This window comes from Chitinophaga nivalis (assembly GCF_025989125.1).
Classification (GTDB): domain Bacteria; phylum Bacteroidota; class Bacteroidia; order Chitinophagales; family Chitinophagaceae; genus Chitinophaga; species Chitinophaga nivalis.
In genome coordinates this window covers 230,686-692,058 of record NZ_JAPDNR010000001.1, presented here as the reverse complement: position 1 = coordinate 692,058, position 461,373 = coordinate 230,686, and the positions used below count along the sequence as shown (strand labels likewise).

The following is a 461,373-nucleotide window of genomic DNA, read 5'->3' as shown; positions in this document are numbered from 1 at the left end:
AATCCGGAAACAGACCGTTGGGATTATACAGATCCTGACTGGGACGAATTCTTCCGGGTTATCAACGGTGGCGGCCCTTGTAATGAAGAACGATTACAGGTACGTAAATGGGCAGAAGAACAAGGCCGCTGGGTACGTAAGGCTTTAATGAATCCGGCAGAGAAACGGGCATTGCCGGTTGCCTGATTCGTATATATTTTAACGTTAGTTTTCCGGATCAATGGCATATTCGGGTATTTCCACAGTATGATCATCTCCCCGAAACTAGTATAGCTATTAAACCACTCAATTATTCATGTCTAACGATTCATTAGATCCGCGTGTCAACCGATTGAAGCTGGGAGATGCCACAGCGGTTATAAAAGTAGAAGAAGGAGAAAACTGGAATATTTACGAAGTGTTTCACCAGGAAAAAAGAGGAGCGCACCATGAACACGTAGGCTGTGTCCACGCTCCTGATCCGCAGCTGGCACTGGTATTTGCGAAAGAACAGTTTGCCCGGCGCAAAAAATGTGTCAACCTGTGGGTAGTAAGAAGTGCCGATATTCTGGCTTTTGATGTGGAAGATGAAGATATGTTTGCCAACAACCTGGAAAAAAACTATCGGGATGCATCCGGTTTTAAAGTGATGGAGAAGATCAATAAATTCAAACAATCCAAATGACGAATCACGCAGCACTTACTGACCTCATTATAAAAATGGCCGATGATGAACTGATTCTGGGACATCGGAATTCGGAATGGACCGGCTTAGGCCCTGTGATGGAAGAAGATATTGCCTTTTCTTCCATGGCGCAGGATAAAATCGGCCATGCCTGGGCATTATACCGTACGTTACACGAAGACCTGGGTGGAGAAGATCCGGACCGGTTTGCCTTCATGCGCCCGGAGAAAGCATTTAAATGCGCTCACCTGACAGAGATGCCAAACGGGGAATATGATTTCAGCCTGATGCGGCACTTTCTGTTCGATCATGCAGAAACGGTACGCTATGAAAGCTTGCAGGAAAGCAGTTTTGAACCTTTCCGGCTGCTGAGTAAAAAAGTAAAAGGGGAGCTGAAATATCATACCCTGCATGCCAATGCCTGGATTATGCAGCTGAGTACAGCCGGAGAAGAAAGTTATATCCGGATGCAGGCGGCGCTGAATCACTCCATTGCGCTGGCAGCGGGTGTTTTTGAACCATCTGCGGAACATGAAGCGACCCTGATCGCAGATAAGGTATATCCGGGTGAAGCCGTGTTATACCAGCGTTGGCTGGACCGGATTTATCCGGTATTGGTAAAGGCTTCCCTGAACATGCCGGATATATCCGCTATTACGCCGGTATATGGTGGCCGGCAGGGATTTCATACCGAATACCTGCAGCCGTTGCTGACAGAGATGGGAGAAGTGTTTAACCTGGATACGGAGGCCAGATGGTAAGTAATATGGGACAGACAATTTCAATAGCAGCCGTGTATCAGGCCCTGGAAAGCGTGATGGACCCGGAAATTCCGGTACTGAGCGTCCTGGATCTGGGCATGATTACGGATGTAAGCATCGATCAGACGGCAGATGTAGTGCATATCAGGATGATACCTACATTTGCCGCCTGCCCGGCGGTGAGTTATATCCAAAACAATATTAAAACGACAGTAGAAAAAGAACTCGGTATAGCCGTTACCGTAGAAATAGACAAGCAGGTACATTGGGAAAGTAACCGGATAACACCTGCGGCGAAAGAGAAATTAAAAAACTTTGGTATTGCCCCTCCGCAGGTAGTAGAAGGGGAGATGAAGGCGGAAATAATGTTACACACCCCTTGTCCGCATTGTAGCAGTGAGTACACCTATCTGCGCTCTCCTTTCGGGTCCACGCTTTGCCGGGCCATTCATTTCTGTAAATCATGCGGACAGGTGTTTGAACAGTTTAAACCGTTGGAATAGACCTTCTTACCATGTTCCCAATGGAAATACCTACTTTTACAAGCATTATTGATATAGCCATTGGCAATTTATACGACGAAACATGAGAATAGGTTTGTATTTTGGGTCCTTTAATCCTATACACACGGGGCATCTGATCATTGCCAATTATGTAGCTTACAATACTGACCTGGATAAAGTATGGTTGGTGGTTTCGCCGCAGAATCCACTGAAGCCATCGTCTACATTACTGAATGAGCATGATCGTTTTCATCTGGTGGAACTGGCCATCAAAGATGAACCCCGGTTGCGCGCCAGTAATATAGAGTTTTCATTACCCCGTCCTTCATTTACTGTAGATACCCTGGCTTATATGGGCGAGAAATTTCCTACACAGGAATTTGCCATCATTATGGGAAGCGATAGTTTTCAAAACCTGCCCCGGTGGAAAAACTATGAGCATATTGTAAAGAACTACCCCATTTATGTATACCGCCGGCCAGGGCACGAGATCACCGATACTTTCGGTGCCCAGCTGGAAGTGCTGGATGCGCCCATGCTCGATATTTCTGCTACCGATGTCCGCAAATGGATCAAAGCCGGTAAGTCGGTACGTTTCATGGTACCGGATGGCGTGATCAGTTATATCGCGGAGAATAATTACTACCGTTAATATCTACTCCACGGGCTTATGCTTAGGAAGCTCTCTTTTCTTTACCACAAACTCATTACTATATATTTCCAATAGCAGGATGAACATGGAAATGAGTAACGGTCCGAAAATAAGACCGATGAAGCCAAACAGGTTAACGCCAATCAATACACCGAATATTGTTATCAGCGGATGTACATCTGCAATTCTTTTGGCCAGCAGAAAGCGGGCAATATTATCGGAAGTACCTACCACGCCAAATCCATACACCAATACGGCAATACCTTGCCAGGAGCTACCGGTAGCCAGCAGATAAATTCCCATGGGTACATATACCGCTGCTGCACCCACTACCGGCAACATCGCCGTAAAGCAGGTGACTACAAACCAGAAAATAGGTTGCGGTACGCCAAATACGAGGTAACCAATCAGGGAAATAATACCTTGTACAATCGCAATCAGGGGAATTCCGACAGCATTGGCAATTACCAATGTGTTGAACTCCCTACCCAATCTTTCCACATTCTCATCTTTCAGGGGAATATATTCATAGAGCTTTTCTTCCATCCTGCGGCCGTTGACCAGCATAAAAAACAGGATGAAATACATGATAGCGATAGCGGTAAGGGTATTAAAAGTAGCGCCCAGGATACCGGGAAGGCCTGCTGTAATTAATTCCTGCAGTTTCTGTAAACGTTGATTGGTCATCACTTCAATACCGAGGGTATCCTGCAGGCGGTTATTTACCTGTTTCAACCCTTCGATCAGCTCTGCGGAATGGCTGGCAGCATAGGAAACCTTGGCTGTCAGCATGTTTACCAGCATGCCGATGGGCAACAGGATAATGAGGAAGGATAGCACCATTATTATGGTGGCTGCCAGGCTTTTTCGCCAGTTTCGTTTTTCCACCAGGGCAAACATCCACTTGCGGCTGATAACATACAGCGTTACTGCACCCAGGAATCCCGGAAAGAAGAGGAATAACTTCATAAACAGAATTACTCCCAGGAATAGAATGAGGATTAAAAATCCTATTTGCTTAAGGCGGTCATTATCAAGATAGCTCATAGATAGAATATCGTATAATTTATTGGTATAGACAAAAAACAGACCGACCGGACAAGGCATAGCCATAGATTAAACAAAACCTTACCAGACGTGTTGTTTAGGGGGAAATAGCCTTAAAAACCGCTTTAACATTTCATTTATGGAATAATGTTTGTTGAACGCTATGTACAAAACGAAAACCTTAATTCTCTCACTTTAAAAACCTTAGTTATGAGTAATAGTTCAAAAGCCGTGGTATCATTTATTGTTGGAGCTGCTGTAGGTGTGGCTGTAGGTTATTTCCTGAATTCAGATAAAAAGGATGAATTGGTAGAAAAATTCAGAGACCAGACAGACAAGCTGAAAGAAAAACTGAGAAAAAAGAAGGATCAGTTTCAGGATGAATTAGAGAATGAGTTGGCATAACATCCTACTTTGATTAAATTACTTTGCATGGAAGATAATTTCGGCAACTACTTTAACCAAACGGGAAAAGTAGCCAGGGAATACCTGGAAACCAGACTGGACCTGATTAAGCTCCAGGCAGCAGGAAAGCTATCGAAAGCATTGGGATTGTTTTTCTCGATAACGATGGCTTTCCTGCTGTTCTTTTTTGTGATCGTATTTCTCGGTATGGTAGTCGGTTTCTGGATCGGTGAAATGACCGGCAGCTTTACGATTGGCTTTAGTTGTGCAGCGGGATTGTTTGTGCTGTTATTTATTATCATTCTGGTGTTCCGGAAGCAGCTGATTCAAAGGCCGCTTGCACGGTTGCTGATAACGGAGCTGGTAGAGGAGATTGCGGAAAATGATGAACAGTCCGGCCACTTGCATAACCAGCCTGCCCGGAAAAATACGGCAGGATATGTACCTAATGAGGAAGCTACAGAAAACACCACCCAGGCATAGACAACTATGAAAAATGTTTACACATGCGTAAGGTAAAAGTCACCAACTTCGAGACCCTGGAGATGGAAATTGCCCGTTTGAAAATGCGCTCCAGGCAACTGGAAGATGAACTGGGCAACCGGGTAGATTATTTTAAGGATAACTATAAAAAAATGGCCCTGAATGCTGTGATCCCCGGCAGTGGAAAACACAGCAGTACCCTGAATATTGTGACCAATGTGGCTAAAATGGCCTGGGGTAGTGGTAAGTTCAAAAACTTTGCTACCGGCGCCTTAATGACGGCCCTGGAGTTTGTGGGCGTACAATTGGGTATTAATATCTTTAACAGGGTCACCAACCGGAGAAAAAAGAAGAAAGCAGCGGCAGCGGAATAATGAAAAATGCGTCTGTAGCCATACAGGCTCCCGCCGGAAAAAAATTACCCATAACAAATACAGATCTGTCTGCAGCGATGAAAGTGCTGCGGATGGATTTTTGTTATTTATCCACAGCACTTTCATCGCTGTTGCGGGTTATCCCCACACTTTGGTGCCTTCGCTACAGTTGGCACAGATATCAATATTCTTACGGGTTTCGAGGATCTGACTACGGAAACGGATATACTCTTTATTATGCCATAGCGCTTTAAAGGATTCTTTTTTCAGATCACCCAGGCGATGCTGTGCGTCTTTATCGAAACAGCAGGGTACTACCAGACCATCCCAGGTCACTACCGGAGAATGCCACAGGCGCCAGCAATGGTTACCCAGTTTATTTTTGATCGCATAGGTACCATCTTCCTTACGTTTGTAACGGGAGTATTTATCGATAGTCGGAATTAAGCGGTTGCCTTCTTCATAATCATATACCTGGGCGGTTTTAAACCGTACCTGGTCTACCCCGATTTCCTTTGCCAGCTGTTTGATATCTTCTATCTGATGTTCGTTGGGTTTCACCACCAGGAACTGGAAGAATACAAAAGGCTTGGTGGAGTTGAGTTCTTTTTTCCACTTCACAATATTTTTGGCGCCCTGAATCACCTTATCGAGATGGCCACCTACCCGGTATTGCGTGTATACGTCCTGGGTAGTACCGTCAATAGAGATGATCAGCCTGTCCAGCCCACTTTCTACCGTTTTTTTAGCATTGGCGTCTGTGAGATAATGTGCATTGGTGGAAGTTGCTGTATAGATGCCTTTGTCTGACGCGTATTTTACCATGTCCAGGAAACCGGTATTCAGGTAAGGTTCTCCCTGGAAATAAAAAATCAGGTAGAACAGCTCTTTTGAAATCTCATCGATCGTCTTCCTGAAAAAATCCTGTTCCAGCATACCGGTCGGGCGGGTAAATGCCCTAAGTCCGCTGGGACATTCCGGACAACGCAGGTTGCAGGAAGTGGTAGGTTCAAAGGAAATGGAAATAGGATATCCCCATTGAACAGGTTTGTTGGTCCACTTGCTCATGAAGAAGCTTCCCAGCACCTTCCCGGCATTTAAAGCCCGGCGTACGGTGAGTTTCGACAACAAATTCAGGGTATCATTCAAATTAAAATCCGGCATAAAAAATCGCTTGACCTATGTAAAAGTAGCTCCTTTAAACAAATTATAGCCTATACTTGCTGTAAAAAAGGGTTGGAAGTACTTATCAAGCAATAGGATGCCTGCCCGATTACCCTGCAACTAACTAAAACAACGTGAAAAGGATCTGGATCGGAGCTGTCATCATTTTACTGGCCGTAGCGGCTTTTGTCTGGTGGCGTTATCGGGAAAAACATATTGTGTTTGTTCGTTATGAAGAATTCGGGATTGATATGCCTGTGAATTATAAAATTCACGGCATTGACGTGTCTAAGTTTCAGAAAGATATCAACTGGCCTGCTGTAAAACAGATGCAGGTGGATAAAATTCGTATATCCTTTGCTTTTATAAAGGCGACGGAAGGTATTACGCGGCAGGATATTGCCTTTAAGCATAACTGGGAGCGGGCCGGTAAAGCAGGATTGGTAAGAGGGGCCTATCACTTTTTTTATGCCACCCGGGATCCGATTAAACAGGCGATCAACTTTCAGAATGTGGTAGACCTGCAATCGGGTGATCTGCCACCGGTACTGGATATCGAAACACACAATAACCAGCCGGCTGCTGTCATCCGCAGCACTGCCAGGATCTGGCTGGAAGAAATGGAAAAGGCCTATAAAGTAAAACCGATCATCTACACCAACATACATTTCTATGAAACCTATCTTGGCGATGAATTTGATGAGTATCCGCTGTGGCTGGCGCATTACTACCAGAAAGAACGGCCGCGCTCCGGCAGGGCGTGGCTCTTTTGGCAGCATAGCGATATTGGCCGGGTAAACGGGATCCGCACCACGGTAGATTTTAATGTTTTTAAAGGCGATAGCACTGACCTGGCGAGACTGTGTATTCCTTAATTTTGCAGATATAAAAGCAATGATGACTGAACCCGAAGAACAAGAACAACCACCAGAAGATCCCAATAAGATGGATTATGAGTTGTTTTCCTTTCTCATAAAGATTATGCGTACCATCTTTATCGGGATGTTCTGGATGCTGATCAATATTTTCCTGGGTTTGTACCTGGGCTTTGGTGTGCCGGCGGAATCCACTCCCGGCAGGCTGTTCTTTTTTTATACCTGGATGACGCTCACCCTCATCGCCTATATTTATTTTATCTGGCGTTTATGGCGTAAAAAGATGAGCGCCCCCTGATTATTTGCCGGAACTTCTGCTGCCCAGTTCCAGGGTCCACATCTTGTCGTGACGCCCTGCGCCCAGTTCATTGAAGCGGGCATCCATCATATTTTTACAATGCAGGGGACTGGTGAGCCAGCCCAATACCACTGCCTGTTCATCCATATTGCCAGTCGCAATATTTTCTCCGTATACCATCCATTTGTAGCCGGCGACATCCAAACGGGATCCGGGCGTACTGCCGTTGCGGCCATTGTGGTCGAAATACTGCAGGAGCGACATGTCTTTACTGTGGTCGTAGGCTGCCCTTTCGAGCTGTCCGTTCCAGGTGAGGGGAGACACGGCGGGCATTGATTCCCCTCCGCATTTACAGCCCCTGCTGCGTAATCCATTGACCAGTTGTAACAGGGCGTTGCGATCTACTTTGTTTTCGGGTACAGTAACAGTATCAGCTGTAGTGGTAACAGGGGTAAGGGGTAGCACAGCTGCTTCTTTTTTGCAGCTGGTAACAATTAAAAAAGCCGGTATAACGGCGATAGACATAATTTTCCCGGGCATAACCAGTTGAAAGTTATTAATGAATAAAAACCGGGTTCTAAACAGGATCTGGAATAAAATGTAAACGGTTTCGGGAGGATCAGGATTAAAACTATACGATGGTTGATCGCAGGGGATGGATTAAAATTATTAACGGGGCCGAAGATAGTATGTTGTATTGAAAAATGCTGCTGTGATTTTGTGAATTGCTTGTTAACGTGATCTGCCGTTTAGTTGCAGTTGTTTGTAGTATTCCTTTCCCAGTTTGCCTGTCATGTACGGGGAACAGATGCCCCGTATAGGAGAAGTGAGGGGGCTGTAAGCCACTGGTTATCGGTTGGAACAGCATTTGTTGCCGGTAGGTAGCGGTCTTGTAATGGCCGCATGATTCCAGAGCAATTTTTCCGGTGACCCCGGATTTACATATTTAACTAAAAGGAGAACCTTTCTTCTTTAATGTTGTGGTGTATAGCGGCCATCCTACTCTTAGGATGGTTTTTTATTGATGCCTTACGCCCCGCGCGAGTTAGCTCGCGCGGGGCGTAAGGTACCCTGATAAAGGAATCAGGAGCTATGATCTGCAATGATTTTCCAGACGCCGTTTATTTTTTTCAGTACCAGGCTGAAATGTCCCTGGAGGTCGCCGATGCTACGTTCCAGATGCCAGCGGCCTATTACGAGGCAAACGTCTTTTGACAGCGGCTTGCATTCCAGCAGTTTGAAATCCAGTTTACCCATGGCCGTGGTATCCGGATAGCTTTTTTTGTAGCGGTCAAGTGTGGCCTGCCAGCCATAGGTGATGCCGTTTTTGCCAATGAACAGTAAGGAGTCGGATTGCCAGTAGGTGCCCATGAATGTCTGCAGGTCGCCTTTATTCCAGGCGCCGGATTGTACAGAGAGGAGGGTAGCTATTTGCTGTCTGGTATCCTGTTGTGCCTGCAGCTTTTGCAGTGGCCATCCGGCGAAAGTGCCCAACAGGATAAGGTACAAGATAAAACGCATGTTAAATTTTTAGCAAAAGATAAACAGTTTTTAGGATGTAACGCAACACTGTTTATAGTAACTTTGCAACACTATTTTTAAGGGATTCATTAATTATATTTTAAAATCAACAGTTTATGCCCGGATATGAACTATTTGGCCCCGAAGAAAGGAAAGAAGTAAACGATGTACTGGAGACCGGTATTATGATGCGTTACGGATTTGATGGACCACGTAAAGGTGTTTGGAAAGCGAAAGAGCTGGAAAAAGCCATTTGCGAAAAGCTGAACGTATCGTATACGCAGCTTGCCTCCAGTGGAACCGCAGCTTTAGTAGCCGCTATGGCAGCCCTCGGAGTAGGTGCCGGCGACGAAATCATCATGCCTACCTTTACCTTTGTGGCCAGCTTTGAATCAGTTCTGGCTGTAGGCGCCACTCCGGTGCTGGTAGATATCGATGATACCCTTACCCTGGATCCTAAAGCTGTGGAAGCGGCGATCACACCTCGTACCAAAGTGGTGATGCCGGTACATATGTGTGGTTCCATGGCGGATCTGGATGCATTACAGGCGATCTGTAAAAAACATAACCTGTTCCTGCTGGAAGATGCCTGTCAGGCTTTTGGCGGTACGTATAAAGGCAAAGCGCTGGGTGCTATCGGTGATGCCGGTACTTTCTCCTTCGACTTTGTAAAAACCATTACCTGCGCAGAAGGTGGTGCGGTGATTACCAACAATAAAGACATCTACCTGAAATGTGATGGTTTTACCGATCACGGACATGATCACCTGGGTGTAGACCGTGGTGCTGATGAACATCCGTTTATTGGTTATAACTACCGTATTTCTGAACTGCACGCTGCAGTAGGCCTGGCACAGGTTCGTAAACTGGATCGTTTCCTGGAAATTCAGCGCAGCACCAAAAAGATTTTCAAGGATGCCCTGGCTGCCATCCCTGGCGTAACGTTCCGTCGTATTCCGGATGAAGCCGGCGATAGCGCTACCTACCTGTCTTTCTTCCTGCCGGAAGCAGCACAGGCCAAACAGGCTGCTGCCAATATGAAAGCGGCTGGGTTACCGGTATTCTACTACTACGATAATAACTGGCACTACATCCGTCAGTGGAAACACTTCAAGGAAGGTTCCGTATTAACACCCTTCGCGCCCGGATTGAAACAGGCGATGGAGATCTATAAAACAAAAGAATTCCCGGCATCAGATGCTGTTATCAGCAGAAATATCTGCACACCAATTAACCTGGCCTGGTCTGCTGAAGAAATTCAGGAAAGGGCAAAGAAACTGGTAGATGCTGTAAAAAGCGCATTATAAGGATTATTGAAAAGGCGTGGATATCTTATCTGCGCCTTTGTCCTTTTTCGCTTTCATGGGAAATGAAAACTGCACGATGATGAAAAAAATAGCGTTGATACCTGCCCGTTATGGAGCTTCCCGGTTTCCTGGCAAAATGATGGCCAATCTGGGAGGCAAAACCGTGATTCTGCGTACGTATGAATCTACCGTAAATACAGGCGTATTTGATGAGGTCATGGTTGTAACAGACAGTGATCTTATCTATAATGAAATTGTGCAAAACGGCGGGAAGGCAGTCATGAGCAAAAAAGAACATGAATGCGGCACCGATCGTATTGCAGAAGCTGTGATGGACATGGAGGTGGACATTGTGGTGAATGTACAGGGGGATGAACCTTTTACCCGGAAAGAGCCGCTGGAAAAACTCCTGCAGGTGTTTGAAGGGGAAGCCGGTAAAAAAGTACAGGTAGCTTCGCTGATGCAGGAGCTGAAGGATATCAATCTGATAGAAGACCCCAACTATGTAAAGGTGGCGGTAGACAAACAGTCCAACGCACTTTTCTTCTCCCGTTCCGTTATTCCTTATCCGCGCAACACCGACATCAAATCTGTGTATTATGAGCATATCGGTATTTATGCTTTCCGCAAGCAAACCTTGCTGGACTTTACACAGATGCCGATGACGCCACTGGAATCAGCGGAGAAAATAGAATGCCTGCGTTACCTGGAAAACGGTATCCCGCTTAAGATGGTACTGACCAACTATATGGGCGTGGAAATTGATACACCGGAAGACCTGGAAAAGGCAGCAAAACTTTTGTAATAGTTAACTAATACGGTTATATGAAATTCAGGAACTTTAAAATGGTGGACTACGTAGTTTACGGCAGCGGATGTTTTGATCAGCTGGGCGAAATACTGGCCCCCAGACGTAAAGGAGATGCACCCATGATATTTTTCGTGGATGAATATTTCCGCGACCAGCAGGAGTTTTTATCCCGTATACCTTTACAGGGTAAGGATAAAATTGTGGTAATAGATGTGACCTATGAGCCCAAAACCATTACAGTAGATCAGATACGGGATGAGCTCAAGGCAGAATTCGGAGAAGTATCCGGTATCATTGGTATTGGTGGTGGTTCCGTAATGGATATGGCCAAAGCAGTGGCGCTGATGATGACCAACCCGGGATCTTCTGCAGACTATCAGGGCTGGGATCTGGTAAAAGTACCTGGTGTGTATAAAGTAGGTATTCCTACCATCTCCGGTACCGGTGCAGAAGTAAGCCGTACCTGTGTATTAACCGGACCTACCCGCAAGCTGGGTATGAACTCTGACTATACGCCTTTTGACCAGATTGTACTGGATCCGGCATTAACCCGCTCTGTAGAGGTAAACCAACGCTTTTATACAGCGATGGATTGCTTCATTCACTGTGTGGAGTCGCTGCAGGGTACTTACCTGAATGCATTCAGTAAATCATATGGGGAAAAAGCACAGGAAATGTGTGAAGAAATTTTCCTGCAGAAAGACCAATGGGATGATGATGCCGATGAGAAACTGATGATGGCATCCTATGCCGGTGGTATGAGCATCGCTTATTCCCAGGTAGGGGTGGCACATGCGGTTAGCTACGGACTGGCTTACCTGCTGGGTACCAAACATGGTATTGGTAACTGTATCGTGTTTGATAAACTGGAAGAGTTTTATCCCGACGGTGTGAAACTGTTTAAGGAAATGGTGAAGAAACACAACATTCACATTCCGCAGGGCATCACCAAAGGCCTGACGGATGAACAGTTTGATACCATGATCAATGTATCGCTGGGCATGGCGCCTTTGTGGGAAAATGCACTGGGTAAAGACTGGCAACAGATTATGACCCGCGAACGTTTACGCGCGCTGTACGAGCGTTTGTAATCAGGCGGATTTAAAATAGGCGGAAGCGAAACAGGCTGTGGACATGATTTTCACAGATTGTTTCGCTTCTGTTGTTTTAATGAGAGAGAAACCTATACGCAAATTCAATGCGTAGTAAAACCTTATCATTGTTATTGGGGAAATTATCATGTTGATATTATTGATTGTTACGGGAATAGGCATTTTGGTGCTAGGGTATCTGTTGTATGCTGCAAAGCAGGAACAACAAGCCTTGCAAACAAAGCATATGCAGGAACAGCAAATGCAGCAGGCAGCAGCTGTGCAGCAACAGGAAAAATATAACCTGCTGGAAGCCCGGCAGGAATACCTGCAAAATATGCTGGACGACAAAGCACTCCTCGTAAAAGAAAAGCAGCAGCAACTGGAACGTATCAACGACGAATTTGCTTCCATGATGGCGGAACAAAGCCGCCTGATGGAACAAAAGAAATACCTGCAGGAACAGTTGAACGGAGAAAAGGAACGACTGCAGCAACTACAGCAGGATTTTAAGGTACAATTCGAAAATATTGCCCAGCAACTACTGCAACGTATATCCGGCACCTTTATGGAGCAAAACCAGCTGAAAATGGACGACCTCCTGAAACCGCTGGCAGAGAAAATAGATAATTTCCGGAGCAGTGTACAGCAATCCCTCGTAGCGGAAACCTCGCAACGTGCTGAATTGAAAAATGAATTACAGCGCCTCCTGCAGCTGAATCAAACCCTGTCTAAAGAAGCCAATAACCTCACCAATGCGCTGAAAGCCGATACCAAGAAACAAGGCAACTGGGGCGAAATGATTCTGGAACGTGTGCTGGAGGCTTCCGGCCTGGAAAAAGGCGTGCACTACTTTACCCAGGATGCCCAATGGGACGAAGCGGGTCAGTTAAGAAGACCGGATCTGGTGTTACATCTGCCGGAAAACCGGCAGGTAGTTATCGACTCCAAAGTATCCCTGAAAGCCTATGAGCAGTATTGCAGCGGCACCAGCGACGAGGAGCGGAAACAGGCCCTGAAGCTGCATCTGCAGTCTGTCAAGAACCACGTGAATGAACTAAGCCGCAAAGCATACCACACCCTGTATAATAACACCACCGATTTTGTGGTGCTGTTTATTCCTATCGAACCGGCCTATGCTTTGGCCGTGATGCAGGAAGAAGACCTGTATGATTATGCTTTCCGCCGTAAAATCATCCTGGTGAGTGTACCGTCGTTACTGGCTACACTGCGCATTATTGACGCCATGTGGCGGTTGGATAAACAAAATAAAAATGCAGAAGAAATCGTAAGACAGGGGAGTGCGCTCTATGATAAATTCGTCGGATTTTCAGAAGATATGGGACTGATCGGCGATCACCTGCGACGCAGCCAGCAGGTATATGACAGCGCCCTGAATAAGCTGACTACCGGAAACGGTAACCTGGTAGGCCGCGCTGAAAAAATGCGGCGCCTGGGACTGGACAATAAAAAAACATTACCTAAAGACCTGACGGCGAATGCCGCAACAGATAGAGAAGAAACAAACACGCCGGCAGCATTGCCTGCAACAGCCAGCACGACAGATTATACCTGGCCGCCGGTTGATCCCGATGACGCGGATCCCATATCACCGGCCACCGATTTCAGGGAACCGTAATATTATCGGGCAGTGAACCAGCCAGCCAGGTTCACTGCCCATGCACTTAACACTGCTGTCTCACTGGTTTCCTCCGGTAAAAGAAGCTCAGATAGAGTGTAGCCATAAACGTGATAGCGGCAAACAGGTAAAAGGTAACCGGGAAATTCTCTGCATGGTTATTATACACAAAGGCAGAGAAGTAAGCGCCCAGGCCAATACCGGCTTCCATGGCAATATACATACTGGCCAATGCCCGGCCCCGGTGCTCCGGCCGCCCCAGGTCTACTGTCCAGGCAGTAACAGCCGGAGAGTTTAACCCCACTGAAATACCATATACCACAGCGGAAGCCATTAACAACAAATAATTGTGTGCCATCCCCATCATCACCATGGAACCCGCCATCAGTATAGCAGATACCTTCAACACCGGCACCCGGCCAAATTTATCAGACACTTTGCCGGCAAGCAACCGGATACCAATGGAACTGGCCGTGAAATAAGTAAAGAATACACCTTTATTGTTGACACCGAGGAACGAACCAAAATCAGGTATAATCGTCAATACCGCACCATAGCTGAAATACGTCAGAAAGCAGATAATGACCGGCGACCATACGAGCGGTTCAAAGATTTCATCACCGGATATTTTCAGTAAGGATAAACGGAATTTCTGTTTGTTGTCCAGGGTTTCTTTCATACCGGCCAGAATCACGACAGATAACAATGCAAATACGGCAGACAGCTGGAACATTACATTGATATTCCAACGCACGGCTACAAAGCCTCCAATCGCCGGGCCCATGGCCAGTCCGATGGTGCTGAACAACCCTACCATTCCCATGGCTTCCCCGCGGCGGGTCACCGGTACAATGTCTGACACATAGGCAGAAGTGCCGGTGGGTTTAAAGCCCGTGGAAAACCCGTGGAAAAAACGCAACAACATAAATGCCCCGACAGTACTCACCAGCGGATACATGAGACTACATACCACACATACCAGCGAGCCAAATATCATCACCGGTACACGGCCAATAGTGTCAGTAAGTTTGCCGCTGAAAGGGCGGGAAAGCCCTGCCATCAAGGTAAATAAGCCAATGATATACCCTTTGTAATCAGCTCCTCCCAGTTTGGTCAGATAGGCAGGTAACTCTGGTATCATCATATTAAAACTGGCCGAAAAGAGTGCATTGCTCAGACATAGCAATATAAAATGCAGGTTGTAGATCTTTTCTACGGAGGCTGGCGCGGGTTTTTCCTTAGACTGATACATGCAGGCAAAATTAGGAAGTATGGTACAATTTTAGCGAAGTAATTGTGCACACAAAGGAGAAGCCCGAACAAAACAACACTTCCCCCTGTTTATATTAACCGGTTGTTAAATCTTGATAAAGATCATAGTACCCTGTCTTCCGGTATCGTAAATTTATAGTAACCAAAAAATACAATGATATGAAAGTAAATATTGGTGTTTCCGCAGAGCATACAAAACAAATAGCATTAGAATTAAACAAAGTACTGGCAGATGAACTGATCGTATATGCAAAAACGCGCAATGCCCACTGGAATATTGAAGGCTCCAACTTCATGGAAATGCATAAATTCTATGAAGAACAATATGAAGAACTGGAAGAGTATGGTGATGAAGTAGCAGAATATATTCGTTCGCTGGGACACTATGCAGAAGGCCGTTTGGCAGATGTACTGAAACTCACGAACCTGCTGGAATCAGAATACTCCAACGACCAGAAAAAACAATTACAGGGATTACTGGATGATCATGAAACCATCATACGCAACCTCCGTCGTTTAATAGATGAGTTTGATGAAAAATATAAAGATAAAGGCGCCAGCGATTTCGTAACAGGTATGCTGCAGAAGCACCTGAAACTGGCCTGGATGATCCGCTCGTATCTGAAATAGATGTATGTTGAAATAAACGGGAAACGTGTTGGTTGCTATAACTGACACGTTTTTCGTTTTCATTAATTAGCTACATTTGTTTGTACCCCAGATTCTACCTAAAATAAAGCCCAATGGACAATACGAATACAGATCTCCGGTTGGCCGTATTAATTGATGCAGATAATATTCCTTATCATAATATCAAAGGCATGCTGGAAGAGGTAGCCAAATATGGTAATCCCACTTTCAAAAGAATTTATGGCGACTGGACCAAACCTACAGTAGTAGGCTGGAAAGGCGTTTTACTGGACTATGCCATTACGCCGATCCAGCAATACAGCTATACCTCCGGTAAAAATGCCACCGACTCCGCCATGATCATTGATGCCATGGATATCCTCTATACGGGTCGTGTAGATGGATTTTGCCTGGTATCCAGCGACAGCGACTTTACCCGCCTGGCCACCCGCCTGCGGGAAGCCGGCATGCGCGTAATAGGAATGGGAGAGCGGAAAACGCCCAGTGCTTTCCGGGCAGCCTGTGATAAATTCATCTACCTGGAAATCCTGCAGGTACGGGAAAAGAAAACAGATCCTGATAAGCCCCGTTCTACCAAAGAAAAGGCACAGAAGGGGATCAGCAAGGCAGATAAAGAGCTGATTCAGTTATTATCTACCAGCATTAACGATATCGCCGATGAAGACGGATGGGCATACCTGGGAGAACTAGGTAACCTGATCCTCAAAAAGCAACCTGACTTTGACGCCCGTAACTATGGCTTCAACAAACTACTACAGTTATTGAAAAGCTTCCCCGATTTTGAAATTGATATCCGGGAAAGCGGTAAGAAAACCGGTAAGCTGGTATATGTAAGAACAAAATAAACGATGACTACAGCGGTGATAAAGGTGATACAGGGAGATATTACCAAAATGAGTACGGATGCCATTGTGAATGCGGCCAATAGCTCCCTGATGGGCGGTGGTGGTGTGGATGGCGCGATTCATCGTGCCGGCGGACCGGCTATTCTGGAAGATTGCCGGGCAATTGTAGCCCGCCAGGGTGGCTGTAAAACAGGACAAGCTGTTATTACAACAGCGGGTCGTTTGCCGGCGAAATATGTGATTCATACCGTAGGCCCGGTATGGAATGGCGGGCAACACGAGGAGGCACAGCTGCTGGCAGCCTGTTACCGGCATTCCCTGGAACTGGCGGTGCGGCATCATTTAAGCAGCGTTGCTTTCCCAAATATCAGTACGGGTATTTATCGGTTTCCGAAAGACCTGGCGGCCAGTATCGCCATGGATACCATTGTGCAGGTACTGGAGCAGGAAGCGGCGCTCCGCGAAGTAGTGCTGGTTTGTTTTGATGAAGAGAACCTCCATTATACCCAACAATATTACAATCAATATATCCGGCCGGCGTAAAAAGCAAAAGGCCTCCTGTAAAGGAAGCCTTTCGTTTTCTTATGCGATGTAAAAGAATGTTATGTGACTAGGCTTTTGCGTATTTAACCCAGGCATACAGGAACATCAGCCCAAAAACAACGATTGCAACAGGTGCCAGAAAACCACCAATGCTGTCGCCTATTTTGTAAAAGCTGGTAGTTTGTACTACTGTTAAAAGATTCATCAACATAGTATAATGATTTAAATGATTTCCGGCCGCAAATTAGAACTTTCAGGGCAAATTCCCAATGAACGGTCCGGTTACCAGTGCATTAATTGTTGTACATACTTGTCCAGCCTCGATTTGGCCAGGAAATTTTTTTCCAGCACGGGCGCAAAAGGTACCGGTGTATCCAGGCTGGCGCACCGTAATACGGGAGCATCCAGCAAGGAAAAACAGTGTTCGGCTATCCAGGCACTGATTTCTGCCCCAAAGCCGCCAATAAGGGTATCTTCATGCAGGACCAGTACTTTGCCCGTAGCAGCTACAATTTCCTGTATAGCGGTGTAGTCGAGGGGCAGGAGGGTCCGGAGATCCAGGATACCTATGGAAATTTCCGGATGTTGGGCAGCATATTCCATGGCCCAGTGTACGCCGCTGCCATAGGTGATGATACTGATATCATCGCCCGCCTGTACCAGTCGTGCTTTCCCGATTTCCACCGTATAGTAGGCATCCGGTACCGGGCTGCTGATGCTACGGTAAAGTGCTTTGTGCTCGAAATACATCACCGGATTGGGATCCGCCAGCGCCGCTGTCAGCAAGCCTTTGGCGTCTTCCGGTGTAGCCGGATATACGACTTTTAATCCGGGTACATGGGTAAACCAGGCCTCATTGCTTTGGGAGTGGAAAGGACCTGCTCCCACGCCGCCCCCGGAAGGCATCCGGATCACGACATCGGCAGGTTGTCCCCAGCGGTAGTGTATTTTGGCCAGGTTGTTAACGATCTGATTAAAACCACAGGTAACGAAATCTCCGAACTGCATTTCCACCATGCTCTTGAAACCAGCCAGCGATAAGCCCAATGCGGTACCCACGATGGCGCTTTCACACAGGGGCGTATTACGTACCCTATCGGCACCAAATTGTTCCATGAATCCTTCCGTGATTTTGAAGGCGCCGCCATAACCCGCAATATCCTGGCCCATGAGGATGAGCTCCGGATGCTGTTCCATGGCTTGTTTCAGGCCATCAGACAACGCATTGATAAACCGTTTTTCGGTACTGCCGCCTGCGGGAGCCACCGGTGCGGGTGCCGGCGCATACAGGTCGTTCAGTTCTTTGTGGGTATCAGCTTCAAAAGGAGTATCAGTTAAGCCTTTGGCTACATCTGCTTCGATCTGGCGTTTGAGATCTTCACGAATGCTTTTGATATCGTTTTCAGTCAGCAGTTTTATTTCCTGCAGGTAGTTTTCAAATTGTACGACGGGATCTTTTTTACCCCATATTTCAAACAGTTCCGGCGGCACATATTTCACGCCGCTGGCTTCTTCATGGCCGCGCATACGGAAGGTCATGGCTTCTATCAGTACCGGTTTTTGTTCGGTAATGGCATAGGAGCGGGCCTCCCGGATGGCCAGGAATACTTCCAGCAGGTTGTTGCCATCGATCTGTATGCCTTTCATGCCATAGCCGGCGGCGCGTTCTGTCAGGTTGTTACAGCGATACTGTTCGCTCACCGGTGTACTGAGGCCATAGCCATTGTTTTCGATGAGGAATATAACGGGGAGGTCCCATACAGCGGCCACATTGAGCGCTTCATGAAATTCTCCTTCGCTGGTGCCGCCTTCGCCGGTAAAGGCCAGGGCCACTTTTTCTTCTTTTCTTAGTTTGTGTGCGAGGGCAATACCATCGGCAATCGACAGTTGCGGTCCCAGGTGGGAAATCATCCCGCAGATGTGATGTGCGCGGCTACCGAAGTGGAAGGAACGTTCCCGTCCCTGACTGTAGCCGTGTTCACTTCCCTGCCATTGCAACAGGAGTTTGTCCAGTGGCATGTGGCGGGTGGTAAATACGCCCAGGTTGCGATGGAGCGGCATAATCCATTCATCTGGCTCCAGGGCCAGGGTGGCGCCTACTGCAATTGCTTCCTGGCCGATGCCCGAAAACCATTTACTTATTTTCCCCTGCCGCAGCAGGAGCAGCATTTTTTCTTCTATAAGCCGTGGATATACAAGCGTCCGGTAAAAAGACAGCAATTGCGTATCATTCAGGTCAGACCGGTTGAAATACATGGAGTGGTTTTTAATGGCAGAAAAGGTATGAGGGGCTAATCATTGCTGCCGCCGGCAATACTAAGCATAACGCTGTTGATGATGGTCATTACAATACTGAACAACATGGCCCACCAGAAACCATCTACTTTAAACCCTGAGATGAGTTTGGCTGCCAGCAGGATAATCAACGCATTAATGACAAAGAGGAAAAGACCGAGGGTAACAATGGTGACCGGAAGCGTGAGTATAATCAACAGGGGCTTTACCAGTGCATTTAATAAAGCTAATACGAGTGCCAGTATCAGCGCCGTCATGAAGCTGTCTATCTTAACAGCAGGCTTTAATAAATAGGTAGTTAGCATAGCCGCCAGCGCGCTGACTAATATCCGGATCAGAAAACCCATAGCAGAAAGATTTATTAGTTAAGTTAAGAAAATTAAACGTTGGACATTTCATTATTTTGATATTTAGTTATCGGATATTGACGCTGCTATGATGATCCGGATCAGATAACTAAATATCAAAACAACCGGCTTACATAAAATTGTCCGCTTCCCGATAAGCGCGGATCAGTGCTGCTTCGCCTTCCTGTCCTTTTCCGGCAACGCCGTGTTCCATTCCCAGCACACCTTTGTAGCCTTTTTTATGCAGGTGTTTAAAAATGTTTTTATAATTGATTTCACCGGTACCTGGTTCTTTCCGGCCGGGATTATCACCGATCTGGATATACGCAATTTCATCCCAGCAAAGGTCCATGATGGGAATCAGGTTACCTGTGTTGCGTTGCATGTGATAGATGTCGTACAGGATTTTACAGGATGGACTGTTGACAGCTTTACAGATTTCAAAACTTTGCTCTGCTGTACGTAGAAACAGTTCCGGTGTATCGCTCAGCGGCTCCAGTACCATGATCAGGCCATGGGGTTCAAATATTTCCGCTCCTTTACGCAAGGCATCCAATACATGGGCTGTTTGTACACCCATAGGGAGGCTGCGATCGAAGAAGCCAGGAACAACAGTCGCCCATTTGGCATTGACCCGCTTTGCTGCTTCCACGCTGTCTTTACAGGTTTTTACAAAGGCATCTTTAAACTCCTGTTTGCCGGAGGCAAGAGACGTTTTCCAATTGTTGCCGGTATCCACAACAAATACACCCATCTGCATACCCAGTTTGTTCAGCAGTGCGCCGATTTTCTCCTGTTCTGCTACCGGGCGTCCCAACAAGCCATTGTCTTCAATAGCCCGGAAACCCTGGTCATGCATATATTTGATCTGATCTGTAAAACTGCTGCCACCACTGTTTTTAAACATACCATCATGTGGGGCATAGTTGAGGCGAAAGGTATTTTCACCGGCGCCGGGAGCAGGAGTGGAGCCGGCCGCCTGGCTGGGATAGCCGAGTGCCCCCAGTGCGAGGGTAGAGATGCCTGCCAGCGTGCTTTGTTGCAGGAATTTTCTTCTTTCCATAACGTTAGATTAAGTGTAAAAACGACGTGACGATAAATTTAATCGCTTTCTCATGTAAATACTAGCAGTGATGCAAAAAATTCAATTCCTGACGCAATTTTCGCATTCCTAAAAAAGTATTGCATTCCAGTATTGTATTTTTTAAATTCACCCACTTATATCATTTTATCAATCACGCGAGATGACCAGACAGTATATGACCTTATTACTGGGTCTTATATGCAGCCAGGGAGTAGTGGCCCAGTCACAGGCTTTTGAACCGTATGAACAAAAGCTCCCCGGTACTGCATTAAGTTTTAAAATGGTGCCCATCAAAGGAGGTTCCTTTACCCTGGGAAGCCCGGACAATGAAAAAGGCAGAAATAAAGATGAAGGCCCGGCAGCTGCCGTACAATTGTCTGATTTCTGGATGGGAGCTACAGAAGTTACGTTTGATGAATACGATGTATATGCGGATGCTGAAAAAGATAAAACACCGATTCCCGATGGGATGACGCGTCCCAGCCCGCCGTATATAGACCTTACCCTGGGTATGGGCAAATCCGGTGGATATCCGGCTAACAGTATGAGCCAGTATGGCGCCCTGATGTATTGCCGTTGGCTGTATGCCAAAACAGGCGTGTTTTATCGCCTGCCTACCGCAGCAGAATGGGAATACGCCTGCCGTGCCGGCGCTACTACGGCCTATCCTTTTGGCAATGACGCCGCCGCGTTGAAAGACTATGCCTGGTTTAAAGAAAACAGTGACCAGAAATACCACAAGGTAGCACAGCTGAAACCCAACGCCTGGGGCCTGTATGACATGCTGGGGAACGTGGCAGAATGGACGATGGATCAATACGAGGAAACTGGTGTGGCACAGGCATCCGGGAAAGATCCCTGGATACATCCTACGGCTAAAACACCCCGGGTGGTGAAAGGCGGTAACTATCAGGATGCGGCCCCGCAGCTACGTAGTGCTGCCCGCCTGAAATCAGATCCGGTGTGGAACCGCCGTGATCCGCAGATTCCTAAAAGCTTTTGGTGGAACGCAGATGCCCCCTTTGTGGGATTCAGAATAGTCAGACCTGTACAACAACCTACTGCTATAGAAGCAGCTCAATTCTTTGAAGAGATGATAGATAAATATAAAGGAGCACGCTAGTTATACACATCCTAAAATCAAAAATCTTACTTCTTTTATGGAACGCGAACATGATAAATTCCACGATCAAAGCCGCCGCTCATTTGTAAAACAAACATCCCTGCTGGCCGGCGGACTCTTAGCGATGCCTGTTTTATCCAAAGCCAATTTTTTCTCCGGCTCTTCTGATGTCATTAAAGTAGCCCTGATTGGTTGTGGTGGCCGCGGTACCGGCGCTGCTACCCAAGCGCTCAGCACCAAAGAAAATGTGGAGCTGGTAGCCATGGCCGATGCCTTCCCGGACCGGCTGAAAGACAGCTACGACAACATCAAAGAAGCATTGGGCGAAAAAGCCAACCGGGTGAAAGTACCGGAGCAAAATAAATTTACCGGGTTTGATGCCTACAAGCAGGCGATTGCTCTTGCGGATGTGGTGATCCTTACCACCCCGCCGGGTTTCAGGCCTATTCATTTTGAAGAAGCCATCCGGCAAGGGAAACATGTATTCATGGAAAAACCGGTAGCAACAGACCCCGCAGGTATTAAAAAAGTACTGGAAGCTGCCGCCGTAGCCAAAAGCAAAAAACTGAATGTAGTGGTGGGCCTGCAACGCCATTATCAAAACTCTTACCGGGAGTTGTATAAACGTGTACAGGATGGGATGATCGGTGAGATACTGTCTACACAGGTGTGGTGGAACCAGGGTGCACTTTGGGTGAAGCCCCGCAAACCAGAATATACGGAGATGGAGTACCAGATGCGTAACTGGTATTATTTCAACTGGCTGTGCGGCGATCATATCGTAGAACAACATATCCACAATATTGATGTGAGTAACTGGTTTATGGGCGCTACACCGCTGACGGCAGGTGGTATGGGCGGCCGTGCCGTACGTACGGGTAAAGAATACGGAGAGATCTTCGACCACCACTTTGTGGAATACCGGTATGCCAACGGCGTAGTGATGAACAGTCAGTGCCGCCACTGGAAAGATGCACCCAGTAAAGTAGATGAAGAAATTGTAGGTACCAGGGGCCGCATTTTCTGTGATAAGGGTACGATTGTAAGTCACAAAGGAAAAGTGTTGTATCAGTTTGATAAAACAAAAGAAAACAACCCTTATCAGACCGAGCATGATGAACTGTTTGCAGCGATTGCCAAAGGAGAGTATCGCTTCCAGGATGCAGAGAGAGGGGCAGAAGCCACCCTGTCTGCTATCATCGGCCGGCTGGCTACCTATTCCGGACAGGTCATCAACTGGCAGGTAGCATTAAATTCCGGGTTAAATATCCAACCCCAGCGGTATGCTTTTGATGCGCCGCCACCGGTATTACCGGATGCCAGCGGCAACTACGCTTATGCAAAGCCTGGGCAGACCAAATATTTTACCACCTGATAACTGTGGTTTTTTACAACGGAGCAGCGAAGATCGTATATCGATCTTCGCTGTTCTTTTTAAGCACCGCAGCGGGTAATGACCCGATTACTGCAGGTAATTCGTAATTTCCACCTATGAGGAGCATTTTATTGGCAACAGCGGGTTGCCTCTTTAGTGTATTGCAGGCACAGTCACAGTCTGCAGCGATTAAGAAATGGGCAGACACGCAGCTATTGCAGCAGGCGCCGCTGAAACAAACGCAGACTGGCATCAGTATCTACGAACCGGCTACCGGTAAGTACTGGCTGCAACACCACGATGATCAGTTTTTTACGCCGGCATCCAACGTGAAGATATTTGCATTATATGCAGGATTGAAGCTGCTGGGCGACTCCTTACCCGGTGCCCGCTACTATGAAAATGATACGGCCTTGTTTGTACAGGGAATGGGGGATCCGTCTTTCCTGCATCCGGACTATACCTGGCAGCCGTTATTGCAACTGTTGCAAACAACCGCTAAAAAGATATACCTGGTACCGGCCGTCAACCAGTATCAGCGTTTCGGACCAGGGTGGGCCTGGGACGACTATGCCGACGATTATCAGCCTGAACTGAATGAATGGCCAATGTACGGCAACGTAGCCCGGCTGTATCATCACCGGGATACGAGCAGCATCTTACCTGGATTATTTACGCTGCAGACCACCGTTGATGCTACATTGCGCAGTCCGGTCATGAAACGGGACGAACGGAGCAACACTTTCTCCCTGCAATATAATCCTGCTGACAGGAGCGTGTCAAAGGGGTATGTTCCTTTTATGACAGGAACGATAACGGACCTGCAACAGCGACTGGAAGATACGCTGCACCGTCGCATCAGTATTGCGACAGTACCGCCGGCCGGCCCCTTTAAAATATTGAACAGCATTCCTGCGGATTCGTTATATGCCCCCATGATGCACCGGAGCGACAATTTTTTTGCAGAACAAATCCTGCTGATGAGTGCTGCCCGCCAATGGGATACGCTGAATAACAAAAAGACGATCGACTATTTGTTGTCCGGGCCGCTGAAAGGTTTACCCGATTCACCGCAATGGGTAGATGGTTGCGGCCTTTCCCGTTATAACCTGTTTACGCCGCGCGACTTTGTAACCATACTCACAAAGCTGTACCGGGAATATCCGCAAGACCGCCTCTGGGAAATCTTTCCCACCGGTGGAAAAGAAGGAACGCTGAAAAACTATTACACCCAACAGTTTGTACATGCCAAAACCGGCAGCTTTACAGGGGCTGTCGCGTTGAGTGGTTATCTGGTGACACGGAAAAATAAAGTGCTGGTATTCAGTGTGCTGGTCAATAATAACCGCGAAAAGGCGGGTGGTGTACGGAGAGCAGTAGAACGACTGCTGACGATGATCTGGAAAGAGTATTGATCAGGGTTTGAGGATATAGGAGGTAATCCTGGTGGTATCTGTTGGTTTATCTTCTTCTATCAGACCCACGCCTTTTGCATAATAGCGGGTAGCAATGGTGCCTGCGGGTACAGGGCCGCCATGCATGACAGAATAGGCGTCTGTTCTGACACTGATGACTTCCAGATAGTTTTTACCATTCACTGCTTTGGTAATGCCTCTGTCGAGGATGGTATACAGCAGAATACCGGTAGAAGTATCCTGGGCATTGACAATTTTGATCGTGTCGAGCCAGATGCTTCCCTGCGGCATGTATTCCCGGAGGTAGGTCAGTTTCAGGTCGTCTGCGCGGCCTCCCTGATAGGTAGGCATGCTGGCGATCTGTGTATAGACGCCGTCTTTGCAGTTGGAGCCGGTGAATACACTGTCGTCGCCAATCTTTTTGTAGGTAGTGCCCCGGATGGTGGTATCACCGGAAACAGTGAGGGTATAATTGAAGGTATCTTTCGAATCGTTTTTGATATTGCTGTAGGAGAAGGAAGAGCCAATGGTGTAGGGCGCATACTCGCAGTTACCGAATTGAGGGCCATCTTTACTCGTCTCTTTACTGCAGGCTACCAGCAGGGTGCCCATCAGTAAAATCAGAAGAGGATAAAGGTGCTTCATAAAAACATTGGATCTGGTTTTTCTATAACGGTATTTCCTATGAATTTATGCAAAAAAGGCCAATAGTTTTTGAGAACTATTGGCCTTTTTAAAAAATATACGACAATCTATTACCACAGCCTTTTTACTTTTACGGTCCCACTGATTGTACGGAGGCGGGTATCTGTATAATCCTGCGCATTCCTTAATTTCCCGTTTATTGTAAAGATGAGGAAGTCGCCTTTACGGGGAGCTTCTTGGGTAACGGTATAGGAATAATCACCACCCAAGAAAACATTAGGCAGGTTCAGGTGCATGTTACGGACGTGAGTACCTTTTTCTAAACCTGCCAGAATCAGTACACAGGATTCTTTGATATTACCGAAAGGGTTTTTGGTAATTTTTACCCGATAAACATCTGATGTATCTGAACTTAAATCTACGATGTCTGCGGGTGTGGTATAGGTATAACTGGTACCATCCACGATCAGGCTGGCCGTACTTTGCTCTATGACGTCACAAACCTGTAGATCTGCTACCTGGTCTACACTTACTGCTGTTAATTCACGGGCGATTGTTTTGTTGGTGGCCAGGTCTATTGCATTGATACTGACGTCGGTTGCAGTCGCTTCGCAATGAAGCGCTGTGATGTTATAAGTCCCGTTTTTTAACAACGCACGATAAAGTTTACTCTCCACGGTTACATTCACAATGCCATTGGTTACCGGGTTGTTATCACAGTTTGTAACGGTGCCGCTTATACGCAGCGTGTTACCTGCGGCCGGAGTTACTTTAATAATTCCGAGGCTGTTGAATGCAGTCCAAGGCCCGACTTTTCTGGATAACATTTCCATTTCACAGGTGCCATGGCGTTTAACAACGGTCATGGTCAATGACTCATTGGCTGGTACGACACCCTGGACTTCTCCGTTTTCGTTGGTATAGTCAAAAGAACTGGTGCCATCCTGGCGGGTCATTTTTATCTGGAAAAAGGCCAATGGGCTGCCTGTTTCATTCTGGAGGGTAGCGGTAAAATAGGCAGGCCAAAACCATAGACTATGGGTCCAGGTGGAAAAATGTTTGAGTGATCCCAGGTAGCTGTCGCCAACTTTGTTCGCGCTGCCTTCTTCCCGCCATACGCCGATTTTTTCATCGAAATGCCACAATGGAATCGTAGCCGGTGCGGAAGACAATAAGGTGGCCGGAATCGTCACTTTAAAGGTCACGGACATGGAGCTGTCCAGGTGCAGCTTTTCGCCGGCAGCGCCGCGTACTTCCAGCGCCATCATGCCATAGGATTTTAAACCTACCAGTGCATTGCCGTTGTTAATACCGCGCAGGTCACCCGGCATAATGTCTGCAAAATCAGCACGCTCCGGATTGATGGGGGCATAGTACAAGGATACTTTACCGGTATAAGGTGTATTGTCGGCATTCAGTACATGATTAGGCCGGAAGATAAACTGGGCGTTGGAAGCGGTGATGTTTCCGCCGGTGGCGCCGTCAAATACGCCAGCTACTTTTTTCGGCAGCAGTTGTATCTGTACATACTGCAGTTTATTGTCTGCAGGAATGCTGAACGTACGGATACCATCGAAGTAACCGCTTTTTGTAACCGTAACTACCGCGGCAGCTTTCACCACAGTAATATCATCTAACAGAAAATATCCTTTGGCATTGGTGCTGATGGTTTTCTGCCCGGCTTTTACGCTGGCGCCTTGTACCGGACGATTATTCTCATCCAGTATAATCCCCTGAATGCCGGTTTTCACCTGCTGGGTAGGAATAGGATTATTATTGTTGACAGGCGGCACTATTTCGTTGGGATACTTAACAGTGACCATGGATTTGTCGCATGCACTGAGCAGTACTAATGGTAATGCCAGCCACCATAAAACATTCTTGAACATATCAGATTGGTATTGGTATAAGGATAACGAGTGATTGACCAGGGATTTGTGTATTCGGGAACAAATGTAAAATATTCTTTTTGTATCTGATAAACGTTTAAAAAAGGTGTCCTTACTACACTTATTTTTAGAAAATAATTAAAGCTTTTCTAGATAATTTAGGATGATATGTTTGGTTACTCCATTTCGGAGTACCCCGACGTTGCTATGAATTCCATCATCCAAAATCTTGTAGCATGAATCCACGTTATGCAAAGGCTATGCTATTGCTATGCCTTTTTGCCACCGGCACGGAGGCCGTCAGCGCCCGTGTGCCGCTGCCTGGAATCTGGCAGCAGTCCAATCTCACAGTAAAGGGGAAGGTAAAAGATGTAAACGGGAATTCCCTGCCCGGCGTAACCGTATTGGTGAAGGACACCAAAAAAGGAACCACCAGCGATGAAAAAGGAAATTTCACGTTGACCGATGTTAAAAAAGATGCCGTACTGGTATTCCAGTACATCGGTTTTGATCCGCAGGAAGTAAAGCTGGAAGGCCGTACCAGTGTAAATATGGTATTGAAGGAAAACCAGAAAACACTGGACGAATACGTAGTAGTGGGGTATGGTACCCAGAAAAAAGTAACTAAAACAGGCGCCGTTTCTTCTGTAAAAGGAGCGGAGCTGCAGCAGTCGCCCAATGTAAACATCTCCAATTCCCTGGTAGGCCGCATCCCGGGTATTATTGCCGTAAACAACAGTGGAGAGCCGGGCAACGATGGCTCCCGTATTTTCATCCGTGGCCGCAGCACGCTGGGTAACAGCAGTCCGCTGGTAGTCATTGATGGATTTCCCCGGGATGGTTTTGAACGCATGAACCCCAACGACATCGAAAGTGTGTCTATCCTTAAAGACGCTGCTGCGGCGATCTATGGTTCGCGTGCAGCCAATGGCGTTATACTGGTCACCACCAAACGGGGAAAAGGAGGGAAGCCCACATTGAGTTACGGATTTAACCAATCTTTTGTAACGCCCACCCGTTTACCTAAAATGGCGGATGCGCCTACCTATGCACGGGTAGTAAATGAAATCCTGCAATATGGCGGCGATAAGCCCCGCTACACGGAAGAGCAGATCCGTAAATTCGGAGATGGCACAGACCCCTGGCTCTATCCTAACACCAACTGGTATGATGCCGCGATCAAAAAAACGTCTTTACAAAACCGCCACGACCTGTCGTTATCAGGTGGTACGGAAAAAATGTCTTACTACATTTCATTAGGTTCCCTGTACCAGGATGGGATCTATAAAAAAAGTGCCACCAACTACCGGCAACAGAATGTACGGGCCAACCTGGATGCTGTAGTAACAGATAATATCCGGTTACGTTTCGATCTGGCCGGCCGCCTGGAAAACAAAAGTTATCCACCCCGTAGTGCCTCTTCCATATTCCGGTCGTTGATGCGGGGCCGCCCGACTGAAAATGCCATATGGCCCAATGGCATGCCCGGACCAGACATTGAATATGGTGATAACCCTGTGGTAACCAGCACTAACGAGATCGGTTATACGAATGATAAGAATTATGTGGTGAACGGTACGTTTGTCGCAGTGGTGAATATTCCGTGGGTACAGGGATTATTTGTAGATGGTAGTTTTGCCTATGACCAGAACTTCCAGTTCTATAAATCCTTCGTAAAGCCCTGGACGTTATACACCCTGGATGCGAACAGCACCGACCACAAATTAAATCCGGCCATCCGCGGTGTGAGCGCACCGCAGCTGAATGAATCGTTTTCCAGTAACCGCTTGTCTACGGTTAACGTGAAGGTGAATTATGTGCGGGCTTTTGGTAAACATAATCTCAGTTCCTTTTTTGCTGTGGAACAAAGCACTTTCAAAGGCGATAACTTTTCTGCCAGCCGGCGCTATTTTATCAGTGATGCGCTGGATCAGCTGTTTGCCGGAGGCGACAAGGAAAAGAACAATGACGGTGGTGGCTTTGAATATGCCCGCCGGAATTTCTTCGGCCGTGTTTCGTATAACTATAAAGAAACCTATCTGTTTGATTTTAATGCCCGTTATGATGGATCGCAGATCTTCCCGGCCGGCCGGCGTTATGGTTTCTTCCCGGGAGCTTCCGCAGGCTGGGTGATTTCCAATGAGCCTTTCTGGAAAAGGAATATCCGCCGCCTGGACTACTTTAAGATACGTGCCTCCTATGGGCAGATGGGTAATGACCAGGTGAATCCGTTCCAATACCTGAGTACCTACGGCTTTAGCAGCAGTGGGGTGATGTTTGGCGGAGATCTGAATAAGTCCATTTATCAGCTGCGCTCTCCCAATGAAGCCATTACCTGGGAGGTGGCCAACAACTACGACATTGGGATAGAGGCAAAGATTCTGGGCGATAAGCTGGCTTTTGAAGGCGATTATTTTCTTACCCGCCGTTCCAACATTCTGGTGCCTCGCGGGCAATCGATGCCGGTATATACCGGTATGACGCTGCCGGATGAAAACATCGGAAGGGTAGAGAATAAAGGATTTGAAGTGGTATTGAGCCATAAAAATGATATCCGGAAATTTCACTATGAAATCATTGGTACCCTCACCCATGCGCAGAATAAAATTCTCTTCTGGGATGAAGCCCCGGGCGTGCCTTCCTGGCAACAGAATACCGGCAAGCAGATTGGCGCCCCGCTGTATTATAAAGCCATCGGTATTTATAAATCAGAAGAAGAGGTGAAAAACTCAGTGCACCTGGGTGGCGCGCGTGCAGGGGATATCATTTTTGAAGATGTGAACAATGATAATGTAATAGATGATCTCGACCGGGTACGCATGGATCGCACAGAAAACCCCACCTGGATCTTTGGGCTGACGATGGTAGCGAAATTTAAAAACTTCGACTTTACCATGTTGTGGCAGGGGGCCACCGGCGCCAGCCAGTACCTGCGTACAGAATCCGGTCTGATAGGCAACTTCCCGATGGCCATTGTACAAGACCGCTGGACGGCGGATAACACCAATGCTGATTGGCCAAGAGCGTACGACCGTGACCGTGAGTACTGGGTAAGCAGGCAAAACACTTTCTGGTATTGGAATACCAACTATATGCGGCTGAAAACCCTGGATATCGGTTACAACATTCCGTCGGCTATATGTAAAAGAGTGGGACTGCAAAACTTCCGGGTATACGTCAGTGGCCAGAACCTGGTTACTATCGACAAGGTTAAAATATTTGACCCCGAAGCGCCCAGTGGCAGCGGACAGTACTACCCGCAAACGAAGATTTACAATGTGGGATTAAACATCACCTTTTAATGATTGCAGCATGAAAAAAATACAACTCATCAGATATATTACAGCAGTAGCATGTTTGGGTATGATGCTGACCAGCTGTAAGAAAGATTTTCTGGAGAAAAAGCCCCTGACCGAATTCCGGGAAGAAGATGTGTGGAAAGATGCCGGACTGGTACAGGCTTTTGTGAACGACCTCTATGTACAGATGCGCCCCGGATTTAATGAAGTGATGCTGGCATCTATGTCAGATGAAAGTCGTTTTATCCATGACTATAATACTTCGCGCGTAGTACAGGGGAATGTAACGCCCGATGATTTTGGTGCCCTGGGAGATTTTAGTCGCTGGGAAGGGCATTATAAAGCCATCCGGAATTGTAATATGTTTCTGGAGAAAGTAGACAGCGTACCCTTTACAGATGAAAACCAAAGAACGCGCATGAAGGGAGAAGTACATTTTATGCGGGCCTGGTATTATCATATGCTGGTGAAGTATTTCGGCGGTGTACCGTTGATTACCAAAACGTTTAAAGTGAAAGGAGATGAAGCAGAGATCCTGCAGATTAAAAGAGCCACGTATGAACAGTGTGTACAATTCATTGTAGCAGAGTGTGAAACAGCTACGCGGTTATTACCCCGTTCCTACGATGCCATTGCCCACAAAGACCGGGTAACCAAAGGGGCCGCAATGGCGTTGAAATCCAGGGTATTGCTGTATGCGGCCAGCGATCAGTTTAACCTGGGAGTGAGAAGTCCTTTGATGGGCTATATGGATGCCGGCGGACAGCAGGCCCGTTTTATCCTGGCCATGCAGGCGGCCAAAGCGATCATCGACAGTAACTATTATCAACTGTATCATCCTACGGATTCCGCTGCGGAAAACTATTCCCGTGTTTTCCTGGATAAGGATAATGCAGAACTGATCTTCGTAAAAAAATATGATAAGGCATTACTGGGTACCAGCCATGATATTTATAATGGCCCTAATGGCTATCATAACTGGGGCGGAAATGTGCCACTGGAAAACTTTGTGGAAGGCTACCAGATGAAAGACGGAACGCCCTTTTCGCGGGCCAATCCGGAGCAGGCAGCACACCCTTACAATAACCGGGACCCGCGGTTTTATGCTACCGTATTATATGATGGCGCTAAATGGAAACAACGGCCGAAAGACGGGATAGAAGCAGACCCGATTGGCGTCATCCAGACAGGTAAATATGAATCGGCCCGTCCGGGCCAGGATAGTGTGTGGGGATTGGATACGCGTAACAGTCCCATTGAAAACTGGAATGGTACGTTTTCCGGATATTATCTCCGCAAGTTTATGGATATCAACCTGGATGCACAATTTTTCCGGGGAGATCAGTCGTGGATATTTTTCCGTTATGCAGAAGTATTGCTCAACTATGCGGAGGCCTGTATCTGGTCGGGCAATGAGGGCGAGGGTATAAAGGCATTAAATGCGGTGCGCACCCGTGCCGGGATGCCTGCCATTCAGGCTTCCGGCGCCGCATTGAAAGCATTGTACAAGTATGAAAGACGGTATGAACTGGCTTTTGAAGAACACCGCTTTTTTGATGCGCGTCGCTGGAAACAGGATGCTTACAGTGCTTTTAGTGGAGATGCCCAAGGAATTGAAGTGCTGGGCTCCCAGATAAAAGGACATCCTTTTATTTATCGGGTCATCAGTATTCAGTCGCGTAAATGTGAAGAGCAGGATTTGTTGCTGCCGATTCCGGCCAGTGAAATAAGAAAGAATGCCAACCTGGAACAACAGGTAACGTACCGGTAATAAAAAAGCAGCTGATGTGCAGAATCCCTGCGCATCAGCTGCTTTATCTTTATACACCTAATGACCAGCCATCGCGGTAAGTACGTTTTACAAACTGGTTGGCGGCATCAAAGTTGGTAATTTTCATATTAGGTCCATCCCATAGTAATTTGATGTAGCGGCCCGGATAGTCGTAAGCATCGGGCTTATTGGGCCTTGGTGTGCGAATATCGAAACTGCGGATCGCCAGGTTGCCCATCAGGATCGTTTCTGTAAGCGGACCTGCAATATCAAATGGCGCGCTCAATGCTTTCGCCTTGCTGCTGCCGTAGCCGGCAATCGCTGCGTTTACCCATTGGAGGTAGTGACCTTCCGGTACGCGTGCTATTGTCTGTGGAACGTTGGCAGTGGCGGTTTTGGAGGTAGGCAGTAATTTTGGATACATGCCATAGGTACCACACATCATTTTACCTTTGGTACCTACGAAAATAGCACCGTTACCACCGTCGCCCATGGTTTCGTTGGGGCCCAGTTCTTCCGGTCTGTCTGGCTGAATACCGCCATCCATCCAGTGTAAGGTGATTTCTTTTCCGTTTTTGCCCGGGAATTTCATGATTACATGGGAAGAAGGAGGGCAGCTGTCCGGGAAGTAACCACGTTTGAATTCACCTACATATACACTACCTACACTGCACTCTACAGAAGTAGGGTAGCCGAGGCCGAGTACACGGAAAGGTGGTTCTATAATATGACAACCCATGTCGCCGAGTGCGCCGGTACCGTAATCCCACCAGCCGCGCCAGTTGAAAGGTACCAGGTTATCCACATAATCTTTTTTAGGGGCGGTTCCTAACCACAGGTCCCAGTTGAGTTCTTTGGGTATTTCCTGTTTGCCGGCCGGCCACGGAATGCCTTGCGGCCATACCGGGCGGTCTGTCCAGCAATATACCGTGTGTACATCTCCGATAAGACCGGCGTTATACCATTCCATCAGTTGACGTACGCCGTCGCCGGAAGCACCCTGGTTACCCATTTGGCTGACTATCTTGTGTTTTCTGGCGCCTTCCGTCAGCATACGGGCTTCGTAGATGTCGTGTGTCAGCGGTTTTTGTACATACACGTGTTTGTTCAGCTGCATCGCGGCCATGGTGGCTACGGCATGCTGATGGTCGGGAGTAGATACAGAAACGGCATCAAAGTTTTTATGTTCCTTGTCGAACATCTCCCTGAAATCAGTATAAAATTTTGCTTTCGGGAATCTTTTAACGGCATCGGCTGCACGACGGGTATCTACATCGCACAGGAAAGTAATGTCGGCCGGGCCTTTGGCGAATTCTGAAATATCGCTGAAACCTTTACCGCCTACGCCAATACCGGCAACGCGTAAACGGTCGCTGGGAGCGGTATAACCTTTACCTAAAACATGACGTGGAACTATCATGAAACCGGCAGCAGCGAGGGCGCCGTTTCTCAGGAATGATCTCCGGGATACGTGGTTTCCCTCATTCTTTTTTTCTGGAACCATGAGTGCAAATTTTTTATCAAGATATAAATAAAAATATGGAACGTACAGGTGTGCTGTGTGTTGCGGAAAGGAGAGCGCTACCCGAAAGTAGCGCTGTATGGTGTTGTATCTTTATGTTAACTTATTATTCCCATGTCATCAGCTTGCCGCGGTCTTCAATTTTCAGGCAGGTAGCCAGTGTTTTTTCATCGTAGGCATAGCCATACTGCTGTAAAACATCGGCGGGTACCCCATCCCATTCATTGGGGGCGTTGCCCACATAACCGAGGTCTTTGATACCGGCTTTGCTGGTAAAGAATCCGGTAGCGGTAAGATTACGCATGATATTGAAAAAGGCAACTCCCTGCAGGTGCTCCGGGGCTGCTTTTTCCGGCCAGGCAATCAGGTCTACCATTTCCATACGTTGTGTGGCATTACATCCGGCAAAAGAGTTATTATAGCGTTTGGCGCATTGTACATCCAGCCAGCGCAACCCGCCCCGCATCGGGAGCTGGTGTTTAGGCATGTCTTTCACAATAAATTCAATGAAAGCCGGTACTTCCGCTTCGGATGCACTGCAGGAGTGATCATCTGCCGGGATGATAATATCTGCGAGGAGGGTAATGGTTGCCATTTCTTCCGGTGTGAAAAAATGTTCCTCCATCAACGCTTTATCGCGGGTCACTTCATCAGGCGTACGACCGTATCCCGGCGCATTGCCTGCTGCTTTTTTATCACCGGTAGCTTTTTTGTCTTCACAGCCGGTGGCGGATAAAATAGTGCCTACAGATAAAGTTCCCAGGGCAAGTGCTTTCAGGGATTCTCTTCTATCCATTATATTAAATTTGAATGACGAACAACGCAAGCGCATTCATCATGAGTGATCAGATATTCTTCTTTTTCAGTTGATCGATGATATATTCAGATGCCCGTATAGAGAGCGCCAGAATAGTCCAGGTGGGATTCTTATCGGCCTGTGATACAAATGCGCCGCCGTCTACCACAAAGAGGTTTTTCACATCATGCGCCTGGTTGAACTTATTCAGCACAGAGGTACGAGGATCGTTCCCCATGCGGGTAGTACCTACTTCGTGGATGATACGGCCAGGATTTTCCAGTCCGTATTTGGTATCAGCACCGGGTTTGGTACCAGATGGAATACCGCCCATTTCTACAATCAGCTGTTCAAAAGTATCCTGCATGTGCCGGGCCTGTTTCACTTCCTCGTCGCTCCAGGTGTAGTGAAAGCGCAATACCGGAATGCCGAACTTATCTACCACATTCGGATCTATCTCGCAGTAGTTATCTTCCCGGGCAATACATTCTCCTCTGCCGGCAAAGCCAATGTGCGCGCCGAAAAAGCGGCGGTAGTCATCTTTCAGAGATGCACCGTAACCACCGGCTGCTTTGGGTTTGTTATCGCGGCCCGGATATTTGCCGTTCATCTTCTCCATACCAAAACCAAATCCATAGGAAGGCATATTCATGCCGCCTCCCAGCTCAATATGGTAACCGCGGGCGAAGTCGAGCTTTTTATTATCGAGCCACCACGGAATATATACGTGCATACCGCCTACGCCGTCTTCATTGTACCGCTTACGGTCCATCAGATGAGGCACAAAGCCCGATCTGGAGGCGCCAGTCGAGTCATGGAGGTATTTACCCACCACACCGCTGGAATTGGCGAGTCCGTTGGGGTGTTTGGCAGATTTGGAGTTGAGCAGCAACCGGGCCGATTCGCAGGCACTGGCAGCGAGTACTACTATGCTGGCATTGACAGAATATTCCTGCATATCAGTTTTATCCACATAGGCAACGCCGGTGGCTTTGCCGCTGTTGTCGGTCAGTACTTCGCGTACCATGGCATTGGTATACAGGTCTACATGACCACTTTTCATAGCGGGTTTAATCAGCACAGAAGAAGAGGAGAAGTCGCCATATACGGTACAGCCGCGGCTGCACTGACTGCAGTAAAAACAGGGACTACGATCTTTATTAACAGAGCGGGTAAGAATGGATAATCGCGACGGGATAACGGGAATGCCTAAACGTTCTCCGGCTCTTTTTACCATCAGTTCATGTAGTCTGGGTTTGGGAGGAGGAAGGAAGAAACCGTCCGGTTCATTGGGCAGGTTTTCTTTGGAGCCGAATACGCCGATCATTTTATCTACACGGTCATAGAAAGGCGCTACTTCGGCGTAGCTGATAGGCCAGTCGTCGCCCAGGCCATCATAGCTTTTATGTTTGAAATCGCGTTCCCCGAAACGGAGAGAGATGCGGCCCCAGTGGTTGGTGCGTCCGCCCAGCATGCGGGAGCGGAACCAGTCGAATTCGGTGCCGTCTTTTTTCGTATACGGTTCACCGTTAATCTCCCATCCGCCGTAGGCGGCATCGAAGTCGCCGAAAGGGCGGGTCGTACTGGCGCCTCTTCTGGGCGATTCATAAGGCCATTTTAATTGGGTGGCCTGTTCCGGATCTGCCGGATCGTACTTGGGCCCCGCTTCCAGGAGCGCCACTTTAAGGCCGGCTTCCGACATAATTTTAGCTGCCATACCGCCACCGGCGCCAGAGCCAACTATACATACGTCGTAAGTTTTGCCTTGTTTTTTAATTTCAAAAGCCATTTTTCGTGGAAATTTTAGACCATATTTTAAGAACACCGGTTTTAAATCTATAAATTAAATGTGTAAAAAGGAAGGTTTTTTTATGAGTGATCACACAGGGTATATTATCGGCATAGACATCGGTACCAGCAGTACTAAAACGATTGGGCTGGGGTTAAACGGAGAAGTGCTGGCTGGTTTTCAACAGGCTTATCCCACGCATCATCCGCAGCCCGGCTACAGCGAGCAGGACCAGGATGAAATCCTGCAGGCCGTAAAAAACGGTATCCGGGAAGTGATCAGGCAAACGGGGCGTATGCCGGCAGCAATTTCCTTTAGTAGCGCCATGCATAGCCTGTTGGTGCTGGATGCCGCCGGCCAGGCGCTTACGCCACTGATTACCTGGGCCGATAACAGGAGTGAACCTTATGCCCTGGCCTTGCGGGATACGCCTGCCGGCGCGGAAATCTACCGGCAAACGGGTACTCCGGTGCATGCGATGTCGCCACTCTGCAAGATAAAATGGCTCCGGGAGCAACAGCCGGATCTCTTTAGTCGTGCTGCCATGTTTCTGGGCATTAAAGCATATATCCTGCATCATTTCTTGGGAGATTACGTGACGGATCATTCCATTGCTTCCGCCACAGGACTGTTTGATATCCACACCTTACAATGGAATGCCACTGCCCTGGAAGTAGCGGGTATATCAGGTGTGCAGCTACCACGGCTTGTGCCGGCGGATGCCGTGCTAACCGGCCTGCAACCGGCGATTGCCCGGGAGCTGGGCATTCCGGCGGATACACCGGTGGTAGCAGGAGGCAGTGATGGTTGCCTGGCCCAGCTGGGCAGTCAGGCACTGGATGCCGGCCATGCCACGCTTACCATTGGTACCAGCGGAGCGGTGAGGATGGCCGGATCGCAGCCGCTGACCGATGCCCATCGGCGTTTGTTTACCTACCTGCTGACAGATCATATATATATTACCGGTGGGGCGTCCAATAATGGAGGCGTTGTATTACAGTGGCTGGTGCATGATTTACTGCAGCTGCCGGCTACCGCACTGCCGCAGCTGGTGGAAGCTGCGTTGACACTGCCGCAGGATGAGCTGATATGCCTGCCGTATCTGCAGGGAGAAAGGGCGCCGGTATGGAATAGTCGTGCCCGTGCAGCTTTTATAGGCATACAGCCGCAACATACCCAGGCTCATTTTACCCGTGCGGTGCTGGAGGGTATTTGTTTTGCGTTGAGAAGTATCCGGGTGGCGCTGGAAGAAACGGCCGGCCCGGTGCATAAAATATCGGTCAGTGGCGGATTTACACATTCACCCGGATGGGTGCAGTTACTGGCGGATGTTTTCGGAGAGCGGATGTATTTACAGCAGGAAAGCGATGCTTCGGCATTGGGAGCGGTGATGCTGGCGGCTACAGCGCTGGGATTACCCTTGAAGATAGCCGACAGGGAAGGCGTGGTCTTTGAGCCGGATATGGCACAACATGCCGTTTATAAGGAACGCTATCAGCAGTTTATCTTGTTGTATGAGAAGTTATTTTCCTGATATCCGGTATGTGTGATGATTGACCCCACATACAGGATATCAGGTGGATATTAATTGCCGCGTTCAAACATACGCGCCAGGTCAGTAAGTTTAAAGGAGATGAAGGTGAACTTGCCGCCAGGTGCTACGTTGGGCATACTGCAGGCAAAGAGTTCATCGATGATATTCTGCATTTCGCGGGATGACAGCACTTTTCCGGCCGGGATGGCATTATTGCGCGCCATGGAGCGGATCAGTTGTTCCCGTTTGTTGACTTTCAGTTCGTGGCTGAAATGTTTGAACTGTTCCAGCAGTCCTTCGATGGTAGCTTGGTCGTTGCCCTGCTGTATATCGGCGGGTGTACCGCGTACGACGAAGGTGTGGTTGCCGAAAGGTTCCAGGTCGTATCCCAGTGCCTGAAGGTCCGGTAACATTTCGCCAATCAGGATGGCATCTGCCGGTGGCAGCTGTAATGTTTGCGGGAACAGGCTTTGCTGGGTAGCCATGGGAGTTTCGAGCAGGGCGCGTTGATAGCGCTCATACAGGATTCTTTCATGGGCTGCCTGCTGATCTATTAATATGAAGCCCGATTTGATCTGGGACAGAATATATTGCTGATGTACCTGTACGGGTACTTTCTGGTCTGTAGGCGTGTCCTGCCAGCGTTCATCGATGACAGAAGCAGTAGCGTGTGGCTGACTTTCGTAGGTGACAGCCGGCCGGCTTTCTGTTTCCTGTTCTGTTTCTGCGGGGTAGGAGGTAGTGGTATACTGATCGCCACCGCCGCTGTACAGGTCTTTCCAGTGTTTCAGGTTGCTGCTGTTGCTGCTTTTGTCGATCATGTGGGCCTGGTTGGCCTGGGTGAATGACTTATAGAGCGGCGACAGGGTTGATTCGTTCTGTTGCTGAGCCGTGAATGGCTTGCTGACAGCATCGAGTGCCTGAATGCTGGGGTCCAGGTCAAAGTCCAGCGTAGCGGTTACATTGAACTGGGCCAGGGAGTGTTTTACGGCAGATTGTACGAAAGCATACATGAGCTTTTCGTCGTCGAACTTGATTTCCTGTTTGGTGGGATGCACATTGATATCCACATGTTCCGGATTTACATCAATGAACAACACGTACAGGGGGAAGCTGTCTGCCGGAATAATATCTGCGAAAGCGCTCATCACTGCATGATGCAGGTAAGGGCTTTTGATATAGCGGTTGTTGACGAAGAAGAACTGGTCGCCCCTGGTTTTTTTGGCAGTTTCGGGTTTACCGGCGAAACCATATACGTTCATATAGTCCGTGGTTTCCTTTACACTGACGAGGCGGGCGTTGTAGTGTTGTCCGAGAATGGCAACGATACGTTGTTTCAGGGAGCCTTTATCCAGGTGGAAAAGTTGTTGATTATTGCTGGTCAGGGAAAACTGGAGCTGTGGGAAGGCCATGGCAACGCGGATGAATTCATCTACGATATGCCGCATTTCTGCTGTGTTGCTTTTCAGGAAGTTCCTGCGGGCGGGCACATTGAAGAAGAGGTTTTTCATGGCGATGCTGGTTCCTTCTGCTGTCTGGCAGGGTTCCTGCTTTTTCACCTGGCTATTATCAATTTCTATATAGGAGCCTATTTCGGAGCCTTTTTTCCGGGTTTTGAGTTCTACCTGGGAAACCGCTGCGATGGAAGCGAGGGCTTCACCTCTGAATCCCATGGTAGTAATCTGGAAAAGGTCTTCTATGGATTGTATTTTGGAGGTAGCATGGCGTTCAAAGCACATCCGGGCGTCTGTTTCGCTCATACCGCCGCCGTTATCAATTACCTGCACCAACTCTTTGCCTGCATCCTTGATGATCAGCTGAATTTCTGTTGCACCTGCATCCACTGCGTTTTCGAGCAATTCCTTTACCGCTGATGCGGGTCTTTGTATCACTTCTCCTGCAGCTATCTGGTTCGCTATATTGTCTGGTAATAAATTGATGATATCCGCCACTTACTAGCCTTTTGGCGTAAAGTTAACAATTTATATGCAGTTGCTCACGGATGATTATCAGACAGTTTGAAGAAAGCGGGGCAGAGATTTGAGAAAGCGGCGTCTGATTTGCAGGAATTAACAAACCATTCGGCTTGTTCATACGTAATTTCATATAGGAATAAAATCTAAATGCTTAAGAATATAAAAAAAATATTGAATTACTGTTAATGAGAAGTTAACAGATCAAATCTTCACAAATGAACCTGAGGAATCTGATACTTTTGAGTATCTCTATTTTGGTTACAAACTGTACATACTCGCAAAACGGCGAAAAAAAGAAAGCAATGGAAGATGGAAAAAAGAAGGGAGATGTATACTCCCGCACGGATACCAGCAAAGTAAATTTGACTGACGAAGAATGGAAAAAACAACTGCCACAGGATGTGTACAATATTGCCCGGGAAAAAGGCACTGAATGGGCCTTTACCGGAAAATACTGGAACAGCACAGAAAAAGGAACCTACTACTGCGCTGCCTGCGGCAATCCATTATTTGTATCCGATGCCAAATTTGAAAGCAGCTGCGGCTGGCCCAGCTTCTTTCAGCCAATTACCAAAACCAGCGTTATTTATGCACCGGACAATACCCACGGTATGCATCGTACCGAAGTAATGTGCGGCCGCTGTAAAGCGCATCTGGGCCACGTATTTGACGACGGACCTCCGCCAACAGGTTTGCGTTACTGCATCAACTCCGTTATCCTGGATTTTGACCAGGCGAAAGAAGCCGACAAGCATTTTAAAGACCAGGAAAAAGACAAAACGAAAGAATAAACAGTTGCCAGCTACCTGATTGCCAACACTGTTCATGGGTTGCACAATAAAAAAACGTATTTTTATTATCATCAACCCCTGACAGTTATGAAAGTCTTAAAAGCGCTCGCCTGGATCATAGGGATCATACTGCTTGTTGTTATTGTATTGATCTTTGTTGCGCCTACCCGCGTACACGTGGAACGCGCAGTAGAGATCAATGCTCCTGCCACTATTGTGTGGAATGATATCGTGAAATTTGAACGTTTCAACGAATGGAGTACCTGGAAAAAAATGGACTCCGCGGCCATCTACACCATTACCGGAGAAGACGGCACCGTTGGCGCAGTGAATGCCTGGAAAGGCCCTAAAATCGGAGCGGGTAAACTACAGCACCTCTCCCTGGACCCTTATAAAAGTATTCAACAGAAATTGTCCTTTATCAGCCCCTTTGCTGCAGAAGCAGATGTACGCTTTGAATTAACGGAAGCGGCCGGTAAAACCAAAGTTGTCTGGAGCTTCGAAACCCATTACGACCGTCCGCAGAATGTGATGGGCATGCTGATGAAAGGCGCACTGGAAAAAGACTTTGACCAGGGCCTCAGTAATCTTAAAAGCATGGCAGAGGCCGACAAAAAAGGCCCCGGTACCCCCAATGGCATCGATGTAGCGGTAAAAGAAATGGATTTTCCGGCAACTACGTATGCGGCTGTACGAAAAACGATTCCTTTCAAAAGTATTTCGGACTACTATCATAAAAACCTGGGCCCTCTTTATGTGGCAGCTACTAAAGCCCAACTGCAGCCCGGTGCCCCCTGTGGTCTGTTCTTCACCTGGGACGATAAAAAACAGCAAACAGATATGGCGGCCGCCATCCCGGTGCCGGAAGGCAGTAAACCTGGTAACGGATACGAAATCATTACCCTGCCTGCGGCAAAGGCTGCATATGCCAACTATTATGGGCCTTATGATAAAATTGCCAACGCGCACGTGGCTTTGAGGAAATTCGTTACAAACAAGGGAAAAAAGATAATACCGCCTGCGATAGAAATGTATATAACCGATCCCGGCGTTGAAAAAGATAGCAGCAAATGGCTGACGAAAGTCATCTACTTTATGCAGTGATAGCTGAAAGAGAAGAAACAGACAGAAGATGGAAATTATTTTTCCAATGTATTGGCATACTTAGTTGGCTCAAACTCAATGATCTCGTATAAGGCAAGCTGGTACTTTTCCAGCGGATCTTCACTGATAATCTGTTCTACTTCTTTCCGGCTGGACGCATTACAAAGAATAAGCCCGCCAGACTTGGGCTTCCGTCTGCCAGACAAGATAAATTGACCACTGTCGTAGTGCTTTTGCAGAAAGGCGGTATGCGCCTCCATGAAGTGCTCCACCGCTGCAACCGGTCGGATGTACTGTAATAAGATTAGAAACATAATGGTTTTTCTATGGTAATAAATGATAGTTTCATAGTAAGTAGCAAAGGTATAACTTAAAGTGTATCGAATTATTGTATGCGCTCCGGGAAAAAATGAGACATATATGCTACAAAAATATACGTACTTTTGCAGGAATGAAATACCACGATAGTGGGAATGTACTGTAAAGTCATGTGTAACCTCGGCATCAATTTTTAATTTTTATATCTTTTATGAAAAGAACATTTTCAAAAGTTGTGTTAACTGCTGTATCTGCAGCGGTACTGTTGGCAGCTTGCTCTAAAGTGCCTGATGAAAGTAAGCATATCCCGAAAACAGCAGGTGTTGTATTGGACCTCAATGCCAAACAAATCAGTCAGAAACTGGTCACCAATGGTGTAACCATGGATAAACTGTTTTCTGCTGTGCAGAATAAAGACACGGCCAACCAAATGACAAAAGCCTGGAAAGACGCGGAAAATTCCGGTGTTGATCTGAAAGGACATTTCTTTGCTTCTGTTGTTTTTCAGGGCGTGGCTACTGAAAATAAATCTTACCTGAGCCTGACGGCGTCACTCACAGACGCCGCTAAATTTGAGGATTACCTCAAAAAAAATGTGCCTGATTTCTCCCTGAAAACACAAAATGATTTCAAATATATCTGGCAGGAAAAACAACAGGCAGTAATCGGCTGGACTAAATCCACTGTGATTTATATCAGCCTGTTTAACGCGAATGATCTGCAGAAATTTGCACCTCCGGGAACGCCAGGCCTGCCTGCACCAACTGATAACAACGAATACCAGGAAGAAGCAGCGGTGGCGGATTCTGCTGTTGCTGTTCCTGCCGCACTGGTAGCTGCTGAAGAAACAGCGCCTAAAGCATGGGTAGATGAAATCGATCACCTCTTCCACCTGAAAAAAGAAGAAACTGCCGGTTCTATCGAAGCCTTTGCCAAACTGCTGAAAGAAAATGCAGACATGGGTGTTTTTGTAAATCCGGAAGCGATCTACAACAGCGCACAGTTTACCATGATACCTGCCAATTTCAAAAAACTGATGCAGGATAGCTACTATACCGGTACTGTTAACTTTGAAAAAGGTAAAATTGTAATGGACGGTTCTTCCTTCATGGGTAAAGAATTAGCAGCCATCTATAAAAAGTCTGATAAGAAGGTGATTGACATGGATATGCTGAAAAAATATCCTTCCGACAACATCACCGGTTTTCTTTCTTACGCTTTTGATTTTCATGTCATCGGCGAAATTATCAAATCCACTGGTATGGACGGTTTGGCAAATGCTTTCCTGTCTGGCAAATCCGGTCTTACCCTGGATGATATCCTGAATGCATTTGAAGGACAGCTGACTTATATCGCTTCCGACTTTGCCATCACCAAGAAGGAGTCCGAATATTTCCCGGGCGAATTCACCGAGAAACCGGAAGCTAAATGGATCTTCAACCTGAAAGTAGGTAACAAGGATGCATTCAATAAAGTAATGACTTCTCCGCTGCTGAAAGATATGTTTGCCCGCGAAGGCGACCGCTATGTAATCAGCAACCCAATGGTAGCAGCTGGATTCCCGCCGATTTCCATCACAGAGAAATTTATTACCGTAGGTTCCGACAGCGTACTCCTGCAGCAATACCTGGCTGGAAAAGGTAGCATCAAACTGCCGGAAGGTATTGAAAGCAAAGTAAAAGGTAGCATGATAGGCGGTTATGTAGATCTGGAAAAGATCACTAAAACAATCCCTGAGGATAAACTGGCCGATGATGAAAAACCACTGATGCAAAGTGTGAAAAACCTGTTCAAAGACATCTCTCTGGTAGGACATCCGCTGGAAGGTAATGTACAACACACCGAAGCAGTACTGACCTTTAAAAACAAAGACGAAAACAGCCTGGTACAGTTGATTAACTTCGGTACTGCTGCTGCTAAAGTAATACAGGACAAAAAAGCCAAAGAAAAAGCATACGAAGATAGCCTGCTGTCAGCACCGGTAGATACTGCCGCTACTGCAGCCTATTAATCGTTGCAGGTTAAAGTCATATCTCCACAAAGGCGTAGCGGTATCTTACACAAGACCGTTGCGCCTTTGTTGTTTTAATAGCCTTGCCATATTTTTATCAGCTATATTAGCTGCAGTTAACAGTAAACGGTACTATGCAGATCCAGATCAGCCACCTGATGCCGATACCTTTGCAGGAGAAACTCCGGCAACGCCATTCGGACATCTGGAACCAGGACGTAAGTTTCAAGCCAGGCACTTTCGTGAAAATCAAAGCGCCTTCGGGTACAGGTAAAACCACCCTGATACATTACCTGTATCATATCCGTAACGACTATACGGGCAGTGTTTCCTTTGCCAACCGGCCCTGGCCGGCATACAGCAAAAATGAACTGGCCGCTGTTCGTCAGCAGCAGCTAAGCGTCATATTCCAGGATCTGCGGCTGTTCGAACAACTGACCGCCCTGGAAAATATAGAACTGAAGCGAACCATGCTCCCCAATCCTTATTGTACTACCGAAAAGATCCGGGAAATGGCTGCGCAACTCAACGTCAGCCATGTGCTGCAACAAAGCGGTAAAACGCTTTCCTACGGAGAACGGCAGCGTATTGCCATTATCCGCGCACTGGCCCAGCCTTTCCAATGGCTCCTGATGGATGAACCGTTCAGCCACCTCGATGAGGAAAACACCCGGTTGGCAGCTGCCCTGATTGCCAGGGAGTGTAAAGACCGCCAGGCTGGCTTTATCCTGACAGACCTCGATCATGATCAGCACTTTATATATGATGTGCATTACCAACTTTAATGTTTTTCCATGCGCCCCTTTTTTGACCTGCTAAAGAAAATTATTCAAACCGGTGTTGGTAAAAGCCGATTCCTGATGGCTGCTGCCGGCCTGGGTATTGCCATGTTGTTGATTCTGATTGCCATACAGGCGCATTCTGATTTTAACCAGTTACTCTATGGTACCAAAAATCAGAATGAAACAGCCGACTTCCTGGTCATCAACAAAAAGATAACCAACAGCATGATGGGACAAGCCGGCAAAAGTATTTTTACGCCGGCAGAAATTGATCAGATCAGACAACAGCCTTTCGTACAGGCCTTTGGGTTAGTGACTTCCAGTCAGTACCGGGTAGTGGTACAAGCGCCCGGCGACCTGCATTTTGCTACAGATATGTTTTTTGAATCGGTACCCGACAGCTTCCTGGATGTAAAAGCAACAGAATGGACCTGGACAACCAGCGACCGTACCATACCCATCATATTACCCAGCGATTTTTTAAACCTCTATAACTTCGGTTTTTCGCTCAGCCAGGACCTGCCGCAGATCTCCCAGGAAACAGTCAAAGCCCTGCCCCTGGAGGTAGTCATCAGCGGTAGTGCAGGATCAGCGCAGTTTGTAGGACATGTAACCGGATTCTCAGACCGCATTTCTTCCTTTCTGGTCCCCGCTTCTTTTATGAACTGGGCTAATGAAAAGTTCGGCACAGGTGTTGTCGCCGGTACTTCCCGCATTATCATCAAAACACCGGACCCTTCTAACCCGGCATTGGTAAAGTTTCTGGAAGATAATGGCTATACCACCAACCAGGATAAACTGAAATTCAGCAAAACAAGAATGATCGTACAAACAATTGTATCCGTGATCGGATTTTTTGGACTGATATTACTGTTTTTCGCCCTGCTGGTATTTAGTATGTTCATCCAGCTGATCATAACTTCCTGTAAACGGGAAATTCAGTTGCTGGTGATGCTGGGCACAGCACCGCGGCAACTGCAACGATATTTACTGAAACAGTTTGTTCCCTTGTATATTATTATTGGATTGGTGGCCTTACTGTTGCTGACCGGACTGCAATATGGTGTGGCTACAGTACTGGCCAGACATGACATGTTGGTATCTCCCTGGCCTGGCCTGCCGGTAGCAGGAGGGGCCTTGTTAATACTAACATTGGTATATGTCGTGAATCTGCTGACCGTGAATAAGTATGTAAACCGGGAGGCGTGATCGCAGTAAGCATGTCTGTTTTCCGGACCGGAAAGCAGACATGCTTACTGTAGATAGGTATCTATGAAATCATTATAATTCTTTTCAGCATTAAAATTATTATTCCAATAGTTCCGCACTGATATGCTGAAATCAGCGGTGTGCATATGAGATGACATAAAACGCTTTATTTCCTGTGCAACTGCTGCTGGCGTAATATCTGCGCTGACAAGAATGCCTGTTTGCTCAGTGACCAGTTCTCCTACACCACCCACATCTGTTGCCAGTACGGGAATACCAAAGCTCGTTGCTTCCATGATGGCTACTGGTATACCTTCTGTTTCACTCATATGAATGAAGAGGTCTACATGATTTTGCAAATAAAAATCTATGATATCTGTATTACTGAGATCTCCGGGTAGTTGATAGGTAATATTGGCCGGGAGTTTTTCACAAAGTGCCTGAATATGTGGCATTTCCGGTCCACCTCCCAGGTGTATCCAGGTTACTTTGTTGTCCAGCAGCATTAATGTTTCCACAATTAAGTGGATGCGCTTTAAGGCATGCATAAACGAACAGGAAACGATTACCAAATCGGTAGCCGGGTCCGTTGATGACGGATTGATGCCTCTATCGGGTACTCCCAGATAACTGGTGTGTATTTTGGATGCGAAAGCAGGTTGAAAATCAGATAAGTATTTTTTACCGTTCAGCGAGATGGGCAGAATATTTTTTGCCATCCTGCAGTTGAGTTGCTGAAAAAGCACCAGCCCAGAAGAAGAACGATCATGATATAGGTCGTACCCATGTACTCTTACCACGAACTCCAGTGCTTTCTTGCTGATTTTTCTGACCGATAGTATAAGTGAGCCATCATTCATCCAGTAGGAATAGTAGCTGGCGTCATTCGTTTGGTCAAATAGTTTGTCCAGGGAGGTATTAAAATGTACAGCCCATAACAAACTTTTGAGGTGACTTCTTACAAGCATCAGCTTTTTAAGGAAACTGATACGGGCAGGAAACAGATCATAGAAAAAAGCCTTTGCTATGGTGCCGATATGGAAAGGTAATGATAACAATAATTGAATATTGGAAATGCTTTTTACTAAATGCACCGTGGCATTCGGGGGCAAATTCCGTTTAAGTTGTTTTTCTTGTTCGGTAAGATCGGCAACAGGAATAATAATAACGTGCTTGAATTTTTGACAAAGGAAATCTATTTCATTTTCTATAAATGTCTCCCCCTTGCCATACGGATATGACTGTGTTAAAAAAAAGAGTGTTTGATGCATTATCGAATTTGGTTATAGAGTTCTATATACTTCTATATACTTACTCCCTTAAGCGTATGGTGTAAAGTGCAAATTTAAAATTCCAGATTTTTATTTCCGTTAACAGGTTTTTCAGCTTGGAAGCTACAAAATTTATTTATTCGATGACAGTTGCTTTATTATTACCTTAAAAGTAAAGCATTCCGGGAAAATTATATGCTTTAGCGTATTTTTCCTCTCGTATGACTTCCCTTAATAAATGTCGCGAAGATCTGTAATAGTGGCGAAGCAAACCGATGATTACTCTGCCTTCTCCGCTGTCAGTGCATATACTGCAAAGGAGGCCAGCCAATGTTCGCCTGCGTAATCGCCGCTGGCTACATGTGGAATCGCTGCTTCCAGGTGGCGGTTGGCCAGTTCCAGTATGGCGGTTCGCTGCTGGCCGGCATGACGGGCAATCCCATAGAGGCACCAGGCGCGGCTGAGATTCAGTCCGTCGAGGTGCACCAGTTTACCATCTGTACGATCTTTTACCTGGGCCAGTTGCAGAATATTGATCTGCGGCTGGAACAGGCCTGGTAGAAAGTCTTTTAGCCAGGTACGGTATTGGGCAGCCGGCATAATGCGCCACATGAGGTCTGCTTCTTCCAGACTGGGCGACAGGAAGTCATAGCCGCCTGGTTCATAATTCACCGGAGCATTTTTATCGGCCGCGTAAAACCGCATGGCAGCGTTGCGAATGGCTGTTTGCAGGGCCGTATCCTGTGCCGTGATAGCATAGTCCCAGGCCAGGCTTAGACCGAAGGCCAGGTTGGTATGTTCACCCACGCGGATCGGGTACATAATTTTGCCCAGAAAATCGATGTAGGCTGTGGAAAAACGGTTGGCCAGTGGCTGTACGTTTTTACTTAATTCCTTTCCCAGGGGATCGTTCCAGGTGAGCAGCTCGCGTTGCAGTTGCAGCAGCCAGCTCCAACCATAGATCCGTTCGAAGCTTTTATTTTCTTTATTGGAGAAGAGTTGTTCCTCTCCCTGTATATTGGCGGCAGTGAGGTGTTGTTGTAATTTGGTCCGGATGATAGGCCTTTTAGCCATATCCGGGAATGATTTCAACAGTCTTACCAGCATCCAGTGGCCATGTACACTGCTATGCCAGTCGAAGCAGCCATAAAAGGCCGGGTGATAATTTTTAGGAGCGGTTACCAGGGAGGCATCGGAAAATACAACCCCTGTTTTGTAAGGATATTCCTGTTCCATGCATTTCAGCGGTAATCCGGCCAGGTGATCGGCGCCGGCAGGGGTGAGCTGCAGCTGACCGTGCTGACTTTTGGTATATAACTGCGGAGTGGTTTGTGCCTGGGCTGCAAAGGCTGTAAACAGCGCGATGGATAAGGTGTTGATAAATCTCACGACAGGTAACTGCTTTTATCTGTTAAATAACAATTTTACATAAAACATGGGCTTACCCAGTTTTTTACGAAGGTCTACTTCATGGAACATACAGGACATCAGTTCTTTCAGTTGTTTGTTGCGTGCTCCCATTTTCATCAGCATATTAAACAACCACGGGTATTTGATGAGTCGCTGCAGTTTGGTACTTACCTGTAATTCCGGCCCCAGGATGCGGTATACCTCTTCATCATAGGCATTCAGGAAAGTATCAGAGAAATCGTTGGCCGTAATGGCGGCAGCGGCTTTTTGTGCGGCGATTCTGCCGGAGTAGAGGGCATTTCCGATACCTTCCCCGGTGAAGGGGTCTATCAGGTAACCGGCATCACCTACCAGCATATAACGTTCGCCGTGCAGTTTCCTTTTTTTGCTGCCGAGCGGCAGGCCGTACCCATCGATATTACCTGCCAGAGAGGCGTTTTTAAAACGCTCTTTCATGGTCGGATCTGTTTCGAGGGTGTCGAGCATCAGCTTTTTCAGGTTTACTTTTTTGTTGCGGGCGGTGTTGCTGAGCATACCTACTCCTACGTTGGCTTCGCCATTAGGCAGCGGGAAAATCCACAGATAACCCGGCAACATATTTTTCAGGAAATGCAGTTCTATGAAATTATCAGGGTGTAAGCCGGAGATACCTTTATAATAGGCACGGATACCGGCTACATAGTGTTCCGGCTCCATTTTGATACCGGCTACCTCCTTGGTAAAGGCAGAATGGGCGCCATTGGCAACAATGATCAACGATGCTTTTACGGTGAAGGTGCCTGTTTTATCAGAGAGGAGGTACCCGTCGGATTGGAGTTCATAGTTATCGATACTCACGTTCTCGAATAAACGAATTTCCGGCCGGCGTTTAAGTTCTTCTACCAGGAAATTATCGAAATCGATACGTTTACAAACAAACCCCCGCGGGTCGTTCATGCTTTTCTGGTAATCGGGTTTGTAGGGGATGTCCATACCGATCCGGTTAGGTGCTACAAAAGTAACGCCCCAGCTATCCATTTTGAAGGCGGCCTGCTGAAGTCGTTCACCGATGCCTTTATCTATTCGTTCCAGGATGGTGAGTACTTTCCCGCTGAGGCCATCTCCGCACACTTTATCTCTTGGAAATACAGCTTTGTCTACTACGATACATTCAATGCCCAGTTGTGCCAGTTGTAAGGCTGCACAGGCGCCGCCAGGGCCGGCGCCAATAATACAAACTTTTGTCTCCATTATTATAAAAGATACGATTACAGGCTGTTAATATACGGAATAGTTGGTAGGACCCGCTCGTATAGTATAAATAAATTATCTGATATGCAGGGAAATCTGTTGGCGTAAAATATACTTTCCTTTTAATGTAAACGGAGCATAATGAATCACTTATCTTTACAGCTCTTAAAAACACTTGTAACATGTTTGGTGATTTATTTGGAAAGCTGACGCAGATCAAGCAAAAAATGCAGGAAGGTAAAGAGCGTCTGGCAACAGTAACAATAGCCGGTGAAGCCGGAGATGGCGCCGTAAAGATTACCGCAGACGGTAACCGTCAGGTGAAAAGTATTGATATTGCTACGCACCTGCTGGCGCCTGAAAATAAAGAAGAGCTGGAAGACCTGCTGCTGACTGCATTAAACCGTGCGTTGAAAGAAGGTGAAAAGGCCTGGGAGTCTGAAATGAAAAACGCTGCCGGCGGTATGCTGGGCGGGCTGATGTAATATTAAAATAATGATAACAGGCATTCTGCAGGAATGCCTGTTTACTACCCCTTTGCCAATTTCTCCCTGTTGATCTGCTATTTTTGAAAACACCCTGCAGAAACGGAAGGCTTTTCTGCCGGAAAACAGCCTTGTTATATCCCCATATTCCGCTGTGACCTGCTTCCTTATTGGTTTTTAATGAACTACTTCCTATTCCGGAATGGCATTTGGCATATAGGTACCAAAAGAAACAATTATGTGTGCGCAGACAAATGCCCCGGTGCCTAATCGCAAGCCGATGTATTATATCGTAGCAGGATCCATCATTATTTCGATAGTGGCGCAGCTCCTGTTCCGTTGCTGGCACCAGTAAAAAAGCAAAGCCATGATAAACCAATATGAAGTGCCGGCCTATATTGAAGACAATATACCGGCACTTAAAAAAGCCCTGCATCAGTTTCCGGCGGTATTTCATATATACGATACCGTTACCTGCTTCGGTGATTATACCAGCAAACAGCTGCGGGAACAAAATTTCCTGGTAGCAGGAAAATGTTTGCAGCTGGCAGCGAAGCTCTATGAAAGAGGAAATGAAATCGTCAAAGGCGCCATCGTCCGGGTTTTTGTACCGGAGGTATGCCGGGTACCTTTACCCGATGCGGTTAGTCGGATCAGGATGTATTCCCTGATACCTGATACACTTTATCATTTTTATATCCAGCAACAACTCAGCAGCCATGGAAACAGATGAGGAAATCGTCGTCCGGGTGGCCACCGCGATGGACGTTGATTTTGCTTTGCCTATTGTAGCAGAGATGGAAGCTTCGGCCAAAGCCCGTGGTACAGGGATCGCCCGCAGAAATCCGGCAGCCATCCGGGAGAAGATACTGGAAGGGAAGGCGGTCATCGCCTTTTTCAAAGGCATCTGGGCAGGATTTTCGTATATCCAGTCCTGGGAGGAAGGCCGGTTTGTATCCAACAGCGGCCTGATAGTGGCGCCAGCTTTCAGAGGATTGAAAGTAGCGGGAGCGATCAAACATAAAATATTTGAACTCAGCAGATTATTATATCCATCTGCAAAAATATTCAGTATTACTACCGGTTTACCTGTGATGAAACTCAACAGCCGGCTCGGTTTTGAGCCGGTGACCTATGCCGAAATAACGCAGGACCCATGTTTTTGGGAAGGTTGTAAGAGCTGCATTAACTATCCTATCCTGGCAGACAAAAATTACAGGAATTGTTTATGTACTGCCATGCTGTTCCGGCCCGATGAAGCCTCGGAGCCATAAAGCCCTGTTCTGTTAAGTACAGCCGATAATCTATCACCGGTGATGCATTTGCATTACCGGTTTTTTTATGTGGTATGGTTGTAGGGAGATGCCTACCGCATGTCTTACCCTTTGAAAGATACATCTATGACCAGCAGCTTATTGATTTTATTGGTGGCGTTTCCCTGTGGACTGAAGAGTTGCATGTAATAGCGGTTGATGGCTACTTTACAGTGTGGCTGCGGGAAGTGGGTCATATTCACAATACGGTTGTATACAGCAGCAGGGTAGTGCTGTTTCACAAAATGTTGCAGCGTGCTGATACTGAAAGATGGAAAACGGCTTTTCTCTTCAGCAGAATAGGTTTTACAGATGAAGAAGTTATTGGCTTCTGCAGTCAGTGGTTCCCAGTCGGACCGGTAGTGTTGCCAGTTTTGTATTACCTGATCATCCACGACTACGCTGGTTTCATAGCTTTGGAGTACTTTGATTTTCTCGGCCTCACCGGTAGTAACGGCCAGCATCTGGCCTTCAATACTGTGGAGGTGTTCCAGCTGAAAGTACAGGGTGTCCGGATGCAGTTCAAAGTTGTTGCGCAATTCATCGGGTCTGATCCAGTCCAGTGAAAAGTAGCAGTCGGCGAACCGGATGTAGGTGGTAGAATCATGACTCACTACCGTTACTTCGTTGGAAGATACTTTCACGGCAGATTGTGCAGGAGGGGCTACCAGCTGCATGGTGTCAATTTGTACCGGCCTTTCTTTTGTTGGTGTTACGGGTTGTCGGCAGGCCGTCAGTACCCATACGGGTACTGTCAGTAGTAAAAATCTTTTCATGGTATACGGGAGATCCTGATAAAACGAACAAAGGCGTTATTATTCTCCTATAAATCCCTGACTGGTTATTCTGCGTCTACGGTGCCGGGTGTATCAACTCTGCTGTTATTACTGAGGGCGGTCCACAGGATGTCTTTCAATTCACTCAGGCCCTGATTCGTGACAGAAGAGATAAATACGTGCGGAACATTTTCCGGTAATTCCGCTGATATAGCGGCTTTCAGCTCATCGTCCAGCATATCGCTTTTACTGATGGCCAGCAGAAACTGTTTGTCCAGCAATTCAGGATTATATTGTTCCAGCTCATTAACCAGTACGTCAAACTCTTTGCGGTGATCGGCACTGTCGGCAGGAATAAGGAATAATAATACGGCGTTTCTTTCAATATGTCGTAAAAACCGGTGTCCTAGCCCTTTTCCTTCGTGTGCTCCTTCAATGATACCGGGTAGGTCGGCAATACAAAATGATTTACTGTCGCGGTATTCTACCATGCCCAGCTGAGGGGTGAGCGTGGTGAATGCGTAGTCTGCTACTTTGGGTTTGGCAGCAGTGATGGTAGATAACAGGGTAGATTTGCCGGCATTGGGAAAGCCTACAAGGCCAACGTCTGCCAATACTTTCAGTTCCACTACTTTCCAGCCTTCTTTGCCGGGCATGCCGGGTTGGGCATATTCGGGGGTTTGGTTAGTGGCTGATTTGAAATAAGCATTTCCCCGGCCTCCCTGGCCGCCAGGGACCCAGATGATTTCCTGGCCGTCATGTAAAATTTCGGCTTCTACTTCTCCGGTTTCCTCGTCTTTAGCCTGGGTACCCAGGGGTACTTCGATGATAATATCCTTGCCGAATCTGCCGGTGCAGTTGTCGCCGCTACCGTTTTCGCCATCTTCCGCCAGCAGGTTTTTATGCCAGCGAAGGTGCAACAGGGTCCACAGCTGGGAGTTACCTCTTAAAATAACATGCCCGCCTCTACCGCCATCACCACCATCGGGGCCGGCCTGTGCATTAAATTTAGTACGCATAAAATGCATACTGCCTGCACCACCTTTTCCTGATTTGCAAAATACACGGATATAATCTACGAAGTTCGCTTTTTCCACTATTCTCGAATTTTGAATGCTGTTGACCTAACCTGCAACAGAAAAATAAAACGCAAAGATCGTGAAGTTTAACCTAATTAGTACAAAAACCCGTACCACCGGTTAAGAACTTACAATCTTTGCGTTGTATAATAATGTTTGGAATCCAGGACAGATGCGGAGTTACCGCTTATTATACGCGTTCTCCCACGAGTTCATCCAATTCTTTGGATAGCAGGTCGAACACTTCTTCTTCTGTACCGTCTCCCTTTAATTTCTTGAATTTACCGAATTTGGCATAGTGATCCGCTACGGGAGCCGTTTTATTGTGGTATTCCACAATACGGGCTTTCACTACCTCTTCCGTAGCATCGTCGCTGCGGCCGGAGGTTAAACCACGGTTCAATAAACGCTTAATGAGTTCATCCTCAGGTACTTCCAGGGATAATACTACTGAGATCGCTGTTTTCTTCAGCGCCAATAATTTGTCTAGTGCCTCTGCCTGGGCAGTAGTGCGGGGGAAACCATCAAAGATGAAACCACGGGCGCTTGGGTTAGCGTCCAGTTTGGAGCTGATCATGCCTATCACCACCTCGTCCGGAACCAGTAATCCCTGATCCATGAACTTTTGGGCTTCCAGGCCTAATGGGGTTTTGCCACCAATTTCACTGCGAAGGAGGTCGCCGGTGGAAAGGTGAATCAGTCCATACTTACTAATTATGTTAGCACTTTGTGTACCCTTACCGCTGCCGGGAGGGCCAAATAATATGAGATTGACCATTGTTTTAATTAAATCTACTTTACTCGCAAGTTTGCAAATATAAGAAACTGATGAATGTATTGGTAATTAAAATTACAAATGATTAAACCAATCCTAAAGATTTCGACAAAATAGTAAACATATTTTAATATTTGGAGTTAATCGATAAAATATCTTCAAAATCTATTTCTAATTTAATGAAATACTTTCTATCTGACAAAATCATATAATTAATATTAATAATTAGTTGATATTCAACGTCAGGCACCTGGATTACTGCGCGATTATTTGTAAGTTTATGATATGAGGAAACAATTACTGGTTGCAGGACTAACAGGCTTAATGATTACAGGGAGCGCCTTTTCTTCGCCTCCCGGTAGTATCAACAAAAAAAAGCAAAAAAAGGTTACGGAGCGTTCAACGCCCCAACAAGACAAGGCGGCGCAATGGGCCGACAGCGTTTTCCAATCGCTTACACCCGATGAACGTATTGCCCAGTTGATTCTGATCAGGGCGCATTCCAATCTCGGACAGGATCACATCAATGCCGTTGTGCAGGATATCCGGCAGAACAAGGTAGGGGGCGTGATCTTCTTCCAGGGCGGCCCCGTAAGACAAGCTAACCTGACGAATTATTACCAGTCCATTTCCAAAGTACCACTGATGGTGGCCATCGATGGTGAATGGGGCCTGGGCATGCGCCTCGACAGCGTCATATCCCTGCCCAGGAATATGATGATCGGCGCCGTACAGGATACTGCCCTCGCATATGAAGCCGGCCGGATCATCGGAGAACAGTGCCGCCGCATCGGTATCCACCTCGATTTTGCACCAGATATAGACGTCAACAACAATCCGAATAACCCGGTTATCAACGACCGCTCCTTCGGAGAAAATAAATACCAGGTAGCCCGCATGGGCGTAGCTACCATCAGGGGTATGCAGGATGCCGGCATCATGGCGTGCGCCAAACATTTCCCCGGTCATGGAGATACGAATGTGGATTCTCACTTTGACCTCCCATCTATTAATAAAACCCGGGAACAACTGGATTCACTGGAGCTGTACCCGTTCCGGGAAGCCATAGCCGCAGGTGTAGGATCTGTTATGATTGCCCACCTCAATATTCCGGCTATCGATAAACGCCCCAACACACCAACTTCTATTTCCTATAATGCTGTTACCAAACTTCTGAAAAATGAATTGGGCTATAAAGGCCTGATCGTGACGGATGCATTGGAAATGAAAGGGATTGCCAAGTTCTACACCAAAGGACAGGAATCTTTACAGTCGCTGCTGGCAGGCAATGACCTGATGATCCTGCCGTCTACCTCCGCCGGCAGTGTGGCGGCTATCCGGAAAGCCATCAAAAACGGGAAAATCAGCCAGGAAGAAGTAGACAGCCGCGTGAAAAAAGTATTGCGCGCCAAATACGACCTGGGTCTGTGGCAACCACAACACATTGATACCAATAACCTGACGGAAGATATCAATGCAAAAACAGATTCCCTGCGGCGCCGCATTGCAGAAAAAGCCATCACCGTTGTACGTAACGATAAAAACCTGATTCCTTTTTCTCCGGCCATGACGCAGCAGAAACTGGCAGTAATAGCCGTAGGCGCCGATGGAACCAATACTTTCGTGGAAACAGTGAAGGCCAACAAGCCCGGTACAGATGTTTTTCTGTTTACCTCCCGGCAGTCTGTAGAACAGATTGCGCCTATTGTTTCCCGTATTCAGCGCGATTATAAAGCGGTGATTATCAGTTTACACGACTTTAGCCGCCGCCCGTCCAACAATTTCGGATTATCTATGGCAGAAAGGCTGATCATCCGCCAGTTGCAGACGGAAATGCCATCGGCCACCGTCGTATTTGGAAATCCTTATGCACTCCAGTATTTCTGCGATGCCCGTAATATAGTAGCAGCCTATGAAGACGATAGCACTACCCAACGCGTGGCGGCAGATTTGCTTTTTGGTAAAATCGGTGCATCCGGTAAACTACCGGTAACGGTTTGTCCGGGTTTCCCTTCTGGTAGCGGTGTTACCTATGAAGTGAACCAATACACTACTTTACCATCGGCCACTGCACAGGAAGCCGGGGTGAATGAAGCTTCCCTGCTGCGGTTAGACGGACTCGCCAATGATATGATCAACCGGGGCGCTGCACCGGGATGTGCCATCGTAGCGATGAAAAACGGCCGGATGGTGTATAACCGTTGTTTCGGACATTATGAATATAATAAGGAGGAGCCGGTATCTCCGCAAGCCATTTACGACCTGGCTTCTGTAACGAAAATATGTGCTACCACATTGGCCGTGATGCGGTTATATGATGAAGGAAAGCTGAAACTGGATGCTACCCTGGGCGATTATCTTCCCCTGGTACAGGGCACCGACAAAGCCCCGCTTAAAATCCGGGATATTTTATTGCATCAGGCAGGACTGGTACCCTATATCCCTTTCTATAAAGAAACATTGTATCCTTCCAGCTATCCGGACACGTTGCTATATCGGCCGGAACCGGATGATACACACATGATCCGGGTGGCAGACAGGATGTACATGCGCGATACCTACACCGATACCATGTGGCGGCGAATACTGGATAGCAGAATAGTGCCGCATCAGGGGTATGTATATAGTGACCTGGATTATATCTTTCTCGGAAAAATTGTAGAACAGCTTACCGGGAAAAAACTAAACGTATACGTACAGGATGCTTTTTATACTCCACTGGGGCTGGCTACTACCGGCTTCTTACCTCGTACGCGCTTCGACCTTACCAGGCTGGTACCTACAGAACGGGAGTATAGCTTCCGCGGACAACTGTTAAGAGGAGATGTGCATGATCCGGGAGCGGCCATGTTTGGCGGCGTAGCGGGCCATGCCGGCTTGTTTTCAAACGCACACGACCTGGGAGTGATTATGCAAATGTTATTAAACCAGGGTAGTTTTAACGGGGTACAATATCTGAAGCCGGAAACAGTAAAGTTATTTACGGCTTATAATAGTCATATCAGCCGGCGGGGATTAGGCTTCGACAAGCCTGAAAAAGACAATTATGCCCGGAGAGAGGCATATCCTGCCAAAAGCGCCACTGCAGCTGCTTTCGGCCATACCGGTTTTACCGGTACCTGTGTCTGGGCGGACCCTTCCAGTAACCTGGTGTTTATATTCCTGAGCAACCGGGTGTATCCTAACGGCGGCGCCAATACGAAATTATCTGCTCTACGTACCAGAGAAAAAATGCTGGATGTAGTGTATGAGTCTTTTGCTAACTGACAAATACAGAAAAAGGAAACGCGAAGATAAAAAGCCGTTATCCGGCAGCTTATCTTCGCGTTTCCTTTTTTTATTATCCGGTAAATACTGCTACTCTACGGAAACGTTTCTGTTAACCTGTGTCTGCGTTTTAATACCAATGGCTTTTTCAGCAATCTTGGTTTTTCCGCTTCTGATCTCAAAGATATAATCCCCATCTTCCAGTGACTGCAGGTTGTAACGGCCTTCAAATCTGGCAGTTACCGGCAGTGCTTCGCGGTGCAGGGTGTTGTTGTTGTTATCTTTGATATACAGGGTAAGTTTTTCGTTGGCAGGATTTTCTACAGACAGGGTAAAAAGAAGCTGATCCTTTTGTACCTGCATAATTTTAACATTGAATACCTCTTTCGCTGCATCGTCGGAAACTTTCTCCGTTCTTACTGCTGCATGATGATAAGCGAATAATTTATCCTGAGCTGCTACATGTAAAATCGGAAACAGGAGAGCGGCTAATACTATCGTTGCTACTTTGGGCGCTACAACAAAGCGTAATTGTTTCATGACACTATTTTTTTATTGTGTTGAACGGTTTAATCAGGGCGGTATTAGCTAATACAATGGTGCCTTTAAATTTTCGATGCAAAGCTCCGGCTTCTGCATTAACAGAATATTACGCCTTTGTTAAAATAATGTGAGAATTTTCTCCGGAGAACAAGAATCAGAATATTCTGCATTCATTCCCTATTTTTGCACCGTTTATTATGGAAGCAGTTACATTTAAAGATAACCGCCCCGTAGCCATCTGGTTATACATTGGCGTGGGCATGTTGATCGTACAGGTATTATTGGGAGGAATTACCCGGTTAACCGGGTCTGGCTTATCCATTACAGAATGGCAACCGCTATTGGGGGCCTTCCCGCCTATGAATGAGCAGGCGTGGGAAAAAGCATTTGAAGGCTATAAGCAGATAGCACAGTATAAATATGTAAATAGCCACTTTACCTTATCGGATTTTAAATTCATTTTTTTCTGGGAATGGCTGCACCGCGACTGGGCCCGTTTAATGGGATTGGTATTTATTATACCATTTATCTTTTTCGTGGCCACGAAAAGGCTCAATAAGAGCATGGTTAATCCTATGATTATCCTGTTTTTGCTGGGTGGTTTGCAGGGAGCTATTGGTTGGATTATGGTGAAGAGCGGCCTGAATGAGGAAAATCTGTATGTAAGCCATATCCGCCTGGCGGTGCATTTTATTTCAGCCCTGGTGCTGTTATGTTATGTGCTTTGGTTTGCTTTCAAGCTGAGTGTGCGCCCCGTAGAAATATTGTCCGTACCGGTTTTACGCCGGCTCAATATCTGGTTGCTGGTACTGGTGACCGTACAGTTGGTATATGGTGCGTTCATGGCTGGTTTACATGCCGCCCTGATAGCCAATACCTGGCCTGATATCAATGGAGCCTGGGTACCTGGAGGGATGTTCGCTCAGGGTGGTTTTGCGGCAGATATTGTACATAATCCGATTACGATCCAGTTTATACATCGCGGGCTGGCCTACCTGATTACCGTATTGGTAGCCGTTTGGTGGTGGAAATCTGCCAAAACTCCGGCCAACAGCCAATTACATAGTATCCGTTATTTACCGTTGCTGCTGGTATTATTGCAGGTATTGCTGGGTGTATTGACGTTATTGAACAGCCAGACAAAAATTCCGCTTATTTATGGCATCCTGCATCAGTGTGTAGGCATGTTGCTTCTGTTGTCACTTGTGTGGACTTTGTACCTGAGCAGGGGAGATGTGGCTGCTGTGCAAAACAGGCCGACAGATTATTAGGATTTTTCCAATATATAAAAAAGAAAAGCGACGATCACAGCGAATGGATAATATCCGCCGCGATCGTCGCTTTTCTTTTTAGCTTTCTTGCGGTCATCCTGCACAATTCGTAATTATTATCGTATGTTTATTGGTAATAATCGGCTGATGAAGGTGAAATTATTGCTTGTAAAAATTTACTATTCTTTCCCTATACAGCTGCTGCTGTTGCACTTCCGGAAATATCAGGTCCTGCTTATTTTCTGGGTGATTCTTTTTAGCACCATCAATGGCGGTTTTGCTAAAGTATTCGGAGGAGACGCCTTATATCTGGCGCCTGAATACCTGGGCAAAGTAAACTTTTACAGTACCACGATCCTGGGACTGGCGACAGGGATGTTTATTATGAGCTGGCAAATCACAACGTTTATTCTGCACACCGGCCGGTTTAAGTTTCTGGCTACCACTTCCCAGCCTTTTTTCAAGTATTGCCTGAATAACTCTATCATTCCGCTGTTATTTGCCATCAGTATACTTTATCATGGGTGGGAGTATCAGCGTTACCAACAGCTGAACTCCATTCCTGAGATTATGTTGCTGGGAGAAGGGTATATATGTGGGTTATTGTTTATCATCTTTTTTTGTTTTTTCTATTTCTTCAATGCAGATAAAAATATCGGCAGGCGATTGGAAAAACGTTTCGGTAATCCGCGCAATTTCCTGCGGATGATCATGAAACCTACCCAGGAGCCGGATGAAAATGCATTGCCGGTACATAATTATCTGTCTACCCCATGGCGTATCAGAAGGGCCCGTAATGTAGACCATTACAATAAACATTACCTGGACAGCATTCTGAAACAACACCACTTTGCCGCCATGATTACGGTAGGCTGTGCGCTGATTTTTCTGGTCATCCTGGCCTATATGATGGATTATGACGTGTTCCGGATACCTGCCGGCGCCAGTGTGTTGATTTTCTTCGCTTTTCTGATAGGGGTGGCGGGTGCTTATTCCTATATGTTGCAAACCTGGTCTATACCGGTATTGCTGGTCCTTTTATTCGGTTTAAACTGGATGGTGGAGCACAACTGGGTGGATAACCGGAATAAGGCATACGGGCTTAATTACCGGCAAAAAAAGGAAAGAAGGGAATATAGTGTGGGAGCCTTGCAGCAATTCTTCACCAAAGAAAAATATGAGGAAGATGTACAGCATACCCTGCAAATACTGGATACCTGGCGGGCTAAATTTCCTGCAGGTAAAAAGCCGCCGCTGGTAGTGATGAATTTCAGTGGTGGCGGGAGCCGGTCGGCCACCTGGACGGTAAATGTACTGCAACGGCTGGACCGCCTGCTGAAAGGGAGCCTGATGCAACATACCGTGTTGATGACCGGCGCTTCGGGTGGTATGATGGGGGCCAGCTATTTCCGGGAACTGTATTACCGGCAACAGATCGGAAAGTCTATATTTCTGGGAGATAGTATTTATGCAGAAAGGATATCCCGGGACTTACTCAACTCCGTATTTAGTGCGATGGCAGTGAACGACTTTATTACTCCCTGGAGAAGTTTCAGTATGGGTAAAAACCGTTATGCAAAAGACCGGGGATATGCTTTCGAAATGCAGTTGAATGAACATACAGACAGTGTGCTGAATAAACCGATAAAAGATTACCGGGAGCCGGAGCAGCAGGCTATTATTCCGATGCTGATCTGGAATGCCACCATTAATGCAGATGGGCGGCGTCTGATGATTTCACCGCAGCCTATCAGTTATCTGTGCAGTCCGCAGTACCTGTATCCTACCCGGCAGATACGGGATATAGACGGCGTTGACTTTGGGAGCTACTTCGCCCGGCAGGATGCCATGGACCTGCGGGTAACCAGTGCGATCCGGATGTGTGCCACCTTTCCGTATGTACTGCCCAATACCTTTTTGCCGAGTAATCCTATTGTGGATGTAATGGATGCCGGTATCCGCGATAACTTCGGTCAGCAAACCACGTTGCGTTACCTGTATACCTTCCGGCAATGGATTAATGAAAATACTAGCGGGGTGATATATATACAAATCAGGGATACCCGTAAGAATGATATTTCCCCGATTAAAAAAACAAAGGACCTGAGCGATCTTTTATTTGAACCGTTGTTTACCATGCAGCAGCACTGGAGTGCGATGCAGGATTTCGACCAGGATGATTTGCTGAACTATATGGAAGGCTATTTCCCCGATAAGTTTCACAGGATTATCTTCCAGTATGTACCGCAGCAGGAGAACAAGGCGGCGGCATTGTCGTGGCATCTTACCTCGCGGGAGAAGCTGGATATTGCCCATGCATTGGATAATCCAGCCAACCAAAGTGCCCTCGACTATGTTGTAAAACTGTTATCGGAGCAATAAGGATTGCCATACGACAGACGCTATGGCAGCAGGTGTATATCCTGGGTCATAATTTGCTGTGATATCATCCTGCTGCAGTGAAGAAGGGAGCGAAGCATTGCGTATCGTTTCGGAGTCGGAAAAATGACTATTTCCGCTGAAAAGCAATACTGTAATACCTTTAGGAGCATGTGACTGGTTGTGCTTGAATGTAAGAATATGATAATCAGGCTATTAGTAGCTGGTTCCCCAAACAGACCAAATGATTACATTTATTTAAAGCCTGTTTCCTGCATTCTCGCTATGTTTTCGTACCTTTGCGCCTTCTTTTTGTGGCTATTAGCGTAAATTTAGTTAATGGCTGATAGCTAAAGACATAAGTATATGAACATTCGTAATATCGCAATTATTGCACACGTAGACCATGGTAAAACTACCCTGGTGGACAAAATCCTTCATCAGACTAATGTGTTCCGGGCTAACCAGGAATCAGGAGAACTGATCATGGATAGTAACGACCTTGAAAGAGAGCGTGGTATCACCATTTTCAGTAAGAACGCCTCTGTTGAGTACAAGGGAACCAAAATCAACGTTATTGATACTCCAGGCCACGCCGACTTTGGTGGTGAGGTTGAGAGGGTGTTGAAAATGGCGGATGGGGTAATTCTGTTGGTGGATGCTTTTGAAGGGCCAATGCCGCAGACCCGTTTTGTGTTGCAGAAAGCATTACAGCTGAACCTGAAACCAATTGTTGTTATCAATAAGGTAGACAAGGCGAACTGCCGTCCTGATGAAGTGCATGACGCGGTTTTTGAATTGTTCTTTAACCTGGATGCTACAGAAGAGCAGCTGAACTTCCCGACCTTCTACGGTTCCGGTAAAAACGGCTGGTTCAACAATTCATTAACACAATGTGAAGATATTACTCCGCTGATGGATGGTATCCTGGAATTCGTACCAGAACCTAAAACTCCGGAAGGTAATTTACAGATGCAGATCACTTCCCTGGATTATTCTTCTTTCCTGGGTCGTATCGCAGTAGGTAAAGTAGCCCGCGCTTCTATCGAAGAAGGTCAGTGGATTACCCTGATGCAGGCAGATGGTACCAACAAAAAGCAGAAAGTGCGCGAGTTGTACATCTTCGAAGCTTTAGGTAAAAGAAAAGTAACCCAGGTATTTGCCGGCGACATCTGTGCGGTGGTAGGTATTGAAGACTTTAATATTGGTGATACTATTGCTGATGCAGAAGAGCCTGAGGCACTGCCTGTAATCAGTGTGGATGAACCAACCATGAACATGCTGTTTGGTATCAACAACTCTCCGTTCTTTGGTAAGGATGGTAAGTTTGTTACTTCCCGCCACCTGCGTGATCGTCTGGTAAAAGAAACAGAAAAGAACCTGGCTTTACGTGTACTGGACTCTGAGAACGCAGATAGCTTTATGGTGTATGGCCGTGGTATCCTGCACTTAGGTGTATTGATTGAAACCATGCGTCGTGAAGGTTACGAATTAACCGTGGGTCAGCCACAGGTAATCGTTAAACAAATTGATGGTAAAAAATGCGAGCCGTACGAAACCCTGGTGGTAGACGTTCCGCAGGAATTTGCCAGCAAGGTGATTGACCTGGTTACCCGTCGTAAAGGTGAAATGCTGATCATGGAAACCAAAGGAGAGATGCAGCATCTTGAATTTGAAATTCCTTCCCGTGGTCTGATCGGTCTGCGTACACAAATGCTGACTGCTACTGCCGGTGAAGCTGTAATGGCGCACCGCTTTAATGACTACAAACCATGGAAAGGACCAATTCCTGGCCGTAACAATGGTGTGTTGATTGCAAAAGAAGCTGGTTCTACTACTGCTTACTCTTTGGATAAACTGCAGGATAGAGGATTCTTCTTCGTTGATCCGGGAGAAGAAGTGTACAAGGGTATGATCATCGGTGAAAACAACAAACCTGGTGACCTGGTAGTAAACGCGAATGAAGGTAAGAAACTGACCAACATGCGTGCGAGTGGTACAGATGGTGCTACCAACATTGCGCCTAAAACCCTGATGACACTGGAAGAATGTATGGAGTATATCCAGCATGATGAGTGTATTGAAGTTACCCCTAACTACATCCGTATGCGTAAAACCATCCTGGATGAAGAAGAGCGTAAGAAACAAGCAAAAAGCATGAAAGCGGAAGCTTAATCATATTGTAAGCTACTTACAACAAGGCCGTTCCCTTACCGGAACGGCTTTTTTTATGTGGATAAGTGAAGGTTATAGGGCATGGATATTTTTGCCGGCGGCAGATGAGGAGGTGAAAACAGGCCATATATTTCCGGTGTCCATGTCTTGCCGGATATCGCTTAAATGAAGATGGGCGTGTGAAGTACAGGATGTCAACAATTGCTTTGCGTAATAAGCAGGAGAGAACAACATGATACGATCCTGTGGGACTACGTTTCATCGGAATTATTTATAATTATTGGTAGGAGCATGCCTGGGTAATTGCATGTTTGATGAGCAGGAGAGCAGGTAGCTAAGGCCGTTATGACATACATTTATCAAAGTTGTTTTATGATCATTTGTAAAAGTGTGCTCGTGTGATAACAGTACGTATTGAGCAGGAGAGAAAATGTATAATGCATCTTTCGGAGATGCTTTATCAAACAGCTTATAACGATTGGCGGACGCATCTTAGCATGCTAGCCAGGTATGATGAGCAGGAGAGAAGGTATAGAACACTGCCCTGTAAAGCTATTTATAACCAGCTAGAGGAACGCCTTTGTGTGATAACCGTACATGGGGAGAGAATAATAAGTGCGGCGCCTGGAGGAGCCTTCAACAAAGCCGGATATAATGATTGATGAGGTGCTGCGTGTACTTTAATGATCGTCTGCCATATGGAGAGAGGGAGGTCCGTTATGTAATAATGAAGCAATAATATAATGTTGAAGCAACGGCGTAATCAGCGGTGCATCATCGACTTTATATGAGGGACAAAAAAAATCCCCGCCCAGGATAAGGCAGGGATGTGCATACTAACCCAATGCTTACTAAAACTAAAACTAACTTCTATTATATAGCTTTATATAATTATTGCTTACGGAGAGAAACGAATTATAATGGCTGTTGGCCGATTGATTATTCTGCTTCTTGTTTTTCAGCAATCTTTACTTTAATCTTTGCTTCTATTTCTGCAGACAATTCCGGATTATCATTCAGGAGTTGTTTTACTGCATCGCGGCCCTGACCCAGTTTGTTGGTATCATAGCTGAACCAGCTACCGCTTTTTTGGATAATACCGTATTCCACGCCCATGTCAATGATTTCACCCGTTTTGGAGACACCATAACCGTAAACGATATCGAATTCTGCCTGGCGGAATGGTGGTGCTACTTTATTTTTTACCACTTTCACTTTTACCCGGTTACCAATTGCTTCATCGCCATCTTTGATCTGGCTCATACGGCGGATATCCAACCTTACAGATGCGTAGAATTTCAGGGCGTTACCACCGGTAGTGGTTTCGGGGTTACCGAACATCACGCCTATTTTTTCACGTAACTGGTTGATGAATATGCAGCAGCAATTTGTTTTGGCGATGGTGGCGGTTAATTTACGCAGTGCCTGGGACATCAACCGGGCTTGTAAACCCATTTTGCTTTCTCCCATTTCACCTTCCAGCTCACTTTTCGGTACCAGGGCTGCAACGGAGTCAATCACTACTACGTCTACTGCGCCGGAGAGAATCAGGCGGTCGGCAATTTCCAGTGCCTGCTCACCATGATCGGGCTGAGATATTAACAGGGAATCTACGTCTACTCCCAGTCTTTTAGCATAGCTGCTGTCGAAAGCATGCTCCGCATCTATAATAGCGCAAATGCCACCTTTTTTCTGTGCTTCTGCAATTGTATGTATAGCTATGGTTGTTTTACCAGAGGATTCCGGACCATATATTTCTATAATCCTGCCTTTAGGTAAACCTCCCACTCCAAGTGCAATGTCAAGACCCAAAGAACCAGTAGAAATTACTTCCATCGGTGCTTCAGCTTTCTCGCCCATCATCATCACAGATCCCTTACCGTAATCTTTCTCAATCTTGTCCATCGTGAGGCGCAGGGCCTTCAGTTTTTCTGCATTGGCTGTAGACATATAATTAGTGTTTTTTACAAATTTAAATGATCGTTGATCATAAAAAGAAGCATTCACATTTGGTACTGCTAAATTATGACCTAATTTTTAATTATCCTAAATATTTTAGCATTTTCTTTTCGTTATGCTAAATAAAATAGTAATTATTGGCGGAACACCGGTCTTCTGCTGTTGACCAATCATCAGACCGGCATCCCTGTAATGTAAGATCTTCAAGGGTTAACCCGCAATGGCATAACAAAGATGCAGGCACATTACGCATTGAATGTGCGTAATAACAATAACCCCGGAAAAATACCTGCGCAAGGCGATGCGATTTCTACTGCATTTTGAAAAAGCGTACTTCTACGCTTGAGTATAAATCAGGAAAGCGGCATTTTTGCAAAGTCAAGTTTAGTTGTTGTTTTTAACCCCCCGAATAGTTTGTTAGTTAAATTGTTTGTTAGCCTGCCTTTGCGGCCTTTGCATCCAGTGTTACCGGAGTAATAGCGAAAAGGTCCGGCTGTATGAACCCCAAAAATTTTTTTTCCGCCATTCTATTTCTTTGTTCCCGTTTCCTTGTTCTGTTCATCTGAGAAAGACGAACAAAGAACAAGGATTACGGGAATGATCGTTTATATACAAGATATTATTTTACCAGTATCCAGCAGGCTGCCAGTTGGGTGATGATGCCGATAAAGAAGCCAAGGTATACTTCCCGGGGGGTGTGGGCGTGTAGTATAAGTCGCGCAGTGGCCACTATAGCGGCTACAAAAAAGGTAATAACAAGCGGAATAGATACATTCATATGCATTCCCCACGCCAATGATAACAGAAAGCCGATAATTCCTCCCCAGCCTACTGTATGCATGCTGGTTTTAATGAAATTATTGGAGATAAATGCGATGGAAATAGAGAGGAAAGTACCCAGGAAAAACGCCGTATAAAACTTAGGCGCCCGGCCTTCCTGTAAAAAAGTATAGAAAGCCCAGAAATAATAAATGATAACAGCGATATACGGGATAATACGGTCCCGTTGTGTTTTCATATAAATAGAAGAAATAAATCCAAGGGCTTTTGCCAGCAATACGGTCAACAGGGGAAATCCCAGGCTGATAATCGCTACCCGGAAATACAGGGTGTCAAATGCAAAACGTTTGCTGATTGATTTAAATGCAACCATGTACTCAGGAATGGATTGCAGCACGAGAAAGGTAACCAGTAAAGGAATAAACAATGGGTGGGCAAGCCAGGATATAGCCTGGGCAAACGCCCGCACGGAGGGTGAAAACTCCGGCTCCATATGTAAATGTCCGTCCCGGTCTAATACAGCTTGTTCTTGCATGGTCTGTTGTCTTATAATTCTTTACGTAAACGGGCTACCGGAATATTCAGCTGCTCCCTGTATTTGGCTACAGTACGGCGGGCTATATTATAACCTTTGTCCTGCAGCATTTTGGTGAGGTTTTCATCACTCAGCGGTTTCCTTTTATTTTCTGCTTCTATCAGGTCAGACAGAATCTTCTTTACTTCTCTGGTAGATACTTCTTCTCCGCTATCGGTAGATAAAGATTCCGAGAAGAAAAATTTGAGCTTGAATGTACCGAATTCCGTTTGTACATATTTACTGTTGGCCACCCGGCTCACCGTGGATATATCCAGCTGTGTGCGGTCTGCAATATCTTTCAGGATCATGGGTTTCATAGTCGTTTCGTCCCCGGTGAGGAAGAACTCCCGCTGATAATCCATGATAGATTCCATGGTGGATAGTAAGGTGTGCTGACGTTGCTTAATGGCATCTATAAACCATTTCGCTGCGTCAATTTTTTGTTTGATAAACAAGACCGCCTCTTTCTGACGTTTATCTTTTTTATCACCCCGGTCGTATTCTTTCAGCATTTCGCGGTAACCACCGGAAATACGCAGGTCCGGAGCATTCCGGGAATTGAGGGTCAGCTCCAGTTTACCGGCATTGTTCAGAATGAAGAAATCCGGCAATACATAGCTTTCCGCCTTATTCAGCGTAGCATAGTTGCCACCTGGTTTGGGATTCAGCCGGATAATCTGAGTGATAGCCTCTTTCAGGCCTTCATCGCTGAGACTCAGGGCTTTCTGTATTTTTTCGTAGTGCTTCTTTGTAAATTCATCGAAGTAGTTCTCGAGAATCAGATAGGCGGTGTGTACGCCAAAATCATCCTGCGATTTGCGTTTCAGCTGCAACAACAAACACTCTTTCAGATCAGTACAGCATACCCCGGCCGGGTCGAAGTCCTGTATTTTTTTAATCAGTTCCCTGATTTCTTCTTCCGTAGTATCTATGTTTTGAGAGAAAGACAAGTCGTCTACCATAGAGCTGATTTCTCTTCTCAGGTAGCCGTCATCGTCAATACTGCCGATAATATGTTCGGCAATGGCATTCTGGTGATTATTCAGTTCCAGCATACCCAACTGGCTGAGCAGGTGCTCGTGGAAAGAGGTTTCCACCCGGATCGGAATGGTTTTATTGCTCTCATCCGGATCAGGGTAATTGTCGTCCCGCAGTTTATAATCTGCCACATCATCATCACCCTCACTCACATATTCAGAAATATCTATATTATCATATTCATTTTCACTGCCATCCGGTTCAAATTCTTCGTCATCTGAGGGGACTTCATACTCTTCCTGCTCTTTAAACTCGTCATCATTGGATTCTTCACCATATTCCAGTGCAGGATTCTCTTCCAGCTCTTCTTTAATCCTTTCTTCCAGGTTCACAGTAGGTACCTGCAGCAGTTTCATGAGCTGAATCTGCTGGGGAGAAAGTTTCTGTAATAATTTTTGCTGTTGTGTCTGCTTTAACATAATTGTTCCCTATGAGGGCAAAATTAATAAGTATAAGGTTAACCTTCATGGTTTAGTCCTGCCCGTTTTCAGGGGGCTGGTGTTCTTTACAGGTCTAGTTCCAATTGTTCCGGCAACAATCGGAATGATTTCCGGTGATAGGGTGTATCACCGAATGCCCGTATCGCCTCTCTGTGCAGCTTGGTGGGATAGCCTTTATTAACATCCCAGCCGAAATGAGGATATGTGGCGTGTAATTGCTGCATATATTCATCCCGGTAAGTTTTAGCCAGTACGGAAGCCGCTGCAATGGAAGCATATTTGCCATCTCCCTGTACAATACAGGCATGTGGTGTGCTGCCATAGGCATAGAAGCGATTGCCGTCTACCAGTATAAAACCCGGTTGCTGCTGTAGTTTTTCCAAAGCCAGATGCATGGCCTTGAAAGAGGCTTTCAATATATTTATCTTGTCTATTTCCACGTTATCCACACTGGCCACGGCATAACACACAGCTTCTGTTTCAATAATTCCCCGTAATTTATCCCGGTCGGCGGCCTTCATTTGTTTGGAATCATTCAGCATAGGGTGGCGAAAGCCGGCCGGCAATATAACTGCTGCTGCAAAGACAGGGCCTGCGAGGCACCCCCGGCCAGCTTCATCGCAGCCGGCTTCTGTTAATAATTCCTGATAATGAGAAAGTAGCAAATTTTAATTTATTAAGCCGGGTAAAATTACATGAATAATGTTCAAGGAACAAGCCTTGTGGATATTCAGGCCATCCTGGTCTGTTCTTTAATCTTTCTTGAACAGGTCTTTAAAATCCTGTTTGAAATTAGTCCATTCTTTATCAGATTTTTTCATCAGCTGATCGGCTGCTTCCCGGGTACTGTCCCAGGTGGCGGCGCTGCTGTTTTTAACGTCTTCCATCTTTTTTTTCATATCCGCTTTGAGGACTTCCAGTTTTTTGCGGGCTGCTTCACTTTTTTCAGTGCCTTCTTTTTTCAATTCCGCAGAAGTCTGGTCAATATCGCGTATACGTTCGTTGATGGCTTCTTCGGCTTGTTTTTTCTGTTCGTTGAGATAATCCCCGGCACTGTTGGCGGTAGCCTTGATATCGCCGCCCACTTTTTCCAAACCATCTTTTATTTCTTCTTTCTTTTCTTGTTGCTGGTTGTTTTCATTACATGCAACAAATGCAGCAATACTTATCAGGAGCATTATTCTTTTCATAGCACACGGTTTTAGTTGTTTAACGATACCTTATTGCATACTGGCACGGCTGGTATGCAGCCTCCCTTTATCAAAACATATTCCAGTTTTTCCGGTTTCCTCCCCGTTGGTTTTAAGGAATTAAGAAATATGAAAACGCGCAGCGGAGCGTAATAGCAGATATCACACCACCAGGGTGGGTAAATGGATGATATTGCCCGGATAGGTAACCAGCTGGTAACAGCTCCGGCAATTTAGAGAGGGCGGAATGGCCGTTAATCCCTATTCCTGCGGTCGTTAACAAAAAATTGGCTAGGTTTGGGGTCCTTAAAACAAAACCAAATTATATGAGGAAAAAGTTAATGGTTTTGCTCTTGTTGCTTAGCGTAAGTATAAAATGGGCTAAAGCAGATGAGGGCATGTGGCTGCCGTATTTATTAGGGCAGCAAACGTACAATGACATGGTGAAGAGAGGATTGAAGCTAACCAAAGAACAATTGTACAGCATTAATAAAGCGTCTTTGAAAGATGCCATTGTAATTTTCGGTGCTGGTTGTACTGGTGAAATAGTAAGTGCGGAAGGACTGGTTTTTACCAACCACCACTGCGGTTACGGGGCGATTGCTGCCGCCAGTTCTGTAGAACATAACTACCTGAAAAATGGCTTCTATGCCAAAAATAAAAAGGAAGAAATTCCTGCCAATAAACTGAGTGTACAGTTTCTGGTGAAAGTAGAAGATGTCACCAAAGAAGTGGAAGCATCTCTGCAGGGAGCTACTGCTGCCGACCGCGCCAAAAAAGAATATCAGGCTTACCAGGGTATTATCGCTAAAGCGGTTGCCAATACCGGTTATGAAGCCCAGATCGTACCGATGTTTAAAAATAACCAGTACCTGTTGTTTGTATACGAACGTTATACAGATATCCGCCTGGTAGGTACACCTCCTGAAAATGTAGGTAAATTCGGAGGTGATACAGATAACTGGGAATGGCCGCGCCACACCGGTGACTTCTCCATCTTCCGTGTGTATGCCGGAAAAGATGGTAAACCTGCTCCTTATGCTGCAGACAACGTGCCTTTAAAACCAAAACATTTCCTGCCGGTATCTATCAAAGGCGTAAAGGAAAATGATTATGCCATGATCTTTGGTTATCCAGGTGGTACCAACCGCTACGAAACTTCCTATGGTGTAAAACTGAAAACTTCCATCGAAAGCCCTTCACTGGTGAATCTGCGTGATGTGAGACTGAAAGCGATGCTGGAAGAAATGAAAAAAGATCCTGCTGTTAAGTTACAGCTGGCATCTTCCTATGCTACTATTGCCAACTACTGGAAATTCTTTGACGGGGAAACCAAACAACTGGAAAAACATGGTGTACTCGCAGATAAACAAAAACAAGAGGCAGCTTTCAGCACCTGGGCACAGCAGAAGCCGGAATATGCCAGTGTGATGAAAGATTACGAGCAGGCCTATAAAGCATGGACTCCTTATGCGAAACAACGGATGTACCTGAACGAAGGTATCCTGGGTTCTCCGGTAGCTGCTTTTGCGGCTTCCCTGCAAAATGTGGAAAATGCATTGGTAACGCCAGGTGCGGCAAAAGATGCAGTGAAAAATGCCATCGAAGCAGCAGATAAAGCCCGTAGTGGTTTCCTGGGTGTGGAAAATAAAGCCAGCGATCAGAAAATACTGTCAGCTACTGCCCGGATGTTCTACACGGATATCGCTAAAGAACAGCAGCCTGCTGATTTTTACGCGTCACTGAAAGCCAAATACGGTAGCCTCGATGAGGAAAATACTTACCGTCTCTGGGCTGCAGCACTGATGTCCAACACCATCATCTTCAATGATACCAAATGGAAAGCTTTTGTTGCTAACCCGGATGCCGTAACCCTTCAGCAGGATCCTGCCTTTGCTTATGCCAGCGCTTTCCTGAAAAATAACAGCAAATATCTGCCATTATACAGCCAGTTCGCAGAAAAAACCAAAGAGCTGGGTCGTATCTACCTGAAAGGTGTGATCGAAATGACGCCTGGTGCCAACAGGTATCCGGATGCCAACTTCACCATGCGTTTATCTTATGGTCAGGTGAAGCCTTATACACCGCGGGATGCTGTGAGCTATGACTACGTATGTACGATGAAAGGTGTGCTGGATAAATATGTACCGGGTGATTACGAATTCGATCTGCCGGAAAACTATGTGAACCTGTACAACAAAAAAGATTTCGGTCAGTACAAAGATGCCAAACGGAATGATGTGGTAGTATGTTTTATTACAACCAACGATATTACCGGTGGTAACTCTGGTTCTCCGGTGATCAATGCCAATGGTGAACTGATCGGACTGGCCTTCGATGGCAACTACGAAGCCCTGAGCCATAAAATTCAGTTTGATTCTAAATTGAACCGTACCATCTGCGTGGATGTACGTTATGTATTGTGGTGTGTAGAGAAACTGGGTGGTGCTAAAAATATCATTGATGAGCTGAAACTGGTGAAGTAATTCCCCGGTAAGCTTTTACGATCCTTATAAGGGGATTTTTATTACGCATGGCGTATCAGATACAGGTGGCAAGCAGCCACTGACAACTGATATACCATGCGTAATTCTTTTTTATCTGTACAACTTTTTGATTCCTTACGATGTTATCGGGATAAATAACCTGGGAATAGTGCTATTGAAAACCACTTAACCATCGTATATGCGACTGCGTTGTCTGCTGTTTATTATCGGTTTTCTAATGATACAGCCTCCGGTGGCTGCATCTTGTAGCCTGCCGGAGAATAATCTTGCTATAGACAGCACCGGCAGGGATTCCGCAGTGCAGAAAGTGGCCGGATTCCTTAAAAAAATTACGCTGGGCGGCGTTTTCCAGGCCCGCTATACCTTGTCGCTCCACAAGGATGTAGATGTAAATGGTATGCATCAGCCCGACGCTACAGAGGTAGTCAGAAACAGTTTTAGCCTGAAACGTGCGCGCCTGCAGGTAAAAGCACAGGTAAGCGATCGTTTTATGGCAGCGGTACTGGTGAACCTGGCCGATTTCAGCGGCGATACGAAAGGCAAGGTGCTGGAAAATGCGTATATCTCTTACCGTTGGAATGATGCGGTTAACTTCACGATCGGACAGTTTCGTCCGTCATTTGGTTTGGAGGATCTGTACCCCGTGGACATTATCAAATCAATGGATTTTTCCAACCAGTACTATGCATTTGGTAACAATGGCTGGCAAAGCTTTCAGCTGGGTGTATCCATGTTTGGCTCCTTTGCGAAAGACCGTAACATCCCCATCAAATATTCATTGGCAGTGGTAAACGGTAATAACCGTAACCAACCTTCAGATAATGATAATGGGAAGCTGGGAACGGCCCGGCTGGAACTGGGCAATATGAACCGGCTGGCAGTAGGCCTGAACGGCGGTTTTGGTGTCGTAAAGCGGAAAAACGTATATGCGTTTGGGGTAGATGTAACCGGTGTGTTTCCCCTGTCGCCTACTTTGGATCTGGAACTGCAGACAGAATATAAACAAGGTACAGACCATCAGTATTATTACGCCCTGCACGACAGCCTGCGTATAGATCCGTTGAATAAATACCTGATGCATGGCGTGTATGTATTGCCCAATTTCCGTTACAAAATCAATTATCATAAACTGACATCGATAGAGTTTTCTGTGCGGTATGAATATTTTAATGAAGATTATAAACATGATGGCAATACACGGCAGACTTTTATACCGATGATCAGTCTTGCTTTCCTGAAAGACTATGGTGGCCGGTTACAGTTAGGTATGCAGATCGATCAGTATAAAAAAGATATACCCGGTACCAAAACACATAACAGTAACCTGATGATTGTACAGGTACAATGCAGGCTTTAAAATAATTCTGGTTATATGAAAGAGATCAAATACCCGCAGTTGTTGATTACCCTGGCTTTTGGCCTGTTGGTGTGGTTTATTCCTGCTCCGGCAGGCGTAAAACCGGAAGCCTGGCATTTACTGGCTATTTTTCTGGCTACGATTCTGGGAATTATCCTGAAAGCAGCTTCGATGGGCACCATGTCTATGCTGGCCATCACACTGGTGGCTATCACGGGCGTACTGGCGCCGGGTGATCCGGGTAAGTCTATCAGTCTGGCACTCAGTAGTTTCGGCGATAAAGTTATCTGGTTGATTGGTATCTCTTTTTTTATTGCGCGGGGATTTATCAAAACGGGCCTGGGAAAACGAATCGCCTATCTTTTTATCCGCATTTTCGGACGTAGTTCACTGGGGCTGGCGTACGGACTAGGATTGGCGGATATGGTACTGGCGCCGGCTGTGCCCAGCAATACAGCGCGGGGTGGTGGCATTATTTATCCCATTATGAAATCCATGGCGATGAATTTCGGTTCAGTGCCGGAAGATCCGGCCACACATCGTAAGCTGGGTGCGTATCTGACGCTCAGCAGCTACAATATGAATCTCATTACTTCTTCGTTGTTTTTAACCGGTACTGCCAGCAATCCCATGTGTCAGAAGTTTGCCCGGAATCTGGGTATCGAAATCTCCTGGATGTCGTGGTTTACAGCAGCGATCGTGCCGGCAGCGCTTTCTATTCTGGCAGTGCCGTATATCCTTTACCGTATTTATCCGCCATCGTTAAAATCTACCGGCGATGCGCCGGCGATGGCTGCCGCGAAACTAAAGGAAATGGGGCCGGTGCACCGCGATGAATGGCTGATGCTCATCGCATTTGTGATCCTGCTGGTGTTGTGGGTATCGGGAGAATGGTTTGGTATTGATGCTACTACTACTGCTTTGATAGGTCTGGTGTTTCTGTTGTTATCGCAGGTACTTACCTGGGAAGATGTGAAATCAGAGAAAGGTGCGTGGGATACAATTGTATGGTTCAGTGCACTGGTAATGATGGCGGGGTTTCTGAATACGCTGGGTTTTATTCCCTGGTTCAGTGAAGTGATCCGGCAGCAGGTGGGGAATATGCGCTGGACGGTTGCCTTTCCCATTATTGTACTGGTATATTTCTACAGTCATTACATTTTCGCGAGTGCTACGGCACATGTGGCAGCGATGTATGCGGCATTTCTGGGGGTAGGTATTTCTGTTGGTATTCCCGGTACATTATTGGCGCTGGTGCTGGGCTTTTGCGGTGGCATTTTTGGAACACTGACGCATTATGGTCATGGCCCGGCACCGGTGTTTTTTGGCAGCAGTTATGTAGAGCTGAAAGACTGGTGGAAGTGTGGTTTTATCTTAAGTATTGTTTACCTGATTATCTGGATGGGAGCGGGCGGAGGATGGTGGAAAGTATTGGGAATCTGGTAGATCGTCATTTTCATATATGCTTCTGCGTAGTACTACGTAATTTTCTTTTATGTTGTTTTTACCTGCATTTATTTAGTGATTGCAATGTAGCTTTGCATCCGTTTAGTACCGATAAATATGCTGTTGCTGATAAGCGTTGCGAGTGCAATAGTGTTACCCCCGGTGAATTATTTGTAACAGGGATTGTGACCCCCCAAAAAAAAGAACAAAAAAACAAGATGAAACATTTTAACATGTTTGCGGTAGCCCTTGTGCTGTTGATAACAGCCATGTCGGCTTGTGCGCCAAACCCGAAGGAAAACACAAAAACTGCGTATACCGTTAGCGGTCATGCAGGGAATTTTTTAGTGATCAAGGGCCATGGTTTTAGCAGGGATAAAGCTGCGAACAAAGTGGTTTTTGGTAATGTACCTGCACAGGTGTTGCAGGCAGGCCCTGATTTTTTACTGGTACAGGTACCCCTGCAAAAGCCAGGCACTGTACCGGTGGTAGTGGAGGTAGGAGCACATACCTCCAATGCTATGCTGTTTGTATATAATCCCGCCCGTAAGCTGGTGGCAGATATCAGTGTTATAGCAATATAAGTGGTAAGTACAAACCATCATCACCTATATTTCTGTAACCATAGCTTTGAACCCCCGTTCGTTGAAGGCTGTACCAGTTCTGGTACAGCTTTTTTATTGCGGTCTCCCCGCATATATTATTTGCTTAAATTGGGGGTATGTACACGACGATCCGTCCTCACCCGCTGCTGCTGCCGTATATAGATGCCTATTGGGTAGCTGTATCATCCCGGTTTGCACAACAGCGTATCCTGCCGGATACCTGTTCGGATATCATCTTTAATATCGGAAAGGATGCGGTGTATCCGGGAGCTGGTGGTTTGATCGTAACACCCGGCGATGCTTTTGTAGTGGGTACCATGACCACTTTCCGGGATACCCAATTACCGGCAGGCGGTGCTTTATTGGGTATCCGGTTTCAGGCCGGTGGCCTCGCAGCCTATACCGGGCTGCCGTTGCAACTGATTACGGATCAGCATATTCCGTTGGACGAAATAACCCGGGAATGGCAGAATAGCTTAAAATCTTTACTGGAAAAAGCAGCGACCATTCCACAGCAGATCCGTGTAGTGGAAATTTTTTTATTGCAGCGTTTACCCGTACCCGTTATAGCTATTCAGCAGGTGTTACCAACGATCGATAGAATACGTGCCACCAATGGTAATATCCGGATAGCTGCCCTGGCAGCGCAGGCATGTATGAGTGTCCGTACTTATGAAAGATATTTTTTGCAGCTGACAGGCGTCTCTCCCAAAACCTTTTCCCGCATTATACGTTTTATGGCAGTAAAGCAACAGCTGAAGACTGCTGCAGATCAGCCATTACTCCGGCTGGCACTGGATAATGGCTTTTATGACCATGCACATCTTACCCGGGAATTCAGCGCTTTTACAGGGCATAGTCCTGTTTCCTATTTGCAGCGATAGTTGTCGTTTTTTTACAAACAACCACCCATCACTGTGGGCTACTTTTGATCTTCTAAAACAGGATGCATCATGCAACAAAGAATATCCTTGATTACGCTGGGCGTACGTGATTTGCAACGTTCCCTGCAGTTTTATGAAGCGGGACTGGGCTGGAAGAAGTCTGCCGAAAGCCAGGAAAATGTGGCGTTTTTTCAGTTGGGAGGCCTGGTGTTATCGTTATATCCGTGGCATCTGCTGGCGGAAGATGCACAGGTGCCCGCGGAAGGCAGTGGTTTTAAAGGGATGACCCTGGCCTATAATACGGAGAGCCGGGAAGAAACAGATGCCATATTGCAGGATGCATTACGGGCAGGAGCTACGCTGGTAAAGCCGGCGCAGGAGGTTTTCTGGGGAGGCTACAGCGGCTATTTCAGCGATCCGGATGGTTATTTGTTTGAAGTCGCGCATAATCCTTTCTGGAAAATGAATGAGCGGGGTGAAATTTTGCTGCCGGCATAACCTGCGCTGTGTATAAAAAAACTACGGGCCTGCGGGGAGATCAGCGTAGGCTGATAGCTGCCGGCAGGCCCGTAATCGTAATACTTGATGCGTTATTTATCCTGCATGCCAAACATCACTACCAGTTTGTCATTTTCATACAGGTTTAAAGTCTGATCAGCTACATCGTAGCGGAAAGTATGTTCACTGATTTTTTGCAGGAAAGCAGCTTCCCGTTGCATTACTTCCGGATTGGGGCAAGCCATGCGGGTGCTGATGGCAGCAGAGAAAGTCAGTTGCTCTCTGGTGGCATCGTAGCCGCCGGAAATGTTGTTGCAGCCGCCTTTTCCATGAAAACGTTTAGTTGCAGGATCAAACTCCAGCCATACACCGGATTCAGTTAACGTTTTACCGTCAAATTGAATCAGGTTCCATTTTTTGCTGGCGATGTAAGCCCATTGCCGTGCATCGGGAGCATCCTTTCCGGCTGTTTTATTTTCTTTTGGCGTCAGGTTGAATACCAGTGCTACCTTTCCTTTCGCGTCGTAGAGGCGCAGTGTCTGACCGGTTACTTCATACCGGAAGCTATGATCACTGACGATAGTGTTGAACTCACCTTCACGGCGCATTACATCCCGGTCCGGGCAAGCCATTAACGTGCTGGCTACCTGAGAAAAAGATACCAGTTTACCGGTGGCTTTGTATCCGCCGAAGATATTATTGCAGCCACTTTTTCCGGAGAAACGTTTGTCTTTGGTGTCAAACTCCAGGAAGATACCCGAGTTGGTGACGGCGTTGTTGCCCAATTGTACCAGCTCCCATCTCTTGTCGGCGAGTTGTTCCCACTGCGTAGCAGGAGCATTGGTCGCGGAGCTGTTTATTTTTTTCTTTTCCAAAACTTTAGTCAGGGTATATTTTACAGAAGAGCCATCTGCCGGCGGATTTTTAACCGGCGTTACTCTGATTCTGAGTTTGTACCGGTAGCCAGGTACATAATTGAATCCGTTGATATTGGTGTAAAGATTGGACCATTCAGCGTCTTTGAGACCTTTGATTTGTAAACATTCCATGGGGGCCACTCCAGTGCAGGGTTCCTTTGACTCTTTCACGTAAATAATCTGGCTCTTTGCCTGTTGTGGCTGTTGCTTTTGAACAGGTGCCATCATTGAAGTGGCGAAGGAAATGGCTAATTCGAATAACATAAAATATAGATTTTAAACATTAACAACAAAAAGCACCTTGTGGTTGTACTTTTTGCTGGTACGCCCCAGTTTACAAAAAGGTTGCCAGTCTTATGCCAATGCGGATATTATGGAGAAGATGATATACACTGCAGGTGTTTTGCCGGCATTAAATCCAGGGGTAGAAATTATGGTATAGGTGTTTGAATAGTAGCCACCAGTAAGTGTTGTGTGGATATCGGATGAGAAGCGTGCATGGGGAAGATCGCATCCTGATAAAGGAAATGTTAAGTTTCTGTCGCGCCTGACATCAGCAAGGGCGTTTTAAGGGTGTTATCATAGAAAAAGCCATATGCCTGCCCGTTATAGCTGACATATCTGCCATCAAAACGGGCGGGCAGCAGTAAATACAACGTTATTTAAACTTACTGATATGTTCCAGGATGGCTTTATAATAGGCCAGTTTATCTTTTCCCGGCAGGCTGACAATTGTTACATCATTGGCCGCCAGCAGATCCAGCTTGAATTTGGAGGCTGCCAGGTATTCTTCGGGAATGTAGTAATAGATGTCGTGGTTAACCGGAACGTTTTTATGATGAAATTTTTGCCGGGCCCTATAGGTCAGGAGCCACCACAGGTCTGTTTCTACAAAGTCCAGCGACAGGCCGAAGATGTGAATATCATGGGTAAAGAACAAATCTATCCAGGAGTGATAATGCACTTGTCTGGCATGTATACGCCGTAGCAGCGATGCTTTCGGTACATCTTTGCTGGTATAGAAAGTGCCACTTACCACGTAGTTCCGCATCAGCTGTAACTGGCCGCCATAATGCTCAAATCCCAGGTTAATACTCATGGGATTCAGGCAGTCGCCGTGGATATGCCAGTAGTGGATATCGTGCATTTTATATCGCCTGAAAATGCTGTAGAATTTTTCTTTGATAAGACTGGTATTTTCCAGTGGTATGCTGCCTTCCAGGGTAAATTCATAGTTGGTAGTCAGGATATGTGCGGGCTTGAGTGCGCGGATAGCCTGATGAATTTCGTTGCCTTTGATTTCAGCCGTTTTGATGGCGATGAAAGATTTAAGGTCTTTCTCCCGGATTTTTTCCCGTTTGCTGGCTGTCAGAAATATTTCTTCATACAGGAGGGGAAATGGTTTTTTTTCATCCAGGTCAATGCAATCGCCTGCGTGGCAGAAGGCGATAATGTCCTGCAGGAGATCTTTCCAGCTTTGTCCGCCGGAGATGTTATTGATATCATTCCCGATTAATAAAACAAGGTTGTTCATAGCAGATAGTATTAGGGTTGGATAAAACGGAAGGTTAGGTTAATTCTTCCGGTGGTTGCTTTACTGGTTTTGGGTACCTGGTGTTCCCAGTACTGTTGCAGGTCTCCCTTCATAATGAGCAGGGAGCCATGTTGCAGGGCCAGTTCATGCTTCAGGTGATGGTCGTTTTTATAGCGCAATAAAAAACGGCGGGTGGCGCCAAAGTTGACAGATGCGATAACTGGTTGGGGGCCTAGTTCTGGTTCATCATCTGCATGCCATCCCATTGAGTCGTTTCCATGGCGATAAAGGTTTAATAATACACTATTAAAGGGTTTTCCGGTTACGGGGGTAATAAGGTCGCGGATCTGCAGCAGGGCAGGTGTCCATGGATGCGGCGTGAAACTATTTCCTGAAAAGGTATACCGGGCGCCGGCATCGCCGTACCAGGCCATCAGCCGGGGAAACAATACCTGTTTGCCGTACAGCTGCATGGATTCCTGTTTCCAGGCAATATTATCCAACAGCAGCTGCAGCAGTTGGTCACTGACAGCTTTGGAGAAGAATTGCGGATAATAAACAAGTTCCCCGTTACGAAGCACGATTTCATTGCCCGCTGTTGGTTCATCAAAAATATTCCCCTGCACACTCATATCACAAATGTAGGAAGATGGTACGCAATGTATATGTTATTTGGTGGGCGTCATATCTTTCCAGGCCCAGAGATACCGGCAGGCATGGGTGCGGTAGGGCGACCATTTGGCAGAGATTTTCCGGAGCTGTTCGCGGAACGCTTTTTTGTCTTCCGTTTTGAGCCGGTAGATTTTTATCATCGCCTGTTGCAGGCCCAGGTCATCGATCGCAAACACATCTTCCCGGCCCAGGTAAAACATCAGCAGCATTTCCACCGTCCATCGTCCTACGCCTTTTATTTGGGTGAGATAGGCTATAACGGCTTCGTCATCCATCTTTTTCAGTTTACTGTCTGTCAGCTTTTCTGCAATAACGAATGCGGCTACATTGTGTACGTAGCTCACTTTGGCATTGGATAAACCGATACTCCGGAGGGTGGTGGCAGGGGTGTCGAGCACCTGCTGAGGCGTGGGTTCCTTTCCGTTATACAGCTGCAGGAAACGGTTGTAGATCACATCCGCTACTTTGGTAGATAGCTGCTGGCTCATAATGGAGCAAATCAGCCGGAGGCAGATATTTTTTCGTATAGTCAGTGCCGTTAAGGGCTCCTGAATAATCAGTTGCAGCTTTTTATCTCTGGAGAGATGACTGAGATAGGCATCCTGGGTAGCAACCGGAGTGCCGGAAGATTTTGGCATAAACTGTTGTTTGTGTTAATACATCCTGTCCTGCACGCCGGTTACCGGTTCCCATCAATAACTGAATGGTTGGGCATATATCACCTGCAGTATGGTTTGACCTACTGCTTTCAGTGTTTTCTGATCAATCACCTGCATGTTATCATTCTGGGTATGCCAGTGAGACGGGAAGTTGCCGCTGGCCTGCCAGGCAATGATATCGAAAGTGGGAATATTCGCGAGCGTGTTTACATAGATATGATCATCCGTGATAAAGGAGCCCCTGTCTTCGTAGCGGAAAAAATCAGAATAACCGAGTTTGTTGGCTACGTCCCAGAACATCTTCATCTGTGCCGGTGCATATTGCTGGGAAGCGCCTTCCATATAGAACTGCGAGCCCCGGCCACCTACCATATCCAGGAGGATACCGTAGTTGGCTTTATACCCCTTCACATGCGGGTTTTTAGCCCAATACTGGGTACCCAGGCAAAAACTATTTTCTTTCTCCGATACGCCATAATCTTCTACATCCACCAGCAGGATATCCACACCGGCATCCGGTTTCTTTAAATGAAACTGCCGGGCTGCTTCCAGTAATACGCCTGCTCCGCTGGCACCATCGTCGGCGCCATCCGGCTTTTTCGTTTTATCGAAGGCATCTTCATCCGCCCAGGGACGGGTATCCCAGTGTGCCAGCAGCAGTATCCGCTGTTTGGCTGCAGGGTTGAAGCTGGCAATGATGTTAATACAGGGGAGTTGCTCATTTTTAGGGCCGGTAACCGTGGTGCGTTGCACATAAACCGTATCGGCCCATTTCCGCAGATTGCCGATCAGCCAGTCGGCACATTTCGCCTGTGCGGGTGTATTAGGAATCCGGGGACCGAAAGCCACCTGTTTTTCCGTATAGGCGTAGGCGGAATCAGCATGAAAGCCAGGTACCGGAATATCCAGTTTCACTACTTTGCTGTCGCCGGTGCTGTCGGCAATATTGTCTGCCGGTGTTGTATTCTGTTGACAGGCGCCGGCCACGAGGGCCAGCGCTGTTGCAACAATCAGCTCTTTACGCATTATTTTCCTGATATTTTGCTTATAAAACACTGTAGGAGACGGTGCCGTCTTTTTCATCCTTCAACTGAATACCTACTGCCAGCAGCTCGTTCCTGATTTTATCGGAAGCGGCGTAGTCTTTACGGCTTTTGGCTTCCTTACGCATCTCAATCAACATTTGCAGCACGCCATCCAGTTTGTTGTCTTCTCCTGCAATGGCTTCCTGTTGTAAGCCCAGGATATCAATCAGATAGGTTTTCCAGGTTTGTTGTAATAACTGGAAAGTATCTTCACTGATTTCGTGCATTTTTATCTGCCCGCTTTTCAGGGAGTTGATAACCGGTGTCAGTTCAAACAGGTTTGCCAATACCTTGGCGGTATTGATGTCGTCGTTCATGTATTCCGGGCATTCCAGGCACCAGTTGCGTACCTGCTTATCCAACTCTTCATTCACTGGCTGACCATTGGTGCTATAGGTCAGTTTCTGCAGGGTATCGAAGGCTGCCCACAGCCGTTGCAGGCCTTTTTCCGCCGCCTGAAGCGCCTCATTGGAGAAGTCCAGTGTACCCCGGTAATGCGTTTGCAATACAAAGAAACGGATGGTCATCGGGCTATACGGTTTGTCCAGCTGGTTATTCTCACCGGTAAACATTTCCGTCAGCTTAATGGTATTGCCATAGGCTTTACCCATTTTACGACCATTGATGGTAATCATGTTATTATGCATCCAGTAACGGGCCATCATATCGCCGTGGGCAATTTCACTTTGGGCGATTTCGCACTCATGGTGTGGAAACTGCAGGTCCATTCCGCCGCCATGGATATCGAACTGGGTACCCAGGTATTTGGCGCTCATGGCAGAACATTCAATGTGCCATCCGGGGAAACCTTCGCCCCAGGGGCTTGGCCAGCGCATGATATGCTCTGGTGGTGCCTTTTTCCACAGGGCAAAATCGGCTTTGTTATGTTTGTCGTCCTGGCCTTCCAGTTCACGGGTGGTTTCCAGCATATCTTCCAGTACACGGCCACTCAGGATGCCATATTCGTAGTTGGCGGCATATTTTTTTACATCAAAATATACACTGCCGTCTACTTCGTAGGCATAACCTTTCTCTATGATCTTTTTGATCATCTCAATCTGCTCAATGATATGGCCAGTGGCGGTAGGTTCTATGCTTGGTTCGAGACATCCGAATTGTAACATGGCCCAGTGATAGAGGTTGGTGTATTTCTGCACCAGCTCCATGGGTTCCAGCTTTTCGAGGATGGCGAATTTGGAGATTTTATCTTCCGCCGCACGTCCTTCTTCTTCAAAGTGGCCGGCGTCGGTGATGTTGCGTACGTAACGTACTTTATAGCCAAGGTATTTTAAGTAACGGAATACCACATCAAAGGTGATATAGGGGCGGGCGTGGCCGAGGTGGGATTCCCCTGATACTGTGGGTCCGCATACATACATGCCTACGTGGCCGGGATGCAGCGGGGTAAATACTTCTTTCTGACGGTGTAATGAATTGTATATCCTGAGTTCTGACATATGCTGTTTTTACAGATGTCATCCGGCCGGGCGTTCAGACATCTTATTTTTATTGGTGGATGGCAAAGATAAAAATTGTTTTAGTGGGAAGTCAAATGTGCCGCAACAACATCGGTCAGTCCTCAATAAATTATACATTTTCATAATGATTACAGTTATTTATTTACTTCTACTGTTGCCTGTCCGCTGCCTATCAGGCTAAGGTTGGCAATTACAGGATAATGATCTGACAGGTCGGAGATAATTTTCCGGAAACTGTTGATTTTAAAGTCAGCACTGGCAAAAACATAGTCAATCCGCAGTGTAGGCGCCAGGCCGTTAAAGGTACGGCCAATCCCCAATCCTTTTTGCAAAAAGGCATCCTGCAGATCGCCTTTGATGGTAAAGTAGGTATAGGAAGCGGGGGTGTCGTTAAAATCTCCGCAAACGATCACCGGATAAGGGCTTTGTTTGATAAATCCACCTACAATATCGGCTTGTTGGCTGCGGCGGATATACGCTTCCCGCATTTTCTGCACAATACTTTTGGTGGCTACCAGCCCGGTATCTTCCTGGTTTTTGATTTTTTGTATGGCATTGTAGTCTTTGGCGTTGAAGCGGTAAGACTCCAGGTGCATATTTACAATACGGATGGTATCCGTTCCTTTTACAATATCGGCATAAATCAGGCTTTCACTCCGGGGACCTACGCTCATTTTTACTTTATCTGCAGCAATGATCGGATAACGGGAGTAGATGATAGAACCCCAATGCTGCATCCCGTTCCGGTTAAAATCGCTGGAAAAAAAGCGATAAGGCAGTTTCATCTCCCGGGAAATATCTTCCCGGTTATTGAAATCATTTTTTTTCTCAGAAGTATAAAAATCCTGGAAGCAGGCAATATCCAACTCCTGTTTTTTGATCAAAGCAAACATGGCCAGCCGGTTGTATTTACTGTCTCGTTCCCGGTAAAGCCCAAACTGGCTTACATTATAGCTCATCACCGTTAGTCCGGGTTGTGCTGCCGGCGGTACTTTGTTGCCACCAGTGATATTCAGCGCCACAAATGCGCTGATCGATTTCCAGCCCAGGAATATGGCAATCAGCGACAGAAAAGCATACCGGTAATTAAAGAACAGCCAGCCAATCAGAAATATCACCAGTAATCCCAGTAAAAACGGGAAAGCCAGCGTGATAAAACTGATTGGCCAGAACCATGCCGGCGAAATATAAGGCGCCAGGCAGGCTGCCAGGAAAAGTAACACCACGGCGAAGTTGATGGTCACAAAAAATCCCTTCGTAAATAGTCTTAAAAATCGCACCGGGTTCGCACTTTGTTGAATGAATAAAGTTAATGTTTTTTCAATGACAGACGGGCCATAAAGGGGAAATGCTCTGAAAACGGAATGTGAAAAACCTTGCTGCCGTGGATGTTAAACCGATCCTGGGGTAAGAGGTAATCAATCCGTAAGGAAGGCGACAGGAAAGAAAGGGTACGGCCCCAGCCCCGGCCGGTTTCCAGAAATGCGTCCTGTAACCCGGGCCGGATTGTCCGGTAGGTATAGGATACCGGTGTGTCATTAAAATCGCCGCAAACAATCACCGGATATGGACTGGCTGCTACCAGAGATGCCAGGTGCCTGGCCTGTGCCGACCTTTCGTGGAAGGTATGCCGCATTTTGGAAAGCAGGCTTCTGCTGCCACCGCTCTGCATATTGCTGTAGTCCTCACCCTTGAACATATACGAAGTCAGTTGCACGCTGAAAATGCGGACGGTATCCGTATTCACCAATACATCTGCCTGCAGGAAACTGTCGCCGCTGCCGGCGTGCTTTTTTTTGCTACAGGGGATCGCTTTGGCGGATAGAATAGGAAAACGGGAAAACAGGATGATACCATAATACCAGCTTTCCCAGTGAATCCGGTCGCACGTGAAATAATGGTAAGGGTAGGGGCCTGCCAGGCGGATACTGTCCAGGTTATGCGTCAGGTCTGGTTTATCGTTGGTGTAGAATTCCTGCATACATACAATATCTGCAGCGGCAGATTTTACCAGGTTATACACAGCGTTACGCCTGGCCGTATCTGTTTGGTACTGTACCAGTCCCATACTGCTGGTGTTGTAGGTTAGCAGCGTAAACTGGTCACTGTTGGCTGGTTTGATAATATCATCCTTCGGCGAAAGGTGAATACCCCAGGTATGCAGCGCTACGTGTAGGCATAGCAGTACGCCAGCTGCTGTAATCAGGGCATATCTTTTTTGCCGGAGCAATAATAATACAGGAATAAACAGGCAACAAACGGGAAACAAAACCGGGAAAATCATCCCGGCGAAGCCGGTAATCCAGTATTTACCAGGATTGAAATAGGGCAGATAAGCACTGAGTAACAATGATATAACCAACAGGCCGTTACTCCATACCAACAATCGACGAAGGGGCGTGGACATGGGGTGTGATTTTGAAGCCGGCAAAATACGAATTACAAATAGCGAATGGCAGGTTTGGTGTGATTTTTTTTAATGCACGACCATACCTGCCATTCGGCATAATATACTGTATCGGTTGTTATTCAGGTTTACTTGCCCGCAACAGGGTATCCCTTTCATCGTCTGTCAGCGAGGTAATCCCGTTTTCACTTATTTTATCAAGTATTTCATTCAGCCGTTGCTCCGGCACTTTGCCGATTCGTTTATAAGGCGGGAGGGGAGAGTCAGACTGAAGGTTTTTTTTAATATCCTCCGGATCGACCCGCTGCGCAGCCGGGTGAAATACGTGGGTTAATTTAAAGACGATTCTGTTGAATCCGGCGCCCCAGTCGTTGCCTTTTTTCCATTGCTGCATATATATCCATCCGGCTAATGCGCCACCTGCCAGTATCGGCAGCTGGGTAATGCCATTAGAAGAAGACAGTAAGGTACCTATTGCCAACCCGGTAAATACCAGGGTAATTACCCAAAGGGCAATACCTCCAGCCATCAGGGGGAAAATGCGGAAACGGGGTGCTACCGTGGTAACGCCAATGGCTAATGCCATAATACTACCGGCAGCGCCCATGGTATGGGCATTGGCAGCCTGGGCATGAAAGCCGGGAATCAGCTGCATGGCAGCCAGATAAAAGAGGTTACCGCAGATGCCACCAAAAAGATACAAAGGTAAAATACGCTGATAACCAGCCAGGTGCTGCATGAATGTACCAAAGCACCACAGCCAGACCATATTGGAAAATACCAGCCATACGCCCATGTGGGTAAACAGGGAGGTGACAAGAGTCCAGGGGCGCGACAGGAACAATGATAAACTGCCGGGGAGCCGGAGCCAGGTCATAATATCCTGGTAAAAACGCGGTTCTCCTACTTGTTCCATCTTGTAAATAACAAGGGTGAAAAACAGGAAAATAAAAACCGTCAGGTTCACCACCAGTAATTGTGTCACCATATTTCTTCCTTCTCCTAAAGAGAGGCGAGGTAGTTTCTCTTTTTCCAACGCATGCATGGTACAAATATTTTCAATACAAAATTACGGCTTATAACAGTCGTGTTAAGAAAAATCCTTTCGATGTGTCCTGTTCCATGCTTTGATCAGCAGGTAGGCAAACAGTACGCCGCCCAGATGGGCGAAGTGAGCTACATTATCATCCGGCGCGTTTTGAATACCCGCCCATATTTCAGAGATAATCATGAAGCCCGCGAAGAATTTGGCCTTAACAGGAAAGAAAAAGGAATAGAAAACAATATTATTCGGAAACAGGTACCCAAAGGCAAACAGGATGCCGTAAATAGCTCCTGATGCGCCCACCACTACGGTGTTGCTGTATTGATGCACATACTGTTGCACATATACTTTGGCAATGCCGATCGCCGCATCATTATTAGGATCATGCGATAATACGTCCTTTAGTCCACTGAGGCTTGTAGAGCCGTCCGACAGGGAAAACTTGTTGTCCAATGCAACAAAGTTACTGTAGGTAGGATCATGCAGAAACGCATTGGCATATTTCGTTAGCGTGATATTTTCGTAGGTAAGCACCCCCATGTAACACAAGGCTGCACCCAGTCCGCAGATAAGGTAAAAGACCAGGAACCGTTTGGGTCCCCAATGATTTTCCAGTGTTGCGCCGGATATCCAAAGAATCAGCATGTTCATGATCAGGTGCCAGGGATTACTGGTAGAGTGCATGAAGAAATGCGTAATAAACTGATAAGGCCTGAAAGCACTGGAACCCCAATAATGGAGGGCAAAATGATCATTCATATCATAGCCGTACCGGTGTAGCAGCGTCATTTGTATCAGCCACACCAATCCGTTAATGATCATAAGATTCTTGATCACCAGGGGTAATGAAAAATGGAATCCTCCGGGCCTGTAGTTGCTCATTGTTTGCTTAATTATTAGCTCGTTTTTTCAGCAGCACCACATTTTCTATATGATGTGTGTGCGGAAACATGTCCACCGGTTGTACTTTTTCCACGGTATAAAGTGCATCCAGCAATGCCAGGTCTCTGGCCTGTGTTGCCGGGTTACAGCTTACATATACAATTTTTGGGGCGGCAATTTCCAGCAGTTTGTTCACCAGTTTTTCGTGCATGCCAGCCCGTGGTGGATCAGTAATGATCACATCCGGTTGTCCGTGATGCGCGAAAAAGGCATCATCACAAATATCGACTACATCCCCTGCAAAAAATTCGGCATTGGTAACATTGTTACGGGCTGCGTTTTCCTTTGCATCGTCAATGGCCTCTTTAATCAGCTCTATACCCACTACTTTGCGTGCATTGCGGGATACAAAAATGCCGATACTGCCGGTACCACAATATAAATCATATACAATTTCCGAACCGGTGAGCCCCGCAAAATCCCGGGTTACCTTGTATAACACTTCTCCCTGATAAGTGTTGGTCTGGAAAAAGGATTTCGGGCCTATTTTAAATACAAAATCTTCCAGTTTCTCTTCTGCATACCCTTTTCCAAAATAGGTTACTGGTTCCAGATCGAAAATGGAATCGTTCTTTTTGGGGTTGATCGTATACACGATGGTAGTAATAGCGGGTACTGTTTGCAACAGATGGTCCAGCAGGGCAATTCTGTTGGCTTTGTCTTCGTGGTGTATAACCAGGTTGACCATAATTTCCCCGGTTGTGCAAAGGCGTACCACCAGGTTGCGCAGCCAGCCTTCCTGTTGACGGATATCGTAGAAAGTCAGGTCATGAGCAATGGCATAATCCCGGATCGTATTGCGGATCAGGTTTACCGGTTCCTGCATGAGGTAACAGGTATTAATATCCAGTACTTTATCAAACAGTTTGGGTACGTGAAAGCCCAGTGCGGGTTTTACCGGTATCTCTCCATTGTTTTCCCTGATTTCTTCGTTGGTCAGGTAAGCTTTATTGCTGAAAGTAAACTCCAGTTTATTGCGGTAATGTTCCGTATGTGCGGATCCCAGGATGTTATCCATGGCAGGTAATACCAGTTTCCCGATACGTTGCAGGTGATCTGCTACCTGTTGTTGTTTGTATTCCAGCTGCAGGCTATAGGGCATCATCTGCCATTTACAGCCGCCGCAGGTGCCAAAGTGGTGGCAAAAAGGGGCCACCCTTTTATCAGAGTAGACGTGGAAGTTTACGACTTTTCCTTCTGCCCAGTCTTTTTTGTTTTTATGGAGGCGTACGTCTACCACATCGCCGGGTACTACACCGCCTTCAATAAAAATAACTTTGCCGTCTTGCCGGGCCAGGGCTTTGCCTTCCGCCGCATAGGCAGTAACAGGCACTTTTTCTAAAACAACATTTTTTTTCCTCACGGCTGCAAAGGTAATTGGAAATGCTGAATCGGAATACGAATTCATGGAATTACCACTCAGCATTCTGCTTTCTGTTTTTACTTTTTTCCGCGTACTTTTACATATAGCTTCCAAATCCTATGCGTAAATTATTTGTACTACTCATTGCAGCCCTTTCTATGCCGATCTGCCTGCTGGCGCAGGGTTACCAGATTACCGTTCAGCTAAAGCACTTCACCGGCGGAAAACTTTTCCTGGCCAATTATATGGGCAGAACGACCTATCTCACGGATTCCGCGGCGATCAGCCCGACCGGGGTGGCGGTGCTGAAAGGGAAAGAGCCCTTGTTACCAGGCATTTACCTGGTGGTAATGCCCGATAAGCAGAAGTACATAGAAACCCTGGTGGATAAACAACAGGTATTTAATATAACCATCGATACGACAGATTTTGTTAATAAAACTGTTTATAAGAATGCTACAGATAATGAACTGTTTCTATCTTATAACCAGTTTCTCTTTCAGCAGGAATCGCTGGGCCGGCGTATTCAGGATCAGCTGAAAAACGCTGCTACCGCTGCCGACTCTGCGAAAGTGGCGCCGCTGCAACAGGAGTTGGGGAAAAAGATCCGGGATTTCCGGACCAATTTCATTGCGGCGCATCCCAATAACATTCTCACCACTATTTTCCGGGCGATGAAAGAGCCCGAAGTGCCACACCAGCCGGCTGGTGAGGATTCTACCTTTGCTTACCGTTACTTTAAAGCTCATTATTGGGATGAAGTAGATCTGACCAGCGATCGCCTGGTGAGAACGCCTATCCTGGAAGCCAAGCTGAAAAAGTATTTTGATCAGCTGGTGCCGGCTTATCCGGATTCCATTATTGCAGATAGTGATGCATTGATCGCCAAAACCCGCAAGAGCAAGGAGATGTTTAAGTTCGTATTGTGGTGGCTGACCTATAACTATGAAAGCTCTCCGTATATGGGTATGGATGCCGTGTTTGTGCACCTGGTAGAGAAATATTACGTACCTGGAGAGGCATACTGGCTGAATAGTGAGCAACTGAATAAAATCGTTAACCGGGCATATGCGTTGGCACCCAACCTGATCGGGCAGCAGGCTGCTCCCCTGGAGCTGAAAGATACTGCTTCCCGTCCGGTATCGCTCTACAAAACCCCGGCGAAATATACGGTGCTGGTATTCTGGGATCCAACCTGCGGCCATTGCAAAACCGAAATTCCCCGCCTGGATTCTGCTTTCAACGCCAGTTGGAAGAAGAAAGGCGTGGCAATGATAGGTGTAAAAACAGAGGGCACACAACAGGAATGGCTGCAGTTTATCAAAGACCATCATCTTTCCGGATGGATACATGCTTCCGACCCGCAAGCTACCAGTAACTACCGCCGGTTATACGATGTATACAGTACCCCTGTGGTGTATTTGCTGGATGAAAAAAAGAAAATTGTGGCAAAAAGGCTCGGTGTTGAGCAATTGATCACCTTCCTGGATCGGGTGGCTGCAGATAAAACTACCGGGAAATTGTAGAAAAAGATGCGAAAACTGTAGAATATTGTCCTCAATGAACATTGATTTTCAAAGAGTTGTAGCAATTTAACATTCCTTTGGCATAGTCTTTGGCTTTATGGAACCGGACCATAAAAAATTAAAGGTTATGACTAAGAAGAGCATTCTATTATCATTTGCTGCACTTTCCATTTCATTTGCTGCCATGTCGCAGGTACGTGTTGGTGTTAAAGCTGGTTACAACTTGTCCAACATTAGTATAGATAATTCAGGTAGTACAAAGAATAAGAGTTCACATTCCGGTTTCCACGTAGGTGCCATCGTAGACCTTCCCTTAGTTCCAAAGATTCTGTCTTTTCAGCCAGGGGTATTTTACACCACCAAGGGAACAAAAGCAGAAACAGGTAATAAAGATAATGTCTCTGTTGCCAATCCTTTTGTGAAACACACCATCAATCCATCTTACATTGAAGTGCCGTTGAACTTTATCGGTAAAATTCCAATCGGACCCAATGCCCGTTTGTTTGCCGGTGTAGGACCCTATTTCGCTTTTGGTGTAGCAGGTAAAGACAAAACAGAAGTAATGACCGTAGCTGGTACCTCTGTTACTACTTCTACCAGCCTGAAATGGGATGATGACACCCCGTTTGCCAATGGTGACCGTAACCAGGGTTGGGACAAATTCAAACGTTTTGACTGGGGTGGTAACGTACAGGTAGGTGCCGAAATTCACAACTTCCTGATTGCAGCACAGTATGGAATAGGCTTTACCAAAGTGCGTTCCGGCTCCAACAACTACACAGATAACAACAATAAAAACCGCGTATTCAGCGTGTCTGTTGGTTACCTGTTTGGTGGTAAATAATAATTGTCTCCAAAACAAATCACAACGCTGGATTGTATTATCAGTATCATAAGTAAGTGAAAAAACAGGCATAATAATAAATCAACTCAATAGAACGGAATTGGCGCCATTGCCTGTTGGCGCCTGTTTCCTATCAATTAAATACACCACAAAATGAAGAAGGTATTATTGTCTGTGGCGGCTTTGCTGGTTGCAAGTCTCTCTTTTGGTCAGGCGAAATGGGGAATCGTTGCAGGACCTCAATTCTCCAGTATCACCTCAAAAAATATTATAGCCAACAGCGGAAAAGAAACCAGTTCCCTGTTAACCAGTGTAAGAGCGGGTGTTACAGTGGATATTCCGCTGGCGGAAGATTTCTTTATCGGCACAGGTTTACTGTATTCCGGTAAAGGAGGTAAAATGAAAAACTCCGATATCAAAACTACGTTGTCGTACCTGCAGTTACCGGTGAACTTCATGTTTAAACCAGAAGTAGGAAGCGGTAAACTGGTATTGGCGGTAGGTCCTTACTTCGCGTATGGTATATCCGGTAAGGTTAAAAATACCCTGTTGGGAGATTTAAACGCTTTCGATGATGAAGCGTTGCTCTACAAAATGAAACGTTTTGATGCAGGTGCAGGTATCAATATCGGTTATGAAATACCGGCAGGATTGTACTTCGGATTGAATGCAGACCTGGGTTTGGTGAATGTCGCAGATAAGACAGATAACAGCCGTAGCTTTAAAAATACTTCCTTTGGCGTTTCTGTTGGATATAAATTCGGTGGACGCTAAATGTAATTTCATTAACATTGAACTTCTTGGGAAGGCTGTCAGTTATAAACTGACAGCCTTTTCTTTTTTATGAGAATCTTGTAATCTTTTTCTAATTTAGCCCCCAGTAACCGAAGAATGCAAAGTAGCTTGAGATATAATAGTATAGTAGCTTGAGATATAGTGGTCGTGTATATTTATCCCTTTGTACATTAAGACAGTAATTTTTCTAATCCCAACAGTGCCGAACAAATGAAATTTGTCACAATTGCTGTAGCAGCAGCATTACTTGTTGCCGCTACCTCGAACGCCCAGGTGAGCTTAGGCTTGCGTGGAGGTTATGTGAATGCCCGTATGGATGCAAAAACGTCCGGTAGTAATTCACGGACGTTGCAAACCAGCCCACTGGATAAGTGGCAGGCTGGTTTTTATTTGAATGTCCCGCTGGTTAAAAACCTGTATCTGCAGCCAGGCCTCAGTTACATCGTGAAAGGAGCTAAACTGGATAATACGCCGCAATTCTCAGATGTTAAACTACCGGGTGTATCTGCCATCAAGTTGCGATACCTGGAACTGCCGGTGAACCTGGTATATAAAGTACCGGTTTCTTTCGGAAAAATAGTAGCCGGTGCTGGTCCTTATGTATCCTACTGTTTACGGGGAAGTTATGATTTGTCGGTATACGATGCCGGTGAAGAATGGCAAAAAAGTACCCAGGAGGTTGATTTCCGTCAGTTCCCCAATGTGAAGACGACCCAGCTGAGTTTACAGCGCTGGGATGCCGGTATTAATTTTTTAGCCGGAGTGGAACTGAACTGTTTTGTGACGCTTGGTGTCAATTACAGCCTTGGTCTGATGGACATCGACAAAGCTGCCAATAGCCGTATCCGCCAGCATTACCTGGGTGTAAACATAGGAGTGTTGCTGGATCGCGAAGATTGGTAATTAAAATACTTTACCGGTTTCTCCGGTACATACTATCGTGATGCTTCCCGCTCCGGGAAGCATTTTTTTTGCCCGCCGGTAGCCGAAACCAGGTAAAGGGAACCGGGCAAATAAGATTTTATATTTTTTTTTTAATCGGTATAGGGGACAAGTATATCCTGTGCGTCATATTATCGAAAGTAACAACCATAGCAGGTTGAAACGATCATTGGACAGTTAAAATTAAAAGTGTGACAGTTATAGGGATATGCCACTACGTATCTACGTGATGGCATTTTTTTTATATGAAAGAAAGCAAAAAAGGGAGGACTTTCGTCCTTCCCTTTCCTCAAGCGAAATATCTTTTTCTACTCTTACATAATGGTTTCCACCGCTTTACGTACAACTTTCGGCTTGCCCAGTGTATAATAATGTAACACAGGTACACCAAAAGCTTTCAATTCCTTGGATTGAGCAATCAACCATTCTGTACCCACCTGTTCCACATCTTTGTCAGTTTTACACTTTAAAATTTCAGTAGACAAATCAGTTGGGATATCCACATGGAAAATCCGGGGCAGTGTTGTCATTTGTTTTTTAGAGGTAAGCGGTTTTAATCCCGGAATGATGGGAACGGTAATACCCATTTCCCGGCATTTACCCACAAAATCGAAGAACTTCTGGTTATCGAAGAACATTTGTGTTACGATATAGTCGGCGCCATTTTCCACCTTACGTTTCAGGTGACTCATATCTGTTTGCATGTTAGGCGCTTCGAAATGTTTTTCCGGATAACCGGCCACTCCGATACAGAAATTGGTTTTTACCCCGCTTTGCAGGTCATCTTCCAGGTAAATACCGTTATTCATGTGTGCCACCTGATCCAGCAGGTCTATCGCATAGCTGTTGCCATTGGGTTCCGGTTCAAAGAAGGTTTCGTTTTTAGGCGCATCTCCCCTTAAAACCAATACGTTATCCACACCGAGGAAGTTGAGGTCTATCAGTGCGTTTTCTGTTTCCTCCCGGCTGAACCCGCCACAAATCAGGTGAGGAACCGCATCTATATTATAATGGTTCATGATAGCCGCACAGATGCCTACTGTACCCGGCCGCTTGCGGATCTCCACTTTTTCAAAGGCGCCATCCGCCTTTTTCTTGAACATATGCTCACTGCGGTGATAGGTAACATTAATATAAGCTGGCTTGAACTCCATCAGGGGGTCCAGGTGCTCATAAATAGACTCTATGCTTTTTCCTTTGAGGGGGGGAAGGATTTCAAATGAGATCAGGGTATCCTTTGCCTGAGCTATATGTTCTGTTACTTTCATATATGTAAAAGCTTTATGGAATAATCGGCTGGTTGGTAAAACCGGTATTCCTGCTAAAAATTATGCGGACAAAAATAAGATATCCCCTTATCAATATCATATCATTTTTAATCTTAAGAGAAGTATAACTAGGCCAAGTGGATGAATTGTTTATTTTTGCTAAGTTTGAGCATATGGCATTAAGAATACATACAGACCAGCTGGTAAAGCGTTACGGCAACAGAACGGTGGTAAACCATGTATCTGTTGAGGTGTCTCAAGGTGAGATAGTAGGGTTGCTGGGCCCGAACGGGGCTGGTAAAACCACCTCCTTTTATATGGTAGTAGGCCTTATTAAGCCGGATGAGGGCAATGTTTATCTGAACGACCTTAATATTACCAAGCTGCCGATGTATAAAAGAGCCAAAATGGGTATTGGTTACCTGCCTCAGGAGGCGTCCGTATTCCGGAAGCTGAGTGTGGAGGACAATATCTCTGCAGTACTGGAAATGACCAATCTTAAAAGAGCCGAACAAAAAGAAAAACTGGAGCAGCTGTTGTCTGAATTCCGGCTGCAACACGTCCGGAAAAGCCCTGGTGATGTATTGAGCGGGGGAGAACGCCGCCGTACAGAAATTGCCCGTGCCCTGGCAGTAGATCCCAAGTTTATCCTGTTGGATGAACCTTTTGCGGGTATCGACCCTATTGCTGTGGAAGACATTCAGTCAATTGTTGCCAAACTGAAATATAAGAACATCGGTATCCTGATTACGGACCATAACGTACAGGAAACCCTTTCTATTACTGACCGCGCCTATTTATTGTTTGAAGGGAAGATTCTCAAGTCCGGATCAGCAGAAGAACTGGCAGAGGACGAACAGGTAAGAAAAGTGTATCTTGGCCAGAATTTCATTTTGCGCCGGAAAGATTACCTGGACGAAGCAGCTAAACAATAAAAACATTCTACAGTATCCTATATGAGAATTTTAAGTCCTGCAATATCACAATTGGCAAGATTGCGCATGGGGCGTATTGCGTATTTTATGCAATACCCTGTGCAGGTGCAGCAGCAGGTATTCCAAAACCTTATCAGTGCAGCGCAGTATACCGAATTTGGTAAACAGTACGGCTTTTCGAAAATTTATAAGATAGACGAATATAAGCAAAGGGTTCCGGTACATACATACGATACCATTAAGCCTTACATACAGCGCACGATGGAAGGGCAGCAAAATGTGCTCTGGAATACCCCGATAAAATGGTTTGCCAAATCCAGCGGTACCACCGCGGATAAAAGCAAATTCATTCCTGTTACAGTAGAAAGTCTGGATGAATGCCACTACCGCTCTGGCCGGGATGTGGTATCTCTTTATTATAACAACTTCCCTGACTCCGACGTATTTACCGGCAAATCGCTGGTTATCGGCGGCAGCCACCAGGTAAATAAATTATCGGAAAACAGTGATTCCTATTGCGGGGATCTCAGTGCGGTAATGCTCCAGAACATGCCCTTCTACGGCAACATGATCCGTACCCCGGATCTGGAAATAGCCCTGATGGAGGAATGGGAGGAAAAGATTGAGCGCATGGCCAATGCGGTTATTCACGAAAACGTGACTTCCATAGCAGGGGTACCTACCTGGACAATTGTACTCATCAAACGCATTTTTGAACTTACCGGAAAAGATAACCTGGCCGACGTATGGCCTAATCTGGAACTGTATATGCATGGCGGTGTAAGCTTCACTCCTTACCGCGAACAGTTTAAAAAGCTGATTCGCAAGCCATTAATGCATTATCAGGAAACCTACAATGCATCAGAAGGATTCTTTGCCGCACAGGATGTCATCGGAGAAGAAGGCCTGTTGCTATTCCTCAATCATGGTATCTTCTACGAATTTATGCCCATGGAAGAAGTGGGTAAAGAAAATCCACGTACCCTGCAACTGCAGGAAGTGGAGCTGGGCAAAAACTATGCTTTGATTATCAGTACCAATGGTGGCTTGTGGCGTTATATGGTGGGAGATACTATTCAGTTCGTATCTTTAATACCCTATCGTATCAAAATCAGCGGCAGAACAAAGTCATTTATCAATGCATTCGGAGAAGAAGTAATTGTGGAAAACTCTGATACCGCTATTGCCCGCGCCTGCGAAGCTACCGGTGCAGTCGTAAATGATTATACCGCAGCCCCGGTTTATTTCAGTGACAACGGAAACGGCGGACATGAATGGCTGGTGGAATTTGAAGTAGCTCCGGACAACCTGTCGAATTTTACGGAAGTAATGGATCGTACCCTGAAAGAAATCAATTCAGACTACGAAGCGAAAAGATATAAAGATATTGCCTTACGCATGCCGGTAATACATGTATTACCCCAGGGCACTTTCTGTGAGTTCCTGAAAAGCAAGGGAAAACTGGGCGGACAACATAAAGTCCCCAGATTAAATAACGACCGCAATTACCTGGAGGAGATCCTGAAATTTGTAGCCGATTATATGAACGCTTAAAACCTATCAACTATAACATGAAATTACTGGAGAACAAAGTAGTAATTGTAACAGGCGCCAGCCGCGGTATCGGAGAAGCCATTGCTTTAAAATTTGCAGCGCAGGGTGCTGACGTGGCTTTTACTTATGTAAGCTCTGATGAAAAGGCAAAAGCATTGGAAGATAAACTGACTGCACTGGGTGTAAAGGCGAAAGCCTATAAATCCAATGCTGGTGCTTATGAAGAATGCGAAACACTGGTAACAGAAGTGTTGAAAGAATTCGGGAAAATAGATGTCTGTGTGAATAACGCAGGTATCTCCAAAGATAACCTGCTCCTGCGTATGAGCCCTGATCAATGGGATGAGGTGATGAATATCAACCTCAAAAGCGTATATAACATGACCAAACATGTGATACGTCCGATGATGAAGGCTAAATCAGGTAGCATTATTAATATGAGCTCTGTCATCGGTATTATGGGGAATGCCGGCCAAAGCAGTTATGCTGCTTCCAAAGCAGGTATCATTGGTTTTACCAAATCCATTGCACAGGAACTGGGTAGCCGCAATATCCGCTGCAATGCCGTTGCTCCTGGTTTTGTAGAAACAGATATGACGCAATACCTGAAAGAAGGGGAAGGCGCCAGCAATTATATTCAGCAGATTCCACTGGGCCGCTTCGGTACAACGGAAGATATTGCCAATGTATGCCTGTTCCTGGCTTCTGATATGAGCGGCTATGTAACCGGCCAGACGATCAGCACCTGCGGCGGTTTATGCATGTAATCTCTGAAAAAAAGATAGTAAAACGCGGGTAATTTACCCGCGTTTTTTTTTGCTGTGAACTTATCGTACTTTCCATGACGGGGAACGTTTTCTATATATAAATAAATAAAAGGTGAACAATGATGTCGGTTTCCTGTCCAAATGCAATAATTTGAGACCGCAAACTGTTACGCGTCGCCGGTTACACATTGGAGGAAATAAGCACAAATATTATACATCAGCATCGACAATTACCTGTTTTTGAATCTTTATTCAAACAGTATTATGCTGCACTCTGTGCGTTCGCATTTGAGTTCGTAAATCGTCATGAGCTGGCAGAAGAAATTGTGCAGGACACCTTTGTAAAAATCTGGGAACGTTATGAAGAACTGGATATACAAGTGTCTGAAAAAGCCTACCTATACAGGGCCGTGCAAAATAATTGCCTGAACTTCATCAAACAGGACAAAATAAAAGCGCAGTATGGCAGCGAATTAATGCAGCAGCTGGAATCGCGTATATCCTTACTCGGTATGTCATCCTTCCATTCTCCGGTAGAAAAGCTGGAACATTCGGAACTGGAGCTGCTGGCAGAAAAAGCCATCCGCAAATTACCGCCTCAGTGTCAGGATGTATTTCGCTTAAGTCGCTTTGAACAATTAAGTTATCCCGAAATATCCCACCGCCTGGGTATCTCCATCAATACCGTAAAAACCCAGATGACCCGTGCCCTGCAACGGTTACGAGCCGAATTACTGCCGCTGCTGAAGTGATGTGTTAAAAAAAAGAGAAATTTTTTTTGGGAGGTTGTCACCCGGTTGCCGGCAAAAAATTGTCTTAATAGCTGTTGTCGAAATTATGGGACCTATCTATACTGATGAGCAGGCGGAAGACCTGATTGTACGTTTTTTATCCGGGAATGTTTCGCAGGAGGAGCAAAAAGAGCTGGAACAATGGATAGCTGCTGATGCAGCCAATCGTGTTCGTTTTTTGCAGTTGCGGGATACCTGGATGGCGACGGCGCCATCAGCTGGATACCATACAGACAATGCCTGGCAGACATTATCCTGCCGGATAACAGCGGAGCCGCAAATACCAGCCATTAGCTGGAAACGGTATATGCAGCAGGCAGCAGGTTATGTATTGCCTTTTATCATTGGTGGCGGATTGGTATTTGCCTGGTTTGCCGCCGGCCGGAAAAAGCAGGATCCACGACTGGTAACGATTACCAGTCCGAAAGGAGCTACCACCCGGATATCGCTGTCTGATGGTACGGAGGTATGGCTGAATGCCGGCAGTAAGCTGCAGTATGCACAGTCCTACAATAGGAAAGACCGGGAAGTGAAGCTGGAAGGGGAAGCATTTTTTAAAGTTCAAACCGATGCGGAAAAGCCGTTTACGGTAAAGGCTTCGGATCTGCAAATTCTGGCGCTGGGCACATCCTTTAATGTAAAAGCCTATCCGGAAGATAAAACCGTTGTCACTACGCTGGTAGAAGGAGAAGTGAAGATAGATGGTAGTAACACGGCCCGTCCGTTTGGCGTAATGATGAAACCACATCAGCATGTAGTATATAAAAAACCTATATCAGGTATTCATAGTGAACAAATGAAAAGTACTGCCGTTGCTGCCGATAGTGCTGATAAAACACAGGTAGAAAGCAGTGAAGTGAACAATACGGAAATATATACCGCCTGGAAAGATGGCAACTGGATCGTTGCCGCACAAACCATGGAGGAACTGGCCGTAACGATGGAACGCAGGTTTAATGTAACAGTGAAATTCAATGAAGAAGAACTAAAAACCTATCAATTCAGTGGCACTTTTCGTCAGGAAACCCTGGAACAGGTATTAGGAATTCTGCAACTGACCGCACCGCTGAAATATCGTATAGATAACGGTGTGGTGACCCTGGGGATTGATAAAGTACTCCGGGAAAAGTATGCAAAAGCGTTAAAAACCGGCAAATAACCGGTACCATAGACAATCATTCTATCACCTGTAAACCAATATACATGCACGATATGAACGACTAAAAAAAATTGGGGTAATGCGACTTACCCCAATCAACGAAATCCACTTATGACAGTCTTTGCGACGGACTGCCACTGTAAACAATCGTTTAAACTAAAATCTATACAAGTTTATGAAATCCACTTCAAACTTGGAGGCATTTGTATGCCCCAGGCGAAAATTATTGCTCATGATGAAAATGACGGGTCTGCTGATTTTCGGAGGGTTCTTACAGGTATCAGCTACCACCTATGCACAGGATAGAATCAGTGAACTACATGCAGAAAATAAAAGCGTGCGCGAAGTTTTTAAGCTTATTGAAAACAATACCAACTATCGCTTTTTCTACAATGAAAACTTTTCCGACCTCAACAGGGCGGTTACCATTAGTGTAAAAGATAAAAAAATCAACGATGTACTGGGACTGCTTTTTTCCAGCTCCAATGTTACGTATCGTGTACTGGACAATAACCTGGTAGTGATTACTCCCGTAGGTGCTGCCCAGATAAAAGTAACCGGTTTTGTAACCGATGCAGTTACCAAAGATCCGCTGCCAGGGGTAACCGTGGCTGTGGAAGGTACCAGCATTGGCGCCGTAACCGATGCTACCGGTAAATTTACTTTACAGGCGCCGGCAGAAAATGGCACCCTGGTGTTCTCCTATATTGGCTATATCCTGCAGAAAGTAGCGATAGGTGGCCGGTCTGAGATCAACATCAAACTGGAACCAGATACTAAAAAACTGGAAGAAGTAGTGGTCATGGGATATACCACCACTACCACCAAAAACCTGACAGGAGCTGCACAGGCGGTATCCGCAGTAAAACTGAAAGATGTTACTGCCACCAGTGTAGATAAAATGCTGCAGGGTAAAGTGAGTGGTGTGTTTGTTGGTAATGGTTCCGGAGACCCGTCTGCAGCGCCGGTAATCCGTATCCGTGGTAACGGTACCTTAACGGCCGGTAATGCTCCGCTGGTAGTAGTAGATGGTATCATCGGCGGTTTACCGAACCCCAGTGATATTGAAACAGTAACCATCCTGAAAGATGCGGCTGCCACCACACTGTATGGTGCCAGAGCTGCCAACGGGGTAATGGTTATTACCACCAAACGTGGTAAAGCCGGTAAAACACAGGTAAACTTCCGCACCAATATCGGTACGGCTCAACTGAATACAGGCCGCTTCCACCTGATGAACAGCGCCAGCTTATATGACCTGCAGAAAGCTGCCGGCAATGACCTGGACCCTGCTTTACGGAATGTAGGCACCAACTGGGAAAAACTGGCCTTCCAGAATGCCTCTAACCAGAACTATGAATTATCTACCAGTGGTGGAAACGAAAAAACGAAATTCTACCTGGGCGGTAACTACTATAAAGAAGATGGTATCCTGAGAGGTACAGGTGTCGAACGTTTCAGCGCACGTTTGAATCTGGACCATAACATTACAGACAGACTGCGGGTGAGCGCCAACTTCGCCGGTGTACAATCATCCAACCGCGATAACAATAATGGCTCCCTGTATCAGTATCCCCTGAATATGCCATGGGATAAGCCTTACAATGCCGCCGGCAAACCTGTGAACCCCGCTGTAATAGACGAATGGTACGGGCGCGATCGTTCCAACTTCCTGTTTGATCAGCAGTACAATTACAATAAAGACGTAAGACAAACCCTGGAAGGTTTGCTGAAACTGGAATACGACATCACCAAATGGTTGGTATTCAGCACCACCAACCGGGCGCAATACTATCACTACCGCAATGAGAGTAACGGAGATCTGAGAACAGCTGCCGGCGCTGATGATCGTGGTAACCTGTATAACAGCTACCAGGATTCTGTTGCCTATATCAGTTCCAACCTCCTGAAAGCCAGGTATACCTTCAATAAAGTACACAACATCGACGGTTTGGTAGGTGCGGAGTTTCAACAGGTAAACCTCAACGATATCAATGCCAAAGGAAAAGGTATCCTCGATGGTAAAGATGTACTGGATGTAACATCCACACCGCTGAAAATTGGTGGTACTAAAACAGACCGTGCTTTCAATTCCTACTTTATACAGGCGAACTATAACTACAACTATAAATACTACTTCACCTCTTCCTTCAGAAGAGATGGTTCTTCCAGATTCGGCGCCAACAAACAGTATGGTAACTTCTATGCGTTTGGAGCTACCTGGGCTGCCTCTGAAGAAACCTTTATTAAGAATATCAAAGCCATCAGCAACCTGAAAATCAGGGCCAGCTATGGTACTACCGGTAATGCGGAAATTGTGGATTATAACGCCATCGGCGCCTATGCGGTAAATACCCAGTACAATGGTTATCCGGGCGCTTATCCAAGCATTTATAATGTACCGGATCTGTCATGGGAAAAATCCTACAGTACCAACATTGGTTTCGACCTGGGATTATTTAACCGGATCAACCTGACGGTAGACCTTTATCAGAAAGATAACAAAGACCTGCTGTTCAATGTGCCATTGCCTGGTACGGCCGGTTATGCCTATATCCTCCGGAACATTGGCTCCGTGCGTAACAAAGGGATTGAAATCAACCTGAGTACAGATAACCTGGTAGGTGAATTCAAATGGTCTACCGATTTCAACATCGGCTTTAATAAAAACAGCATCCAGGATTTATATGGTGGAAAAGATTACATCACAGATCCGCTGAGCAGCTACTTTATTTTAGAGAAAGGACAGGATATGCGCAGCTTCTACCAACGTAAATGGTTAGGAGTAGATCCTGCTACCGGTACGCCACTGTGGGAAAAACTGATCAAAGACGATAAAGGAAATGTGGTGGGCAGCACAGCTACCGGTGTGTATAACGAAGCTTCTCTCCAGATTACAGGTAGCGCTTCCCCGAAATTCTTTGGTGGTATCCGCAACGTATGGTCTTATAAAAACTTCCAGCTGAGTGCATTCATCTCCTTTGTATCCGGTAATAAAGTATACAATACTACCCGTGAGCTGATGGATAATGATGGTGCTTACTTCTCCTATAACATGATGGAGCTGGACAAAAAATGGACCCGCTGGCAACAACCGGGAGATAATGCTACCCATCCGCAATATAAAATCGGTGGTAACAAAGAAGCTCATAAACCATCTTCCCGTTTCCTGGAAGACGGTAGCTACCTGCGCTTAAGGAATGTGAACCTGAGCTATACGCTGCCAAAAGAATGGCTGAACCGTATGCGTGTAAACAATGTACGGATTTCTGCCGGTGGCGATAACCTGTGGACCCTCACCCGTTTCTCCGGTATTGATCCGGAAACAGATGACCGTGGTATCAGCAATAACCGGTACCCATACAGTACCAAATGGTTTGCTGGTCTTGAAATCAATTTTTAACAGGGGCGAAAAAAGAAATTAACATGAAGCATATATCCAAATATATTGCAGGACTTTCACTGGTGGCGCTGGTATCTTCCTGTTCGTTGAATAAAGAGCCACACAATGGTATCAAAGATGAGGATATTCTGAACGATGAAACCAAATGGCCTGCTGCCACTGCCGGTAACTATTCTTTGCTGAAAGAGCAAAACTTTACCCGTAACTATTTCCAGATGGGAGAGTATCCCAGTGATGATATTGCACTGAGCGGTGCTACCACCGACCCATTGTTTTATTCCTACACTTACGGCCACCTGGTAAACCAGGGAAATGGCAACCAGATATGGCGGATGGGGTATAAAGCAATTGGTGGCTGTAACCGCCTGATGGCCGTTATGCCGGAAGGTAAATCTGCCGCTATTAATCAGCTGATAGGGGAAAACCTGTTTATCCGCGCTTTCGTACATTTCAGTCTGGTAAGGACTTTCGGACGTCCTTATTCCCAGAGTCCGGAAACTAACCTGGGCATACCAGTCATAACAAAATATGATGTAACGGAACTGCCTAAACGAAATACAGTAAAAGAGGTGTATGCACAGATCATTGCAGACCTCACCCGCGCACGCAGACTGATGAACAACGACAATACCAACAGCTACGCTTCCAAAGATGCAGCGATGGCATTGCTCGCCCGGGCATATCTCTACAGAGGTCAGAACGATTCTGCCCGCATCTTCGCGGATTCCGTGATACGGGGTGGCCGTCATCCGCTGGTACCTACCAGTGATCTGCCTACCTACTATACAAAAGGAAATGAAGGCAATAAGGAAACCATCTTCGCCATCCGGCATATGGTGAGCGACGACCGCGATTGGAGCTCTATCGGTTCTATGTATTATATGTCTCCGGGCGGATTGGGCTACGGAGAAGCATATGCATCTGAATCTTACAGAAAGCTGCTCGACAAATATCCGACAGATGTAAGACACGCCTTTGTTCAGCCGGTATACCTGAAAAACCAGTTTGGCAAAGACTCTGTGAATCCAACTACCGGTAAAAAAGTACTGGCTACCCGTGGTAAAGAAAATAACAAGGTGGAAAAATGGTATATCCTGAAATATTCCAACCAGGATAATATTCCTACACTGAGTTCACCGGTAGTACTGCGTGCTGCAGAAATGTACCTGATCCGTGCTGAAGCCTATGCCAAAGAAGGTAATAAAGAACTGGCCCTCGAAGATGTAAACACCATCCGTATGAGAGCTGGTTTAAGTGGTGATGCGCTCTTCTCCACCAGCGACCTGAAAGGATATGCTTCCGTACTCGATGTGGTACTGGACGAACGCCGCCTGGAGCTGGCATTTGAAACACACCGTGTTTTTGATCTCTTCCGCAACAACAAAAACATTTTCCGTGACTATAACGGCGTACATCCAGATCATCCGCAAACCATCCGGTATACGGACGCCAGGGTTGTACACTATATTCCGGAGCAGGAAATTTTGCTGAACCGGAACCTGGAACAGAATCCATAATCCAGAAGAACCTGAAAAGCCCCGCTAAACGGGGCTTTTCCTTTTATCAAAAAAGAGAGTAAAAAAGCCGGTATCCGCTGTAAATTTATTCCCGGTGAACAGGAAAAATAATTATCTATAAAAACGTATCTTCTTACATGCATCAGATCAACCAACATGCCCGCTTGATAAAACAAGCATTGATGCTGGCCGGATTTACCGTTGGCCTCTCGGGCAGCGTGATGGCCCAGCAGGTAAAGTACACTGTCGGTAACAACAGCTGGAATGCTGATTCTCTGGGCAACCACCGTGCGGTGGTTAGCTTTAATGGCAATGGTAAAGTGGCCCGTGTCATTATTCCGTGGCGTCGCCGGGATGAACACCCGGAACTGAAACGCATCATTATTCAGGATGCACAGACCAAACAAAAGATTACCAATGTAAAAACCGGTACGCTAAACCGGGAACAAGGCGATATTTATTTTGAGCCGGTTTCAGGAAAAGGCAATTACTATATTTATTACCTGCCGGCTAAATCCGGCGGTAATCCCAATTATCCGCAAGACGCTTACCTGGCGCCGGAACAAACGGCAGATAACAGCTGGTTGCAGGTGGCAGCAGCTCCCGTGAAACCCAATGCTATGCTGAAAGAGCTGGAGGCGATAGATACCTTCAACACTTTTTATCCGATGGAAGTAATAGCCACGGCTGCTGAAAAACAACAGCTGCTGTTAAAACATCCGGGTGCGGGATATATGATATTTCCGGAAGACAGACAGTTTCCGGTGAAGATGACAGACGACCTGCCGCAACGCTGGATACAGCAAGGCCCTTCCCAGGCTTTTGCCGGCCAGGCAGATAAAGGAGAATACTACGCTTTTCAGCTGGGCGTGTATGCCCGTAAAGACCTGAAAGATATCCGGCTGTCTTTTACAGATCTGAAAACAGCCGATGGGAAAACCATTCCGGCGGCCTTATTAAACTGTATCAACACTACGGGTACTACCTATGATGCACAGCCTTTTACGGCCAGTCTGCAGGTAGGCGCCGGAAAAATACAGAGCATATGGTGTGGTATTGATGTACCGGCAGCAGCTGTTGCCGGTGTGTATAAAGGCATCGTGACCATACAACCGGCAGGTATGCCGGCGATGCCAGTACGGATTACGCTGACGGTAACCGGTAAAACAGCGGTTAACGGCGGCTTTAATGAGCCCTGGAAACAAACCCGGCTCAAGTGGCTCAACTCCACGCTGGCGCAGGATAATGCTGTGATTGCACCCTATACGCCGCTGGAAATGAAAGACAGCGTTATCAGTTTACTGGGTCGTAAAGTAGGTATTAATAAAGCAGGCTTCCCTGCACAGATTCAGACATTTTTTACCCAGGAGATGACCTCCTTATCTGCCAATGCCAGAAATATACTGACTGAACCTGTACACTTCCATTTTGTGGATGCAGCTACGGGGAAGGATCTCAACTGGGATAACAAAGGCTGGCAGGTAACGGCTAAAGATGGTGGCAAAATCAGCTGGAAAGCGATCAACACCACCACCGGACTGCAGATGGAAATCAATGCCTCTCTCGAGTTCGACGGTTTCATGGACTATACCGTAAAGGTTACTGCACTGGACGACGTAACATTGAAGGATGTAGCGTTGCACCTCCCTATGGAGAAAAGTGCCGCCCGGTATATGATGGGCCTGAACCAGAAAGGTGGGGTACGTCCGGAGCAAATTGACTGGAAATGGGACGTGAAAACAAAGAACCAGGATGGCGCCTGGATTGGTGATGTAAACGCCGGATTGCAGTTCACCCTGCGCGATGAACATTATGTACGGCCGCTGAATACTAATTTTTATCTGCAGAAGCCTTTACAGTTGCCCGTTTCCTGGGGTAATGGCACTAAAGGAGGTATCACGGTAGGTGAAAAAGGCAAGGCCATACTGGTAAACAGCTACAGTGGAGAAAGAACCATACGCAGGGGAGAAGTCCTGTATTTCAACTTCCACCTGATCATTACGCCGTTTCATACCATCAACACCGACTTCCAGTGGTCTACGCGTTTTTATCACAAGTATGATAACCTCGACACGATCAAGGCTACCGGTGCTACCGTGGTAAATATTCACCATGGTAATGAAATCAATCCCTGGATCAACTATCCGTTTATTGAATGGAAGAAGATGAAGGACTATATTGATGGCGCGCATCAGAAAGGATTAAAGGTAAAGATCTACAATACCGTCCGGGAATTATCCAACCACGCGTGGGAAACCTTCCCGCTGCGCAGCCTGGGGCATGAAGTATACAGCCCTGGTAAAGGCGGTGGCTTCTCTTGGTTACAGGAGCACGTGGGCAAAGATTACATTGCTGCCTGGTTTGTACCGGAGTTCAAAGATGCGGCTATCATCAACAGTGGTATGAACCGCTGGCATAACTACTATGTGGAAGGAATGAACTGGTTGGTACAACAGGTAGGTATCGATGGTATCTATCTGGATGATGTGGCCTTTGACCGCATTACCATGAAACGTATCAAAAGGGTATTGACACAGGACGGACATCCTGGTATCATTGACCTGCATTCTGCCAATCAATATAACAAGTCCGATGGTTTTATCAACAGTGCCATGTTGTATATGGAGCACTTCCCGTATCTCAACCGCTTGTGGTTCGGAGAGTATTTTGATTATGAGCAAAACAGTCCTGATTTCTTCCTGACAGAAGTGAGCGGTATCCCGTTTGGCTTAATGGGTGAGATGTTACAGGATGGTGGTAACCAATGGCGGGGTATGGTGTATGGAATGACCAGTCGCATGCCGTGGAGTGATAACGCAGATCCGCGTCCTATCTGGAAAGTATGGGATGATTTTGGCATGCAGGGCGTAAAAATGATTGGTTACTGGGTAGATAACAACCCGGTTAAAACCAGCGATCCGCTTGTTCCGGCTACCGTGTACAAAAAAGACGGTGCTGTATTGGTGTCCCTTGCTAGCTGGGCCAAAGAAGATACTGGTATTAAGCTGAACATCGATTGGAAAGCATTGGGAATTGATCCGGCTAAAGCTGTGATAACGGCGCCGGATATACGGAATTTCCAGAAAGGACAGGTGTTTGCCAAAGATGCCACGATTCCGGTATCCAAAAACAAAGGCTGGTTACTGATTATTAAATAAACAGAACCTGATTATAAATAAAAACAGCGAAGATACCGGAAGGTGTCTTCGCTGTTTTTTTATAGGAGTTGCGTTTAGTATTTTTTACCGGGAACGGCTACACGGAATGTTTCCACACATTTCCTGTCCTGCAGGGTCACATATACGGTTTTACCGTCTTTATCGCCGAAGATGAGGTTACTGCATTGTTTGCCTTTGAGGGCTACTTCCCGGATCAGTTTCCCTTGCGGAGACAATACAGCAATGGTTCCTTTACCCCAGCGGGCAATGTAGAGGTTACCAGCTTTATCGCATTTCATGCCATCGAAGCCAAAATCGGGGAAAGAGGCGAAGAGCGTTTTACCGGAGATATTGCCGGCTTTATCTACCTTATATTTCCACACTTTACGTTGTACACTTTCATTTACGTAAAGGGTTTTTTCATCCGGACTCAATTCAATGCCGTTGGTGGTACCCATGTTGGTTTCCAGCAATACGGGTTGCCCGTTGGTATCAATACGCCATAGTTGGCCGCCGTTGTTTTTCCAGTCGGGATCGGAGGCAAACAGCTGATCTTTTTTATTGATGCACAGGTCATTGGGTTGGTGGAAGGAGGTGGAGTGTGCATAAACACTGATTTTTTTTGTTTTCATATCCACCATCAGCACATTATGCCCTTTAAAGTCAGGCAAAAACATATATCCTTTACTGTTAAAATTAACGCTGTTGCCGATGCTGCTATCGGGAAGAGTGATAAAAACTTCCCCGGCGCCGGTGCGGGTATTTATTTTTCCTACGGTGCCATCCTGCTGGAAATTAACCACATAAAAATTACCGGCTTTATCAAAGTTGGGTCCTTCAATGTTTACGGAGAACATATTTTCTGCAGTGAGGTCGCGGGCTTCATACAGTGGACGGGGGCCAGGCTGTTGCTGGGCCAGGGATTGCAGGCCATAGCCAGCCAACAGGGCCATCAGGTATATGCTTTTTTTCATGATCCATGAATTTAGGAGGCTTAAAATAAGCAACAATTCCTGATTTTTATACCTCTTTATGCGGTAATGGAGGATGGGCGCCGGTTACCGGGAGACCGTGTACGCTGTCAACTAATTCATTAATTTTGCGCCCATGATTCATGTTTCGGAGTTTAAAGATTTAGCGCAGCTTACCATTCATAAGGTAGGTAATTCCTCTAATGAAGAGTCGTTGATTTGTTCCAAGGCCCCGTTGCAGCTGGAAGATGAAACGATTGGTCAGTTGCTGATCACCTATTTTATTCAGCCATTTACCAATGCAGCCGAATATTTCAGGTTTTATCATGAATCGGATCTGCAGTTGAATGAGGTATTTCAATATTGCCGTCGTATATTTAATAATCCGGATGATTTCCAGGAGCAGTCTGTCAATATTGCCAAACATCTATATAAACATTCCACCCATCCCAAAATAAAAGGAGGGGAGCTATACATAGCCTATTTTAGCAACTGTCAGGCAGACGGAGAGGACGTAGAAGCCATCGGCATATTCAAATCCGAAAACCGGGATACTTATCTCAAAGTATTTCTGGATGATGAAAATTACCAGGTTAATTACGACGATGGGATTAACATCAACAAGTTGGATAAAGGTTGTCTTGTGTTTAATACCGAAGAAGAAAACGGTTTTAAGGTAAGTATCGTAGATAGTATCAGTAAACAAACAGAAGCTGTTTACTGGAAAGATGCTTTTTTACAGGTACAACGCCGGGAAGATAGCTACCACCAGACAGAAACAGCCGTGAATATGTGTAAGCAGTTTATCCACAATAAGCTGCCTACCGAATATGAGATGGACCGGGTGGATCAGGTAGATCTGCTGAATAAATCAGCCGCTTATTTTAAAGATAAAGAGCAGTTCCAGCTGGATGATTTCGCACAGGAAGTACTGGGTCATCCCGATGCCATTGCCTCCTTTAAGGAGTACCGGAATGAGTATGAGCAAGCTAATCAGCAAAGTATTCCGGACGAATTTGATATATCGGCGCCTGCAGTGAAGAAGCAGCAAAAGTTGTTTAAGAGCATTCTGAAGCTGGATAAGAATTTCCATGTTTATATTCATGGCAACCGGGAGATGATTGAGCGTGGGTTTGATGAAGCGACGAATATGAACTATTATAAGCTACTGTTTGAAAATGAATCGTAGATAGGTGTAACAGAACAGAAGCGCCTGTGTGGTTGGATGTTGTGAAGAGAGGATAACAAATAATTATAAGAATTTCTCATAAGCAAAAACCAATTATTAACAAAGGCTGCTTCATCTGGGCGGCCTTTTCTTTTATGCGTAATTATGGCTTTGCTGTAAATAAAAAAGACAACCGGTCCGGTTGTCTTTTTTATTTGAATTATTTATTGTTGTTGTTATTGTTGTTCTGCGGATTATTCGGATTGCCGGGTCTGGGTTTATGCCTTGGAGGACGACGGTCCTGTTTGGGCTTTTGTCCACCGGGTTGTCCCTGTCCTTGTTGTTGTTGTGCAGATGGTTGTGGTTTGTTGCCGCCTTGTTCCTGGCGGGGTTGTTGTTCACGTCCCTGCTTCGGTTGCTGGCCGCCACCACCTTGCTTTTGCTGCTGCGGACGGTTTTCGTGTTTGGGCTTCCGATCCTGAGTGGGGCGGTTGTCCGGTTTCTGGGCAGTACGCTGTTCAGGTCTGGCGGATTCGTTTTTAGCGCCCTGGCCTTGTTTCTGATCGGCGTTTTTCTGCTGTTTGTGTTTGTCTTTATCTTTCTGTTTGCGTTTCTGCACTGTTTTTTCCAGGGATTTCAGGCTGATCAACCCTACTACATCCGCGAAGCCGAGATCTGCTTCTTTCGGTTTGGCAGTCACTACTTCCACTGGTTTCAGATCTTCCGGTTTAACACCCTGACGGTTCAGCAGGCGTATTTCTTTGGCTCTGGTGATCGTGAGTGGGTATTGTTTGTTGCTGCCTTCGTAGGAGTACCACATGAGGCATTTGAAGATATCCCTTTTCTGGAGGGTAGCCACGCCGGCAGCAGTTTCAATGCTGTCTGCATCTTCCGGAAATTCTTTCAGCGCATCCAGGTAAGTATCCAGTTCGTAGTTGAGGCAGCATTTCAGGCGGCCGCATTGTCCGGATAATTTAGCCTGGTTAATAGACAGGTTCTGATAACGGGCAGCGGTGGTATTCACGCTTTTGAAATCAGACAGCCAGGTAGAGCAGCATAATTCCCTGCCGCAGCTACCGATACCACCTACTTTGCCGGCTTCCTGGCGGGCGCCTATCTGGCGCATTTCCACTTTAGCACGGAATTCGGAGGCATATACTTTAATCAGTTCACGGAAATCGACCCGGTCATCAGCTGTATAGAAAAAGGTGGCTTTACGGCCATCTGCCTGGATTTCTACTTCAGCGAGTTTCATTTCGAGGCCCAGGTTGCGGGCGAGTGCCCTGGATTTTATCAGGGCTTCTTTTTCCCGGGATTTGTTGTCGCTCATCCTTTGCAGGTCGTCATGGGTGGAGCGACGTAATACTTTTTTTACTTCGGGGGTGTCTTCAGCGCGCCTTTTTTTCATTTGTAGTTTTACCAGTTCGCCGGTGAGGCTTACTGTACCAACGTCGAAGCCGCTTACTCCTTCTACGGTTACCATTTCTCCTTTATCAAAGAGTTGTTTGGTAACGTTCCGGAAAAAGTCTTTACGACTGCCATTGTTAAAACTTACTTCTATAATGTCAAATGGTGCTAAGCTATCGCCAAGGGGAATATTGGACAGCCAATCAAATACGTTAAGTCGGTTACAACCTCCTGTACTGCATCCTCCATTACTCTTGCATCCTGACGGCTTTCCTTCCACACCCGTACCACATCCGGCACAAGCCATATTATTAATTAGTTTAAATTTTATAAATAAGCATTTCAGGTCATTCCAGTCCTTCAAAATACGTTTTTCCCTACAGAAAAACAAAAAGACAGGAAGCAACAAAGATAAGGAAAAGGAGCTGATAAGCCCCGGCAGCGTTCCCGCCCGTTATAAGGCTGGTAGAGGTTTCTTTTTAAATATATGTTGTAACTTGATTGACAGTGCATGAAACAGCATTTTGCCGTTGGCATTGCGTTCTATGTAATAACTGGCATTATTCAGCTCTTCCACAATCTGCTGAATCTGGTCGAGATTGGCCAGCTTGGCGAGTTTGCCGGCAAAGTCGATCTCTTCATCGGAGAAAGCCAGCTGGCTTCTGTCCAGGTACTGCAGGCGGAGGGTGTGTTCCAGCAGGTTAATAAAGTAACGCAGGAACTGCTTTTGGTTTTCCCTTCCGGTTTTGGCGCTGGAAATGCCTTCGATCCATTCCTGTAATCCCACACGATTGCCGGTAAACAGGTGGTTCAGCCAGGAGCGTAGCAGCTCATGGTAGTCATCGTCGGAGTTTTGGAGCAGAAAGGTGGCCTCCCGGTAATTGCCGGCAGTAATGGTGGCTACCTGCCGGGCTTTGGCCGGCGGCACATTGGCCCTGGATATCAGGGCCGCTATCATGTCTTCTTTGTCTAAAGGATTTATTTTAATGAGATGGGTTCTGGATAGAATGGTGGCCAGAATCTGTTCCTGGTTTTCTGCTACCAGAATGAAGAGTGTGTTGTGTGGCGGCTCTTCTATCAGTTTCAGCAGCCGGTTACCTTCATTGCCGAGGTATTCCGGCATCCACATCAGCAGAATTTTATACCCGCTCTCAAAACTTTTAAGATTTAGTTTACGGATAATGTCCTGGCATTCGTTGGCAGTAATATTCCCCTGTTTATTTTCCGCACCTATAAACTGTAACCAGTCATAGGCGTTGCCATAGGGATGTGTGATCACAAATTCCCGCCACTCTGTGAGGTAGTCGGTACTAATGGGCTTATCACCTGTTTTGCGTGGTATAACCGGAAACGAAAAATGAATATCCGGATGTACGAACTGGCTGGCTTTCATACAGGCGGAACATTTACCGCATGCATCGTTTTCTTGTTTGTTTTCGCAAACCAGGTATTGGGTAAAAGCCAGGCCCAATGGCAGGCCGCCGGCGCCTTCCGGCGCCAGTAATATCATGGCATGACTGAGACGGTTCTGTTGTACAGACTGTATCAATTGTTGTTTCACGCCGGTTTGTCCTATGATACTGGAAAATAACATGGGCGCAAGATAATGAAAAGGGGAATAATGGTTTTTAAGGTAATGACAGGTAACAGGCATTCTGGAACTTGCCGCTGCCGGTAATCGTGCGGCCACCGGCTGCAAAATAGAAGTATCCGGAAATGGTTTTGCGTTTCACATTCACCTGTGTAATGGTAATACTGGCGGTATCGGTAGACAGCAGATCATATCCGTTGCCATTGCGAATACTGGCAACTACGGTGGCGTTGTTATGGCTGGAAGCAGTGGTAAACTGATAGGTTTTGAGATGCAGGCTGTCATTTACCAGGTTTGCTTCGTCGTAAGGTGCATCTACTATATTCAGTGCTACTCTCAGGCTGTCGGAGAGCGCCTCTATGCCGAGGTACTTGGTGCCGCCGGTATCTGTTTCTGACCGGAAAATAGTGGCGGAAGCCAGGTGCAGGGGTTGTGTGCTGCCTTGTACAGTGACGCTGATGACTGCCTGTGGGCAATCCATATAGGGAGGCGTAGTTTCCTGCTGGCAGGAACTACAGAAAAAAGAGGCGATGAACAGTATATAGGCTGGTGTTGCGGTGTAAATAAATTTCATGACAATATCTCGCTTTATATAGAATAAATAAACGGTTACTAACGTGTAGGAATACACGTTAGTAACTGTATGGGGTAAATAGATGATGAACTACACTAAGTTGGTGAGGGAAAGGTTACTGGGGAAAGTGCAATTATTTTTCGATGGCTTCTGTGACTTCTTTTGCTTCCGGTTGTGTTTTTGGAGAAAATACAGCTACCAGGTTGCCTTTTTCATCCAGCAGGTATTTCTGGAAATTCCAGGTTACTGCAGCCGGTTCGAGGTGTTTAGCCTTGCTTTCATCCAATAACCATTTATACAGCGGGTGTATATCCGCGCCTTTCACAGATACTTTGGCCGCCATCGGAAAAGTAACGGCGTATTGTTTGGAGCAGAAAGCTTTGATTTCTGCATTGCTACCGGGTTCCTGAGAGCCGAAGTTATTAGCCGGGAAACCGATGATGACCAGTTTATCGTGATACTTTTTATACAGTTTTTCAAGCCCTTCATACTGTGGGGTATTGCCACAAAGGGAAGCTGTATTGACGATAAGGATTTTTTTTCCTTTGTATTTAGCAAAATCAATTTTTCCGCCGTCAACTGCGTCTACTTTGAAGTCGTAAATATGAGAGGAAGAAAAGAACATAACCAGTGATAAAATTGCTAGTTTGAACATATGTGTTTTTTTAGAGAAAGCGATCTGGAATATCGTATGTGACTGCTTCGTAAAGTTAATTATCCGGGATGAGAAATGTGTAATTTTTTCAGACGCCGCCTTGGTTGTTTAAAAAAAGATAATACAACAGGGGCGTTCCGGTATTAGTGGTAGGCAAAAGCCAGGCAACAGATACTGACCCGTGCGCCGGCAGCAATGAGTGCGTGGCTGCAGGCTTCTGTTGTGGCACCGGTAGTGATGACATCATCAGTGAGCAGGAGGTGCTTCCCTTGTAACGGCATATTACCGGCCCGGAATACGGTAGCTACATTTGCCCATCTGCCGGTTCGTCCTTTCCGGGTTTGTGTATCGGTATATTGTTGTCGCAGGAGTGCGCGGGTATATACGGGAGTGCCGGTGATCTGTGCAATACCATCGGCCAGCAGGGCTGCCTGGTTGTAACCACGTTTTTTTTCTCTTGCAGGAAAAAGTGGTACTGGTACGATGGCATCGATGGTAGTCATCCAGGGAGATTCCTGCAAGAGGTAGCCGGTTTGCCTGCCCAGGTAGGTGGCGATGTCTTTTCTTTGTTTGTATTTAAAGCGGTGAATCAGTTGCTGCAGGGCCGATGACTGACTGTAGTAGTAAGTGGCAGTTGCCTGTTGTATGGGTACCCGGCCGGTAAAAATATTTTCCACGGGATTACCGGCGTATAGATGAAAGCGGGTGAGGGGTAATGCCTGCCGGCAACGGAAACACAGTATTTCATGACCGGCCGGCAGATCGTTGCCGCATACTTCACAGCAATGCGGAAAAAAAAGATGCACCAGTGGGGATAACAAACCGGATAACATACAAACAGGTTTTAAAATAAAGAGATGGATACCTTATCAGAATAATTGCTGGTAAACTTCTTCCACTCTTCCTACAGCAATTACTTCAATATTAAATTTACTGAAATCGATGCCCTTTTTATTATAACGGGAGATGAATATTTTTTCGAAACCCAGTTTTTCTGCTTCAGCTATTCTTTGTTCGATTCTGTTTACCGCACGTATTTCTCCGCTGAGGCCCACTTCCCCGGCAAAACAAATTTTGAAGGCGATGGGATTGTCTTCGTAGGAAGAAAGTAAAGCGCATAGTACAGCCAGGTCAATGGCGGGATCTTCCACCCTTATACCGCCGGCGATGTTGAGAAAAACGTCTTTTACACCAAAGTGGAAGCCACCTCTTTTTTCCAGTACAGCCAGCAGCAGTTGCAGGCGACGCAGATCAAAGCCGGTAGCAGTACGTTGTGGGGTGCCATATACCGATTGGGTAACCAGTGCCTGTACTTCCACCAGTAGTGGACGTAGTCCTTCCATGGTAGCAGAAATGGCTACGCCGCTGAGCAGATCTTCCCGTTGGGAGATAAGAATTTCAGAGGGATTGGTTACTTGTCTGAGGCCTGTTCCGGTCATCTCATAGATACCCAGTTCGGCGGTAGAGCCAAACCGGTTTTTGATGGTGCGCAGAATACGATAGGTGTAATGCTGATCACCTTCGAACTGCAGTACCGTATCCACCATATGTTCCAGTACTTTCGGGCCGGCGATGGAGCCATCTTTGGTAATATGACCGATCAGGAATACGGGTATATTACTTTCTTTGGCAAACCGCTGCAGCTCTGCTGTGGTTTCCCTGATTTGTGATACGCTGCCGGGCGCCGATTCAATAAAAGGAGAGTGCAGGGTTTGAATAGAATCTACAATGACCAACTGTGGCTGTAGTTTTCTTATTTCCTGAAAGATGGTTTGGGTAGATGTTTCTGTCAGGAGATAAAACTGTTCATTGGTATTCTGAATGCGGTCTGCCCGCATTTTTATTTGTTGTTCGCTTTCTTCACCGCTGATGTAAAGTGTTTTGATATGTTTCAGCTGAAGCGCATTTTGAAGAAACAACGTAGATTTGCCTATGCCGGGTTCTCCACCAACAAGTACCAGCGAACCCGCCACTATACCACCTCCGAGCACGCGGTTTAATTCGTGATCGTGGGTGAGGAGGCGTTCTTCTTCCTGGGTAGTGACAGCGGAGAGGTTGATTATTTTTTGTGTACGTGCAGCAGTAGGTTCATTGGTTTTCCACTCCTGGTGTTTCAGCGGCACATCTTTTTGGACTCTTTCTTCAACGAATGTATTCCATTCACCACAGCTCGGACATTTTCCATTCCATTTAGCAGATTCATATCCACAATTCTGACAGAAAAAAGCGGTTTTTATTTTACTCATAATTTTTAAAAGAGGATCAGTACAAAGTAAATGGTTTTAATAATTATGGGGTGGAAATGTTAAAAGAGGGGGATAAAAATGCAGGGTAGAAATGCCTGAAAAGAGAAAAGAGCCAAACGGAGGATTCCGCTGACTCTTTCTACTTACTAACCCATTAAATTCAGGTCTAAATTACAAAATGGCTTCAGAATAAAAAAGTTTATTTAATTGATGTGAATAACTTTTGAGCTATTTTCCTAATGTAACAAAGTGGCTGCCATCGCTTGTTTCAGCGCCTGTTTTTGTCTAATATTACTTTCAATGGCACCCCGTAAAATGTTGATAAATAGGCCTGATGTTGAGGAATTTTGCATATAAAAAACCAATAATAAGAGCAGGGCGGGTTGGTGACAAATAGACGCTTTTTGAGGTTCTTTTTTCTTAAATAATGACACAATGTCAGTGTTAAATTTCTTGTTCTTTCTTAAAAGGAAGGGTTGGCAGAGAAGTGCTAAATAAAACTTAAAACGTCAGGGTTGGATAGAAATTTGTGCCTTTTTTCTCCTAAAATATCTGAAGTATGACTCCTGGAATTATGTTTTTGTCGCTGTTTTTTGTGGGGATCAGCATGCTGGTAAGCTATATTTTAAAAAGTAAGTTTCGGGCTTATAGCGAAATACCCACCTCATCCGGACTGACTGGTAAGCAGATTGCAGAAAAAATGCTGCTGGATAACCAGATCCGGGATGTGCAGGTACTGATGGCCGACGGATTTCTGTCTGACCACTATAATCCGGCCAATAAAACCGTCAACCTGAGTCCCGATGTATATAATGGCGCCAATGTAGCTGCTGCCGCGGTAGCTGCCCACGAATGCGGGCATGCGGTACAGCATAAGGTAGCCTATCCCTGGCTGGGATTAAGATCCCGGTTGGTGCCGGCCGTACAGGTGAGTGCTAACCTGGTACAATGGGTACTGCTGGGAGGAATTCTCCTGATTAACGTATTCCCGCAGCTGTTGCTGGGTGGTATCATCCTGTTTGCGGTAACTACCTTGTTTGCCGTTATTACCCTGCCGGTAGAGTTCGACGCCTCCCGCAGGGCGTTGGCCTGGTTGGATAATGCCCGGGTTATGCGGCCACAGGAACATGATAAGGCCAAAAATGCTTTATGGTGGGCTGCTATGACATATGTAGTGGCAGCAGTAGCCTCACTGGCTACCCTGTTTCAGTATATCCTCATATATATGGGCGCCCGGAATCGCAATAATTAAAATATTAATATAATATATGTCAAGGATCACTTGGGATTATCCAGGTGATCCTTTTTTCATTTTATAAGCGATTGATTATTAATTTTTAACAAAATAGCGCAGTGAAATTTTAACATTTTTTTAGGGGTTTAAAAAAATATTATTATATATTTAACATGTTTTTGCAAATGTTTACATATTAAGCGATTCTCAGTCGGAATGAAAAGTTCAACCAACTTTTAAGTAGAAAATCAGCCAAATTAAACTCGTGTAGTACATTTCTGATAAAACTGGTTTCAACTAAAATCTCCGGTCCCAGTCTACTGAGCCGCTCTTTGATAATATCATGTTCACTTAAGTTCACTTATCAAAATCTAAAATCCCATAGCCATGTTGCGATTCTATTCGTTGACAACCATGCTGCTGCTATTATGCATGTTTTCTTTTGCCCAATCAAAACAAATTACCGGTAAGGTGACCGATGCGAAAGACGGATCCCCTTTACCGGGAGTAACCGTAAAAGCCAAAGGTTTTAATACCGGAACTGTAACACTGACCGACGGAAATTTTAAACTGAGCTTGCCCGGACAGGCCAAATCAATCATTTTTTCTTTTATCGGATATGCCGATCAGGAAGTGATCCTGAACGGTCAGTCTGAGTTTAACGTAAAACTGGCTTCAGATAAAAAAGAATTATCTGAGGTAGTGGTACTGGGTTTCGGTACACAGGTGAAAAAAGATGTCACCGGTGCCGTAGCCAAGGTATCCGCCAAAGAATTTGAAAACCAGCCGTTACCCACCATGGAAACTGCTTTGCAGGGAAGGGTAACCGGGGTATATATCACTGCTGGTAGTGGTAAACTGGGACAAGCTGCGGATGTTAAAATCCGTGGTACTTCTTCTGTAAATACCAGCCAGCGCCCACTCTATGTAGTAGATGGGGTACCTATCATTATTGCGGATCTGGGTACTGCCGATTCAGAGCCTATCAACCCGCTCTCTACGATAGACCCTAACGAAATAGAATCCATCAACGTATTGAAAGACGCCTCTTCTGCAGCGATCTACGGTGCGAGAGGCGCCAACGGGGTTATCCTCATCACCACCAAAAAGGGTAAAGCCGGTAAAACAGCCGTAACCCTGAACGTATCTGGTGGTACCAGCAAACCTACGCACCTGCGTAAATTCCTGAATGCAGCCCAATACCGTGAACTGTTCACAGAAGCGGCTAAAAACAGCGGAGCTGATATTGCGGAAGAATTTGCCGGCAATACGGCTACCGATGACTGGAATAAAAATTATGATACTGACTGGAACGACGCGGCTTTCCAACGGGGCAACTTTAAAGAAGTAACCCTGTCTGTAAATGGTGGCGATGCTAAAACCCGGTATTATTTCAGTGGTGTTATCAACAAACAGAAAGGTATTATCGTAGGAAATGACCAGGACAGGGTAGGTGGCCGTTTGAATGTGGAGCACAATATCAGCTCCAGAGCGGTTATCGGAACCAACCTGAATGTGATCAAATTATCAGGTAACAGGCTGCCAAGCGATAACGCATTCGATAACCCGGTTCAGCTGAATGCCATGCCACCGCTGCATCCTTTATATGATAATCTGGGCCGCTACAACAGTGCTACCCTGTATTATAATAACCTGATTAACCTGACTGATGGCGCCAATACCATGAGCCAGTTTATGGGCGTAGGTAATGTGTACCTGAGCTTCGACATCTTGCCTAACCTGACCTTTAAAACAGATTATGGTTTCAACTACCTGAATCTGGAAGAAGAGCAATATGCTGGTAAAAGAACACAGAACGGTGGTGGTAAAAATGGAACTGCTTTTAATTCCTCCGCAAAAAGTGTAAGCCAGGTATTTACCAATACCCTGAACTATACTAAAAACTGGAATGAAAAACATGACCTGGGCGTATTGCTGGGTATCATGTATGATGATAATATTGAGCGGAATAACAATGTAACGGGAGAGAACTTTCCGAACGATCAATTCAGAAAAATACAGAACGCCGCTAAAATTGTGGGCGGTAGTTCTTTTGAATCCAGTTATTCACACGTGTCCTACATTTCCCGTGTAAACTATAAATTCCTGAACCGCTATTTACTGCAGGCGAACCTCAACGTAAATGCTTCCTCCAAATTCGGTTACTATAACCACGCTAAACGGTATGGTATATTTCCCGGCGCCCAGTTGGGCTGGGTAGCCAGTGAAGAAGCTTTCCTGAGAAATTCCAAAGTGATCAGTTTCCTGAAAGTAAGAGCGGGTTACGGTCTTACCGGTAATGATAACATCGGCAATTTTGACTCCCGTAAATTGTACGGTACCTTGAACTATGCAGACAAAATTGGTTTAGTGCCTTCCCGTCTGGCGCCGGATAATCTGTCCTGGGAAAAGATGCGTGAGGTGAACCTCGGGGTAGATTTCGGATTCTTCAATGATCGCTTGTCTGGTAGTGTGGATGTGTATCGTCGTAAAACAGTAGATATGTTGCTGGATGTAAATATTCCTGCAACAGGCGGATATACGGCCATTCGTCAGAACCTGGGTTCTATGGAGAATAAGGGGATTGAAATTGGCCTGAACTCCAAAAACCTGACCGGTGAGTTTAAATGGAGTACCAATTTTACTTTTACCATCAATAGGAACAAAGTGCTGGATATGGACAATACCAGCCTGGAACCAGCCTCCCGTACACTTGGTCGTGTAATAGCCGGTGAGCCATTTGGTTATTTTTATGGCAGAAAGTATGCTGGCGTTGATCCGAACAACGGAGATGCTTTATACTTTAAAGCAGATGGTACTACTACCAATGACTGGAATGCTGCTGCAGACATGAAGATTGGTGATCCGAATCCTAAATTCTATGGTGGTTTCGGTAACAACTTCTCCTACAAAAATTTCTACCTGGATGTACAAACGCAGTTTGTATCCGGTAATGATATCTACAACCAGGCCGGTACCTTCCAGGCTAACAATGCCAACTACTTCGATAATCAGACAGTAGATCAGATGAACCGCTGGCAGAAGCCCGGTGATATCACCAACGTGCCACAGGCTAGATTAGGAGTAGACAATGGTCTCAAAAAATCTTCCCGTTGGGTTGAAAAAGGTTCTTTCTTCCGGGTGAAGTCTATTACATTCGGTTACAATGTGCCTAAAAAATGGCTGTCTTCCATCAAGCTGCAAAGCGCCCGTGTTTATGCAGCAGCCAATAACCTGTTTACGATTACCAATTATACAGGATACGATCCGGAAGTAAATACCTCTTATCTGGGAGCGATTCAGCTGGGACATGATTTCTATACGCCTCCACAGGCTAAAACCCTCACTTTCGGTATTAACGTTGGATTCTAATCTTCTCTTCAAAAAGCAATCGTCATGAAAATCAAAACATATTTTAGTGCTACAATGATGGCCCTGCTGGTGACGGGGAGTGCGTGTAACAACAAACTGGATATCGAACCCAGACAAAATATTGAAGCCTCTTCCGCTATTAAAACAGCGTCAGATGTTGATCAGCTGCTGGTAGGCGCCTATGCGGTGCTGGGCGGACCTGGTCTGTATGGTGCTACCCTCGTCATGTTCCCGGAATTATATGCTACCGATAAAGCCTCCAGTGCAAAATACCTGGGCTGGATCGGTACTTTTGATACACCACGGGAAGTAGCGAATAAAAACATCTCTATTACCAACAGTGATATCAGCCGTACCTGGATACAGGCTTACCGTGCTATCAACATTGCCAATACTGTGTTGGAGTCACTGGATGTGGTAACCGATGATACCCAGAAAAAAGCATTCCGGGGAGAAGCACTTTTCCTGCGGGCAACCATGAACTTTGAACTGGTGCGTTTATTCGGGCAGCAGTGGACTGGCGGTGTTGGCGGTGCTAACGGACAGCTGGGCATACCACTTATTACAAAAGCCTCTTCCAATGATGAAATCGCCCGGCAGCAACCGGCGAGAAAGACTGTGAAGGAAGTATATGCGTCTATTATACAGGATCTGAAAGAGGCCGGCAGCTTAATGCTGGCGGAAAATCAGAACCGTGCTACCAAGTACACAGCTATTGCATTATTGTCCAGGGTATACCTGCAGCAGGGCGATTATGCCAATGCACTGGCCCGGGCCAATGAAGTGATCAACGATGGTGGATTCAGTCTGAACCCCAGCGTAGTATCGGTGTTCCGTACGCCTAATACCAGTGAAAGTATCTGGGAGCTCCAGCAGAATGACCAGAACAACGCCGGTAATGCCAATGATGGTCTGGCTACTTTTTATGCCAACCTGGCTGGTGGTTTAGGTCGTGCGGACTTTAACGTTTCACCTGCCTTTAAAGCCACCTTTGACCCGAACGACACCAGGGGCAATGAGCTGATTTATGTAGGAGCAGGCGCTAAACCAGGCAACCTGGCCTGCGGTAAGTATACTGCCTATGGTCAGAATATTCCGCTGATCCGCTTGTCCGAACTGTTCCTCACCCGTGCAGAATGTAACCTGCGGTTGGGTTCTGCAGTAGGGGGAAGTCCGGCGGATGATCTGGCAGAAGTAAGAGGCCGTACCGGCGCTGCTGCGATACCGGCACCTACCGTAAATGATATCTTAAAAGAACGCGTGTTTGAGTTCTTCGGAGAAGGGCTGGCTATACATGACCTGAAGCGGGTAGGTAGTCCTACTTATGGCGGGGTGGTCTTTAATGCCAATGTATTGGTATTCCCGATTCCGCAGCGCGAAACCAGCGTGAACAAGAACCTGGAGCAGAATCCGGGTTATGGTAAATAATAATAGATAAGTGCTTTATAGGAGCGGGCTGTTACCGGGAGGTGACAGCCCGCTTTTTTTGTCTGGAACAGGCTGCTTAAGGGCGATAAAATAAGCTGGCCCAGGCGTATGTTTATCTGGTGTTAATAACTTTTATGCAAATTTTTTATTGAAAATCAAATAGTTGCAAATGAGTGTTGTAAAAAAGTGGTTAAAATGTATGGTTATTAAAAGAGAGGAATGTACCTTTGCACTCCTCATAATCGAGGAATTGTTTACAAGACGTAATCTTATCGTATACAACAATGAACACATTAAGTTTTAAAACTAAATCGGCTAACGACGCTTACGTAAAGCGTGACTGGCATATAGTAGATGCTACTAACCTGACTCTTGGAAGAGTATGTGCTAAGATGGCAGCTATTTTAAGAGGTAAAAACAAACCTTACTATACGCCTCATACTGATTGTGGTGATTATATCATCGTAATCAATGCAGAAAAAATCTCTTTGTCCGGTAACAAAATGCAGGAGAAAGAATACATGCACTACACTGGTTTTCCTGGTGGTCAGAGAATCGAATTGGCTAAGGATCTGATCCGTCGTCGTCCGGAAGTATTGATCGAAAAGGCTATCAAAGGCATGCTGCCTAAGAACCGCCTGGGTCGCGCGATGTACAAAAAATTATTTGTATACGCAGGTGCTGAACATCCTCATGCTGCACAGAAACCACAACCATTAACTTTCTAATTTTTCTCTGATACATGGAAAAGCAAAAAAATACAATAGGTCGTCGTAAGGAAGCTGTTGCCCGTGTTTATATCAACAAAGGTACCGGTAACATTACTGTAAACGACAAAGATTATAAAAACTACTTTTCTTTGATCTACCTGCAAAATCAGGTGGAGCTGCCTTTCAAAACTATCGATGCAACTGATAAGTTTGATGTGAAAATCAATGCACAAGGTGGAGGTATCAAAGGTCAGGCAGAAGCGATTAAGCTGGGTATTGCCCGTGCACTGTGTGAAGTGAACATTGAATTCCGTCCTGCACTGAAAGCAGCTGGTCTGCTGAAACGTGATCCAAGAGGCGTTGAACGTAAGAAACCAGGTAAAGCGAAAGCAAGAAGAAGCTTCCAGTTCTCTAAACGCTAATATTTGTGCAGTTGGTCGATGGCTTTATGCATTATTTGCGAACAGCTGGTCACCAACAAGCTAATAGCTAAACATTATTTGATCCTTTTAATTGAGCAATATAAACATGGAAAATAATACCTCATTGCAGCAGCAGTTACTGGAGGCAGGTGTTCACTTCGGTCACCTGAAGAAAAAGTGGAATCCAAAAATGCTGCCTTTTATTTTCGCAGAAAAGAAAGGTATTCACATCATTGATCTGAATAAAACCGTAGAAGGATTACAGGAAGCAGCAGCTGCCCTGAAATCTATCGCTAAAAGCGGTAAAAAGATCATGTTCGTTGCTACTAAAAAGCAAGCGAAAGAAATCGTAGCAGATGCTGCGCGTAACATCAACATGCCTTTCGTTACTGAAAGATGGTTAGGTGGTATGCTCACTAACTTCTCTACGATCCGTAAGAGTGTAAAGAAAATGCAGAGCATCGAAAAAATGCTGCAGGACGGTACATTCGACAACATCACTAAGAAAGAACGTCTGACTTTAAGCCGCGATAAAGAGAAAATGGAGAAAGTGCTGGGTGGTATTGCCCAACTGGCACGTGTTCCAGCTGCTTTATTCATGGTGGATATCAGCCACGAGCACATTGCACTGGCTGAAGCTAAACGTCTCGGCATCACTACTTTCGGTATGGTTGATACCAACTCTGATCCTACTAAAGTAGATTTCGCTATCCCTGCGAACGATGACGCTACCAAATCTATTGCTATCATCACCAGCTACATCTGCGCTGCTATCGCAGAAGGTCTGTCTGAAAGAGCTACTGAGAAATCAGAAGAAGTAGAAGAGGAAGAAGAAGCAGATGACAAAGCACGCAAATTTGAAGTAGAAGGTGGTGAAGACCGCGAAAGAGGTCGTAAACCAGGTGCTCCGGGCGGAAGAGGCCAGGGCGGCGGCCAAGGCGGTGCTAACCGTGGTGGCGGCGGCAGAGGTCCAGGTGGTCCGGGTGGCGCTAACCGCGGTAGCGGTGGTCCTAACCGTGGCGGTGGTAATGCAGGTGGCGGTCAACGTCGTCCTTCCAACGCTGGCGGTGGTGCTCCTAGAAAACCAGGAGGCGGCAGATAATATTAATTGTATAATGGTTAACTGTTAAGCCGGGTAGCATTGATTTTTCAAGCACTGGTTTAATAGTTAACCATTAGCTAATATATCGCTTCTATATTTGCATTAATTTTTACAACAATTAAACTAATTATAGCACATGGCAACAATTACAGCAGCTGATGTAAACAAACTGCGTCAGCAAACTGGTGCTGGTATGATGGATTGCAGAAAGGCACTGGTTGAAAGTGATGGTGATTTCGAAAAAGCAGTAGACTACCTGCGTAAGAAAGGTCAGAAAGTAGCTGCACTGCGTTCCGACCGTGAAACCAAAGAAGGTGTTATCATCGCTAAAACTTCTGCAGATGGTAAATCCGGCGTTATCGTTGGGTTAGGTTGTGAAACTGACTTCGTTGCTAAAAACGAAGACTTCGTGAAATTTGCGCAGTCTATCGTGGATCTGGCACTGGCTAACGGTACCCAAACTGTTGAAGAGCTGAATGCTGCTCAACTGGATGGCGTTACTGTAGCTGATAAAGTAAACGATCAGGTAGCGAAAATCGGTGAAAAAATCACCCTGAATAAATTCGAATTCGTTACTGCTGGTGGCGTAACTTCCTACATCCACGGTAATTACCGTATGGGTGTACTGGTAGCTTTCTCTAAACCTGTTTCTGAAGAAGTAGGTAAAGACATCGCTATGCAGATCGCAGCTATGAGCCCGATCGCAGTTGATGCGGACAGTGTTCCTGCTGAACTGGTTGCCCGCGAAAAAGAAATCGCTGTTGAACAGGTGAAAGCAGAAGGCAAACCAGCTGAAATGGCTGAGAAAATTGCTGCCGGTAAAGTGAATAAATTCTTCAAAGAAAGCACCCTGCTGCAACAGGCATTCGTAAAAGACAATAACAAGTCTGTAGGCGACTTCCTGAAATCAGTAGATGCTGATCTGAAAGTAATCAGCTTCAAGCGGATTGCTTTAGGTTAATAAGATCCTACTATAAAAAAGGAGAGAATTATTTCTCTCCTTTTTTTTGTGCATTACACAAAAATCACAGCTGGCAGAAAAGGAACCCGTAAAACAACATGCATTTTACCTCCGTTTTTTAGCTTTCTGTATTTAAGTTGTATCTTGAGACCCAGTCATTACATTAGGAATATTACAATCTTACAATATTTTATAGCGTCATGTTGCCAAAGTATAAGCGTATTTTGCTCAAGTTGAGCGGTGAGGCCCTCATGGGGGATGCAAATTATGGTATTGATCCGAAGGTAGTTTCTCAGTATGCCTACGACATTAAATCAATCACTGATTTAGGGGTGCAGGTAGCAATCGTCATCGGCGGTGGAAATATTTACCGTGGTATGAACGAAGCCGAAAGTGGTATTGAGCGGGCACAGGGTGACTATATGGGGATGCTGGCCACAGTTATTAATGGTATGGCTTTACAGAGCGGACTGGAAAAAGTAGGACTGTATACCCGTCTGCAATCTGCCATTAAAATGGAACAGATCGCAGAACCGTATATCCGCCGCCGTGCTATCCGGCACGTGGAAAAAGGCCGTGTGGTGATATTTGGTGGTGGTACCGGTAACCCTTACTTTACTACAGATACCGCTGCTTCACTGCGCGCCATAGAAATCCAGGCAGATGTTATTCTCAAAGGAACCCGCGTAGATGGTATCTATACGGCAGATCCGGAGAAAGACAAAACAGCCACCCGTTTTGAAACCATTACTTTTTCTGAAGTATATCAGAAATCGCTCAATGTAATGGATATGACGGCATTTACCCTTTGCCAGGAAAATAAACTGCCTATCATTGTATTTGACATGAACAGACCAGGTAACCTCCTGAATGTAATCATGGGCAAAAATGTAGGTACACTGGTAAAAGGATAAACAAAGAAATAATAGAAAAACGGGTGCTACATACACACAGTACACACTGTGGGAAAGCAGGTTTTTCATTGACATAAAAAAGACAGGGGATAAAAAACAGTATATAACTGTTTTTTATCCCCTGTCTTTTTATTGCCGGCTTCTCCCGGCTATTATTTATTTCAGGATGCTTTTGAGCTGCGCAGCAGGAATAAACAGGGTAACCTGTCCCAGTGCATACGGGCCTATTTCATAAGGCACATAACTGAAGGCAACTCCCTTACCGGTAACAATCAGGTTGTTGTTGGGCGAAATGCTTTTCACCAGCAGGTTTTGTCCCAGCGGTTCATCTTCCGGGATCTGGTATTTCTCGCGATAGGCTTTATCCAGCAACCCACTCAGCACTTCTTTATAACCCGGTTTGAACAGGTCATCGGGAGTAATCACCTTTTTCTTCGACCGGTCAATGCTGATATAAGTAGCGCCCCAGTTGCCGTGAGCGCCCCCGGTGAAATCGTAATTGTATTTTTCCAATACCAGCATGGGCCAGGTATTCCAGATTACCCGCATATAATTATCGGTACTCCAGTTCCAGGACATCGCCTGGGTAGCGTCATTGAGCTCAGTGCTGTCGGCATCCCGGGCAGACAGCTGATAACTCATGATAAAGGAGTCGATTTCCTTTTTCAGGTATTGCTGCGGATCATGGAAACGGGAACTGCCTGTAATGTTTTGCTGCAGTAAGGTGGCCAATACGGTATCTGTTCCGGCTACAGGCCATACAATGCTGTTGGAAACAATACCTACCGGCGACTGAGGATGTGCAGGAAGTAACCTGGCAGAATCGCTGGCATAATATACTGTTAGAGGAAGGGCATTTTTCAGGTCTGTATGCAGCTCAAAATGATGGGAAGTACCATCACCATGCCATACCCCTTTGAAGTGGCCGTCGTCGGTTAAATGCCCGCTGAAAACCCGTTCTTCCTCACCGCTGTTTTCTTCATACAGTTTAACCAGTCCGGAATCAAGACTACCCCATAATCCGATGGGAGATCCGGTGCTGTCAAAACAATAGGATCCGCGGTATAACTGAGGGGCTGTTTTAAGCAGTTGAAGGATAATGTCTTGCCCGTTTAGCTGTCCTTTCAGCTGCGTATAAAAGTAAGGCGTGGATACCAGTGGAACAACCAGGGAGGCTGTGCTGTCATCTGCCGTATTGCTGTGGTTATTGCCGCCACTATTACACGACAATAACAGGGTAGCTGCCAGCAGGCATAATATGGATACGCGTTTCATATATGATTTATATCAGGTCAGCAAAATTACTATTATCCTTCCATACCTTTGTTTACAGGTTTAAACCCATAAATGAACAGATTATGCTGAACCAGAAAGTAGCTGATTTACGTAAGGATTATATAATGGCCTCCCTGGATGAAAGTGATGTAGCATCCGATCCGTTGCAACAGTTTGGGAAGTGGTGGCAGGATGCCATCAGTGGTGAAATTGATGAAGCCAATGCCATGACATTGGCTACCAGTACGCCTGACGGCCGCCCTTCTGCCCGCATTGTATTACTGAAGAGTTTTGATGAAGAAGGTTTTTTGTTTTTTACCAACTATGAAAGCCGCAAGGGGCAAGAGCTGGCGCTGAATCCGCATGTAACATTATTGTTTTTCTGGCGGGAACTGGAACGGCAGGTACGTATAGAAGGCACGGTCAGCAAGGCTAGTGCGGGTATCAGCAATGAATATTATAATAGTCGTCCGATAGGAAGCCGGGTAGGTGCCATTGCTTCTCCGCAGAGTAAAGTGATTCCGGACCGTTCTTTTCTGGAACAACAGGTGAGTCTGGTTGCTGCCAAATATGAAACAGCAGTACCTGAGCGGCCCGATTACTGGGGTGGTTATGTGGTGAAACCTGCGGTAGTAGAGTTCTGGCAGGGCAGGAGCAGTCGCTTGCACGACCGGATATTATATACTTTAACAGCAGCGGGAGACTGGAACATTGAGCGCCTGGCGCCGTGAGTACCGGTTTCCGGATAAAAATTACGCATTGTACAGCAGATAAAAGCAAAGGATCTTTGCTGATTACTCCGGTACAATGCGTAATCTGAAATGTGTAATTTCTTTCTCTTATGCTTTTGGCTCAGCTTTAGGAGCAGCAGCAGCAGCAGTTTTTCTGGTTTTCGCAGATCTTACTTTACCAAATGACTTGCTGAAGATTTTACCTCTTTTGGTTTTTATATCTCCTCTACCCATAACGAATAATTGAAGTTTGTTGTTTGTGAATATATGATGTTATCAGGCTGCAAATTAATATAATTCGCTGAAATAGTTTACAGCAGGCCTTCTTATATAAAAAAAGCAAGAAACATAAATTGTTCCTTGCTTGAATAAGTTGTGCTAACTGATTAGAGCTTGTCGGATAAAGCTTTACCAGCTTTGAACTTAGCAACTTTCTTAGCTTTGATCTTGATGATCTGACCGGTTTGTGGGTTTCTACCGTTACGTGCAGCACGTTTGGAAACGGAGAAAGTACCGAAACCAACCAAAGTTACTTTACCACCTTTTTTCAGGGTATCAGCAACAGCTTTGGTGAAAGAATCCAGAGCTTCGTTAGCTTGGGTTTTGGTAATGCCTGCATCTTTAGCAAGCTTGTCGATTAATTCGGCTTTGTTCATAGTTAGTAAGATTTAACTAGTGAAAAAATGTTTGATGTGAGCAAATATAGCGCGTTTTATCAGATTACCAAATTTTTTACAACTTTTTTATACAAAATTTTATCGGCTGAAAAACGCTACTGGTAACGGTTACAGCTGATTGGTGTTTTGCGTGCTAAAGCATATAACTTTAGCAGGATCACACAAAACCCTGTACCGTAGCCTATTTGCTTGTTTTTTTAGTATTAACGCGGCTTAGGACCAAGTATTGTACCAAACTCCCGATGCCTTGAAAATAGTGAATTTCGTGTGGATAAGTTTAGTAAGGACTGCTTGTTTAAACCTCTTGCATCACGGTGGTAAAAGCAATAAAACGATCGCCGAAAACGTCGTACCCTCTTTGCCGCAGGCCTTGTGCATGCGTGGTTTTAAAGGTCTCGTAGTTTTCAAAACTATCTGTAAAATATTGCACAGAATAGGTAGGTCCTTCCGTATCATCCTGTTCAAGGAGCCTGCTCATGCGGTAATTCACGAAAAGACCTGTTTGCAACATGGCTGGAATATGTTCTTCCCTCATCCACTGTAGCCACTCAGAATGCTTATCTGCGGCCACTTTTACGGTTACATTGTATATGATCATATGCCTTCTTGATTTGAATAGTTTTGTCAACAACCGGTCAGGGCGCCAGCTCCAGGAATACCGGGCAGTGATCAGAATGTTTTACCTGTTGGAAAATAGCGGCATGTTTCAGCTTCGGCATCAGCGGCGACGTTACATTGATGTAGTCGATACGCCAGCCTTTGTTATTGTTCCGTGCATTGGCGCGGAAGCTCCACCAGCTGTACTGGTGCGGATCGGCATTGAAATGCCGGAAGGTATCCACAAAGCCGCTGGCAAAGAAGCGGTCCATCCAGGCGCGTTCTTCCGGTAAGAAACCCGTTGAGTTTTTGTTGCTCACCGGATCATGTATGTCGATAGGTTTGTGGCAGATGTTATAATCCCCGCAAACAACCAGCTGCGGCCGTGTTTTCTTCAACTCATCCAGGTAACCAAAAAACTCTTCCAGCCACTGGTATTTGTAGGTTTGCCGTAAATCGCCGCTGGTGCCGGAAGGGAAGTAGGTATTGATTAAGGTGATATCCCCGAAATCCAGCCTTATAAACCGGCCTTCGGTATCACTTTGCATATAACCATTACCATACTGTACATGATCCGGCTTAATACGGGTTAATACGGCTACGCCGCTGTAACCTTTTTTTTGTGCCGGAAACCAGTAGTGTTCATACCCCAGCTTTTCAAACTGCTGGAAATCGATGTTTTCCTGATGCGCTTTGATTTCCTGCAGGCAGATAATATCGGCAGGATCAGACTGCAGCCATTCGGTGAATCCTTTGGTCATGGCCGACCGCAGGCCGTTTACATTATAAGATACGATCCTCATGTTGTTTGGGCTATATGGTGGGGAATTACGGACAACAAATAACAATACAGTGGAAAGCGGCCCGCGATGGCAGGCTGCTTTCCACTGTGACTATCATATATTTATTATTCGCTGTTATTATCACATGCTATATATCATATTCCAGGTTCGGGCGCAGCCACTTTTCTGCGTCTTCTACTGCCCAGCCTTTACGGTTGGCATAGTCTGTAACCTGGTCTTTTTCTATTTTACCTAAACCAAAATACTTGGATTCCGGGTTGGCAAAGTACCATCCACTCACGCTGGAGGCGGGATACATCGCCAGGGATTCGGTGAGGGTGATCCCGGTGTTTTCGGTGGCATTCAGCAGATCAAACAGTTTATACTTTTCTGTATGTTCCGGACAGGCCGGATAACCTGGCGCTGGCCGGATACCCAGATAGGCTTCTTTGATCAGCTCTTCGTTGCTCAGGTGTTCTTCGGTAGCATAACCCCAGAATTCTTTCCGCACCCGTTCGTGCATCAGTTCTGTGAAGGCTTCTGCCAGCCTGTCTGCCAGGGCTTTCAGCATGATACTGTTATAGTCATCATGTTCTGCTTTGAACTGGTCCAGCCATTTTTCGATACCAATACCTGCGGTGACCGCAAAGCCGCCGATATAATCTGTTTTACCGGTTGTTGCGGGAGCAATGAAATCGGCCAGTGACAGGTTGGGTTGTCCGGGAGCTTTTTTAATCTGCTGCCGGAGGAATTCCAGTTTTACCGGTGCAATATCTGCTTGTTCCGGCGTTACCTGTATCGTATCAGACGCAATGACATTGGCCGGATACATACCGATAACGGCGTTGGCTTTCAGCCATTTTTCATCGATAATTCTTTTCAGCAGGGCCTGTGCATCGGCAAACAGGCGGGTAGCTTCCACGCCTACTACCTCATCGCTCAGGATCTGCGGGAATTTGCCATGCAGTTCCCAGGCAATAAAGAATGGCTGCCAGTCTATGTATTGGGCTATTTCTCCCATGTCGTAATCCTCAAACTTCCGGATACCGGTAAAGGTTGGTCTGACAGGGGTGAAGGCGTCCCAGTTGATGGATGTTTTATTTTCCTGTGCAGCTGCCAGCGACAGGTATTGTTTGGTCGGTTTTTTATTCCGGAAAGCATCATTGAGCTTACGGTATTCTTCCTGTATATCAGCCAGGAAGTTAGGTTTGAGCGCCTTGTTAAGCAAGCTGCCGGTTACTGTTACACTCCGGGAGGCGTCCAGTACGTGTACTACGCCGTGTGCATATTCCTGGGCGATTTTAACCGCTGTATGGGTACGGGAGGTAGTAGCGCCACCGATGATCAGCGGGATGTCAAATTCCTGCCTTTTCAGTTCCCGGGCCACATGTACCATCTCATCCAGACTGGGGGTAATTAATCCGCTCAGTCCAATGATATCTACTTTTTCCTGCCGGGCTGCCTGCAGTATCTTTTCTGCCGGCACCATTACCCCGAGGTCAATGATTTCATATCCGTTACAGGCCAGTACTACCCCTACAATGTTTTTACCGATATCATGTACGTCTCCTTTTACCGTTGCCAGCAGGATCTTTCCGGCGGATTTAATCTCTCCGCCAAACTCTGCCTGCATGCGTAGTTTTTCTTCTTCTATATAAGGAGTGAGTACCGCTACCGATCTTTTCATTACCCGGGCGCTTTTTACTACCTGGGGCAAAAACATTTTACCACTGCCAAACAAGTCTCCCACAACGTTCATACCGGCCATCAGCGGGCCTTCGATCACATCCAGCGGACGATCATATTGCTGGCGTGCCTCTTCGGTATCTGCTTCAATATAATCGGTAATACCATTGATCAGGGCATGACTCAGTCTTTCTTCTACTGTACCTAAACGCCATTTTTCGTCTTTCTCTATCACTTTGCCTTTGGCCTTTACGGTTTCGGCAAACTGGATCAGTCTTTCGGTAGCGTCTTCGCGACGGTTTAGTATGGCATCCTCACAAAGGTTACGCAGTTCCGGTTCAATGTCATCATATATCTGTAACATCCCGGCATTCACGATACCCATGTCCATCCCTGCTTTGATGGCATGGAAGAGGAATACGGAGTGCATGGCTTCCCGCACGGTTTCATTTCCGCGGAAAGAGAACGATACGTTACTGACCCCACCGCTTATTTTAGCCAGTGGCATCAGTTCTTTAATCCGGCGGGTAGCGGAGATAAACTCCACAGCATAGTTGTTATGCTCTTCAATACCGGTAGCAATAGCGAAGATATTAGGATCAAAGATGATATCCTGTGGATCAAATCCTACTACTTCGGTTAATATTTTATAGGCACGATGGCTGAAAGAAACTCTTTTTTCTTCGGTATCGGCCTGTCCGTATTCGTCAAAAGCCATTACCACTACAGCGGCACCATAGCTTTTGCAGATATGGGCCTGCTCAATGAATTTGGCTTCTCCTTCTTTTAAGCTGATAGAGTTTACAATACATTTCCCCTGTACGCATTTCAGTCCGGATTCAATCACACTGAATTTGCTGGAGTCTATCATGATCGGGATACGGGAGATATCCGGTTCTGCTGCGAGGAGGTTCAGGAAGGTAGACATGGCTTTTTCGCCATCGAGGAGGGCATCGTCCATATTTACATCCAGGATCTGGGCGCCGCTTTCTACTTGCTGGCGGGCTACAGACAGGGCTTCTTCATATTGTCCTTCCCGTATGAGGCGGGCAAACTTTTTGGACCCGGTTACGTTGGTACGTTCCCCTACGTTAATAAAGTTGGTTTCAGGTCTTACTACCAGCGGTTCCAGACCACTTAACCGCATGAAGGGCTTAATCACTCTCCGCTGTTCATTGTCTGCACCAATAGATTCCCTGATGGTATCTGTGTTGTTTGTAATGGTTGCGCTCATTGTTGCTGTTAGTCGGATTAAAGAAGAATGGCTTCCTGTGTTTGTTTATGCCAGCGTGCTAATCACTTCCGGTAAGGGGCGTGGCTGAATAGGTTTGACGTGTGCGGCGATGTGACGGATATGATCCGGTGTGGTACCGCAGCAGCCACCAACAATGTTCACGAAGCCGGATGCGGCAAAATCTTCAATGATGCAGGCAGTATCTTCCGGTTCCTCATCGTACTCCCCAAAGGCATTGGGCAGGCCGGCATTCGGATAACAACTCACATAACAACTGGCGATGTTGGACAGTTCTTCTACATAAGGGCGCATCTGCTGACCTCCCAGGGCGCAGTTCAGCCCGATGGAAAATGGTTTGGCGTGCATAACCGATATATAAAATGCTTCCAGGGTTTGCCCGCTGAGGGTTCTGCCGGAGGCATCTGTAATAGTACCGGATATCATAATAGGTAATTCCGGTTTGCCTGATTCGCGGAAATACTTTTTGATGGCATATATGGCCGCCTTGCAGTTCAACGTATCAAAAATGGTTTCTATCAGCAGAATATCCACGCCACCTTCTGTCAGTCCTTTTATCTGCTCTTCATAAGCAGCCGCCACTTCATCAAAATAGACGGAGCGGAAGCCCGGATTGTTCACATCCGGTGAAAGGGACAGGGTTTTGTTCAGCGGACCAATAGCACCTGCCACAAACCGGGGTTTATCCGGATTTTTAGCTGTGTACTCTATAGCGGCCGCTTTGGCAATGCTGGCAGCGGCAATATTCAGCTCATAGGCCAGGTCCTGCATGTCATAATCAGCCATGGCAATGGAAGTACTGCTGAAAGTATTGGTTTCAATAATGTCAGCACCCGCTTCCAGATATTCTTTATGAATAGCTGATATAATATGGGGTTGCGTAAGGTTGAGGAGATCGTTGTTGCCTTTTAGATCGCTGGGGTAGTTGGCAAAACGGGTACCCCGGTAATCTGATTCCTGGAGTTTGTATCGCTGTATCATGGTGCCCATAGCACCGTCAATGATAAGCACGCGCTCATTGGCGCAGTCTTGTAAAGATTTCATGTGTCTTAAGTTGTTTATTAGTTGCTGTTTAAGAGAACAGGGTCGAACAATAAACAAATCCACCCTGTATAACCCTGCAAATATAAAGCTTTCCGGGTAATTTTTTGTTTAAGTAATTTATGCGGCAGGCAGTCTGGCAGCACTTTAGAATGTTATTATATCCCCCCTGACAAAAGGTGTATATGTTTTTTATTTTGAATAAATTTTGTCTATATCTAAAAATTAATTTGGAAGAAGTCTATAAAGTCTACTATATTTGTAGGGTAATAGAAAATCACCATGCAACAAAATGATGTACATACAGTAATATACCCGGCTACGGCTCCCCACCAGCCCTGCGCCTGTAGAAATTCCTGCAATGGTTGCTGTTGACAATCACAGCCCTTATCATTCGTTCTTCTGAAAATTTTATTACAACAAAAAAAAGTCAGTCATGACCATATCAAAACACATCCATGCCCTGCGTGAACATCTGGCCAGTCTTGGTTTACAACCAGTACCCGATGTAAACGACGAAAGTCAACCCGAAGTGTTTAAGGTTTGTTTCTTAAACAAGTATGAAATGCAACGGTGGAAAGAGTTGCGGGAACAACAAACATCAGAAACCAATCATACAATATTGCAGGGGCTTCCCTCGAAGAAAGAAGCCTGCTGAAACTTTTCATAACGTGGAATTACAGGTTAAACGAAGACGGGTGCTATACAGCACCCGTATTTTTTTATATTTAACCGTGGATAATCGCGTGAATCATCCACCTGTATTTTAGCTATTTTATTGCTGCTGTACATACTTTTCCAGCGGCAGCCGGTTGGAAATAGACCGGGCCAGCGTCATCTCATCTGCATACTCCAGCTCGCCGCCAAAGGCAATCCCCCTGGCAATAGTGGTAATTTTTACCGGAAACTCCCGGAGCTTTTTGGAAAGGTAGTAAATGGTAGTATCTCCTTCAATAGTGGGACTTACCGCCATAATAACTTCTTCAACGCCCTGCAGCCGCACTCTTTCCACGAGAGAGTGAATGTTCAGCTGATCCGGGCCGATGCCGTCGATCGGAGAGATAATACCGCCCAGCACATGATACAACCCGTTGAACTGCTGGGTGTTTTCAATAGCCATCACATCCCGGATGTTTTCCACTACACATACTACCTGCCGCTGCCGGGAATGGTTACTGCAGATACTGCATACTTCCTCATCGGCAACATTATGACAGACTTTACAAAATTTTATCTGCTGCCGCATACGTGCGATCACGTCTCCAAACTGCTGTACCTGGGCAGGCTCCTGTTTCAGGAGGTGTAATACCAGCCGGAGGGCCGTTTTTTTACCAATGCCCGGCAGCCTGGAGAATTCATTTACTGCGTTTTCAATCAGTGCGGAGGAAAATACCATAGTGCAAAGTTAGGAATATTGCTGTCGCAACAGGCATCCCTGTTGCGACAGCAATCATTTATATTTCTAGTTTTTTGCTGACAGACCAGTAGGCTTTCAGGTTTTCTTTACCAGGAAGCAGAATGACTCTTTCCGGCTGTTTTTTCGGTGTCCTGAAATATACACCACGGTCCCAGACGCCATTTCCATTGGCATCCAGTAATACCCGTACTTCATATTCTCCCGGCGTGATAAAGGTTTGCTGCCATTTACCATTTACGGCGGTGCCGGCATATTTGATCGTTTTATCCTGCACAAGTTGTATCACATAGTGCATGGTGCTATCGTTGATGGCGGCCCGGGTACTGTCACTGATTTTCAGTTCGGCCCGGAATATGGCATAGTCACTGGCTTTTTTACTGCGGAAGCTGATGGTATCGGCCCGCACCAGCTGTTGCCCCGAGGTATCTGTTGGTGCATCTTTTGGAATAATCAGCCGGTAAGGCATGCCTTCTTTCCATTTATAATGCAGCGATAGTTTGGTATGGGTAGAATCCAGCTGACTGCTGAAGGCAACCGGATTATAGCTGCTGTCTTCACCCAGTATGAGCCGGGCACTGTCCAGGTTCCGCAATGGCAGGTTGAAGGTGAGGCTCATGGGAGCCGGCAATTCCTGTAACCCGCCTTCCAGTGTGGCGGTAACCGTCAGTTTGGGATGTTTCTTTTTCTTATCTTCCTTAACAGGCTCCAGGTCTATATCGGTAGAGTCTACCGGCTCCGGCGGCGGTTTGATGGTGCTGTCGGTTTCCATAAACAACAGCAGGTTTAAGTTACCCAGGTTGGCTTCTTTCAGCACAATCGGGGTTTCCTGAAACGCAATCATCTCAGCAGGCTGGTTGTACTGGAGGTCCCGGTCTTCCTCTTTCAGGGCAAATATCTTATAGGTGCCCGGTGCAATATTTTTAAAACGGAAAGTGCCATCCCCCTTGGTTTTGGCATAATAAACCGGTTTTTCTTTGGTAACGATGGAATCATCCATGCCACGGTACAACATGACAGCCACGTTACTGTCCAGCTGACCTGTTTCTGCACTCAACAGCCGGCCGCTCACCTGTAAGCTATCGAGGTAGCTGCCTGTGGAAACCACATACTGATAATCTTCTACGATATTTCTTTCGTTGATGTCACGGATGGCATCTGCAAAATTGAAGGTGTAAGTCGTATTGGGCGCGAGTGTATCCCGGATTTCCAGGGTAACCGTGTGCAGTTTGGCTGTCACAATCGGAGAACGTTTCAGGGTAGGAGACACGATCAGTTTATCATTCACATTCTCCAGCTCAATGAACTCATCAAACACAAAGTATACTTTCCTGCTGTTGAAGTGAAGCGAGGAGTCTTTAGGCCGGGCCTGCAACAGCAAAGGAGGAATACTGTCCCGCGGCCCGCCGCTGGGCGGTACAATATTGGCGCAGCGCGTTAAAGAGATCGAGACGATAATAAACATCAGCCAGAATAACCAGCTCCTGATATATTGATTCATGTTGCCTGGGTCGGATTAAAAAAATATGCTGCAAACTTACGAAAAGCGGCGAAAGACTAACGGTCTATTCGGGGATTGGCGGGAATAATTTCCCGGCCCGGGAGGCCGGTTTCGCCGATCCCGGAATTTGCTGCTGTAATTCTTATTATTTTGTTAATGTTACAATATGGCAAGCATTTATTCATTGCAGCAAATACAGTTGATTCCGGCTACACTGGAAGAGGTGTGGCACTTTTTTGCCACGGCCAATAACCTGGCGCGGCTAACCCCCGCCTATATGCGGTTTAGGGTTACCTCTGCCCCGTATCACGGGCATATCTATGCAGGACAATTCATTACTTACCTGGTTAGTCCGGTACCAGGTATTCCGTTGGAGTGGGTAACTGAAATCACACAGGTACAGCCACTATCTTATTTTGTAGATGAACAAAGGGTGGGGCCCTACCGGATGTGGCATCATCAGCATCACTTTGAAGCAGTACCGGGCGGCGTGCGGATGACAGATACGGTGCATTACCGCCTGCCGTTGGGAGTGTTGGGAAAGCTGGCGCATTACCTATGGGTAAAACGCCAGCTGGATGGAATTTTTTCCTACAGAAAAACAGCCGTAGAACAGCACTTTGGCCGGATGTAATCCGGCGATGTTTGTTTAGGGCTGCTCGTGAACAGTTGTAGAGAGATGCTCTCCGGTATATAGTTTAATAATGCTTTTACCTGTTTTAGGAATGGCTCCCAGCCATAAAGGCATAATAGCAGCACTCCCTTTCTCCTGATTAGCCGGCGCTTCGAAACGCAGGGTGGCATTGTTCGTTAAATTATCTATGGTGGCAGATGATAACTCGATCTGTGTACCATAATAGGTGGCCGGCATGGTGGCCGCTATCACCAGTTGGGTACCGAAATCAGGTTGATCGATGGTGTTGTTCATAGTTTTACCGACGCCAAAGAGGCTATCAAATGTTTTTGCATTGTCTATTACCCAGAAGGTGAGGCTGTCGTTCACCGTGATGGTATTTTTTACAAAATACCCGGATAATGGCTTTACGTCCAGGCTCCCGGAAGGAGATGCCTGTGGATCCAGGGTGCTATCCGTACTGCCGTTGTGGTTAGTTGCCTGGTTATTGTTGCAGGAAACAGCCATCAGTGAGCAGAGAACGACTGATAAAAGAAAACGGTACTGCATGAAAGAACATTTTATGGTCAGCTTAATAACAGCAGGGAGCTGGAAATGTTGTCGGAGATAGCGGGGTCAGTAAGGTAATATTACCAACGGCGTATTTTCCGATGTAGCTCCCTCCGGCAGGGAGCCTATATTTTCCCGGTACCGGAGCAGCTGTAAAATTATCCTGTTGGGTGAAATAAGGGATTATCTCTCATCTTCCTATAATTTTAAGGGGAGGTGAAACGTTGTAATAGCGTTTCAACAGATAGCCGGCATTAATTGTTGGAGCGGAGACAAAGGAAATAACGCATATGGATACACTTCACTACCGGTTGGCAATAACAGCAGACATGGCAAAGATCACAGCGCTTTCCCTGTTGAGTTATAGACAGTTTGCAACCGTGCTGGAACCGGAAAACTGGCAAAGGATGTATAATAGCCAGGCAGATGAATCAGCATTACAGGCTTTGATGCAAATATCCACCACCACTGTGTGCGAAGTGGGAGAGCAGTTGGTGGGTGTTATTTTTCTGGTATCTTCGGGCCATGCAACGGATATTTATCCGGCTGACTGGGCCTATATCCGGCGATTAGGTGTAGATCCGGCTTTCAGAGGTAAGGGTATCGGCCATCAGCTTACTGTAATGGCGATTGAACAAGCCCGGCAAAATGGAGAAAAAACAATTGGGTTGCATACCAGCACGATGATGCCTGATGCCCGGCATATTTATGAAAAATTGGGATTTAGCCTGATGAGGGAACTGGATCCGATTTTAGGGCAACAGTACTGGCTGTATTCGATGCCGCTGTAGTTTATCCGATTTAGCTATTGTGTTAACAAATTTCATCACAATGGCGTCATCAGTTATATGGGTAATTTTTCTATATTAGCAATTTAAACCGAGTACATAACATCTTTGGGGAGAGATCTGGCACATATAAGTGAGCAAGTGCTCATTGAGCGACTGGTGATTGGTGATCCCGCAGCGAGGGAGCTGTTATATGACCGGTATGCAGGCGCACTGTACTCAATAGTGTTGCAATTAGTGCCCATCAAAACGAGGGCAAACGATGTAATCGTGCGGGTTTTTACCTGGGCTTTTCATCATATAGAAACGTATGAAACCTCTGGCTACCGTACTTTGTTTGCCTGGTTAATGCGTAAGACAAGGGAACTGGCCATTCAGGAAGCCTTGCCTGATACAGCGCTTACCGGTACGGAGCTGATGGAAAGGGAAGACGGTGTATTACAACAATTTTACCTGATATTGCCGGCCAATGAACAACAGATATTCCGGCTCAGTTATTTCAAAGGATTATCCATTACAGCGATCGCTCGGTTACTGGCTTTGCCGGAAGAGCAGGTAAATGACATCCTGGGAGCTGCTATGAAGGCTTTCAGAAAATACTTAAAAGATACTTGGAACTAAAATTTTACATAGAGAGCGGTATCATTGAAGCCTTCGTGATGGGGCTGGCCACGGAAGACGAGGTGGAGGAGCTGCGGCATATGAGAAAGCTGTATCCGGAACTGGATACAGAAGTCGCATTGGTAGAACGTCGTTTGGAAAAGGCCGTTTTTGATGAACCTGCTATGCCTCCGGTTGAAGTGCGTGAACGCGTGTTACAGCAAATCAGATGGGAGCAGGGAGGTGGAGGAGCTGGTGCTGCCACGCCTCCTAACTATACTTTTATCAATTTACAGCCAAACGACGGCAATCATATTACTGTACACCGCTGGTGGAAGATCTTCTTTATCATCTTCTTTATTATGTCAAAGATCTTTCTATTCCTTGCCATCTTTTATTATCTCAAGTATCGCCAGGAACAGGAAAGAGCCAAAACTACCGGGTGCAACGAAATCATTTATCAACAACCAGACAGTAGCGGAAATACTTTTCTTCTATAATAGCAACGGAAGAAAAATTTTTTAAAATATTTCCCATTTTGAGAATCCACAGACAGTAAGCTTTCGTATCTATCTAAGATATATTATTTATTAACCATATTTTACAAATGGTAAGTTTTCGTAAAGTAACGTTTTGAACATCCAGGAATACATAGAAAGCGGTATAATTGAGCGTTATTTGCTTGGACTTGCTACACCTGAGCAGGAAGCAGAGCTGCATCATTTGCGTCGGCGTTTTCCTTTGTTGGAAACAGAGATTGCTGCAGCAGAAGTAAGAATTGAAAAACAAATGCTCGGGGAAGCCGTATTGCCGCCCATAGAGTTGAAAGGCCTGGTATTCCGGCATATCCGGGAAGATAACCGGTACCGGGAGAACGACCATCGCCAGGGACATAACGGCAACGGACATACGCGTGGTGGTCCTACCTACATCAACATTCAACCCGGCTGGAACCGGAATATTACTGTAAGTATCTGGTGGCGCTGTGCCTTTATTGCCTTGGTTGTACTGGTGATGTCACTCGCGGCCAGCACCTGGTATCTTTATCAGCGCACGACACATCTTGAAGAAATTTTACTCCAATCCAAATTCCCTGCGACCGCTGCTCCGGCGCCAGGCCCCCGTTAAGCTTTCACTTTTCATTTGGTACGTTTCTTGCAAAAGCTGAACTTGCCGCTGTATTTTCGTTGTTATAAAACCTTATTTGACAGCAACGTGTTGAATACACGAGCATTTTAACACACAAATTCATTTTCCCATGAAAAATTTTTCATTAACAGCATTATTTCTGGCAATGATAGCCATCTTCGGATCATCCTGTTCTCCCAAACAAGGTGTAACACAGGACATTAATAAAGCCTCCGTAAAAGGCAACTGGGAGTTAACAGATATCCGTTATGAAGGCATTCCGGAAAATGCTAAAGTGACTGTTTTCGATGAAGCATCGGCCAAATGTTTTGTCGGCAGCAGGTGGGTTTTACCGGATAACAATGCTAATGGCTCCTACACTATCTCTTCTACTCAGAATGGTTGCAGCCCGGTTACACAGAATATCGTATGGTCTCTCAGCAAACAAGGAGGCGTTACCATGTTCGGTTTCAAAAAACTGCTGACTGGCGTGAAAGCCAAAAACGTAGCAGATGGTTATAGAGTAGAAGTTACCGGCGCCGGCAGTGTGATGACCTGGAGAGCTAATTTAAACTTCGAGAACAAAGCTGCTGCTATCATCTATACATTACAACGCAGATAGTTTTTACCAGCTATATACAGCAAAGGCCTGCCGGTATCACCGGCAGGCCTTTGCTTTTAGGGACTACCCTGGCGTAGCATGATGGTAAATGTTATGCTTACATTATTATAGTATCCGTTTCTAAAGAAGAATCTCCCGTGTTGTATTTTCAACCCCGGAAACCAATGCAGCGGGAACAAATTACTATGAGAAATAGTATATTTAGAAAGTAAACCATAACCAAGTATCCTTATGAATATGCAGCACGCCAGCATTCAATTCCTGGGGCATTCCAGCTTTCAGATCACCACACCTGAAGGTCATGTGATATTAATAGATCCCTGGTTTACCGGGAATCCGGCACTGCCGGCCAATTTTGTCATACCCGCAAAAGTAGACCTGATTCTTGTTTCCCACGGCCATAGTGATCACCTGGATGCAAAACTGGCGGAAGTAATCCGTTCCAGATCACCAAAGGTGATAGCCAGTCCCATTGTACGTTGGTACCTGTTGGAACAGGGCATACCGGACTACGTTTTTGAGCCGATGAATGCAGGTGGTACCCTTAATATCCTGGATGTTAAAATTACCATGACGAATGCATTCCATTTTTCACAGATCAATCTTCCCGGTGGCAAAATTGGTTATACCCATGCTGCCAATGGTTTTATTGTGTGGATGAGCGACGATATTTCCGTGTATTACTCCGGAGATACCTCTGTATTTGGCGATATGGAACTGATCGGAGAAATTTATGAACCGGATATTGCTATCCTCCCGATTGGCGACCGTTTTACAATGGGACCACTTGAAGCGGCTTTTGCCACCCGATTGCTGAAAGTAAAACATGTCATTCCCTGTCACTATGGTACGATGCCTTCCTTAACAGGTACGCCTGAACGCTTTAAAGCCCTGACGGCAGATATAGAATGCCTGCAGATACATCTGCTGCAGCCGGGAGAGGTGCTGGATACGGCAGCTATAAAGCTGCATCACAGGTAACCTTCCTGTTAATATTTATTGTAAATTTTTGTTCATGTTACCCCTTAGGACAGATCGACTACTGCTATATCCGTGCAGGTTGCCGCTGCTGACGGAAATCTACCTGCAGAATCCACACGCTGCGGTATCATTGCAGGCAGTTATTCCGCCGGAATGGCCACAACCGGAACTGAAAGAACAGTTACCGCATTTTATTGAACAGCTACAGCATGATCCGGGATCGTTTCCCTGGATGCTGTGGATCATTGTATCACAGGCAGATAATACGGTGTTGGGAGATATCGGATTTAAAGGCCGGCCCGACCCGGAAGGGATGGTAGAAATCGGATACGCCCTGTTGCCGGCTTACCGGCGGCAGGGGTTTATGCAGGAAGCTGCTACGGCACTCATTAACTGGGCCTTCGGGCAGCCACATGTGGAAAAGGTAGTGGCAGAATGCCACGTGACCAACATCGCCTCCATGCGGGTACTGCAGAAACTTGGAATGCGGGAAACCGGGCGCTCTCCGGAAATGATTTACTGGCAGATACTGAATAACGTATAGGTATATACGTTATTCAGTCATATTTTGTCTGGCAAAACGGATAAACAGCTGACACAGTTTATCCTGTAATCCCTGCAGATAAGTGAAGTGCAGCTTGCGTACTACCCGGAAATTCTTTACTGGCAGAATGGTAAATTCACCGGCTTCGAGTTCCCGTTGTACGGCCTGTAACGAAATGAAAGCCGCACAAGGTGCGTAATGCAGATAAGATTTAATACTTTCTGTACTGCCCATATACATGGCTACATTCAGGTCTGTAATTTTTAATTTCAGCCGTTTCAGTTCGTCGGTAATGACTTCCAGTGTGCCGGAACCATGTTCGCGCATCAGCAGCGGAATGGTGCGAAGGTCAGCTGCTGTTAATGGCTCGCCGTTGCCATATTGATGTTTGACATTGCCTACCAATACAATTTCATCTTTGGCAAACTCCACATACTTCAACAACGGATTTTTAGAACTGCCTTCGATGATGCCCAGCTGGATGCTCTTTTCAAAGAGGGCCTGTTCAATCTGTTCGGTATTGCCATTGGTAAGCGAGGTTTTCACATCCGGATACCGTTGGTTGAATTTCGCCAGCAGGGGCGGTATGAGATATTGGGCAATGGTGGTGCTGGCGCCTATCGGCAGCAGTCCACCCTGCATATGTTTTAACTGATTAATATCGTACTCCAGGTTGCGGTAGTCTGTGAAAATAATTTCTGCGTGCCGCATCACCAGTTGTCCTGCATTGGTAAGTTTGATTTTATTGCCGATTCTTTCAAATACGGCCATGCCCAGTTGCTGCTCCAGCTCATGGATATGTTTGGTTACAGCCGGCTGCGAAATATATAATTCCTCCGCGGCTTTTGTAAAGCTGAGACGTTTGGCGACAGTATGAAATACTTTGAGTCGGAAGTCGAACATAAATTAAATGTACAAAATTAGCTTACAACTCGGGCGGCGTAAACCCAAAATGAGCATAAATACGTTGCCCGCGGGTACTCATCAGGAAGGTCATAAAGTCTTTTGCTGCCTGTGGATGTGGAGCTGATTTCAGGATGCCTGCCCAGTAGGAAGCCCGGATATTTTCCGCTGGAGGAATCGTTACCATCGCTACCGGATGTCCGATCATTTGCTGATAATAGACTTCCGTATACCATACGGGGCCAGCATCTGCCTGATCATATAAAATCCGGAGCGGAGTTTCGCGGTGATGTATTTTGGTCAGGTAGGTGGTGCCTTTTTGTATTTTATCTGCCATAATTGTTTGCGTAAGCGCCGTACCACCGGTTTTTTCCCAGGCCTCTATAATACGTTTGCCAATACCTTCCCAGGCCGGATTGGGCATGCTGGTTCGCACATCGCTGCGTCCCAGGTCTGCCAGGCCTTTCACCTGTTTGGGATTGTGCTGTTGTACCATGATAGCGAGGGTATTGCCTGCATAGTTTTTTACTACGGAGAAGCTATCACGGAGCTGATCAATCCTGTTTTTGCCGGCAGTGTAAATATCCGGCCTGATGTCGATACGGAGGTTGCCGGTTACCAGCGACCCGGTGAGTATTTGCTGCGCCAGGATGCCGGGTGGCAGCGTTTCTGCAAATACCCTTTTATATTGTGGATAATACTTTTTGAAATCCGTGATCAGAGAGTCGATGACCATAAACTGGTTACCGGCGAAGAAGATCACCAGCTGCGGATCAATAATGTCGCCATACAGGTCTGGTATGTTATCGATGCCGGGTACGGTAAAGGATACACCTGCAGCCGGTGGCACGTTCCAGGGCGGGTCGAAGCGGTGTTGCTGGGCATGTAGTGCCCCTGCCGATAGCAGCGATGCTATCAGCCATATGGTTATCTTTTTCATGTTATTTTCGTTTATGGGTGTACGTAAGACCAGCCTTCCTGCTGGCGGATAATTAATTCGCCGTTACCGCTGGGGGTATAACTGATGAAAGGAAACAGTTCTTCTTTTTTGATGTTCCTTTCTTTCAGGGTATTCTCACATTCTACCAGAATCACACCCCGTGCTTTCAGGTCCTGCAGCAGTTCTTCGTAGGGATGATCTTTTTTGAATACAGTTACGCCACCGCCATGCGCTACCAGTTCAATGGTAATCTTTTGCTGCAGGCGCGGATCTTCCAGGGCATTTTTAATATTGCGGAGGGTACCGCGGATGATTTTATCATCGTCACTGTTGAGCTGATAGACTGCTTTGTATTTTGTCTTTTGCTGGCTGATAGCCTGATGGGCAGCCAGGATACAACAACAGCAAAGCAATAGCAATGTTTTTTTCATGGTGGTTTACAGTTTAACGTTTAAGGGTGCATATGTTGATAAGGTCCGTATTTATGCTGTTGTTCAGAAAAAGCATCTGCATAGGGACCAAAAGGAAAATCGATGGGTTTTTGCCGGAGGTCATGCCAGTCGCCGCCCTGGTCTTTATGCGGCCGGGGCATGGAATTGATGTAGGCGGCTACATCCCAGGCTTCTTCATCAGAGAGCCGGGCACTGTTGTAGTCTACGCCAAAGGGCATGTTGTATTTCACATAGCCGGCCAGGTTAAACAGCCGGTAGATGCCTGCCCCGTCGTTGTAACTGGCTGGTCCCCATAATGGCGGATAGAGGTAAGCTACTTTATCCGGTTGCAGCTGACCTTCTCCACCGGCGCCATGGCAGCTGCTGCATTGTTGCTGATAGACCAGCCGGCCTTTCTTGGGGTCGGCAGCACGGGCCAGCAGCGGCACCTTTTTGATGCCAGCGCCAGTGGGTGGCGTATCTTTTGTTACCTCACTGCCGAGCCATTCAATATAGGCTTTTATCGCTATCATTTCCCGGCTGGAAGAATCGGGTGCAGTACCATTCAGGCTGCGTTCAAAACAGTCGCTGATGCGCTTATAAATGGTTTCGCGGCTGTTGGATCTGGCCCGGAACAAGGGATAAACGCTGGCCACCCGGCTATAGTTATTGCCAAATGGTTTGGTACCCGCTTCGAGGTGGCAGTTCTGGCAGTTCATACCGTTGGAGAGCTGCAATACGCTGCCCTTAGGACCCAGATAGCGCGCCGTTTCGCTGATGAGTGTATGCCCGTAACGGATCATATCGCCCGCTGTGCCGGCGGGTATCGTGGTGCTGTCTGGTGGTTGCCACATCTTTTCGGGTGTGAAGGTCCTGGAAGGTGGCGGGTTGTTGTGTGTAAGCTGTTCCCATAACGTGCGGTAATAAAGAAAAAAAGTTTCAAAAAAAATCACGGTTCCCATTAAAAACAAACACGTGAAAAGTTTAAATACTAGCCGTTTATAGCGTTCTACGTTGTGATTGTTGGTCTCCATCTAAAATTACAGGTTGGTATATTTCACTACAAAAGTAGCTGACCACCAATGTGTTGTCAAATAACTAATCACTATGGGCGATAACCGGTTGTTATACACCAACAAGCGGCGAAAAGCGTGCATGCGAAAAAACGAAGTACTAAAAATATAAAAATTCCTTTTGCGGGAAGAGATAAAATGATGAAGAGAACAGGAGAGCAGGAACTAAAATAAAAGATCCCGGATAAATTATTATCCGGGATCTTTTATTTATTAAGTAGCAGGTAATTTTTCTTTACCCTTTTTTAACTGTTTTTTTGTTATTGGCTTTGTACCGCATATCAGGCGTGCCATCTTTTTTAGTGGGACCTGCTGCTGGTACTACTGATTTATTCTCTTTAAACCTTTTGTCAGGAGTGCCATCTTTTTTTAATTTGGCATCAGTGGCAACAACTGCAGGTGCTGCTGTTTGTTTAACATCCTGTTTGGTTTTTACTGTTTTTTCTTCGGCGCGCGCATGTACCGCTTTACCTTCTTTTTTTACAACTGTGGCTGGTGTTTGTGCTACGGCAGCAGTTAAACCCATGAACAAAGCCAGCATTCCGGTGAGAAGCTTTTTCATAAAAAGATAATTTATCAAAAATTAATGCTTTTTATTCATTGACAAACGCGCTGCTTACCATTTTAAGTAATATTTAATAATTAATTCTTTTCTACCCACATGCCGTTTTCCCGGATCAGGTTAATGAGTTCATTTACGGCTACATCACTGTTGAGGCCACGTTTTACGATCTCTTTTCCTTTGTACAGGGTAATTTTGCCCACGCCGCTGCCGACATAGCCAAAATCGGCATCGGCCATCTCTCCGGGGCCATTCACAATACAGCCCATGATGGCGATCTTCACGCCTTTCAGGTGGTGGGTGACCGCCCGGATGCGGGCCGTGGTTTCCTGTAAATCAAACAGGGTACGTCCGCAGGAAGGACAGGAAATATATTCTGTTTTTGAGATACGGGTACGGGTGGCCTGCAGGATACCAAAAGCGACGTTGTTCAGCGTGGCCTGATCGGCTGGTATGGCGGGGTTGTTGACCAGCCAGATACCATCTCCGAAGCCATCGAGGAGCAATGCGCCGGTTTCTGTAGCGTGGTGAATCAGGTGTTCGTCGGCATTCGCCTGCGGACTCACAGACTGAATGATCACCGGCACCGTGATGTTTTTATCCAGTAACCGGATAAAGAAACGTCTGACAGCCGTCATCGCATTACTACCGGTAGCAGTGGCCACGAGTATGGTGTGGGCTGCCGCATCGGGTTGCGCCAGTTGCGTCAATAGCTCGTCCCAGGCAGTGATAGCTGCTTCATTACAGTTGACCCACACAAAATTGATACGGGCGAGGGTACCTTGCCGGCAGGCCTGCAGGTAACCAGGTGTGTCGTAATAGGGAAGGCTGTCTGCCCGGTTTTCCAGGGTCTCCCAATAATCGGCATCCACGATGGGACGCAGGGTACCCGGTAACCCGAAGGCGGGTAATTGCCGGCCGGTATAGATATAATCTGCGGCGGCATCCCCGATATTCCATTTATCGCTGGGTGCATCATAGGTGTACCCAATCGCACGGAGATCATCCGGTTGCAGGTGCCCGGCATGACTATAGTCTGCTACTACTACGGGTACCTGTTTGTCGCCGGTATTTTCCACTACGATACTTTCTCTGCGTTTATAGGAGAAAGGAGAGTAGGGCAGCTGTTCCACCGGTGGAATAGCCGTATAGTCGTTACGGTTAGTGTATCTTTTGATAATATCGCGGCATACCGGCAGCTCAAATTCGGGATCTTCCGTCAGGGATACACGGATGGTATCGCCCACGCCATCTTCGAGGAGGGTACCAATACCAATGGCCGATTTGATACGGCCGTCTTCTCCGTCGCCGGCTTCTGTAACACCGAGGTGCAGCGGATAACAATGTCCCAGCTCCTGTTGCATGGTTTGCACCAGCAGGCGGTAAGCCTGTACCATCACCTGCGGATTGCTGGCTTTCATACTAAGTACAATATTGCGGTAATGCAGGTCTTCGGCAATGCGGAGAAACTCCATGGCGCTTTCCACCATGCCCATCGGGGTGTCGCCATAACGACTCATGATACGATCGCTCAGGGAGCCATGGTTGGTGCCGATACGCATAGCAGTACCATACTCCCGGCAGATGTTGACCAACGGCGTAAATCGTTCCCGGATGCGGTCTATTTCTTCCTGGTATTCTACATCCGTATAATCGATGGTTTCAAACTTCTTCTTATCCACATAATTACCCGGGTTAACCCTCACTTTTTCCACGATGCGGGCTGCTACTTCAGCGGCATTGGGGGTAAAATGTATATCAGCTACCAGGGGAGTGGTATATCCTTGTTTGCGTAATTCATTTTTGATGAGGAGCAGATTTTCAGCTTCCTTTTTACTGGGGGCGGTAATCCTGACCAGTTCTGCCCCTGCTTCAATACAGCGGATGGTTTGGGCCACGGTACCTGCTGTGTCCATGGTATCAGTAGTCGTCATGGTTTGCACCCGTATCGGATGGTTACTACCAATCAGTAAATCGCCTACCTTTACTTCCAGTGTGGCCAGCCGCTTGTATGTTGTAAGATTGTTGCAATAAAGTTGCATATGTTTTTGTTTTCCTGCAGTGCAAAGGTAATAAACCTGCGCGCAAAGTGCCCGCAAGGCTTAAAGCTACATTAAAATCCACAGGCGGTATCACTGACCCGGCATTTTAGCGTAATTTTAAAACGTATTATGTTAACAAACAGGGGAGTAGACATACCTTATCAGCAATTACCGTATAAAGACCACTTCAGTCTTTTTCCACTCAACGCGTTTAAAAATGAACTGACCAATCAGCCGCACCGGCATGACCACTTTCAGGTGATCTGGTTTACCAAAGCCAAAGGCCGGCATATGGTGGATTTCGTCTGGTATGAAGTGGAAGATAATATGTTATTCCTGCTGCGCCCCGGCCAGGTACATCAGCTGGACTGTGAACGGGAAGGCCACTTTCTGTGTTTTACCGAACAATTCTATTTTACCAATAAACACGACCGGGAAACCCTGTACGATTTCACCAACCTGTTCGACAACTGGCAAGGATATGGCCCTATTGGAGTCCGGGAGGAAACTACGGTGGCTTTCCATCAGCTGATTGCACTCATGAACCTGGAAATGAGCGGCGCCGCTTTCAGCAGCAGTATCATCAAACACTATCTCAATGCATTTCTGTTGCTGGCAGAACGTGAAAAGAAACGTAATGCTACAGAAAACATGATGCCGCTGAACTACGATGGCAGAGTGTTACAACTGCGCCGCCTCCTGGAACAGCATTATAAAAAAGAACACCAGGTGGCCTTTTATGCCAATGCTTTTGCCCTTACGCCCAAGCGGCTGAATGAAATCACCAAGGAAAATACCTCCCGTACAGTTACGGAATTACTCCACGACCGCATTATTCTGGAAGCCAAACGGAACCTGGCATTTAGTCACAAAAGTGTCAAGGAGATCTGCTATGAGCTTGGATTTGAAGACCCTGCCTACTTTAGCCGCTTTTTTAAGAATAACACCGGTATCTCTCCACAGGATTTCCGGGACATGATGTTCAAATAGTACAAGTCAATAGCTGAATTGTCCTAACAGGCAGGCAAGACCCCCTGTTATCTTTGCATGCTTATTCGCCTCCGCCAGCATCAAAGGCTTTTTTAGACGCTATAGATTAGAGTATGAACATCTGGAAACCGCTTTGCCTGCTTGTATTTGCGGCAAGTAATACAGTGGCTGTAATGGGACAGTCTGACCCGCTTACCTTACAGGAAGCACTGCAAACAGGATTGAAAAATTATCAATCAATAAAGGCAAAAGAAAACTATGCCAAAGCAGCTACTGAAAATATCAGCGCTGTAAGAAGAGAATACCTGCCAGACCTGAACCTGGCTGCACAAAACAGCTATGGTACCATCAATGGCCAAAACGGACCTACCTGGGCTTACAAAGGCTGGTCTACCGGTGCATCCGGCCCGGCGCTGCCCTCGCAGAACTGGAACGCGGCATTTGGTGGCCTGTATCTCGCCAACATCAGCTGGGACGTGGTAACCTTTGGCCGCCAACGCGCCAAAGTAGTGGCTGCCCAGGCACAATACAATACCAACATCGCCGACCTGGAACAGGAAAAATTTGAACAACAGATCCGTATTGCCGGCGCTTATCTCAATCTGCTGGCGGCGCAGCGCTTACGGGGCTCTATGGAATCCAACCTGAAAAGGGCGGAAGACCTGCGGCGGATTATCCTGAACCGGGCGCTGAATGGCCTGAGTGCAGGAGTCGACAGCTCCATTGCCAACGCAGAAGTATCCAAAGCCCGGCTTACACTGGTAGATGCTGTCAACTACGAAAGTGTGCAGAGCAACAAGCTGGCAGAGATGATGGATGTGCTGCCACAGACATTTGTGCTCGATACGACCTTTGTTACCAGGATCCCGCAACAACTGCTGGAAACCGTATCGGCAAAAGACACCGCTACCCTGCAGCAACAACCCCTGCTGAAATTATTTAATCAACGGGTATTATTGAGTGAAGCCAACCAACATTCCCTCAGTAAAAATGCCATGCCCCGTCTCTCTTTTATGAGCGTGCTGCAAACCCGCGGATCAGGGTTTGAATCGGATTATAGTGCTGCCAATACCAGCAGCTACAGCAAAGGCTACTGGGACGGTATTCATCCGCAACGCACCAACTACCTGGTAGGACTTAATTTATCCTGGACGGTAACAGACCTGTGGCGTACCAAAGCGCAGGTAGCCCGGCAGGAGTATACAACAGCAGGTTTAAAAAATGAGTACACCCAAACCTACAACCGTTTACAGCACCAGCTCTCGTTATCGGAAGAGCAGATAGAAAACGCGGTCCGGAAATACCGCGAGGCACCGGTAGGCCTGAAAGCCGCCAGTGACGCTTTCCTGCAGAAAAGTACCCTGTATGAAAACGGACTTTCCAACATTGCTGACCTGTCGCAGGCACTGTATAACATCAACAGGGCCGAAACAGACCGGGATATTGCTTACAATGGCGTATGGCAGGCTATCCTGTATAAATCAGCTACCATTGGGGATTTGCAGCTCTTTTTGCATCAACTGTAATACTGTGCGCCGTGCAGCTGCCCCCCAACATTTATCTGAACTCATTTGCAATATAGAAAAGTATGAATCTGATTAAAACCGCCTTACAAAAACCAGTTGCCATCGTTGTGATGGTAGTAGGACTGTTGTTCTTTGGCGTTTCTTCCCTGAGAGATATAAAAATAGACATCTTCCCGGATCTGAACCTGCCTTCTATCTACGTATCGCAGCCCTATGGCGGGATGTCGCCGCAACAGATGGAAGGATTTATTGCTACCAACTACCAGAACCTGTTCCTGTATGTTAGTGGTATCAAAGACATTGAAACAAAGAATATACAAGGGTTAACCATGCTTAAGTTGTCCTTCTATGAAGGCACCAATATGGCACAGGCAGCAGCAGAGGTAACCGCCATGGCCAATCGTGCATTTGCATCGATGCCTGCCGGTACACAGCCACCGTTTATTATACGGTTCGATGCCTCTACGCTGCCTATCGGCCAGTTGGCACTGAGCAGCGCTACCCGCAGCAATAATGAGCTGCAGGATCTGGCCATGACTATCGTCAGGCCATCCTTCTCCCGTATTGCGGGGCTCAGCTCCCCGGCACCTTTTGGTGGTAACTCCCGTACTGTACTGATTAATGTAGACCCGGCCCTGATGCGCAGCCATCACCTTACCCCGGATCAGATAGTAGCGGCCGTAAAAGACAACAACCAGATATCCCCCGCCGGAAACGTACGTATCGGCGATATTACTTACCTCACGCCCAATAATACCGTGATGCGTAAGGTGAAGGATTTTGAAACCATTCCCCTGGTGATGGGAGATGGCCCTACCGTATACCTGAAAGATGTGGCCCGCGTAGAAGATGGCGCTGATGTGACCACCAGCTATGCCGTTATCAATGGCAAACGATCTGTATACCTGCCGGCTATTAAAACAGCGGATGCTTCCACCTGGACAGTTGTAAAAGACCTGAAAGCAGCCCTGCCCAATATCCAGAAATTATTACCGGAAGATGTAAAAGTATCTTTTGAATTTGACCAGAGTACCTATGTGATCAACGCGGTGAAAAGCCTGGTGAGTGAAGGTGCTATTGGGGCTGTACTCACCGGTTTGATGGTATTGCTGTTTCTGGGAGATAAACGTAGTGCCTTTATTGTTATCCTGACTATTCCTGTCTCTATTCTGATTGGTGTCATGTGCCTGAAACTGGCCGGACAAACCATCAACATTATGACCCTGAGCGGCCTGGCACTGGCCATTGGCATCCTGGTGGATATGGCTACGGTGACCATTGAAAATATTCACCAGCACCTGGAAATGGGCAAGCCCAAAGCCAAGGCAATTTTGGATGCCTGCCGTGAAATAGCCTTCCCGGAATTGCTGATACTGTTTTGTATCCTCGCGGTATTCGCCCCTTCCTTTACCATGAGAGGCGTGCCCCGTGCCATGTTCCTGCCGCTGTCGCTGGCCATCGGATTTTCTATGATTGCCGCTTACCTGCTGGCCCAGACATTGGTACCTATTCTGGCAAACTGGATACTGAAAGCAGATCATTTTAAAGGACATACCACCCATCATGCTACGCTGGCGCTTACGCACGAAGAAGCAACGGACCTGGAAAAAGACTTAATGCACGAGCGTAAGCATCCGGCGAAGCTGAAGGGTTTTGAGAAATTCAAAATGCGCTTCCTGGGTCTATTGGAAAGCCTGATGCGCGTACGTAAAGGCGTTGTGATTGGTTACCTCGGAGGTATTGTGGTGGTGATTGTATTATGTATGAGCACCATCGGCCGGGATATTCTGCCGAAGCTCAACAACGGACAATTCCAGCTGCGCCTGAAAGCGCCCGAAGGCACGCGCATAGAGCGCTCCGAAGCCATGTTGCTGAAAGGTGTGAGCATCCTGAAAGAAATGGTAGGAGAAAAGAACATAGAAATCACTTCTTCTTTCATTGGTACCCATCCATCCTCTTATTCCACCAACCCGATCTATCTCTTTATGGCTGGTCCCAACGAAGCGGTGATGCAGGTAAATCTGAAAGAGGATTACAAGGTGAATATGGATGACTTCAAGGAGAAGTACCGGAAAAAATTACACCAGCAGATGCCGGAAGTGAAATTGAGTTTTGAACCGATTGACCTGACCGATAAGGTAATGAGCCAGGGTGCTGCTACCCCCGTGGAAGTAGCCATCATGGGGAAAAACCTGGCAGAGAGCAAGCCTTTTGCAGAGAAGGTACTGGCAGAGATGAAAAAGATTCCCTACCTGCGGGATGTACAGATTAATCAGCCGCTGAACTATCCGGCTATCCGGGTAAATATTGACCGGGAACGTGCCGGACAGCTGGGCGTGAGTGTAACGGATATTGCCAAATCACTGACCGCCGCTACTTCTTCCAGCCGCTTCACAGAAAAGAACGTGTGGCTGGATGAGAAAAATGCGACCTCTTATTTTGTACAGATATCCGTACCGGAAAACCAGATGAGCAGCATGAATGATATGGCGGCCATCCCGGTTTCAAAGAACCAGACCAGGCCTTTTCTGGGCGATGTGGCTACGTTGCAGCCGGATACCGTTATCGGAGAATATGACCGGGTAGGCGCTGTGCGTATTATTTCTATCGGCGCCAATGTGCATAAGAAAGACCTGGGCCGCGCGGCAGATGCTGTGGATAAAGCCATCAAACGCGCCGGTGAACCACCGCGTGGTATGAGTGTGGAAAAACGCGGTTTGATGAATCTGTTGACAGAAACACTGGACAGCCTGCAATCCGGTTTGCTGGTAGCCATTATCGTGATCCTGTTATTGCTGGCGGCCAACTTCCAGTCGTTTAAAGTAGCGCTGGTGATTGTATCTACCATCCCCGCAGTACTGGCTGGCTCCCTGATCATGTTGCTGCTCACCGGTTCTACGTTGAACCTGCAATCCTATATGGGTATCATCATGTCGGTGGGCGTATCGGTGGCCAATGCGATCCTGCTGGTGACCAATGCAGAGAAGCTGAGACTGGAAAACAGCGATGCCCGCAAATCGGCCCTGGAAAGTGCCGCGGTAAGGTTACGGCCTATTCTGATGACCAGCATCGCGATGGTCGTAGGTATGATACCGATGGCTTCCGGTTTGGGTGAAGCCGGTGATCAGACGGCGCCACTGGGCCGCGCAGTAATAGGCGGATTGATTGCCTCTACTTTCGCGTCCCTGCTGATATTACCGCTCATCTTCTCCTGGGTACAACGTAAGGCTACTGTTAAATCGGCCTCACTGGATCCCGAAGATAAAAACAGCGAATTTTATATCCCGGACGCCACACACGCATAATACTAACTACAATGACTATACGACATATTAATATCATGAACATAAAAAATTACAGCCTGTTGTATCGTAGCATGACGGCTGCTGCATTACTGCCATTAGGTTTGTTTTTCGCCGGCTGCCATAATACCCAGGCAGAAGATGAATCAGGTAAAGAGAGTGAAGGTGTACAGGTGAAAATGATTCACCTGCAGAAAAGTCAATTGGAAGCCAGCCTGAAATTACCGGGTGAAATAAAACCGTTTCAGTTTGTAGATCTGTATGCGAAAGTGAATAGTTATGTGAAAAGTGTACAGGTAGATTTAGGTAGCCAGGTGAGTGCCGGTCAGGTACTGGCTACGCTGGATGCACCGGAAATGAATACCCAGCTGCTGGAAGCGCAGAGCCGCCTCCATACCAAAGAAGCGATGTTCAGGGCCAGCCGCGCTACCTACGAACGTTTACTGAAAACCAGTAAAGTACCCGGAACCATTTCTCCCAATGACCTGGATATGGCCTTTGAAAAAATGAGCGCCGATAGTGCAGAGTTGTTGTCTTCCCGGTCATCCTATCACGAAGTACAGCAGATGCTGGGCTATCTCACCATCCGTGCACCATTCAGCGGGGTAATCAGTCAGCGTAATGTGCACCCGGGTACCTATGTAGGCCCCGCCGGCAAAGGTTCTGATAAACCGCTGTTCCGGCTGGAAGAACAACAAAAACTGCGTCTGGCAGTGGCGGTGCCGGAAATCTATACCGATGATGCACATCATGCCGGAGATGTACATTTCACAGTGAAGTCGTTGCCGGGAGATACTTTTACCGCGCATGTATCCCGTATCGCAGGTAGTCTGGATACCAAACTGCGTTCCGAGTTGCTGGAAATGGATATTGCTAACATCAACCGGAAATTATTACCAGGTATGTATGCAGAAGTACAGGTACCGCTGCCCGGAAAAAAAGATGTATACGTTGTGCCGAAAGGGGCGATTGTGAGTAATTCAGAAAAAGTATTCGTTATTAAATCCGTGAACGGAAAAGCAGTATGGGTGCCGGTGCAAAGAGGCAATGAAGCCAACGGCCAGGTAGAGATTTTCGGTAACCTGTCCGACCAGGATATACTGGTGCAGAATGCCAGCGATGAAATTAAAGAAGGCACCTCATTGCAAGCTGCCGCGAAATAATTTGTGTGTTTAAGATAGAGGAGTGGAGTCTCTGGTATAGGAACAGCAGCAGTATGGATAGTACCATGGATCAGCCAGGGTTTCATCAATAAGGCATTCAGTAATGGGACTTCCTCCTCAAAGTAATTGGCATCGCGGCGCTTCCTGACAAAGGAGGCGTTGCTGCTTTACATCATTAAAGATAATTGTTACGTGCGCGTAACAGTTGTAGGTTTAGGTAAAACAACCGGGGTAGTCTTATCCCGGTTTTTTTATGGGCAAAAAAAAATTACGCATCTCCCGGAAGTTGAAGCGGAAATATCCGATGTGAGCTACCTGAAAATGCGTAATGCATGACTGCCTGTAAAATACCTTACCAATCTTTCTCTACCTGACTTGGCTGGCCTTTTACTTTTTTGGCTTTATCCTGTAATTTCTTTTCTTCCTGTGCTAGTGCCTGCAGCAAACGTTCTGCTTCTTGTTTATTCAGTTTGCTGGGCTGTGGTTCGGGCTTTTGCTGCTCTTCCTTGTCTTTGTCCTTATCCTTATTTTTATCCTGCTGGTCTTTGTTCTGATCTTTGTTTTTATCCTTGTCCTGCTGGTCTTTATCCTTGTCTTTATTCTGATCCTTGTTTTTGTCGTCTTTGTTCTTGTCCTTGTTTTTATCTTTATTCTTATCGTCTTTGTTCTTGTCGCCGCCACCGCCTTGCTGTTGTTTTTTCAGCATGGTTTGCGCATAAGCCAGGTTATAGCGGGCATCTTCATCTGCAGGATTCAGTTTCAGTGCCTGTTTATAGGACTTAATACTTTCTTCCCACTTTTTATCTTCCATGAAGGTGTTGCCGATGTTATAATCTGCACTGGATTTCAGGTCGTTTTTTTCTCCCAGTTTCGCGCTGTTGGCATATTGTTTACGGGCATCTTCATAGCGTTTTTGCTGGTAAAGACTATTGCCCAGGTTATAGTTGCCGATGGGAGATCTGGCATTTTGTTCCAGTGCTTTTTTGTAGTTGGCCTCCGCATCTGTAAACTGCTGCTTCTGATACAGCTCATTCCCTTTGCGGATATATTTGTTGGTGCCATTCTGTGCAAAGGTGTGTAAACCTGCGAACAGTGCTACCGTAGTGATAATAGAATATCTGATAAATGTAATTTTCATGATCCTTTTTTAGATTAAGCTGGCTGCGAATCAGTGGAAACGCGTTTGTGGCGTATTTCCGGAATAAAAAACTCAATCAGCAGCAGTGCCAGGCTCAGGCCCAGGAAATATTGAAAATAACTATTGTAATCTGTAAACACGTTTTCCCCGAATTCTTTTTGTTCCATGCTGTCTATCTTGGCAACCAGGGTGTTGACTACATCATCTGTATTGTTATCCAGGTGTTGATACATCCCTTTACCTGCAGCGGCAATGGTTTTCAGCTCTTCTTCATTCAGTTTGGAGATAACGGTATTACCCTGACGGTCTTTTTTATAGCCGCCGGTTTCCGGATCGGGCAGGGGAGAACCGCTGACAGAGCCGATCCCGATGGTATTGGTGACTACCCCGTTTTCAAAAGCCGCTTTGGTTTTCTGTATGGCGGTTTCGTCATGATCTTCCCCATCTGAAATGAGTACGAGGGCTTTGTGTTTGCGTTCTTTTTTATTGAAAGCATCGTCAGATACCTGTATTGCTTGCCCGATGGCGGTACCCTGTGTAGGAATCATATCGGGCGATACGGTGCTGAGATACATTTTGGCAGCAGAATAATCTACGGTGAGGGGCATCTGGAGATAGGCATTGCCGGCAAAAACCACCAGACCTACGCGATCGTTATCCAGTTTGTCCATCAGTTTGCTGATGAGTTGCTTGGCGCGGGTCAGCCGGTCCGGTTGAATATCGGTAGCCATCATACTTTTGCTCACGTCCAGCGCAATCATTACGTCTACCCCTTTCCGGGTGATCTTTTCCATACGGCTACCTTTCTGGAGATTAGCCAATCCCAGTACTCCGAAGAAAAATGCCAGGAAGATCAGGAGAAACTTCAGTACAAACAGTTTGCGGGAATAACCGGTGAATAATTTTTCTACCAGTGCCGGATCTCCCATCTGCCGTATCGAACGGCGTTTCCACCAGGATACGCCCAGGAAGGCTACCTGTAAAAACAACAGGAAAATCAGCGCCCATAAGTATTCACTATGTTGAAATCGTAACATACTCGTTTTTAAGATATCCGATGCCGGTAATGGCCGGCCAGGAGATCAAAAATAATTTTTTTGTCACGTATTGCAAGAGGGGGAACAGGGGTTTATCGTTTTTTTAACGATCGGGGAAGGGGGTGGGGCCGGAGACAGCGGCCTGCAGCCATTTAAACGCATGAGAAAGCGGCTAAATGGCTGCAGCAGCGCTGATAGCTTACATTTCGCCTTTAAAATAACCGGCATCTGTCAGGATATTCCGGAGAATCTCCATGCGTACTTCCGGCATATTGAGCTGGGCATTTTCTGTTTCTATATTGAGTACAAAGAAGCTGGGGTGGCGGTTTTCTTCGATCCAGCCTACGATCCAGCCAATTCTTTTTACATCATTGGTGGTGCCTAATCCTGTTTTGTAAGACAGCTCATATTTAGGCGTTTTTTCCATGAGCATCACTTCTCTCACCGTTTTCATGGTGGTTTTGGCAAAAGGAAGCTGATCGAAGTACAGTTTCTTTACAAAACCCAGTTCTTCGTCAGGGGATATCTGCAGGGAGTTGTCCAGCCAGAAGGTATCTATCCGGCTGATTTTCATGTTACCGTATTTAATGGAGTCCAGCCACATCTGCATGGTAGGTTTACCGATACGACGGGCTACTTCCTGGAAATAAGGAACTGCGGATGCTTTGAACGCTGCCTGCATGCTCAGGTCATGATTCCATGCTTCAATGGGGCGGGTTACGCCATCCCAGGGAATCACCATGGCAGTGTCGCGGATAGCGCCGGTGTGCAGGCCTACCAGGGAATTTAAAATTTTGAAGGTAGATGCTGGCAGGAAGCGTTTTTTAGCTCGCTCCAGATTGTATACCCTGAACGTACCCTGGCTGTTGTTGAACAGCATAAAAGTGCCTTCTACTTTGTGTTTGGCAAAATACTGTTCCCAGTTTTTTTCCTCTTTAACATTATTCGGTGCACAGGCTGCCAGAGATAAACCTATCGCAGCAAGCATCCAGCCAAGTCGTTTTATCAGCATAATGATTGATGATTATGAGCTGCAAAAGTAAGGATAAAGTGAAAAGCAAAAAGCTATTACAAGAGAGGGTTCTCCTGTAATAGCTTTTATATATGAGGAATGGAATTACTTGATAACGCCTAATTCCTTGCCTATTTTAGTGAAAGCTGCAATCGCCTTGTCCAGGTGGGCCTGTTCGTGGGCGGCACTCAGCTGTACGCGGATACGTGCCTGACCTTTGGCTACTACCGGGAAGAAGAACCCGATAACATAGATCCCTTCCTGCAGCAGTTTGTCTGCAAATTGCTGGCTCAATACCGCATCATACAGCATTACGGGCACAATCGGGTGATCACCGGGTTTAATATCAAAACCGGCTTCGGTCATTTTGGTCCGGAAGTATTGGGTATTGTATTCCAGTTTATCGCGCAGGGCTGTGGTTTCACTCAGCATATCCAGTACGGCGATGGAAGCGCCTACGATGCTGGGAGCTACGGAGTTGGAGAACAGGTAAGGACGGCTGCGCTGACGCAGGATGTCGATCACTTCTTTGCGTCCGCTGGTGAAACCGCCGGAAGCACCACCCAGGGCTTTACCCAGGGTACCGGTGATGATATCTACCCGACCCATTACGCCACAGTATTCGTGGGTACCACGACCCGTTTTGCCGAGGAATCCGGAAGAATGGCTTTCATCCGTCATGACAATGGCGTCATATTTATCTGCCAGTTCACAGATCTTATCCAGCTGGGCAATAGTACCGTCCATGCTGAAAGAGCCATCTGTAACGATGATACGGCTCCGGCAGTCTTTCGCTTCCTGGAGTTTAACTTCCAGATCGGCCATGTTATTGTGTTCGTAACGGAAGCGCTGTGCTTTACACAGGCGTACACCGTCAATGATGGAGGCATGGTTGAGGGCATCGGAAATGATGGCATCCTGCTCGCCGAAGAGTGGCTCAAATACGCCACCATTGGCATCAAATGCGGCTACATAGAGAATGGTGTCTTCGGTGCCCAGAAATTTGGAGATCTTATCTTCCAGTTCTTTGTGCAGATCCTGGGTACCGCAGATGAAACGAACACTGCTCATACCGTAACCATGGGTGTCAATAGCTTCTTTGGCAGCCTTTACCACAGCCGGGTGGGAAGATAAGCCAAGGTAGTTGTTGGCACAGAAGTTAAGCACTGTTTTACCACCTACCTGTATTTCGGCTCCCTGTTCAGACGTGATAATACGTTCTCTCTTGTACAGGCCAGCTTTGTCGATGTCGCCCAGCTCTTCCCGCAGGCGGGTTATAAACCTCTCATTCATATAAATTGCAATGTTTTAAAACTATTTGTCAAAGTTATGGTCAATAAATGTATTACGATTATATATCCTGTACAGCGATATAGCCGGGATAAGTAAAAAGTTTGACGGAGGTGTAACATTTAGGAGTAATGCTCCGTCATAGTACTATCATGATTGTAAATGCCATGAAGTGATAAACTGAAGCATTAACCTTTACTGCAGTATAAAGAAAGATGGTGTGTGGGGTAAGAGGTTGATGATCAGGTTTGTAGAAAAATGTTCCTGCAACTGATTTTGAACAATAGATGACATCTGATGGATGTGGGTAACAAGATTGGATTTTGTCAATGATAGGTATTGAACTATTTGTCGGATCTTAGCACTAAAATCCCACACCACCGGAATGACGGAAAAGGAGTACAATAAATGTGTGGATCTGTATTCGGACAACCTGTTTCGCTTTATTGTTAAAAATTTGGAACATGCGGAAGATGCCAGGGATGTAGTACAGAATTCATTCGAGATATTGTGGAAGCACTGTAAGGACGTGCCTTTTGAAAAGGCAAAGTCCTACTTATTTACAGTTGGCTACCACAATATGATTGATCATGTACGTAAGGTAAAGCGGATTACACTGGTGGATCAGTTTAAGGATGAAGAGAAAATATCGGAAAACAGGGTGCATAACGCAAAGGAAGTACTCGAAAAGGCATTATCCAAGTTGAGTGAGGTACAACGGTCACTCATTCTGCTCAAAGACTATGAAGGGTATAGCTATGATGAAATCGGTGAAATGATGGAGCTGAATCCGTCCCAGGTAAAGGTTTACCTGCACCGCGCCAGAATACATCTCAAAAATTATCTGGTGAAAATGGAAAATGTAATATGATATTTTTATAATTGTTAATTAGAATAATATTTAAATAAGACTTTTGTCGGTAGATATCAACATATCCAATTACGAATCTTACCTGCTCTCCTTTATTGATAAAGAGTTGAACGGGGAAGAGCTGGCAGCACTGGAGCTTTTCCTGCAAAAGCATCCCCAGATCCGGCAGGAGCTGGAGCTGTTGGAGAGTACGTGTCTGATGCCCGATGAACAGATCGTGTTTGATAACAAAGCTGCCTTGTATAAATCAACGGCTTTCCGGTTATCAGCAGCGGATGAAACCCGCTTGCTGGACTATATAGATGGAGAGCTGCACACCGCTGCCGAACTGGAGCTACAGGAATACCTGCGGCAACATCCGGCTGCACAGAAAGAACTGGCCCTGTTTCAGGCCGCAAAATTACAACCAGATACCAGTGTGGTATTTGAACATAAAGCCGGCTTGTACCGGCATGAGCAGCGTAAACCGGCTGCTGTATACCGGTTAATCGGATGGGGCGCCACAGCGGCGGCTATTATAGCCGGATTAATTATCTGGTTACAGCCTGCCGGACGTCAGACACACCAGGAGCCATTGGTGGCAGACAACGTGATTCCCGTTAAGCGGGCGCCACAGGCAATACCTGTTACGCCAGCTCCGTTTACTCCCTCCGCACCTGCTCCGGCAGATGCGCGGATCGCCACAAAAAATACTAAAACAATTATAACACATGCCCCGGCAAAGAAAACAACGGTACCGGCTGCACCAGATGAAACACCTGTAGTAGCCACAAATAAAGTCACACAAACAGATATTCCTGTAATCGCACAGTTACCCCCACCCCGCAACACCACGGAAGAACTGGTGGAAAAACGACTGGAAACAGTTGGTAACAGACAGGTAGCAGCCATCGGCAGTACCCCGGAAAATAACCGGGAACCAGTACTGGCGGCAGCCAATACCAGTAGTAGTACCACTGTTACTGCCGCTCCGGCCCCGGCTCCGGTGAGAGGAGAACTGATTGCATCCGTTAGTGGTAGCGACAGCAAAATACTGGATAAAGTGACCAACGTAGCTAAATTTTTCTCCCGGAAAAGGAATAAATAAAATTATGGTAATAGCATATGAAGCATAAAATTTTACTCATTTTGTTATTGGTATTGTGTGGTGGGTGGGTACATGCGCAAAATGCAGGTATTACCCCATCTGCTTCGGCCACACCTCCGCCGCCGGATACCATTCAGATCAAAGGTCTGATCATCATAAAAGGCAAAAACGAAAAAGGCCGTAACAGCTATAAGTTTTACCGGGATACCGTTTACGCCCGCAACAAACTCAAGAAAAACCTGCAAACCAAATGGTTCGTTTTCGACCTGGGATTCAATAACTATATTGACCGCAGCGACTACTATGGCGCCGGTTTCATGAATTTCTATCCCAACCATACCACGTATTTCAATGGCGCATTGGCCATGCAATCCAAGGTATACGACGGCTATTCTGCCAGTAGCCTGGCTTCTTTCGCACCACGGGCTGCCAGCGCGCCGCTTACGCCGTCTGAGTTTAAACTGATTACCGGGAAATCCATCAATTTTAATATCTGGCTGTTTCAACAGCGACTTAATATAACAAAACACAAACTTAACTTGTTATATGCTTTGGGACTGGAGATGAATAACTACAGATATGCTAGAAATATCACCTATCAACCAGGGTATCCGACACAGATCGTACGAGACACAGTAGAATTTTCAAAGAACAAGCTTTTTGCCGAATACATTTCAATACCGGTAATGCTAAACTTTAATTCTAATCCTGCCCGCCCGGGTCGCGCGTTTCAGGTAAGCTTTGGTGTCTCTGGTGGTTATCTGCTCAAGTCCAGAACCAAACAAATAAGTGAAGAAAGAGGTAAAGTCAGAAAAACAGACGATTTTAATCTGAACAAGTGGCGCTTCGGGCTCACCAGCGAATTAGGTTACGGACCTGTTAAGTTGTATGCAAATTTTGCCCTGACACCGCTGCATGATTATGGATTGCAACAATATCCCTTCTCAATCGGATTACGCCTGAATGGATTCTGAGTTTTTTAGCCATACTCAAAATTGTGTTTATGCGTTCAATTGCTGCCTTCATGGCATGTATTGGTTGTATCGCATGGCTTCATTCCTGTGACAGGCGGTTACTGGGCGTGAAACCCGAATTCAGGGAAAGCGGAAAGATTCCGTTGCCACCCGTTACGATACAACCTGCTCCCACACCACAATTGTTACCCGTTGATGTCAATAGTCCCGGCACAACCTATCCCGGATTACCAACGGTAACAGCTACGGGGAAAATTACCAGCACCCGGCCGGAGAAAAAAAATAATAACATCCGGAAAAGCAATATCATCCCTTCACTACCACATGTGATCATTGTGAAAACCCAGCCAGTACTCATTAACAGCCTGACACCCTGGGTGCCTCATTACCGCGAAAATATCTGATCTCACCTCCATATCATCGATAATGGCAATCGATTGCTACTTTTTTGTGCATACCATTCATACAATTCTGTGTTATTTTCCTGCTATATTTTTTCACTTCCGGTTATATTTGATATAACAATAAAATCAATCACCAGCTAAAGTTTCTGTATGCTCAAAAGAGTCGTATTAGTATTTTTGTTAGCTACCTCGCTGTATACAGCCGGAGCACAGGGCAAATACCAATGGAAAGACGCTGCTTCTGGGGGATATACCTACAGGTATGTTACCAATGATCCTATGAAGGCACGTTTCTACACCCTGAAGAACGGATTGACCGTTATTCTAAGCGTTAACAACAAAGAACCCCGTATCCAGACATTGATCGGTACCCGTGCCGGGAGCGACAATGACCCTAAAGACCACACTGGCCTGGCACACTACCTGGAGCACCTGTTATTTAAAGGTACCCAGCAATATGGTTCACTGGATTGGGCAAAAGAAAAACCACTCCTGGTACAGATAGAAAATCTGTATGACAAGTATAACCAAACCACCGATCCGGCCGCCCGTAAAGGCGTATACCGGCAGATAGACAGTATTTCCGGTGTGGCCGCCAAATATGCCATTGCCAACGAATACGATAAAATGATGTCGGCAATGGGCGCTCAGGGCACCAACGCACATACCTGGGTGGAAGAAACGGTGTACGAAGAAGATATTCCTTCCAATGCCATCGATAAATACCTGACCGTTCAGGCAGAAAGATTCAAAGACCCCGTATTCCGCCTGTTCCACACAGAACTGGAAGCGGTATACGAAGAAAAAAACCGGGGACTGGACAACGACGGCCGCAAAGTATATGAAGTACTGCTGGCTTCTTTATTCCCTACCCACAATTACGGACAACAGTCTACCATTGGTACTGTGGAACACCTGAAAAATCCAAACCTCAAGGTGATCCGCCAGTTCTACAATGAATATTATGTACCCAATAATATGGCGATCGTGATGGCGGGTGACTTTGATCCGGATTATGTGATCAAAACCCTCGATCAGAAATTCAGCTATATGAAAGCTAAACCGGTTAAAGAATACAAACCGGCACCGGAAGCTCCGATCAAGGCGCCTATCGTGAAAGAAGTATTCGGTCCGGATGCAGAAAGCGTAGATATTGCTTTCAGAATGCCCGGTGCCTTAGATGTAAAATCCACCGTACTGCTGGGGGTATTGTCTGATATCCTGCAAAATGGAAAAGCAGGCCTGCTGGATCTGAACATCAACAAACAACAGAAAACACTGAATGCCAGCGCTGGTACCCTGAACTGGAAAGACTACTCCTTCCTGAGCCTCAGCGGAAAGGCCAAACAAGGCCAGACCCTGGAAGAAGTGAAAACGCTGTTGCTGGGTCAACTGGATATCCTGAAAAAAGGAGAGTTTGACGAAACCCTGGTGAAAGCCATTGTGAATAACGCCAAACTGTCTCAGTTACAGGGCCTGGAAAATAATAACAACCGCGCTTCCTCCATCATGGATGCTTTCATTAAAAGCAAAGGCCAGAACTGGCAGCATGATGTAGCTTTCGTGGATGCCATGAGCAACGTTACCAAACAGCAGATCGTTGATTTCGCCAATAAATACCTCAACGATAACTATGTGTTGGTATACAAACGTAAAGGCGAAGACAAGAATATCGCAAAGGTGGAAAAGCCCACTATTACACCCATAGAGGTGAACCGCGAAGCACAGTCTACTTTCCTGCAGCAGGTAAATGCCCTGCCGGCTACACCGGTAAAACCACAGTGGCTGGACTACGAAAAGGATATACAGAAAGTACCTGTTGGTAATACTGAATTAATGTATGTGCAGAATAAAGACAATGGTTTATTCCGCCTGTACTACCGTTTCGACGTAGGTAACTGGAATAACAAAAAACTGGCGCTTGCTGCCCAGTATCTGCAGTTCCTCCGCACGGACAAATACACTTCCGAAGAAATCAGCAAGGCGTTCTATAATATTGCCTGCAACTTCAGCGTGTCTGCCGGCAGCGAAAATACCACCATTACTATCAGTGGCTTGCAGGAAAACTTCGACAAAGCAGTAACCCTGTTTGAGCATGTAATAGCCAACTGTCAGCCGGATGAAGCAGCGCTGGCGGCATTAAAAGGCCGGATACAGAAATCCCGGACAGATAGTAAGCTCAATAAAACGGCTATCATGAAAGGAGTGGTAAGCTATGCCATGTATGGCGCCAAAAATCCTTTCAATAACCAATTGAGCCAGGCCGAACTGGATGGACTGACCGCTGCAGAGCTGACTAATATCCTGCACGAGTTACCATCCTATAAACACAGTATCATTTATTACGGCCCTCAGCCGCTGGCTGATGCAGCTGCAGATATCAAAAAACTGCATACCCTGCCGGCAAGCTTTAAACCAGCCCCGGTAGCCGCTGTATTCCCCAAAGATAACCAGGATAAAAACCAGGTATACTTTGCAGATTATGATATGGTACAAACAGAGATCAACTGGTTGAGAAATACAACGGCCTATGATCCGGCAAAAACCGGCATTATAAGCCTGTTCAATAACTACTTCGGTGGTGGTATGGGCTCCATTGTATTCCAGACCATCCGGGAATCCAAAGCGCTGGCATATTCTACCTACGCTATTTATTCTTCCCCGGATAAAAAAGGCGAGCGTTATTCTGAAGTGGCTTATGTAGGTAGTCAGGCAGATAAAATGAATGATGCTATCTCCGGTATGAATGAGTTGTTGAATGACATTCCCCGTTCTGATAAATTACTGCAGACTGCCAAAGAAGGCATGAAACAGGATATTGAAACAGAACGTATCACCAACGACGGTATCATTTTCAGCTACCTGGCTGCACAAAGACTGGGACTGAATACAGATATCCGTAAACAGGTGTATGAGTCTATTGACAAGATGAATTTTGACGATGTGAAAAAATTCCATGATGAGAATATTGCTCATAAGCCTTATACCTACTGTATTGTGGCTTCTGAAAAGAAAATCAGCCTGGATGAACTGAAAAAATACGGAGCTGTGAAAAAACTCTCTATGGAAGAAATCTTCGGATACTAATTTTTCCATTCCGTATAAAAATATAAAGCTATCAGTGTGGGATTTTTCCTCCCATATTGATAGCTTTATGCTTTATACAATAAATATTTATCCTGCTGCGTTATCAGCATATTTTTAATCATCCTATGAGAAGATACCGACACTATTGGTATGCAGCCCTGTTATTGGTGCTGCCGTTAGCTGGTTTTGTCAGCAACAATGATTTGTATAATGTAAGGTTAACGACTGCCAACATTGATCCGGATAAAATTTTTCTACTGATAGACAAGAGTGACTACCGTTTATATTTATATGAAGATGCCACATTGCGGAAAATCTACAAGGTAGTATTCGGCAACCGCGATCAGACAGATAAAGTGTCGGAAGGCGACCGCAGAACACCAGAAGGTACCTTTCATATTTTAAGCAAAAGAGTAGATAAAAGCTGGAGCCGGTTTATGTTGCTCGACTATCCCAATGACATATCCTGGCAGAAGTTTCATGAACGCCAGTCAGCCGGTACCTTGTCGGCCAACGCCACTATTGGCGGCGGTATTGGCATTCATGGGGTAGAATATGATTCCGGTATCCGGGATAACTATGTGGAAAGCCGCATTAACTGGACCCTGGGTTGCATCAGCATGAAAAATGCGGATGTGAACGAGTTGTATGAAATTATAAAAGTGGGTACGCCCGTTGTAATACGCCGGTAAGGTTTTTGTGAAAAATAAAAGGGTGAGTGGTGGTGGCAGCCAATGAGAATATCTTTGTTTTAGTGTATAACAGCGAACAGATGAGCGGCATCTAGTGGCGTAGTGAAACCCCCAAAGGCTTTGCTGCGTCATGACTCCAATATATATAGCGGGTCAGTTCCTGTGAAGAGCGCGCCCCACTCGTATGGTGCGCGCTTTTTGATTTTATTGCAGGAAGGTGGTCACCTCCCGCATCCACACAGGGGCATCCTTGCCACAAAATGACTGGTGTCCGGCATGTGGGAATATATGCAGCTTCTTTTGCTTGCTGGCCAGATTGCTGAATACCGCCTGCGTTTCCTGCGCGGTTACCCGTATATCTTCTTTCCCATAAAAATATAATACCGGCATATGCAGCTGCCGGGCATATGCCATTGGTTTAAATGCTGCTCCCCGGAAACCCAGTTCCAGTCCGCCCCAGAAAGTGAGCAGCTGAGATAAGGGTACAGGTGGTATGTGTACCGCGCGCATCCTGCTTTTTACGGCATCGGTGAGCGTCGCAAAAGGACACTGCAGGATTATTTTCTGTGGTGTGAGCTGATATTCCGGTATCGCTTTCATGATAGCGGCTGCACCCATACTTACGCCCCATAATACCACCGGTTGTTTGCTTTTATGTTGTACATAATCCCAGGCGAGTTTTACATCTTCCGCTTCCCGGTAGCCAATGGTGCAGGTGAGGCCTTCGCTGTTGCCATGCGCCCTGAAATCCACCAGGAAAGTGTTGTAGCCAAGGGCCCGGAAACGGTCTGCCTCCGGGAAAAGGGTGCCTTTGTTACCATTGTAGCCATGAAAGAGAATGACGGTCCCCAAGGGTTTGCGTACAGGTATCCACCAGCCTTCGAGTCGCAGGTGATCGGAAGTGTGCAGGATAACGGTTTCGTATGGAACGGTTGGATGGGTAGTAGTGGCAGATTTGGCGATGCGTACACCAAAGAGGATCATTTGTACTTTTTCACTGACACTCATTTGTTCGGGCAACTTGTTTTTCCGCCCGCCGTCATCATAAAAATGGGTGAATTTCCAGGCATGAAATGCCGCTATAAAGTTGATCAGTAGCAGTAGGGACAAGAAAACCCAGGCTATTCTTTTCAGGAAGGTCCGCATGCAGTAAAATTAAGGATTCAGGAGAAGATAACAGCCTGTGTGCTTCTCCTGAATCCTGCAGGATTATATTTTTCCGCGTTTGATTTCCTCTACAACAGCAGGATCAAGCAACGTACTGGTATCACCTAAATTATCCAGGTCGTTTTCTGCAATTTTGCGCAGGATACGACGCATGATTTTACCGGAACGGGTTTTGGGCAGGCCGCTTACAAACTGAATCTTATCCGGTTTGGCGATAGGGCCAATGATACGGGATACCGTTTGGGCAATATCCTTTTTGGTCAGTTCCGGATCATGTGTTAACCTTTCGGTGATCACATAGGCGTAGATGCCCTGGCCTTTAATATCGTGCGGATAACCTACCACAGCACTTTCCACAACACCTGCGTGCATGTTGATGGCATTTTCTACTTCTGCAGTACCAATACGGTGGCCGCTTACGTTGAGTACATCGTCCACACGGCCGGTGATGCGGTAATAACCATCTTCATCTCTCAGACAGCCGTCGCCGGTGAAGTAAAGATTTTCGTAGGTAGAGAAATAGGTTTTGCGGAAGCGTTCATGATCGCCATAGGTGGTACGTAACATACCTGGCCATGGGAATTTGATACACAGATTACCGTTTACGCCATTGCCTTTTACTTCTTTTCCGCTTTCATCTACCAGAATCGGTTGTACGCCTGGTAAAGGGAGGGTGGCATAACCAGGTTTTTCATTGGTCACACCGGCAATCGGTGTAATCATGATACCACCGGTTTCTGTTTGCCACCAGGTGTCTACAATCGGGCATCTGCCTTTTCCGATATTATCTTTAAACCAGTGCCATGCTTCCTCATTGATTGGTTCGCCTACGCTGCCCAGTTTTTTCAGGGAGCTGAGGTCTTTATGATTTACGGGACCCAGGCCATAGCTCATCAGGCTACGTATAGCCGTTGGCGCGGTATAGAGGGTATTTACCCGGAATTTATCGGTGATTTCCCACAGTCTGCCGGCATCCGGATAGGTAGGTACCCCTTCAAACATCAGGGTAGTAGCGCCTGCGCTGAGCGGGCCGTATACAATGTAACTGTGACCGGTAATCCAGCCTATGTCGGCAGTACAGAAGTATACTTCGCCGGGCTGGTACTGGAAGGTATTGACAAAGGTATAGTTGGCGTATACCATGTATCCGCCGCAGGTATGTACCACGCCTTTGGGTTTGCCGGTGGAGCCGGAGGTGTAAAGGATGAAGAGCATATCTTCCGCATCCATTTCTTCTGCAGGGCAGGGAGGATTACCCAGGGTTTCCACCTGTTTGATTTCATCTTCCCACCATACGTCTCTGCCTTTCAGCATACTTACCGGTGTGCGGGTGCGGGTGCATACGATTACTTTTTTTACAGACGGGCAGGTCATCAATGCGTCGTCTATCACAGCTTTTAAAGGAATATCCTTACCGCCGCGATAGGCGCCGTCGCAAGTGATTACCAGGCTGCACTGCGCATCCTGGATTCTGTCTGCAATAGATTGTGCGCTGAATCCGCCGAATACTACGGAGTGGATGGCGCCGATGCGGGCGCAGGCCAGTACGGCGATCGCCAGTTCCGGGATCATACCCATGTAGATGCATACCCGGTCGCCTTTCTTAACGCCGTGGTTCTTCAGTACGTTGGCAAACTGACATACTTTATTGTATAAATCGCGGTAGGTGATGATGCGATGATGTTCTTCCGGGTCGTTGGGTTCCCAGATGATGGCAGGAGAGTTGCCAAGTGTGCCCAGGTGCCTGTCGAGACAGTTTTCGGTGATATTGAGTTTACCACCAGTGAACCATTTGATTTCCGGATCCTTAAAATTCCAGTCCAGTACTTTGTCCCACTTTCTGCGCCAGTAAAAATGGTCTGCTACATTAGCCCAGAAACCTTCCGGGTCGATTACGCTCTGCTGATAAGCCTGTTGATATTCCTCAATAGTTTTGATCTGGTATGGGTACGACATAGCACCGTATATTTTTATTGGTTAAGTACAAGCATTTCCTAACGGGGTTTAAATTTAAGAAAAACCGGGTGCTTTAGGTAGAGGAATTCTAAAAAAATGTGTTAAATGCAAATTATTTTTCAATGCGGGCGCGTAAATATTTATAAATATCTGCTTCGTTTTCGTTAGAAGGCCTTCCCACCTGCAGGTAGCGTTTGTAATAACGGTCGGCGACAGGCTTGTTTTTGAGATGTACCTCATAGATACGACCAATGCTATACTGGCGCAATGGCTGGTGAAACAGGTACCACGCGGTATCCAGGCTGGCTACTGCCGGTTTGTATTGCCGCATGGCTTCATAGTTGGCAGACATGCCGGAATAATAGTTATCAAGCCCGGGTGATTTGGCCATGCTGATGCATAGCTGCAGGAGCGTGTTGCTTTCCCGGAATTGTTTCAGCTGGGTGTGTGCCATCGCTGCGTAGTACAGAATATTTTCCGCTGCTGCATTGCGGAGCATCAGGTAATCCTTTACAGCAATGCACTGCTGGTATTGTTTTAATTGAAAATAGGCCGCTGTAACGTAGCTGAAAGTATTGGGAGAAGCAATGTTCAGGCGCATGAGTTGTTCTCCCAGTGCCGTGCAGCGAACATAGTTTTTAAGAAAATAAGTCGCTCTGACGGCTACCATGATAACAGGAGCCTGCGTAGAGTCGGAGCGGAGATAGGCCTGCAATAGGGAATCAGCCGTAGTATAATTCTTCCGGTCAAGCCATTCTTCTCCCAGGCGGGCAGTTACTTTAGGATCGGCGGGGTTGAGCTGCCAGGCTTTCTGGAGCAGCGGAAAAGCGGTATCGGGTTGCTGCGCGGCAAACCAGGCGAAGCTGAGTTGTTTAAAGTGGCCGGCATGGTTGGGTTGCAGCCGGGTGAGTTGCTGGTAATGATCGATGGCGGCAGGGTATCGTTCCTGCTGCATATAGAGGGCTGCCAGGTATTGGTGTGCGGCAATATGATCCGGGTTGAGAGTAAGCACTTTTTCATACTGCGTAATGGCCTCTGTGGGTTTGCCTGCCTGATAGTAGGTATAGGCCAGCAGGGCTATTTGCCCGGCATCGGTAGATTGTACTTTGGGCAGGAGGTAATCCACTGCCTGATTGTATTGTTGATTTTGCAGATAGTCCATCAGTTGATGCCGGTCAATTGGTTGTTGGGCCATTAGCTGGCAGCAGACCAGGAGTAGGCTGGTGAGCAAGACGCCTGTTTTATGCATAGGAAAATATTTATCTTAAAACTAAATATTTAGTTTTAAAAAGAAAAATTTAGTTGATGAGCATAATAAAAAACGAAACCCCGCATCCGGGGGAGATGCGGGGCCTGATGGATGGGTAAAGACTTTGATAAAAGAAGCTTTCACATACAAAGGATGAGCGGGTAGGAGGGGAAGTTATCGGGCGAAGATTTTTTTATGTTTTTCCAGGTATTCGCCGGCGTTGTTGTACACCTCTTCCATAATTTCTATGATTTTTTGTTTTTCTGCGTTACTGAGTGCCGGAATGATTTTTCCGGGCTCATTTGGATTTGGCTTGTCTTTTCCACGCATTTTGCGGTAAAAGGTAGGTGTACTCCAATTGCATTCTTCGCAAACTTTTTCCCGGAATAAAACAGGAAAGATGGAAAACCTGGTGTGGATGTCAAGTAACACATTCAGTGGTTCCTGGCTCATAATAGGTATGTTTTTTTGATTGAACGGATATGGTTAACAAATAATGATATCATGTTTTTTCGCATGCTGTTTTCATTTTTACATGTAAGCAAATATATTTATAATCATGCAAATTTTAGTGATAAAATATTACTTTATCCGAAAAAAACAAATAACCTGTAAATCCTTTATAGTAAAGGATTTTATCGTTATTGTAAGGTAGGCTGACTAATAAAAGTAATTGATAATTTTTTTATTAATTGTATATCTGTTTAGCCTCACTGTCACTTTGTTTTTTACATTGTCAGTTTGAATAAAATTTTATTGGATATTTTATTCGTATAGACGTTTATGTTAGTTGGCATAGCTGCGTATCTCCTGCGATAATACCTGCTCCAATTTTTGCAGTCTGATATTTTTATTTACGAAATGAAATATTAATTGTTAAATTATACGGCAATATGGCAGGCCAGTCCTGTTTATAGCGGTATAATTAAAATTGTAAATGATGCAGTCGAGCCTGATACACATGGGTCAGCGGTTAAAGCAGATACTCAAACAGAAGAAGATTAAAATTGTTGATTTTGCAAAGATGGCAGGTTTTACGAACCAGATAGCCCACTATCATCTGCGCAAAGGCGATATGAAACGGGCCACCATGGAGCGTTTTTGTGGCCTGATTGGTATTACGATAGAAGAGTTTGTTCGATGGAACGGCGCTATGTTATTGACCAATGGGAAAAGCATTCACCATGGAAACCGGTTACAGGCCATTATCGCGGAGAAAGGACTCAACAAAAGCAAGCTGGCAGGGCGTTTAAACATGAGCCGCCGCACGATGTACAACCTTTTTGAAAAAGAAAACTTCTCGCCCGATGAACTGGACCGGGTAGTCAAAGGGTTAGACACTACCACAGATGCCTTCCTGAATCCGGGACTGGTACAGGAATCCCGTAATACCGACAGTGAAGAAATGATGTTGTTGCGGGAAAAATATTATAAACTGCTGGAAGAGCATAATCAGCTGTTGAAAAATTATGCCCTCCTTAAAGACGAAGTAATGCAGCTGAAAAAAGAAATGACAGCGCTCCGGAAGCAGCTGTCTGATAAGCACGCCTGAAAAGTAATGGTATTATAATGATTTTTGTTTACAGTTTGTGCCCACTATGCTTTACGAATTCACACGACAGCCCTGATTTTGATAAGAAATATTTTGATAAGCAATAAAAAATATTATATTTGTATACACACGTGTGACCCCTTATCTCTTCATACAAAACAGGTGTATATTCATGTCGCTACCTTATTACATGCATGCGGGTGCCAGGTTAAGACGTATACTGCGGCAACAGCAAGTGGTGATCCTGCACTATGCTAAAAAAGTCGGACTGACCCCACCGGGCCTGTACCGTTATTTCTGCCAGCCGGTTATCAAAAGAAAGAAGCTGGAGGTATTACTGGCGGCCGTTCCTATAACACAGGAGGCATTTAGCCAGTGGGGTTCACTGAACACGGTACCTTTTCATCAGGGAGAGCTGTTGCTGATTTTTCTGGCGCAGCAGAAAATCAGGGAGAAGCAGCTGGCAGCACGATTGAACATCACCCTGGCTACGATGCAGGAATGGTGCGATACGGCGCAATTCAGCCAGGACCAACTGCAACGGCTATGTGAAGTGCCAGGACTGAGCCAGGCGTATTTCGATAACCCGGAGCAGGCACGAAAAGGCGTGAACTGGCTGGAAGCCTACCTGGATAAATGTATGGAAGTACAGCAGTGTAACCGTAAAATCAGCACCCTCGAAAAAAAGATTTACAGCCTTACCGTAAAAAAGGCAGGATAGCCTTGTGCTATCCTGCCTTTGGTGCAAAATTTCTGTATACTATAGTTATATAGCCGTTACTGTGTCCAGCGCAAAATACGCTGCTACTTCCTGCCAGGTATTCACCCGCTTGTAATCTGTCAGCAGGGCGTTATGCGGTGCTGTAAATAACAGGGGCACTCCCTTGAAATACCGGAGGTTCTTGTCGTGGTCATCTATCATGTAATCTGCATCCACAATGGTTTTACTACCGCAGAATACAATGTTGCGCCAACTGATGAAGGGAAAATGTTCCTGCAGCCACGCCAGTTTCTCTGCTAAAGAAAGCGGGAATTCCATTGCTGCAGACACAATGAATATTTCATGTTTTTCAGATAATGCTTTGATGACTTCCTGGCTGCCGGCAATAACCGGTGCTGTTCTGAAAAAGCCAGGTGAATGTAAAAAACCGAGAATAGCATCTTTTTCCGGAAACCCGCTACCTTCCGGAATGCCTTTCAGGGTGGCCGGATCCACCTTAACGCCATACGCTGCTTCATAATAATTCAGGTAATGGGTCGTCAGGTCGGCCATAACATTGTCCATATCGATTGCTATCCTTGCCATAATTTGCTGTTTAGTGCAAAGTTATGCAGTTTTCTGCAAATTGTTGCAAAATATTTCATAATATTGCAGAAAATAGCATCTTTTATGTTGAGAGAAGAAAGGTTGGATTATATCCTGAAGAAACTGCAGACAGATCATAAAGTATTGCAGACAGAGCTGAGCAACGATCTGCAGGTATCGGAAGATACGGTACGGCGTGATCTGGAATCCCTGGCGCAAAATGGGCAGCTCATTAAAGTGAGGGGCGGCGCTATTCCCCATTCTCCCAATCCGTATTCCTTTAAGGAAAGGATAGAATACCATGAAGAAGATAAACGCCATATAGCCGGCAAAGCATTGTCATTCCTGCACGACGGGCAGACCATCATCCTGGACGGTGGTACTACTACCTTAATGCTGGCCCGGTTGTTTCCGCCCAATCTGCGTATTACTGTTGTCACCAACAGTGTACCGATTCTGGCGCTGCTCATAGAACATCCGCTTATAGAAGTCATATTTACCGGAGGCCGTATCGGCAAAGACTCCCGGACTGCCGGTGGTATGGATACCATCCGTATGCTCGAAAAACTGCGGGCAGACATCTGTTTCCTGGGTATCTGCAGCTTACATCCGGATGCAGGGGTAACTGGTTTGGATCTTGCAGAAGCAGATGTAAAGAGTGTGATGGTAGCAGCAGCCAACAAAACCATTGCCTTGGCCACCAGTGATAAAATGGGTACAGCCGAACCTTTTAAAGTATGTGAAATTACCGGTTTGGATACCATTGTCACGGATAATCCGGAGCTGCCATCACTAAAACCGTATATTAATCTGGGCATCCAGGTGATCTAACCCGACAAATCAAGATGTTACAAGAATTGCCGATAGTAATAATGAATAAGAGAAGCATACGGATAGCCGTGAGTGCTTTGTTTTTCCTGACCGGACTTTGTTTTGCCAGCTGGGCTTCCCGTATTCCGGATATCCAGCAGGCGATGGGGTTGAACGATGCCGGTCTGGGCGGTGTGTTGCTGGCATTGCCGGTAGGTTCCCTGATTTCTTTGCCTATTGCTGGTATACTGGTATCCCGGTTCGGCAGCAAACAGGTATTTATCATCGCCGCTGTGGCCTATGCCTTGATTCTGCCGGCACTGGGCCTGGCACGGGAACCGTGGGTGTTAATGCTTTTCCTGGTATTGTTTGGTTTCTGCGGTAACCTGGGCAATATTGCTGTGAATACACAGGCAGTGGCCGTAGAGGCTATATATGGCCGTTCTATCATGGCGTCTTTTCACGGATTGTGGAGTGTGGCCGGTTTTACCGGTGCGGCTATCGGTACCCTGATGGCGGGATTGAACATACCGCCGTTCTATCATTTTCTGCTGATCACAGCCATGTCCTGGACCATCGTATTGCTGACCATGCGGTATATGGTAGCACAGGATCATAATGTACAGGAAAATCAGCCTTTGTTTGTAAAGCCAGACCGTTTCCTGCTGATACTGGGAATTATTGCCATGTGCTCTATGATATGCGAGGGTACTATGTTTGACTGGAGTGGTGTATACTTCAGAAGAGTCGTACATGTACGGGACGGTATATCCGGCGCAGGGTATGCGGCATTTATGAGTACCATGGCTTCCGGCAGGTTTGTGGCCGATTGGCTGACTACCCGTATTGGGGTGAAAAAGATGTTGCTGCTGAGTGGGGTGTTAACCGCTGGCGGCTTGATGGTCGCTGTTATTTTCCCTTACTTCATGACCGCTATGCTGGGCTTTATGCTGGTGGGAGCGGGCGTGTCGGCAGTGGTGCCACTGGTGTACAGTGCTGCGGGCAAATCTACTGTGATGTCGCCGGGAATGGCGTTGGCAGCTGTTTCTACCATCGGTTACCTGGGTTTCCTTTGTGGCCCGCCATTGATCGGATTTGTGGCGCAGGCCAGTAGTCTGGCGATGTCATTTTCCCTGATAGCCATAATGGGTCTGGCTATCGCGGTCATGTCTTCCCGGATAAAATTATAAAACAAAAGATAATAATTACGCCCTTACGGGCAGATGTATGCTGAGCATCTGCCCGTAAGGGCGTAATGCTGTCGGAACAGGTGTTAATTATCTATCGGAATAGAATAATATGTTATATAAAAGGATTGCGATCTGATCGCAGTAGAAAAAAATCTTCCCCGAATTTGAAATTTTTTTCGAATTATCCCATTCAAAAGCCGTAGCTTTGCACGATTTTTTTGTTCCCTCGTACGGCAGAAAGATCAATTTGGTTTTTCATTTTCAATAGATTACACAAATGCCAAAAGACTCATCTATCAAATCTGTTCTCATTATCGGTTCTGGTCCCATTATTATTGGTCAGGCTTGCGAATTTGACTATTCCGGTTCCCAGGCAGCACGTTCGCTGCGGGAAGAAGGAATTAAAGTGATATTGATTAATTCCAACCCGGCTACCATCATGACGGACCCTATGATGGCTGATAAGGTTTATTTGCTACCACTGACCGTGGAGAGCATTGAGCAGATTCTGGCAGAAAACCAGATAGATGCCGTACTTCCCACGATGGGTGGTCAAACAGCACTGAACCTTTGTAAAGAAGTAGACGAGCTGGGAATATGGGAAAAAAATAATGTGCGCCTGATTGGGGTTGACATTAAAGCCATCGACAAAGCAGAAGACCGCGAACAGTTCCGTCAGTGGATGATCCAGCTGGGTATACCTGTCGCGCCGGCCAGAACAGCCAACTCTTACCTCGAAGGAAAAGAGTTTGCACAGGAAATCGGATTTCCGCTGGTAATCCGTCCTTCCTTTACACTGGGTGGTACCGGTGGTGGTTTCGTACACGGCAAAGAAGATCTGGATGAAGCCCTGGACCGTGGTTTGAAAGCATCTCCCATTCACGAAGTACTGGTAGAAAAAGCAGTACTGGGATGGAAAGAATATGAACTGGAACTGCTGCGCGATAAAAACGACAACGTTGTTATTATCTGTACCGTAGAGAACCTGGACCCAATGGGTATCCACACCGGAGACTCCATCACTGTAGCTCCTGCCATGACCCTGAGCGATACCGCTTTCCAGGACATGCGTAACAAAGCCATGATGATGATGCGCGACCTCGGCAACTTCGCCGGTGGTTGTAACGTACAGTTCTCCCTGAATCCGGAAAATGAAGAACTGATTGCCATTGAAATCAATCCGCGTGTAAGCCGCTCCTCTGCGCTGGCTTCCAAAGCAACCGGTTATCCGATTGCCAAGATTGCTGCCAAACTGGCCATCGGTTATACCCTGGATGAACTGGAAAATCAGATCACCAAAACCACTTCCGCTTTCTTTGAACCGGCACTGGATTACGTAATTGTAAAAATGCCTCGCTGGAACTTCGATAAGTTCAAAGGAGCTGATGATACCCTGGGCTTACAGATGAAATCTGTAGGTGAGGTAATGGCCATTGGCCGCACCTTCCCGGAAGCATTACAGAAAGCTTGTCAAAGTCTGGAAAATGATGCACTCGGATTAGGTTATTATGGTAAATCACTCATGAAGAGTGAACAACTGGTGGAGAAACTGAAACGCCCGACCTGGGATCGTATCTTCCGTATTAAAGATGCGCTCATGGCCGGTGTTTCCGTAAAACATATTCACCAGCTGACTTTCATTGACCGTTGGTTCCTGCACCAGATACAGGATATCGTGAATCTGGAAAAACAATTACTGGAACACGACCTGGAAAGCGTACCTACCGATATGCTCAGCGATGCCAAGAAAATGGGCTTCTCCGATAAACAGCTGTCAGTATTGTTTGGTAACTGCGAGGAAGATGAAGTATACGAAAAACGTAAAGCGCTCAACATTGTACGTACCTATAAAATGGTAGATACCTGCAGCGCGGAATTTGAAGCAAAAACACCTTACTTCTATTCTACTTTTGATACAGAAAATGAAAGTAAAGTAACAGATAAGAAGAAGATCATTGTACTGGGTTCCGGTCCTAACAGAATCGGTCAGGGTATTGAATTCGACTACTGTTGCACACACGGTTTACAAGCCATACAGGATTGCGGATATGAAGCCATCATGGTAAACTGTAACCCGGAAACTGTTTCTACCGACTTCGACATGGCAGATAAACTGTACTTCGAACCGGTATTCTGGGAACACCTGTGGGAAATCATTGAGCTGGAAAAACCAGCAGGGGTGATTGTACAGCTGGGTGGTCAAACAGCCCTGAAACTGGCTAAGCGCCTGGAAGAAAAAGGAATCAAAATTATCGGTACCTCTTTCGATAACATGGATATTGCAGAAGATCGCGGCCGGTTCTCCGACATGCTGAAAGACCTGGGTATCCCTTATCCTAAATATGGTACTGCCTATGATACCGACGACGCGATCGAAGTAGCCAAAGAAGTAGGCTACCCGGTACTGGTGCGTCCTTCCTATGTATTGGGCGGACAACGTATGCGTATTGTGATCAATGAGGAAGAACTGGAAGAATCTGTACTGAGCCTGCTCAGACATCTGCCCGGTAATAAAATCCTGATCGATCACTTCCTCGATCGTTGCCAGGAAGCAGAAATCGATGGTATTTTCGATGGTACCGACTTCCATGTAATGGGTGTAATGGAACATATTGAACCGGCAGGTATTCACAGTGGCGATAGCCATGCTTTGTTACCAGCCTTCAATCTGACGCCTATTGAAGTAACCACGATGGAATACTATGCAGAGAAAATCGCACGGGCACTGGATATCCGCGGATTGATCAACATACAGTTTGCCATCAAAAATGGTCAGGTGTATGTGATTGAAGCCAACCCACGTGCTTCCCGTACAACACCGTTTATTGCCAAAGCATACCAGGTGCCTTACCTGAACATCGCTACCAAAGTGATGCTCGGCGCCAATAAACTGAAAGACTTTACCATCGAAAAGAAACTCACTGGTTTTGCGATCAAGGAGCCGGTATTCTCTTTCAATAAATTCCCTGGTGTAAACAAAGAGCTCGGACCTGAAATGAAATCTACCGGAGAAGCGATCCGCTTTATCAAAGACCTGCGTGATCCTTACTTCAGACAGTTATACAAAGAGAAGAGCATGTACCTGAGTAAATAATGACTTCGTACAATAATTTAAAAAGAGACCCTTCCGGCTTATGTTGGAGGGGTTTTTCTTTTTGATGAAGCCCCGGAAGAAAGTAGTATAAATAAACAGAGCCTGATAAAAATCAGGCTCCTTCTTTTCCCTCAAAATAACCATTAAAGACACGACTATTGAATCTTGTTCGATACAAATAGCGTGACCGGTAATGCATTTTACAAATAATATTATATTTAAAAGAGATGTTAACTAATCAATAACAGATGCAATTAATTATAATATTATATGTATTGATTATTATATACTTAAGAGAAACGAATGTTAACGAACACATGAGTTTTGTAGCGTAAAAAAATGAAAGTTTTCATGATATAATATATTCATATTATATGTAAAAAAGCACCTTTCCTTAACATGATTTAAACACTTATACTGTTGGCAGTGACTATTTTAGCACATTGTTTAGCAAGCATAAATGTTAACCCGCCATGCAGTTTGAATCATCCCTGCCGGAAACCACCTATTGGAAACGGGTGCCTTTCCTGCGTTTGGTAACACCTCTTTTAGCCGGAATTACGGCACAATACTATTTTTCTTTTTCCCCGGCGTGTATATGGCTGTTGCTGGTATTTCCGGCGACCGGGTGGTTGCTGTTTCGCCTGTTGCCGGTGCACCGGCGCTTTGCCATTGCCCTGGTACCGGGCATATTGTTATGCGTTGCTATAGCTGCCGCCGGCTGCTGGTTGGTGCATCAGGCAGATATACGATACCAGCAAGGCTTTTTTGCCACCATGACTACAGACAGTACTTTACTGGTATTACGGGTAACAACACCGCCGGAAGAAGATCCCCGCTCATTTAAAGCCACGGGCGTTGTTACTGCTATTGGGTCTGGCGGACATTGGTGGCCGGCGAAAGGGAATATCCGTTTGTTTGTCAGGAAAGACAGCAGTAGCAATATGCTCCGGTACGGAGATGAAATACTGGTGAAGAATCAGGTAACGCCCATCCGGAGCAATGGTAATCCGGGTGCATTCGATTACCGGCGCTATTGCGCTTTGCAGCAATGCTATCATCAGCTCTACCTGCGGCCGGGCGAATATCGCAAATTGTTGCAGCAGCGAGGAAATCCCATTATGCGCGCTATCATACACCTGCGCAGGTATTGCCTGGATAACCTGAAAAAATATATCGGCAGCGGTCCGGAAGCAGGTATGGCAGAAGCTTTGCTGATTGGTTACCGCCGCGATCTGGAGAAAGAAATTGTACAAAGCTACAGCAACACCGGTATCGTGCATGTAATTGCCATCTCCGGTATGCACCTGGCACTCCTGTATGGTTCACTGTTATGGCTGTTGCAATGGTTGCCGGCTGCGAGGTGGGCGGATAGCCTGAAAGCAGTTATTGTATTGAGTTTCCTTTGGGGATTTGCCTTGTTAACCGGTGCTTCCGCTTCTGTACTACGTTCTGCCGTTATGTTTACCGGCATTACGATCGGTCGTTTTGTGTTGCAACGATATACCTGTATTTACAATACGTTGGCAGCATCTGCGTTTGTGCTATTATGTTATGACCCAAGTCTGGCTATGGATGCGGGTTTTCAGCTTTCCTATCTGGCGGTGCTGAGTATACTGTTGTTTTATACACCCATATACGAACTATTATCCTGCCGGCAAAAATGGTTGGATGTATGCTGGCAGATGGTGGCTTTATCATTGGCTGCGCAGTTATTAACGACTCCCATCAGCCTTTATTATTTTCATCAGTTTCCGGTTTATTTTCTGCCGGCCAATCTGATAGCAGTACCCTTATCCACCCTGATTATTTACGCGGCAGCAATCCTGTTGTTCATCGCTCCCATGGCTGCACCGGCAGCCTGGTTGGGATGGGGCATCAAATACCTGATTCTGCTGATGAATACCTGTGTGGAGTGGCTGGGTAAATTACCCGGCGCTGCTATCCCTGCTATTCAGCTGAACAACTATCAGGTGGTGAGTATGTATGTGCTGATGGGTGGCCTGGCGTTGTGGATAATGGTAAAATGGCAGCCAGGCTGGTGGCTGTTTTTAGCGGGTATTGCCGGCTGCATCGCGCTGCATGCCGTGGAGATAATAGCATGCAACAGGCAGCGTAAATTGGTCATCTATAACGTTGGCGCCTATACGGCTATTGATTATATGAATGGCCGGCAGGTACAATTTATAGGTGATGACAGCATCTGGCGGTCGCCGGTTGCCGCTCAACTGCAAGCTGCCAGAAATACCCGGCGCGTATCACCTGCGCAAATACCCGGCTGCACGCAATATGGGCGGTATGTGCGTTTGGGTAACCGGCAGCTGGTGATGATCGACAGTGCTTTACCCCGGCAGCTACCCCATAAAAAATTTGTAGCCGATTACCTGCTGTTAGCCCACAATCCGCGGGTGCAGATTCCGCAGCTGCAGGCGCATTACGATTGCCGGCTGATTATTTTCGCGGCCTCCAACAGTCATTATCGCTTACAGCAGTGGAAAAAGGAATGCCGGGAGCTGCACCAGCTATTTTATGTGATCGGGGAAGAAGGGGCTTTTATCAGGGAGCTGTAAGTAATAATCTTCTCAGTCACAAGTATTTATAATGCCTGATCCGGTATCTGATGGCCTCGTCAGGAATCGGCAATGGAAAAATGAATGTTACGTATTAACTTTGCGCTTCTTTTCGGTCCCCGGTCAGGGAGCCTATGTTATTAATTTCTAATGTTTTCCATCCATGCAAAAGCAAATTAAATCAGCGCTGATCTCCGTTTTCTATAAAGATAACCTGGAGAACATTGTTAAAAAGTTAGGTGAACAAGGTGTTACCATCTATTCTACCGGTGGTACACAAAAATTTATTGAGGAGCTGGGTGTTGCCTGCGTGGCAGTTGAAGACCTGACAGCTTATCCTTCTATTTTAGGTGGCCGTGTGAAAACCCTGCACCCTAAAGTATTTGGTGGTATCCTGGCCCGCCGCGAAAATCCGCAGGACCTGGAACAGCTGAAAAACTACGAAATTCCTGAAATAGACCTGGTGATCGTAGATCTCTATCCGTTTGAGGAAACCGTAAAAACCACCAGCGAAGAACAGGCCATCATTGAAAAAATTGACATAGGCGGTGTTTCCCTGATCCGTGCAGCCGGCAAAAACTTCAAAGATGTAGTGATTGTGGCTTCCAAAGATCAGTATGCCGACCTGGAAAAAGTGTTGACAGAAAATAACGGAGCTACTTCCCTGCAGGATCGCAGAAGCTTTGCTGCAAAAGCATTTGAGGTATGTGCACACTATGATGTAGCCATTTCTCAATACTTCCTGAATAACGAACCTGGCGCTAATTTCCAGTTGTCTGTTCCGGAAGGACAGGTAAACCGTTATGGCGAAAACCCGCACCAGCGTGGTGTTTTCTACGGTAACCTGACAGAAGTTTTCAATAAATTACATGGTAAGGAACTTTCTTTCAACAACCTGGTGGATGTAGACGCTGCCTGTCAGCTGATCCAGGAATTTGAAGCTACTACTTTTGCCGTGATCAAACATACCAACGTATGTGGTATTGCTTCCCGCGCTACCCTGAAAGAAGCCTGGGACGCTGCTTTGGCCGGTGATAAGGAAAGTGCATTCGGTGGAGTACTGGTGACCAACAAAATCATTGACGCAGTAACCGCTGCATCCATCAGCGAAATATTCTTCGAAATACTGATTGCTCCTGGTTTTGAGCCGGAAGCCCTCACCATATTACAGGCTAAAAAGAACCGTATCCTGCTGGAACAAAAACAGCCGGTAAAGAGCAAATACATGTTCAAGAATGTACTGAACGGTGTACTGCTGCAGGATAATGATAACGGTAACTACAAAGAGTGGAATGAAGTAGGCGCACATGCTGCTACTGCCGCACAGAAAGCCGACCTGGAATTTGCCAACATTGTGTGCAAACACCTGAAATCAAATGCCATTGCACTGGTGAAAGATCAGCAACTGGTAGGTAAAGGCTGCGGACAAACTTCCCGTATCGATGCCCTGCGTCATGCGATTGAAAAAGCCGGACAGTTCAGCTTCGACCTGAAAGGGTCGGTAATGGCATCCGATGCATTCTTCCCGTTTGATGACTGTGTACGTATTGCGCACGAACAAGGTATCAACGCCGTGATTCAGCCAGGTGGTTCCGTACGTGACAATGACTCAGTAGAGTTCTGCAAACAGCACGATATGGTGATGGTAATGACCGGCATGCGTCATTTCAGACACTAATAAATAATCGCATCAGCTATACAAAAAAGAAGCACCGTCACCGCGGTGCTTCTTTTTTGCGATAATATTCAGAAAAAATTAATAGTATTGTCCGGTTGTTTTACTAAAACCGATTATTAATAGCTAACAGCTTGTCATTCATTCATCAAAATATTATGCAGGATGCAGATGATGCAGATTTGATCCGGCAGTATAAAGCTACCGGCAAACTGGATTTTCTGGCTGCCCTCTACCAGCGTTATATGAACCTGGTATATGGGGTTTGTTTGCAATATTTTGATGAAGATGCCAGCAAAGATGCTGTCATGCAGATCTTTGAAGAGCTGATCAGCAAACTGAAAGCACATGAGGTCCAGAATTTCAAAAGCTGGCTGCATGTGTTGTCCCGCAATCATTGTCTGATGAAGCTGCGGGCTATGAAAAATAAAGAATCCAGGCAGGTTTCGATCGATGATCATCCCATTGTGGAAAACGGAGAAATCATGCATCATGACAACGGAATAACACTGGAAGACAACCTTCAGAGCATGGAAAAATGCCTGGAAACCTTACCGGAAGAACAGAAACGTAGTGTAAACCTGTTTTATTTACAGGAGAAAAGCTACCGGGAAGTATGCGTTATTACCGGATATGAAATGAATAAGGTGAAAAGCTATATCCAGAACGGAAAGCGTAACCTTAAAATATGTATGGAGCAACAACATGTCTGACAACCGACATATAACACAGGCTGAAATGGCCCAACTCATCCGCCAGTACCTGGCTGGTGAGCTGGACGATAAAGCGATGCATGACCTGGAACGCCGGGCTCTGGACGATCCGTTTTTAGCGGATGCGCTGGAAGGGTATGCCCTGCACGCACCGGATCAACAGGCGCAGCAGGAGGAATTATCCCAACGGCTGGCCGCGCGTATTGCGCCGCAGCAAACCAGGGTGCGCCCGCTGTATACCCGCTGGGCCGCTGCCGCCGCTATCTTACTGCTGTTATTTACGGGCGGATGGTTTTTGTATCATGAGCAGCAACATATTGCGCCTATTGCACAGCGAACCACGCAGGATTCATTTGTCAAAGAAATACCTCAGGCTTCCGCAGTGATGGATAGTGTGCCGCAACCCGCCGCCATAGCTATTACCTCATCTGACCAGCCACCGGTTACAGCAAAATCCCGCCCGGTTCCGGTTCCGGCCCCTGCGGCCAGTGAACCTTCACCTGCCTTTACCTCCGCAGATGCACCGGTTGCCCGAGCCATGGCGCCGATGGCAGCACCGGTTCCTCCTTTGAAACAGGCCGCACCAGCAACTGATATGACAGCAGACCGGGTGCAGCCCACGCAGGAATTAGCTACTGTAACGGCAGATCAGCCGGCGATGGCAGAGAAAAAAGCAGTCTTGAAAAAAGGGGAATACCCTGTGCAGGAGGTTTCACCGCCATCGGTGTTAGCCAGCAAAGCCAACGTTCAGCGCAATGCTCAGCGGTATGGGGTAGCAGGAAGTATGTATAACGATAGTCTGTATAAAGATATCCTGCCGGCGCCTGTAGGTGGTTTCCCGGCTTTTGAGCGTTATCTGCAGGAGCATACGATCAACCCGGAGAATCATTTTGAAGGTACCGTGCGTGTATCCTTTACCGTGATGCCCGACAGCACTTTACAGCAGTTTAAGGTATTGAAAAGTATACACCCTGCCTGTGATGCAGCAGCCATCCGGGTAATAAAAGAAGGGCCGAAATGGCAACCGGCAGCCGGTGGTAAAGCGGCTACCGTGGAAGTAGTGGTTCCGTTCCGGAAAAAGGGAGAATAAAGCTTAGCGCTTTCTCTCTTTCCATTGCTGATTGAATGATTTGGCTGCAAAAACAGGCAGCTCCCGGTTATCTCCCCAACTCTTCGCAAAGAAACGACGTAACAGGAAATTTTTCATTTTGCCGCTGGCCATGTTCATCAGCCTGCGGTTACCACAGCCTTGTTTCCAGGCAAACCAGGCCAGTTTTTCACTGCCGGAAGTATGGTTTTCTTCCACAGCTTTCTGCCGGTTATGGAGCAGTAATTCATGCAGGTTAATCCGCACAGGACATACTTCCGTACAGTTGCCGCATAAAGAAGAGGCAAAACTGAGGTGCATATAAGACTCCATGCCTTTTAAATGCGGTGTAATCACCGATCCGATAGGACCGCTATAGGTAGTGGCGTAACTATGTCCGCCAATGTTTTTATATACCGGGCATGCATTGAGGCAGGAGCCGCAACGGATGCAGTAAAGGCTTTCGCGGGCCGTTGTATCCTGGAGGATGTTGGTTCTGCCGTTGTCCATCAGGATCACATACATTTCTTCTGGTCCGTCTACTTCTCCTTCCTGGCGCGGGCCGCTGAAAACAGAGTTATAGGCCGTGATATGCTGGCCGGTACCATAGGTAGCCAGCAAGGGCCAGAATAAAGCCAGATCGCTGATAGAAGGCAATACTTTTTCAATGCCTACCAGTACAATATGTGTTTTGGGAAAAGCAGTGGTCAGCCGGGCATTGCCTTCATTTTCGCTGACAGCTACCGATCCGGTATCTGCAATAATAAAATTAGCGCCTGTGATGCCGATTTCTGCTTCCAGGTATTTGTGCCGTAATTTCTCACGGGCTACCAGAGTGAGTTGTTCGGGCGTGAGGGTAGGGTCGGTACCCAGTTTTTCCGCAAACAAACGGGCTACGTCTTCCTTGCTTTTATGCATCGCCGGTGTAACGATGTGGTAGGGAGGTTCGCCATCCAGTTGTTGAATATATTCACCCAGGTCTGTTTCCACGCATTCGATGCCATTGTCTGCCAGGAAGGAGTTGAGGTGTACTTCCTCGGTAGCCATGGACTTACTTTTCACAATGCTTTTGCACTGTTTGGCTTTACAGATGGCGAGAATTTCCTGTTGTACCTGTTCTGTGGTTTCTGCCCAGATCACTTTTCCGCCACGTTGCATGAAGTTCTGTTCAAATTCTTCCAGGTGATTGTCCAGGTGTTCGATGGCTCTCCACTTAATGTTTTTGGCCCGTTCACGTGCGATGGGAAGGTCAGTAAACTGTTGTTTACCGGCTTTTACAGCTGTATTGTATTTCCCTATATTAAAATTTATAGTCTGGCGGTGACCTAGATCAGCTGCTTTCTTTTCACTCTCTTCCAGAAAAGTAGATGCTGTTTGATGCATAAGCAAACGCGGTAAGTGCTAAATAAAGATAGTGAACAAAGAATTAGGAATCAGGAATACTGCAGCTGTACGAAGATAAAGCGGTGATGTTGCAAAGCTTCGGGTCAGCTGCGGCAGGTATTGATACCGGATGCTTAATTCCTCATTTATATTGTTTCGTTGCAATTTTATCCAGCACTTCATAAAATTCCGTGCCGTATTTTCTGATAATAGCTTCTTTCAGGAAACGATATACCGGTACCCGCAGTGTTTTTCCGTTTTTACAGGCAGGTTTACATACATCCCAGCGATCGTAGTTAACCGCCTCAAAAGCTTCATATTTGGTAACGCGTATCGGATACAGATGACAGGAAACAGGTTTTTTAAAGGCCACTACGCCGTCGTTATATGCTTTCTCGATACCACATCCTACAATGCCATGATCGTCTATTGTAGCGTAAGCACAGATCCCTTTATTTACGATAGGGGTTACATAACCGTATTCATCATCGATAGTATTGGTGCCTGTTTGTTCTATTTCCCGGATACCATCTTCCCGCAGGTAGGATTTTATCAGGGGATATATTTTTTTCAGGGTTTTCACCTCTGTTTTATCCAATGGGGCACCGCAATCTCCCGCAACGCAGCAGGCGCCTTTGCAAGCAGACAAATTACATACGAATTGCTCTTCAATTACTTCGTCACTAATATATTTATCGTCAATGATGATCATCAGGAACTGGTCTTTTATCTGTGGTGAATATTACACAGACAATCTTGTTAAGACCACAAAGTTACGTGATTACGTGCTTATCTCCAGCGCAGGGTTTCCACCATATGCCACATATCCTGTTCCAGGAACTTGTATACCGGGGCAAGGGAATCTGCATTGGGGGTTACATCAAAATAGAGGGCTCCCCGGAGGAAATGGCGGGTGGAGTCGGTGGCGAAAAATTGTTTGGCAGAGGCCGCATTGCCGCCTACTTCGTAAAAAGTTCCGCTTACCTGATTGGGGGTCCGGATTACATTTTCGTCGATGTAGGCTGCTTTATAGGTATGCTTATAGGTCATTTTAAAGGCATCGTCTGCCAGTTTACGGAAGTTGTTGCCTGTGCCGATGATTTTATAGCTCAGGTAAATCTTGCCGTTCAGCGAAGGGAAGTCGATATTGATCCAGTAAGGGTTTTCCGGTTTTTCGCCAAAAAAGGAGGTGTCTTTCACCACATTCGCGTAAGCCGGATATTCAAATGTATACGGATAGCCGGGCATATCGAAGGTGCGGTATTTTCTTTCCGGAAACTTTACCAGGAAATATCCTCTTGGTTTAGGCGTATAGGCGGTGTCGTTGCAGGCTGTCAGTAAAAACAGGAATGCGAAAAAAACGGCAGTTACCTTTCCTTTTAAGTGTGGCATTTGACTATTCACGTTTAGTAGCCGGGCTTATATCTTATCCGTAGCATCCGGTCTGATGGTAACCTGTACTTTCTGGATACGCATTTTATTTACTTCCAGTACAGTGAAATCGAAGTTGGTATAATTGATAACGCTGTTTTCTTCCGGAAATTTTCCTGCCAGTTCAAGGATCAGGCCTCCGAGGGAATCGCTTTCTCCTTTTACATGTTCAAAAGTATCAGGGGAGATGTTCATGATGCGGCAAACATCATTCAGCATGGTTTTGCCTTCAAAAACATAGGTGAAGTTGTCTACTTTGCTGTAGTTGAATTCTTCTTCATCGAATTCATCTTTGATATCGCCGATCACTTCTTCCATAATGTCTTCAAGGGTAACGATACCGGAGGTACCGCCAAACTCGTCTACCACTACGGCAAAATGCATACGTCTGCTCTGGAATTCACTCAGGAGGTCCTCAATCAGTTTATGACCGTGTACGAAGAATGGTTGCCGCATTACTTCATGCCAGTCGAAGCTGTTGCCTTTATCCAGGTGGGGGAGTAGGTCTTTGGTGTGGATAACACCTACGATATTATCCAGGTTCTCTTTATAAACAGGCAGCCGGGAGTAGTGTAATTCAGCTACGCGCTGGGTCACCTGTTCAAAGTTGCTGTTATATTCCATGCCGTTTACATCGAGACGGCCACGCATGATCTGTTTAACGGTGATGTTGCCGAATTTGAGAATGCCTTTCAGGATATTTTTTTCTTCCTGGGAGGCGGTAGGATCTACGCTCATCTCAATGGCTTCATCAATTTCCTGGTAGTTGACAGGGCCGCTGCCGCGGTTAAAGAACCGGGCTTCGATGCTGCCACTGAGGCTGACGAAGAAATCGCTGACAGGTTCGAGGGTCGCATGAATGAGGCTGACGAACCAGGCGAAGTAGGTGGCAAAACGAATATTGTTTTGCGCTGCCCATACGCGGGGGAGTATTTGTCCGAAGAACAGCAATACCAGACATATAGCGGCTACCCTTACTACAAATGAAACGACAGGGAGGGTTTCCAGGTCTTCCATCTGGGTAACGAGGTAGTTGGTGATCATAATAAATGCGATCATCAGGAGGATACCGGCTATTTGCAGGGTAGCCAGCAAGGATTTGGGCTTCTCCAGTAATTTGGTAATTAATTTACCGGAAGCATTCTGACGGGTCTTGAGTACGTTCAGGTCTTTATAGTTCAAAGAAAAAAACGCGACTTCTGCACCGGAAACGATGAAGGTAAGCAGTAGTATGATAAAGAGAACAAGCAGAAAAACCACCATGTTAGGGGTGGCAATCGGTGCATTAGCTTGTAAGAGATAGGATACGTTGCTTGCCGAATGGATATCCAAGATATTCAACTTTGATGTAAATAATCAAAAAAACAAAGGGAAAGTAAATCACTGAAATGCCTTCCCTGCACGCAAATATAAGTAATGTCCCATTATGGGATTATGTACATCGAAAACTTAATATTTTTATTTGCAACTAAAATGGCAGATCGTCTGCGGGCTCGTTCAGCGAAGGTGGAATTTCCAGATTGTTGGGGAAATTTTCTCCGGAAGCAGAGCTGGCGCCACTGTGGTGGGGGATGGGGTGGTCTTGGTTGTTGAGGTCCATGCGTTTGTCCAGCATTACCAGGTTGTCTCCTACAACTTCAGTAGCAAACTTTTTGTTGCCTTCCTTGTCTTCCCAGCTGCGGGTGCGCAAACGTCCTTCAATATATACCAGGCTTCCTTTGTGCAGATATTTCTGTGCAAGTTCTGCTAATCCCCGCCAAAGCACTACTGTATGCCATTCGGTTTGTGATATAAGTTTGCCGGCCCTGTCTTTGAACGTTTCAGTGGTTGCCAGTGAAAACTTTGCCACGGCGATATTTCCTTCCAGAAACTGTACATCCGGATCTCTGCCCAAATTGCCTATCAGGATTACTTTATTAACACCTCTCATAGTTGTAGGTTTTTTTAGTCTATTGTTAAAAAGTTCTTCTTTTTTAAATAAACAACCTTCTTAAAGTTAATATTTTTTTCTAATCGATAGTGAAAAATTTCTCACTGTGAACTGGTATCGGTGGCGGCGAAGCTCATCGGATAATGTTTAAGTGCCTTAGTTGTTAATATATATTTTTATTTATAATTTGTTTGATCAGAATAATTGCATGCTGTGTTGTTGCAGGAAACTGGTAATAGTTTTTGGAAAAGCGTAGTTATTGAGTTCGGTGCCGGGAACCAGCATCCAATCCTGCTGTGCCAGTGGCTTTTTAACAGCTACCGTAATAAACCGGGTATGGATGGTTTGATGGGTGAGCTGTTGTTTGAAGGGGGCAGATATGTTTTCCACGGTGCCTGGTGAGCTTTTAAAGATGTTCTGAAAAGCGGGCGCTGCCTGCAAATGAGTAATATCGGTAGGCTCGTCCGTTTCTATCAGGATAAATTCGTGCAGGTTTTGCCAGATATCATTTTCCGTTCTTTTGCGGATATAGATGTTATCTTCCAGGGTAACCAGCAGGTAGTTGAAATAGCGTTTTTTGATCTGCAGTTTTTTGGTTTTGACGGGTAATACCGCCACCAGCTGCTGTTGCCGGGCTATACACTTTCTGTTGAGCGGGCAATCGTTGCAGGTTGGCTGCTGGGGTTTGCATACCACGGCGCCGAAGTCCATGATACTTTGGTTATATTCAGCAGCTGCCGCGGCTGGCAGGAGTGCCTGCGCCAGTTCTCCGAATTGTTTCTTCCCGGCAGTGCTGTCTATCGGGGTATCGATGCCAAAATACCGGGCCAGTACACGATATACGTTGCCATCGAGTACGGCGTGGGGCAGGTTAAAGGCAAAGGAAGCAACGGCAGCGGCCGTATAGGGGCCAATGCCTTTGAGGGCTTTGATCTGGTCGTATTGATCCGGGAACTTCCCCTGGTATTGATCGGTAATTTCCCGGGCGGCGGCGAGCATGTTTTTACAGCGGGCGTAATAGCCCAACCCTTGCCAGAGGCGGAATACCTCTTCTTCGGGCGCCTGGGCCAGGTCTGTTACGGTGGGGTAGTGCTGAATGAACCGCTCATAATACGGCCAGCCTTGTTCCACGCGGGTTTGCTGGAGAATAATTTCCGATAGCCAGATGCGGTATGGATTTTTTTCACCTTTCCAGGGCATGTTGCGGGAATTGGCTTCCCGGTTCCATTCCAGTAATTTTTCGGTAAAAAAAAGTCGCGATGCGGTCATTTATATATTATTTTAATAAAATTATTTAGTAAATTGATATGGTAAATGCTGTCCCATGAACCCTATAAAGTACTACAGTTACTCATATCCGGGCCTGCAAATAAATATAAATTATCACCAATACAGTTATAAGAAAAAATGATAAAATTTATTTGCTTAAAATTCAGCAATTAAAATTTTTAAATTAACTTTGAGAGTAAAGTAATCCTCTCGCTTTCATATGAGAAAAGCTGATTTAATTAACAACATTGCTGAAAAAACCGGCATCCCCAAAGTAGATGTATTAGTAACACTTGAGGCTATGTTTAAAGAGGTGAAAGAAGCTCTTGCCAATGGTGAACACATTTACATCCGAGGGTTTGGTAGTTTTATCACAAAGAAAAGAGCCGCCAAGATTGGCCGTAACATTAAGAAGAACGTGGCTGTGGAGATCCCTGAGCATTTTATCCCGGCATTCAAACCTTCGAAAGAATTTGTTGCTGAGGTAAAGAAGCTCAAAAGTTCTTAATTTTGCAGCCTAATATTTTAGGCCGTGCAAAAATCACAAGTTCTCTTAGTTGGTGCTGCTGTAGCATTATTGGTGGTATTATTCGCCTTTGGCCGTACTGTACCCCGGTCAGATAAGAAACCTATGTCATCTGCCGCTCCCTCACAGGGCGGTCAGAGTGTAGAATCTATTGCCTTCTCCGAACTCCTGGAAACAGCCAAGGGAAAAATTCCGGCAGAAAAACTTTTACTTGTTAATACAATTGAAACCAATGTGGTGCGTGGGGATGTGAAAACCCAGCAAATAGCCGCCTACAAACAATTGTACTCCACCTGGGATAGTCTTAATCAACTTCCTGTGGCAGCATATTACCTCGGCGAAGCCGCTAAATTGGAAAATTCCGAAAAAAGCCTCACCTTTGCAGCCAATTTATTTTTAGCCCACCTGCAACATGCTCAAGATCCGCGTATTGCAAAATGGGAAGCTGAACAAGCGATTGGTTTGTTTGATCAGGCCATTAAACTGAACCCGGCAAATGATACACTGAAAATTTCGCAGGCCATGGTATACATGAATACCGGCGAACCAATGACAGGAGTAGCAAAGCTGAGGGAAGTAGTGGCAGCAAATCCGGATAATATAGACGCTCAGGTTACTTTAGCAAACCTGGCTATAACATCGGGTCAATACGATAAAGCTATCGAAAGACTGGAAGGAGTCGCCAAAAAACATCCGGGTAATGCAAAAGTATTATTCGTTCTGGCGGAATCCTATAAAAGTAAAGGGGATAAAAAGAAAGCCATTGAACTGTTTGAACAAAGCAAACATTTCATGACAGATCCGGAACTGAAGAAGGAAGTAGATAGTTATATTAAAACTATTCAATAATATTTATTTTTCAATCATTTAAAAACGTATCAGCGTATGCCTTGCGGTAAGAAAAGAAAAAGACATAAAATTGCCACTCACAAGCGTAAAAAAAGACTGAGAAAGAACCGGCATAAAAAAGGTAAGAAATAATTACTCCAGTTTCCCGCCATTTATACTAATCAGGTATTACCCCGGCGCGGCGGTCGGATAAAATTTTTCATATATCCTGCATGATTCTAGCATTTATACTTAAATTGCTATAGTCATGCAGGTTGTTTCCATAGATCCCCGCACAGAATTCTCCGGATATTGCCTGCAGTGATCGCTGAACCCTTAAGCAATCCATCATCACGAACGTGAAGAATACGCTAACTTTATATAGTTAGCTATTGTCTGGTATGCAGTAAGCTGTTCTTAAATAGCTGTGTGCATAGCATAAAGGTGAAGTTTTAAAGGTTAAAATTTTGGACGCTTGAACAAGGAACTTATTATAAATGCGGCTCCCACAGGTGTGGAAATTGCGTTGCTGGAAGATAAAAAGTTAGTCGAATTACATCACGAAAGTGGTAATCCTAACTTCGCAGTAGGCGATTTATACCTGGGCAAGGTTAAAAAGCTGATTCCCGGCTTAAACGCTGCCTTTGTGGACGTAGGCTTCGAAAAGGACGCCTTTCTGCATTACACGGATCTCAGCCCATATATCCGATCCATTCTTAAATTTACACAAACAGCCATCAGCGATAAAACCCCTGAAGGATTTGATTTTACTAAATTTAAAAATGAGCCGGAAATAGTAAAGACCGGGAAAATTACTGATGTATTGGGCGGTAAACCCAATATCCTCGTACAAATTCTGAAAGAACCCATTTCTTCTAAAGGCCCGCGCCTAAGCTGTGAAATCTCTTTACCCGGAAGATTTATAGTGTTAACACCCTTTAACGATATTGTTGCGGTCTCTAAAAAGATCCACTCTTCCGAAGAAAGAAAAAGATTACAGAAAATTGTAGAGGCAATCAAAACACCCAACTTTGGGGTGATTGTCCGCACAGCTGCAGAAGGAAAGAAAACAGCAGAATTACACGAAGATCTGACTACGCTCGTGCAAACCTGGAAAAACATTCAGGCAAACCTGAATGGTGGCCAGGCGCCGCAAAAAATACTGAGCGAGCAGACAAAAACCACCAGCATCCTCCGCGACCTGCTGAATGAGAGCTTTAACCGTATCGTAGTCAACGATAAAAATATCTATACCGACGCAAAAACCTACATCCAGAAAATTGCACCGGAAAAACAGGATATTGTTAACTACTACAATAACGGTTCTCCCATCTTCGATAACTTTGGTATCACCCGCCAGGTAAAGGCTTCTTTCGGTAAAACCGTGAACCTCGACAGTGGCGTATACCTCATTATTGAAGCTACAGAAGCATTGCATGTAGTGGATGTAAACAGTGGCTACAAAAGCTCCAGCAATAACCAGGAACAGAACGCACTGGCCTCCAACCTGGAAGCTGCCGCTGAAATAGCCCGCCAGCTCAGATTAAGAGATCTCGGAGGTATTATTATCATCGACTTCATTGATATGAAGCTGCCGGATAATAAAAAAGCCATCTTCGAAGCCATGGAGAAATTTATGGCGCAAGACCGGGCAAAACATACCATTCTGCCGATCTCCAAATTTGGCCTGATGCAGATTACCCGCCAACGGGTAAAACCAGAGATTACCATATCGGTAGCAGAAGATTGCCCAACCTGTAAAGGAACCGGCAAAATCGGTGCTTCCATGCTGATCCTCGAGGATATTGAAAAAAACCTGCAATACCTGCTCAATCACCAGCATAAAGGACTGACCATCCGGGTACATCCTATCCTCTATGCTTACCTTACCAAAGGTTTTCTGGTATCAAAACAATGGAAATGGTATTTCCAATACAAAAAATGGGTTAAACTTAAGGCAGATGCCAATTTCCATCTGACCGAATACCGTTTCTTTGATGCCAATGATGAAGAAATAAAACTGTAAACCAGGATTAAAATAATTCAGAAAGACAGCAATCCACGATTGCTGTCTTTTTTGTTTATCTGTAATCATCCCGCGCAGGACTGAAACTGTCTATCAGTTTACAGGCAGTAACTGCCCGGCCGCCATGCAGGGCATGGGGTGGAATCACCAGCACATCGTGCTGCTGCAATAAATGTTTCTCTCCATCCAGCTCCATCTCAAAGCTGCCTTCCGTGACATAGGTAATCTGTTCGTGCGGATGCTGATGTAAGGGAGATACAGCTCCTGCTGCAATTTCCCAGAAAGCCAGGGTGGACTTTTCACCATGTACAAAGCGGCCCTGAAAGCCGGGAATCGTATGTTTGGCCGGAATATCATGTACGGTAATTACCTGGGTCATACGGGTATCGGTTTAGGTAATAAATATAATTCATTACCTCAGATTTTGCAGCCGGTCTGCACGCCCGGTTTATATATTTCCTATTTTTACGCCTGTTAATGCAGCATAATCCCAATAGATAATTGTCATGTTTGTTCATTGTAATTAAATACACCCATTACGCATATGGTTATACGTTTTTATGCCTCACTTGTTTTGCTGACACTCTTTGCCTTCGCTGCCTGCCAGCAGCAGAGCGGATCACGGAAAAGAATGAAAGCGCGCGACACCACCCATTATACCAAACAGGAGTATATCGAACAGTCTCTGGACAGCAATTTTGTCAATAGCTTCCTGCAGGGCAATGCATCCTATGATGCCTATGATGAATACATCCGCAACTTTTACCGTAAACGTGATTTCCACTATGCCTGGATCAACAAAGACGGACTGACAGAACAGGCGGGCAACTTCATCAATATGATGAAAAATGATGCGACCTATGGGATCAAAGACAGCAGTCTGATGAACCCGGAACTGCAAAAACTGACAGATACCCTGTTGGTCAGTGATGTAGGCTTAAAGCCGGGTAATCCGGCCATCCCTCGTATTGAGATGCTGCTCACGGCACAGTTTTTTGCCTATGGCAACAAAGTATGGAGCGGTATTACAGCAGATTCGGCAAAAGACCTGGAATGGTTTATTCCCCGTAAAAAAATAGACATGGAAAGCCTGCTGGATTCCATGATGAATAAAAAAGGCAATGCCTTTGAAGACGACGAACCGGTAAACAGGCAATATAAACTGCTGCGGGGCGAGCTGAAAAAGCTGGCTAACCTGGAAGCCACTACGAAATGGGACTCCCTGAAAGCAACCACTAAAACCTTTAAGAAAGGCGATTCCGACACAGCTATCGCCCAGGTGAAAATCAGACTGGAAGCATTGGGTGACCTGCCGGGAACGGACAGCAGCGGACGATTTACCGCTGCCCTGGACACCGCAGTGCGCAGCTTTCAGCACAGAATGGGCCTGAAGTCCGACGGTATTATTAAACAAAGTGTGCTGACTGCCCTGAACGTACCGCTGCAGCAACGTATCCGCCAGGTGCTGCTGAATATGGAGCGGCTTCGCTGGGTACCGATTGAACCGGCTACAGACTATATTCTGGTGAATATTCCGGAATTTGAAATGCACGTATATGAAAAAGGAAACAAGCTGGTATGGAGTTGCAATGTAGTGGTAGGAAAGCCTGGTGCGAGCACGGTTATTTTCAGTAAAGAGCTGCGTCATGTGGTATTCAGCCCTTATTGGAATGTACCTCCGGGCATCCTGGCGAAAGAGGTATTGCCAGGTCTTAAACGTGGTGCAGGATCCTATCTGGCCCGTCAGAACATGGAAATCGTAGGCGCCAGCGGTAAAACCATTGCGCCGGGATCTATCAACTGGAGCAAATATAGTGGTGGAAACTTCCCTTATGTGGTAAGACAAAAGCCTGGTGGCCGCAACTCCCTGGGTAAAGTGAAATTCCTCTTCCCCAATGAGTATAATATTTACCTGCATGATACGCCCGCCCGTTACCTGTTTGGTGAAAACAAACGGTCTTTCAGCCATGGCTGCATCCGGGTAGCAGAACCTAAGCACCTGGCAGAATGGTTACTACGCGCTGATTCCAGCTGGACTTCTCAAAAAATTGATGAGGCCATGAACGCGGGTAAAGAGAAGTATGTAACTGTGAAAGATAAGGTGCCCGTATTTATCGGCTATTTCACCGCCTTTGTGGATAGCTATGGCCGGCTGAATTTCCGCGACGACGTGTATGGTCACGACGCCCGGCTGGCAGCTACGTTGTTTGGTAAATAAACCGGTGGTTATCTGCCGTATGGTATAAAACAAGCCGCATTTCCCGGAACCTGTCCGGAAATGCGGCTTGTTTGTTTCTACTATTTTTTACAGCGTTGCGATCACGGAAATTTCCACGTCTACGCCTTTGGGTAATCCGGATACCTGTACGGTTTCACGGGCAGGATAGTCACCTGTGAAATAGCTGCCGTATACTTCATTTACCTGCGCGAAATTATTCATGTCGGTCAGGAAGATGGTCGTTTTAACGACGTTTTTGAAGCTGGCGCCGGCTTCTGTGAGAATAGCCTGCAGGTTTTTCATCACCTGGTGTGTTTCATCCTGAATACCGGATTTTACCAGCTCATTGGAAACAGGGTCCAGGGGAATTTGTCCGGATACAAACAGCAGGTTACCGGTTTTTACCGATTGGTTATAAGGCCCGATAGGAGCGGGCGCGTTGGTAGTATTGATGATTTGCTTTTCCATGAAGGCGAAAATAATTAATAATTGAGAACGCACCGATATGGAAAAAGCAGATGTGCTATAATTAATGATTCTTTATTAGGTTTGCCGAAATTTAGCGCATGAATATCCTGGTAATAGCAGATGCACAGCGATTTGAAGAGTTGCAGCAGAAGGGACTGGCCAAGCATGAAGTGCAATGGAAAACGAGTCTGGAAGAGGTTTTATCGATTAAGGTATTTGACCTGGTGATTGACCTGATCTTTGACGATCGTCCGGAACACGCAGCCGTATATGCCAAAAATCCCGGTGTACCGGTGCTGGCAGGTATGGTTAAAACGTCGCTGGCGGAAGTCATGAATCAGTATGCCTTTGAACAGGGATTTAATATCGTGGGATGTAACTTCCTGCCGGGATTCATCCGGATGCCGGTAACGGAAGTGACTGTGCTGGACGACGAACAAAAATCCACACTGGACCAGCTGATGTATCAGCTGAACTGGGAATATGCGGTAGTAGCCGATCATGTAGGGATGGTAACACCTTTGGTGGTATGTATGATCATCAATGAGGCTTACCTCACTGCAGCGGAAGGTACTGCTTCCCGGGAAGACATTGATATTTCCATGAAGCTGGGAACAAACTATCCCTTTGGGCCGTTTGAATGGTGTGAAATGATAGGCGTCAAGCATGTATATGAAGTGCTGAAAGCAGCACAGCATGCTACCGGAGATGACCGTTATGAAGCAGCTGCATTATTGCAAACAGAATACGAAGCGATTTAAGCATACACATGGCACTTATACTGAATATAGATACGGCTACCACCAGGGGCTCCGTGAGCCTGGCGCAGGATGGGAAAGTGTTGGATACACTGGTGAATGAGCAGCAGCAGGACCATGCAGCTACCATGATTTTATTTGTACAGCAATTGCTGGAATCGCATCATATAACGGCTGCTGCACTGGATGCAGTGGCCGTAAGTGCAGGGCCGGGCTCTTACACCGGATTACGTGTAGGTGTGGCCACTGCCAAAGGTTTGTGTTATGCCTGGAATAAGCCGCTGCTGGCTATTTCCACCCTGCAGATGATGGCGCAGGGCATGCATAGTATATTAGGGGAGGATACCGCCTGGTATTGCCCTATGCTGGATGCACGCCGCCAGGAAGTGTTTACGGCTATCTATGATGCGGCCGGCCGGGAATTGTTGCCGCCACAGGCGATGATTCTTACACCGGAAGCATTCAGTGCTGAATTAGCGCAGCAAAAGATTGTTTTTTTTGGTGATGGCAGTGCCAAATGGGCGCAGTTATTACCGCCGCAGGCACATGCCCTGTTTACCGAATATGAAATAAATGCCGCACATATGGTTCCGCTTTCGGAACAGGCTTTCCAACAAAAATCCTTCGCAGATCTGGCTTATTTCAGCCCTTTTTATCTGAAACCATTTTATTTTCCACAAAAATCATAACACGTCCGTTTGATTTGTCATAATATTGTCAAATTACATCTAATTTGCAAGTATCCATCGGTTATATATGATAAAATAAGGTATGGAAATTTTTTTTATTGTGACAGATATTATATTTTTGTATAAATCGATTACCGCGATTGTTGTCTAACTTTTTGCGAGTACTGTCCGTTGATCCCTTTCATTTCATCATTTTTTTAAAACTATTATGCGATGGAAAAAACATTATTAACTACCTCTTCTAATACTCTTATTATTTCTAGAGGTACCAATGAAAAAGACCAGATCAAATTGGATTACATTGCCGTTAAGAAAGCCGCTATGGTTTTGCGTGCTATCAACCATAAGCTCCGTCAGCAGATGATTAAGTTGTTGGAAGATCACAAAAAAATGACCGTGACCGAGATTTATGTGAAGTTACGTCTGGAACAATCAGTAGCATCGCAACATCTTGCCATATTAAGGCGTGCAGGCATAGTAATTACAGAGAGAGATGGTAAGTTTATTCACTACACCATCAATAAGCAACGTATTGCTGAAGTGGCGAAGTTTGTGGAAGAACTTGTTGGTTAGCAGTTTTGCCCCGTATGTTATGCGGAAGAAAGTTATATAAAAAAGTAGCCATACGGCTACTTTTTTATTTTGGTATAGATTTTATCCATAAGTTGACCGCCGTATAATTTGTAAATTTGTGAAAATCAAAGACCATGTTCGTTAAGCAATTGTACACCAACTGTTTGTCTGAGGCAGCCTATTTCATTGAATCAGATGGAGTAGCGGTAGTCATAGACCCGCTGCGTGATATCGATGTATATCTGGATCTTGCCAAAGAACGGAATGCCACCATTAAATACATTTTTGAAACACATTTCCACGCGGATTTTGTGTCGGGTCACCTGGACCTGGCAGCAGCTACCGGTGCAAAAATTGTGTTTGGCCCGGATGCAGAAACCAACTTTGAAGCATATGTAGCCAAAGACAATGAAACCTTTGCCATTGGAGCCCTTACCATACAGGTATTGCACACGCCCGGCCACACACTGGAATCTTCCTGTTATTTATTGCTGGACGAAAAACAAGCACCTTATGCCCTCTTTACCGGCGATACCCTGTTTGTGGGTGATGTAGGTCGTCCGGATCTTTTCAGCGGTAACCAAACCAAAGAAGAACTGGCAGCCCTGTTGTTTGATTCACTGAACAACAAAATCAAAACCTTGCCGGATCATGTCATCGTATACCCGGCACACGGTCCTGGATCGGCCTGTGGTAAAAACCTGGGTCCTAACACCTATAGCACGATCGGGGATGAAAAAGCAGGCAACTACGCACTGCTGGCTACTGAAAAGGATAAATTCATTGAAGAAGTAACAGAAGGCTTAAGTACACCGCCTTCTTATTTTCCGATCAATGCCAAAATAAACAAGGAAGGATATGATGCCCTGCAGGCAGTGATGGAAAAAGCGCTGCAACCATTGTCTCCGGCCGATTTCAAGGCTACGGCGAAAGCTGGCGCCCTGATCCTGGATACCCGTCCGGCCATTGAATTTGGAAATGGTTTTGTACCCGGCGCTATCAGCATTGGTCTGGAAGGACGCTTTGCTGAATGGGCAGGCAGCTTGTTACCATTCGATCAGGATATCATTCTGATAACACCGGAAGGAAAAGAAGAAGAAACCATTGTAAGAATGGCGCGGGTAGGTTTTGATAACGTTACCGGCTATCTGAAAGGTGGTTATCCTGCCTGGGTAGCTGCAAATGAAGCCATCGATATGATTATTACCGTAGAAGCAGATGAACTGGCCATGGATATTCCACATGATGAACACCTCGTCATCGTGGATGTACGCAAGCCAATGGAATTTGCCAACGGGCATATCAAAGATGCCTTTAACCTGCCGCTGGGCGATTTAACGGATCCTGGGAAAATGGCGCACTTCAATGACCTCGATAACCTGTATGTACATTGCCAGGGAGGCTACCGCAGCATCATTGCCTGCTCTATCCTGAAAAAGGAAGGTATCCATAACCTCCGGAATGTAGATGGCGGTTTTGCCAAGATGAAAGAAGAGCCCAAACTACAGGTGGTACAGGAGAAAACAGTATTGAACTAATCCATAGCAGATAGTTAAAAACGCCTCTTTCCGAAGAGGCGTTTTTTTTATGCCTGGAAGCTTTGTCTGCTTTTAGCCCGGTATTTGTTGGCGATATCTGCAAAAGTTTTAGCCATGCATTACAAATCCTTGATGATCGGTTGCCTGATGGGGATTTTTTTCAGTGCCTGCACCCCCTCAGATACTGCCATCCAGCAAACCGTAAATGAGAAGCTGAGTGTGATCCCCGGTATAGCGGCAGCGGTAAAAGAAGGGCATGTTACCCTGAGTGGTACTGTTATTGATGAAGTGGCCAAAACGGCTGCAGAAGAGGCCCTGAGAGGCGTAAAAGGAGTAACGGCAGTAACCAACAATATTCAGGTGCTCTCCGAAACGCCACCACAGGTAACAGTAGCAGACAACCCCGATATCATATTAAAACATACCCTGGACAGTGCTTTCACAGCTGCCGGATGGCAGGACATCTCCATAACAGTGGTAAATGGTGAGGTGACACTGGAAGGAACCGCCCGCAAAAAACAATTACACAGCATTTTGCAAGCAGCCCAACAGCCGCAGACCCGTAAAATCAATAATAAACTGAAACTGAAATAACGCCCGACAACAACCCGCTTATTGCGCGTTATTGCTATTACCTGGCCATTGGTGTTTCCACCGGCGATGACTCCATACCCATACTTCGGGTTGTTCGTAGATGTTTTTTTCGAGGTAACGTACAAAGGTCTCCGTGATTTTTCCTTCCGGTTCCTGTTGCGGTTTATCGAAAGCCAGTTTTAATTCGGCTTTATAGTAACCGCGTTTTACTTTGCGGATGTCTACAAACACCACCGGAATATCGCTGCGTTTAGCGCCCATTTCCGGGCCTTTGTAGAATGGTGTCATTTTATTGAGGAAAGGGAACCAGTAACAACGGCGTGCATTACCGGGGTTTTGATCCGCTACCAGGGCAATCAGGTATTGCTGTTGTTGCCAGGGCTTCATGCTGTTGCTCATGTCGTTGGCAGGGATCAGAATGGTGCCGAATTTTTCCCGGAAATGCCGGAACATACGGTCGGCCGGTTTGCTGGTAAGCGGCATATATACCACCAGAAAAGGATACTTTACGCCCTGCATACAAAACAGGTTAGCCCATTCCCAGTTGAAGTTATGCCCCAGGTGCAGCTGACAGCTTTTTCCTTCCGCATATAATTGATGCAACACCGTCAGGTCGCACTGAAAGCGTTCCTGCAGGGAGTCTTTGCTCATGGTGAGCAGCTTGATGGTTTCCACCATCATATCGGTGAGGTTGCGATAATACTTTCCGGCCAGCAGGGAAATTTCTGCGGGCGACTTATCCGGGAAGGCCTGCCGCAGGTTCTCAAACACTACTTTCCTGCGATATCCAAAAACACGGTACACCAGGAAGTACAGCACATCACTGATGAAATACAGCACACGGAAAGGCAGTATCGAAAATCCATAACAAAAAGCAAGCAGCAGATAATACATATTCCTGAATGTTGTAAATGCCTCGCAAAGGTAATGAAAACCAGTGGTTTAGCTTACAATACAATATTTTGCACCAGTTCTGATTTGTAAGGATAATCTGTATTGAAGTGCAGGCCTCTGCTTTCCTTGCGGAAAGAGGCGCCTTTTACAATCAGGTAACCGGCGGTGATCATATTACGCAGTTCACACAATTGGGGTGATACGGCGGTTTGCTGATAGAGTTCCTCTGTTTCCGAATGGAGGATGTCGAGCCGGCGCATGGCGCGTTCCAGTCGCACATTGGTTCTGACAATACCTACGTAATCACTCATGATTTGCTTCAGCTCTTTCAGGCTTTGGGTGATGAGGATCATTTCGCGGGGAGCAGTCGTACCACGGGCATCCCAGTCGGGCACATTATCCCGGAAAGTAATAGAATCGATTTTGCTGGTAGCATCCATAAAACAACGATGGGCAAATACCATCGCTTCCAGGAGTGAGTTGGAGGCGAGGCGGTTGGCGCCATGAAGGCCGGTGCTGGCACATTCACCGCAGGCGTACAGGTTACGGATGGAGGTCAGGCCCCATTCGTTGGTTTTAATACCACCGCAACTGTAGTGTGCTGCCGGTGCTACCGGAATCATTTGTTCTTTGATATCGATGCCTGCAGCTTTGCAGGTTTCGTAAATATTGGGGAAGTGGTGAATGAATTTTTCGTGGTCCATATGCCGGCAATCGAGGTATACATGCTCGGTACCGGTGATTTTCATCTCACTGTCGATGGCGCGGGCTACAATGTCGCGGGGGGCAAGCGATAAGCGGGCATCATACTTATGCATGAAATCTTCTCCGTTGATATTGCGGAGAATACCCCCATCGCCCCGTACGGCTTCCGTAATCAGGAAAGACGGACTTACTCCCGGTTGATACAATGCCGTGGGATGGAATTGTATGAATTCCATGTTTTCAATACGTCCCTTTGCACGGTATACCATGGCTACGCCATCACCGCTGGCAATGCTGGGATTGGTAGTGGTGCGGTATACCTGTCCGTTGCCGCCGGAGGCCAGCAGCGTTACCTTGGCCAGGATCTTTTCCGTTTTTTTAGTGGTAAGATCCAGTACGTACACCCCATAGCATTCAATATCCGGGGTGGATTTGGTGACCAGATAGCCCAGGTGATGCTGGGTAAGCAGGTCTATCACGAAGCAGTGAGTGATCAGTTCTATATTGGGCCGGCGGTGAATGGCATCCAGTAAGGCGCGTTCTATTTCCTGTCCGGTGATGTCTTTGTGGTGTATAACCCGGAATACGGAGTGTCCGCCTTCACGGCCCAGGGAGAAGTCGCCATCCGGATTTTTGTCGAAGTTGGCGCCCCATTCAATGATTTCGTTTACCCGTTCCGGTCCTTCCGTGACCACCATTTCTACTATACGTTCATTACAGAGTCCGTCGCCGGCTACCAGGGTATCTTCAATATGTTGTTCGAAGCTGTCGTTCTCCAGGTCATTTACCACTGCTACGCCACCTTGGGCGTATTTGGTATTGGTTTCGTCTTCCCGGCTTTTGGTGATGATCGTGATCTTTTTATCCGGGCACTGCTGTGACACTTTCAGCGCATAGGTGAGCCCTGCAATTCCTGAACCGATGACAAGAAAATCTGTTTGTTGCATAGTCTGACAAAATTACGAATTACGGATCATGAATACCAGTTTTGGAAAGATAACTTAGTAAAGCATCTGCGACGACCGCGAAGGCTGCCAGTCATAGCCTGCAGCAATATCCCGGTAGTATTGTATGCTGCCGTATACCAGTCCCAGCTGAGCCAGTCCGTAGGTGAACATTACCAGTAGTCCGCCCTGCGGGAGCGGATGATAAAATTTCTCTACTGCAATGATCCCGTCTGAAATAAGAAAGAGTACAGATCCGATCATACAATACCAGCCTGCCGGTTGCTCCCGGAAGCGGAAGGCATGTAAAACACACTGTACTACCAATGAAACAGCCAATGCATACACTATAACGGGAACGGTTAAACTCCCGAGATAAGGCAGCAGGAATAATATGAAAACGATCAATACCGCTGCATGCAGAAATACCAGCGGGTATTTGCACAACGGGATCGGAAAGTTGGAGTATCTTATTTTCAGAAAGAAAAGCATATAGAGGATATGTGCCAGCAGGAAACTCCCGAGACCCGGCAAGAAATATTTGTCTGGCAACAACAGTAATACATCTCCCCCAAAAGAAAAAAATAAGGCAGCTACCAATAATATTTTCGACAGCCGGGGCATGGGGGCCTTACTTCCCAGGAAGTATATGGCCAGGATGATCATCAGCAGGGGTTTGGTAGCATAACGGAATATGCCTGCATGAAAGGCGATGAGTATCAGGTCGGCAAACAGGATGACACCGTAAAAAAGTGTCCATTTTGATTTGAACATGCTTGATCGGATTATATAACAATATAACGATTCTTACGCTCCCGTGTTTAACAACACGTAAAATGTAGTACCGTTACCATCGTGTCCGGGGCTCATTACTTTCAGTTGCCCGCCATGTAGCTGAATGATTTGTTGGGAAAGACTTAGTCCGATACCGGAGCCTTTTTTCTTGGTGGTAAAGAAGGGAATAAAAATCTTGTTCATGGCATCTTCGTCAATACCAGGGCCATTGTCGGTTACTTCAATACAAACCTGTTGGCCGCTGTTGAGATAAACGCGCATGCTGATCGCCGCATCGGCTGTGAATTCCAGGGCATCTATGGCGTTTTTTACCAGATTGATCAACACCATCTGCAGCTGGGATACGTCTGCATAGATCTCCATATTTTCTGCATCTACTTCCAGCGAAAACCGGATGTTGGCCTGTTTCAGATCGGCCTGGAAAAGATGGCTGACAGAATTCACCAGCGTTTTCACACTTACATTGGTAAACAGGGGTTGCGGCAGGGTAGTGTAATCCCGGTAGGCATTCACAAAGTTCATAATGCCTTTACTCCGGCTTTCTACTGTCTGCAGGGCCTCACGGAGATCCATGATACCTTCGGTATTGGTAGCTCCCGGTGCAATGTCCAGGTCTACTATTTCCTTCATGGTACCTATCAGAGAAACGATGGGGGTAACAGAATTCATAATTTCATGCCGCAGTATTTTCGTCAGGTTCTGCCAGGCATCCAGTTCTTTTTTCTGCAATTCGGCATGAATGTTCTGAATGGAAATCAGTTTTACCAGTCTGCCCTGTAACCGCACGGTGGCCGCATGAATAGAGAGTTGCTGGCCCTGCCGGGTAGCATACAAAATCTGCGTGCCTGCCTGCAGCTCCAGCAGTAGTTCTTCCAGGCCGGGATGTGCATTTTTTAGTTCGGAGAGATTACGGAGCCGGTAGATGCTCAGTAACCGGAAAGCGGCCGGGTTAATTAATTCTATTTTCCCGGTAGTATCAAAAGATAATACCCCGATACTGATGTGTTGCACAATGGTATCGATGTATTTCAGGTTGGCTTCTTTTTCCGCCCTGGTTTGCCGGAACGCTTCCAGTACTTCATTGAACTGGTGATTCAACATACTGAAGCTCTTGCCTAATTTGTTGTCGGCACTGAAACGGATAGAAAAGTCTTCATACCGGATAGATTCCAGGAAAAGCGTCAGCTTACGGTTGATGCGGTTGAGATAATAGTAGATATTGTACAACTGCAGGAATACCAGTGGTAGCAGCAGTAATGCCAACGGAGGAACCGCATGCATATACAGCCAAAGGGAGGTTCCCATGGTGAAAAAAAGGAGAATAACCCGTAGCCCTATATTAATGCTGAAACGATTCATGTGGAATACTTTTGCCATTGTGCTGACAGCTTTTGCTGCAGCTATATATTGTATTTGTCCAGTCTTCTGTAGAGGGCTGCTCTGCTCAGTCCCAGCTCTTTCGCCGCTTCCGTGATGTTGCCGTTACATTTTTTCATGGCTTGTGAAATCACATTTCTTTCCATTTCTTCCAGGTTGTAACCTGTGTCCATGGCCTGATCGGAGTTGGCATTGTTTTTTACGAATACGTCTTTAGCCTGCAGGGTTTTGCCTTGAGAAAGAATGACCGCCCGTTCAATAGCGTGTTGCAGTTCACGGATATTACCCGGCCATTCGTAACGTTCCAGCTGGGTGATGAGGGATTCGTGCATGCTGTTGACCGGACGTTTGTATTTATCGCGGTACAGTTGCAGAAAATATTCTGCGAGTGGTACGATGTCTTCCTGTCTTTCCCGCAGTGGCGGCAGATTTATTTCGATGGTATTGATACGGTACAGCAAATCCTGCCGGAACAGGTGTTGTGCAGCCATATGTTGAATGTTGCGGTTGGTGGCGCAGATCAGTCTAACGTTAATGGATATATTTTTATTGGACCCTACTTTCGTAACGAATCTGTTTTGCAGTACTGTCAGGAGTTTAGCTTGGAACGGGATGGAAATATTTCCTATTTCATCCAGGAATATGCTGCCTCCGTTGGCTTCTTCAAAGCGACCGAGGCGATCTTCCCGGGCGTCGGTAAAGGCGCCTTTCACATGTCCGAACAGTTCACTCTCAAAGAGTGTTTCACTGATGGCGCCCAGATCCACGCTGACAAATGCTTTGCTGCTGCGGTCCGATTGGGTATGTATCCATCTGGCAAGCATATCTTTTCCCGTACCGTTTTCACCGAGGATCAGGATGTTGGCATCGGTAGCTGCTACGCGGGAAACAGTATCGAATACGGCCTGCATTGCCGGACTTTTCCCAATCATCTCGTGGTTGGAAGGAGTAGCTACAATGGGTTTATCCTGTTTGGCCGCGCGTTTGTTATAAGCCGACTGAATGGTAGCCAGTAGTTTTTCATTTTCCCAGGGCTTCAGTACAAAGTCTGCAGCTCCTGCTTTGATTGCTCTCACGGCCATTTCCACGTCTCCATATGCCGTAAATAATACCACAGCTGTATCTGGTTTGATATCCAGGATACGGTCCAGCCATTCAAATCCTTCCTTACCACTGCTGAGGTCACGGGTGAAATTCATGTCCAGCAGAATAACATCATAATCGAAATTGGAAACGAGATAAGGGATCTTCTGGGGATTCTTCTCAAAATCCACTTGTTCAAAATGTCTTTTCAACAACAGACGTGCAGCTCGTAAAACATCTACATCATCATCTACAATTAGGATTTTAGCTGGTTGCATGGTACTCATATACAAAGGTGAATAGGCAACAATATTAAAGAAAGATTCTTTCAAAGTTGTCAGGAATTTCGGGGTACGCTAAAAATGTCCGTTTATGGACACCTGCTGTCCGGCAGGGGACATTTTTTTTAGTTTCAATTACTGTAAACCCTTTATGGTACTGCATTTTTAGCTTTGGCATATGGATTGAATTTCCAGGAACAGCAAACTTTTCGCAAATAACATGGATAGAAAAATAGAAAAGAAGTTCTGGAACAAAAAACGCATCCTGATGATAGGGGGTGGGGCAGTGGTAGCTTTATTGCTGATATATGCCCTGATCTTCGCTGATCATCGTGCTACCCTCAATGTAGAAAAAGATAAGATCACGATCTCGCCTGTGAAAAAAGGCACCTTCGATGTATACATTGCTGTAACGGCCGTGGTGATGCCACTGAAAACCATCCGGCTTGATGCTATAGAAGCCGGTTATGTAAGCCGTAAATACCTCGAAGGAGGTAGTATGGTAAAACAGGGCGATTCCATCCTGAAGCTGGATAACCAACACATGGTGATGCAGTTTGTGACCCAGGAAACAGAAATCTACCGGCTCCGCAACGACCTGCAGAACACCCGGCTGAATATCCGGAAAGAAGACTTCCTCGAACAACAGGCTATTTCAGAACTGAACGCCAGAATAGATGCGGCGCAGGACCTGTATGACCGCAACAAACAGCTGGTAGACGAAAAGATTGTCGCCCGCCAGGAATTCAATAAAAATAAATTCGATCTGGAGGGGCTGCTGAAGCAGCGCGCCATTAAACTGGAATCGCAGGAATATCAGCGGGAAAATGCCAAAATGCAGATTGCCCAGCTGGAAGGTACCCTGGCCCGTACCCAGCGTAACCTGGACCTGATGAAAGAAAACCTCAACAGCCTGATTGTACGTGCCCCGGTTTCCGGTCAGCTGTCTTCCATTGATGTAGAGATAGGTTCCAGCATTACCGCCGGACAAAATATAGGACAGATTGATGACCTGAATGGGTTTAAACTGCGCGCAGATATTGATGAGCACTATGTTTCACAGGTGTTTGCCGGATTAAAGGCTTCTTTTGAATTCGACGGGAAATCCTATGCGATGGTGATTACCAAAGTATATCCGGAAGTGAAAAATGGCCGTTTCCAGGCAGATATGACTTTTGAAAAAGAAACACCTGCCGGTATCCGGCGGGGGCAGTCAACGCCTATCCGCCTGGTACTGGGGAAATCTGCTGAGGCGCTGCTGTTGCCCCTGGGAGGGTTCTTCTCCGATACTGGTGGCAACTGGGTATATGTAGTGGATAAAAATGGCAAACAGGCTGTAAAACGGAATATTTCCCTGGGCCGTAAAAATCCGTTATATTTTGAAATACTGGAGGGTTTACAGCCTGGCGACCAGGTGATCACTTCTTCCTATGAAAACTTTGGTAACAAGGATGTACTGGCATTTTAGCAATCATCCGTTTTTTTACATAAAATAGCATAATAAAACTATACACACTTATGATACGTACCGTCAATTTACAAAAGCTATTTGCAACAGAGGAAGTGGAGACTACTGCCCTGAACGGTATCAATATGGAAGTACAGGATGGTGAATTTGTAGCCATCATGGGGCCGTCCGGATGTGGTAAATCTACTTTGCTCAATATACTGGGATTGCTCGATAATCCCAGTGATGGGGAATATCACTTCTGGGGTAAAGAGGTGGCGCGTATGAGTGAAAGACAACGGGCACAGTTGCGTAAGGGTGCCATCGGGTTTGTATTCCAAAGCTTTAACCTGATAGATGAACTGACGGTATTTGAAAACGTAGAGTTACCGTTATTATACCTGAAAGTACCTGCGGCAGACAGAAAACAACGGGTGGAAGAAGTACTGGAGCGTATGAATATCATGCACCGCCGCAATCACTTTCCGCAACAACTGTCTGGTGGTCAGCAACAAAGAGTAGCTATTGCCCGTGCGGTAGTGGCCAAACCCAACCTGATTCTGGCGGATGAACCTACCGGTAACCTGGACTCCACCAATGGAGAAGAGGTGATGAAACTGCTGCAGGAACTCAACAATGCAGGTACCACTCTGATTATGGTAACACACTCACCATATGATGCCGGTTTTGCACACCGCATTATCAACTTGTTCGATGGACGGGTAGTAACCGAGAATATCAAAGAACAGTTTCATGTCTGATTGCCTTTCGCCATTTAAAACAGCATCATGAAGTTCATCTGTTATTCAAAAATTGTTACTTGCCCGTTCCGGCGGCAACCAGGTATGTCCGGGATGCAGTTCCTCAGCCGGCTGCATCTCCGGATTTGTACCGGAAATTGATAATACATATCACAACAAAAGTAATTGCGTATATACGTATCAGTTATATCAAAAGAATGACCGGCAATAAAAGTATTTTCAGCTATCGTAACCGCTATTGTCTGTGAATCAGTCTTCCCGGCCATGCACCATAACAAACGATATTTTAAATTAAGAATAGAATAACAAGTGAACAGCAAACCGGAGTGTGTGTCTACGCACCCTGCCTTTCTTCGAATCCCGCGAACACCTGTTACCTATGTCAGTAGCAATAACGTGGGGAAAATGAGTATACGTTTCTAATAATAACGGTATTTAAATTAACATACGATGTGGTTAAATTATCTGAAAATCGCCTGGAGAAATTTACGGAAGCAAAAAGTATTTGCCTTCGTTAATATGATAGGCATGAGTGTGGCACTTTGTGCTGCATTGTTATTGTCCCTTACTGCTTACCAGCAGTGGTCCTATGATAATTTCCATGAAAACCGGGATCATATTTACCAGGTATACGAAGAAGAATATAAAGCCAACAGGATAGCGAAGAGTATGAGTGTCCCGGATCCGCTGGCAGATGTACTGAGGAAGGAGGTAGCCGGTGTGAAATATGTAACGCGGGTGAGTAACGATAACCTGCCGGTGCGTTATGGTAACAACCATTATTATTTTGATATACAGATGGTGGACAATGATTATTTAAAGATGTTCACTTTCCCGTTTGTAAAGGGGGATCCCCAAAACGCCCTGCAACAACTGAATCAGGTAGTACTGACAGAAAAAACAGCTGCGTCCTTATTCCGGAATGAAGATCCTGTGGGTAAAACCATTGAAGTAAACCTGCAGGGAAAATGGCGCCCGTTTATTGTAAGTGGTGTTGCTGCTGCGTTGCCGGACAACAGCAGCATTTCGTTTGAAATGCTGACCCGCTTTGAAAATATCCCCATGTATGCAGAGCTGAAAAACCGATGGAACGAGTCGGGGTACCCCGTGTTCATGCAACTGGAACCCAATGTAACGACTGCAGCTTTTGACCGTCAGATAAAACCATTGGTACATAAGTATTTTGCAGAAAATATTGCGGAGCTAAAGAAAAATGGTGGCGTACCGGATAAAAACGGGGAGTTGCTGGTATTAAAGACCATTTCACTGAACGATTTTCACCTGACACCCGGTAATACCTATTACAGCGGGTTGAATCAGTTTTATCCATGGCTCATGCTGATCCTCGCCTTTATGATCACGGCGATAGCCTGTATCAACTTTATTAACCTGTCTGTAGCCCGTTCCTTTACCCGCAGCAATGAAGTGGGATTAAGAAAGGCTTTGGGCGCGCAGGATAAGCAGCTGATCTTCCAGTTCTGGAGCGAAGCCTTTTTATTGTGTTGTTTTGCCTTTGTGATCAGTATCCTGCTCACCTGTATATTATTACCGCATTATAACCGCATTTTCAGACACCGCCTCACGTTGGGTTTATTCCAGCATGGGTGGCTGTTGCTGAGTATTGTAGTGGGGTTCTTCACGATTACCTTACTGGCTGGTGGCTATCCGGCCTGGAAAGTTTCCCGCCTGAACATTATCAGTGTGCTGAAAGGGAAACAAAATTTCAGCAGCAGCAATGGGATGCAGCGTTCCCTCATCGTAGTACAGTTTGTGGTAGCGATTGTGCTGATCAGCTGCACGGTTATCATTGGTCAGCAGCTTAAATTCGTACAATCGGCGCCGTTAGGCTTTAATAGTACGCAGGTGATCAGCATTCCGGTAGATAATGCGCCGGTAACAGCTGTCACGGCTATGCGCAGCAAGTTGCTGATGGAGTCGGAAGTAACGGGTGTTACGGCCGGCCAGTTTAACCTGGGACTGGGGAAAGACGGTTCCTCCGGCAGATGGATGCGCAGTTTTGACTATAAAGGACATAGTGTAGGTACGCAATGTATTGAAGTGGATTATGACTACGCCAGTACATTGGACTTGAAAATGGTGGCGGGCCGTGATTTTTCGAGAGATTTCGGGGCAGATACCACCTGTGTGGTCATCAATGAACTAATGGCCAAACAATTGGGAGAGGCAGATCCTATCGGAAGTTTGATCGAGATGGATGACAGGCGTCCGCTGCGGGTGATCGGTGTGGTAAAAAACTATCATTATGAATCATTGCATAAAAAGATAGAACCCCTTACGATATCCCTGGCGAAGCCCGTTGACCTGAGCTACATTTTTGTGAAGGTAAATACGGCGAATCCTGCTGTAACGATAAAGAAAATAGAGGGTATGTGGAAAACGCTGAACCCCCTGTCTGAAAATGCACCCTCTTTTCTGGATGAAAATACAGACCGGTTATACCGCCAGGAGAAAAGGTTCTCAAAGATTTTCATCAACGGAGCTGTACTGGCAGTGCTGATTTCCTGTATGGGTTTATTCGCCATAGCCGTATTGGTAATGGCACAGCGCAAAAAAGAAATAGGTATCCGGAAAGTGTTGGGCGCTTCAGTTGGCAGTATTGTCATGTTGCTGGCCAAAGATTTCCTGCGGCTGGTCATCATTGCGGTTATCATTGCCACGCCTGCTGCCTGGTACTTTATGCAACGCTGGCTGAAAGGATTTGAGTTTCATGTCAATATTCACTGGTGGGTATTTGCCATGACAGGCGCTATTGCCTTAATCATTGCTTTCCTGACGGTAAGTATGCAAACTGTAAAGGCTGCTTTAGCTAATCCGATTAAAAGTCTGAACCGCGACTAACGTACATAAAAGATATATCAGATGATCTGGAAAAACTATCTAAAAACAGCCCGTAGAAATCTGCTAAAACGTAAGCTGTATACCGTTATTAATGTATCCGGACTGGCAATAGGTATTACCTGTTTTATTTTGCTGGCCTTGTATCTTCATAATGAATGGACATATGATACCTTTCATGCCAATGCAGCGCAGTTGTATCGTATCCGGGTAGATTATGGCGAAAAAGATCAGCCGGTAGTACATACCGCCATGAACCCGGGTGCGTTGGGACCAGCTATAAAGGACTTTCCGGATGTAAAAATGATGTCGCGGGTATATGCAAAAGAGAACGTGGTGGTGAAGTATGGAGATAACATTGTGAATGAGAAACGTTTTATGTATGCAGATGCTGCTTTTTTTCAGATGTTTTCTTTTCCCTTGCTGCATGGAGATCCGGCTACTGTTTTAAAAAATCCGGGAACCGTGGTATTAAGTGAAGAGATGGCAAGGAAGTATTTCGGTACCACAGATGTTATTGGAAAAATCATCAGAATCAATAATAATAAAGATTTACAGATAACAGGAGTGGCCGTCAACAGCCCCGCCAATACCCACCTGAAATTTAATTTTGCTGCCAGTTTTTCCACACTAACGAATGTGGATAACTGGGATGCACCGAATTACTATACGTATGTATTGCTGGGTAATAACGCCACGCCGGCAGGCTTGCATCGCAGCATGGCCGATCTCATTAAATCCCAGATGCCGGAAGGCGGTGGCGCAACACTGGATTTTGTGCCGGAACCGGTAACCGGCATTCACCTGCATTCGATCGCCGGATCTTCCATCGAAACAGGTGGGGATATACGTTATAACTATATACTGGCAATAGTAGCGGTATTATTACTGTTGGTGGCCTGTATTAATTTTATGAATCTGGCCACTGCGCGTTCTGCAGAACGGGGCCGGGAAATTGGTGTCCGGAAGGCATTAGGGGCGGAACGGAGCCAGTTGTTCGGGCAATTTATTTCCGAATCAGCCCTGGTGACGGCATTGGCGATCATCCTGGGGATCTTCCTGGCGTGGGCTTTCCTGCCGGCATTCAACAACCTGGCAGGTACTTCTTTACGCATGGGAAGTATGCAGGGCTATCGTCTGTATTTATTACTGGCAGTGGTATTTGTGGGTACTACTTTACTGGCTGGTACCTATCCGGCTTTGTTCCTGTCGGCGCTCCGTCCGGTGCAGATATTAAAAGGAAAAATAGCCATATCAACAGGCGGAAAGATGCGGAAAACCCTGGTCATATTTCAGTTTGCCACCTCTATATTTTTTATTATCTGCACCCTGGTTGTACAGCGTCAACTGCACTATATCCAGCATAAGAAGCTGGGCCAGGATCGTTCACATATATTGGTACTGGATGGAAAAAATATGGATTACAAAAGCCTGGCTACCCTTAAAAACAGATTGCTACAGGAATCCGGTGTGCAAGAGGTAAGTGCTTCCTACGATTCACCGGTGAATATAGAGGGAGGATATACGATTGGTAAAATTGCCGGTAAACCGGCCGATTTTGGAATGAGTATTACAGCCATACCGGTGGAAAAGGATTATCTGAAAACCATGGGTATACCATTGGCAGCCGGAGAAGTATTGACAGATGCGGATATCCAGGATATTTTACCGGAAAGAGAAAATCAGGAACATCATTTTTACCTGAACGAGGCAGCGGTGAAACAACTTGGCTGGACGACTGACATGGCCGTCGGTAAACGCCTGGCTATGAATGGCCGTAACGGAAGCATAAAGGGAGTGATGAAGGATTTTCATTTTGCTTCCATGAAAGAAAAAATAGCGCCGATCATCGTATTCCCGGAATACAACTGGTTTGGAGAAATATTAGTGAAAATACGGGGTGATCATCAGCAGGAAGTTATTACCGGCATAGAAAAAGTGTGGAAAAATTATTACCCGTCCATCCCCTTCGGCTATCATTTTATGGACGAAGAATTTAATGGGATATACCAGACAGAATACCGGATCAGTGCTATTCTGACAACTTTTTCTTCTGTTATCATTATGATATCCTGCCTGGGTCTATTAGGACTGGCAGCATTTACTGCCCAGCAGCGTACCCGGGAAATAGGCATCCGGAAAGTAATGGGTGCTACGGTAGGTAGTATTGTGGCGCTGTTGTCGAAAGATTACATCAAGCTGGTAGTGATAGCGTTGTGTATGGCTGCTCCGGTGGCCTGGTATGCCATGCATTACTGGCTGGAGGGTTTTGCCTATCACGCCGTATTGCCTGTCTGGAGCTTCCCGGTAGCAGGACTGACTGCGATCTTGATAGCGCTGGTAACAGTAGGGGTACAGTCCATCACTGCTGCAAGAATGGACCCGGTTAAAAGTTTAAGAACAGAATAAATTAAACCTATATGCTTAGAAATTATTTGCTGGTGGCGTGCAGGAGTATCTGGAGAAACAAAATATTCTCACTGATCAATATCATGGGCCTGGTCGTAGGTATCAGTGCTGCATTGGTCGTGTACCTGCTGGTACATCATGAAAATAATTTTGATAAATTTCATCAGGATAGTGGCCGGATGTTTCGGGTGGTTTCGCATATTTATTTTTCGGGCGATAGTGTGAAAAACGCTGGCGTGAGCGTACCGACTGCGGCGGCCATGAGAGAGCATATTCCCGCAGTAGAAACTGTTGCACAGTTTTTTCAGGATGATCTTACCAGCCGGATTACAATAGAAGATAAGGTTTTCCAGAACAATAAAGATATCCTTCATGCAGACAGTGCTTATTTTCGCCTGATACAACATCGGTGGCTGGCGGGGTCTCCGGATCGGGCTCTGGACCTGCCCTATACAGTCGTATTAACGAAAAGCCGTGCTGATAGCTATTTTCCTGGATTGTCTCCGTTAGAGGTATTGGGAAAGGAAATCGTATATGATGATACTATTCGTACGACCGTTACCGGGGTTGTTGCAGATCTGGCAGGTAACACAGATTTCTCCTTCCATGAATTTGTATCCATGGCTACCGTATATGCCAGCGGATTAAAAGAATATTATGCCGTGAATAATTGGGATAATACCAATTCATCCTGTCAGTTGCTGGTAAAGTTACGATCGGCAGGTGACCGGCAAAAGGTAGAACAACAACTGACTGCTATCAGGGAAGAACATAAAGATGGAGATGGTTCCCGGACTTATCCGTATTTGCAGCCCTTTTCTGACATTCATTTTAATAAAGATTACGGTACGTTTGACAATGGTAATCCGGCGGATATCAAACAATTATATGCCCTGTCGTGGGTGGCGTTGGCTTTGCTGCTACTGGCAGTAATTAATTTTATTAATCTTACCACAGCACAGGCTTCCCGCCGGGCGCGGGAAACGGGTATCCGGAAGGCGATTGGCAGTACTTTCCGGCAATTAATTTTCCAGTTTCTCAGTGAAACATTGCTGCTGACATTTGTTGCGGCTTTGCTGTCGTTGCTGGTGGCGCCCTTGTTACTTGTATGCTTTAAATCAGTTCTGCCGTCAGGTTTAGACGTGAGGGAGTTGTATCACTGGCAGGTATTGATGTTTTTGTTTTCGCTGGGAGTAGTGGTTACATTGGTGGCTGGTATATACCCGGCGTGGGTACTGGCGCGTTTTCAGCCGGTAGCAGTGCTGAAAGGGCAGGTAAATGCTCCCGGGGGCAAAGTATGGTTACGTAAAACGCTGACGGTATCGCAATTTGTGGTAGCGCAGTTTTTTATCATTGCTACCCTGATGGTGAGTAAACAAATACATTTTTCCCTGAATAAGGACATGGGCTTCCGCAAAGATGCCATCCTTACGATAAATACACCTTTCCAGGAAAAAGCCGGTAATAAACGTAATTCCCTGCAGGAAAAAATACGCGCCATCCCGGAAGTAGCCATGGTAAGTCTGGGTGGAAGGGCGCCGATAATGGGAGGAACCATGTCCAGTACCCTTACAATGAATAACGGGCGGCAGGAGATAGAAAAAAACGTGGAAATGCGGTATGGAGATAGTCTTTATACCCGATTATACCAGCTTAAAATAGTAGCCGGCACCAACCTCACCAACAGTGACACTGTTCGGGAGTGGTTGCTGAATGAAAAAGCCGTACGGGCTTTCGGGTACAAACAACCGGAGGATATACTGGGTGCGCAGATAAGCGGATTTCCGGTAGTAGGCGTGGTGAGTAATTTTAATACAGAAAAGGTGGACAGAGATATTCCGATACTGGCAATTACCAGTGCTGCCAGTAGTCACCGGGTGATGCATGTATTGTTACAGGCACCTGGTAAAGACGGTATAATATGGAAACAGGCGATTGAGAAAATTGAAAAAGCCTGGAAAGAAGTATATCCGCGGGAAACATTCCGGTATGAGTTTCTGGACAAAACAATCGAACACCTGTACCGGAAAGAGCAACGGATGGCCGGTTTACTCAACTGGTGCGCCGGACTGGCCTTTTTTATCAGTGCCCTCGGTTTGCTTGGACTGGTGATTTTTACCACCAATCAGCGTACCCGGGAAATAGGTATCCGGAAAGTATTGGGTGCTTCTGTATGGCAAATGGTAAATTTACTTACCCGCGACTTTATGAAACTGGTGATGATTGCTTTCGTATTGGCGATCCCGTTATCATGGTGGGCAGTAAATGAATGGTTATCTTCATATGTTTATCGTACTGCTATGAGTTGGTGGGTTTTTGCGATCGGTGGGGTGGGTATGGCAATAATGGCATTGGCCACCATGAGTGTAAAAACGATCGGAGCTGCCCGTAGTAATCCGGTAGAAGCACTGAAAGGAGAATAAATAAATGGGGTAGGAAATACGTTTAAACGCTGTTCGTTTAGAGGAACAGGAAATAATTAACAATAAAATAAACAGATCATGATACAGCTGCAGCAAGTGTCTAAATATTACCCGGTAGGATTTGGCAAAAATGAAATTCTGAAAGATATTGATCTCACCGTACAGGAAGGAGAATTTGTTTCTATTATGGGGCCTTCCGGTTCTGGCAAATCTACCTTGTTGCATATCCTGGGATTGCTGGAAGAGCCATCAGACGGGCAATACCTGTTTGCGGGTGAGCGGGTAGACAAGATGAATGAGAAAAAGCGTACGCAGTTGCATCGCGATGCGATCGGATTTGTTTTTCAGGCTTATCATCTGATAGATGAGTTAACCGTATATGAAAATATTGAAACCCCTTTATTATATAAGAACATACCGGCATCCGAAAGAAAGAGCCGGGTGGCAGACGTACTGGATCGTTTTAATATTGTAGCGAAAAAAGACCTGTTTCCTAACCAGTTATCAGGTGGTCAGCAACAGTTGGTGGGTATTGCCCGCGCTATTGTTGCAGCGCCCAGGGTAATCCTGGCAGACGAACCAACCGGCAACCTGCATTCTGAACAGGCCCGTGTTATTATGGAGTTGTTCAAACAACTGAATCAGCAGGATAAAATAACCATTATTCAGGTAACCCATTCTGACGTAAACGCCACCTATGGCAACCGTATTATTCAGATACGTGATGGACGTATACAGGCGCAATAAAAAGACCCTTCTTTAAAAATTGTAAAAAAAGCTTTATGTTGTACACGCAATTAGTAGGGTATGATGCCATACCTACTAAAATTTTACCTTCTATCAAGAAGGGTAGAAAACTATCATCACAATTACTATATTTTTGGCATGTTATGAGAATATCCCAAATTACAGGAGCGATCCTGATTTTATTCATGTTTGCTAACATAACATCGGCCGCGGCGCAGGATACTTGGAGTTTGAAAAGATGCGTCGATTATGCTTTGCAAAATAGTATACAGGTAAAACAGCAGGAAGTGCAAAAGCGCCTGGCTGAACTTACGTTGAAGCAAAGCCAGTTGAGCAGACTCCCGAATGCGAATGGTACTATTCAGGGTGGATACTCAGATGGTAGGGCCGCCAGCTTGCTGGATAACTCCTATGTAAACCAGTCCGTTTTCTCTTCCTCTGGTCAGTTAAGTGCAGATGCCGATATCTTTGGCTGGTTTGGCAAACAACATACTATTGCTGCCAACAGACTGGATGCCGCTTCCAATAGCTTTCTGTTACTGAAAGCCAGAAATGATCTCGCTTTTAATGTGACCACTGCCTTCCTGAAAATTCTGTTGGATAAGGAACAGGTAAAAATCAATGAGGTTAATCTGAAACAAACTACCCAGAACCTGGAAAATACTAAGAAGCTGGTAATTGCCGGATCTGTACCGGAAAGTAACCAGGCCGACCTGGAAGCGCAGCTGGCACTGGATAGTTCTACGCTGGTAACAGCCCAGAACACCGTAATCCTGTCTACCCTGCAGCTCAAGGCGTATATGAACCTGGGTTTTGAAATCGCCTTTCAGCCGGAAATTCCTGAAAATATTTCCGACATACCTTTAGCGCCTATCGCAGAAATGTCGCCGGAAATGGTGTATAGCGTGGCTACTTCCACTTATCCGCAGCTCAAATCGGATGAACTGAGAATAGAAAGTGCTACCCGTAATCTTAAATCGGCTCGGGCAGGATTGTATCCTAAGTTGACTAGTTATGGTAACCTCTATACACGATATGCCAATAACTATTATATAGATCCAATTAAGCAGATTACCATGCCTTTCGGTCAGCAGATTGATAATACCTTCCAGAAAGATATTGGTTTAAGCCTGCGGATTCCGCTGTTTAACGGCTGGCAGCAACGGGCTACCGTAGCCAAAGCAAAAGAGGAAGTATTTAACAGGAAGCTTACCCGTGACCTGGATAATCAGAAATTAAAGCAGGATATTTATACGGCGCATGCCAATGCCATTGCTGCACTCCAAAAACTCAGCGCTACCTCCAAAGGGGTGGAAGCTGCCCAGAAATCCTATGATTTTGCGACCAAACGCTTTAACATTGGATTGATGAATACCATTGATTATATTACTACCCAAAGCAAATTGTTTAAAGCGCAGATAGATAAGGTATCTGCACAATACGATTATATATTTAAAATGAAATTACTGGAGTTCTACAGAGATCAAAAAATATCACTGTAGCCAATTCCAGGAAATAAACTGCTTTATGAAGAAAAAGACACTTTATTGGCTCATAGGCATTCTTGGTTCACTCGTTATTTTACTCATGGTATTAAAATCATCCGGAGTAATTGGTAAGGAAGAAGGGATTAAAGTTGCTGTTGACAAAGCCTCCCGAAAAAATATTATAGAGGTAGTTACTGCCAGCGGTAAAATCTATCCGGAGGTAGAAGTAAAAGTAAGCTCCGATGTATCCGGTGAAATTACAGACCTGCTGGTAATGGAAGGCGATTCCGTTAAAAAAGGTCAGGTACTGGCACGGATATACGCAGATATTTATGGTTCCATGGTGGACAAAGCGGCGGCTTCTGTAAGTCAGTCACAAGCCCAGCTGGCTAATACCACTGCTTCCCTGAATTCCTATAAAGCCCGTTTGGATCAGAATAAAGCAGCATTTAACCGTAACAGGGAATTACTGAATCAGAAAGTAATTTCAAAATCAGAATTTGAAACATCAGAAGCTACCTATCTGGCATCACTGGCAGATTATAATGCCGCCGTACAACAGATAAACAGTAGTAAATATGCTGTGCAGAGTGCACAGGCCAATCTGAATGAAGCCAACAAAAACCTGGGTCGTACCACAATTGCCGCACCAATGGGCGGTATCATTTCCCTGCTGTCTGTAAAGAAAGGGGAAAGGGTAGTAGGTACTGCACAGATGACCGGTACAGAAATGCTGCGCATTGCAGACATGAATGCCATGGAAGTGAGAGTGGATGTAGGCGAAAATGATGTACCCAAAGTAAAATACGGAGATACTGCCATCATAGAAGTAGATGCCTATAACAACCGGCAGTTTAAAGGAGTGGTAACACAGATTGCCAGCTCCAGCAAAGGTGCTGCCAACGCTACCGCTACCACTACTTCTTCTGCAGAGCAGGTAACCAGCTACATTGTACATATCCGTATATTGGCCAGCAGCTATCAGGACCTGATTGATCCGAAAGCGCCACGGAGTTTTCCTTTCCGTCCGGGTATGAGCGCCAGCGTAGATATCCAGACCAGACACGTGAACAACGTGCTGTCTATTCCTATCAATGCCGTAACAACCCGGGAAGACACTACCCATAACGGCGACAAGAAAAAGCAGGAACAGGATAATACCACTGCTTCTTCCGCTGCCGACACTAAACCTGCCTTGAATGAAGTAGTGTTCTTACTGCAAAAGGATAATACCGTTAAAATGGTATCCGTAAAAACCGGTGTACAGGATGATAGTTACATCCAGATTACTGCTGGTGTGGCAGAAGGGGATCAGATCATCAGCGCTCCTTACAGCGCGGTTTCCCGAACACTGGGTAATGGTAAAAAAGTAGAAGTTGTTCCGAAGGCACAGCTCTTCGAAGGACAACAACAGAAATAACCGGTTGCGTCAGCAATCATAAAAGGAATTACGAATCACGAATCAGGCTGCATACCCCGCGTATGGCTTAATTCCTGATTCGTAATTCCTTTTTAATTACATTGCGGAAAAATTGTATTGTGAGTAAGGAAAAACGTATTGGTATCATCGGCAGTGGCAGCTGGGCTACTGCGCTGGCAAAAATCCTGACCGATAACGGACAGCATATTCACTGGTGGATCCGGAATGAAGATACCATCCAGCATTTACAGCAACGGCATCATAACAAACATTACCTCACTTCTGTATATTTTGATACCAGTTTACTTTCACCGGACAGCCACCTGGCATCCGTAGTGGCAGCCTGTGATCAATTGGTGCTGGCAGTGCCTTCCGCATTCCTGGAAGACGTACTGCAAACATTGCCACCGGATGCGCTGCAAGACAAGCAGGTCATTTCTGCGATCAAAGGACTCGTGCCTGGCAGAAATATCCTGATCAACGAATACCTGGAACAACAGTTCCAATTGCCGGATAGCCAGTATTTTACCATTACAGGCCCCTGTCATGCGGAAGAAGTGGCCAATGAAAAGCTGTCTTACCTCACGTTTTCAGGAACCAGCCAGGAAGCTACCCAGGCCATTGCCGACCGGTTTACCGGTAGCTACCTGCAAACCATTGTCAATACAGATCTGATTGGTGTACAGCTGGCAGCCGTACTCAAAAATATATATGCGCTGGGAGCGGGTATCGCACACGGACTGGAATATGGAGATAATTTTCTGAGTGTGTTTATTACGAATTGTTTCCGGGAGATGCAGACCTTTCTGGAGAAGTATGAAGAGCAGCAGGCCAGCGTGTCGGGGTTACCGCCGGTAGCACATAACTACAGCGCCAGTGCATATCTGGGCGATCTGTTGGTGACTTGCTATTCGTTGCATAGCCGGAACCGTACTTTCGGTAATATGATTGGAAAAGGATATAGTGTGAAGGCGGCGCAATTAGAGCTGAACATGATAGCAGAAGGCTATTATGCCAGCAAATGTATGTATGAAATGAACCAGCAGATAGGGGCTTATATGCCGGTTGCACAGGCGGTTTATGCTATTCTGTGGCAACAGGTACACCCGTCAGAAGCCTTTATGGCCCTGGAGAAAGGTTTTATATAACCGGTAATAACTGAAATGACTATACGGATTTGCAGTAGGATATATGCAGATGTATCCATCTGACGGGCTTACTGCAAATCCATTTTATAAGGAGAAATCCTAAAAGTAGCGCTACGACTAATAATCATCATAGTCCTCATAATTATCCTCCCCTATTTTTACAATCGCTTTTACATTCGGGAAATATTGCCGGATAAGAGAAGAGACTTTACTAAACAGATAATCACTTAATACAGGGCCTTCATAATGTTCTATTTCATTGGTTTCATCGGAGATGATGAATTCAGTGATTACCCGGTCAATATTGGCCTGAAAACGTCTTTCCTTAGGTAACTTCCGTAGGTTGATCTTGATGGGTATACCATCCACATTAAGGGTACATGCAATGTTGCGCATAATCGCGGTACAATTTAAATGAAGTAATGAATGCTGACTGTGTTGATAATGGTTATACCGGGTTCGTTACTTATTGCTAAAATAAACTACTTCGGACAAAAAAACAAAGCTGTTGCTGTAAATAAACATAAATATTTATAATTGTGCATTATTTGTGCTATAAAACTGTGATGTATAGCTGCTGTATCAGCAGAACTATTTATATAGAGTGTTAATGGATTGTGAAGATATGACAGCATATTCCCAAAAGTTATCCCCATTTGCCCCTTTCCACAGGTGGGAATGGGGAACAGTGATTGTAGAATATATTCCCCATTAACAGGAGGGTCATCAATGGGAAACCCAGTGACAGCGTATTGGATTGATATTTGGAACACCCACTGTCCCGGACCCGGGTAATTGGTTCCAGCTTGAACTGGAGTGAAATTTTAACCATCGTGAAAAAAGTTGATCCAATGAACAGAACCTTACTTTTTGTTACATCCTTTCCACCCCGCGAGTGCGGCATCGCCACCTTCGCACAGGATCTGGTAAATGCTATGCAAAAGAATTTCGCCGGCAAACTCAATATTGAAATTGCGGCGTTAAAGGAGTCGGGTAAACCTAATATCAACAAAGAATTACCGGTAACCTATCTGGTAAACCCATTTGATATTGATGATTGTATTGCATTTGCCCAACAAATAAATCAAAATGATAAAATAGACCTGCTTTGTTTTGAGCATGAATTTGGCCTCTATGGCGGCGAATACGGGCATAACCTGTTAGCCATGCTCTCTTTGCTGGATAAACCTTTTATCATCCGTTTTCACACCGTTTTACCGTATCCTGATAGCAAGTGTGCCAGGATTGTAAGCCTCGTCAGCACCCTGGCGGCCAAAGTACTGGTCATGACACAGTCTTCCGCCACTTTGCTCACGCAGGTATACCAGGTACCGGCAGAAAAAATTATTCATATCCCACATGGTACCCATGCACATATCGTAGACGACCCTACGTTGTTGAAAAAACAGTATGACCTGGAAGGGAAAAAAGTATTTACCACCTTTGGACTGCTCAGCGAAAACAAAGGCCTGGAAACAGGTATCCTGGCGATGAAGGATATTGTAAAAGCATATCCGGACGTGATATACCTGATTCTTGGTAAAACCCATCCGGTGATATTCAGCCGGGATGGAGAAAAGTATCGGGAATCCCTGGAACTGCTGGTAAAGGAACATCACCTGGAAAATAATGTACGGTTTGTGAATAGCTATCTTTCTCTGGAAACCTTACTGGATTATCTGTCGCTGACCGATATATACCTGTTTACTTCCAAAGACCCGCATCAGGCGGTGAGTGGCACCTTCGTATATGCGATGAGCGCTGGTTGTGCTATTATTTCCACCTCTTTTATTCAGGCAAAGGAAATGCTCGACGGAGAAGCCGGCTGCCTGATAGATTTTAATAACCCTGTCCAGCTGACTGCGGCCGCCTGCCGCCTGCTGGCAGATCCGGAGCTGCGGCTGAAAATGAGCCGGCGCGCTATTGAAAAAACACGTAACTCTATCTGGGAAAATGTGGCAATTGCTCATATTGCAGTAGTCAGCGATATCCTCGCAGAAGATAAAATACTACCCAATCTGCCCATGCCTTATCTCGATCACGTAGATCGTATGACAGACGAATTCGGTATGCTGCAGTTTTCGATACACGACGCACCCGATCCTGAATTCGGATATACCCTGGATGACAATGCCAGGGCCCTGATTGCCATGTGTATGTATAATACGGAGCTGAAATCCGGGAGTTTTGTCAACTCACTGTGCCGCAGATACATGGACTTTATCGGATATTGCCAGAAGCCATCCGGCAGGTTCCTGAATTATGTCAATAAAGAGGGGGCTTTTACCGATATGAATCAGGAGGTAAATCTCGATGATGCCAACGGCCGTGCAGTATGGGCATTGGGATATGTGTTATATGCCAACCGGCACCTGCCCTTCGATATTGTACAACATGCCTGGACGATGTTCCGGTTGAGTATGCGCTGGATGGGAAAATTACAATCTCCGCGCGCCATCGCTTTTGTCATCAAGGGACTTTATTATTCCCTTTATTACCGGAAAGATGAGGCTATCAAAGAGATGTTAGGTATACTTACAGAAAAACTGTACACGGCCTATACACAGGAAGCAGATGAAAACTGGCATTGGTATGAAGCTTATCTGACCTACGGTAATGCGGTATTACCCGAAGCAATGATGATGGGATATCAGATAACCGGAGAGGAGAAATACCGTACCGTGGCAATGGAAAGCCTGGAATTTCTTTGCAGTAAGACTTTCACCGATAGTTACATGAAAGTGATCAGCAATAAAACCTGGTACCACAAACATGCCGACAGCCAACAGGAAGACGGTGGAGAACAATCCATAGAAGTAGCTTACACCATGATGGCACTGAATACTTTCTATCATGCTACCGGAGAACATAGTTACCTGGAAAAAATGCGTCTTGCCTTTAGCTGGTATCTGGGTAATAATCATCTGCAACAGCTGATTTATAATCCACTTACCTGCGGATGCTATGATGGATTGGAAAAAAATAATGTAAACCAAAACCAGGGAGCCGAATCAACCGTATGTTACCTGATTGCCCGGCTACTGATGGAACAATGGAATAAATACAAATATGTTGCAACAAAACACAACCACCTGGAGCCGGCAAGACTCGGGTCTAACTGATAAATTAATAATGAAAGGACCTACTATACTGATTATTGATGATGAGCCGGACATCTGCAGATTATTACAGCTAAGTCTTGTAAGACATGGTTATAATGTAAAATATGTTCATGAGCTTGGAGCAGGGTTGCAATACCTGCAAAAGCAGCAACCAGACCTGCTTTTCCTGGATATTCATCTGCCGGATGGATCGGGGTTGGAAGCATTGCCCATTATCAAACAAAGGTGTCCAACATTATCGGTGATCACTATCAGTGCCTATGATAACGCCATGGAGAAGCAAACTGCTTTACAGGCCGGTGCCGCTTTTTTCCTGGCTAAACCATTCAGTGTGAAGCATGTAGATGAGCTGATAGACCACATGAAAAGCGCTTGAGTCCCTCTGATTTTTAATTCGTAATTTTATTTACTGTTGCCTAATACCACATATTAAAGAAGTATGAAAAATATCCTGATCATAGATGATGAAATCAATATCTGTACGCTCTTGAGTAAGTTCCTGAGCAAACATGGTTTTGACGTGGAAACTACCATGACGGGTGCTGCTGCGCTGAAAATGATGAATGATAAAAAATTTGACCTGGTGTTGTGTGATTACCGGTTAAAAGATACAGATGGTGCACAGCTACTCCAGGATATTCGGCAGATAAACCCTCATACCATCGTTATCATTATCACCGGTTATACGGATGTACGGGTAGCCGTGGAAATGGTTAAAAACGGGGCGTATGACTATCTCTCCAAACCCTTGTATCCGGACGAAATTCTTAGCCTGGTACACAAGGCATTTGCCCACAAGGAATCAGAGATGGAACGGCTGGCAGTACAACCGGTAGCATCCGGCAGTGCGCCGGAAGTAAGAGAAACACTGCTGTCGCGCAACCTGAGCGATAAAAACGATAAATATGTGTACGGTGAAAGTGAAGGCGCCAAGGAACTTTTCCGGCAGATAAAACTGGTAGCACCTACCGATTACAGTGTGATCATCTTTGGAGAAACCGGTACCGGTAAAGAATCAGTTGCACATCTTATTCATCATCATAGTAAAAGAAACGGACAGCCCTTCGTAGCGCTGGATTGCGGTAGCTTGTCAAAAGAGCTGGCGGCCAGTGAGTTGTTCGGTCACGAAAAAGGTTCCTTCACAGGCGCCATCAATACTAAAATAGGCGCTTTTGAACAGGCGCAGGGTGGTACCCTGTTCCTGGATGAAATATCCAACCTGTCATACGATATCCAGGTGGCGTTGTTAAGGGTACTACAGGAAAAAGTAATCCGCCGGGTAGGAAGCCTGAAGGAAATTCCTATTGATGTACGTATCATTGTAGCCTCCAACGAAAAGCTGTCGGAGTCTGTACAGCGGGGTAAATTCAGAGAAGACCTTTTCCATCGTTTTAATGAATTTACGATCTATATACCGCCATTGAGAGAACGCCGCGAAGACCTGGGATTGTTTATCAATGCCTTTGTGAAGCAGGTGGAAAGAGAACTGGAAAAATCCTGTGGGAAAATTTCTGCAGAAGTATGGGCCTGTTTTCAGAAATACAGCTGGCCGGGAAATATACGGGAACTGAAAAATGTAATCAGGCGCGCTTGTTTGCTGACGCCGGAACTACAGGATATTACCATGGTAGCGTTGCCGCTGGAAATGAAGGAGTCCTTCCTGCAAACAGTAGACGAAACGCCGGCAGGTGGCGAACTGGTATTGATTACCAATGATAATGATCTTAAGTCAGTAGCCTTACAGGCAGAATATAATAAGATCATCAACGTACTGAAAGAAGTAAAATACAACAAAACAAAAGCAGCACAGGTGTTGAACATCGACAGAAAAACCCTGTATAATAAATTGCGGCTGCTGAATATCAACTATTAAACCGGCATGACAGGTGTTGCAGATAAGCCAATAGCTGTAACACCTGTCATGTTTACGATACCGTACCTGCCACCGGCAGGGTAATGGTAAATATCGTGCCTCTTCCCGGCTCACTATCTACATGTATATTGCCTTTGTGGTTGAGCAGAATGTTCTGTGTACTGGTGAGTCCCAGTCCGGTCCCTTTTGCTTTGCTGGTATAAAACGGATCAAATAACCGGGCCTGTTTTTCCTGCGGAATACCGATTCCGTTATCTCCGATCAGCAATTGCACTTTATCCTGATGGCGTATAGTCGTAATCGTCAGGATACCTTTGCTTGGTGTCATAGCCTCTACAGCATTGATGATAATGTTCAGAAACGCAATGATTACCTTTTCATCATCTGCATTGACCAGTACATCCGGGCTTACCAGGTCTTCCTGTAGTACAATTTCATGCAACTGCAGGCGGTCCTGCGATAGCTGCAGCGCTTTTCCTACCATTTCATTAATGCCGTGAGGCGCCATGTGTAACTCAATCATACGGGTACTATGCAGTAATTCCGTAATCAGCTGATTAATACGGGTACAGTTACGCTCAATGATATCAGTATACAGCGTCGCGTCTTCATTGCTGCTAACGATTTCTTCTTCCTTAAACTGACTGACAGCCAGTAGTATGTTGGTAAGTGGATTTCTGACCTCATGCGCAATGACACGGGCAATACGGCCGGTAATGACAAATTTCTCCTGGTATTGTTTTTCCAGTTCTTCTTTTTTCTTTTCAGTGATGTCCTGTATCACACAAAGGAATATCTGGGCTGCTTCATCCAGGGTAATGGCATTGATCAGCACTACCAGCTTTTTGCCTTCCCGGTTTTTGAATTCATATTCCTGGGTGTTGGTAACGCCGTTGTTGCAGATGTTATCGAGGAAATGTTCACTTTGTTCCCGGGACTGAAACAGATCCCGGAGATGCAGGCGTAGTATTTCTTCTTTAGTGTAATGCAGGGTCTTTAATGCGGCGGGGTTGGCATCAATGATGTTTCTGTCGCAGTCGGCCAGTACAATGAGGTCATGGGCCTTTTCAAAGATGCCATAATATTTTTTTTCACTTTCAGCGATGGAACGAAGATGGCTGTATTCATCCAGGGCATAACGGATAGATCTTTCCAGGAGATCTGCGGTGATTTCTCCCTTTACCAGATAGTCATAGGCCCCTGCCTGCATCGCTTCCTGGTCAATGGCGTAGTCGCCTTTCCCAGTAAGCATAATCACGGGCATCTGGTATTGCATTTCCTGGATATGATGCATAATGTCAATACCGGTATTGGGTCCCAAACGGTAATCTACCAGGAAAACATCATGTACCCTGCGCTCTATAGCCGCAATGCCTTTTTGATAAGTAGGCGCCCATTCCAGTAAATATTGTCCGGGTGATATATCACGCAGTAATTCTGTTACCAGAAAGAAATCATCTTCGTCATCATCAATCATCAGGATGTGTATCGGTCGCTCAGTCATCGGTTAAAGTTGGTAGTTAGGCAAATTCAGACCGTGAATTACAGCAATAAAAGTGCTAAACTTTTAGCCGGCGCCGGCTTCTTCGTTTTTCCTGTTTTGGGTGAGTGGCAGTACTACGACAAAAGTGGCACCTTTGTCCGGGTAGCCATATGCGTGGATGTAACCGTTATGGCTGTCGGTAATTTTTTTACAGATAGCCAGCCCTATACCCGTACCGGAGTATTCACTGATACCATGTAACCGCTGAAATATCTGAAAGATGCGTTCTGCATAGGCCTGGTCAAATCCAATACCATTGTCTTCAATGTAAATGCGGCAGAATGCTGTTTGAGCCAGTACTTCATTTTTCAGTTCCAGCTCTGCGCCGGTGAGTATCTGGTGATGGATATGGATGGTCAGCCGGCGGCCGGGATAGGCGAATTTAATGGCGTTGGCCAGCAGGTTCTGAAACAGCTGATGAAAGGAGGTATCGCTGCCTTCAATCAGCGGTAGCTGATCATAGGTTATCTGCACATTTTTTTCTTCCAGGGTTACTTCCAGGTCACTTAATACTTCCTGCAGCAGGATGTTCATATCTACCGGCTTAAAGCTTTCAGGAGTAATACGACCTGCTCTTGAGAAGATAAGCAGGTCATTGATGAGTACCCGCATGCGGGATACGGCAGATACCATCCGGTCCAGCAACTGCACGGCATCGGGTGGTAACTGTTCCTTGTATTTCATTTGCAGCCGGTCGCTGAATGTTGATATTTTGCGCAGGGGTTCCTGTAAATCATGTGAGGCCACATAGGCAAACTGCTCCAGTTCCTGATTGGTTTTATTCAGTAAGGAAATGTTTTGCTGGAGATCATGCTGATAAGACCGCATTTTATTCTCGATATGCAGTTGTAACCGAAATTCCCGGGTGAGAATAATATAAGAATAAACCCCTATCATAATGGCTACCAGTGAAGAAATCAGGATTACTGGTACCCAGAGCACCGAAAAGAAATGGAATAGTTCTGATTTTTCCTGTACGAGCGTTTCTTCGATATGGACCATCTGCTGCACTTTATGATCGATCCTGTCCATCGATCTTTCCCCTTCCCTGACAGACGATTGTTGTTTATCCTGAGTGGCCGTTTCCCCACCCATCATCAGTTGCCGGTATTTGATCAGCAGTAATTGCCGAAGTGTATCGAGGTGGCGTTGCTGCCGGGGATTATCAGCCGTTAAACTACGCAGCTGCATATATTCGTTTTCAATTCTTCTGCTTCTTTCCTGCATGGAAGGATTCAGGAAGGAGCTGTCTGAAGTCAGGTTGTACCCACGGATAGCCGATTCGGCTTCCTTTAGCTGGCGGCTGATTACCTCCAGTCTTTTCGACACTTCTATGGCGTGGTTGAGTCTGCCGGCATTGTCCAGCAGGTTTTTCGCTACCAGATAGGAAAAAAGAGAAGCAGCTACGATAACGGTAAATGCAATAAAGAAACCAACACGTATTTTTTTATGTACCGGGAAATGCATCTGAATCTAATAGTTTCTGACAAAGCATTTCAAGTTACGTATTTCTAGGTCAAAAATCGGATTAAAAATAAAGGGAGATAGATTTTTACCGGCTTTCTGCGCAACATTTTCCCCATTGTGCCTCTTATTTCTACAGGCATTACGAACGCAGCAGGATAAGGTAGGTAGTACGATTTAAGAGCAGGTAATAATATCGTGAAACGACCTGCTGTAAAGCATTTGTGGTGACAGGAATGAGGGCTGGAAAGTATGTTTGCGCGCATTGGAATGAACTTTGATTTTTTCATAGCAGTTCTTTACCATTAAAACTATCAGCTATGAGCAATCCGGATAAACATCAGGAACCCAACGAGGAACCTGTTACGCCTGAAAAACAACCTGGAAAAACAGATCCGACACCAGTACAACCACCACCGGATAAACCGGAAATACCACCGCCACCACCAGATGTGCCAGAAAGAGACGTGCCACGTAAACCTGCAGATCCGCAGGCAGGAGAGCGGGCATTCGACAAAAAAGAACCAAACAGGAAATGAAAATGAGATCATAAGTTCATTTCTGAAAATATTATTTGTTGCATTGGCAGCATTACTAAATCTACAAATTTTTTTACCATGTCTACTTCCAAAATAACTACAAATGGAACCCATAACAGCGCTTCCGGAAGAATGAATGACTCTAAATTCCATGCTTTGTTCCTGGAAGAGTTGAAAGATATTTACTGGGCAGAGAAGAACCTGGTCAAAGCCCTGCCCAAAATGCAGAAAGCTGCAACTGCAAGAGACCTCAGTAATGCTATTGGCAACCACCTGGAAGAAACCAAAGAACATGTTGCCAGGCTGGAGGAGATTTTTGAACTGCTGGGTAAAAAAGCGCAGACCAAAAAATGTGAAGCCATGGAAGGCTTAATCGCAGAAGGGAAGGAGGTGATATCCGATACAGACGAAGACAGTGCTGTGAGAGACGCCGGTATCATCATTGCATCACAAAAAATCGAACACTACGAAATAGCTGCCTATGGTAGCTTACGTACCCTGGCGAGGGTAATGAAACATACAGCGGTAGCCAAACTATTGGAACAAACACTCGAAGAAGAAAAAAATGCAGACAGCCTGTTGACAGAAGTGGCGGAAACTGCCATCAATGCAGCAGCTGCCGCAGAATAAACGCGCTTGAATAGTAATTGTTGAACGTAACAACACCACCAAAGGTTCCTGTATCACCAACGGGAACCTTTTTAAATATAGCCATATGCAGAAATCTCATCCTAAAAAATCCGTCAGAAAGGCGCAGGAGCAACACCGGCAACCGGGATTCGAAACAGCGATGAAACCTGCGCCGGTATTTGAAAAAAGAGCAACCAGTAAAGGTCGCTTACAGGATAAGGTGGCAGTCATCACCGGTGGCGATAGTGGTATCGGCCGTGCGGTAGCAGTGGCTTTTGCAAAAGAAGGAGCAGATGTGGTAGTGTCCTATCTGGATGAAGAAGAAGATGCAGCGGTTACGGCAGATCATATTACCCGCGCCGGCCGCACCTGTATACTGATAGCCGGTGATATCAGTAAAGAAAAACATTGTAACGATATCGTTAAAAAAACGATCCGGAAACTAGGCAGAATAGATATTCTTGTCAACAATGCGGCTGTCCAGTATCCGCAAAAGAGTATCGCGGATATTACACCGGCACAGCTGCATAAAACCTTTGAAACAAATATTTATCCGCACTTTTATCTGACACGTGCGGCCTTACCGCATTTATCCAAAGGGAGTAGTATTATTTGTACTACTTCTGTAACCGCCTACCGGGGTAGCAGTCACCTGATTGATTATAGTGCCACCAAAGGAGCGATTGTGGCTTTTGTACGATCGCTTTCGGCCGCATTGTCCGATAAAGGAATCCGGGTAAACGGAGTGGCTCCCGGCCCTATATGGACTCCTTTGATACCAGCTACCTTTACTGCGAAAGAAGTGGCGGAATTTGGCTCTGATGTGCCTTTAAAAAGGGCCGGACAACCTGTGGAGGTAGCGCCTTGTTATGTTTTCCTGGCCAGTGATGATGCGGCTTATATTACAGGTCAGATACTACATCCCAACGGCGGCGAAATCGTTAACGGTTAAATAAAAGAAGTTACGCCTGGTATAACCATTATAGCTATACCAGGCGTAACTTCTTGCAAAGGGATTATTATTATCCAAATAAAAGTTGCTCTTCCCTGTCCTCTACTTTGATTTTCTGGATAAATTCATCAAAGCCGGCCTCCTCGTGGGAGCTATAGACGCCATATGCGTCCAGTACATAACCTTTGTTTCCTTCCTGGTCTTCCATGACATATAATATCGAAGAGTCTGATGGATCTGACTCACCTTCAAAACGATAGGTTCTGATGATAGTCAGGTCTTCCGGATTGTAGATTTTTTGTAAGTCAGGAGATTGCATCCGGCCATGATCACTCATTTTTAATTCATGGTCAAAGCCTTTCTGATGCAGTTTTTCCAATATGCTGGTTAAAGTTGTCATTTCACCACCGGGTTTTTCCATAAAATAAGGTTTTAGTTCACTACCTGAAATCCAAAAGTTATGCCGTGATATCAGCAACAGTTGGCATACTGGTATTATTTGTGTTAATATTTTTAGTATTACCAAAACCATAACAATTATGAGAGCAATATGGTCAGGGTCCATTGGATTTGGACTGGTAAACATACCGGTGAAACTATACAGTGCTACCCAGGACAGCCGGCTGGATCTGGATATGCTGGATAGTAAAAACCTGGCGCATATCAGGTATATGCGTGTAAATGAAAGCACCGGTAAAGAAGTGCCCTGGGATCAGATAGTAAAAGGGTATTTATATAAAGATGAATACATTGTATTGGAAGAAGAAGACTTTGAAGCCGCCAGCCCTAAAAAAAGTAAGATAATAGAAATTTCTTCCTTTGTGGAAGAAAGTGAAATTGATGATATCTATTTTGAAACACCCTATTTTATTGAACCGGGAAAAGGAGGAGAGAAAGCCTATGAATTATTGTTGAAAACATTACAGAAAACAGGTAAGGCAGGCCTGAGCAAATTTGTGTTACGTACCCAGGAACACCTGAGCGTAATCAGGCCCCGCGATAATTACCTGCTCCTGCAACAGCTGCGCTTCGAAGAGGAAATCCGTTCTGCCGCAGACCTGGCATTACCAGCCAATATACGGCTCGATAAAAAGGAACTGGATATGGCCATCGCACTGGTAAAACAATACACCGCTCCATTCGATATCAGTACCTATAAAGACGAATACAAAGCAGAACTGCTGAAAATAGTAAAAGCTAAAGCCAGCGGCAAAAAAACAGTGGTGAGAAAAATGAATGTCGTGCATACCAAAAACACGGATTTATTTGAACAGCTGAAGGCGAGTTTAAGTAAACCCGCTAAAAAACGTGCATCATGAGCCTGGCAAAATACAAACAGAAAAGAAATTTTGCAGACACCACGGAACCCGCAGCAGGAAAGGCGGTGAGCGGGCAGCATATTTTTGTGGTACAACGGCATCATGCCTCACGCCTCCATTATGATTTCAGACTGGAGGTAAAAGGCGTACTTAAAAGCTGGGCAGTTCCGAAAGGTCCTTCCATGGACCCTGCTGATAAAAGACTGGCGATGGAAGTGGAAGATCATCCTTACGACTACAAAGATTTTGAAGGTAACATTCCTGCTGGTAATTATGGCGCTGGTGCGGTATATATCTGGGACAAAGGTACGTATGAGCTGTTGGGAAAAAACGGTACCAGCTTCGATAAAGACGCCTTGTCGGCCATCAAATCAGGTGACCTGAAAATTGTGATGAAGGGCAAAAAACTGAAAGGGGAATTTGCATTGGTGAAGATGAAAGGACAAGAGAAAAATGCCTGGCTACTGATTAAACACAAAGATAAATTTGCCTTATCAGGATATAACAGTGAAGACTATACGCCGGAAAAAGTGAAAGCGGCAGGCATAAAGGAAAAAGCGGCCGCCAAACAGGTGGTAAAGCAAAAGAAGGTGGTACGGGTGCCCGCCGGCGGTGCTGCCAAACCTATTGGTAAAACAAAAATAAAAGCCGTCTACAAGCCTATGATGGCTACCCTGATTGCAGCGCCATTTGATGACGATAACTGGTTGTTTGAAACCAAGTGGGATGGGTACCGCGCCATTGCTGCCGTGCAGCAGCATCAGGTGTCGCTCTATTCCCGTAACGGCATATCCTTTAATAAAGACTATGCCCCCATTGTAGCGGCTGTAGAGAAAGTTGCGCACAATGTGGTACTGGACGGCGAAGTAGTGGTATTGGATAAAAAAGGGAATGCCAATTTTCAGCTGTTGCAACACTATAAAACCACCGGCGAAGGAAAGTTACAGTATGTTGTATTCGATTTGTTGCACCTGGATGGCAATGATCTGCAACAGCTGACTTTGCTGGAACGAAAGACACTACTGAAAGAAGTGATCGCGCAACTGCAGGATAAAACGGTGGTATTCTCCACACACATATTGAAAAAAGGCACTGCTTTTTTTGAAAAAGCCCGGCAACAAAAATGGGAAGGTATCATTGCTAAAAAAACAGATAGCCCATACGAAGAAGGACGACGTACCCTATCGTGGGTGAAAATAAAAATTGTAGCGCAACAGGAAGCGCTGGTATGTGGCTATACGGCGCCGCGGGGCAGCAGAAAAAAAATAGGCGCGCTGGTACTGGGTATGTATACCAACAACAAACTGCAGTATATCGGGCACTGTGGCGGTGGACTTAATGAAGAAACCATCGGCTTATTGTATAATCACCTGCAACCATTGCGTAGCAAAGCTTCCCCCTTCGATACAAAAGTAAAAACCAACATGCCGGTTACCTGGGTAAAACCGGAGCTGGTAGTGGAAGTAAAATTTGCAGGGTGGACCAATGCCGGTCAGCTGCGGCAGCCCATATTTCTGGGTATCCGCGAAGACAAAGCAGCGAAAGAGGTACATCCGGAAACCGCGCAGAAAATAACACCTGCTACCATGGAAAATGAACGTATACTAACTTTAAACCGTAAACAGGTAACACTCACCAATCAAAATAAAATTTACTGGCCGCGGGAAAAAATTACAAAAGGCCAGCTGATTGATTATTACCTGTCTGCCGCAAAATTTGTTTTACCTCATCTGAAAGACAGGCCATTATCGTTGCACCGTTTTCCCAACGGTATTACCGGTGCTTCCTTTTACCAGAAAGACCTGGATCTGGAGCAAACTCCGGACTGGATCCGGACAGTGCCACTTACAGGAGGAGCTGCCGGAAAAAAGATAGATTACCTGGTATGTAACAATGAAGCTACCCTGGCCTACATGATCAACCTGGGATGTATTGAAATCAATCCCTGGCTGTCGCGTGTGCGCAAACTGGATAGCCCCGATTATATTGTGCTGGACCTGGATCCGGAAAATATTCACTTTAAATATGTTGTGGAAACCGCACAGCATATCAAAGCGTTGCTGGATAGCTATAACATCAGCAGTTATTGTAAAACATCCGGATCTACCGGATTGCATATTTATATCCCCACCGGTGGAAAATACAGTTATGATACCGGTCGTTTGTTTGCAGAATATATAGCCCGTCAGGTAAACCAGCAGTTGCCGGCAACGACCAGTGTTACCCGGGCAAAGGCAGCCCGTAACAAAAAAGTATACATTGATTTTTTACAGAACAGCCGCGGACAAACCGTGGCCGCGCCTTATTCGGTACGCCCCAAACCCGGTGCTACCGTGTCTATGCCGCTGGAGTGGGATGAGGTGGATGCTACCCTGTCGATACAGCAGTTTACTATCTTTAATTCACTGGAACGGTTACACGAAAAAGGAGCGCTGTGGCACGATATTCAGGGGGGTAAAAATGATTTACGTAAGGTTATCCGTGAAATTGAAAAACAAGCAAGCAGGTAACCATTTTCTTCACCTAAACAGGAAGCTATGCAAACCTCCTCCTCGTCTGTTACGATAAGACTGCCGTTGATATATGGTCTTACTATCGCTGTAACTGCCATCATATTTTCCCTGATTTTCTATGCCACCCGGTCATATGGCGATTTGTGGACCGGTTACTTCGGTGGGCTGGTGATGTTCCTGGGCGTATTAATTGCTATTATTCACTACAACAAATCCCACCATGATAAAACTTCTCTGATGTCGTCTTTCGGGATGGGGTTTCGTACCACCGTGCTGGCAGCAGTACTGATAGCCGTATTTACCTTGCTTTTTCACCTCGCTGTAATGAGTGGGCCGGATGAAACCGTGGTGATGGGCGGAGCGCATAGCAACATTGCGCATACGGATGCCGTAAAGGATAACTTCCGGATTTCGCTGCTGGGCAACCTGTTTTTTGTAAATATTGTACTGGGGCTGCTGGCCTCCATGATTGGCGCCATGGTATTTAAATCCAATCAGAAAACCACCACTGCCAAAAAAGAATAAGGAGCGGAACCAGTATCTTTGCCGGGCTATGTCTAAAGGTCATATTTTAATCATCGATGATGAGGACCAGCTGCGGAAATTACTGAGCCGCCTGCTGGCCCTGGAAGGCTATACGATGCACGAAGCGCCCAATGTACGTGCTGCCCAGAAATTACTGGAGAAAGAAGAGATCCGGGTGGTGTTATCCGATGTGAAACTCCCGGATGGAAACGGCGTGGAGCTGGTGCAGACCATCCGTACCCGCTATCCGGAAATAGAAACTATTGTGCTTACCGCCTATGGGAACATTGCCGATGGGGTACAGGCCATCAAAAACGGCGCTTTTGATTACATCACCAAAGGGGATGATAACAACCGTATCCTGCCGCTGGTGAGTAAGGCCATGGACAAAGCAGTATTGCAGTTCCGTATCCGCGACCTGGAGAAGAAGATTGGCGGAAAATACAATTTCGGAAATATACTGGGTACCTCTCCGGAAATCAAAGCTGCAATCAGCCTGGCGGAGAAAGTGGCGCCTGCAGATATCACCGTATTGCTGCTGGGTGAAACCGGCGCGGGTAAAGAAGTTTTTGCCCAGGCCATTCATCAGGGCAGTAACCGCCGCCAACAGCCATTTGTAGCGGTTAACTGCAGTGCGTTTGGCAAAGAAATCCTGGAAAGTGAATTGTTTGGACATACCGCCGGTGCATTTACCGGTGCTATGAAAGATAAAAAAGGTTTTTTTGAAGAAGCCCGCGGGGGGACCATCTTCCTGGATGAAATCGGGGAAATGGCCATTGAGCTGCAGGCCAAGATCCTGCGGGTATTGGAAACCCAGGAATTTTATAAGGTAGGAGAATCCAAACCTACCAAAACGGATGTACGTATTATCGCCGCTACCAACCGAAACCTGGAACAGGAAATTACCGCCGGTCATTTCCGGGCAGATTTGTTTTACCGGTTATCGGCTTTCCAGATTTCCCTGCCTTCCCTGAATGAACGTAAAAAGGATATCCCGTTGCTGGCCGACTGGTTTATGCAGCAGGTAGCGCCTAAAATGAATAAACGGATTACAGGTATGACGCCCGCTTTCCTGCAGGCATTGCAGCAGCATAGCTGGAAAGGAAATATCCGGGAGCTGCGGAATATTATTGAACGGGCAGTTATTTTAACGGATACGGATACACTGGATACAGCCGCTTTACCGTTCGATTTCCAGCAAGGGCTTTCTGATGATAATCCGGCGTCCCTGCGGTTGGCTGATATGGAAAAAAGACATATCATCCGGGTGCTGGCCCATGTGAAAGGAAACAAAACCAAGGCCGCCGAACTGATGGATATCGGGCTAACCACCCTTTATAACAAGATCAAAGAATATAATATCACCGCTTTATAGGAGCCATCCTAATAACAGACATGCCAGTACGATAAAGGGAGAAGGTATTTTAGTAAGATACAGGACACCGAGCGTACTGGCCATGATCACCAGGTTATACCAGTTGATCGGAATGGCAAAAAACAGGATAAAGGTAGCAGCCCACATGATACCTACTACAACAGCGTTGATGCCCTCCAGCGCGCGATAAATGACCACGTATTTTTTCAGGTTATGCCAGATGGGAAAGAAAAAAAGTACCAACAGGAGGCTTGGAAGGAAAATGGCTACAGGAGCCAGTATACAACCCACGAACTGATATCCCATGCCCAGGTTACGCATCGCCATACCGCCTACATAGGCAGAAATGGAAAAGGTTGGACCTGGCAGTGCCCGCATAATACCAGCGCCGGTAAGCAGTTCTTCTGCCGTCAGAAACTGTGATTTGGCACGGGTTACATACTGTTCCAGCATCATGGCGATGAGGATATCTCCGCCACCGAAAACAAGGCTGCCGAAGCGGTAGAAGTTCTCAAAGAGGTTGAAAGGCCGCCTGGTTACCCATTCGTGCGTACGGGCCAGCTCCGAGAGAATACCTGCCAGTATAAAGAGGCTGGCAAACAGCCAGATATTAGCCCATTTGATTTTTTTGGGTTTCTCTGCTATATCAGGAATACGTTTGTTACTGAAATTGGATACAATGCCACCCAGTATAATCAGCGCCGGAAATGTCCAGGGCGACTTCAGGTAAAAAGCCATAAACATGGCTACCACCATGATAATGAAGGTGGCTATGTTGTTGATGCTGATACGGAAAGCCCGGATGCCGCCGTATGCCAGGAAGCCAACAGCCATCGGCTGTACATATTTGAAGATGTCGGTTTCCAGTGCGCGCCGGTCGAAATACTGCAACAGAAAACTGAGAGAACCCATCATCAGGCAGGCAGGTGTAATCCAGATCAGGAGGGTTACAATAGCCAGCAAAACGCCTCCCCGTTTATAACCAATGAGGGTGAGTGTCTGGGAAGAAGATGCGCCGGGAAGCAGCTGACAGAATGCATTATATTCCATGAGCTCCTGTTCGGTTACATCCTTGCGCTGTTGCACAAATGTTTTCATCATCATAGCCAGATGACCCTGTGGACCACCGTAGGCGGTAATGCTATGTAATAGCACAGCTTTCAGAAAAGGAATATGACGTAGAAACACAGTTTAGTTATGTGAATGCTGAATGCAGATTTTTAAGGTAATAAAATAACCCGACATATTACATATGGCGTGGTATTAATCCCTGGCATTCAGTTTAATAAAGGCACAATACTTGTAATACGGGTGGAAGTTACAACGAATATGGCCTTTTATCCGTGATTAGTTTGTTTGCTGCTGAATAGAAAACCCACCGGCATGAAACAGTGTTAAATGTTCAGTGTTCGGATGAAAAGAATAACCATAGGAGGAAAGACCATTAAAGGAATAAACTCGCCGAGAGCAGAGGATATTTTGTAAAGTCCCGGGGATCATGCATATGATACCGCCGGGACTTTTTTTATGAATAGCCTTATTTTTTCAGTCCTATTTCGCGTAAGCGTTCGTCCAGATATTCGCCGGCAGTGGTGGGTTCGTAGGCCAGCGGATTTTCTGCGGTAACGCAGCTTTCCAGGCAATCCAGTCTCATATTGGATTTAGGATGCAGGAAGAAAGGAATGGAATAGCGGGAGGTATTCCACAATTCACGTGGAGGATTTACCACACGGTGGGTAGTGGATTTCAGCCGGTTGTTGGTTAAGCGTTGCAGCATGTCGCCTACGTTTACCACAATTTGTTCCGGCAGGGAAGTTACCGGTACCCAGTTATCCTGTTTGTCGAGGATCTGCAAACCATCTGCAGAAGCGCCTACCAGCAGGGTAATCAGGTTGATGTCTTCGTGTTGTTCTGCCCTGATCGCAGACTTAGGTTCCTGGGTAATAGGAGGGTAGTGAATCGCTCTCAGGATAGAATTACCGTTATGTATTTTGTTGTCGAAATAGTCTTCGTCCAGTCCCAGATAAAGGGCGATGGCCTGCAGCAGGTATCGGCCGGATTGTTCAAAACCACGGAATGCCTGGAAGAAAGTGGGTGTAAAGGCAGGTACTTCCGCTACCTGTACATTGGCTGGATATTCTACACCAATCGGATCATTATCTTCCACGGTTTGTCCGAACTGGAAAAACTCTTTCAGATCGGGCGCCTCATAACCTTTGGCGTGTTCTTTACCGAAAGAAGTATAACCACGCTGGCCGGCCAGTTCAGGGATTTCGTAGGTATGTTTTGTATCAAAAGGAAGCTGGAAGAATTGTTGTACATACTTGTAGAGGTCTGCGATCAGCTCATCAGGAATGCCATGATTCTTTACTGCTACAAATCCAACTTCTTCATAAGCTTTTCCCAGTTGCTGCACAAAGGCTGCTTTGAGCCCGGCATCGCCGGAGGTAAAATCGGCGAGATCTACTGAGGGGATGGAGTGGGTAATTGCCATATCTTTATCGTTTTGGAGCGCTAAAGGTAGGAAATATCGAATTACGAATAACGGATTACGGGCTGGTTTGTCCGTAATCCGTTGTTGGGTAGGGTTACTTAAAGTAAGCTGTTTCTTCCCGGTTGATATCTACAATCGCATACCGGGCTACCTGATTGATGAGCATCTCATCCATCATATCCACAACATTCTTATAGTTGGCTTTTTTATCGGCTTTGATGAGTACCATCAGTTCATTTTTACCAAAGCGTTGGGCTACCTGTGCTTTTTTCCGGATAATAACATCCCGGATACCCTGGCGGTTGGCGAAGCTGGAATAGCTTACCTGCGGTGGTTTTGCAGGGTCGTTGCCAATACCTTCGTACCAGGCAATGCGGTTGTCAGGACCCAGTACTACTGTGAGTGCTTTGGTAGCGGCCAGCGACATGGAATCTCCATCATCCCTTGGCAGGAGGAGGTCCATGGTTTTAGGCTTTGCGAGGGTAGTAGTGAGCATGAAAAATGTAATCAGCAGAAAGCCCAGATCTACCATGGGCGTCATATCCACGCGGGTAGACTTTTTATTGCTTTTAGTGCCTTTCCCTCCCGTGCGGGAGTGGGAGGACGTTGTATTCATTTCAGCCATAAGTAACGGTTTAGGATAAACGAAGATGGTTGAAAGCGCTTTCTGATAGTAAGATGAGCGGTGTGCAGGTTTCCATAAAAAATTGATAAAAAAAACAAACCCCGCCTGAAAGGTCAGACGGGGTTTGTTTTTATCCGTTTATCCGGAGCGGGCCGGTTTTAGAACTCAGCGCTTTTCGGTGTTCTTGGGAAAGGAATCACATCCCGGATATTACTCATACCTGTTACAAAAAGTATCAGGCGTTCAAATCCAAGTCCAAAGCCGGCGTGTGGTGCAGAACCATAGCGGCGGGTATCGAGGTACCAGCTCAGTTCTTCCACTGGCACATGCATTTCTTCCATGCGTTTTACCAGCCTTTCGTAGTTCTCTTCCCGTTGTGAACCACCTACCATTTCTCCGATGCCAGGGAACAGGATATCCATAGCCCGTACGGTTTTCCCGTCATCGTTGAGTTTCATGTAGAAAGACTTGATCTCTTTAGGATAATCCGTTAAGATAACCGGTTTCTTAAAGTGTTTTTCTACCAGGTAGCGTTCGTGTTCGCTTTGCAGATCGGCGCCCCAGCCTTCAATGAGGTATTGGAACTTTTTATTTTTGTTCGGTTTACTGTTCTGCAGGATGTCGATGGCTTCGGTGTAGGTAATGCGTACAAATTCACTGTGCAGTACCAACTCCAGTTTCTCGATCAGGCCCATTTCGCTGCGCTCCTGTTGCGGTTTCTGTTTTTCTTCTTCCGCCAGGCGGGCAGCGAGGAAATCCAGGTCTTCCCGGTTATTTTCCAGTACATATCCGATCACGGATTTAATAAAGGCTTCTGCCAGGTTCATATTGTCTTCCAGTTCATAGAAGGCCATTTCAGGTTCTATCATCCAGAATTCCGCCAGGTGCCGGGCTGTATTGGAATTTTCCGCGCGGAAAGTTGGTCCGAAGGTGTAGATTTCACCCAGTGCCATAGCGCCTAATTCTCCTTCCAGCTGGCCGGATACGGTGAGGTTAGTGGATTTGCCGAAGAAATCTTCCCGGAAATCAATCTCGCCGGATTCGGTGCGGGGTGGCTGGTTCATGTCCAGTGTGGTTACCCGGAACATTTCACCTGCGCCTTCTGCGTCGGAAGCAGTAATAATAGGGGTGTGCAGGTATACAAATCCTTGTTCGTTAAAGAATTTATGTACAGCAAACGCCAGGGCATGACGTACCCGGAAAATAGCGCCGAAGGTATTGGTACGGAAACGCAGGTGAGCGATTTCCCGCAGGTATTCCAGACTGGGTCTGTTTTTCAGCTGCAGTGGGTATTTTTCACCATCACAGTCGCCCAGTACTTCCAGGGTGCTGGCTTTCAGTTCTACTTTCTGGCCTTTTCCCAGAGAAGGGATAATCTGGCCGGTAGCGCTGATAGCGGCTCCGGTAGTAATCCTTTTCAGGAGGGCAGGAGCTGTATTGTCAGTATCAATAACTATCTGTAGATTATTATTAGTAGAGCCATCGTTTAACGCTATAAATTGATTGTTGCGGAAAGAACGCACCCAACCTTTTACCGTTACTTCATAATGCGCCTTGTCGTCCGACAAGATCTGCTTGACTTTCATCCTTTGGCTCATAAAATTTAAAATTTAGGAATGCAAAAATAAGCGTTAAACTTCATAGTCCATAGCCCCTCTTCGTGGCAGGAGGTACCTATTTGCTGGTTCAGTTTGCAAAAGAAATGTTAAAAATAGCAAAAGCACTGCGGCCGGAGCAGCAGGGAAGGTTTGTAAAGACCCGCTGCAGCACCTATGCAGGAAGTGCGAAATGCCCTGCTATAACGGTGCAACCGAAAGATGGTAAAGGATATGAGGGGAAATTTTTTTGGAGAATAATAAAACTTGTTTTAATCTTGCGTTATATTCTGCCTGATTAAGTTCATTTTTTCCATCTTCATCAGCAGTTCCTAAACTCAACATTCCCTATCAAATTTAATAAGCAAATTAAATTTATTGACTCAAAAACAATTATTTGTAATTGGTGTATGTTGGTATGCAGTGGTACCCGCCTCACAACACTTCTAAAATTTGACAACACAGATGATGTACGACATCTTACAATTGAACGACATGCTCGTTCCTGAGCTGCTTGATATTGCAGAGAAACTGGAAGTTCCCAACGCTAAAAAACTGAACAAACAGGACCTGATCTACAAAATTCTCGACAAACAAGCTGTACTTGCCTCAGAAGATAACCAGGCCAACGGAGAAGAAAAGAAAGCACGCAAACGCAAACCTGTAAAGAAAGACGAATCTAACACTGTTGCTGAAGAACCTGCCCACGCTGAAGAAAAACCAGCCGCTAAAAAAGCCAAGAAAGTTACCGGAACAAAATCAAAAGATTCAGATACAGACGAAATGCCTCCTGCTTCTTCCAATACTTCCAATAATAACGCTAAATCAAAATTGAAAGATTTTGATATAGATCTTGATAGCATTCCATCACTTACTTTTGATGATGATGACGACATCATTATTCCTTCTTTCACCGAAGACGAAGAAGAGGCTGAAGAAGCCCTGGAGACGCCGGTTGCAGAAGAAGAGGAAGAAGATGATGATGACGATTTTGTAGTACCCGAAGAAATTGAACCAATTATTCCGGCAGCGCAAAAAAACCGTTTCCCGGGTAATAAAAAAGAGCCGGCATTCAACATCGAATTCGACGGCGTAATTGTGAGTGAAGGTGTGTTGGAAATGATGCCTGATGGTTACGGTTTCCTTCGTTCTTCTGACTATAACTACCTGAGTTCCCCAGACGATATTTATGTATCTCCTTCCCAGATAAAACTGTTTGGTCTTAAAACCGGTGATACCGTAAAAGGTTCTGTGCGTCCGCCAAAAGAAGGAGAGAAATACTTCGCATTACTGAAAGTTGAAACGATCAATAATAAGTCACCGGAAGAAGTACGCGACCGTGTACCTTTCGATTACCTGACACCACTGTTTCCTTTCGAAAAACTGAGACTGACAACTACTTCCAATAACTACTCCACCCGTATCATGGATATGTTTACACCTATCGGTAAAGGGCAGCGCGGACTGATTGTTGCGCAACCCAAGGTAGGTAAAACCATGTTGCTGAAAGAGGTGGCCAATGCCATTGCTACCAACCATCCTGAAATATACCTGATGGTGGTATTGATTGATGAACGTCCGGAAGAGGTAACTGATATGGAGCGTAGTGTAAAAGCAGAAGTAATTGCTTCTACCTTCGATGAACCGGCAGAAAAACACGTAAAAGTATCCGCGATAGCTTTGCAGAAAGCAAAACGTCTGGTAGAATGCGGCCACGATGTGGTAATCCTGCTGGATTCCATCACCCGTCTGGCAAGAGCGCACAATACCGTAGCACCTGCATCCGGTAAAGTATTGAGTGGTGGTGTGGAAGCTAACGCCATGCAGAAACCTAAACAATTCTTCGGTGCAGCACGTAAAATAGAACATGGTGGTTCCCTCACTATTCTGGCTACTGCCCTGATCGATACCGGTTCTAAAATGGACGAAGTAATCTTCGAAGAATTTAAAGGTACCGGTAACATGGAACTGTTGCTGGATCGTAAACTGGCCAACAAACGTATCTTCCCGGCGATCGATGTATCTGCATCTTCTACCCGTCGTGACGACCTGTTGCTGGATAAAGATTCACTGAAACGTATCCACATCCTGCGTAATCACCTCGCAGATATGAATACTGATGAATCCATGCACTTTATGTTACAGCACATGCGTGGTACCAAAAACAATGAAGAATTCCTGATTTCTATGAATAGCTAATCAGTAATTATATTATTACATGAAAAATCCCGTCAGACAATCGTTTGACGGGATTTTTTTATGCAGATGAAAAAATAAGCTATTGATTCTTTTGCTGACCGGGAGGCAATGGTTGTACGGTTGGCGTACTACGTATTTTCTTTTGCTGACCCGGTGGTAATTCTTGCATATTACCGGCTGGACGGGAAGTTACACAACTGCCGAGGGTGATACCTATCAGCAGTAAACAAAGGGAAAAGATAAAGTAACGCATAACAGGTTGTTTATGCTATTAAAAACAAAAACCCCGCCACACATATTATGTGGCGGGGTTTTATCCAATCTATCTAACCTTATAACTATCTTACATAAAACATCTGTCGGGAGATGCTTAGAATATCCAGTTAACTCCCAGTTGGAATTCTTTAGGGAAGTTAAAATCAAATTTGCTGGTGTTTACTTTAGCTCCGGTAGCAGCGATTTTGTCCTGCTCGTAAGAGTAGCTCAGGCCACCAAATGCACCTTCGATCATGAAGTTTTTGGTAACGAAGTAAGTGATACCTGGCAGTACGTTCACGTTGAAACCGTTGTAAGTGTTGGTTTTAACGTCAGCAACTTTTCTCTGACCAAAACGGTATCCTGCATTTGCTTCAGCGAAGAATGCAAATTTGCTTTCGCCGATCATGTGGTAGTTACGAACGAATACACCTGGAGTGATATCGTAAGTTTTGGTTTTTACTTTCGCAGCATCTTTGTTAGAACCAAACTCAGATTTTGCGAACACACCCACTACCCATTGGGAGTTCAGGGCCATACCTACTTTAGGGCTGATACCGAATGAAGTTTCAGTGCTCTTGGTATCGCTATTTTTTAATTTTTCGGATTTAGTAGATACGTTTAAGTTACCACCTAAAATTACATCGCCTTTTTTGAACTGAGCCTTTGCTACGTTAGCACCAAATAATGCTACTGCGGCTAATACAATCAACTTTTTCATCTTTCGTAAAATTTAAATATTCATTAAAACTGTTCCTTGTGTCGTAAATTCTTTCTACATCATCTGATAGCCATTCTTAGTTGAATGTTGGTTGATATCTTAGCCCATTAAAAAAAATGGTGAGTGCCTGCTTTTCCCGATCCATAAAGCATCGGAGCGCTTGTTTATTATCCGGATCGAAACCTGATTCCTGCCACTTGCACCATATTACCCATAGTCCGAATAATACATTTACCAGTAGCTCCGCCGTTTTTTCTGTATCGGTATCCTTACATAATTCACCGGTACTTACTCCTTTGGCAATGGTCGCTGAAAGAAAAGCTGTTTCTACCTGCTGCAGCAGTTCAATTGTCTGCCGCTGCCGGGGGGTGGGTATATCTCTGATCCATTCGTTGATACCAAACAGAAAATGATACTCCAGCAACATTTTTTCTTTCAGTTCCAGGTAACGATCTATGATAGCGGTCGTAGAGGGTGCTTTTTCCACATAGGCAGACATGTCGTAAAAACAATCTGCAATCATGCGCTCTATGACAGCTCCATAAATGGATTCTTTATCTGAAAAATAATAATATAAAGAGCCTTTCGAAATTTCCAGATCTCTGGCAATCTCTTCCATGGTAGTTTTAGACAAACCGAACCTTTTAAAGCGCTTCAAAGCCGCTTCCAGTATTAATGTTCGTTTCTGGTCCTGTTCTGCCATAGTATCCTGTAAAACACTTAAGCCTGACTGTCTGACTTTTTTGTTTGACGAGTCAAAAGTACAACCAAAACCTATTCGACCAAAATTTTTTGTTAAATAATTGTTACGTACTATACGCGCATTGTGATCAAATAGTTAAAAAAGCAACTATTCTGAATAGAACGCATAAAAAAGAATCGCTTTATCTTGAATAAATCAAAATGAGCGACCCGAAAAATTTGAAAATGTGTAATGAAAGAGGGGAAATAGCAGACTGGAACGGAAGTCTTATTTTAAGGTAATCCTGTTTTGCAGGTCCCGTAACCTTCTTGCGGTAATATCCAGTGCAACACCGCTTTTCATCAGTACTTTTCCCCGTTGATGATCGATCTGATCAATATTCATCAGCTGTACCATCTGCATATTGTTGATCTGATAAAAACGCAGCAGGGAAAATAAGTCGGCATAATAACGGAAAGGCTTTGCTGCGAAAATAACGGTACCATTATTTAAATGAAAGATACAGCTGTCGGCCTGTGTTTCCAGGTAAGCCACCTCCTGTAAATTAATCGTGTAGGCCTCTGCGTTAGTAGATGGAATCAGCAGCTGCCACTGCATTTCCTGATTACTGTTGAAGTTGTCCATCAAAACGCGGTAACGCTGTTTACTGCTGTTCTCTGTAATCCTGGTAGTAGCAAGGGATACGGCGTGGAGTAAACTTTCTTTATCGATAGGCTTTAATATGAGTTCCACATCACTGAAACGAATGACGTGTTGGAATTTTTTTTCAAAGGCGGTCACGAAAACCGCTTCATAAGGTATGTGGGGTTGCGTACCCATGAGTACATCAAATCCTGTTCCGTCGGGCATTTCCAGATCCAGAAATACCAGTTGGGGTTGATGCGCTTTAATCTTTGCCACACCGTCTGCACAGTTGGTGGCGGTATCTGCAATTGTAATCTGCGGACAATATTTCTCCAGCATGAGTACGATAATATCCCGGCTGTTTCTTTCATCATCTATTATAACTGCCTTTATCATATAAATAACTTACTAACGTTGACGCATATATTAATATAATTATAATTGAGGGATCAGTATTTTCACAATCGTTCCACTATCATCTTCTTCAGATGACCGGTCTATGATTTCTATATGTATATCTGTATTGTACATTTTATTCAGCAGCTCTGCCCGGTTCTGGCTGATCTCCATCCCGGATGACTGATGGTGTTTGGGCAGCATACGCATGGATTTGGAACGCGCAATCCCAATACCGTTATCAGCGATCACACATTCCAGCATATCGGCAGCTACCTGATTGAAATGAATAGACAGTTTACCGGTAGGTTGTTTGGGATTGGTCATGCCGTGTTTTACGGCATTCTCTACATAAGGTTGCAGCAACATGGCCGGTATTTCCAGTTCAGCAGTCGCAATATCCGCATCTACAATAATTTCATATTCCATCCTGTTCTCAAACCGCATCTTCTCCAATCCCAGATAGGTGTTCAGGTAAGTAATCTCATCTGCCAGTGATATAAAATTACGCCGGGAAAAATCCAGTGTTTTACGGATCAGGTAAGAAAAATCCGACAGGTATTTCTGGGCATACTCATAATCGCGCTGCATCACAAACAGCTGAATAGAGTTGAGACAGTTAAAAATAAAATGAGGATTGATCTGCGCGCGAATGGCTTTTAGCTCAATCTCTGTCAGCTTTTTATCGTATTCTATTTCCAGTTGTTTTTTCCGTTGTTCTTCCAGTTCCTGTTTTTTCCGGAGAATTTCAGTGGTCTGCTCTTTTACCAGTTCTTCCAATTGCTCGTTCAGCTTGCGTTGCAGCTCTTTGTTCTTATTCAGTTGTTTGATGAGCAGCTCCTGGGTACGGGTTCTTTCGTGGTGTACCAGCTTATTGCGGTAACTGAGTCCTGCCAGGAAAAACATGGCCTGTAATATAATACCACCAATAAGTAAGAGGGTAGGCGCCGTCAGTTCGCCCAATGCACCCAACAGTCCCATCGGACGGATGTGCATTAAGAAAGATCCCAGACAGGCCAGGTACAGGCAACCGGAGCCACACAGGAAAAAGCGTACCAGCGGATGGTGTTTGGAACGTCGGGTGAAGGCTACAAATATAGCCAGCAAGGGTACCAGTGTTACAAAGTATACATAGCCGTAAATAATGGTGGGGAGGTGATATTGTTCTATTGCTACGCAATACATGCAGATCAGTATCAGTACGCCTACGCTGGTGGCTACCCAGTTACTGATCCGTTCCATGAGCGGATATCGTTCGCGCAGGTTCAGGAAAGCATTGCCGAAGAGCAGATACATCATGTAGAAGCAAAACAGCAACCCGGGTATATCCCAGTAATATTTGAGCATGGGCCAGCGGTGGAAGAAAGACAGCTGATAAGGCTTGCTTTCCAGCCGGAGGGCAAAAAAGAGGATGAGTCCCAGTACATAGGTCGCAAAATACAGATAAGACCGGTCTGGCAGCTGGATGTAATTGATCACCGAAATACTGAAAAAAACCAGGAGCATGCCCAGTAACACCAGTATGACCACCGTTTCTTTCCGGTAGATGCCCAGTTGTTTGTCCTGCCACTGCGCATAGGCCTGATCGTTATACAATATAGGCATCAGCGGATTTTCGTTGTAGGACTTGTTGATAATATGGAGGTAGAAGGTACGGGTTTCCAGTGCGGGGATAGTCGTCACAAAACCATAGTGGTCCCATCTTTCCACGCCACCGTCGTCCAGCATTAAGCCTGTTTGCATGAGGAGGCGGAAGCTGTCGCCGGGTATTTGCCGGTACCAGTACATGTAATCGTGCCATCCGGCAAACAGGGTGTAGCTGATGGCTTCCCGGGTGTTATTTTTGATGTGAAGCCGCAGCCAGCAATTGTTTACCCGGTCATTATTTTTTTTATAGTTATGAAACAGAAGGGTGTCGTGTAGGAAGGGTAGCTGCATCACCTGTTGCAGGGTAAGGTGACCGCTGCTATCCGTACGGCTATACATGTAAGGACGCAGATCCTTCATGACCGGGATGTGCGCCGGATTGATTATCAGTGTGTCTGCTGGGGCATGTTGTTGTATGGCAAAGGACTCTGCAGTGTAACAGTACAACAGCAGCATTAAAAAAATGCGCTTCACAAATGGTGTATAAATTTGGTTATAGCAATGTATCAATAGCTTTCGCGAGTGCTTCATCTTTGGCGGTGATCACATTTCCTGCATCGTGTGTGCTAAGATATATTTCCACTTTATTGTATACATTTACCCAGTAGGGGTGATGATCCATTTTTTCTGCTACCAGGGCTACTTTAGTCATAAATGCAAATGCTTCCCGAAAGTCGTTGAATTCAAATGCCCTGTAAAGCTGTTTATTTTTTTCTTGCCACATAACGGAGTTTTATGATGAAATTCCAGGGTTCTGTCAAGAGGATTTGGTAAAATTATGCTGCAACCTCGGCTGTATATGCGAGTGTCCTGTCTTAAAAGATGAGGTTCATCTTGTTCCTGATCTCCTTTATGTCGAGTAAAGATACTAATTGTACAAGTGGAACATGACGTAATTCTTCCAATAATTTCTTTACATCATCAGGCTGATAGTAATCACCCTTAATCATCCAAAGAAAGTGAATATTTTTCAGTTCGGGGAGTAGAAATTCTGCCTGGCAATGATTATTATAAAAATAGTGTGCAACAGAGTTGGTCGGTTCATGAAATTCCAGCACCGTAAAATGAAAGGATCTGGTCTTTTTGGAAAGCGTAATTTCCAGGGAGTTGTTGACCCTGAAATTAGTATGCAGGTAACGGTTGATATGCCAGCATAGCTGGTAATCCGGAGCGGTGGAAGCAATACCGATCAGGTGGGTGCTCTCAAAAAAATCCTCCACTAACTGATCCTGGTCCAGCTTTAGTTTGAGTATCGTCATATAGATAAGCAGTGCTTCAACGGATTGGCTCCGGTGTTGGAAAATGAAAAATTATTGCTTCTTTTTACTAGCGCTTGTGATTCGTGCTCCCGGGTCCCAAAATACAGCTTTAAAATTTTCTATCTTATCTTCTTTTACCATGATGCCTTCCTGTTCCAGTAATTCCTGCATTAATGTGGGAGTGGGGAAGTGGCCTTTACCACTTAGTTCCCCATTACGGTTTACTACCCTGTGAGCTGGTACCGGAGGTTTGGCTTTACCGGCGCCATTCATGGCCCATCCTACCATACGGGCTGTGATCCGCAGGCCGCTGGCCTCTGCGATAGCGCCGTAGGAGGTGGCTCGTCCCCTTGGAATCTTCCGTACTATTTTAAACACGGCATCAAAAAAAGAAGCAGGTTCACTGCCGGCCTTCTCTTTCTTTGCGGCCGGCAAGGAGTGCTGATCTTTTGGGTTCGGGTACTTTTTCATAATTAAAAGGACAGTGTTTACATCCGTTGCCACAACAATAGCCCCGGTCCAGGTGAAACTTTTCTGTAAGAACCATTAACCCTTCTTCATTATAATAAAAGTCAATCTTCTCTGTCAACGGTTGCTTCATCAGATGGTAATTTGATGCTACGCCAGTCCAGCGGCGCAGCCGGCAGTTGGAATTTAAGATAGCGGATGGTTCTGCCGTCTGCCAGGTGCATGCCTTCGTAATAAGTCTGGATACGAAGCAGGGCCGGTACATCGGGCAGGGCGTATACATCCGGAATATCGGTGATCAGGGTACAACCTGCAGCGGCAATTACTTCCTGTGTAAAAGCATATAGCTGGGGAGAATCCGTTTTCAGGTTGATAGTGGCGCCCGGTGCCAGCAGTGGTTGGAACAGCTGCAGGAACTTGGGGTGCGTTAAGCGTTTTTTTGACTTGGAATTACGCAGGAAAGGGTCCGGAAAGGTAATCCAGATATCCTTGATCTCTCCCGCTGCAAAGTAATTATTGAGTTTATCGATCTGCGTCCGTAAAAAGGCAACATTGGTTAAAGGCTCCTGCAGGGCGGTTTTGGCGCCTCTCCAGATGCGGTTACCTTTCAGGTCTACGCCAATAAAGTTCTGGTCTTTAAACATCCGGGCCATGCCAAGGGTATAATCTCCTTTTCCGCAGGCCAGTTCCAGTGTAACCGGGTGGTTGTTTCCAAAGTGTTCCTGCCATTTTCCCTGCATTCCTTCCGGGTATATTAATACATTCGGGAATGTTTCTATTTCGGCAAAGCGTTGTAATTTTTTCTGTCCCATTTCCGCAAAAATAAGCCGAAAGAAGAAAATAAACAGAAGAAGGGGGAAAACAGCCGGTTGATAAGGGCTTCCGGAGGGAGTATAAAAGCAAAAGCGCTCACCGATGCAAGATCTGTGAACGCTTTAAACCAATTTAAGCTGTAGGAGGAGGAGTCGAACCTCCACGGGGCAGTTAGCCATTGTATAAATAAGATTAGTGGTCAACCCAACTATACAACGTTTATCCTGGACTCCCCACCCCCGAGACAAGAGGGCATGTCTGCCAATTTCATCATCCCACAATGTTTGTTATAATCATTACCAGCCGTCGCTTTTCGTAGGTTGTTTCGTGATGATTATGATGCAAATCTAAGGAGAAGGCAAGTTTCTTGCAAATTTTTTAAGAAAAATTTTTGAATTTTCGATATTTTTTAAATATTTGCATATAACTTTAATACAATCAAAAACAAATTGTAAAAATGAGCCACAATTTGAATATTGACAAACTGGACTTACAGATTATCAGCGAGATGATGTCTAATGCTGAAATCTCTTACGCTGATCTGGGGAAGAAATTGTTCGTTTCCGGAGGTACTATCCACGTGAGAATGAAGAAATTACAAGAGCTGGGTGTAGTTAAAGGTACTAAATTGCATGTAGATCTGAAAATGATCGGCTACGATGTAATTGCCTTTATCGGTATCTATCTTGAAAAAAGTTCCATGTATGATACCGTAGCTAAAGAATTAAGAAAGATCCCGGAAATGGTACGTCTTAATTATACGACCGGTAGCTACAGCATGTTCGCGGAAATCATCTGTAAGGACATTACGCAGCTGCGCCGCATCCTGCATGATGAGTTGCAGAAGATCAAAGGCATTGAAAGAACCGAAACCCTGATTTCACTGGAAGAGAGCTTTTACCGTACTATTAATGTAGTGGAATAATAATCCGCAAACAGGAGGTTGACCCCAGGTAAATTATTCGGGCATATTCATTAATTTCCGGCCATGGTTACAACAGAAATTGCCGAAAAAATACAACGGCTGGAAGAAAAATATGCTGCTATGGGGCAAAGCCTATCCGCTTATCTGGATGGCCTGCTCTATGCGGATTACCTGACTTACTGGGATTATATTCAGCTGGATGTCTTGCTAAACCTGCAACACCCACGCACGCCGATTCCTGATGAAAATATTTTCATCATTTATCATCAGATTACGGAATTGTACTTTAAATTATCATTGCAGGCAATCGAGCAGATCTGCCATGCACCTGTACTGACAGTAGATATTTTTAAGACGCAGCTCAAACGGATCAATAATTATTTCCGCAACCTGGTCCATTCCTTTGAAATCATGGTAGATGGTATGGATAAGGAACAATTCCTGCAGTTCCGGATGGCGTTGTTGCCGGCCAGCGGTTTCCAGAGTGGGCAGTTCCGGATGATCGAAATCTGTTCCACCCGGTTACTGAACCTGGTGTACGAGCCACAGCGGGAGGCACTGGCAGCAGAACCCCTGAAAACAGTACTGGACAACATCTATTGGCGCAACGGGGCTACTGAACTGTCGAGCGGTAAGAAAACCCTGACCCTGCGCCAGTTTGAGCTGAAATACATGGAACCTTTTCTGAGCCTGGCTACCCGTTATGAAGGCTTCAGTATGCAGGCGCGTTATCAGCAGCTGTCACCGGAAGAGCAACAGGAAGTAATACCCATGCTAAAGGAATATGATCTGAACATCAATGTGCGCTGGCCGTTGATGCACTATAAATCTGCCGTGAGATACCTGCACAAAAAACCGGAAGATATTGCTGCTACCGGTGGCACCAACTGGCAACAGTACCTGCCTCCGAAAAACAAGCGCATCGTGTTTTTCCCGGAACTCTGGACAACAGAAGAGCTGGACAACTGGGGTAAACTGGCTATGGGCGAGTAATACCGCGTTATAGTTTTTGTGTGGTAAACCTTCTTATATAATAAGCCAGTAACGGCACATCTGCTTTTTCCAGCGGGTGTGCCGTGTCGGGCAACACGGTGAACTGTGCCAGCGGTAAGGCTTTATATACTTCAATCGTTTCCTGAAAGCTCACCATACCATCTTTGTCGCCCATCATGAGCATACAGGGAGAAGCTATCTGCGCATAATCCGATAGTTTCAGCAGCGACTGATGTCCCAGGTCTTCTATTAAACGGGCGGTGTGTAACACCACGTCCTGCCAGTTTTTGCCGGTATGCCGCTCCTGCAGCTGCGCCGCAAAAGCAGGTACTTTTTCTGCTATCAGCGCGGGATCCAGCTGTTTTACTTCTTTGCCGGCAGTGGCTTCATTCCAGTTGTATTTGGTGCCCAGGGTGATAACATGACCGATTTTTTCCGGATGATGCCGGGCCAGATACATGGCTACATAGCCCCCCATGCTGTATCCAAAGAGGTGTACAAAGTCCAGTTGATGGCTTTCCAGATAGGCCAGTACTTCTGCTGCAAATACAGGAATACTGAATCCGTTCTCAGAAAACGGGGTATTGCCATGCCCACTGAAATCCAGCAGGTGTATGTCATAATGAGGGGCCAGTTCGGCGGTTAGCGCCGGAAACTGGGAGGAGGCGCCCAGCGCCCCATGTAAAAAAAGTATGGGGAGTTTATTCGTTTGCATAGAATAAAACTAGGAAAAGTATACCGAACAGGGAGCACGGAATTAAAATTCTCTTGCCTGCTGCGCTTTTCGCGCGGTAATACAGGCGCCCTGGCAATACGATAAACAATAGCCTGCAGTGGAATGATCCTCATATTTTTTTATTATGTTTGCATGGATGTTGCCGATTTATTACTTCACTTAAGATGTCCCATCATCAAATCATGTTTATAATTAATACTAATGGAATACAATACCACGCGTAATTACCTGATAATGAAAGAATATGGCAGGAATATCCAGAAAATGGTGGAATACCTGGGAACCATAGAAGACGACGAGGAGCGCCAGCGTAACGCGATGGCTGTGATAGAACTCATGGGTACGCTGAATCCGCATCTTAGAAATGTGGAAGATTTCAGACACAAATTGTGGGACCATATCTTTAACATTTCCGGATTCACCCTGAAAGTGGAATCCCCCTATCCGGTACCAACCGTAGAAAAACTGCGTGCGAAACCAGACAGACTGCCTTATCCTAAAAAATATCCCAGGAACCGTCACTTCGGTAAAAACCTGGAAATGATCATCGATAAAGCCTTGCATGAAGATAATCCCGAAAAAAAAGAAGGATTTACCCAATGTATCGGTAACTACATGAAACTGGCCTATACCAACTGGCATAAGGAAAGTGTACATGACGATGCTATCAAGGCAGAACTGTTGGCTATCTCCAACAATGAACTGGAGTTCCATCCCGGACACAGTGTCGCAGTTCCTTCCACCGGAGGTTTTGGCAATACCGGCAGCGGTAATACGAATACCGGCGGCGGAGAACAGTTCCGTACCAACAAACGTAAAGGCTTCCAGCAGAACAACAAGTTCAAAAACAACAATAACAGCGGGAAGAACAATAATAACAAGCACAATAACAAATACAGCAAAAACAGGAACAAGTGAGCAGTGCTTTTGAAGTAAGAGGTGGCAACCGCTTAAAAGGGGAAATAGTACCCCAGGGTGCCAAAAACGAAGCTTTACAAATCATCAGTGCAGTGATGCTGACCCCTGAAAAGGTTACTATCACCAATATTCCGGATATCGTAGATGTAAATCTGCTGATTGAGTTGTTAGGAGATGCAGGCGTAAAAACCAACCGTATCACCCGTGATACCTGCGAATTTCAGGCAGATGATATTGACCTGGAATACCTGGAAAGCGCGGAATTTAAAAAGAAATCAGGCCGTCTCCGTGGTTCTGTTATGATTGCCGGTCCTTTGCTGGCAAGGTTTGGGAAGGCTTTTATCCCCAAACCAGGCGGCGACAAAATTGGGCGCCGCAGACTGGATACCCACATCATCGGCTTCGAAAAGCTGGGTGCCAGGTTTGTATATGACTCCGACGATAATTACTTCCGCCTGGAAACGGCCCCTGGTGGCCTGAAAGGCACTTATATGCTGCTGGATGAACCCAGTGTGACCGGTACAGCCAATATCGTAATGGCTGCTGTAATGGCTTCCGGCATTACTACCATCTATAATGCAGCCTGCGAACCTTACCTGCAGCAGCTTTGCAAAATGCTCAACCGCATGGGTGCAAAGATCAATGGGGTAGGTTCCAACCTGCTCACCATCGAAGGCGTAACCTCCCTGGGAGGCTGCGAACATGCCATGCTCCCCGATATGATCGAGATCGGCTCCTTCATCGGACTGGCTGCGATGACGCAAAGTGAAATCACTATCAAAAATGCCGGGATCGAAAACCTGGGTATCATTCCTGAAAAATTCCGTCAGCTGGGTATCCAGCTCGAGATAAGAGGGAACGATATCTATATTCCTTCCCAGGAAGACTACGAAATACAAACATTCCTGGATGGCTCTATCCTGACCATTGCAGACCACCCATGGCCGGGTTTCACACCGGACCTGCTCAGCATCGTGCTGGTGGTGGCTACGCAGGCGAAAGGCAGTGTGATGATTCACCAGAAAATGTTTGAGAGCCGCCTGTTCTTTGTCGATAAACTGATCGACATGGGGGCACAGATTGTATTGTGCGATCCGCACAGAGCGGTCGTGATAGGCCTGGGCCGGCAGCATCCGTTGCGGGGTATTACCATGTCCTCCCCGGATATCCGCGCCGGTGTTTCCCTGCTCATCGCTGCACTCAGCGCAGAAGGCAAGAGCACTATCCAGAACATAGACCAGATAGATCGTGGCTACCAGTATATCGACGAAAGGTTGAGAAAACTGGGGGCAGACATCAAAAGAGTATAAACCGCAGTATATACTGCATCAAAACCCAAATTCCGGTAAAACATTTCTACTGGTTTTTGGGTTTTGCATTTGAAGCAACCGGCAATTTCTGACTTTTAATATCACAATGGAAAAAAAGATTATCATTATTACGGCTCCTTCCGGTGCCGGCAAAACTACTATCGTAAAGAAATTATTGGCCAACATGCCTGTGCTGGCCTTCTCTATTTCTGCCAGTACCCGTACGCCACGTGCCAATGAAGTACATGGTAAAGACTACTATTTCCTGTCCACAGATGAATTTCATCAGCAGATCGAAGCGCATGCTTTTGCAGAATATGAAATGGTATACGCCGGTAAATACTATGGTACCCTGAAAAGTGAACTGGAACGCATCTGGCAACAGGAACAGATTCCAATGGTAGATATAGATGTGAAAGGAGCATTGTCTATTAAAGAGAAATACCACGCCAACGCCTTAACGATATTCATTGAGCCACCTTCCCTGGATGCCTTGCGGGTACGTCTCAGTGAGCGCGGTACAGAAACACAGGCTTCCCTGGATGAACGCCTGGCCAAAGCACGGTATGAACTTTCTTTCTCTCATGAGTTTGACAAAATAGTGGTAAATGATGAACTGGAAAGGGCATACGAAGAAGTAAAAACGCTGGTGACAGACTTTTTAAATATAAAATAGCTGCGTGATCGTTGGTTTCCCTAATTCATTATTTTTGTTAGGATGGACGGATACACAATCATTATTTTGGTTTTCCTGGTATTGCTGACAGGCTTCTTCGCCGGAATTGAGGCTGCATTTGCCAACGTTAATAAGTTGAGCATTGAACTCAAGAAAAAGCAGGGGCGGGCTACAGGTAAAATATTAGCTGGATTCAATGAGAATCCCAGCCGCTTTCTGGCAACCAGCCTGGTAGGACTGACGATTACAGTAGTCATCTACAGTATTCTGGTAGCAGGGGTTTTTCAGCCGGTCTGGGAAGCCAATGCAGCCACGGCAGAAACTGCGAAAATGCTGCCGCTGGTCATTTTCCTGGAAATATTACTGGCCTCGCTGGTGATCCTGTTTTTGGGATTCTTTATTCCAAGGGCAGTATTCCGGTCAAGACCGGAAACATTACTGAGTTTTTTCGCATTACCTATTTCTTTAGTGGCAAAGCCATTATATATAATAGGGAATGTACTCGTATCAATATCCGAGTGGATGTTGAAATACCTGTTTAACGTACGCATACTGGATACCCGGGAATCCTTTACCCGCGTGGATGTAGAGCATTTCATCCGGCAGTCGCAGCAACACCTGGGCGAAAATCAGGAGCTGAATACAGAACTGTTTGAGAATGCCCTGTCGCTTGCGCACGTAAAAATCAGGGGCTGTCTTATCCCGCGTAAAGAAATTGAAGCGCTGGAAATTCAACGGCCTATTACAGATGCACGGGATAAATTCATGGATACGAAACTGTCTAAGATTATTATCTATGAAGGCAGCATCGACAATATCCTGGGGTATATTCATCAGTTGGATATGTTCAAGGCGCCGAAGGATATCAACAGCATTATCCATCCTATATTGGCCGTGCCGGAAACCATGAGTGCCATTGATCTGCTGAGCAAGTTCAATAAAGAACGCAAGAGCATCGCGTGGGTAGTGGATGAATTTGGTGGCACTGCAGGTATCGTGACCATTGAAGATGTACTGGAGGAAATCTTTGGTGAAATCAAAGATGAACACGATGAAGAAGAATTTGTAGAAAAACAGATTGCAGAAAAAGAATACATTTTTTCCGGAAGACTGGAGCTAGATTATTTGAACGAGAAATATGAGCTCGACTTCCCCGAAGATGAAAGTGAAACACTGTCCGGTTACATCATTAATCACCATGAAACCATTCCGAAGATTAAGGAAAGGATTATCATTGATGATTATGAGTTTGATATTCTAAACGTAACAGACACGCGGATTGAGATGGTGAAGATGAAGATTTTGGTATAGGAATACTAACCAATAATGCTGACTTATCGGATATTAATATGATATAAGAAATTGTATAATATTAGATATTAACGAGCCAATAACAATTTTGCTAAAACGTTTTTCAAAAAAGTAGTAGGAATTTAACACGGATTGTATACATTTGCCATAGATGATGTAACACAATGATTTGATTTTTGTTAAAAGGTTGTAAAAAAAGTGTTCCAACATTGATAATAAAATAATTCTTGTTATTTTTGTATTACAATATAAAAAACGCATCCAGCGACTCTTACTTATTCTGAACGCTTGCCATCAATTAGGTAAGTACGACAAACTGGAAGCTAAAGACATTCTCGAATTCAACTTTTTTGGGGTTAACAAACAATGGATGAAAGGCCGGCTCTTGATTCTTCTCGGGCTGGCTCTTTTTTTTGCCCTAACGCTTCACTCACTACGCTTTCACCTATACGATATCAGCTCCCTTAGCATTCACTAAAGCGTTTACAGCTATTACATACAGATTTAAAAGACAATTAAAACAGTGGCTTTATCGGCCAACCGCTGTTATTTGTTGTGTTCAACCGCTATATTTGTGATCTTGAACAAGAATCTGTTTTCAATATTGATCGATCATATTAAGCATGTTAAAGAAAATTTTCTCCAATAACGACGACAAGGCAGAAATGTCTTTCTTTGACCACCTGGAAGATCTCCGGTGGCACCTGGTTAGAGCAGCACTTGCACTGGTCGCATTCAGCATAATTGGATTTGTTTATACAAAGGAGATTCTGGATAATGTAATTTTCGGACCCACCAACGCTGATTTCCCTTCTTATATCGTTCTCTGTAAACTGAGCCACCTCGTAGGGCTGGGAGATAACCTGTGTATTACACCGGTGAAAGTACAGTTCCAGAACTTTAAGATGGTCGGACAGATTATGTTGCAGTTCAAACTGGCTTTCATCATCGGCTTCGTATGTGCATTCCCTTATATCTTCTGGGAATTCTGGCGCTTTGTAAAACCTGCGTTGAAAGAAAAAGAACTGAAAGGAGCAAGAGGTGTGATCTTTTGGGTATCGTTTCAGTTTTTCCTGGGAATTGCATTCGCCTATTTCCTGATGGCGCCTTTCACTATTAACTTCCTGGCTTCCTATACGGTAACAGATAAAGCGATTAACCAGTTTTTTATTGATGATTATTTTGATCTGATGACACAGATCATACTGGGGATGGGATTATTATTTGAATTGCCTATCCTGGTATTTTTCCTGACCAAGCTGGGAATACTGACACCTGCTTTTCTGCGTTCCTACAGACGCCATGCAATTGTAGTGATCCTGATCCTGGCTGCGGTGATTACACCACCCGATCTGGTAGATCAGCTGATCGTATTTGTGCCGCTGTACTGTCTTTACGAAATCAGTATCTTTATATCCAAGAAAGCACTGAAAGACCGGGAAAACAAACTGGCCAAACCGGAAGTAGAAGAGTGGTCTTAATTTGTTAACTGTAAACTATACTGATATGGAACATACTACTTTTAACCTGGCGTTGCCTGTAGCCATTGGAGCAGACCATGCAGGATTTGAGTATAAAGAAGAAGTAATATCCTACCTGGAAGCAAAAGGCCTCCAGGTAAAAGACTATGGCACCCATTCCGGTGAATCAGTGGATTATCCTGATTATGCCCATCCGGTAGCCACTGCGGTGGAAAGAGGTACTGCCGGTGTTGGTATCCTGATCTGTGGAAGCGCCAACGGCGTGGCTATTACAGCCAATAAACACCAGGGTATACGTGCAGCTATTTGCTGGGGAGAAGAACTGGCCAGACTGGCACGTTCCCACAACAATGCAAATGTATTGTGCATACCGGCCCGCTTTGTAGATACAGCTGTAGCCAAACAAATGGTAGATGTATTTATAGACACGCCATTTGAAGGTGGCCGTCATCAGAACCGGGTAAGTAAAATGGCCTGCCTGTAATCGTGCAGACCATACCTCATTTTTACCTTTACGAGTACACGAAATTGTTGTAATATTAAAGAGCCGGAAATATTTTCCGGCTCTTCGTTTATGAGCAACTATCCATCCCCGACATCTAACCATAATCTGACTATCATGAGCGTCTTCCGGGTTATTATTGCCTGTATCTTACTCTCGGCTGCTGCGCACGCGCAGGATAACAAACCACATCCCGCCGCCAAAAGCTCCGTGGCAGAAAAATATGGGACAACCATTACCAATGCTGCCTTGAAAAAACAACTGTATATCATTGCAGGGCCGGAGATGGAAGGTCGTGAAACAGCTACCCGTGGTCAGGAAAGAGCGGCCGCCTATATTGCCGGCCAGTTTCGGGAAATTGGGCTGCAACCAGGTGTACAGGGTAAATGGGAACAACATTACCCGTTGTATTCCGATAGCCTGAAACAGGGCACCATGACTGTAAGAGGAAAAACATTTGAATATGGAGATGGCTTTATAGCAGACCTGCGTACCAGTCACGAAGATGATATTGCCACCGCAAAAGTGGTATTTGCCGGATATGGAATTGTGGCAGATGGCCGGGATGATTACCGCAACCTGGACGCCAGCAATGGCGTGGTGTTGATCCGGGAAGGCACTGTGCCGGGCATTGCTGCCGACAAAAGCCGGTTGATAGATAAAATCAAGGTGGCAAAGGAAAAAGGCGCCCGTGCTTTACTGGTGATTACACCCGCAGTAGATCGGTACCGCGCGTTGGATCAGCGTCAGCTGCGTAAAACAGGTACCTATCTGGAGCGCGATACCATTGTTCGCGCACTGAATGTGTACTTTGTGTCGCCGGCGATGGCAGCCGTGATCCTCGGCATTGGCGAAAGCGACAGTTTATTGGCCGATATCCATAGTGGAAAAAGAAAACCGGCGATGATTGATACGGGTATCCATATTTTATTCCGGAAGGAATTTATGACCCTGCGTCCCTGTAATGTACTGGGCTATCTGGAAGGCTCCGATAAAAAAGACGAAATCGTTTTCATCACCGCACATTTCGATCATCTGGGTCAGCGGGGTGATAAAATATTCTATGGCGCAGATGACGATGGTTCCGGTACCAGTGCCGTGATTTCCATTGCCGCTGCTTTTGCACAGGCTAAAAGAGAAGGCCATGGCCCGCGCCGCAGTATGGTGTTTATGACCGTATCGGGAGAAGAAAAAGGATTGCTGGGATCCAAGTATTATACTTCACATCCGGTATATCCACTGGCACAAACCGTGGTAGACCTGAATATAGATATGATAGGCCGGATTGATCCGGCGCATGAAAAAGATACGAACTACGTATACATCATCGGAGATAACAAACTCAGCTCCGAGTTACGTCCGATCAATGAAAAAGCCAATGATACCTATACCGGTTTGCAACTGGATTATAAGTATAACAGTCCCGATGATCCGGAAGCGTTTTATTATCGCTCCGATCATTACATGTTTGCACAACATAATATTCCCATCATATTTTACTTCAACGGTACACACGCCGACTATCATCAGCACACGGATACGGTAGATAAAATCAATTTCGATCTGTTGACCAGAAGGGCACAGCTTGTTTTCTATACTGCCTGGGATATTGCGAACAGGGAGCTGCGTCCGGTAGTAGACAGGCATGAAGAATAGCCTGATAGCCCGCTACTGGCTTATTAAAAGCGTGCTGATCATTTTCGTGTTAATAATTTCGTATAGCCATGGCAGTTATTGCCAATGTTAAGTTTCTGTAGATTATATAGTTATTGGCGAAAAAGGTTTTGTTTTTTTAACAAAATTTTATAAATTGTGTATAGAGTCCATTAGCCTTAAGAATCAATACGTGTCTTTTGTTTTGTTCGAATAATGAATGAATCATCGTGTGATAAGTTGTTCGTTACAGGCGGATTATTTTTTAGTCGAGAGCTGGCTCCCCATTAAACATTTTTAACTAAGCTGTTGTTGTTCAATCGGTATTTATAGTATCAGGCGGTGAATAAGAAAATACGTCGTCTCTTGTGCCCCGTTATTTGATAAACATATAAATTACCATTTATGAAAACACCGCCACCTTGTATGTGTTGAGCCTTTATTATCCTTTGAGGTGTTTGTCCGCAGGCACTTCGGTGTCATGTTGTAACGGAGCTACATAGTATGCACGAGCATTGCAATAGAGAATAGAGCTTTAGGCTATCCTGGTTGTTCAAAATGTATGAAACGGAAATCCTATTTATAATATACGCGATTGTATATACCCCTGCCATGTTGAAGCTGCTCATTGCGAAATTATAAATTGAGAATGCATGCATAATTTTTTTAACGCTTACTGGTGGATCTTCTTACTAAGAGGTTTGTTTGCGCTGCTGTTGGGCATCCTGGCTATATGCTGGCCAGGCGTAACTTTTACAACCTTTATCATTTTTATAGGAGCCTATTTATTAATAGCGGGCATCTTTGCTATCATCGGAGCGGTAGCGGCCCGCAAAACAAATGAAAACTGGGGTATATTCCTGCTATCCGGTATTGCCGGTGTTATATTAGGTATCCTTACCTTCTATAATCCTTTTATTACAGGAGCAGCCCTGATTTATCTGGCGGCCTTCTGGGCCATTCTGGCCGGACTTATTGAAATCATTATTGCTATCAGATTAAGAAAAGTAATCACCGGTGAAGGCTGGTATATCGCAGGTGGTTGCCTCACAGTTATCTTTGGTTTATTACTTTTTTCCAATCCGGTGGCAGCAGCAGTAACGCTTACCTGGTTATTCGGTATCTACGCGGTGGTATCAGGTGTCATGTTGATCTCTTTGTCGTTACGGCTGCGCAAACGTTGAGTTATAGTTACAACCTTCCAATATTTGAATTAAAGACCGTTCGCCCTGTTGTCATTCTAATTACCCCATATGCTTGTTTATTTTCTAACTAAAACGCTTACACGATGAAAACAAAAAAACTGGCAAGAATGCCTGTTGAAGCCGGTTATTAAGGCTATTGATGCCGCCTGGGGTCTATGTCCCGGTTATAGGTATAATCCGGTATTCACCCCATGTCCGTCGTAACAGCCTTATTCCTTTCCTCCGGCCTGTTTGAAGGCAGCCTTTGCTGTGGCTTATTATCAATCAATTAAAGTTAACCGTTATGTCATCCACCGAATTCAACAATTTGTTATTGGGAAATGCTGATTTCCTGCGGCCATACGCCGTTACCCTCACCAAAGACGCGGAATCAGCCAAAGACCTCTATCAGGAAACCCTGTTCAGAGCTTTGTCTAACCGCGATAAATACCTGGCTGGTACCAATATCCGCGCCTGGCTGTATACCATCATGCGCAACATCTTTATCAACAATTACCGTCGGGGAAACCGCCAGTACAGATTACTGGATAATGCTGTCGGCGACTATCTGTTAAGTCACCAGCCATCAGCAGTAGGCAACTTTGCGGAATCCGATCTCCGGGTGAAAGATGTACAAATGGCCGTATATAACCTGCCGGTTATCTTCAAACAGCCATTTCTGCTGTATTTCGAAGGATACAAATATTATGAGATTGCCGCCATTCTCAACGAACCGCTGGGAACTGTGAAAAGTCGTATCCACTTCGCCCGTAAAATGCTGAAAACACGTATTACCCGCCATTGAGCCGGGGCCAACGGAAAATCGTGCGCCGGATTCCACCTCCGGATACCTGCAAACCATCAGCATACCCCTGATAGGTCATTGCCTGCATGTTGCCGTGCTTCGTAAAATACCCTGATACATTGTTTGCTGCCATTTTGCAGTAGTGCCGGCCATTTAGTCCGGGAAAAGAGCTGCAGCCGCGAGGAGCCCCGGTTTGAATACCCATAACTGTGCTACAAGTACACTTTGCGGAAATTTTTGTGCTATAATTATTTGTTAAATAAGCCTTTCCAGTCACGGAAATCCGTGATTTACGGTTTTAAAACTGTTACTTACAGTGGGATATGCACACTGTATCCCTCCGGGATATTCTACAACTGTATGCCGGCTTAACAAAAAGATTATGCCAAAGGTAACCTTCAACAACAAAAATGCACTTTTCTTTCCGGCACTGAAACTGGCTGTAGAGGACTATTTCAAAACAAATAATATCCGTAAAACGGGTAACCGGGAACTGTATGTTAAAACAGCCGTGCTGATTCCGGGCGCTGTTTTATTGTATTTATCGGTATTATTTGCACCGGCGCCACCGCTGATAACCCTGGCAGGATGTGCTGTACTGGGTTTCGTATTGGCCTGTATCGGTTTTAACGTCATGCACGATGCCTGTCATGGCAGCTATTCTTCCAATAGTAAAGTGAATGATTTCCTGGGGCTTTCCCTGAATGCCCTGGGTGGTAATGCGTTCATCTGGAAACAGAAACACAACATCATCCATCATACCTACACCAACGTGGATGGTGTGGATGATGATATTGCCAAAAGCCCGCTAATGCGGCAGTGCAGTACCCAGAAGTGGGTACCGATGCACCGGATACAGCACATATATGTGATTCTTATATATGCTATCTCTTCTTTTGCCTGGGTATTTATCATGGACTTCGTGAAATACCTGGGACGTAAAGTATATACTACGCCACTGCAGCCCATGAAGATGAGCGATCATATGATCTTCTGGGGAAGTAAAGTACTGTACATCGTATTCTACATCGCATTGCCGGTGGCAATCGTTGGATGGCAGGCGTGGGCCATTGGCTTTACCGTTATGCACCTGGTGATGGGCTTTACACTGGCCATTGTTTTCCAGCTGGCACATGTGGTGGAAGAAACCACTTTTGAAGTAGCCGGAGAGGATGCAAAAGTCATTGAAAACGAATGGGCCATTCACCAGATCCGTACTACTGCTAATTTTGCTCCTGGTCATAAACTGATTTCCTGGTTTGCAGGCGGATTAAACTATCAGGTAGAACATCACCTGTTTCCCCGCATCAGTCATGTGCATTATCCCGCTATCAGCAAAATAGTAGCGGCTAAATGTGCGGAACATAATCTGCCTTATCATTCCATTCCCACAATGTCTGGCGCCGTAAGATCACATTTCCGTTTTATGAAGGCCCTGGGAGCGAAGCCTGAATAAAAATCTTTTTAAGAAGATATCGCAGGGAGCAAAGAAACCACAGCCATTGTGGGACTTTGCTCCTTTGTCTTTTGTAGAAAATAGCTCCTTTTTCGTACTTTTACACCCTTCTGAAAATTACATCTATCTACAAAAAATATAAACAGCAGTCGAGATGAAGGCAAACTATTTAGACGAGCTTAACGAACAACAACGGGAAGCAGTAACACATATCAATGGCCCATTGATGATTGTAGCCGGCGCCGGTTCGGGAAAAACCAAGGTGCTGACCACCCGTATTGCTCATCTGATGCGTAATGGCGTTGATGCGTTTAATATTTTGTCGCTCACCTTTACCAACAAGGCGGCACGTGAAATGAAGGAAAGGGTGGAAAAGATCCTGGGAGGCAGTGAAGCCCGCAATCTGTATATAGGTACCTTCCACTCCGTATTTGCCCGCTTGCTGCGTGCAGAAGCAAGCCGCCTCGGTTATCCCAGTGATTTCACCATTTATGATACCGATGATGCCAAGAGTGTGTTGAAAACCATCATCAATGAATTGAATCTGGACGATAAACACTATAAGCCCAACTTCGTATACAACCGCATTTCAGCTGCTAAAAACAGCCTGATGGGACCGGAAGAATACCAGCTGGATCATCTGGTACAACAGGAAGACATGCGCGCCAACCGGCCCATGATCGGTAAGATCTACGACATGTACGCCAAACGCTGTTTTAAAAACGGCGCCATGGACTTTGATGACCTGCTCTTCAAAATGTATGTGATCCTCAAGGCCTTCCCGGAAGTGCTGCATAAATATCAGCACAAGTTTAAATATATCATGATCGATGAGTACCAGGATACCAACCCGGCACAGTACGAGATCATTAAACTCCTGGGTGCTGTCAATGAAAACATCTGTGTAGTGGGAGATGATGCCCAGAGTATTTACTCCTTCCGTGGTGCTACGATCGAAAATATCCTCCAGTTCGAAAAAGATTACGATGATGTGAAAGTGGTAAAACTGGAACAAAACTATCGCAGTACCAAATCTATCCTGAATGTTGCCAACGAGGTAATAGCCCATAACAAAGGCCAGATAGAAAAGAATCTTTGGACAGATAATACAGAAGGTGATACCATCAAACTGGTACGCACCATGACCGATAACGAGGAAGGGAAATTTGTAGCAGATACCATTGCAGAACAGAAATTGCGGAACCATTATGATAACCGCGATTTTGTGATTCTGTACCGTACCAATGCGCAAAGCCGTTCCTTTGAGGAAAGCCTCCGCCGGAAAGCCATTCCATACCGTATTTACGGTGGTCTGTCGTTCTACCAGCGGAAGGAAATCAAGGATTTTGTGGCCTACCTGCGGGTGACCATGAATACCCGCGATGAAGAGAGCCTGAAAAGAATTATCAATTACCCGGTGCGTGGTATCGGTAAAACCACTATCGAAAAAACGGTGGTGCTCAGCAATGAGCATAACATCACCATGTGGGAAGTGCTGGAAAGAGCCAAGGAATTCGGTTTCAAAAGCGGCACGCTGGAAGCAATCGAAGGTTTTGTGACGATGATCAGCAGTTTCCAGGCGATGCTGGGCAAACAGAATGCCTACGACGTAGCGGTAATGGTCGGAAAATCTACCAATATCGTGAAAGAACTCTTCAACGATAAAACGACCGAAGGTCTTGCCCGGTATGAGAACGTGCAGGAGCTGTTGAACTCCATCAAGGAATTTACAGAAACCCCTGATGAAGAAGGGGAGTTGCTGGATAAAAGCATGGGCTCCTACCTGCAGCAGATTACCCTGCTGACAGATGCAGACCAGGGCAATAATGAAGATAGCGACGTGGTAAAGCTGATGACCATTCACGCTGCAAAAGGACTGGAATTCCCGGTGGTATTTACCGTAGGGTTGGAAGAAACGCTGTTTCCCAGCGGCATGTCTATTAACACCCGCGAAGAACTGGAAGAAGAAAGACGGTTGTTTTACGTAGCGATTACCCGTGCGAAGGCCCGCCTGTGGCTGACGCATGCCAACAGCCGTTATCGTTTCGGTAACCTGGTGCAGAATGAACCCAGCCGCTTCCTGGAAGAAATGCCGGATAAATTTATTGACCGCAGCTATGCTGGTGGAGGTAGTGTACGTAATGCCTTCGGCAGCGGCAGTACCAACGGCTGGAGCAACAGCAATGCCAATAATATGTTTGACCGGATGCAGAAGAAAAGCCCGGCAGCCCCGGCGCAGTCTTCTTCTCCCAAACCGATGCCCAAACCATCTTCTGTACCGGTGAATCACGTGCCTACCGCTGGTTTTGCCCCCGATGATCCGGCAGGCATGCAACCAGGTATGGAAGTAGAACACCAGAAATTTGGTTTCGGTAACATCACTGCTATAGAAGGTGCTCCCAATAACCGTATTGCCACCATTGTATTCCCGAAGGGTGGCGGAGAGAAAAAGATCATGCTGAACTACGCGAAACTGCGTATCGTAAAATAAATCCATCTGATATACCGGCCACCAACAGGGCAACTGTTTTGTTGGTGGCACGGCGATAGTGTGCCATCACATGCAAAAAGAGATAGAAAAGCTCCGGCATTATTGTGCCTACCAGGAGCGAAGCCATTACGAAACCCGGCATAAATGTCTGGAATTAGGATTGCGCGGTGCGGAAGTAGAAGAGGCACTGGCAACACTGGTGGCCGATAACTTCCTGAATGAAGAACGTTTTGCGAAAGCTTTTGCCGGCGGCAAATTCCGTATCAGACAGTGGGGGCGCAAAAAAATAATATTGGAACTGAAACAAAAACAGGTATCTGCCTACTGCATTAAAAAAGCGATGGAGGAGATAGATGAAAATGATTATGCAGCTGTATTATTGAAACTGGCAGACAAAAAATACCGGTCACTGGAAAGAGAACAGCCCCTGAAAAGAAAGTACAAAACGATGCAACATCTGTTGCAAAAAGGTTTTGAATCCGATCTGATTAGTGATGCGCTTGAACAAATTGTAAATAATGAGGCATAAGAAAGCTATAATTTTAAAAGTTTTCTAATGACGCAGGTTGTAATTTAGTGTTCATAATAACCGACAATGTCAGACCTTAAAGTAACACTTATCCAGACGCAGCTGCACTGGGAAGATATAGCGGCTAACCTCCGAATGTTTGATGAGAAGATCAACAGTATAGGAGAAAGAACGGAAGTCATTTTTTTACCGGAGATGTTCAGTACCGGTTTTAGTATGCAACCGGAACGCCTGGCCGAAAAGATGGATGGCAGTGCTTTTCAGTGGATGAAACAAAAATCCGCCGAAAAGAATGTGATCATCGCCGGCAGCCTGATCATCGAAGAAGAGGGTCAGTACCTCAACCGGTTGATCTGGATGCTGCCTAACGGCACCTATGGTACTTATGACAAGCGCCATCTGTTTGGCTATGCCGGAGAAGATGAACATTATCATCCCGGTGATAAACGATTGATAGCCCAGGTAAAAGGTTGGAAAATCAATCTGACCGTTTGTTATGACCTGCGTTTCCCGGTATGGTCCAGAAATACCATTCAACCGGATACCCAGGCGCCGGCCTACGACCTGCTGGTGAATGTGGCCAACTGGCCGGAACGGCGCAGTACCGCCTGGAAAACACTGATACAGGCACGTGCCATTGAAAATCAATGTTTTGCTATAGGTGTAAACCGGGTGGGCAATGATGGCAATAACATCTACCACAGCGGCGATTCCAGCCTGATTGATCCTATGGGTGAAATCATCTACCGCAAATCTCATGACGAAGACATTTTTACGTATACCCTTCAACGTGAGAAGCTGGATGAAATAAGAAAAAATATTCCTTTCCTGAAGGATGCAGACGCCTTCACTATTTTGCCCAAAGCATAATATAAACCGGCTTACCATGTTATTACAGGCAGTCCATCACATCGCTATTATCTGTACTGATTATCACCGCAGTAAAACGTTTTATACCGATGTGCTGGGCCTGCAGGTAATCCGGGAAGTATATCGCGCAGAACGCGATTCCTGGAAGCTGGACCTGGCACTTGGTGAGCAATATATCATAGAATTATTTTCATTTCCCGACCCGCCTGCACGCGTGAGTCGCCCGGAAGCCAGTGGCCTGCGTCACCTGGCTTTTGCCGTGGCAGATATTACTGCGGCTGTTCAGCAGCTGCAGGACAAAGGCGTGGAAACGGAACCCATACGTTTAGATCCGCACACACAGCAGCGATTTACTTTTTTCTCAGATCCGGATGGTTTGCCCCTGGAATTGTATGAAGTCCGGGATTAGTGTGATACAGAAAGAAATGCTGTATAGTGCCTGCGTATCCTTGTTTACTGCAATATAAAGTCACTTAAACTTACCGGAATATGCCAGTTACCTACACAAATGCCCGGGTATTCACCGGAGATGGAATATTGGAGGAAAGCGCCGTTACAACAGATTATGGCATTGTTACGTCGATATTGCCTGCTGCTGCCGTGGAATCGCAGGAAGGTACGGTCGTGGATCTGCAGGGGGCTATATTGGCGCCGGCTATGATTGATCTGCAGATTTATGGCGGCAATGGCGCGGTGTTTTCCCTGTATCCTTCTGTTGCCTCACTGACTGCGGTGGTAGACTACAGCAAGGCGGGCGGCGCAGCGTTGGTGATGCCTACTGTAGCCACTATTTCACCGGAAATTATGCTGGAAGCCATACATGCGGTGAAAGCCTATTGGGAACAGGGAGGCAAAGGCGTAGCCGGTCTTCACCTGGAAGGACCTTTTATTAATCCGGCAAAAAAAGGGGCGCATTTACCGCAGTACATCCGTAAACCTGCGCAGGAAGATATCGATTGGATCATTACTCATGGCAAGGGCATTGTGAAAATAATGACACTGGCGCCGGAATGCTGTGACCCCATCCTGATCAGGCAGTTGCAGGAGGCGGGTATTGTGGTGTTTGCAGGGCATAGCAATGCTACCTACGACCAGGCTTACATTGCTTTTGAACAGGGTATCCGGCATGCTACCCACTTATTTAATGCCATGTCGCCGCTGGAAAGCCGCGCTCCGGGGATCGTAGGAGCTATATACGATCATCCGGCCGTGAGTGCCAGTATTGTCGCGGATGGCGTACATGTGGATTTTGCCGCCATCCGGATCAGTAAAAAGATCATGGGTGAACGTTTATTCCTGATTACCGATGCGGTAGAGGAAAATAAAACCGGGCCTTATACCTATCTCCGGGAACAAGATCGGTTCGTAAGTGCCACCGGTGTATTGTCTGGCTCCCGGCTTACGATGATACAGGCAGTCCGTAATTGTGTGGAACAGGTAGGTATTTCCCTGGAGGAAGCCCTGCGAATGGCAAGCCTGTACCCGGCCCGCGCAATCGGACAGGCGCAGCAGCGTGGGCGTATCAAGCCCGGGTATGCAGCAGCACTGGTTGCCATCCGGCCAAACTGGGAAGTAACAGTATACTGCGAATAGACCTATCTTCGCACTGGATTAATCATACTGAATATTTGCATGAGCGAAATAAAAAGGTTCTTTACAAAAAATCAATACCGCAATCTTTTCCTGTTAACCTGGCTGGTGTTAGGACTCATACAGGCTTCTTTCTCCGAATTGTGGGATGATGAAGCTTATTACTGGGTATACTCCCGTCATATGGACTGGGGTTATTTTGACCATCCACCCATGATTGCCTTGCTGATCAAGCTAGGCTACAGTATTTTTCATAATGAGTTAGGGGTACGACTATTGATCGTGGTGGTGAATACCCTTACTTTATGGATTACGGCCAAACTCATTGCAGCAAAAGATAACACGTTATTTTACCTGTTGATAGGAGCGATGGGAGCGATGCAGATAGGAGGGATGCTGGCAGTTCCGGATGTACCGCTGATCTTTTTTGCTGCGGTATATTTCTGGGCATACCGCAATTTCCTGTCGGAGCAAAACTGGAAAAATACATTGCTGCTGGGCGTTTCCATGGCACTGATGTTTTACAGTAAATACCATGGGGTACTACTGGTGTTTTTTACGGTGTTGTCCAACATCAACCTGCTCAAGGTTTTCAAGTTTTATATTGCCTGTATTCTTACTACGCTGTTGTTTTTACCGCATATTTACTGGCAGTATACACATGGCTTCCCCTCGTTGCAATACCACCTGATAGAGCGGAATGCCACTTCCTACGATATTACCTATACACTGGATTATATAGGCGGACAGTTATTGCTTTTTGGTCCGCTGCTCGGCTGGCTGATTCTGTATTATGCTTTCCGTTGTCCTATTCAGCATACTTTTGAACGGGCACTGAAATTCAACGTCATTGGGGTATTGGTATTTTTCCTGCTCAGCACTTTCAAAGGCCGGGTAGAAGCCAATTGGACCGTGATGTTGTTTACGCCTACCACATTGCTGGCGCACCATGCCATTATGCGGAGAAAGCTGTCGTGGAATTGGCTGGTATATACCTTACCGGTAACGTTGTTGCTGGTATTGGCTACGCGGGTGTATATGATCTGGGATTTTATGCCGGGTGTGGAAATCAGGCCTGAAATTCACCACAATAAGGAGTGGACTTCGCAGGTAGCAGCACGTGCTGCCGGCCGGCCGGTCGTATTTATGAACAGTTATCAGCTGCCATCCAAATACATGTTTTATACCGGGCAGTTATCCTATAGTCTTAACAGCCGGGAATCGCGCCGGAGCCAGTATAATTTCTGGGATACAGAAACGCAGCTGTGGGGAAAACCAGTGATGGTCATCTTTGATCCGGGGGCGGGTATTCCTGTAACGGATAGTGTAAAAACTATATTGGGAACGTGGGATTATAACCTGCAACCACATTACTATTCTTATTCACTGATACAGCTGAAACCTGCGCTGAAAGCCATTAAAGCAAAACGGGGCGAACGGGTGAATGTGATATTGCAACCAGACAATGGTTATCGTCAGCCGATTCCTTTAGACCGGGAGCATGAGCCGGTATTGGGATATGTATTTATGCATCAGGAAGATATGTTACCGCCGGTGAAGTCTGTGATGACACTGGAGAGAGCCATTCTTCGCCGGTTGATTAACCTGGAGGTAGTGATGCCGGAGAAGCCGGGTAAATATCAGTTGAAGTTTTCCATTTTTGCCGGTGAGCTGCCGCCTACACATAATAGTCCGGTGATACCGGTTACCATAGAATAATATTATTGCGATCAACGCATAAAAAAAGCCCCGCAATCTCTTGCGGGGCTTTTTTTATGCGTTGATAAAGTTATTGTTGAAAAGCGTTCCAGCCCTGGGCAACGAGTTTGAACTTGTTGCCGCCTTTGGTGAGGATATGGGCGCCTTCGGAGATGTCGGTCATATATCCGATTACACTGATTTGTTCATTCAGTACAATCTTGTCATAATCCTGTTGTTTCATGGTGAACAGCAGTTCGTAATCTTCTCCGCCGCTGAGTGCGCAGGCGGTAGGATCCAGTCCGAATTTCATGGCTATTTCCTTGCTTTCCTGGGCAATCGGAATTTTCTCTTCATAGAGAATAACACCAAGGTTGCTTTGTTTGGCAATATGCAGGATTTCGGAACTGAGGCCATCGCTTACATCCATCATAGCGGTAGGCGTGATGTCCTGTTCCTGGAGGAATTCAATAATATCTTTGCGGGCTTCCGGTTTCAGCTGCCGGCCAATGATATAGGTCTGGTTCTCGAGGTCTGGTGACAGCTGCGGGTTTTCCAGGTAGATCTTTTTTTCTCTTTCGAGGAGGGTAAGGCCCAGGTAGGCGGCACCCAGATCGCCGGTAACGCAGAGCAGATCGCCTTTTTCAGCCGTTGATCTTTTCACGAACTGGTCTGGGGTTACTTCTCCGATAGCAGTTACGCTGATGATAAATCCTTTCTGGGAATTGCTGGTATCGCCGCCAATGAGGTCTACGCCATACTTATCGCAGGCGGCATAAATACCTTCATAGAACTCATTCAGCGCCTCTACAGATACCCGGTTGGAAAAGGCAATGCTGACAGTAATCTGGGTAGGTGTGGCGTTCATCGCGTAGATGTCCGACAGGTTTACGACTACTGCTTTGTAACCCAGGTGTTTCAGCGGGGTGTACATCAGGTCGAAGTGGATACCTTCTACCAGCATGTCGGTACTGATCACGGTTTGTTTGCCGAAGTGGTCAATCACGGCGGCGTCATCGCCTACACCCAGTACGGTGCTGGCATGTTGTATTTCAATGTTCCTGGTGAGATATTCGATCAATCCGAATTCTCCGAGGTCGTTTATTTCTGTTCTTTCCTGTTCCATCTTTCCCTAAACTTATTTACCGTTAATAAGGTCCTGTAATGCACTATGAATACGGCCGTTGGTGGCCAGTATTGTTTTTTGATATGGTGAATATTTATTGCCGTCAAAATCGGTGACTTTGCCCCCTGCTTCTTCTACGATCAGGAATCCGGCGGCGGCATCCCAGGGTTGCAGGTGATGTTCCCAGAAGCCATCGAAACGGCCGCAGGCTACCCAGCAAAGATCGATGGCTGCGGAGCCGAGCCGGCGTACCGGTATACCTGCTTTGATCACTTCTTCGAGGGCGGTGAGCGGGTTACGCGGCTTTTCTTCCCAATGGTAAGGGAAACCGGTTACCAGGCAGGATTGTGCTACCTGTTCCTTACGGGAAACCTGAATGGGTTTGCCGTTGAGGGTAGCGCCTTTCCCTTTTTCTGCCACAAACAGCTCTTGCATGAAGGGGTTGAATACGGCGCCCAGTATCATTTCTCCTTCTTTTTCCACGCCAATAGATACGCAACAAATGGGAATGCCGTTGGCGTAGTTGACAGTACCGTCAATAGGATCAATGATCCATTTAACCGTGGCATCCGTTTTTAGTTCCCCTGCTTCTTCACTGAGGATGAAATGGTCAGGATAAGTTGCACGGATGATGTCTATGATGGTTTGTTCGGACTTTTTATCTACTTCTGTAACAAGGTCGTTAAGGGTACTTTTACTGCTCACTTCGAATGGACCGTTAAAATATTCCTGCAGTATTTTTCCGCTGGCTTCTGTAGCTTTGAGTAAAGTTGCTTTTAACATGCGGCAAAGGTAATTACGAATTGTGAATTAGTAATTGCGAATTATAACCTACATGTATTGTTATTTGAATATATATAATATATTTATTTACAATTTACAAGCTGTAATTTGTAATTATCCATCACCTTATATTCAAGATTCCGCTTATTTTTGCAGTTCATTTAATTTAAAGAGAGGAAAAGTTAATGGCCATCATAGGTAATCTTATTTCCAGGTCACTACGTATCAGGAAGAAGTTCACGTTTAAATTAGGAACACCGCGCCAATATCAGCTGCAGGTGCTGCACCGTTTGCTGGAGAAAGCAAAGGATACAGAATTCGGCCACCACTATCAATTTCAGGAAATTTTGGATAGCCCTAGTTTTATCGGGCAATACCGGGAGAGAATACCCGTGCATAACTATAGCAAGATGCACAAGGAGTGGTGGTATCGTTGTCTGGAAGGTGAAGCCAATGTGAGCTGGCCGGAGAAGATAAAATATTTTGCGTTGAGTTCCGGTACTTCGGAATCCGCCAGTAAGCATATCCCGGTGACCAAGGCTATGCTGAAAACAGTAAAAAAGGTAGGGGTGAAACAGCTGTACTCTATGGCTAATTTCAATATCCCGCCGCGTTCCTTTGAAAAGGGCATCCTGATGCTGGGAGGAACTACTTCCCTGTTTGAAAAAGGCGATTATTATGAAGGTGATATGAGTGGCATTCAGGCCAAAAATATCCCGAAATGGTTCCGCCGTTTTTACAAACCGGGTGGAAAAATTTCCCGTAAACCCAATTGGGAACAACGTATCAGGCTGATTGTGCGGAAAGCCCGCGAATGGGACGTGGGTACCGTTTGTGGCGTACCTGCCTGGGTACAGATTGTGCTGGAAGAAATCATTAAATACCACAACGTTAAAAATATCCATGAAATCTGGCCAAATCTGGCCGTTTATATTCACGGAGGGGTATCCTTTGAACCTTACCGGGATAGCTTCCAGAAGCTCCTCGGAAAGCCTATAGCGTTCATTGAAACCTATATGGCCTCAGAAGGTTCTTTTGGTTTCCAGGCACGCCCGGGAACCAGAGGAATTAAACTGGTGCTGAATGCCGGCATTTTCTACGAATTCATTCCGTTTAATGAAGAAAACTTCGACGCGGAAGGAGAAGTAAAACCGAATCCTAAATCCTACATGATCCACGAAGTAGTGGAAGATGTGGAATATGCGGTGATGCTGTCTACCTGCGCGGGCGCCTGGCGCTACCTGATTGGCGACGTGGTGAAGTTTACTTCCGTAAAGGAACATGAAATAGTGATTGTAGGCCGCACCAAACAGTTCCTGAGCCTGTGCGGGGAACACATGAGTGTGGATAACATGAACAAGGCCATCGATAATGTACAGAAGAAACTGGGCATTACCGTACGGGAATTTACCGTAGCCGGATTCAGTTATCAGAACCTGTTCGCCCACCGTTGGTATATCGGTACCGATAACCCGGATGTGGACGCAGGTAAAGTCCGTGAAATAATAGATCAGACCCTGGCAGAAGTCAATGATGACTATGCTGTGGAAAGATCCGCTGCCTTGAAGGAAGTGTTTGTGGAAATATTACCGAATGAACTGTTTATCGATTATCTCCGTTGCAAAGGCAAGGAAGGGGCGATGAACAAATTCCCGAGAGTGATGAAAGGCGAGAAGCTGTCTGACTGGGAAAAATTCCTGGAAGGGAAAACCGTTAAGAATTAAATAAGCACCTGTGTGACACGGAAACTATAAGCATGATAGCAGCAATCGTAGCGGGATTAGGACTGGGATTATTTCTGTCGTTATCGGTGGGCCCGGTAATATTCGCGATCATAAAGTACAGTATTAACAATGGCTTTAAAGCCGGCATCAGTTTCGCACTGGGCGTGTCTTTCAGCGACATTGCATTTGTACTGATAGGTAACCTCGCTACTTCTTTTATCAGTGGCCTGGAAGAATACAAACGTTCTATCGGAGTGGTAGGCGGATTTTTGTTGATAGGGATGGGCATTTACGGCCTGTTGTTTAAAAAGGTGAGAATCAGTACCGGAGATGAAAAACCGGAGATGTTCCGTACACATGATTACCTGAAAATATGGCTGGCCGGGTTTTTAATGAATACCCTCAACCCGGGTGTGATTATTTTCTGGCTGGGTGTATGCGTCGCCAACAGTGCTACGGCAATATCTCATCGTTTTATCATGTATGGTGTTTGTTTAAGCCTGGTATTATCGGCAGATATCCTGAAAGTATTTGTATCTGATAAGATCCGGCATAAACTCACCCTCACCAATGTAGAATGGCTCAATCGTATCGCAGGGGTGAGTATGATTATATTCGGGGTAGTACTCCTGTATAAAGTATTGTTTGAAGTAGCGTTAACACATTAGCAACCCGTAACGGGCGATATAAAAAAGAAGAGCGAAGATCCAACTGGTCTTCGCTCTTCTTTTTTTATTCAAACAGTATCCGCTGGCAGCCGCCATACGGAACACCGGATGTATTTATTTAATAGTCCAGGTTTCATTACCGGCAAACAGCTTATCCAGATCGCCCGGGCCTTTTTTAGCAATGGCGTCGGCCAACTGCGCTGCCATGATATCTTCATAGGTAGAGCGGTGAGCCTGGTAGAATACGCCGAAAGGACGTGGTAAATGGCCTTCTATACGCGAATCATCAAACATACGGGTGAGCAGCTGCGCTTTATAGAAATCATTTTCATCATGAATCCACAGGTCGCTGGCACTGTATTTATCGCCCAGTTCTACGACAGTTGGTCTCAGTCCATCCAGGTAAATCCCCTTATTTTTCTGTGCACCGAAAATCAACGGTTGTCCGTGCTCTACAAAGAGGGTTTCATCTCCTTTGGAAGATTTCTCCGTAAACACTTCAAAAGCACCATCATTGAAGATGTTACAGTTCTGATAGATCTCCAGGAAAGAAGCACCTTTATGCGCATGGCTGCGTTTCAGCATTTCCTGCAGGTGTTTGGGATCACGGTCCATACTGCGGGCAATGAAGGTAGCATCTGCACCCAGGGCCAGGGCCATTGGGTTAAAAGGGTGATCAATACTGCCGAATGGCGTGGATTTGGTCACTTTATTTTCTTCCGACGTAGGGGAATACTGTCCTTTTGTAAGACCATAGATCTGATTGTTGAACAACATGATGTTCACATCAAAGTTACGGCGCAACAGGTGGATGGTATGGTTACCACCGATAGACAAACCATCACCGTCACCGGTTACAATCCATACGCTCAGTTCAGGGCGTGCTGCCTTGAGGCCGGAAGCAATGGCGGTAGCACGGCCGTGGATCGAGTGCATACCATAGGTGTTCATATAGTATGGGAAACGCGATGAACAACCAATACCGGAAACGATCACAATATTTTCGCGGGGAACGCCCAGCGTAGGCATAATGGTTTGTACCTGTTTGAGTATAGAGTAGTCGCCGCAGCCAGGGCACCAGCGCACTTCCTGGTCAGTTGCAAAGTCTTTTGCCGTTAAGGCGGTCTGCGGAGCTATAGTTGCTGTTGACATTTGTATGAGTTAAAATATATATTATAGAGTCCGTAAAGTTACGATAGATACCTGTAAATTTACCATCACTGAGCCTGTAATTCTTCCCAAAATTCTGCAGCCCTGCGTGTATGGGGAATCACAATCGTTCCGCCCACAATATTCGCTACTGCAAATATTTCATATACCTCTTCTGTCGTAACACCCTGTTCAAAAGCTTTACCCAGATGGTATTTGATGCAATCGTCGCAACGCAGTACCATGGAAGCTACCAGCCCCAGCATTTCCTTTGTTTTGACATCCAGCGCTCCTGCTGCATAGGTATTGGTATCCAGGTTAAACAGGCGGTTAATTACTTTATTCTGCTTGCCCAGTATGACATCGTTCATTTTAGCCCGGTAGTCGTTAAATTCCTGAATCGCATTGGCCATATTACTACTGTTTATGTTGATGATATTTAATGTTACCCAAAGGATAAAGCTATGAAGTATTTACAAATATAGAGTAATCTACTCGTTAAGTAGACTATTTGCCCGATAACCTATGCTTATGGATCATAACCAAATGTTATCTGCTCAAAGTGTTGGTCAAAAAAGTCTATTATTATAATAGACTATTCGTATATTGTTTAGTATAAACCCTGAACAACCAACAGATCTATATCACTTATGACAACTTATCATTTCCCCCGTATCCTGGCCCTGTTGCTGTGTACGACAGGACTGCTCCGGGCACAGGATAAAAAACTCATCGGCTACACCCCTGAAGCGGCTGGTAAACAACTGGAACTGGAAGCACGGTTTGACCAGCAACTCAGCCGCCAGCACATTGGTGAAACCATCCGTCAGTTATCTGCCCATCCGCATCATATCGGCTCTGCACACGGCAAAGCGGTAGCGGATGAAATCCTGCAACGGTTTAAAAGCTATGGATGGGATGCCTCCCTGGCTACCTATCAGGTTCTTTTTCCGACACCCAAGGAAAGATTACTGGAAATCCCGGGCGGCTACAAAGCACTGCTGAAAGAACCTGCCCTGAAAGAAGATGCGACCTCCGGCCAGGAAGGACAACTACCTACTTATAACTGCTGGAGCGCGGATGGCGATGTGACGGGCGAACTGGTATATGTAAATTTCGGCTTGCCGGAAGATTACGAATACCTGGAAAGAGCCGGCGTAAGTGTGAAAGGGAAGATCGTTATCGCTAAATACGGCCGCTCCTGGCGGGGTACGAAACCAAAAGTTGCGCAGGAACACGGCGCCATCGGCTGTATCATTTACTCCGACCCGAAAGAAGATGGCTACTATAACGGTGACGTATATCCGAAAGGCGCTTTTAAAAATGAATATGGCGTGCAACGGGGTTCTATCCTGGATATGGTGATTTATCCCGGAGATCCTTTAACTCCCAATACCGGCGCTACTGCCGATGCCCGGCGACTGAAACGGGAAGAAGCCACCAGTTTGCTGAAAATACCCGTGTTGCCTATTAGTTATCATGATGCCCGGCCTTTTCTGGAATCCCTGGGAGGTCCTGTGGCGCCGCCGGAATGGAGAGGCGCCCTGCCGCTTACCTACCATATCGGCCCCGGGAAAGAGAAAATACACCTGAAATTATCTTTCGACTGGCAGATACGCCCTTGTTATAATGTTATCGCCAAACTGAAAGGCAGCGAATGGCCGGATGAGTGGGTGGTACGGGGCAATCACCACGATGCCTGGGTGAATGGCGCCGCTGATCCGATCAGCGGTATGGCTTCCCAGCTGGAAGAAGCAAAAGCCATCGGAGAGCTGGTGAAACAAGGCTACCGCCCCCGCCGCACGCTTGTTTATTGCGCCTGGGATGGTGAAGAACCTGGCTTACTGGGATCTACTGAATGGGCGGAAGACCATGCGGCAGAACTGCAGCAAAAAGCAGTGGTGTACATCAATACCGATAACAATGGCCGTGGTTTCCTGGGAGCTTCGGGCTCTCATGCACTGGAAACCCTGGTGAATGAAGTAGGCCGCGATATCATAGATCCGCAAACCGGTGTAAGCGTGATCGCCCGGAAACAGGCTGTGGAGGCACTGTCTGCCGCCACGCCCAAACTAAAGAAAGAAAAACTGGCAAAACAAGGCATTGCTATTGGTGCAATGGGCTCAGGGTCCGATTATTCGGCTTTCCTCCAGCACCTGGGCATTCCTTCCCTGAACTATGGTTATGGCGGGGAAGATGCCGGCGGAGAATATCATTCCATCTATGACTCCTACGACGACTTTGTACGGTTTAAAGATCCTGGATTTCATTATGGCCTGGCTTTATCCCAGACAGCCGGACATACTGTTTTGCGTATAGCCGATGCCGTTAACCTGCCATTCGACTACCGGAAACTCTATGAAACTGTGAACGGATACGTGAATGAACTGACGGAACTGGCTGCAGGCCTGCGCGAATCTACCCTGGTAGAAAATCAGCTGATCCGCGAAAACAAATACCAGCTGGTAACAGATACTGCCAAACACCTGTTGCCACCCGCTATTAAAACGGCTGTGCCTTATTTTGATTTTTCTCCTTTGCAAAATGCCCTGGCGGGATTGGATACGGTTACACTGGCGCTGGCCAACAGCAAAAAACAAGGTAGCCCGGCCTTCAATAAAGCCCTGTATCAGGCCGAACAGCAGTTGTTACATACGGCAGGATTGCCTGCCCGGCCCTGGTATAAGCATACCATCTATGCGCCGGGATTTTATACCGGTTACGGTGTTAAAACCATTCCAGGCGTAAGAGAAGCTATCGAACAACGACAGTGGAGTGAAGTAGGCACGCAAATCGGCGCCGTGACAGCAGCGGTAAACCGACTCACGGCTTACCTGAAAACAGCGGCAGGCATATAATATTAGGTAATTTGTTTTTCCCCTGGTCAGTACAAATAACTGTAACGGCCAGGGGAAAACTATTTATTGGGCTGCCCGTTGCAGGTAGTCTTTGATACCCAACACGATTTTTTCGACCATCTTTTGCTGAAATGCCGGGTCCAATACTTTTTCTTCATCGCCCGGATTACTGAGGAAGAGGGTTTCTACCAGCGCATCCGGAAACTCTGTGGGATTATTGAGGATGAAGTTAAAACCGTTGTTGTTGCCGAAATCCCGTAATCCGGTTTCTACCAGCCGCCGGTGGATGGCCGCATTCAGCGGTTCACAGAACGTGTGTTTATAGTAAGTAGCAGTACCATGGGCATCTACCGGATTGGCAGACGAATTCAGGTGAATACTTAACAGGATGTCGGGGTTGATTTGCCGGAAAAACGACAGCCGCTCTTCATTGGCGACAAACCTATCGGTGGTACGGGTAGCAATCACAGTAGCGCCTTCTCTTTCCAGGGCGGCTTTCAGCTGCATAGACAAAATAAGCGTCAGTTGTTTTTCGGAAGCGCCGGTAAGTCCGGAAGCACCCGGATTTCCACCACCATGGCCGGGGTCCAGCCCGATGGTAAGGCCGCGCAGAGATAATCTTTCCGGTACACGTTTAACCTTTACCGTTATACGGTTGCCTTCATAGTATACCTGATAACCCCAGGGCATATGTTTCAGGGAGATGATCATCCGGAGTACATCATGCGTGGGCTGTTGCCAGGCTACGGAAGTAATCTCACGGGTGTTCTGCAACAGGGTATTTAGTCCTTGTTCGCTGTAGGCGCCGTGAATGTCTACAATGATTTTACCGGGGGAAACAGACTGGCTGGAGAGATAGGGTAGTTTGTCTGACAAGGCTACGGAAACATAATCCGATTTTTCATCGCCCCATATTTTAGCATCTGTTGCGATACTAATGGAGGGATGTTCCTGTGGTATCTCTGTATCGAGCAGCGGCTCCGGAATAAAGGCCGTTGTTTTGGAAGATAGCCGGACTTTATAATAATCCCCCTGTTTGCCGCTTACCTGCAATAACACGTCTTTATCGAGATAGCCGATTTTATCAGGTCCCAGGCGGTCGCCGTGCGGACTGGCCGTGAGATACGTCATTTTGTCGAGGGTACGGCCGGTGAGCGGTATGTCATTCCGCATGACGGTGTAACGATAGGTACTGTTTAATACAGCGGTTTCTCCGGCCTGATTGCGCAGGGTAAAGCGCAGCTTTCCGTTGAGGAGCGAGTCGGCGGGCTGAATGACATAATACCCGCTGTAGTAACCGGGTACACCGCCGGTTTGTGCAGCAGGCATTTCCAGCAGGGGAACATGGTCGAACCAGGTAGCCGCCGCACCGGGATAGCCTTTCATTTTAACACGCAGGGTATCGCCTGCCGATAGCTGAACGTTTCCGCTGGGGCTTACTTCTGCGAAGTCTATCCGGAATATGCTGGTAGCTGCAGGTGCTGGTGAAGGATTATAATAATAGGTAATGTTTTTCGTGTAGGTTTCACCGTTAGGATCTTCTGCGGTGATGGTGAACGTACTTCTGCCGGTGGGAAGGTCATACCTTACTGCAAAGGTGTTGGTACTGTATACGTGTACGGTATCGTTATTGATCCTTACTTTACAGCCGGTGCAGGTGCGGCCGGCAATAAATTGTTTACCTGTATTAACATTGTTTTGTTCCCTGGCCGGTTGGTTAAGGCGTATGGAAGCCTGGCCGGAGGCCAGAAATGGAAGGCTTAATGCAAAAAAAAACTGTAGAAAAAATTGTACTGATGGCTTCATGGTCCCGTCGTCGATATCTGGTAAAGATAAGCAGGTGCGGGGGAATAGGAGCGTGTTAATTGTAAATAACAGATGGCGGCATATCCGCCATCTGTTAGGTGTACCTGTTTTACCAGGCGTATTTGTTGTCTGCAATCAGCTGATCCGCTATTCTTCTGCGGGCATCTTTTGCATTGAATGGTTCTGTTTTGGTAAAGCGTTTCAGGCCCAGTAACATCATGCGTTGTTCGTCGCCTTCGGCAAATGCATTGATGGCATCTTTACCGGATTTATTGATACGGTCTGCCGCATCATAAATAAAGGTGCGAACGATGTCGGCCTGCAGGGAAGCTGCCGCTTCGCCTTTACGCTGGGTGAGTTTGATCAGGCGTAAGAGGGCGCTTTCAGCCACAAAGGTTTCGATGGCCATATCTGCAATGTCCATCAGTACTTCCTGTTCATTTTCAAGTTTCGCCATGAGTTTCTGCGCAGCAGCGCCGGCAGTCATCAGAATGGCTTTCTTGAAGTTGGTGATCAGTTTTCTTTCTTTGCTGAACGCACTTTCATCATCGTTACCAAATTCGGGAATACTCATCAGTTCCTTCATCACATTCATAGCCGGATTCATCAGATCCAGCTTGCCTTTCATGGCACGTTTCAGTGTCATGTCGAGTGCGAGGAGGCGGTTGATTTCGTTGGTACCTTCAAAGATGCGGTTGATGCGGGAATCGCGGTAGGCTTTGGAGATGATGTATTCATCACTGAATCCGTTACCACCATGAATCTGTACGCCTTCATCCACTACGTAGTCGAGTACTTCAGAACCATTTACTTTCAGGATGGCACATTCTACAGCATATTCTTCTGCTGCTCCCAACAGGGCTTCGTTGAATGGTTTGCCTTCTGCAAACAGTTCTTTTTCTTTGTCATCAATCAGCTGCGCCGTGCGGAACAGGGCTGATTCGGCTGTCCAGGTACGGATGACCATTTCAGCCAGTTTGTATTTGATAGCGCCGAAATTAGCGATCGGTTGTTTGAACTGAAAGCGGGTATTGGCGTATTGTACGGAGGTATTGATACATTTTTTGGCGGCGCCGAGGGCAGCTGCGCAAAGTTTCAGCCGGCCGATATTCAGGATGTTGAAGGCAATGAGGTGACCTTTACCGATAACGCCCAATACATTTTCCACAGGAACTTTGGCATCCTGGAAATAGATCTGGCGGGTGGAAGATCCTTTGATCCCCATTTTATGTTCTTCTGCTCCCAGGGTAAATCCAGGTGTACCTTTGTCAACAATAAATGCCGTGAATTTATCGCCGTCTATTTTGGCAAATACCGTAAACACATCAGCAAAACCAGAGTTGGTGATCCAGCTTTTCTGTCCGTTCAGCACATAGTGTTTGCCGTCGTCGGTCAGTTTGGCGGTGGTTCTGGCGCCGAGCGCGTCGGAGCCGGAATCAGGTTCCGTGAGGGCATAGGCACCTTTCATCTCTCCGGTAGCCAGTTTGGGAATATATTTTTGTTTTTGTTCTTCTGTACCAAAGTACAGGATAGGCAGGGATCCTATACCCGTATGTGCAGCCATGGCAACAGAAAAAGAGTGACCAGCACCCAGGCCTTCGTTAATGATGGTGGCAGTAACGAAATCCTTGCCCAGTCCGCCATATTCTTCCGGAAACGATGCGCCCAGTAAACCCTGTTCGCCTGCTTTTTCCAGGAGTGATGGCATGAGGCCTTCTTCCAGTTTATCTAACCGTTCTACAACGGGGGTAACTTCTTTACTGATGAATTGGTCGGCCATGTCTTTAATCATCAGTTGCTCTTCCGAAAAGTCTTCGGGGGTAAACACTTCTTCAGGAGCACTTTCCTTTACGAGGAACTCTGCGCCTTTGAGCGCAGTCTTATTTTCTACTGTTGCGTCCATGATACTGAATTTTTGGTAGTTCTGTAATTTACTGAAAAAAGTGTCATGTAACGTGCAGTGTCCGGGAAGTTTTAACATCTTGAATTTATCCCGCAACCCATATCAGTATCCGGCTTTTATCCCTGATTCATAATTATTTTTTGTTATTATTGTTCCCCTTTATGTCTGATTTCTACCTGCCATACCTGAAAAGCCGCTTTCACGGAACCCGTGAAGGTACCGGTACACAGCTCATGATATGTTTACATGGCTTCGGGGAAAGTGCGGCCCACTTTCATCCGCTGGTAGCCGGACTGGGAGATGTCTTTACCCTGATTGCACTGGACATGCCACTGCATGGCAGCACCCGTTGGGAAGAAGCGCGGGCGTTTGAAAAAGCAGACCTGACGGCGATTGTACAGACAATATTGGAGCAGGAAGGAAAAGAACGGTTTACTTTACTGGGGTACAGCATGGGAGGGCGGCTGGCGCTTTGCCTGCTGGAAACGATGGCCGGCCGGATAGACGGGCTCATTATGCTGGCGGCAGATGGTTTGCGGAATAACCCCTGGCATATGTTTGTGACACAAACAAGTATCGGTAACCGGCTCTTTAAATACAATACCTATCATCCCCGTATATTTTTCACCTTACTGCACACCTGGCGTAAGCTGGGGTTGATTAATCAAAGCATCTACAAGTTCGCCCTGCACCGGATGAATGAAACCGCCAAGCGGGAACTGGTTTACAGCGTGTGGACGAATATGCGGAGAATGATGCCGGATAAAAAACATTGTAAACAATTATTAGCCCGTTATAACGTTTTAACACTCCTGATATTCGGGAAGTATGACCGCGTTATTCCTCCTGTACTGGGTACCCGTTTTGCCGATGGAACGTTTCCACACAAAATGCTGGTACTGGAGAAGGGGCACCAGCTGATATCCGTACAGCTGGGCTTTATCATCAAATCAAATCTTTGATCCTGCATGCACTTTTTTTTGATAATATTGATTGGATTGGCGTTGGGCTATGGCGTACTGATATTGTGGTATAGTCTCGGCTGGAAGCGTTTGAAAAAGTTTCATCCGGTATCGCCGCAGCCTGGTCACACTAAGGTTACGGTCATTATTCCGGCGCGGAACGAAGCCGATAATCTGCCGGCTTTACTGGATGCGCTGCAACACCAGACTTATACGACTACGCTGCTGGAGATCATTATCATAGACGATTTTTCTACAGATGATACCGCTGCTGTCGTGCAGCGTTGTAAAGCGGCCAATATCCACCTGTTGCGTTTATCTGATCACCTGGATATCACGCAGCGGCTCAACTCCTATAAAAAACGGGCCATAGAAATGGCCATCGGGCGGGCTGCCGGCGATCTCATTGTTACCACCGACGCGGATTGCGTGATGTCGCCCCGCTGGATAGAAACCATGGTGCAATGTTATGAGCAATATCGTCCGCGGTTTATTGCGGCACCGGTATGTTTTTATAAAGAATTCAACTTCTTCAAAAAGCTGCAGTCGCTGGATTTTATGACGATGCAGGGGATCACCGCTGCGGCAGCCGAACTGGCCGCCGGTACCATGTGCAATGGCGCTAACCTGGCGTATGAAAAGAAAGCTTTTTATGAAGTGGGCGGATTTACCGGTATCGACAATATCGCTTCCGGCGATGATATGTTGCTGATGTACAAGATCTATAGCGCTTATCCGGATGGTGTGATGTACCTGAAAAGTGAAGACGCTATCGTACGCACTTTACCTGTGGATACCCTGAGAGACTTCATGAACCAGCGTATCCGCTGGTCTTCCAAAGCTGATAAATATGAAGATAAAAGGATTACCTGGGTATTATTCCTGGTATATCTGTTTAATGCCGGTTTACTGATAATGGGCGCCATTGCCTTATTCCTGCCGGTATGGTGGCCGTGGTTCCTGATTCTGCTGTTGTTTAAAGTAACAGTGGAGCTTTATTTCCTGTTGCCGGTAGCTCGTTTTTTCAATAAAACAGAGCTGCTCGTGTGGTTTATTCCCGGCCAGTTATTTCATATTCCTTATATTGTAATAGCCGGCTGGCTGGGCAAGTTTGGCAGTTATCAATGGAAGGGCCGCCAGGTAAAATAAATAGTCAGGATTTGTCGGATTTTACATCATCATGGAAACGGCTCCGCCGTAATAAAGGCGCGGTAGCCGGACTGCTGGTCATTGCCTTGTCAGTGATTGTGGCGCTAACCGCCTATCTGATAGCGCCGGATCATACGCCGGATGCCAACCGGATGGTACTGGAAGTAGAAGGGCAGCATCCCGGATTCAGGGTACACATGCTGGCCATGAAAAAAACGCAGCCGGTGACGCCGGTCTCTTTTTTCCATCAGTTATTATATGGTCGCGAATCAGATGTAACGTGGACGCCTGTACGTTCCTGGGCGTTCCGGGATAGTGTACTGGTGATACAACGTTATGTGGATGAATCTACCACGCGGGAAGAAACCTTGTCCCTGGTACAGATCTGGTATGGAGAGCCGCCATCGGCGCCGCTGCCGGCCAGTGAATTACAGCAGCTGATCAGCCGGGAACGTATTTTTTCCTGTACTTACTGGCTCGGTACCGATAAATTCGGCCGGGATATCCTGAGTCGGTTGCTGGTAGGTACCCGGGTGAGTCTGGGAGTGGGGTGTATTGCCGTAATTATATCACTTAGTATCGGTGTGTTGCTGGGGGCACTGGCCGGCTACTTTCGCGGTCGTACAGACGATCTGGTGATGTGGCTGGTGAATGTAATATGGGCGATGCCCGCCCTGCTGCTGGTATTTGCCCTTACGCTGGCATTGGGAAAAGGTTTCTGGCAGGTATTCATTGCTGTGGGGCTCACCATGTGGGTAGGCGTTGCCCGGATTATCCGCGGCCAGATACTCTCCCTGCGGGAGTTGGAGTTTGTAGAAGCTGCCCGCGCATTGGGTTATGGGCACCTGCGTATCATTTTCCGGCATATGTTGCCCAACATTATGGGACCCGTGATGGTGGTAGCTGCCGGTAATTTTGCTACGGCCATTGTGGTAGAGGCAGGGCTCAGCTTTCTGGGGGTAGGCGTGCAGCCACCGCAGCCTTCCTGGGGCCTGATGATCAAAGAGAACTATAACTTCATTATTACCCATAATCCATTGCTGGCATTGGCGCCAGGGACTGCCATTATGTTGCTGGTACTGGCTTTTAACCTGCTGGGGAACGGATTGCGGGATGCCCTGGATGTGAGAAGTAAAATTTGATTTGTATGTAAAAAAAATATAATTTCACATGCCAACATATGGAGATTATGTTATTGAAAACCTGCTTGCCAATCATCCTGACCTTTTCTTTATTGTCTTTTTCTGCCTGCAAAAAAAAGGACGCCCCTGCACCGGTTAATACGGTGGAAGAGGAGGGGCTGCGGTTTGAGTTACCGGAGATTCAGGAAGGAAAATATAATATCGCGCTGGACAGTACCTATACTTTTACGGTGAATATCACTTCCCGGTTACCGGAGAAAGGGGTAGCCGTTAGTTTAAACGTAGTGTCTGAGATTAATAATATACCGTTGCCACAGGAGGCCGTGCCGGATGCACATACCGGTACGTTTCGGGTGACCTTGCGCCATCTCAGGGGGGTAAAAACCTATATGGTCACATTGGGCCTGGCTTCACTGGGAAATACCGCCAATGTCTCGACCCCACATATATTTTATATTACCAATAAGTCAAATCAGTAGCAGCCGGAAGCCGGGAAAGGTAAAATCCACCGGTGTAAAGGTGAAAATTATGTAGGTTTGCAGGCTGGCAAAGGATTCGATTATGCAAATTGCTGTTATTGCTGCTTGTTTAAGACAGGATATGCCTGCTGATACCGGGCGGGTGGCTACTGAAATAATTTTAGCCATGTGCCGGCAGCAGCCTGCACATCAATTCATCTGTTTTTTTGATGGAGATATTCCTGCCGGACTTAATTTCCCGGCCAATGTGACTACGGTAGTAGTGCCATTGAAGGGAGAAAAGCCCTGGCACCTTTACTGGTGGCTGGAGTGGCAGTTGCCCCGGGCGATGAAAGCTTACCGGCCTGATCTGATGATTGGCTTGGATGGTACATTGCCGCTGCGGAGCAAAATTCCTGGCATTATCCTGCTCCGGGACCTTTCTTTCCTGCGGGATGCCGGACTACAGCCGGTTTTGCAGCAGCGGAGATTAAAAAAGAACCTGGATAAATACCTGGCGCGGGCCAGCCGTATCGTGGTATTATCAGATACCGTGAAAGAGGAGCTAAGCCGGCATGCGCCAGCCATAAAAGATAAAATAGTACGGGTGACTCCAGGAGTAAGCCCGTTATATCAGCCGCTGGAATGGGAAAGCCGGGAGGCCGTGAAAAGGGAGTTTACGGGGAGTGCAGAATATTTCCTGGTAGCGGGTAGCCTGCATCCACGGAATAATATCATTCCGGTACTAAAGGCATTTTCTGCCCTGAAAAGACGGCAACGCTCCAACATCAGGCTGGTATTGGCTGGCAGCCTCACGGAGGCTGGGGCCGACATTGCCACCGCTTTGCAAAGCTATAAGTTCCGCCAGGATGTAGTGTGGCTGGAGCATTTGGACGAATCTACCCTCGCCCGGCTGACGGGAGCGGCCTATGCACTGGTGTATACTGCCCGGTTGGATGGCTTACCCTTGGCCGTATATGCCGCGGGGCGCTGTCAGGTGCCGGTGATTGCCCTGGATGGGGCTGCTGTGAGAGAAGCTGGGGGAGAGGCCGTATTATATACCGATCCGGCCAACCTGGATGACCTCGCTGAAAAAATGAGCTTATTATATAAAGATGAGCAGCTGCGGAGCCGCCTGCTGGCGAAAATACCACCGGTAATGCCTGCAGAAGGCTGGGAGCAGGCTGCTGGAGAGATTGGGACCTTGTTGACAGGGGGATAGGAGCTGGTTTGCAGAGATTTAATTTGAATCCCTTTACCCCGGAATCCTGAAAATAACGAAAGATGGCTATTTTTGCGCTTTAATATATAATCATGAGTAAAACATCTACCATAAAGATCCAAGTGGGTCTGGACGATAATAAAGTGCCCGAGACGATTGAATGGAGCGCTACAGATAATAAGGAAGAACGGATGATCAAAGCCAAAGGGATGATGGTATCCTTCTGGGATAGTGCCGAAAAAGCAGCGCTGCGTATCGATTTGTGGACAAAGGATATGATGGTGGATGAAATGGCCGATTTCTTTTTCCAGACCATGATGACCATGGCAGATACCTATAGCCGGGCCACTCCTTATAAAGATCAGGCAGACGATATCCGTGTTTTTGCCAAAAGCTTTCTGAAGAAATTCCAGGAAAAACAGGAAGCAGAAGGAAAATAATCCATTAAATCTAACCATACCATGTCATTAGAATTAGATATTAACGCAGCCATTAAGGCGGCCATGTTGGGTAAGAAAGAAGCAGAACTGCGCGCACTTCGTGCCATCAAAGCAGCTATTTTGCTGGCTAAGACAGCAGAAGGCGGTAATGGTGAGCTCACAGAGGCAGATGAGTCCAAATTATTACAGAAGCTGGCCAAACAAAGAAAAGACTCTCTGGAGATCTTCCGTCAGCAGAACAGGGAAGACCTGGCAGTGAAAGAAGAGGAAGAACTGGCGATTATTGAACAGTTTCTGCCACAGCAGATGAGCGAAGCGGAATTACGTACAGCCCTTACCGGTATTATTGCGGAAGTAGGCGCCAGCTCTCCCGCTGATATGGGGAAAGTAATGGGCGTAGCTACCAAACAACTGGCGGGTAAAACGGACGGAAAGGCTATTTCCGCTATGGTAAAGGAATTATTGAAATAATATACCGGGATTTTCTTATTGCGTCATCATAACTTTCACAGTGGCATAGTTGCAGCCCTGCGGTAATTTCCGGTAGGAAAATCCCTATATTTCTATTATGTCTATAGACATTATTTTTGCCATTATCATGGTGTTTGCCATTTACAAAGGATTTACACGGGGACTGATAGTGGCCGTATTTTCGCTGATAGCTGCCACACTGGGACTATCGGCAGCACTTAAACTAACAGCCGTTACCGCTTTGTATGTGCAGCAGCACTGGGATATACAATCCCGCTGGCTGCCCGTTTTATGCTTCGTTTGTTTATTTCTGGGAGTAATATTACTGGTCAGACTGGGAGCGGGAGCTTTGCAGAAACTGGTGGAATTAGCCATGTTGGGCTGGTTGAATAAATTGGGGGGGATCGTATTATATAGCCTGATATTTATTATCTTTTACAGTGTGTTACTGTGGATGGCCAACCAGGTTTATTTGCTGGGTCCTGAAACCAAACTACAATCTGTAGTGTATCCCTATATTGAGCATATTGGCCCCTGGGTACTGACCCATATCGGGAACTGGATACCTGTTTTTAAGGATATCTTTGCCCAGTTACAGGCTTTCTTTGAGAATGCAGCGCAGCATATTCAACCCGGTGAGCCGGCTTCAAAGATTATTTAGATTAATAAAAAGAATTATTTTAGCATAAAATTGACTTTCAAGATTTGGCAATGGATTACGAAATCAAAACACAGGGTAAGTTTAATTTCATAGAAGAAGGAGAAGGAGAACCACTGGTATTATTGCATGGACTTTTTGGCGCCTTGAGTAATTTCACGCACATGGTCGAATATTTCCGGCAGTATAACAAGGTTGTGATTCCGATGTTGCCCCTGTATGATTTAAACATCCTGGAAACATCAGTAAGTGGTTTGGCCAAGTTCGTGCACAAATTTATTGAAGCCCGCGGCTATACGAATGTACACCTGCTGGGTAATTCACTTGGAGGGCATGTAGCGTTGGTTTACCTGCTGAAACATCCGGAAGCACCTATTAAATCGCTGGTACTCACCGGCAGTTCAGGTTTATTTGAAAACGGAATGGGTGAAACCTATCCTAAGCGCGGTGACTATGAATATATCCGTAAGAAGGCAGAACTTACTTTCTACGATCCTAAAGTCGCTACCAAAGAACTCGTAGACGAGATGTTTGAGATCGTAAACAACCGCCTGAAAGTGATCAAAATTATCACCCTGGCAAAATCTGCCATCCGCCATAATCTGGGCGATGAGCTGAAAGATATCAAACAACCCACCTTATTAATCTGGGGGAATAACGATACCGTTACACCACCGATGGTAGGGGAAGAGTTCCAGAAACTGATACCTAACTCTGAACTGCAGTTTATTGATAAATGCGGTCACGCACCTATGATGGAGGTACCCGAGGAATTCAACAAAATCCTGCACGCCTTTATAGAGAAACTGAAAGTGTAACCTGCTATCAGTTAACCAGGCTATTGTACCGGAATACCCACTGCTGCTACTGATAAAGACGCAGTCGTGTTGCAGTGCAGTAATTTCTTTTTCTGTTGGCATATTCTTTCCTATTATTGTATAAGAATATACAATTATGGTCGCCAGAGAACTCATAACAACAGTACCCATTCTGCATCCGTCAGATACAGGTGCCAGGGCGCTGCGGCTGATGAATGAATATCATCTGACGCAACTACCCATGGTAGTGGAAAGCAAGTATCTGGCATTGGTGGAGGAAGATGATATCCTGGATCTGGAAGATTCGGATGTGCCATTGGAATCAATGGAATATAGCGGTACCCGTCCCGCTATCATGGAATATGCACACCTCTTTGAAGCACTTAAATTATTTTACGATTTTAAATTATCGGCACTGCCGGTAATTACCCGGGAAAATGAATACCTGGGGATTATTACCAAAGACAATCTGCTGGCTGCCCTGGCCAAATATAACGGCGTGAAGGAACCAGGTGGTATTATCAGCTTTGAAGTAGATCCGCGTGATTACAGCCTGAGTGAAATTGCCCGGATCGCTGAATCCAATGATGTAAACCTCCTGAGCGTAAATACCATGACCAACCCCGCCACCGGAAAGCTGGAAGTAGTATTGAAAACCAACAGACAGGAACTGCACCCGCTGATTCTCACTTTTGAACGATTTAATTACGTTATCAAATACGTATTTGCAGAAGAACCGGAAGAAGAGTTATTAAAGAAAAATTATGATCTGCTGATGAATTATATCGGCATGTAAAATAGTATTACGAATTTCAGATTACGCATTGTGGAGTGGATTTTGGCGGATGATGTTCGCGAATATCTGCACCACAATGCGTAATTTGTAATAGGAAACCCGTCATCCTTCACCGGATCGTTACTTATTAATATTACATCGCCTACATGCTGAAATGCTGTTACTATTTGTTGGGTTTGTTATACCTGTTCACGTGCCACCTGCCTGCAGCTGCCCGGGATCATGCGGCACCGGCGTTTCAACACCCGGTAGCAGCAAACGATACCAACTACCTGGTGGTACGCAACATTATAGTAACCGGAAATAAAAAGACCCGCACCTCCGTTATCCAGCGGGAAATAAGTACAACCCCCGGAGATACCATCTTGCTGAAAGATCTGGCCGAAACCCTCGAAGAACGTCGTAAACAACTGATCAATACCTCCCTTTTCCTGAACGTAACCGCCAACATTAAAAACTGGACCGGCAATGAAGCCGACCTGGTATTTGAAGTGTGGGAACGCTGGTACACCTTTGCTTTTCCCATTTTTAAACTGGCCGACAGAAACTTCAACCAGTGGTGGGTAGAAAAAAAACATAGCCTGAGCCGGGTCAACATCGGGGTACGCGGCATACAGGAAAACCTGACTGGCCGTAACGATGCCCTCAATGCCACCCTGCAGTTCGGGTATACCCAGCGGGTAGCTTTCCAGTATAACCTGCCTTATATCGATAAACATTACCGCCACGGATTGGGTGTGCTCTTTTCGTATAGCCGTAACAGGGAAGTGAATGATAGTACCAGCGACAACAAACAACGCTTTTTCAGGCAGGATAATTTTGTTCGGCAGGTGTATACCATCGGGGTGAATTACAGCTACCGGAAAGCCATCAATACGCGGCACCAGGTTTTCCTGAATTATAACTACGAAAAAGTAGCCGATTCAGTGGCCCTTATCAATCCCAATTATCTGGGAAAAGGTAGAACGAGTGTACGTTTTGTAGATCTTATCTACCGGCTTACCTACATCAAGGCGGATAGCTGGGTATATCCGCTCAAGGGTTTCAGTCTGACAGCGGAAGCGGCGAAGAGAGGCATTGGCCCGCTCAGCGATATCGACGATGTACGGTTTCGCCTGAACATGGTCAAATACTGGCAGCTGCGACCTAAAACCTTTGGGGCACTGGGAATACGGAGCCAGGCTAAATTTTCGGATGAGCAACCCTATATGAACCAACAGGCGCTGGGTTATTCAGATGACTACCTGCGTGGCCTGGAATATTACGTGGTAGACGGTACCAGTTTCCTGATCCTGAAATCTACACTCCGCCAGGAACTGTTATCTATTAAACTAAAATTACCATTGGTACCTAAAAAATTTAATATGGTACCGATTCGTATTTTTGCCAAAACCTATGCCGATGCGGGTTATGCGTACAGTAAGTTCCCCGGCAACGGTTTCCTGAATAATCATATGCTCTACACAGGCGGGGTGGGGATTGATATCGTTTCCTTCTATGATACCTGCTTACGTATAGAGTATAGCATTAATCAGTTAGGGCAAAAAGGACTATTTTTGCACACGAGCGTGGATATGTGAGCTTTGGGCAACCGGCTTTCAGTACCTGATCGCTTTTGCCTGCACAACAGGCAAACATAGTCCTTGATTATTAAAAGCAAAAGCCAGACAGAATGCAGGTTGCACTCTATAGCAGGGGATTTATTACAGAAGATATTGCAAACATCCGCTTATTGCTGGATGAACTGCAGCGGGCCGAAATAGAGGCAATCATTTATGAGCCTTTTTACCAGACATTACAGCTACATATTCCTTTTGAGGAAGTACCTGCCTTGTTTTCCAAAGCAGAAGACCTACCAGGAAGAATAGACTTTCTGATCAGTCTCGGAGGAGATGGTACACTGCTGGATACGGTGTGTTATGTAAGAGATACCAATATACCGGTGGTGGGCATCAACTTCGGCCGGCTGGGATTTCTGGCCAGTATTGGTAAAGATGAGATTCACGACCTGGTACAGGCCATACTTAACCGCACCTACGTAGTAGATCAGCGCTCCTTGTTGCATCTCGATGCCAATATCCCGCTTTTTGGAGAAGTGCCTTATGCCTTAAATGAGTTTACCATCCACAAGAAAGATACTTCTGCGATGGTAAAAATTCATACCTACCTGAATGGTGAATTCCTGAATACTTACTGGGCCGATGGCCTGATTGTATCCACGCCTACCGGATCTACCGGTTATTCCCTCAGCTGTGGCGGACCTATTGTATTCCCTGATGCAGGTAACTTTGTAATCACACCGGTAGCCCCGCATAACCTCAATGTACGGCCTATTATAGTGCCCAACGACAGTGTCATTTCTTTTGAAGTGGAAGGGCGCAGCGACCAGTTTCTATGCACTATGGACAGCCGTATGGAAACCATTGACAGCACTGTGCAGCTGGCCATTAAAAAAGAAGACTTTAAACTGAGCTTACTCCGGCTGGACGACAGTAACTTCCTGCATACCCTGCGTAATAAGCTGCTGTGGGGAATAGATGCCAGAAATAGCATCAAAATATAGATTTTGTTTAAGTATATTGCTACATTTATAAATATATTGCCTGCTGATTCTTAAATTAATTATGCCCTGAGTGCCGTGTGAACGTTTATCTGTTAGCATAATGATCAGCCATACATTAAATAAATCCGGCATTTTTGCGTTTAAGTAGAACTGATTTATGCTGAAACCTATTTTATATCCTAAATACATCGTTGTATCCCTGTTGCTGATGGCAGGGTGCCTGTTTGCAGGCAAAGCCACCGCACAGAATGAACTGGAATATGTAGGGGAACTGGGATTTTCTGTTGGCGCAGCGCAGTATTTCGGGGATCTGAACACCCGGGGCGCATTAAATACCCTGAAACCTGCCGTTGGGATATACTACCGGAAATACATGAACGATTATGTCGGTATCCGGGCACATGGAAGGTTTATGCAGTTGGGATACTCCGACACCTATAACAAAAATGAATTTCAGAAACGCCGTAATTTAAGTTTTAATACCAATCTGTGGGAACTGGCCCTGCAAGGCGATTTTAGCTTTTTCCGGTTCGAACCGGGGTCGCTCGACTACCGTTTTTCACCTTACCTGACCGGAGGCGCCAGTATTTTTACATTTAATCCATATACCTATCTTGATGGGCAAAAATACTACCTGCAACCCATGCGTACAGAAGGGCAGGGCACCGCGCTCTATCCCGAACGGAAGCCTTATGGCAAGGTAGCCTACGCCTGGGTGATTGGCGGCGGATTTAAATATAATCTCTCCAAAACGATGAATATCGGGCTGGAAGCGCTTTATCGTTTCACACAAACGGATTATCTGGACGATGTGAGTACTACCTACGCCGGCATAGCCGCATTTCCTCCCTTACCTAATGGCCAGCCTACAGTAGCTGCCAGATTACAGGACCGGTCCGGCGCAACGGGCACTCCGCTAGGGGTAGCCGGGCGTCAGCGGGGCAACAGCCGCGACAAGGACCAATATATTACCATTGAGTTAACAATTAGTTTTCTTTTTACTGCCTATCGCTGTAAATTTTGATTTACTTTTGGATTACTTTCTACGGGTAGGCATTCTATACCTGCCAACAGGTTGTAAATCTCTCCCAGTTTGTGTAAAGTCCCGCTGGTACTGAATTCGCTGTTAAAACTACGTTAAAAGACCATCCCGGGCTTTGCTAAAAAAGCCATTAATCTATTTTTGTATCTTTGCACCCTTTTAGTAAATCTGTATAATCTGTTATAATACGCCTGACACAAATGAGCTTGAAGGATAAATTGGACTTACAACGGTTACCGCGACATATTGCCATTATTATGGATGGGAACGGCCGTTGGGCAAAGGAGCGTGGACAAGACAGGCTGTATGGTCACCACGAGGGGGTAGAAAGTGTGCGCAATATTGTGGAGACCTGTGCAGAACTGGGTATCGGCTATCTGACGCTATATGCTTTTTCTACGGAAAACTGGGATCGCCCGGTTTACGAAGTGAATGGTATCATGGAATTGCTTGTAAACACCATCCGGAAGGAGGTGAATACCTTGTCTAAAAATAACATCAGGCTGAGCGTAATAGGGGATATGGAAATGTTGCCTCCTCAATGCCAGCAGGAAATGGAGGAAGCCATTGCGCTAACCAGCCATAATACCGGGCTTAATCTTGTCATGGCACTCAGCTATAGTGCCAGATGGGAAATAGTGAATGCTGCCCGGAAAATAGCGCTGGATGCAAAAGCAGGAACCCTCAATCCGGATGATGTAACGCCGGAAGTATGGGAGAAATATCTCTGTACAGCCGGTTTGCCAGACCCTGAATTAATGATCCGTACCAGCGGAGAATGCAGAATCAGTAATTTCCTACTATATCAACTGGCCTATGCGGAACTGTATTTTACAGAAACCCGTTGGCCGGATTTCCGCAATGAACATCTTTACCAAGCCATCTTAAACTTCCAAACCAGAGAACGGCGTTTTGGCAAAACAAGCGAACAAATTCAGCAGAATGAAGAAATTATTTCCTAAGGGCCTTCTGGCTATAGCATTATGTTGCAGTGCAGGGATTCGTGTATCCGCCCAACAAAAAGATACACTGCCTCCCGCACCGCCAGCCAATCCGCCAGCAGCGTCCCCGGTGTTTACAGGTACTCCGCAACAGTACGAAATTGCCGAAATCACCGTTGCTGGTACCCAGTACCTGGATAAATCATTGCTGCTGTCCTTATCTGGTCTCAGTGTAGGCGATAAGGTGACCTATCCCGGTGGCGACCAGTTTACCAAGGCTATCCAAAGCCTGTGGTCCCAAAGACTCTTTGCAGACGTTACAATTTATGTGACTAAAATCGAAGACAATAAGATCTGGCTGGAAATAGGGCTCCTGGAAATGCCCCGGATTGCCTCTTTTACTTTCAGAGGAATTAAAAAGTCCGAAGCAGATGATATTAGTACCAAAGCCGGTTTGCGGAAAGGAAGCGTGGTTACACAAAGCCTGAAACAAAACTTAATCGGCGTTGTGCATAAATTCTATGCCGACAAGGGTTATGGTAACGCTACTATAAAGATTGAAGAAAGAAAAGATACCAGTCAGGTAAATGCGACCAACCTGGTATTTAATGTGAATAAAGGGAACAAAGTAAGGATCGAGAATATCCATATCGTAGGTAACTACAATATCCTGGATGCGAAACTGAAAAAACGTATGAAAGGTACGAAAGAACGTACCCGTTTGACCCTGCATCCGGACAACCAGCATGTGTATGTAGACTCACTGGCGCAGCCGGATGACTTCTGGCAAACCTACGGTTTCCTCCAGCCTACACGGGCACTGGAACAACTGGACCCTTACTTCCGGTTCAAACTGTTCAGCTCTGCCAAATTCAACGAAGGAAAATATATTGAAGATAAAGGTAAAGTCATTGGTTACTACAACTCCAAAGGCTACAGGGACGCGGTTATCACAAGAGATACTACCTACAAATCCCTGAACAAAAACCTGAATATCGATATGCAGATCTCCGAAGGAAAGAAATACTACTTCGGTGATATCACCTGGAAAGGCAACACCCGTTACAGCGACTCTGTACTGACCCGTTTACTCGGTATCAAAAGAGGCGATGTGTATAACCTGGAACTGCTGGAAAAAAGACTGGGTAAACAAATGTCTCCGGAAGGTGGCGACATCAGTGGCTACTACATGGACTATGGCTACCTGTTCTTCCAGATAGACCCCGTGGAAATCGGTATTCGTGGCGACACCATCGACTACGAAATCCGTTTGCGTGAAGGGCCGCAGGCTACCATCAAGGAAGTGCGGATTGCCGGTAACGAAAAAACCAACGAACACGTTATCCGTCGTGAGCTGCGCACCATTCCGGGTGAAAAATTCAGCCGCCAGGATCTGATCCGTTCCAACCGTGAAATTGCCAACCTCGGCTTCTTCAACCCGGAAAAAATCGGGATGAATCCTGTGCCGAACGTAGCAGATGGTACGGTAGATATTGACTATACAGTAGAAGAAAAAGCAAACGACCAGCTGGAACTGTCTGCCGGTTGGGGAGGATATATCGGCTTAACCGGTACACTCGGGGTAACCTTCAATAACTTCTCCCTGCGTAATATTTTCAGAAAAGAAACCTGGGATCCGTTACCAAGTGGTGATGGTCAGAAGTTATCCGTAAGGGTGTCTTCCAATGGTAAAGCATACCGCTCCTATAACTTCTCTTTCACTGAGCCCTGGTTAGGTGGTAAGAAGAGAAATCAGTTTTCTGTGAGCTTCTACAGCAGCTACCAGAATCCGTATGCTTATCAGAACTATTACAGACCATATGATACTTCCTCTTCTTCCAATGGTCACTTTAAAGTATTGGGTGCTTCCGTTTCCCTCGGTAAACAGCTGAAATGGCCGGATGACTATTTCACCCTCATCTACTCTGTCAACTATCAGCAGTATAAGCTGAAGAACTATAACTACTTTGGTATTACCGGTTTTGACAACGGTACTTCCAATAACATCAACCTGAAACTCACGTTGTCGCGTTCTTCCGTGGATCAGCAGATCTTCCCGCGCAGTGGTTCCAACTTTATGTTCTCGGCCCAGTATACGCCGCCATACTCTCTCTTTAGTCCGAATAAAGACTATTCGAAAGAAAGTGTATCCGACCAGTTTAAATTCATCGAATACCAGAAATACCGCTTCAATGCAGAATGGTACGTACCATTGAGCCGTCCGATGGGCAGCGACAATAAAACCTTCGTATTGAAAGTAGCTGCTAAATTTGGTTATATCGGTCGTTATAACAACCGTACCAGGTTATCACCTTTCGGCCGCTTCGAGCTGGGTGGCGATGGTCTGAGTAACTTTGCCATCTACGATCGTGATATCATCTCCCAAAGAGGTTATCCGGTATACTATACTTCCGATCCGAGCTACAATCCTGAGTCTGGTCAGCCACAGGGATACGAAGGTTTCACAGTATTTAACAAATACGTAATGGAGCTGCGTTATCCTTTCAGTCTGAATCCAAGCTCTACCATTTTCGGGCTGGCATTTGTGGAAGCCGCCAATGGTTACCGCGATATGAAAGACTTCAATCCCTTTAACCTGCGCCGTTCTGCGGGTATCGGTATGCGTTTCTACCTGCCGATGTTTGGTTTGCTCGGGTTTGACTATGGTATCGGGTTTGACCGTCTGAAAGCCGGTGGTGGTCTGAAAGATGCAGCTAAGTTTACCTTTATGCTCGGTTTCGAACCAGAATAATGTGGAAATAAATTATATATTGCAAGTTTAACCATGGTTTGGTTTCGCAAAAAAAATCTATTGTAGCATGAAGAAATTGTTTATTACAGCAGCTATTATGTTGACTATGGCGGGAGCAGCAAGTGCGCAGCGCTATTGTGTGATAGATACCAAATATATCCTGGAAAGTATTCCTGAGTACAAAGAATCTCAGAAGAAACTGGATGCGGTGGCGGAACAATGGCAGAAAGAAATTGACGCCAAATTTCAGGAAGTAGATAAGATGTATAAATCTTATCAGGCGGAGCAGGTAATGCTGACAGAAGAACTGAAAAGAAAACGGGAAGAGGAGATTGTAGCCCGTGAGAAAGAAGCAAAGGAACTACAGAAGAAACGTTTTGGTTATGAAGGAGATCTCTTTAAGAAGAGAGAAGAACTGGTAAAACCTATTCAGGATAAAATCTACAATGCCGTACAGAAGCTGGCAGCTGGCAGAATGTATGATTTTGTACTGGATAAGGCCTCTGGTCAGACTGTCATATTCTCCGATCCGAAACTGGATAAAAGCGAAGAAATATTAAGATCCCTGGGCGTGAAAAAATAAGTACGCACCTATTTTTTAACTATAAGTATTTAAATTTTTTTTAAACACAGACAACATCATGAAGAAGTACGTAATTATTGCTTTTGTGGCAGTTACAGGTTTGTTCAGCGTGAATGCAATGGCGCAATCCAAAGTAGCGCATATCAATGCTCAGGCGCTGGTTGCCAGCATGCCGGAGGCTAAAAAAGCAGAAACTGATCTGCAAACTTTTGCACAGGGATTGGAAGGAGATGGAAAGGCCCTGGTGGATGAGTACACTAAAAAAATGAAGGAATTTGACGAGAAAGCAGCCAGCATGACCGAGAATATGAAAGAAATCAAAGGTCGTGAAATCCAGGATGCACAGAAACGTATCCAGGACTACCGTGAAGGTGCTGAACAGAAAGTACAGGCTAAACAGCAGGAACTGCTGAAACCAATCTACGACAAAGCCCGTAAGGCGATTGAAGACGTAGCTAAAGAAAAAGGTTATGGCTATGTAGTTGACAGCTCTGCCGGTATGTTACTGGTTTCTCCTGCAGCAGATGATATTCTGGCGCCAGTGAAAGCTAAATTAGGCATTAAATAAGTAATACTTTTAATATAAAAGGTGGGATACAGGACACTGTATTCCACCTTTTACATTTAAGATTTTGGATTTTAATTTTAATTTTCAAATATTTCTGCTACCTTTGCCTTCCGTTTTAAAAAACAGTATCCTTTAATCGGGAGCTTAGTATAGTACAGGTAAAAACAAAAAAAAGAAATGAAACGTACTTTTCAACCGCATAACAGACGCAGAAAGAGCGTTCACGGCTTCAGAAAGAGAATGGAAACAGCTAACGGCCGTAAGGTTCTGGCTTCCCGTAGAGCAAAAGGTCGTAAGAAGCTGACTGTTTCTGACGAACGTAAGCTGAAATAATTAGTAGCTAAATACTATTTGCCATAAAAACTTATTCTTTTAAAAAGGAAGAAAGGTTAAAAAGCAGAAAACTTATTGAAACGCTTTTTCGTGAAGGAAAAGCGTTTTCTGTTTTTCCCTACCGCATTGTATATATGCCGGTAAATTCATTGCCGGTGAACAAATATCCCGTGCAGGTAGGTTTCAGCGCCACCGCCCGCCGCTTTCCCCATGCGGCAGACCGTAACCGTATCAAGCGCCTGGGCCGTGAAGCCTGGCGGTTACAAAAACAGGAATTATATGACCAACTGCGGGCACAATCCCGTCAACTCGCGGTTTTCCTCATCTACACCGATAAAAAAATAGCCGATTTTTCTACCCTGCACGATAAAATTTCGGTAATTTTAAAAAAGCTTTCAACGGTTAGCGATTAGTCCCGTGCCTTCACTGTCAAGGTTTCCGGCTATCACAACCCGGGCTGAAAATGAAAGACTGACTATTATAATAGTTGCTTATGAAAAGTGTTGTGCGCTGGCTGGGGTATCCGTTTATTTTACTGATCAAACTGTATCAATGGTTTATTTCCCCGTTGCTGGGTAGTAAATGCCGGTACACACCCACCTGTTCCCAGTATGGACTGGAAGCCTTTAAAAAATATGGTATCTTCAAAGGTGGCTATCTCACCATTAAACGTATCTTGTCATGCCATCCCTGGGGTGGGCATGGATATGATCCGGTACCCTGATTGCAGGTAAACCGGAGGCCAACTGTTCCGTTTCATTCATCTTATATCTTCTTTTGCATGCGTGCTTTTTTGAATAAAAGAAAAAAATTGGCAGCACTCCTGCTACTGTTACTGACAACAGCAGGCATCTTTGCTTTCAACGAAAGTGACAGATACTTCCAGATCGCTAAAAACCTGGATATTTTCGCCGCCTTTTACCGGGAGCTGAATACTTACTATGTAGATGACTTGCCGCCGGAAAAAGTGATGAAAAAGGGTATTGAAGCCATGCTGGAAGAAACAGATCCCTTCACCGATTTCATTGCGGAAGAAAACCTGGATGACCTCAAATTCATGGCCACCGGCAAATATGGCGGCGTAGGGGCCTCTATCAATACGAACGGCGAATGGACCTCCATTACCGATGTATATGAAGGCAGCCCCATGGACAAAGCCGGCGTAAAACCAGGTGATATCATCGTCAACATGGGCGGAAAGTCCGCTAAAAACCTGCCCCAGGAAGAAATCAGCAAACAATTGAAAGGAGCCCCCGGCACCACCCTCGATATGATATTCCGCCACCCGCTGACCGGTGTGGAAACAGCCCGTAAAATTACCCGGGAAGAAATTAATGTGAGAGCCGTCAATTATACCGGCGTTGTAAAAAATGATATCGGCTATATCAGAATGACCCAGTTTACGGAAAACAGCGGGGCCATGGTACGTCAGGCATTTGAACAACTGAAGAAAGACAATCCCGGATTAAAAGGCGTGATGCTGGACCTGCGGGGTAACCCCGGCGGTCTGCTGGATGAAGCAGTAGTGGTAGCCAACATCTTTGTGGATAAAAACAAACTGATTGTAAGCACCAAAGGAAAGGTGAAAAACTGGGATCGTAACTACGAAACCACCGAACAGCCGGCAGATATGCACCTGCCACTGGTAGTACTGACCAATCATTCTTCTGCCTCTGCAGCGGAAATTGTAGCGGGCAGCATGCAGGACCTCGATCGTGGTCTGGTCATCGGCCAGCGCTCCTATGGCAAAGGGCTGGTGCAAACTACCCGTCAGCTGCCTTACAATACCAAACTGAAAGTAACAACGGCTAAATACTATACACCCAGCGGCCGATGCATCCAGGCCATCGACTATTCGCACCGTAATGACGACGGCAGCGTTGAGCTGGTACCGGATTCTCTCCGTAAATCTTTTACTACTGCAAACGGCCGTACCGTGAAAGATGGCGGAGGTATTGAACCCGATGTAAAATCAGATCCTACCTTTATCAGTCAGGTAGCGATCACCCTTATCCGGAAACAATTCATTTTCGACTACGCCACCAGGTATTATTACAGTCACCCGAAGATTGCACCAGCAACGGCTTTCACCCTCACCGATGCAGAGTTTACCGACTTTGAGCATTATCTCGATAGCAAAGATTATAGCTATAAAACCCGTAGTGAAGACGCGTTAGAGACTTTCAAGAATACGGCGAAGCGAGAAAAATACTACGATGCGGTAGCGCAGGAACTGGAAACACTGGAGCAGAAAATGAAACACGATAAAAAACAGGACCTGCTCAAGAATAAAACAGAAATCAAAAGATTGCTGGAAGAAGAAATTGTGAACCGCTACTATTCCCAGCCCGGCCGTATTGCCCGGTCATTGGCATGGGATAATGATGTAAATGCCGCCGCGGCAATTCTGCATGACCAGGCGAAGTACAAACAACTGCTGACGGTGCGCCGCCAGTAGTTTTCATTACTTTTTTCTATCAAAAGATATCGTGGTTTGAAGCATATAACTGATCCTGAATTGCTGCTGCTGCTGAGAGAAGATGATGAACGGGCTTTCCGGGAAATTTATGAACGCTACTGGAAAACCCTGTATCAGCAGGCGGTTAAAAAACTGGCTACCACGGAGGAAGTCAGGGATATTGTACAGGAAATATTTTTCTCTTTGTGGAAGTCCCGCCATACACTGGTATTGCGGGAAACCCTGCTGCAATACCTGTATACTTCCCTGCGCTATAAAATCATTGATTACTACCGGTTGCGTACTGTGCGCAGCCGGTACTACAGCAGCCTGCTGCAGGAAGAAGAAGGCCTGCAGCCGGAAATAAATGACCAGCTTTACTATCGCCAGTTAAATACGCTGGTAGAAGAAGAAATAAGACACATGCCCGCCAAAATGCAGGAAGTATTTGTGCTGAGCCGCGATCATAACCTGAATGCAGTAGAAATTGCACATAAGTTATCCCTGTCGCACCAGACGGTACGTAACCAGATCAGCACTGCCCTGAAAAGAATCCGCAAAAGACTGGATAATACCCTTTAATACTACTTTCGACCTGCCCTGAAAAAAAATTAAACCGTATATAGTACACTTATTCCCTATAAACGACAATCAATCACGGACGCTATGAAAAAAGATATGCCGGCACATATACCTGAAACTATCCTGGCTTTACTGATTGAACAGAGCAGCAGGGATTTATCTGCTGCAGAAAGCCAACAGGTAACAGACTGGTATGAAGGCCTGGAGCTGCATACGGTAGCAACGCTGTTGACAGATGAAACGATGGCTGCCACGGAAAAAGAACAGATCTGGGCACACCTGGCCGCCAGGTTACCGGCACCTGCCGCCAGGCGTTTCTGGTTGCGCCCTTTGATCCGGAATTGTGCCGCGGCGATATTATTAATGGCCGCATTAGGTGGAGGTTGGGCAATATACCGGCAGTTGAATCAGCCATACAAGCTGGAACTGGCTACCAGTAAAGGAAAGGTGCAGCATATCACATTGCCTGATGGCTCTGGTGTATGGCTGAGTGTAGATAGCCGGCTCCGTTACAATAACTGGGAAACAGGTAAGCCGCGGGAAGTGATGCTGGAAGGAGAAGCGTTTTTTGATATTGCGAAGCAGGCCGGTCAACCTTTTATTATTCATACGACCGCGCTGGATATTCATGTACTGGGCACCTCCTTCAATGTAAAAGCCTATAAGGAAGATGCTACTACAGAAACCACGTTGCTGAGCGGCGCTGTTCAGGTAGTATTGAAGCAGGAACAGAACAGAAAGGTGCAGCTGGCCCCCAGCCAGAAGCTGGTGGTAAAACATATACCGGCACAGCTGCTAACCGGAACAGCCGAAAATCGTGAAACACGTATAGCCAATAACGTTAGCTATCAGATAGAACCGGCCAAAGTCTTTACAGCAGACAGCAGTTTTGCGGAAACCTCCTGGAAAGATCATAAGCTGGCTTTTTTTGATCAGCCGTTTGAAGAAGTAGCAAGGCAGTTACATCGATGGTATGGTGTGACTGTCGTCTTTAATAATGAAACAATGAAAAAAGCCCGGTTTACGGGCACATTCCGCGATGAACCATTGCCGCGTGTGATGATGGCACTGCAACTGTCGGCACCTTTTAAATATCAGTTAAACAATGACACGTTAATGATCGATAAATAAATCAACTAAAACATATGGATAGCTAAAACAGTGAACAAATAGAAGAGGAAATGCTGGCACATTTCCCCTTCAATAAGATCAACCGGCTGTATACGGCACCCTGTCTTGGACGGATCGGGGCTGCTGCTGCCATTTTATTGACCTATAATACCTAAAAGTATGAAAAAAAAGAGACTTCCCGGGAAGGCTGATGGCTTCCGGGGAATGCCGTTCATTTATGTGCTAAGAACCATGAAGCTGACAGCCATTATTATGCTGGTAGCATGTTTGCAGGCTTCCGCCACTGCATACTCGCAAACCAAAATCACGCTGAGCACCAAAAGGATGCACCTTGTTAAAGTGTTGCAGGCCATTGAGGCGCAGGGGCACGTACGTTTTGTATACAACAACGATGTATTGCCGAATAACGAATTTATTTCCATTGATGTTACTGACCAGCCGGTAGAAGTAGTGCTGAGCAAGGTATTGAAGAATACCGATCTCACTTTCCGTGCACTGGATAAAGAACTGATTGTAATAGCACCGGCTGCTGCTGTCATCAAAAACATTCCGGTGAAAGGTAAAATCACCGATGAGAAAGGCAATCCGATACCTGGTGTAAACATACAGATAGCCGGTACCACAAAAGGTACGGTTACTACCGCCACCGGTACCTATCAGCTGGATGTACCGGATGATGCTACCTTACTGTTTACGTTTGTCGGATATGTACAGCAAACCATTGCTGTCAATAATCGTACAACCATTGACGTAGTCCTGAAGGAAGATACCAAAGGCCTGAATGAAGTGGTGGTAGTGGGATACGGTACCCAGAAAAAGGTAAACCTCACAGGTTCCGTAGCCACCGTGACGGCCGACAAACTGGCTTCCAGGCCGGTTACCTCTGTACAAAATGCGTTACAGGGGCTCGTACCGGGACTGACCATTCTGAACCGCCCCGGCGACGTAGGCAAAGATGTAGGTAGCGTGAGTGTACGTGGCCGTACCAACTTATCAGCTGCCGGTTCCAGCCCGATGTATATCATCGATGGCATTCCTTCTACGGCATCAGACATGGCTACGATTAATCCCAACGATATCGAAAGCATGTCTGTATTGAAAGATGCTTCTTCTGCCGCGATATACGGTTCCCGTGCCGCTAACGGGGTGATTCTCATTGCTACCAAAAGAGGAAAGGAAGGGAAGATGAGTGTGGATGTAAATGCCAGCTATGGTCTTACTTCACCTACCCGCACACCGGATTTCCTGGGCTCTGCAGATTATGCCCGGTTGAGAAATGAAGCCATCACCAATGATGGTGGTTTACCGTTGTATAGTGAAGAGCAGATCCGCAAATTTGCAGATGGCAGCGATCCGGATCATTATCCCAACACAGATTGGTATAAAGAAGCGCTGCGTAAGAATCCGGCCTTTAAAGATATTCAGATAGGCGTTAGCGGTAGTTCCAAAAATACCACTTACTACCTGAGTATGGCCTATCAGAACCAGCAGTCACTGGTGCCTACCAAAACCCTCGACCGCTATGCGGTACGTTTGAATACATCCTCTCAGGTACTGCCCATCCTCAACATCGGTACTAATGTCGCCTTTGTAAAACAGGATATCAATAACCGGGGCGATGAAATGAATTTTACGGAAATGAACCGTACTACGCCTACACTGGTTGCCCGTCATACTGATGGCAGCTGGGGTACGATCAATGCAGGGCAGACAGATGCTACGTTTGCAAAAAATAACGTGGTATGGAACAACCAGCTGGGTGGCCGCAACTGGGATAAAAACAATGCCTTTACCGGTGGTATCAATGGTACTTTAACGCCATTGAAAGGATTGTCTGTAAAGGGATTGGCTTCCCTGAAACTGGATAACCGGACTGCCAACCGTTTCTGGAATACCATGGCTCCGTTGGTGGACTTTGACACCAAGGCGCCCCTCATGACTACTGCACGTACCATTAACCGGATGCAGGAAAAATGGAGTCAGCGCCAGGCTTTGCTGTTACAGGCTTTTGCAGAATATGAAAGAACCTTCCATAAACAGCATTATACAAAAATTATGTTGGGTGCTTCTCAGGAAAGTAATGTATACCGGAATGTTGGCGTAGGCCGTCGGAATTTCCCTTCCAATAATCTGGGTACAGTAGGCGCAGGTGGCGGAACGGCCGACGATGCGCTGACAACAGACGATGACCAGCTCACTGATTTTAATATAGACAGAACCAAACAATCTCCCAACGGGTCTTATTCCGAAGTATGGGCTATCCGTTCTTACTTTGGCCGTATCAACTATGCATTTGCGGATAAATACCTGCTGGAAGCCAATATGCGTTTTGACTTGTCTTCCCGTTTTCATCCGGATTACCGCCTGGCAAAATTCCCGTCTGTATCTGCCGGCTGGCGTATATCGGAAGAAGCTTTCATGAAAAAAATCAGCTGGATAGACAACCTGAAATTAAGAGGTTCATGGGGTATACTGGGGAATGAAAGTGTAGTACCGTTGGGTAACTATTACGAATACATTGGCACCTATCCGGGCGCCTATAGTTTTGACGGGAATGTTGTGGATGGTGCTTATCAGGAGAATGCAGCTAATCTCAGCACTTCCTGGGAAAAAGTATACATGACCAACGTTGGATTCGATGGGTCTTTCTTCCAGGGCAAACTGGATGTAACATTGGATTATTTTGTGAAGAGAACAGAAGGTATCCTGATCAAACGACCGCTTTCTGATGATTACGGTTTAAAACCTGCCCTCATTAATGCCGGTGCTACCCGCAATAAAGGGATTGAACTGATGTTATCCTATCACAATAAGATCGGGAAGGATTTTACCTATAACATCTCCGGTAATATGTCCAAAATCACCAACCGCATTATAGATATGGGTGGTGTGGATGATAATATCCATGATACCTATTACATCGACAGGGTAGGAGAGTCCGTAGGTTCCTTTTATGGTTATGAAGCACTGGGACTGTTTGCAGATGATAATGATGTGAAAAACAACGCCGGACAAAAAGGGGTGGTACAAAAACCGGGCGATATCAAATTCAAAGATCAGAATAACGATGGTGTTATTGATGGTAAAGACCGTGTAGTGATTGGAAATGAGGTGCCCTGGCTGACATATGGCATCAACCTGAACCTGGGCTATAAAGGCATCGATTTTGGCATCATTACTTATGGTGTTACGAATGTAAAAACCTATCTGGGCCAGGAAGCTTCCAATGCGTTCTTTAACGGCGGTAAAGTGAAAGCCTACCACCTGGGTCGCTGGACGAAAGAAAATCCAGATCCTAATGCTGTGTATCCCCGTTTATCGGAGGTGCCTAAAGTGAATAATAATCCTATTTCTTCTTTCTGGTTATTTAAGGGAGATTATTTCCGTATACGTGCTATTACGCTGGGTTATACCCTGCCGAAACAGTGGGCTAAAAAAGCGGCTATGCAGTCGGCCCGGATTTATCTCGCGGCTAATAATCCGTTCACGTTTATGTTCGATAAACGCCTGACGGATTACGATCCGGAAATGGCTTCCGGCCGTGGTTCTTATCCGGGTGTAAAAACCTGGGCAGTTGGTGTAAACGTTAAATTTTAACCTGTAGAAAAAGAAGATTATGAAAAAACAGATTATAGCAGGTGCGGCATTGTTGATGACGTTTGCCTGGAGTGGTTGTTCAAAAGATTTCCTCAACAGGATACCGGAAGATAAAGTAACAACAGGTCAGTTCTGGAATACCCTCGCAGATGCCACCAATGCCTTGAACGGCGTATACGGAGGATTGGGATATTCTGCAGATGTAGCACATCTGATGGACGGACAGAATGCGATATATGACGATGGAGCATCTGATAATGCCCATGCCCAGTACCCATGGGAAAGCAATGCATCCGCTATTGCACTGGGTAATATTACTACGACGGAAAATGACGGCTGGGATTTTACACCCATTCGCCGGGCCAATGCATTACTGGAGAACATCGATCGGATCACGGCCATAGAACCCGGACTGAGAAACCGTTTGAAAGCAGAAGCGAAAGTATTGCGGGCTTTCTTTTATATGGGTTTAACCCTCAAATTTGGAGATGTACCATTGATTACCGCTACGAATCAGGGTGATTTACCAAGGGATAATAAAGAGAAGATTGTCAAGTTCGTTTTTGATGAACTGGATGCGGCGGCGGCTGTATTGCCGGAATCCTATCCGGGCGGGTATCCTAACGAAAAAGGAAGGGTTACCAAAGGAGCGGCGCTGGCATTGGCAGCACGTTTTCATCTGTACAGAAACGATTACGCCAATGCCCTGAAATATGCCAAATCAGTGATGGCAATTCCTGGTTATCAGCTTTTTAAAATCAATGCAGAAGATAGAGATGATGCAGTAGATAACTATAAGTTATGGGTTGATTTTACCAATGATGCAGAAGAGAAACGTTTCCGGTTAGGTATGCGTAGTTATGAGCAACTGTTCTGGGCCGCAAATAAAGGAAATGCAGAGGTGATTTTCGATCGCCAGCATACTTTCCAGAAAGATGTGCAATCAGAAAATACCTACCTGCCCCCTGCATTTATGGGCGGCTGGAGTTCTGTTACGCCTACCCAGGACCTCGTAAATGCTTACGCGGACTTCAAAACAGGGGAACCGCGTACCGGCACCATTGATGCCACTACCCGTGCCGCCAGATATGCTGCCAGAAAAGACCTGAGCCAAAAGCCTACTTACTATGATGAGTTCCGGAACCTGGACCCTCGTTTTTATGCCACGGTGATGTACGATAGCAGCACCTGGAATAAAGTAACTGGTAAAGACCGGTTTAAGTGGGCGAAAGGCTCCAATAACTCCAAAACAGGCTATAACTTCCGGAAGCTGGTAGATCCTGCTGCCTATCCGAATTACAGCAACTGGTCGAACCATATCATTATCCGTTATGCAGAGATCCTGCTCACCTATGCAGAAGCCAGCATTGAGTTGGGTACGATCGATGCCAGCGTATATGACGCCATCGACCAGATCCGGGAAAGAGCTGGTATGGCTAAGCTGGATCGTAGTAAATACAACAGTCAGCAAAGCCTGCGTAATGCCGTAAGACAGGAACGCAGAATAGAACTGGCACTGGAAGGAAACCGGTATATGGATATTCGCCGGTGGGGTATTGCTGCCACTGTCATGAATAAAACCATTTATGCAGTAGATGGCGGTAGTGTGGAAACCCGTACCTGGGCCAGCCGCCTTATGTTATTGCCGGTGCCGCAGTCGGCCATCGACAAAAATGCCCGTCTGTTGCCGAATAATCCGGGCTACTAAGAAACGCCGGCCGGCTATAAGAAAGACGCATGTTATAAAAGATAAACGGGGCGGTTGCCTCGGGGTATCTTTTACCACATGCGTCTTTTTTTCTTAATTAGTTCCTCCATTTTGCTTAAATTATGATTTCCGGTTTATTGTTTTTATTTTAACAAACGCATTATGTAATTAAACGTTATTATTTTCTTCAACCTAAATGGGGGTATCATGCCAGTAAATTCCAATGAAAGCTCACGCAGAAATTTTATCAGCAAATTTGCCAAAGGAGTGGTGGGTGCATCACTGTTGCCCGGCATCATCACAGCTGCGGATAGAAAAAGAAACATTCAATCACTGTCACGCCTGAACGAAAAATACAGTGCCAACGATCACATACAGATAGCCCTTATTGGCGCTGGTGGGATGGGTACTGCTGATGCCAACACGGCTATTACGGTACCTGGTGTAAAGCTGGTAGCTGCCTGCGATTTGTATGATGGCCGGCTGGCAGATGCTAAAAAGAGATACGGGAATGATATTTATACCACCCGTAATTATAATGATATTCTGGATCGCAGTGATATTGATGCTGTGATTATTGCAGTACCTGATTTCTGGCATAAGGATATATCGGTAGCTGCTATGAACAAAGGCAAATCGGTATACTGCGAAAAGCCAATGGTACATGATATTACAGAAGGTCCGGCGGTAGTAGCTGCCCAGCAGAAAAACGGCAAAGTGGTGTACCAGGTAGGTAGCCAGGGTATGAGTTCCCTGGGTAATGAAAAGGCACGGCAGCTGCTGAAAGACGGCGCTATCGGCAAACTGAACTATGCAGAAGGTTTCTGGGCGCGTATGTCGCCTACCGGCGCCTGGCAGTATCCGATTCCTGCGGATGCTTCCGCGAAAACAGTAGACTGGGAGGCTTACCTGAAAAACGCACCGAAGCGGGCTTTTGATCCGCTACGTTTCTTCCGTTGGCGTAATTACCGGGATTATGGTACCGGTGTTTCCGGCGACTTATTCGTACACCTGTTCTCCAGCCTGCACTTTGTAACCGGATCTATCGGGCCCGAAAAAGTAATGGCGACCGGTGGTTTACGCTATTGGAAAGATGGCCGCGAAGTACCGGATGTAATGATGGGGATGTTTGATTATCCGGAAACAGATATACATCCTGCGTTTAACCTGTCGTTGCGGGTGAACTTTGTAGATGGTACCGGTGGTACCAACTACCTGCGCATGGTAGGTAGCGAAGGCTCCATGACGGTAGAATGGGATAAGGTGACGTTATATCGCAACAGAAATCACGAGGATGCCAATGATCCGCTGACGCAGTCTAATGCTGCTGCTGACCCCGGAAAAGCGTATACCTATCACCGTAAGGAGATGCTGGCACCGGATAAAACGGAATATATTGCCGAAGACGGATATAAAGGCGCGCATTTTGATCACTTCTATAACCTGTTTAATGCGATGCGTACCGGCGGAAAAGTAGCGGAGGATTCGTTATTTGGTTTCCGTGCAGCCGCACCGGCATTATTGTGTAACGATAGTTACTTCAGCAATAAGATCATTCAATGGGATCCTAAAAATCTGAAACTGGTTAATAAATAATTAAATGTTCCAAATATGAAAAAACTATTCATGCCCGCACTGTCAGTTGTGGCCATCACGGTAATGTCCTGTGGAAATGGTGCCTCAACTGCAAGTAAAGATTCCACAGCAGTAACAGCGGATACTGCCATCCAGCAGGCAGTGACTGCTGATACGGCTGCAGCGGCTGTATTGAGTGATGCAGATAAAGCTGCCGGCTGGCAGTTGCTGTTTAATGGTACTAGTAAAGATGGTTGGCGCGGTTATAAAAATAAATCAACAGAACCCTGGGTAGTGGAAGGCGGTTTATTGCATTGCCTGGGCAGTACGTCAGACAAGAGCGATAAACGTGGCGACCTGATTACAGATAAGGAATATGAAAACTTTGAGCTGGAAGCCGACTGGAAGCTGGCAGCCAAAGGTAACAGTGGTATCCTGTATATGGTCACCGAAGAATTTGATGCCCCTTATTTAAGTGGTCCGGAATACCAGATCATTGATGATAATAATTTCCCGGAGAAGCTGGAAGACTGGCAGAAAACCGGTGCTAACTATGCGATGAATCCGCCGCTGGTAGCAGCCGCCAACCCGATAGGAGAATGGAATACCACGAAGATCATTGTCAATAAAGGACATGTAGAGCACTGGTTGAATGGCAAAAAAACAGCGGAGTATGACCTGGGCAGCGCCGACTGGAAAAAGAACAAAGCTACAGGTAAATGGAAGGATGCCAAAGGATATGGTATGACCCGGAAAGGGCATATTGCTTTACAGGATCACGGCAGTGAAATCTGGTTCAAAAATGTAAAAATCAAAGAATTGTAAGTAAGCTGATATAAAACGGCCCGCTCCTGCTGGAGCGGGCCGTTTTAAGTTATAAAGTTTTCGGTTGGAAACAGACCTATGCTTTTTCGAAACGTTCACCAACTGTTTTCCAGTCTACTACATTCCAGAATGCTTTCAGGTATTCCGGACGACGGTTCTGGTATTTCAGGTAGTAAGCATGTTCCCATACGTCTACACCCAGGATAGGAGTGCCTTTTACTTCAGCAACGTCCATCAGTGGGTTGTCCTGGTTAGGAGTAGAGGAAACTTCCAGTTTACCATCCTTTACCAGCAGCCATGCCCAGCCTGAACCAAAACGGGTAGCGCCTGCATTGTTGAATTTTTCCTGGAAAGCTTCAAAAGAACCAAAAGCACTTTTGATGGCATCTGCCAGTTTACCGGTAGGTTCGCCACCTGCATTAGGGGCCAGGCTGGTCCAGAAGAAACTGTGATTCCAGTGACCACCGCCATTATTTCTAACAGCCGGGCTGATAGTACCAGCCTTAGCTACTAATTCTTCCAGTGATTTGTTTTCGTTTTCTGTACCGGCCACCGCTTTATTCAGATTATCAACATAAGCCTGGTGGTGCTTACCATGGTGAATTTCCATAGTCAATTTATCAAAATGTGGCTCTAACGCGTCAGTGGCGTAGGGTAAGCTCGGAAGTGTAAATGCCATAACTCAGATTTTTTATGGGTTTTAAAATATGATTCTATTGATAGTCGCCAAATTTACTGCCTAATCCTTTAAATATCAATTTAGAAATTGACAGGATGGTCTCTTTTTTACGAAAAGCGCGTGCCAAGATTGCAAAAACTGCAAATCAGAAAATCTCCTGATTCCCGGAATAGTCAGGGGCTTGGTCATATGGGATTTTATTTTATATTTACATATACTCAGTTTAACAGGACGTAACATTAGGCATATTTGAGTGTGCTTGGTTGTTGTTTACCTATTGTTTGTTTAAAACTTAAAGTATGCAGACAGGCTCGGATTTAGGGCAAAATATTTCCCTCAGCACCTTACAGAAGGAGAATGAACAATTAAAAAATCGTGTCAACTGGCTGGAGAGTATTTTACATCATGTACCAGCCATGGTTTATAGTTATGATAATAACACTAAAACCGTGACCTGGTGTAATGATTGCCTGGCGGAAACGGTAGGCTTTTCTCCGGAGGAGATGAAGGGTATGGGAATAGATTTTTTCCGCGATATTATGCATCCGGATGATTTTAAGCTGGCAGCAGTGGCCCAGCAATCCTTTATCAATAATAAAAGCCAGTTTGGCGGATTGGCCCGGATACGCAAACGGGGAGAAACAGAATACCGCTGGTTGATCGGATTGGAAGTGCCTTTTACACATGATAAGAATGGAAGGGTCGTAGAAATAATATGTGCCTTTCTGGATCTCACCAATGCGATTGATACCAATCTGCAGTTATCTGCTGCCCTGAGCGAAATACTACGCCGGCAAAATGAAACCTTGTTCAATAAACTGACTGCCCGTGAAAAAGATGTATTGGGGTTGGCAGTACAGGGACTGAATAATAAGGAAATCGCAAATTCGTTGAACCTTAGCCGTTATACAGTAGAAACGCACCGGAAAAACATCCGCCTGAAGCTAAAAGTGCGTAATACCACCGAGCTGGTGGCGATAGCCAGAAAAATTGGTTTTGAATAAATAGTATGTGAAAATACTATTGGTTTTTATTATTTTTGGATCAGTTTTTCGATTTGTTGATTTTTGGGCCGATCGTATAATAGCTCTTATTATAAAATATAATTATTTAATTATCATAGTATTAGGGATGCTCATACGCCTTGTTGGGGTTGCTAAAATTTGCTAAATTATCCCAAAAATACCCAAGGTTGGGTATTTGCTTGTTTTTGAAACTCCACTAATTTAGTGAATTAGTATGAAGCATGTTTTTTAAACCATTTGACATGATTATTGGCTGAAATACCCCCTATCACTATGATAACTGAGGAAAGAGCATTTAATATTTTGGAATTACACGAATCTGCTACAGCCGAAGAGATTGTAGCCAGGTACGAGAATCTGAAAGATCAGTACAAAAAAATCAAAGAAGAAACAGAAGACCTGAGAACCAGGTTGGCGTATCAGTTAAAGCAAATAGAACTAGATGATGTATTCATATATTTCAGAAGAAAACAAAGGATATAGCTAAGCTTTTTTTATTATTCATTCGTTGTGTTTTTAAGCTCAGTTTTCTCATCCATTGTTTGACTTCAAATTTTTTCCCTCAAAATAACCGGCCCCGCATGTATTTCCCCGCTTGCACCTGTTCTCCGCAGTGTGCCCATTATTTTGGTATATTTACCCCGTTATCAGACTACCCCTGACCTAAAAAACGAACTATGAATGTATTCCTGATTATTTTGGCAGTACTACTGGTTTTAGTAGTATTATCAGCATTTGTGACGGTACAGCAAGGGAATGTGGCGGTTACTACCATCTTTGGTAAGTATAACCGTATCCTCTTTCCGGGACTGAATTTTAAAATACCTGTTATTGAAAAGGTGTTTAAAAGAGTATCCGTGCAAAACCGGTCAGTAGAACTGGAATTCCAGGCTATTACCATTGACCAGGCCAATGTGTACTTTAAAGCGATGCTCCTGTATGCCGTATGGAACCAGGACGAAGAAACGCTGAAAAATGTAGCCTTTAAATTTATGGATGAAAGAAGCTTCATGCAGGCGCTGGTGCGCACCATTGAAGGTTCTATCCGCGGATTTGTAGCTACTAAAAGACAGGCAGAAGTACTGGGCCTGCGTAAGGATATTACCGAACACGTAAAAGAACAGATTGATAAAACCCTGGAAGAGTGGGGTTTTCATTTGCTGGATCTGCAGATGAATGATATCACTTTTGATGAAGTGATCATGAGATCAATGGCCCAGGTGGTGGCTTCCAATAACCTGAAAGCGGCTGCTGAAAACGAAGGCCAGGCATTATTGATCACCAAAACCAAAGCCGCGGAAGCAGATGGTAATGCCATCAAAATTGCAGCAGAGGCAGAACGTCAGGCCGCGCAATTACGTGGTATGGGTGTGGCCCTCTTCCGCGAAGAAGTGGCCAAGGGTATGACCATGGCTGCCAAAGAAATGCAACAGGCCAACCTGGATACTTCCGTGATCCTGTTCTCCATGTGGACAGAAGCCATTAAACACTTTGCAGAAAATTCAAAAGGTAACGTCATCTTCCTGGATGGCTCATCAGAAGGAATGGAACATACCATGCACCAGATGATGGGACTGAATAAGTTGATGGAACCTGGTAAAAAACAATAGTACCTATCTTCTTTGTTCAAAGAAAGTTTTCATCAGCTGTAAACTTTCTTCGCTGCAGGGCCCCGCTTCCAGTTTTGTTTTAGGATGAAACGGGGAGCGGTCGCCGGTAGCACGGCGATAACTGTTCTTGTCATCCGCCGCAGCATATACAATCTTTCCGATCTTACTCCAGTAAAGGGCGCCGGCACACATCAGGCAAGGCTCTACGGTTACATACAACGTTGCTTCCATTAAATATTTACTGCCCAAAGTATTGAATGCTGCTGTTAAGGCAATCATTTCCGCATGTGCGGTACAGTCATTCAGTTTCTCTACATGGTTATAGCCCCGGCCAATGACACGGTTGTTCATGACTACGACTGCACCGATGGGTACTTCTCCGTCGTCAAATGCCTTCCGTGCCTCCTGCAGCGCCTGCCGCATAAAATAAGTATCGTCCATCATATAATAAGTTGCTGCGAAATAGGTGAATGGAATACCAGGTATAACGCTGCTGGCAGTACGTAGTAAGGTGTACGGACAAAAGTGTTATACCTGGCGGATGACAGGTAATGATAACTATGGTTGAATCATTGCCAGGAAATCATCTTCCGAAAGTATCTTGATGGTATTGATTTTTTTAGCCTTCTCCAGCTTGCTGCCGGCTTCTTCTCCTACTACAAGGAAGTTGAGTTTACTGCTTACGCCGCTCACTATTTTACCACCTTGCTGCTCTACCATTTCCTCTGCGTCACTGCGTTTCAGTTTAGTGAGGGTGCCGGTAAAGAGGAAGGTCTGGCCGGTGAGATTACCGGATACCGGCAGGCTGCTTTGCGTGTTGGCCATGTTAATACCCAGTGCTGCGAGTCTGTTCAGCATCTCAATATTATCATGGTTAGCAAAAAATAACCGGATAGACCCGGCTACTTTGGGGCCGATGTCTTCCAGGGTGAGGATTTGTTCTTCCGTCCAGGTTTGCAGATCCATGATGTGAGAGACTGCATTGGCCAGCGTTTTGGCAGTTGTTTCCCCCACGTATCTGATGCCCAGTCCAAAAATCAGCCGGTGCAGCGGCTGTGTTTTCGATTGTTCTATAGCGGTTTGCAGATTGGTGAGAGACTTCTTGCCAAAGCCTTCCAGCTGACCGATTTTATCGAAGTCCAGTTCATAGATACCAGGAATATCTTTCAGTAATCCCAAGGAAAAGAATTTACGCACATTGCTTTCGCCAAAGCTTTTTATGTCCATGGCGTCCTTGCTGACAAAGTGAATCATTCTTTCTACCACCTGCGCTTCACAGTTGATATTGGTGCAGCGCCAAACGCTTTCTCCTTCCGGCTTTACAAGCTGGTCGCTGCAAACCGGGCAATGGGTAGGAAATACAATCGGTTGTTCGGTACCGTTGCGGAGGTCATCCACCGACTTTACAATGTAGGGAATTACATCGCCGGCTCTTTCTACCAGTACGGTATCACCGAGTTTCAGGTCTTTCTCCCGGATTACATCTTCATTAAAAAGAGAGATGGAGGATACGGTTACCCCACCGATATGTACCGGATCTATTTTAGCTACCGGAGTAACGGAGCCTGTGCGGCCTACCTGGAATTCCACATGACGCAGTTTACTGGTGGCCTGCCGGGCTTTGAATTTATAGGCAATTGCCCAGCGGGGGTGATGGGTCGTCATCCCTAATTTATCCTGCAGGGCATAATCATTTACTTTGATCACCATGCCATCGATTTCATAAGGCAGGTTATCCCGTTCTGTTTCAAACCAAAGGCAATAATCGATAACAGCCTGTATGCCTTTCACTACCTTTTTTTCTTTGGCCGGGCTGCGGAAACCGAGGGTAGACAAGAGATCCAGCGTACCGCTATGCGTTTGTATTTCCGCCGGTTCTGTCTTGCCGGTATCCATAACATGATAACTCATGTGGTACAGGAAGGCTTCCAGTCCGCGTTTGGCTACTTCATTCGGATCTACCATGCGCAGCGAGCCGGAAGCAGCGTTGCGCGGATTGGCCAGTGGTGGCTGGTTTTCGGCGATCCTTTTATCGTTGAAGGCTTTAAAGGTATTTTTATTGATCAGTACTTCTCCCCGGATTTCTATCTGATGAATACCATATTTGGAAAAGCTGGCAGATAATGGAATAGAACGTATTTGTTTGATATTGGTAGTAATATCTTCCCCAGCAATACCATCCCCGCGGGTGGCGCCACGTACCAGGCGATCATCTTCATAAATGAGAGAGATGCTGGCGCCATCGAATTTAGGTTCTATGCAGTATTCTATTTCCGGCAGTCCGGCGCTTTCCCGTGCTTTGCGATCCCAGTCAATGAGGTCATCTGCATTGTAGGAGTTCTCCAGGCTTAGCATGGGCACCAGGTGCTGTACAGTAATAAACTCTTTGGTAAGTCCCTGCGCTACACGCTGGGTAGGAGAGTCTGCGCTGACCAGATGTGGGTTCTCCACTTCCAGTTTTTTAAGCCAGGCAAACAACTGATCATATTCATAATCACTGATTACCGGTTCGCTTTGCACATAGTAGCGCCAGTCATTGTATACAATCACCCGACGTAATGCTTCCAGTGTTTCGTCAACAGAATGCAGCAATCGTTGTTGTTGTAAATGGCTGAGCAGGTCTTTGGCCAGCTGCGCCAGGGTTCTTTCTATCTCCTTCGTGTACATAATATATGAAAGTGAGCTGTAAATTTAAACTTATCTTTTAGGGTTAAATATAACTATCTAAAAAATTCGTCACTTTTTGTATTAAATGTGGTATTTTTTTCTTTCATTTGATTATTGATAATTTTCCGCGTTTACTGTAATTCCACGTCCTATATGATGTCTATGTACACCAAAAACATCAATACGCATCTTGTTGAGATAAAAGATTATTTCAAAGTCGCCATTTCGGTGGACTGTGTCATTTTTGGCTTTAATGATGATGAGCTGAAAGTATTACTGATAGAATCGGATCTCAAAGAATACAAAGGTAAATGGTCTTTGCTGGGTGATATTGTGCGCCCGGAAGAAGAGCTGGATGAAGCAGCCTACCGGGTGCTGAAAGCCCGTACCGGATTGGATAACGTGTATATGGAGCAGGTGCAGACTTTTGGCGCTATCAACCGGCATCCTGCCGGCCGGGTTATCACGGTTGCTTATTATTCGCTTGTAAACATTGAGCACGTAGAGCTGAAGATGCATAACAATGAGCTTCACTGGCACAGTGTGAAAGACCTGCATCAGATGGCCTTTGATCATAAACAGATCCTGGATACCTGTCATGAACGCCTGAAACAGCAGGTGATGGTACAGCCTATCGGATTTAACCTGTTGCCCCGGAAGTTCTCTCTCCGTGAATTACAGAATCTCTATGAAGCAATACTGGATGTGCAGCTGGATCGCCGGAATTTCCGGAAGAAATTTCTGTCGATGGATTTGCTGATGGATCTGAATGAAGAAGAAGCGGATGTGCCACATCGTCCTGCCCGGCTATACCGGTTTAACTTCGATAAATACGACCAACGCAAAAAGCGTTACCTGGGAATTGGTTTCTGATCCGTTGCCGGTAATGACTGTTTAGCCGGATAATATCTTTCCTACTTCCTGCACCGTTTGGCCCCTTTCTTTTCCCCGCTTTCGTGGAGGAACAGCCCTCTTGTGCCTGTTAAACTTTTTCCGTAAATTATATTCCGCGAATAGCTGAAAAAAAACTTTGTTTTTAACAAAAATTTAATTAAGATTGTGTAAGAAATACACATCCTAAGAAAATCACACTTTGTGATGTGTGCTGAAAACCAAAAATGATACGCGACCCGTTTGAAGCTTTAGCAGTAGTGATAAAATTCCTTTTTCATAAAAACATCCGACATAATAATTTTAGAAATCATATAATTTATCAATAGTTGATTTAATAGTTCCACGTTATGAAGCAATAAGGCCGCTAAGCACTATTGCCTGGTGTCTTACTTATACTTTCCCTTGTATGGATTTATCTGTACAAGGGAAAGTCATTTTAGGGAAAAACTAACCTATCTCAGGATCAGTTAAATATTTTGCAACAAGACAAACGCCCTGTTTAATCTATTCTAATTCTGTTAAAACCCGTGCTATGCCAGCATTTCAGCGGCTTTTTCCGTAACTTGCATATTTCCCGTAAAGTCATAAAGCAATCGTCATGTAGCGCTTTTGGTTTTTACTGATCACTCTACTATCGCTGCGCTTATGTTTTTTAAGGGGTCACTCGTTAAAATCCGGTTTTGATATGTCATATACACCAAAACATAAGGTGCGCATCGTTACAGCAGCAGCTTTATTCGACGGTCATGACGCTGCTATCAACATTATGCGGCGTATCATGCAGGCAAAAGGAGCAGAGGTCATACACCTGGGTCATAACCGCTCTGCTGCAGAAATTGTAGACTGTGCCATTGAAGAAGATGCGCAGGGTATTGCAGTTACTTCCTATCAGGGTGGGCACGTCGAGTTTTTCAAATACATGTACGACCTCCTGCAGGAAAAAGGCTGCGGACATATTAAAATCTTTGGCGGCGGCGGTGGTACCATCCTGCCGGTGGAAATTGAAGAACTGCATGCCTATGGCATTGCCCGTTTATATTCTCCGGATGATGGCCGCCAGATGGGCCTGGAAGGCATGATTGAAGACCTGATAACGCAGTGTGATATTGCCATAAAGCCGCTGCAGGAAGGTAGCAGCATAGAAGACATTCCGCAGCTCAGGAAAAATAAAAATCCTAAAATCATAGCCCGTGGTATCAGCCTGGCGGAAAACGATCTGCCGGTAGCTTTACTGGATGGTCAGAAAGCCAGGAAAGCAGTGATGGTGGATGCCACTACCGGCGCACACCTGGCCAATACGCCGGCCGACCGCGAAACGCCACCGGTACTCGGTATTACCGGTACGGGTGGTGCCGGTAAAAGTAGCGTGACCGATGAACTGGTACGCCGTTACCTGCGTCACTATACCGATAAAACAGTGGCCGTGATCTCAGTAGACCCTTCCAAAAAGAAAACCGGTGGGGCATTGCTGGGAGATCGTATCCGCATGAACTCCATTCATCATCCCCGCGCTTACATGCGTTCCCTGGCTACCCGTGAAAGTGATAAAGCCATCAGTGAACATATCCAGGAAGCCATCGATATCTGTAAACTGGCCGCCTTCGATTTCATCATCCTGGAAACTTCCGGTATCGGACAAAGCGATACTGCCATCACCGACTACTGCGATGTATCGTTGTATGTAATGACACCGGAATATGGTGCGGCTTCCCAGCTTGAAAAGATTAACATGCTGGATTATGCAGATGTGATTGCCATTAACAAATTTGATAAAGCCGGCGCACTGGATGCTTTGCATGATGTGCGCAAACAATATAAACGCAACCACAACCTGTGGGATGCGAAAGAAGAATCATTGCCGGTAGTTGGCTCTATTGCTTCCCAGTTCAATGATGCAGGCATTAACCTGTTGTTTGAAAAGGTAATGGAAAAAGTAGTGGAGAAAACCGGTGCACCTTTCGGAGAGCTGGCCCACGAAAGCCTGAAATCTACTACCACAAAATCGCAGATCATTCCACCGGCCCGGGTGCGTTACCTGGCAGAAATTTCCGAGTCTATCGGAGAGTATGGTAAATGGGTGGAAGAACAATGTAAGCTGGCTACCCAGCTGTATCAGATAGCGGGCGTAGTAAACCTGCAACCTGCACAGGCAACTGCATTGGCTGATATCAAAACCCATCTCGAAAAACAACTGCACGAAGAGTGCCGCCAGCTCATCGCCGGATGGCCTGCCTTGCAGCAAAAATATACAGCAGACTTCTATGAGTTTCAGGTAAGGGATAAAGTCATCAAGCTGCCTTTGTTTACAGAAAGCCTGAGCCATAGCCGTATTCCAAAAATATCGCTGCCTAAGTACAAAGACTGGGGAGATATTCTGCGCTGGCAGCTGACGGAAAACCTGCCGGGCGAATTCCCTTATGCTGCAGGCGTATTTCCGCTGAAACGGGAAGGGGAAGATCCTACCCGCATGTTTGCCGGTGAGGGCGGACCGGAAAGAACCAACAAACGTTTCCACTACGTATCGCTGGGCCAGCCGGCGAAACGCCTTTCTACGGCTTTCGACAGCGTAACGTTGTATGGGGAAGATCCGGCGGTAAGACCGGATATCTATGGTAAGATCGGTAACTCCGGTGTGAGCATCGCTACCGTGGATGATGCCAAGAAGCTGTACAGCGGCTTTGACCTGTGTGATCCCAAAACCTCTGTATCCATGACGATCAACGGTCCGGCGCCTATTCTGCTGGCCTTCTTCATGAATGCAGCCATTGACCAGGAATGCGAAAAATACATCCGCGAACAGGGCCTCACCGAACAGGTAACTGCCCGGATAAAAGAAAAATTCAAGGATCATCCGCTGCCACATTACAACGGCGGACTGCCGGAAGGCAATGATGGTCTGGGCTTGCAGCTGCTGGGTATCTCCGGAGAAGAAGTACTGGATAAAGCCGTATATGACAAGATCCGGGCGCACGCACTCAGTACCGTACGTGGTACCGTGCAGGCAGATATCCTGAAAGAAGACCAGGCACAGAACACCTGTATCTTCTCTACCGAATTTGCCCTTAAACTGATGGGAGATGTGCAGGAATACTTCATTACGCAGAAAGTAAGGAACTTCTATTCGGTAAGTATTTCCGGGTATCACATTGCGGAAGCAGGTTCCAATCCTATTACCCAGCTGGCTTTTACACTGGCAAACGGATTCACGTATGTAGAGTACTACCTGAGCCGCGGTATGCATATCGATGATTTTGCACCGAATCTGTCGTTCTTTTTCAGCAACGGTATGGATCCGGAATATGCCGTTATCGGCCGCGTAGCGCGTCGTATCTGGTCGAAAGCCATCAAGAATAAATACAAGGGTAACGATCGTTCCCAGAAACTGAAATATCATATTCAGACTTCCGGCCGCAGCCTGCACGCACAGGAAATAGATTTCAATGATATCCGTACCACCTTACAGGCGCTGTACGCGATCTATGATAACTGTAATTCCCTGCATACCAATGCGTACGATGAAGCGATTACCACGCCTACGGAAGAAAGTGTGAGAAGGGCCATGGCCATTCAGCTCATCATCAACCGGGAGCTGGGTACTGCCAATAACGAAAATCCGATACAGGGATCTTTCTTTATTGAAGAACTGACCGATCTGGTGGAAGAAGCGGTATTAACGGAGTTTAACCGCATCACGGAAAGAGGCGGGGTACTGGGCGCTATGGAAAGAATGTATCAGCGGAACAAAATACAGGAAGAAAGCCTGTATTATGAGTCCCTGAAACATACCGGCGAATTCCCTATCATCGGCGTTAATACCTTCCTCAACAAGAATGGTTCTCCTACCGTTATTCCTGCAGAAGTAATCCGGTCTACAACCGAAGAAAAAGAATTCCAGATCAGTACCCTGGATGCTTTCTACCAGCGGCATCAGCAAAAAAATGCCGCGGCGTTGAAGCAGTTGCAACAGGTAGCGATCAACAACGGCAACCTGTTCGCCGAACTGATGGAAACGGTGAAACATTGTTCACTCGGGCAGATTACCCATGCCTTGTATGAGGTAGGCGGACAATACCGGAGAAATATGTAAACACCTGCGGGTGAAATATAGCAGCCACGCTACCGGAAATACCGGTAGCGTGGCTTTTTTATGAGCGGTAATGCCCGGGATAAAACGCTGTGAAACCCGTGTAGCAATGCTTTGCGGAAATGAGCCTAAGTATAGGGCTTCCCGGGTTGATAAATCGATTAAGCAAATCCGGGAAACTTTTTTATTTTAGCTTTTCTTAAACGTAATACAGTATGGTTGCAAGGAGAGATTTTATCAGGAACAGCGCACTGCTTGCAGGGGCTGTTGGGCTGGGATTGCCCAAAACGGTATTCGGCTGGAATGGCTACAGCTCCCAGCGTCCCCCGCTGGCACAGCGTAAATTCAGCAGTGAAGCCGTTGAAAAAACAATAGTAACAGTAAAAAAGCAGATCGCCGATACCAAGCTGGCGTGGATGTTTGAAAACTGTTTCCCCAATACCCTCGACACCACCATCAATTATAAAGTAGTAGATGGTAAACCGGATACATTTGTGATTACCGGTGATATCAATGCGATGTGGTTGCGCGACTCTTCTGCCCAGGTATGGCCTTACCTGCCGTTGGTGAAAGAAGACGCCAAACTGCAGCAGATGGTAGCAGGCGTAATTAACCGCCAGGTGAAATGCATCCTGATCGATCCTTACGCCAATGCGTTCAATGACGGGCCTACCGGCAGTGAATGGGAGAAAGACCTGACGGATATGAAACCGGAACTGCATGAACGTAAATGGGAAATAGACTCCCTTTGTTACCCGGTACGTTTGGCTTACCACTACTGGAAAACCAGTGGAGATACCAAGGTATTTGATGATAAATACAAACAGGCAGCTTTGTCTATCGTGAAAACGTTTAAGGAGCAGCAACGTAAAGATGGGAAAGGGCCGTACAAGTTTCAACGGGTAACCGCCTGGCAGTCAGATACCGTGCCTAATTCCGGTTACGGTTCACCGATGTTGCCGGTAGGGCTGATCGTTTCTATTTTCCGTCCTTCCGATGATGCTACGGTATTGCCTTTCCTGATACCTTCCAATATGTTTGCCGTGGTGTCTTTGCGCCAGCTGGCAGAGATCAGTGAAACGGTTTATAAAGATGCCGCTTTCGCCAAAGAATGCGGTGCCCTGGCAGACGAGGTAGACCGTGCGATTAAAGCCTATGCCATTGTAGAGCATCCGAAACTGGGTAACATGTATGGTTTTGAAGTAGATGGTTATGGTAATCGTTTATTCATTGACGATACCAATGTACCTAGTCTGTTATCCATTCCTTACCTGGGCTATACTACAGCAGAAGATCCGCTGTACCAGGCTTCCAGACACTTTGTATGGAGCAGTTTCCATCCCTGGTTCTATAAAGGAAAATATGGTGATGGCGTAGGTAGTCCGCATACCGGCGAAAACTATATCTGGCCCATGAGTATTATCATGCGGGCATTGACCAGTCATGATAAGGAAGAAATTGCGGAGTGTATTAAAACGCTGCGGAATACAGATGGTAATACCGGGTTTATTCATGAATCCTATCAGAAAGATGACCCGACTAAATTCACCCGCAAATGGTTTGCCTGGGCGAATACCTTGTTTGGGGAATTGATTCTGAAAGTAAGCCAGGATTATCCGGATCTGTTGAAAAGACAGTACGCATAAATATTCCACCAGGAAGAGCTTCCGGGGATTTTATCATTTATGTTCAATAAATTGTGAACATAAGTGATAAAATCCCTTTTTATTTACAGCAACATTCAAATATCAGTTCATGCAACCGGCAAGCATTTATCAGCAGCGAATAGAAAAGTTTCAGCAGGAAATCAGCAGTAGTAAGCGGCTGACAGCCCTCTTATCCTGGGCACGATTAATCAGCTTTGTGGTAATAGTGCTGGGAGGCGTGTTGTTTTTCAGAAATGGCCGGGAGGCTGGCTGGTGGCTGTTGTCCGGAGCTGGTATTGTTGCGTTCCTGTTTTTCCTGGTGCGTTATCTGCGCGCGCAGCAACAGCTACAACTGTTCAAAACCTTACTGGAACTCAATCAGCGGGAGTTGCAACTCGTGACTACCGGCGAGTCGGCCTTTGAGGATGGACACGAGTTTATTGATGACCGGCACGATTACAGCGGCGACCTGGACGTATTTGGGCCGTCTTCCTTGTTTCAGCATATTAACCGTACGGGCACCTTATCGGGGAAAAAGCAGCTGGCTGCTGCGTTGCAAGGCCCTTTGCAGGAAGCCGCTGCGATCAGGGATACACAGACTGCATTGCAGGTATTGGTACCGGAGCTGGATTTCCGGCAACTGCTTACTGCGAATGCCATATTGGCCAAAGAAGAAGAAAGTGATCGCAGGGAAATAGATGCGTGGCTCAAAATGCCATTTGATTTTTTACAAAATAAACTGGTGAATGTGGCCATCTGGCTGAGCCCCGCGCTGGTAGTACTAGCCATTATATTGAATATCCTCACCGGGCATTATTATCCACTGATCGGCATTATTATACTGAACTGGTTGCTGCTGGGCAGTAGTCAAAAGAAGATTATGGCGCAGTACAGCCTTATGTCGCACAAAGAACGTATACTGGATAAGTTTTCCATATTGCTGCACCTGATCCGTTCCGGTAACTTTCAACAATCTGCTTTGTTGCGGGAGCAGCAGGATGCTGCTCGGGAGGCCGATCAGGCATTACGTAAGTTATCCCGGATCGGCAGCGCTTTTGATCAGCGTTTGAATCTGCTGGTGGCGTTGTTCCTGAACTCCGTGATGCTGTACGACCTGCATTGTATTCTCCGGCTGGAACGTTGGAAGGTACAACATGCAAAAGATATCAATGGTTGGTTTGGTGTGATTGCTCAGCTGGAAGTGTGGAACAGCCTGGCTACCTATGCTGCCAATCATCCTGATTTTACCTATCCGGAACCACAGGAAGCAAGCATGATACTGGAAACAACTGCCCTCGGTCATCCCCTGATACCGGCATCGTCCTGTGTAAAGAATGATGCTGCTGTAGGTAAACAGGCAGGGTTCCTGATTATAACAGGATCAAACATGTCTGGTAAAAGTACCTTCCTGCGCAGTGTGGGTACCAATCTGCTGCTGGGGATGTGCGGGGCGCCGGTATGTGCTGCCCGCTTTGTTTTCAGCCCTATGCGGATCATGACTTCTATGCGGATTAAAGACTCTATTGCCAGCCATACTTCTTATTTCCAGGCAGAACTGCTGCGTTTACAGCATATTATTCATCAGCTGAAAACAGGAGCGCGGGTATTTATCCTGCTGGATGAGATTCTGAAAGGTACCAACTCCGAAGATAAGTTGTCCGGTTCCCGCAGCCTGATAGAGCATTTCCTGGCATATAACTGTCTGGGTATGATTGCTACACATGACCTGGAACTGGGGCTGCTGGAAAATACCTATCCCGACAAGATCCGGAACTATTGTTTTGAGAGTACCATTCAGCATAACCAGTTATCCTTCGATTACAGCATCCGGGAAGGAATTGCCCGTAACAAGAATGCTACTTTCCTGATGAAGCAGATGGAGATCATATAATAAATTTGACTATAGATATTTGACAGACTAAATATTTTAGTATTTTTGCTAAAATACTTAGTCTATGACTTTGCCATTCCAGGAAGGATCGCCGGCGGATCAATATTATAAAGGCCGCGGTGCGCAGGTAAATCCCAGGAATAAATACCTGAAGGACGAATATGCGCAGGAGTATGCGGAGGGTATTGACGAATGGTGGCAGGCAGATGTGCCGACGCAGATTTTTGAGGAACACGCCAAAAAACTTGTCAATAAAGTAGATAGCCCGGATGTGGGGATGTGGTATTCCATGAATCCCTACCAGGGCTGTGAGCATGGATGTATTTATTGCTATGCGCGCAACTCCCATCAGTACTGGGGATTGAGTGCGGGGCTCGATTTTGAACGGAAGATCATTGTAAAGCATAATGCGCCCGAGCTGTTACGTAAGTTCCTGGATAATAAGAACTGGGTACCGAAGCCCATTTCCTTGTCGGGTAATACAGATTGTTATCAGCCGGTAGAGCGGAAGATGTGGCTCACGCGGCAGCTGTTGGAAGTGGCGCTGGAGTATAAGCAGCCGGTGGGTATTATCACCAAAAATTCATTGGTACTGCGTGATCGTTACTTATTACAGCAGCTGGCGCAGGAAAAGCTGGTATGTGTATACCTTTCTGTTACTACTTTGCAGGAAGAGCTGCGCCAGAAGATGGAGCCGCGGACAGCCACGGCTGCCCAGCGCCTGAAAGTGGTAAAGGAACTCAGTGACCTGGGTATACCCGTAGGCGTTATGACGGCACCTATTATACCAGGATTGAACGACCACGAGATTCCCCGGTTATTGGAGATGGCGGCAGCCAATGGCGCCAGGTTTGCCGGGTATACCGTCGTAAGGCTCAATGATGCCGTGAAGATCATTTTCAATGACTGGCTGTATAAAAACTTTCCTGACCGGGCAGATAAGGTATGGCATCATATAGAAAGCATGCACGACGGACACGTGAATGACAGTGAATTCGGGCGCCGGATGAGGGGGAGCGGCAATATAGCAGACATCATCAAACAACAGTTTCGCCTGCACGTAAAGAAGAACGGATTAAACCAGGAACGTTTCGAATTCAATACAACGGCTTTCCGCCGGCCATCTTCGCAGCTCAGTTTATTTTAGGGAGATATGAGAACAGCGCATTTATAAATAAATTGTTAAGTCCACAAAAAAAGTGGGGTACATTGTTACGTAATAAAAAAAATAAAAATTACCTTTGCGGTAACGAACAAATTAAAAGTGCAACAAATATCTACATATAAGATTATCGCGGTGGCCTGTAAACAAAAGCAGGTCATGGAACGCATGCGGGCGTGTTGCACCGATTGTTAACGAAGAAAAGTTATCAAACGATATAAACAAAGGTCCCGCACTAAAAAGGCGGGGCCTTTTTGCTTTTGAAGCAGTACTGAAATGACGACATTGAAAGAATTGCAAGAGATAACTGTACTACAACAATGCGCCTCGTGGCGCAAATGGGATGGCTTTGCCTTAAAAAAGCCATACGGACATGGTATGTGATAATGTGAGCTGATCAGCGTTTAACATTATTGAATCCCGGTCCGTAAATACGGCCGGGTTTTTTTGTGGAATTCACCGGCACAAAGAGGGAAACACATAATTATTCAATAATGTTATGTGCTGACTGAAGTAGAGCTACAGCAGCACATAACCCCAAAATGTCAGAAAATGAGAAACGTTATTCAGGTAGTAAGAGAGGCTTTACTCACCAATTTCAAAGAGTTGGATCACTGGTTCGAAAAAGACCAGATGTTATTACATTTTAAACCAGACCGTGATCAGTGGAGTATAAGAGAAGTGTTGGAGCATATTACGCTTACCAACTATTTTCTGTTACTGATTATCAATAAGAGTACCCGTCGTGCGTTGGACCGGAAGAAATCTGGCCATGCGGTAGTGGTGCCGGGCGACTATGAAGATAAGTTCGCACAAATTGATGTGATCGGCAGTAAATCTTTTGGCTGGGTAAGGCCCGAACATATGGAACCTACCGGTCTTAAAAATATGCAGGAAGTAAAGGCATTGCTGAAACAACAGTATGCCCAGTGCATGTATAATTTGTCTTTGTTGAAAAACGGGGAAGGCATGCTGGTATATACCAATATGTCCGTTAATCATCTGGGTAAGTTGGATATCTACCAGTATATCTACTTCCTGACTAAACATATTGAAAGGCATATCCGGCAGATGAAGCGTTTGCAGCAGGAGTTTGAGGAAAGTGCCGTACTGATATAATTTTGGTCGACCACCGCCATCCGTTATTGTTAATCCTATTGGTTATCGTGCCGGAAGCAGTGATGCTTCCGGTTTTTTGTATCTGTTATTCGTATATCCGTTACCGATAGTATGCGAAGATACCTCACCATGGCATACTTAGGAGTCGATATGAAAATAATTTGAAAAAAAGTGTTAAAAAATTTGCATTATCGGAATATATCCTGTTATCTTTGCATCGTTAAAATTGATAATAAACAAAACCTAAAAAAATGAAACGCTTTCAACTCATTATGGACAACGCAGCACCTTGCTATCTGCAAGAGTTGAGCGGGTTCCGGGCGTTTTATACTTACAGGTAGATAAAAAATATTTGTATATATAACAAAAAGCCCGGGTCAGCTGATCCGGGCTTTTTGTTGTTGATTTACGATGATAACGAATTTACCAGCAAAGACAGAACGGCCTGGAATCCGCCGCAGTAAATGGTTTACAAATGGCATTAATGTAATTAATGTTAAATGGACCCGCTATGCCTGAACGTAGTATATACGTTGACGTTAGTAGCCCGGTCCGTTCAGAACAGACCGGGTTTTTTTATGCTGCTATCAGAAAGATTATTTGAGGAGGTACAATTATTAACAGACAAGCGGGGTAATCCTGCTCCGCTTTATCTTCCTTTTAAAATATTTTTTTTCGTCTCTGTTTGCATTTTAATTCCCAACAATCAGGTTATCAAGAGGATAACTTGTAATTTCCCCCAATGATAAGTCGGATTTTACCAGGACTTTCCCGTCCTGGTAAATCTTTATCAGGTGGAATGTATTAATTTAATGACTAAATGATGATGATGCGTACAGTCAACAATAATATTGATATTAAAGATGGTGAATACTTTGACCCGAAAGGAGTCTATACGGTTAACTTTAATGCCATCCCTAACATCAGCAATATTTATGAAGTAGATGGAGATAAGGCCGCAGAGGTTTTTATTAAAGAATATGAAGAAATTATTGCCAATGTTTACCGTTATACGGACTATGACAACAAAAAGAAAAAATACAAACACAATCAGACACTGATCGTCCTGAAAAATAATTGCATTATCGCTTTTTGGCAATCATGGTGTGAAATATTACATGATGGTAGTAATCCTGACTTTGTAAACAATGTAACGGAAATGGTTACACGTTACAAAGAGAAGCAGCGGAAAGAGCCACATGAAATTAATCTCATTACCAGTGGACGTAAAGGACTGGAGCTGAAAAGCCTGGAAATAAAACGTACCAAACTGGATATCGGATTGTTTTATGAAGATGATTTTAAAGAAGTCGATAAAACAATCCAGCAGCGATTGAAGAAAGACAAGGATAAAGGAATTGTGTTGTTACACGGATTGCCGGGTACAGGTAAAACCACTTATCTGCGTTATCTGATTGGCCGGATTAAGAAAAGGGTACTCTTTGTATCCCCTGATCTGGCAAACAATATTATGAATCCGGAATTTATGGAACTACTGATCGATAATCCCAACTGCGTTGTAATTATTGAGGACGCGGAGAATGTGATTATGGACCGGAAGTTCTCAGGCAATTCGTCGGTATCCAACCTGCTGAACCTGTCTGACGGACTATTGGCAGATTGCCTGAATATTCAGTTGGTATGCTCTTTTAACAGCGATTTGTCTGCAATAGACAGTGCCTTGTTGCGCAAAGGCCGCCTGATTGCCAAGTATGAATTTAAGCGGCTGTCGGTAGCAAAAGCACAGCTGTTATCGCGGCACCTGGGATACGATAATACGATCGATAAACCCATGACCATCGCAGAAATTGCGAATCAGCACGAACCATCTTTTGACCAGCATCAACAGCATGTGATTGGTTTCAGACGGAAAGTGCTGGAAAGAACGATATAAATGATAGAAATATAACCCCATGTCAGTATTAAATGTGAATGGTAAAATGTTGCGTACAATAGGTTTCCCGCAGGGGCCTGTGATTCGTACGGCGCTTACTGTTATAGAAGAACATTATCAGCATTACGATGCAGTAGCACTCGAAACACTGTTGAAAAGTATTTTGGAAAATCCTGCTGCCTACGTTAATGATGCCATTGCCGGAGAAATAGCCACTATGTTGATAGCAGCTACTACCTCCACGACTATCCCATTGAAAGATACGGCTGTACCCTATGCTATATTCGGGCAGGATCATATAGAAGCCGGCGCGCTGAAACAGATGAATACTGCTGTGCGTTTGCCCGTGGCCGTAGCGGGTGCCATCATGCCGGATGCGCACCAGGGGTATGGATTGCCTATAGGAGGAGTATTGGCTGCAGAAAATGCCGTGATACCTTATGGTGTAGGCGTGGATATAGGATGCCGTATGTGTCTGAGTATCCTGGATCTGCCGGTACCGTCTTTAACCATAGAAGAACATACTTATAAAAAGGAGCTGAATAATCATACAAAATTCGGTGCCGGTGCAGCCTGGAAAAAATTAACGGCCGACCCGGTGTTGGAAAGAAATGAGTTTAAAGAGATCGCCTTTGTACGTGCCTTGCTGGATAAAGCTTCCGGCCAACTGGGTACTTCCGGATCCGGGAACCATTTTGTGGAATGGGGAACCGTAACCTTAACGGATGCACAGAATGAATGGAACCTGCCGGTAGGAGATTATGTGGCTTTGCTATCGCATTCCGGATCCCGTGGATTAGGGGCACAGATTGCGGGTCATTATACAAAAGTAGCCAAGGAGAGATGTCCTTTGCCACAGGAGGCGGCTAACCTGGCCTACCTGGATCTGGCTACCGAAGCCGGACAGGAATATTGGTTGGCCATGAACCTGGCGGGTGATTACGCGTCTGCCTGTCACCACCTGATTCATAAAAAGCTGATTGCCGCTATGGGAGCCACTTTACTGGCGAGGGTAGAAAATCACCATAATTTTGCCTGGAAAGAAATGTACCAGGGGAAGGAAGTGATTGTACACCGGAAAGGTGCTACGCCGGCAGGGAAAGGTGTATTGGGTATCATTCCGGGTTCGATGACTGCTCCGGGTTTTATTGTACGGGGTAAAGGAGAGGAGAGCAGTTTACAGTCTGCCTCTCATGGTGCCGGAAGACAGCTGTCACGTACCCGTGCTATAGCCAGCATCAAGCCGCATGAACTGAAGCAGGTGTTGCAGGAGCATGGTGTAACCCTGATCGGAGGAGGCTTGGATGAAGCGCCAGGAGCCTATAAGGACATCCATACCGTGATGGCTGCGCAGCAGCAGCTGGTGGAAGTGGTCGGGCGTTTCCAGCCCAAACTGGTAAGGATGGCGGATGCCGGTGAGCCAAGAGAAGATTAATTTAAAACATATGCAATGAAGCGGAGGCGGAAGGTAACGTAATGTTGCTTTTCGCCTTTCGTTTTTAATAGTCTATCTATTTAGTAGGATATTTGAATATTATTACTTAATATTGTGTTGTTTACCACCACTCAATACACTTTATTTTTATCTGTACATGGACTGGCACCATGTTACGGATCGTGTTATGTTATGATCTAACAAGGATTTCTGATTTAAAACGTAGTAACGTGCATTTAAATTACCTGGCATTGGCTGTCCCTTTGTTCCTGACGTTTATTGGGTTGGAGTACCTGGTATCACATAAGAGGGGCAAGCGTTATTTTAAGTTCAATGATTCTATCGCCAACCTGAGTGTGGGTATTGCAGAACGCCTGCTCGATATGTTTACAGTCGGGCTTTTTTATTTTGTATACGATTATCTGCATCGTCATTTCGCCATTTTTGATATTAAGCAGAGTGTGTTGTTATGGGTAACCTTGCTGATTTGTACTGATTTTGTATGGTATTGGTATCATCGGCTGGCCCATGAAGTAACTTTGTTCTGGTGCGCGCATGTGGTGCATCATCAGAGTGAAGAATTCAACTATACCGTTTCCGCCCGTATTACAGTATTCCAGGCTTTTGTACGTACCGGTTTCTGGGCAGTATTGCCCGTGATTGGTTTTCCGCCGGCTATGATTACCAGTGTATTGCTGGTACATGGTTTATATCCGTTTTTTATACATACCCGCACCATTGGTAAGCTGGGGGTATTGGAATATATATTGGTAACGCCCTCCCATCATCGGGTGCACCATGCCAGTAATCCGCAGTATCTGGATAAGAACTACGGCGATTTACTGATTATCTGGGATAAATTGTTTGGTACATTCCAGAAAGAGGAAGATGAGCCGGTATATGGACTGACTAAACCATTGGAAAGCAATAGCTTTTTATGGCAACACTTTCATTTTATACTGGAGATGTTTTATTCTGTAAGGGCTGCCCATAGCTGGAAAGAAAGAATGCGTATCATCTTCGGAAAACCGGATAATGTAGATCCGGCAGCGCGGGAGATATTGGAAGAAAAATTTCTGCTTCGAAATAAAAGTATAACGGAAACGCCTAAACTAAATAATTATGTGGTGTGGCAGATAGCTACCACACTCACATTATTATTTCTGTTTTTGTTGCTGGAGCATTACGAGCCTGTGTTTATACAGGTATGTATTACCCTGCTGATATTATTAACCCTGATCAATTGCGGCGCCATTATGGAGCAAAAGAAATGGGTATTTTACCTGGAATATGCACGGTATCTGGTATTGTGCTTAGCCTTATATTTCTATTGGCCACATCCGGCATTACTGTGTGCGGCCGCATTGATTATGGTCATGGCATTTTATTTCCAGTCACATCTGAAGCAGCGTTATCTGCGGTTGGTATATGGCTATACCCGCACATAAATTTTCTTTTTGTCCATCCACCATCCCACAGCGGCAAACAGGCACACATGAAATAAGGCAAACAGGAATGAGCCATTCATGTTGCCGCCGATAGGGCGGAATATATTTTCGTATATCCAGCTGTAGAGGTTTTGGTCGGCTGCCGGTCTGATGAGGGCATATAGTTTTACCACTACGGCTGCCAGTACATAAATGAACAGCGGATTTTTGCCGAATACGGTGAAGAATGGCGTCCACTTTGTCTGCCCACGGAATTCAATCAGGTACATCACCACAGATAACAGCAGCAATGCGATACCTACTGTATATAACACATAGGAGCTGGTCCATATCTTTTTGTTGATGGGAAATACCATGTCCCAGCAAAGGGCGGCGAAAATGAGGATGGAGCCTATGATCATCAGCCTGGCGAGCATTTCGTAGGTTTTTCCCTGTTCCTGTATGAATCTGCCGGCCAGGTAACCAAATATCACGTTGCAGATAGCGGGCAGGGTACTTAAGAGTCCTTCCGGATCAAATGGTACGCCTTCTCCCCGGTACATATGTTGTTCGCCCAGTATCAGTTTATCCAGTGGTAGTCCGGCGTATCCTTCCAGGCTATAGGGATCTCCCTGCCCGAAAACGACTAACAGGAACCAGTATACGAATAATAGTACACCTGCGGCCACAAAGGCGCCTTTGTCTTTGAGATAATGTATGAGGAGTGCTGCAGCACCATAGCAAAGGGCTATTCTGGGAAACACGCCCATTATACGCAGCTGGCTGAGTGGTTTAATAGTCAGAGAACCGGTTTCTGTCCATTTGACAAATGGGAACCAGTTGAGGAGTAAGCCTATACCGAAGATAAGCAGGGTGCGGGTAAGGATTTTTTTCAGTACAGCTGCATTGCCGGCCGCTTCATATTTCTTCAACGCGAAACTCATGGCGTTGCCTACAGCAAAAAGAAAGAATGGAAACACCAGATCAGTGGGGGTGCATCCATGCCATTTGGCGTGTGCCAGTGGAGGATATACATAATCCCAGCTCCCGGGATTGTTGACGAGAATCATGGCCGCTACAGTAAGCCCACGGAATACATCAAGGGATAAGAATCGTTGTGAAGTCACGGAATCAGTTTTTCAGTTGAACGTTACCGGACAAGATAGGGAATAAAACTGATTCGTTATATAGGGAGACTTTATGGTCGCGGAATCTGTGTTTTCAGAATTTTCCGGGCAAAATGAATCCGGCTCTTGATGGTACCCAGTGGCTCCTGCAGAATGTCTGCTATCTCAAAGTATTTATATCCTTCATAATAGAGCATGAAAGGTTTTTTGAAAATGTTGGGAAGATGATATACGGCGATGTGTATATCTTTCATCTGCAGATTGGAGGCAGCTTTGTTATTGACGGCGGTTTGCTGGTAGTTCAGGAAAAACTCGCTTACGGTAGCTTCCGCTATCATCCGGTGTTTTAACCGTTTACGATAATGATTAATGAATATGTTTCTCATGATGGTAAAGAGCCAGGCGCGTATGTTGGTGCCTTCCAGGTATTTTTCCTGGTTGGATAATGCCCGGAATAGGGTTTCCTGATAGAGGTCTTTGGCCTGTTCGGCATCTTTGGTGAGGGTAAACGCAAAGGGTTTGAGGAAATCTGCATTTCCTACGAGTAAGGTGTTAAATTCAACAGATGACATAATGTATAAGTTTTGCCTTGATTAATGTAATCTACAGGGTGTCGTTACTTCTTCACAAAGCGATATATCACAATTGGTTACATATGGTTGATGTCATAAATGTATTAATCGGTTCACATGGTATTTACATTCTCTTCGAAATAGTACGGTTTAATGCTTTTGGAGCTGTTAATTGGTTTCAGGTAATTAAATAGAATATGGAAACAGGTACTTTCTCAAAATGACTTCTATAGTTATTAACGTAAACGGAAGAAAAAAAGATTTTATAATCTCATTTATTTATATGATCGATATTTTTATATCATAATTGGTTAATTATTAGTGTACAGCGAAATTTGGAAGGATTTTTGCTGTAAAGGCGCGCGCAGTTTGGAATGTTAGGGTACAACCCTTAACAGACAGAGGCTAACGATTTAATTGTAAAAGCATTAAGTAATGTAATTCCTGTAACATTTATATGTTATTTTTAATAGATTTGCAACTTATCTGGCGGCGTTTCAGCCATATAACGCCCGGTATTATGTTTTTCCAAAAGGTATTCGAGAAAAATTTAGATCCTATCATACATGTTTAAAAAAATATTCTTGGTCCAACTGTTCCTATTTGTTAGCTATTGTGTGACAGGACAGATATCAACCATGCAGAAAGATCAGATGCAACAGGTAAAAGTTGACAATCTTACTGATGATCAGATCAGGAAGCTGGTAGCCGAGATGAAGCGGAATAAAGTTGCTTATGCGGATGTAGATAAGTATGCCAAAGCAAAAGGCTTTACGGAAGCAGAAGCCGGAAAACTCAAAAATCGTATTGAAGCATTAGGGCTGGATAAACAACTGGATGCATCTTCCGGAAAAGAAGGTACTGCCGGAGAAGAGGATGAATACAGCAACCGGGATGTGAACGATGCTACCGATAAAATGAATATCGATAGCAAAATGAAAACCCGTGAAGAGAAAGATATGGAGCGGGGCAGAAGCCGTGTCTATGGATCAGAACTATTTAGTAACCGTAATCTCACCTTTGAGCCGAACCTCAGAATACCTACTCCGCTGAATTACAGATTGGCAGCAGATGATGAAGTTTTAATTGATGTATATGGTTATTCGGAAGTACAACATAAGTTAAAAGTAACCCCTGAAGGTTATATCCGTATTCCTAACCTTGGACCGGTATATGTTAGCGGTCTTACAATGGAAGAAGCCAAAAACCGTATTACCAAACAGTTGGCAACCATTTATTCAGGTATTAATGCAGGTACTACCTCTGTGCAGATATCACTGGGTAACATCAGAAGTATCCGGGTATTAATGATTGGGGAAATCAGAAAACCAGGAACTTATACCGTGCCTTCCCTGGCTTCAGTGGCCAATGCTTTGTATGTATCAGGGGGGCCAAACGAAAATGGATCTTTCCGTGACATACAGGTAATCCGAAACGGACAGGCTATCAAAACATTCGACCTTTATGACTTTTTATTAAACGGTGATCTTTCCAATAATATCATATTACAGGATCAGGACATTGTGAAGGTAAACCCTTACAAAACAAGGGTAGAACTGAGCGGAGAAGTAAAACATCCGGCGATATTTGAAGCGAAAGACCAGGAAACACTGCAGCAGATTATTAAATATGCTGGAGGTTATACAGATCTGGCATTCCGGGATGCACTTTCCGGCTACCGGGTGAATAACAAAGAACGGGAAGTTATCAATATCCCGGCTGACCAGATTGCCACTTTTAAAGTGAAATCCGGAGATCAGTTTTTTGTAGATTCTATCCTGAACCGTTTCAGCAACCGGGTCACCATTACCGGTGCGGTATTTCATCCGGGCAACTATGCGCTCACCAATGGTATGACGTTGCTGGATCTGATCAAACGGGCGGATGGCGTGAAGGAAATTGCTTCCTTATCTCGCGGATATATCCGTCGGATGCAGGTCGATTATGTGCCGGCTATTTTAAGTTTTAATCTGCAGGATGTACTGGCAGGTAAGAATACAATTACCTTACAGCGGGAAGATAGTGTGGTGATCTATTCCAAAATGCAGCTGAGGGAGAATTACGAAGTATCTATTACTGGAGAAGTTAATCAACCAGGTTCGTTTTTGTATGCAGATAGTATGCACCTGGAAGACATTGTTTTGATGGCAGGTGGTTTAAGTGATGCGGCATCTTATAAAAGGGTGGAGGTATCCCGTCGCGTACGTAACAGGGAATATAATCCGGCAGATAGCAGCCGTGCGATTATTAAGCAGTTTGATATTAACGGGGATTTGAAGAGTGTAGGTGATGATATGAACTTTTTGTTAGAACCTTTTGATATCGTTACGATTCGTAAGTCTCCGGCCTATTCAACACAGGCAACAGTGGCGATAGGTGGAGAAGTGGTATATCCGGGTAATTATACCATTATAACAAGGAAAGAACGGATCTCCGACTTACTGCAACGTACTGGCGGTTTACGGCCAGATGCCTATCCGGAAGGTGCTGTATTGATGAGAAAGACTTATGCTAATGTGAGTGATAGTATCCTGTTATCCAGTAAACTGGAATTGTTTTATAACAAATTACAGGATAGCAGTGATATTGAACAGGTAAAACGTACGGTAAACCGGAGAGAGCAATTGGTAGGTATCAATCTGGAAGAAATTATGAAGAAACCCGGATCAAAATATGATCTGTTGCTGGAAGATGGAGATGTGATCAGAATCCCTAAAAAATTGCAGACAGTACAGGTGTTTGGAGAAATCTATTTTCCGAAAAAAATAAGATTTGATAAATCATATACTTTCCGGGACTATATCAGTGGTACTGGTGGATATACCAGTTCTGCACTGAAACGCAGAAGTTATGTTGTATATGCCAATGGAGAAGTCAAAAATACCCGTAAGGTTCTCTTCTTCAACAGTTATCCAAAAGTAAAACCAGGAGCTGAAATCTATATTCCCTCCAAAAAGGAAAAGAAAGGGTTAAGCGGACAGGAAATAGTAGGACTGAGCTCCGGTATAGCCTCCATTGCACTGATCATCGTGACTATCCTGACCCGGACAAAATAAGAAATCGTCATATACAAGAAGTCTAAAGTTTGCGCAATGGAACAACTCGGGAAATCATCCGATACTGCAACTGGAAATGAAGAAATATCTATTAGAGAACTGATCCTCAAAGTACAGGATTGGTTGAAATATCTGTGGCGGAAAAAATTCTGGATCATCGGCATCACGTTAATAGGAGCAGCTGGTGGATTATTTATAGCATTGAAAGCAAAGCCCACTTATGCAGCTGAACTTACCTTTGTGTTAGAAGATAATAGCAGCAGTCCTTTAGGTTCTTATTCCGGCCTGGCCAGTCAGTTGGGGATAGATTTAGGAGGTTCGGGGGAAAGCAGTTTATTTGCCGGAGATAATATCATGAAATTCCTGAAAACACGACTGATCATCGAAAAAGCATTATTATCTCCCGTGAAATATGATGGTAAAGAAATGACATTGGTGGAGAGTTATATTGCTTACAATGATTTGCGCACACAATGGAGCAAATTATCACAACCATTTAATGTAACATACCCGGTACATCAGGACCGGAAAACCTTTTCCCTGAATCAGGATAGCGTATTGAATTTTATACAGAATAAGATTGTAAAGAGTAATCTTACAGTAGATAAAGTTGATAAAAAGCTGAGCTTTATTTCTGTAAAGGTAGAATCTCCGGTGCAGCTGTTTTCCAAATATCTGGCAGAAGCAGTGGTGCGGGAAGCGCTCGATTTTTATTCAAATACAAAAATAAAACGCACAAAAGCGAATGTGGACAGATTACAGCTGCAAGCAGATTCGATGAAATCATTGCTGGATCGGAAAACGTATTCCACAGCCGCCATACAAGATTTAAATGTAAACCCCGCCAGGCAGGTCGCTAATGTGGGTACGGAGCTGGCGATGCGTGATAAAATGGTGCTGCAGACTATGTATGGAGAGATCGTAAAAAACCTGGAGCTTAGTAAAATCGCTATGGCCCGTGAAATGCCGGTCATGCAAATTATAGATACACCCATACTTCCACTGGAAAAACAACAGTTAGGAAAGTTGAAAGGCATTATCATCGGCGCTTTTCTGGGTGGCTTCCTGACCACTTTAGCATTACTGGTAGCCAGAATTTATAAAGAAATAATGAATTAAACCTCTACAAAATCGTTTCCTCCCATATGAAACAATATGATAAAATAGCAGTCATCGGTTTAGGATATGTTGGACTACCCCTGGCGATTGAATTCGGAAAAAAATATGATGTATTAGGTTTTGATATTAATGAAACTCGTATCCGGGAACTGAGTGCCGGCGAAGATCATACGCAGGAAGCTGACTTAACACAGCTCCGGGCATTAATAGCAAATAAAGATAAAAACGAAAAAACAGGACTCCGTTTTTCCAGCAACCAACAGGATTTAAGCGCGTATCACGTTTATATTGTAACCGTTCCAACCCCGATCGATCAATATAAAGCACCGGATCTGAGACCCCTGATCAGTGCTTCCAAAATGCTGGGTGAAGTGTTGAAGAAAGGAGATATTGTGATCTACGAATCTACTGTTTATCCTGGCTGTACGGAAGAAGATTGCGTACCGGTACTGGAAAAATATTCCGGCCTGAAATTCAACGAAGATTTCTATTGTGGTTATTCTCCGGAGAGAATTAATCCGGGAGATAAAGTGAATACCCTGACTAAAATCAAAAAAGTGACTTCCGGCTCTACACCGGAAATTGCAGATATCGTTGATGGGTTATATAAGAGCATTATTACTGCAGGTACGCATAAAGCATCCAGCCTTAAGGTAGCAGAGGCTTCCAAAGCCATTGAAAATGCTCAGCGTGATATCAATATCAGTTTCGTCAATGAACTGGCGTTGATTTTTGATCGTATTGGTATCGATACTACAGATGTTATTGAAGCGGCAGGTACCAAATGGAACTTCCTGAAATACAAACCAGGATTGGTGGGTGGTCACTGCATTGGGGTAGATCCTTATTACCTGGCACACAAAGCAGAGGCATTGGGATATTATCCGCAGGTGATTCTTTCCGGCAGAAGGGTGAACGATAATATGGGCATGTTTGTGGCGAATAAGGTAGTGAAGCTGATGATTAAAAAAGGCCATAAAATTGATGGCGCCAAAGCATTGATCCTGGGCGTTACCTTCAAGGAAAACTGTCCGGATATCCGTAATTCCCGCGTTATTGATATTTACAAAGAACTGTGTCAGTTTGGAATGAATGTGGATGTTTATGATGTGCACGCAGATGCCAAAGAAGTGGCTCATGAATATGGTATACAGCTGATCAGTGAGATTACGGTTGCCTATGACGCCATTATCCTCGCAGTAGCGCACAATGAATTTATTAATCTCGATTATTCAACCTTGAAAAACGGGCATAACACTATTTTATTCGATACTAAATCTGTATTGGATCGCAGTATTGTAGACGCCAGACTCTAATATATTTTTATGGAAAAGATTCAGATGGTTGACCTTAAGGGGCAATATCTTAAGATAAAATCTGCTATTGATGAAGCCATCAATGATTGTATAGAAAGTGCTGCTTTTATCAATGGTCCACAGGTAAAAACATTTGCCGGTGATCTGGCGGCTTATCTGGATGTACCGCATGTTATTCCCTGCGCCAACGGAACAGATGCCTTGCAGATTGCCATGATGGCACTGGATCTCAACAGAGGAGATGAGGTGATTGTTCCTTCCTTTACCTACGTAGCTACTGCGGAAGTAATTGGATTACTTGGATTAACACCGGTGATGGTAGATGTAGATCCTGTTTCATTCAATATCACTGCTGATATCATTAAGGCGGCTATTTCTCCTAAAACGAAGGCGATTGTTCCGGTGCACCTGTTTGGTCAGTGTGCAGATATGGAAGCTATTATGAAAGTAGCGAAGGAACATAACCTGTATGTAATTGAAGATACTGCACAGGCACTGGGTGCTGACTATCATTTTGCAGATGGTCAGGTGATGAAGGCAGGTACGATTGGAGATATTGGTTGTACTTCCTTTTTCCCCTCCAAAAACCTCGGTTGTTATGGAGACGGTGGTGCTTTGTATACCAGAAACAAAGTGCTGGCAGAGAAGATCAGTATGATTGCGAACCATGGCCAGGTGAAGAAATATGTGCATAAATACATTGGGGTAAATTCCCGATTGGATTCCATACAGGCGGCTATTCTCACCATCAAGCTGAAACACCTGGATGAATATGCAACAGCACGCGAAAAGGCAGCTACTTATTACGATGAGCAGCTGAAAGGTCTGGAGGGCATTACTACACCTTTCCGTGTAGCCAATTCTACCCACGTGTTTCACCAGTATACCCTACAGGTGGCAACAGATAAGCGGGACGAACTGAAAAAATACCTGGAAAGTCAGGGTATTCCTGCAATGATCTATTATCCGGTACCGCTGAATGAACAGGAAGCTTTTTTGGAAATCGGACGGGTACATGGCGATCTGACCGTAACAGAGCGCTTATGTAAATCAGTACTCTCTTTGCCTATCCATACGGAGATGACACAGGTACAACAGGATTTTATTGTAGGAAAAATAAAAGATTTCTTAAAGAACTAGATTATGGCTTATTACTCACATCCTACAGCGATCGTTGATGAAAACTGTATCATAGGTGATGACACAAAAATCTGGCACTTCTCACACATCATGTCTGGTAGCAAACTGGGTAACCGTTGTAACATCGGACAGAATGTAGTGATATCTCCGGATGTAGTGTTGGGGAATAATGTAAAAGTGCAAAACAACGTATCGATCTATACAGGTGTAACCTGTGGGGATGATGTTTTTCTGGGCCCTTCCTGTGTTTTTACGAATGTCGTAAATCCTCGCAGTGCAGTAAACAGAAGAGGACAATATTCTAAAACGCATGTAGGCAATGGCGCTTCCATCGGCGCTAATGCTACTATTGTATGCGGACATGATATCGGAGAATTTGCTTTTATCGGTGCGGGTACGGTTATCACTAAAGATGTACCGGCTTTTGCCCTGATGGTGGGAAATCCCGGTAAACAGATCGGATGGATGAGTGAGTTTGGACACCGGTTACATTTTGATGAAAGCAATAAAGCTGTTTGTGAAGAAAGTGGACAGGTATATAGTTTAGAAAACAATCAAGTTAAAAGAATACAGTAATGGTAGCTCCGGAACAGAAAATTAAATTTGCCGTAGTAGGATGTGGACACATCGGCGGTCGTCATGCTGAAATGATCAGGAGACATCCGGAAGCTGAGCTGGTGGCACTGATAGATACAAAACCCCAGGCTGATTTAAAGCTGGATACAAGTGATGTCCTTTTCTTCAATTCTTTGGAAGATTTCCTGGCTGCCGGTGTAGAGGTAGATATTATCAATATTGCTACTCCCAATGGTTTTCATGCTACCCATGCATTGGAAAGCCTGGCGCAGAAAAAACATGTGGTAATTGAGAAGCCAATGGCTTTAAGTAAGCAGGATGCAGAAAAGGTTATTTACAAGGCGCTGCACGTGCATAAACAAGTGTTTGCCGTGATGCAGAACCGGTATTCTCCGCCTTCCGTATGGATCAAAGAGATGATAGAATCGGGCCGGCTGGGAAAAATCTACATGGTACAATTAAACTGTTACTGGAACCGCGATGACCGTTATTATAAACCGGAAAGCTGGCATGGTAAGAAAGATCTGGATGGCGGAACATTGTTTACACAGTTCTCTCATTTTGTAGATATTCTCTATTGGCTGTTCGGTGATATAGAAAATATTAATTCCCGGTTAGCATGCTTTAATCATGCGCACCTGACGGAATTTGAAGATAGTGGCGTTGTGAATTTTGATTTTGTAAACGGTGGGATGGGATGTATCAATTTCTCTACTTCTGTCTGGAATACCAATCTGGAAAGCAGTATGACCATTATTGCAGAAAACGGTAGTGTGAAGATTGGAGGTCAGTACATGGATAAAGTAGAGATCTGTAATGTAAAAGATTATGTGATGCCGGAACTGGCGCCTACCAATCCGGGCAATGACTACGGAGCCTATAAAGGATCTGCTCAGAATCACCACTACGTTATTGATAACGTGATTGATGTATTGAAAGGCCGTGCGGCTATTTCCACCAATGCGTTGGAAGGGTTGAAAGTGGTGGAAATTATTGAAAGAATTTATAATAGCAATAAATCCTAAAGGTAGGAACAATAGGCAAAAAATCTGATAACGGGTGTTGATGGGAAACGGCGGTGATGCTTGGCGCTTTTACAAGATCAGCTGACATTACAGGTATTCTCCATTTGCACCCGGTTGTTTGGGGTAGATGGGAAGTATTTAACGATTTATTCCTCATTTATACCAGGGAGAAGGTTTATTTTGATAGAAGAGAGTGGATGGGATGGGTGGCTGAAAATAACAGAAAAAGAAAATGAATATTAAGAAAAGTGTTATATCGGGAACAAAATGGACAGTAGCGTCTATGGTTGTTCAGGTGGTTGTACAGTTGCTCAGGTTATCCATACTTACCCGATTTCTCACTAAATCTGACTTCGGCCTGGTAGCCATTGTTACCCTTATCCTTGGTTTTACACACATCTTTACCGACTTGGGAGTGTCTGTTGTGTTGTTCTCCAGACATGATTTAACAAAGAAGGAATACAGCAGTTTGTATTGGGTTAGTTTTCTCTCCGGAATAGCACTTTATGTGGTATTATTAGCTATTACACCTGCTATTGCGCTGTTTTATAAGCTAGATATTCTAAATATCCTGATTCCGATTATGGGATTGGATTTGATCTTTGCAACAGCGGGCCGACACTTTAAGATTTTTAAGCAAAAAGAATTTCGCTTCAAGGAGATCGGATTGATCGAAATTTCTTCTGCACTGCTTTCTCTAGTGGCATCTGTTTATTTAGCTTATTTTAATTGGGGAGTATATAGTCTGATTTATTCTACTATCTTAAACTCTGCATTGACTTCCTTCTTATTAATCATTACAACTATTCGGACTTATCCTATTTCATTTTATATCAACATCAAAGAAAATAAATCTTTATATAAGGTTGGGTTGTATCAAACCGGTGCCCAGATTTTGGATTTCATTTCCAGTCAATTGGATATTATTATCATTGGCCGGATAATGGGCTCTGCAGATCTGGGGGTATATAATCTCGTTAAACAACTTATTCTGCGGCCTTATAGTTTGTTAAATCCGATTATTCAGAATGTGGCCATCCCGCTCCTGGCGAAACTGAGAAATGATGTAGCTACATTTAACAGTAACTATCTCCAGATACTGAAGATCACAAGTATGGTGACTTTCCCGCTTTATGCATTGATTGCCCTGTATGCGAAGGAGATATTATGGGTTTTATATGGTGCTCCCTATAAAGATGCTGCATTATTATTGCAGATTTTCTGTGTTTGGGGAGGTATTAGTTCCATTTTGGGACCATCAAGTATGTTGGTTGTAGTTACAGGAAAAACAAAACTGGGTTTTAACTGGACCATATTCAGGGTACTTACTACGCCAGCTTGTATAATTATTGGTGGCTTATGGGGAACGGTAATTGGTATCTCCGTGGGACAAAGTTTATGTATAGTCAGTTATCTGGTGATGTATTGGATATTTTTTATTAAGCGGGCTTCCACTATATCATTCAAGGACTATACTGCGTCTTATTTATATGAATTGGGTGCCGCAGTAGGGGCATTAACAGTTGCTTTGATAATTAAAACGCTTTGTCTGCAGGTATTCAATTTATATGTTTCAGGTGTAATTGCTTTTATAGCATTTGGAACTTTATTCTGTTTCTTCAACAAGACAGAACTTGCTAACCTATACAAACGCTTACGACCAAGCTGATCTTTACTATTTAATCTGCATCAGCAAAACATTATCAGAGCTATTTTGTCACAACATTTTCTGCCATTAAAACAACAGCTGAACTTCTGTCTGTCCGCACTATATCTTGATACAGGCTTGTAATTGTATAGCAGTAATGTTATGTTATTTTAAGCTCATTTTAAGGCAGGGATTAATTGGCAGATATTGAAATAGACTAGCTTTGTTTCAGTATTATATTTTATAGTCTAATAGGGGGGAACTTTTATTTTTAGCGTCATAAAGAATATGTGTTAAAATTATGATCTCACAGAAAAAAGACTTGTCAACTTAAACGCTCATAGATACTAAACGCTGGAGCAGTGTGGATGTTTATGAAAGTATAAGGACAATAGGAAGAAAGCAAGAATATTGGGTTCAGTAGCTTGTTTGCCCTTGTAAAGATTAAATATTACTTATCCCATCTGATTATTAACCGTTGGCTGTTAGTAGCGTTTTGTTTACAGCAATTGTTGCCCAACGGATTCTTACAATTTATCTCTTATTTTTTTTAATTAAACTACGCAAGAAAATGTGTGGAATAGCCGGGCTTTTGCATAAAAATGCCGAAGCCATTCGTATGGATGCTATCAAGCGAATGACTGATGTCATTGCGCATAGAGGGCCAGATGGTGATGGACAGTGGATATCCCCTAATGGGCATGTTGGCCTGGGGCATCGACGACTTTCAATTATAGATTTGTCGACAGGTGGAGATCAGCCTATGCATTATGCTGATAAACGATATACCATTACGTTTAATGGTGAAATTTATAATTATATAGAACTAAAGCAGAAGCTGATTAGTAAGGGATATACTTTTCAAAGTACGTCAGATACTGAAGTTTTACTGGCTTTGTATGATGCCGAGAAAGAAGGTTGTCTGACATCACTGGATGGCATGTTTGCATTTGCGATATGGGATGAAAAGGAACAGACTTTATTTTTTGCGAGAGACAGGTTTGGTGAAAAACCTTTTCATTATGCTTTTACACCGGAGAAGTATTTTGTTTTTGGCTCAGAAATGAAGTCCCTTTGGGCTTATGGAATACCGCGGGTAAGAAATAATAAGATGTTGTATCGTTATCTCGTATACAATGAGATAATGAATGAAGAAGATCTGGCGGAAACATTTTTCGATGGTATTCTCCGGTTAAAACCTGCACATTATGGCATACTTCATTTCCCGTCATTCAAACTGAAGATAAAGCAGTATTGGGATATTAACTACAGGCAGGTAAATGATGAAATAACAGAACGAGAGGCAAAAGAAAAATTCAGAGACCTTTTTTTAACGAGTGTAGGGCGCCGGCTTCGTTCGGATGTGCCGGTGGGGTCCAGCTTGTCTGGGGGGCTTGATAGCTCTCTGATTGTTTGCGCCATTAATCATCTCCAGCAAGATAAAGGGGGATCGCAACATACATTCTCTGCGAGGTTTCCGGGATTTAAGAAAGATGAAGGAGTATATATGGATAAGGTGATTGCTCAAACCAACGCCAATGCGCATTTTGTATACCCTGATGCCGAACATTTTTTCGAAAATATGAGTACAATTACCTGGCATCAGGAAGAGCCATTCGGTTCTGCCAGCATCAGTGCTCAGAATGCTGTCATGAAGCTGGCTAAAGAAAAAAACATCACTGTTTTATTGGACGGTCAGGGAGCAGATGAAATTTTGGCGGGTTATCATATTTATTATTATTCCTTTTTTCATGAGTTGAGATCTGGTGATAGAAGTACTTATAAGGCTCAATTGGAGAAGTATCACCGGCTGCAGGCAGGGAATAATATTAACGGTTTATCTTATCAGGGAGACTTGAAAAGTTGGGTCAAGAGTAAATTTCCCGCTGCATTATTAAAGCTGATTAAAAATAAGCGGCAACAGCTGGCGGCAATCCGTTCCCCTTTCATTAGCCGGGATTTTATTGCTGAATATGCTGTGGAGGAGAGCCGCATGCTGCAGACGAATATCCATTTAAACCATTCGTTGTATAATAGTACAACGGGGGCAGGACTACAGGAATTGTTACGGTATGCAGATAGAAATTCCATGCAGTATTCACGTGAAGTAAGACTACCTTTCCTTTCTCATGAATTGGTAACGTTTTTATTTACACTTCCTGCCAGATATAAGATTTTTGATGGCTGGACCAAGTATTTAATGAGAATTGCCTTTGAAGATATTTTACCGCAGGATATTACCTGGCGAAAGGACAAAATCGGATATGAACCACCCCAGCAATCCTGGATGGATGCTACTGCTGTAAAAGCACAGATAAATGACTACAAAGATGGATTTATCCGGGAAAAAATTCTGGATGCCTCTATGACGAATATAAATACGGATATAGCCAGTAGTTTGTCAGATGATCCGGGAAAAAACTGGCGCATTTTACAGGCTGGGCTCATTTTTAATAAATAATATCCTTTTTTATATATAAATGGGAAAAGAGGTATATTTTTGTTGGGAAATACCTATTGTAATATTGTAAAATATTATCAATTAATATTGGGCATAAAGATTGTTAGGTTACGTACTTGCAACATGCATTAACCAGAAAGATAGATCATGCGTGGATAAGGCGTAACTTTTAGTGTATGTGAATGCTGGATTGCCAATCTTTATATTTTCAATGCAGGAGGAATTTTCCGGACACCCCTTTGTCTGTTACAAAATCTAAGATATTCAAAGTAATATTTGTGGGAAGAGCTTATTTTCCCGCAAATATTACTTTTGTTTATTAAGTAATGTGGTATTTTGAACAGAATAGAGGACTTTGAAGAACTATAATCATTTGATTTACAGTTTTTTATTATACTTTTCATGTGTCTGAATATTCCCCGCTATGGATATACGGATAAGGGAGTCTATCCTTTGCCCGGAATAGTGATGCAGCATGCATAGAATATTTACTGATTTTTAGGGTACATAATTAATGTTAAATTGACTTTTAATGTGTTAAGTACCAGGCTATTTAAGATAACAATATGAAAATTGCATATTTTACCGATATAAATTTGCATGAACCCAACGGAATATTGACTAAGCTGAGTATGCAGTGTCAGGAATGGATAAAAGCCGGAAACGTAGTGAAAGTTTTCTCTGTTCCTAACACCGGTAAAATTCCGGAACATACCCCCCAGTTGCCATTTGACTTTGAAATCTTCGATAGCCGGTTTTCAAAAAAATTCCATAATAGCGGCTATGCGTCTTACATCCGTAAATTCTTTGTTACAGGTAAGGTGTTGGCAGCATTAAAAAGATTTCAACCGGATGTTTTGTATGTCAGAGATTTGATTTGGTATCCCGGACTGGAAAGAATCATTAAAAGCTTTCCGGCGGTAATTGAACTGAATACCTTGCTGGAGAGTGAGCTGAGTCTGATTGCATCAGGTAAAGTGCAAAGGATGCATAACTGGGGATCTCTGAAATCATACAGTGCAGCAAAAGGATTTGTGGGAGTCACAAAGGAGATTACTTCTTTCTATACAAAAAAATATGGTCATCAAGGTATTACCTTAGGAAATGGCTATACTGTTTCTACCGTTGAAGCCCGGCAGGCAACAACAGAGAATAAGTCTGGCAGACCACAGCTGATTTTTGTGGGATATCCGGGGTTGGCATGGCACGGTGTAGACAAATTAATTGAATTATCCGAAAACATACCAGAGATCGACGTGCATGTGGTGGGGCCTATAGTAGAAGAAAATGGCCTGAAAATACCTGCAAACATGATTCAGCATGGTTTTTTAGATAAAGCACCTTTAGCTGAGTTATATCAACAAATGGATATAGGGATTGGCACGCTCGCGTTACATAGAAAAAATATGACTGAAGCTTCTCCCCTTAAGGTCAGAGAATATTGTGCTTATGGCCTGCCAGTTATATTGGCTTATAATGATACGGATCTTTCAGGACAGGATTTTGTGCTCGAAATTGAAAATGATGAAGACACTATTCGTAAGAATATTGTTAGAATTAAACAATTTATTTCAACCTGGCAGCATACCAGGGTAGCCATCAGTAAGGTTATACCGCTGATAGATTATGCTGCGAAAGAACAGCAACGATTGAAATTTATGCAAAGTATCGCAGAAAAAAATAAGCAGCATACCTAATGTTTAACCATTATTGGTTATGATATATTTATTTGTTTTTATAGTTCTGGCAATCATTGGAGGGATAGACTTAATCAAACTTTCAAAAGAGCAGGTTTACCTAAAAACCTTTCTGCTTTTCTTTGCGTTTGCTATACTCGTTTTTTTTGCCGGTCTAAGATACAATACAGGACCTGATTGGAGGGATTACAATAATTTTTTTAATGAGATATTTCCACTGTATGATTTTGGCCGGACTTCTCCGGCAGTCAGAGAAATTCTGGAACCTGGGTTTATAGCACTGGTTTCATTTTTTAAGACAATTGTCAACCATAACCAGTTTGTTTTCCTGGGGCTTGCTTTCACTTCACTAACGCTGGTTTTCTTAAGAATTAAAGAATATAGCCTTTTCCCGCTGGCAACCGTCTTTTGTTACTATATGTACGGTTACCCGGACAATTTTAGCATACTCCGGCAAGTACTATCCATCAGTATTTTTTTCTGGTCTGTAAAGTATATAGTCAATAAGAACTACATAAAATACTATGTCTGCGTGATATTGGCCTGTTGCTTCCATAATTCCGCTCTTATATTATTCCCATTATATTTTATTCTGAATAAACGTTGGAAAAGCAAGTACATCCTGTTGGCATTTCTGATCGCCATTTTATGTTATCAATTTAATGTGGTGTCTCAATTGTTTACTTATGCTTTATCCAGCATGGGGGGAATGTTGGCAAGGTACTCTGATTATCTGACCAATGAATCGTTGTCTAAGCCTAAACTATTAGGTACTTTATTTATAGAAAGGACCTTAATATTAGGATTGCTATTGTATAAAAGAGAGGAGTTTGAAAGGCGACAAAAGTATTTTAATGTCTTCTTAAATATATTTATATTATATAATGTAAGCTACCTGGTATTAAGTCAGGTATTTGTGCTGTTGCGATTTATACAATATTTCGCTTTTGCAAGCTGTATATTATATCCATTTTTATTAATTTATTTTAAAGAGGCATACGGAAAATACATTGTATATGCAGGTATAATATTCATCCTGTTTTTCCGTGGGTATACAGCACTTATACTCGATGGTAAGGATGGTGATAACCCAAACAGATACTTGCCGTACAGAAGTGTTATTGAAAGCTGAAAGTTTCATAAAAATGAATAACGAATTATTAATAAGTTGCGTAATGGCTGTCAATAAGGATGATGGCTATTTAGAGGAAGCGGTTCGGAGTATTCTGAATCAAACCTTTACTGCGTTTGAGTTTATTATAGTGGCCAATAATTGTGAGGATGTTTTTTTCAATAAACTGAGTGCCTACAAAGCACTGGATCCCCGGATAAAAATATATCGTACTACTATTGGGCAGTTACCTTATAATCTTAATTATGGGGTAGATGTGGCGCAGGGCAGGTATATTGCCAGAATGGATGCAGATGATATCGCGGATGTGAACAGATTTGCCAGGCAAATAGAATATATGCAAGCCCATCCGGAAATCGATGTTTTAGGTTCTAATTTTGATAGGATTAATGAAGACGGAAGCATTATTGCATCCAATTATGTTTTTTATGAAAATCATAATGACATTAAGCGAAACATGCGGCTAAAATGCTGTATGTGCCACCCAACTGTCATGTTTAAAAAAGAAGCCTTCTTAAAAGCTGGTGGTTATGCTTATGGTTTTACGGCAGAGGATTATGATTTATGGCTAAGAATGCTTGATCGTAATTATACGTTTCACAACCTTACGGATAAATTATTGCAGTATAGAACGCATGGTAACAGTGCTACTAATAATAACAGTAACCTTAAACGGAATATCGCATATACTACCAGTTTACTATATAGAAGATTTATTGAAACAAAAGATGTTGGATACTTATTAGGATTGTTTATTGCAAGCAGCTGGGGAATAAAATTGATTCATCTCAGATCTAAAGCTTTACGCTTTTTTGCAAAAAAATAAATAGTTTCTTAAAACTTACAATTATGAAAAAGCATTTCGGTATAATCAGCTATCTGATAGCAGCTTTGTTTTGTATTGTTGGCAACGCAACAGCAATGCAATCCCAGGTTGGGAATACGTTGAATGTGAAAAGTTATGGCGCTAAAGGAGACGGTGTTTCAGATGATACGAAAGCTATTCAGCAGTGTTTCGACGAAGCTAAAAAAAGTGATAAAGCCACCGTCTTCTTTCCTGCAGGGGACTACTTATTAACTGCTCCTATACAGTATACCAATAGGGATGCCTTCTCTATCGAAATATATGGTGAAAAAGGTAAGAGCAAGTTGATGACAAAAAAATTTACCAGCTTTTTCATGTTGAAAGGAAATCAGCAGCCATCAGGAACGGCAATTATTCACGATCTTTCCATTATTGGATATAATCCTCCTTTTTCTGCTTCGCATCCCTTCTACGATAAACCAGGCATGTATGTATTTGGTATAGCTTTATTTAATTTATCCAATATTAATATATACAATATGACTATCCGTGATGTGTACGGAGAAGGTATTTATGTTGTACATGATAAACGTGGAAAGGCTTCAACAGATGTAAATGCAAGGCAGGTTAAAATTGTAAATAACCAGCTCCTTAATTGCTGGGGGTTGCATCCATCCTCCAGTGGAGGTTATCAGGATGAGTATGGAGATGGAATATATTTGTCGAATGTTACCGGTGCGCAGATTCGAAACAATATTGTAAAGAATGACCTGAATGTTACCAAACAATTTGGCCGTGCAGGTATTGTACTGGAATTTAATACAGAAAATTGTATCGTAGATAGAAACAAAGTGTCCGGTTACGATCGGGATATTCACATTGAAGGTGATCTGGGCGGGCATACCATTTCCAACAACACCTTAACTGGTTCAGAAATAGGTATTTTTACCTCATTGGTTTGCCAGGAAAGACCTACTCCTAATCCTATTAAAGTTGTCAATAATTATATCTCCAACGCTGGGATTCCGTTAAATAATTCCTTTACAAGGGTTACTCCTATGGGGAGTAGAGCATTGTTATCATTACATGGTGATTGGAAGAAAAGCCGTATCAACACTATTTTGTCTAAAAACAAAGTAGTATATGATAACACGAGCGACTATACCAGTAAGGTATTGGTAATGACCTGGATTTCCTACGTAAACTTAAACAATAACACCTTTTCTCAATCCGTAGCTGCCAATAAGAAATTATCACTGGTTTTTGGATACGAGATCGGAGATCTGCTGAATAACTCCTTTACTAATATTGGCGATGTGAAATTTGATGGCGTGAAAGTAAAAGGGGAGAAGATCGTGACAGGTTCCCGGAAAGGGAATATTAAAACAGCTAATACTGTTTCTAACTTAAAATTTTAACCTAAATAGTTTCAGATCATAAAAGAATCTTTTGAATGAAGGTGGTACATATAATTACAGGATTAGGAGGAGGAGGAGCGGAAAAGTTCGTATTTAATATTTGCCGGGAATTAATCAATAAAGGTTACTCACAAAAAGTAATTGTATTGAATGATAACCAGCTAGATCTATTGCCATTATTTACAGCTGCGAAAATTGAAGTGACGCCTTTAAATATCAGACAACAACCTTTCGCTTTAATCAGTAAAGCACTTCATTTTGCCCGGTTATTGAGACAGGAAAAAAATGCTGTTTTACATGCCCACATGTTTCATTCGCTGGTATTCGCTTGTTTGATTAAACTTTTTCATCCCGGTATTAAAATAGTATTTACTTCACATAACTTTAATATTGGTTCCAGATTAAGAGAAGTAATTACCTTTTTGCTTAAACCATTCCGGAGTACGGATATTTTGTTTTCCCGTAAAATGCATCGGAAATTTTATAAGGATGAAGCAAATTGTCGCATTATTCCCAATGGAATACCAACAGCAGAATACGATCTGAATGTGAAAAAGGAGGAAACGTATACTTTTATCTGCGTAGCGCGTTTAGAGAAAGTGAAAAACCAAAAAGCTATATTGGTTGCTGCCAATAAGCTCCATAAAGAAGGGCTTCCGTTTAAAGTGTGGCTGGTTGGTCAGGGAGATATGTCTGATGAGTTGAAGCAGTACGCTGCAACAAATCACCTGAATGATGTGATTGTTTTTAAAGGGTTCAGTCAGGAAATTCCGACGTTGATGAATCAGGCCAATTGTTTTTTATTACCTTCTTTATGGGAGGGAATGCCGTTAAGTATATTGGAAGCTGCTGCCAGTGGGTTACCGGTGGTTTGTACAGCGGTTGGCAGTATCCCGGAATTCTTTTCTGATGAACTGATCACCTACACTGCTGCTGATGACTTATATCCTGTAATGAAAAAAGTATTGGAAGCGTCGTCGCTATATGCGGAAAAAGGCCAGGTATTAAAACAATATGTGAGAGAACATTTTGATATTGCAACAACTATTCAGCAACACCTGGATGTTTATAAACAATTAGCTAAATATTGATTTAACCATAGGATGAAAATAAAGCAGGGAATTTTATTTTTAATTACCAAAAGTGAAGTGGGAGGTGCCCAGAAATATGTCAGGGAGCAGATTGCCATCTGTAGCAAAGAGTTTGAGGTATATCTGTCTACCAACGAACCTGGTTGGCTGACAGAGCATGTGGCCGGCGAAATTGCCGGTCAGCTGCTGGACAAAAGGATCGAGAGCAGAACCAGTATTGGTTACCTGACGCGACTTGCCAAATACATAAAGGAACATGGTATCGGCCTGGTGGTGACCAATTCGGCCAATGCCGGTATGTATGGTCGCATTGCAGCTAAGATGGCAGGAGCTGCCAGTATTTACGTTTCGCATGGCTGGTCGTCTGTATATAACGGCGGGAAGCTGGCTTTCCTGCTCAACCGCATTGAGCGGTATCTGGCCCGGCTGGGAGATAAGGTGATCTGTGTATCTGCGGGAGACTACGAGGTCGCCCGGGATAAAGTAGGGATAGCGGAGGATAAGCTGGTACTACTGAAAAATTGTATCTTTCCTGTTAATGCAACGGCGGCGGCAGACCGGCCGGCAGCCAATGGCCGGCTGAAACTATTATCTGTAGCCCGGTTTGCACATCCTAAGCGAATGGACCTGCTGGTGGCTGCGATGAAAGGTGTCACGGATGCGGAGTTATACCTGGTCGGTGGCGGCAAGGGGGAAGAGGAAATCCGATCCTATGTGCACGCGCAGCAGCTGGATAATGTACACCTGTTGGGAGAGATCAAAAGTTTCAACGGATTTGGAGATTATGATGCTTTTGTGCTGATATCAGAAAGTGAAGGTTTGCCTATGTCAGGGCTGGAAGCTATGTCAGCGGGAATGCCTTTAATATTAAGCAATGTGGGCGGATGTAAGGAAATCGTGGTCAATGAATCATTGCTGGTAAATAATACAGTGGAAGATATTCAAAGGGCTATCCGGGCATTGCAGCACAATTATGTGCAGTATAAAATGCCGGTAAAATCTTTTTTTGATATAAATTTCAATTTATTGGTCAATCAGGATAAGTACTTAGGCCTGTATCGTTCATTAATTAAATAAGCGCTATTTTATGATTTTTGTTATTGGTGGATCGGGTTTTATAGGTACGGTATTAGGAAAAGGGCTCACCACAGAAGGAAAAACTTTCAGAAATATAGATAAACAGGCGTCTCCTGTATTTAATGCAGTGACGGATATTGCGGATGTACGTAAGCCGGAAGACATAGCCAAATACCTGCAACGGGAATCACCGGAGGATTGGGTAGTACTGCTGGCTGCAGAGCATCGGGATGATGTAGCGCCTACCTCCTTGTATTATGATGTGAATGTGGAGGGAACAGAAAAGGTGTTGCAGGTAATGGAAGAAAAGGGTATCAATAAAATTCTGTTTACCAGTTCAGTAGCCGTTTACGGCCTGAATAAGGAGAATCCTACAGAAGCGCATCCGGCAGATCCTTTTAACCACTATGGTAAAAGTAAATGGGAAGCAGAAGAGGTATTGCGGAAATGGCATCAGAAAGACCCGCAGAACCGTACCCTTGTAATTATCCGGCCTACGGTAGTATTTGGGCCAGGCAATAAAGGGAATGTATATAACCTGCTGAAGCAAATCGCCTCCGGTAAGTTTCTGATGATCGGGAAAGGGGAGAATAAAAAGTCCATGGCTTATGTAGAAAATATTTCCGGCTTCATCAGATATTGTATTAATCAGCGGATGACAGGATATCAGGTGTTCAATTATGCCGATAAACCTGATTTGTCGATGAATGAGCTGGTAACGGTAGCGGAAAAAGCACTCAACAAAAAGCTGCCTTCTATAAGAATACCCTATGGTATCGGTTACCTGTGCGGAATCGGGTTTGATGTGCTGGCCAAGTTATCAGGTAAAAAACTGCCGATCAGCTCTGTGCGGGTAAAGAAATTCTGTGCTACCACACAGTTTGCCAATGAAGGGGTTATCAAAAGCGGCTATAAGCCTGCGCATACCCTGGAGGAAGGGCTGGCCAGTACACTGAACGCTATCATGGCTGAAATGCAGCCTAAATAGGTGCTTGCTATATGTCCGGGCCTTTTATCCTGTTTTTCGCCTGCCGGTTACCGGCAGTTAATAAGAATGCGAAAAAAGCGATATTTGCATGGATCTGTTAGATCATATTATTATTTTGCAATAAGTTTATCAATATAAGATTTAATGAAAGTAGCTTTAATTACAGGTATTACCGGCCAGGATGGCGCTTACCTGGCTCAATTGTTACTGAAGAAAGGCTATGAAGTCCATGGCATTAAAAGAAGAAGTTCGCTTTTTAATACAGACAGAATAGACCATTTATATCAGGACCCACATGAGAAAAATGTGCGGTTTAAACTGCATTATGGTGATCTGACTGACAGTACCAACCTGATTCGTATCATTCAGGAAGTACAGCCTGATGAAATTTATAACCTCGGTGCCATGAGCCATGTACAGGTGAGTTTTGAAGCACCTGAATACACGGCAGATGCAGATGGTATCGGCACCTTACGTATATTGGAAGCCGTTAGACTCCTGGGGCTGACACAAAAAACCAGGATATACCAGGCTTCTACTTCTGAGTTGTACGGCCTGGTGCAGGAAGTACCGCAGTCAGAAAAAACGCCTTTCTATCCCCGTTCTCCATACGCAGTAGCAAAGATGTATGCGTACTGGATAACGGTTAACTACCGGGAAGCCTACAATATGTTTGCCTGCAACGGTATCCTGTTTAACCATGAAAGCCCTTTACGGGGTGAAACCTTTGTGACCAGGAAGATTACCCGTGCGGTAGCCAAACTGTCACTGGGCATGCAGGATAAACTGTATATGGGGAACCTGGACGCGAAACGCGACTGGGGACATGCCAAAGATTATGTAGAGGCCATGTGGCTGATCCTGCAACAGGATAAACCCGAAGACTATGTGATTGCTACCGGTATTACCACTACGGTAAGAGACTTTATTACCATGGCATTTGCAGAAGTAGGCGTGGTCGTGGAGTTCAAAGGAGAAGGCGTAGAAGAAAAAGGGTTTGTAGTAAGCAACAGCAATGCTGCTTGTCCGCTTCAACCTGGTCAGCAGGTTGTAGCTATTGATCCGCGTTATTTCAGACCTACCGAGGTAGACCTGCTTATCGGCGATCCGACCAAATCCAAAAAACAGCTGGGCTGGAAACCGGAATACGATCTGCCTGCCCTGGTAAAGGAAATGGTGGCAGCAGACGTGGAACTGTTCCAACGCGAAAAACTGTTGAAAGACGCCGGTTACAAAGTATTGAACCAATTTGAATAGTATGAATCAGCAAGATAAAATATACGTTGCCGGACACCGGGGAATGGTTGGTTCTGCTATTGTGAGACGTTTGCAGCAAGCAGGCCTCTCCAATATTGTTACCCGTACTTCAAGTGAACTGGATTTGCGTGATCAGTCTGCAGTGGCAGCCTTTTTTGAACAGGAAAAACCAGCATACGTTTTCCTGGCGGCAGCCAAAGTAGGAGGCATTATGGCCAATAATACGTACCGCGGACAATTCATTTATGAGAACCTGATGATACAGAATAACGTGATTCACCAGGCACATCTGAATGATGTGAAAAAGCTGATGTTCCTGGGTTCTTCCTGTATTTATCCTAAACTGGCTCCCCAGCCGCTGAAGGAAGAATACCTGCTGACAGGCCCGCTGGAACCTACCAACGAACCTTATGCGATCGCAAAGATTGCCGGTATCGAAATGTGTGATGCCTATCGGGCGCAGTATGGCAGTAACTTCATCTCTGTGATGCCTACCAACCTATATGGTCCCAACGATAACTACGACCTGAATAATTCCCATGTATTGCCTGCCATGCTGCGTAAGATGCATGAGGCAAAAACAAAGGGTGCTGCGGAAGTAACTTTGTGGGGAACGGGTACGCCTAAACGTGAATTCCTGCATGCAGATGACATGGCAGATGCCTGCTTCTACCTCATGCAAAACTATAATGAGCAAGGCCTCGTCAATATCGGTGTAGGTGAAGATATCAGCATCGGCGACCTGGCGGCCATGATAAAAAGAATAGTAGGCTATGAAGGCCAGCTGGTATTTGATACCACCAAACCGGATGGTACTCCCCGGAAACTGATGGATGTAACCAAGTTACATAGTTATGGCTGGAAAGCTGCTATCGGATTGGAAGAGGGTATCAGTAAAGTATACCAGGATGTACAAGCCACCAATTGGTTAAAATAAAAAATGCAGCAGCCCTCACAGGGCTGCTGCTTCCTTTCTAATAAGATATTAATCCCCCTTACTGTCACCCTAATTTATTGAAAACATTATATTTGCGTCTTAACAGGTCCGCAACAGCAGTCATGTGTTCTCTCTTGCGGAATCTTGAATAAGATGTTTGTGACGCCAGATTCCGTGTATATTTTAATGAAATCAAAAAGAAATTAATGAAGCATCTCATTTGGATGGTAGCAAGCTTATTGCTCTTCCGTGCAGCTAATGCACAGGAAAAATTACCAGTGATAGTACCGTACAACTATCAGGACATCAGAGACCTTTACCTGGACACCAGTAATCATCATACAGCTTTAAGACAGATCCTGCATGAAGATACCAGTGCCTTGTATAATGCACCGGAAGAAGGCCGTAAACGGAGCTGGTTCCACCGCAAACTGTTTAATGAGCACCTGATTGAGATCCGGGAAAAAGATTTCAATGTATTTATCGACTTCCTGCCCGATTTCCAGATCGGAAAAACAAAGGATGGAAGCAGAACTACGTGGCTGAATACACGCGGAGCCATGGTACAAGGTAACATTGGTAAGAAATTTTATTTTGAATCCACTTTCTTTGAAAATCAAGGTAAGTTCCCGCTGTACCTGGACCAGTACATCCGTAAAAATGATATCGTTCCCGGTCAGGGAGGTATCAAGGATTATAGCGAAGGCAAAGCATTTGACTTTAACTATGCTACCGCTTTACTGTCCTATACGCCTAACAAATACCTGAATATTACTGCCGGATACGGACAAAACTTTATCGGAGATGGCTATCGTTCCCTGATATTGTCTGATATCACTTTCAGTTATCCTTACCTGAAAATAACCGGTAACCTGGGGAATGTACAGTATACGGCTATGTGGGCACAGTTCATGGATAAGCATAGCAAAGACTACGCTACCGCCTATAATGACCTGGGATTCTATAAGAAATGGGGCGTATTTCACTTCCTCGATTGGAATGTGAGCAAAAGATTAACGATCGGTTTATTTGATGCCGTTATCTGGCCGGATGCAGATTCTTCCGGACGTAAGCGCGGTTTCGACTGGAGTTATATGAACCCGATCATCTTCCTGAGACCCGCTGAATTCTCACAGGGGTCATCAGATAACGCGCTGATAGGCGCCAATGCCAAGTTTAAACTGTTCCCCAAAACGACTATCTACGGCCAGTTGGTGCTGGATGAATTTAAACTCAAGGAAGTATTTGGTGGCAAAGGCTGGTGGGCCAACAAACAATCTGCCCAGCTGGGCTTCCGTTCCTTCGACCTGTTTAAGGTGAATAAACTGGACCTGCAGGGAGAGTTCAACGTGGTACGGCCCTATACTTACTCTTACAGAAGTACACTGATTAACTACGAACATTATAACCAATCGCTGGCACACCCACTGGGCGCCAACTTTTGGGAAGTATTGGGTATCGCTACCTACCGCTACAAACGCTGGTATGGAAGAGGACAGATCATGTATGCGAAATACGGGGAAGATCCGGATGCGAAAACAAACTTTGGCCGGGATATCTCCAAGCCCTATACGAATCGTCCTAAAGAGTATGGTGTGTGGGTAGGACAGGGTATTAAAACCGATTACCTGTATGCCCAGGGTACTGTGGCGTATGTGTTGAATCCTAAGTACAACCTGCGTGTGGAAGCTTCTCTGGCAGCCCGGAAGGTGAGTAATGAGCTGGGAAAAAATACAGACCTGATATTCAGTTTCGGATTGCGTAGCACCTTCCGTCAGTTCTATTACGATTTTTAGTATGCAACTGCTTAGAAATACACAAGCCCTTGCGTCTGAAGCGCAAGGGCTTTATTTTTTTACTACGCAAAGAGGGGAGGATAATGGACAAAGGGCCGATATAGTAACTAATAAAAAGAGATTATCACCAGGTATGGGGGAAATCTTTATCCATTATTACTCACTTATCCTATAATGAATATACGAAAAAATTCATAATATCAAATACATACATACCTATTCCGGGCAGTATTGCCGATAATTTATAACTTCGCTGTATGCATTACGTTACAGTAGAAGGGCTCACCAAATCTTTTGGTACCAAACCATTATTCAGGGATATTTCTTTTCATATAGAAGAAGGCGACAAAATAGCGCTGGTAGCGCTGAACGGTACGGGGAAATCGACCCTGCTCCGCATCCTGTGCGGGAAAGACGCACCGGATGCCGGTAAGGTATGGATCCATAAAGATGTAACGGTAGTGATGCTGGAACAGCAGCATGGCTTTGATCTTAGTAAAACCATACTGGAAAATATCTTCGATCACAATAATCCGGTATTGAATGTGATCAAGGAGTATGAACTGCTCACAGAAGAAGGAATAGAACCGGATGTAGATAAGCTCGCGTCTGCCATCTCCCGGATGGATGAGTTGAATGCCTGGCACTTCGACGCCAAGGTAAAACAAATATTAGGTAAACTTAATATACATAAACTGGATCAGCCTGTGGGTTCTCTGTCAGGGGGCCAGCAGAAAAGGGTGGCACTGGCTAAAGTGTTGATCGATATCGGCTTTGAACATAAGCACGTATTGCTGATCATGGACGAGCCTACCAACCACCTGGATGTATCCATGATTGAATGGCTGGAAAATTATCTTGACCAGGAAAGAGTCACGTTATTACTGGTAACGCACGACCGTTATTTCCTGGACAGCGTATGTAACGAAATCATGGAGCTGGATCAGGAACAGTTATTTATCTACAAAGGTGATTATGAAAATTACCTGGAGAAAAAAGCCACCCGCGAAGAAAATGACCGGGCCAGTGTAGATAAGGCCCGTAACCTGTACCGGAAAGAACTGGAGTGGATGCGTAAGCAGCCTAAAGCCCGTACCACTAAGTCGAAAGCCCGCCAGGATGCATTCTATGACGTAAAAGAAAGAGCCAGCACACGTGTACAGGAGCAGCAACTGGAGCTGAATGTGAAAATGACCCGTTTGGGCGGCAAAATCCTGGAACTGAAAAAAGTATACAAAGCTTATAATGACCTCGTGATCCTGAAAGGGTTTGACTATACCTTTAAAAAAGGAGAGCGCGTAGGTATTGTAGGTAAAAACGGGGTCGGTAAATCTACCTTCCTCAATATGCTGCTGGGCATCGAACAACCGGATTCCGGTAAAATCAATGTGGGAGAAACCATTGTATTTGGCGACTACTCACAGACCGGGCTGGAAGTGAAAGAAGATATGCGGGTGATTGAATTTGTGAAAAATATCGCGGAAAACTTCCCGCTGGCTGATGGTACAAAGGTGAGTGCCGCGCAGTTCCTGGAGTTATTCCTCTTTCCCGCAGAAAAACAATACACCTATATCTCCAAATTAAGTGGCGGGGAAAAGAGAAGACTGCATCTGCTGTCGATCCTGTTCCGCAACCCCAACTTCCTGGTATTGGATGAACCTACCAATGACCTGGATCTGCCTACTCTCAGCATTCTGGAAACGTTCCTGCAGGAGTTCCAGGGCTGTGTGATTATCGTAAGCCACGACCGTTATTTCATGGATAAACTGGTAGAACACCTGTTTGTATTTGAAGGTGGTGGTGAAGTGCGTGACTTCCCGGGTAACTATACCCAGTACCGTGAATGGCAGAAAGAAGACGACCGGAAAAAAACAGCGCCGAAAAAAGAAGAACGAATAGAGCAGGTGGTAGCGGCGCCGGTAGTAGAAAGTAAAACCCGTAAGCTTTCTTTCAAAGAAAAGCGGGAACTGGAAATGCTGGAGCAGGAAATAGAAAAACTGGAAACAGAGAAAAAGACAATTGAAGCCCAGCTGGCCAGTGGTGAATTGCCGTTCGACAAGATGGAGCCGATGACACACCGGATCGGTGAAATTATGCAACTGCTGGACGATAAAGGTATGCGTTGGCTGGAATTAAGTGAATTAAACGGATAAGCCGTTGCAGATATATAAAAGGGAAAGCCGGTTGCTTGCAACCGGCTTTCCCTTTTATGTTAGTGTTGTTTTTCCTGTTGTGCTTTCCAGGCTTCGAGTGCTTTTATTTTTTTGTCCTGTTCAATCAGGTATAAGGTGAGTTCTTCTATTTTTTCCAGGAGTCGTTTATTGATATCTCCTACCTCTATACCTTCTTTGGCTACGGTGGCGGCATCCGGAATACCAGGAAGATGTTGGTGCGTATCAATATAAGCGGCTACCTCAGCGAGGGGGCGCAGCGGATAATCAGGCCGGAAAACATAATCTGCCCATCCGGTTTGTGTGATTTTTAAATTCCGGGCAGTAATACCCCCATTTACCATGAGCCGGATAGGTAGCTGTGGTGTATTATTAGCAATACTTACACCCTGTTCATTGACGGTGATAACGGTTTGATTGGTATTGGTGCTACCGCCGGATAATTTCAATGGTGTATAGTTGTTAGTAGTTCTGTTAAATCCTATCAGGTAAGCCATGCCGCCGGCGATGCCGATTTCTGCTGCAGGGCCGGTCGCTGCGGTACCAGTGAGCCATCCTTTGAACCGTCCTTGTCCATTCCATTCTGAATTACCGGTGCCGTCAATGCGGGCAATCTGTGTGGTGCCTCCATAGAATTTGAATCCCTGATTAGCGTCGCTGGTGGGGAGTCCCAGCCACATATGGAAGTCTTCTATACCAATACCCCATCCGGCTGTAGTGGCGCTTACCGGGGTATCCCACAGTATAATTTTAGTGCCGGCACTTCTGGTGGAGAAAGATGGCGGAGCAGCAGCTACGGCTTTAAAGCTGATCTGGTTGGAAGTAGCATTGGCTAATAACAAACCACCGGTAGTGTTCAATACCTGGGTAGGCGCTATCTGCAACAATCCGCCGCCAGGTTTGGGTTGCAGGTTTACATTGCCGTTATCACTCACCAGGTACATATCTTTTAGTGTGCTGGAACCTATACCAATAAAGCCTTCCCGGGTAGTATTGTCGTTTTGCATGAACTGCAGGTAAGACTGGTTACTGGTGCTGCCGGTACCTTGTATTTTGGAGCCGTTGGCAGCAGTCAGTTGATTGACGATAATGTTGCCGGTCGCTCTTTCAATGGTGAGACCATTACCCAGTAAAGTACCTGTATTGGAATACCGCAGGAGTCTAAAGTCTGCACCGGCATTGGCAGGTGTTTCTGCACCCATCAGCACCTGTTGCCATCTAAGATTAGCCGCGTTGTTTCCGGTGCCATTAAACAGTTGGATATGTGCTTCCCCGCCGGCACTGGTACCAATAGTGGTAAGGATGGTACTGGATTGTGCCGCGCCTGAAATATTGAAACTGGCGGGAGATTGTAAAGTCGTTTGATTGTAAATGGGTGTCTGGGCTTTTGCCTGAGACAGCGCCACTACTGACAGTAGTAGGGAATATACACGTTTATGCATAGGTATCTGATTAAAGGGATGTGCTTTTCGGAAGATGTAAAAATAAAGGTTAAATATTATCTGCAGATGATCATGAGGTACCAGAAAGGAAAAGATACGTTGTATTATGCTACCAGCAGGGTAAACCAGAGCGTGAAGAGGATAACCAGCAGCAAGGTAACAGCAAGCAGACATAGCATCTTTTTGTATAGATGCAGCTGTCGTTGTTGTTGTGAACAGATACGTATTTCTGCCTGCTGAACGGCTATTTTTATAGCATAATAATGTAACTGCAGACTGATGGTTTCTTTCTTATAAATATTACCCATAACATTTTTTGAAAAGACAACGATCGGATACATGGCTGATGTTTATGAAAACATACCGGAATGAGTACGCCATTGCAGGGAGGTGATGTCGTAAATAATAACATCACAAAGGAAGTATTGTTAACAGGATGTCTATCATCAGCCGGGTGGTCAGTGGTTTATGTATATACAGGGCTGCACCGGCCTGAAGAGCTGCCTGGCGGGATGCCGGGTATACATCGCATGACATCACTACAACGGGTACCTGTGCCAGCTGTTTACAGGTACAGATAGTTTGAAGAGGGGATACCTGTGAGTCTGCCAGCAGCCAATCCAGGAATACCGCATGATAGGCGTGTTGACCGGCGGCCTGCAGCCCATCAGGCAAGTTGGAAGTAATATCAGCAGCAATATTGATTCTTCCAAAGATGGTATGCAAAAGGTACCGGTCAATAGCACTTGCTTCCAGGGCAAGGATACGTTTGGATTTTTGCCAGTGAATAAATGAGGTGGCCATCTGGTTATATTTTATTCAGATAGATGATTACATCGTATGGTATGGCTACAGCAGCCAATGGTATGGCGCATACAGGGAATGGTTATCCGGCTTTCCGGTATCCTGATACCGGCAATAGTAACAGGTAGCTAAGTTAATAAGAATGTACATATAAAATTCCTGAATGAGAATTATTAATTATCAAATTGAAATAATTACTATCTATATAGTAATTTATTGTCGCATACAATAAATATGTTATTACTTTTCGGTAATGGCACAGGAAAAGAAATATGCAGCTGTAAAGGCCTTACTGGAAGCCGGAGGTATATCCCGGATTGCTGAAATATTCGATTATGTGTCTAAAACCAATATTTACAAACACTTAGGTGTAGGATATCTCACCTTTCTGAAGAAGCTGGATCATCCTGGTCTGTTTACAATCGAAGAGTTAATAACCCTGGCAGATCTGATCGGAGTGGAAGATGAGCTGCTACATACCCTTGCCCGGAAGGAGGCCAAAACCGGGAAGAAGAAACGGAAAAAGTAATCCGCACCTACATAGCCTTTCTCTGCGATAGCCACATTTCCTGTTTTATGATCCATGTTATTACCGTATTGCTTTTAAATGGATGCGAATTAGCCTCAGTGTAAAATGATAGTTTTGCGCAGCAGCCGTAAAATACATAGCTGCAGCAGCGTTTTGGTATCTGTCCTGACGACCCTTTTGGCTGACAGCTGTCCTTGAAACTACTATCGCTTTTCCCGTGCAGCTGCCGGGAAGTAGCTTGTTTTCAGTTCTTTGTCACAATACACTGACAGCCTGGTTCCCCCCTGTGAAGTGGTCCTTTTATCCTCCTGCATCATCATTACTGTTCAATATTAAACTCCTCTTTATGAAAATGCGGTTGTACCTCTTAAAACCATTTGTATGTCTGTTAATGACTTGTTTGTATGTTACTTCAAAGAGCCATGGCCAGGCAATATATGCCGGCAGCCAATCCAACCGGGTAAATGGCAATTGTTTTTCATGTAGTGTCAGTAACCCCGAAAACCCCGTCAATAGTAACAGTCTTGATGACTATTCCGTTTTTGTAATGAATGGCGTCCTGTCGGGCGTGAGTGTAGAACAGACCCTGATTTTTTCCGGTAGCAGTACAATCGGATGTGATTCCCTGGTGATTGGTATTGGTAGCAGCAACAGTGTGCTGCATACCGGTTTATTTAGCGGGGTAACAGTACAAACCTACAATGGTACCCTTTCCAACAACGATGCACAGACGGTAACAGCTGGCATCGTACAGCTAACGCATAATGGTACGCGTGCAGCCATATTGCTGAAGCCCGCCAGGCGTTTCGACCGGGTAAAGCTAACCCTGTCCAGTGTACAACAGGGGCAGTTAACCGGATTCCGGTTGTATTATGCCCGCCGTCAATCAGTGGCACCAGCAGCACCAGTGGCAACTCCCGGCAATGCGATCATCTGCACCGGCGATACGGCCACTTTTACCGTGCCAGCTGTGAGTGGTACCTCGATCAGCTGGTATGCCGGCGCCACCGGCGATGCGCCACTGGCTACCGGTAATACTTTCCGGGTGAAGCCATCCAAAAACACCACCTATTATGTGGCTGCCATCAGTGGCAGTTGCAGCAGCGTACGTGTGCCCGTTACCGTTACACTGTTACCAAAGCCGGCAGCACCGGTAGCAGGTGGCCCTTCGGGTATCTGTATTGGGGACTCTGCCGTGTTGACGGCCACCGGCAACAATATCCGCTGGTATAATACAGCTACCGGTGATGGACTATTGTATTCGGGCAGTCCCTTTGTAGTGAAGCCAGCCACTACTACTACCTATTATGCGCAGGTAGAGAGTGATGGCTGTACCAGTAAGCGTACAGGCGTTACCGTTACTGTAAGAGCCAAGCCTGCCGTACCGGTAACTACCCGCAGTACCACCATCTGTAAAGGCGATGGCATATCTATCACGGCTACGGGTCTGAATGTAACCTGGCATGATTCGCTTACCGGCGGCTCGCTGTTATATAGTGGAAAACCATTCCGGGTAAATCCGGATACGGCCACCACCTACTATGCACAGGTGAATAACAATGGCTGTAGCAGCGATCGGGTAGGGGTGACTATTTCGGTGAAACCAAAACCGGTTGTACGGGAGGTCAGCGGCTACCTGAATATCTGTAACGGCGATTCAGTATTGCTGACCGCAGTGGGATATAACATCAAATGGTATGAAACGAGAACCGGCGGCGCTCCGTTATTTGTAGGCGATAGCTTGTATGTAGGGCCGGCGTATACCACCAGTTATTATGCGCAGGCAGATAGCAATGGCTGTAATAGCATCCGGGTAGAAGCACCTGTAACGGTGTATCCGTCGCCACAACAGCCTTTTGTGGTGGATTCCATTATCTCCATATTTGCGGGCGATACTGTGCTGCTGGAAGCCTTTTCCAACTATGGTAATACCATTCAATGGTATGAGACACCTAATGGTGGCGTACCGGTATTTACCGGCAGTCCGTATCTGGTCATTCCGGATGTGACCACTACCTATTATGCCGGGGTCGACAGTGGGGTTTGCAGCAGCAACCATGTGGGTATCCGGGTGGTGGTGAATGAGCGGTTTAATACAGCTGCCAAAGCCACTAACAAGTGGATACAACCGGTAGGTGCTGCGGTAGATAATGAAAGTTATTTCTTCCCGAATCCGACGACCGGATATATGCAACTACGTACTAAGCAGGAGACTGGTGGTAGCCGGGTTTTAGTCACCGATGTACAAGGGCGGCCGGTTTACCGGGAGGTGATGAATAATAATAGTTTGCAACTGCCGGTATTGTTGCCGGATGGGTTTTATTTTATTCAGGTACAAACGAAGAATGGGAAGGTGATAAGAGGGAAAGTGCTGTTGACCAGGTAATAACGATTAATTGATAACAGATAAAAACTAACGGCAGATCATGTATCTGCCGTTAGCTTTTACGATGGGTATAGTCTACCATGGCGTTGTATATAAAGATGCATTTCAGTTTGAAGATTGTTTCCTGGCTTATATAGCATTGGAACTATAGCTATAGCTTTCAATCACAGCACCTGCACCAATATTACCGGTATGTACGTAAATGTTATAGGCATTATCAACAATCACCACACTACAGGTAGCGGTATGGTCTGCTGACTTGAAGTACCGGGAGCTGATGTGTTGGGCTTTTTTCTCCAGTTCTCTGCGCTCTTCTGCGGTATATATCATAGGTATGGGCAGTAGTTTGTTGAATACGTTTGCGGCTACGGCTCCTTTGGTAAATTCTTTCTTGTCTTTTTTCGCGGCATGTGGCGTGCTTCCGGGTGTTCCTGTTTTCATACTGATAGATTTAGGGTGCATACTATATACCAGCAACTGTCAGGTGTAACTGACCTGTAATTGATGGCTATAAACCTGGATTTTTCTATGGAGATCCGGAGCCGGAATAGATAGAAAAGGCGCGGAACTCAACCTGCCGCCCGACCCGCCAAGGTAGACACGGACAAGAAGAGCCCGCGCACAAAAGTCGCGGGCTTCACTCTACCCTGTGTCCTATTTTTGGCGGGTCGGACAGGATCAAAGCGATGCCCCTGATAATTTAGGGCAGCAAAGATAACGTAAGATAATAAAAGTCCAGGAATGGGTAAAATTTGACCACATTTATTTTTCAGTATTGGTTCATTTTGCCCCTATGCATGAAAGGGCCAATCAGATTAAGCAGGAATTTGGTGAAAAGCTGCGCAAGCTTAGAAAAGGCAAGAAGCTAAGTATGCGTCAGCTGGCACTATTGGCAGATATTGATCATTCACAGATCCGCAAGATAGAAATAGGCGCCATAAGCCCTACTGTTCCTACACTTTACTCCCTCGCGGAAGCATTGGGTATTACACCCTGCGATTTTTTTGATTGCTGAAAAGAGAAAGTACTACAAGTATATAGACGATTGATCCGGCCTGCCTTTCAGCCATTTTGAAAGTACAGGCCGGAAAGAGTGTTGTTAAATGCTTACGCAGCGGGCAGCATAGAACAGACAGGCACAAGTGATCGGGCCTTTGCTACTTTGGCAGTCGTCAGATGTCCGGCAGGATTTTCCCTGGCAAGCCAGTGCAGCACTATTGATGCCACCATGGATTGTTTTTAATGCAGCTCTCTTGAGATGTTTTCCGATTGTTTTGTGTGTTTTCATGGTTCTACATTGATTGTTTAGGTAATTATATAGATAGGGTTATATGATCAGGAATTACAGCTAATGCTCCAGGGAGCTGTAAATTAAACCCATGGGCTGCTATAGTTTGGCACCCGTCATTTTATTATCTGTCGGTAATGGATAAACGAAGGGATATATTAATTGTTGTTAATGATGGATAAATGAGGATGGAGGAGCTGTATTTTCCTGTTGTAAGCCTTTACCTTTGCATGATCACAATGGAATATTAAACCCCCTAAATACCTATGCAAAGAAGATGTATAACAGTTGTCTGTTTATTAACAGTCCTTTTTTTAACAATAACAGCCAGGAAGTGTATAGCACAGGGCAGCACGGTGGATGCCTGGATAACAGTAGGGCCTACACAATTGGGCGCCAGCCCCTACAGCCTTTTGTACTATAAGTTATTTCAGATAAACGCGGGTACCGATCGGTATGCATCTGTCATAGACGTGAGTATTCAGGGAGATGCCAACTATTATGACCGGCAGGCCACCTACCGCATCCGGATAGATAAGCTGGAAGGTAAGGCAGATCGTTTTGATGGATTGGAGATACGGTGTACTTCCGGTAATCCGCTGAGTGCTAATTTTTACATTTTTAATGATGCCGTTTGGGTACGATCGAATCATCAATGGGGTAATCTTTTTTATCGTTTTGCGGGCAACTTTGCAGGCGGAAGCCCTTTGAATACGGCCCCTTACGGACAAACGGTCACTGCACCGGCTAACCCCCTGCTGACGCTGACGACCGGTGGTGTGAAGTATGACTTTGATAGCAGCAAGTATTATTTATTACCCATTAATTACGTAGATGGAAGTACGAATCTCTTCAACAGTCTTTCCCTGCAAACCAATGTGAAAGTAGGAACTATATTAACAGACCAGTTTCCATACGATAATAAAGTGCAACCCCATTATGGTATGCAATGGACAACCGATAGCTGGAGCAATTTGGGTAACTCTTTTTGGCTGAGTGCCTTTGGTGGTATGAAATTATTTACTGCCGGTGTACCCCGGTTAATCATCAATGCAGCAGGTAATGTGGGGATTGGTACCACTGCACCAGACAAGGATTTTAAACTGGCTGTAAATGGTACGATTGGCGCCCAAAGAGTAAAAGTCACGCAACAGGGTTGGGCCGATTTTGTATTCCTGCCGGAATACCGTTTAAAGCCATTAACAGAAGTAGCAGACTTTATCAAAACGCATCAGCATCTGCCGGATATTCCATCCGCTAAAGAGGTCGCAATTACAGGAGTTGATTTGGGAGAGATGAATAAAAAGCTGTTGCAGAAAGTGGAAGAACTGACGTTGTATCTGATTGAACTCAAAAAAGAAAATGAGCAATTGAAAATGCAACAAGTGCAGCAAAACAAACAGTTGCTGGAACGGATAGAGAAATTGGAATGTAAGAGGTAGCTGTATAATAATTGATATTATTTGAGATAAGTACCCTGATCATTAAGGTGATCAGGGTTTTTTATGGAAAGATGTCCGGAGCGGTTATTGTTTTATTCGGATAGCATACAGGGCCTTAGCACGTGGAAATAAAGAAAACTGCATGCACTGTTTTGTCGTAAGTAACATAGAACGGGTTATCTACTATTGTTACATTTTCCTCACTGAAAATCCGCTTCCTTGTTTAGTGATCCAGCGGATGCCGAAAAGCTCTCAGAGTAGGCGTAATCTATTAAATGATTTACTTATGCGCACAGGAAAAGTATCCTTCAATGAAGCATTGGTATTGCTCACAGAAAAAGAACAGAAAAGTATTTATGGCGGCATTGGTATTAATGTAGATTTAGATAGACAGGGAGAAACATTATATTATATGCATCAACAACTTAATGTCCGTTATGGGCTGGAAAGATTATCCAATGATTTAGATACTTCAGATTTTTCATTTATAGATGATATCAATATTAATCTGCATCCAAATATCTGATAGACAGATCTGTTGAGTGCTTGTTACAACTCCTGTCAGGTCGGCGAAAAAAAATGCCTGAATAGAGGCAACAGCACAGGTGCATTCTATAAAACAGCAAGATCCGGTACCAATACCGGATCTTGCTGTTTTATAGAATGCTGATAGCGTCAGTATCAGTGGGTATGATGTACTGATATTTTATTACAGCCGCATATAATATCTTACAGTAGTAATACTTCCTTTCAGCCTGTACAATACCTATTGTCTATATCATTTACCTGCTAAATCATTCGTTATGAAAAACAAGTCAATACCTGGCAAATCTCTCAACAGAAAAACAATGAAAACAATTAAAGGAAATGGAATGACGGAAGGTGAGTGCCCGTTTTTTATTTGTGGTAATCCTCAGGGGCGCCTGATCTGCGATCAAGCCATAGGATGTGTTTGCAGCGGACTGGTGTTGCCGTTATGTCGTCGTCGCGGAACTGTGTGAGTCATTGCTCATACTGGTAATGTCATTTTGTAGTAGCTGGCTGTTTCGGAAACGGCAGATAAATAGTGCATTGAAAATAAAATTACTATTATATTTAAGGTACTTTTTTGATCATTATTTTTAATCTCAGCGATATAACTGATACATCCTATGACAGCCATTGCAGAACGTTTACAACGACTCATCAGCGATCATAATCTGGGTAATGGGAATCCGATAAATGAAGATGCTCTTTTGTATGAAGACCTGGGCCTGGATCCGCTGGATTGTATAGATCTGATCATGATGATGGAAACCACGTTGGAAAGAAATATAGCGCTGGATGGTGTAGACGATTTAAAGACCTTTAATGCACTGGTGAGATTTATAACAGCGCAATAATATGCCTGAAGGAATATGACGAATAGTAACCGGGGTATTGCTTGCAAAATGAAATTATTACATATCTTTATTTAACAGCATTTAAAAAATGGAATATGAATAGTAGATGGTGGATATTCGTCACGGCTTTGGTATTTATTTATGTCGTAAGTTTTTACTTACGGATAACGCATTCAGTTTACGCTGCTAAGGCGGTAGTAGTAGGCATTTTCGCTGCATGGGGATTGATTTTGACCCTGGTGATAGCGCTTGTTAAATACTTTCTTTTAAGAAAGAAAACAAACGGATAAAATAAAAGAGCTGATCTCCTGATCATGGTTGATGGCTCCTATATCGGAATTGCTGGATGGATGATAATATTATCATATACTTTGATGTCTGCTCTAAGTAATCCTTTTAATACCCCCTTGAGGTTGAAGTAAAATGCAAAACGAACCACAAACCAATTTTCTACGAACTACCTTTTAATTGATTCTATTTAGATCATAATTATACCCTTTGGGGTATAATTATGATCATATTTTACTATAATTATACCTTAAAGGGTATAGTTATGATAAAAATGTTTTTTGTTATCTTTATACCCTAAAGGGTATAGTATGAACAATCTATCTGAATTAATTAAACTCAAACGTAAGCAGTATGGCATGACACAACATGATCTTGCATTTAAATCAGGTTTGGGATTACGATTGATCAGAGAAATTGAGCAGGGAAAAACAACCATGAGAATGGACAAAGTGAATCAGCTACTCGCACTATTCGGAATGGAACTGGTTCCTGCAGCTAAAACATATCACAATGAGTAAGAAAGGAAAAGTTTTTTACGGTGAGCAACTGGCAGGTATTATATCTGAAACGGATGAAGGATATGTTTTTCTTTATGATAAAACATACCTGAGCAGTGATAATGCAAAGCCGGGTTAGCTTATCGAAAACCTAAATGGTGAAATTAGAATATACACTAAAAAAATATCCTTTCCTACAGATGAAGTCGTATTTAAATCTGTTTACCTGGCTTTACAGGATGCATCAAAAAAAATGGACCATGCACATTAGAAACTGGGGCATGGTCCTAAATCAGTTTTTAACTATTTTTGATAAAAGAGTGAGAATCTAATTATTAATTTGATCCTCGATTTTTAAGTTTACACACTTAGTGAAATAGGCCCTTTTTACTAAAGTAATCCTGTTGTAGTATTTCTGCCCCAACGGGAGAAGTCTTTTACTACATTACCTAAATCATGGGAAAGTGTATGTTCGCTTGTATCAACTACATCAACTAATCCATCTGTTGCATTTTTTGCTTTATCTATTATCACATCCAAAAAACCTCCCCCAGTAACATTCATTTGTTGTTCAATAGTTAATAACTGCAGACCATTAAATTCTAACTTTTTCATAACTATTAAAATTAAAGATAAAGCCTACTCTGATAGCTTTTCGGCATCCGCTAGGTCAAAACAATGGAGAGCCATAAATAATGACGCATAGTTAGTAACAAAGCGATAAGTAACCGAAGTCTTATATCTATAAATACGATAAAAATTAAGATATAGTTTCCTTCCTGATGCAATACCCCCAAAGTTTGAGTTAGTATTCACAGGCATACTTTTACGGCACGATACTATGTTTTATGATGCATTAATTGGCTTAATATCAGATATTGAATGCTGATGAAAAAATGCTAAAAAGATGGAAAAATATCATTGTAATTTCAGGTTTTGCTTTCTGTAAGCAATTGTCTGCACAAGTATATGTGAAAAATCATCGTAAACCCTGCCAGTAAAACTGCAGAAATGTGTTAATGACTCTGCTATGAATATCGTATATTCTTCTATATACTGGTATCGCGCAATCCTGCGGGTATAGTTTTTTGGAACTTTTCCAGGTGGCTCAAAGTTGTTACGTACCCTTTGTTCGTATTAGGTGAGATTTTTTGTTTGGTCTTTGGGCTGATGCGTTCCCCTTTTTCTGAGTGGATGTTAAAGCCCTTGCAATAAGAAAAGAAGGAGATTTGCTGTAGTCCCTTTTTGCTGGTAACAATGTCCTGAAAGCCTTTTAGTTGTTCCTGTGAGGGGGCATGATCATTCCGGTATTTGCGATAAGTGCGTTTAATAGTGTGATCTAAGTAATCCAGCCGTAGCCGTGCATTAAATTCCGGATACTCCGGAAATGCTTTATTTGTTTTTATTGCACCAATAGAGTGGGTGAATCTTGTCTGAAAGATAACATTTGAGGGGCTGGTTGTCATAGCTGATCAATGCAAAAATACGGCTGCATACAGCTTAGGACAGTTTTAAATAAAATCTTACTTCCATGGCTGTAGGGATTAGGTGTTAATAATATCAGGGGTAAGGTTTGGGGCCATTTTTACTTCATCCTGCCTTATCTCTCTTTATACCTTTTCCACAGAATTTAATTCCATAAATGAAAAACGCCCGATTTCAGTAAACCTGAAACCGGGCGAAAAGTCTTTCTGGTGGCCTCGTCAAGAATCGAACTTGAATCTGGAGCTTCGGAAACTCTTATACTATCCATTGTACTACGAGGCCGGAAAAGTAGGCAAAGCTACATTTTCTATTGTACAATCCCAAATAGATTTAAAGATTAATATTGCTTTTGAAGATTTTTACGGCGATAGCCAGCAGGATAACCCCGAAAAATTTACGTATAACCATCAGTCCGGCCTTGCCCAGTAAGCGTTCTATGAAATTCAGGCAGCGGAGAACGATGTATACAATCAGCAGGTTCAGTAAGATACCGGTGAGGATATTATTCTGTTCAAAGTTGGCTTTGAGGGACATAATAGTGGTCAGGGTACCCGATCCGGCTACCAGGGGAAAGGCGATCGGAACGATGCTGCCCGCCTTGGCATCCTGTTCTCCCTTGAAAAATTCAATACCCAGGATCATCTCCAGCCCGATGACAAAAATAACAATAGACCCCGCTACCGCAAACGAATGTACGTCTACGCTGAGTAGCTTCAGGAAAGGTTCGCCTACAAAAAAGAAAAGGATCATCAGGAAACCAGAGGCCAAGGTAGCTTTACCGGCATCTATATGGCCCAGCTTCTCCTTCAGGGAAACCAGGATGGGTATGGAGCCTACGATATCTATTACCGCAAATAACGTAAAGGTAACAGCCAGAATTTGGTCGATACTGAACATGTAGCTTCATTTATGTAAATATAACAGAAAACTGAGTTTCTATCTATATTTGTTGAACCAGACCTGTATTAAGCATCATAATCAGCAGTTATCATGACGGAGGACATCATTATTCAGATTAGCAACAAGATCAAGGAAAAACGGAAATCAAAAGGGATCACGATTCAGGAGCTCGCTGATAAGGCAGACGTAAGCAAGGGCCTGATATCCCAGATAGAAAATAACCGCACCGTACCCTCCCTGCTGGTACTGATCAATATCATCAAAGCGTTGAACCTCGATATGAACGAGTTTTTCAATGAAATTGACCAGCAGACCCAGGGCGCCAAAGTAATCATTAAGCAAAAAGCGGCTTATCAGGAGTTCGAAAAAGAACCAGCCAAAGGATTTGTCTATAAAAGAGTCCTGACCAAAAATGTGAAGAATTTTCCGGTAGATATCGTACTGCTGGAACTGAAAAAAGGCGCCCGTCGTGCACACAGCGTGAAAACAGACGCCTATGAGTACAAATATATCATCAAAGGGAAAGTAGAGTACCAGATCGATAATGAAAAATATGTACTCGAAGAAGGCGATTCCCTGTTCTTCGATGGCCGTTTAGGGCATAAACCCGCCAATATCGGCGAAGAAAATGCGCAGATACTCGTGGTCTATTTCTTCCTCGACAGCGAAAAATAACCGCCTGCTGCTGTCTGGAAGCACTTTCCGGATATATACAAATACTTAACATTAAATTTAGTATGACTTAACATTCCGGTCATATTCATACCGAACCTTTGCATAGTAAACAATAATACCTCAATCTAATTGCTATGCAATCCAATCTACTTCGAGCGCTCACAAGGCAGCTATGCACCTCGCTATTGCTGCTACTTTCCGTCACCTTTGCCTATGCACAACAAATAGTGAATGGTAAAGTAATTTCCGGCGATGATCAGCAACCCGTTATCGGCGCTACCGTAAAGGTAATAGGCGCCAACCGCGGCGCACTGACAGATGCCGGCGGTCATTTCTCCGTGGCTGCTGCAGCCACAGATGTACTGCAGGTGAGTTTTATCGGCTACCTGCCCGTACAATATCCTCTCAATGGTGCCACTGCGGTTACCATCACTCTACAACCGGATAAAAAAGCACTGGATGAGATAGTCGTAACGGCACTGGGTATACGTAAAGAAGTAAAAAGAGTAGGTTATGCCGTACAGGAAGTGAAAGGTGCCGACCTGGTGAAAGCCCGCGAACCGAATCCTGTCAATGGATTGGTAGGTAAGGTAGCTGGTCTTACAGTAGGCGCCTCCGCCGAATTACTGGCAGCACCTAAAGTCCTGTTGCGGGGTAATAACATTAACCTGTATGTGGTAGATGGGGTGCCTATTAACTCCGATACCTGGAACATTTCTCCGGATGATATCGAAAGCTATACGGTATTGAAAGGCGCCACCGCATCTGCGTTGTATGGTTCCCGTGGACTGAATGGTGCGATCATGATCACCACTAAAAAAGGTTCTAAAGATGGCCGCGGTTTCACTGTGGAGCTGAACTCCAGCACTATGTTTGAAAAAGGTTTCCTGGCTATCCCGAAAGTGCAGGATGAATACGGCCCCGGCGACCACGGTAAATACGCTTTTGGCGATGGTAAAGGCGGTGGGGTAAATGATGCGGATTATGATGTATGGGGACCTAAGTTCGAAGGCCAGCTGATACCCCAGTACGATAGCCCGGTAGATCCGGCCACCGGTAAACATCTCGGTACACCCTGGATTGCCCGTGGTAAAAACAACTTGCAGCGCTTTCTGCAAACTGGTATGCTGAGTACCAACAACATTGCGATGTCATCGCATGGCGATAAAGGAGATATCCGTATTTCCCTGTCACATTCCTATCAGAAAGGATTGGTACCTAATACTCAGTTGAATATTACCAACTTCAACATCTCCGCAGGGTATAATATATCGCCTAAACTGCGCCTGGATGCCTACCTGAACTATAACCGCCAGTATACCAAAAACTTCCCGGATGTGGCGTATGGTCCCAACAGTCTTATCTATAATACCCTCATCTGGGCCGGTGCCGACTGGAGCATGGATGATATGCGTAATTACTGGCAGGCCGGTAAGGATGGAATACAATCCGTATATGCAGAATACCAGCGTTATCACAACCCCTGGTTCATGACCTATGAGTGGTTGCGTGGTCACTATAAAACAGATATCAACGGATACGCAAAACTGAACTATAAGATCTCTGATAAATGGGAATTCCTGGCCCGTACGCAGGTGACTGGTTACGATATGATGCGTAATGAAAAAATGCCTTATTCCGCCCATCCATATGGTCGGGAAGAAGGAAAGGGTGATTACCGGGAAGATAAACGTACCCTGTTTGAAAACAATACGGACGTATTGTTCTCCTACACCAATATGTTCCCCCGCCAGATCAGGTTACATGCCTCTGCTGGTGGTAACGTCCGCTCTTTTAAATATAATTCCAGCTTTGTGACAACCGGTTACCTGAACGCACCGGGATGGTATGGATTTGGTAACTCCCGTGATCCGTTGTCTGCCACCAGTTATGTAGCAGATATGCTGGTGCTGAGTGCCTATGGTTATGCGGATCTGGATCTGGGAAAATATGCAACCCTATCCCTGACCGGCCGTGTGGATAAGGCTTCCAGCCTGCCGCTGAGCAACAATACCTATTTCTACCCTTCGGTAGCATTGAGTACAGTGGTATCTGACTACGTAAAATTACCGGAACTGATTTCCTTCCTGAAATTCAGAACTTCCTATGCCAATGTAAAAGGTGGGTTAACCAATGCTACTATCGGCGCTACACCAATGGCATCCTATCCGATCGGATATGGCACGGAATATAAATCTTCCTACGATGGTCCTACCTTCCAGAACTCTGCGGTATATGGTGTTTCACCAGTGTATCAAAGCCAGGGAGCTGCATACTATACGAAGGTAATTGCCAATACAGACCTGAAACCATTTACCAGTAAAGTGTATGAAGCCGGTATGGATATCCGCTTCCTGAAAAATCGTATAGGCGTAGACGCTACCTACTTCACTACAGAAAACGGACCGCGTATTTACTCCCTGTCGTTACCTCCGAGCACCGGATTCGACAGCTACCTGGTAAATGGCGTGAATACCCGCAAAACAGGCTGGGAAATATCGCTGAATGGTACGCCATTGCGTAATCTCAACGGATTGAACTGGAACATATCTGCGAACTGGTCTACCTATCGGGAAACATTTGTCAGCATCTATGGCGACAGAAAACTGCTGGATGCCTACATTGGGGTAGGCGACCGCGTAGATAAATTCTATGGTACCAAATTCGTACGCACACCAGACGGACAAATCATTAACGATGCTAAAGATGGTCGTCCGATTGTAAATCCTACCCAGCAATTCCTGGGTTATGCCAACCCTGATTGGGTATGGGGTATCAACAATACTTTCAGCTACAAAGGTGTTAGCCTCAGCTTCCAGTTCGATGGTCGTGTGGGTGGTAACATGATTGATTATATCCAGCAGCAGACCTTCCGTGGTGGCCGTAATATCCTGACCACCCAGGGGGCGATGGGAGAAGCGCGTTACCAGGACTATAAAGGCGTGAAATCCTGGCAGGGCGAAGGTGTCGTGATCAGCAACAATGTGCCGATTGAATATGATAATAACGGTAATGTAACGAATGCAGATAAAATGCAGTTTGCACCGAATACCACCAAAAGCTTCCTGCAGGATTATATCAGCGTGTATTACAGAACCAATGAAGGAAACCTGATCAGTAAAACCTTTGCCAAACTGCGTGAGGTAACACTGGGTTATACCTTACCGGCAACGGTATTAAAAGGTTCGTTTATCAGAGCTGCCAGTGTGTCTTTTGTGGGTAGAAACCTGTTCTATTTTGCGAAGAACAAGGATGTGGATATTGATCAGTATCCGGCATCAGATGATGGAATGTCTACACTACAGACCCCTACCACCCGCAGATTCGGCTTTAACATTAACCTTACTTTCTAAACAACGACTACATGAAATCTTTCAAAATACTTTCTTTCACAGCTTTGTTGGGCATAGCACTCAGTAGTTGCAGCAAAAAGTACGACGCATATGATGTGAATCCCAACAGGCCGGCGCAGGTGCCTCCCAGCCTGGTATTGGGTGGTGTACTGGCAGATATGAATGCAGACAAACCCTGGAGTAATGTGATGCGCTGGAACCAGTTTGATTGTTGTAACTATAACTATTATGGCGACCAGCGTTATGACTGGAACGGGGCTGATTTTAATAGTTACTTCTCCTTGCTGAATGTACAACAGATGGAAAAGGAGGCGACACGCCTGGGTGGTAAAACCGTGAATCCCTATACGGCTTTGGGTAAATTCCAACGTGCTTTCTTTTACTACCGGCTGACGAATCTGGTAGGAGATGTGCCGATGAAAGGCGCCTTGCAGGGAAGAGAAAACGGACAACCGGTGTATGATAACCAGAAAATGATCTTTATACAGATCCTGCAATGGCTGGAAGAGGCCAATAAGCAGCTGGCAGACGTAATCGCTGATCCTGATAAAAGCTACAATGCAGAAGGACAGCTGTTGAAAGGTGACTTTTATTTCAATAATGACCTTTTAAAATGGCAGCGAGTAGTCAATACTTTTCGTTTACGCGTGCTCGTGGCACTCAGTAAGAAAACGGATGATGCTGATCTGAAAGTAGCACAACAGTTTAAAGATATACTCGGTAATCCGGCAAAATATCCGTTGCTGGAAGGGGTAGATGGTAACCTGCAGTTTATCTACAATAATATCAATAAGTATCCTTCCAATCCGGATAACCTGGGTAATGATGCGACGCGTTATAATATGTCGGCTACTTACCTGAATACCCTGGTAAGATTAAAGGATCCACGGGCATTTATTACTGCAGAACCAGCAACACAGCAGCTGAATGCCTTTCATAAAACGCCTACAGATATCACGGCTTATGTGGGCGCATTGTCTGGCGAGAGTTTGAGTGATATGTCTTCGAAGATGTCGAATGTGGATACTGCCGTATATTCTGTACGCAGCCGAAGCCGTTATTACAGCAGCTATGCGGCCGAACCGGGTGTTATCGTCGGGTATCCGGAGATGTGTTTTAATATAGCGGAAGCGATTAATCGTGGCTGGGTAACCGGTAGTGCAGAAGACTGGTACAAAAAGGGGATGAAAGCTTCCCTGGCTTTTTATGGTTTGCCGGTGAATACGGCAGGTACATTTGCCAAAACGTATAAGGGTGTACGTTATGATATACCTTTTGACTTTGAAGGAGGATATTATACCCAGGAAACGGTGAAGTACAAAGGCAATAATACGCAGGGGCTGGAACAGATCCTGACCCAGAAATACCTGGCATTTTTCGAAAACTCCGGTTGGGAAGCATTTTTCAACTGGCGCAGAACAGGGGTGCCTACCTTCAGTACGGGTTCCGGTACGGGTAACAGTGGGGTAATTCCAAAACGGTTTAAATACCCGGATGCGGAGAAATCTACCAATACTGTCAATTGGACCAATGCCCTGAAAAGTCAGTACGGCGGTTCTACCGATGATATTAATGCCACTATGTGGCTGCTGAAGTAGACGTCCTGATAGCAACATAACAGCCCGAAGCCCTGTTTATTTGCCCACAGCCATGTTGGGGTAAATAAACAGGGCTTCGGGTTTTAGGTATGCGCTATTTGTTCAGTAATACTTAACATTAATATCAGTATTTGTTAACAATGTGTTTACATTGGAATGGCACCTTTGACCCAAATCATTTTGTTGACATGTTACATATTCCCTGGATACAACGGCGGCTGCAGCGGGCACATCACCTTGTTTTTTCATTATATGCAGGGCTGGTGGCCTTTGGTACCTATTCCTGTATGTATGCCTTCCGGAAGCCATTTACCGCTGGTATTTTTGAAGGAATGACCTTCCTGGGAATCGACTATAAGATATGGCTGGTGATCACGCAAACAATCGGGTATGCCTGCAGTAAGTTTTATGGTATTCGCTTTATTGCAGAAATGAAAGGCGACAGGCGTGCACAAAGTATCATCCTGTTGATTGCTGTTTCCTGGTTGTCGCTGTTATGTTTTGCGTTGTTGCCGGCACCCTGGAATATTCCTTTTCTGTTTATTAATGGTTTCCCGTTGGGGATGATCTGGGGGCTGGTGTTCAGCTATCTGGAAGGCCGCCGCAGTACAGAGTTTATGGGAGCGGTATTATCTATCAGTTTTATCTTCTCTTCCGGATTCGTCAAATCAGTGGGTAAGATAACGGTGGTAGATTGGGGTGTAACGGAGTTCTGGATGCCTTTTGTAACCGGATTGGTCTTTGCGGCACCCATGTTCCTTTTTATTTTCCTGCTCGAACAAATACCGCCGCCAACAGCTGCGGATGAACAGGTACGTACCAAACGCGCGCCTATGAATAAACGGGACCGGCAGGCCTTTTTACAGGCTTTCCTGCCAGGGTTGATATTACTTATCGCCAGTTATGTAATGCTGACAGTGCTCCGGGATATGCGTGACAACTTTGCGGCCGACATCTGGAAAGACCTGGGTTTTGGGGCGCAGGCGGGCATCTTTACACAAACAGAAGTACCGATATCCATCGCTATTATCATCATCATGGGATTACTCGTGTTTGTAAAAAACAACTTCCATGCTTTTATACTGAATCATTTTATTGTGATCACCGGCTTCCTGATTGCCTTGATCAGCACCATTCTTTTCCGGCAGCATCGCATTGATCCGGTATGGTGGATGACGTTGACCGGTTTGGGTTTGTATATGGGATACATTCCGTTTAACTGTATCTTCTTTGAGCGGCTGATCGCGGTTTTTAAATATGTCAGTAATGTGGGCTTTATTATTTACGTAGCAGATTCATTCGGCTACCTGGGTAGTGTAGGCGTAATGCTGTTTAAGAATTTCAGCGGCATAGATGTTTCCTGGAGCCATTTCTTTATGGATGCTGTGCTGGGCGTAAGTGTTACCGGTATCTTGCTGATGATGGCTTCTTCCTGGTACTTTAAGAAAAAATATGATGCAGTGAACAATAAGTCAAATGCAACCGTGAGTGGAGAAGTGCAAATCGCAGGATAGTTGCAGTAACAAAAAAAGGTAAATCGTGTGCAATACACGGTTTACCTTTTTCATTTATAAATGCTTTTTATTTAGTTAGCTTTTGGAGCATCAGTAGCGCCGGATTTGCTGTCTTTTTTCGGATCATCCTTGGCATCTTTAAATTCACGTATGCCGCTACCCAAACCACGCATCAATTCAGGTATCTTTTTACCACCAAACAATAACAGTACTACCAACGCAATCAGCAGTAATTCTTTGATACCTATTTCCTGCAGAAATAAAAGCGGGATATTTAAAAAAGATGTTGTCATTATATTCAGATTTTATAGTGTGCTTTTATATAAAGAGATTCCAAACATAAAGTTAGCACGAAATAATAGTTTTTTTGTTTTTTAGGCAGATATTTACTTATTTTCATATAAATAATTCTAAATGAATTATTTATGAATTAGAAAATATTACTTTTATCTCGTCGTTTAATACCTGTAAATGGGTTATTCGTCCATACTCTATCTGAAAATCAAACGCATCAGCCAGCGGTGTATCTGTGGCGTAGGCCATGATGCACCGGATCACACCGCCATGAGTAACCAGTGTGGCGTCTTTGCCTTTGGCGATAATTTCTTCCAGTAACTGTATCGAGCGGGTGTATAATTCAGCATAACTTTCGCCGCCCGGAATATGTTCAAATACTACATTATCTGCCCATCTTTTCAGGGCGCTGCGGCTGATATCATCCCAGGGCAGCATTTCCCAGCTGCCGAAGTTCATTTCCTGCAGGCGGTCGTCTGTAGTAAAACCATCGCCAAAGAGTGCGGTAGCCAGTTGCTGGCAACGTTGCAGCGGACTGCTGTAAACATCCGTGGTAATAACAGGCAGGCGTGTTTTTACATCGGCCGCTTCTGTTTCAAAAGTATCGGCAACAGCTATGTCGGTGGCGCCATAACAAATGCCGGCTTCTATGGCTGGCGCCGTATGTCGGATCAGGTATATTTCCATGTGAGAATGCAAAAGCACAAATATATAACAGTTTCTGCTACCTGCTGAACAGCGCCCAGGCAATCGCCGGTATAGCCGCCTATCCATTTCTGCATCAGGTGTACCAGGTACCAGCGGGCCGGCAGCAGGGCCAGTAGGGTGAACAGCAGCATATAATGCTGCAGGTATATCACGACCCCGATAAACGGGAGCAGGCCCCATATAGCCGCTATTAGCAGGTCCTGCACCCCGATGCCTTTGGAAACGGGTTTAGCTTTGCTGTCTTCGTTTTCCCGTACATAACGATGTGTATAGATTACCGTCAATGCTACAAAGCGACTGAGCGGTTGCGCCGCCACTACGGCCAGTATCGCTACAGAAAGCGGGAGTGCCTGTAAGGACAGGAATTTAAGTGCCAGCAGCAGGAGGAGTCCTGTCATGCCGTAGGTACCTATCCGGCTGTCTTTCATGATTTCCAGGATCTTTTCTTTGGTCCAGCCACCGCCGAAACCATCGCACATGTCTGCAAAGCCATCTTCATGAAAAGCACCTGTTATCCAGATGCCGACGATGATGCTCATCAGTATGCTGATGGAGTGTGGCGCGATGACGCCAAAGAGATATAGGATGCCGGCCATGAAAGCCGCTACAATCCAGCCTATCAGGGGAAGGTAGCGGGTAGCCCGGTTCAGCAACTCCGGACTATAGGGCGTACTAACGGTAACGGGTAAACGGGTATAAAACATCATTGCAGTAAGTACTAACTGCCACTGTTTTTTCATATAGTCCGGTTTGATATCTGTGCACTGTTGAAACTGGCCATTTCGGTGAGGAAAGCCACCGCACTTTGTATGACCGGTATGGCGAGGGCGGCACCGGTACCTTCTCCCAGCCGCATATCCAGCTGCAGCAAGGGATGTACGCCCAGGTGTTCCAGCATTTTACGATGTCCTTTCTCTTCTGAGCAATGGGCAAAAATACAGTAGTCCTTTACAGCAGGTTGTATGGCTGCTGCTACCAGCAGGGCCGACGTAACAATAAATCCGTCTATCACCACCAGCATGCCCAGCGCAGCTGCCTGCAGGATGGCGCCTGTGATCATGGCTATTTCAAATCCGCCGAAGGTAGCCAGTGCCTGTTCGGGTGATAAAGGCGTGGCATGGTGTGCCATTACCTGCTGCAGTACCGCCCGTTTTTGGGTGAGCTGTTGTACGTTGCTGCCGGCGCCTGTGCACTCCGCTACAGGTATACCGGTAAAATGGCTCATCAGCAGGGCTGCTGCTGAGGTATTGCCAATACCCATTTCCCCGAAGCCTACCGTATTGCATCCACCGGCATGCAGCAGGGTTACTTCTTCCGCACCCGCCTGCAACGCCAGTGCACACTGCTCCTGCGACATGGCTGGCCGGTGCAGGATATGCTGCGTACCCATGGCTATTTTACGGTCTTTTAATAAAGGATGCGGCGCAAATGCGTGATTAACACCGGCATCTACTACCAGTAACTGCAGTTGATGCTGGCGGCAGAATACATTGATAGCGGCGCCACCCTGCAGAAAGTTATAGACCATTTGCGCGGTAACGGCTTGTGGAAAAGGGTTTACCAGCCCTTCTGCGGCAATACCATGATCGCCTGCAAATACGATGATCGCTGGTTTTTTCAGTTCCGGTGTAAGCGTATTTTGTATCATACCGGCCTGTAAGGCCACCTGTTCCAGTTTGCCGAGTGAGCCTGGCGGTTTGGTTTTCTGGTCTATCTTATCCTGTAATACGGCTTTTAATGCCTGCGATACAGGCGGAATTTGAATCGGATGCCTCATAACTATTGATTTTTACGGCTGCTTAATGACCATGGGAATGCCGGAAACCATCAGCACTACGGTGTCGGCTACACGGGCAAGGTATTGATTGACCCATCCCTGCAAGTCGGTAAACTTTCTTCCGGCAGCGGTTTCAGCATGTACACCCATGCCTATTTCATTCGTAACGATGATAAAGGTACCTGCTTTCTGTTGGAGCGCGTGTATTTCAGCAGTAATTGCTGCGAGGGAGAGATCGATGTCGTATTGGTGATGTACGAAGAAGTTGGTCAGCCAAAGGGTGATGCAGTCGATCACTACGGTATGGCCATCTAATGGCAGGTGGCTTACATAAAGGGTTTCTTCATAGTTGATCCATGCGGAGCCTCTTTCGGCCTGGTGGCGTTGTATTCTGGCGGCAAAGTCATCATCCCACACCTGTGCAGTGGCCACATACACCGGTTGGTTACTGCGTGATAACGCCTGTTCCTGGGCGTACCGGCTTTTACCGGACCGGGCGCCGCCTGTGATCATGTGAATCATAAAACAGCGTTTTGATACCGGTGGTCAGCTTTTAGCCGGCAGTAAGCCTTCCTAAAAGCTGACCAGGTTCAGTCATTAATTATTTAAATACGGGTATAGCGGGGAAGAAATAACCGTTATACGCTACCTGTTTCAGCAGAGCACCACTGTAGGCGTCGTAGATATAAAGTGTATTCTGTTGGTAATTTTCGGAGTGAACAGCCGTTACTACAACGGTGTTATTACCCGGGTTATATCTTACGGCCGCACCATACAGCACCATCTTTGTGGGCAGCTTAATAAACGGCTGATTCAAAGAAGCCGGATTACCAACGGTATATTTATATACCTCGTCGCCGCCAGCGCCCCATGGATTGGTTTTGCCAACAAATACGGCCACTTCTTTGGTGGAAGTGCTGAACATGGTGGCATTCCACCCACCCCACGAGCCATATACATCAAAAGGAACATTCGTAGTGGTTACCGCCAGTGTTTGCGGATTAATGGCATACAGCAGTTTGCCGCCACCTGCCCAGATAGTACCATCCGGTGTTTGGGAGATACCCGCATCTGCTTTAGGTAAAGTGCGTACGATGCTGAAATCGGTGGCGTTCAGTACCACGATACCCGCATTTTCTACCATCACAAATACATAGTTGCCGGCTTTGATCATACCACCTGCCTGGCCGGTTATGCCGCTGATTTTATTGCCGACTGTCAGTGTTTGCAGATTGATCTGGTAAACACCGTCCAGGGTAGAAACTAAACCGGTATTGTTGTCCACCCCGCAGAACGCATTACCACTAGCTGGTAACTGGGCAATACGGCCGGTTTCCTGCATGTTGTTAACATCGGTCACCACCAGTGGGCCTTCTTTGGATACGAGGTATAACCGGTTGTTATAGACCGCGCCGAATTGGGTGGTCTTACCCAGGGTTTTACCCGGATTTTCCCGGTTAAATACATTCTGGTGTATGGTGTCTTCGCCGTTACGGTAAAAGTTTACGCCGCCCAGGTCGTGTCCAAACCAGCCTTCATTTACAATGAAAAAGCCATCAGCATACTTGCCTAATACCTTAAAACGGTAGTACCAGAAATTGTAGCTATTGCCGGAGCTTATCTTGTAGGAGATGGTATAATCTCCCGGTTCAGTTGGGGTGAATGTGTAGAGCGAATCTTTACTGACAACCGTACCATTTACCAGCCAGAGAAAGGTAGGGTTCTTTACGTTGGCTAGTTCCGGACTTAAGGCCCTGCTTTCGCCCAGGTAAAAGGTATCTCTTCCGTTTTTGATTCCCTGACCTACATTGGGAGTGATAAATGACGTTTCATTATCCTTCTTCTGGCAGGCAGAAAAGCCCAATATACCAATGATGGCCAGAATAAAAGGAAGTTGAAGCTTGCGTGAAATCATGCGCATGATGTAATAGTTTATTTACGGTTGTCCTGTTTGCGGTATAACTATCGCCCGATAGCGGATAGTGATGGAAAGATGCGAAAATATCAAGAGATTTAATTATTCAGTCATCACTGATCCAGATAAGTTTTTCTGAAATCAAAGTACTGAATAACTAAATCTCTGAATAATATCATTTAAAATCAAAAGCATTAGCGGGCCAAACGCAGTCTGCGTTTTACCAGTTCAAAGCTACCGAAGAAGATCGTGCTGTAAATCAGGTTACCGATCAGGGTATATTGCATGAAAGGAATCGCCAGTATGTAGCATTTGGTCAGGCCAGCTACATCTTTGGTGAAAGGCAGGCCGGTAGTGATATCTGTGCTGCCGCTTACCCATACGCCAAAGTTGGAAATGAGGAAGTGAACCAGGGCAGCGCCTACGGAGGCTAATATAATATTACCCGGACTTACTTTTTTAATGATTACTTGTCCCAGCAGTACAATCAAGGCAAAACTGGTATAGTTCCAGATCCATCCTTTATACAGTAAGCCGGATGCATATGCTTTATGGAAAACCTGCATCAGAATTACATCGCTGGCAAACAAGGTCAGTAAAGGAAATGCGTATGCTTTCCAGTTACGGGAAAATGAAGCGCCGCCAAACAATGCCATCGCACCAACCGGTGTAAACATCGCAATGGGAGACATATTTGCATCCGCTCCTAATACAACACGTATGATACCTGCTGCGAGAATAAATAATAGCAATACACCAAATTGCGGATTAAGATTTTTTAAAGACATTATGCTGATTTTTAGTGTTTATAAGTTAAAGATAATACCGGTGTTGAAATTGAACCGCCGGGTATTAAAACCAAGGACATCAAAATATTGATAATTTGTAATATTTCTCAACCCAGTGAAAATTTTCAGCAAGTTACCAAATTTATACTCACCATACCAATCCAGGGTGTAATAATCACCCATCGGAGTCCTTGTTTCGTAGCGCTGGCCGATGTATCGGGCGGTAACACTGGTATACAGGGCCGGGGTTACCTGATAGCCCAGCGTGGCATGCAGGGCATGCTTAGGAACCCGGTACAGATTATAGTAGGAAGTATCCTTGTTGTTGGCTAGCTGTTGGGTAATGCGGCCATCCACAAAAGTATAGTTCATCGTGAGGTCCAGCCCGGAGGTAATATTCCAGGTGGCTTCCAGTTCAGCCCCATAGGCACGTTGTTTATCTGCATTGCGGTACTGGCTGTAGCCGGTGGCCCCGTCATAATAAAAAATGATCAGGTCCCGCGTATCCCGGGCAAAGCCCGTTATCCGTAAGTCCAGTCTGGGCTGCCGGAAGGAGGCCTGGTAACCGGCTTCGTAGCTGATGGTGGATTCCGGTAGCAGGTTCCTGTTGCCATAACCGGCTACATACAGCTGGTAGAGAGAAGGTATTTTATAGGCCGAAGCAATATTGATAAAAACCTTATGCTGCTGGTTAATCAGGTAAGATGGATTGATGGAGATGGTTTGATTATTACCATAGAGATTATGATAATTGAAACGTCCGCCCAGCTCCAGGTTAAAGCCATTCCCCGGATGTAGCAGCATGGTAGCATATCCGCTGATCTGGCTGGCGTGCGAACTGTCTGGCGATATGCCATTGGTAACGAATTGGCTGCCGGGCCGGGGTGATAACGTCAGGTTTTGTTGTTCTATCCGGGAAGTGGTGAACACGCCGCCGGCAATGAGCCTGACTTCTTTGGTGACATCCCAGTTGACGTAGGTTTCCAGCTGGTGGGTCTGGGAGGCAAAAAGTGTTTCGTCGTATTTGGCATAGGTCATGGGCGCTACATCGGTGGAGTCATTGCGCACATTACGTTTGTTGCGCTGGTAGTTGTACAGGACGTGCCAGGAGCCTTTGTTGAAGGTATATTTACTGCTGATGCCATTCAGCAGATATTTATATTGACCATTATAGTCTTTGTCATCAGTATAGTTGTGATCATCCAGGGCATGATGATAATCGCTCATGGAAAACAGGTATTGCAGGTTCCACCTGGAAGTGGCCTGCAGGCCCAGTTTGGCGAAGAGGCTATGTTGCCGGAAACCATCTTTATCGAAACCGGCTTTTCCGGTGCTGTCGTAGGCATCAGAAAAACCATCGGTTTTTTCGTATTTGTATCCCAGCAGATAGGAGAAGCGGCGGGCCCGCCCATGTATACTCAGGCCGCCCTGGTAATCATTATAACTACCATAACCCATGTTGGCGGTCAGGCCAAATGGTTTGCTGCCGGCTTGCCGGGTAATGATATTGATGACGCCCGCTACTGCGTTGGAGCCGTATAAGGTAGATTGGCTGCCACGCAGTATTTCAATTTTCTCCACCTGGTCCGGTGTAATCGCATTGAGGTCAAAGGAGCTGCTGATCTGAGAGGCATCATTTACTGGCAGACCATCTATCAGCACCAGGGCGTTTTCGGTACTGGCGCCCCGCATATAAATACCAGGGATGGTTCCCCGGGTATTTTCTGCGCCATTGATAATAAGGCCGGCCTGTTCATTCAGGATAACGGCAATGGTTTTGCCGCTGTTTTTTTCCAGGTATGCGCGGGAGAGAATCGTAACTACTTTGCCGGTTTCGCTGGCCTTCTGAGGGCCTTTGGTAGCGGTAACCGTAACGCCGTTCAGTTGGCTGATACGGCTGCTGTCCTGAGCTGTGGCCGCAGTGGCAAGGCCCAGGCATAAGCATAAAGCAGGGTAAAGTTTTAAGTGCATCCGGTTGTTTTCAACGTTGGTAAAAATAAAATTGCGAATTAAGAACCGGAGAGTAATACGCGTAGATGATCCACTGTAATATGCTCTCCAATCCGTAATTCGCAATCTGTAGTATCCGGTAGGCAGGATCAACCTGGCATACGGGAAATATATTTATCCATTTCTTTGATCTGGCTTACAATCTGTGCGGTTGTAGGCTTCTGTGCTTTAGCTCTCCGGAAATATTCCTTAGCGGATTTGAAGTCGCGGCGGCTCATGGCTATAGAAGCCAGCGTCAGCAAGGCAGCAGCGGTATTTTCTTTATCCGGCAGACCCATACGCATGGCTTTCTTCAGGTTCTGATCTGCAGTTTTCAGGTCATTTTTCTGATAGGCAATGGTTCCCAGCTGGAAGTACTGCATCCCTTCGTATTCTTTCATCGGGCTACCGGATTGAATACTTTGACGGATGGTGCTTTCTGCTTTATCCAGGTCATTGGAATACATCGCCATATTGCTTTGCATAAAATAATATACAGAGCGGATCGGTTTATACAGCAGTTTAGGGAATTTCACCTGGTTCATCAGGGCCGTAGCTCTTTCGAGATCACCGGCTTCCACAGCTTCCTGTACCATCCGCATCGGGCCAAACATGACATGAGTTACCAGGCACACGAGGGCCAGTATCAGTACAATTGTTGCTTCCCACCAGCCAACAGTCAGGCCCAGTGTAATACCGCCCAATAACAACACGATACCTATCGGGAAACGATATAGGATAAAAAAGTTAAATGCTTTCATGAAAAAACGATTCGTAAATCACTTTGATCTGATAAATAGAGGGGGCAAAGATAAATAAAAAACACACCTCATGGGTTTAAAATACGGGCTTCTTTGGCTTGTTTCCGTTTCAGATTGGCCATGGCAATGGCGCTCAGGATAATTATTACCCCCAGCAGCTGTAGGGCGCTCACCGATTCATGCAGGAAAATAGTGGCGGCAATCATGGCTACCGGTAGTTCTGCTGCGCTCAGAATGGCACCCAGGGCCACGCCGGTCTGCGGCATTCCCTTGGAAAACAGGAAAGGAGGCAACACAGTACCAAAAAGCGCCAGTGGTAATCCCCACATCCACAGGCTGCTGCCTAGAAAACGACCGTTTATCAGGTAAACGGGAGGAAAAATACAGGTAATGATAACAAAGGCGCCGCTGACAATCCAGGCACTTTTTAGTACCGGGGTGAGTGATTGCCCGATACGACCGCTGACTACAATGAAAACGGTATAACATAAAGCGGCCAGCAGGCCAAAACCGATACCGGTCCAGTTTAACTGGTTAGCGCCGCTGTTGATAACACCGCCAGCCAGCAGGGTACCGGCTAAAATAAAAAATACGGCCAGCCATTGAATACCGGAAGGGCGTTTTTTGTAGATGATCCATTCTGCCATCATACTCATCCAGGTAAACTGCATCAACAGGATAATGGCGATACTGGCGGGGATATATTGTACACTCTTATAATAAGTCAGACTGACCAACCCGGTAGAACTACCCAGAATAAAAGAAGTACGTACATCTTTGTTTTTAAGACCGTAGGTGGGTGCACCTGATAAAAAATGGATGCCCCATAAGGCGAGCATGCCAAATCCGGCTTGTACGCTGCAAAGCTCAGCCAGTATAAATCCTTCGTGGTAGCCTAATTTAACAATGGTAGATAATATGCCAAAACTGATCGCTCCCAGTAACACAAGGGTAATGCCTTTCCACATAAAATATAAAGTTTTAAATACAGCAAAGCCATCAGACATTATCATAATAATGCCTGATGGCTTTGCGATAATTATCTGCTTACTGCTTTTTTTTCTTCTCCAAATTTGGCAATAATCCTGTTAATAACCCAATTAAAGGAAGATAAGCACATACTTCATAGACATAACCAATGCTGGTGGCATCTGCCAGTTTACCCAGCAGGGCAGAGCCTACACCCGCCATTCCGAAGGCCAGGCCAAAGAATAAACCGGCAATCATACCTACTTTACCGGGTACCAGTTCCTGCGCATACACCAGAATAGCGGAGAAGGCAGAAGACAGAATAACGCCGATGAATACACTGAGTATCGCCGTCCAGAATAAAGAGGCATGTGGCAGCAGCAGGGAGAAAGGCGCTACCCCCAGTATGGAGATCCAGATCACATATTTACGGCCGATCCGGTCACCTACCGGGCCACCGATGAAGGTACCCGCAGCTACGGAAAACAGGAAGATGAACAGGTATACCTGCGCACTTTGTACGGATATATGGAAGCGCTCGATCAGGTAAAAAGTATAATAGCTGGTCATGCTGGCCATATAGAAGTACTTGGAGAAAATGAGTATCAGCAGCACTACGAGTGAAAAAACAACCGTTGTGTTGGACAGCGGACGTTCCAGGTGCTGTATCGCCTTCTTGGGTTTAGCCCTGTGGGTATTGGCCCGGTACCATTTGCTGATATTGAGCATCACCACAATGGCCAGCAGGGCGGCCAGGGAGAACCAGATGATATTAAACTGTCCGAAAGGAACAATGATCATTGCCGCCAGCAAGGGCCCCAGGGAACTACCGGCATTACCGCCTACCTGGAACAATGACTGCGCCATCCCATGTTTACCACCGGATGCCATGTGAGCCAGGCGGGATGCTTCCGGATGAAATACGGAAGAACCTATTCCTACCAACCCTACAGATACCAGTACCATTTGAAAGTTGTGCGCCACAGACAGGCTCACAAGCCCCAGCAGCGTAAAGCCCATACCAATCGCCAGCGAATAGGGTTGTGGTTTTTTATCGGTATACAAGCCTACCAGTGGCTGCAGCAGGGAAGCCGACAGCTGGAAGGTCAGGGTAATCAGCCCCACCTGCGTAAAGTTCAGTTTCAGCGATTCTTTTAATACCGGGTACATGGCCGGTATCAATGATTGTAAAGTATCGTTGAGGAAGTGGGTAAAGCTTAATGCTATTAAAATCGAAAATACCGTTTGTTGTGCTACCTGTTGGGCAGCTTCAGCAGGTTGCTTACTTAAAGTTGTTTCCATTTTTGTTCTTTTAAGGTCAGATCATCTGATGTTTTAAGTTAAATTTTTTTATATGTGTGTACGGGTACTGATACGGGTCGCCCACTGTAACGCTTTCTTCGGATCGCGGTCGATAATGCTTTGTAACAGCGCATCATGCAGGTACTGCGATTCAACAAAAGATTCCGTATTGCCATAGCGCAACAGGAAAGATTGTTTCAGATAGGTAGCCACGGTTCTGTACAGGTCGCGCATAATCTCATTCTTGGAGGCATCGGCAATGGTGCTATGAAAATTGATATCTGCCTGAATACAAAGCTCCAGTTGGTTGGTAGCGGCATATTCATAGCGTTTCTTCAGATACGTTTTCATTTTCTCTACATCCTTGCTGCTTCTGTGCAAGGCCGCTTTTTCCGCAATTTTTACTTCCAGCAGTAAGCGTACCTCATTGAGCTCTTCAAAGTCGGCCCGCTCCATCCGCTGCAGCAGCGGCTCTGAAGGACCTGTTTGCGATAAGACGAAGGTGCCCAGTCCCTGTTGTACCCGCAACAGTCCTTTCTGTGCCAGCAGTTTTACTGCTTCCCGCACACTGGAACGGCCCACTGCAAACTGGGCCATCAGTTCCGGCTCCGTCGGGAGCTGTTGTCCGATAGCATATTTGCCGGATACGATGAGTTCCTGCAATCTGGCAGCTACTTCTTCTGCGAGGCTAAGTCGTTTTACGGGTACGTTGTTTATATTCGTCATATCATCTGATGTTTGCAAAGGTACGATAAAACTTTTTTATTTTTCATCTGCTCAAAAAAAATCAAACAGACCGGCTGTTTTTATCAACCGGAAAACAGCACAATCTGTTTTATCTTTGACGCAGATGGAAGCGGTGTTACAAACGATACAACAACTGCCGGCATGGGTGCTGTGGCTGATCTTCGGCGCTGAAAATGTGCTGATCATGCTGGGCGTATTAGTATGGGGGAACCGGCTGCAACGAAAGCCGGCAACACAGATGTTTGCGTATAACCCCCGCCAATGGAGCATCGCCCTGCTTACCTGTATCCTGAACACCATCGTTACCTATGCGGGGTACTGGTTATGGCAACAAGGCTACATCCGTATTGGTACTTCTTTTTCACTGCGGGCATGCACGGATGCGGTATTCCTTTTCCTGGCCATGGACCTGCTGATGTATCTCTTTCACTACGGGATTCACAAAACGTTTGCCTATCAACTCATTCATAGTTTACATCATGCCGCTACTGATCCGGAACCCATTGACCTGTTCATCTTACATCCGGTAGAAACCCTCAGCTTTGGCGCTTTGTGGTTATTGTTATTAGTGGCGTTCCCGTTAAATATCTATGGCATCATCATCTACCTGATCATAAACGTAATATTTGGCATGACGGGTCATCTGGGTATGGAGCCATTGCCGGAAAAACTGCGCGGGTGGCCGGTATTCAGGTACCTGGGTACCTCTACCTTTCATCACAGGCATCACCGCAATGAAGTCTGTAACTTCGGATTTTATACCAGTATATGGGATCGTCTTTTCCGCACTTTTGATCCACGTCCCTGACAACGCTTATCATTTTCTGTTTTGATCTCCGCCGCAATAGTTTTATTTTGGCCGGATTCACTGGTTACAACGTATATAATTCTACAGCTATATGAGAAAATTGATTTTATCATTATCCTTATTGGTGACGTTCCGTGCTTATGCCCAGGATGCGCTGAAATATCAGACGCCTCCGCAAAGCATCCTGGAACTGGCCATGGCGGCGCCGTCGCCATCGGTGAGTTTTAATAGTAAAGGGGATATGATGTTGGTGATGGAGCGAACCAGCTATCCAACGATAGAGGATTTATCACAGCCGGAATACCGGCTCGCAGGAGATCGGATTAATCCGGCCAACTTTGGCCCCAGCAGGGCATCTTACGTTACCGGCATCCGGATCAGACAGATAGGCAGCAAGAAGGAATATGCCGTAACAGGATTGCCTGCGCAAGCCAATATCGGACATGTTACCTGGTCGCCATCAGAAAAGAGTATAGCCTTCACCGTTACAGACAAACAAAGCATTACTTTATGGAAAGCTTCGGTCGCAACCGGTGTTGCCAAACAACAAAGTACCCGCCGGCTGAATGATATTGCCGGTAACGCTTTTACCTGGATAGATGAAGACCGTATCCTGGTAATGTCTGTCCCTGCTACGGCGGGGCCGGCGCCAGTGAAACCGATAGCGCCGGAAGGCCCTACGGTACAGCAAACCAGCGGTAAGGCTGCTCCGGCAGCTACCTACCAGGACATGCTGAAAAATCCCTACGATGAACAGTTGTTTGATTACTATTTTCAATCAGAGCCAGTCATCATTACAGATAACGGAGAACAGGTAATTGGTAAACCCGCTATCTACACCACAGTTATACCTTCTCCGGATAATCAATACCTGCTGGTGGAAACCTTACATCGTCCGTATTCCTACCTGGTAGGCGCCGGCCGTTTCCCTACTACCATCAGCATCTGGAAAATAAATGGCGAGCCGGTAAAACAACTGGCCAGCAACCCGCTGGATGAAGTACGGCCTAAAGGTTTTGATGCCACCAGTAATTATCCGCGTGCATTTGCATGGCGCAGCGATGTACCGGCTACCATCACCTGGGCGCAGGCACTGGATGGCGGAGATCCTAAAAAAGTAGTACCGTTCCGGGATGCCGTACACACCCTGGCAGCGCCATTTACCGGTGCCTCCACCGTGCTGGTGCAAACCACGGATCGTTTTGCAGGCATTACCTGGGGCAACAGTCAGCTGGCCCTGGTAAAAGCAGTGAATCGCAGCAAACAAACCATACAGATCAGCCGTATCGACCCTGCGCATCCTGAACAGGCGCCGGTAACGGTAATTGACCGTTCAGAAAATGATCGTTATAATGATCCCGGTACACCCGTGACCGTGAAAAATGAATACAACCGGGAAGTATTATATGTATCGCCGGCAACGGAACTGCTGATGAGCGCACCGGGCGCTTCTCCGGAAGGCGACCGGCCATTCCTGGCAAAGTTCAGCCTGAAAACCAAACAGCAACAGATACTTTGGCGTTCCCAGGCGCCTTACTATGAGCAGGTAGTAGCAGTAGCCGATCCGGCAAAACTAACGCTGGTGACTACACGCGAATCAGTGACTGCTCCGGTAAACTATTACCTGGCGGATGTAAAAAAGAAAACTACGACCGCATTGACTGCTTTTCCTCATCCGCAGCCACAGCTGCAAGGTGTACAAAAGCAGTTACTGAAATACAAACGTAAAGATGGGGTAGACCTGACAGCGATGCTGTACCTGCCCAAAGGATACGATCCTGCTAAAGACGGGCGTTTGCCTGTGCTGATGTGGGCATATCCACGGGAGTATAAATCAGCCAGCGATGCGGCACAGGTACGTGGTTCTGCCTATAAATTCACCCGCGTTACCTACGGTTCCCCGATCTTCTGGGTAACCCGCGGCTTTGCGGTCATGGATGCTACAGAAATGCCGATAGTAGGTGAAGGCGATAAAGAACCCAATGACTCCTTTATAGAACAGCTGGTGATGAATGCGGAAGCGGCTGTTGGCAAAATAACGGAAATGGGTGTGGGCGATAAAAACCGTATTGCGGTGGGTGGCCATTCCTATGGCGCTTTTATGACGTCTAACCTGCTGGCACATACGTCGCTGTTTAAAGCCGGGCTGGCCCGCAGCGGTGCCTATAACCGTACGCTGACACCCTTCGGGTTCCAGAATGAACAAAGAAGCTACTGGCAGATACCGGATGTATATTATAAGATGTCTCCGTTCTCCTATGCGGATAAGCTGAAAACACCCTTACTGCTGATCCATGGCGAGGCGGATAATAACTCCGGTACTTTCCCGATTCAAAGCGAGCGGCTGTATAATGCCATTAAAGGAAATGGGGGCACCGCCCGGTTGGTATTCCTGCCTCAGGAAAGCCATGGCTATGCTGCTAAAGAAAGTATCCTGCACATGTTGTGGGAAATGGATGAGTGGCTGATGAAATACGTGAAATAGTATTTTTCAGCACCCGGCAGCGCAGGTTGCCGGAAGAGATTACCCGGAGTACCCCGATATAAGGGATATTTCCGGGTAATTTTCGTTTAAATAAAAGTCAATAGGTAAAAAGTACCATTAAACCACCTAATTGCACAACCCCCTTTATTCCCGCCGTTGTACCTTTGTGTCATCATGTCAAAGGCACCCATTCCTACATACGACATCTGTTCCCTGTCAATGGGAAGACCGGCATCGGACGATATATTGGTCGCTCGTTTTTCAGACTATCTGGCAGCGCACCAGGACATCCATTTTCCGCACCGGCACTCTTTCTACCATCTGGCGTTTTTTACAGCCGGGAGTGGCAGTCATACCATTGACTTCGAGCGGTTTCCGGTAAAGGCAGGACAGCTGTACTTTATGATCCCCGGACAGGTACACAGCTGGTTTTTTACCGGCGATATAGAAGGTTATGTGATGAATGTATCTGCTGGTTTCTTCAACGCCTTCCTGCAAGACGATGCTTATGTAGAACGTTTCCCGTTCTTCAGCGGCGTAAGCAGGGAAGGAGTGGTACAACTGCCGGAAGAGAAGATGACGCCTGTAGTACGGCTGTTTGAAGCCATGTTGGCCGAAATGCCAGGGGCAGAGATATATAGCCTGGATATGCTCCGGTTACTGGTACTGGAAATGTTTATTCAGGTAAGCCGCGCCGGCAGCCAGGATGAAAAGAAAGAAGTGGCGCCGCACAACTATGTATTGCTGCGCAATTTCCGGAAACTGGTAGAACAGCATTATATGCAGCTGCGGTTGCCGAAAGAATACGCGGCACTGCTGTATGTAACACCTAATTATCTCAACGCATTTTGCCGGCATATGCTGGGCAAATCTGCCGGAGAAATTATACGCGACCGGGTACTGCTGGAAGCCAAGCGTTTATTGATCAATGCAGATATCAGTATCGCTGCCGTTGCCTACCAGCTCAACTTTGCAGACAACTCTTATTTTACGAAGTTCTTCAAAAAATACGAAGGCATCACGCCGGAAGAGTTTCGGAAAAATATCTCCTGATAAAAATTAAAAGCTTTATAATATGTGTGCAGATAAAAAACACGAAAGGCCTAATTTGTTCAAAAGCTTGCTGGGTAATAAATGTGCGCGTTGCAGACGGGGATCTATCTTCAGTAAAAAGAATCCCTACGACCTGGCTAACTGTATGAAAATGCCGGAGAAATGTCCGGTATGTGGTCAGCAGATTGAAGTGGAAGTAGGGTTTTACTACGGTACCGGTTATGTGAGCTATGCTTTGTCTATTGCCGTTTGTGTGGCCAGTCTTATCGCCTGGTGGCTGTTTGTAGGATTTTCTATCTACGATAACCGCATATTCTGGTGGCTGGGTGTGAATGCTGTATTACTGTTGATTTTGCAACCATTGATCATGAGATGGTCCAGAACTATCTGGCTGGCCTTCTTCGTAGGGTATGATGAAGACTGGCAGCAAGGACCGCCTGCAGGTAGCGGAAGAGTAAATGCGACTTTCAAAAATGCGATATAGCCTGGTAGAGGCATAGTGGTTACAATAATAGTTACAGATTTAAATGGCGGGTTACAGGTTTCTTCGGAAATCTGTAACCCGTTTTAGTATGCCCCTGTCTGATCATAGCTATCGATTTATTCGTTATATTGTATAATCATTTAACCTCTGTTCGCATCTCTGGCTTTTACTAACATCAATGCTGATACGATGATGTTTTTACGACGGCCTGTTTTCGTTTATGTCATCCTGTTATTGTCTTTTTTCCCCGGCTCTGCTGTTTGGGCACAGGATAGTACATGGGGTGTTTTACCTGCGCAGTGGCGTCTACAGGATTGTTTCGATTATGCCCTGCAGCATAACATTACCCTGAATAGTTTACGTTTAAGCCGTATGAGCAGTGAACAGGATCTGTTACTGTCTAAAGCAGCCCGCTTGCCGGATCTGAGAGGTACGGCTTCCCAAAATCTTACCGGTGGAAAATCGTTGGCAGCAGATGGTAGTTATCCTTACCGGATAGGCGCAGCAGGTACCTATTCCGTCAACTCATCGGTTACTATTTTTCAGGGCGGTACCTTGCTGTACGACATCCGGCAAAAACAACTGGCCACCCAGGTGGCAGCATTGAATATTGCCCAGCAGGTAAATGATCTCACCATCCTCATTACGCAGGCTTACCTGAATATCCTGCTGGCAAAGGAAAATCTGGTGTATGTAAATGATGTGGTGACTACTTCCGCAGCCCAGGTACAACAAGGTCAACAACGGTACGATGCCGGAAGCATTGCCTTAAAAGACCTGGCATCGTTGCAGGCGCAGCTGGCCAATGACCGCTATTTACTGGTCACTGCCGAAAACCAGCACCGGCAGAATAAACTAAGCTTAAAACAACTATTACAGCTACCTGGTGGCTACAACTTTGAAATAGTTGCACCAGATACCCTGCTGGCCAACGCCCGCCTGCTACCCTTACAGGAAGTGGTGGATACTGCCCTGGCCAACCGACCGGAAGTGAAAAACAGCGAACTGGGTGTAGCTATCTCCTCATTGGATCTGGCCAAGGCGAAAGCAGCTTACTGGCCTACTTTAAGCGGCAACGGCGCCCTGGGTTCTTCCTATGCAAGAGATCCTGATAATAACTATTTCAAACAACTCGATAATAACTTCTATCAACAAATCGGACTCACTTTATCGGTACCCATTTTTACCCGGCGGGTGAATAAAACCAATGAAGAAAAATCACGCATCGCGGTAGATCAATCCCGCCTGAATCTGCAGAACACCAGAACCACGCTTTCCCAGACCATTGAACAGGCTTACATCAATGTGCAGAATGCCCAGTCGCAATATGATGCAGCTGTAGAGCAACTGAAATATACACAGGAAAGCTATCGGATTGCTACCGAGCAGTTGAAAGTAGGAGTGGCCAATATGGTGGATTTTCTGCAGCAGAAAAATTTATACATCCAGGCATTACAGAATTATATACAGTCGAAATACAGTGCAGCATTGACTATCAGGATATATGATTTTTACAGGGGCGTACCGGTAAAACTATAAACGTCATGAAGTATGAGAAAGTATAAAAGGATTATTATCATATTGATGGTGATACTGGCGCTCATCGCTATCTGGTATTTTTTCATCAGAAAGAAGCCGGTACCGGTGACGTTTGAACGTACACAGGCTGTCTATGGGCCTATTGCCACTACGGTAACGGCTACAGGTACCATTCAGCCCGTAGATACGGTAGCCGTGGGTACCCAGGTATCCGGTACGCTGAAATATCTATATGTGGATTTTAACAGCAAAGTGAAAAAAGGGGAATTGCTGGGAGAGCTGGATAAGGTACTGTTTCAGACGCAGGTAGACCAGTACAATGCGAATTTACAGGTGGCGAAAAGTAACCTGGAATATCAGCAGAATAATTTCCGGCGGCAGGAACTGTTGTTTAAAACCGGTGCTATCAGCCGGGCCGACTATGATGTTGCTACCAACCAGCTAAATCAGGCGAAAGCCAATGTAGCCAGTGTAAATGCACAACTGCAGTCGGCCTTGAAGAACCTTTCCTTTACAGAAATTACCTCACCAATTGCAGGAGTGGTCCTCAACAGAAATGTCAGCGTAGGGCAAACAGTCGCTGCGAGTTTTAATACACCTACCTTGTTTGTGATTGCCAAAGATATTACCAAGATGCAGGTAGAAGCCAATGTAGATGAAGCGGATATCGGCAATGTGGCCGATTCCCAGCGGGTTACCTTTACGGTAGATGCTTATCTCGAAGATGTATTTTCCGGCAGGGTACAGGAAATACGGTTGCAACCTTCTGTATCCTCCAATGTAGTCACCTATAATACGATCATTAATGCACCCAATGATAAGATGAAACTGAAACCGGGCATGACGGCCAACGCTACCATCTATACGGCGGAAAAAGACAGCACGTTGTTATTGCCGGTGAAGGCGCTCAAATTCAGACCAGATTCTGTGCAGCTGAAAGACTACGTGATTCAGTATGCGGTGCGCAGAACACCGGGAACAAGAAAAGATACGACTGGTAAATTCAAAAGTGTGGAGCGCATCGGATCATCCAACTATGTGTGGCTGTTGCGGGGCGACACCCTGGTGCAAAAACATATCCGTACCGGATTGAATGATAATACCCATATCGAAGTATTATCTGGGCTTACCACACAGGACATTGTTATCATGAGTGTACTCACCGGAGATGCTGCCGTAGCACAAACAGGAACGAAAAGTCCGTTCCTGCCAAAGATGGGAGGAGGCCGCAGGCGATGAACAAAAAGATACTGGAATTACAACAGATCCGGCGGGAGTTTACCATGGGTACCGAAGTCGTACGTGCGTTAAAAGGTGTGTCCTTTGATGTGCATGCTGGTGAATTTGTAACCATTATGGGGAGTAGCGGTTCGGGTAAAACCACGTTACTGAATATACTGGGTTGCCTCGATAAACCATCGGATGGCGCCTATCTGCTGGATGGGGTGAATGTGAGCGGGCTGTCGCGCAATGACCTGGCGCGTTTGCGCAACCATAAAATAGGGTTTGTATTTCAGGCTTATAACCTGTTGCCGCGTACATCGGCCCTGGAAAATGTAGAGTTGCCGTTATTCTATAATCCAACCCTTACGGCAAAGGAACGCCGGGATAAAGCCATTGGCGCTCTGGAGGCCGTGAAGCTGGCAGAGAGGCTGGATCATACACCCAGTCAGCTTTCCGGCGGACAGCAACAACGGGTAGCTATTGCCCGGGCGCTCGTCAATCAGCCGGTGATGATCCTGGCGGATGAAGCTACCGGTAACCTGGATACCCGTACTTCCTACGAAATTATGGCCCTTATGCAAGACCTCAATCAGCAGGAAGGTAAAACCATTGTATTTGTAACACATGAACCGGATATCGCAGCATTCAGCAACAGAACCGTGATGCTGCGGGATGGTAAAGTGGTGAAAGATAGCCGGAATGAAAATGTACGGTCGGCAAAAGAAGCACTGGCTGGATTACCGCCGGCAGAAGATTACTGATTAATCGCCTACTATGAGCGCACTCAATCTCATACGGATTGCATTAAGAGCCTTGCAGCGAAATAAGTTGCGGGCTTTTCTGACGATGCTGGGTATTATCATCGGGGTTGCCGCCGTTATCGCGATGGTAGCCATCGGGGAAGGTTCCAAGCAAAGTATTCAGTCGCAGCTGAGTAGCATGGGATCAAACATGATTACCATATTGCCCAGCAGCAATGTATCCGGTGGCGTGCGGGTAGAAGGTGCCAGCCTGCAGTCGTTGACGCTGGTGGATGTAAAAGCTATTCAGCGGGATGCGGCATCGGTAGGCGCCGTATCACCGGTATCTTCCGCCAAAGGACAGGCTATTGCAGGGGCGCTGAACTGGCCTACCTCATTGCAGGGGGTAGCGCCGTCTTACCTCGATATCCGCAAGCTGACGGTGAATGAAGGCATCAGTTTTTCAGATGCGGATGTGGCCACGGCTGCAAAAGTTTGTTTGCTGGGACAAACGGTCATCAACAACCTGTTTCCCAGCGGAGAAAGCCCTATCGGTAAAATTATTCGTTTCAAATCTATTCCCCTGCAGGTAATAGGTACGCTGGCTTCCAAAGGACAAAGCTCTTTCGGACAAGACCAGGACGATATTATCATAGCTCCTTATACTACCGTACAGAAAAGAATATTAGCAACGATTTACTTCCAGAGTATTTATGCTTCTGCCGTCAGTGAAGGCGCCTCGGAAAAAGCAACGGATGAAATTATTGATATCCTGCGGCAAACGCACCGGTTGCGGCCTGCCGATGAAAATAATTTCCAGGTACGCACCATGGAGGAACTGATTAAAACACTGAGTTCCACCAGTAGTCTGTTAACCATTCTGCTCACGGCTATTGCAGGCATTTCCCTGGTGATTGGCGGCATTGGTATTATGAATATCATGTACGTTTCTGTAACGGAACGTACCCGGGAAATAGGCTTGCGGATGGCAGTAGGAGGAAGAGGGATTGATATTTTATTACAATTTCTGGTAGAAGCTATCATTATCAGTATTACCGGCGGGTTGATCGGCGTAGTGCTGGGTATTACAACGGCTAAGGTGATCACACTCACATTAGGCTGGCCCACATTGGTATCAGAATCTTCTATTATTTTATCCTTTATGGTATGTGCGCTGACGGGAGTATTCTTTGGATATTATCCGGCGCAGAAGGCTTCCCGCCTGGACCCGATAGAGGCGTTGCGGTATGAATAGACGGTTAGCCGTTGCAATCGCAGGGGGTAGCGATACCGGCTTGTATCCATGCTTTAAAAACACTTTCTTTTTCAAAAGCGGGATGGTTGAGCGCTTTCCCGGTAATATCCTGCAGTACAGCACCATCTGCATGAGCGCTGATTACTTGTTGTGTGGCGGCTATCTGTGCCGGAGAAATAGCCCCTAATATCTTTTTAAATTCAAAGACCACACTATCGGAAGTATCGTTGGCATGAATCACCACAACGATGAAAATATAATCCCCAAACTGTTGCTGCAGGAACGGAATGGCGTGTGCATGAATCTGGTAGCAGGTGCCGGGGGTGAGTTGCATGTCGTACAATTTATGTGAAGGTACACTGGATTACTGAGTCGTGGTACGTAAAGCCGGGGGCATTAAAAAACCGGTAGTGGCAAGGCTACCGGTTTTAAAGAGAAAATATTGATGATGGATTAGTTTTTCTTTTTATCATGTATCTGATTATGTTTCAGGTACACTTTTTTACCTTTTTCATTGACGATGAACTTGCGGTCTTTTTTATCGATATATACGGTTTCTCCGTTGGGCCCTTCTTTGTCTTTATAAATTTTATCTGTAACGGCGGATGCGCCTTTTACAGCAACGGAAGCTGTTTTGTTACCTATTTTTTTTAGGGTGCTATCAATGCCCTGTGCGAAGCTATGTTGACCGGCCAGGGAAATCATTACACCTACTGCTGCTGCAAACAGAAATTTTCCTACCTGAATTGGAGTTTTCATGATTAATTTTCTTTTAAATGTCTTGAAAATAATATTCAGGTAGATGTTATCCAACAATAATGCCATTTCGGTTCTCCGCTAAAAGAGAGCCTTTTACAGATGTTTGTTTTTTGACCTGTAGGATAACTGCCATATGGGCTCATACAAACTGTGTACTTTTATTTCGTATATTCATAGCCGATAACCTGTATTTATGAAGCCAACGAAAGGTCTGTACCTGTCTGTTCCTACACCTTGTGAGGAGAATTGGGATGAAATGACCTGTACTGCAACAGGACGGCATTGTAATAACTGTAGCAAAACCGTGATTGATTTCTCCCGGATGTCGGATGTTGAGATGCTGGCTGTTATCAGAAACAGCGGGGAGGAGGTATGTGGTTATTTTAATACGACGCAACTGGAAAGGGTTGTGGCAGCGCCTGTACTGCCGCGGAGTAGCTTTATACCTACGATGTTGCTGTCTGCAGGACTGATGGTAAGTATTGCAAATCAGGGACATGCTGCCGCCAGAACATGGGAAAAAGTGGAAATGGATATGACGGTGCCGTTAACTGATACTATAACTGTACCGGATACACGTAACGGAAATATGCCACCGGCGGAGGCAATTATTTATAAAGGAAATACCAGCTGGAAAGGCAAGGTAGTATGCACCGAAGTAAATATGGTGGATCCCGCCGTGAAGATTGCACCGGCTCATTTTTCCGGTAAACTGCTCCTGGAAAAGAAAAAAAAGCGATGGTTTCATTTTTAAAGCCGGAAGCCCCGGAGTACACGAATGCACTCCAAAGGCTTAACCGGGTTGATTACTAACTGACTATTGTTGCCCCCAGAACAGGTCTTCCTGTGCCGGATCTGATACATATATTTTAGCCGCTACAATTTTTCCATCGTTTACCGTGTATACATCCACGTTATCAGTGTCCAGTACTGCCCCGGGGCGTGTAGCTGTCCAGTGCAATACAACGGCTGCCTGATCTCCGTTTACACTGATCGTGCTGGTATGGGTTAAGGCCATGGTATTGCCGGATACTGCAAACATGCCACCCACCATCTGAAATACTTCTCCGATGCTTTTTTTAGTGCCCGCGAAGCGATTATGCCCAGGTTGTTCCCAGATAATATCAGGATGTAATAAGGCACCCAGTTGTTCCATATTTACGGCTTTTACGGCGGTTAAAAATGCGTTGACTACTGCTGCTGTCTGATTTTCCATGTTATATTTTTTTTCGTGTGTATGAATAATTTGATAGCACAAAACTAGTGCGGGCAGGGCCCTCTTTCATTATCATAACACGACAATTCATTACCATTTTACGACAGTTTTTTTGTGAAGCAATTGATAAATATCTTTACCATATGAAACAACTGGCATTAGGAATGATAGCGTATGCCGTGCAGCGTGATGTAGATGCTGCACAGTTATGTAAGCATGCGGGTATTGATCCGGAAGCATTGAAGCATAAAACATGCCCACCGGTCACGGCACAACAGCTGCAGGATTTGTGGCTCAATGCCGGCCGGCTTACCAATGATCCTTTATTCGGATTACACTTTGCCGAATCTTTACGACCGGCAGCACTGGGTATTGTAGGTGAAATTATCCAAAGCAGTGCCACCGTGGGGGAAGCGCTCACCCACGCCGCAGCGCTCACGCACCTGATTACAGACCAGTGCCGGATGGAAGTGATCCGCACGCATAAAACCTTTACCGTTCAACTGATTCCTCATACAGATCCCGGTGCCACACCGCCCTATGCATTCCGGCAACTGATAGACCTGTTGCTGGTAATGGTCATCCACGAACTGGATGGACTGGTGTTTGAAAAAATTATTCCATCCGCGGTACGCCTGGCGTATGCTGTGCCGGATGTACAGGAGTATGAACGGGTATTCCGTTGCAAACCCTTGAAACGTGCAGGGGAATACAGCCTGGTATTCGACAGCCGCTACTGGGATGAACCGTTGTTAACAGCCAATCACCAGTTGCAGGGGTTATTGCTGCAAAAGGTATCTTCGCTGGCCGCACAAACCGGTAGTCAGCCGGCCACCCTGCAGACAAGAATATACAATTACCTGCTGGCCAACTCCTATCTGGGAGTGGCATCGCTGAATGATATGGCAGCCAACTTTAACCTGAGTCCGCGCAGCTTACAACGTAAGCTCCGGGAAGAAGGGGTGAAATATCAGGAGATCGCTGATGCGGTGCGTAGTTCACTGGCCTTATACTACATTGCTTCCGGTAATTATCCGTTGAAGGATATTTCCTATATGTTGGGTTATAATGAATTAAGTGCTTTTACCCGGGCATTTAAACGCTGGACGGGCAGCACACCGGTCACTTATCAGTCGTTGTAGTTCAGGAACGTGTCTTTGTGTACGATTCCCCATTTTTTAACAAATACATATTCTCCTTTTTCTATAGCTGTGATGTATTGATGCATCCACGCTTCAAAGGAAGGGGCTAATATGCCGCGGTGGCTGTCTTCATGCCATACGGTGATGATCTGGCCGTATTGCCCTTCCGGAGCCGGGTCGAGGTCGATACACAGGTGGTTGCCAAAACCATCGCTGGTAATGGGTATCCACAAGGGGTTCCACCAATCACTTTTAATACCGGTATCTGGTGTGGATGCTATTATTTCTTCGTTATAAATGAAACCGCCGCTGTCCAGTACATTTTTCCAGTGATGCCACTGGGTAATCATGTCTTCTACCGGTAGCAGCTGGTCTGCATCCACGAGGCCGGTTTTAACCCGCTGTTGTCCGTTGTGTATGGCGTAAAAGGACTTGAAATCAGCCGGCAGCTTGCTGCCGATAAGCCTTTCCAGGGCGTCAACGGTGGCAGGTGCAACACCTGGGTTAAGGGTGTCGGGTAGTTTGGGAGCATGCTTTTGCATCCATTTTTCCCATCTGGTCCAATATGCTTGCATGTTTTTGGGTTTAAACTGACTATAAAGATGTAAAATTTCGGGAATAAATTCTTTCCTGATTTCTGCTTGTTTTTTGTAAGGTAATAATCAATAATTTTGTAGCACTCAATAAAACGAGCATCATTAAAAGTAAATAACGCATTATGGTACAGTTACCTAAATTTCTGATCGCAGATGATCCTGTTACAGACCCGGAAAATGAATATATTTTTCATACCGAAACGCCCCGCTTCTTTGCAAAAAGAGTGGAAGAAGATGAAGAAACAGCATACATCGACATCGTGCACGAAATTGATAATGTAGAGGAGTTCTTCAAAAATACCCCGGAGAAAAAACAAGAACTGCTGGAACAACTGGAAGATTGGTATTATTCTTACATGGAGTGGCTGGAAGATGATGGTGAAGAAGAAGACGAAGAATAGTAACCGGTAAATTTATTATAAAAAAGCGTCCGCCGCCAGCGGGCGCTTTTTTAATGCCCTTAGTTGGCCTGGTGCTGCTGCACCTGCACCTCCTTCCGGAAGGCAGAAGGATTAACCCCTTTATATTTTTTAAAGATCCTGTTTAAGTGGCTTTCATCTGTAAAGCCCAGCTCCCAGGCAATTTCTCCTACACGCATCTGGCTGTACTGCAGCCGTATTTCCACCAGTTTCAGTTTGTATTGTGTGATGTATTGCTGCAGGCTGTCGCCGTTATGCCGCTTAAAATATTCGCTCAGATAGGTAGGCGAAATATTAAAATGAGTGGCAATCTGCTCTGCACGCAGTTTTTCGGGCGAATAAATATGCTCGTGTATATAATGCAGTATATTTTGAGACGTATCTGTCTTAGGGCTGTTTCTGGCCGGTTCCGGCAGTTGGAACAACATGTTGCGGGCTACTACCATGATGATGGTATTCACAATCTGCTGGGCCAGTTCCTTGTGATAGTGCTGTTGGTTGACCAGCTCCCGGATCAGCGCTTCTATCAGTGATTTGACCAGGGGTTTGTCGGTTTTGTTTTTTAAGATACAACCCGGCAGGTGATTATTATTCTGGAAGATGAATTCCAGTTGCTGAATCCAGTCTTTCGGCTGGTTTTTCAGGTAGATGTTATTGAAGCGGATAAAGAAGAATTTCGTGGTTTCCTTTACTTCAAAAGAGTGGGAATCCTGCGGCATGACCAGAAACAGTTTCTCCGGGCTGTAAGGCAGCTGATGCTGGTTGACAGATTGCACCCCATCTCCCTCAACAATATAAACCAGTTCGAAGAAGTTATGCTTATGCGGATCTATCGGGCATTCTGTACATTCCCGGTATTCAATCTCAAAAGGCTGATATAAATTCTCGTGTACCATACCCGCAAAAGTACAGAATGATCCCAGGAATGTACTGTTTTTTTGATCGGCGGCGGCTGAACTTTGAGTCATCAAAAATATATCACATGGACAATAACGCTATTGCATTCGTATTACTTCGCCTGGCAGTTGCTGCTAGTATGTTTGGCCACGGATTGGTCCGTTTGCCTAAATTAAATGGTTTCAGTGGCTGGATGGTTAAGAGCTTTGAAAACTCTATGCTGCCAAAAATAATGGTAGTGCCTTTCAGTTATGCTTTGCCTATCGCCGAATTTGTAATCGGCGCCCTGCTGATCCTTGGTTTATTTACCCGTGCGTCCCTGATTGGTGGCAGCATTGTGATGTTCATGCTGATCATGGGTACTACCCTGATCGAACATTGGGAAGCCCTTCCTTCTCAGTTGATACATGTTGCCTTTTTCGCGGTTTTACTGGTATTTATCCGGTATAACACTATTGCAGTGGATCATCTCATTAAAAAATAATGGCTACAAGAAAAGAATTTCTGAAAACAGCCGGCATGGTTGGCCTGGCAGGGATGGTACGCCCCGGCGCTGTGATCGCGCAAGCCTCACCTTCCCGGCTACCAGCGGCTACCCCTACCTGGGCAGATGGTTCCCGCCTGATCGTATCTGTATCCATGCAGTTTGAAGCCGGCGGACAACCCGATAACGCAGAAAGTCCGTTTCCACGGAACATGCAGCCCGGCTTTAAAGACCTGCCCGCCGCCACCTGGTACGAGTATGGCTACAAGGAAGGGATCCCGCGGATGCTCGACAACTGGGATAAACATGGCATTAAAGTTACCTCCCATATGGTCGGCGCAGCGGTCCTGAAAAATCCGGCCCTCGCCCGGGAAATTGTACAAAGGGGGCACGAAGCTGCTGCACATGGCCGCGATTGGTCTTCCCAATACATGTTATCCTACGAAGCCGAAAAACGTTTCATCCAGGATGGAGTGACCGCCGTGAAGGAAGCCACGGGCGTTACGCCGGTAGGCTATAATGCCAACTGGCTGCGGCGGGGCGAAAATACCCTGAAGATATTGCAGGAATTGGGCTTCCTGTACCACATCGATGACCTGAGCCGCGATGAACCTTTCATCACCACCGTAAATAACCGCGATTTTGCAGTAGTGCCCTATACACTACGCTGTAACGATATTCAGCTCATTGCCGGACAATGGTTTTCTACAGATCAGTTTCTGCAGCAGGTAAAAATGGAATTTGATCAGTTGTATGAAGAGTCAGCCCGCCGTCGCAGAATGATGTCTATCAGCTTCCACGACCGCATTGGCGGTACACCACAGCTGGTGAATGCGACAAGTGCTTTGCTGACATACCTGCAAAAGCACAAGGGAGTTGTATTCCGGCGGAAAGATGAAATTGCGAAAATGGCCCTGGAAGATAAAAATACCATCCGCGAATAAGTGAGCGATAACAGCCATCCCCCTGTCAGGAAGCGCGGGCTTTCCGGCAGGGGGGATGACGTATTTATGCGATGGTGAGCGACTTCAATTTTTCAGGATCCACCAGCACGCTGATCTGAGCAATCCGGCCATCTGTTTCATCGAGGCGGAATACCTGACAGCTGATCAGTTGCGGCCCGTTATACAACAGGATGGCAGGTTGGTGGTTGATCTCTTTTATCTCCATGGATAAAGCCGATTGATAGGTTTTATACAGATAGATAAGCAGATCGGTAACTTCCCGTAAGCCCTGACAGGTTTTCTTCACTACCTTATGTGTAGTACCACCATCGGCAAAGAAGGAAATATCCTTTGACAGCAGGCTTTCCAGCTGTTGTGTGTCTCCTCCGGTGAGGGCATTGATGTAGTTGTTTAAAATATCCGGTGTCACTTTACCCGTACTGACTGGCCGTTGCGCAGGATCTAACCTGGCTTTCGCCCGGCTCAGGAGTTTCCGGGAATTTTCCACGGTACTGGATAATACCTCCGCAATTTCCTCATGGCTGTAGCCGAATGCTTCTTTTAAAATGAATACCGCTCTTTCTTTCGGGTTTAATTGTTCCAGCAATATGAGCAATGAATAGGACGCAACATCCCTTAGATTGATATTTGCATCGGCAGCTTCCGTGGCTACCGGTTCTGGTAGCCACACGTCATCGCTGCTCACAGTTTTTCTTCTGTTCCTGATATTGATAGATTGATTAACGACACTCTTGATCAGGTAATTTTTTTCGTTGGTAATACCTTCCCGGTGAGTGGCAACGTAGTTGGATAATACGTCTTGTATGGCATCTTTGGCATCTTCAGCAGATCCCAGGATGTTATAGGCGTATGGGAATAAAACCCTTTGATAATCTTTCAGGTGATATTGTTCGTCAGACATGGTTTATCGTAGAATGTAGCATACGTATAATACTTATCCTGATAAAAGTAAGGACTATTCAGTAATTACAGACACTATGCAGGTTTGTAATCTCCGGGCACAGTTCTGAATGTTTTGTTGATCCTGTTCCAGGTGTTGATTTGTCCTACTACCAGGGCCAGGTCTGCGATATCTCCTTTAGAGAAAAACTGACTCAGTGCCTCATATACATCATCTTCCACATCCTGGCTGTTGGCTTTGGTCAGCACTTCTGCAAAGGCGAGGGCCGCTCTTTCTGCATCTGTATAAAAAGGAGCATCTCTCCAGGCAGCTAAAGAATACAGCCGTTGTTCCGTTTCTCCCATGTGGATGGCGTCTTTGTAATGCATGTCCAGGCAATAGGCGCATCCATTGATCTGTGATACGCGGAATTTGATCAGCTCCTGCAAAGCAGGTGCGATGCCGGATCTTTTCAGATAAGCTTCTGTTTTCATTAAGCCATCCATAAAACCTTTGTTGGTGTCTTGAAATAAAATTCTTGCGGTCATGATATATCGTTTTAATTGTTTCAAAAATGTCGACTATATATAAAACACAACAGCCGTTTAAAACGTGACAGCTTTTGCTATTTTTTTTTGAGAAAAAAATAAACAGATGATGATATGTTGATTATCAATCGTTTATTCTTAAACAAATGAAAGAAGAAAATGATTTCTTTTTAAGATGCATTTATGGAATTTATATTTTCGGTGCATCCTGAGAGAAACCTGATGTATATGAAAATCATGATTCCTGATCCCTGTACCGCTAACTGGGATATGATGACGGCGCAAGAGGCAGGACGCTTTTGTACTTCCTGTGCTACTACAGTAGTTGATTTTACCCGGATGACAGATGAGGAGGTACAAAACTATCTGTTGGCAAATGCCCATCAGAAGATGTGTGGCCGTTTCCGGGAATCGCAGTTGGCGCCGGTACCTGCCGGTTTGCAGGAGGTGATGTCGCATACGTCATTGCCTTACTGGAAGAAATTCCTGGCTATTGTGATCGTGGTATTTGGCAGCCTGCTCACGGCCTGTAACGAAACACCGGCTACTACCACCGGCGTGATGGTGCCCGCTGATACCGTTAATGTGACTGCCGGCTTAGTGGTTCCGATGGATACGACCGTTCCTGGCCAGATACCGGTAACGCCAACAAAAGATAAATTACCTGTTGTGAACCCGGTACCGGCTCCGGATCCACAAATCATGGGCGGCATCCGTTTAATCGATCCCCCTCCACCTGGTGGATGTCGGCCGGCAGCAGATACTACGTTACCCACGGAACAGATGATCATGGGAGATGTTGTGATGCCAGAACCAAGATAAAACAAACTTGTTTGCGGCATATAGGGTGAGTATATCGGTACCTGATAATTTTAAAAACAGGTATGTCGGTTTTTCACCCTACACTTTTTATCATACAGGATGGCACAGACCCGAAAACCTGTTTTTGAAATCCTGTCCGGCTGTGGGGATACAGACGAGATGTTGTAACTTTCGGGAACGACCAGCTACAACAATACCGGCAATGATGGCTGCCATTCAAATAATGACTGCCGCCAACATCCGTTATACCGGTATCGGCATCCAGATATTGTCAGGTAATCAAAGGTCCCCATATCATGTCCTCAAAACAACACGGTGATAAACGCTATCATTCCATTTTTAATAAAGCCCGGTGGATACTTTTTGCCGGATTGGCTGCTATTATAGGGCTGTATCCTGTTTTATACTTTGTAGTACCCGGAAAATTCAAATTGCTGAATGGAAAGAGCGCAGCATTGCTGGCCAGTATTGCCTGGAATACGGCTTTTTATACACACATTGTTTTAGGTGGGCTGGCGTTATTGATTGGCTGGAGTCAGTTCCACCGTCAATTACGGCAACAGCACACAGGGTTGCACCGAACGATCGGGAAAACCTATGTGCTGGCCGCATTATTAAGTTCGCTGGCAGGCATTTACCTGGGCTTTTATGCCATGGGAGGCCCGATAGCTGCTGTCGGTTTCATCTGTCTTGGCCTGGTCTGGTTTACTACTACTTTCACCGCCTGGTTATACATCAGAAGAGGACTGACTGATCAGCATGAAAAAATGATGATTTACAGTTACGCTGCCTGTTTTGGCGCAGTAACGCTGCGCCTATGGCTACCCGTACTGACTATGCTTTATCATGATTTTATGAAAGCATACGTATGTGTAGCCTGGTTGTCGTGGGTACCTAATATAATGGTTGCTTATTTCATGGTGCAGCAGAAAGCCGTTCGCAATAGATCAACAACTGTCTGAGCGCTTATACCAGATATCTGGAAGTATAGGATAACCAGCTGATATGTCCATTCAGCCATGTGCCCAGTCCTTCTACATACTTTTGAACCAATGCCTGATTGGCGCCGAAGTCTGGTATGGCATGGGACAGCTTTGTGAATTTTTCCAGGTGGGCATCATGCATCCGTACTGCTTCCTGTATCGCATCTTCAGGAGAACGGTTTTGCGTATGCTGCAGCACCAGCACCAGATTCATTACTTCATGCGCCAGTATTTCTTTTTCCAGTGAATAGAGATCATTGGCCCATCCCATCATATCGTAGGCGAGTGCACTTATCCGCCGGATGTAAGGATGATTGTAAACATCCTCCGGCAATATGCTGCCGGTAGTTACTTCTATGAGGTCGGCAACGCCAGGAGCCAGCATGATTTTTACCCTAATCTCCAGGTAGTCTTCCAGAGAGGGATATCTTGCCACCGGCTTATAACTATAATTGGTATCGATCATCAAACCTTCAAAGAAGTGTATATGATCATCAATAAACCTGGCCATCCATTGATCTGTCACAAAGGACTGTAACGCTTCTCTTACAAGGGAAAGCTGCCGGAATATTTCGTTGTCATGAGCGGTGATAGGCGCTCCACGTAATATTTCCACACTGCGTGCGCATGCTTCGCTGAGGTCGTCCAGATTGAGTGGACCATAATAATCATCAAAGGTAATTGCCCAGATCAGCCATCGGGTGATAACAGATAGCTGTTCTTCTGTACCATTGGGCCAGCTGGCGGCCGCCCAATATCCGGCATTTATCTTTTTTAGTTTCTCATTGAAGGCATCAGGTAGTAGCTGATACGCTTCAATAATGCTTATAGCGTTTTCTTCTAGCAGGTCTACGCCTGGGTTAATACGCGAGGGAAAAGGATATTTTAGTAGCGGCCTCATAGTTATTCAAAGATCAGTGTAGGTTAAAAGTAAAAACGTCGAAAAGAAATCCCACCTCAGTCATCGTAACAAAAATTGTTGGTTATCCCGGTATTAGCAGCTACTGCCGGTACACTAAACAATAAATATCATGATAAACCTGCCCGGACAGCTGCTGTAGAATTGCGTATACACTGATTAGTCCGGCAGTCACTGTCTACAAAACCGCTATCATTGGATAACGGATGGCAGCAAAAAAAATTAATACAAACATCATAAATACATGTCACCCGCAACCTGCTTTCACCAGCCTGGTGCAGGCGCTATCAGTATAATTCATGTTTGATGATACCAGTGACTGCCCTGTCGCAGTGATATGACTGCAATGAATGCTTACTGGACGCAGTATAATAGTAACGGCATTTGTTTATACGGCCTCCGCTTTTAAAAGCCATATGGTTGACGTGATGAATGCCCGGCAAGGGTAATGTTTTCTACAACTTACATACACTATCAGGTATAAAAAACAATCAGACGTGATGATCCTGTAAGGCATGTAATTTGGAACATTGTCCATGTTTTTATTGCAAACCTTAAAATGCCATGCTATGACTACCTCAGACATTGTCAACAATCAATTAATTCCCGCGACATAAAAAGATTACTGATTGAAAAAACGCTATGTTATCCTGCTACAGGATAAAACGGATGTATTGCCCACTCAAAAAAAATTGCATTATGGCAAAGAAAAAAGTAACGATACCCGACAATGAGAAGCAACAGGAACTGGAACGGGATAAGGAACATCCCGAAGATACCCTGTTAACGACCAACCAGGGATTAAAGATCAATGATAATCAGAACTCCCTGAAGGCAGGAGAACGCGGGCCTTCCTTACTGGAAGATTTTATACTGCGGGAGAAGATAACCCACTTTGACCACGAAAGAATACCCGAGAGAATTGTACATGCAAGGGGGGCAGGAGCACATGGCATATTTCAGTTGTATGCCTCACAGGAAAAATATACCAAAGCAAAATTTCTCAATGATACCAATACAGCTACCCCTGTATTTGTAAGATTTTCCACGGTGGCGGGTTCGCGCGGATCGTCCGATCTGGCGCGGGATGCACGGGGCTTTGCCGTAAAGTTTTATACAGAGGAAGGTAACTATGACCTGGTAGGAAATAACATACCGGTGTTTTTTATACAGGACGCGATGAAGTTTCCGGACCTCATTCATGCGGTAAAACCGGAACCGCATCATGAAATGCCGCAGGCGGCATCTGCACACGATACTTTCTGGGATTTCATTTCCCTGATGCCGGAAGCGGCGCATATGATTATGTGGGTGATGTCTGACCGGGCTATTCCCCGTAGCTATCGGATGATGGAAGGGTTTGGGGTAAATACCTTCCGGCTGATCAATGAAAAAGGAGAAGCCCATTTTGTGAAGTTTCACTGGAAACCTGTGTTGGGGGCACATGCGGTAGCATGGGATGAAGCATTGAAAATATCCGGTAAAGATCCTGACTTTCATCGCCGGGATTTATGGGAAGCCATTGAAAATAAACAATACCCCGAATGGGAACTGGGCATACAGATAGTAGCTGCTGCTGATGAACATACACTGGGAATAGATTTGCTGGATCCTACCAAACTGATTCCGGAAGAACAGGTACCGGTTGAAATGATTGGTAAGCTTACGCTGAACAGAAATCCGGATAACTTTTTCGCGGAAACAGAGCAGGTTGCTTTTCATCCCGGACATATTGTACCGGGTATTGACTTCACCAATGATCCCTTGCTGCAGGGACGGTTGTTCTCTTATACAGATACGCAATTATCGCGGTTGGGAAGTCCTAATTTCCATGAAATACCCATTAACAGAGCTATATCCGCGGTACATAACAACCAGCGCGACGGGCATATGCGGCAAACCATTAATACCGGTCGTACCAGTTATCAACCTAACACTATTGGTGGGGGCTGTCCGTTTCAGGCAAAGCTGAGCGAAGGCGGTTTTACTTCGTATGAAGAACGCATTGATGCCCACAAGATCAGAGACCGCAGTGAAAGTTTTTCGGATCATTTCAGCCAGGCGAAGTTGTTTTATAACAGCCAGTCAACGGCGGAGAAAAAACACCTCACAGATGCGCTGCGGTTTGAATTGGGTAAAGTGGAAATTACAGCTATCAAAACCAGGATGCTGGGTATACTCAGTCAGATAGACCGGTTACTGGCAGAAAATGTAGCCGCCGGGTTAGGACTGGAAGTGCCGGAACAACCGGAGAAGCCGATTAATCAAGGTATTCCGGCGGATGCAGATCCGGAAAAATATGAACCCACCCCCATTCACCTGATCATAGAAAGTTCCGCTGCCCTGAGTATGGACCGCAAGGAAAATAAAGGTATTGTATCCCGGAAGGTGGCCTTTCTGGTAGCAGACGGTGTAGATGGACAGTCCCTGGAAGATGCCCGGGATGCCTTGCTGGATGAGGGCGCAGTGGTTAAAGTAATTGCGCCTCATGGGGGCTTTATCCGTAATGCAGACGGGGAGGATATTCCGGTAGACCATACGTTGCTAACGACTGCTTCCGTGCTTTTTGATGCGTTGTATATTCCTGGTGGTGCCGCCAGTATTGCTGCGTTAAAGCAGGACCCCGATGCTATTCATTTTATTAATGAAACTTTCCGGCATTGCAAGGCCATTGCCGCTCATCCGGATGCACATGCGTTAATAAATGTAACCTATGTAGCGTCGCATGCCGATAAAAATAAGGATAGCGGATTATATCTCGATGACGACATGGAGGCTTTTATAGCCGGCATTGGGCTGCATCGTTTCTGGGACCTGGAAGAAGAGCGAAAGGTGCCGGCCTGATAATACGTATTTGGTAGTCGCTTCTTGCGGTCATTTGTGTTTGTATGGTGGGGAGGCCTTTTTAAAAAGGCCTCCCTTTTTATTTTTAGGTGAGATAGGTTGCCGCAGGCAGGTATCTTTCTTTGAGTATGTTTAAATGATGTTGCTGATGCCCTATAATGGTATAGCCCATTGCCAGCACGCTCATGTTGATTTTATAATTGTTGCCGGATGTTAGGAGCATACCATCGGTAAAGCTGTTGAACAGTGCGATGGTGGATTGTCTGACCAGTTTTAACTCGGCCATGATATCAGTCAGTGGCCGTTCATCAGCATGGCTGTTGGCTGCATATTCATTTTCATCAAATGGAGGTAGTGGTGTATCATCGTTGCGGGAAAATACCAACGCCCTGTAGGTGAAAATTCTTTCTGTATCCGTTACATGCTGAAACATGGTTTTAACAGACCATTTTCCGGGGGCATAACTATAGTTACCGTAAGTCTCCAGTAAAGGCATATCCAGCGTGTTAATCGTCTGTAATGATTGCTGGAAGGCGGCGGCTAGTTCCTGGTCAGGCGCCAGGGCGATGTAACGGTCGTAGTACTCCGGCATGGGGAGTATAGCTTGTTTATTCATAATTGGTGGAAATTACCCTGCTAAGCTATCGAAAAATCAGTTAGGTTGTCAGCCTGGTATATGATGGCAACAAGGCCTGTATAATCACAGACCTTGTTGCCATTATTATTGACGAAGTCTGATGGATAGCTGTTTACTAAAGGCGCCGTACATTTCTGGCCTGTAGCCCTTTAGGACCCATCTCTGCTTCAAATGATACGCGTTGTCCTTCATGAGTAAACAGGCCCGCTAATCCATCAAAATCACTAAAGTGAACAAATAGATCCAGTCCGTCTACATCTCGGGTAATAAAACCATATCCTTTTATTATATTAAACCATTTAATGGTACCGTTATATCTTTCGCTTACCGGAGCGGCATGTCTGATGACATTGTTGGATGCTGCGTGGCTGGTAGCCTGCAGGGAGTGCATCATGAATAGAGGAGACATTAAAATAGCGAGTGTTAAAGATAACTTTTTCATAATGATACATTTTAGAGGTGAGAGTGATAGATGATTGTAATTAGCGGGTAGTAAGTGATGAAAAGAGGTAGTTGTGTAACTGGTAGTGATGTTATTGAACCATTGTATCAATAGGTTGTCTCGTTTTTCAAAAAAGGGGGATCTGATCCTGTATCAGGGTTGTTAATTGTAAAGGTAAATTAATAAAACACTACTGTGATATAAGGCTATTATGGCATTTGCTGGTTCCTGGCTTCCCTCATTTCACATTTAGGCTGTTGTTGGTTCCTGCAGCAGGGCATGATGATAAATGCTGGTAGTAAAAAAGAGCGAGGTACCGGTATCATCATGTGCTCAATATAGATACGACCGGGAGAGTATAAAAGGATGTTAACAGCCGGTTAATGGTATAATCGAACAGGCTGGTACAACAGACAGATGATTTCTCCACGCTCGTTTGGTACCAGAATATCAGGTCTGCCTGCCGTATGTAAGGTTTCGGAAGAAGATGCCCGGAAGATGTGCAACAAATCACTGGAAGATAGACGGGTGGCAGAAAACCGGCATCTTATACCGGACCATGTAGTCGACCGGTATATATTGTCCGGGGCGACTACACGGTTTTTTCTCATAGAAGTACTGTTATGCAGGTGAATTGCAGTGCCTTGTATTAATTTTATATTTGTCAGCCTGGCTTTCCTTTGCTTTGATCCCTGATGAAAATATTCCTGTTAACACGTTTTTTTTCTGCTTAAAATCATCATCATCTTATTACCTGATTACTCCTGACTGTTATACGAGTTGATGTTTTTTTATTCATCTCTATAATTCCTGACATGGAAAAGCAATTTTTTTATCAGTAAAATTCTCACCCGGAATCAATTACAGCGCGTAATTGGTGGCATGGGAGCATGCCGGACCAATTGTAATCCGGAAGAATGTAAGCTCTCTTGTATTGCGCGTGCATTTATCGGTGGAAAGTGTGGTGTTAATGCATGTATTTGTTGGACGCACTGGTAAATATAGATTTATGTAAGCATGCACGGCATGCCCTGTTGGCATATGCTGTTATCTGTTATATTTGGTCATCAATTTCCGTTCAGGTATCATGCAGACAAGGCCAGTGTTATTACTGGCCTTGTTTTTTACTGCGCAGACTTCTTTAAACGCGTATAAAATAGTTATGAAAACCCCGGTAATGGCTTGCCATCGGTTTTTTATGAGATACCTGTAACCTTCCCGACGTGTTTTATTATAACTGTTGGATAATTTTTCTCCACTAATAAAATTTAAAATCATGAAAACAAACATTGGTAAACCACTGATGAGAAATGAGCTGAAAAAAATAAACGGAGGTATAATACCGCTCATCTCCCTGTGTTTATGGTGTAATGCCTTAAATATGGCCTATTGTTGTTCTATTCAGGCTGCTTGCTGCAAGAATGGATAATATAGGGTTTTACCGGGAGGAATAGTAGTCATCTCTTGCTCCCGGTAAAAAACATATAGCGGAACCGGCTGTATGCTTTATATTGAAATGCATATGCGTAAGAACAAGTCCCGGATACTAAGCATCCCTGCTCCCTGTACCGCTGAATGGGCCGATATGTCTGTCGTGCCGGGTGGGCGTTTTTGTACACAATGCCAGCAAAAAGTGATCGGCTTTTCTACATTGCCGGATAGCGAAATGGCGTTTTTCAGCGGGAAGTCCTATCCGCATTCGCAGCGGCATTGACTGCGTCTGACTGCCTGCTGCCAGCTCCTTTTCGCTGGTTTACACGGCTTGACTGCTTTCTGGCACTGCAGGACTGTCAGTTTACATGGCTTGATGGTTTATTGACAAGGTCGGGAAGTGTATTTACACTGCCTGGCTGTCAGGTAGAGGGGCTTGAATGCCTGCTGACAATATCAAGATGCCTGTTTACAAGGGTAAATAGGCTTTTTACGCGCCTTTTCCGGCTATTGACAGGTAAATATTCAAGTTTGTATAAAAATATCGGCAGACAGGCTGGTATGTGAAATTTTTTACGGGACGTATTTTAATACATGCTGTGGATGAATGACGAGATAAGCCGTTATAGATAGGAGATACAAAAATTGGTTGCTTTCCTGAAATGACCTGATGGTGTATTTCCGTGAACCGGTAGCAGCAGCTGTAACGTATAAAGTATGGGGGCCGGATTGCTACGGCTATAACCGTTCACCAGTATGGATTGCGTTAATGAATGGTTAACGACGTGGTTATAAAATCTGTTGGCTTATTTCTGGCGTAAATAAAAAACAGGCTTGTTACACTATACTTTATTTCTATCTGCCTGCATCCATATTTCCTAACCTGGCGGAAGCCGAAAAGCCGAAAGAGTAGGCATAACCATAAATAAATAACCATGAAAAACGATCTTTTTGACCATTGTACCAGTTTGTCAAAAGAAGAAGCTGCCAATATTCAGGGTGGCCTCAGTGGTACTGTGAAATGGTTTAATGAGGATAAAGGCTTTGGATTTATTACACCATTAGATGGGCAGGCGGATGTTTTTGTACATTTTGCAACTATACAGGTGGCAGGATTTCAGCCGTTGCCGGATATTGATTTGCATGTTTAGAGAAGAAACACGGATGATGAGCAATCTGTCGGGATGTTGTTTCTTATTAGTTGATAGATTTAAATGACAGGTTTATTCAAACAAGCGGGTATCTCAGAATAATTATGAGACATCCGCTTGTTCTTTAAGAAAAGGAAGGTGATTAAAATATGTAACTATCTATGTCGCCTTGTTGTTAGTTATCCGCTCTGGTGAGAAATTCATCTGTCTTATTATTGGAGCGAAATTCTGTTAGAAGAAATCCTGTATATTTCTCGTTGTTGAGATTTGAATAGGTATCTTTTCGAACGCCGTATCCGGTTCCAAATTCTTCTCCTAGAAATTTAGTACTTTCATTCTTTGAAGGTTGATTAACGGACTTATCTAATGAGTTTTTAATGATATTCAAACACATATTTACTTCTTTAGTTACAGTTGCCTTATCATCATTATGATTTCTCTCAGGTATGCCTTTATTGAGTTTTTTTGTTATATCTGTAGTTATATTATGATTTCCTGTTTCTATTATGTTTTCGAGCACCTTTCTGGTTTTGATATTTTCTCCTATTGCTGATAATACCATATTAGGAATATTGTCTTTTATCCATAACTCGTGAAGATCCTTTACATGTGAATGAAGATCGATTCCGTTGGGGATTGGTGTTTGGGTTTCAGCGACTCGTAGAATAGATGGAATAGCAATTAGATTAGATAATCCTTTTGCCAGAAGATAGAGGGCTAGACCGATTTTTACTTTTTCAGCCTCATTATCTATGTTTATATCTGCTAGTAAATCTAGAAGTCGCTTTGTTAAAGTGTCATAGAGGGTAAGGTGCATCTTCTCGCTTTGGGAAGCATTTAAATCTTTCTCGCTACTTTTAATTTCATGTACTATTTCCTGTGGTGTCAATGGGATATTTAACTGATAGCCTATTTGGTGACCATTTTGAGCTGCTACCCATTTTTTTCTTTGTGCAGAAATCCTAAATGAACGTAGGTCTGTTCTTTGAGTTTTTAGAGAAAAAAGGCCCAATATTTCCGCCAATACATCCTCCAGATTTACTTCTTGATTCTCATCTCTAATTTCTTGAAGTTTAAGTTGGAAAAGATTATGAACATGACTTATATAGTTTTTATCAACATTTCCAGTCTCTACATCCAACGGCGCGAGAAAGGGAGGTACCACCAATTCCAGTTCTTCTTGTGCGTCTGTTTCCAGAATAAATGGGATGTTGAATAAGTTGCTAAAAGGACCCGATCTTGCTACTTCGGTATGAGATGTCATACGCGGTAGCTGTCCTTCAGGCCGCGGTGGAAATTCTTCCCATGTGGCAAATTCATATTCAAGCCCAAAACTTCTGAAAAGTGTTAAAATGTTTTGCATTGGTGCTTGTTGTTCATGTAATTTATCATGTAAATTTTTTTGGTTATTTATTATTTCTCGTAGATCACCATCGAGAGTAAAATATTTTGAATAAGCTTGCGTAGCCCATCCTCTTTGGACCCTTTTAAGGACCTCTATCTCTACTGCAAGATCTTTTTTTAGATTTGTCCGCTCGTCTCCTTTCAGATTATTAGACTCCACCTCTTCACTTCCCACTACGTTATTAGGGAAATACTTTCCATCTCTTTTCCAGATTGGAATACGTTGTACAACAGGAGTGGCTGTAAGGACTGCAGTAGAAGGGGCGGATACCGGAGAAGTGAGTGTCGCTTGTGAGACTTTTTGCCCCATTGTATCAGCTTCTTGTTCCAATGTGCTATTGTTATTGATTGCTGTACCGCTTTTAAGTTGCATTGTTGGTTGCACTCGTCCCTGTTTCTGCTGCACTACATGCCATGCTTCATGAGGCAAATGTTTCTCCTGCCTGGGGCCAACATGAATATCGGTGCCTTGGGCATAGGCGAGTGCCTGTAGTTGCGCCGGTTTATCTGAGTTGTAATGAACTTTAACATCATCCATCGAAAGACCGGACATATTTTCTACGCCGGATTTCAGTTTGTCCGGTAACCCTGTGTTGTTGGGTGTTAGTGGTGAAGGTCCAGCTTCTGTATGTTGTCTGGGAGTTGGCTGGTTCCCTGAATGGTGCTTTCGCTGCACGGGATGATCGCTGGTGGCTGTTTGTTGCTTAGGCGTAAAAAAGGAATCTGGCTGTTCTGTTCCTTTAGGATTGAAAAAAGCGGTTTGCTGTTGTGCCGTATGATGCGGCATCGACCGGGCATGCCGGGTGGATGATTGTTTAAACATAGGAATGGGGTATAGGGTTAATTATCTTAAATAAAGTTAGCTGTTTTTTGCTATCAGGATCTACCTATTTGGGGGGAGGAATGCAATTTTATTTCTTTGAAAAAAAATTATATTTTAAAAGGAACAGGTGCTTGCCGATACCAGAAAACCTATGCTTTCAATATTAACGCCGGCATATTTCTTTCTGCATTATGCTAGCAGTTGAAATGAATATTTTGTGGTTGTACCAATGCAGTATCCATTGTATTTTATTACTGTAATCCACTTTATCCATTCAACAAACTTCACATGAAAAAACGTACACTTACCGGCATTTCCCTGACCAGAAATGAACTTAAAAAAGTGCTTGGCGGCATGAGCGACCAACAGCAAATCTGTGATACAGGTACCTGTTTCGGCGGACCCAAGACCTGGTGCATAACAATACCGGGTTGTTATTGTAAATCAGGTAGCATGACGCCTAGTTTACCTTGGATACACCGTTGTACTGCCAGCAGGATATATCCTTGATAAAGAGGGGCCGGAAGGCCCCTTATACTCTTCAGAATAGATAACCATAGTATGATTCATCTACCGATGGAATTTCATCTGTCCTCTTTCAAACACATCGCAGGTAATAGATGGAACAAATCTTATGACCACATATTATATTCGTTGCTATGACGCGGACTGCGTTCTATAATGTAGTATAAATGTTTAGTTTTATTATTAATGTTTATTGATTTGAAATGTTGTTATTACCCTCTTGTTTAATCCCATGGTTTCAATGACATGATAGATGAGACTACGCTGGTTTTCTCCCATTAGTTGAACTGTTTTCTATGATTTCCTTATACCTGCAAAAGAATAAGGCGTTTTTGTTTATTGGATATACTATCCCTTTTGCAACTATTAAGTGTACAGGAGACTTGTGCCCAAAGTGTTTATGCAAATACCCGAAAAGTGATGTTACAGGTTTATGTTTGCTTTGTGGGATCGATCACTCCGGCTGCTGTCAATATATATCCTGATCCAACCAATGGTGCTGTATATTGCAATTTCGGGGTAAAGATAAACCTGGCAGGACATATCTTGCAAAGGACTTACTTCACCACTAACAAATATTATCTGCCGGATTCATGGGCCAACGGTATTTATATAATGGAAGTAAGAACCACCGATAAAAAAGTGTTTGTATCAAAGATTATCCTGAAAAGATAATCATGTAGCTATCCTGAAATGAAAATGATATAGCTCTGCGGATATATACAAAATACAGGTACATATCAGTTTTGTATGAGTATGGGAGTAATGGTAGTAATGGTAGTATCTGTTGCTATTTACTGTCCGGATAAAGTAACAACAACAATGAGATAATGTAGTGTTGACGTTTAAACTGACCAGTTATGTTTCCTTTTATTATTTCACGATGGTGTATTGGGGGCTGTATCTCCCTGTTATTGCTGATGTTTACTGTTGCCGGTAAATCCCAGACAGTTCCCTGTAATTCTGCCAATGCACAAGTCACCGAAACGAGCGGAATTTGTATTGGCTGTTATGTCGATAATCCGGGACTAGCGGTGGATAACAATCCCGTCACATTTTCTACCCTACATGTAATACTGGGACTATTAGGGGGATATACCCAACAACAATTGATTTTTCCGGCAAAGAGTAATGCCGGAGATAGTGTGAAAATTTTTCTCACAACACCTGTTGGGCTGTTGGATCTGAATATCCTGGGGAATGTGGAAGTAGCTACCTATAATGGGATGGTGTATAATAATGATCGTAAACCCATCAACAACGAACTATTGCATTTACAGCTTATTTCCAGTCAGCAGTTTTTATTGTCGTGGGCGCCATCACGGCCTTTTGATAAAGTAGAAATAAGGCTTAATTCCGGTGTGTTGCAATTGTTGAATGCTATTAATATTGGTTACGCGCACCTTGAAGTGCCCAAACCATTAGCGATATCCCCCCTGGTAAAAGTGTGTAACGGAAAACCGGCGTCACTGGGTGTTACAGGCCCTGCTGGTGTGATGTACGACTGGTATAGGCAATCTGTTGGTGGAATTCCTGTTTTTACAGGCGCAGATTATACAACCCGGCCGGTTAAAGGAGATAGCAGCTATTATGTGCAGGCCAAACGGGGAGATTGTCCTAATCCGGAAAGAACACTGATAAAAGTAACTGCATTACCCCTTCCTGGCCGTCCTTTGGTTTCGGAACCAGTAGATAGTATTTGTAAAGGTACGCCGGCTGCTTTCATCGCCAGCAGTGTACCCAATATCACGCATTACTGGTTTGGGGTATCAATGGGAGGAGTTCCTCTGTTAGCTGCGGATACCTTTATTACCACTCCTTTAGGTACTAATACTGCATTCTATGTGGAGGCCCGGGAAACAACAGGTTGTGTGAGCAGTAGCCGTGCGGCAGTGATGGCGAGTATACTGCCACCAGGCCCCGGTGTTTCTATGGGGGCTCCCCGTACATGGGGAGGAACAGGTGGGGATAAGTTCACCGCTATCATTAATAGCCCTTATTCGTCAGATAAAGGTTTTCTTGTTGCAGGTGTAACGGCCTCCAATGACGGCGATTTATCAGGCCAAAATCATGGCTTATTGGATTGGTGGCTGGTAAAACTGGATTCCGCCAATAACAGGAAGTGGAGCAGGACAATTGGAACGGCTGGTGTAGACAGTCTGCATGGTATAGTAGCTACGGCAGACAAAAAATTTGTTGTATGCGGTGTATTTAATCTGCAAACAAACCCAGTAGGACAGATTGTCGGAATAGATGGGAATGGTAATACTTTATGGAGCCTGCAAACAAATTTGCGTAATCATATCCCGGCTACCCTGCTGAATGTAACGAAAATAGTCGTTGTAGGCACAACGGCGAATGCCATCAATCTGATGTTATTGAATAGTACCGGGGCGATTATAAGAACGGTCAGTTATCCCGGTAATTATGCGAGTGATAAGGTATCTGTTATCCCGCTTACAGATGGGGGACTTTTAATAGCGGGTAGTACTTCCGCTGGTTCGGTATATGGGAAAGATGTTTTCATTGCGCGGGTAGATAGTTTCCTGAACCGACAATGGGAAAAGGTATTTCTAACTGAAGGAGATGATATTATGGTTAGTATACAACCGGCAGGTGAAGGCCGGTTTATTGTAAGTAATGTTATCCAGGACAATTTATTACAGCATGCTGCCGCCAGGGTCATGAAACTCAGTGAAGATGGTATATTGAAATTTCTCAAGGTTTTCAAGGTGGGTACACTTTCGGCCAGCGGGTATAAAGATATGGATCATTCCCGTTTTTCTCCGAAAAGAGGAGGTTTGATAGATGTAAATGTCTCCAATGTTCTTAATTGTAATAATGTCAACGTTTTATCCAAAGATGAACGTGCTGCCTGTGAATCCAGTTGCCGGAAGGGTGGTTGCAGGGTATCGAAGTATCCGGACTTATCATCGGTTTCATCTGAAAAACGCACTTTACCCGTGAGAGCGCAGCATACTACGTTGGCGATTCAGTTACCGGAAGGCGGCGCTGATGGAAAATTATACCTGGTAGAATTGGATAGTATAGGAAATGTTGTTGCCATACAAGCAGATACTACACAGGTATTTGCGCCAGCGGCTACTACTTACATTCCGGGGGGAGGAGCTTTAATGGTAGGCGCTACCAGTGGTGTTAGTAAAGCTAAACTGGCTAAAGTGGATCCGCCATCCTGCTTGCCTGATGTGATGCCCTCATTGCCATTATCGGCTTTACTGGTGCAGGATACTTTACCGGTAATATCCAGGGATAATGTATTGGCAACCCATGTCGACTCAAAAGAACAATCATCTTCATTGATAGTATTTCCGAATCCTTTTACGGAAAGCCTCTCCTGCCGATATCAGGTAAAAAAGGCAGGGAAAATAGTAATAAGGTTAATTAATATGGGTTCCGGACAATACACCATATTAAGAACAGTAACTGCTACCGCAGGAATGTACAACTTACAGGTAAACACAAGACATTATCCTGCAGGGATGTATATCCTTCAATTAGAACAGGCTGGTGAAAAGCAGGTATCAAAATTGATAAAACTTAATTAATCGGATACGGTCGGCTGGTGATAGTGATTATACAGGGGGAAAGGCAAACAGGTATAGGGCTGCTTTTTCCCCGTAGGATATCTATATTTAATGAAGATATAGCAGGAATGTATTTAATCAGGAAACACATAGACCCGATGGTTGTTACTACTGTTATAATTAAACATAGCGTGGGTATGGGCGGTTTGGAAGGTCAACTGCCAGATATAAATTATTTTGACAGATTGCATGGTGGAGCAATATTCTTTTGAGAGGTAGATTGGGTATGAAAACTGTTTGATACTGCTCATAAATAAGTGAAATTGTTCCCGATTTACTTACCGGCAGATAATCTTATTATTGGTTATAATGCAGCCGCGCTGCATCATTTCAGTACCCTGTTGGCATGAAAAATAGTAACGTTGGAATGCCTTATTTTTAGGATGTTAGCCCGGTTTGTTCCCATCAACTTAGCCATATACCAATACTATTTTGTAACCCCTGCTGCATTGCGTAATGCATTAAATTTTACCTTATGAAAACATGGTTGTATTTACCTGAATCGTTGCTGTGCCCAGTGACGGCCCTATGTGCTGCTTTTTTACTGTTTGTCTCAAATAGCTATGGACAGGCGATCTATGCCAATAAACAGGTGAATGCCGTGACCGGCGTTTGTTTATTGTGCAGTATTAGCAATCCCGAATATGCAGTGGATAGTGATCTGACGAATTATTCCTCCTTTAATGCGCCGGTGGAACTGTTAGGCGCCAGTCTGTCGCAGACGCTTATCTTTCCCACTACCAGCGGATCCGGGTGCGATTCGCTGATTATAAAAGTAGGTAGCAGTTACGCCTTAAATACGGATGCCTTCAAAAATATTACTGTGCGTACCTATAACGCCTATACCCCAAATAATGATTCGGTATCGCCTGCTGCTACACAAATACGTATCCTGCCGGATAATACCCAGGCCTTGCTGTTGTTTCAGCCTACGCGGCCATTCGACAGGGTAAAGATTACCTATAATGCGGGCGTGGCAGCTTTATTGGGTAGTTTTCGGGTATATTATGCCTATCACACGGATGGATTGCCGGGGCCTGCTACCATACCGGCCAGCGATACGGCGATATGTATCGGTGGATCCGCAAGGCTGTCACCCTTACGTGTCCCGGGTACGACCTATCGTTGGTATGATCGTGCTACAGGCGGAAATTTACTGACGGCGGCGCCGAATACCTATATGCTTACGGTCACTCCTGCGGTTACCACTACCTATTATGTAGAGGCGGTATTGGGAACATGTATCAGCCAACGTACGCCTGTTAAGGTAACCGTTCATCCCAAACCGGCAAATCCTGTTTACAACGTACCTTCCGAAACCTTGTGTGGAGATGTATCCGTACGTGTAGAGAATCATCGGACAGACATTAACTATAACGTCCGTATCAAATATGTGGCGATAAAAGGAACTGTTTATGATACGGCCTATACCGTCAGAAACAAAGATCAGTTTGTAGTACGGGATATTAATTATCCCACACATGTACAGGCGGGGATCACCGTGCAGGCTGTCAATGCCATTACCGGTTGTAAGTCTGATAGTGTATCAGCCTCTTTGATGATCGGAGGGCATGGTGAGTTGATAGAGACAGATGCTGACAGCGTATCTATCTGTAAAGGAGACAGTGTTACCCTGCATGCATTTATGCCCAACAATACGGTAGCTATCATCAAGTGGTATGATGCGCCGGTGGGTGGTAAGCTGCTGTTTACCGGAGCTTACTATAAGGTGAGCCCGGCTGTTACCACCACGTACTATGCTATCATTAGTTTTGCGTGCGATAATGCGGATCGCCTCCCGGTGAAGGTACTGGTACGTAAGTTACCGGATCCTATATACAATGTTTCGCAAGGTTTCCTATGTAATCCACCCCGGTTGACCATTACTAATCACCAGACAGGATTCAATTATCGGGTAAAAGTAGCAGCAGATTACTTTTCCGGTAAACCATTTGATACGGCATATACTGTCTTGAACCGCAATACCATTGATATTCCTCCGTTGGTATTTTATGTGCCTGCGCAAACCCGTGTATATGTACAGGCCGTAGATCCGGTGAGTGGTTGCCGGTCAGACAGTGTACGTAAAACTTTTACCATAGGTGGGCATGCCAGTTATCCCAGTGTAGGAGCCGATTCGGTGAAGATCTGTAAGAAAGAAAGTGTTACGCTACATGCATTTATTCCCCAGGAAACATTTACTGTTTTCCGTTGGTATACAGCACCGACAGGAGGAACGCTACTGTATACCGGTGACTATTATGAAGTTAGTCCGGCGGTGACAACGGTGTATTACGTTTCCGCCGGATTTGAATGCGAGTATCCGGTAAGAAGGCCGGTAAAAGTTATTGTTAATCCATGTACGCCCGGTGGTACTGCAACGGCAACAGATCCGGCTACTGTAACAGGGAATAAATAAAACTACTTTCACTTTAATACATCCACGGCTATCAATAACTGTTATTGATAGTCGTGGATGTATCTGATCGGAGCAGTAATAAGAGCATTATATGCAGATGATGATTTTATATCTGCGTATAATAAGCACCGTTAGTCGTTCCTTCATTTCCACTTTACAGCATATGAAGGAAATGAAGCAGGGGAGATAGATACGGGAGATGCTGCTGTGGGAAATATTCTTTGACTAAAAAATACGCTGCGGCATTACAGCAGTGAGAAGGTTTAATTTACCAACTATACGCTGGCGTTCTATTTATTAACCTATAATGTAACACACTTATGAAGTACATCAAGTCGATGCTCGTTTTATTCCTGTTTGCGGTACCTGCTATCCTGAATGCGCAAACGATGTCCACTACACCTCCCATCACCCATGAACCGGTATTCCTGACAGTTACATCTAATGCTATTGGCAGCGGATCTTTGGAGGCATCATCGGCTGTAAAAGCTCCGGCAGCAGTAACTACACCCATGTCAGTATTTGTTTGTGCGGCGAGTGGCAGATATGCTAACCCGGACAATTGCCATGCCTACATTTTTTGTATAAGAATGGCAGATGGTACCTTTCAACGGAGAGATTATACCTGCGCTGCCGGTATGGCCTTTGATGCGAATAAAAAAGTTTGTGTAACTGAGGCAACGGTGAGCAATCCGTATCCGCCTTGTAATAATTAATTAATAAAAGGGATGTAAGGAATAATCTTTACATCCCTTTTATTAATTAATTGAAACGATGATGATAAAGGAAAGCTGTTTGTTGTCGTGATGTGTAGTAATTTGATTGGCAGGTGTAGTAGAATAGTTGCCACTAATATTACTGTCTTGATATTAGCAGTAATTATAGCTGTCTGATACGAATCTTTTTAGGTGTAAGCGTTACGAATACAGGACGTTTTAGTGGTTGTGTTTTCAATAGATGTATAACTGCTTGAGTTATTTCCTTATATTCATAGAAAGCATATCGGAGAAAAAGAACACTAAGGTTTTTTATATGGTGTGCAAATACCCATTCTCCAAAGTCTTTATCTTCTGTCAGTAGTAAATAATCATTTTTCAAAGCCCATTCAATCACTTTTTCATCTTTAATCCCTTTGTTTAATTCAGTTACAGAAGTAACCTCAAAGCCTGCATCTCGCAGTGATTTGACAATATAGGTATGTATGTTTTCGTCAGCTAATATCATGCAACTGCTATAATACTTTCATTTGCGATCACATCAGATGCATAAGCCAATACTGCATTTATTGCAGCAGGTGTTAATGAGGGGTAAGCTGTTAGCAGGTCGGAAGGAGTTGCTCCTTCGGATAATCTTTGTAAAACTAATGCTACAGTAATACGAGTACCCTTAATAATTGGTTTTCCGAGCATTATATTAATATCTGATTCTATATATTCTCTGTAGTCTATCATCTTAAAGGTCATTGTGTCTCACAATTTACAAAAAATAAGCTTCTTTTCTTACTTTATCATTGTCCATTCCAATCTTTACTTATTTCCACTTGTACTTTGTAGTGCCTGCTATTTCTGAGAGTATTCCTAATGAAAAGAATACCCGCAGTAATTTATAATGCTGGATGATTTGCCTGCTATGATGCTACCTATAATATATCCAATTCAACATATCCGTTGTTTATATCCGCCTGCGTAATGGTGTGGATAGCACTGGTCACCTCAATAGAAGATAGCAACGTAAGTCTTTGTGCTATTTTATCACCTACGGCAACTGAAATATTAGCGATAGACGAAGGACAGGGCACGTTGGCAATAATGAATCCATTTTCATTGATAATGTCAAGATCTCCAATAGCGACATTCGCTAAACAAGTGGTTGTTCTGATGCCAAGAAATGAGGTAAGGTAACAACGAGCGGCTATGGTTGCCAAGGGTTTGGTCTTTATGCCAGATGGGGTGTTAGCATACTTTATGGTGGTATTGTTCTTTACTGGTGGAATGGCGTCTGCTGTAAGCAGTTGTACCGTAAATAGGAATGCAATAACCAATAACAGCTTTTTCATGGTTTTAGGTTTGAGGAGGGTGGATAAATGAATGGAATAATGGTGATTGTTGTATTTGTAAGTTGTATTTCAATATAAAGATAAAAAGGTGCGGGAATCTTTGAGCAGCAGCGGTCCTTACTTCATTTATATTGTCCTCATGGCTGAATTTGTCTGCCATTTTTAATCCGCTTTAGATACGTTAATAGCAGTAGCATAGCTTAACTTGTGTTTATTCAATTAGTCTTTACTATCCGCATTGTCTACCTGTAATCCATCAGCCTGGCTTTTCTATTTAATAACACTCAAAATACTGCATCATGAAAAATGTTCAATTGTTTGGGAAGATCCTGAGTAGAAATACCTTGGGTAAAATTAAAGGAGGAGTTCATTTTGAACTTCAACTATGCAAATTATTAGGAGGAGAATGTTTGAATAATTGCCCACAAACAGCACAATTTCCTGCGATCTGTCCGACAGGGCAAGTATGTTGTATATGGATCTAAGGATAGGCCTTTAAAGAGGTGTATTTCACATGTGGGGTAACTGTTCATGGTACAAGTACAATTTCACACAGTTTTCAGCACTATTTGAACTATTGATACCAAACGAAATTTATTGCCATAAAAAAAACCGGATTTAACCGGTTTTAGTTTTATTAAATCATTTTTTTTGATATCGTTAACTCAGCTCTTGCCTGCTGGTGAACTGGATACAATGTTATTATAATTCTAACTGTGTAATATATTTTATAACTGCCAGCAAATGTTTCTGTCAGTTCTCCTTCAACAACTGCGCGATCCGGACTATAGGAGCTGGAACTTTTTTGCGTATAAACCCAATTCACTGCTCCTGGTTTAGACAGGTTTGAAGTGTGAACAGTTAGATTATTGCCTACGCTAAACCATATCTTTAAAAAATTTGGAAACCTGGTCATTCCATTGAATTGGAAAAAAGCCTCCCCTTGTTGAAATAAATTTACAGAAGTATCAGTTTGGGTAACCGGTATATTCTCAGTATTTATCTTTTGATCAAATATGCTCTTTGACTGTTCAACGGGTGGGTTATTCTGGTCAGTATCTAATGATAAATCACTTGATTTTTTACAACCAAAGACTCCTATGAGTAGGGCCATGGCAACAGACAGAGATAATAGGTTAACTTTCTTCATAATTTTAGGGATTTGATGATTGTCTAAATATATGAGATCATACTGCCGCATTTTGTGAGTAAAAAAATATCACTTATTTGCAATCTGTATTTCGAATAAAGACCTAATTGATAATACCGGCAGGCACCTGGCTACGAGGGTTCAGGCATGAGGATTTTATAACCTACTTTTTCTTTGGTCGTATGTAGTAGGGTAACTGCCTGGTATTGCCATGTAGTTGAGTTTTAAACAAACCGTAATCATTAAGGAATGTGGGGGTAATCATTGCTTGATTCCTTACGCAGCCGGATTTATATATTATCTTATGATACCTTTTTTACGCATTTTATCTGTGCTACATTGGTTTGTAGCTTTTAAAGCTATTTAGTGTTATAAGATGTTATATGATTTTTGCAGTGATGATGAACTTTTACAGAAAGATTACAGAAAATTGCTGATATGATATGGGATGCCATTCAATAGCGGCAGCATAGCCTAATTTGTATTTACTACACTGGCCTTCACTTTCCGTACTACTTACCTGTAATTCATTAGCCCAGGCTTTACTATTAAACAGCATTCAAAATCATTAAACCATGAAAGCGAAAAAGACTTTTGGTAAATCTCTTTGTAGGGAAGAACTGAAAATAGTAAAAGGTGGGATTGGTACCGTGTCAACCAGTTTATGCATTTTTTGTAATGCTCTAAATTATGTTAATTGCTGCGTGTTACAGCATGCGTCTTGTTGTCCGAAGTGATTATTATTAAGACACAAATTTTCAGCCGGAAATAGAAGTAACACTTATATTTTCGGCTGTTGTTTTTATATAGGTAAGCCGAAATCATTAGGGCGTGTGGAATTAATCTTCTGTTATGCTGATAACTGTTATGGAAAAAAAAAGAGATGACTGGGTAAGTTTATCGCAATAGCATTAACTAATTTTAATTAATTCCGTTGGCCCTTAGTATCCGCACTATTTATCTGTAATTCATCAGCCTGGCTTTCTATTAAGTAACCCTTCAGAATAAATAATCATGAAAAAGTTTGAATTATTAGGCAGAAGCCTGAGTAGACACGATATAAAATCTATTAAAGGTAGAAGTTCTCGTACTTGTCCTACTTTCCAATGTATACAAATTAATGATATTGTGAATTGTCAACTCAATATTGGCTGTACCTGTATATTAACCGGTTTTTGCCAATCTCTTGGTTAATAGAACTGCTTTTACATTAAAAATATAATTTGTATCATTTGAGTAGCCTAAAGTATTTCGTTTTAAACGCGCACTGTTTTGCATCTCAAACGAAAAAGAGTTTCAGTGGATTGACGTTGAAACTCTTTACTGTTATGGCCCTTTGCGACTATTCCACGGCATTTTCTTTTCAGGTTTTGTCAGGATGGTAAAAGATTTTAAAACACCCTCATTTAGTGTCATATTATGTTACATAATTTCAAGTTTCTATGCTGTTTCACCCTTGCGCGTGCGTTTTATGTGTAAAAAATTCTTCGTAAACCTTGCCAATCATGTTTTAGGAAGGCATTAATGAGCCTGGTATGAATATCAGTATACGCTTCCCTATACTGGTATCGTGCAAAATATTATTAACCCTTTAATAGCAGTGGAATAACCTAATTTGCATTTATTACGCTGGCCTTCACTATCCGCACTGCTTACCTGTAATTCATCAGCCTGGCTTTCTATTAAGTAACCCTTCAAAATAAATAATCATGAAAAAGTTTGAATTATTAGGCAGAAGCCTGAGTAGACACGATATAAAATCTATTAAAGGTAGAAGTTCTCGTACTTGTCCTACTTTCCAATGTATACAAATTAATGATATTGTGAATTGTCAACTCAATATTGGCTGTACCTGCATATTAACCGGTTTTTGCCAATCTCTTGGTTAATAGAATTGCTTTTACATTAAAAATATAATTTGTATCATTTGAGTAGCCTAAAGTATTTCGTTTTAAACGCGCACTGTTTTGCATCTCAAACGGAAAGAGTTTCAGTGGATTGACGCTGAAACTCTTTACTGTCTTATGCCCCTTTGGGGCTATTCCACGGCATTTTCTTTTCAGGTTTTGTCAGGATGGTAAAAGGTTTTTAAACACACCTCATTTAGTGTCATATTATGTCACATGTAGGCACCCCGAACTTCGGCCATAAGAATTAGAGTTAAGAATTGATTCGTTCCCCTTTTTCTGACCGGGTGTTGAAGTCTTCAAAATGAGACAAGAATGTAATCCGTTCTATTATTTTTTTCCCGGTAACTGTATCCAGCAGTTCTTTTAGCTGTTCAGGAGATGGGATTTGGTGATCATGATCATTTCTGTATTTGCGATAAGTAGTTTTAATGGTGTGATCTAAATAGTCAAGTCGCGCATTAAATTCCGGATGTTCGGGGAAATCTTTCCCGGCTGTCATAACTCGCTGACTAATCTTATTCCAGTACAATGTGGGGATTTTTTCAGAAAGATAATATCGTAGTGTTTCACCTTCATCAGTAATGTTTGCAAAAATGGTGCTTTCTACATCTTTGGGCCTTTTTAAATAAAATCTTACTTCCATAGTTATAGGATTGAAAGGGTTACAAAGAAGCAAGCAGTTTGGGGAAAGCAGCACGATATTATTAATGTCAAATATAGTACTAATCTATTTTTCTGGGGAAACTCCTGGGGAAAAATGGGGACGGTTTTGGGGACATTTTTACTTAATGCTGCTTTATCTCCCTTTATCTCTCTTCCTGCTGCCACCAATGAAAAACGCCCAGGCATAGTAAAACTAAGCCTGGGCGAGTAAACGTTGTTGTAGTCCCGACAGGGATCGAACCTGTATCTAAAGTTTAGGAAACTTCTATTCTATCCATTGAACTACGGGACCAATTCCTTGCCCCAAATCGGGGATCGGGTGGCAAAAGTAAGGGTTTTAATTTTATTTTTAAAGACTTTCTATATCGACTTTGCCGCCGGAAGGAGTATAAATACCAGCAATCTGGTCTTTGTATCTTTCCAGGATCACCTTCCGTTTTACTTTCATGGTAGGCGTCAGTTCACCGGCGTCTACGGTCCATTCATGTGGCAGCAGTACGAACCTTTTTACCTGTTCAATATGGTTAAAGAACTGGTTGTATTTTTCTACGGCCTGCTTATAGAGGTCAATGACTTCCGGCTTTTTCAGCAGCACTTCATTGGTGTCGGCGGTAATGCCGTTTTTCTGCGCCCAGTTACGGAGGTTATTGAAAGCCGGTACGATGAGGGCCGCGGTGAATTTGCGGTCTTCGCCCACTACCATGAGTTGTTCAATATAGGGCGATTCCTTGAACTTGTTTTCAATGGGTTGTGGTGCTACAAATTTGCCTCCGGAGGTCTTGAAGAGTTCTTTTTTACGGTCGGTTATCTTCAGAAATTTGTTGTCTATCATTACCCCGATATCGCCGGTATGGAACCAGCCATCGGTAATGGCTTCTTTCGTGAGATCAGGCCGTTTATAGTAGCCGATGGTAACGCTGGGACCTTTGCAAAGGATTTCGCCGTCTTCGGCTATTTTAACCTCTACATTGCTGATAACGGGACCTACGGTGCCGAACATACGTTCCTCTTCGTTGTACCGGTTTACGCTGATAATAGGGGAGGTTTCGGTGAGGCCGTATCCTTCCAGGATAGGGATGCCGGCAGCGGTGAATATGCGGAGCAGCCGTACCTGGCAAGCTGCTGCACCGTTTATAATCGTTTGTACATTGCCGCCTAAGGCTGCACGCCACTTGTTGAATATAAGTTTATTGGCCAGCTTTAGCTGCAGGTTGTACCAGACTCCCTGGTTTTTATTGATTTCATATTGTTTGCCCAGGCCTACTGCCCAGAAGAAGAGCGCGCGTTTGATACCTGTAAGCGCCAGGCCCGTGGTCATGATCCTTTCGTATACTTTTTCCAGTAAACGGGGAACGGTGGTAAATATCGTGGGTTTTACCTCTTTCAGGTTATCGCCGATGCTTTCCATGCTTTCTGCATAGTATACAGGGATGCCATTAGTCAGGTAAATATAGGTAACCGTTCGTTCGAAGATATGATTGAGCGGCAGGAAGCTGAGAGCTTTAGCATCTTTATTTACCGGCAGATAGGGAACACAGGCCAGTACGTTGCTCATAATGTTGTGATGGCTGAGCATAACGCCTTTCGGTGTGCCGGTGGTACCGGAAGTATAGATGATAGTTACCAGTTCTTCCGGGGAAATATCTTTTTTGATGGCTTCAATCTTAGGATAGTCTGCGGTATCGCCGAGAGACAGGATTTCTGTCCAGTGCCGGGCGCCTTCCACTTTGTTGAAGGTAAAGATGGCCTCGATGGTGGGGAATTTATCCCGCATGGCCAGTATCTTTTCCAGCAGTTCCTTATCGCTTACAAATAGCAGGCGGGCCGCCGCATCGTTCAGTACATAGGCGAGTTCATGTTCACTGATCGTAGGATAGATAGGTGTCAGCACGGCTCCCAGTTGCTGACAGGCCAGGTCGGTGATGATCCATTCGGGTCTGTTGGGGGAGATGATGGCTATTTTATCCTTCTCTTCATTCTGTGTAATACCAGCCCTTATGCCCAGTTTGAGTAATCCGGCACTGAATTTAAGGGTGATGTCCGCTACTTCCTGTGTACTGTACTGCTTCCATTGTCCGTTTTCTTTGCTGGCCAGCATATCTTTTTTGGGATAGTTTGCCAGTTGGTGTTGAATAACGTCAAATAGTCGTTGCGGTTGGTCCATCATGCTGCTTGTAATTTTGTTTTGGCTTAGAGGCGGGTATGTTCCTGCTCTTTTAACTTTTCGTACTCTCTTACGGCGTCTCCGAAGGGGTCTTTATGATAGGCGCTGAAATATTGAAAGGCCAGCGCTATTCCCCATCCGAGGGCTGGCCATACGGGCCAGGGAGTACCATGTGATCTGTCGCTGTCTGTCAGGAACCATACTGCCCATAAACCGAGGTTTATGACCAGGTAAATAATAAGATGCGATTTGAATCCGGCCCTGGCTTTTGCAATGCGCCAGAGTCGTTCATCTCTTTCTTGACTTGTTTCCATTTTAGTATCAGTTTTTTCGTGATAGAGGCTGTACTAAATTTAAAATAATTTCCTGGCTTGCGGCCAGAAAAAAACGGAAAGCAGTCTTATCGTTTGGCGGTAATATTGAAACCGATGTTTACCTGGGAGTTGATCAGTTTGTCCTGGAGGGATTTGTCTGCGCGGTAGCTGATCCCCCAAAGGGTACGGTCAATATTGAAGTTCGCCAGTGCATTGATATGATCATCCTGCAGGATGATCCTGGCAGGGAAGGAGATGTTTTTGGTCACGGCTTTCAGGGTAAGATTGCCCTGAACGGTGTGGGTAGCGCCTATAAAGGCTACTTCTTCGCCGGCAATGGCTTGCAGGGGAGTAACGCGGGTGATTTCAAATGTAGCCGCCGGATATTTTTTTACATCGAAAAACATGGCGCCTTTTAGTTCATTCTCCAGTTTGTTTTTCATGGCCGTATCGGCCGCGAGGTCTGTATTTTTAAGGGAATACATGTTCACAACAAACTGTCCGCCGGTAATGAGGCTGTCTTGCACATAAATGGCGCCGCCGGATAGCTGGAGGGTACCATGGTGTTTGCCGGTAGGTTTGGTACCTACCCATTCCACATGGCTGAGTGTTGTATCCAGCAGAAAGGCGCTGCCCGTGCCGGCTTGAACGGTCTGTGCGTCGGTCACCGTAGCTTTATCTGCTTTAGGTGCCTGTTCACAGGCTGTCAGTCCGTAACATAGCGCGAGAAAGATCCACAGTATTTTTTTCATAAATCAAAAGAAAGCTTTAGAAAACAAGCTCCCCTCGCTTCGTGCGGGGGGGCTTGTCAGTATGTTAAACTATTCCACCAATTCCCGGTTACCTACCCATACAAATCGTTTTACGATGAATTCCTGGTTAGTAAAGCTGGCATTACCAGCCGGATTACCACCTGTTACATGGAAGTCGGAAAAGGCCGCATGCTGGTTTACCCAGATGAAACCGGTGAGGTTAAAGGAAACAGGGGTGAACACGCTGTTCATCTCTGTGGTAATTTTTTCTTTTACGGCCGCATCTGTCGTGTAGGCGCCGCAGGTGATGGCTCCGTGTTTGAGCGCCATCTGCCGGGCCAGTTGAATCGAATGATCCGTATCTCTGGTTTTGATAATCAGCAGGATCGGGCCAAACAGCTCTTTTTCGTAGATATTGGTATCTACGCTGCTTACTTCCAGTACGGTCGGCGCATATACCCGGGCGTTGCTGAATTCTTCGTTGATCACGGGAGATCCCTGCAGAATCAGTTTTCCACCCAGCTGGTGGGCTTCTTTGGCGCGGGTGAGGGTGGCCTCATTCTGTACCGCTCCCAGGGTGCCGGCGCCCATTTTAGGATTGCTCACCAGGGCTACAATCGCATCTTTGAACTGTTGTACCACTTCGTTGAATCCTACCTGACCTTCCGGTGTGCTGATCCCGCTTTCCGGAATAAAGAAGTTCTGCGGGGCCGTACACATTTGTCCGGAATAGAGACAAACGGAAAAGGCGAGGTTTTGAATCACTGCATTCAGGTCTTTTACACTATCCAATATCACAGAGTTGACCCCTGCTTTTTCGGTGAATACAGTTTTGCCGGTCAGCGATTCTACATAGTTGCCGAAAGCGCTGCCGCCGGTATAGTCAATCAGGCGAACATCCGGATGCTCGCACAGGGTTTTGGTAATCAGATTTTCGGAGCTGTCTGCCGCCAGCTGGCACAGGTTCGGATCATAGCCGTTGTCCTGTAATACCTGCTGTATGGCCGCTACTACAATAGCGATCGGCAGAATAGCTTTCGGGTGTGGTTTTATAATTACCGGATTGCCGGTAATGAGGTCTGCGTAAACACCAGGCAGGGTATTCCATACGGGGAAAGTAGAGCAGCCGATAACTACAGCAATACCTTTGGGTACGGCGGTGTAGGTTTTTTGCAATCTGATGCTGCTTTTACCCATGGGTTTTTCCCACAGGAGCTGACCAGGATAACGCTGTAATTCGTGGTAACCGGCAGCAATGGCTTCCAGTGCCCGATCGTTGGCGTGTGGGCCGGATGCCTGGAAACTCATCATAAAGCTTTGGCCGGTAGTATGCATGGTGGCATTGGCGATATCAAAGAAATATGATTGGATGTTGTCCAGTGTTTCCGTCAGTACGGCGGCTCTTTCTGCGGCGGATGTCTGTGCCCATTTGTGGCCGGCAGTTGTAGCTTTGGCAATCAGGTCGTTTACGGCAAAAACAGGATACGTGGTGCCCAGTACTTCCTGGGTGTAGGGAGAGACTTCTTCTCCTGCCCATCCGGTTTCACCGGTTTGTAAAAGTTGTTTGAATGGTTTACCCAGCAGCTGTTGATAACGCTGGTGGCCTTTCGCATGCGCGTCTTCTCCATAAGCTTTGGGATGCTCCGGATATTGCGAAAAAAAGGTTCTTTCGTGGTTCGCTTTTACAGCGTTGTCAATAGTGTTTTGGTGTTTAGTAACGAGCATATCTGGATTTTGAGATTTACAAGTCAGAGATTTACGGGATCGGGAATACAGTGCAATTTCTTATTGCATTGAAGCTAAGTCACTAAATCCGTAAATCAAAAAAAACCTGTGTATTTAATATCCCGCATTTGCCAGCGTAAATCTCCCGTCGTTATAGTATTCATCCGGTCTTGGTTTCAGGGGATGATTACGTTGGAATTTCAGGAATGCATCATACTCCTGTTTATGTAAGGCTACCCATGCTTTGTAACCGGCCTGGTTGGCGGCCGGGCCAAAGAGCCATTGATTATAGGCTTCGAACATGCCTTCGCGCAGCAGCTGCTGTTGAAAATCGAAAAGTGCTACCGGGAATTTCATCCCGTAGAAGTTAAACCAGTCGAGGATAAAGCGGGTACGTACCATCAGCAGGGCATCGGGATCAATACCGCCGGTAACCACGCTGATTTGTTTGCCCATACTTTGGCGGTAGGCCTGTATGAAGTCATTACCGCTTCTGCTTTTCCTGCTTTTTTCATCCGGAATAACACTGTCAAATAAAGATGGATCGTTGAATAATTTCTTATAGGCTTCCAGCAGGATGTTCCGTACTTCGGCGGTCCGGGTGGTGAAGCTTTCCATATTCATGAAGGTTTCACCATAGAGGATGCACCATACCGGATCATTGCTGTATTCGTAGGTTTTAACGGCATTGTAGTAGTTACCGGGGAAGGCAGGATCTTCTTCAATACCTTTCAGCCAGCTGCGGAGCGCGGCATCATACATTTTGAAATTCATCTGCAGGTTACCGTTGTCGTTATACAGTTCGCCGCTTTTCGGGAATTTTTTGAGTGCCCGGGCGTACATCCGCTGCGCGGTTTTCCAGTCTTCCCGGCCTTTGTAAATATTCCCGGCAATCTGAAATACCTGTACATCTGCCTCTTTGCTGTTCAGCAGTGGTTCTATGATGCTCTTGGCTTTATTGAGATCTCCTTTCAGATAGAAGGTGAACCCCAGTTGTTTCTTATACTCAAAGTTCTCCGGATCCAGTTGTAAGGCCTGGTTTAATACCAGTATGGCATTGGAATAGTCGCCATTACGTATAAAGTTGTTGGCGGTACTATACAGTTCCTTTGCGTCCTGAGCGGCTACCGTTGATGAAAATAAAACTCCTGCTAAGAAAAAAAATATACTCAATAAAGAAGACCTCATATGCATCCCTTTGTCTGTCGTTTGTTGTAAAAGTAATGAAAATGAGATAACTACCCACGGAACAATCTGAAAATGGGGGAGCGGTAAAGAGATATATATAGTTATATTAAGCTATGTAAGAAGGAGGGAAGATAGGAAGAGATTCCCTGTTATGCCGTTGCAGGAAGGGATCCGCTGGCATAACAGGGAATACAGGGTATGATTAAATGACGTGTGTAAGGAGGCCATCGCGGAGCTTAGGTTCAAACCAGGTGCTCTTTGGAGGCATTACATTACCGCTGTCGGCAATATCAAACAGTTGCTGAATGGTTACCGGATAAAGGGCGAAAGCGACTTTCATTTCGCCGCTGTCTACGCGTTTAACCAGTTCCTGCAGGCCACGGATACCGCCTACGAAGTCAATTCTTTTATCGGTACGCTGGTCTTTGATGTCCAGCAGTTTGTCCAGTATATTGTTGGAGAGGATGGTTACATCCAGGATGCCGATAGGATCGGTGGTGTAGGTGCCTTCTTTGGCCACCAGGCGATACCAGCTACCTTCCAGGTACATGCTGAATTCGTGCAGCATGGAAGGTTGCAGCGGGTGATGGCCGGTTTCTTCCACGGTGAAGTCGTAATCCAGTCTGGATAACAGGTCTGCTTTGCTAAGGCCGTTGAGGTCTTTTACAACGCGGTTATAGTCCAGGATGGCTAACTGACTGGCCGGGAAAATGGTGGTCAGGAAGTAGTTGGCCGGATTTTCCACAGAGGTGATTTTGCCGGCGGCTTGCAGTTCCTTTTGTACCAGGCTGGCAGATGCTGCTCTGTGGTGACCGTCTGCGATGTAGGTACAAGGTACTTTTTCGGCAAACAGGGTAGTTACTTCCTGTACAGCGGCGGGGGTGTTGATGGCCCAGATGGTGTGCTGGATATCATCGTCCGCGGTAAAGTCGTACAGCGGTTTGTTGTGTTCCTGCCAGCGTTCTATCAGGGCGTTTACTTCCGGCACGTCGTTATAGGCCAGAAATACGTTACCGGTTTGTGCCAGCGTGGTTTTAATATGATTGATGCGATCCAGTTCTTTGTCCGGGCGCGTGAATTCATGTTTTTTAATGATGCCGTTGTTGTAGTCGGCTACGGCGGAAGCGGTAACGAGACCGGTTTGTGCGCGGCCGTTCATCACCAGTTTATAGATGTAGTAGCTGGGTTGTTCATCCTGAAACAGGATACCATCTTTTACCAGTTGTTGCAGGTTTTCGGCAGCTTTGTCATATACCTGTTGACTGTGGGTATCAATGCCGGCCGGTAAATCTATTTCAGATTTGGAAACATGGTAAAATGAATACGGGTTACCGGATGCAGCGGCTTTTGCTTCTTCTGAGCTGAGCACGTCGTAGGGCCTTGCAGCCACCTGGGCGGCTAATGCTTCTTTGGGCCTTAATCCTTTAAAGGGTCTGATAATCGCCATGATAAAAAAATGTGTGTGGGGTAAAAATAGTATAAAGTATTACAAAATACGAATTAACGGTTATGCACTTGCGCGAAGATCAGTTGTTTTTAATCTTCCCGGAAATGTATAACTGTTAATTCGTAATTAAATAATTTCCTGGTTATGCTTTCTTCAGGGAGAAGTATTTCATGGCTTCTACCATTACTTCTACGCTTTCATAGGGCAATGCGTTATACATAGATACCCGGAAGCCGCCGGAAAGCCGGTGTCCTTTAATGCCTACAATGTCTTCTTTCTTGCAGAATTTGAGGAACTCTTCTTCCATTTCGGGTTTGTCCATGATAAAGCAGGCGTTCATTTTGCTGCGGTCTTCCTTAACCACGGTGCCACGGAACAGTGGATTGTGGTCAATTTCATCGTACAGCAAAGCGGCTTTCCGGTCATTGATTTTTTCAATGGCGGGAATGCCTCCCTGTTCTTTCAGCCAGCGTAGGGTGAGCATCGAAATATATACGGCAAAAACAGGAGGGGTATTCAGCATGGATCCGTTTTCTATATGATTCCTGTAATCCAGGATAGAAGGGATTTTGCGGGATACTTTTCCTAAGATGCTTTTGCGTATGGCTACCATGGTAGCGCCGGCGGCGCCCATGTTTTTTTGTACGCCTGCATATATCAGCGAGTATTTGTTGAAGTCCATACTGCGGCTCATGATATCACTGCTCATATCAGCTACCAGGGGCACATCGGTGACAGGGGTCATATGCCATTGTGTACCATAAATGGTGTTGTTGGTAGTGATGTGGAGATAGCTTGCCTGGGGCGGGATCGTGAACTGTTTTGGGATGTGGTTGTAATTGCTTTCTTTGGAGCTGGCCACTACATCTGTATAACCAAACAATTTTGCTTCCTTGATAGCCTTATTGGACCAAACACCGGTATCTACATAAGCTGCCGACTCACTGTTTTCCAGCAGGTTCATAGGAATCTGCATAAACTGTGTAGTCGCACCGCCGTGTAAATAAAGCACTTCAAAGTCGTCATCAAGCTGCATCAATTCCCTCACCAGGCTGCGGGCCTCTTCCATCACCGCTATAAATGGTGCTGTCCGATGGCCGATTTCCAGTATAGACATCCCCGAACCTTCAAAGTCGATCAGGGCTTTGCTGGCTTTGTACAATACCTCGTTGGGTAATACAGAAGGACCTGCGTTAAAATTATGCACCTTCATGTTGCGATTCAGATTAAATTCATTTTTTGATCTTTCCACTTTGTTTTGGTTTTTCTAAGGAAACGGAAAAAAAACGGCACGGCATTTTAAAACCAGTAAGGCGCGTGTGGTGTAGGACAGGTTAAAAAGATAGTAGACGCAAAGATAAAAATTTCTTTTCCAAATACGAAGTATTGCTATAAATATTTTACCTGTATTACTCCTCTCTGCCCTGTATTTTACCGTGTATCCACTGTTGTTGCAGCTGCTCGAATGCTTGTAACTCGCTGGCAGTAAGCATTGTATGAGTCAGGTTCTGTAAAGACGGCTGCCCTGCGTTCACCCATGCGGTATACCAGCAGGCAGCTACTGCTTCAATGGCGCCTTTCATCCGCCTTTCCACCATGTCTCCCATCGACAGATAATACGCTTTCGTATAACCTTCTCCGTAAGTACGTACTAACTTGCCATTCCGGTTTTCATAAGCATACTGTTGCCCCGCCGGATAGTGCAGATGGAGGCGCTTTTCCCAGGTGAGTACGGTGTCGGCTGCCAGCCCGCTTTCCGTAATAATCCGCCAGAAATAAGTCCGGGGAGTTGGGAGGTAAACTGCTTTGCCGGCCCAGTAGTCAAACTCCCGGTCTGCCACCAGCTCCGGAATACGCGATTCCCATAGCCCGTGAATGCCTTGCTGGCCGGTGAATTGCCCGTTATGATTGGAACAGGCATGCAACGGTACATGTGCATCAGCGATGTAATGTCCGATCTCGGCAGAGAGCTGGAGGATATGTTGCCGGTCTTTGTCGCGGAAAGCGCGGGTCAGCAGGGCCATCATCTTTTCCAGATGCCAGGGCAGTATGCCGTTGCGGTTCAGGGAGTCGGCAGTGTATTTAGCCACCGCATCCTGCCAGTTGCGTGGAATGTTGCGGTAGGGCGGCTGATCCAGCAGGTCGATGTCAATGTAGTGCCGGGCGCCTTCTGCGGCTACTGCATATCGCCTTTTATCCGGATCGGTAGCGTGTGCAGTCAGGTATTCCAGGTGAGGTTTATACAACACCATCATCTCCGGAGGCAGGCAGAATACCGCCAGCCGGTTAATACGCTGATGGGCAAAAAAGCCCCATCCATACGCACATCCATGACATAAGCACATAATAAGGAAACACACGAATTTTCGTGTACAGGTTTGGGTTAACATGCAATTCAATTTTTGGGATAACGAAGATAACGATTTACAGGATCTGGAGAACAGGCATCACTATCCGGATAATGATGCCTGTTCTCCAGTATCGTCAGATGTTGGTAACACCTCCGCTGACAGCAAATTTCATCGCTTCGCCCGCAGAAATATTTTCCAATGCTTTCACCTTTTCTTTAGGTACCATAAATACTTTACCGGTGATGGCATAGGCATGTGGCACGTATACGGCCATATAGCCTTCCAGCCCGAAGTTGCTGACATCAGCCTGGGTAATAAATCCCATTTCCCATACGTCTACACCGTAGACCTGCACCAATACAGGGTGATCGAATTTCTTTTTCTCTCCTACAAAAGCATCAAACACATCCTTGATGGAAGTGTAGATGTATTTGATAAACGGGGTGCGCTCGAGCAGGTGGTCAAACAAATCAAAAATACGCCCGATGATAAAAGAAGAACTCAGATAGCCTACAACTACTATCAGCAGTATGATCAGGGCAAAGCCCACTCCTTTATACTTTAAAAAACGGAACGCTGCGTTGGTAGGAATCAGTTCCTTCGGAATGATATTGTCGATCGTAACAAATGCCCAATAAAGGGTGAGTGCCGTAATCCCAATCGGTGCAAGAATCAGCAATCCCTGAAAGAAATACCGCAGCAGGCGGGCCGCAAATACTTTAAACTGTAGCTTTGGCGACATGTGTGATAGGATAAATGTGCAGTGAGCTTCCGGTCATTAAAACTGGTACAGACATGCAGCGTTTGTAATCAAAACTTTTCGTGGTGCAAATTACAATAAATAAGCGCAAAGCACCATGCGGCCGTAGATAAACATCCCAGGTTTCCCGGGCTGTCCGACGCCTGTTTTAACCGGTACGGAGAAATGGGTGTTACCACATGTAAAAAAATATTATTGGAAACTTTGGAAGTTTGGAAAGTTTCTATAGTTTTGTGGGGCATAACCAAAGATGTTATTGCGGAAATCTTATGGAAGTACAGGAACGCATCATGGACACGGCTTTTGGCCTGTTTCGTCAGTATGGAACCCGGTCTATCACCATGGATGACATCGCTGAAAGAATGGGTATCTCAAAGAAAACATTGTATGCTCATTTCATCGATAAAGATGATCTGGTGCATCAGGCCATTACCCGTTTTATTGCCCATGTAACAGCGGAATGTATTGCCAACCACAATGACGCAAAGGATGCTATTGAAGAACTTTTTCTGGCAATGGATATGCTGGATCAGCGCATACGTAATATGAACCCCGTGTTGTTGCTGGATATGCAAAAATTTCATGCGCGTGCATATCAGGTATTCCTCGATTATCAGCACAATACCCTTTCCGGCATCATTCGTGAAAACCTGGAAAGAGGTATGAAAGAAGGACTCTACAGACCGGATCTTGAAATCAACATTTTAACACAGTACCGTATACATGGGTGTATGATCGGCTTTCAGCCGGAAGCTTTCCACGGGCAGGTGGACCTGGGTAAAGTGCAGAGAGTACTGCTGGATCATTTTTTATATGGAGTAGCTTCCGTGAAAGGATATAAGCTCATAGAAAAATATAAACAACTATCGCAAAACCAATAATATGATGCATTTATCCCAAAGGCTCACCAGTATATTTTTAGTGGTGTGGCTGCTGGCTATGGTGTCTGCTGTCCGCGCGCAGGAGCAACCCACGCTGCAGGACCCGGTACGCCTCTCAGTCCAGGAAGCGGTGGACTATGCCCTGGCCAACCAGAATAGTATTAAAACAGCCAAACTGGATGAACTGATCCAATTAGCCAAAAACAAGGAAGTCAGCGGCATGGCGCTACCCAACATTGCAGGAAACGGCTCCTTCCAGTATAACCCGGTCCTGCAGAAACAAATGAGTAACCTGAAGAACTTTGGTTTGCCGATGGACTCCTTTGTAGTAACTACGTTTCAGCTGAAACACAACGTTACCGGAGAAGTGAGATTAACGCAAACGCTGTTCGATCCCAGTGTACTGGTAGCTTTACAAGCCCGTAAAACACTCGAAGAACTGGTACACAGAAATGTGAAAAAATCAGAAGTAGATGTGAAAGTACAGGTGTACAAAGCTTACTATAATGTATTGTCTGCTGAAAAAGCATTGAAAATACTTTCCGGTAACCTGGTTTCTGTAGAACACCTGCTGCAGGAAACCCGCGAAATCAATAAAAACGGACTGGTGGAAAAACTGGATGTAGACCGGCTGGTAGTACAATATACCAACCTGCAGACAGAACAAACGAAACTCCGTAACCTGGTAGAACTAGGCACTGCTGCCCTCAAATACCAGATGGGCATGCCATTGAAACAGACCATAACGTTAACGGATACACTTTCTACTGCACGAATTGTAGAGAATACGCTGGATACTGATAAATTTGACTACTCCCAGCGCATTGAATACCAACTGGCAGAAACCCAGAAAAAGGCGAATGAATACGACCTGAAAAGGTATAAAATGAAAGGTCTCCCTTCTCTCAGCTTATTTGCTGCTACAGGAGCCCTCCGTGCCAGCGACAAGTTTGATTATTTACAAACACAGATGTGGTACGGTTATTTAAATACCGGTTTGAGCCTCAGCGTTCCCATCTTTACCGGTTTACAACGGAAAAGACAGGTAGATCAGGCTTTCCTGGCCGTGAAGAAAAGTGAGCTGGCGATTGAAAGTGCCAAACAGGGCATTGATCTGGAAAGGGAACAATCTGCTTCTACTTTCCGCAACAATGTACTCTCGCTGGAAGCACAGGAGAAAAACATGGAACTGGCCCAGGATGTGTTTAATACCACCCGGATCAAATATCGGGAAGGGGTAGGTTCCAGCCTGGAAATATCCACTGCGGAGAATGACCTGCTCACAGCCCAGAACAATTATTTCAATGCACTCTTTAATGCTATCGTTGCTAAAGTAGACCTGCTCAGGGCATACGGGAGACTTTAAAATAAAAATTTCCATTCACCATTCACTACTAATCATATGATCAATAAATATTTTTTCATCGTCCCTGTTATCGCTGTTGCTATGGCCTCCTGCGGTGGAGGTGGTGATAAATCCGCTAAACTGCAGCAACTCAAAAAGGAAAAGGAAAACATCGATAAACAGATTACGCAGCTGGAAAAAGAACTGGGGAAAAATGATTCCATTGTGAAGATGAAAGATGTGACCGCCGCAACGATCAGCGATACTTTATTCGAACACTATATAGATGTACAAGGAAGTGTAGACGCCCGCGAAAATGTAAATGTATCTCCCCGCACAGCTGGTACCATAATCGGCATCTTTGTAAAGGAAGGACAAGCCGTTTCCAAAGGTCAGACACTGGCACAGGTAGATGATCAGGTGCAGAAAGCTACTATGGCTGAACTGCGTACACAACTGGAACTGGCGGTGGCGCTGTATGAAAAACAGAAAAATCTGTGGTCACAGAAAATAGGCTCTGAAGTACAATACCTCAACGCCAAAAACCAGAAAGAAGGATTGGAAAGAAAGATGGCAACGCTGCAGGACCAGATGGCCCTCAGCCGCATTGTTTCTCCTATCAGTGGTACCGTGGATGCGGTGATTGCCAAAATAGGCGATAACGCTGCTCCTGGTGTAGCTGCTTTCCGGGTGGTAAATGCCAATAACCTGAAAATTACCGCTAACGTGGCAGAAGGATATGCTGGTCTGATAAGAACCGGCGACGCCGTGATCCTCGCTTTCCCTGATATTAACCGGGAAATAAGAGGTAACATCAGCTTTGCTTCCAGAACCATTGATCCGTTGAGTCGCACGATCAAAATTGAAGTGCCGCTGCAACCGGACAATAGCCTGCGGCCAAACATGATCGCACGCATTAAAATTATCGACTACAAAGCCAGTAATGCGGTGGTGATACCAGTAAGCGTTATTCAGTATACTGCCGGTAAACCTTATGTGATTGTGGCGAAAGATGTCAATGGTAAACTGACCGCACAGCGTAAAACCATAGAACTGGGACGCACCTATAACGACAAAGCAGAAATTAAAAGTGGTTTGCAGCAGGGAGATCGCATCATTACCACCGGTTTCCAGGGTCTGAATGATAACGATTTGATCAAATTGTAAGCTGATCATCACAGCTAAAACCTAGTAGTTTATGCAAGATAATCTCAATAAAGAATTTAAGCCTACCAGTTGGTCGATCGATAATAAGGTGAGCATTTATGTGGCTACCATTATTGTCGCCCTGGCTGGTATCCTTTCCTATATAAACCTGCCCAAGGAGCAATTCCCGGAGGTAGTGTTTCCGCAGTTCTATATCAATACCATTTACGCCGGTACTTCTCCGGAAGATATGGAAACACTGGTGACCAAACCGATCGAAAAACAACTGAACGGTATTTCCGGTGTGAAGAAGATCAAGAGTACTTCTATGCAGGATTTCTCTGCGATCACCATTGAGTTTAATGCCAATGAAGATATAGAAGCTGCACGGCAGCAGGTGCGTGAAAAAGTGGATGACGCCAAAAAAGACCTGCCCAAAGACCTGACACAGGAACCACAGATCGTTAAGATCGACGTATCGCAGATTCCTATCATGAACGTGAACCTCTCCGGTGATTTCGATTTGCAGACATTAAAACGTTATGCAGATGATATGAAAGACCGTATCGAGGCACTGAATGAAATTACCCGCGTAGACCTGGTAGGGGAGCTGGAAAGAGAGATCCAGATCAACGTGGATAAATATAAAATGGATGCCGCCAAGATCAGCTTTGAAGATATTATCGGTGCTATCCAGGGAGAGAACATCACCGTCTCCGGTGGTCTGGTGGCCATGGATGGACAGAAACGTACCCTCAGTGTAAAAGGCGAATACAAAGATCCTTCAAAGATTGCCAATATTATTGTACGCGGACAATCCGGTGCAACAGTATACCTGAAAGATATTGCCAATGTAGTGGATGGCTTCCTGGAACAGGAAAGTTTTGCCCGGTTACGTGGTAAGAATGTAATCACGCTGAACGTGATTAAACAAAGTGGTAAAAACCTGATTGATGCTTCTGATAAAATTCAGGAAATCAAGGCCGACATGGAGGCGAACTATTTTCCCAAAGGCCTCAATGTTACTATTACCGCAGACCAGTCAAAGTCTACCCGCGTAACGCTGCACGACCTGATCAACACCATTATCATCGGATTCCTGCTGGTAACCGTGATCCTGATGTTCTTTATGGGAGCCGTGAACGCCATCTTTGTCGCACTATCAGTGCCGATTTCCATGTTCATCGCTTTCCTGCTGATGCCGATGTATGGGTTCACCCTCAATATGATGGTGCTCTTCTCCTTCCTGCTGGCACTGGGTATTGTGGTGGATGATGCCATTGTGGTGATAGAAAACGTGCACCGTATCTTTAATGAACGGAAAGAGCTGGGCATTGTAAAAGCAGCCAAGATCGCTGCGGGAGAGGTATTCCTGCCGGTATTCTCCGGTACCCTGACAGTATTGGCGCCGTTTGTGCCTTTGCTGTTCTGGCCTGGCATCATTGGTAAGTTCATGTTCTTCTTACCGGTAACCCTGATTACCACCCTCGGTGCATCCCTGATTGTGGCATATGTCATCAACCCGGTTTTCGCAGTGGATTTCATGGACCGTCATGAAGGAGAACATCATCCGAAACCTAAATTCGACAAGAAATTCAAAATACTCACAGCCGTATTTGCCCTGTTTGCCCTGATCGGGTATCTGAACGGCAGTGTAGGTACCGGTAACTTTGTGGTATTCCTGTATCTGCTCATCCTGCTGGAACGTTTCTGGTTGGGAGGCGTGGCACGCCGCTTCCAGCAAAACTTCTGGCCCCGTGTGCAGGAGCGTTACAAGAGGATATTAAAATGGTGTCTGATTGGCTGGCGCCCGGTGTGGATCGTGGTAGCTACTTTCGGCCTGCTGGTATTCAGCATTATCGTAACCGGTATCCGTAATCCCAAAGTGGTATTCTTCCCGGAAGCAGATCCTAACTTTATCTATACTTATATAGAACTGCCTAACGGTACAGATCAGCAATATACCGACTCCATTACCAATATCGTAGAGCAGCGTATTACCAAAGTAGTAGGCGCCAGCAATCCGATTGTGGAATCTATTATATCCAATGTGGCCAAAGGTGCAGGCGACCCATCGCAGATGGACCTCAGTACGCAGCCACAGAAAGGAAAGGTGACGGTAGCTTTTGTGGAATTTGGTGCAAGAAATAACCAGTCTACCGTACAATACCTGGATAAAATCCGGGAAGCCGTTAAGGGTATCCCTGGTACTAATATCACAGTAGAGCAGGAAAAAGGTGGTCCTCCCACTGGTAAGCCAATCAATATAGAGATCTCCGGCGACAATTTTGACGAGCTGACCGGTACTTCGTTCAGGCTTAAGCGTTACCTCGATTCCCTGCAGATTGGCGGCGTGGAAGAACTGAAAAGTGATTTTGAAGACAACAAGCCGGAAATAGTAGTGAGTATTGACCGCGAAAGAGCCAATAATGAAGGTATTTCTACCCGTCAGATAGGAGGCCTGCTGCGTACTGCATTATTTGGTTTTGAAGCGTCTAAAATCCGCGATGACAAAGATGAGTACAAGATCATGGTGAGATTGAATAAGGATCAACGGAATAACATCAACAACCTGATGAACCTGAACCTGGTATACCGGGATATGAATATGAACGGTCAGATCCGGCAGGTGCCGCTTTCCGCAGTGGCAGATATTCATTACTCCAATACCTATGCGGGTATTAAACGTATCGACCAGAAACGGGTGATCACTTTATACTCCAACTTATTAACCGGGTTTAACGGTAATGAAGTGGTACAGAACATTCAGACGGCGATCCGGAATTTCTCGAACCCGGCTTCTGTTACCATCAGAATGACCGGTGAGCAGGAAGACCAGCAGGAGACGATGAACTTCCTGTTGATGGCGATGCTGGGTGCTTTCGGATTGATCCTGATGATTATGGTGACCCAGTTTAACTCGATTGGTCGTCCGCTGGTAATTTTTATGGAGATCCTGTTCAGTATCATAGGGGTATTCCTGGGCTTTGCCATCTTTAATATGAGTATTTCCATTGTAATGACAGGAGTGGGTATTATGGCCCTGGCGGGAATTGTGGTACGTAACGGTATCGTACTGGTGGAGTTTACTGATCTGCTGGTGAAACAAAAGATGCCGGTATATGAAGCCGTTGTGGAAGCGGGTAAAACGCGTATGACACCGGTAATACTAACGGCCATTGCAGCGATCCTGGGGTTAATTCCGCTGGCAGTAGGGTTTAATATTGACTTTGCGACCCTGTTGAGCAAATTTGAGCCTCATATATTCTTCGGAGGCGATAACGTAGCTTTCTGGGGCCCGCTGGCCTGGACCATGGTGTTCGGATTGGTGTTTGCCACTTTCCTGACCCTCATTCTGGTGCCGGTGATGTATGCCATGAATAAACGCTCGATTGATGTACTGGATAGGTATAATATGCCGCGTAACCTGAAATATGTGCCTTTCCTGGTGTTAATATTGAAAATATTTATGAAGAAGGAAGAGGTGCGGAAAATGCATGATCCGGCATATTTATCACCCATACCATATGCGTTTTTCCCTGAAAATGAAGAAGAAGAAATAGCCGTGCATAATGGGAAAGCGGACAGAGTATCAGTGAATTAAGTCTTTTTTAGTAATACAGTGTAACAGTTGTAGGTAAACAGTCTCCGTCCCGATTCTTCGGGACGGATTTTTTTTTGTATCTTAGGAAAAGAACCTTTATTTTGCTATCATTAACAAATTTTAACAATCGGAATGAAGGGCATTTGAATAGGCTTTATTACTTTTGACCCTGAAGAAACTTGACACGTTACTAGCCATATACAGCCTTAGCCTTATATGCCGTATGATAATTGAGAAATAAGTATATAGAAGAAATAGCCTGTTTTAAACAGTTTGCGTATTCGCCTGTTTTATAATTATGAGGAAATAAGATACAGCTTTACACTAGAACAGAAGAAAATCGCCATTAAAAAGAAAGCCAGGCGACAGATTGGAAGACCATGGAGTACGTAGCATCGTTAGCATTTGCTAAAGAGAAGGACCAACAGGATCCACTAAATAAATTCAGGGAGCAGTTTTATTTTCCACAACGTAAAGGAAAGGATGCGATTTATTTATGTGGGAATTCCCTTGGATTGCAACCAAAAAATGTAAAAGCAGCCATAGAACAGGAGTTAGCCGATTGGCAGCAGTGTGCAGTGGAAGGTTATTGGGCCGCAAAAAATCCCTGGTTGTATTATCAGCAATATTGCAGTAAGCCGTTGACGGCCATTTTAGGCGCCAGTCAGCAGGAGCTAACGGTGATGAATACACTTACCGTTAATCTTCACCTGATGATGCTGAGTTTTTATCGGCCAACCAAACAGCGGTTTAAAGTGTTAATGGAGGCAGGAGCTTTTCCCAGCGATCAGTATGCAGTAGAAACGCAGGTGAAATTTCACGGACTGGATCCGGAAAATGCAATCATCGAGGTTTCCCCAAGAGTAGGAGAGCATTTGATAAGATTGGAAGATATTTTGGAGATTATTAACAGGGAAAGTGATAGCTTAGCACTTGTTCTATTTGGTGGTATTAATTATTATACAGGACAGTTTTTTGATATACCCGCAATTACTGCAGCAGCACATCATGCTGGCGCTTATGCAGGTTTTGACCTGGCACACGTAGCAGGAAATATACCGGTTGAATTGCACAATTGGGAAGTAGATTTTGCCGTTTGGTGCTCTTATAAGTACCTGAATGGCGGTCCCGGCGCGGTAGGAGGCGCATTTGTGCATGAAAAACATGCCAGCAACAGCGGATTTCTCCGTCTTGGAGGCTGGTGGGGTAACGAAGAGAGTGCACGTTTCAAAATGGAAAAAGGGTTTGTGCCTAAAAAAGAAGCTGAAGGCTGGCAGCAAAGCACCGCTCAGGTGTTTAATATGGTAAGTCTGAAAGCATCCCTGGAATTATTTGAAGCTGCCGGAATCGGCGCTTTACGTACTAAAAGCATCGGAATGACCAGTTATCTGGCGTTCTTGCTGCAGCAGTTAAAAGGCATAAATTTCCAAATAATTACACCAGAAAATTGTAATGAACGTGGCGCTCAGTTATCTTTGCTGTTTTTGGATAAAGGTAAAGAGATACATCAACGAATGACGGATGCCGGTATAATCGTTGACTGGAGAGAGCCCGGAGTTATCAGGGTTTCACCGGCACCTTTGTATAACTCCTATCAGGACGTATTTCATTTTTATGAAATCATAGCTAATATTGCTTCAAACGCTTAATTAAGTAAGATGAATTTTGAGAGAAACGAACGCCCCCGCAGGCCTTACTCTTCTGACACCAACAAAGAGAATGATCCCAATAAGGAGAAAGGCGACGACAAACCCAACGTAAATACTGAGCGGGAAGGCGGAAAGCCCGACTACAACACTGGAGGCCAGGAAGGTCGTCCAAGTTACAATCGAGAAGGCGGATATCGTCCGCGTGATTACAATCGTGATGGTGGATATAACCGCGATGGTGGCGGTTATGATCGCGGTGGCTACAATGGCGGCGGCGGTGGTTATGATCGCGGCGGTGGCGGCGGTTACGATCGCGGCGGCAGCGGTGGTTATGATCGCAGTGGCGGTGGCGGCGGTTACGATCGCGGTGGCAGCGGCGGTGGTGGTTACGATCGCGGCGGTGGCGGCGGTGGTTACAATCGCGGCGGTGGCGGCGGTGGTTATGATCGCGGCGGCAGCGGCGGTGGTGGTTACGATCGCGGCGGTGGCGGCGGTGGTTACAATCGCGGCGGTGGCGGCGGTGGTTATGATCGTGGCGGCAGCGGCGGTGGTGGTTACGATCGCGGCGGTGGCGGCGGTGGTTACAATCGCGGCGGTGGCGGCGGTGGTTACGATCGCGGCGGCGGCGGTGGTGGTTACGATCGCGGCGGTGGCGGCGGTGGTTACAATCGCGGCGGCGGCGGTGGTGGTTACGATCGCGGCGGTGGCGGCGGTGGTTACAATCGCGGCGGCGGCGGTGGTGGTTACAATCGCGGCGGTGGCGGCGGTGGTTACAATCGTGGTGGCGGAAACCCAAGACAGGGTGGAAGACCTCAACGCTCCGAACCAAAACCAGATAATAAAATCTACTTTATTGCCTTATTACCCACTGCTGAAGTAGGTAAGGAAATCATAAAAATCAAACAGGAATTTGCAGAGCAATACGGTCCGATGTACGCACTGAAAGTATTACCGCACATCACGCTGCAGGTACCTTTCACTGCTGATCCGGCACTGGAAAAAGCTTTCTGCGATGAACTCACAGAGTTTGCCAAAACACAGGCTCCTTTTGAAGTATCACTCAAAGGCTTCGGTACTTTCCCGAATAAACAGAACCGTGTACTGTTCATCAACGTGGAAAAAAGTGAAACCATGTCTGCTATGCACCGTCAGCTGATCAACTTCCTGCGTAAGGAGTTTGGCTTCAGTACCATGCTGGCACGTACAGGCTTCACCCCACACGTAACAGTGGCGTTCAAAGACCTGGAAGATGATCAGTTCAACAAAGCATGGCCCGAATATGAGAACAAGGAGTATGAGGCTACCTTCAAGGTAAACAACCTGTACTTCCTCCGTCACAACGGTAAATCATGGGAAGTGCTGCAGAAATGCAAATTAGGTGGTGCCTGATAACAGGCCGCACAAAAGATGATATACGTAAAAGGCCTCCGCAAATGCGGGGGCCTTTACATTTTAAACACAGACAATATAACAGTGTAGATTATACGAAAAAAGAGTATTGTATTACAGCCGGATCAATCTGCCTGATCCTCTGATGTCAGTATCTATTTTGTAAGGATTGCCAATATAACTGATGTCGCCATGGCCAAGAATAGTGGCTTCCAGTTCTTTCGCTACCCGGATGGAATGATCGCCCGATCCACGGATGGTAATGTAGGCATTCTGCGTGGTCAGGTCTAATCCTGATATGTTGCCGTTGCCATTAATCTGACTATAGATGGTAAAAGCACTTCCACGCAGGATAATACTACCGTTGCCGTTGAGTGTGGTCGACAAATCCGATGCAGCCAGTTGCAGCGATGTATTTACATTGCCGTTCAGTTCATACTTGAAAAGCGGTGTATATAAGGTATCCTCATTATCTAAAGAGCCGGAACCATCAAAGATGACCCGTTGATAAATATTGCTGTGTACATAGATGTGAATGGGCTGATGATGACGGAGGGTGACATCCTTTTTTATCCGGACCAATAACTTATTATTACTGGTATAGGTTTCCACAATATCTGTAATATTATCTTCTGCCCTGATCTCCACAATGTTTTTGTTGTCCTGCAATAAATGTATTTCAAAAGGCCCTGAGATCTCCACGTCAGTGAAACTATTGGTGCTGCGGGTCGTAAAGGTAATACGCCCGGAGCCGCTGATATTTTCTTTTGTACAACCGGTAAAGATAACACTGAATATAACCAGCATTAACACCAGCCATCCAACGCTTAAACCGGTATATGTGATAATGATTTGTTTTTTCATAATCTCACATTGAGTGAGCCTCGTTTTTATGAATGACGGTTAGCAAAACGTTTACCCCTATGAAGGGTGGCTGTAATTCTGAAAATTTTTAGCATACAAGATGCCTTAATGAGCTGGAAGGAGAGGGCGAATCTGGCCGGGCTGCGGGATATAGTAAAGAGAAAAAAATAAGCCGGCCGCACAGACGTACGGAACCGGCTTTTTGATTAACCCCTATGAAAACCAACTATTGCTCTTTGTTTAATATGCTGATATTATACTGCTTCACTAACGGATGAACCGTTGTCCTTTCTGATTGTCAATAACAGTTGCAGGTTTAAGTGGAGCATGATAGCTCCTGCAACAAGTATACACTTGATCATTTCAGCATTCTATATGATCCAGGTGTTGCTGTTAAGGCGGATAATGTATCCCACTGTTCACTGACTAATATGTTCACTGACCTTTAAGTACACACAATCTTTGTTTCTTATGCTTCGCTGTTTGTATTAATTCCCATGTCATACGTTGTCGTGCTGTTTCATTTGTTGACAATCTATACTTTCGATGGAATGATCACTGTTCTGCCTTAACTGCTAAAGAACTTGTTGTGCTATCAGATTTTGCAATTACGGTGCCATAAAAGTGGGTACTGCGATCCTTTAACAATATTTTTGGAAGACATTAACAAAACAAAAAAAGCCATCCGATATCGGATGGCTTTTGCAAATATGCTTATCAGAGAATTATCTTCTGTTTAATTTACTTAACAGCCGCAGGATCTCGAGATACAACCACACCAGTGTCACCATTAATCCGAAAGATGCATACCACTCGTAATACTTAGGAGCACCGTGCGCAGCACCCTGTTCTATCATGTCGAAATCCAGGATCAGGTTTAAAGCGGCTACACCTACTACCACCAGGGAAAAGATAATACCGAAAGTACCACTGCTGTGAATAAATGGCATATCAATATTAAACAGGCGCAGTACGATGGCTATCAGGTAGAAGAATGCAATACCCGCAGTAGCTGTGATAATAATGGATTTAAAACGTTCTGTAGCGCGGATCACTCCCGTACGGTATAACACCAGCATCGCGATGAAAGTACCGAAAGTAAGACCTACCGCCTGTAACACAATACCATGCCACTGACTTTCGTACATAGCGGAGATGGCGCCAAGGAACAAACCTTCCGCAATAGCGTAGGCTGGTGCCAGGTAAGGAGACCATTCTTTTTTGAAAATAATTACCAGCGCCAATATAAAGCCACCAATAGCGCCACCGATTACCAGCGGGAGTACGGCACTACCTCTGTAGTACTGGCCCCAGGAAAACACGGATGCTGCCATCAGCATGATTAATAAAAAGGACATTTTGTTCACAGTGCCCCGGATGGTCATCGCATCGCCGGTAGCGTAGGGAGCTTTATTAAATACGTCTTCTTTAAGTACAGGGTTATTCGATTGAAATAATGCCATAAAGTATAGTTTAAAATTATGGGTTAAAAATACGATTTGATTTGATATTTGCCCGTAATCGGTCACCTTCTCCAACAAAATTAGCATTTTCTAAACAATAACTTTCTGTTATCACCCATAACAAGAAGTAATGCGAATAAAGCATTCCTGTTGTATTAGTCTATTAAAGTTGTGTACTTTTGCTGAGAGATGAGGATCAATCTGTACAGACATGGTGATACTACCCGCCGATTACTTAAATTTACATCTTTATAAAGAATATTTTAAAAGAATAATAGATGCCTAATACTTCGATTCAACAGCTGGAGGATGTAGTGATAAAATTTGCAGGCGACAGTGGAGACGGGATGCAGTTAACAGGTACCCAGTTTTCAAACAATACCGCTTTATTTGGTAATGACCTGAGCACATTCCCCGATTTTCCGGCGGAAATACGTGCCCCGATAGGGACCCTGCCAGGCGTGAGCGGATTTCAGCTTCATTTTTCTTCTAACAGAATATTTACCCCGGGCGATGCCTGTGATGTACTGGTAGCGATGAATGCTGCCGCTTTAAAAGCAAACCTGAAAGGGCTGAAGAAGGGAGGAATCATCATTGCCAATACAGATGGTTTTGATTCCAAAAACCTGCGGCTTGCCAACTATCCGGAAGGGGTAAACCCACTGGAAGACGGCTCACTGACTGATTATCAGCTGCATACCATGGACGTCACCAAAATGACCCGGGAAGCGCTGAAAGATATGAGCATGGGCATGAAGGAGAAAGACCGCGCCAAAAACATGTTCGTGCTGGGCTTCCTGTACTGGTTGTATGACCGTAACATGGAAAACACCGAAACCTTCCTGAAGGATAAATTCGGCAAAAAACCAGATATCCTGGAAAGTAACCTGCGCGTACTGCATGCCGGCTATAACTTCGCCGATACGGTAGAAGCCTTTACCACCCGCTACCGCGTGGAAAAAGCCAGAATGGAACCAGGCACCTATCGCAGCATCACCGGTAATACGGCGCTGGCATACGGACTGGTAGCAGCAGCACAGAAATCCAATTTGCCGCTTTTCCTGGGTACTTACCCAATCACACCGGCATCTGATATCCTGCATGAACTCAGCCGCTTTAAGAACTTCGGTATCCGTACCTTCCAGGCGGAAGATGAAATTGCAGGGATTACTTCTGCCATTGGTGCTTCCTATGGCGGACATATGGGTATTACCACTACTTCCGGCCCCGGCGTAGCCCTGAAAGGC

The 461,373-nt window shown here is 45.4% G+C and carries 402 protein-coding genes and 2 tRNA genes (2 of these 404 cut by a window edge); 241 read left to right on the top strand and 163 right to left on the bottom strand.

Annotation, left to right across the window (positions count from 1 at the left end; genetic code table 11):
- The 5 genes from paaA to nadD form a co-directional block, all read left to right on the top strand.
- On the top strand, positions 1–186 hold the end of the coding sequence (gene paaA, locus OL444_RS02930; RefSeq protein ID WP_264734733.1) for a 1,2-phenylacetyl-CoA epoxidase subunit PaaA. Its footprint begins 813 nt before the window's first position; the window shows 186 of its 999 coding nt (coding positions 814–999); the start codon falls outside the window, past its left edge; it ends in the stop codon at positions 184–186.
- A gap of 109 nt (positions 187–295) precedes the next feature.
- A complete protein-coding gene (locus OL444_RS02925) occupies positions 296–664 on the top strand; it encodes a 1,2-phenylacetyl-CoA epoxidase subunit B (protein ID WP_264734734.1) in 369 nt (122 codons plus the stop codon).
- On the top strand, positions 661–1,425 hold the full coding sequence (gene paaC, locus OL444_RS02920; RefSeq protein WP_264734735.1) for a 1,2-phenylacetyl-CoA epoxidase subunit PaaC: 765 nt from the start codon (positions 661–663) through the stop codon (positions 1,423–1,425). Before OL444_RS02925 ends, paaC begins: the two co-directional genes overlap by 4 nt.
- A 5-nt stretch (positions 1,426–1,430) precedes the next feature.
- Positions 1,431–1,928 carry a 1,2-phenylacetyl-CoA epoxidase subunit PaaD gene (gene paaD / locus OL444_RS02915; protein ID WP_264734736.1) on the top strand — a complete coding sequence of 166 codons (498 nt, stop codon included), beginning with the start codon at positions 1,431–1,433 and terminating at the stop codon, positions 1,926–1,928.
- An 82-nt stretch (positions 1,929–2,010) separates the two neighbouring features.
- The gene (nadD, locus tag OL444_RS02910) at positions 2,011–2,580 is read left to right on the top strand and encodes a nicotinate (nicotinamide) nucleotide adenylyltransferase (protein WP_264734737.1); all 570 of its coding nucleotides are present in this window, start codon (positions 2,011–2,013) and stop codon (positions 2,578–2,580) included.
- 3 nt (positions 2,581–2,583) lie between these two features.
- On the opposite strand, the gene OL444_RS02905 is transcribed toward nadD, so the two are convergent.
- Positions 2,584–3,549: an AI-2E family transporter gene (locus OL444_RS02905; protein ID WP_371878168.1), complete on the bottom strand. Its 966-nt coding sequence runs from the start codon at positions 3,547–3,549 to the stop codon at positions 2,584–2,586.
- 288 nt (positions 3,550–3,837) lie between these two features.
- Here OL444_RS02905 and OL444_RS02900 point away from each other — a divergent pair, with 288 nt between their 5' ends.
- Genes OL444_RS02900 through OL444_RS02890 form a run of 3 tightly spaced genes read left to right on the top strand, consistent with a single transcriptional unit; the run spans position 3,838 to position 4,889 of the window.
- Positions 3,838–4,032 carry a YtxH domain-containing protein gene (locus tag OL444_RS02900; protein ID WP_264734739.1) on the top strand — a complete coding sequence of 65 codons (195 nt, stop codon included), beginning with the start codon at positions 3,838–3,840 and terminating at the stop codon, positions 4,030–4,032.
- 27 nt (positions 4,033–4,059) lie between these two features.
- Positions 4,060–4,515, top strand: a complete 456-nt coding sequence (locus tag OL444_RS02895; RefSeq protein WP_264734740.1) for a hypothetical protein — start codon at positions 4,060–4,062, stop codon at positions 4,513–4,515.
- 23 nt (positions 4,516–4,538) lie between these two features.
- Positions 4,539–4,889, top strand: coding sequence for a hypothetical protein (locus OL444_RS02890; protein ID WP_264734741.1), 351 nt, complete (start codon positions 4,539–4,541; stop codon positions 4,887–4,889).
- Positions 4,890–5,027: 138 nt separating this feature from the next.
- On the opposite strand, the gene OL444_RS02885 is transcribed toward OL444_RS02890, so the two are convergent.
- On the bottom strand, positions 5,028–6,053 hold the full coding sequence (locus OL444_RS02885; protein WP_264734742.1) for an SPASM domain-containing protein: 1,026 nt from the start codon (positions 6,051–6,053) through the stop codon (positions 5,028–5,030).
- Positions 6,054–6,187: 134 nt separating this feature from the next.
- Between OL444_RS02885 and OL444_RS02880 the strand changes: the two genes are divergently transcribed.
- Positions 6,188–6,928 (top strand): glycoside hydrolase family 25 protein, encoded by a 741-nt coding sequence (locus OL444_RS02880; RefSeq protein ID WP_264734743.1) that lies wholly within the window; start codon positions 6,188–6,190, stop codon positions 6,926–6,928.
- Positions 6,929–6,947: 19 nt separating this feature from the next.
- Entirely contained in the window at positions 6,948–7,226 is a 279-nt protein-coding gene (locus OL444_RS02875) for a hypothetical protein (protein WP_264734744.1), read from the top strand.
- On the opposite strand, the gene OL444_RS02870 is transcribed toward OL444_RS02875, so the two are convergent.
- The gene (locus tag OL444_RS02870; protein WP_264734745.1) at positions 7,227–7,751 is read right to left on the bottom strand and encodes a CAP domain-containing protein; all 525 of its coding nucleotides are present in this window, start codon (positions 7,749–7,751) and stop codon (positions 7,227–7,229) included.
- A gap of 558 nt (positions 7,752–8,309) precedes the next feature.
- Positions 8,310–8,747, bottom strand: coding sequence for a YybH family protein (locus OL444_RS02865; protein WP_264734746.1), 438 nt, complete (start codon positions 8,745–8,747; stop codon positions 8,310–8,312).
- 116 nt (positions 8,748–8,863) lie between these two features.
- On the opposite strand from OL444_RS02865, the gene OL444_RS02860 reads away from it, so the two are divergent.
- From OL444_RS02860 to OL444_RS02845, 4 genes are all read left to right on the top strand, one after another.
- Entirely contained in the window at positions 8,864–10,054 is a 1,191-nt protein-coding gene (locus OL444_RS02860) for a DegT/DnrJ/EryC1/StrS family aminotransferase (protein ID WP_264734747.1), read from the top strand.
- Positions 10,055–10,130: 76 nt separating this feature from the next.
- Positions 10,131–10,859, top strand: coding sequence for a 3-deoxy-manno-octulosonate cytidylyltransferase (kdsB, locus tag OL444_RS02855; protein WP_264734748.1), 729 nt, complete (start codon positions 10,131–10,133; stop codon positions 10,857–10,859).
- Between the two features lie 20 nt (positions 10,860–10,879).
- Positions 10,880–11,956 (top strand): iron-containing alcohol dehydrogenase family protein, encoded by a 1,077-nt coding sequence (locus OL444_RS02850; protein ID WP_264734749.1) that lies wholly within the window; start codon positions 10,880–10,882, stop codon positions 11,954–11,956.
- A gap of 247 nt (positions 11,957–12,203) precedes the next feature.
- Entirely contained in the window at positions 12,204–13,595 is a 1,392-nt protein-coding gene (locus OL444_RS02845; RefSeq protein WP_264734750.1) for a DNA recombination protein RmuC, read from the top strand.
- A gap of 46 nt (positions 13,596–13,641) precedes the next feature.
- Here OL444_RS02845 and OL444_RS02840 read toward each other — a convergent pair whose 3' ends face one another.
- Entirely contained in the window at positions 13,642–14,847 is a 1,206-nt protein-coding gene (locus tag OL444_RS02840) for an MFS transporter (protein WP_264734751.1), read from the bottom strand.
- Between the two features lie 179 nt (positions 14,848–15,026).
- Between OL444_RS02840 and OL444_RS02835 the strand changes: the two genes are divergently transcribed.
- The 3 genes from OL444_RS02835 (at position 15,027) to OL444_RS02825 (ending at position 16,906) form a co-directional block, all read left to right on the top strand.
- Entirely contained in the window at positions 15,027–15,497 is a 471-nt protein-coding gene (locus OL444_RS02835; RefSeq protein ID WP_264734752.1) for a Dps family protein, read from the top strand.
- 113 nt (positions 15,498–15,610) lie between these two features.
- Entirely contained in the window at positions 15,611–16,363 is a 753-nt protein-coding gene (locus OL444_RS02830; protein WP_264734753.1) for an NYN domain-containing protein, read from the top strand.
- A gap of 3 nt (positions 16,364–16,366) precedes the next feature.
- Positions 16,367–16,906, top strand: a complete 540-nt coding sequence (locus tag OL444_RS02825; RefSeq protein ID WP_264734754.1) for an O-acetyl-ADP-ribose deacetylase — start codon at positions 16,367–16,369, stop codon at positions 16,904–16,906.
- 67 nt (positions 16,907–16,973) lie between these two features.
- On the opposite strand, the gene OL444_RS02820 is transcribed toward OL444_RS02825, so the two are convergent.
- From OL444_RS02820 to OL444_RS02805, 4 genes are all read right to left on the bottom strand, one after another.
- Positions 16,974–17,117: a hypothetical protein gene (locus OL444_RS02820; protein WP_264734755.1), complete on the bottom strand. Its 144-nt coding sequence runs from the start codon at positions 17,115–17,117 to the stop codon at positions 16,974–16,976.
- A 71-nt stretch (positions 17,118–17,188) separates the two neighbouring features.
- Entirely contained in the window at positions 17,189–19,162 is a 1,974-nt protein-coding gene (locus tag OL444_RS02815) for an alpha-ketoacid dehydrogenase subunit alpha/beta (protein WP_264734756.1), read from the bottom strand.
- Positions 19,163–19,197: 35 nt separating this feature from the next.
- Complete coding sequence (locus OL444_RS02810) at positions 19,198–19,548, bottom strand: phage holin family protein (protein ID WP_264734757.1); 351 nt, start codon at positions 19,546–19,548, stop codon at positions 19,198–19,200.
- Positions 19,549–19,678: 130 nt separating this feature from the next.
- Complete coding sequence (locus OL444_RS02805) at positions 19,679–20,611, bottom strand: hydroxypyruvate isomerase family protein (protein WP_264734758.1); 933 nt, start codon at positions 20,609–20,611, stop codon at positions 19,679–19,681.
- A 181-nt stretch (positions 20,612–20,792) separates the two neighbouring features.
- Between OL444_RS02805 and OL444_RS02800 the strand changes: the two genes are divergently transcribed.
- The 3 genes from OL444_RS02800 to OL444_RS02790 all read left to right on the top strand — a co-directional run bounded on the left by OL444_RS02800 (position 20,793) and on the right by OL444_RS02790 (position 24,545).
- Positions 20,793–21,755, top strand: coding sequence for a formylglycine-generating enzyme family protein (locus tag OL444_RS02800; RefSeq protein WP_264734759.1), 963 nt, complete (start codon positions 20,793–20,795; stop codon positions 21,753–21,755).
- A gap of 37 nt (positions 21,756–21,792) precedes the next feature.
- A complete protein-coding gene (locus tag OL444_RS02795) occupies positions 21,793–23,130 on the top strand; it encodes a Gfo/Idh/MocA family protein (protein ID WP_264734760.1) in 1,338 nt (445 codons plus the stop codon).
- 116 nt (positions 23,131–23,246) lie between these two features.
- Positions 23,247–24,545, top strand: a complete 1,299-nt coding sequence (locus OL444_RS02790; RefSeq protein ID WP_264734761.1) for a D-alanyl-D-alanine carboxypeptidase/D-alanyl-D-alanine-endopeptidase — start codon at positions 23,247–23,249, stop codon at positions 24,543–24,545.
- Here the strand turns inward: OL444_RS02790 and OL444_RS02785 are convergent, their stop codons facing one another.
- Both OL444_RS02785 and OL444_RS02780 read right to left on the bottom strand, forming a co-directional pair.
- Complete coding sequence (locus OL444_RS02785; protein WP_264734762.1) at positions 24,546–25,190, bottom strand: hypothetical protein; 645 nt, start codon at positions 25,188–25,190, stop codon at positions 24,546–24,548. It lies immediately after the preceding gene.
- Between the two features lie 110 nt (positions 25,191–25,300).
- Entirely contained in the window at positions 25,301–27,079 is a 1,779-nt protein-coding gene (locus OL444_RS02780) for a hypothetical protein (RefSeq protein ID WP_264734763.1), read from the bottom strand.
- 236 nt (positions 27,080–27,315) lie between these two features.
- Between OL444_RS02780 and OL444_RS02775 the strand changes: the two genes are divergently transcribed.
- Positions 27,316–30,381, top strand: coding sequence for a SusC/RagA family TonB-linked outer membrane protein (locus OL444_RS02775; RefSeq protein ID WP_264734764.1), 3,066 nt, complete (start codon positions 27,316–27,318; stop codon positions 30,379–30,381).
- A 10-nt stretch (positions 30,382–30,391) separates the two neighbouring features.
- Positions 30,392–32,149 carry a RagB/SusD family nutrient uptake outer membrane protein gene (locus tag OL444_RS02770; protein WP_264734765.1) on the top strand — a complete coding sequence of 586 codons (1,758 nt, stop codon included), beginning with the start codon at positions 30,392–30,394 and terminating at the stop codon, positions 32,147–32,149.
- Between the two features lie 49 nt (positions 32,150–32,198).
- Here OL444_RS02770 and OL444_RS02765 read toward each other — a convergent pair whose 3' ends face one another.
- The 3 genes from OL444_RS02765 to OL444_RS02755 form a co-directional block, all read right to left on the bottom strand.
- Complete coding sequence (locus OL444_RS02765) at positions 32,199–33,653, bottom strand: Gfo/Idh/MocA family protein (RefSeq protein WP_264734766.1); 1,455 nt, start codon at positions 33,651–33,653, stop codon at positions 32,199–32,201.
- A gap of 124 nt (positions 33,654–33,777) precedes the next feature.
- Entirely contained in the window at positions 33,778–34,467 is a 690-nt protein-coding gene (locus tag OL444_RS02760; RefSeq protein ID WP_264734767.1) for a gluconate 2-dehydrogenase subunit 3 family protein, read from the bottom strand.
- Between the two features lie 49 nt (positions 34,468–34,516).
- On the bottom strand, positions 34,517–36,256 hold the full coding sequence (locus OL444_RS02755; RefSeq protein WP_264734768.1) for a GMC family oxidoreductase: 1,740 nt from the start codon (positions 36,254–36,256) through the stop codon (positions 34,517–34,519).
- An 82-nt stretch (positions 36,257–36,338) separates the two neighbouring features.
- Here OL444_RS02755 and OL444_RS02750 point away from each other — a divergent pair, with 82 nt between their 5' ends.
- Positions 36,339–37,790, top strand: coding sequence for a gluconokinase (locus OL444_RS02750; protein WP_264734769.1), 1,452 nt, complete (start codon positions 36,339–36,341; stop codon positions 37,788–37,790).
- 50 nt (positions 37,791–37,840) lie between these two features.
- Here OL444_RS02750 and mutL read toward each other — a convergent pair whose 3' ends face one another.
- Positions 37,841–39,742, bottom strand: coding sequence for a DNA mismatch repair endonuclease MutL (mutL, locus tag OL444_RS02745; RefSeq protein ID WP_264734770.1), 1,902 nt, complete (start codon positions 39,740–39,742; stop codon positions 37,841–37,843).
- A 326-nt stretch (positions 39,743–40,068) separates the two neighbouring features.
- Here mutL and msrB point away from each other — a divergent pair, with 326 nt between their 5' ends.
- Both msrB and OL444_RS02735 read left to right on the top strand, forming a co-directional pair.
- Positions 40,069–40,557 (top strand): peptide-methionine (R)-S-oxide reductase MsrB, encoded by a 489-nt coding sequence (gene msrB / locus OL444_RS02740; RefSeq protein ID WP_264734771.1) that lies wholly within the window; start codon positions 40,069–40,071, stop codon positions 40,555–40,557.
- Positions 40,558–40,644: 87 nt separating this feature from the next.
- A complete protein-coding gene (locus OL444_RS02735; protein WP_264734772.1) occupies positions 40,645–41,661 on the top strand; it encodes an SRPBCC family protein in 1,017 nt (338 codons plus the stop codon).
- Positions 41,662–41,696: 35 nt separating this feature from the next.
- Here the strand turns inward: OL444_RS02735 and OL444_RS02730 are convergent, their stop codons facing one another.
- A complete protein-coding gene (locus OL444_RS02730; protein ID WP_264734773.1) occupies positions 41,697–41,975 on the bottom strand; it encodes a YciI family protein in 279 nt (92 codons plus the stop codon).
- Between the two features lie 215 nt (positions 41,976–42,190).
- Between OL444_RS02730 and OL444_RS02725 the strand changes: the two genes are divergently transcribed.
- From OL444_RS02725 to OL444_RS02715, 3 genes are all read left to right on the top strand, one after another.
- A complete protein-coding gene (locus OL444_RS02725; RefSeq protein WP_264734774.1) occupies positions 42,191–43,990 on the top strand; it encodes a DUF4836 family protein in 1,800 nt (599 codons plus the stop codon).
- 134 nt (positions 43,991–44,124) lie between these two features.
- Positions 44,125–44,775 carry an ATP-binding cassette domain-containing protein gene (locus OL444_RS02720; protein WP_264734775.1) on the top strand — a complete coding sequence of 217 codons (651 nt, stop codon included), beginning with the start codon at positions 44,125–44,127 and terminating at the stop codon, positions 44,773–44,775.
- A gap of 9 nt (positions 44,776–44,784) precedes the next feature.
- Positions 44,785–45,981, top strand: a complete 1,197-nt coding sequence (locus OL444_RS02715; protein WP_264734776.1) for a transporter — start codon at positions 44,785–44,787, stop codon at positions 45,979–45,981.
- Between the two features lie 44 nt (positions 45,982–46,025).
- Here the strand turns inward: OL444_RS02715 and OL444_RS02710 are convergent, their stop codons facing one another.
- From OL444_RS02710 to OL444_RS02700, 3 genes are all read right to left on the bottom strand, one after another.
- Complete coding sequence (locus OL444_RS02710; RefSeq protein WP_264734777.1) at positions 46,026–46,949, bottom strand: glycosyltransferase; 924 nt, start codon at positions 46,947–46,949, stop codon at positions 46,026–46,028.
- A 582-nt stretch (positions 46,950–47,531) separates the two neighbouring features.
- Positions 47,532–48,641 carry a DUF2891 domain-containing protein gene (locus OL444_RS02705; protein ID WP_264734778.1) on the bottom strand — a complete coding sequence of 370 codons (1,110 nt, stop codon included), beginning with the start codon at positions 48,639–48,641 and terminating at the stop codon, positions 47,532–47,534.
- Positions 48,642–48,656: 15 nt separating this feature from the next.
- Positions 48,657–49,892 (bottom strand): NAD(P)/FAD-dependent oxidoreductase, encoded by a 1,236-nt coding sequence (locus tag OL444_RS02700; protein WP_264734779.1) that lies wholly within the window; start codon positions 49,890–49,892, stop codon positions 48,657–48,659.
- 182 nt (positions 49,893–50,074) lie between these two features.
- Between OL444_RS02700 and OL444_RS02695 the strand changes: the two genes are divergently transcribed.
- The 3 genes from OL444_RS02695 (at position 50,075) to OL444_RS02685 (ending at position 51,651) form a co-directional block, all read left to right on the top strand.
- Positions 50,075–50,377 carry a YbaB/EbfC family nucleoid-associated protein gene (locus OL444_RS02695; protein WP_264734780.1) on the top strand — a complete coding sequence of 101 codons (303 nt, stop codon included), beginning with the start codon at positions 50,075–50,077 and terminating at the stop codon, positions 50,375–50,377.
- 367 nt (positions 50,378–50,744) lie between these two features.
- Entirely contained in the window at positions 50,745–51,110 is a 366-nt protein-coding gene (locus OL444_RS02690; protein ID WP_264734781.1) for a DUF7674 family protein, read from the top strand.
- Positions 51,097–51,651 carry an N-acetyltransferase gene (locus tag OL444_RS02685; RefSeq protein ID WP_264734782.1) on the top strand — a complete coding sequence of 185 codons (555 nt, stop codon included), beginning with the start codon at positions 51,097–51,099 and terminating at the stop codon, positions 51,649–51,651. Before OL444_RS02690 ends, OL444_RS02685 begins: the two co-directional genes overlap by 14 nt.
- Positions 51,652–51,755: 104 nt before the next feature.
- On the opposite strand, the gene OL444_RS02680 is transcribed toward OL444_RS02685, so the two are convergent.
- From OL444_RS02680 to OL444_RS02670, 3 genes are all read right to left on the bottom strand, one after another.
- Entirely contained in the window at positions 51,756–52,466 is a 711-nt protein-coding gene (locus OL444_RS02680) for a hypothetical protein (protein ID WP_264734783.1), read from the bottom strand.
- A gap of 65 nt (positions 52,467–52,531) precedes the next feature.
- Positions 52,532–53,563 carry a GTPase ObgE gene (gene obgE, locus OL444_RS02675; RefSeq protein WP_264734784.1) on the bottom strand — a complete coding sequence of 344 codons (1,032 nt, stop codon included), beginning with the start codon at positions 53,561–53,563 and terminating at the stop codon, positions 52,532–52,534.
- A 172-nt stretch (positions 53,564–53,735) separates the two neighbouring features.
- Complete coding sequence (locus OL444_RS02670; RefSeq protein ID WP_264734785.1) at positions 53,736–54,323, bottom strand: adenylate kinase; 588 nt, start codon at positions 54,321–54,323, stop codon at positions 53,736–53,738.
- Between the two features lie 282 nt (positions 54,324–54,605).
- On the opposite strand from OL444_RS02670, the gene OL444_RS02665 reads away from it, so the two are divergent.
- Positions 54,606–57,587: a serine hydrolase domain-containing protein gene (locus OL444_RS02665; RefSeq protein WP_264734786.1), complete on the top strand. Its 2,982-nt coding sequence runs from the start codon at positions 54,606–54,608 to the stop codon at positions 57,585–57,587.
- Positions 57,588–57,677: 90 nt separating this feature from the next.
- On the opposite strand, the gene OL444_RS02660 is transcribed toward OL444_RS02665, so the two are convergent.
- Positions 57,678–58,127 (bottom strand): hypothetical protein, encoded by a 450-nt coding sequence (locus OL444_RS02660; protein WP_264734787.1) that lies wholly within the window; start codon positions 58,125–58,127, stop codon positions 57,678–57,680.
- 200 nt (positions 58,128–58,327) lie between these two features.
- On the opposite strand from OL444_RS02660, the gene OL444_RS02655 reads away from it, so the two are divergent.
- From OL444_RS02655 to typA, 3 genes are all read left to right on the top strand, one after another.
- Entirely contained in the window at positions 58,328–59,401 is a 1,074-nt protein-coding gene (locus OL444_RS02655; RefSeq protein ID WP_264734788.1) for a COX15/CtaA family protein, read from the top strand.
- A gap of 147 nt (positions 59,402–59,548) precedes the next feature.
- On the top strand, positions 59,549–61,783 hold the full coding sequence (locus OL444_RS02650; protein WP_264734789.1) for a patatin-like phospholipase family protein: 2,235 nt from the start codon (positions 59,549–59,551) through the stop codon (positions 61,781–61,783).
- Positions 61,784–62,146: 363 nt separating this feature from the next.
- Positions 62,147–63,955, top strand: coding sequence for a translational GTPase TypA (typA, locus tag OL444_RS02645; RefSeq protein ID WP_264734790.1), 1,809 nt, complete (start codon positions 62,147–62,149; stop codon positions 63,953–63,955).
- A gap of 939 nt (positions 63,956–64,894) precedes the next feature.
- Here typA and recA read toward each other — a convergent pair.
- From recA to OL444_RS02620, 5 genes are all read right to left on the bottom strand, one after another.
- A complete protein-coding gene (gene recA, locus OL444_RS02640; RefSeq protein ID WP_264734791.1) occupies positions 64,895–65,905 on the bottom strand; it encodes a recombinase RecA in 1,011 nt (336 codons plus the stop codon).
- A 628-nt stretch (positions 65,906–66,533) separates the two neighbouring features.
- The gene (locus OL444_RS02635) at positions 66,534–67,229 is read right to left on the bottom strand and encodes a hypothetical protein (RefSeq protein WP_264734792.1); all 696 of its coding nucleotides are present in this window, start codon (positions 67,227–67,229) and stop codon (positions 66,534–66,536) included.
- Positions 67,230–67,240: 11 nt separating this feature from the next.
- The gene (rpoN, locus tag OL444_RS02630; protein WP_264734793.1) at positions 67,241–68,728 is read right to left on the bottom strand and encodes an RNA polymerase factor sigma-54; all 1,488 of its coding nucleotides are present in this window, start codon (positions 68,726–68,728) and stop codon (positions 67,241–67,243) included.
- 86 nt (positions 68,729–68,814) lie between these two features.
- Positions 68,815–69,414, bottom strand: a complete 600-nt coding sequence (gene rnhB, locus OL444_RS02625; RefSeq protein WP_264734794.1) for a ribonuclease HII — start codon at positions 69,412–69,414, stop codon at positions 68,815–68,817.
- Between the two features lie 87 nt (positions 69,415–69,501).
- Positions 69,502–69,939, bottom strand: coding sequence for a hypothetical protein (locus OL444_RS02620; RefSeq protein WP_264734795.1), 438 nt, complete (start codon positions 69,937–69,939; stop codon positions 69,502–69,504).
- A 326-nt stretch (positions 69,940–70,265) separates the two neighbouring features.
- Here OL444_RS02620 and OL444_RS02615 point away from each other — a divergent pair, with 326 nt between their 5' ends.
- The 6 genes from OL444_RS02615 to OL444_RS02590 all read left to right on the top strand — a co-directional run bounded on the left by OL444_RS02615 (position 70,266) and on the right by OL444_RS02590 (position 77,236).
- Positions 70,266–72,425 (top strand): S46 family peptidase, encoded by a 2,160-nt coding sequence (locus tag OL444_RS02615; protein WP_264734796.1) that lies wholly within the window; start codon positions 70,266–70,268, stop codon positions 72,423–72,425.
- Positions 72,426–72,624: 199 nt separating this feature from the next.
- The gene (locus tag OL444_RS02610) at positions 72,625–73,803 is read left to right on the top strand and encodes a porin (protein WP_264734797.1); all 1,179 of its coding nucleotides are present in this window, start codon (positions 72,625–72,627) and stop codon (positions 73,801–73,803) included.
- A gap of 15 nt (positions 73,804–73,818) precedes the next feature.
- Complete coding sequence (locus OL444_RS02605; RefSeq protein WP_264734798.1) at positions 73,819–75,249, top strand: anion permease; 1,431 nt, start codon at positions 73,819–73,821, stop codon at positions 75,247–75,249.
- 218 nt (positions 75,250–75,467) lie between these two features.
- Positions 75,468–75,833, top strand: coding sequence for an IPT/TIG domain-containing protein (locus OL444_RS02600; protein ID WP_264734799.1), 366 nt, complete (start codon positions 75,468–75,470; stop codon positions 75,831–75,833).
- A 137-nt stretch (positions 75,834–75,970) separates the two neighbouring features.
- Positions 75,971–76,738 carry an AraC family transcriptional regulator gene (locus tag OL444_RS02595; RefSeq protein ID WP_264734800.1) on the top strand — a complete coding sequence of 256 codons (768 nt, stop codon included), beginning with the start codon at positions 75,971–75,973 and terminating at the stop codon, positions 76,736–76,738.
- A gap of 69 nt (positions 76,739–76,807) precedes the next feature.
- The gene (locus OL444_RS02590) at positions 76,808–77,236 is read left to right on the top strand and encodes a VOC family protein (protein WP_264734801.1); all 429 of its coding nucleotides are present in this window, start codon (positions 76,808–76,810) and stop codon (positions 77,234–77,236) included.
- A gap of 92 nt (positions 77,237–77,328) precedes the next feature.
- Here OL444_RS02590 and OL444_RS02585 read toward each other — a convergent pair whose 3' ends face one another.
- The 11 genes from OL444_RS02585 to rlmD form a co-directional block, all read right to left on the bottom strand.
- Positions 77,329–78,417, bottom strand: a complete 1,089-nt coding sequence (locus OL444_RS02585) for an META domain-containing protein (RefSeq protein WP_264734802.1) — start codon at positions 78,415–78,417, stop codon at positions 77,329–77,331.
- A gap of 394 nt (positions 78,418–78,811) precedes the next feature.
- Positions 78,812–79,687 carry a hypothetical protein gene (locus tag OL444_RS02580; protein ID WP_264734803.1) on the bottom strand — a complete coding sequence of 292 codons (876 nt, stop codon included), beginning with the start codon at positions 79,685–79,687 and terminating at the stop codon, positions 78,812–78,814.
- An 11-nt stretch (positions 79,688–79,698) separates the two neighbouring features.
- Positions 79,699–80,319, bottom strand: coding sequence for an alpha-ketoglutarate-dependent dioxygenase AlkB family protein (locus tag OL444_RS02575; protein ID WP_264734804.1), 621 nt, complete (start codon positions 80,317–80,319; stop codon positions 79,699–79,701).
- Between the two features lie 36 nt (positions 80,320–80,355).
- Positions 80,356–80,997, bottom strand: coding sequence for a DNA-3-methyladenine glycosylase family protein (locus OL444_RS02570; protein WP_264734806.1), 642 nt, complete (start codon positions 80,995–80,997; stop codon positions 80,356–80,358).
- A 54-nt stretch (positions 80,998–81,051) separates the two neighbouring features.
- On the bottom strand, positions 81,052–82,044 hold the full coding sequence (locus tag OL444_RS02565) for a M28 family peptidase (RefSeq protein WP_264734808.1): 993 nt from the start codon (positions 82,042–82,044) through the stop codon (positions 81,052–81,054).
- 19 nt (positions 82,045–82,063) lie between these two features.
- The gene (gene cysS, locus OL444_RS02560) at positions 82,064–83,560 is read right to left on the bottom strand and encodes a cysteine--tRNA ligase (protein ID WP_264734809.1); all 1,497 of its coding nucleotides are present in this window, start codon (positions 83,558–83,560) and stop codon (positions 82,064–82,066) included.
- A gap of 155 nt (positions 83,561–83,715) precedes the next feature.
- Complete coding sequence (locus OL444_RS02555) at positions 83,716–84,861, bottom strand: endonuclease/exonuclease/phosphatase family protein (RefSeq protein ID WP_264734810.1); 1,146 nt, start codon at positions 84,859–84,861, stop codon at positions 83,716–83,718.
- Positions 84,862–84,890: 29 nt separating this feature from the next.
- A complete protein-coding gene (locus OL444_RS02550; RefSeq protein ID WP_264734811.1) occupies positions 84,891–85,988 on the bottom strand; it encodes an endonuclease/exonuclease/phosphatase family protein in 1,098 nt (365 codons plus the stop codon).
- A 118-nt stretch (positions 85,989–86,106) separates the two neighbouring features.
- Positions 86,107–87,033: a rhomboid family intramembrane serine protease gene (locus OL444_RS02545; protein ID WP_264734812.1), complete on the bottom strand. Its 927-nt coding sequence runs from the start codon at positions 87,031–87,033 to the stop codon at positions 86,107–86,109.
- A gap of 45 nt (positions 87,034–87,078) precedes the next feature.
- Complete coding sequence (locus OL444_RS02540; protein ID WP_264734813.1) at positions 87,079–87,915, bottom strand: rhomboid family intramembrane serine protease; 837 nt, start codon at positions 87,913–87,915, stop codon at positions 87,079–87,081.
- 7 nt (positions 87,916–87,922) lie between these two features.
- A complete protein-coding gene (rlmD, locus tag OL444_RS02535) occupies positions 87,923–89,338 on the bottom strand; it encodes a 23S rRNA (uracil(1939)-C(5))-methyltransferase RlmD (RefSeq protein ID WP_264734814.1) in 1,416 nt (471 codons plus the stop codon).
- A 119-nt stretch (positions 89,339–89,457) separates the two neighbouring features.
- Here rlmD and OL444_RS02530 point away from each other — a divergent pair, with 119 nt between their 5' ends.
- From OL444_RS02530 to OL444_RS02515, 4 genes are all read left to right on the top strand, one after another.
- Complete coding sequence (locus OL444_RS02530; RefSeq protein ID WP_264734815.1) at positions 89,458–90,864, top strand: TlpA family protein disulfide reductase; 1,407 nt, start codon at positions 89,458–89,460, stop codon at positions 90,862–90,864.
- Between the two features lie 127 nt (positions 90,865–90,991).
- Positions 90,992–91,708 (top strand): porin family protein, encoded by a 717-nt coding sequence (locus OL444_RS02525; RefSeq protein WP_264734816.1) that lies wholly within the window; start codon positions 90,992–90,994, stop codon positions 91,706–91,708.
- 153 nt (positions 91,709–91,861) lie between these two features.
- Positions 91,862–92,482, top strand: a complete 621-nt coding sequence (locus OL444_RS02520; RefSeq protein ID WP_264734817.1) for a porin family protein — start codon at positions 91,862–91,864, stop codon at positions 92,480–92,482.
- Between the two features lie 231 nt (positions 92,483–92,713).
- Positions 92,714–93,406 carry an outer membrane beta-barrel protein gene (locus tag OL444_RS02515; RefSeq protein WP_264734818.1) on the top strand — a complete coding sequence of 231 codons (693 nt, stop codon included), beginning with the start codon at positions 92,714–92,716 and terminating at the stop codon, positions 93,404–93,406.
- Between the two features lie 353 nt (positions 93,407–93,759).
- Here the strand turns inward: OL444_RS02515 and metF are convergent, their stop codons facing one another.
- Complete coding sequence (gene metF, locus OL444_RS02510) at positions 93,760–94,713, bottom strand: methylenetetrahydrofolate reductase [NAD(P)H] (protein WP_264734819.1); 954 nt, start codon at positions 94,711–94,713, stop codon at positions 93,760–93,762.
- Positions 94,714–94,886: 173 nt separating this feature from the next.
- Between metF and lptB the strand changes: the two genes are divergently transcribed.
- The 8 genes from lptB to OL444_RS02470 all read left to right on the top strand — a co-directional run bounded on the left by lptB (position 94,887) and on the right by OL444_RS02470 (position 107,997).
- On the top strand, positions 94,887–95,648 hold the full coding sequence (lptB, locus tag OL444_RS02505; RefSeq protein WP_264734820.1) for an LPS export ABC transporter ATP-binding protein: 762 nt from the start codon (positions 94,887–94,889) through the stop codon (positions 95,646–95,648).
- 21 nt (positions 95,649–95,669) lie between these two features.
- Entirely contained in the window at positions 95,670–97,202 is a 1,533-nt protein-coding gene (locus OL444_RS02500; protein WP_443092841.1) for a GH3 auxin-responsive promoter family protein, read from the top strand.
- Positions 97,203–97,219: 17 nt separating this feature from the next.
- Positions 97,220–97,969 carry a 3-oxoacyl-[acyl-carrier-protein] reductase gene (fabG, locus tag OL444_RS02495; protein WP_264734822.1) on the top strand — a complete coding sequence of 250 codons (750 nt, stop codon included), beginning with the start codon at positions 97,220–97,222 and terminating at the stop codon, positions 97,967–97,969.
- 188 nt (positions 97,970–98,157) lie between these two features.
- Positions 98,158–98,721, top strand: coding sequence for an RNA polymerase sigma-70 factor (locus OL444_RS02490; RefSeq protein ID WP_264734823.1), 564 nt, complete (start codon positions 98,158–98,160; stop codon positions 98,719–98,721).
- 85 nt (positions 98,722–98,806) lie between these two features.
- Positions 98,807–99,919: a FecR domain-containing protein gene (locus OL444_RS02485; protein ID WP_264734824.1), complete on the top strand. Its 1,113-nt coding sequence runs from the start codon at positions 98,807–98,809 to the stop codon at positions 99,917–99,919.
- 232 nt (positions 99,920–100,151) lie between these two features.
- On the top strand, positions 100,152–103,322 hold the full coding sequence (locus OL444_RS02480; RefSeq protein ID WP_264734825.1) for a TonB-dependent receptor: 3,171 nt from the start codon (positions 100,152–100,154) through the stop codon (positions 103,320–103,322).
- Positions 103,323–103,345: 23 nt separating this feature from the next.
- A complete protein-coding gene (locus OL444_RS02475; RefSeq protein ID WP_264734826.1) occupies positions 103,346–104,839 on the top strand; it encodes a RagB/SusD family nutrient uptake outer membrane protein in 1,494 nt (497 codons plus the stop codon).
- Positions 104,840–104,976: 137 nt separating this feature from the next.
- A complete protein-coding gene (locus OL444_RS02470) occupies positions 104,977–107,997 on the top strand; it encodes a glycoside hydrolase domain-containing protein (protein ID WP_264734827.1) in 3,021 nt (1,006 codons plus the stop codon).
- A 74-nt stretch (positions 107,998–108,071) separates the two neighbouring features.
- Here OL444_RS02470 and OL444_RS02465 read toward each other — a convergent pair whose 3' ends face one another.
- Positions 108,072–108,971, bottom strand: coding sequence for an SMP-30/gluconolactonase/LRE family protein (locus OL444_RS02465; RefSeq protein WP_264734828.1), 900 nt, complete (start codon positions 108,969–108,971; stop codon positions 108,072–108,074).
- A gap of 133 nt (positions 108,972–109,104) precedes the next feature.
- Between OL444_RS02465 and OL444_RS02460 the strand changes: the two genes are divergently transcribed.
- On the top strand, positions 109,105–110,157 hold the full coding sequence (locus OL444_RS02460; RefSeq protein WP_264734829.1) for a nucleoid-associated protein: 1,053 nt from the start codon (positions 109,105–109,107) through the stop codon (positions 110,155–110,157).
- 199 nt (positions 110,158–110,356) lie between these two features.
- Here OL444_RS02460 and OL444_RS02455 read toward each other — a convergent pair whose 3' ends face one another.
- From OL444_RS02455 to radA, 6 genes are all read right to left on the bottom strand, one after another.
- Positions 110,357–111,850 carry a PSP1 domain-containing protein gene (locus OL444_RS02455; protein WP_264734830.1) on the bottom strand — a complete coding sequence of 498 codons (1,494 nt, stop codon included), beginning with the start codon at positions 111,848–111,850 and terminating at the stop codon, positions 110,357–110,359.
- A gap of 147 nt (positions 111,851–111,997) precedes the next feature.
- Positions 111,998–113,137, bottom strand: coding sequence for a DNA polymerase III subunit (locus OL444_RS02450; protein WP_264734831.1), 1,140 nt, complete (start codon positions 113,135–113,137; stop codon positions 111,998–112,000).
- A 34-nt stretch (positions 113,138–113,171) separates the two neighbouring features.
- Positions 113,172–113,708, bottom strand: coding sequence for a hypothetical protein (locus OL444_RS02445; protein WP_264734832.1), 537 nt, complete (start codon positions 113,706–113,708; stop codon positions 113,172–113,174).
- 133 nt (positions 113,709–113,841) lie between these two features.
- Positions 113,842–114,363, bottom strand: a complete 522-nt coding sequence (locus OL444_RS02440; protein WP_264734833.1) for a glutathione peroxidase — start codon at positions 114,361–114,363, stop codon at positions 113,842–113,844.
- Between the two features lie 143 nt (positions 114,364–114,506).
- The gene (locus tag OL444_RS02435; protein ID WP_264734834.1) at positions 114,507–115,196 is read right to left on the bottom strand and encodes a ComF family protein; all 690 of its coding nucleotides are present in this window, start codon (positions 115,194–115,196) and stop codon (positions 114,507–114,509) included.
- Positions 115,197–115,232: 36 nt separating this feature from the next.
- Entirely contained in the window at positions 115,233–116,609 is a 1,377-nt protein-coding gene (gene radA, locus OL444_RS02430; RefSeq protein WP_264734835.1) for a DNA repair protein RadA, read from the bottom strand.
- Positions 116,610–117,168: 559 nt separating this feature from the next.
- On the opposite strand from radA, the gene OL444_RS02425 reads away from it, so the two are divergent.
- The 8 genes from OL444_RS02425 to pyrH all read left to right on the top strand — a co-directional run bounded on the left by OL444_RS02425 (position 117,169) and on the right by pyrH (position 126,752).
- Complete coding sequence (locus tag OL444_RS02425; RefSeq protein ID WP_264734836.1) at positions 117,169–117,861, top strand: zinc metallopeptidase; 693 nt, start codon at positions 117,169–117,171, stop codon at positions 117,859–117,861.
- Between the two features lie 369 nt (positions 117,862–118,230).
- Positions 118,231–121,215 carry a SusC/RagA family TonB-linked outer membrane protein gene (locus OL444_RS02420; protein ID WP_264734837.1) on the top strand — a complete coding sequence of 995 codons (2,985 nt, stop codon included), beginning with the start codon at positions 118,231–118,233 and terminating at the stop codon, positions 121,213–121,215.
- Between the two features lie 24 nt (positions 121,216–121,239).
- A complete protein-coding gene (locus OL444_RS02415) occupies positions 121,240–122,643 on the top strand; it encodes a RagB/SusD family nutrient uptake outer membrane protein (protein WP_264734838.1) in 1,404 nt (467 codons plus the stop codon).
- Between the two features lie 284 nt (positions 122,644–122,927).
- Complete coding sequence (rplM, locus tag OL444_RS02410; RefSeq protein ID WP_264734839.1) at positions 122,928–123,371, top strand: 50S ribosomal protein L13; 444 nt, start codon at positions 122,928–122,930, stop codon at positions 123,369–123,371.
- Positions 123,372–123,385: 14 nt separating this feature from the next.
- Positions 123,386–123,775, top strand: a complete 390-nt coding sequence (gene rpsI, locus OL444_RS02405; RefSeq protein ID WP_264734840.1) for a 30S ribosomal protein S9 — start codon at positions 123,386–123,388, stop codon at positions 123,773–123,775.
- 106 nt (positions 123,776–123,881) lie between these two features.
- A complete protein-coding gene (rpsB, locus tag OL444_RS02400) occupies positions 123,882–124,877 on the top strand; it encodes a 30S ribosomal protein S2 (RefSeq protein ID WP_264734841.1) in 996 nt (331 codons plus the stop codon).
- A 136-nt stretch (positions 124,878–125,013) separates the two neighbouring features.
- Positions 125,014–125,838 (top strand): translation elongation factor Ts, encoded by an 825-nt coding sequence (tsf, locus tag OL444_RS02395; RefSeq protein ID WP_264734842.1) that lies wholly within the window; start codon positions 125,014–125,016, stop codon positions 125,836–125,838.
- A gap of 200 nt (positions 125,839–126,038) precedes the next feature.
- Entirely contained in the window at positions 126,039–126,752 is a 714-nt protein-coding gene (gene pyrH, locus OL444_RS02390; RefSeq protein ID WP_264734843.1) for a UMP kinase, read from the top strand.
- A gap of 156 nt (positions 126,753–126,908) precedes the next feature.
- On the opposite strand, the gene OL444_RS02385 is transcribed toward pyrH, so the two are convergent.
- Complete coding sequence (locus tag OL444_RS02385; protein ID WP_264734844.1) at positions 126,909–128,027, bottom strand: DUF3298 and DUF4163 domain-containing protein; 1,119 nt, start codon at positions 128,025–128,027, stop codon at positions 126,909–126,911.
- Positions 128,028–128,110: 83 nt separating this feature from the next.
- On the opposite strand from OL444_RS02385, the gene pdxH reads away from it, so the two are divergent.
- On the top strand, positions 128,111–128,758 hold the full coding sequence (gene pdxH / locus OL444_RS02380; protein ID WP_264734845.1) for a pyridoxamine 5'-phosphate oxidase: 648 nt from the start codon (positions 128,111–128,113) through the stop codon (positions 128,756–128,758).
- A gap of 108 nt (positions 128,759–128,866) precedes the next feature.
- On the opposite strand, the gene OL444_RS02375 is transcribed toward pdxH, so the two are convergent.
- The 6 genes from OL444_RS02375 to OL444_RS02350 all read right to left on the bottom strand — a co-directional run bounded on the left by OL444_RS02375 (position 128,867) and on the right by OL444_RS02350 (position 134,796).
- The gene (locus OL444_RS02375) at positions 128,867–128,992 is read right to left on the bottom strand and encodes a 30S ribosomal protein THX (protein ID WP_264752002.1); all 126 of its coding nucleotides are present in this window, start codon (positions 128,990–128,992) and stop codon (positions 128,867–128,869) included.
- A 152-nt stretch (positions 128,993–129,144) separates the two neighbouring features.
- Complete coding sequence (locus OL444_RS02370) at positions 129,145–129,414, bottom strand: HU family DNA-binding protein (protein WP_012788562.1); 270 nt, start codon at positions 129,412–129,414, stop codon at positions 129,145–129,147.
- 316 nt (positions 129,415–129,730) lie between these two features.
- Positions 129,731–130,033, bottom strand: a complete 303-nt coding sequence (locus OL444_RS02365; protein ID WP_264734846.1) for a DUF4286 family protein — start codon at positions 130,031–130,033, stop codon at positions 129,731–129,733.
- A gap of 37 nt (positions 130,034–130,070) precedes the next feature.
- Entirely contained in the window at positions 130,071–130,835 is a 765-nt protein-coding gene (locus OL444_RS02360; protein WP_264734847.1) for an exodeoxyribonuclease III, read from the bottom strand.
- Between the two features lie 127 nt (positions 130,836–130,962).
- Complete coding sequence (gene metH / locus OL444_RS02355) at positions 130,963–133,734, bottom strand: methionine synthase (protein ID WP_264734848.1); 2,772 nt, start codon at positions 133,732–133,734, stop codon at positions 130,963–130,965.
- A gap of 45 nt (positions 133,735–133,779) precedes the next feature.
- Positions 133,780–134,796 carry a homocysteine S-methyltransferase family protein gene (locus OL444_RS02350; RefSeq protein ID WP_264734849.1) on the bottom strand — a complete coding sequence of 339 codons (1,017 nt, stop codon included), beginning with the start codon at positions 134,794–134,796 and terminating at the stop codon, positions 133,780–133,782.
- Between the two features lie 433 nt (positions 134,797–135,229).
- On the opposite strand from OL444_RS02350, the gene OL444_RS02345 reads away from it, so the two are divergent.
- A complete protein-coding gene (locus OL444_RS02345) occupies positions 135,230–135,451 on the top strand; it encodes a hypothetical protein (protein ID WP_264734850.1) in 222 nt (73 codons plus the stop codon).
- Between the two features lie 117 nt (positions 135,452–135,568).
- Here the strand turns inward: OL444_RS02345 and recR are convergent, their stop codons facing one another.
- The gene (gene recR, locus OL444_RS02340) at positions 135,569–136,189 is read right to left on the bottom strand and encodes a recombination mediator RecR (protein WP_264734851.1); all 621 of its coding nucleotides are present in this window, start codon (positions 136,187–136,189) and stop codon (positions 135,569–135,571) included.
- A 58-nt stretch (positions 136,190–136,247) separates the two neighbouring features.
- The gene (locus OL444_RS02335) at positions 136,248–137,708 is read right to left on the bottom strand and encodes an Ig-like domain-containing protein (protein ID WP_264734852.1); all 1,461 of its coding nucleotides are present in this window, start codon (positions 137,706–137,708) and stop codon (positions 136,248–136,250) included.
- A 166-nt stretch (positions 137,709–137,874) separates the two neighbouring features.
- Here OL444_RS02335 and OL444_RS02330 point away from each other — a divergent pair, with 166 nt between their 5' ends.
- On the top strand, positions 137,875–138,342 hold the full coding sequence (locus OL444_RS02330) for an SRPBCC family protein (RefSeq protein WP_264734853.1): 468 nt from the start codon (positions 137,875–137,877) through the stop codon (positions 138,340–138,342).
- A gap of 15 nt (positions 138,343–138,357) precedes the next feature.
- Here OL444_RS02330 and OL444_RS02325 read toward each other — a convergent pair whose 3' ends face one another.
- The gene (locus OL444_RS02325) at positions 138,358–138,891 is read right to left on the bottom strand and encodes a hypothetical protein (protein WP_264734854.1); all 534 of its coding nucleotides are present in this window, start codon (positions 138,889–138,891) and stop codon (positions 138,358–138,360) included.
- Positions 138,892–139,220: 329 nt separating this feature from the next.
- Here OL444_RS02325 and OL444_RS02320 point away from each other — a divergent pair, with 329 nt between their 5' ends.
- The 7 genes from OL444_RS02320 (at position 139,221) to OL444_RS02290 (ending at position 143,554) form a co-directional block, all read left to right on the top strand.
- Entirely contained in the window at positions 139,221–139,682 is a 462-nt protein-coding gene (locus tag OL444_RS02320) for a GNAT family N-acetyltransferase (RefSeq protein WP_264734855.1), read from the top strand.
- 105 nt (positions 139,683–139,787) lie between these two features.
- On the top strand, positions 139,788–140,300 hold the full coding sequence (locus OL444_RS02315; RefSeq protein WP_264734856.1) for an RNA polymerase sigma factor: 513 nt from the start codon (positions 139,788–139,790) through the stop codon (positions 140,298–140,300).
- Complete coding sequence (locus OL444_RS02310; protein WP_264734857.1) at positions 140,291–140,779, top strand: hypothetical protein; 489 nt, start codon at positions 140,291–140,293, stop codon at positions 140,777–140,779. The genes OL444_RS02315 and OL444_RS02310 overlap by 10 nt, the downstream gene beginning before the upstream one ends.
- Before the next feature lie 133 nt (positions 140,780–140,912).
- Complete coding sequence (locus OL444_RS02305) at positions 140,913–141,407, top strand: hypothetical protein (protein WP_264734858.1); 495 nt, start codon at positions 140,913–140,915, stop codon at positions 141,405–141,407.
- Between the two features lie 130 nt (positions 141,408–141,537).
- Positions 141,538–142,029: a lipocalin family protein gene (locus OL444_RS02300; RefSeq protein WP_264734859.1), complete on the top strand. Its 492-nt coding sequence runs from the start codon at positions 141,538–141,540 to the stop codon at positions 142,027–142,029.
- Positions 142,030–142,260: 231 nt separating this feature from the next.
- Positions 142,261–143,010: a metal-dependent hydrolase gene (locus tag OL444_RS02295; RefSeq protein WP_264734860.1), complete on the top strand. Its 750-nt coding sequence runs from the start codon at positions 142,261–142,263 to the stop codon at positions 143,008–143,010.
- Positions 143,011–143,044: 34 nt separating this feature from the next.
- Positions 143,045–143,554: a GNAT family N-acetyltransferase gene (locus OL444_RS02290; RefSeq protein ID WP_264734861.1), complete on the top strand. Its 510-nt coding sequence runs from the start codon at positions 143,045–143,047 to the stop codon at positions 143,552–143,554.
- A 9-nt stretch (positions 143,555–143,563) separates the two neighbouring features.
- Here OL444_RS02290 and OL444_RS02285 read toward each other — a convergent pair whose 3' ends face one another.
- From OL444_RS02285 to ispG, 6 genes are all read right to left on the bottom strand, one after another.
- Positions 143,564–144,457, bottom strand: coding sequence for a LysR substrate-binding domain-containing protein (locus OL444_RS02285; protein ID WP_264734862.1), 894 nt, complete (start codon positions 144,455–144,457; stop codon positions 143,564–143,566).
- Between the two features lie 22 nt (positions 144,458–144,479).
- Positions 144,480–145,397 carry a molybdate ABC transporter substrate-binding protein gene (locus tag OL444_RS02280; RefSeq protein WP_264734863.1) on the bottom strand — a complete coding sequence of 306 codons (918 nt, stop codon included), beginning with the start codon at positions 145,395–145,397 and terminating at the stop codon, positions 144,480–144,482.
- Between the two features lie 11 nt (positions 145,398–145,408).
- Positions 145,409–145,828, bottom strand: coding sequence for a DsrE family protein (locus OL444_RS02275; RefSeq protein ID WP_264734864.1), 420 nt, complete (start codon positions 145,826–145,828; stop codon positions 145,409–145,411).
- A 20-nt stretch (positions 145,829–145,848) separates the two neighbouring features.
- Positions 145,849–146,682: a c-type cytochrome gene (locus OL444_RS02270; protein ID WP_264734865.1), complete on the bottom strand. Its 834-nt coding sequence runs from the start codon at positions 146,680–146,682 to the stop codon at positions 145,849–145,851.
- A 454-nt stretch (positions 146,683–147,136) separates the two neighbouring features.
- Complete coding sequence (locus OL444_RS02265) at positions 147,137–147,481, bottom strand: hypothetical protein (RefSeq protein WP_264734866.1); 345 nt, start codon at positions 147,479–147,481, stop codon at positions 147,137–147,139.
- A 62-nt stretch (positions 147,482–147,543) separates the two neighbouring features.
- Complete coding sequence (gene ispG, locus OL444_RS02260) at positions 147,544–149,505, bottom strand: (E)-4-hydroxy-3-methylbut-2-enyl-diphosphate synthase (protein ID WP_264734867.1); 1,962 nt, start codon at positions 149,503–149,505, stop codon at positions 147,544–147,546.
- Between the two features lie 129 nt (positions 149,506–149,634).
- Between ispG and OL444_RS02255 the strand changes: the two genes are divergently transcribed.
- From OL444_RS02255 to OL444_RS02240, 4 genes are all read left to right on the top strand, one after another.
- Positions 149,635–150,495 carry a helix-turn-helix domain-containing protein gene (locus tag OL444_RS02255; protein WP_264734868.1) on the top strand — a complete coding sequence of 287 codons (861 nt, stop codon included), beginning with the start codon at positions 149,635–149,637 and terminating at the stop codon, positions 150,493–150,495.
- Between the two features lie 113 nt (positions 150,496–150,608).
- Positions 150,609–152,021 carry a TolC family protein gene (locus OL444_RS02250; protein ID WP_264734869.1) on the top strand — a complete coding sequence of 471 codons (1,413 nt, stop codon included), beginning with the start codon at positions 150,609–150,611 and terminating at the stop codon, positions 152,019–152,021.
- A 62-nt stretch (positions 152,022–152,083) separates the two neighbouring features.
- On the top strand, positions 152,084–155,326 hold the full coding sequence (locus tag OL444_RS02245; RefSeq protein WP_264734870.1) for an efflux RND transporter permease subunit: 3,243 nt from the start codon (positions 152,084–152,086) through the stop codon (positions 155,324–155,326).
- Between the two features lie 35 nt (positions 155,327–155,361).
- A complete protein-coding gene (locus OL444_RS02240; protein WP_264752001.1) occupies positions 155,362–156,486 on the top strand; it encodes an efflux RND transporter periplasmic adaptor subunit in 1,125 nt (374 codons plus the stop codon).
- A 352-nt stretch (positions 156,487–156,838) separates the two neighbouring features.
- Here the strand turns inward: OL444_RS02240 and OL444_RS02235 are convergent, their stop codons facing one another.
- From OL444_RS02235 to kbl, 4 genes are all read right to left on the bottom strand, one after another.
- The gene (locus OL444_RS02235) at positions 156,839–157,624 is read right to left on the bottom strand and encodes a tetratricopeptide repeat protein (protein WP_264734872.1); all 786 of its coding nucleotides are present in this window, start codon (positions 157,622–157,624) and stop codon (positions 156,839–156,841) included.
- A gap of 14 nt (positions 157,625–157,638) precedes the next feature.
- Positions 157,639–158,661 (bottom strand): VWA domain-containing protein, encoded by a 1,023-nt coding sequence (locus tag OL444_RS02230; RefSeq protein WP_264734873.1) that lies wholly within the window; start codon positions 158,659–158,661, stop codon positions 157,639–157,641.
- Positions 158,662–158,860: 199 nt separating this feature from the next.
- The gene (blaOXA, locus tag OL444_RS02225; RefSeq protein WP_264734874.1) at positions 158,861–159,649 is read right to left on the bottom strand and encodes a class D beta-lactamase; all 789 of its coding nucleotides are present in this window, start codon (positions 159,647–159,649) and stop codon (positions 158,861–158,863) included.
- A gap of 129 nt (positions 159,650–159,778) precedes the next feature.
- The gene (kbl, locus tag OL444_RS02220; protein ID WP_264734875.1) at positions 159,779–160,966 is read right to left on the bottom strand and encodes a glycine C-acetyltransferase; all 1,188 of its coding nucleotides are present in this window, start codon (positions 160,964–160,966) and stop codon (positions 159,779–159,781) included.
- 382 nt (positions 160,967–161,348) lie between these two features.
- On the opposite strand from kbl, the gene OL444_RS02215 reads away from it, so the two are divergent.
- The 6 genes from OL444_RS02215 to OL444_RS02190 all read left to right on the top strand — a co-directional run bounded on the left by OL444_RS02215 (position 161,349) and on the right by OL444_RS02190 (position 168,078).
- Entirely contained in the window at positions 161,349–161,834 is a 486-nt protein-coding gene (locus tag OL444_RS02215) for an RNA polymerase sigma factor (RefSeq protein ID WP_264734876.1), read from the top strand.
- A gap of 43 nt (positions 161,835–161,877) precedes the next feature.
- Positions 161,878–162,921, top strand: a complete 1,044-nt coding sequence (locus OL444_RS02210) for an anti-sigma factor family protein (RefSeq protein WP_264734877.1) — start codon at positions 161,878–161,880, stop codon at positions 162,919–162,921.
- Between the two features lie 17 nt (positions 162,922–162,938).
- Positions 162,939–163,895 carry an outer membrane beta-barrel protein gene (locus OL444_RS02205; RefSeq protein ID WP_264734878.1) on the top strand — a complete coding sequence of 319 codons (957 nt, stop codon included), beginning with the start codon at positions 162,939–162,941 and terminating at the stop codon, positions 163,893–163,895.
- A 29-nt stretch (positions 163,896–163,924) separates the two neighbouring features.
- Positions 163,925–164,299 (top strand): hypothetical protein, encoded by a 375-nt coding sequence (locus OL444_RS02200; RefSeq protein ID WP_264734879.1) that lies wholly within the window; start codon positions 163,925–163,927, stop codon positions 164,297–164,299.
- A 150-nt stretch (positions 164,300–164,449) separates the two neighbouring features.
- Entirely contained in the window at positions 164,450–167,386 is a 2,937-nt protein-coding gene (locus OL444_RS02195) for a M16 family metallopeptidase (RefSeq protein WP_264734880.1), read from the top strand.
- 125 nt (positions 167,387–167,511) lie between these two features.
- Positions 167,512–168,078: a L,D-transpeptidase family protein gene (locus OL444_RS02190; RefSeq protein ID WP_264734881.1), complete on the top strand. Its 567-nt coding sequence runs from the start codon at positions 167,512–167,514 to the stop codon at positions 168,076–168,078.
- Between the two features lie 204 nt (positions 168,079–168,282).
- On the opposite strand, the gene OL444_RS02185 is transcribed toward OL444_RS02190, so the two are convergent.
- From OL444_RS02185 to OL444_RS02170, 4 genes are all read right to left on the bottom strand, one after another.
- Complete coding sequence (locus OL444_RS02185) at positions 168,283–169,188, bottom strand: alpha/beta hydrolase (RefSeq protein ID WP_264752000.1); 906 nt, start codon at positions 169,186–169,188, stop codon at positions 168,283–168,285.
- Positions 169,189–169,287: 99 nt separating this feature from the next.
- On the bottom strand, positions 169,288–171,201 hold the full coding sequence (gene acs, locus OL444_RS02180; protein ID WP_264734884.1) for an acetate--CoA ligase: 1,914 nt from the start codon (positions 171,199–171,201) through the stop codon (positions 169,288–169,290).
- A 112-nt stretch (positions 171,202–171,313) separates the two neighbouring features.
- Positions 171,314–172,450: a tetratricopeptide repeat protein gene (locus tag OL444_RS02175; protein ID WP_264734885.1), complete on the bottom strand. Its 1,137-nt coding sequence runs from the start codon at positions 172,448–172,450 to the stop codon at positions 171,314–171,316.
- A gap of 174 nt (positions 172,451–172,624) precedes the next feature.
- On the bottom strand, positions 172,625–172,903 hold the full coding sequence (locus OL444_RS02170) for a hypothetical protein (RefSeq protein ID WP_264734886.1): 279 nt from the start codon (positions 172,901–172,903) through the stop codon (positions 172,625–172,627).
- A 484-nt stretch (positions 172,904–173,387) separates the two neighbouring features.
- Between OL444_RS02170 and OL444_RS02165 the strand changes: the two genes are divergently transcribed.
- Together OL444_RS02165 and OL444_RS02160 are read left to right on the top strand one after the other, a co-directional pair.
- Entirely contained in the window at positions 173,388–174,002 is a 615-nt protein-coding gene (locus tag OL444_RS02165) for a helix-turn-helix domain-containing protein (protein ID WP_264734887.1), read from the top strand.
- A 172-nt stretch (positions 174,003–174,174) separates the two neighbouring features.
- Positions 174,175–174,723, top strand: coding sequence for a hypothetical protein (locus OL444_RS02160; RefSeq protein ID WP_264734888.1), 549 nt, complete (start codon positions 174,175–174,177; stop codon positions 174,721–174,723).
- Between the two features lie 45 nt (positions 174,724–174,768).
- On the opposite strand, the gene OL444_RS02155 is transcribed toward OL444_RS02160, so the two are convergent.
- A complete protein-coding gene (locus tag OL444_RS02155; RefSeq protein WP_264734889.1) occupies positions 174,769–175,308 on the bottom strand; it encodes a 5' nucleotidase, NT5C type in 540 nt (179 codons plus the stop codon).
- Positions 175,309–175,392: 84 nt separating this feature from the next.
- Between OL444_RS02155 and OL444_RS02150 the strand changes: the two genes are divergently transcribed.
- The 7 genes from OL444_RS02150 (at position 175,393) to OL444_RS02120 (ending at position 186,450) form a co-directional block, all read left to right on the top strand.
- Positions 175,393–176,139, top strand: a complete 747-nt coding sequence (locus OL444_RS02150; protein WP_264734890.1) for a DeoR/GlpR family DNA-binding transcription regulator — start codon at positions 175,393–175,395, stop codon at positions 176,137–176,139.
- 41 nt (positions 176,140–176,180) lie between these two features.
- Positions 176,181–177,308 (top strand): MFS transporter, encoded by a 1,128-nt coding sequence (locus tag OL444_RS02145; RefSeq protein ID WP_264734891.1) that lies wholly within the window; start codon positions 176,181–176,183, stop codon positions 177,306–177,308.
- A 277-nt stretch (positions 177,309–177,585) separates the two neighbouring features.
- Positions 177,586–180,402, top strand: coding sequence for a carbamoyl-phosphate synthase large subunit (gene carB, locus OL444_RS02140; protein ID WP_264734893.1), 2,817 nt, complete (start codon positions 177,586–177,588; stop codon positions 180,400–180,402).
- A gap of 473 nt (positions 180,403–180,875) precedes the next feature.
- Positions 180,876–182,972, top strand: a complete 2,097-nt coding sequence (locus OL444_RS02135; RefSeq protein ID WP_264734894.1) for a ComEC/Rec2 family competence protein — start codon at positions 180,876–180,878, stop codon at positions 182,970–182,972.
- A gap of 163 nt (positions 182,973–183,135) precedes the next feature.
- Complete coding sequence (gene purH / locus OL444_RS02130) at positions 183,136–184,650, top strand: bifunctional phosphoribosylaminoimidazolecarboxamide formyltransferase/IMP cyclohydrolase (RefSeq protein WP_264734895.1); 1,515 nt, start codon at positions 183,136–183,138, stop codon at positions 184,648–184,650.
- A gap of 131 nt (positions 184,651–184,781) precedes the next feature.
- Positions 184,782–185,360 (top strand): RNA polymerase sigma factor, encoded by a 579-nt coding sequence (locus tag OL444_RS02125; protein ID WP_264734896.1) that lies wholly within the window; start codon positions 184,782–184,784, stop codon positions 185,358–185,360.
- A gap of 25 nt (positions 185,361–185,385) precedes the next feature.
- Entirely contained in the window at positions 185,386–186,450 is a 1,065-nt protein-coding gene (locus OL444_RS02120; RefSeq protein WP_264734897.1) for an energy transducer TonB, read from the top strand.
- Positions 186,451–186,453: 3 nt separating this feature from the next.
- On the opposite strand, the gene OL444_RS02115 is transcribed toward OL444_RS02120, so the two are convergent.
- From OL444_RS02115 to mutY, 6 genes are all read right to left on the bottom strand, one after another.
- Entirely contained in the window at positions 186,454–187,830 is a 1,377-nt protein-coding gene (locus OL444_RS02115) for a LutB/LldF family L-lactate oxidation iron-sulfur protein (RefSeq protein WP_264734898.1), read from the bottom strand.
- Positions 187,831–187,972: 142 nt separating this feature from the next.
- Positions 187,973–188,542, bottom strand: a complete 570-nt coding sequence (locus OL444_RS02110; RefSeq protein WP_264734899.1) for a DUF3109 family protein — start codon at positions 188,540–188,542, stop codon at positions 187,973–187,975.
- A gap of 77 nt (positions 188,543–188,619) precedes the next feature.
- Positions 188,620–189,222, bottom strand: coding sequence for a gliding motility lipoprotein GldD (gene gldD / locus OL444_RS02105; protein WP_264734900.1), 603 nt, complete (start codon positions 189,220–189,222; stop codon positions 188,620–188,622).
- Positions 189,223–189,249: 27 nt separating this feature from the next.
- Complete coding sequence (gldE, locus tag OL444_RS02100; protein ID WP_264734901.1) at positions 189,250–190,593, bottom strand: gliding motility-associated protein GldE; 1,344 nt, start codon at positions 190,591–190,593, stop codon at positions 189,250–189,252.
- A gap of 136 nt (positions 190,594–190,729) precedes the next feature.
- Positions 190,730–191,191: a single-stranded DNA-binding protein gene (locus OL444_RS02095; protein ID WP_264734902.1), complete on the bottom strand. Its 462-nt coding sequence runs from the start codon at positions 191,189–191,191 to the stop codon at positions 190,730–190,732.
- Positions 191,192–191,386: 195 nt separating this feature from the next.
- Entirely contained in the window at positions 191,387–192,460 is a 1,074-nt protein-coding gene (mutY, locus tag OL444_RS02090; RefSeq protein ID WP_264734903.1) for an A/G-specific adenine glycosylase, read from the bottom strand.
- A gap of 220 nt (positions 192,461–192,680) precedes the next feature.
- Between mutY and OL444_RS02085 the strand changes: the two genes are divergently transcribed.
- From OL444_RS02085 to OL444_RS02070, 3 genes are all read left to right on the top strand, one after another.
- Positions 192,681–192,968, top strand: coding sequence for an HU family DNA-binding protein (locus tag OL444_RS02085; protein ID WP_073084475.1), 288 nt, complete (start codon positions 192,681–192,683; stop codon positions 192,966–192,968).
- Positions 192,969–192,992: 24 nt separating this feature from the next.
- Positions 192,993–193,835, top strand: coding sequence for a tetratricopeptide repeat protein (locus OL444_RS02080; protein WP_264734904.1), 843 nt, complete (start codon positions 192,993–192,995; stop codon positions 193,833–193,835).
- A gap of 454 nt (positions 193,836–194,289) precedes the next feature.
- A complete protein-coding gene (locus OL444_RS02070) occupies positions 194,290–195,840 on the top strand; it encodes an Rne/Rng family ribonuclease (protein ID WP_264734905.1) in 1,551 nt (516 codons plus the stop codon).
- A 55-nt stretch (positions 195,841–195,895) separates the two neighbouring features.
- Here the strand turns inward: OL444_RS02070 and OL444_RS02065 are convergent, their stop codons facing one another.
- Positions 195,896–196,219, bottom strand: a complete 324-nt coding sequence (locus OL444_RS02065; RefSeq protein ID WP_264734906.1) for a cupin domain-containing protein — start codon at positions 196,217–196,219, stop codon at positions 195,896–195,898.
- Between the two features lie 165 nt (positions 196,220–196,384).
- Between OL444_RS02065 and OL444_RS02060 the strand changes: the two genes are divergently transcribed.
- A complete protein-coding gene (locus OL444_RS02060; RefSeq protein ID WP_264734907.1) occupies positions 196,385–198,058 on the top strand; it encodes a L,D-transpeptidase family protein in 1,674 nt (557 codons plus the stop codon).
- 87 nt (positions 198,059–198,145) lie between these two features.
- On the opposite strand, the gene OL444_RS02055 is transcribed toward OL444_RS02060, so the two are convergent.
- Positions 198,146–198,526, bottom strand: coding sequence for a RidA family protein (locus OL444_RS02055; protein ID WP_264734908.1), 381 nt, complete (start codon positions 198,524–198,526; stop codon positions 198,146–198,148).
- Positions 198,527–198,624: 98 nt separating this feature from the next.
- Here OL444_RS02055 and OL444_RS02050 point away from each other — a divergent pair, with 98 nt between their 5' ends.
- The 5 genes from OL444_RS02050 to OL444_RS02030 all read left to right on the top strand — a co-directional run bounded on the left by OL444_RS02050 (position 198,625) and on the right by OL444_RS02030 (position 202,678).
- Positions 198,625–199,287, top strand: a complete 663-nt coding sequence (locus OL444_RS02050; RefSeq protein WP_264734909.1) for a 3-hydroxyacyl-CoA dehydrogenase family protein — start codon at positions 198,625–198,627, stop codon at positions 199,285–199,287.
- A gap of 8 nt (positions 199,288–199,295) precedes the next feature.
- Complete coding sequence (tsaB, locus tag OL444_RS02045) at positions 199,296–199,973, top strand: tRNA (adenosine(37)-N6)-threonylcarbamoyltransferase complex dimerization subunit type 1 TsaB (protein ID WP_264734910.1); 678 nt, start codon at positions 199,296–199,298, stop codon at positions 199,971–199,973.
- 213 nt (positions 199,974–200,186) lie between these two features.
- The gene (locus tag OL444_RS02040; protein ID WP_012788619.1) at positions 200,187–200,546 is read left to right on the top strand and encodes an ArsR/SmtB family transcription factor; all 360 of its coding nucleotides are present in this window, start codon (positions 200,187–200,189) and stop codon (positions 200,544–200,546) included.
- Between the two features lie 134 nt (positions 200,547–200,680).
- Positions 200,681–202,084, top strand: a complete 1,404-nt coding sequence (locus OL444_RS02035; RefSeq protein WP_264734911.1) for an MBL fold metallo-hydrolase — start codon at positions 200,681–200,683, stop codon at positions 202,082–202,084.
- Positions 202,085–202,198: 114 nt separating this feature from the next.
- Positions 202,199–202,678, top strand: a complete 480-nt coding sequence (locus OL444_RS02030; RefSeq protein WP_264734912.1) for a BON domain-containing protein — start codon at positions 202,199–202,201, stop codon at positions 202,676–202,678.
- A gap of 18 nt (positions 202,679–202,696) precedes the next feature.
- On the opposite strand, the gene OL444_RS02025 is transcribed toward OL444_RS02030, so the two are convergent.
- From OL444_RS02025 to OL444_RS02005, 5 genes are read right to left on the bottom strand one after another with little or no spacing between them, the layout of a single operon-like run.
- Positions 202,697–203,572, bottom strand: coding sequence for a lysophospholipid acyltransferase family protein (locus OL444_RS02025; protein WP_264734913.1), 876 nt, complete (start codon positions 203,570–203,572; stop codon positions 202,697–202,699).
- Positions 203,573–203,625: 53 nt separating this feature from the next.
- Positions 203,626–205,224 (bottom strand): L-aspartate oxidase, encoded by a 1,599-nt coding sequence (gene nadB, locus OL444_RS02020; RefSeq protein WP_264734914.1) that lies wholly within the window; start codon positions 205,222–205,224, stop codon positions 203,626–203,628.
- A gap of 54 nt (positions 205,225–205,278) precedes the next feature.
- On the bottom strand, positions 205,279–205,995 hold the full coding sequence (locus OL444_RS02015; protein ID WP_264734915.1) for a lysoplasmalogenase: 717 nt from the start codon (positions 205,993–205,995) through the stop codon (positions 205,279–205,281).
- Between the two features lie 33 nt (positions 205,996–206,028).
- A complete protein-coding gene (locus OL444_RS02010; protein ID WP_264734916.1) occupies positions 206,029–207,393 on the bottom strand; it encodes a sensor histidine kinase in 1,365 nt (454 codons plus the stop codon).
- A 23-nt stretch (positions 207,394–207,416) separates the two neighbouring features.
- On the bottom strand, positions 207,417–208,808 hold the full coding sequence (locus tag OL444_RS02005) for a sigma-54-dependent transcriptional regulator (RefSeq protein ID WP_264734917.1): 1,392 nt from the start codon (positions 208,806–208,808) through the stop codon (positions 207,417–207,419).
- Between the two features lie 169 nt (positions 208,809–208,977).
- Between OL444_RS02005 and OL444_RS02000 the strand changes: the two genes are divergently transcribed.
- From OL444_RS02000 to OL444_RS01960, 9 genes are all read left to right on the top strand, one after another.
- Positions 208,978–210,225, top strand: a complete 1,248-nt coding sequence (locus OL444_RS02000) for an efflux RND transporter periplasmic adaptor subunit (protein WP_264734918.1) — start codon at positions 208,978–208,980, stop codon at positions 210,223–210,225.
- A 50-nt stretch (positions 210,226–210,275) separates the two neighbouring features.
- Positions 210,276–210,965, top strand: coding sequence for an ABC transporter ATP-binding protein (locus OL444_RS01995; protein ID WP_264734919.1), 690 nt, complete (start codon positions 210,276–210,278; stop codon positions 210,963–210,965).
- Positions 210,966–211,415: 450 nt separating this feature from the next.
- Positions 211,416–213,824, top strand: coding sequence for an ABC transporter permease (locus tag OL444_RS01990; RefSeq protein WP_264734920.1), 2,409 nt, complete (start codon positions 211,416–211,418; stop codon positions 213,822–213,824).
- Between the two features lie 21 nt (positions 213,825–213,845).
- Positions 213,846–216,230, top strand: coding sequence for an ABC transporter permease (locus tag OL444_RS01985; RefSeq protein ID WP_264734921.1), 2,385 nt, complete (start codon positions 213,846–213,848; stop codon positions 216,228–216,230).
- A gap of 11 nt (positions 216,231–216,241) precedes the next feature.
- Positions 216,242–218,653 carry an ABC transporter permease gene (locus OL444_RS01980; protein WP_264734922.1) on the top strand — a complete coding sequence of 804 codons (2,412 nt, stop codon included), beginning with the start codon at positions 216,242–216,244 and terminating at the stop codon, positions 218,651–218,653.
- A 78-nt stretch (positions 218,654–218,731) separates the two neighbouring features.
- The gene (locus tag OL444_RS01975) at positions 218,732–219,400 is read left to right on the top strand and encodes an ABC transporter ATP-binding protein (RefSeq protein ID WP_264734923.1); all 669 of its coding nucleotides are present in this window, start codon (positions 218,732–218,734) and stop codon (positions 219,398–219,400) included.
- A 287-nt stretch (positions 219,401–219,687) separates the two neighbouring features.
- Positions 219,688–220,902, top strand: coding sequence for a TolC family protein (locus OL444_RS01970; RefSeq protein WP_503827217.1), 1,215 nt, complete (start codon positions 219,688–219,690; stop codon positions 220,900–220,902).
- 25 nt (positions 220,903–220,927) lie between these two features.
- Positions 220,928–222,307 (top strand): efflux RND transporter periplasmic adaptor subunit, encoded by a 1,380-nt coding sequence (locus OL444_RS01965; RefSeq protein WP_264734924.1) that lies wholly within the window; start codon positions 220,928–220,930, stop codon positions 222,305–222,307.
- 119 nt (positions 222,308–222,426) lie between these two features.
- Complete coding sequence (locus OL444_RS01960; protein WP_264734925.1) at positions 222,427–223,455, top strand: NAD(P)H-dependent glycerol-3-phosphate dehydrogenase; 1,029 nt, start codon at positions 222,427–222,429, stop codon at positions 223,453–223,455.
- 117 nt (positions 223,456–223,572) lie between these two features.
- Here OL444_RS01960 and OL444_RS01955 read toward each other — a convergent pair whose 3' ends face one another.
- Positions 223,573–223,851, bottom strand: a complete 279-nt coding sequence (locus OL444_RS01955) for a hypothetical protein (protein ID WP_264734926.1) — start codon at positions 223,849–223,851, stop codon at positions 223,573–223,575.
- A 455-nt stretch (positions 223,852–224,306) separates the two neighbouring features.
- Here OL444_RS01955 and OL444_RS01950 point away from each other — a divergent pair, with 455 nt between their 5' ends.
- The 3 genes from OL444_RS01950 to OL444_RS01940 all read left to right on the top strand — a co-directional run bounded on the left by OL444_RS01950 (position 224,307) and on the right by OL444_RS01940 (position 228,450).
- On the top strand, positions 224,307–226,577 hold the full coding sequence (locus OL444_RS01950) for a glycosyltransferase (RefSeq protein WP_264734927.1): 2,271 nt from the start codon (positions 224,307–224,309) through the stop codon (positions 226,575–226,577).
- A gap of 10 nt (positions 226,578–226,587) precedes the next feature.
- Positions 226,588–226,953, top strand: a complete 366-nt coding sequence (locus OL444_RS01945; protein ID WP_264734928.1) for a response regulator — start codon at positions 226,588–226,590, stop codon at positions 226,951–226,953.
- 63 nt (positions 226,954–227,016) lie between these two features.
- Positions 227,017–228,450, top strand: coding sequence for a sigma-54-dependent transcriptional regulator (locus tag OL444_RS01940; RefSeq protein ID WP_264734929.1), 1,434 nt, complete (start codon positions 227,017–227,019; stop codon positions 228,448–228,450).
- 52 nt (positions 228,451–228,502) lie between these two features.
- On the opposite strand, the gene OL444_RS01935 is transcribed toward OL444_RS01940, so the two are convergent.
- Positions 228,503–229,954 carry a hybrid sensor histidine kinase/response regulator gene (locus OL444_RS01935; RefSeq protein WP_264734930.1) on the bottom strand — a complete coding sequence of 484 codons (1,452 nt, stop codon included), beginning with the start codon at positions 229,952–229,954 and terminating at the stop codon, positions 228,503–228,505.
- A 63-nt stretch (positions 229,955–230,017) separates the two neighbouring features.
- The gene (locus OL444_RS01930) at positions 230,018–231,460 is read right to left on the bottom strand and encodes a sensor histidine kinase (protein WP_264734931.1); all 1,443 of its coding nucleotides are present in this window, start codon (positions 231,458–231,460) and stop codon (positions 230,018–230,020) included.
- A 317-nt stretch (positions 231,461–231,777) separates the two neighbouring features.
- On the opposite strand from OL444_RS01930, the gene OL444_RS01925 reads away from it, so the two are divergent.
- From OL444_RS01925 to OL444_RS01915, 3 genes are all read left to right on the top strand, one after another.
- Entirely contained in the window at positions 231,778–231,996 is a 219-nt protein-coding gene (locus OL444_RS01925; RefSeq protein ID WP_264734932.1) for a hypothetical protein, read from the top strand.
- A gap of 78 nt (positions 231,997–232,074) precedes the next feature.
- On the top strand, positions 232,075–232,626 hold the full coding sequence (locus OL444_RS01920) for a ferritin-like domain-containing protein (RefSeq protein ID WP_264734933.1): 552 nt from the start codon (positions 232,075–232,077) through the stop codon (positions 232,624–232,626).
- Between the two features lie 85 nt (positions 232,627–232,711).
- Entirely contained in the window at positions 232,712–233,578 is an 867-nt protein-coding gene (locus OL444_RS01915) for an SDR family oxidoreductase (protein ID WP_264734934.1), read from the top strand.
- A gap of 70 nt (positions 233,579–233,648) precedes the next feature.
- Here the strand turns inward: OL444_RS01915 and OL444_RS01910 are convergent, their stop codons facing one another.
- Positions 233,649–233,999: a hypothetical protein gene (locus OL444_RS01910; RefSeq protein WP_264734935.1), complete on the bottom strand. Its 351-nt coding sequence runs from the start codon at positions 233,997–233,999 to the stop codon at positions 233,649–233,651.
- Between the two features lie 118 nt (positions 234,000–234,117).
- On the opposite strand from OL444_RS01910, the gene ku reads away from it, so the two are divergent.
- The 4 genes from ku to OL444_RS01890 are packed head-to-tail and all read left to right on the top strand — an operon-like array spanning position 234,118 to position 239,310.
- Positions 234,118–234,897 carry a non-homologous end joining protein Ku gene (gene ku / locus OL444_RS01905; protein WP_264734936.1) on the top strand — a complete coding sequence of 260 codons (780 nt, stop codon included), beginning with the start codon at positions 234,118–234,120 and terminating at the stop codon, positions 234,895–234,897.
- A complete protein-coding gene (gene ligD / locus OL444_RS01900; protein WP_264734937.1) occupies positions 234,894–237,407 on the top strand; it encodes a DNA ligase D in 2,514 nt (837 codons plus the stop codon). The genes ku and ligD overlap by 4 nt, the downstream gene beginning before the upstream one ends.
- A 27-nt stretch (positions 237,408–237,434) precedes the next feature.
- Positions 237,435–237,935: a DUF4199 domain-containing protein gene (locus OL444_RS01895; RefSeq protein ID WP_264734938.1), complete on the top strand. Its 501-nt coding sequence runs from the start codon at positions 237,435–237,437 to the stop codon at positions 237,933–237,935.
- A gap of 28 nt (positions 237,936–237,963) precedes the next feature.
- On the top strand, positions 237,964–239,310 hold the full coding sequence (locus OL444_RS01890) for a sigma-54-dependent transcriptional regulator (protein ID WP_264734939.1): 1,347 nt from the start codon (positions 237,964–237,966) through the stop codon (positions 239,308–239,310).
- Here OL444_RS01890 and chrA read toward each other — a convergent pair.
- The 4 genes from chrA to asnS all read right to left on the bottom strand — a co-directional run bounded on the left by chrA (position 239,305) and on the right by asnS (position 244,015).
- Positions 239,305–240,498: a chromate efflux transporter gene (chrA, locus tag OL444_RS01885; RefSeq protein WP_264734940.1), complete on the bottom strand. Its 1,194-nt coding sequence runs from the start codon at positions 240,496–240,498 to the stop codon at positions 239,305–239,307. The genes OL444_RS01890 and chrA overlap by 6 nt on opposite strands.
- Positions 240,499–240,847: 349 nt before the next feature.
- Positions 240,848–241,804 carry an isopenicillin N synthase family dioxygenase gene (locus tag OL444_RS01880; RefSeq protein WP_264734941.1) on the bottom strand — a complete coding sequence of 319 codons (957 nt, stop codon included), beginning with the start codon at positions 241,802–241,804 and terminating at the stop codon, positions 240,848–240,850.
- A 94-nt stretch (positions 241,805–241,898) separates the two neighbouring features.
- Entirely contained in the window at positions 241,899–242,429 is a 531-nt protein-coding gene (locus OL444_RS01875; RefSeq protein WP_264734942.1) for an ExbD/TolR family protein, read from the bottom strand.
- 158 nt (positions 242,430–242,587) lie between these two features.
- Entirely contained in the window at positions 242,588–244,015 is a 1,428-nt protein-coding gene (gene asnS, locus OL444_RS01870) for an asparagine--tRNA ligase (protein WP_307734757.1), read from the bottom strand.
- Between the two features lie 474 nt (positions 244,016–244,489).
- Between asnS and rho the strand changes: the two genes are divergently transcribed.
- Positions 244,490–246,223 (top strand): transcription termination factor Rho, encoded by a 1,734-nt coding sequence (gene rho, locus OL444_RS01865; RefSeq protein WP_307734756.1) that lies wholly within the window; start codon positions 244,490–244,492, stop codon positions 246,221–246,223.
- A gap of 79 nt (positions 246,224–246,302) precedes the next feature.
- Here the strand turns inward: rho and OL444_RS01860 are convergent, their stop codons facing one another.
- From OL444_RS01860 to trmB, 10 genes are all read right to left on the bottom strand, one after another.
- A complete protein-coding gene (locus tag OL444_RS01860) occupies positions 246,303–246,476 on the bottom strand; it encodes a hypothetical protein (protein ID WP_264734944.1) in 174 nt (57 codons plus the stop codon).
- 117 nt (positions 246,477–246,593) lie between these two features.
- Positions 246,594–247,199, bottom strand: a complete 606-nt coding sequence (locus OL444_RS01855) for an outer membrane beta-barrel protein (protein WP_264734945.1) — start codon at positions 247,197–247,199, stop codon at positions 246,594–246,596.
- A gap of 76 nt (positions 247,200–247,275) precedes the next feature.
- Entirely contained in the window at positions 247,276–247,902 is a 627-nt protein-coding gene (locus tag OL444_RS01850; RefSeq protein ID WP_264734946.1) for a TetR/AcrR family transcriptional regulator, read from the bottom strand.
- 267 nt (positions 247,903–248,169) lie between these two features.
- Entirely contained in the window at positions 248,170–248,922 is a 753-nt protein-coding gene (locus OL444_RS01845) for a LytR/AlgR family response regulator transcription factor (protein WP_264734947.1), read from the bottom strand.
- Between the two features lie 39 nt (positions 248,923–248,961).
- A complete protein-coding gene (locus OL444_RS01840) occupies positions 248,962–250,929 on the bottom strand; it encodes a histidine kinase (RefSeq protein WP_264734948.1) in 1,968 nt (655 codons plus the stop codon).
- A 133-nt stretch (positions 250,930–251,062) separates the two neighbouring features.
- On the bottom strand, positions 251,063–251,293 hold the full coding sequence (locus tag OL444_RS01835; RefSeq protein ID WP_264734949.1) for a 4a-hydroxytetrahydrobiopterin dehydratase: 231 nt from the start codon (positions 251,291–251,293) through the stop codon (positions 251,063–251,065).
- Positions 251,294–251,384: 91 nt separating this feature from the next.
- Positions 251,385–251,828: an IPExxxVDY family protein gene (locus tag OL444_RS01830; RefSeq protein ID WP_264734950.1), complete on the bottom strand. Its 444-nt coding sequence runs from the start codon at positions 251,826–251,828 to the stop codon at positions 251,385–251,387.
- Between the two features lie 51 nt (positions 251,829–251,879).
- A complete protein-coding gene (locus OL444_RS01825; protein WP_264734951.1) occupies positions 251,880–252,299 on the bottom strand; it encodes an MGMT family protein in 420 nt (139 codons plus the stop codon).
- Positions 252,229–252,375, bottom strand: a complete 147-nt coding sequence (locus tag OL444_RS01820; protein ID WP_264735323.1) for a DUF5522 domain-containing protein — start codon at positions 252,373–252,375, stop codon at positions 252,229–252,231. Before OL444_RS01820 ends, OL444_RS01825 begins: the two co-directional genes overlap by 71 nt.
- A gap of 25 nt (positions 252,376–252,400) precedes the next feature.
- A complete protein-coding gene (trmB, locus tag OL444_RS01815; RefSeq protein WP_264734952.1) occupies positions 252,401–253,108 on the bottom strand; it encodes a tRNA (guanosine(46)-N7)-methyltransferase TrmB in 708 nt (235 codons plus the stop codon).
- Positions 253,109–253,566: 458 nt separating this feature from the next.
- Here trmB and OL444_RS01810 point away from each other — a divergent pair, with 458 nt between their 5' ends.
- Entirely contained in the window at positions 253,567–254,034 is a 468-nt protein-coding gene (locus OL444_RS01810; RefSeq protein ID WP_079471223.1) for an Lrp/AsnC ligand binding domain-containing protein, read from the top strand.
- A 63-nt stretch (positions 254,035–254,097) separates the two neighbouring features.
- Entirely contained in the window at positions 254,098–255,027 is a 930-nt protein-coding gene (locus OL444_RS01805; protein ID WP_264734953.1) for a tryptophan 2,3-dioxygenase family protein, read from the top strand.
- Positions 255,028–255,034: 7 nt separating this feature from the next.
- On the opposite strand, the gene OL444_RS01800 is transcribed toward OL444_RS01805, so the two are convergent.
- The gene (locus tag OL444_RS01800) at positions 255,035–255,742 is read right to left on the bottom strand and encodes an alpha/beta fold hydrolase (protein ID WP_264734954.1); all 708 of its coding nucleotides are present in this window, start codon (positions 255,740–255,742) and stop codon (positions 255,035–255,037) included.
- 222 nt (positions 255,743–255,964) lie between these two features.
- On the opposite strand from OL444_RS01800, the gene OL444_RS01795 reads away from it, so the two are divergent.
- From OL444_RS01795 to OL444_RS01720, 16 genes are all read left to right on the top strand, one after another.
- Positions 255,965–256,681, top strand: coding sequence for a DUF4290 domain-containing protein (locus tag OL444_RS01795; protein ID WP_264734955.1), 717 nt, complete (start codon positions 255,965–255,967; stop codon positions 256,679–256,681).
- Positions 256,678–257,991, top strand: a complete 1,314-nt coding sequence (gene murA / locus OL444_RS01790) for a UDP-N-acetylglucosamine 1-carboxyvinyltransferase (RefSeq protein WP_264734956.1) — start codon at positions 256,678–256,680, stop codon at positions 257,989–257,991. The genes OL444_RS01795 and murA overlap by 4 nt, the downstream gene beginning before the upstream one ends.
- Positions 257,992–258,097: 106 nt before the next feature.
- Complete coding sequence (gene gmk, locus OL444_RS01785; protein ID WP_264734957.1) at positions 258,098–258,667, top strand: guanylate kinase; 570 nt, start codon at positions 258,098–258,100, stop codon at positions 258,665–258,667.
- 42 nt (positions 258,668–258,709) lie between these two features.
- The gene (locus OL444_RS01780; protein ID WP_264734958.1) at positions 258,710–259,978 is read left to right on the top strand and encodes a hemolysin family protein; all 1,269 of its coding nucleotides are present in this window, start codon (positions 258,710–258,712) and stop codon (positions 259,976–259,978) included.
- 623 nt (positions 259,979–260,601) lie between these two features.
- Positions 260,602–261,459 carry a twin-arginine translocase subunit TatC gene (gene tatC, locus OL444_RS01775; protein WP_264734959.1) on the top strand — a complete coding sequence of 286 codons (858 nt, stop codon included), beginning with the start codon at positions 260,602–260,604 and terminating at the stop codon, positions 261,457–261,459.
- 25 nt (positions 261,460–261,484) lie between these two features.
- Positions 261,485–261,943: a ribose 5-phosphate isomerase B gene (rpiB, locus tag OL444_RS01770; RefSeq protein ID WP_264734960.1), complete on the top strand. Its 459-nt coding sequence runs from the start codon at positions 261,485–261,487 to the stop codon at positions 261,941–261,943.
- A gap of 135 nt (positions 261,944–262,078) precedes the next feature.
- Positions 262,079–263,617, top strand: a complete 1,539-nt coding sequence (locus tag OL444_RS01765; RefSeq protein WP_264734961.1) for a M28 family peptidase — start codon at positions 262,079–262,081, stop codon at positions 263,615–263,617.
- Between the two features lie 650 nt (positions 263,618–264,267).
- Positions 264,268–264,798, top strand: a complete 531-nt coding sequence (locus OL444_RS01760) for an HdeD family acid-resistance protein (protein WP_264734962.1) — start codon at positions 264,268–264,270, stop codon at positions 264,796–264,798.
- Positions 264,799–265,102: 304 nt separating this feature from the next.
- Complete coding sequence (locus OL444_RS01755; RefSeq protein ID WP_264734963.1) at positions 265,103–265,603, top strand: RNA polymerase sigma factor; 501 nt, start codon at positions 265,103–265,105, stop codon at positions 265,601–265,603.
- A 382-nt stretch (positions 265,604–265,985) separates the two neighbouring features.
- Positions 265,986–267,059 carry a fatty acid desaturase family protein gene (locus OL444_RS01750; RefSeq protein WP_264734964.1) on the top strand — a complete coding sequence of 358 codons (1,074 nt, stop codon included), beginning with the start codon at positions 265,986–265,988 and terminating at the stop codon, positions 267,057–267,059.
- 154 nt (positions 267,060–267,213) lie between these two features.
- Positions 267,214–269,550: an ATP-dependent helicase gene (locus OL444_RS01745; protein ID WP_264734965.1), complete on the top strand. Its 2,337-nt coding sequence runs from the start codon at positions 267,214–267,216 to the stop codon at positions 269,548–269,550.
- 70 nt (positions 269,551–269,620) lie between these two features.
- Entirely contained in the window at positions 269,621–270,079 is a 459-nt protein-coding gene (locus tag OL444_RS01740; protein WP_264734966.1) for a regulatory protein RecX, read from the top strand.
- 66 nt (positions 270,080–270,145) lie between these two features.
- Positions 270,146–270,949: an amidohydrolase gene (locus OL444_RS01735; RefSeq protein ID WP_264734968.1), complete on the top strand. Its 804-nt coding sequence runs from the start codon at positions 270,146–270,148 to the stop codon at positions 270,947–270,949.
- 16 nt (positions 270,950–270,965) lie between these two features.
- Entirely contained in the window at positions 270,966–271,358 is a 393-nt protein-coding gene (gene gloA2 / locus OL444_RS01730; RefSeq protein ID WP_264734970.1) for an SMU1112c/YaeR family gloxylase I-like metalloprotein, read from the top strand.
- Between the two features lie 80 nt (positions 271,359–271,438).
- The gene (nagA, locus tag OL444_RS01725; RefSeq protein ID WP_264734972.1) at positions 271,439–272,542 is read left to right on the top strand and encodes an N-acetylglucosamine-6-phosphate deacetylase; all 1,104 of its coding nucleotides are present in this window, start codon (positions 271,439–271,441) and stop codon (positions 272,540–272,542) included.
- 39 nt (positions 272,543–272,581) lie between these two features.
- Positions 272,582–274,258 carry an ArnT family glycosyltransferase gene (locus OL444_RS01720; protein WP_264734973.1) on the top strand — a complete coding sequence of 559 codons (1,677 nt, stop codon included), beginning with the start codon at positions 272,582–272,584 and terminating at the stop codon, positions 274,256–274,258.
- 70 nt (positions 274,259–274,328) lie between these two features.
- Here OL444_RS01720 and thiL read toward each other — a convergent pair whose 3' ends face one another.
- Together thiL and OL444_RS01710 are read right to left on the bottom strand one after the other, a co-directional pair.
- Positions 274,329–275,363 (bottom strand): thiamine-phosphate kinase, encoded by a 1,035-nt coding sequence (gene thiL, locus OL444_RS01715; RefSeq protein ID WP_264734974.1) that lies wholly within the window; start codon positions 275,361–275,363, stop codon positions 274,329–274,331.
- Between the two features lie 12 nt (positions 275,364–275,375).
- The gene (locus tag OL444_RS01710) at positions 275,376–276,146 is read right to left on the bottom strand and encodes an inositol monophosphatase family protein (protein ID WP_264734975.1); all 771 of its coding nucleotides are present in this window, start codon (positions 276,144–276,146) and stop codon (positions 275,376–275,378) included.
- Between the two features lie 185 nt (positions 276,147–276,331).
- On the opposite strand from OL444_RS01710, the gene OL444_RS01705 reads away from it, so the two are divergent.
- Together OL444_RS01705 and OL444_RS01700 are read left to right on the top strand one after the other, a co-directional pair.
- Positions 276,332–277,870 (top strand): GH3 family acyl-acid amido synthetase, encoded by a 1,539-nt coding sequence (locus tag OL444_RS01705; RefSeq protein WP_264734976.1) that lies wholly within the window; start codon positions 276,332–276,334, stop codon positions 277,868–277,870.
- A gap of 32 nt (positions 277,871–277,902) precedes the next feature.
- A complete protein-coding gene (locus OL444_RS01700) occupies positions 277,903–278,538 on the top strand; it encodes a LysE family translocator (RefSeq protein WP_264734977.1) in 636 nt (211 codons plus the stop codon).
- Between the two features lie 114 nt (positions 278,539–278,652).
- Here OL444_RS01700 and OL444_RS01695 read toward each other — a convergent pair whose 3' ends face one another.
- Together OL444_RS01695 and OL444_RS01690 are read right to left on the bottom strand one after the other, a co-directional pair.
- Entirely contained in the window at positions 278,653–279,690 is a 1,038-nt protein-coding gene (locus OL444_RS01695; protein ID WP_264734978.1) for a 2-oxoacid:ferredoxin oxidoreductase subunit beta, read from the bottom strand.
- Between the two features lie 65 nt (positions 279,691–279,755).
- Positions 279,756–280,100 (bottom strand): carboxymuconolactone decarboxylase family protein, encoded by a 345-nt coding sequence (locus tag OL444_RS01690; protein ID WP_264734979.1) that lies wholly within the window; start codon positions 280,098–280,100, stop codon positions 279,756–279,758.
- 237 nt (positions 280,101–280,337) lie between these two features.
- Between OL444_RS01690 and OL444_RS01685 the strand changes: the two genes are divergently transcribed.
- Complete coding sequence (locus tag OL444_RS01685; RefSeq protein ID WP_264734980.1) at positions 280,338–282,545, top strand: transferrin receptor-like dimerization domain-containing protein; 2,208 nt, start codon at positions 280,338–280,340, stop codon at positions 282,543–282,545.
- A 63-nt stretch (positions 282,546–282,608) separates the two neighbouring features.
- On the opposite strand, the gene OL444_RS01680 is transcribed toward OL444_RS01685, so the two are convergent.
- Entirely contained in the window at positions 282,609–284,351 is a 1,743-nt protein-coding gene (locus tag OL444_RS01680) for an N-acetylmuramoyl-L-alanine amidase (RefSeq protein WP_264734981.1), read from the bottom strand.
- Between the two features lie 109 nt (positions 284,352–284,460).
- On the bottom strand, positions 284,461–286,254 hold the full coding sequence (locus OL444_RS01675) for an acyl-CoA dehydrogenase FadE (protein ID WP_264734982.1): 1,794 nt from the start codon (positions 286,252–286,254) through the stop codon (positions 284,461–284,463).
- A 161-nt stretch (positions 286,255–286,415) separates the two neighbouring features.
- Between OL444_RS01675 and OL444_RS01670 the strand changes: the two genes are divergently transcribed.
- The 27 genes from OL444_RS01670 to OL444_RS01540 all read left to right on the top strand — a co-directional run bounded on the left by OL444_RS01670 (position 286,416) and on the right by OL444_RS01540 (position 315,028).
- Complete coding sequence (locus OL444_RS01670; RefSeq protein WP_264734983.1) at positions 286,416–287,216, top strand: alpha/beta fold hydrolase; 801 nt, start codon at positions 286,416–286,418, stop codon at positions 287,214–287,216.
- Between the two features lie 6 nt (positions 287,217–287,222).
- Entirely contained in the window at positions 287,223–288,365 is a 1,143-nt protein-coding gene (locus OL444_RS01665; protein ID WP_264734984.1) for a glycosyltransferase, read from the top strand.
- 11 nt (positions 288,366–288,376) lie between these two features.
- Complete coding sequence (locus OL444_RS01660) at positions 288,377–289,507, top strand: ABC transporter permease (RefSeq protein WP_264734985.1); 1,131 nt, start codon at positions 288,377–288,379, stop codon at positions 289,505–289,507.
- Between the two features lie 38 nt (positions 289,508–289,545).
- Entirely contained in the window at positions 289,546–289,986 is a 441-nt protein-coding gene (locus OL444_RS01655) for an Ig-like domain-containing protein (protein ID WP_264734986.1), read from the top strand.
- A gap of 82 nt (positions 289,987–290,068) precedes the next feature.
- Positions 290,069–291,187: a glycosyltransferase family 4 protein gene (locus tag OL444_RS01650; protein WP_264734987.1), complete on the top strand. Its 1,119-nt coding sequence runs from the start codon at positions 290,069–290,071 to the stop codon at positions 291,185–291,187.
- A gap of 92 nt (positions 291,188–291,279) precedes the next feature.
- Positions 291,280–291,627, top strand: coding sequence for a gliding motility protein GldC (gene gldC / locus OL444_RS01645; RefSeq protein ID WP_264734988.1), 348 nt, complete (start codon positions 291,280–291,282; stop codon positions 291,625–291,627).
- A 21-nt stretch (positions 291,628–291,648) separates the two neighbouring features.
- Positions 291,649–292,098 (top strand): GatB/YqeY domain-containing protein, encoded by a 450-nt coding sequence (locus tag OL444_RS01640; RefSeq protein ID WP_264734989.1) that lies wholly within the window; start codon positions 291,649–291,651, stop codon positions 292,096–292,098.
- Between the two features lie 97 nt (positions 292,099–292,195).
- A complete protein-coding gene (locus OL444_RS01635; protein ID WP_264734990.1) occupies positions 292,196–292,759 on the top strand; it encodes a CvpA family protein in 564 nt (187 codons plus the stop codon).
- A 50-nt stretch (positions 292,760–292,809) separates the two neighbouring features.
- On the top strand, positions 292,810–293,574 hold the full coding sequence (locus OL444_RS01630; RefSeq protein WP_264734991.1) for an alpha/beta fold hydrolase: 765 nt from the start codon (positions 292,810–292,812) through the stop codon (positions 293,572–293,574).
- 136 nt (positions 293,575–293,710) lie between these two features.
- Positions 293,711–294,370: a CBS domain-containing protein gene (locus OL444_RS01625; RefSeq protein WP_264734992.1), complete on the top strand. Its 660-nt coding sequence runs from the start codon at positions 293,711–293,713 to the stop codon at positions 294,368–294,370.
- A 146-nt stretch (positions 294,371–294,516) separates the two neighbouring features.
- Entirely contained in the window at positions 294,517–295,950 is a 1,434-nt protein-coding gene (locus OL444_RS01620) for a POTRA domain-containing protein (protein ID WP_264734993.1), read from the top strand.
- 92 nt (positions 295,951–296,042) lie between these two features.
- Positions 296,043–296,933 carry an NAD kinase gene (locus tag OL444_RS01615; RefSeq protein ID WP_264734994.1) on the top strand — a complete coding sequence of 297 codons (891 nt, stop codon included), beginning with the start codon at positions 296,043–296,045 and terminating at the stop codon, positions 296,931–296,933.
- 157 nt (positions 296,934–297,090) lie between these two features.
- The gene (gene porG, locus OL444_RS01610) at positions 297,091–297,957 is read left to right on the top strand and encodes a type IX secretion system protein PorG (protein ID WP_264734995.1); all 867 of its coding nucleotides are present in this window, start codon (positions 297,091–297,093) and stop codon (positions 297,955–297,957) included.
- 218 nt (positions 297,958–298,175) lie between these two features.
- Positions 298,176–298,937 (top strand): undecaprenyl pyrophosphate synthase, encoded by a 762-nt coding sequence (gene uppS / locus OL444_RS01605; protein ID WP_264734996.1) that lies wholly within the window; start codon positions 298,176–298,178, stop codon positions 298,935–298,937.
- Positions 298,918–301,668: a BamA/OMP85 family outer membrane protein gene (locus OL444_RS01600; protein WP_264734997.1), complete on the top strand. Its 2,751-nt coding sequence runs from the start codon at positions 298,918–298,920 to the stop codon at positions 301,666–301,668. The genes uppS and OL444_RS01600 overlap by 20 nt, the downstream gene beginning before the upstream one ends.
- A gap of 67 nt (positions 301,669–301,735) precedes the next feature.
- The gene (locus OL444_RS01595; protein ID WP_264734998.1) at positions 301,736–302,251 is read left to right on the top strand and encodes an OmpH/Skp family outer membrane protein; all 516 of its coding nucleotides are present in this window, start codon (positions 301,736–301,738) and stop codon (positions 302,249–302,251) included.
- A gap of 58 nt (positions 302,252–302,309) precedes the next feature.
- Positions 302,310–302,819 carry an OmpH/Skp family outer membrane protein gene (locus OL444_RS01590; protein ID WP_264734999.1) on the top strand — a complete coding sequence of 170 codons (510 nt, stop codon included), beginning with the start codon at positions 302,310–302,312 and terminating at the stop codon, positions 302,817–302,819.
- Positions 302,820–302,996: 177 nt separating this feature from the next.
- Complete coding sequence (rpmH, locus tag OL444_RS01585; RefSeq protein ID WP_012788729.1) at positions 302,997–303,152, top strand: 50S ribosomal protein L34; 156 nt, start codon at positions 302,997–302,999, stop codon at positions 303,150–303,152.
- A gap of 11 nt (positions 303,153–303,163) precedes the next feature.
- A complete protein-coding gene (locus OL444_RS01580) occupies positions 303,164–303,565 on the top strand; it encodes a ribonuclease P protein component (protein ID WP_371879035.1) in 402 nt (133 codons plus the stop codon).
- Between the two features lie 80 nt (positions 303,566–303,645).
- Positions 303,646–303,876 (top strand): membrane protein insertion efficiency factor YidD, encoded by a 231-nt coding sequence (gene yidD, locus OL444_RS01575; protein WP_264735001.1) that lies wholly within the window; start codon positions 303,646–303,648, stop codon positions 303,874–303,876.
- 57 nt (positions 303,877–303,933) lie between these two features.
- Positions 303,934–305,610 (top strand): S41 family peptidase, encoded by a 1,677-nt coding sequence (locus OL444_RS01570; protein WP_264735002.1) that lies wholly within the window; start codon positions 303,934–303,936, stop codon positions 305,608–305,610.
- Between the two features lie 36 nt (positions 305,611–305,646).
- Positions 305,647–306,192 (top strand): sigma-70 family RNA polymerase sigma factor, encoded by a 546-nt coding sequence (locus OL444_RS01565; RefSeq protein ID WP_264735003.1) that lies wholly within the window; start codon positions 305,647–305,649, stop codon positions 306,190–306,192.
- Positions 306,193–306,276: 84 nt separating this feature from the next.
- Complete coding sequence (locus OL444_RS01560; RefSeq protein ID WP_264735004.1) at positions 306,277–307,323, top strand: FecR family protein; 1,047 nt, start codon at positions 306,277–306,279, stop codon at positions 307,321–307,323.
- Positions 307,324–307,482: 159 nt separating this feature from the next.
- Positions 307,483–310,920 (top strand): TonB-dependent receptor, encoded by a 3,438-nt coding sequence (locus OL444_RS01555; protein WP_264735005.1) that lies wholly within the window; start codon positions 307,483–307,485, stop codon positions 310,918–310,920.
- A gap of 19 nt (positions 310,921–310,939) precedes the next feature.
- Positions 310,940–312,628, top strand: coding sequence for a RagB/SusD family nutrient uptake outer membrane protein (locus OL444_RS01550; protein WP_264735006.1), 1,689 nt, complete (start codon positions 310,940–310,942; stop codon positions 312,626–312,628).
- Between the two features lie 207 nt (positions 312,629–312,835).
- Positions 312,836–314,224, top strand: coding sequence for a Gfo/Idh/MocA family protein (locus OL444_RS01545; RefSeq protein WP_264735007.1), 1,389 nt, complete (start codon positions 312,836–312,838; stop codon positions 314,222–314,224).
- Positions 314,225–314,239: 15 nt separating this feature from the next.
- Positions 314,240–315,028 (top strand): 3-keto-disaccharide hydrolase, encoded by a 789-nt coding sequence (locus tag OL444_RS01540; RefSeq protein ID WP_264735008.1) that lies wholly within the window; start codon positions 314,240–314,242, stop codon positions 315,026–315,028.
- A 76-nt stretch (positions 315,029–315,104) separates the two neighbouring features.
- Here the strand turns inward: OL444_RS01540 and OL444_RS01535 are convergent, their stop codons facing one another.
- The gene (locus OL444_RS01535) at positions 315,105–315,707 is read right to left on the bottom strand and encodes a superoxide dismutase (RefSeq protein ID WP_264735009.1); all 603 of its coding nucleotides are present in this window, start codon (positions 315,705–315,707) and stop codon (positions 315,105–315,107) included.
- A gap of 299 nt (positions 315,708–316,006) precedes the next feature.
- On the opposite strand from OL444_RS01535, the gene OL444_RS01530 reads away from it, so the two are divergent.
- From OL444_RS01530 to OL444_RS01520, 3 genes are all read left to right on the top strand, one after another.
- Positions 316,007–316,711 (top strand): LuxR C-terminal-related transcriptional regulator, encoded by a 705-nt coding sequence (locus OL444_RS01530; RefSeq protein WP_264735010.1) that lies wholly within the window; start codon positions 316,007–316,009, stop codon positions 316,709–316,711.
- Between the two features lie 294 nt (positions 316,712–317,005).
- The gene (locus OL444_RS01525; protein ID WP_264735011.1) at positions 317,006–317,215 is read left to right on the top strand and encodes a hypothetical protein; all 210 of its coding nucleotides are present in this window, start codon (positions 317,006–317,008) and stop codon (positions 317,213–317,215) included.
- A 194-nt stretch (positions 317,216–317,409) separates the two neighbouring features.
- Positions 317,410–318,342, top strand: a complete 933-nt coding sequence (locus OL444_RS01520; RefSeq protein WP_264735012.1) for an SPFH domain-containing protein — start codon at positions 317,410–317,412, stop codon at positions 318,340–318,342.
- 3 nt (positions 318,343–318,345) lie between these two features.
- Here OL444_RS01520 and OL444_RS01515 read toward each other — a convergent pair whose 3' ends face one another.
- Together OL444_RS01515 and ligA are read right to left on the bottom strand one after the other, a co-directional pair.
- On the bottom strand, positions 318,346–318,786 hold the full coding sequence (locus OL444_RS01515; RefSeq protein ID WP_264735013.1) for a nucleoside deaminase: 441 nt from the start codon (positions 318,784–318,786) through the stop codon (positions 318,346–318,348).
- Positions 318,787–318,900: 114 nt separating this feature from the next.
- A complete protein-coding gene (gene ligA / locus OL444_RS01510; RefSeq protein ID WP_264735014.1) occupies positions 318,901–321,009 on the bottom strand; it encodes an NAD-dependent DNA ligase LigA in 2,109 nt (702 codons plus the stop codon).
- Between the two features lie 153 nt (positions 321,010–321,162).
- Between ligA and OL444_RS01505 the strand changes: the two genes are divergently transcribed.
- From OL444_RS01505 to OL444_RS01465, 9 genes are all read left to right on the top strand, one after another.
- Positions 321,163–321,882 carry an NUDIX hydrolase gene (locus OL444_RS01505; protein ID WP_264735015.1) on the top strand — a complete coding sequence of 240 codons (720 nt, stop codon included), beginning with the start codon at positions 321,163–321,165 and terminating at the stop codon, positions 321,880–321,882.
- Between the two features lie 706 nt (positions 321,883–322,588).
- A complete protein-coding gene (locus OL444_RS01500) occupies positions 322,589–325,990 on the top strand; it encodes a methylmalonyl-CoA mutase family protein (RefSeq protein WP_264735016.1) in 3,402 nt (1,133 codons plus the stop codon).
- 212 nt (positions 325,991–326,202) lie between these two features.
- A complete protein-coding gene (locus OL444_RS01495) occupies positions 326,203–327,633 on the top strand; it encodes a glycoside hydrolase family 125 protein (protein WP_264735017.1) in 1,431 nt (476 codons plus the stop codon).
- Between the two features lie 109 nt (positions 327,634–327,742).
- On the top strand, positions 327,743–329,524 hold the full coding sequence (locus OL444_RS01490) for a MutS-related protein (RefSeq protein WP_264735018.1): 1,782 nt from the start codon (positions 327,743–327,745) through the stop codon (positions 329,522–329,524).
- A gap of 64 nt (positions 329,525–329,588) precedes the next feature.
- Complete coding sequence (locus OL444_RS01485; protein WP_264735019.1) at positions 329,589–330,671, top strand: PA0069 family radical SAM protein; 1,083 nt, start codon at positions 329,589–329,591, stop codon at positions 330,669–330,671.
- A gap of 567 nt (positions 330,672–331,238) precedes the next feature.
- Positions 331,239–331,805: a DinB family protein gene (locus OL444_RS01480; RefSeq protein ID WP_264735020.1), complete on the top strand. Its 567-nt coding sequence runs from the start codon at positions 331,239–331,241 to the stop codon at positions 331,803–331,805.
- An 820-nt stretch (positions 331,806–332,625) separates the two neighbouring features.
- Positions 332,626–333,699 carry an AAA family ATPase gene (locus tag OL444_RS01475; protein ID WP_264735021.1) on the top strand — a complete coding sequence of 358 codons (1,074 nt, stop codon included), beginning with the start codon at positions 332,626–332,628 and terminating at the stop codon, positions 333,697–333,699.
- A 19-nt stretch (positions 333,700–333,718) separates the two neighbouring features.
- Entirely contained in the window at positions 333,719–335,134 is a 1,416-nt protein-coding gene (locus tag OL444_RS01470) for an RtcB family protein (RefSeq protein ID WP_264735022.1), read from the top strand.
- Positions 335,135–335,364: 230 nt separating this feature from the next.
- The gene (locus tag OL444_RS01465; RefSeq protein ID WP_264735023.1) at positions 335,365–336,582 is read left to right on the top strand and encodes a sterol desaturase family protein; all 1,218 of its coding nucleotides are present in this window, start codon (positions 335,365–335,367) and stop codon (positions 336,580–336,582) included.
- Here the strand turns inward: OL444_RS01465 and OL444_RS01460 are convergent.
- Entirely contained in the window at positions 336,567–337,688 is a 1,122-nt protein-coding gene (locus tag OL444_RS01460; protein WP_264735024.1) for an acyltransferase family protein, read from the bottom strand. The two genes, OL444_RS01465 and OL444_RS01460, sit on opposite strands and share 16 nt — an antisense overlap.
- A gap of 71 nt (positions 337,689–337,759) precedes the next feature.
- Positions 337,760–338,260, bottom strand: coding sequence for an RNA polymerase sigma factor (locus OL444_RS01455; protein WP_264735025.1), 501 nt, complete (start codon positions 338,258–338,260; stop codon positions 337,760–337,762).
- Between the two features lie 638 nt (positions 338,261–338,898).
- Here OL444_RS01455 and OL444_RS01450 point away from each other — a divergent pair.
- From OL444_RS01450 to OL444_RS01360, 19 genes are all read left to right on the top strand, one after another.
- Entirely contained in the window at positions 338,899–341,316 is a 2,418-nt protein-coding gene (locus tag OL444_RS01450; protein ID WP_264735026.1) for an SLBB domain-containing protein, read from the top strand.
- A gap of 36 nt (positions 341,317–341,352) precedes the next feature.
- The gene (locus tag OL444_RS01445) at positions 341,353–342,435 is read left to right on the top strand and encodes a Wzz/FepE/Etk N-terminal domain-containing protein (protein ID WP_264735027.1); all 1,083 of its coding nucleotides are present in this window, start codon (positions 341,353–341,355) and stop codon (positions 342,433–342,435) included.
- A 26-nt stretch (positions 342,436–342,461) separates the two neighbouring features.
- Positions 342,462–343,751: a nucleotide sugar dehydrogenase gene (locus tag OL444_RS01440; RefSeq protein ID WP_264735028.1), complete on the top strand. Its 1,290-nt coding sequence runs from the start codon at positions 342,462–342,464 to the stop codon at positions 343,749–343,751.
- A gap of 9 nt (positions 343,752–343,760) precedes the next feature.
- Positions 343,761–344,891, top strand: coding sequence for a DegT/DnrJ/EryC1/StrS family aminotransferase (locus OL444_RS01435; RefSeq protein ID WP_264735029.1), 1,131 nt, complete (start codon positions 343,761–343,763; stop codon positions 344,889–344,891).
- 3 nt (positions 344,892–344,894) lie between these two features.
- On the top strand, positions 344,895–345,467 hold the full coding sequence (locus tag OL444_RS01430) for an acyltransferase (protein WP_264735030.1): 573 nt from the start codon (positions 344,895–344,897) through the stop codon (positions 345,465–345,467).
- On the top strand, positions 345,467–346,492 hold the full coding sequence (locus OL444_RS01425) for a Gfo/Idh/MocA family protein (RefSeq protein ID WP_264735031.1): 1,026 nt from the start codon (positions 345,467–345,469) through the stop codon (positions 346,490–346,492). Before OL444_RS01430 ends, OL444_RS01425 begins: the two co-directional genes overlap by 1 nt.
- A gap of 232 nt (positions 346,493–346,724) precedes the next feature.
- A complete protein-coding gene (locus OL444_RS01420) occupies positions 346,725–348,161 on the top strand; it encodes an MOP flippase family protein (protein WP_264735032.1) in 1,437 nt (478 codons plus the stop codon).
- A 550-nt stretch (positions 348,162–348,711) separates the two neighbouring features.
- Entirely contained in the window at positions 348,712–350,601 is a 1,890-nt protein-coding gene (gene asnB / locus OL444_RS01415; RefSeq protein ID WP_264735033.1) for an asparagine synthase (glutamine-hydrolyzing), read from the top strand.
- Between the two features lie 566 nt (positions 350,602–351,167).
- Positions 351,168–352,298 carry a glycosyltransferase family protein gene (locus OL444_RS01410; RefSeq protein WP_264735034.1) on the top strand — a complete coding sequence of 377 codons (1,131 nt, stop codon included), beginning with the start codon at positions 351,168–351,170 and terminating at the stop codon, positions 352,296–352,298.
- A 19-nt stretch (positions 352,299–352,317) separates the two neighbouring features.
- Positions 352,318–353,430: an EpsG family protein gene (locus OL444_RS01405; RefSeq protein ID WP_264735035.1), complete on the top strand. Its 1,113-nt coding sequence runs from the start codon at positions 352,318–352,320 to the stop codon at positions 353,428–353,430.
- A 13-nt stretch (positions 353,431–353,443) separates the two neighbouring features.
- Positions 353,444–354,256, top strand: a complete 813-nt coding sequence (locus OL444_RS01400; RefSeq protein ID WP_264735036.1) for a glycosyltransferase — start codon at positions 353,444–353,446, stop codon at positions 354,254–354,256.
- 23 nt (positions 354,257–354,279) lie between these two features.
- Positions 354,280–355,653, top strand: a complete 1,374-nt coding sequence (locus OL444_RS01395; protein ID WP_264735037.1) for a glycosyl hydrolase family 28-related protein — start codon at positions 354,280–354,282, stop codon at positions 355,651–355,653.
- Positions 355,654–355,688: 35 nt separating this feature from the next.
- The gene (locus OL444_RS01390; protein ID WP_264735038.1) at positions 355,689–356,744 is read left to right on the top strand and encodes a glycosyltransferase family 4 protein; all 1,056 of its coding nucleotides are present in this window, start codon (positions 355,689–355,691) and stop codon (positions 356,742–356,744) included.
- 12 nt (positions 356,745–356,756) lie between these two features.
- Positions 356,757–357,821 (top strand): glycosyltransferase, encoded by a 1,065-nt coding sequence (locus OL444_RS01385; protein ID WP_264735039.1) that lies wholly within the window; start codon positions 356,757–356,759, stop codon positions 357,819–357,821.
- A 10-nt stretch (positions 357,822–357,831) separates the two neighbouring features.
- Positions 357,832–358,809 (top strand): NAD-dependent epimerase/dehydratase family protein, encoded by a 978-nt coding sequence (locus tag OL444_RS01380; protein ID WP_264735040.1) that lies wholly within the window; start codon positions 357,832–357,834, stop codon positions 358,807–358,809.
- Positions 358,810–358,953: 144 nt separating this feature from the next.
- Positions 358,954–360,066: a GDP-mannose 4,6-dehydratase gene (gene gmd, locus OL444_RS01375; RefSeq protein WP_264735041.1), complete on the top strand. Its 1,113-nt coding sequence runs from the start codon at positions 358,954–358,956 to the stop codon at positions 360,064–360,066.
- Between the two features lies 1 nt (position 360,067).
- Complete coding sequence (fcl, locus tag OL444_RS01370; protein WP_264735042.1) at positions 360,068–361,003, top strand: GDP-L-fucose synthase; 936 nt, start codon at positions 360,068–360,070, stop codon at positions 361,001–361,003.
- Between the two features lie 206 nt (positions 361,004–361,209).
- Positions 361,210–362,799, top strand: coding sequence for a hypothetical protein (locus tag OL444_RS01365; RefSeq protein WP_264735043.1), 1,590 nt, complete (start codon positions 361,210–361,212; stop codon positions 362,797–362,799).
- A 257-nt stretch (positions 362,800–363,056) separates the two neighbouring features.
- Positions 363,057–364,952 carry an ABC-F family ATP-binding cassette domain-containing protein gene (locus OL444_RS01360; protein ID WP_264735044.1) on the top strand — a complete coding sequence of 632 codons (1,896 nt, stop codon included), beginning with the start codon at positions 363,057–363,059 and terminating at the stop codon, positions 364,950–364,952.
- A gap of 59 nt (positions 364,953–365,011) precedes the next feature.
- Here the strand turns inward: OL444_RS01360 and OL444_RS01355 are convergent, their stop codons facing one another.
- The 3 genes from OL444_RS01355 to OL444_RS01345 all read right to left on the bottom strand — a co-directional run bounded on the left by OL444_RS01355 (position 365,012) and on the right by OL444_RS01345 (position 367,216).
- Positions 365,012–366,412: a hypothetical protein gene (locus OL444_RS01355; RefSeq protein ID WP_264735045.1), complete on the bottom strand. Its 1,401-nt coding sequence runs from the start codon at positions 366,410–366,412 to the stop codon at positions 365,012–365,014.
- 104 nt (positions 366,413–366,516) lie between these two features.
- A complete protein-coding gene (locus OL444_RS01350; RefSeq protein WP_264735046.1) occupies positions 366,517–366,720 on the bottom strand; it encodes a hypothetical protein in 204 nt (67 codons plus the stop codon).
- A gap of 103 nt (positions 366,721–366,823) precedes the next feature.
- On the bottom strand, positions 366,824–367,216 hold the full coding sequence (locus tag OL444_RS01345) for a response regulator (RefSeq protein WP_264735047.1): 393 nt from the start codon (positions 367,214–367,216) through the stop codon (positions 366,824–366,826).
- A 253-nt stretch (positions 367,217–367,469) separates the two neighbouring features.
- Between OL444_RS01345 and OL444_RS01340 the strand changes: the two genes are divergently transcribed.
- Entirely contained in the window at positions 367,470–367,745 is a 276-nt protein-coding gene (locus tag OL444_RS01340) for a hypothetical protein (protein WP_264735048.1), read from the top strand.
- A 346-nt stretch (positions 367,746–368,091) separates the two neighbouring features.
- Positions 368,092–370,131 (top strand): Ig-like domain-containing protein, encoded by a 2,040-nt coding sequence (locus OL444_RS01335; RefSeq protein WP_264735049.1) that lies wholly within the window; start codon positions 368,092–368,094, stop codon positions 370,129–370,131.
- 129 nt (positions 370,132–370,260) lie between these two features.
- On the opposite strand, the gene OL444_RS01330 is transcribed toward OL444_RS01335, so the two are convergent.
- On the bottom strand, positions 370,261–370,572 hold the full coding sequence (locus tag OL444_RS01330) for a hypothetical protein (protein ID WP_264735050.1): 312 nt from the start codon (positions 370,570–370,572) through the stop codon (positions 370,261–370,263).
- 352 nt (positions 370,573–370,924) lie between these two features.
- Between OL444_RS01330 and OL444_RS01325 the strand changes: the two genes are divergently transcribed.
- The 7 genes from OL444_RS01325 to OL444_RS01295 all read left to right on the top strand — a co-directional run bounded on the left by OL444_RS01325 (position 370,925) and on the right by OL444_RS01295 (position 375,170).
- Positions 370,925–371,146, top strand: a complete 222-nt coding sequence (locus OL444_RS01325; protein WP_264735051.1) for a helix-turn-helix domain-containing protein — start codon at positions 370,925–370,927, stop codon at positions 371,144–371,146.
- 539 nt (positions 371,147–371,685) lie between these two features.
- Entirely contained in the window at positions 371,686–372,861 is a 1,176-nt protein-coding gene (locus OL444_RS01320) for a hypothetical protein (RefSeq protein ID WP_264735052.1), read from the top strand.
- A gap of 286 nt (positions 372,862–373,147) precedes the next feature.
- A complete protein-coding gene (locus tag OL444_RS01315; protein ID WP_264735053.1) occupies positions 373,148–373,387 on the top strand; it encodes a hypothetical protein in 240 nt (79 codons plus the stop codon).
- Between the two features lie 277 nt (positions 373,388–373,664).
- A complete protein-coding gene (locus OL444_RS01310; RefSeq protein ID WP_264735054.1) occupies positions 373,665–373,862 on the top strand; it encodes a hypothetical protein in 198 nt (65 codons plus the stop codon).
- A gap of 150 nt (positions 373,863–374,012) precedes the next feature.
- Positions 374,013–374,243 (top strand): acyl carrier protein, encoded by a 231-nt coding sequence (locus OL444_RS01305; RefSeq protein ID WP_264735055.1) that lies wholly within the window; start codon positions 374,013–374,015, stop codon positions 374,241–374,243.
- Between the two features lie 599 nt (positions 374,244–374,842).
- Positions 374,843–375,052 (top strand): helix-turn-helix transcriptional regulator, encoded by a 210-nt coding sequence (locus tag OL444_RS01300; RefSeq protein WP_264735056.1) that lies wholly within the window; start codon positions 374,843–374,845, stop codon positions 375,050–375,052.
- Complete coding sequence (locus OL444_RS01295; RefSeq protein WP_264735057.1) at positions 375,045–375,170, top strand: hypothetical protein; 126 nt, start codon at positions 375,045–375,047, stop codon at positions 375,168–375,170. The genes OL444_RS01300 and OL444_RS01295 overlap by 8 nt, the downstream gene beginning before the upstream one ends.
- Positions 375,171–375,421: 251 nt before the next feature.
- Here OL444_RS01295 and OL444_RS01290 read toward each other — a convergent pair whose 3' ends face one another.
- The 4 genes from OL444_RS01290 to OL444_RS01275 all read right to left on the bottom strand — a co-directional run bounded on the left by OL444_RS01290 (position 375,422) and on the right by OL444_RS01275 (position 377,413).
- Positions 375,422–375,646: a hypothetical protein gene (locus tag OL444_RS01290; protein ID WP_264735058.1), complete on the bottom strand. Its 225-nt coding sequence runs from the start codon at positions 375,644–375,646 to the stop codon at positions 375,422–375,424.
- A gap of 434 nt (positions 375,647–376,080) precedes the next feature.
- Positions 376,081–376,497 (bottom strand): hypothetical protein, encoded by a 417-nt coding sequence (locus OL444_RS01285; protein WP_264735059.1) that lies wholly within the window; start codon positions 376,495–376,497, stop codon positions 376,081–376,083.
- Between the two features lie 226 nt (positions 376,498–376,723).
- Positions 376,724–376,798 (bottom strand) — tRNA-Arg (locus OL444_RS01280).
- A gap of 48 nt (positions 376,799–376,846) precedes the next feature.
- Entirely contained in the window at positions 376,847–377,413 is a 567-nt protein-coding gene (locus tag OL444_RS01275) for a MarC family protein (protein WP_264735060.1), read from the bottom strand.
- A 93-nt stretch (positions 377,414–377,506) separates the two neighbouring features.
- Here OL444_RS01275 and OL444_RS01270 point away from each other — a divergent pair, with 93 nt between their 5' ends.
- From OL444_RS01270 to OL444_RS01255, 4 genes are all read left to right on the top strand, one after another.
- The gene (locus OL444_RS01270) at positions 377,507–378,091 is read left to right on the top strand and encodes a helix-turn-helix domain-containing protein (protein WP_264735061.1); all 585 of its coding nucleotides are present in this window, start codon (positions 377,507–377,509) and stop codon (positions 378,089–378,091) included.
- A 134-nt stretch (positions 378,092–378,225) separates the two neighbouring features.
- Positions 378,226–381,444 (top strand): SusC/RagA family TonB-linked outer membrane protein, encoded by a 3,219-nt coding sequence (locus OL444_RS01265; protein WP_264735062.1) that lies wholly within the window; start codon positions 378,226–378,228, stop codon positions 381,442–381,444.
- An 11-nt stretch (positions 381,445–381,455) separates the two neighbouring features.
- Complete coding sequence (locus OL444_RS01260; protein ID WP_264735063.1) at positions 381,456–383,042, top strand: SusD/RagB family nutrient-binding outer membrane lipoprotein; 1,587 nt, start codon at positions 381,456–381,458, stop codon at positions 383,040–383,042.
- Positions 383,043–383,230: 188 nt separating this feature from the next.
- Positions 383,231–384,556 carry a DUF5690 family protein gene (locus OL444_RS01255; RefSeq protein WP_264735064.1) on the top strand — a complete coding sequence of 442 codons (1,326 nt, stop codon included), beginning with the start codon at positions 383,231–383,233 and terminating at the stop codon, positions 384,554–384,556.
- A gap of 71 nt (positions 384,557–384,627) precedes the next feature.
- Here the strand turns inward: OL444_RS01255 and OL444_RS01250 are convergent, their stop codons facing one another.
- The 12 genes from OL444_RS01250 to OL444_RS01195 form a co-directional block, all read right to left on the bottom strand.
- The gene (locus OL444_RS01250) at positions 384,628–384,849 is read right to left on the bottom strand and encodes a Sec-independent protein translocase subunit TatA/TatB (protein WP_264735065.1); all 222 of its coding nucleotides are present in this window, start codon (positions 384,847–384,849) and stop codon (positions 384,628–384,630) included.
- Positions 384,850–384,979: 130 nt separating this feature from the next.
- Entirely contained in the window at positions 384,980–385,537 is a 558-nt protein-coding gene (gene cobC, locus OL444_RS01245) for an alpha-ribazole phosphatase (protein ID WP_264735066.1), read from the bottom strand.
- Positions 385,522–386,298, bottom strand: coding sequence for an adenosylcobinamide-GDP ribazoletransferase (locus OL444_RS01240; protein WP_264735067.1), 777 nt, complete (start codon positions 386,296–386,298; stop codon positions 385,522–385,524). The genes cobC and OL444_RS01240 overlap by 16 nt, the downstream gene beginning before the upstream one ends.
- Positions 386,295–387,335 (bottom strand): nicotinate-nucleotide--dimethylbenzimidazole phosphoribosyltransferase, encoded by a 1,041-nt coding sequence (cobT, locus tag OL444_RS01235; RefSeq protein WP_264735068.1) that lies wholly within the window; start codon positions 387,333–387,335, stop codon positions 386,295–386,297. The genes OL444_RS01240 and cobT overlap by 4 nt, the downstream gene beginning before the upstream one ends.
- Before the next feature lie 12 nt (positions 387,336–387,347).
- Positions 387,348–387,857, bottom strand: coding sequence for a bifunctional adenosylcobinamide kinase/adenosylcobinamide-phosphate guanylyltransferase (cobU, locus tag OL444_RS01230; RefSeq protein WP_264735069.1), 510 nt, complete (start codon positions 387,855–387,857; stop codon positions 387,348–387,350).
- A gap of 79 nt (positions 387,858–387,936) precedes the next feature.
- A complete protein-coding gene (locus tag OL444_RS01225; RefSeq protein ID WP_264735070.1) occupies positions 387,937–389,256 on the bottom strand; it encodes a DUF5074 domain-containing protein in 1,320 nt (439 codons plus the stop codon).
- Between the two features lie 188 nt (positions 389,257–389,444).
- Positions 389,445–390,038: a DUF6580 family putative transport protein gene (locus OL444_RS01220; protein ID WP_264735071.1), complete on the bottom strand. Its 594-nt coding sequence runs from the start codon at positions 390,036–390,038 to the stop codon at positions 389,445–389,447.
- A gap of 18 nt (positions 390,039–390,056) precedes the next feature.
- Entirely contained in the window at positions 390,057–392,009 is a 1,953-nt protein-coding gene (locus OL444_RS01215; protein ID WP_264735072.1) for a TonB-dependent receptor plug domain-containing protein, read from the bottom strand.
- Between the two features lie 128 nt (positions 392,010–392,137).
- The gene (locus OL444_RS01210) at positions 392,138–392,788 is read right to left on the bottom strand and encodes a tetratricopeptide repeat protein (protein ID WP_264735073.1); all 651 of its coding nucleotides are present in this window, start codon (positions 392,786–392,788) and stop codon (positions 392,138–392,140) included.
- A gap of 68 nt (positions 392,789–392,856) precedes the next feature.
- Positions 392,857–393,756, bottom strand: a complete 900-nt coding sequence (locus OL444_RS01205) for an EamA family transporter (protein WP_264735074.1) — start codon at positions 393,754–393,756, stop codon at positions 392,857–392,859.
- Between the two features lie 79 nt (positions 393,757–393,835).
- Positions 393,836–395,059: an MFS transporter gene (locus tag OL444_RS01200; RefSeq protein WP_264735075.1), complete on the bottom strand. Its 1,224-nt coding sequence runs from the start codon at positions 395,057–395,059 to the stop codon at positions 393,836–393,838.
- Positions 395,060–395,107: 48 nt separating this feature from the next.
- A complete protein-coding gene (locus OL444_RS01195; RefSeq protein WP_264735076.1) occupies positions 395,108–395,785 on the bottom strand; it encodes a FadR/GntR family transcriptional regulator in 678 nt (225 codons plus the stop codon).
- A 124-nt stretch (positions 395,786–395,909) separates the two neighbouring features.
- Between OL444_RS01195 and OL444_RS01190 the strand changes: the two genes are divergently transcribed.
- The 8 genes from OL444_RS01190 to OL444_RS01155 all read left to right on the top strand — a co-directional run bounded on the left by OL444_RS01190 (position 395,910) and on the right by OL444_RS01155 (position 405,394).
- Positions 395,910–396,614 (top strand): sterol desaturase family protein, encoded by a 705-nt coding sequence (locus tag OL444_RS01190; RefSeq protein WP_264735325.1) that lies wholly within the window; start codon positions 395,910–395,912, stop codon positions 396,612–396,614.
- Between the two features lie 91 nt (positions 396,615–396,705).
- On the top strand, positions 396,706–399,099 hold the full coding sequence (locus OL444_RS01185; RefSeq protein ID WP_264735077.1) for an alpha/beta hydrolase family protein: 2,394 nt from the start codon (positions 396,706–396,708) through the stop codon (positions 399,097–399,099).
- A 174-nt stretch (positions 399,100–399,273) separates the two neighbouring features.
- Complete coding sequence (locus OL444_RS01180; protein WP_264735078.1) at positions 399,274–400,152, top strand: helix-turn-helix domain-containing protein; 879 nt, start codon at positions 399,274–399,276, stop codon at positions 400,150–400,152.
- 22 nt (positions 400,153–400,174) lie between these two features.
- Positions 400,175–400,636 carry a DUF983 domain-containing protein gene (locus OL444_RS01175; protein WP_264735079.1) on the top strand — a complete coding sequence of 154 codons (462 nt, stop codon included), beginning with the start codon at positions 400,175–400,177 and terminating at the stop codon, positions 400,634–400,636.
- A 189-nt stretch (positions 400,637–400,825) separates the two neighbouring features.
- Complete coding sequence (locus OL444_RS01170; protein WP_264735080.1) at positions 400,826–402,175, top strand: TolC family protein; 1,350 nt, start codon at positions 400,826–400,828, stop codon at positions 402,173–402,175.
- Positions 402,176–402,187: 12 nt separating this feature from the next.
- Positions 402,188–403,414: an efflux RND transporter periplasmic adaptor subunit gene (locus OL444_RS01165; RefSeq protein ID WP_264735081.1), complete on the top strand. Its 1,227-nt coding sequence runs from the start codon at positions 402,188–402,190 to the stop codon at positions 403,412–403,414.
- Positions 403,411–404,160 carry an ABC transporter ATP-binding protein gene (locus OL444_RS01160; RefSeq protein WP_307734754.1) on the top strand — a complete coding sequence of 250 codons (750 nt, stop codon included), beginning with the start codon at positions 403,411–403,413 and terminating at the stop codon, positions 404,158–404,160. Before OL444_RS01165 ends, OL444_RS01160 begins: the two co-directional genes overlap by 4 nt.
- Positions 404,161–404,173: 13 nt before the next feature.
- Entirely contained in the window at positions 404,174–405,394 is a 1,221-nt protein-coding gene (locus OL444_RS01155; protein ID WP_264735082.1) for an ABC transporter permease, read from the top strand.
- Between the two features lie 4 nt (positions 405,395–405,398).
- On the opposite strand, the gene OL444_RS01150 is transcribed toward OL444_RS01155, so the two are convergent.
- Complete coding sequence (locus OL444_RS01150) at positions 405,399–405,728, bottom strand: hypothetical protein (protein ID WP_264735083.1); 330 nt, start codon at positions 405,726–405,728, stop codon at positions 405,399–405,401.
- A 119-nt stretch (positions 405,729–405,847) separates the two neighbouring features.
- Complete coding sequence (locus OL444_RS01145) at positions 405,848–406,153, bottom strand: hypothetical protein (RefSeq protein ID WP_264735084.1); 306 nt, start codon at positions 406,151–406,153, stop codon at positions 405,848–405,850.
- Between the two features lie 193 nt (positions 406,154–406,346).
- On the opposite strand from OL444_RS01145, the gene OL444_RS01140 reads away from it, so the two are divergent.
- Positions 406,347–406,907 carry a hypothetical protein gene (locus tag OL444_RS01140; protein WP_264735085.1) on the top strand — a complete coding sequence of 187 codons (561 nt, stop codon included), beginning with the start codon at positions 406,347–406,349 and terminating at the stop codon, positions 406,905–406,907.
- Positions 406,908–406,970: 63 nt separating this feature from the next.
- On the opposite strand, the gene OL444_RS01135 is transcribed toward OL444_RS01140, so the two are convergent.
- Positions 406,971–407,369: a nuclear transport factor 2 family protein gene (locus tag OL444_RS01135; protein WP_264735086.1), complete on the bottom strand. Its 399-nt coding sequence runs from the start codon at positions 407,367–407,369 to the stop codon at positions 406,971–406,973.
- Between the two features lie 143 nt (positions 407,370–407,512).
- Between OL444_RS01135 and OL444_RS01130 the strand changes: the two genes are divergently transcribed.
- A complete protein-coding gene (locus tag OL444_RS01130; RefSeq protein ID WP_264735087.1) occupies positions 407,513–408,511 on the top strand; it encodes an AraC family transcriptional regulator in 999 nt (332 codons plus the stop codon).
- Here OL444_RS01130 and OL444_RS01125 read toward each other — a convergent pair.
- Positions 408,499–409,086 (bottom strand): SMI1/KNR4 family protein, encoded by a 588-nt coding sequence (locus OL444_RS01125; RefSeq protein WP_264735088.1) that lies wholly within the window; start codon positions 409,084–409,086, stop codon positions 408,499–408,501. The two genes, OL444_RS01130 and OL444_RS01125, sit on opposite strands and share 13 nt — an antisense overlap.
- Before the next feature lie 143 nt (positions 409,087–409,229).
- On the opposite strand from OL444_RS01125, the gene OL444_RS01120 reads away from it, so the two are divergent.
- Positions 409,230–409,508: a hypothetical protein gene (locus OL444_RS01120; protein ID WP_264735089.1), complete on the top strand. Its 279-nt coding sequence runs from the start codon at positions 409,230–409,232 to the stop codon at positions 409,506–409,508.
- A gap of 59 nt (positions 409,509–409,567) precedes the next feature.
- Here the strand turns inward: OL444_RS01120 and OL444_RS01115 are convergent, their stop codons facing one another.
- Positions 409,568–410,494, bottom strand: coding sequence for an AraC family transcriptional regulator (locus tag OL444_RS01115; RefSeq protein WP_264735091.1), 927 nt, complete (start codon positions 410,492–410,494; stop codon positions 409,568–409,570).
- Between the two features lie 14 nt (positions 410,495–410,508).
- On the opposite strand from OL444_RS01115, the gene OL444_RS01110 reads away from it, so the two are divergent.
- Entirely contained in the window at positions 410,509–410,907 is a 399-nt protein-coding gene (locus tag OL444_RS01110; protein ID WP_264735092.1) for a DoxX family protein, read from the top strand.
- The gene (locus tag OL444_RS01105) at positions 410,907–411,851 is read left to right on the top strand and encodes a polysaccharide deacetylase family protein (RefSeq protein ID WP_264735093.1); all 945 of its coding nucleotides are present in this window, start codon (positions 410,907–410,909) and stop codon (positions 411,849–411,851) included. Before OL444_RS01110 ends, OL444_RS01105 begins: the two co-directional genes overlap by 1 nt.
- Before the next feature lie 64 nt (positions 411,852–411,915).
- Here OL444_RS01105 and OL444_RS01100 read toward each other — a convergent pair whose 3' ends face one another.
- Both OL444_RS01100 and OL444_RS01095 read right to left on the bottom strand, forming a co-directional pair.
- Positions 411,916–412,773 carry a sigma-70 family RNA polymerase sigma factor gene (locus OL444_RS01100; protein ID WP_264735094.1) on the bottom strand — a complete coding sequence of 286 codons (858 nt, stop codon included), beginning with the start codon at positions 412,771–412,773 and terminating at the stop codon, positions 411,916–411,918.
- A gap of 74 nt (positions 412,774–412,847) precedes the next feature.
- Positions 412,848–413,300 carry a carboxymuconolactone decarboxylase family protein gene (locus tag OL444_RS01095; protein WP_264735095.1) on the bottom strand — a complete coding sequence of 151 codons (453 nt, stop codon included), beginning with the start codon at positions 413,298–413,300 and terminating at the stop codon, positions 412,848–412,850.
- A 228-nt stretch (positions 413,301–413,528) separates the two neighbouring features.
- Between OL444_RS01095 and OL444_RS01090 the strand changes: the two genes are divergently transcribed.
- Together OL444_RS01090 and OL444_RS01085 are read left to right on the top strand one after the other, a co-directional pair.
- Positions 413,529–414,122, top strand: a complete 594-nt coding sequence (locus tag OL444_RS01090; RefSeq protein WP_264735096.1) for a hypothetical protein — start codon at positions 413,529–413,531, stop codon at positions 414,120–414,122.
- Positions 414,123–414,418: 296 nt separating this feature from the next.
- Complete coding sequence (locus tag OL444_RS01085) at positions 414,419–415,084, top strand: DUF2306 domain-containing protein (protein ID WP_264735097.1); 666 nt, start codon at positions 414,419–414,421, stop codon at positions 415,082–415,084.
- 4 nt (positions 415,085–415,088) lie between these two features.
- Here the strand turns inward: OL444_RS01085 and OL444_RS01080 are convergent, their stop codons facing one another.
- Positions 415,089–416,006, bottom strand: coding sequence for a terpene synthase family protein (locus OL444_RS01080; RefSeq protein ID WP_264735098.1), 918 nt, complete (start codon positions 416,004–416,006; stop codon positions 415,089–415,091).
- Positions 416,007–416,723: 717 nt separating this feature from the next.
- Between OL444_RS01080 and OL444_RS01075 the strand changes: the two genes are divergently transcribed.
- Positions 416,724–418,868: a catalase gene (locus OL444_RS01075; protein WP_264735099.1), complete on the top strand. Its 2,145-nt coding sequence runs from the start codon at positions 416,724–416,726 to the stop codon at positions 418,866–418,868.
- 85 nt (positions 418,869–418,953) lie between these two features.
- Here OL444_RS01075 and OL444_RS01070 read toward each other — a convergent pair whose 3' ends face one another.
- Together OL444_RS01070 and OL444_RS01065 are read right to left on the bottom strand one after the other, a co-directional pair.
- On the bottom strand, positions 418,954–419,484 hold the full coding sequence (locus OL444_RS01070; RefSeq protein ID WP_264735100.1) for a DinB family protein: 531 nt from the start codon (positions 419,482–419,484) through the stop codon (positions 418,954–418,956).
- Between the two features lie 136 nt (positions 419,485–419,620).
- Complete coding sequence (locus OL444_RS01065) at positions 419,621–419,947, bottom strand: cold-shock protein (RefSeq protein ID WP_443092816.1); 327 nt, start codon at positions 419,945–419,947, stop codon at positions 419,621–419,623.
- Between the two features lie 1,276 nt (positions 419,948–421,223).
- Here OL444_RS01065 and OL444_RS01060 point away from each other — a divergent pair.
- The 3 genes from OL444_RS01060 to OL444_RS01050 all read left to right on the top strand — a co-directional run bounded on the left by OL444_RS01060 (position 421,224) and on the right by OL444_RS01050 (position 422,529).
- Positions 421,224–421,376 carry a hypothetical protein gene (locus OL444_RS01060; protein ID WP_264735101.1) on the top strand — a complete coding sequence of 51 codons (153 nt, stop codon included), beginning with the start codon at positions 421,224–421,226 and terminating at the stop codon, positions 421,374–421,376.
- A gap of 93 nt (positions 421,377–421,469) precedes the next feature.
- Positions 421,470–421,661, top strand: a complete 192-nt coding sequence (locus OL444_RS01055; RefSeq protein ID WP_264735102.1) for a hypothetical protein — start codon at positions 421,470–421,472, stop codon at positions 421,659–421,661.
- A 652-nt stretch (positions 421,662–422,313) separates the two neighbouring features.
- Positions 422,314–422,529 carry a cold-shock protein gene (locus OL444_RS01050; protein WP_443092817.1) on the top strand — a complete coding sequence of 72 codons (216 nt, stop codon included), beginning with the start codon at positions 422,314–422,316 and terminating at the stop codon, positions 422,527–422,529.
- A 175-nt stretch (positions 422,530–422,704) separates the two neighbouring features.
- On the opposite strand, the gene OL444_RS01045 is transcribed toward OL444_RS01050, so the two are convergent.
- The gene (locus OL444_RS01045; protein ID WP_264735103.1) at positions 422,705–424,756 is read right to left on the bottom strand and encodes an eCIS core domain-containing protein; all 2,052 of its coding nucleotides are present in this window, start codon (positions 424,754–424,756) and stop codon (positions 422,705–422,707) included.
- A gap of 1,385 nt (positions 424,757–426,141) precedes the next feature.
- On the opposite strand from OL444_RS01045, the gene OL444_RS01040 reads away from it, so the two are divergent.
- The 3 genes from OL444_RS01040 (at position 426,142) to OL444_RS01030 (ending at position 432,021) form a co-directional block, all read left to right on the top strand.
- The gene (locus OL444_RS01040; protein ID WP_264735105.1) at positions 426,142–428,847 is read left to right on the top strand and encodes an Ig-like domain-containing protein; all 2,706 of its coding nucleotides are present in this window, start codon (positions 426,142–426,144) and stop codon (positions 428,845–428,847) included.
- A gap of 514 nt (positions 428,848–429,361) precedes the next feature.
- The gene (locus tag OL444_RS01035) at positions 429,362–431,305 is read left to right on the top strand and encodes an immunoglobulin domain-containing protein (protein ID WP_264735106.1); all 1,944 of its coding nucleotides are present in this window, start codon (positions 429,362–429,364) and stop codon (positions 431,303–431,305) included.
- Between the two features lie 320 nt (positions 431,306–431,625).
- Positions 431,626–432,021 (top strand): carbohydrate-binding module family 14 protein, encoded by a 396-nt coding sequence (locus tag OL444_RS01030; protein ID WP_264735107.1) that lies wholly within the window; start codon positions 431,626–431,628, stop codon positions 432,019–432,021.
- A 163-nt stretch (positions 432,022–432,184) separates the two neighbouring features.
- On the opposite strand, the gene OL444_RS01025 is transcribed toward OL444_RS01030, so the two are convergent.
- The 15 genes from OL444_RS01025 to OL444_RS00955 all read right to left on the bottom strand — a co-directional run bounded on the left by OL444_RS01025 (position 432,185) and on the right by OL444_RS00955 (position 447,767).
- On the bottom strand, positions 432,185–432,529 hold the full coding sequence (locus OL444_RS01025; RefSeq protein WP_264735108.1) for a DUF5615 family PIN-like protein: 345 nt from the start codon (positions 432,527–432,529) through the stop codon (positions 432,185–432,187).
- Complete coding sequence (locus OL444_RS01020) at positions 432,526–432,768, bottom strand: DUF433 domain-containing protein (protein ID WP_264735109.1); 243 nt, start codon at positions 432,766–432,768, stop codon at positions 432,526–432,528. Before OL444_RS01020 ends, OL444_RS01025 begins: the two co-directional genes overlap by 4 nt.
- A 176-nt stretch (positions 432,769–432,944) precedes the next feature.
- The gene (locus OL444_RS01015; protein ID WP_264735110.1) at positions 432,945–433,361 is read right to left on the bottom strand and encodes a hypothetical protein; all 417 of its coding nucleotides are present in this window, start codon (positions 433,359–433,361) and stop codon (positions 432,945–432,947) included.
- Positions 433,362–433,998: 637 nt separating this feature from the next.
- On the bottom strand, positions 433,999–434,511 hold the full coding sequence (locus OL444_RS01010) for a hypothetical protein (RefSeq protein WP_264735111.1): 513 nt from the start codon (positions 434,509–434,511) through the stop codon (positions 433,999–434,001).
- 2,160 nt (positions 434,512–436,671) lie between these two features.
- A complete protein-coding gene (locus tag OL444_RS01005) occupies positions 436,672–437,064 on the bottom strand; it encodes a hypothetical protein (protein ID WP_264735112.1) in 393 nt (130 codons plus the stop codon).
- Between the two features lie 240 nt (positions 437,065–437,304).
- Positions 437,305–437,376: transfer RNA gene (locus tag OL444_RS01000), tRNA-Arg, on the bottom strand.
- A gap of 57 nt (positions 437,377–437,433) precedes the next feature.
- Complete coding sequence (locus tag OL444_RS00995; RefSeq protein WP_264735113.1) at positions 437,434–439,251, bottom strand: AMP-dependent synthetase/ligase; 1,818 nt, start codon at positions 439,249–439,251, stop codon at positions 437,434–437,436.
- Between the two features lie 23 nt (positions 439,252–439,274).
- On the bottom strand, positions 439,275–439,562 hold the full coding sequence (locus OL444_RS00990; protein WP_264735114.1) for a 2TM domain-containing protein: 288 nt from the start codon (positions 439,560–439,562) through the stop codon (positions 439,275–439,277).
- An 86-nt stretch (positions 439,563–439,648) separates the two neighbouring features.
- Entirely contained in the window at positions 439,649–440,314 is a 666-nt protein-coding gene (locus OL444_RS00985; RefSeq protein WP_264735115.1) for a YceI family protein, read from the bottom strand.
- Positions 440,315–440,383: 69 nt separating this feature from the next.
- A complete protein-coding gene (gene paaN, locus OL444_RS00980; RefSeq protein ID WP_264735116.1) occupies positions 440,384–442,039 on the bottom strand; it encodes a phenylacetic acid degradation protein PaaN in 1,656 nt (551 codons plus the stop codon).
- Positions 442,040–442,153: 114 nt separating this feature from the next.
- Positions 442,154–443,227 (bottom strand): tetratricopeptide repeat protein, encoded by a 1,074-nt coding sequence (locus OL444_RS00975; RefSeq protein ID WP_264735117.1) that lies wholly within the window; start codon positions 443,225–443,227, stop codon positions 442,154–442,156.
- A gap of 202 nt (positions 443,228–443,429) precedes the next feature.
- Positions 443,430–444,674 carry a DUF1015 domain-containing protein gene (locus tag OL444_RS00970; protein WP_264735118.1) on the bottom strand — a complete coding sequence of 415 codons (1,245 nt, stop codon included), beginning with the start codon at positions 444,672–444,674 and terminating at the stop codon, positions 443,430–443,432.
- A gap of 142 nt (positions 444,675–444,816) precedes the next feature.
- Positions 444,817–445,926 carry a 3-phosphoserine/phosphohydroxythreonine transaminase gene (gene serC / locus OL444_RS00965; RefSeq protein ID WP_264735119.1) on the bottom strand — a complete coding sequence of 370 codons (1,110 nt, stop codon included), beginning with the start codon at positions 445,924–445,926 and terminating at the stop codon, positions 444,817–444,819.
- Positions 445,927–446,083: 157 nt separating this feature from the next.
- On the bottom strand, positions 446,084–447,064 hold the full coding sequence (locus OL444_RS00960; protein ID WP_264751999.1) for a zinc dependent phospholipase C family protein: 981 nt from the start codon (positions 447,062–447,064) through the stop codon (positions 446,084–446,086).
- 94 nt (positions 447,065–447,158) lie between these two features.
- Positions 447,159–447,767: a DUF502 domain-containing protein gene (locus OL444_RS00955; RefSeq protein ID WP_264735121.1), complete on the bottom strand. Its 609-nt coding sequence runs from the start codon at positions 447,765–447,767 to the stop codon at positions 447,159–447,161.
- A 287-nt stretch (positions 447,768–448,054) separates the two neighbouring features.
- Here OL444_RS00955 and OL444_RS00950 point away from each other — a divergent pair, with 287 nt between their 5' ends.
- The 6 genes from OL444_RS00950 to OL444_RS00925 all read left to right on the top strand — a co-directional run bounded on the left by OL444_RS00950 (position 448,055) and on the right by OL444_RS00925 (position 457,799).
- Positions 448,055–448,666 (top strand): TetR/AcrR family transcriptional regulator, encoded by a 612-nt coding sequence (locus OL444_RS00950; RefSeq protein WP_264735122.1) that lies wholly within the window; start codon positions 448,055–448,057, stop codon positions 448,664–448,666.
- A 1-nt stretch (position 448,667) separates the two neighbouring features.
- Positions 448,668–450,032 (top strand): TolC family protein, encoded by a 1,365-nt coding sequence (locus OL444_RS00945; protein WP_264735123.1) that lies wholly within the window; start codon positions 448,668–448,670, stop codon positions 450,030–450,032.
- Between the two features lie 36 nt (positions 450,033–450,068).
- Positions 450,069–451,178, top strand: a complete 1,110-nt coding sequence (locus OL444_RS00940; RefSeq protein WP_264735124.1) for an efflux RND transporter periplasmic adaptor subunit — start codon at positions 450,069–450,071, stop codon at positions 451,176–451,178.
- Between the two features lie 31 nt (positions 451,179–451,209).
- Entirely contained in the window at positions 451,210–454,761 is a 3,552-nt protein-coding gene (locus tag OL444_RS00935) for an efflux RND transporter permease subunit (protein WP_264735125.1), read from the top strand.
- A 380-nt stretch (positions 454,762–455,141) separates the two neighbouring features.
- Positions 455,142–456,410, top strand: a complete 1,269-nt coding sequence (kynU, locus tag OL444_RS00930) for a kynureninase (protein ID WP_264735126.1) — start codon at positions 455,142–455,144, stop codon at positions 456,408–456,410.
- 9 nt (positions 456,411–456,419) lie between these two features.
- On the top strand, positions 456,420–457,799 hold the full coding sequence (locus OL444_RS00925; protein WP_264735127.1) for a 2'-5' RNA ligase family protein: 1,380 nt from the start codon (positions 456,420–456,422) through the stop codon (positions 457,797–457,799).
- Between the two features lie 114 nt (positions 457,800–457,913).
- On the opposite strand, the gene OL444_RS00920 is transcribed toward OL444_RS00925, so the two are convergent.
- Positions 457,914–458,663, bottom strand: coding sequence for a head GIN domain-containing protein (locus tag OL444_RS00920; RefSeq protein WP_264735128.1), 750 nt, complete (start codon positions 458,661–458,663; stop codon positions 457,914–457,916).
- Positions 458,664–459,388: 725 nt separating this feature from the next.
- Positions 459,389–460,126 carry a Bax inhibitor-1/YccA family protein gene (locus tag OL444_RS00915; RefSeq protein ID WP_264735129.1) on the bottom strand — a complete coding sequence of 246 codons (738 nt, stop codon included), beginning with the start codon at positions 460,124–460,126 and terminating at the stop codon, positions 459,389–459,391.
- 278 nt (positions 460,127–460,404) lie between these two features.
- Here OL444_RS00915 and OL444_RS00910 point away from each other — a divergent pair, with 278 nt between their 5' ends.
- Positions 460,405–461,373, top strand: partial view of a 2-oxoacid:acceptor oxidoreductase subunit alpha gene (locus tag OL444_RS00910; protein WP_264735130.1) — the 5' portion only. 882 nt of this gene lie beyond the right edge of the window; the window shows 969 of its 1,851 coding nt (coding positions 1–969); the start codon lies at positions 460,405–460,407; its stop codon lies beyond the right edge, outside the window.

Excerpts from the sequence above, each read along its gene's own strand:
- OL444_RS00960 (WP_264751999.1), bottom strand. The coding sequence starts at position 447,064 with ATGTTAACCCAAACCTGTACACGAAAATTCGTGTGTTTCCTTATTATG.
- OL444_RS01835 (WP_264734949.1), bottom strand. The coding sequence starts at position 251,293 with ATGTGGCAAGAAAAAAATAAACAGCTTTACAGGGCATTTGAATTCAAC.
- OL444_RS01675 (WP_264734982.1), bottom strand. The coding sequence starts at position 286,254 with ATGGACGCAACAGTAGAAAATAAGACTGCGCTCAAAGGCGCAGAGTTC.
- OL444_RS02845 (WP_264734750.1), top strand. The coding sequence starts at position 12,204 with ATGCAGGAACAGCAAATGCAGCAGGCAGCAGCTGTGCAGCAACAGGAA.
- OL444_RS01330 (WP_264735050.1), bottom strand. The coding sequence starts at position 370,572 with ATGAAAACAGGAACACCCGGAAGCACGCCACATGCCGCGAAAAAAGAC.
- OL444_RS01540 (WP_264735008.1), top strand. The coding sequence starts at position 314,240 with ATGAAAAAACTATTCATGCCCGCACTGTCAGTTGTGGCCATCACGGTA.
- OL444_RS00915 (WP_264735129.1), bottom strand. The coding sequence starts at position 460,126 with ATGGCATTATTTCAATCGAATAACCCTGTACTTAAAGAAGACGTATTT.
- OL444_RS01930 (WP_264734931.1), bottom strand. The coding sequence starts at position 231,460 with ATGCATTTCCCGGTACATAAAAAAATACGTGTTGGTTTCTTTATTGCA.
- OL444_RS01690 (WP_264734979.1), bottom strand. The coding sequence starts at position 280,100 with ATGGCCAATGCGATTCAGGAATTTAACGACTACCGGGCTAAAATGAAC.
- OL444_RS02275 (WP_264734864.1), bottom strand. The coding sequence starts at position 145,828 with ATGAAAAAAACATTGCTATTGCTTTGCTGTTGTTGTATCCTGGCTGCC.
- OL444_RS01705 (WP_264734976.1), top strand. The coding sequence starts at position 276,332 with ATGGCCATCATAGGTAATCTTATTTCCAGGTCACTACGTATCAGGAAG.
- OL444_RS02925 (WP_264734734.1), top strand. The coding sequence starts at position 296 with ATGTCTAACGATTCATTAGATCCGCGTGTCAACCGATTGAAGCTGGGA.
- OL444_RS01890 (WP_264734939.1), top strand. The coding sequence starts at position 237,964 with ATGTCTAAAGGTCATATTTTAATCATCGATGATGAGGACCAGCTGCGG.
- ligD (WP_264734937.1), top strand. The coding sequence starts at position 234,894 with ATGAGCCTGGCAAAATACAAACAGAAAAGAAATTTTGCAGACACCACG.
- uppS (WP_264734996.1), top strand. The coding sequence starts at position 298,176 with ATGAGCTTGAAGGATAAATTGGACTTACAACGGTTACCGCGACATATT.
- OL444_RS02245 (WP_264734870.1), top strand. The coding sequence starts at position 152,084 with ATGAATCTGATTAAAACCGCCTTACAAAAACCAGTTGCCATCGTTGTG.
- OL444_RS01810 (WP_079471223.1), top strand. The coding sequence starts at position 253,567 with ATGAGCCACAATTTGAATATTGACAAACTGGACTTACAGATTATCAGC.
- OL444_RS02720 (WP_264734775.1), top strand. The coding sequence starts at position 44,125 with ATGCAGATCCAGATCAGCCACCTGATGCCGATACCTTTGCAGGAGAAA.
- OL444_RS02375 (WP_264752002.1), bottom strand. The coding sequence starts at position 128,992 with ATGGGTAGAGGAGATATAAAAACCAAAAGAGGTAAAATCTTCAGCAAG.
- OL444_RS01945 (WP_264734928.1), top strand. The coding sequence starts at position 226,588 with ATGAAAGGACCTACTATACTGATTATTGATGATGAGCCGGACATCTGC.
- OL444_RS02465 (WP_264734828.1), bottom strand. The coding sequence starts at position 108,971 with ATGAAAAAAAGCATATACCTGATGGCCCTGTTGGCTGGCTATGGCCTG.
- OL444_RS02840 (WP_264734751.1), bottom strand. The coding sequence starts at position 14,847 with ATGTATCAGTCTAAGGAAAAACCCGCGCCAGCCTCCGTAGAAAAGATC.
- OL444_RS01975 (WP_264734923.1), top strand. The coding sequence starts at position 218,732 with ATGATACAGCTGCAGCAAGTGTCTAAATATTACCCGGTAGGATTTGGC.
- OL444_RS02650 (WP_264734789.1), top strand. The coding sequence starts at position 59,549 with ATGAAGGTGAAATTATTGCTTGTAAAAATTTACTATTCTTTCCCTATA.
- tatC (WP_264734959.1), top strand. The coding sequence starts at position 260,602 with ATGTTAAAGAAAATTTTCTCCAATAACGACGACAAGGCAGAAATGTCT.
- OL444_RS01210 (WP_264735073.1), bottom strand. The coding sequence starts at position 392,788 with ATGAAAGCATTTAACTTTTTTATCCTATATCGTTTCCCGATAGGTATC.
- OL444_RS01195 (WP_264735076.1), bottom strand. The coding sequence starts at position 395,785 with ATGACGAATATAAACAACGTACCCGTAAAACGACTTAGCCTCGCAGAA.
- OL444_RS02815 (WP_264734756.1), bottom strand. The coding sequence starts at position 19,162 with ATGTATTTCAACCGGTCTGACCTGAATGATACGCAATTGCTGTCTTTT.
- OL444_RS02610 (WP_264734797.1), top strand. The coding sequence starts at position 72,625 with ATGCGACTGCGTTGTCTGCTGTTTATTATCGGTTTTCTAATGATACAG.
- OL444_RS01265 (WP_264735062.1), top strand. The coding sequence starts at position 378,226 with ATGCAATCCAATCTACTTCGAGCGCTCACAAGGCAGCTATGCACCTCG.
- OL444_RS01040 (WP_264735105.1), top strand. The coding sequence starts at position 426,142 with ATGTTTCCTTTTATTATTTCACGATGGTGTATTGGGGGCTGTATCTCC.
- OL444_RS01205 (WP_264735074.1), bottom strand. The coding sequence starts at position 393,756 with ATGTGGAAAGGCATTACCCTTGTGTTACTGGGAGCGATCAGTTTTGGC.
- OL444_RS01470 (WP_264735022.1), top strand. The coding sequence starts at position 333,719 with ATGTCAGTATTAAATGTGAATGGTAAAATGTTGCGTACAATAGGTTTC.
- OL444_RS02605 (WP_264734798.1), top strand. The coding sequence starts at position 73,819 with ATGAAAGAGATCAAATACCCGCAGTTGTTGATTACCCTGGCTTTTGGC.
- OL444_RS02175 (WP_264734885.1), bottom strand. The coding sequence starts at position 172,450 with ATGCATAAAACAGGCGTCTTGCTCACCAGCCTACTCCTGGTCTGCTGC.
- OL444_RS02440 (WP_264734833.1), bottom strand. The coding sequence starts at position 114,363 with ATGTTCAAACTAGCAATTTTATCACTGGTTATGTTCTTTTCTTCCTCT.
- OL444_RS01630 (WP_264734991.1), top strand. The coding sequence starts at position 292,810 with ATGGATTACGAAATCAAAACACAGGGTAAGTTTAATTTCATAGAAGAA.
- OL444_RS01750 (WP_264734964.1), top strand. The coding sequence starts at position 265,986 with ATGCCAAAGGTAACCTTCAACAACAAAAATGCACTTTTCTTTCCGGCA.
- OL444_RS02115 (WP_264734898.1), bottom strand. The coding sequence starts at position 187,830 with ATGCATCAAACAGCATCTACTTTTCTGGAAGAGAGTGAAAAGAAAGCA.
- rpsI (WP_264734840.1), top strand. The coding sequence starts at position 123,386 with ATGGAAAAGCAAAAAAATACAATAGGTCGTCGTAAGGAAGCTGTTGCC.
- OL444_RS02690 (WP_264734781.1), top strand. The coding sequence starts at position 50,745 with ATGATAAACCAATATGAAGTGCCGGCCTATATTGAAGACAATATACCG.
- OL444_RS01850 (WP_264734946.1), bottom strand. The coding sequence starts at position 247,902 with ATGGCAGAACAGGACCAGAAACGAACATTAATACTGGAAGCGGCTTTG.
- OL444_RS02905 (WP_371878168.1), bottom strand. The coding sequence starts at position 3,549 with ATGAAGTTATTCCTCTTCTTTCCGGGATTCCTGGGTGCAGTAACGCTG.
- pyrH (WP_264734843.1), top strand. The coding sequence starts at position 126,039 with ATGTTGCCAAAGTATAAGCGTATTTTGCTCAAGTTGAGCGGTGAGGCC.
- OL444_RS01005 (WP_264735112.1), bottom strand. The coding sequence starts at position 437,064 with ATGGAAGTAAGATTTTATTTAAAAAGGCCCAAAGATGTAGAAAGCACC.
- OL444_RS02765 (WP_264734766.1), bottom strand. The coding sequence starts at position 33,653 with ATGGTTCCAGAAAAAAAGAATGAGGGAAACCACGTATCCCGGAGATCA.
- OL444_RS01120 (WP_264735089.1), top strand. The coding sequence starts at position 409,230 with ATGGTACAGTTACCTAAATTTCTGATCGCAGATGATCCTGTTACAGAC.
- OL444_RS01170 (WP_264735080.1), top strand. The coding sequence starts at position 400,826 with ATGATGTTTTTACGACGGCCTGTTTTCGTTTATGTCATCCTGTTATTG.
- gmk (WP_264734957.1), top strand. The coding sequence starts at position 258,098 with ATGGAAAAAAAGATTATCATTATTACGGCTCCTTCCGGTGCCGGCAAA.
- OL444_RS01595 (WP_264734998.1), top strand. The coding sequence starts at position 301,736 with ATGAAGAAATTGTTTATTACAGCAGCTATTATGTTGACTATGGCGGGA.
- OL444_RS01665 (WP_264734984.1), top strand. The coding sequence starts at position 287,223 with ATGCACTTTTTTTTGATAATATTGATTGGATTGGCGTTGGGCTATGGC.
- OL444_RS01380 (WP_264735040.1), top strand. The coding sequence starts at position 357,832 with ATGATTTTTGTTATTGGTGGATCGGGTTTTATAGGTACGGTATTAGGA.
- OL444_RS01445 (WP_264735027.1), top strand. The coding sequence starts at position 341,353 with ATGGAACAACTCGGGAAATCATCCGATACTGCAACTGGAAATGAAGAA.
- kbl (WP_264734875.1), bottom strand. The coding sequence starts at position 160,966 with ATGAATGAGAGGTTTATAACCCGCCTGCGGGAAGAGCTGGGCGACATC.
- OL444_RS00950 (WP_264735122.1), top strand. The coding sequence starts at position 448,055 with ATGGAAGTACAGGAACGCATCATGGACACGGCTTTTGGCCTGTTTCGT.
- OL444_RS01830 (WP_264734950.1), bottom strand. The coding sequence starts at position 251,828 with ATGACGATACTCAAACTAAAGCTGGACCAGGATCAGTTAGTGGAGGAT.
- OL444_RS02680 (WP_264734783.1), bottom strand. The coding sequence starts at position 52,466 with ATGAAAAGATTTTTACTACTGACAGTACCCGTATGGGTACTGACGGCC.
- OL444_RS01025 (WP_264735108.1), bottom strand. The coding sequence starts at position 432,529 with ATGATATTAGCTGACGAAAACATACATACCTATATTGTCAAATCACTG.
- OL444_RS01840 (WP_264734948.1), bottom strand. The coding sequence starts at position 250,929 with ATGAAGGATCTGCGTCCTTACATGTATAGCCGTACGGATAGCAGCGGT.
- OL444_RS02865 (WP_264734746.1), bottom strand. The coding sequence starts at position 8,747 with ATGCGTTTTATCTTGTACCTTATCCTGTTGGGCACTTTCGCCGGATGG.
- OL444_RS02290 (WP_264734861.1), top strand. The coding sequence starts at position 143,045 with ATGTTACCCCTTAGGACAGATCGACTACTGCTATATCCGTGCAGGTTG.
- OL444_RS02570 (WP_264734806.1), bottom strand. The coding sequence starts at position 80,997 with ATGCCAAAATCTTCCGGCACTCCGGTTGCTACCCAGGATGCCTATCTC.
- OL444_RS01635 (WP_264734990.1), top strand. The coding sequence starts at position 292,196 with ATGTCTATAGACATTATTTTTGCCATTATCATGGTGTTTGCCATTTAC.
- OL444_RS02435 (WP_264734834.1), bottom strand. The coding sequence starts at position 115,196 with ATGTTATCCGGTTTGTTATCCCCACTGGTGCATCTTTTTTTTCCGCAT.
- OL444_RS01435 (WP_264735029.1), top strand. The coding sequence starts at position 343,761 with ATGGAAAAGATTCAGATGGTTGACCTTAAGGGGCAATATCTTAAGATA.
- OL444_RS02635 (WP_264734792.1), bottom strand. The coding sequence starts at position 67,229 with ATGCAAGAACAAGCTGTATTAGACCGGGACGGACATTTACATATGGAG.
- rplM (WP_264734839.1), top strand. The coding sequence starts at position 122,928 with ATGAACACATTAAGTTTTAAAACTAAATCGGCTAACGACGCTTACGTA.
- OL444_RS02520 (WP_264734817.1), top strand. The coding sequence starts at position 91,862 with ATGAAGAAGGTATTATTGTCTGTGGCGGCTTTGCTGGTTGCAAGTCTC.
- OL444_RS02370 (WP_012788562.1), bottom strand. The coding sequence starts at position 129,414 with ATGAACAAAGCCGAATTAATCGACAAGCTTGCTAAAGATGCAGGCATT.
- OL444_RS00935 (WP_264735125.1), top strand. The coding sequence starts at position 451,210 with ATGCAAGATAATCTCAATAAAGAATTTAAGCCTACCAGTTGGTCGATC.
- ligA (WP_264735014.1), bottom strand. The coding sequence starts at position 321,009 with ATGTACACGAAGGAGATAGAAAGAACCCTGGCGCAGCTGGCCAAAGAC.
- OL444_RS01735 (WP_264734968.1), top strand. The coding sequence starts at position 270,146 with ATGTCAGACCTTAAAGTAACACTTATCCAGACGCAGCTGCACTGGGAA.
- OL444_RS01045 (WP_264735103.1), bottom strand. The coding sequence starts at position 424,756 with ATGTTTAAACAATCATCCACCCGGCATGCCCGGTCGATGCCGCATCAT.
- nadB (WP_264734914.1), bottom strand. The coding sequence starts at position 205,224 with ATGCAACAAACAGATTTTCTTGTCATCGGTTCAGGAATTGCAGGGCTC.
- OL444_RS01985 (WP_264734921.1), top strand. The coding sequence starts at position 213,846 with ATGATCTGGAAAAACTATCTAAAAACAGCCCGTAGAAATCTGCTAAAA.
- OL444_RS01745 (WP_264734965.1), top strand. The coding sequence starts at position 267,214 with ATGAAGGCAAACTATTTAGACGAGCTTAACGAACAACAACGGGAAGCA.
- OL444_RS01290 (WP_264735058.1), bottom strand. The coding sequence starts at position 375,646 with ATGAAAAAGTTAGAATTTAATGGTCTGCAGTTATTAACTATTGAACAA.
- OL444_RS01350 (WP_264735046.1), bottom strand. The coding sequence starts at position 366,720 with ATGGGTAATATTTATAAGAAAGAAACCATCAGTCTGCAGTTACATTAT.
- trmB (WP_264734952.1), bottom strand. The coding sequence starts at position 253,108 with ATGGGACAGAAAAAATTACAACGCTTTGCCGAAATAGAAACATTCCCG.
- OL444_RS02820 (WP_264734755.1), bottom strand. The coding sequence starts at position 17,117 with ATGTTGATGAATCTTTTAACAGTAGTACAAACTACCAGCTTTTACAAA.
- OL444_RS01625 (WP_264734992.1), top strand. The coding sequence starts at position 293,711 with ATGGTCGCCAGAGAACTCATAACAACAGTACCCATTCTGCATCCGTCA.
- mutY (WP_264734903.1), bottom strand. The coding sequence starts at position 192,460 with ATGACCGCATCGCGACTTTTTTTTACCGAAAAATTACTGGAATGGAAC.
- OL444_RS02365 (WP_264734846.1), bottom strand. The coding sequence starts at position 130,033 with ATGATCATATACAATGTAACCGTAAAAGTGGCCGCAGATAAGCATTCT.
- OL444_RS01175 (WP_264735079.1), top strand. The coding sequence starts at position 400,175 with ATGTGTGCAGATAAAAAACACGAAAGGCCTAATTTGTTCAAAAGCTTG.
- OL444_RS02565 (WP_264734808.1), bottom strand. The coding sequence starts at position 82,044 with ATGCGTAAAGAGCTGATTGTTGCAACAGCGCTGGCCCTCGTGGCCGGC.
- paaN (WP_264735116.1), bottom strand. The coding sequence starts at position 442,039 with ATGCTCGTTACTAAACACCAAAACACTATTGACAACGCTGTAAAAGCG.
- OL444_RS01225 (WP_264735070.1), bottom strand. The coding sequence starts at position 389,256 with ATGCGCATGATTTCACGCAAGCTTCAACTTCCTTTTATTCTGGCCATC.
- OL444_RS01545 (WP_264735007.1), top strand. The coding sequence starts at position 312,836 with ATGCCAGTAAATTCCAATGAAAGCTCACGCAGAAATTTTATCAGCAAA.
- OL444_RS02580 (WP_264734803.1), bottom strand. The coding sequence starts at position 79,687 with ATGAACAACCTTGTTTTATTAATCGGGAATGATATCAATAACATCTCC.
- OL444_RS02205 (WP_264734878.1), top strand. The coding sequence starts at position 162,939 with ATGAAGCATAAAATTTTACTCATTTTGTTATTGGTATTGTGTGGTGGG.
- OL444_RS02595 (WP_264734800.1), top strand. The coding sequence starts at position 75,971 with ATGTACACGACGATCCGTCCTCACCCGCTGCTGCTGCCGTATATAGAT.
- paaD (WP_264734736.1), top strand. The coding sequence starts at position 1,431 with ATGGGACAGACAATTTCAATAGCAGCCGTGTATCAGGCCCTGGAAAGC.
- gloA2 (WP_264734970.1), top strand. The coding sequence starts at position 270,966 with ATGTTATTACAGGCAGTCCATCACATCGCTATTATCTGTACTGATTAT.
- rpsB (WP_264734841.1), top strand. The coding sequence starts at position 123,882 with ATGGAAAATAATACCTCATTGCAGCAGCAGTTACTGGAGGCAGGTGTT.
- OL444_RS02230 (WP_264734873.1), bottom strand. The coding sequence starts at position 158,661 with ATGTTACGATTTCAACATAGTGAATACTTATGGGCGCTGATTTTCCTG.
- OL444_RS01030 (WP_264735107.1), top strand. The coding sequence starts at position 431,626 with ATGAAGTACATCAAGTCGATGCTCGTTTTATTCCTGTTTGCGGTACCT.
- OL444_RS01335 (WP_264735049.1), top strand. The coding sequence starts at position 368,092 with ATGAAAATGCGGTTGTACCTCTTAAAACCATTTGTATGTCTGTTAATG.
- rho (WP_307734756.1), top strand. The coding sequence starts at position 244,490 with ATGATGTACGACATCTTACAATTGAACGACATGCTCGTTCCTGAGCTG.
- OL444_RS01345 (WP_264735047.1), bottom strand. The coding sequence starts at position 367,216 with ATGGCCACCTCATTTATTCACTGGCAAAAATCCAAACGTATCCTTGCC.
- OL444_RS01240 (WP_264735067.1), bottom strand. The coding sequence starts at position 386,298 with ATGAAAAAACAGTGGCAGTTAGTACTTACTGCAATGATGTTTTATACC.
- OL444_RS02420 (WP_264734837.1), top strand. The coding sequence starts at position 118,231 with ATGTTGCGATTCTATTCGTTGACAACCATGCTGCTGCTATTATGCATG.
- OL444_RS01680 (WP_264734981.1), bottom strand. The coding sequence starts at position 284,351 with ATGAAGCCATCAGTACAATTTTTTCTACAGTTTTTTTTTGCATTAAGC.
- OL444_RS01110 (WP_264735092.1), top strand. The coding sequence starts at position 410,509 with ATGGACAATAACGCTATTGCATTCGTATTACTTCGCCTGGCAGTTGCT.
- OL444_RS01220 (WP_264735071.1), bottom strand. The coding sequence starts at position 390,038 with ATGTCTTTAAAAAATCTTAATCCGCAATTTGGTGTATTGCTATTATTT.
- recA (WP_264734791.1), bottom strand. The coding sequence starts at position 65,905 with ATGTCTACAGCCAATGCAGAAAAACTGAAGGCCCTGCGCCTCACGATG.
- OL444_RS02775 (WP_264734764.1), top strand. The coding sequence starts at position 27,316 with ATGAATCCACGTTATGCAAAGGCTATGCTATTGCTATGCCTTTTTGCC.
- carB (WP_264734893.1), top strand. The coding sequence starts at position 177,586 with ATGCCAAAAGACTCATCTATCAAATCTGTTCTCATTATCGGTTCTGGT.
- OL444_RS01475 (WP_264735021.1), top strand. The coding sequence starts at position 332,626 with ATGATGATGATGCGTACAGTCAACAATAATATTGATATTAAAGATGGT.
- OL444_RS02890 (WP_264734741.1), top strand. The coding sequence starts at position 4,539 with ATGCGTAAGGTAAAAGTCACCAACTTCGAGACCCTGGAGATGGAAATT.
- OL444_RS01010 (WP_264735111.1), bottom strand. The coding sequence starts at position 434,511 with ATGAAGAAAGTTAACCTATTATCTCTGTCTGTTGCCATGGCCCTACTC.
- fcl (WP_264735042.1), top strand. The coding sequence starts at position 360,068 with ATGAATCAGCAAGATAAAATATACGTTGCCGGACACCGGGGAATGGTT.
- OL444_RS02725 (WP_264734774.1), top strand. The coding sequence starts at position 42,191 with ATGAAAAGAACATTTTCAAAAGTTGTGTTAACTGCTGTATCTGCAGCG.
- nadD (WP_264734737.1), top strand. The coding sequence starts at position 2,011 with ATGAGAATAGGTTTGTATTTTGGGTCCTTTAATCCTATACACACGGGG.
- OL444_RS02170 (WP_264734886.1), bottom strand. The coding sequence starts at position 172,903 with ATGAGCCAGGAACCACTGAATGTGTTACTTGACATCCACACCAGGTTT.
- OL444_RS00975 (WP_264735117.1), bottom strand. The coding sequence starts at position 443,227 with ATGAGGTCTTCTTTATTGAGTATATTTTTTTTCTTAGCAGGAGTTTTA.
- OL444_RS01895 (WP_264734938.1), top strand. The coding sequence starts at position 237,435 with ATGCAAACCTCCTCCTCGTCTGTTACGATAAGACTGCCGTTGATATAT.
- OL444_RS02670 (WP_264734785.1), bottom strand. The coding sequence starts at position 54,323 with ATGGTCAATCTCATATTATTTGGCCCTCCCGGCAGCGGTAAGGGTACA.
- OL444_RS02730 (WP_264734773.1), bottom strand. The coding sequence starts at position 41,975 with ATGTTTCTAATCTTATTACAGTACATCCGACCGGTTGCAGCGGTGGAG.
- OL444_RS01485 (WP_264735019.1), top strand. The coding sequence starts at position 329,589 with ATGACTTTGCCATTCCAGGAAGGATCGCCGGCGGATCAATATTATAAA.
- OL444_RS02700 (WP_264734779.1), bottom strand. The coding sequence starts at position 49,892 with ATGGAGACAAAAGTTTGTATTATTGGCGCCGGCCCTGGCGGCGCCTGT.
- OL444_RS01295 (WP_264735057.1), top strand. The coding sequence starts at position 375,045 with ATGAGTAAGAAAGGAAAAGTTTTTTACGGTGAGCAACTGGCAGGTATT.
- OL444_RS01100 (WP_264735094.1), bottom strand. The coding sequence starts at position 412,773 with ATGTCTGACGAACAATATCACCTGAAAGATTATCAAAGGGTTTTATTC.
- OL444_RS01670 (WP_264734983.1), top strand. The coding sequence starts at position 286,416 with ATGTCTGATTTCTACCTGCCATACCTGAAAAGCCGCTTTCACGGAACC.
- OL444_RS02885 (WP_264734742.1), bottom strand. The coding sequence starts at position 6,053 with ATGCCGGATTTTAATTTGAATGATACCCTGAATTTGTTGTCGAAACTC.
- blaOXA (WP_264734874.1), bottom strand. The coding sequence starts at position 159,649 with ATGCTTGCTGCGATAGGTTTATCTCTGGCAGCCTGTGCACCGAATAAT.
- OL444_RS01200 (WP_264735075.1), bottom strand. The coding sequence starts at position 395,059 with ATGGAAACAACTTTAAGTAAGCAACCTGCTGAAGCTGCCCAACAGGTA.
- OL444_RS01760 (WP_264734962.1), top strand. The coding sequence starts at position 264,268 with ATGCATAATTTTTTTAACGCTTACTGGTGGATCTTCTTACTAAGAGGT.
- OL444_RS01355 (WP_264735045.1), bottom strand. The coding sequence starts at position 366,412 with ATGCATAAACGTGTATATTCCCTACTACTGTCAGTAGTGGCGCTGTCT.
- OL444_RS01150 (WP_264735083.1), bottom strand. The coding sequence starts at position 405,728 with ATGCAACTCACCCCCGGCACCTGCTACCAGATTCATGCACACGCCATT.
- OL444_RS01325 (WP_264735051.1), top strand. The coding sequence starts at position 370,925 with ATGCATGAAAGGGCCAATCAGATTAAGCAGGAATTTGGTGAAAAGCTG.
- OL444_RS02525 (WP_264734816.1), top strand. The coding sequence starts at position 90,992 with ATGACTAAGAAGAGCATTCTATTATCATTTGCTGCACTTTCCATTTCA.
- OL444_RS00925 (WP_264735127.1), top strand. The coding sequence starts at position 456,420 with ATGAATTTTGAGAGAAACGAACGCCCCCGCAGGCCTTACTCTTCTGAC.
- ispG (WP_264734867.1), bottom strand. The coding sequence starts at position 149,505 with ATGCAACTTTATTGCAACAATCTTACAACATACAAGCGGCTGGCCACA.
- OL444_RS00990 (WP_264735114.1), bottom strand. The coding sequence starts at position 439,562 with ATGGAAACAAGTCAAGAAAGAGATGAACGACTCTGGCGCATTGCAAAA.
- OL444_RS01925 (WP_264734932.1), top strand. The coding sequence starts at position 231,778 with ATGAGCAATCCGGATAAACATCAGGAACCCAACGAGGAACCTGTTACG.
- OL444_RS02325 (WP_264734854.1), bottom strand. The coding sequence starts at position 138,891 with ATGCAGTACCGTTTTCTTTTATCAGTCGTTCTCTGCTCACTGATGGCT.
- kynU (WP_264735126.1), top strand. The coding sequence starts at position 455,142 with ATGGAGTACGTAGCATCGTTAGCATTTGCTAAAGAGAAGGACCAACAG.
- OL444_RS01695 (WP_264734978.1), bottom strand. The coding sequence starts at position 279,690 with ATGTCAACAGCAACTATAGCTCCGCAGACCGCCTTAACGGCAAAAGAC.
- OL444_RS02575 (WP_264734804.1), bottom strand. The coding sequence starts at position 80,319 with ATGAGTGTGCAGGGGAATATTTTTGATGAACCAACAGCGGGCAATGAA.
- OL444_RS01015 (WP_264735110.1), bottom strand. The coding sequence starts at position 433,361 with ATGAAAAAGCTGTTATTGGTTATTGCATTCCTATTTACGGTACAACTG.
- OL444_RS02790 (WP_264734761.1), top strand. The coding sequence starts at position 23,247 with ATGAGGAGCATTTTATTGGCAACAGCGGGTTGCCTCTTTAGTGTATTG.
- OL444_RS01360 (WP_264735044.1), top strand. The coding sequence starts at position 363,057 with ATGCATTACGTTACAGTAGAAGGGCTCACCAAATCTTTTGGTACCAAA.
- OL444_RS01655 (WP_264734986.1), top strand. The coding sequence starts at position 289,546 with ATGGAGATTATGTTATTGAAAACCTGCTTGCCAATCATCCTGACCTTT.
- OL444_RS01570 (WP_264735002.1), top strand. The coding sequence starts at position 303,934 with ATGCGTGCTTTTTTGAATAAAAGAAAAAAATTGGCAGCACTCCTGCTA.
- OL444_RS01215 (WP_264735072.1), bottom strand. The coding sequence starts at position 392,009 with ATGCACTTAAAACTTTACCCTGCTTTATGCTTATGCCTGGGCCTTGCC.
- OL444_RS01875 (WP_264734942.1), bottom strand. The coding sequence starts at position 242,429 with ATGGCTGAAATGAATACAACGTCCTCCCACTCCCGCACGGGAGGGAAA.
- OL444_RS02145 (WP_264734891.1), top strand. The coding sequence starts at position 176,181 with ATGAATAAGAGAAGCATACGGATAGCCGTGAGTGCTTTGTTTTTCCTG.
- OL444_RS01035 (WP_264735106.1), top strand. The coding sequence starts at position 429,362 with ATGAAAACATGGTTGTATTTACCTGAATCGTTGCTGTGCCCAGTGACG.
- OL444_RS02240 (WP_264752001.1), top strand. The coding sequence starts at position 155,362 with ATGAACATAAAAAATTACAGCCTGTTGTATCGTAGCATGACGGCTGCT.
- OL444_RS01530 (WP_264735010.1), top strand. The coding sequence starts at position 316,007 with ATGCAGACAGGCTCGGATTTAGGGCAAAATATTTCCCTCAGCACCTTA.
- OL444_RS01105 (WP_264735093.1), top strand. The coding sequence starts at position 410,907 with ATGGCTACAAGAAAAGAATTTCTGAAAACAGCCGGCATGGTTGGCCTG.
- cobU (WP_264735069.1), bottom strand. The coding sequence starts at position 387,857 with ATGATTCACATGATCACAGGCGGCGCCCGGTCCGGTAAAAGCCGGTAC.
- OL444_RS02485 (WP_264734824.1), top strand. The coding sequence starts at position 98,807 with ATGGGACCTATCTATACTGATGAGCAGGCGGAAGACCTGATTGTACGT.
- cysS (WP_264734809.1), bottom strand. The coding sequence starts at position 83,560 with ATGTCAGAACTCAGGATATACAATTCATTACACCGTCAGAAAGAAGTA.
- OL444_RS02215 (WP_264734876.1), top strand. The coding sequence starts at position 161,349 with ATGACGGAAAAGGAGTACAATAAATGTGTGGATCTGTATTCGGACAAC.
- OL444_RS02590 (WP_264734801.1), top strand. The coding sequence starts at position 76,808 with ATGCAACAAAGAATATCCTTGATTACGCTGGGCGTACGTGATTTGCAA.
- OL444_RS01145 (WP_264735084.1), bottom strand. The coding sequence starts at position 406,153 with ATGAAAACTCCAATTCAGGTAGGAAAATTTCTGTTTGCAGCAGCAGTA.
- OL444_RS02000 (WP_264734918.1), top strand. The coding sequence starts at position 208,978 with ATGGATAGAAAAATAGAAAAGAAGTTCTGGAACAAAAAACGCATCCTG.
- OL444_RS01455 (WP_264735025.1), bottom strand. The coding sequence starts at position 338,260 with ATGTCATCTGTTGAATTTAACACCTTACTCGTAGGAAATGCAGATTTC.
- OL444_RS01055 (WP_264735102.1), top strand. The coding sequence starts at position 421,470 with ATGCGTAAGAACAAGTCCCGGATACTAAGCATCCCTGCTCCCTGTACC.
- OL444_RS01720 (WP_264734973.1), top strand. The coding sequence starts at position 272,582 with ATGAGCGAAATAAAAAGGTTCTTTACAAAAAATCAATACCGCAATCTT.
- OL444_RS02785 (WP_264734762.1), bottom strand. The coding sequence starts at position 25,190 with ATGAAGCACCTTTATCCTCTTCTGATTTTACTGATGGGCACCCTGCTG.
- OL444_RS00945 (WP_264735123.1), top strand. The coding sequence starts at position 448,668 with ATGATGCATTTATCCCAAAGGCTCACCAGTATATTTTTAGTGGTGTGG.
- OL444_RS01505 (WP_264735015.1), top strand. The coding sequence starts at position 321,163 with ATGATGTCTATGTACACCAAAAACATCAATACGCATCTTGTTGAGATA.
- OL444_RS01780 (WP_264734958.1), top strand. The coding sequence starts at position 258,710 with ATGGACGGATACACAATCATTATTTTGGTTTTCCTGGTATTGCTGACA.
- OL444_RS01430 (WP_264735030.1), top strand. The coding sequence starts at position 344,895 with ATGGCTTATTACTCACATCCTACAGCGATCGTTGATGAAAACTGTATC.
- OL444_RS00985 (WP_264735115.1), bottom strand. The coding sequence starts at position 440,314 with ATGAAAAAAATACTGTGGATCTTTCTCGCGCTATGTTACGGACTGACA.
- OL444_RS01020 (WP_264735109.1), bottom strand. The coding sequence starts at position 432,768 with ATGACCTTTAAGATGATAGACTACAGAGAATATATAGAATCAGATATT.
- OL444_RS02860 (WP_264734747.1), top strand. The coding sequence starts at position 8,864 with ATGCCCGGATATGAACTATTTGGCCCCGAAGAAAGGAAAGAAGTAAAC.
- OL444_RS01980 (WP_264734922.1), top strand. The coding sequence starts at position 216,242 with ATGCTTAGAAATTATTTGCTGGTGGCGTGCAGGAGTATCTGGAGAAAC.
- OL444_RS02385 (WP_264734844.1), bottom strand. The coding sequence starts at position 128,027 with ATGAAACGCGTATCCATATTATGCCTGCTGGCAGCTACCCTGTTATTG.
- OL444_RS02685 (WP_264734782.1), top strand. The coding sequence starts at position 51,097 with ATGGAAACAGATGAGGAAATCGTCGTCCGGGTGGCCACCGCGATGGAC.
- OL444_RS01450 (WP_264735026.1), top strand. The coding sequence starts at position 338,899 with ATGCAGAAAGATCAGATGCAACAGGTAAAAGTTGACAATCTTACTGAT.
- OL444_RS02810 (WP_264734757.1), bottom strand. The coding sequence starts at position 19,548 with ATGGGTTTTCTGATCCGGATATTAGTCAGCGCGCTGGCGGCTATGCTA.
- OL444_RS02850 (WP_264734749.1), top strand. The coding sequence starts at position 10,880 with ATGAAATTCAGGAACTTTAAAATGGTGGACTACGTAGTTTACGGCAGC.
- recR (WP_264734851.1), bottom strand. The coding sequence starts at position 136,189 with ATGGTATTTTCCTCCGCACTGATTGAAAACGCAGTAAATGAATTCTCC.
- OL444_RS01090 (WP_264735096.1), top strand. The coding sequence starts at position 413,529 with ATGAAAATCATGATTCCTGATCCCTGTACCGCTAACTGGGATATGATG.
- OL444_RS01075 (WP_264735099.1), top strand. The coding sequence starts at position 416,724 with ATGGCAAAGAAAAAAGTAACGATACCCGACAATGAGAAGCAACAGGAA.
- OL444_RS02360 (WP_264734847.1), bottom strand. The coding sequence starts at position 130,835 with ATGAGGATCGTATCTTATAATGTAAACGGCCTGCGGTCGGCCATGACC.
- OL444_RS01180 (WP_264735078.1), top strand. The coding sequence starts at position 399,274 with ATGTCAAAGGCACCCATTCCTACATACGACATCTGTTCCCTGTCAATG.
- OL444_RS02770 (WP_264734765.1), top strand. The coding sequence starts at position 30,392 with ATGAAAAAAATACAACTCATCAGATATATTACAGCAGTAGCATGTTTG.
- typA (WP_264734790.1), top strand. The coding sequence starts at position 62,147 with ATGAACATTCGTAATATCGCAATTATTGCACACGTAGACCATGGTAAA.
- metF (WP_264734819.1), bottom strand. The coding sequence starts at position 94,713 with ATGAAAGTAACAGAACATATAGCTCAGGCAAAGGATACCCTGATCTCA.
- OL444_RS01130 (WP_264735087.1), top strand. The coding sequence starts at position 407,513 with ATGAAACAACTGGCATTAGGAATGATAGCGTATGCCGTGCAGCGTGAT.
- OL444_RS02715 (WP_264734776.1), top strand. The coding sequence starts at position 44,785 with ATGCGCCCCTTTTTTGACCTGCTAAAGAAAATTATTCAAACCGGTGTT.
- OL444_RS02085 (WP_073084475.1), top strand. The coding sequence starts at position 192,681 with ATGAGAAAAGCTGATTTAATTAACAACATTGCTGAAAAAACCGGCATC.
- OL444_RS02255 (WP_264734868.1), top strand. The coding sequence starts at position 149,635 with ATGTTAACAAACAGGGGAGTAGACATACCTTATCAGCAATTACCGTAT.
- OL444_RS01260 (WP_264735063.1), top strand. The coding sequence starts at position 381,456 with ATGAAATCTTTCAAAATACTTTCTTTCACAGCTTTGTTGGGCATAGCA.
- OL444_RS01950 (WP_264734927.1), top strand. The coding sequence starts at position 224,307 with ATGAACAGAACCTTACTTTTTGTTACATCCTTTCCACCCCGCGAGTGC.
- metH (WP_264734848.1), bottom strand. The coding sequence starts at position 133,734 with ATGAGCGCAACCATTACAAACAACACAGATACCATCAGGGAATCTATT.
- OL444_RS01855 (WP_264734945.1), bottom strand. The coding sequence starts at position 247,199 with ATGAAAAAGTTGATTGTATTAGCCGCAGTAGCATTATTTGGTGCTAAC.
- OL444_RS02295 (WP_264734860.1), top strand. The coding sequence starts at position 142,261 with ATGAATATGCAGCACGCCAGCATTCAATTCCTGGGGCATTCCAGCTTT.
- radA (WP_264734835.1), bottom strand. The coding sequence starts at position 116,609 with ATGAGTAAAATAAAAACCGCTTTTTTCTGTCAGAATTGTGGATATGAA.
- OL444_RS01095 (WP_264735095.1), bottom strand. The coding sequence starts at position 413,300 with ATGACCGCAAGAATTTTATTTCAAGACACCAACAAAGGTTTTATGGAT.
- OL444_RS02515 (WP_264734818.1), top strand. The coding sequence starts at position 92,714 with ATGAAATTTGTCACAATTGCTGTAGCAGCAGCATTACTTGTTGCCGCT.
- OL444_RS01390 (WP_264735038.1), top strand. The coding sequence starts at position 355,689 with ATGAAGGTGGTACATATAATTACAGGATTAGGAGGAGGAGGAGCGGAA.
- OL444_RS02760 (WP_264734767.1), bottom strand. The coding sequence starts at position 34,467 with ATGGATAGAAGAGAATCCCTGAAAGCACTTGCCCTGGGAACTTTATCT.
- OL444_RS01555 (WP_264735005.1), top strand. The coding sequence starts at position 307,483 with ATGAAAAAAAAGAGACTTCCCGGGAAGGCTGATGGCTTCCGGGGAATG.
- OL444_RS01535 (WP_264735009.1), bottom strand. The coding sequence starts at position 315,707 with ATGGCATTTACACTTCCGAGCTTACCCTACGCCACTGACGCGTTAGAG.
- OL444_RS01300 (WP_264735056.1), top strand. The coding sequence starts at position 374,843 with ATGAACAATCTATCTGAATTAATTAAACTCAAACGTAAGCAGTATGGC.
- asnB (WP_264735033.1), top strand. The coding sequence starts at position 348,712 with ATGTGTGGAATAGCCGGGCTTTTGCATAAAAATGCCGAAGCCATTCGT.
- OL444_RS02010 (WP_264734916.1), bottom strand. The coding sequence starts at position 207,393 with ATGGCAAAAGTATTCCACATGAATCGTTTCAGCATTAATATAGGGCTA.
- tsf (WP_264734842.1), top strand. The coding sequence starts at position 125,014 with ATGGCAACAATTACAGCAGCTGATGTAAACAAACTGCGTCAGCAAACT.
- OL444_RS02825 (WP_264734754.1), top strand. The coding sequence starts at position 16,367 with ATGACTACAGCGGTGATAAAGGTGATACAGGGAGATATTACCAAAATG.
- OL444_RS02335 (WP_264734852.1), bottom strand. The coding sequence starts at position 137,708 with ATGAATCAATATATCAGGAGCTGGTTATTCTGGCTGATGTTTATTATC.
- OL444_RS01525 (WP_264735011.1), top strand. The coding sequence starts at position 317,006 with ATGATAACTGAGGAAAGAGCATTTAATATTTTGGAATTACACGAATCT.
- OL444_RS01310 (WP_264735054.1), top strand. The coding sequence starts at position 373,665 with ATGAAAAACAAGTCAATACCTGGCAAATCTCTCAACAGAAAAACAATG.
- OL444_RS01940 (WP_264734929.1), top strand. The coding sequence starts at position 227,017 with ATGAAAAATATCCTGATCATAGATGATGAAATCAATATCTGTACGCTC.
- msrB (WP_264734771.1), top strand. The coding sequence starts at position 40,069 with ATGGAAGATGGAAAAAAGAAGGGAGATGTATACTCCCGCACGGATACC.
- OL444_RS01125 (WP_264735088.1), bottom strand. The coding sequence starts at position 409,086 with ATGCAAGCATATTGGACCAGATGGGAAAAATGGATGCAAAAGCATGCT.
- OL444_RS02195 (WP_264734880.1), top strand. The coding sequence starts at position 164,450 with ATGCTCAAAAGAGTCGTATTAGTATTTTTGTTAGCTACCTCGCTGTAT.
- OL444_RS01250 (WP_264735065.1), bottom strand. The coding sequence starts at position 384,849 with ATGACAACATCTTTTTTAAATATCCCGCTTTTATTTCTGCAGGAAATA.
- OL444_RS01765 (WP_264734961.1), top strand. The coding sequence starts at position 262,079 with ATGAGCGTCTTCCGGGTTATTATTGCCTGTATCTTACTCTCGGCTGCT.
- OL444_RS01935 (WP_264734930.1), bottom strand. The coding sequence starts at position 229,954 with ATGACTGAGCGACCGATACACATCCTGATGATTGATGATGACGAAGAT.
- OL444_RS01185 (WP_264735077.1), top strand. The coding sequence starts at position 396,706 with ATGAGAAAATTGATTTTATCATTATCCTTATTGGTGACGTTCCGTGCT.
- OL444_RS02330 (WP_264734853.1), top strand. The coding sequence starts at position 137,875 with ATGGCAAGCATTTATTCATTGCAGCAAATACAGTTGATTCCGGCTACA.
- OL444_RS02830 (WP_264734753.1), top strand. The coding sequence starts at position 15,611 with ATGGACAATACGAATACAGATCTCCGGTTGGCCGTATTAATTGATGCA.
- OL444_RS02280 (WP_264734863.1), bottom strand. The coding sequence starts at position 145,397 with ATGAAAAAGATAACCATATGGCTGATAGCATCGCTGCTATCGGCAGGG.
- OL444_RS01315 (WP_264735053.1), top strand. The coding sequence starts at position 373,148 with ATGCGCACAGGAAAAGTATCCTTCAATGAAGCATTGGTATTGCTCACA.
- OL444_RS01190 (WP_264735325.1), top strand. The coding sequence starts at position 395,910 with ATGGAAGCGGTGTTACAAACGATACAACAACTGCCGGCATGGGTGCTG.
- thiL (WP_264734974.1), bottom strand. The coding sequence starts at position 275,363 with ATGGAACAGGAAAGAACAGAAATAAACGACCTCGGAGAATTCGGATTG.
- OL444_RS02695 (WP_264734780.1), top strand. The coding sequence starts at position 50,075 with ATGTTTGGTGATTTATTTGGAAAGCTGACGCAGATCAAGCAAAAAATG.
- OL444_RS02030 (WP_264734912.1), top strand. The coding sequence starts at position 202,199 with ATGCATTACAAATCCTTGATGATCGGTTGCCTGATGGGGATTTTTTTC.
- gldD (WP_264734900.1), bottom strand. The coding sequence starts at position 189,222 with ATGCCACACTTAAAAGGAAAGGTAACTGCCGTTTTTTTCGCATTCCTG.
- OL444_RS01805 (WP_264734953.1), top strand. The coding sequence starts at position 254,098 with ATGGTTACAACAGAAATTGCCGAAAAAATACAACGGCTGGAAGAAAAA.
- OL444_RS02250 (WP_264734869.1), top strand. The coding sequence starts at position 150,609 with ATGAACATCTGGAAACCGCTTTGCCTGCTTGTATTTGCGGCAAGTAAT.
- kdsB (WP_264734748.1), top strand. The coding sequence starts at position 10,131 with ATGATGAAAAAAATAGCGTTGATACCTGCCCGTTATGGAGCTTCCCGG.
- OL444_RS01600 (WP_264734997.1), top strand. The coding sequence starts at position 298,918 with ATGAAGAAATTATTTCCTAAGGGCCTTCTGGCTATAGCATTATGTTGC.
- tsaB (WP_264734910.1), top strand. The coding sequence starts at position 199,296 with ATGGCACTTATACTGAATATAGATACGGCTACCACCAGGGGCTCCGTG.
- OL444_RS01270 (WP_264735061.1), top strand. The coding sequence starts at position 377,507 with ATGACGGAGGACATCATTATTCAGATTAGCAACAAGATCAAGGAAAAA.
- OL444_RS02620 (WP_264734795.1), bottom strand. The coding sequence starts at position 69,939 with ATGAAAAGAATAATGCTCCTGATAAGTATTGCTGCATTTGTTGCATGT.
- OL444_RS02585 (WP_264734802.1), bottom strand. The coding sequence starts at position 78,417 with ATGTTATTCGAATTAGCCATTTCCTTCGCCACTTCAATGATGGCACCT.
- OL444_RS01400 (WP_264735036.1), top strand. The coding sequence starts at position 353,444 with ATGAATAACGAATTATTAATAAGTTGCGTAATGGCTGTCAATAAGGAT.
- OL444_RS01440 (WP_264735028.1), top strand. The coding sequence starts at position 342,462 with ATGAAACAATATGATAAAATAGCAGTCATCGGTTTAGGATATGTTGGA.
- OL444_RS01845 (WP_264734947.1), bottom strand. The coding sequence starts at position 248,922 with ATGATAAAGGCAGTTATAATAGATGATGAAAGAAACAGCCGGGATATT.
- OL444_RS02545 (WP_264734812.1), bottom strand. The coding sequence starts at position 87,033 with ATGCATGCGTTGGAAAAAGAGAAACTACCTCGCCTCTCTTTAGGAGAA.
- OL444_RS01920 (WP_264734933.1), top strand. The coding sequence starts at position 232,075 with ATGTCTACTTCCAAAATAACTACAAATGGAACCCATAACAGCGCTTCC.
- OL444_RS01320 (WP_264735052.1), top strand. The coding sequence starts at position 371,686 with ATGCAAAGAAGATGTATAACAGTTGTCTGTTTATTAACAGTCCTTTTT.
- OL444_RS02615 (WP_264734796.1), top strand. The coding sequence starts at position 70,266 with ATGAGGAAAAAGTTAATGGTTTTGCTCTTGTTGCTTAGCGTAAGTATA.
- OL444_RS01820 (WP_264735323.1), bottom strand. The coding sequence starts at position 252,375 with ATGGTTCTTACAGAAAAGTTTCACCTGGACCGGGGCTATTGTTGTGGC.
- OL444_RS01910 (WP_264734935.1), bottom strand. The coding sequence starts at position 233,999 with ATGGAAAAACCCGGTGGTGAAATGACAACTTTAACCAGCATATTGGAA.
- OL444_RS00955 (WP_264735121.1), bottom strand. The coding sequence starts at position 447,767 with ATGTCGCCAAAGCTACAGTTTAAAGTATTTGCGGCCCGCCTGCTGCGG.
- OL444_RS02480 (WP_264734825.1), top strand. The coding sequence starts at position 100,152 with ATGATGAAAATGACGGGTCTGCTGATTTTCGGAGGGTTCTTACAGGTA.
- OL444_RS01050 (WP_443092817.1), top strand. The coding sequence starts at position 422,314 with ATGAAAAACGATCTTTTTGACCATTGTACCAGTTTGTCAAAAGAAGAA.
- OL444_RS02780 (WP_264734763.1), bottom strand. The coding sequence starts at position 27,079 with ATGTTCAAGAATGTTTTATGGTGGCTGGCATTACCATTAGTACTGCTC.
- OL444_RS01755 (WP_264734963.1), top strand. The coding sequence starts at position 265,103 with ATGTCATCCACCGAATTCAACAATTTGTTATTGGGAAATGCTGATTTC.
- OL444_RS02665 (WP_264734786.1), top strand. The coding sequence starts at position 54,606 with ATGAGGAAACAATTACTGGTTGCAGGACTAACAGGCTTAATGATTACA.
- paaC (WP_264734735.1), top strand. The coding sequence starts at position 661 with ATGACGAATCACGCAGCACTTACTGACCTCATTATAAAAATGGCCGAT.
- OL444_RS02345 (WP_264734850.1), top strand. The coding sequence starts at position 135,230 with ATGACCATATCAAAACACATCCATGCCCTGCGTGAACATCTGGCCAGT.
- OL444_RS01500 (WP_264735016.1), top strand. The coding sequence starts at position 322,589 with ATGTCATATACACCAAAACATAAGGTGCGCATCGTTACAGCAGCAGCT.
- acs (WP_264734884.1), bottom strand. The coding sequence starts at position 171,201 with ATGTCGTACCCATACCAGATCAAAACTATTGAGGAATATCAACAGGCT.
- OL444_RS01880 (WP_264734941.1), bottom strand. The coding sequence starts at position 241,804 with ATGGCAATTACCCACTCCATCCCCTCAGTAGATCTCGCCGATTTTACC.
- OL444_RS01915 (WP_264734934.1), top strand. The coding sequence starts at position 232,712 with ATGCAGAAATCTCATCCTAAAAAATCCGTCAGAAAGGCGCAGGAGCAA.
- OL444_RS02600 (WP_264734799.1), top strand. The coding sequence starts at position 75,468 with ATGAAACATTTTAACATGTTTGCGGTAGCCCTTGTGCTGTTGATAACA.
- OL444_RS01275 (WP_264735060.1), bottom strand. The coding sequence starts at position 377,413 with ATGTTCAGTATCGACCAAATTCTGGCTGTTACCTTTACGTTATTTGCG.
- yidD (WP_264735001.1), top strand. The coding sequence starts at position 303,646 with ATGAAAAGTGTTGTGCGCTGGCTGGGGTATCCGTTTATTTTACTGATC.
- OL444_RS01965 (WP_264734924.1), top strand. The coding sequence starts at position 220,928 with ATGAAGAAAAAGACACTTTATTGGCTCATAGGCATTCTTGGTTCACTC.
- OL444_RS02750 (WP_264734769.1), top strand. The coding sequence starts at position 36,339 with ATGAGTGATCACACAGGGTATATTATCGGCATAGACATCGGTACCAGC.
- OL444_RS02425 (WP_264734836.1), top strand. The coding sequence starts at position 117,169 with ATGACTCCTGGAATTATGTTTTTGTCGCTGTTTTTTGTGGGGATCAGC.
- OL444_RS01395 (WP_264735037.1), top strand. The coding sequence starts at position 354,280 with ATGAAAAAGCATTTCGGTATAATCAGCTATCTGATAGCAGCTTTGTTT.
- asnS (WP_307734757.1), bottom strand. The coding sequence starts at position 244,015 with ATGAAAGTCAAGCAGATCTTGTCGGACGACAAGGCGCATTATGAAGTA.
- OL444_RS02285 (WP_264734862.1), bottom strand. The coding sequence starts at position 144,457 with ATGTTCGACTTCCGACTCAAAGTATTTCATACTGTCGCCAAACGTCTC.
- OL444_RS02900 (WP_264734739.1), top strand. The coding sequence starts at position 3,838 with ATGAGTAATAGTTCAAAAGCCGTGGTATCATTTATTGTTGGAGCTGCT.
- OL444_RS02540 (WP_264734813.1), bottom strand. The coding sequence starts at position 87,915 with ATGAGCAACTACAGGCCCGGAGGATTCCATTTTTCATTACCCCTGGTG.
- OL444_RS01480 (WP_264735020.1), top strand. The coding sequence starts at position 331,239 with ATGAGAAACGTTATTCAGGTAGTAAGAGAGGCTTTACTCACCAATTTC.
- cobC (WP_264735066.1), bottom strand. The coding sequence starts at position 385,537 with ATGGAAATATACCTGATCCGACATACGGCGCCAGCCATAGAAGCCGGC.
- rpiB (WP_264734960.1), top strand. The coding sequence starts at position 261,485 with ATGGAACATACTACTTTTAACCTGGCGTTGCCTGTAGCCATTGGAGCA.
- gmd (WP_264735041.1), top strand. The coding sequence starts at position 358,954 with ATGAAAGTAGCTTTAATTACAGGTATTACCGGCCAGGATGGCGCTTAC.
- OL444_RS01305 (WP_264735055.1), top strand. The coding sequence starts at position 374,013 with ATGACAGCCATTGCAGAACGTTTACAACGACTCATCAGCGATCATAAT.
- OL444_RS01650 (WP_264734987.1), top strand. The coding sequence starts at position 290,069 with ATGCAAATTGCTGTTATTGCTGCTTGTTTAAGACAGGATATGCCTGCT.
- OL444_RS01405 (WP_264735035.1), top strand. The coding sequence starts at position 352,318 with ATGATATATTTATTTGTTTTTATAGTTCTGGCAATCATTGGAGGGATA.
- OL444_RS01115 (WP_264735091.1), bottom strand. The coding sequence starts at position 410,494 with ATGACTCAAAGTTCAGCCGCCGCCGATCAAAAAAACAGTACATTCCTG.
- OL444_RS01955 (WP_264734926.1), bottom strand. The coding sequence starts at position 223,851 with ATGCGCAACATTGCATGTACCCTTAATGTGGATGGTATACCCATCAAG.
- OL444_RS01550 (WP_264735006.1), top strand. The coding sequence starts at position 310,940 with ATGAAAAAACAGATTATAGCAGGTGCGGCATTGTTGATGACGTTTGCC.
- OL444_RS01365 (WP_264735043.1), top strand. The coding sequence starts at position 361,210 with ATGAAGCATCTCATTTGGATGGTAGCAAGCTTATTGCTCTTCCGTGCA.
- OL444_RS02320 (WP_264734855.1), top strand. The coding sequence starts at position 139,221 with ATGGCAAAGATCACAGCGCTTTCCCTGTTGAGTTATAGACAGTTTGCA.
- OL444_RS01285 (WP_264735059.1), bottom strand. The coding sequence starts at position 376,497 with ATGACAACCAGCCCCTCAAATGTTATCTTTCAGACAAGATTCACCCAC.
- purH (WP_264734895.1), top strand. The coding sequence starts at position 183,136 with ATGCAAAAGCAAATTAAATCAGCGCTGATCTCCGTTTTCTATAAAGAT.
- OL444_RS02025 (WP_264734913.1), bottom strand. The coding sequence starts at position 203,572 with ATGTATTATCTGCTGCTTGCTTTTTGTTATGGATTTTCGATACTGCCT.
- OL444_RS02450 (WP_264734831.1), bottom strand. The coding sequence starts at position 113,137 with ATGTTATTTTCCAGTATCATAGGACAAACCGGCGTGAAACAACAATTG.
- OL444_RS01685 (WP_264734980.1), top strand. The coding sequence starts at position 280,338 with ATGACAACTTATCATTTCCCCCGTATCCTGGCCCTGTTGCTGTGTACG.
- OL444_RS01135 (WP_264735086.1), bottom strand. The coding sequence starts at position 407,369 with ATGGAAAATCAGACAGCAGCAGTAGTCAACGCATTTTTAACCGCCGTA.
- fabG (WP_264734822.1), top strand. The coding sequence starts at position 97,220 with ATGAAATTACTGGAGAACAAAGTAGTAATTGTAACAGGCGCCAGCCGC.
- OL444_RS01155 (WP_264735082.1), top strand. The coding sequence starts at position 404,174 with ATGAGCGCACTCAATCTCATACGGATTGCATTAAGAGCCTTGCAGCGA.
- OL444_RS02800 (WP_264734759.1), top strand. The coding sequence starts at position 20,793 with ATGACCAGACAGTATATGACCTTATTACTGGGTCTTATATGCAGCCAG.
- OL444_RS02500 (WP_443092841.1), top strand. The coding sequence starts at position 95,670 with ATGAGAATTTTAAGTCCTGCAATATCACAATTGGCAAGATTGCGCATG.
- OL444_RS02735 (WP_264734772.1), top strand. The coding sequence starts at position 40,645 with ATGAAAGTCTTAAAAGCGCTCGCCTGGATCATAGGGATCATACTGCTT.
- OL444_RS02050 (WP_264734909.1), top strand. The coding sequence starts at position 198,625 with ATGAATATCCTGGTAATAGCAGATGCACAGCGATTTGAAGAGTTGCAG.
- nagA (WP_264734972.1), top strand. The coding sequence starts at position 271,439 with ATGCCAGTTACCTACACAAATGCCCGGGTATTCACCGGAGATGGAATA.
- ku (WP_264734936.1), top strand. The coding sequence starts at position 234,118 with ATGAGAGCAATATGGTCAGGGTCCATTGGATTTGGACTGGTAAACATA.
- OL444_RS02190 (WP_264734881.1), top strand. The coding sequence starts at position 167,512 with ATGAGAAGATACCGACACTATTGGTATGCAGCCCTGTTATTGGTGCTG.
- OL444_RS01410 (WP_264735034.1), top strand. The coding sequence starts at position 351,168 with ATGAAAATTGCATATTTTACCGATATAAATTTGCATGAACCCAACGGA.
- OL444_RS02530 (WP_264734815.1), top strand. The coding sequence starts at position 89,458 with ATGCGTAAATTATTTGTACTACTCATTGCAGCCCTTTCTATGCCGATC.
- OL444_RS01590 (WP_264734999.1), top strand. The coding sequence starts at position 302,310 with ATGAAGAAGTACGTAATTATTGCTTTTGTGGCAGTTACAGGTTTGTTC.
- OL444_RS01385 (WP_264735039.1), top strand. The coding sequence starts at position 356,757 with ATGAAAATAAAGCAGGGAATTTTATTTTTAATTACCAAAAGTGAAGTG.
- OL444_RS02270 (WP_264734865.1), bottom strand. The coding sequence starts at position 146,682 with ATGTGGCAACCACCAGACAGCACCACGATACCCGCCGGCACAGCGGGC.
- OL444_RS02470 (WP_264734827.1), top strand. The coding sequence starts at position 104,977 with ATGCATCAGATCAACCAACATGCCCGCTTGATAAAACAAGCATTGATG.
- OL444_RS01860 (WP_264734944.1), bottom strand. The coding sequence starts at position 246,476 with ATGCGTTACTTTATCTTTTCCCTTTGTTTACTGCTGATAGGTATCACC.
- OL444_RS02445 (WP_264734832.1), bottom strand. The coding sequence starts at position 113,708 with ATGAAATTTATTTACACCGCAACACCAGCCTATATACTGTTCATCGCC.
- gldC (WP_264734988.1), top strand. The coding sequence starts at position 291,280 with ATGAGTAAAACATCTACCATAAAGATCCAAGTGGGTCTGGACGATAAT.
- OL444_RS02300 (WP_264734859.1), top strand. The coding sequence starts at position 141,538 with ATGAAAAATTTTTCATTAACAGCATTATTTCTGGCAATGATAGCCATC.
- OL444_RS02660 (WP_264734787.1), bottom strand. The coding sequence starts at position 58,127 with ATGAAACAATTACGCTTTGTTGTAGCGCCCAAAGTAGCAACGATAGTA.
- OL444_RS02655 (WP_264734788.1), top strand. The coding sequence starts at position 58,328 with ATGGAAGCAGTTACATTTAAAGATAACCGCCCCGTAGCCATCTGGTTA.
- OL444_RS02550 (WP_264734811.1), bottom strand. The coding sequence starts at position 85,988 with ATGTCCACGCCCCTTCGTCGATTGTTGGTATGGAGTAACGGCCTGTTG.
- OL444_RS02155 (WP_264734889.1), bottom strand. The coding sequence starts at position 175,308 with ATGGCAAGGATAGCAATCGATATGGACAATGTTATGGCCGACCTGACG.
- OL444_RS01995 (WP_264734919.1), top strand. The coding sequence starts at position 210,276 with ATGATACGTACCGTCAATTTACAAAAGCTATTTGCAACAGAGGAAGTG.
- OL444_RS02135 (WP_264734894.1), top strand. The coding sequence starts at position 180,876 with ATGCAGTTTGAATCATCCCTGCCGGAAACCACCTATTGGAAACGGGTG.
- rpoN (WP_264734793.1), bottom strand. The coding sequence starts at position 68,728 with ATGTTAAAGCAGACACAACAGCAAAAATTATTACAGAAACTTTCTCCC.
- OL444_RS01065 (WP_443092816.1), bottom strand. The coding sequence starts at position 419,947 with ATGAAAAAGTTATCTTTAACACTCGCTATTTTAATGTCTCCTCTATTC.
- OL444_RS01795 (WP_264734955.1), top strand. The coding sequence starts at position 255,965 with ATGGAATACAATACCACGCGTAATTACCTGATAATGAAAGAATATGGC.
- OL444_RS01520 (WP_264735012.1), top strand. The coding sequence starts at position 317,410 with ATGAATGTATTCCTGATTATTTTGGCAGTACTACTGGTTTTAGTAGTA.
- OL444_RS02350 (WP_264734849.1), bottom strand. The coding sequence starts at position 134,796 with ATGAAATCTTTACAAGACTGCGCCAATGAGCGCGTGCTTATCATTGAC.
- OL444_RS02235 (WP_264734872.1), bottom strand. The coding sequence starts at position 157,624 with ATGAAAATTACATTTATCAGATATTCTATTATCACTACGGTAGCACTG.
- OL444_RS00995 (WP_264735113.1), bottom strand. The coding sequence starts at position 439,251 with ATGATGGACCAACCGCAACGACTATTTGACGTTATTCAACACCAACTG.
- OL444_RS01560 (WP_264735004.1), top strand. The coding sequence starts at position 306,277 with ATGAAAAAAGATATGCCGGCACATATACCTGAAACTATCCTGGCTTTA.
- OL444_RS01165 (WP_264735081.1), top strand. The coding sequence starts at position 402,188 with ATGAGAAAGTATAAAAGGATTATTATCATATTGATGGTGATACTGGCG.
- OL444_RS01340 (WP_264735048.1), top strand. The coding sequence starts at position 367,470 with ATGGCACAGGAAAAGAAATATGCAGCTGTAAAGGCCTTACTGGAAGCC.
- OL444_RS02110 (WP_264734899.1), bottom strand. The coding sequence starts at position 188,542 with ATGATCATCATTGACGATAAATATATTAGTGACGAAGTAATTGAAGAG.
- OL444_RS02460 (WP_264734829.1), top strand. The coding sequence starts at position 109,105 with ATGATTCATGTTTCGGAGTTTAAAGATTTAGCGCAGCTTACCATTCAT.
- OL444_RS01495 (WP_264735017.1), top strand. The coding sequence starts at position 326,203 with ATGGTTGCAAGGAGAGATTTTATCAGGAACAGCGCACTGCTTGCAGGG.
- OL444_RS00940 (WP_264735124.1), top strand. The coding sequence starts at position 450,069 with ATGATCAATAAATATTTTTTCATCGTCCCTGTTATCGCTGTTGCTATG.
- OL444_RS01140 (WP_264735085.1), top strand. The coding sequence starts at position 406,347 with ATGAAGCCAACGAAAGGTCTGTACCTGTCTGTTCCTACACCTTGTGAG.
- OL444_RS01615 (WP_264734994.1), top strand. The coding sequence starts at position 296,043 with ATGCAGGTTGCACTCTATAGCAGGGGATTTATTACAGAAGATATTGCA.
- OL444_RS02120 (WP_264734897.1), top strand. The coding sequence starts at position 185,386 with ATGGCCCAACTCATCCGCCAGTACCTGGCTGGTGAGCTGGACGATAAA.
- OL444_RS02795 (WP_264734760.1), top strand. The coding sequence starts at position 21,793 with ATGGAACGCGAACATGATAAATTCCACGATCAAAGCCGCCGCTCATTT.
- OL444_RS02035 (WP_264734911.1), top strand. The coding sequence starts at position 200,681 with ATGTTCGTTAAGCAATTGTACACCAACTGTTTGTCTGAGGCAGCCTAT.
- OL444_RS01740 (WP_264734966.1), top strand. The coding sequence starts at position 269,621 with ATGCAAAAAGAGATAGAAAAGCTCCGGCATTATTGTGCCTACCAGGAG.
- OL444_RS01800 (WP_264734954.1), bottom strand. The coding sequence starts at position 255,742 with ATGCAAACGAATAAACTCCCCATACTTTTTTTACATGGGGCGCTGGGC.
- OL444_RS02835 (WP_264734752.1), top strand. The coding sequence starts at position 15,027 with ATGAAAGTAAATATTGGTGTTTCCGCAGAGCATACAAAACAAATAGCA.
- OL444_RS01425 (WP_264735031.1), top strand. The coding sequence starts at position 345,467 with ATGGTAGCTCCGGAACAGAAAATTAAATTTGCCGTAGTAGGATGTGGA.
- OL444_RS02805 (WP_264734758.1), bottom strand. The coding sequence starts at position 20,611 with ATGGAAAGAAGAAAATTCCTGCAACAAAGCACGCTGGCAGGCATCTCT.
- OL444_RS02165 (WP_264734887.1), top strand. The coding sequence starts at position 173,388 with ATGATGCAGTCGAGCCTGATACACATGGGTCAGCGGTTAAAGCAGATA.
- OL444_RS02755 (WP_264734768.1), bottom strand. The coding sequence starts at position 36,256 with ATGGCTTTTGAAATTAAAAAACAAGGCAAAACTTACGACGTATGTATA.
- lptB (WP_264734820.1), top strand. The coding sequence starts at position 94,887 with ATGGCATTAAGAATACATACAGACCAGCTGGTAAAGCGTTACGGCAAC.
- OL444_RS01710 (WP_264734975.1), bottom strand. The coding sequence starts at position 276,146 with ATGTTAAAAGCAACTTTACTCAAAGCTACAGAAGCCAGCGGAAAAATA.
- OL444_RS02475 (WP_264734826.1), top strand. The coding sequence starts at position 103,346 with ATGAAGCATATATCCAAATATATTGCAGGACTTTCACTGGTGGCGCTG.
- porG (WP_264734995.1), top strand. The coding sequence starts at position 297,091 with ATGCTGAAACCTATTTTATATCCTAAATACATCGTTGTATCCCTGTTG.
- OL444_RS01080 (WP_264735098.1), bottom strand. The coding sequence starts at position 416,006 with ATGAGGCCGCTACTAAAATATCCTTTTCCCTCGCGTATTAACCCAGGC.
- OL444_RS02870 (WP_264734745.1), bottom strand. The coding sequence starts at position 7,751 with ATGTCTATCGCCGTTATACCGGCTTTTTTAATTGTTACCAGCTGCAAA.
- OL444_RS01700 (WP_264734977.1), top strand. The coding sequence starts at position 277,903 with ATGATAGCAGCAATCGTAGCGGGATTAGGACTGGGATTATTTCTGTCG.
- OL444_RS01515 (WP_264735013.1), bottom strand. The coding sequence starts at position 318,786 with ATGATGGACGATACTTATTTTATGCGGCAGGCGCTGCAGGAGGCACGG.
- OL444_RS02150 (WP_264734890.1), top strand. The coding sequence starts at position 175,393 with ATGTTGAGAGAAGAAAGGTTGGATTATATCCTGAAGAAACTGCAGACA.
- rpmH (WP_012788729.1), top strand. The coding sequence starts at position 302,997 with ATGAAACGTACTTTTCAACCGCATAACAGACGCAGAAAGAGCGTTCAC.
- OL444_RS02095 (WP_264734902.1), bottom strand. The coding sequence starts at position 191,191 with ATGAGAGGTGTTAATAAAGTAATCCTGATAGGCAATTTGGGCAGAGAT.
- OL444_RS00970 (WP_264735118.1), bottom strand. The coding sequence starts at position 444,674 with ATGGCGATTATCAGACCCTTTAAAGGATTAAGGCCCAAAGAAGCATTA.
- OL444_RS01070 (WP_264735100.1), bottom strand. The coding sequence starts at position 419,484 with ATGAATAAACAAGCTATACTCCCCATGCCGGAGTACTACGACCGTTAC.
- OL444_RS01825 (WP_264734951.1), bottom strand. The coding sequence starts at position 252,299 with ATGAAAAAGTACCCGAACCCAAAAGATCAGCACTCCTTGCCGGCCGCA.
- OL444_RS02895 (WP_264734740.1), top strand. The coding sequence starts at position 4,060 with ATGGAAGATAATTTCGGCAACTACTTTAACCAAACGGGAAAAGTAGCC.
- OL444_RS01085 (WP_264735097.1), top strand. The coding sequence starts at position 414,419 with ATGTCCTCAAAACAACACGGTGATAAACGCTATCATTCCATTTTTAAT.
- OL444_RS02710 (WP_264734777.1), bottom strand. The coding sequence starts at position 46,949 with ATGCTTGTAAGAAGTCACCTCAAAAGTTTGTTATGGGCTGTACATTTT.
- OL444_RS02160 (WP_264734888.1), top strand. The coding sequence starts at position 174,175 with ATGTCGCTACCTTATTACATGCATGCGGGTGCCAGGTTAAGACGTATA.
- OL444_RS01420 (WP_264735032.1), top strand. The coding sequence starts at position 346,725 with ATGAATATTAAGAAAAGTGTTATATCGGGAACAAAATGGACAGTAGCG.
- OL444_RS01255 (WP_264735064.1), top strand. The coding sequence starts at position 383,231 with ATGTTACATATTCCCTGGATACAACGGCGGCTGCAGCGGGCACATCAC.
- OL444_RS01490 (WP_264735018.1), top strand. The coding sequence starts at position 327,743 with ATGCAACCGGCAAGCATTTATCAGCAGCGAATAGAAAAGTTTCAGCAG.
- OL444_RS02875 (WP_264734744.1), top strand. The coding sequence starts at position 6,948 with ATGATGACTGAACCCGAAGAACAAGAACAACCACCAGAAGATCCCAAT.
- OL444_RS02455 (WP_264734830.1), bottom strand. The coding sequence starts at position 111,850 with ATGGCTTGTGCCGGATGTGGTACGGGTGTGGAAGGAAAGCCGTCAGGA.
- OL444_RS02015 (WP_264734915.1), bottom strand. The coding sequence starts at position 205,995 with ATGTTCAAATCAAAATGGACACTTTTTTACGGTGTCATCCTGTTTGCC.
- cobT (WP_264735068.1), bottom strand. The coding sequence starts at position 387,335 with ATGAGGCATCCGATTCAAATTCCGCCTGTATCGCAGGCATTAAAAGCC.
- OL444_RS02040 (WP_012788619.1), top strand. The coding sequence starts at position 200,187 with ATGGAAAAAACATTATTAACTACCTCTTCTAATACTCTTATTATTTCT.
- OL444_RS00920 (WP_264735128.1), bottom strand. The coding sequence starts at position 458,663 with ATGAAAAAACAAATCATTATCACATATACCGGTTTAAGCGTTGGATGG.
- OL444_RS02060 (WP_264734907.1), top strand. The coding sequence starts at position 196,385 with ATGGTTATACGTTTTTATGCCTCACTTGTTTTGCTGACACTCTTTGCC.
- OL444_RS01620 (WP_264734993.1), top strand. The coding sequence starts at position 294,517 with ATGCTGAAATGCTGTTACTATTTGTTGGGTTTGTTATACCTGTTCACG.
- OL444_RS01990 (WP_264734920.1), top strand. The coding sequence starts at position 211,416 with ATGTGGTTAAATTATCTGAAAATCGCCTGGAGAAATTTACGGAAGCAA.
- OL444_RS02200 (WP_264734879.1), top strand. The coding sequence starts at position 163,925 with ATGCGTTCAATTGCTGCCTTCATGGCATGTATTGGTTGTATCGCATGG.
- OL444_RS02065 (WP_264734906.1), bottom strand. The coding sequence starts at position 196,219 with ATGACCCAGGTAATTACCGTACATGATATTCCGGCCAAACATACGATT.
- OL444_RS02055 (WP_264734908.1), bottom strand. The coding sequence starts at position 198,526 with ATGGAAAAGCAAATCATCAATACTACCAACGCGCCCGCTCCTATCGGG.
- pdxH (WP_264734845.1), top strand. The coding sequence starts at position 128,111 with ATGCTGAACCAGAAAGTAGCTGATTTACGTAAGGATTATATAATGGCC.
- OL444_RS01640 (WP_264734989.1), top strand. The coding sequence starts at position 291,649 with ATGTCATTAGAATTAGATATTAACGCAGCCATTAAGGCGGCCATGTTG.
- OL444_RS02415 (WP_264734838.1), top strand. The coding sequence starts at position 121,240 with ATGAAAATCAAAACATATTTTAGTGCTACAATGATGGCCCTGCTGGTG.
- OL444_RS01160 (WP_307734754.1), top strand. The coding sequence starts at position 403,411 with ATGAACAAAAAGATACTGGAATTACAACAGATCCGGCGGGAGTTTACC.
- OL444_RS01060 (WP_264735101.1), top strand. The coding sequence starts at position 421,224 with ATGAAAACAAACATTGGTAAACCACTGATGAGAAATGAGCTGAAAAAA.